The 456,198-nt window shown below is 66.6% G+C and carries 466 protein-coding genes, 7 tRNA genes, 1 other RNA gene, 3 pseudogenes and 2 riboswitches (2 of these 479 cut by a window edge); of the genes and pseudogenes, 184 read left to right on the top strand and 293 right to left on the bottom strand.

The genetic code is table 11. The features are described from left to right. On the top strand, positions 1-178 hold the 3' portion of the coding sequence (mptB, locus tag WFK36_RS06285; RefSeq protein ID WP_336790660.1) for a polyprenol phosphomannose-dependent alpha 1,6 mannosyltransferase MptB. 1,328 nt of this gene lie to the left of the window's left edge; the window shows 178 of its 1,506 coding nt (coding positions 1,329-1,506); its start codon lies beyond the left edge, outside the window; the stop codon is at positions 176-178. Next, entirely contained in the window at positions 175-1,077 is a 903-nt protein-coding gene (locus tag WFK36_RS06280) for a phytoene/squalene synthase family protein (RefSeq protein ID WP_336790658.1), read from the top strand. Before mptB ends, WFK36_RS06280 begins: the two co-directional genes overlap by 4 nt. A gap of 21 nt (positions 1,078-1,098) precedes the next feature. Here WFK36_RS06280 and WFK36_RS06275 read toward each other — a convergent pair whose 3' ends face one another. Beyond that, entirely contained in the window at positions 1,099-1,572 is a 474-nt protein-coding gene (locus tag WFK36_RS06275) for a winged helix-turn-helix transcriptional regulator (protein WP_336790656.1), read from the bottom strand. A 99-nt stretch (positions 1,573-1,671) separates the two neighbouring features. Between WFK36_RS06275 and WFK36_RS06270 the strand changes: the two genes are divergently transcribed. Continuing rightward, the gene (locus WFK36_RS06270; RefSeq protein ID WP_336790654.1) at positions 1,672-2,850 is read left to right on the top strand and encodes a thiolase family protein; all 1,179 of its coding nucleotides are present in this window, start codon (positions 1,672-1,674) and stop codon (positions 2,848-2,850) included. A gap of 18 nt (positions 2,851-2,868) precedes the next feature. On the opposite strand, the gene WFK36_RS06265 is transcribed toward WFK36_RS06270, so the two are convergent. Then, positions 2,869-3,234: an Rv2175c family DNA-binding protein gene (locus WFK36_RS06265; RefSeq protein WP_336790653.1), complete on the bottom strand. Its 366-nt coding sequence runs from the start codon at positions 3,232-3,234 to the stop codon at positions 2,869-2,871. Positions 3,235-3,305: 71 nt separating this feature from the next. On the opposite strand from WFK36_RS06265, the gene WFK36_RS06260 reads away from it, so the two are divergent. After that, positions 3,306-4,586 carry a protein kinase domain-containing protein gene (locus WFK36_RS06260; protein WP_336790652.1) on the top strand — a complete coding sequence of 427 codons (1,281 nt, stop codon included), beginning with the start codon at positions 3,306-3,308 and terminating at the stop codon, positions 4,584-4,586. Positions 4,587-4,773: 187 nt separating this feature from the next. Beyond that, positions 4,774-5,286 (top strand): DUF4352 domain-containing protein, encoded by a 513-nt coding sequence (locus WFK36_RS06255; RefSeq protein WP_336790650.1) that lies wholly within the window; start codon positions 4,774-4,776, stop codon positions 5,284-5,286. Positions 5,287-5,706: 420 nt separating this feature from the next. Here WFK36_RS06255 and WFK36_RS06250 read toward each other — a convergent pair whose 3' ends face one another. Beyond that, the gene (locus WFK36_RS06250; protein ID WP_336790648.1) at positions 5,707-7,101 is read right to left on the bottom strand and encodes a class II 3-deoxy-7-phosphoheptulonate synthase; all 1,395 of its coding nucleotides are present in this window, start codon (positions 7,099-7,101) and stop codon (positions 5,707-5,709) included. A 10-nt stretch (positions 7,102-7,111) separates the two neighbouring features. Beyond that, a complete protein-coding gene (locus WFK36_RS06245; RefSeq protein ID WP_336790646.1) occupies positions 7,112-7,612 on the bottom strand; it encodes a polyadenylate-specific 3'-exoribonuclease AS in 501 nt (166 codons plus the stop codon). A 40-nt stretch (positions 7,613-7,652) separates the two neighbouring features. Between WFK36_RS06245 and WFK36_RS06240 the strand changes: the two genes are divergently transcribed. After that, positions 7,653-8,939, top strand: coding sequence for a glycosyltransferase 87 family protein (locus WFK36_RS06240; RefSeq protein ID WP_336790645.1), 1,287 nt, complete (start codon positions 7,653-7,655; stop codon positions 8,937-8,939). Positions 8,940-8,964: 25 nt separating this feature from the next. On the opposite strand, the gene WFK36_RS06235 is transcribed toward WFK36_RS06240, so the two are convergent. The 6 genes from WFK36_RS06235 to WFK36_RS06210 form a co-directional block, all read right to left on the bottom strand. After that, positions 8,965-9,690, bottom strand: a complete 726-nt coding sequence (locus WFK36_RS06235) for a lysophospholipid acyltransferase family protein (RefSeq protein WP_336790643.1) — start codon at positions 9,688-9,690, stop codon at positions 8,965-8,967. A gap of 58 nt (positions 9,691-9,748) precedes the next feature. Next, complete coding sequence (locus tag WFK36_RS06230) at positions 9,749-10,723, bottom strand: ROK family protein (RefSeq protein WP_336790641.1); 975 nt, start codon at positions 10,721-10,723, stop codon at positions 9,749-9,751. 3 nt (positions 10,724-10,726) lie between these two features. After that, positions 10,727-11,077 carry a hypothetical protein gene (locus tag WFK36_RS06225; protein WP_336790639.1) on the bottom strand — a complete coding sequence of 117 codons (351 nt, stop codon included), beginning with the start codon at positions 11,075-11,077 and terminating at the stop codon, positions 10,727-10,729. 98 nt (positions 11,078-11,175) lie between these two features. Further along, on the bottom strand, positions 11,176-12,387 hold the full coding sequence (locus WFK36_RS06220) for an ArsA family ATPase (protein WP_336790979.1): 1,212 nt from the start codon (positions 12,385-12,387) through the stop codon (positions 11,176-11,178). A gap of 20 nt (positions 12,388-12,407) precedes the next feature. Next, positions 12,408-12,845: an SRPBCC family protein gene (locus WFK36_RS06215; RefSeq protein WP_008376788.1), complete on the bottom strand. Its 438-nt coding sequence runs from the start codon at positions 12,843-12,845 to the stop codon at positions 12,408-12,410. Next, positions 12,842-13,249, bottom strand: coding sequence for a hypothetical protein (locus WFK36_RS06210; protein ID WP_008376789.1), 408 nt, complete (start codon positions 13,247-13,249; stop codon positions 12,842-12,844). Before WFK36_RS06210 ends, WFK36_RS06215 begins: the two co-directional genes overlap by 4 nt. A 133-nt stretch (positions 13,250-13,382) precedes the next feature. Between WFK36_RS06210 and WFK36_RS06205 the strand changes: the two genes are divergently transcribed. After that, positions 13,383-15,188 carry an AMP-dependent synthetase/ligase gene (locus tag WFK36_RS06205; RefSeq protein ID WP_336790636.1) on the top strand — a complete coding sequence of 602 codons (1,806 nt, stop codon included), beginning with the start codon at positions 13,383-13,385 and terminating at the stop codon, positions 15,186-15,188. Between the two features lie 88 nt (positions 15,189-15,276). Here the strand turns inward: WFK36_RS06205 and WFK36_RS06200 are convergent, their stop codons facing one another. From WFK36_RS06200 to WFK36_RS06185, 4 genes are all read right to left on the bottom strand, one after another. Beyond that, entirely contained in the window at positions 15,277-16,395 is a 1,119-nt protein-coding gene (locus tag WFK36_RS06200; RefSeq protein WP_008376791.1) for a glycosyltransferase family 4 protein, read from the bottom strand. Beyond that, a complete protein-coding gene (locus WFK36_RS06195) occupies positions 16,395-17,807 on the bottom strand; it encodes a peptidase MA family metallohydrolase (RefSeq protein ID WP_336790634.1) in 1,413 nt (470 codons plus the stop codon). Before WFK36_RS06195 ends, WFK36_RS06200 begins: the two co-directional genes overlap by 1 nt. Beyond that, positions 17,808-18,875, bottom strand: a complete 1,068-nt coding sequence (locus tag WFK36_RS06190) for a C40 family peptidase (RefSeq protein WP_081604225.1) — start codon at positions 18,873-18,875, stop codon at positions 17,808-17,810. A 74-nt stretch (positions 18,876-18,949) separates the two neighbouring features. Next, positions 18,950-19,525: an NlpC/P60 family protein gene (locus tag WFK36_RS06185; protein ID WP_008376794.1), complete on the bottom strand. Its 576-nt coding sequence runs from the start codon at positions 19,523-19,525 to the stop codon at positions 18,950-18,952. A 19-nt stretch (positions 19,526-19,544) separates the two neighbouring features. Further along, positions 19,545-19,739, bottom strand: a riboswitch (cyclic di-AMP (ydaO/yuaA leader). Positions 19,740-20,281: 542 nt separating this feature from the next. Between WFK36_RS06185 and WFK36_RS06180 the strand changes: the two genes are divergently transcribed. Both WFK36_RS06180 and WFK36_RS06175 read left to right on the top strand, forming a co-directional pair. After that, positions 20,282-22,075, top strand: a complete 1,794-nt coding sequence (locus tag WFK36_RS06180) for a DEDD exonuclease domain-containing protein (protein ID WP_336790631.1) — start codon at positions 20,282-20,284, stop codon at positions 22,073-22,075. Further along, positions 22,072-22,350, top strand: coding sequence for an Lrp/AsnC family transcriptional regulator (locus WFK36_RS06175; RefSeq protein WP_008376797.1), 279 nt, complete (start codon positions 22,072-22,074; stop codon positions 22,348-22,350). Before WFK36_RS06180 ends, WFK36_RS06175 begins: the two co-directional genes overlap by 4 nt. Positions 22,351-22,353: 3 nt before the next feature. On the opposite strand, the gene WFK36_RS06170 is transcribed toward WFK36_RS06175, so the two are convergent. From WFK36_RS06170 to WFK36_RS06155, 4 genes are all read right to left on the bottom strand, one after another. Next, entirely contained in the window at positions 22,354-22,869 is a 516-nt protein-coding gene (locus tag WFK36_RS06170; protein ID WP_336790628.1) for a VOC family protein, read from the bottom strand. 62 nt (positions 22,870-22,931) lie between these two features. Further along, positions 22,932-23,687 carry a helix-turn-helix transcriptional regulator gene (locus tag WFK36_RS06165; RefSeq protein ID WP_336790626.1) on the bottom strand — a complete coding sequence of 252 codons (756 nt, stop codon included), beginning with the start codon at positions 23,685-23,687 and terminating at the stop codon, positions 22,932-22,934. A 41-nt stretch (positions 23,688-23,728) separates the two neighbouring features. Continuing rightward, a complete protein-coding gene (gene trpD, locus WFK36_RS06160) occupies positions 23,729-24,793 on the bottom strand; it encodes an anthranilate phosphoribosyltransferase (protein WP_336790976.1) in 1,065 nt (354 codons plus the stop codon). Between the two features lie 15 nt (positions 24,794-24,808). After that, complete coding sequence (locus tag WFK36_RS06155; protein ID WP_336790624.1) at positions 24,809-25,282, bottom strand: ribonuclease E inhibitor RraB; 474 nt, start codon at positions 25,280-25,282, stop codon at positions 24,809-24,811. 155 nt (positions 25,283-25,437) lie between these two features. Between WFK36_RS06155 and ctaE the strand changes: the two genes are divergently transcribed. The 4 genes from ctaE (at position 25,438) to qcrB (ending at position 29,797) form a co-directional block, all read left to right on the top strand. Then, the gene (gene ctaE, locus WFK36_RS06150; RefSeq protein WP_040519451.1) at positions 25,438-26,049 is read left to right on the top strand and encodes an aa3-type cytochrome oxidase subunit III; all 612 of its coding nucleotides are present in this window, start codon (positions 25,438-25,440) and stop codon (positions 26,047-26,049) included. A 75-nt stretch (positions 26,050-26,124) separates the two neighbouring features. Further along, positions 26,125-27,018, top strand: a complete 894-nt coding sequence (gene qcrC / locus WFK36_RS06145) for a cytochrome bc1 complex diheme cytochrome c subunit (RefSeq protein ID WP_008376803.1) — start codon at positions 26,125-26,127, stop codon at positions 27,016-27,018. Further along, on the top strand, positions 27,015-28,181 hold the full coding sequence (qcrA, locus tag WFK36_RS06140) for a cytochrome bc1 complex Rieske iron-sulfur subunit (RefSeq protein WP_336790622.1): 1,167 nt from the start codon (positions 27,015-27,017) through the stop codon (positions 28,179-28,181). Before qcrC ends, qcrA begins: the two co-directional genes overlap by 4 nt. Continuing rightward, a complete protein-coding gene (gene qcrB, locus WFK36_RS06135; protein ID WP_008376805.1) occupies positions 28,178-29,797 on the top strand; it encodes a cytochrome bc1 complex cytochrome b subunit in 1,620 nt (539 codons plus the stop codon). The genes qcrA and qcrB overlap by 4 nt, the downstream gene beginning before the upstream one ends. A 160-nt stretch (positions 29,798-29,957) precedes the next feature. Here the strand turns inward: qcrB and WFK36_RS06130 are convergent, their stop codons facing one another. From WFK36_RS06130 to ctaC, 4 genes are all read right to left on the bottom strand, one after another. Next, positions 29,958-30,695 carry a type IV toxin-antitoxin system AbiEi family antitoxin domain-containing protein gene (locus tag WFK36_RS06130; protein WP_336790619.1) on the bottom strand — a complete coding sequence of 246 codons (738 nt, stop codon included), beginning with the start codon at positions 30,693-30,695 and terminating at the stop codon, positions 29,958-29,960. A gap of 129 nt (positions 30,696-30,824) precedes the next feature. Continuing rightward, entirely contained in the window at positions 30,825-31,355 is a 531-nt protein-coding gene (locus tag WFK36_RS06125) for a GNAT family N-acetyltransferase (protein ID WP_336790616.1), read from the bottom strand. A 38-nt stretch (positions 31,356-31,393) separates the two neighbouring features. After that, a complete protein-coding gene (locus WFK36_RS06120; RefSeq protein WP_008376808.1) occupies positions 31,394-31,810 on the bottom strand; it encodes a cytochrome c oxidase subunit 4 in 417 nt (138 codons plus the stop codon). Further along, entirely contained in the window at positions 31,810-32,961 is a 1,152-nt protein-coding gene (gene ctaC, locus WFK36_RS06115) for an aa3-type cytochrome oxidase subunit II (RefSeq protein ID WP_336790614.1), read from the bottom strand. The genes WFK36_RS06120 and ctaC overlap by 1 nt, the downstream gene beginning before the upstream one ends. A 303-nt stretch (positions 32,962-33,264) precedes the next feature. On the opposite strand from ctaC, the gene asnB reads away from it, so the two are divergent. Beyond that, positions 33,265-35,190 carry an asparagine synthase (glutamine-hydrolyzing) gene (asnB, locus tag WFK36_RS06110; RefSeq protein ID WP_336790612.1) on the top strand — a complete coding sequence of 642 codons (1,926 nt, stop codon included), beginning with the start codon at positions 33,265-33,267 and terminating at the stop codon, positions 35,188-35,190. A 235-nt stretch (positions 35,191-35,425) separates the two neighbouring features. On the opposite strand, the gene WFK36_RS06105 is transcribed toward asnB, so the two are convergent. From WFK36_RS06105 to WFK36_RS06095, 3 genes are all read right to left on the bottom strand, one after another. Continuing rightward, positions 35,426-36,400 carry a carbohydrate kinase family protein gene (locus tag WFK36_RS06105; RefSeq protein ID WP_336790610.1) on the bottom strand — a complete coding sequence of 325 codons (975 nt, stop codon included), beginning with the start codon at positions 36,398-36,400 and terminating at the stop codon, positions 35,426-35,428. A gap of 76 nt (positions 36,401-36,476) precedes the next feature. After that, positions 36,477-36,827: a HesB/IscA family protein gene (locus WFK36_RS06100; RefSeq protein ID WP_008376812.1), complete on the bottom strand. Its 351-nt coding sequence runs from the start codon at positions 36,825-36,827 to the stop codon at positions 36,477-36,479. Positions 36,828-36,951: 124 nt separating this feature from the next. After that, positions 36,952-38,028 (bottom strand): glycerate kinase family protein, encoded by a 1,077-nt coding sequence (locus WFK36_RS06095; RefSeq protein ID WP_336790607.1) that lies wholly within the window; start codon positions 38,026-38,028, stop codon positions 36,952-36,954. Positions 38,029-38,249: 221 nt separating this feature from the next. On the opposite strand from WFK36_RS06095, the gene WFK36_RS06090 reads away from it, so the two are divergent. The 4 genes from WFK36_RS06090 to WFK36_RS06075 all read left to right on the top strand — a co-directional run bounded on the left by WFK36_RS06090 (position 38,250) and on the right by WFK36_RS06075 (position 42,075). Further along, positions 38,250-38,921 (top strand): DUF3043 domain-containing protein, encoded by a 672-nt coding sequence (locus WFK36_RS06090; RefSeq protein WP_008376814.1) that lies wholly within the window; start codon positions 38,250-38,252, stop codon positions 38,919-38,921. A gap of 1 nt (position 38,922) precedes the next feature. Then, positions 38,923-40,635, top strand: a complete 1,713-nt coding sequence (cobT, locus tag WFK36_RS06085; RefSeq protein ID WP_336790604.1) for a nicotinate-nucleotide--dimethylbenzimidazole phosphoribosyltransferase — start codon at positions 38,923-38,925, stop codon at positions 40,633-40,635. Beyond that, positions 40,625-41,371 carry an adenosylcobinamide-GDP ribazoletransferase gene (locus tag WFK36_RS06080; RefSeq protein ID WP_336790602.1) on the top strand — a complete coding sequence of 249 codons (747 nt, stop codon included), beginning with the start codon at positions 40,625-40,627 and terminating at the stop codon, positions 41,369-41,371. Before cobT ends, WFK36_RS06080 begins: the two co-directional genes overlap by 11 nt. A gap of 131 nt (positions 41,372-41,502) precedes the next feature. Continuing rightward, entirely contained in the window at positions 41,503-42,075 is a 573-nt protein-coding gene (locus WFK36_RS06075) for a hypothetical protein (protein ID WP_336790600.1), read from the top strand. 65 nt (positions 42,076-42,140) lie between these two features. On the opposite strand, the gene WFK36_RS06070 is transcribed toward WFK36_RS06075, so the two are convergent. Together WFK36_RS06070 and gcvT are read right to left on the bottom strand one after the other, a co-directional pair. Beyond that, on the bottom strand, positions 42,141-43,238 hold the full coding sequence (locus WFK36_RS06070) for a branched-chain amino acid aminotransferase (RefSeq protein WP_008376818.1): 1,098 nt from the start codon (positions 43,236-43,238) through the stop codon (positions 42,141-42,143). A gap of 49 nt (positions 43,239-43,287) precedes the next feature. Further along, positions 43,288-44,397: a glycine cleavage system aminomethyltransferase GcvT gene (gcvT, locus tag WFK36_RS06065; protein WP_336790597.1), complete on the bottom strand. Its 1,110-nt coding sequence runs from the start codon at positions 44,395-44,397 to the stop codon at positions 43,288-43,290. Positions 44,398-44,482: 85 nt separating this feature from the next. On the opposite strand from gcvT, the gene WFK36_RS06060 reads away from it, so the two are divergent. From WFK36_RS06060 to WFK36_RS06040, 5 genes are all read left to right on the top strand, one after another. Further along, complete coding sequence (locus WFK36_RS06060) at positions 44,483-46,006, top strand: leucyl aminopeptidase (RefSeq protein ID WP_336790595.1); 1,524 nt, start codon at positions 44,483-44,485, stop codon at positions 46,004-46,006. Between the two features lie 196 nt (positions 46,007-46,202). Further along, the gene (gene sucB / locus WFK36_RS06055; protein WP_336790593.1) at positions 46,203-47,927 is read left to right on the top strand and encodes a 2-oxoglutarate dehydrogenase, E2 component, dihydrolipoamide succinyltransferase; all 1,725 of its coding nucleotides are present in this window, start codon (positions 46,203-46,205) and stop codon (positions 47,925-47,927) included. Positions 47,928-48,094: 167 nt separating this feature from the next. Next, entirely contained in the window at positions 48,095-48,829 is a 735-nt protein-coding gene (gene lipB / locus WFK36_RS06050; protein WP_008376822.1) for a lipoyl(octanoyl) transferase LipB, read from the top strand. Beyond that, positions 48,826-49,863, top strand: coding sequence for a lipoyl synthase (lipA, locus tag WFK36_RS06045; protein WP_008376823.1), 1,038 nt, complete (start codon positions 48,826-48,828; stop codon positions 49,861-49,863). The genes lipB and lipA overlap by 4 nt, the downstream gene beginning before the upstream one ends. A gap of 42 nt (positions 49,864-49,905) precedes the next feature. Beyond that, the gene (locus WFK36_RS06040; protein ID WP_008376824.1) at positions 49,906-50,652 is read left to right on the top strand and encodes a DUF4191 domain-containing protein; all 747 of its coding nucleotides are present in this window, start codon (positions 49,906-49,908) and stop codon (positions 50,650-50,652) included. A 67-nt stretch (positions 50,653-50,719) separates the two neighbouring features. Here WFK36_RS06040 and acmB read toward each other — a convergent pair whose 3' ends face one another. The 6 genes from acmB to WFK36_RS06010 form a co-directional block, all read right to left on the bottom strand. Next, on the bottom strand, positions 50,720-51,937 hold the full coding sequence (gene acmB, locus WFK36_RS06035; RefSeq protein ID WP_336790589.1) for a methyl acetate hydrolase AcmB: 1,218 nt from the start codon (positions 51,935-51,937) through the stop codon (positions 50,720-50,722). A 105-nt stretch (positions 51,938-52,042) separates the two neighbouring features. Beyond that, positions 52,043-53,050: a helix-turn-helix transcriptional regulator gene (locus tag WFK36_RS06030; RefSeq protein ID WP_336790587.1), complete on the bottom strand. Its 1,008-nt coding sequence runs from the start codon at positions 53,048-53,050 to the stop codon at positions 52,043-52,045. Positions 53,051-53,096: 46 nt separating this feature from the next. Beyond that, on the bottom strand, positions 53,097-53,855 hold the full coding sequence (locus WFK36_RS06025) for an amidohydrolase family protein (protein ID WP_336790585.1): 759 nt from the start codon (positions 53,853-53,855) through the stop codon (positions 53,097-53,099). Further along, positions 53,852-55,333: a flavin-containing monooxygenase gene (locus WFK36_RS06020; RefSeq protein WP_336790583.1), complete on the bottom strand. Its 1,482-nt coding sequence runs from the start codon at positions 55,331-55,333 to the stop codon at positions 53,852-53,854. Before WFK36_RS06020 ends, WFK36_RS06025 begins: the two co-directional genes overlap by 4 nt. After that, a complete protein-coding gene (locus WFK36_RS06015) occupies positions 55,330-56,262 on the bottom strand; it encodes a patatin-like phospholipase family protein (RefSeq protein ID WP_336790581.1) in 933 nt (310 codons plus the stop codon). The genes WFK36_RS06020 and WFK36_RS06015 overlap by 4 nt, the downstream gene beginning before the upstream one ends. Next, positions 56,259-57,152, bottom strand: a complete 894-nt coding sequence (locus WFK36_RS06010; protein WP_336790580.1) for an SDR family oxidoreductase — start codon at positions 57,150-57,152, stop codon at positions 56,259-56,261. Before WFK36_RS06010 ends, WFK36_RS06015 begins: the two co-directional genes overlap by 4 nt. A gap of 69 nt (positions 57,153-57,221) precedes the next feature. On the opposite strand from WFK36_RS06010, the gene WFK36_RS06005 reads away from it, so the two are divergent. Next, complete coding sequence (locus WFK36_RS06005) at positions 57,222-57,845, top strand: TetR/AcrR family transcriptional regulator (protein WP_336790578.1); 624 nt, start codon at positions 57,222-57,224, stop codon at positions 57,843-57,845. Positions 57,846-57,911: 66 nt separating this feature from the next. Here the strand turns inward: WFK36_RS06005 and WFK36_RS06000 are convergent, their stop codons facing one another. After that, positions 57,912-58,472 carry an RDD family protein gene (locus WFK36_RS06000; RefSeq protein ID WP_336790576.1) on the bottom strand — a complete coding sequence of 187 codons (561 nt, stop codon included), beginning with the start codon at positions 58,470-58,472 and terminating at the stop codon, positions 57,912-57,914. 246 nt (positions 58,473-58,718) lie between these two features. Here WFK36_RS06000 and glnA point away from each other — a divergent pair, with 246 nt between their 5' ends. Continuing rightward, entirely contained in the window at positions 58,719-60,152 is a 1,434-nt protein-coding gene (glnA, locus tag WFK36_RS05995) for a type I glutamate--ammonia ligase (RefSeq protein WP_008376831.1), read from the top strand. Between the two features lie 282 nt (positions 60,153-60,434). Here the strand turns inward: glnA and WFK36_RS05990 are convergent, their stop codons facing one another. Beyond that, positions 60,435-61,412: a zinc-binding dehydrogenase gene (locus WFK36_RS05990; protein WP_336790574.1), complete on the bottom strand. Its 978-nt coding sequence runs from the start codon at positions 61,410-61,412 to the stop codon at positions 60,435-60,437. A 112-nt stretch (positions 61,413-61,524) separates the two neighbouring features. On the opposite strand from WFK36_RS05990, the gene WFK36_RS05985 reads away from it, so the two are divergent. Continuing rightward, entirely contained in the window at positions 61,525-62,115 is a 591-nt protein-coding gene (locus WFK36_RS05985) for a TetR family transcriptional regulator (protein ID WP_336790572.1), read from the top strand. A gap of 3 nt (positions 62,116-62,118) precedes the next feature. On the opposite strand, the gene WFK36_RS05980 is transcribed toward WFK36_RS05985, so the two are convergent. After that, on the bottom strand, positions 62,119-63,417 hold the full coding sequence (locus tag WFK36_RS05980; RefSeq protein ID WP_336790570.1) for a cutinase family protein: 1,299 nt from the start codon (positions 63,415-63,417) through the stop codon (positions 62,119-62,121). Positions 63,418-63,735: 318 nt separating this feature from the next. On the opposite strand from WFK36_RS05980, the gene WFK36_RS05975 reads away from it, so the two are divergent. Genes WFK36_RS05975 through WFK36_RS05960 form a run of 4 tightly spaced genes read left to right on the top strand, consistent with a single transcriptional unit; the run spans position 63,736 to position 66,003 of the window. Beyond that, positions 63,736-64,626 carry a hypothetical protein gene (locus WFK36_RS05975; protein WP_336790568.1) on the top strand — a complete coding sequence of 297 codons (891 nt, stop codon included), beginning with the start codon at positions 63,736-63,738 and terminating at the stop codon, positions 64,624-64,626. An 18-nt stretch (positions 64,627-64,644) separates the two neighbouring features. Continuing rightward, the gene (locus WFK36_RS05970; RefSeq protein WP_040519454.1) at positions 64,645-65,067 is read left to right on the top strand and encodes a DUF6325 family protein; all 423 of its coding nucleotides are present in this window, start codon (positions 64,645-64,647) and stop codon (positions 65,065-65,067) included. A gap of 26 nt (positions 65,068-65,093) precedes the next feature. Next, positions 65,094-65,390, top strand: coding sequence for an SHOCT domain-containing protein (locus tag WFK36_RS05965; protein WP_336790565.1), 297 nt, complete (start codon positions 65,094-65,096; stop codon positions 65,388-65,390). 37 nt (positions 65,391-65,427) lie between these two features. Beyond that, the gene (locus tag WFK36_RS05960) at positions 65,428-66,003 is read left to right on the top strand and encodes an FKBP-type peptidyl-prolyl cis-trans isomerase (protein WP_336790563.1); all 576 of its coding nucleotides are present in this window, start codon (positions 65,428-65,430) and stop codon (positions 66,001-66,003) included. A 15-nt stretch (positions 66,004-66,018) separates the two neighbouring features. Here the strand turns inward: WFK36_RS05960 and WFK36_RS05955 are convergent, their stop codons facing one another. Beyond that, positions 66,019-67,554 carry an AMP-binding protein gene (locus WFK36_RS05955; protein WP_336790561.1) on the bottom strand — a complete coding sequence of 512 codons (1,536 nt, stop codon included), beginning with the start codon at positions 67,552-67,554 and terminating at the stop codon, positions 66,019-66,021. Between the two features lie 138 nt (positions 67,555-67,692). Here WFK36_RS05955 and WFK36_RS05950 point away from each other — a divergent pair, with 138 nt between their 5' ends. Further along, positions 67,693-68,493, top strand: coding sequence for a TetR family transcriptional regulator (locus WFK36_RS05950; RefSeq protein ID WP_336790559.1), 801 nt, complete (start codon positions 67,693-67,695; stop codon positions 68,491-68,493). 58 nt (positions 68,494-68,551) lie between these two features. On the opposite strand, the gene WFK36_RS05945 is transcribed toward WFK36_RS05950, so the two are convergent. The 7 genes from WFK36_RS05945 to WFK36_RS05915 form a co-directional block, all read right to left on the bottom strand. Next, on the bottom strand, positions 68,552-70,228 hold the full coding sequence (locus WFK36_RS05945; protein ID WP_336790557.1) for an AMP-binding protein: 1,677 nt from the start codon (positions 70,226-70,228) through the stop codon (positions 68,552-68,554). Then, positions 70,225-71,181, bottom strand: a complete 957-nt coding sequence (locus tag WFK36_RS05940) for a cyclase family protein (protein ID WP_008376842.1) — start codon at positions 71,179-71,181, stop codon at positions 70,225-70,227. Before WFK36_RS05940 ends, WFK36_RS05945 begins: the two co-directional genes overlap by 4 nt. A 194-nt stretch (positions 71,182-71,375) precedes the next feature. Next, positions 71,376-71,918, bottom strand: a complete 543-nt coding sequence (locus WFK36_RS05935; protein WP_336790553.1) for a hypothetical protein — start codon at positions 71,916-71,918, stop codon at positions 71,376-71,378. 4 nt (positions 71,919-71,922) lie between these two features. Continuing rightward, positions 71,923-72,330: a hypothetical protein gene (locus WFK36_RS05930; protein ID WP_336790551.1), complete on the bottom strand. Its 408-nt coding sequence runs from the start codon at positions 72,328-72,330 to the stop codon at positions 71,923-71,925. A 98-nt stretch (positions 72,331-72,428) separates the two neighbouring features. Beyond that, positions 72,429-73,517, bottom strand: a complete 1,089-nt coding sequence (locus WFK36_RS05925; RefSeq protein ID WP_008376844.1) for an esterase/lipase family protein — start codon at positions 73,515-73,517, stop codon at positions 72,429-72,431. A 25-nt stretch (positions 73,518-73,542) separates the two neighbouring features. Beyond that, entirely contained in the window at positions 73,543-76,548 is a 3,006-nt protein-coding gene (locus tag WFK36_RS05920) for a bifunctional [glutamine synthetase] adenylyltransferase/[glutamine synthetase]-adenylyl-L-tyrosine phosphorylase (protein WP_336790550.1), read from the bottom strand. A 12-nt stretch (positions 76,549-76,560) separates the two neighbouring features. Then, positions 76,561-77,898 (bottom strand): glutamine synthetase family protein, encoded by a 1,338-nt coding sequence (locus WFK36_RS05915; protein ID WP_008376846.1) that lies wholly within the window; start codon positions 77,896-77,898, stop codon positions 76,561-76,563. Between the two features lie 202 nt (positions 77,899-78,100). Here WFK36_RS05915 and panB point away from each other — a divergent pair, with 202 nt between their 5' ends. The 6 genes from panB to WFK36_RS05885 all read left to right on the top strand — a co-directional run bounded on the left by panB (position 78,101) and on the right by WFK36_RS05885 (position 84,692). Beyond that, positions 78,101-78,940 (top strand): 3-methyl-2-oxobutanoate hydroxymethyltransferase, encoded by an 840-nt coding sequence (gene panB / locus WFK36_RS05910; RefSeq protein ID WP_336790547.1) that lies wholly within the window; start codon positions 78,101-78,103, stop codon positions 78,938-78,940. A 37-nt stretch (positions 78,941-78,977) separates the two neighbouring features. Next, on the top strand, positions 78,978-79,934 hold the full coding sequence (gene pip / locus WFK36_RS05905) for a prolyl aminopeptidase (protein WP_336790545.1): 957 nt from the start codon (positions 78,978-78,980) through the stop codon (positions 79,932-79,934). A gap of 9 nt (positions 79,935-79,943) precedes the next feature. Beyond that, entirely contained in the window at positions 79,944-81,434 is a 1,491-nt protein-coding gene (locus tag WFK36_RS05900) for a CYTH and CHAD domain-containing protein (RefSeq protein WP_336790543.1), read from the top strand. 151 nt (positions 81,435-81,585) lie between these two features. Further along, positions 81,586-82,689 (top strand): agmatine deiminase family protein, encoded by a 1,104-nt coding sequence (locus tag WFK36_RS05895; protein ID WP_336790541.1) that lies wholly within the window; start codon positions 81,586-81,588, stop codon positions 82,687-82,689. Further along, complete coding sequence (locus tag WFK36_RS05890) at positions 82,677-83,237, top strand: TetR/AcrR family transcriptional regulator (RefSeq protein WP_336790539.1); 561 nt, start codon at positions 82,677-82,679, stop codon at positions 83,235-83,237. The genes WFK36_RS05895 and WFK36_RS05890 overlap by 13 nt, the downstream gene beginning before the upstream one ends. Positions 83,238-83,273: 36 nt before the next feature. Beyond that, positions 83,274-84,692, top strand: coding sequence for an RNB domain-containing ribonuclease (locus tag WFK36_RS05885; RefSeq protein ID WP_336790537.1), 1,419 nt, complete (start codon positions 83,274-83,276; stop codon positions 84,690-84,692). Between the two features lie 3 nt (positions 84,693-84,695). Here WFK36_RS05885 and rnpB read toward each other — a convergent pair. The 5 genes from rnpB to cobC form a co-directional block, all read right to left on the bottom strand. After that, an RNA gene (gene rnpB / locus WFK36_RS05880) (RNase P RNA component class A) lies at positions 84,696-85,107 on the bottom strand. An 80-nt stretch (positions 85,108-85,187) separates the two neighbouring features. Next, positions 85,188-85,841, bottom strand: coding sequence for a histidine phosphatase family protein (locus tag WFK36_RS05875; protein WP_336790536.1), 654 nt, complete (start codon positions 85,839-85,841; stop codon positions 85,188-85,190). After that, entirely contained in the window at positions 85,834-86,595 is a 762-nt protein-coding gene (locus tag WFK36_RS05870; protein WP_336790534.1) for a zinc ribbon domain-containing protein, read from the bottom strand. Before WFK36_RS05870 ends, WFK36_RS05875 begins: the two co-directional genes overlap by 8 nt. A gap of 9 nt (positions 86,596-86,604) precedes the next feature. Beyond that, on the bottom strand, positions 86,605-87,726 hold the full coding sequence (locus WFK36_RS05865) for a Nif3-like dinuclear metal center hexameric protein (RefSeq protein ID WP_336790532.1): 1,122 nt from the start codon (positions 87,724-87,726) through the stop codon (positions 86,605-86,607). Then, the gene (cobC, locus tag WFK36_RS05860) at positions 87,723-88,850 is read right to left on the bottom strand and encodes an Rv2231c family histidinol phosphate aminotransferase CobC (protein ID WP_419717428.1); all 1,128 of its coding nucleotides are present in this window, start codon (positions 88,848-88,850) and stop codon (positions 87,723-87,725) included. The genes WFK36_RS05865 and cobC overlap by 4 nt, the downstream gene beginning before the upstream one ends. A 24-nt stretch (positions 88,851-88,874) precedes the next feature. On the opposite strand from cobC, the gene WFK36_RS05855 reads away from it, so the two are divergent. Genes WFK36_RS05855 through WFK36_RS05845 form a run of 3 tightly spaced genes read left to right on the top strand, consistent with a single transcriptional unit; the run spans position 88,875 to position 91,079 of the window. Further along, positions 88,875-89,606: an HAD hydrolase-like protein gene (locus tag WFK36_RS05855; RefSeq protein WP_336790528.1), complete on the top strand. Its 732-nt coding sequence runs from the start codon at positions 88,875-88,877 to the stop codon at positions 89,604-89,606. Beyond that, positions 89,599-90,102, top strand: coding sequence for a low molecular weight protein-tyrosine-phosphatase (locus tag WFK36_RS05850; protein WP_008376858.1), 504 nt, complete (start codon positions 89,599-89,601; stop codon positions 90,100-90,102). Before WFK36_RS05855 ends, WFK36_RS05850 begins: the two co-directional genes overlap by 8 nt. 26 nt (positions 90,103-90,128) lie before the next feature. Further along, complete coding sequence (locus WFK36_RS05845) at positions 90,129-91,079, top strand: SURF1 family cytochrome oxidase biogenesis protein (RefSeq protein ID WP_008376859.1); 951 nt, start codon at positions 90,129-90,131, stop codon at positions 91,077-91,079. Here the strand turns inward: WFK36_RS05845 and WFK36_RS05840 are convergent, their stop codons facing one another. From WFK36_RS05840 to WFK36_RS05820, 5 genes are all read right to left on the bottom strand, one after another. Beyond that, a complete protein-coding gene (locus WFK36_RS05840) occupies positions 91,080-91,712 on the bottom strand; it encodes a hypothetical protein (RefSeq protein WP_336790523.1) in 633 nt (210 codons plus the stop codon). It abuts the gene before it with no gap. 4 nt (positions 91,713-91,716) lie between these two features. Then, positions 91,717-92,361 carry a hypothetical protein gene (locus WFK36_RS05835; RefSeq protein WP_336790521.1) on the bottom strand — a complete coding sequence of 215 codons (645 nt, stop codon included), beginning with the start codon at positions 92,359-92,361 and terminating at the stop codon, positions 91,717-91,719. Between the two features lie 117 nt (positions 92,362-92,478). After that, the gene (locus tag WFK36_RS05830) at positions 92,479-92,901 is read right to left on the bottom strand and encodes an organic hydroperoxide resistance protein (protein ID WP_336790519.1); all 423 of its coding nucleotides are present in this window, start codon (positions 92,899-92,901) and stop codon (positions 92,479-92,481) included. Continuing rightward, positions 92,898-93,377, bottom strand: a complete 480-nt coding sequence (locus WFK36_RS05825) for a MarR family winged helix-turn-helix transcriptional regulator (RefSeq protein ID WP_336790517.1) — start codon at positions 93,375-93,377, stop codon at positions 92,898-92,900. The genes WFK36_RS05830 and WFK36_RS05825 overlap by 4 nt, the downstream gene beginning before the upstream one ends. A gap of 80 nt (positions 93,378-93,457) precedes the next feature. After that, entirely contained in the window at positions 93,458-94,405 is a 948-nt protein-coding gene (locus tag WFK36_RS05820; RefSeq protein ID WP_336790516.1) for a cobalamin biosynthesis protein, read from the bottom strand. Between WFK36_RS05820 and WFK36_RS05815 the strand changes: the two genes are divergently transcribed. Then, positions 94,404-95,210, top strand: a complete 807-nt coding sequence (locus WFK36_RS05815) for a spermidine synthase (protein ID WP_336790514.1) — start codon at positions 94,404-94,406, stop codon at positions 95,208-95,210. The two genes, WFK36_RS05820 and WFK36_RS05815, sit on opposite strands and share 2 nt — an antisense overlap. A 13-nt stretch (positions 95,211-95,223) precedes the next feature. Here WFK36_RS05815 and WFK36_RS05810 read toward each other — a convergent pair whose 3' ends face one another. Beyond that, positions 95,224-96,036, bottom strand: coding sequence for a maleylpyruvate isomerase family mycothiol-dependent enzyme (locus tag WFK36_RS05810; protein ID WP_336790512.1), 813 nt, complete (start codon positions 96,034-96,036; stop codon positions 95,224-95,226). Next, positions 96,020-96,397 (bottom strand): hypothetical protein, encoded by a 378-nt coding sequence (locus WFK36_RS05805; protein ID WP_336790510.1) that lies wholly within the window; start codon positions 96,395-96,397, stop codon positions 96,020-96,022. Before WFK36_RS05805 ends, WFK36_RS05810 begins: the two co-directional genes overlap by 17 nt. 108 nt (positions 96,398-96,505) lie before the next feature. On the opposite strand from WFK36_RS05805, the gene WFK36_RS05800 reads away from it, so the two are divergent. Continuing rightward, a tRNA-Val gene (locus tag WFK36_RS05800) sits at positions 96,506-96,580 on the top strand. A 66-nt stretch (positions 96,581-96,646) separates the two neighbouring features. Here the strand turns inward: WFK36_RS05800 and WFK36_RS05795 are convergent. Beyond that, complete coding sequence (locus tag WFK36_RS05795) at positions 96,647-96,796, bottom strand: hypothetical protein (RefSeq protein ID WP_336790508.1); 150 nt, start codon at positions 96,794-96,796, stop codon at positions 96,647-96,649. Between the two features lie 90 nt (positions 96,797-96,886). On the opposite strand from WFK36_RS05795, the gene WFK36_RS05790 reads away from it, so the two are divergent. Next, positions 96,887-97,480: a hypothetical protein gene (locus WFK36_RS05790; protein ID WP_336790506.1), complete on the top strand. Its 594-nt coding sequence runs from the start codon at positions 96,887-96,889 to the stop codon at positions 97,478-97,480. A 65-nt stretch (positions 97,481-97,545) separates the two neighbouring features. Here WFK36_RS05790 and WFK36_RS05785 read toward each other — a convergent pair whose 3' ends face one another. The 15 genes from WFK36_RS05785 to WFK36_RS05715 all read right to left on the bottom strand — a co-directional run bounded on the left by WFK36_RS05785 (position 97,546) and on the right by WFK36_RS05715 (position 112,186). Further along, on the bottom strand, positions 97,546-98,805 hold the full coding sequence (locus WFK36_RS05785) for a hypothetical protein (RefSeq protein WP_336790504.1): 1,260 nt from the start codon (positions 98,803-98,805) through the stop codon (positions 97,546-97,548). Between the two features lie 20 nt (positions 98,806-98,825). Further along, complete coding sequence (locus WFK36_RS05780; RefSeq protein WP_336790502.1) at positions 98,826-99,257, bottom strand: hypothetical protein; 432 nt, start codon at positions 99,255-99,257, stop codon at positions 98,826-98,828. A 66-nt stretch (positions 99,258-99,323) separates the two neighbouring features. Next, positions 99,324-99,536, bottom strand: a complete 213-nt coding sequence (locus WFK36_RS05775; protein WP_336790500.1) for a hypothetical protein — start codon at positions 99,534-99,536, stop codon at positions 99,324-99,326. Beyond that, positions 99,536-99,895: a hypothetical protein gene (locus tag WFK36_RS05770; protein ID WP_336790497.1), complete on the bottom strand. Its 360-nt coding sequence runs from the start codon at positions 99,893-99,895 to the stop codon at positions 99,536-99,538. The genes WFK36_RS05775 and WFK36_RS05770 overlap by 1 nt, the downstream gene beginning before the upstream one ends. A 53-nt stretch (positions 99,896-99,948) precedes the next feature. Further along, a complete protein-coding gene (locus tag WFK36_RS05765) occupies positions 99,949-100,689 on the bottom strand; it encodes a hypothetical protein (protein WP_336790495.1) in 741 nt (246 codons plus the stop codon). Next, entirely contained in the window at positions 100,686-101,006 is a 321-nt protein-coding gene (locus WFK36_RS05760; RefSeq protein ID WP_336790493.1) for a hypothetical protein, read from the bottom strand. The genes WFK36_RS05765 and WFK36_RS05760 overlap by 4 nt, the downstream gene beginning before the upstream one ends. Further along, positions 100,996-101,445, bottom strand: a complete 450-nt coding sequence (locus tag WFK36_RS05755) for a hypothetical protein (RefSeq protein ID WP_336790491.1) — start codon at positions 101,443-101,445, stop codon at positions 100,996-100,998. Before WFK36_RS05755 ends, WFK36_RS05760 begins: the two co-directional genes overlap by 11 nt. Beyond that, the gene (locus WFK36_RS05750; protein WP_336790489.1) at positions 101,442-101,690 is read right to left on the bottom strand and encodes a holin; all 249 of its coding nucleotides are present in this window, start codon (positions 101,688-101,690) and stop codon (positions 101,442-101,444) included. Before WFK36_RS05750 ends, WFK36_RS05755 begins: the two co-directional genes overlap by 4 nt. Next, a complete protein-coding gene (locus WFK36_RS05745; protein WP_336790487.1) occupies positions 101,687-102,715 on the bottom strand; it encodes an N-acetylmuramoyl-L-alanine amidase in 1,029 nt (342 codons plus the stop codon). The genes WFK36_RS05750 and WFK36_RS05745 overlap by 4 nt, the downstream gene beginning before the upstream one ends. 77 nt (positions 102,716-102,792) lie before the next feature. Then, a complete protein-coding gene (locus WFK36_RS05740) occupies positions 102,793-103,293 on the bottom strand; it encodes a phage gene 29 protein family protein (RefSeq protein ID WP_336790485.1) in 501 nt (166 codons plus the stop codon). A gap of 21 nt (positions 103,294-103,314) precedes the next feature. Beyond that, the gene (locus WFK36_RS05735; RefSeq protein WP_336790483.1) at positions 103,315-104,970 is read right to left on the bottom strand and encodes a Gp37-like protein; all 1,656 of its coding nucleotides are present in this window, start codon (positions 104,968-104,970) and stop codon (positions 103,315-103,317) included. Beyond that, on the bottom strand, positions 104,967-105,902 hold the full coding sequence (locus WFK36_RS05730) for a hypothetical protein (RefSeq protein WP_336790481.1): 936 nt from the start codon (positions 105,900-105,902) through the stop codon (positions 104,967-104,969). The genes WFK36_RS05735 and WFK36_RS05730 overlap by 4 nt, the downstream gene beginning before the upstream one ends. Beyond that, positions 105,902-111,043 (bottom strand): aggregation-promoting factor C-terminal-like domain-containing protein, encoded by a 5,142-nt coding sequence (locus WFK36_RS05725; RefSeq protein ID WP_336790478.1) that lies wholly within the window; start codon positions 111,041-111,043, stop codon positions 105,902-105,904. The genes WFK36_RS05730 and WFK36_RS05725 overlap by 1 nt, the downstream gene beginning before the upstream one ends. Positions 111,044-111,144: 101 nt before the next feature. After that, entirely contained in the window at positions 111,145-111,705 is a 561-nt protein-coding gene (locus tag WFK36_RS05720) for a hypothetical protein (RefSeq protein WP_336790476.1), read from the bottom strand. Between the two features lie 223 nt (positions 111,706-111,928). Beyond that, complete coding sequence (locus WFK36_RS05715; RefSeq protein WP_336790474.1) at positions 111,929-112,186, bottom strand: hypothetical protein; 258 nt, start codon at positions 112,184-112,186, stop codon at positions 111,929-111,931. A gap of 180 nt (positions 112,187-112,366) precedes the next feature. On the opposite strand from WFK36_RS05715, the gene WFK36_RS05710 reads away from it, so the two are divergent. After that, a complete protein-coding gene (locus tag WFK36_RS05710) occupies positions 112,367-112,852 on the top strand; it encodes a hypothetical protein (protein WP_336790472.1) in 486 nt (161 codons plus the stop codon). A 12-nt stretch (positions 112,853-112,864) separates the two neighbouring features. Here WFK36_RS05710 and WFK36_RS05705 read toward each other — a convergent pair whose 3' ends face one another. The 16 genes from WFK36_RS05705 to WFK36_RS05630 form a co-directional block, all read right to left on the bottom strand. Continuing rightward, on the bottom strand, positions 112,865-113,269 hold the full coding sequence (locus WFK36_RS05705) for a hypothetical protein (protein ID WP_336790470.1): 405 nt from the start codon (positions 113,267-113,269) through the stop codon (positions 112,865-112,867). Between the two features lie 17 nt (positions 113,270-113,286). Continuing rightward, a complete protein-coding gene (locus WFK36_RS05700; protein ID WP_336790468.1) occupies positions 113,287-113,763 on the bottom strand; it encodes a hypothetical protein in 477 nt (158 codons plus the stop codon). 140 nt (positions 113,764-113,903) lie between these two features. Continuing rightward, positions 113,904-114,749, bottom strand: coding sequence for a hypothetical protein (locus WFK36_RS05695; protein WP_336790466.1), 846 nt, complete (start codon positions 114,747-114,749; stop codon positions 113,904-113,906). A gap of 62 nt (positions 114,750-114,811) precedes the next feature. Continuing rightward, complete coding sequence (locus WFK36_RS05690) at positions 114,812-115,192, bottom strand: RuvC family protein (RefSeq protein WP_336790464.1); 381 nt, start codon at positions 115,190-115,192, stop codon at positions 114,812-114,814. Then, the gene (locus WFK36_RS05685; protein WP_336790462.1) at positions 115,189-115,449 is read right to left on the bottom strand and encodes a hypothetical protein; all 261 of its coding nucleotides are present in this window, start codon (positions 115,447-115,449) and stop codon (positions 115,189-115,191) included. The genes WFK36_RS05690 and WFK36_RS05685 overlap by 4 nt, the downstream gene beginning before the upstream one ends. Continuing rightward, positions 115,446-115,625: a hypothetical protein gene (locus tag WFK36_RS05680; RefSeq protein ID WP_336790459.1), complete on the bottom strand. Its 180-nt coding sequence runs from the start codon at positions 115,623-115,625 to the stop codon at positions 115,446-115,448. Before WFK36_RS05680 ends, WFK36_RS05685 begins: the two co-directional genes overlap by 4 nt. Beyond that, complete coding sequence (locus WFK36_RS05675) at positions 115,622-115,963, bottom strand: hypothetical protein (RefSeq protein ID WP_336790457.1); 342 nt, start codon at positions 115,961-115,963, stop codon at positions 115,622-115,624. The genes WFK36_RS05680 and WFK36_RS05675 overlap by 4 nt, the downstream gene beginning before the upstream one ends. A gap of 5 nt (positions 115,964-115,968) precedes the next feature. Further along, positions 115,969-116,355 carry a hypothetical protein gene (locus tag WFK36_RS05670; protein ID WP_336790455.1) on the bottom strand — a complete coding sequence of 129 codons (387 nt, stop codon included), beginning with the start codon at positions 116,353-116,355 and terminating at the stop codon, positions 115,969-115,971. Positions 116,356-116,475: 120 nt separating this feature from the next. Beyond that, positions 116,476-117,510, bottom strand: a complete 1,035-nt coding sequence (locus WFK36_RS05665; protein WP_336790453.1) for a major capsid protein — start codon at positions 117,508-117,510, stop codon at positions 116,476-116,478. 2 nt (positions 117,511-117,512) lie between these two features. Beyond that, on the bottom strand, positions 117,513-117,887 hold the full coding sequence (locus WFK36_RS05660; RefSeq protein ID WP_336790451.1) for a potassium transporter: 375 nt from the start codon (positions 117,885-117,887) through the stop codon (positions 117,513-117,515). A gap of 55 nt (positions 117,888-117,942) precedes the next feature. Then, positions 117,943-118,464 carry a capsid assembly scaffolding protein Gp46 family protein gene (locus WFK36_RS05655; RefSeq protein ID WP_336790449.1) on the bottom strand — a complete coding sequence of 174 codons (522 nt, stop codon included), beginning with the start codon at positions 118,462-118,464 and terminating at the stop codon, positions 117,943-117,945. A gap of 174 nt (positions 118,465-118,638) precedes the next feature. Next, positions 118,639-118,824 carry a hypothetical protein gene (locus WFK36_RS05650; RefSeq protein WP_336790447.1) on the bottom strand — a complete coding sequence of 62 codons (186 nt, stop codon included), beginning with the start codon at positions 118,822-118,824 and terminating at the stop codon, positions 118,639-118,641. A 13-nt stretch (positions 118,825-118,837) separates the two neighbouring features. Further along, on the bottom strand, positions 118,838-120,163 hold the full coding sequence (locus WFK36_RS05645; RefSeq protein ID WP_336790445.1) for a VG15 protein: 1,326 nt from the start codon (positions 120,161-120,163) through the stop codon (positions 118,838-118,840). After that, on the bottom strand, positions 120,160-121,575 hold the full coding sequence (locus WFK36_RS05640) for a phage portal protein (RefSeq protein ID WP_336790443.1): 1,416 nt from the start codon (positions 121,573-121,575) through the stop codon (positions 120,160-120,162). The genes WFK36_RS05645 and WFK36_RS05640 overlap by 4 nt, the downstream gene beginning before the upstream one ends. Beyond that, complete coding sequence (locus tag WFK36_RS05635; protein WP_336790441.1) at positions 121,572-123,233, bottom strand: hypothetical protein; 1,662 nt, start codon at positions 123,231-123,233, stop codon at positions 121,572-121,574. Before WFK36_RS05635 ends, WFK36_RS05640 begins: the two co-directional genes overlap by 4 nt. Next, positions 123,233-123,700, bottom strand: a complete 468-nt coding sequence (locus WFK36_RS05630; protein ID WP_336790439.1) for a phage terminase small subunit — start codon at positions 123,698-123,700, stop codon at positions 123,233-123,235. The genes WFK36_RS05635 and WFK36_RS05630 overlap by 1 nt, the downstream gene beginning before the upstream one ends. A gap of 78 nt (positions 123,701-123,778) precedes the next feature. On the opposite strand from WFK36_RS05630, the gene WFK36_RS05625 reads away from it, so the two are divergent. Continuing rightward, a complete protein-coding gene (locus WFK36_RS05625) occupies positions 123,779-123,994 on the top strand; it encodes a hypothetical protein (protein ID WP_336790437.1) in 216 nt (71 codons plus the stop codon). A gap of 85 nt (positions 123,995-124,079) precedes the next feature. Here WFK36_RS05625 and WFK36_RS22740 read toward each other — a convergent pair whose 3' ends face one another. From WFK36_RS22740 to WFK36_RS05525, 21 genes are all read right to left on the bottom strand, one after another. Beyond that, on the bottom strand, positions 124,080-124,373 hold the full coding sequence (locus WFK36_RS22740; protein WP_419717417.1) for an HNH endonuclease: 294 nt from the start codon (positions 124,371-124,373) through the stop codon (positions 124,080-124,082). Positions 124,374-124,512: 139 nt separating this feature from the next. Continuing rightward, entirely contained in the window at positions 124,513-124,719 is a 207-nt protein-coding gene (locus WFK36_RS05620) for a hypothetical protein (protein ID WP_336790435.1), read from the bottom strand. Next, a complete protein-coding gene (locus tag WFK36_RS05615; RefSeq protein WP_336790433.1) occupies positions 124,716-124,886 on the bottom strand; it encodes a hypothetical protein in 171 nt (56 codons plus the stop codon). Before WFK36_RS05615 ends, WFK36_RS05620 begins: the two co-directional genes overlap by 4 nt. Next, positions 124,883-125,140 (bottom strand): hypothetical protein, encoded by a 258-nt coding sequence (locus tag WFK36_RS05610; RefSeq protein ID WP_336790431.1) that lies wholly within the window; start codon positions 125,138-125,140, stop codon positions 124,883-124,885. Before WFK36_RS05610 ends, WFK36_RS05615 begins: the two co-directional genes overlap by 4 nt. Further along, complete coding sequence (locus WFK36_RS05605; protein ID WP_336790429.1) at positions 125,137-125,337, bottom strand: hypothetical protein; 201 nt, start codon at positions 125,335-125,337, stop codon at positions 125,137-125,139. The genes WFK36_RS05610 and WFK36_RS05605 overlap by 4 nt, the downstream gene beginning before the upstream one ends. Further along, positions 125,334-125,468 carry a hypothetical protein gene (locus WFK36_RS05600; RefSeq protein ID WP_336790427.1) on the bottom strand — a complete coding sequence of 45 codons (135 nt, stop codon included), beginning with the start codon at positions 125,466-125,468 and terminating at the stop codon, positions 125,334-125,336. Before WFK36_RS05600 ends, WFK36_RS05605 begins: the two co-directional genes overlap by 4 nt. After that, entirely contained in the window at positions 125,465-125,590 is a 126-nt protein-coding gene (locus WFK36_RS05595; protein ID WP_336790425.1) for a hypothetical protein, read from the bottom strand. The genes WFK36_RS05600 and WFK36_RS05595 overlap by 4 nt, the downstream gene beginning before the upstream one ends. After that, entirely contained in the window at positions 125,587-126,408 is an 822-nt protein-coding gene (locus WFK36_RS05590) for a PE-PPE domain-containing protein (RefSeq protein ID WP_336790424.1), read from the bottom strand. Before WFK36_RS05590 ends, WFK36_RS05595 begins: the two co-directional genes overlap by 4 nt. Positions 126,409-126,421: 13 nt before the next feature. Next, positions 126,422-126,652, bottom strand: coding sequence for a DUF7427 family protein (locus WFK36_RS05585; RefSeq protein WP_336790422.1), 231 nt, complete (start codon positions 126,650-126,652; stop codon positions 126,422-126,424). A 436-nt stretch (positions 126,653-127,088) separates the two neighbouring features. Continuing rightward, the gene (locus WFK36_RS05580; protein ID WP_336790420.1) at positions 127,089-127,271 is read right to left on the bottom strand and encodes a hypothetical protein; all 183 of its coding nucleotides are present in this window, start codon (positions 127,269-127,271) and stop codon (positions 127,089-127,091) included. A gap of 5 nt (positions 127,272-127,276) precedes the next feature. Next, the gene (locus WFK36_RS05575; protein ID WP_336790418.1) at positions 127,277-127,903 is read right to left on the bottom strand and encodes a DUF7341 domain-containing protein; all 627 of its coding nucleotides are present in this window, start codon (positions 127,901-127,903) and stop codon (positions 127,277-127,279) included. After that, positions 127,900-128,112, bottom strand: a complete 213-nt coding sequence (locus WFK36_RS05570) for a hypothetical protein (RefSeq protein WP_336790416.1) — start codon at positions 128,110-128,112, stop codon at positions 127,900-127,902. The genes WFK36_RS05575 and WFK36_RS05570 overlap by 4 nt, the downstream gene beginning before the upstream one ends. Next, the gene (locus WFK36_RS05565) at positions 128,109-128,330 is read right to left on the bottom strand and encodes a hypothetical protein (protein ID WP_336790414.1); all 222 of its coding nucleotides are present in this window, start codon (positions 128,328-128,330) and stop codon (positions 128,109-128,111) included. The genes WFK36_RS05570 and WFK36_RS05565 overlap by 4 nt, the downstream gene beginning before the upstream one ends. A gap of 145 nt (positions 128,331-128,475) precedes the next feature. After that, positions 128,476-128,712: a hypothetical protein gene (locus tag WFK36_RS05560; RefSeq protein WP_336790412.1), complete on the bottom strand. Its 237-nt coding sequence runs from the start codon at positions 128,710-128,712 to the stop codon at positions 128,476-128,478. Continuing rightward, the gene (locus WFK36_RS05555; RefSeq protein ID WP_336790410.1) at positions 128,709-128,933 is read right to left on the bottom strand and encodes a hypothetical protein; all 225 of its coding nucleotides are present in this window, start codon (positions 128,931-128,933) and stop codon (positions 128,709-128,711) included. The genes WFK36_RS05560 and WFK36_RS05555 overlap by 4 nt, the downstream gene beginning before the upstream one ends. Positions 128,934-129,180: 247 nt before the next feature. Beyond that, positions 129,181-129,351, bottom strand: coding sequence for a hypothetical protein (locus WFK36_RS05550; RefSeq protein WP_336790408.1), 171 nt, complete (start codon positions 129,349-129,351; stop codon positions 129,181-129,183). After that, the gene (locus WFK36_RS05545; protein WP_336790406.1) at positions 129,348-129,725 is read right to left on the bottom strand and encodes a RusA family crossover junction endodeoxyribonuclease; all 378 of its coding nucleotides are present in this window, start codon (positions 129,723-129,725) and stop codon (positions 129,348-129,350) included. Before WFK36_RS05545 ends, WFK36_RS05550 begins: the two co-directional genes overlap by 4 nt. Then, a complete protein-coding gene (locus WFK36_RS05540) occupies positions 129,722-129,991 on the bottom strand; it encodes a hypothetical protein (protein ID WP_336790403.1) in 270 nt (89 codons plus the stop codon). The genes WFK36_RS05545 and WFK36_RS05540 overlap by 4 nt, the downstream gene beginning before the upstream one ends. Before the next feature lie 536 nt (positions 129,992-130,527). Next, a complete protein-coding gene (locus WFK36_RS05535; RefSeq protein WP_336790401.1) occupies positions 130,528-132,033 on the bottom strand; it encodes a DNA cytosine methyltransferase in 1,506 nt (501 codons plus the stop codon). Further along, positions 132,030-132,308 carry a hypothetical protein gene (locus tag WFK36_RS05530; protein WP_336790399.1) on the bottom strand — a complete coding sequence of 93 codons (279 nt, stop codon included), beginning with the start codon at positions 132,306-132,308 and terminating at the stop codon, positions 132,030-132,032. Before WFK36_RS05530 ends, WFK36_RS05535 begins: the two co-directional genes overlap by 4 nt. A 108-nt stretch (positions 132,309-132,416) precedes the next feature. Next, the gene (locus WFK36_RS05525) at positions 132,417-132,719 is read right to left on the bottom strand and encodes a hypothetical protein (protein ID WP_336790397.1); all 303 of its coding nucleotides are present in this window, start codon (positions 132,717-132,719) and stop codon (positions 132,417-132,419) included. 37 nt (positions 132,720-132,756) lie between these two features. Between WFK36_RS05525 and WFK36_RS05520 the strand changes: the two genes are divergently transcribed. Then, positions 132,757-133,119 carry a hypothetical protein gene (locus WFK36_RS05520; RefSeq protein WP_336790395.1) on the top strand — a complete coding sequence of 121 codons (363 nt, stop codon included), beginning with the start codon at positions 132,757-132,759 and terminating at the stop codon, positions 133,117-133,119. Here the strand turns inward: WFK36_RS05520 and WFK36_RS05515 are convergent. From WFK36_RS05515 to WFK36_RS05445, 15 genes are all read right to left on the bottom strand, one after another. Next, the gene (locus WFK36_RS05515; protein ID WP_336790393.1) at positions 133,116-133,877 is read right to left on the bottom strand and encodes an intermediate filament family protein; all 762 of its coding nucleotides are present in this window, start codon (positions 133,875-133,877) and stop codon (positions 133,116-133,118) included. The two genes, WFK36_RS05520 and WFK36_RS05515, sit on opposite strands and share 4 nt — an antisense overlap. Beyond that, positions 133,874-134,524, bottom strand: a complete 651-nt coding sequence (locus WFK36_RS05510; RefSeq protein ID WP_336790391.1) for a WhiB family transcriptional regulator — start codon at positions 134,522-134,524, stop codon at positions 133,874-133,876. The genes WFK36_RS05515 and WFK36_RS05510 overlap by 4 nt, the downstream gene beginning before the upstream one ends. Beyond that, positions 134,521-135,147 carry a hypothetical protein gene (locus WFK36_RS05505; RefSeq protein WP_336790389.1) on the bottom strand — a complete coding sequence of 209 codons (627 nt, stop codon included), beginning with the start codon at positions 135,145-135,147 and terminating at the stop codon, positions 134,521-134,523. The genes WFK36_RS05510 and WFK36_RS05505 overlap by 4 nt, the downstream gene beginning before the upstream one ends. A gap of 2 nt (positions 135,148-135,149) precedes the next feature. After that, positions 135,150-135,977: a YqaJ viral recombinase family protein gene (locus WFK36_RS05500; protein ID WP_336790387.1), complete on the bottom strand. Its 828-nt coding sequence runs from the start codon at positions 135,975-135,977 to the stop codon at positions 135,150-135,152. 212 nt (positions 135,978-136,189) lie between these two features. Further along, the gene (locus WFK36_RS05495; protein WP_336790385.1) at positions 136,190-136,339 is read right to left on the bottom strand and encodes a hypothetical protein; all 150 of its coding nucleotides are present in this window, start codon (positions 136,337-136,339) and stop codon (positions 136,190-136,192) included. Continuing rightward, positions 136,336-136,860, bottom strand: coding sequence for a hypothetical protein (locus WFK36_RS05490; RefSeq protein ID WP_336790383.1), 525 nt, complete (start codon positions 136,858-136,860; stop codon positions 136,336-136,338). The genes WFK36_RS05495 and WFK36_RS05490 overlap by 4 nt, the downstream gene beginning before the upstream one ends. Next, the gene (locus WFK36_RS05485; protein WP_336790381.1) at positions 136,857-137,039 is read right to left on the bottom strand and encodes a hypothetical protein; all 183 of its coding nucleotides are present in this window, start codon (positions 137,037-137,039) and stop codon (positions 136,857-136,859) included. Before WFK36_RS05485 ends, WFK36_RS05490 begins: the two co-directional genes overlap by 4 nt. Next, positions 137,036-137,443 carry a hypothetical protein gene (locus WFK36_RS05480; protein WP_336790379.1) on the bottom strand — a complete coding sequence of 136 codons (408 nt, stop codon included), beginning with the start codon at positions 137,441-137,443 and terminating at the stop codon, positions 137,036-137,038. Before WFK36_RS05480 ends, WFK36_RS05485 begins: the two co-directional genes overlap by 4 nt. After that, entirely contained in the window at positions 137,440-137,709 is a 270-nt protein-coding gene (locus WFK36_RS05475; protein WP_336790377.1) for a hypothetical protein, read from the bottom strand. The genes WFK36_RS05480 and WFK36_RS05475 overlap by 4 nt, the downstream gene beginning before the upstream one ends. Before the next feature lie 303 nt (positions 137,710-138,012). Continuing rightward, a complete protein-coding gene (locus tag WFK36_RS05470; protein WP_336790375.1) occupies positions 138,013-138,171 on the bottom strand; it encodes a hypothetical protein in 159 nt (52 codons plus the stop codon). Between the two features lie 32 nt (positions 138,172-138,203). Then, the gene (locus WFK36_RS05465; RefSeq protein WP_336790373.1) at positions 138,204-138,422 is read right to left on the bottom strand and encodes a hypothetical protein; all 219 of its coding nucleotides are present in this window, start codon (positions 138,420-138,422) and stop codon (positions 138,204-138,206) included. Continuing rightward, positions 138,419-138,706 carry a hypothetical protein gene (locus tag WFK36_RS05460; RefSeq protein WP_336790371.1) on the bottom strand — a complete coding sequence of 96 codons (288 nt, stop codon included), beginning with the start codon at positions 138,704-138,706 and terminating at the stop codon, positions 138,419-138,421. The genes WFK36_RS05465 and WFK36_RS05460 overlap by 4 nt, the downstream gene beginning before the upstream one ends. Continuing rightward, positions 138,703-138,960 carry a hypothetical protein gene (locus tag WFK36_RS05455; protein ID WP_336790369.1) on the bottom strand — a complete coding sequence of 86 codons (258 nt, stop codon included), beginning with the start codon at positions 138,958-138,960 and terminating at the stop codon, positions 138,703-138,705. Before WFK36_RS05455 ends, WFK36_RS05460 begins: the two co-directional genes overlap by 4 nt. Then, a complete protein-coding gene (locus WFK36_RS05450; RefSeq protein WP_336790367.1) occupies positions 138,957-139,733 on the bottom strand; it encodes a phage regulatory protein/antirepressor Ant in 777 nt (258 codons plus the stop codon). Before WFK36_RS05450 ends, WFK36_RS05455 begins: the two co-directional genes overlap by 4 nt. 55 nt (positions 139,734-139,788) lie before the next feature. Then, positions 139,789-140,130, bottom strand: coding sequence for a hypothetical protein (locus tag WFK36_RS05445; RefSeq protein WP_336790365.1), 342 nt, complete (start codon positions 140,128-140,130; stop codon positions 139,789-139,791). Positions 140,131-140,318: 188 nt separating this feature from the next. Here WFK36_RS05445 and WFK36_RS05440 point away from each other — a divergent pair, with 188 nt between their 5' ends. The 8 genes from WFK36_RS05440 to WFK36_RS05405 all read left to right on the top strand — a co-directional run bounded on the left by WFK36_RS05440 (position 140,319) and on the right by WFK36_RS05405 (position 144,623). Then, entirely contained in the window at positions 140,319-141,335 is a 1,017-nt protein-coding gene (locus WFK36_RS05440; protein WP_336790363.1) for a hypothetical protein, read from the top strand. An 83-nt stretch (positions 141,336-141,418) separates the two neighbouring features. Next, on the top strand, positions 141,419-141,787 hold the full coding sequence (locus WFK36_RS05435; protein ID WP_336790361.1) for a hypothetical protein: 369 nt from the start codon (positions 141,419-141,421) through the stop codon (positions 141,785-141,787). A 43-nt stretch (positions 141,788-141,830) separates the two neighbouring features. Further along, complete coding sequence (locus WFK36_RS05430; protein ID WP_336790359.1) at positions 141,831-142,196, top strand: helix-turn-helix transcriptional regulator; 366 nt, start codon at positions 141,831-141,833, stop codon at positions 142,194-142,196. Further along, the gene (locus WFK36_RS05425; protein ID WP_336790357.1) at positions 142,193-142,621 is read left to right on the top strand and encodes a hypothetical protein; all 429 of its coding nucleotides are present in this window, start codon (positions 142,193-142,195) and stop codon (positions 142,619-142,621) included. Before WFK36_RS05430 ends, WFK36_RS05425 begins: the two co-directional genes overlap by 4 nt. Positions 142,622-142,681: 60 nt before the next feature. Beyond that, positions 142,682-143,095, top strand: a complete 414-nt coding sequence (locus tag WFK36_RS05420) for a hypothetical protein (RefSeq protein WP_336790355.1) — start codon at positions 142,682-142,684, stop codon at positions 143,093-143,095. Continuing rightward, on the top strand, positions 143,092-143,295 hold the full coding sequence (locus WFK36_RS05415; RefSeq protein WP_336790353.1) for a DUF3263 domain-containing protein: 204 nt from the start codon (positions 143,092-143,094) through the stop codon (positions 143,293-143,295). Before WFK36_RS05420 ends, WFK36_RS05415 begins: the two co-directional genes overlap by 4 nt. A gap of 46 nt (positions 143,296-143,341) precedes the next feature. Further along, entirely contained in the window at positions 143,342-144,520 is a 1,179-nt protein-coding gene (locus WFK36_RS05410; protein ID WP_336790351.1) for a tyrosine-type recombinase/integrase, read from the top strand. 9 nt (positions 144,521-144,529) lie between these two features. Next, positions 144,530-144,623 (top strand) — tRNA-Ser (locus WFK36_RS05405). Positions 144,624-144,697: 74 nt separating this feature from the next. Here WFK36_RS05405 and WFK36_RS05400 read toward each other — a convergent pair. Beyond that, positions 144,698-144,768 (bottom strand) — tRNA-Cys (locus WFK36_RS05400). Positions 144,769-144,944: 176 nt separating this feature from the next. Here WFK36_RS05400 and WFK36_RS05395 point away from each other — a divergent pair. After that, the gene (locus WFK36_RS05395) at positions 144,945-145,787 is read left to right on the top strand and encodes an SGNH/GDSL hydrolase family protein (RefSeq protein ID WP_336790349.1); all 843 of its coding nucleotides are present in this window, start codon (positions 144,945-144,947) and stop codon (positions 145,785-145,787) included. Between the two features lie 222 nt (positions 145,788-146,009). Continuing rightward, positions 146,010-148,502 carry an acyltransferase family protein gene (locus tag WFK36_RS05390; protein ID WP_336790347.1) on the top strand — a complete coding sequence of 831 codons (2,493 nt, stop codon included), beginning with the start codon at positions 146,010-146,012 and terminating at the stop codon, positions 148,500-148,502. A gap of 21 nt (positions 148,503-148,523) precedes the next feature. Here WFK36_RS05390 and WFK36_RS05385 read toward each other — a convergent pair whose 3' ends face one another. From WFK36_RS05385 to WFK36_RS05375, 3 genes are all read right to left on the bottom strand, one after another. After that, positions 148,524-149,012, bottom strand: coding sequence for a peroxiredoxin (locus WFK36_RS05385; RefSeq protein WP_336790345.1), 489 nt, complete (start codon positions 149,010-149,012; stop codon positions 148,524-148,526). Next, positions 149,009-149,428, bottom strand: coding sequence for a DUF3052 domain-containing protein (locus WFK36_RS05380; RefSeq protein WP_008376877.1), 420 nt, complete (start codon positions 149,426-149,428; stop codon positions 149,009-149,011). Before WFK36_RS05380 ends, WFK36_RS05385 begins: the two co-directional genes overlap by 4 nt. A gap of 180 nt (positions 149,429-149,608) precedes the next feature. Continuing rightward, positions 149,609-150,136 (bottom strand): hypothetical protein, encoded by a 528-nt coding sequence (locus WFK36_RS05375; protein ID WP_336790342.1) that lies wholly within the window; start codon positions 150,134-150,136, stop codon positions 149,609-149,611. Positions 150,137-150,356: 220 nt separating this feature from the next. Between WFK36_RS05375 and aceE the strand changes: the two genes are divergently transcribed. From aceE to WFK36_RS05335, 8 genes are all read left to right on the top strand, one after another. Beyond that, on the top strand, positions 150,357-153,137 hold the full coding sequence (gene aceE / locus WFK36_RS05370) for a pyruvate dehydrogenase (acetyl-transferring), homodimeric type (protein ID WP_336790340.1): 2,781 nt from the start codon (positions 150,357-150,359) through the stop codon (positions 153,135-153,137). 120 nt (positions 153,138-153,257) lie between these two features. Beyond that, positions 153,258-154,547: a PucR family transcriptional regulator gene (locus WFK36_RS05365; RefSeq protein ID WP_419717408.1), complete on the top strand. Its 1,290-nt coding sequence runs from the start codon at positions 153,258-153,260 to the stop codon at positions 154,545-154,547. A 194-nt stretch (positions 154,548-154,741) separates the two neighbouring features. After that, entirely contained in the window at positions 154,742-155,653 is a 912-nt protein-coding gene (locus WFK36_RS05360; protein WP_336790338.1) for an ACP S-malonyltransferase, read from the top strand. A 112-nt stretch (positions 155,654-155,765) separates the two neighbouring features. After that, entirely contained in the window at positions 155,766-156,068 is a 303-nt protein-coding gene (acpM, locus tag WFK36_RS05355; RefSeq protein ID WP_008376882.1) for a meromycolate extension acyl carrier protein AcpM, read from the top strand. Position 156,069: 1 nt separating this feature from the next. Continuing rightward, a complete protein-coding gene (locus WFK36_RS05350) occupies positions 156,070-157,335 on the top strand; it encodes a KasA/KasB family beta-ketoacyl-ACP synthase (RefSeq protein WP_336790336.1) in 1,266 nt (421 codons plus the stop codon). Between the two features lie 27 nt (positions 157,336-157,362). Next, positions 157,363-158,814, top strand: coding sequence for an acyl-CoA carboxylase subunit beta (locus WFK36_RS05345; protein WP_336790334.1), 1,452 nt, complete (start codon positions 157,363-157,365; stop codon positions 158,812-158,814). Between the two features lie 150 nt (positions 158,815-158,964). Continuing rightward, positions 158,965-159,483 carry a DUF3145 domain-containing protein gene (locus WFK36_RS05340; RefSeq protein WP_336790332.1) on the top strand — a complete coding sequence of 173 codons (519 nt, stop codon included), beginning with the start codon at positions 158,965-158,967 and terminating at the stop codon, positions 159,481-159,483. 313 nt (positions 159,484-159,796) lie between these two features. Continuing rightward, positions 159,797-160,975 (top strand): Cmx/CmrA family chloramphenicol efflux MFS transporter, encoded by a 1,179-nt coding sequence (locus WFK36_RS05335; protein ID WP_336790330.1) that lies wholly within the window; start codon positions 159,797-159,799, stop codon positions 160,973-160,975. A 107-nt stretch (positions 160,976-161,082) separates the two neighbouring features. On the opposite strand, the gene WFK36_RS05330 is transcribed toward WFK36_RS05335, so the two are convergent. The 5 genes from WFK36_RS05330 to WFK36_RS05310 form a co-directional block, all read right to left on the bottom strand. After that, positions 161,083-161,895: a serine hydrolase domain-containing protein gene (locus WFK36_RS05330; RefSeq protein WP_336790328.1), complete on the bottom strand. Its 813-nt coding sequence runs from the start codon at positions 161,893-161,895 to the stop codon at positions 161,083-161,085. Between the two features lie 11 nt (positions 161,896-161,906). Further along, positions 161,907-162,806 (bottom strand): cytochrome b family protein, encoded by a 900-nt coding sequence (locus WFK36_RS05325; RefSeq protein WP_336790326.1) that lies wholly within the window; start codon positions 162,804-162,806, stop codon positions 161,907-161,909. Between the two features lie 202 nt (positions 162,807-163,008). After that, complete coding sequence (locus WFK36_RS05320) at positions 163,009-164,139, bottom strand: NDMA-dependent alcohol dehydrogenase (protein ID WP_040519501.1); 1,131 nt, start codon at positions 164,137-164,139, stop codon at positions 163,009-163,011. Between the two features lie 174 nt (positions 164,140-164,313). Then, on the bottom strand, positions 164,314-165,912 hold the full coding sequence (gene fadD5 / locus WFK36_RS05315; RefSeq protein WP_008376889.1) for a fatty-acid--CoA ligase FadD5: 1,599 nt from the start codon (positions 165,910-165,912) through the stop codon (positions 164,314-164,316). A gap of 57 nt (positions 165,913-165,969) precedes the next feature. Continuing rightward, a complete protein-coding gene (locus WFK36_RS05310; RefSeq protein ID WP_336790322.1) occupies positions 165,970-166,767 on the bottom strand; it encodes an enoyl-CoA hydratase-related protein in 798 nt (265 codons plus the stop codon). A 180-nt stretch (positions 166,768-166,947) separates the two neighbouring features. Between WFK36_RS05310 and WFK36_RS05305 the strand changes: the two genes are divergently transcribed. Continuing rightward, a complete protein-coding gene (locus WFK36_RS05305; protein ID WP_336790320.1) occupies positions 166,948-168,093 on the top strand; it encodes a TetR/AcrR family transcriptional regulator in 1,146 nt (381 codons plus the stop codon). A 76-nt stretch (positions 168,094-168,169) separates the two neighbouring features. On the opposite strand, the gene WFK36_RS05300 is transcribed toward WFK36_RS05305, so the two are convergent. Further along, positions 168,170-168,823 carry a hypothetical protein gene (locus WFK36_RS05300; protein ID WP_336790318.1) on the bottom strand — a complete coding sequence of 218 codons (654 nt, stop codon included), beginning with the start codon at positions 168,821-168,823 and terminating at the stop codon, positions 168,170-168,172. 121 nt (positions 168,824-168,944) lie between these two features. On the opposite strand from WFK36_RS05300, the gene WFK36_RS05295 reads away from it, so the two are divergent. The 4 genes from WFK36_RS05295 to WFK36_RS05280 all read left to right on the top strand — a co-directional run bounded on the left by WFK36_RS05295 (position 168,945) and on the right by WFK36_RS05280 (position 171,790). Further along, positions 168,945-170,084 carry an acyl-CoA dehydrogenase family protein gene (locus WFK36_RS05295; protein WP_336790316.1) on the top strand — a complete coding sequence of 380 codons (1,140 nt, stop codon included), beginning with the start codon at positions 168,945-168,947 and terminating at the stop codon, positions 170,082-170,084. Then, positions 170,074-170,757, top strand: coding sequence for a GntR family transcriptional regulator (locus tag WFK36_RS05290; RefSeq protein ID WP_336790314.1), 684 nt, complete (start codon positions 170,074-170,076; stop codon positions 170,755-170,757). The genes WFK36_RS05295 and WFK36_RS05290 overlap by 11 nt, the downstream gene beginning before the upstream one ends. Before the next feature lie 63 nt (positions 170,758-170,820). Beyond that, a tRNA-Asn gene (locus WFK36_RS05285) sits at positions 170,821-170,893 on the top strand. Between the two features lie 402 nt (positions 170,894-171,295). Beyond that, positions 171,296-171,790, top strand: a complete 495-nt coding sequence (locus WFK36_RS05280; protein WP_336790312.1) for an FBP domain-containing protein — start codon at positions 171,296-171,298, stop codon at positions 171,788-171,790. A 16-nt stretch (positions 171,791-171,806) separates the two neighbouring features. Here the strand turns inward: WFK36_RS05280 and WFK36_RS05275 are convergent, their stop codons facing one another. After that, positions 171,807-173,957: an MMPL family transporter gene (locus tag WFK36_RS05275; RefSeq protein ID WP_336790310.1), complete on the bottom strand. Its 2,151-nt coding sequence runs from the start codon at positions 173,955-173,957 to the stop codon at positions 171,807-171,809. A 115-nt stretch (positions 173,958-174,072) separates the two neighbouring features. Here WFK36_RS05275 and WFK36_RS05270 point away from each other — a divergent pair, with 115 nt between their 5' ends. The 4 genes from WFK36_RS05270 (at position 174,073) to WFK36_RS05255 (ending at position 176,289) form a co-directional block, all read left to right on the top strand. Continuing rightward, a complete protein-coding gene (locus WFK36_RS05270; protein WP_336790308.1) occupies positions 174,073-174,474 on the top strand; it encodes a DUF302 domain-containing protein in 402 nt (133 codons plus the stop codon). 3 nt (positions 174,475-174,477) lie between these two features. After that, on the top strand, positions 174,478-174,738 hold the full coding sequence (locus WFK36_RS05265) for a metal-sensitive transcriptional regulator (protein ID WP_008376936.1): 261 nt from the start codon (positions 174,478-174,480) through the stop codon (positions 174,736-174,738). A 59-nt stretch (positions 174,739-174,797) separates the two neighbouring features. Next, positions 174,798-175,397, top strand: coding sequence for a TetR/AcrR family transcriptional regulator (locus WFK36_RS05260; protein WP_336790305.1), 600 nt, complete (start codon positions 174,798-174,800; stop codon positions 175,395-175,397). Between the two features lie 103 nt (positions 175,398-175,500). Next, positions 175,501-176,289: a thioesterase family protein gene (locus WFK36_RS05255; protein WP_336790303.1), complete on the top strand. Its 789-nt coding sequence runs from the start codon at positions 175,501-175,503 to the stop codon at positions 176,287-176,289. On the opposite strand, the gene WFK36_RS05250 is transcribed toward WFK36_RS05255, so the two are convergent. Beyond that, complete coding sequence (locus tag WFK36_RS05250; RefSeq protein ID WP_336790301.1) at positions 176,258-177,424, bottom strand: flavin-containing monooxygenase; 1,167 nt, start codon at positions 177,422-177,424, stop codon at positions 176,258-176,260. The two genes, WFK36_RS05255 and WFK36_RS05250, sit on opposite strands and share 32 nt — an antisense overlap. A 98-nt stretch (positions 177,425-177,522) precedes the next feature. Here WFK36_RS05250 and WFK36_RS05245 point away from each other — a divergent pair, with 98 nt between their 5' ends. After that, positions 177,523-178,113 carry a TetR/AcrR family transcriptional regulator gene (locus WFK36_RS05245; RefSeq protein ID WP_008376941.1) on the top strand — a complete coding sequence of 197 codons (591 nt, stop codon included), beginning with the start codon at positions 177,523-177,525 and terminating at the stop codon, positions 178,111-178,113. Then, complete coding sequence (locus WFK36_RS05240; protein WP_336790298.1) at positions 178,110-179,783, top strand: MDR family MFS transporter; 1,674 nt, start codon at positions 178,110-178,112, stop codon at positions 179,781-179,783. The genes WFK36_RS05245 and WFK36_RS05240 overlap by 4 nt, the downstream gene beginning before the upstream one ends. A 67-nt stretch (positions 179,784-179,850) precedes the next feature. Here the strand turns inward: WFK36_RS05240 and WFK36_RS05235 are convergent, their stop codons facing one another. The 5 genes from WFK36_RS05235 to WFK36_RS05215 all read right to left on the bottom strand — a co-directional run bounded on the left by WFK36_RS05235 (position 179,851) and on the right by WFK36_RS05215 (position 184,022). Next, positions 179,851-181,227, bottom strand: coding sequence for an ABC transporter permease (locus tag WFK36_RS05235; protein ID WP_336790296.1), 1,377 nt, complete (start codon positions 181,225-181,227; stop codon positions 179,851-179,853). Continuing rightward, positions 181,224-181,982: an ABC transporter ATP-binding protein gene (locus WFK36_RS05230; RefSeq protein ID WP_008376946.1), complete on the bottom strand. Its 759-nt coding sequence runs from the start codon at positions 181,980-181,982 to the stop codon at positions 181,224-181,226. Before WFK36_RS05230 ends, WFK36_RS05235 begins: the two co-directional genes overlap by 4 nt. A 121-nt stretch (positions 181,983-182,103) precedes the next feature. Continuing rightward, the gene (locus WFK36_RS05225; RefSeq protein ID WP_336790293.1) at positions 182,104-182,748 is read right to left on the bottom strand and encodes a response regulator transcription factor; all 645 of its coding nucleotides are present in this window, start codon (positions 182,746-182,748) and stop codon (positions 182,104-182,106) included. Beyond that, positions 182,745-183,917, bottom strand: a complete 1,173-nt coding sequence (locus WFK36_RS05220) for a sensor histidine kinase (protein ID WP_336790291.1) — start codon at positions 183,915-183,917, stop codon at positions 182,745-182,747. The genes WFK36_RS05225 and WFK36_RS05220 overlap by 4 nt, the downstream gene beginning before the upstream one ends. 30 nt (positions 183,918-183,947) lie before the next feature. Further along, positions 183,948-184,022 (bottom strand) — tRNA-Ile (locus WFK36_RS05215). A gap of 99 nt (positions 184,023-184,121) precedes the next feature. Between WFK36_RS05215 and WFK36_RS05210 the strand changes: the two genes are divergently transcribed. Then, on the top strand, positions 184,122-184,847 hold the full coding sequence (locus tag WFK36_RS05210) for a hypothetical protein (protein ID WP_336790289.1): 726 nt from the start codon (positions 184,122-184,124) through the stop codon (positions 184,845-184,847). A 78-nt stretch (positions 184,848-184,925) separates the two neighbouring features. Then, on the top strand, positions 184,926-186,641 hold the full coding sequence (locus WFK36_RS05205) for a vWA domain-containing protein (RefSeq protein WP_336790287.1): 1,716 nt from the start codon (positions 184,926-184,928) through the stop codon (positions 186,639-186,641). A 56-nt stretch (positions 186,642-186,697) separates the two neighbouring features. On the opposite strand, the gene WFK36_RS05200 is transcribed toward WFK36_RS05205, so the two are convergent. The 3 genes from WFK36_RS05200 to WFK36_RS05190 all read right to left on the bottom strand — a co-directional run bounded on the left by WFK36_RS05200 (position 186,698) and on the right by WFK36_RS05190 (position 190,955). Continuing rightward, entirely contained in the window at positions 186,698-188,740 is a 2,043-nt protein-coding gene (locus WFK36_RS05200; protein ID WP_336790285.1) for an OPT family oligopeptide transporter, read from the bottom strand. A 93-nt stretch (positions 188,741-188,833) separates the two neighbouring features. Further along, entirely contained in the window at positions 188,834-190,735 is a 1,902-nt protein-coding gene (gene dnaG, locus WFK36_RS05195) for a DNA primase (protein WP_336790283.1), read from the bottom strand. A gap of 40 nt (positions 190,736-190,775) precedes the next feature. Further along, entirely contained in the window at positions 190,776-190,955 is a 180-nt protein-coding gene (locus WFK36_RS05190) for a YegP family protein (RefSeq protein ID WP_008380216.1), read from the bottom strand. Between the two features lie 191 nt (positions 190,956-191,146). Here WFK36_RS05190 and WFK36_RS05185 point away from each other — a divergent pair, with 191 nt between their 5' ends. Continuing rightward, complete coding sequence (locus WFK36_RS05185) at positions 191,147-191,623, top strand: DUF4262 domain-containing protein (protein WP_336790280.1); 477 nt, start codon at positions 191,147-191,149, stop codon at positions 191,621-191,623. 15 nt (positions 191,624-191,638) lie between these two features. Here WFK36_RS05185 and WFK36_RS05180 read toward each other — a convergent pair whose 3' ends face one another. Genes WFK36_RS05180 through WFK36_RS05165 form a run of 4 tightly spaced genes read right to left on the bottom strand, consistent with a single transcriptional unit; the run spans position 191,639 to position 196,446 of the window. Further along, the gene (locus WFK36_RS05180; RefSeq protein WP_336790278.1) at positions 191,639-192,622 is read right to left on the bottom strand and encodes a FecCD family ABC transporter permease; all 984 of its coding nucleotides are present in this window, start codon (positions 192,620-192,622) and stop codon (positions 191,639-191,641) included. Next, positions 192,619-193,656: a FecCD family ABC transporter permease gene (locus WFK36_RS05175; RefSeq protein WP_336790276.1), complete on the bottom strand. Its 1,038-nt coding sequence runs from the start codon at positions 193,654-193,656 to the stop codon at positions 192,619-192,621. The genes WFK36_RS05180 and WFK36_RS05175 overlap by 4 nt, the downstream gene beginning before the upstream one ends. Then, positions 193,653-195,446, bottom strand: a complete 1,794-nt coding sequence (locus WFK36_RS05170) for a siderophore-interacting protein (protein WP_336790274.1) — start codon at positions 195,444-195,446, stop codon at positions 193,653-193,655. The genes WFK36_RS05175 and WFK36_RS05170 overlap by 4 nt, the downstream gene beginning before the upstream one ends. A gap of 13 nt (positions 195,447-195,459) precedes the next feature. Next, positions 195,460-196,446, bottom strand: coding sequence for an ABC transporter substrate-binding protein (locus WFK36_RS05165; protein WP_336790272.1), 987 nt, complete (start codon positions 196,444-196,446; stop codon positions 195,460-195,462). 165 nt (positions 196,447-196,611) lie between these two features. Between WFK36_RS05165 and WFK36_RS05160 the strand changes: the two genes are divergently transcribed. Continuing rightward, positions 196,612-197,340, top strand: a complete 729-nt coding sequence (locus WFK36_RS05160) for a helix-turn-helix domain-containing protein (RefSeq protein ID WP_336790270.1) — start codon at positions 196,612-196,614, stop codon at positions 197,338-197,340. 1 nt (position 197,341) lies between these two features. On the opposite strand, the gene WFK36_RS05155 is transcribed toward WFK36_RS05160, so the two are convergent. Continuing rightward, entirely contained in the window at positions 197,342-200,365 is a 3,024-nt protein-coding gene (locus WFK36_RS05155; protein WP_336790268.1) for a hypothetical protein, read from the bottom strand. A gap of 267 nt (positions 200,366-200,632) precedes the next feature. Here WFK36_RS05155 and WFK36_RS05150 point away from each other — a divergent pair, with 267 nt between their 5' ends. Further along, positions 200,633-201,469: an alpha/beta fold hydrolase gene (locus tag WFK36_RS05150; RefSeq protein ID WP_336790973.1), complete on the top strand. Its 837-nt coding sequence runs from the start codon at positions 200,633-200,635 to the stop codon at positions 201,467-201,469. Between the two features lie 384 nt (positions 201,470-201,853). Here WFK36_RS05150 and WFK36_RS05145 read toward each other — a convergent pair whose 3' ends face one another. Continuing rightward, complete coding sequence (locus WFK36_RS05145; protein WP_336790266.1) at positions 201,854-203,221, bottom strand: FAD-binding oxidoreductase; 1,368 nt, start codon at positions 203,219-203,221, stop codon at positions 201,854-201,856. A 387-nt stretch (positions 203,222-203,608) separates the two neighbouring features. On the opposite strand from WFK36_RS05145, the gene WFK36_RS05140 reads away from it, so the two are divergent. From WFK36_RS05140 to WFK36_RS05120, 5 genes are all read left to right on the top strand, one after another. Beyond that, positions 203,609-204,307, top strand: coding sequence for a chymotrypsin family serine protease (locus tag WFK36_RS05140; RefSeq protein WP_008380233.1), 699 nt, complete (start codon positions 203,609-203,611; stop codon positions 204,305-204,307). 89 nt (positions 204,308-204,396) lie between these two features. Next, positions 204,397-204,750: a VOC family protein gene (locus WFK36_RS05135; protein ID WP_008380235.1), complete on the top strand. Its 354-nt coding sequence runs from the start codon at positions 204,397-204,399 to the stop codon at positions 204,748-204,750. A gap of 51 nt (positions 204,751-204,801) precedes the next feature. Beyond that, positions 204,802-206,304: a DUF3375 domain-containing protein gene (locus tag WFK36_RS05130; protein ID WP_336790262.1), complete on the top strand. Its 1,503-nt coding sequence runs from the start codon at positions 204,802-204,804 to the stop codon at positions 206,302-206,304. Continuing rightward, positions 206,301-206,900 carry a DUF4194 domain-containing protein gene (locus WFK36_RS05125; protein WP_336790260.1) on the top strand — a complete coding sequence of 200 codons (600 nt, stop codon included), beginning with the start codon at positions 206,301-206,303 and terminating at the stop codon, positions 206,898-206,900. The genes WFK36_RS05130 and WFK36_RS05125 overlap by 4 nt, the downstream gene beginning before the upstream one ends. Further along, entirely contained in the window at positions 206,897-210,292 is a 3,396-nt protein-coding gene (locus WFK36_RS05120) for an ATP-binding protein (RefSeq protein ID WP_336790258.1), read from the top strand. The genes WFK36_RS05125 and WFK36_RS05120 overlap by 4 nt, the downstream gene beginning before the upstream one ends. Positions 210,293-210,307: 15 nt before the next feature. Here the strand turns inward: WFK36_RS05120 and WFK36_RS05115 are convergent, their stop codons facing one another. Beyond that, entirely contained in the window at positions 210,308-210,619 is a 312-nt protein-coding gene (locus tag WFK36_RS05115) for a DUF2470 domain-containing protein (RefSeq protein ID WP_336790256.1), read from the bottom strand. Positions 210,620-210,768: 149 nt separating this feature from the next. Between WFK36_RS05115 and WFK36_RS05110 the strand changes: the two genes are divergently transcribed. The 7 genes from WFK36_RS05110 (at position 210,769) to WFK36_RS05080 (ending at position 219,326) form a co-directional block, all read left to right on the top strand. Further along, positions 210,769-211,386 (top strand): hypothetical protein, encoded by a 618-nt coding sequence (locus WFK36_RS05110; protein WP_336790254.1) that lies wholly within the window; start codon positions 210,769-210,771, stop codon positions 211,384-211,386. Positions 211,387-211,401: 15 nt separating this feature from the next. Beyond that, a complete protein-coding gene (locus WFK36_RS05105) occupies positions 211,402-212,382 on the top strand; it encodes an ADP-ribosylglycohydrolase family protein (protein ID WP_336790252.1) in 981 nt (326 codons plus the stop codon). A gap of 143 nt (positions 212,383-212,525) precedes the next feature. Next, positions 212,526-213,098, top strand: a complete 573-nt coding sequence (locus WFK36_RS05100; RefSeq protein WP_336790250.1) for an excalibur calcium-binding domain-containing protein — start codon at positions 212,526-212,528, stop codon at positions 213,096-213,098. Positions 213,099-213,188: 90 nt separating this feature from the next. Beyond that, a complete protein-coding gene (locus WFK36_RS05095) occupies positions 213,189-213,917 on the top strand; it encodes a hypothetical protein (RefSeq protein WP_336790248.1) in 729 nt (242 codons plus the stop codon). 83 nt (positions 213,918-214,000) lie between these two features. Beyond that, positions 214,001-217,351, top strand: coding sequence for a DEAD/DEAH box helicase (locus tag WFK36_RS05090; protein ID WP_336790246.1), 3,351 nt, complete (start codon positions 214,001-214,003; stop codon positions 217,349-217,351). Positions 217,352-217,449: 98 nt separating this feature from the next. After that, complete coding sequence (locus WFK36_RS05085; protein WP_336790244.1) at positions 217,450-218,166, top strand: DUF6319 family protein; 717 nt, start codon at positions 217,450-217,452, stop codon at positions 218,164-218,166. Then, the gene (locus tag WFK36_RS05080) at positions 218,163-219,326 is read left to right on the top strand and encodes an MFS transporter (RefSeq protein WP_336790242.1); all 1,164 of its coding nucleotides are present in this window, start codon (positions 218,163-218,165) and stop codon (positions 219,324-219,326) included. The genes WFK36_RS05085 and WFK36_RS05080 overlap by 4 nt, the downstream gene beginning before the upstream one ends. A 9-nt stretch (positions 219,327-219,335) precedes the next feature. Here the strand turns inward: WFK36_RS05080 and WFK36_RS05075 are convergent, their stop codons facing one another. Both WFK36_RS05075 and WFK36_RS05070 read right to left on the bottom strand, forming a co-directional pair. After that, entirely contained in the window at positions 219,336-220,598 is a 1,263-nt protein-coding gene (locus WFK36_RS05075) for a deoxyguanosinetriphosphate triphosphohydrolase (RefSeq protein WP_336790240.1), read from the bottom strand. Between the two features lie 37 nt (positions 220,599-220,635). Next, positions 220,636-221,142, bottom strand: a complete 507-nt coding sequence (locus WFK36_RS05070) for a cold-shock protein (RefSeq protein ID WP_008380258.1) — start codon at positions 221,140-221,142, stop codon at positions 220,636-220,638. A 415-nt stretch (positions 221,143-221,557) separates the two neighbouring features. Between WFK36_RS05070 and WFK36_RS05065 the strand changes: the two genes are divergently transcribed. From WFK36_RS05065 to WFK36_RS05055, 3 genes are all read left to right on the top strand, one after another. After that, complete coding sequence (locus WFK36_RS05065; RefSeq protein ID WP_473828763.1) at positions 221,558-222,751, top strand: GNAT family N-acetyltransferase; 1,194 nt, start codon at positions 221,558-221,560, stop codon at positions 222,749-222,751. A gap of 71 nt (positions 222,752-222,822) precedes the next feature. After that, a complete protein-coding gene (locus WFK36_RS05060; protein ID WP_336790238.1) occupies positions 222,823-223,809 on the top strand; it encodes an ATP-binding cassette domain-containing protein in 987 nt (328 codons plus the stop codon). Positions 223,810-223,827: 18 nt separating this feature from the next. Continuing rightward, entirely contained in the window at positions 223,828-224,655 is an 828-nt protein-coding gene (locus WFK36_RS05055; protein ID WP_336790236.1) for an ABC transporter permease, read from the top strand. Here WFK36_RS05055 and WFK36_RS05050 read toward each other — a convergent pair. The 5 genes from WFK36_RS05050 to WFK36_RS05030 all read right to left on the bottom strand — a co-directional run bounded on the left by WFK36_RS05050 (position 224,648) and on the right by WFK36_RS05030 (position 231,731). Next, a complete protein-coding gene (locus tag WFK36_RS05050; RefSeq protein ID WP_336790234.1) occupies positions 224,648-227,842 on the bottom strand; it encodes an ATP-binding protein in 3,195 nt (1,064 codons plus the stop codon). The two genes, WFK36_RS05055 and WFK36_RS05050, sit on opposite strands and share 8 nt — an antisense overlap. Before the next feature lie 19 nt (positions 227,843-227,861). After that, a complete protein-coding gene (locus tag WFK36_RS05045; protein ID WP_336790232.1) occupies positions 227,862-228,629 on the bottom strand; it encodes an ABC transporter ATP-binding protein in 768 nt (255 codons plus the stop codon). After that, entirely contained in the window at positions 228,626-229,657 is a 1,032-nt protein-coding gene (locus WFK36_RS05040) for a FecCD family ABC transporter permease (protein ID WP_336790230.1), read from the bottom strand. Before WFK36_RS05040 ends, WFK36_RS05045 begins: the two co-directional genes overlap by 4 nt. Continuing rightward, on the bottom strand, positions 229,654-230,679 hold the full coding sequence (locus tag WFK36_RS05035) for an ABC transporter substrate-binding protein (RefSeq protein WP_336790228.1): 1,026 nt from the start codon (positions 230,677-230,679) through the stop codon (positions 229,654-229,656). Before WFK36_RS05035 ends, WFK36_RS05040 begins: the two co-directional genes overlap by 4 nt. A 56-nt stretch (positions 230,680-230,735) precedes the next feature. Beyond that, a riboswitch (cobalamin riboswitch) is annotated at positions 230,736-230,915 on the bottom strand. Between the two features lie 78 nt (positions 230,916-230,993). Further along, positions 230,994-231,731: a hypothetical protein gene (locus WFK36_RS05030; protein ID WP_336790226.1), complete on the bottom strand. Its 738-nt coding sequence runs from the start codon at positions 231,729-231,731 to the stop codon at positions 230,994-230,996. Between the two features lie 226 nt (positions 231,732-231,957). Between WFK36_RS05030 and WFK36_RS05025 the strand changes: the two genes are divergently transcribed. The 3 genes and pseudogenes from WFK36_RS05025 (at position 231,958) to WFK36_RS05015 (ending at position 235,507) form a co-directional block, all read left to right on the top strand. Next, positions 231,958-233,586 (top strand): vWA domain-containing protein, encoded by a 1,629-nt coding sequence (locus WFK36_RS05025; protein ID WP_336790224.1) that lies wholly within the window; start codon positions 231,958-231,960, stop codon positions 233,584-233,586. A 97-nt stretch (positions 233,587-233,683) separates the two neighbouring features. Then, a pseudogene (locus WFK36_RS05020) lies at positions 233,684-234,472 on the top strand (alpha/beta fold hydrolase); the annotation flags it as partial. Positions 234,473-234,649: 177 nt separating this feature from the next. After that, positions 234,650-235,507, top strand: a complete 858-nt coding sequence (locus WFK36_RS05015) for an SDR family NAD(P)-dependent oxidoreductase (protein ID WP_419717395.1) — start codon at positions 234,650-234,652, stop codon at positions 235,505-235,507. Positions 235,508-235,516: 9 nt separating this feature from the next. On the opposite strand, the gene WFK36_RS05010 is transcribed toward WFK36_RS05015, so the two are convergent. Then, positions 235,517-236,938, bottom strand: a complete 1,422-nt coding sequence (locus tag WFK36_RS05010) for a WS/DGAT/MGAT family O-acyltransferase (RefSeq protein ID WP_336790218.1) — start codon at positions 236,936-236,938, stop codon at positions 235,517-235,519. A 120-nt stretch (positions 236,939-237,058) separates the two neighbouring features. Here WFK36_RS05010 and WFK36_RS05005 point away from each other — a divergent pair, with 120 nt between their 5' ends. Continuing rightward, a complete protein-coding gene (locus tag WFK36_RS05005; protein ID WP_336790216.1) occupies positions 237,059-237,700 on the top strand; it encodes a pyridoxamine 5'-phosphate oxidase family protein in 642 nt (213 codons plus the stop codon). Here the strand turns inward: WFK36_RS05005 and WFK36_RS05000 are convergent. Beyond that, the gene (locus tag WFK36_RS05000; RefSeq protein ID WP_169332789.1) at positions 237,697-237,852 is read right to left on the bottom strand and encodes a hypothetical protein; all 156 of its coding nucleotides are present in this window, start codon (positions 237,850-237,852) and stop codon (positions 237,697-237,699) included. The genes WFK36_RS05005 and WFK36_RS05000 overlap by 4 nt on opposite strands. Positions 237,853-237,883: 31 nt before the next feature. Between WFK36_RS05000 and WFK36_RS04995 the strand changes: the two genes are divergently transcribed. Continuing rightward, entirely contained in the window at positions 237,884-238,423 is a 540-nt protein-coding gene (locus tag WFK36_RS04995) for a maltokinase N-terminal cap-like domain-containing protein (protein ID WP_336790211.1), read from the top strand. A 63-nt stretch (positions 238,424-238,486) separates the two neighbouring features. On the opposite strand, the gene WFK36_RS04990 is transcribed toward WFK36_RS04995, so the two are convergent. Beyond that, positions 238,487-239,878 carry a glycine--tRNA ligase gene (locus WFK36_RS04990; protein WP_336790209.1) on the bottom strand — a complete coding sequence of 464 codons (1,392 nt, stop codon included), beginning with the start codon at positions 239,876-239,878 and terminating at the stop codon, positions 238,487-238,489. Positions 239,879-240,002: 124 nt separating this feature from the next. Here WFK36_RS04990 and WFK36_RS04985 point away from each other — a divergent pair, with 124 nt between their 5' ends. The 5 genes from WFK36_RS04985 to WFK36_RS04965 all read left to right on the top strand — a co-directional run bounded on the left by WFK36_RS04985 (position 240,003) and on the right by WFK36_RS04965 (position 242,484). Further along, positions 240,003-240,335 (top strand): ArsR/SmtB family transcription factor, encoded by a 333-nt coding sequence (locus tag WFK36_RS04985; RefSeq protein WP_008380284.1) that lies wholly within the window; start codon positions 240,003-240,005, stop codon positions 240,333-240,335. Then, positions 240,332-240,739 carry a Fur family transcriptional regulator gene (locus WFK36_RS04980; RefSeq protein WP_336790206.1) on the top strand — a complete coding sequence of 136 codons (408 nt, stop codon included), beginning with the start codon at positions 240,332-240,334 and terminating at the stop codon, positions 240,737-240,739. The genes WFK36_RS04985 and WFK36_RS04980 overlap by 4 nt, the downstream gene beginning before the upstream one ends. Positions 240,740-240,860: 121 nt before the next feature. After that, positions 240,861-241,178, top strand: a complete 318-nt coding sequence (locus WFK36_RS04975) for a type IV toxin-antitoxin system AbiEi family antitoxin domain-containing protein (protein WP_336790204.1) — start codon at positions 240,861-240,863, stop codon at positions 241,176-241,178. 19 nt (positions 241,179-241,197) lie between these two features. Next, complete coding sequence (locus tag WFK36_RS04970) at positions 241,198-241,692, top strand: endonuclease domain-containing protein (RefSeq protein ID WP_336790202.1); 495 nt, start codon at positions 241,198-241,200, stop codon at positions 241,690-241,692. 81 nt (positions 241,693-241,773) lie between these two features. Continuing rightward, entirely contained in the window at positions 241,774-242,484 is a 711-nt protein-coding gene (locus WFK36_RS04965) for a Clp protease N-terminal domain-containing protein (RefSeq protein WP_336790200.1), read from the top strand. A 5-nt stretch (positions 242,485-242,489) separates the two neighbouring features. Here the strand turns inward: WFK36_RS04965 and WFK36_RS04960 are convergent, their stop codons facing one another. From WFK36_RS04960 to hrcA, 12 genes are all read right to left on the bottom strand, one after another. Then, positions 242,490-243,287 carry an isoprenyl transferase gene (locus WFK36_RS04960; protein ID WP_336790198.1) on the bottom strand — a complete coding sequence of 266 codons (798 nt, stop codon included), beginning with the start codon at positions 243,285-243,287 and terminating at the stop codon, positions 242,490-242,492. Then, positions 243,287-244,069, bottom strand: coding sequence for a DNA repair protein RecO (gene recO / locus WFK36_RS04955; protein WP_008380295.1), 783 nt, complete (start codon positions 244,067-244,069; stop codon positions 243,287-243,289). Before recO ends, WFK36_RS04960 begins: the two co-directional genes overlap by 1 nt. A gap of 56 nt (positions 244,070-244,125) precedes the next feature. Then, entirely contained in the window at positions 244,126-244,953 is an 828-nt protein-coding gene (locus tag WFK36_RS04950; RefSeq protein ID WP_336790195.1) for an alpha/beta fold hydrolase, read from the bottom strand. Positions 244,954-245,006: 53 nt separating this feature from the next. Continuing rightward, complete coding sequence (locus tag WFK36_RS04945; RefSeq protein WP_008380298.1) at positions 245,007-245,447, bottom strand: phage holin family protein; 441 nt, start codon at positions 245,445-245,447, stop codon at positions 245,007-245,009. Between the two features lie 51 nt (positions 245,448-245,498). Next, positions 245,499-246,416: a GTPase Era gene (gene era / locus WFK36_RS04940; protein WP_008380299.1), complete on the bottom strand. Its 918-nt coding sequence runs from the start codon at positions 246,414-246,416 to the stop codon at positions 245,499-245,501. Beyond that, positions 246,413-247,789, bottom strand: a complete 1,377-nt coding sequence (locus WFK36_RS04935; RefSeq protein ID WP_008380300.1) for a hemolysin family protein — start codon at positions 247,787-247,789, stop codon at positions 246,413-246,415. Before WFK36_RS04935 ends, era begins: the two co-directional genes overlap by 4 nt. Before the next feature lie 5 nt (positions 247,790-247,794). After that, positions 247,795-248,340, bottom strand: a complete 546-nt coding sequence (gene ybeY, locus WFK36_RS04930) for an rRNA maturation RNase YbeY (protein WP_008380302.1) — start codon at positions 248,338-248,340, stop codon at positions 247,795-247,797. Continuing rightward, positions 248,337-249,380: a PhoH family protein gene (locus WFK36_RS04925; protein WP_008380303.1), complete on the bottom strand. Its 1,044-nt coding sequence runs from the start codon at positions 249,378-249,380 to the stop codon at positions 248,337-248,339. The genes ybeY and WFK36_RS04925 overlap by 4 nt, the downstream gene beginning before the upstream one ends. Before the next feature lie 103 nt (positions 249,381-249,483). Then, positions 249,484-250,251, bottom strand: coding sequence for an alpha/beta hydrolase family protein (locus WFK36_RS04920; protein WP_336790188.1), 768 nt, complete (start codon positions 250,249-250,251; stop codon positions 249,484-249,486). 2 nt (positions 250,252-250,253) lie between these two features. Next, on the bottom strand, positions 250,254-251,006 hold the full coding sequence (locus tag WFK36_RS04915) for a 16S rRNA (uracil(1498)-N(3))-methyltransferase (protein WP_008380307.1): 753 nt from the start codon (positions 251,004-251,006) through the stop codon (positions 250,254-250,256). Beyond that, the gene (dnaJ, locus tag WFK36_RS04910; protein ID WP_008380310.1) at positions 251,003-252,157 is read right to left on the bottom strand and encodes a molecular chaperone DnaJ; all 1,155 of its coding nucleotides are present in this window, start codon (positions 252,155-252,157) and stop codon (positions 251,003-251,005) included. The genes WFK36_RS04915 and dnaJ overlap by 4 nt, the downstream gene beginning before the upstream one ends. 24 nt (positions 252,158-252,181) lie before the next feature. Next, positions 252,182-253,216, bottom strand: coding sequence for a heat-inducible transcriptional repressor HrcA (hrcA, locus tag WFK36_RS04905; RefSeq protein WP_008380311.1), 1,035 nt, complete (start codon positions 253,214-253,216; stop codon positions 252,182-252,184). Between the two features lie 74 nt (positions 253,217-253,290). Between hrcA and WFK36_RS04900 the strand changes: the two genes are divergently transcribed. Next, positions 253,291-253,725 (top strand): type II toxin-antitoxin system VapB family antitoxin, encoded by a 435-nt coding sequence (locus WFK36_RS04900; protein ID WP_008380313.1) that lies wholly within the window; start codon positions 253,291-253,293, stop codon positions 253,723-253,725. A gap of 142 nt (positions 253,726-253,867) precedes the next feature. Here WFK36_RS04900 and WFK36_RS04895 read toward each other — a convergent pair whose 3' ends face one another. Next, positions 253,868-254,521 (bottom strand): HD domain-containing protein, encoded by a 654-nt coding sequence (locus WFK36_RS04895; protein ID WP_336790184.1) that lies wholly within the window; start codon positions 254,519-254,521, stop codon positions 253,868-253,870. Between the two features lie 41 nt (positions 254,522-254,562). Next, complete coding sequence (locus WFK36_RS04890; protein WP_336790182.1) at positions 254,563-255,165, bottom strand: TetR/AcrR family transcriptional regulator; 603 nt, start codon at positions 255,163-255,165, stop codon at positions 254,563-254,565. A 79-nt stretch (positions 255,166-255,244) separates the two neighbouring features. Here WFK36_RS04890 and WFK36_RS04885 point away from each other — a divergent pair, with 79 nt between their 5' ends. Further along, positions 255,245-255,670 (top strand): PaaI family thioesterase, encoded by a 426-nt coding sequence (locus WFK36_RS04885; protein WP_336790180.1) that lies wholly within the window; start codon positions 255,245-255,247, stop codon positions 255,668-255,670. A 355-nt stretch (positions 255,671-256,025) separates the two neighbouring features. Here WFK36_RS04885 and hemW read toward each other — a convergent pair whose 3' ends face one another. Next, the gene (gene hemW / locus WFK36_RS04880) at positions 256,026-257,246 is read right to left on the bottom strand and encodes a radical SAM family heme chaperone HemW (protein ID WP_419717389.1); all 1,221 of its coding nucleotides are present in this window, start codon (positions 257,244-257,246) and stop codon (positions 256,026-256,028) included. Between the two features lie 341 nt (positions 257,247-257,587). On the opposite strand from hemW, the gene WFK36_RS04875 reads away from it, so the two are divergent. From WFK36_RS04875 to WFK36_RS04855, 5 genes are read left to right on the top strand one after another with little or no spacing between them, the layout of a single operon-like run. Then, positions 257,588-259,324: a nitrite/sulfite reductase gene (locus WFK36_RS04875; RefSeq protein ID WP_336790176.1), complete on the top strand. Its 1,737-nt coding sequence runs from the start codon at positions 257,588-257,590 to the stop codon at positions 259,322-259,324. After that, on the top strand, positions 259,321-260,091 hold the full coding sequence (locus WFK36_RS04870; protein ID WP_336790174.1) for a phosphoadenylyl-sulfate reductase: 771 nt from the start codon (positions 259,321-259,323) through the stop codon (positions 260,089-260,091). The genes WFK36_RS04875 and WFK36_RS04870 overlap by 4 nt, the downstream gene beginning before the upstream one ends. Then, the gene (gene cysD / locus WFK36_RS04865) at positions 260,070-261,023 is read left to right on the top strand and encodes a sulfate adenylyltransferase subunit CysD (protein ID WP_008380320.1); all 954 of its coding nucleotides are present in this window, start codon (positions 260,070-260,072) and stop codon (positions 261,021-261,023) included. Before WFK36_RS04870 ends, cysD begins: the two co-directional genes overlap by 22 nt. Further along, positions 261,023-262,363: a sulfate adenylyltransferase subunit 1 gene (locus WFK36_RS04860; RefSeq protein WP_008380321.1), complete on the top strand. Its 1,341-nt coding sequence runs from the start codon at positions 261,023-261,025 to the stop codon at positions 262,361-262,363. Before cysD ends, WFK36_RS04860 begins: the two co-directional genes overlap by 1 nt. A gap of 11 nt (positions 262,364-262,374) precedes the next feature. Then, positions 262,375-263,100, top strand: a complete 726-nt coding sequence (locus tag WFK36_RS04855; protein ID WP_336790169.1) for a sirohydrochlorin chelatase — start codon at positions 262,375-262,377, stop codon at positions 263,098-263,100. Between the two features lie 13 nt (positions 263,101-263,113). Here WFK36_RS04855 and WFK36_RS04850 read toward each other — a convergent pair whose 3' ends face one another. Next, positions 263,114-264,040, bottom strand: coding sequence for an alpha/beta hydrolase (locus tag WFK36_RS04850; protein ID WP_336790167.1), 927 nt, complete (start codon positions 264,038-264,040; stop codon positions 263,114-263,116). 163 nt (positions 264,041-264,203) lie between these two features. Here WFK36_RS04850 and WFK36_RS04845 point away from each other — a divergent pair, with 163 nt between their 5' ends. Next, complete coding sequence (locus tag WFK36_RS04845; protein WP_336790165.1) at positions 264,204-264,599, top strand: DUF4189 domain-containing protein; 396 nt, start codon at positions 264,204-264,206, stop codon at positions 264,597-264,599. Positions 264,600-264,665: 66 nt separating this feature from the next. On the opposite strand, the gene WFK36_RS04840 is transcribed toward WFK36_RS04845, so the two are convergent. The 9 genes from WFK36_RS04840 to WFK36_RS04800 all read right to left on the bottom strand — a co-directional run bounded on the left by WFK36_RS04840 (position 264,666) and on the right by WFK36_RS04800 (position 274,756). Beyond that, entirely contained in the window at positions 264,666-265,661 is a 996-nt protein-coding gene (locus WFK36_RS04840; protein WP_008381052.1) for a sulfate/molybdate ABC transporter ATP-binding protein, read from the bottom strand. 1 nt (position 265,662) lies between these two features. Further along, positions 265,663-266,547, bottom strand: a complete 885-nt coding sequence (cysW, locus tag WFK36_RS04835; protein WP_008381053.1) for a sulfate ABC transporter permease subunit CysW — start codon at positions 266,545-266,547, stop codon at positions 265,663-265,665. Continuing rightward, positions 266,544-267,353: a sulfate ABC transporter permease subunit CysT gene (gene cysT, locus WFK36_RS04830; protein WP_419717469.1), complete on the bottom strand. Its 810-nt coding sequence runs from the start codon at positions 267,351-267,353 to the stop codon at positions 266,544-266,546. Before cysT ends, cysW begins: the two co-directional genes overlap by 4 nt. A 29-nt stretch (positions 267,354-267,382) precedes the next feature. Next, positions 267,383-268,402, bottom strand: coding sequence for a sulfate ABC transporter substrate-binding protein (locus tag WFK36_RS04825; RefSeq protein WP_336790966.1), 1,020 nt, complete (start codon positions 268,400-268,402; stop codon positions 267,383-267,385). 497 nt (positions 268,403-268,899) lie between these two features. Continuing rightward, positions 268,900-269,718 (bottom strand): ABC transporter substrate-binding protein, encoded by an 819-nt coding sequence (locus WFK36_RS04820; protein ID WP_336790162.1) that lies wholly within the window; start codon positions 269,716-269,718, stop codon positions 268,900-268,902. Between the two features lie 194 nt (positions 269,719-269,912). Further along, positions 269,913-270,740 carry an ABC transporter ATP-binding protein gene (locus WFK36_RS04815; protein WP_336790160.1) on the bottom strand — a complete coding sequence of 276 codons (828 nt, stop codon included), beginning with the start codon at positions 270,738-270,740 and terminating at the stop codon, positions 269,913-269,915. After that, a complete protein-coding gene (locus WFK36_RS04810) occupies positions 270,737-271,846 on the bottom strand; it encodes a FecCD family ABC transporter permease (RefSeq protein WP_336790158.1) in 1,110 nt (369 codons plus the stop codon). Before WFK36_RS04810 ends, WFK36_RS04815 begins: the two co-directional genes overlap by 4 nt. Further along, positions 271,830-273,344, bottom strand: coding sequence for a prolyl oligopeptidase family serine peptidase (locus tag WFK36_RS04805; protein ID WP_336790156.1), 1,515 nt, complete (start codon positions 273,342-273,344; stop codon positions 271,830-271,832). Before WFK36_RS04805 ends, WFK36_RS04810 begins: the two co-directional genes overlap by 17 nt. A gap of 221 nt (positions 273,345-273,565) precedes the next feature. After that, positions 273,566-274,756 (bottom strand): hypothetical protein, encoded by a 1,191-nt coding sequence (locus WFK36_RS04800; protein ID WP_336790154.1) that lies wholly within the window; start codon positions 274,754-274,756, stop codon positions 273,566-273,568. Positions 274,757-274,867: 111 nt separating this feature from the next. Here WFK36_RS04800 and amiA point away from each other — a divergent pair, with 111 nt between their 5' ends. The 7 genes and pseudogenes from amiA (at position 274,868) to WFK36_RS04760 (ending at position 282,513) form a co-directional block, all read left to right on the top strand. Continuing rightward, complete coding sequence (gene amiA / locus WFK36_RS04795; RefSeq protein WP_336790152.1) at positions 274,868-274,966, top strand: streptamidine family RiPP; 99 nt, start codon at positions 274,868-274,870, stop codon at positions 274,964-274,966. Positions 274,967-275,118: 152 nt separating this feature from the next. After that, a complete protein-coding gene (locus WFK36_RS04790) occupies positions 275,119-275,856 on the top strand; it encodes a hypothetical protein (protein WP_336790151.1) in 738 nt (245 codons plus the stop codon). Further along, positions 275,853-276,827 carry a CocE/NonD family hydrolase gene (locus tag WFK36_RS04785; RefSeq protein ID WP_336790149.1) on the top strand — a complete coding sequence of 325 codons (975 nt, stop codon included), beginning with the start codon at positions 275,853-275,855 and terminating at the stop codon, positions 276,825-276,827. Before WFK36_RS04790 ends, WFK36_RS04785 begins: the two co-directional genes overlap by 4 nt. Next, entirely contained in the window at positions 276,824-278,215 is a 1,392-nt protein-coding gene (locus WFK36_RS04780) for a YcaO-like family protein (RefSeq protein ID WP_336790147.1), read from the top strand. The genes WFK36_RS04785 and WFK36_RS04780 overlap by 4 nt, the downstream gene beginning before the upstream one ends. 188 nt (positions 278,216-278,403) lie before the next feature. After that, positions 278,404-279,219: a nitroreductase family protein gene (locus WFK36_RS04775; RefSeq protein ID WP_336790145.1), complete on the top strand. Its 816-nt coding sequence runs from the start codon at positions 278,404-278,406 to the stop codon at positions 279,217-279,219. Beyond that, positions 279,216-280,849: pseudogene (locus WFK36_RS04770) on the top strand (ATP-binding cassette domain-containing protein). Before WFK36_RS04775 ends, WFK36_RS04770 begins: the two are co-directional and overlap by 4 nt. A 116-nt stretch (positions 280,850-280,965) precedes the next feature. Beyond that, complete coding sequence (locus WFK36_RS04760) at positions 280,966-282,513, top strand: ABC transporter ATP-binding protein (RefSeq protein WP_336790139.1); 1,548 nt, start codon at positions 280,966-280,968, stop codon at positions 282,511-282,513. 70 nt (positions 282,514-282,583) lie between these two features. On the opposite strand, the gene WFK36_RS04755 is transcribed toward WFK36_RS04760, so the two are convergent. The 4 genes from WFK36_RS04755 to WFK36_RS04740 form a co-directional block, all read right to left on the bottom strand. Beyond that, positions 282,584-282,784, bottom strand: coding sequence for a hypothetical protein (locus WFK36_RS04755; RefSeq protein WP_008381058.1), 201 nt, complete (start codon positions 282,782-282,784; stop codon positions 282,584-282,586). Between the two features lie 95 nt (positions 282,785-282,879). Then, positions 282,880-284,922: a M3 family metallopeptidase gene (locus WFK36_RS04750; RefSeq protein WP_336790135.1), complete on the bottom strand. Its 2,043-nt coding sequence runs from the start codon at positions 284,920-284,922 to the stop codon at positions 282,880-282,882. Between the two features lie 27 nt (positions 284,923-284,949). Further along, entirely contained in the window at positions 284,950-286,857 is a 1,908-nt protein-coding gene (gene lepA / locus WFK36_RS04745) for a translation elongation factor 4 (protein ID WP_336790964.1), read from the bottom strand. A gap of 53 nt (positions 286,858-286,910) precedes the next feature. Next, positions 286,911-287,651: a DUF3592 domain-containing protein gene (locus WFK36_RS04740; RefSeq protein WP_336790133.1), complete on the bottom strand. Its 741-nt coding sequence runs from the start codon at positions 287,649-287,651 to the stop codon at positions 286,911-286,913. A 35-nt stretch (positions 287,652-287,686) separates the two neighbouring features. On the opposite strand from WFK36_RS04740, the gene WFK36_RS04735 reads away from it, so the two are divergent. Next, a complete protein-coding gene (locus WFK36_RS04735) occupies positions 287,687-288,355 on the top strand; it encodes an alpha/beta hydrolase family protein (protein ID WP_336790131.1) in 669 nt (222 codons plus the stop codon). After that, a complete protein-coding gene (locus WFK36_RS04730) occupies positions 288,352-288,750 on the top strand; it encodes a type II toxin-antitoxin system PemK/MazF family toxin (protein ID WP_336790129.1) in 399 nt (132 codons plus the stop codon). The genes WFK36_RS04735 and WFK36_RS04730 overlap by 4 nt, the downstream gene beginning before the upstream one ends. A gap of 17 nt (positions 288,751-288,767) precedes the next feature. On the opposite strand, the gene WFK36_RS04725 is transcribed toward WFK36_RS04730, so the two are convergent. Continuing rightward, entirely contained in the window at positions 288,768-289,856 is a 1,089-nt protein-coding gene (locus WFK36_RS04725) for a sulfotransferase family protein (RefSeq protein ID WP_336790127.1), read from the bottom strand. Positions 289,857-290,037: 181 nt separating this feature from the next. Between WFK36_RS04725 and rpsT the strand changes: the two genes are divergently transcribed. Then, positions 290,038-290,298: a 30S ribosomal protein S20 gene (gene rpsT, locus WFK36_RS04720; protein ID WP_008381072.1), complete on the top strand. Its 261-nt coding sequence runs from the start codon at positions 290,038-290,040 to the stop codon at positions 290,296-290,298. 106 nt (positions 290,299-290,404) lie between these two features. Here rpsT and holA read toward each other — a convergent pair whose 3' ends face one another. Then, positions 290,405-291,364, bottom strand: a complete 960-nt coding sequence (gene holA / locus WFK36_RS04715; RefSeq protein ID WP_336790124.1) for a DNA polymerase III subunit delta — start codon at positions 291,362-291,364, stop codon at positions 290,405-290,407. Positions 291,365-291,488: 124 nt separating this feature from the next. On the opposite strand from holA, the gene WFK36_RS04710 reads away from it, so the two are divergent. The 4 genes from WFK36_RS04710 to WFK36_RS04695 are packed head-to-tail and all read left to right on the top strand — an operon-like array spanning position 291,489 to position 295,063. Further along, a complete protein-coding gene (locus WFK36_RS04710; protein WP_336790122.1) occupies positions 291,489-291,701 on the top strand; it encodes a heavy-metal-associated domain-containing protein in 213 nt (70 codons plus the stop codon). After that, positions 291,698-292,591, top strand: a complete 894-nt coding sequence (locus WFK36_RS04705; protein WP_336790120.1) for a heavy-metal-associated domain-containing protein — start codon at positions 291,698-291,700, stop codon at positions 292,589-292,591. Before WFK36_RS04710 ends, WFK36_RS04705 begins: the two co-directional genes overlap by 4 nt. A gap of 21 nt (positions 292,592-292,612) precedes the next feature. Continuing rightward, the gene (locus WFK36_RS04700) at positions 292,613-294,877 is read left to right on the top strand and encodes a heavy metal translocating P-type ATPase (protein WP_336790118.1); all 2,265 of its coding nucleotides are present in this window, start codon (positions 292,613-292,615) and stop codon (positions 294,875-294,877) included. A 39-nt stretch (positions 294,878-294,916) separates the two neighbouring features. Then, a complete protein-coding gene (locus WFK36_RS04695; RefSeq protein WP_336790116.1) occupies positions 294,917-295,063 on the top strand; it encodes a hypothetical protein in 147 nt (48 codons plus the stop codon). A gap of 246 nt (positions 295,064-295,309) precedes the next feature. Here the strand turns inward: WFK36_RS04695 and WFK36_RS04690 are convergent, their stop codons facing one another. The 4 genes from WFK36_RS04690 to WFK36_RS04675 all read right to left on the bottom strand — a co-directional run bounded on the left by WFK36_RS04690 (position 295,310) and on the right by WFK36_RS04675 (position 299,598). Further along, a complete protein-coding gene (locus tag WFK36_RS04690) occupies positions 295,310-296,785 on the bottom strand; it encodes a ComEC/Rec2 family competence protein (RefSeq protein ID WP_336790114.1) in 1,476 nt (491 codons plus the stop codon). Further along, positions 296,785-297,738: a helix-hairpin-helix domain-containing protein gene (locus WFK36_RS04685; protein ID WP_336790112.1), complete on the bottom strand. Its 954-nt coding sequence runs from the start codon at positions 297,736-297,738 to the stop codon at positions 296,785-296,787. Before WFK36_RS04685 ends, WFK36_RS04690 begins: the two co-directional genes overlap by 1 nt. A 105-nt stretch (positions 297,739-297,843) precedes the next feature. After that, complete coding sequence (locus WFK36_RS04680) at positions 297,844-298,695, bottom strand: DegV family protein (protein WP_336790110.1); 852 nt, start codon at positions 298,693-298,695, stop codon at positions 297,844-297,846. 33 nt (positions 298,696-298,728) lie between these two features. After that, positions 298,729-299,598: a TetR/AcrR family transcriptional regulator C-terminal domain-containing protein gene (locus WFK36_RS04675; RefSeq protein ID WP_336790109.1), complete on the bottom strand. Its 870-nt coding sequence runs from the start codon at positions 299,596-299,598 to the stop codon at positions 298,729-298,731. 106 nt (positions 299,599-299,704) lie between these two features. Here WFK36_RS04675 and WFK36_RS04670 point away from each other — a divergent pair, with 106 nt between their 5' ends. After that, entirely contained in the window at positions 299,705-300,892 is a 1,188-nt protein-coding gene (locus tag WFK36_RS04670) for an FAD-dependent monooxygenase (protein ID WP_336790107.1), read from the top strand. On the opposite strand, the gene octT is transcribed toward WFK36_RS04670, so the two are convergent. From octT to WFK36_RS04625, 9 genes are read right to left on the bottom strand one after another with little or no spacing between them, the layout of a single operon-like run. After that, a complete protein-coding gene (gene octT, locus WFK36_RS04665; protein ID WP_336790105.1) occupies positions 300,877-301,599 on the bottom strand; it encodes a diglucosylglycerate octanoyltransferase in 723 nt (240 codons plus the stop codon). The genes WFK36_RS04670 and octT overlap by 16 nt on opposite strands. Before the next feature lie 14 nt (positions 301,600-301,613). Further along, the gene (locus WFK36_RS04660; RefSeq protein ID WP_336790103.1) at positions 301,614-302,330 is read right to left on the bottom strand and encodes a histidine phosphatase family protein; all 717 of its coding nucleotides are present in this window, start codon (positions 302,328-302,330) and stop codon (positions 301,614-301,616) included. Further along, positions 302,327-302,743, bottom strand: a complete 417-nt coding sequence (gene rsfS / locus WFK36_RS04655; RefSeq protein ID WP_008381094.1) for a ribosome silencing factor — start codon at positions 302,741-302,743, stop codon at positions 302,327-302,329. The genes WFK36_RS04660 and rsfS overlap by 4 nt, the downstream gene beginning before the upstream one ends. Further along, the gene (gene nadD / locus WFK36_RS04650; RefSeq protein ID WP_336790099.1) at positions 302,740-303,393 is read right to left on the bottom strand and encodes a nicotinate-nucleotide adenylyltransferase; all 654 of its coding nucleotides are present in this window, start codon (positions 303,391-303,393) and stop codon (positions 302,740-302,742) included. The genes rsfS and nadD overlap by 4 nt, the downstream gene beginning before the upstream one ends. Positions 303,394-303,426: 33 nt before the next feature. After that, positions 303,427-304,881, bottom strand: coding sequence for a vWA domain-containing protein (locus WFK36_RS04645; RefSeq protein ID WP_336790097.1), 1,455 nt, complete (start codon positions 304,879-304,881; stop codon positions 303,427-303,429). 1 nt (position 304,882) lies between these two features. Continuing rightward, positions 304,883-305,779 carry an AAA family ATPase gene (locus tag WFK36_RS04640; RefSeq protein WP_336790095.1) on the bottom strand — a complete coding sequence of 299 codons (897 nt, stop codon included), beginning with the start codon at positions 305,777-305,779 and terminating at the stop codon, positions 304,883-304,885. Beyond that, complete coding sequence (locus WFK36_RS04635; protein WP_336790093.1) at positions 305,776-307,035, bottom strand: glutamate-5-semialdehyde dehydrogenase; 1,260 nt, start codon at positions 307,033-307,035, stop codon at positions 305,776-305,778. Before WFK36_RS04635 ends, WFK36_RS04640 begins: the two co-directional genes overlap by 4 nt. Further along, positions 307,032-308,156: a sensor histidine kinase gene (locus WFK36_RS04630; RefSeq protein WP_336790091.1), complete on the bottom strand. Its 1,125-nt coding sequence runs from the start codon at positions 308,154-308,156 to the stop codon at positions 307,032-307,034. Before WFK36_RS04630 ends, WFK36_RS04635 begins: the two co-directional genes overlap by 4 nt. Next, a complete protein-coding gene (locus WFK36_RS04625; protein WP_336790089.1) occupies positions 308,153-308,878 on the bottom strand; it encodes a response regulator transcription factor in 726 nt (241 codons plus the stop codon). The genes WFK36_RS04630 and WFK36_RS04625 overlap by 4 nt, the downstream gene beginning before the upstream one ends. Before the next feature lie 136 nt (positions 308,879-309,014). Between WFK36_RS04625 and WFK36_RS04620 the strand changes: the two genes are divergently transcribed. Further along, on the top strand, positions 309,015-309,617 hold the full coding sequence (locus WFK36_RS04620; RefSeq protein WP_336790087.1) for a DUF305 domain-containing protein: 603 nt from the start codon (positions 309,015-309,017) through the stop codon (positions 309,615-309,617). Positions 309,618-309,629: 12 nt separating this feature from the next. Here WFK36_RS04620 and WFK36_RS04615 read toward each other — a convergent pair whose 3' ends face one another. From WFK36_RS04615 to WFK36_RS04605, 3 genes are all read right to left on the bottom strand, one after another. After that, positions 309,630-310,283 (bottom strand): HNH endonuclease family protein, encoded by a 654-nt coding sequence (locus tag WFK36_RS04615; protein ID WP_336790085.1) that lies wholly within the window; start codon positions 310,281-310,283, stop codon positions 309,630-309,632. A 160-nt stretch (positions 310,284-310,443) separates the two neighbouring features. Beyond that, positions 310,444-312,726, bottom strand: coding sequence for an ATP-dependent DNA helicase RecG (recG, locus tag WFK36_RS04610; RefSeq protein WP_336790083.1), 2,283 nt, complete (start codon positions 312,724-312,726; stop codon positions 310,444-310,446). Further along, entirely contained in the window at positions 312,726-314,369 is a 1,644-nt protein-coding gene (locus WFK36_RS04605; protein WP_336790081.1) for a DAK2 domain-containing protein, read from the bottom strand. Before WFK36_RS04605 ends, recG begins: the two co-directional genes overlap by 1 nt. 261 nt (positions 314,370-314,630) lie before the next feature. Between WFK36_RS04605 and rpmB the strand changes: the two genes are divergently transcribed. Together rpmB and WFK36_RS04595 are read left to right on the top strand one after the other, a co-directional pair. Next, positions 314,631-314,819: a 50S ribosomal protein L28 gene (gene rpmB / locus WFK36_RS04600; RefSeq protein ID WP_008381111.1), complete on the top strand. Its 189-nt coding sequence runs from the start codon at positions 314,631-314,633 to the stop codon at positions 314,817-314,819. Between the two features lie 111 nt (positions 314,820-314,930). Next, positions 314,931-315,728: an enoyl-CoA hydratase/isomerase family protein gene (locus WFK36_RS04595; RefSeq protein WP_336790078.1), complete on the top strand. Its 798-nt coding sequence runs from the start codon at positions 314,931-314,933 to the stop codon at positions 315,726-315,728. Positions 315,729-315,735: 7 nt separating this feature from the next. On the opposite strand, the gene WFK36_RS04590 is transcribed toward WFK36_RS04595, so the two are convergent. Genes WFK36_RS04590 through thiL form a run of 3 tightly spaced genes read right to left on the bottom strand, consistent with a single transcriptional unit; the run spans position 315,736 to position 317,938 of the window. Beyond that, positions 315,736-316,413: a uracil-DNA glycosylase gene (locus tag WFK36_RS04590; protein WP_336790076.1), complete on the bottom strand. Its 678-nt coding sequence runs from the start codon at positions 316,411-316,413 to the stop codon at positions 315,736-315,738. Beyond that, complete coding sequence (locus WFK36_RS04585) at positions 316,410-316,934, bottom strand: gamma carbonic anhydrase family protein (RefSeq protein WP_336790074.1); 525 nt, start codon at positions 316,932-316,934, stop codon at positions 316,410-316,412. Before WFK36_RS04585 ends, WFK36_RS04590 begins: the two co-directional genes overlap by 4 nt. Before the next feature lie 20 nt (positions 316,935-316,954). Beyond that, positions 316,955-317,938: a thiamine-phosphate kinase gene (gene thiL, locus WFK36_RS04580; RefSeq protein WP_336790072.1), complete on the bottom strand. Its 984-nt coding sequence runs from the start codon at positions 317,936-317,938 to the stop codon at positions 316,955-316,957. A gap of 61 nt (positions 317,939-317,999) precedes the next feature. Here thiL and WFK36_RS04575 point away from each other — a divergent pair, with 61 nt between their 5' ends. Further along, entirely contained in the window at positions 318,000-318,551 is a 552-nt protein-coding gene (locus WFK36_RS04575) for a DUF3515 domain-containing protein (RefSeq protein WP_336790070.1), read from the top strand. 117 nt (positions 318,552-318,668) lie between these two features. On the opposite strand, the gene WFK36_RS04570 is transcribed toward WFK36_RS04575, so the two are convergent. After that, the gene (locus WFK36_RS04570; RefSeq protein WP_008381123.1) at positions 318,669-319,682 is read right to left on the bottom strand and encodes an NAD(P)H-dependent glycerol-3-phosphate dehydrogenase; all 1,014 of its coding nucleotides are present in this window, start codon (positions 319,680-319,682) and stop codon (positions 318,669-318,671) included. 120 nt (positions 319,683-319,802) lie between these two features. On the opposite strand from WFK36_RS04570, the gene cofC reads away from it, so the two are divergent. From cofC to WFK36_RS04555, 3 genes are read left to right on the top strand one after another with little or no spacing between them, the layout of a single operon-like run. Further along, complete coding sequence (gene cofC / locus WFK36_RS04565; protein ID WP_336790068.1) at positions 319,803-320,468, top strand: 2-phospho-L-lactate guanylyltransferase; 666 nt, start codon at positions 319,803-319,805, stop codon at positions 320,466-320,468. A 29-nt stretch (positions 320,469-320,497) separates the two neighbouring features. After that, positions 320,498-322,714 (top strand): RNA degradosome polyphosphate kinase, encoded by a 2,217-nt coding sequence (locus tag WFK36_RS04560; protein WP_008381127.1) that lies wholly within the window; start codon positions 320,498-320,500, stop codon positions 322,712-322,714. Further along, positions 322,711-323,610: an NUDIX hydrolase gene (locus WFK36_RS04555; RefSeq protein WP_336790065.1), complete on the top strand. Its 900-nt coding sequence runs from the start codon at positions 322,711-322,713 to the stop codon at positions 323,608-323,610. The genes WFK36_RS04560 and WFK36_RS04555 overlap by 4 nt, the downstream gene beginning before the upstream one ends. Before the next feature lie 23 nt (positions 323,611-323,633). On the opposite strand, the pseudogene WFK36_RS04550 reads toward WFK36_RS04555, so the two are convergent. The 3 genes and pseudogenes from WFK36_RS04550 to leuC form a co-directional block, all read right to left on the bottom strand. Further along, a pseudogene (locus tag WFK36_RS04550) lies at positions 323,634-324,092 on the bottom strand (HU family DNA-binding protein); the annotation flags it as partial. Positions 324,093-324,277: 185 nt separating this feature from the next. Continuing rightward, entirely contained in the window at positions 324,278-324,865 is a 588-nt protein-coding gene (gene leuD / locus WFK36_RS04545; RefSeq protein ID WP_336790063.1) for a 3-isopropylmalate dehydratase small subunit, read from the bottom strand. 15 nt (positions 324,866-324,880) lie between these two features. Continuing rightward, entirely contained in the window at positions 324,881-326,317 is a 1,437-nt protein-coding gene (leuC, locus tag WFK36_RS04540; protein WP_008381135.1) for a 3-isopropylmalate dehydratase large subunit, read from the bottom strand. Positions 326,318-326,396: 79 nt separating this feature from the next. Here leuC and WFK36_RS04535 point away from each other — a divergent pair, with 79 nt between their 5' ends. Together WFK36_RS04535 and WFK36_RS04530 are read left to right on the top strand one after the other, a co-directional pair. Beyond that, complete coding sequence (locus WFK36_RS04535) at positions 326,397-327,101, top strand: IclR family transcriptional regulator (RefSeq protein ID WP_336790060.1); 705 nt, start codon at positions 326,397-326,399, stop codon at positions 327,099-327,101. An 18-nt stretch (positions 327,102-327,119) separates the two neighbouring features. Further along, a complete protein-coding gene (locus tag WFK36_RS04530; protein ID WP_336790058.1) occupies positions 327,120-327,617 on the top strand; it encodes a PPOX class F420-dependent oxidoreductase in 498 nt (165 codons plus the stop codon). A gap of 300 nt (positions 327,618-327,917) precedes the next feature. Here the strand turns inward: WFK36_RS04530 and WFK36_RS04525 are convergent. From WFK36_RS04525 to WFK36_RS04505, 5 genes are all read right to left on the bottom strand, one after another. Then, positions 327,918-327,990: transfer RNA gene (locus tag WFK36_RS04525), tRNA-Glu, on the bottom strand. Between the two features lie 50 nt (positions 327,991-328,040). Then, a tRNA-Gln gene (locus WFK36_RS04520) sits at positions 328,041-328,112 on the bottom strand. Positions 328,113-328,210: 98 nt separating this feature from the next. Further along, a complete protein-coding gene (gene gltX, locus WFK36_RS04515) occupies positions 328,211-329,695 on the bottom strand; it encodes a glutamate--tRNA ligase (protein ID WP_336790056.1) in 1,485 nt (494 codons plus the stop codon). A 44-nt stretch (positions 329,696-329,739) separates the two neighbouring features. Continuing rightward, entirely contained in the window at positions 329,740-330,573 is an 834-nt protein-coding gene (locus WFK36_RS04510) for an alpha/beta fold hydrolase (RefSeq protein ID WP_008378095.1), read from the bottom strand. Beyond that, a complete protein-coding gene (locus tag WFK36_RS04505) occupies positions 330,570-331,340 on the bottom strand; it encodes a fumarylacetoacetate hydrolase family protein (RefSeq protein ID WP_336790054.1) in 771 nt (256 codons plus the stop codon). The genes WFK36_RS04510 and WFK36_RS04505 overlap by 4 nt, the downstream gene beginning before the upstream one ends. 78 nt (positions 331,341-331,418) lie before the next feature. Between WFK36_RS04505 and WFK36_RS04500 the strand changes: the two genes are divergently transcribed. Further along, positions 331,419-332,642, top strand: a complete 1,224-nt coding sequence (locus WFK36_RS04500) for an MFS transporter (RefSeq protein WP_419717373.1) — start codon at positions 331,419-331,421, stop codon at positions 332,640-332,642. Between the two features lie 692 nt (positions 332,643-333,334). Here the strand turns inward: WFK36_RS04500 and WFK36_RS04495 are convergent. Both WFK36_RS04495 and serA read right to left on the bottom strand, forming a co-directional pair. Next, positions 333,335-334,345 (bottom strand): 3-isopropylmalate dehydrogenase, encoded by a 1,011-nt coding sequence (locus tag WFK36_RS04495; RefSeq protein WP_336790050.1) that lies wholly within the window; start codon positions 334,343-334,345, stop codon positions 333,335-333,337. Continuing rightward, positions 334,342-335,937 carry a phosphoglycerate dehydrogenase gene (serA, locus tag WFK36_RS04490; RefSeq protein ID WP_008378099.1) on the bottom strand — a complete coding sequence of 532 codons (1,596 nt, stop codon included), beginning with the start codon at positions 335,935-335,937 and terminating at the stop codon, positions 334,342-334,344. Before serA ends, WFK36_RS04495 begins: the two co-directional genes overlap by 4 nt. A gap of 283 nt (positions 335,938-336,220) precedes the next feature. On the opposite strand from serA, the gene WFK36_RS04485 reads away from it, so the two are divergent. Continuing rightward, positions 336,221-336,889 carry a trypsin-like serine protease gene (locus WFK36_RS04485; RefSeq protein WP_336790047.1) on the top strand — a complete coding sequence of 223 codons (669 nt, stop codon included), beginning with the start codon at positions 336,221-336,223 and terminating at the stop codon, positions 336,887-336,889. 211 nt (positions 336,890-337,100) lie between these two features. Here WFK36_RS04485 and WFK36_RS04480 read toward each other — a convergent pair whose 3' ends face one another. Then, the gene (locus WFK36_RS04480) at positions 337,101-337,550 is read right to left on the bottom strand and encodes an SRPBCC family protein (protein WP_336790045.1); all 450 of its coding nucleotides are present in this window, start codon (positions 337,548-337,550) and stop codon (positions 337,101-337,103) included. A 194-nt stretch (positions 337,551-337,744) separates the two neighbouring features. Between WFK36_RS04480 and WFK36_RS04475 the strand changes: the two genes are divergently transcribed. Next, positions 337,745-338,074: a hypothetical protein gene (locus tag WFK36_RS04475; protein ID WP_336790043.1), complete on the top strand. Its 330-nt coding sequence runs from the start codon at positions 337,745-337,747 to the stop codon at positions 338,072-338,074. Positions 338,075-338,175: 101 nt separating this feature from the next. On the opposite strand, the gene WFK36_RS04470 is transcribed toward WFK36_RS04475, so the two are convergent. The 4 genes from WFK36_RS04470 to WFK36_RS04455 all read right to left on the bottom strand — a co-directional run bounded on the left by WFK36_RS04470 (position 338,176) and on the right by WFK36_RS04455 (position 342,193). Beyond that, positions 338,176-338,616, bottom strand: a complete 441-nt coding sequence (locus WFK36_RS04470; protein WP_008378103.1) for an SRPBCC family protein — start codon at positions 338,614-338,616, stop codon at positions 338,176-338,178. A gap of 124 nt (positions 338,617-338,740) precedes the next feature. Further along, on the bottom strand, positions 338,741-339,742 hold the full coding sequence (ilvC, locus tag WFK36_RS04465) for a ketol-acid reductoisomerase (RefSeq protein WP_174316866.1): 1,002 nt from the start codon (positions 339,740-339,742) through the stop codon (positions 338,741-338,743). A 64-nt stretch (positions 339,743-339,806) separates the two neighbouring features. Continuing rightward, on the bottom strand, positions 339,807-340,310 hold the full coding sequence (gene ilvN, locus WFK36_RS04460; protein WP_008378105.1) for an acetolactate synthase small subunit: 504 nt from the start codon (positions 340,308-340,310) through the stop codon (positions 339,807-339,809). Then, positions 340,307-342,193, bottom strand: a complete 1,887-nt coding sequence (locus WFK36_RS04455) for an acetolactate synthase large subunit (protein ID WP_341257189.1) — start codon at positions 342,191-342,193, stop codon at positions 340,307-340,309. Before WFK36_RS04455 ends, ilvN begins: the two co-directional genes overlap by 4 nt. A 296-nt stretch (positions 342,194-342,489) precedes the next feature. On the opposite strand from WFK36_RS04455, the gene WFK36_RS04450 reads away from it, so the two are divergent. After that, complete coding sequence (locus WFK36_RS04450; RefSeq protein WP_336790039.1) at positions 342,490-342,909, top strand: PH domain-containing protein; 420 nt, start codon at positions 342,490-342,492, stop codon at positions 342,907-342,909. A 45-nt stretch (positions 342,910-342,954) separates the two neighbouring features. Further along, a complete protein-coding gene (mgtE, locus tag WFK36_RS04445) occupies positions 342,955-344,289 on the top strand; it encodes a magnesium transporter (protein ID WP_336790037.1) in 1,335 nt (444 codons plus the stop codon). A 139-nt stretch (positions 344,290-344,428) separates the two neighbouring features. Here the strand turns inward: mgtE and WFK36_RS04440 are convergent, their stop codons facing one another. Both WFK36_RS04440 and WFK36_RS04435 read right to left on the bottom strand, forming a co-directional pair. Continuing rightward, positions 344,429-344,791, bottom strand: coding sequence for a GntR family transcriptional regulator (locus tag WFK36_RS04440; protein ID WP_008378109.1), 363 nt, complete (start codon positions 344,789-344,791; stop codon positions 344,429-344,431). After that, positions 344,788-345,324 (bottom strand): hypothetical protein, encoded by a 537-nt coding sequence (locus WFK36_RS04435; RefSeq protein ID WP_336790034.1) that lies wholly within the window; start codon positions 345,322-345,324, stop codon positions 344,788-344,790. Before WFK36_RS04435 ends, WFK36_RS04440 begins: the two co-directional genes overlap by 4 nt. A gap of 188 nt (positions 345,325-345,512) precedes the next feature. Here WFK36_RS04435 and ilvD point away from each other — a divergent pair, with 188 nt between their 5' ends. Continuing rightward, positions 345,513-347,357, top strand: coding sequence for a dihydroxy-acid dehydratase (gene ilvD, locus WFK36_RS04430; protein WP_336790032.1), 1,845 nt, complete (start codon positions 345,513-345,515; stop codon positions 347,355-347,357). Positions 347,358-347,427: 70 nt separating this feature from the next. On the opposite strand, the gene WFK36_RS04425 is transcribed toward ilvD, so the two are convergent. Then, positions 347,428-348,543, bottom strand: coding sequence for a DoxX family protein (locus tag WFK36_RS04425; RefSeq protein WP_336790030.1), 1,116 nt, complete (start codon positions 348,541-348,543; stop codon positions 347,428-347,430). Positions 348,544-348,628: 85 nt separating this feature from the next. Between WFK36_RS04425 and WFK36_RS04420 the strand changes: the two genes are divergently transcribed. Then, positions 348,629-349,765: a PQQ-dependent sugar dehydrogenase gene (locus tag WFK36_RS04420; RefSeq protein ID WP_336790028.1), complete on the top strand. Its 1,137-nt coding sequence runs from the start codon at positions 348,629-348,631 to the stop codon at positions 349,763-349,765. An 89-nt stretch (positions 349,766-349,854) separates the two neighbouring features. Here WFK36_RS04420 and gatB read toward each other — a convergent pair whose 3' ends face one another. Continuing rightward, complete coding sequence (gatB, locus tag WFK36_RS04415; protein ID WP_336790026.1) at positions 349,855-351,363, bottom strand: Asp-tRNA(Asn)/Glu-tRNA(Gln) amidotransferase subunit GatB; 1,509 nt, start codon at positions 351,361-351,363, stop codon at positions 349,855-349,857. Positions 351,364-351,616: 253 nt separating this feature from the next. Between gatB and WFK36_RS04410 the strand changes: the two genes are divergently transcribed. Beyond that, the gene (locus tag WFK36_RS04410; RefSeq protein WP_336790957.1) at positions 351,617-351,760 is read left to right on the top strand and encodes a PspC domain-containing protein; all 144 of its coding nucleotides are present in this window, start codon (positions 351,617-351,619) and stop codon (positions 351,758-351,760) included. Here the strand turns inward: WFK36_RS04410 and WFK36_RS04405 are convergent. Next, the gene (locus WFK36_RS04405) at positions 351,744-352,136 is read right to left on the bottom strand and encodes a hypothetical protein (protein WP_336790024.1); all 393 of its coding nucleotides are present in this window, start codon (positions 352,134-352,136) and stop codon (positions 351,744-351,746) included. The genes WFK36_RS04410 and WFK36_RS04405 overlap by 17 nt on opposite strands. 61 nt (positions 352,137-352,197) lie before the next feature. Here WFK36_RS04405 and WFK36_RS04400 point away from each other — a divergent pair, with 61 nt between their 5' ends. Next, positions 352,198-352,695: a MarR family winged helix-turn-helix transcriptional regulator gene (locus tag WFK36_RS04400; RefSeq protein WP_336790022.1), complete on the top strand. Its 498-nt coding sequence runs from the start codon at positions 352,198-352,200 to the stop codon at positions 352,693-352,695. 193 nt (positions 352,696-352,888) lie between these two features. Here WFK36_RS04400 and WFK36_RS04395 read toward each other — a convergent pair whose 3' ends face one another. The 3 genes from WFK36_RS04395 to WFK36_RS04385 form a co-directional block, all read right to left on the bottom strand. Further along, positions 352,889-353,920 (bottom strand): 6-phosphofructokinase, encoded by a 1,032-nt coding sequence (locus WFK36_RS04395; RefSeq protein WP_336790020.1) that lies wholly within the window; start codon positions 353,918-353,920, stop codon positions 352,889-352,891. 94 nt (positions 353,921-354,014) lie between these two features. After that, on the bottom strand, positions 354,015-354,656 hold the full coding sequence (locus tag WFK36_RS04390; RefSeq protein WP_008378120.1) for a LuxR C-terminal-related transcriptional regulator: 642 nt from the start codon (positions 354,654-354,656) through the stop codon (positions 354,015-354,017). A 10-nt stretch (positions 354,657-354,666) separates the two neighbouring features. Then, entirely contained in the window at positions 354,667-355,914 is a 1,248-nt protein-coding gene (locus tag WFK36_RS04385; protein ID WP_336790017.1) for a sensor histidine kinase, read from the bottom strand. 166 nt (positions 355,915-356,080) lie between these two features. Between WFK36_RS04385 and WFK36_RS04380 the strand changes: the two genes are divergently transcribed. Beyond that, positions 356,081-356,689, top strand: a complete 609-nt coding sequence (locus tag WFK36_RS04380; protein ID WP_336790015.1) for a hypothetical protein — start codon at positions 356,081-356,083, stop codon at positions 356,687-356,689. Then, the gene (locus WFK36_RS04375; RefSeq protein ID WP_336790013.1) at positions 356,686-357,879 is read left to right on the top strand and encodes an alpha/beta-hydrolase family protein; all 1,194 of its coding nucleotides are present in this window, start codon (positions 356,686-356,688) and stop codon (positions 357,877-357,879) included. Before WFK36_RS04380 ends, WFK36_RS04375 begins: the two co-directional genes overlap by 4 nt. Here WFK36_RS04375 and gatA read toward each other — a convergent pair. Next, positions 357,849-359,348: an Asp-tRNA(Asn)/Glu-tRNA(Gln) amidotransferase subunit GatA gene (gene gatA / locus WFK36_RS04370; RefSeq protein WP_336790011.1), complete on the bottom strand. Its 1,500-nt coding sequence runs from the start codon at positions 359,346-359,348 to the stop codon at positions 357,849-357,851. The genes WFK36_RS04375 and gatA overlap by 31 nt on opposite strands. Further along, positions 359,345-359,659, bottom strand: a complete 315-nt coding sequence (gene gatC, locus WFK36_RS04365; RefSeq protein WP_336790009.1) for an Asp-tRNA(Asn)/Glu-tRNA(Gln) amidotransferase subunit GatC — start codon at positions 359,657-359,659, stop codon at positions 359,345-359,347. Before gatC ends, gatA begins: the two co-directional genes overlap by 4 nt. 198 nt (positions 359,660-359,857) lie before the next feature. Here gatC and WFK36_RS04360 point away from each other — a divergent pair, with 198 nt between their 5' ends. Beyond that, a complete protein-coding gene (locus tag WFK36_RS04360; RefSeq protein ID WP_008378128.1) occupies positions 359,858-360,259 on the top strand; it encodes a YbjQ family protein in 402 nt (133 codons plus the stop codon). A gap of 5 nt (positions 360,260-360,264) precedes the next feature. Next, a complete protein-coding gene (locus WFK36_RS04355; protein WP_336790006.1) occupies positions 360,265-360,924 on the top strand; it encodes an ACT domain-containing protein in 660 nt (219 codons plus the stop codon). Here WFK36_RS04355 and ligA read toward each other — a convergent pair whose 3' ends face one another. Beyond that, positions 360,925-363,000 carry an NAD-dependent DNA ligase LigA gene (ligA, locus tag WFK36_RS04350; protein ID WP_336790004.1) on the bottom strand — a complete coding sequence of 692 codons (2,076 nt, stop codon included), beginning with the start codon at positions 362,998-363,000 and terminating at the stop codon, positions 360,925-360,927. A 55-nt stretch (positions 363,001-363,055) separates the two neighbouring features. Between ligA and WFK36_RS04345 the strand changes: the two genes are divergently transcribed. After that, positions 363,056-363,442, top strand: coding sequence for an MmcQ/YjbR family DNA-binding protein (locus WFK36_RS04345; protein ID WP_336790002.1), 387 nt, complete (start codon positions 363,056-363,058; stop codon positions 363,440-363,442). Between the two features lie 97 nt (positions 363,443-363,539). Here WFK36_RS04345 and WFK36_RS04340 read toward each other — a convergent pair whose 3' ends face one another. From WFK36_RS04340 to WFK36_RS04295, 10 genes are all read right to left on the bottom strand, one after another. Continuing rightward, positions 363,540-364,565, bottom strand: a complete 1,026-nt coding sequence (locus WFK36_RS04340; protein WP_336790000.1) for a uroporphyrinogen decarboxylase/cobalamine-independent methonine synthase family protein — start codon at positions 364,563-364,565, stop codon at positions 363,540-363,542. Further along, on the bottom strand, positions 364,562-365,665 hold the full coding sequence (gene mnmA, locus WFK36_RS04335) for a tRNA 2-thiouridine(34) synthase MnmA (protein WP_336789998.1): 1,104 nt from the start codon (positions 365,663-365,665) through the stop codon (positions 364,562-364,564). Before mnmA ends, WFK36_RS04340 begins: the two co-directional genes overlap by 4 nt. Further along, positions 365,665-366,888 (bottom strand): cysteine desulfurase family protein, encoded by a 1,224-nt coding sequence (locus WFK36_RS04330; protein WP_336789996.1) that lies wholly within the window; start codon positions 366,886-366,888, stop codon positions 365,665-365,667. The genes mnmA and WFK36_RS04330 overlap by 1 nt, the downstream gene beginning before the upstream one ends. A 40-nt stretch (positions 366,889-366,928) precedes the next feature. Continuing rightward, complete coding sequence (locus WFK36_RS04325; RefSeq protein ID WP_336789994.1) at positions 366,929-368,308, bottom strand: FAD-binding oxidoreductase; 1,380 nt, start codon at positions 368,306-368,308, stop codon at positions 366,929-366,931. Positions 368,309-368,411: 103 nt separating this feature from the next. Further along, positions 368,412-371,864, bottom strand: coding sequence for an ATP-binding protein (locus WFK36_RS04320; protein ID WP_336789992.1), 3,453 nt, complete (start codon positions 371,862-371,864; stop codon positions 368,412-368,414). Positions 371,865-371,872: 8 nt separating this feature from the next. Further along, positions 371,873-373,348 carry an MFS transporter gene (locus tag WFK36_RS04315; protein ID WP_336789990.1) on the bottom strand — a complete coding sequence of 492 codons (1,476 nt, stop codon included), beginning with the start codon at positions 373,346-373,348 and terminating at the stop codon, positions 371,873-371,875. Between the two features lie 102 nt (positions 373,349-373,450). Then, the gene (locus WFK36_RS04310; protein ID WP_336789988.1) at positions 373,451-374,323 is read right to left on the bottom strand and encodes a lysophospholipid acyltransferase family protein; all 873 of its coding nucleotides are present in this window, start codon (positions 374,321-374,323) and stop codon (positions 373,451-373,453) included. Between the two features lie 21 nt (positions 374,324-374,344). Then, positions 374,345-375,166: a GNAT family N-acetyltransferase gene (locus tag WFK36_RS04305; RefSeq protein WP_336789986.1), complete on the bottom strand. Its 822-nt coding sequence runs from the start codon at positions 375,164-375,166 to the stop codon at positions 374,345-374,347. A 208-nt stretch (positions 375,167-375,374) separates the two neighbouring features. Further along, positions 375,375-376,331, bottom strand: a complete 957-nt coding sequence (locus WFK36_RS04300; RefSeq protein WP_008378145.1) for an electron transfer flavoprotein subunit alpha/FixB family protein — start codon at positions 376,329-376,331, stop codon at positions 375,375-375,377. Between the two features lie 45 nt (positions 376,332-376,376). Next, complete coding sequence (locus WFK36_RS04295; RefSeq protein WP_008378147.1) at positions 376,377-377,162, bottom strand: electron transfer flavoprotein subunit beta/FixA family protein; 786 nt, start codon at positions 377,160-377,162, stop codon at positions 376,377-376,379. A gap of 160 nt (positions 377,163-377,322) precedes the next feature. On the opposite strand from WFK36_RS04295, the gene WFK36_RS04290 reads away from it, so the two are divergent. The 8 genes from WFK36_RS04290 (at position 377,323) to WFK36_RS04255 (ending at position 384,984) form a co-directional block, all read left to right on the top strand. After that, entirely contained in the window at positions 377,323-378,105 is a 783-nt protein-coding gene (locus WFK36_RS04290; RefSeq protein ID WP_336789983.1) for a class I SAM-dependent methyltransferase, read from the top strand. A gap of 14 nt (positions 378,106-378,119) precedes the next feature. Next, positions 378,120-379,652 (top strand): glycoside hydrolase family 57 protein, encoded by a 1,533-nt coding sequence (locus WFK36_RS04285; RefSeq protein WP_336789981.1) that lies wholly within the window; start codon positions 378,120-378,122, stop codon positions 379,650-379,652. 26 nt (positions 379,653-379,678) lie between these two features. Continuing rightward, positions 379,679-380,923 (top strand): glycosyltransferase family 4 protein, encoded by a 1,245-nt coding sequence (locus WFK36_RS04280; protein ID WP_336790955.1) that lies wholly within the window; start codon positions 379,679-379,681, stop codon positions 380,921-380,923. Between the two features lie 156 nt (positions 380,924-381,079). Beyond that, the gene (locus WFK36_RS04275) at positions 381,080-381,637 is read left to right on the top strand and encodes an alternate-type signal peptide domain-containing protein (protein WP_336789979.1); all 558 of its coding nucleotides are present in this window, start codon (positions 381,080-381,082) and stop codon (positions 381,635-381,637) included. Positions 381,638-381,664: 27 nt separating this feature from the next. Beyond that, the gene (locus WFK36_RS04270) at positions 381,665-382,207 is read left to right on the top strand and encodes a hypothetical protein (RefSeq protein ID WP_336789977.1); all 543 of its coding nucleotides are present in this window, start codon (positions 381,665-381,667) and stop codon (positions 382,205-382,207) included. Next, positions 382,204-382,839 carry a signal peptidase I gene (locus WFK36_RS04265; protein WP_336789975.1) on the top strand — a complete coding sequence of 212 codons (636 nt, stop codon included), beginning with the start codon at positions 382,204-382,206 and terminating at the stop codon, positions 382,837-382,839. The genes WFK36_RS04270 and WFK36_RS04265 overlap by 4 nt, the downstream gene beginning before the upstream one ends. After that, positions 382,836-383,384, top strand: a complete 549-nt coding sequence (locus WFK36_RS04260) for a hypothetical protein (RefSeq protein WP_336789973.1) — start codon at positions 382,836-382,838, stop codon at positions 383,382-383,384. The genes WFK36_RS04265 and WFK36_RS04260 overlap by 4 nt, the downstream gene beginning before the upstream one ends. Position 383,385: 1 nt before the next feature. Next, entirely contained in the window at positions 383,386-384,984 is a 1,599-nt protein-coding gene (locus WFK36_RS04255; protein WP_336789971.1) for a signal peptidase I, read from the top strand. Positions 384,985-385,005: 21 nt separating this feature from the next. On the opposite strand, the gene WFK36_RS04250 is transcribed toward WFK36_RS04255, so the two are convergent. After that, positions 385,006-385,764 carry an acyltransferase gene (locus WFK36_RS04250; RefSeq protein ID WP_336789969.1) on the bottom strand — a complete coding sequence of 253 codons (759 nt, stop codon included), beginning with the start codon at positions 385,762-385,764 and terminating at the stop codon, positions 385,006-385,008. Between the two features lie 123 nt (positions 385,765-385,887). Between WFK36_RS04250 and WFK36_RS04245 the strand changes: the two genes are divergently transcribed. Together WFK36_RS04245 and WFK36_RS04240 are read left to right on the top strand one after the other, a co-directional pair. Beyond that, positions 385,888-387,183: an outer membrane protein assembly factor BamB family protein gene (locus WFK36_RS04245; protein ID WP_336789967.1), complete on the top strand. Its 1,296-nt coding sequence runs from the start codon at positions 385,888-385,890 to the stop codon at positions 387,181-387,183. A 4-nt stretch (positions 387,184-387,187) separates the two neighbouring features. Next, the gene (locus tag WFK36_RS04240) at positions 387,188-388,402 is read left to right on the top strand and encodes a THUMP-like domain-containing protein (protein ID WP_336789965.1); all 1,215 of its coding nucleotides are present in this window, start codon (positions 387,188-387,190) and stop codon (positions 388,400-388,402) included. Positions 388,403-388,457: 55 nt separating this feature from the next. On the opposite strand, the gene WFK36_RS04235 is transcribed toward WFK36_RS04240, so the two are convergent. Then, complete coding sequence (locus tag WFK36_RS04235) at positions 388,458-389,447, bottom strand: class I SAM-dependent methyltransferase (protein ID WP_336789963.1); 990 nt, start codon at positions 389,445-389,447, stop codon at positions 388,458-388,460. Between the two features lie 13 nt (positions 389,448-389,460). Then, the gene (locus WFK36_RS04230; protein ID WP_008378160.1) at positions 389,461-390,252 is read right to left on the bottom strand and encodes an enoyl-CoA hydratase/isomerase family protein; all 792 of its coding nucleotides are present in this window, start codon (positions 390,250-390,252) and stop codon (positions 389,461-389,463) included. 71 nt (positions 390,253-390,323) lie between these two features. On the opposite strand from WFK36_RS04230, the gene ligD reads away from it, so the two are divergent. Continuing rightward, the gene (gene ligD, locus WFK36_RS04225; RefSeq protein ID WP_336789961.1) at positions 390,324-391,289 is read left to right on the top strand and encodes a non-homologous end-joining DNA ligase; all 966 of its coding nucleotides are present in this window, start codon (positions 390,324-390,326) and stop codon (positions 391,287-391,289) included. Position 391,290: 1 nt separating this feature from the next. Here the strand turns inward: ligD and WFK36_RS04220 are convergent, their stop codons facing one another. Further along, positions 391,291-392,112, bottom strand: coding sequence for an NUDIX hydrolase (locus tag WFK36_RS04220; RefSeq protein ID WP_336789959.1), 822 nt, complete (start codon positions 392,110-392,112; stop codon positions 391,291-391,293). Between the two features lie 79 nt (positions 392,113-392,191). Next, positions 392,192-393,022 carry an ABC transporter ATP-binding protein gene (locus tag WFK36_RS04215; protein WP_336789956.1) on the bottom strand — a complete coding sequence of 277 codons (831 nt, stop codon included), beginning with the start codon at positions 393,020-393,022 and terminating at the stop codon, positions 392,192-392,194. Positions 393,023-393,081: 59 nt separating this feature from the next. Between WFK36_RS04215 and WFK36_RS04210 the strand changes: the two genes are divergently transcribed. Then, positions 393,082-394,101, top strand: a complete 1,020-nt coding sequence (locus WFK36_RS04210) for an LLM class flavin-dependent oxidoreductase (RefSeq protein WP_336789954.1) — start codon at positions 393,082-393,084, stop codon at positions 394,099-394,101. Between the two features lie 21 nt (positions 394,102-394,122). Here WFK36_RS04210 and WFK36_RS04205 read toward each other — a convergent pair whose 3' ends face one another. Both WFK36_RS04205 and serB read right to left on the bottom strand, forming a co-directional pair. After that, positions 394,123-394,857 (bottom strand): peptidyl-tRNA hydrolase, encoded by a 735-nt coding sequence (locus tag WFK36_RS04205; protein ID WP_336789952.1) that lies wholly within the window; start codon positions 394,855-394,857, stop codon positions 394,123-394,125. A gap of 4 nt (positions 394,858-394,861) precedes the next feature. Beyond that, a complete protein-coding gene (serB, locus tag WFK36_RS04200; protein ID WP_008378169.1) occupies positions 394,862-396,082 on the bottom strand; it encodes a phosphoserine phosphatase SerB in 1,221 nt (406 codons plus the stop codon). 154 nt (positions 396,083-396,236) lie between these two features. Here serB and WFK36_RS04195 point away from each other — a divergent pair, with 154 nt between their 5' ends. Next, the gene (locus WFK36_RS04195) at positions 396,237-397,412 is read left to right on the top strand and encodes a polysaccharide deacetylase family protein (protein WP_336789948.1); all 1,176 of its coding nucleotides are present in this window, start codon (positions 396,237-396,239) and stop codon (positions 397,410-397,412) included. Between the two features lie 144 nt (positions 397,413-397,556). On the opposite strand, the gene ctaD is transcribed toward WFK36_RS04195, so the two are convergent. Then, positions 397,557-399,269, bottom strand: coding sequence for an aa3-type cytochrome oxidase subunit I (gene ctaD / locus WFK36_RS04190; RefSeq protein ID WP_008378173.1), 1,713 nt, complete (start codon positions 399,267-399,269; stop codon positions 397,557-397,559). A gap of 273 nt (positions 399,270-399,542) precedes the next feature. Between ctaD and WFK36_RS04185 the strand changes: the two genes are divergently transcribed. The 4 genes from WFK36_RS04185 to WFK36_RS04170 are packed head-to-tail and all read left to right on the top strand — an operon-like array spanning position 399,543 to position 405,311. After that, positions 399,543-400,574, top strand: coding sequence for an ABC transporter substrate-binding protein (locus tag WFK36_RS04185; RefSeq protein ID WP_419717363.1), 1,032 nt, complete (start codon positions 399,543-399,545; stop codon positions 400,572-400,574). A gap of 30 nt (positions 400,575-400,604) precedes the next feature. Then, positions 400,605-403,487 (top strand): DEAD/DEAH box helicase, encoded by a 2,883-nt coding sequence (locus tag WFK36_RS04180; RefSeq protein WP_336789945.1) that lies wholly within the window; start codon positions 400,605-400,607, stop codon positions 403,485-403,487. Next, positions 403,484-404,239 carry an SWIM zinc finger family protein gene (locus WFK36_RS04175; protein ID WP_336789943.1) on the top strand — a complete coding sequence of 252 codons (756 nt, stop codon included), beginning with the start codon at positions 403,484-403,486 and terminating at the stop codon, positions 404,237-404,239. Before WFK36_RS04180 ends, WFK36_RS04175 begins: the two co-directional genes overlap by 4 nt. 16 nt (positions 404,240-404,255) lie before the next feature. Next, positions 404,256-405,311 carry a hypothetical protein gene (locus WFK36_RS04170; RefSeq protein ID WP_336789941.1) on the top strand — a complete coding sequence of 352 codons (1,056 nt, stop codon included), beginning with the start codon at positions 404,256-404,258 and terminating at the stop codon, positions 405,309-405,311. Positions 405,312-405,396: 85 nt separating this feature from the next. Here the strand turns inward: WFK36_RS04170 and nrdF are convergent, their stop codons facing one another. Then, positions 405,397-406,398: a class 1b ribonucleoside-diphosphate reductase subunit beta gene (nrdF, locus tag WFK36_RS04165; protein ID WP_205329014.1), complete on the bottom strand. Its 1,002-nt coding sequence runs from the start codon at positions 406,396-406,398 to the stop codon at positions 405,397-405,399. A 226-nt stretch (positions 406,399-406,624) separates the two neighbouring features. Here nrdF and WFK36_RS04160 point away from each other — a divergent pair, with 226 nt between their 5' ends. The 3 genes from WFK36_RS04160 (at position 406,625) to WFK36_RS04150 (ending at position 408,654) form a co-directional block, all read left to right on the top strand. Beyond that, positions 406,625-406,999: a hypothetical protein gene (locus WFK36_RS04160; protein WP_336789936.1), complete on the top strand. Its 375-nt coding sequence runs from the start codon at positions 406,625-406,627 to the stop codon at positions 406,997-406,999. 111 nt (positions 407,000-407,110) lie between these two features. Then, positions 407,111-407,857, top strand: coding sequence for a CPBP family intramembrane glutamic endopeptidase (locus tag WFK36_RS04155; RefSeq protein ID WP_336789934.1), 747 nt, complete (start codon positions 407,111-407,113; stop codon positions 407,855-407,857). Then, positions 407,857-408,654, top strand: a complete 798-nt coding sequence (locus WFK36_RS04150) for an aldose epimerase family protein (RefSeq protein ID WP_336789932.1) — start codon at positions 407,857-407,859, stop codon at positions 408,652-408,654. Before WFK36_RS04155 ends, WFK36_RS04150 begins: the two co-directional genes overlap by 1 nt. Here WFK36_RS04150 and WFK36_RS04145 read toward each other — a convergent pair. Next, the gene (locus tag WFK36_RS04145; protein ID WP_336789930.1) at positions 408,644-409,810 is read right to left on the bottom strand and encodes a zinc-binding dehydrogenase; all 1,167 of its coding nucleotides are present in this window, start codon (positions 409,808-409,810) and stop codon (positions 408,644-408,646) included. The two genes, WFK36_RS04150 and WFK36_RS04145, sit on opposite strands and share 11 nt — an antisense overlap. A gap of 93 nt (positions 409,811-409,903) precedes the next feature. Between WFK36_RS04145 and WFK36_RS04140 the strand changes: the two genes are divergently transcribed. From WFK36_RS04140 to WFK36_RS04130, 3 genes are read left to right on the top strand one after another with little or no spacing between them, the layout of a single operon-like run. After that, positions 409,904-410,977 (top strand): alpha/beta hydrolase family protein, encoded by a 1,074-nt coding sequence (locus WFK36_RS04140; protein ID WP_336789928.1) that lies wholly within the window; start codon positions 409,904-409,906, stop codon positions 410,975-410,977. Beyond that, complete coding sequence (locus WFK36_RS04135; protein ID WP_336789926.1) at positions 410,974-412,128, top strand: saccharopine dehydrogenase NADP-binding domain-containing protein; 1,155 nt, start codon at positions 410,974-410,976, stop codon at positions 412,126-412,128. The genes WFK36_RS04140 and WFK36_RS04135 overlap by 4 nt, the downstream gene beginning before the upstream one ends. Beyond that, positions 412,113-412,940 (top strand): PaaX family transcriptional regulator C-terminal domain-containing protein, encoded by an 828-nt coding sequence (locus tag WFK36_RS04130; RefSeq protein ID WP_336789924.1) that lies wholly within the window; start codon positions 412,113-412,115, stop codon positions 412,938-412,940. The genes WFK36_RS04135 and WFK36_RS04130 overlap by 16 nt, the downstream gene beginning before the upstream one ends. Before the next feature lie 8 nt (positions 412,941-412,948). Here the strand turns inward: WFK36_RS04130 and WFK36_RS04125 are convergent, their stop codons facing one another. The 7 genes from WFK36_RS04125 to WFK36_RS04095 form a co-directional block, all read right to left on the bottom strand. Beyond that, entirely contained in the window at positions 412,949-413,464 is a 516-nt protein-coding gene (locus WFK36_RS04125; RefSeq protein WP_336789922.1) for a TrmH family RNA methyltransferase, read from the bottom strand. Between the two features lie 79 nt (positions 413,465-413,543). Further along, positions 413,544-414,593, bottom strand: a complete 1,050-nt coding sequence (locus WFK36_RS04120; RefSeq protein ID WP_336789920.1) for an aromatic ring-hydroxylating dioxygenase subunit alpha — start codon at positions 414,591-414,593, stop codon at positions 413,544-413,546. After that, positions 414,590-417,010: a cytochrome P450/oxidoreductase gene (locus WFK36_RS04115; protein ID WP_336789918.1), complete on the bottom strand. Its 2,421-nt coding sequence runs from the start codon at positions 417,008-417,010 to the stop codon at positions 414,590-414,592. The genes WFK36_RS04120 and WFK36_RS04115 overlap by 4 nt, the downstream gene beginning before the upstream one ends. Before the next feature lie 212 nt (positions 417,011-417,222). Continuing rightward, positions 417,223-419,430, bottom strand: a complete 2,208-nt coding sequence (gene nrdE / locus WFK36_RS04110) for a class 1b ribonucleoside-diphosphate reductase subunit alpha (protein ID WP_419717468.1) — start codon at positions 419,428-419,430, stop codon at positions 417,223-417,225. Position 419,431: 1 nt separating this feature from the next. Next, entirely contained in the window at positions 419,432-419,917 is a 486-nt protein-coding gene (nrdI, locus tag WFK36_RS04105; RefSeq protein WP_336789914.1) for a class Ib ribonucleoside-diphosphate reductase assembly flavoprotein NrdI, read from the bottom strand. A 10-nt stretch (positions 419,918-419,927) separates the two neighbouring features. Continuing rightward, positions 419,928-420,161, bottom strand: coding sequence for a glutaredoxin-like protein NrdH (gene nrdH, locus WFK36_RS04100; RefSeq protein ID WP_008378198.1), 234 nt, complete (start codon positions 420,159-420,161; stop codon positions 419,928-419,930). Positions 420,162-420,574: 413 nt separating this feature from the next. Next, complete coding sequence (locus WFK36_RS04095; protein WP_336789912.1) at positions 420,575-421,132, bottom strand: NAD(P)H-dependent oxidoreductase; 558 nt, start codon at positions 421,130-421,132, stop codon at positions 420,575-420,577. Between the two features lie 161 nt (positions 421,133-421,293). Between WFK36_RS04095 and WFK36_RS04090 the strand changes: the two genes are divergently transcribed. Further along, the gene (locus WFK36_RS04090; protein ID WP_336789911.1) at positions 421,294-421,938 is read left to right on the top strand and encodes a TetR/AcrR family transcriptional regulator; all 645 of its coding nucleotides are present in this window, start codon (positions 421,294-421,296) and stop codon (positions 421,936-421,938) included. 1 nt (position 421,939) lies between these two features. Here WFK36_RS04090 and eccB read toward each other — a convergent pair whose 3' ends face one another. After that, the gene (gene eccB / locus WFK36_RS04085) at positions 421,940-423,304 is read right to left on the bottom strand and encodes a type VII secretion protein EccB (RefSeq protein ID WP_336789909.1); all 1,365 of its coding nucleotides are present in this window, start codon (positions 423,302-423,304) and stop codon (positions 421,940-421,942) included. Between the two features lie 109 nt (positions 423,305-423,413). Here eccB and WFK36_RS04080 point away from each other — a divergent pair, with 109 nt between their 5' ends. Next, positions 423,414-424,466 carry a type VII secretion protein EccE gene (locus WFK36_RS04080; protein WP_336789906.1) on the top strand — a complete coding sequence of 351 codons (1,053 nt, stop codon included), beginning with the start codon at positions 423,414-423,416 and terminating at the stop codon, positions 424,464-424,466. A 3-nt stretch (positions 424,467-424,469) separates the two neighbouring features. On the opposite strand, the gene manA is transcribed toward WFK36_RS04080, so the two are convergent. From manA to WFK36_RS04065, 3 genes are read right to left on the bottom strand one after another with little or no spacing between them, the layout of a single operon-like run. Then, positions 424,470-425,699 (bottom strand): mannose-6-phosphate isomerase, class I, encoded by a 1,230-nt coding sequence (gene manA / locus WFK36_RS04075; protein ID WP_336789904.1) that lies wholly within the window; start codon positions 425,697-425,699, stop codon positions 424,470-424,472. Then, on the bottom strand, positions 425,699-426,823 hold the full coding sequence (locus tag WFK36_RS04070; protein ID WP_336789902.1) for a hypothetical protein: 1,125 nt from the start codon (positions 426,821-426,823) through the stop codon (positions 425,699-425,701). Before WFK36_RS04070 ends, manA begins: the two co-directional genes overlap by 1 nt. A gap of 48 nt (positions 426,824-426,871) precedes the next feature. Continuing rightward, the gene (locus WFK36_RS04065; protein ID WP_008378210.1) at positions 426,872-427,300 is read right to left on the bottom strand and encodes a DUF3499 domain-containing protein; all 429 of its coding nucleotides are present in this window, start codon (positions 427,298-427,300) and stop codon (positions 426,872-426,874) included. A gap of 63 nt (positions 427,301-427,363) precedes the next feature. On the opposite strand from WFK36_RS04065, the gene WFK36_RS04060 reads away from it, so the two are divergent. Beyond that, the gene (locus WFK36_RS04060) at positions 427,364-427,882 is read left to right on the top strand and encodes a metallopeptidase family protein (protein ID WP_336789899.1); all 519 of its coding nucleotides are present in this window, start codon (positions 427,364-427,366) and stop codon (positions 427,880-427,882) included. 73 nt (positions 427,883-427,955) lie between these two features. On the opposite strand, the gene WFK36_RS04055 is transcribed toward WFK36_RS04060, so the two are convergent. Further along, the gene (locus tag WFK36_RS04055; protein WP_008378212.1) at positions 427,956-428,285 is read right to left on the bottom strand and encodes a WhiB family transcriptional regulator; all 330 of its coding nucleotides are present in this window, start codon (positions 428,283-428,285) and stop codon (positions 427,956-427,958) included. Between the two features lie 186 nt (positions 428,286-428,471). On the opposite strand from WFK36_RS04055, the gene cofD reads away from it, so the two are divergent. Genes cofD through WFK36_RS04040 form a run of 3 tightly spaced genes read left to right on the top strand, consistent with a single transcriptional unit; the run spans position 428,472 to position 431,385 of the window. Continuing rightward, positions 428,472-429,473 (top strand): 2-phospho-L-lactate transferase, encoded by a 1,002-nt coding sequence (gene cofD, locus WFK36_RS04050; protein WP_336789896.1) that lies wholly within the window; start codon positions 428,472-428,474, stop codon positions 429,471-429,473. Continuing rightward, entirely contained in the window at positions 429,470-430,825 is a 1,356-nt protein-coding gene (locus tag WFK36_RS04045) for a coenzyme F420-0:L-glutamate ligase (protein WP_336789894.1), read from the top strand. Before cofD ends, WFK36_RS04045 begins: the two co-directional genes overlap by 4 nt. Then, a complete protein-coding gene (locus WFK36_RS04040; RefSeq protein ID WP_336789892.1) occupies positions 430,822-431,385 on the top strand; it encodes an NUDIX hydrolase in 564 nt (187 codons plus the stop codon). Before WFK36_RS04045 ends, WFK36_RS04040 begins: the two co-directional genes overlap by 4 nt. Here WFK36_RS04040 and glgC read toward each other — a convergent pair. The 11 genes from glgC to WFK36_RS03985 all read right to left on the bottom strand — a co-directional run bounded on the left by glgC (position 431,382) and on the right by WFK36_RS03985 (position 440,029). Further along, positions 431,382-432,599 carry a glucose-1-phosphate adenylyltransferase gene (glgC, locus tag WFK36_RS04035; protein ID WP_336789890.1) on the bottom strand — a complete coding sequence of 406 codons (1,218 nt, stop codon included), beginning with the start codon at positions 432,597-432,599 and terminating at the stop codon, positions 431,382-431,384. The two genes, WFK36_RS04040 and glgC, sit on opposite strands and share 4 nt — an antisense overlap. Positions 432,600-432,651: 52 nt before the next feature. Next, positions 432,652-433,419 carry a methyltransferase domain-containing protein gene (locus WFK36_RS04030; RefSeq protein WP_419717357.1) on the bottom strand — a complete coding sequence of 256 codons (768 nt, stop codon included), beginning with the start codon at positions 433,417-433,419 and terminating at the stop codon, positions 432,652-432,654. 80 nt (positions 433,420-433,499) lie between these two features. Further along, entirely contained in the window at positions 433,500-433,667 is a 168-nt protein-coding gene (locus WFK36_RS04025; RefSeq protein ID WP_008378218.1) for a DUF3117 domain-containing protein, read from the bottom strand. A gap of 93 nt (positions 433,668-433,760) precedes the next feature. Next, on the bottom strand, positions 433,761-434,102 hold the full coding sequence (locus WFK36_RS04020) for a DivIVA domain-containing protein (RefSeq protein ID WP_336789888.1): 342 nt from the start codon (positions 434,100-434,102) through the stop codon (positions 433,761-433,763). A gap of 21 nt (positions 434,103-434,123) precedes the next feature. Beyond that, positions 434,124-435,074: a glucosyl-3-phosphoglycerate synthase gene (locus tag WFK36_RS04015; RefSeq protein ID WP_336789886.1), complete on the bottom strand. Its 951-nt coding sequence runs from the start codon at positions 435,072-435,074 to the stop codon at positions 434,124-434,126. Continuing rightward, the gene (gene folP / locus WFK36_RS04010) at positions 435,071-435,883 is read right to left on the bottom strand and encodes a dihydropteroate synthase (RefSeq protein ID WP_336790949.1); all 813 of its coding nucleotides are present in this window, start codon (positions 435,881-435,883) and stop codon (positions 435,071-435,073) included. The genes WFK36_RS04015 and folP overlap by 4 nt, the downstream gene beginning before the upstream one ends. 128 nt (positions 435,884-436,011) lie before the next feature. Continuing rightward, positions 436,012-437,781 (bottom strand): long-chain-acyl-CoA synthetase, encoded by a 1,770-nt coding sequence (locus WFK36_RS04005; protein ID WP_336789884.1) that lies wholly within the window; start codon positions 437,779-437,781, stop codon positions 436,012-436,014. Positions 437,782-437,823: 42 nt separating this feature from the next. Next, positions 437,824-438,372, bottom strand: a complete 549-nt coding sequence (locus tag WFK36_RS04000) for an LOG family protein (RefSeq protein WP_336789882.1) — start codon at positions 438,370-438,372, stop codon at positions 437,824-437,826. Then, positions 438,369-439,181 carry an LOG family protein gene (locus WFK36_RS03995; RefSeq protein ID WP_008378228.1) on the bottom strand — a complete coding sequence of 271 codons (813 nt, stop codon included), beginning with the start codon at positions 439,179-439,181 and terminating at the stop codon, positions 438,369-438,371. Before WFK36_RS03995 ends, WFK36_RS04000 begins: the two co-directional genes overlap by 4 nt. Before the next feature lie 39 nt (positions 439,182-439,220). Then, on the bottom strand, positions 439,221-439,667 hold the full coding sequence (locus WFK36_RS03990) for a nitroreductase/quinone reductase family protein (RefSeq protein WP_008378230.1): 447 nt from the start codon (positions 439,665-439,667) through the stop codon (positions 439,221-439,223). Positions 439,668-439,678: 11 nt separating this feature from the next. Beyond that, complete coding sequence (locus tag WFK36_RS03985; protein ID WP_008378232.1) at positions 439,679-440,029, bottom strand: DUF2568 domain-containing protein; 351 nt, start codon at positions 440,027-440,029, stop codon at positions 439,679-439,681. A 126-nt stretch (positions 440,030-440,155) separates the two neighbouring features. Between WFK36_RS03985 and WFK36_RS03980 the strand changes: the two genes are divergently transcribed. Continuing rightward, entirely contained in the window at positions 440,156-440,866 is a 711-nt protein-coding gene (locus WFK36_RS03980; RefSeq protein ID WP_336789876.1) for a TetR/AcrR family transcriptional regulator, read from the top strand. A gap of 113 nt (positions 440,867-440,979) precedes the next feature. On the opposite strand, the gene dapE is transcribed toward WFK36_RS03980, so the two are convergent. Continuing rightward, positions 440,980-442,083 carry a succinyl-diaminopimelate desuccinylase gene (dapE, locus tag WFK36_RS03975; protein ID WP_336789874.1) on the bottom strand — a complete coding sequence of 368 codons (1,104 nt, stop codon included), beginning with the start codon at positions 442,081-442,083 and terminating at the stop codon, positions 440,980-440,982. 46 nt (positions 442,084-442,129) lie between these two features. Here dapE and dapD point away from each other — a divergent pair, with 46 nt between their 5' ends. Then, positions 442,130-443,095, top strand: a complete 966-nt coding sequence (dapD, locus tag WFK36_RS03970) for a 2,3,4,5-tetrahydropyridine-2,6-dicarboxylate N-succinyltransferase (RefSeq protein WP_008378238.1) — start codon at positions 442,130-442,132, stop codon at positions 443,093-443,095. Between the two features lie 64 nt (positions 443,096-443,159). Here the strand turns inward: dapD and WFK36_RS03965 are convergent, their stop codons facing one another. From WFK36_RS03965 to WFK36_RS03950, 4 genes are read right to left on the bottom strand one after another with little or no spacing between them, the layout of a single operon-like run. Continuing rightward, positions 443,160-443,786 carry an NUDIX domain-containing protein gene (locus WFK36_RS03965; protein WP_336789872.1) on the bottom strand — a complete coding sequence of 209 codons (627 nt, stop codon included), beginning with the start codon at positions 443,784-443,786 and terminating at the stop codon, positions 443,160-443,162. Further along, positions 443,783-445,093, bottom strand: a complete 1,311-nt coding sequence (locus tag WFK36_RS03960) for an adenylosuccinate synthetase (protein WP_336789870.1) — start codon at positions 445,091-445,093, stop codon at positions 443,783-443,785. Before WFK36_RS03960 ends, WFK36_RS03965 begins: the two co-directional genes overlap by 4 nt. A gap of 34 nt (positions 445,094-445,127) precedes the next feature. Further along, positions 445,128-446,102: a hypothetical protein gene (locus WFK36_RS03955; protein WP_336789867.1), complete on the bottom strand. Its 975-nt coding sequence runs from the start codon at positions 446,100-446,102 to the stop codon at positions 445,128-445,130. A 39-nt stretch (positions 446,103-446,141) separates the two neighbouring features. Next, positions 446,142-447,125 carry a hypothetical protein gene (locus WFK36_RS03950; RefSeq protein WP_336789865.1) on the bottom strand — a complete coding sequence of 328 codons (984 nt, stop codon included), beginning with the start codon at positions 447,123-447,125 and terminating at the stop codon, positions 446,142-446,144. Positions 447,126-447,629: 504 nt separating this feature from the next. Here WFK36_RS03950 and WFK36_RS03945 point away from each other — a divergent pair. Then, the gene (locus tag WFK36_RS03945; RefSeq protein WP_336789863.1) at positions 447,630-448,061 is read left to right on the top strand and encodes a hypothetical protein; all 432 of its coding nucleotides are present in this window, start codon (positions 447,630-447,632) and stop codon (positions 448,059-448,061) included. Next, positions 448,048-448,527 (top strand): hypothetical protein, encoded by a 480-nt coding sequence (locus tag WFK36_RS03940; protein ID WP_336789861.1) that lies wholly within the window; start codon positions 448,048-448,050, stop codon positions 448,525-448,527. Before WFK36_RS03945 ends, WFK36_RS03940 begins: the two co-directional genes overlap by 14 nt. 16 nt (positions 448,528-448,543) lie before the next feature. On the opposite strand, the gene dapC is transcribed toward WFK36_RS03940, so the two are convergent. From dapC to typA, 7 genes are all read right to left on the bottom strand, one after another. Continuing rightward, a complete protein-coding gene (gene dapC / locus WFK36_RS03935) occupies positions 448,544-449,659 on the bottom strand; it encodes a succinyldiaminopimelate transaminase (protein WP_008378246.1) in 1,116 nt (371 codons plus the stop codon). A gap of 7 nt (positions 449,660-449,666) precedes the next feature. Further along, positions 449,667-449,993 (bottom strand): ferredoxin, encoded by a 327-nt coding sequence (gene fdxA / locus WFK36_RS03930; protein WP_008378248.1) that lies wholly within the window; start codon positions 449,991-449,993, stop codon positions 449,667-449,669. Between the two features lie 298 nt (positions 449,994-450,291). Continuing rightward, positions 450,292-452,850: a bifunctional FO biosynthesis protein CofGH gene (locus WFK36_RS03925; protein WP_336789858.1), complete on the bottom strand. Its 2,559-nt coding sequence runs from the start codon at positions 452,848-452,850 to the stop codon at positions 450,292-450,294. Between the two features lie 49 nt (positions 452,851-452,899). Then, positions 452,900-453,253 (bottom strand): hypothetical protein, encoded by a 354-nt coding sequence (locus tag WFK36_RS03920; RefSeq protein WP_336789856.1) that lies wholly within the window; start codon positions 453,251-453,253, stop codon positions 452,900-452,902. After that, entirely contained in the window at positions 453,250-454,113 is an 864-nt protein-coding gene (gene mshB / locus WFK36_RS03915; protein ID WP_336789854.1) for an N-acetyl-1-D-myo-inositol-2-amino-2-deoxy-alpha-D-glucopyranoside deacetylase, read from the bottom strand. The genes WFK36_RS03920 and mshB overlap by 4 nt, the downstream gene beginning before the upstream one ends. After that, a complete protein-coding gene (locus tag WFK36_RS03910; protein ID WP_336789852.1) occupies positions 454,110-456,005 on the bottom strand; it encodes an ABC transporter family substrate-binding protein in 1,896 nt (631 codons plus the stop codon). Before WFK36_RS03910 ends, mshB begins: the two co-directional genes overlap by 4 nt. Before the next feature lie 15 nt (positions 456,006-456,020). Continuing rightward, positions 456,021-456,198 carry the 3' portion of a translational GTPase TypA gene (typA, locus tag WFK36_RS03905; protein WP_008378256.1) on the bottom strand. It continues 1,730 nt past the right edge of the window, so the window shows 178 of its 1,908 coding nt (coding positions 1,731-1,908); its start codon lies beyond the right edge, outside the window; it ends in the stop codon at positions 456,021-456,023.

Here is a 456,198-nt window from a genome sequence, read left to right as displayed (position 1 = left end):
GATCGTCGGAGCAAGTGCCTTCCTGCTCATCGTGTTCCAGCCGGACGACTCGATCGTCTTCTACAAACCTGTCGAGACGCTCCTCGCGCTTGCGCTCTCGGTGCTGGCCGCGGTCGCGCTGCGGCGGGCCGATCCGCTTCGACTGCGGCGCGGCGGCGCCTTCCTGCTCGGGAGATGAGCGACGTCGCACGCGGGCACTCCGTCGCACGGTCGGTGACGGCTAGCGCAGGCCGCACCTATTATCTCGCGTCCCTCCTGCTGCCCGCACCACGGCGCCGCGCAGTGCATGCGCTGTACGCGTATGCCAGGTCTGTCGACGACGCCGTCGACAGCGGCCTCGCACCAGACGTCGCGACAGCGCGGATCGACGTCCTCGAGGCCGGGCTGCACGCCGCGCTCCGCGGCGATGCACCCCCGACTGGATTGGACGTCGACGACGCCGACATGCTCGCCGCGCTGGCCGCCGCCGTCCGAGACAACGGAATTCCGATCTCAACGTTCGACGCCTTCGGTCGCTCCATGCGCATGGATCTGCCCGGTACACCGTTGTTCCGTAACCGGTACCGGACGTTCGACGATCTCGCCGAGTACACCTACGGTTCCGCCGCGGTCATCGGCATCCAGATGATCCCGGTGCTCGGGGCCGACCCGTCGCTCGGCGACGGCGCCGCGCTGCTCGGCGAAGCGTTCCAACTCACGAACTTCATCCGCGACGTCGCAGAGGACCTGCGACGCGACCGCGTGTATCTCCCGTTGGACGTTCTGTCGGCGTTCGGCGTCGACGAGGATCTGCTGCACGACGACCTCGGGCGGCGATCGACGTCGCCGGCGTTGAGGCGTGCGATCGCCCACGTGATCGCGGTCAACCGGGATCAGTACCGACGGACCACGCCGGCGATCGAACGTCTGCCCGCAACCACTCGCCCCGCCATCGCTGCCGCCGCACGCTCGTACAGCGACATCCTTCGAATGATCGAAGACGCCGATCACGATGTCATGGCGGCACGGGCCGCAGTACCTAGGCGCACCCGCGTCCGTCACGCGGCACAGTCGTTGTTCGGCGCCCCACGGTTCTGATCGAGGTCAGGTGCCGACCCCCTAAGCGCCGAGGCGATCCACCCGCACCGCGATCTGGTCGTCGGAGGGTTCATGGCCGGCGGCACATCGCATTTCAACGCGGACGGGTGCGTCGCAGTCGATGTGCGCCAGTCGCAAAGGCGTGGGCGCGTCGGCGTGGACCTCTCCCCACTGGAACAGGCCGAACACCACCGGCATCAGACCCCGTCCGGATTCGGTGAGCACGTACTCGTGACGAGTTCGCTCCCCCACTTCTCGGTACGCGCGCTTGTCGAGAAGCCCGGCCTCCACGAGGCTCTTCACGTTCGCCGACGTCGTCGCAGGTGACATGCCGACCCTCGCGGCGAAGTCGTCGAATCGCGTGGTGCCGTAGAACGCCTCCCGCATCACCAACATCGCGTTGCGGGTGCCGACTACTCGCATCGCCTTCTCGATCGGGCACCGCCCGTGAGTGACCCACGCGTCCCGATCGGCCAGGACCCCGTCCAACCGCATGACACACCTCACACATCCACTGACTTCACATTGTTGAATCCAGCGTACAGTCAACACTGACTTCAGAACACTGAAGTCAGATCGTGAAGGAGAACTCCCATGACCGGTATCGCACGTGACGCAGTGATCGTGGACGCGGTTCGCACACCCGTGGCGAAGGGCAAGCCCAGCGGCGCATATCACGAGATCCACCCCGTCGACCTGCACGCTCGCGCCCTCTCCGCCCTCGTCGAGCGGACCGGCATCGACCCAGGAAGCATCGACGATGTGATCTCCGGCGCCGTCGGTCAGGTCGGCGAGCAGTCGGGCAACACCGCTCGGTGGGCCGCACTCGCCGCAGGTCTCCCCGAGTCGGTGCCCGCGGTGACTGTCGACCGGCAATGCGGGTCGAGCCAGCAGGCACTGCACTTCGCAGCGCAGGGTGTCATCGCAGGCGCGTACGACGTCGCGATCGCGTCGGGTGTCGAATCGATGAGCCGCATTCCCATCGGTTCGCAATTCCTCGGCGCGGACTTCGCGGGTCCTGCCGTCGCCGAACGCTACACCCCCGGCCTCATCCCGCAGGGCGTGAGCGCCGAGTTGATCGCCCAGAAATGGGATCTGAGCCGGACCCGTCTCGACGAGTTCTCCGCGGAGTCACACCGCCGGGCCGCTGCCGCGTGGGCCGACGGCGCATTCGACTCTCAGATCACCTACGTCACCGATCTTCGGATCGACGAGACGATCCGCCCGTCGTCTACAGTCGAGACCCTCGCCGGCCTGCGACCCGCGTTCCAGAGCGACACGTGGGAGGAGCGCTACCCCGACCTCGACTGGCGGATCACCGCGGGCAACAGCTCACCCGTCAACGACGGATCCGCCGCGGTCCTCGTCGCATCGGATCTCGCCGCGAGAGAACTCGGCCTCACTCCGCGAGCACGCGTTCACTCGTTCGCCGTCGCGGGCGATGATCCGATCCTGATGTTGACCGGCATCATCCCGGCCACCCGAAAGGTACTGGAGCGTGCAGGTCTGACCATCGCCGACATCGATGTGTTCGAGGTCAACGAGGCGTTTGCCAGCGTCATCCTGGCATGGCAGGCCGAAACCGGCGCCGACCTGGGACGAGTCAACATCAATGGAGGCGCCATCTCGATCGGGCACCCGTTGGGCGGGTCCGGAGCGCGCCTGACGACCACACTGCTCAACAATCTCGAGCAGGTTGACGGACGGTTCGGACTTCAGGTGATGTGCGAAGCAGGCGGCCTGGCGAACGCCACGATCATCGAGCGGATCTGACGACTGAGGCGTGTTGCGCTAGAAGGCCTGGGCTTGCGCTCGACGGATGACCTCGCGCGCGGAATGCGTGTGGAGGGCGTCCGCCGGGCGCAGACCGAGGTCGTCCTGCTCGGTGAAGAGCCATTCCATCGCCTCGTCGCGGGTGTAGCCGCCATCGAGGAGCGTGCGGACCAGGCCCTCGAGGTGCTTGGCGAGGCCGTCGGGGCCGAAGAAGGCCGCGGGAATCACCGGCACGCCGTCACGAGACGCAGCGAGAAGGTTATGGTCCCGGACCAACGTCCGGACACGGTTGGAGGAGATGTGAAGCCGACGGGCCGCCTCATCGAGGTCGACGGTCTCGACGTCGGCGGGCAGGATGTTGACGGAGAGCGGAAGGGATGCCACGGGCGAAACACTACCCGCCCGGTCGGACACCTCACACGAGAAGCCAGGCGTACCGGGTAGATTCGAACATCATGACAGCCCCCGCCGACCCGTTGATCGGCCGCGTTCTCGAGCGGCGATATCAGATCGACGCTCCGATCGCGCGCGGTGGAATGTCGTCGGTGTACGTCGGGACCGATGTCCGGCTGCACCGTCGAGTCGCGATCAAAGTGATGGATTCGCGGTACGTGGGCGATCCCCAGTTCCTCCGACGCTTCGAGTTCGAGGCGCGCGCCGTCGCAGGATTGAGCCATCCGGGACTCGTCGCCGTGTACGACCAGAGCATCGACGGTGACATCGCATTCCTGGTCATGGAACTCGTCCGGGGCGGCAGCATCCGTGAACTCCTCCGCGAACGTGGCCCCATGCCGCCGCATGCGGTCGCAGCGATCGGCATCCCGATGCTCGGCGGTCTCGGCACCGCCCATCGCGCGGGCCTGGTCCACCGCGACGTGAAGCCCGAGAACGTGCTGATCTCCGACACCGGAGACATCAAGGTGGCGGACTTCGGCCTGGTTCGCGCCGTCGCCGAAGCCGGCGTCACATCGGCGAGCGTGATCCTCGGAACGGCCGCCTACCTTTCTCCGGAGCAGGTGTCGTCCACCGATATCGACGCGCGCAGCGACGTCTACTCCGCAGGCATCCTGATGTTCGAACTGCTCACCGGCAGGCAACCGTTCAGCGGCTCCACCCAGCTCGCGCTCGCCTACCAGCGACTGAGCTACGACGTGCCCGCCCCCGGAGACCTGATTCCCGGGGTCCCCCCGCAGTTCGACGACATCGTGCTCCGTGCCACCGAGCGGCGTCCCGATGATCGGTTCGCCGACGGATTTGCGATGCAGCACGCCATCCTCGACGCCGTCGACGAGATAGGCCTGCCTCCGTTCACCGTCCCCGCGCCGAGCCAGGCGTCGGCCCGCGTGACGAACGCGATCGCCCGCCCCGTCGTGCCCCGCCCCGTCGCCCCGCCTGCGGTGGCTCGACCGGCAGTCGCCGGGACCCGACAGGCCACCGACCCCGATCGATTCGACGATGACGCCGACTACGACGACTATGCGGACGACGATCACTGGGACGACGACTACCAGGACGCCCGCTACGCGGACGACGACTGGGACCACGACGAGGAGCCCGACGACGCGCGGTCGGCGCGCCGAGAGCACCGTGGTGCCCAATCGCGACGGCCCGATGTCGACGACGACGCCCTGCCGCCGTCCCGCCGCATGGCTGCCGTGGTCTGGTTCATCCTGGTCACCGCCGTCGCCGCCGGAATCGGAACGCTCGGATGGGCTCTCGGTTCCGCCGTCGCCTGACCGCCGGCCCCGACCCGGACGAATCCAGGGCCGATCGACCCAGGCCGTGAATACGGACGATTAGTACGTTCGGACGAACTCTGTACGAACGACTCATCTTGGCCAATATTTGTCAGATCCCTCGCCTACGTTGATGTCCGCAAGCAACCGGGCGTCCCGCCCGGAGCTCCTCACAAAGGACATCCCAGTGATCTCTTTCCGTTCCATCGCAGTCACCGCTGTCGCCGTCGTCGCGCTCGGCGCCACCATCGCCTCCGGTGAAGAGGACAAGCCCGAGAAGGTCGACGGCGCGAACGCGACCCAGCAGGCAGCCGACTTCAAGATCGGCGAGACCGTGAAGCTCGGCGACTGGCAGGTGAAGGTCTACGGCGTGCAGGACCCGTATGTCTCAGACAACCAGTTCATGACGCCGTCGCCCGGCAACCGCCACGTCGTCGTCGACACCGAGGTGACAAACAAGAGCGACTCGTCACAGACCGTGTCGTCGATGATGTGCTTCGAACTGCTCGACGAGAAGAACAAGTCGTACGACATCGCCATCACCGACGCTGCGGACAAGACGCTCGACGGTGACGTCGCCGCTGGCGCCTCGCGACGCGGCAGTCTCGCGTACGAAGTGCCGGAGACCTCGAAGAAGCTGCAGCTCAAGTTCAGCTGTGACCTGTTCGGGTCCGGCTCGGCTCTGATCGCCCTGTCGTGACCAAGCCGGGCGACCTCCTGCTGAGCCCGTGGGTCGGCATCGCGCTGATCGTGCTGGTCCTCAACGACCATGTGCTCAAGGCGCGGTTCGGCGGCATGATCACGGGAAAGCTGTCCGATGTGGTGGGAGTCTTCGTGCTCCCACTGCTCACCTTGGCTCTCGTCGAGGTCGCCCGGTACGCGTTCGGACTCCGGTGGCTCAGCGGCCGACGCGACGTGCTGATCCACGTCGCGGTGGTCGGGTTCGGCTTCGCTGCGGTCAAGACGATTCCGGCGGTCGACCGAGCCTACGAGTACATGGTCGGACTGCTGCGCACCATCGTCAGGTTCTCGACCGACCCGGTCACTCCGATTCTGGTCTATCCGGACACGACCGACCTGCTCGTGCTTCCGGTGCTGGTCGGAACGTATGCGCTGGTGGTCAGCCGCGAAGCATCTCGGCGACGAGGAACGCCAGTTCCAGCGACTGCTGGGTGTTCAGGCGGGGATCGCACGCCGTCTCGTAGCGCCCTTCGAGGTCAAGATCAGAGATGTCCTGAGCACCGCCCAGGCACTCGGTGACGTCCTCCCCGGTGAGCTCGATGTGGATGCCGCCCGGATGGGTGCCGAGCGCACGATGCACTTCGAAGAAGCCCTGAACTTCGTCTACGACCCTGTCGAAATGGCGCGTCTTGAAGCCTGTCGACGCCGTGTGGGTGTTGCCGTGCATCGGGTCGCACTGCCAGATCACCTTGTGACCGGTCGCCTCGACGGCTTCCACGATGGGCGGGAGAACGTCTCGCACGTTGCCGTTGCCCATTCGGGACACCAGCGTCAGACGTCCGGGACGGTTGTCCGGGTCGAGCAGCTTCACGTAGTCGGCGGCCTGCTCGGGCGTCGTCGTCGGCCCGATCTTCATGCCGATCGGGTTGCTGATCAGCTTGGCGAGCGCGACGTGGGCACCGTCGATCTGGCGGGTCCGCTCGCCGATCCACAGGAAGTGCGCCGACAGGTCGTAGAGGACCTGCTCATCGCCACCGTGCGGGTCGTCGGCCAAGCGCAGCATGCCGCGCTCATAGTCGAGGACGAGAGCCTCATGGGAAGCGAAGATCGAGGCCGACTCCAGGCTCGAGTCGGTCACCCCGCAGGCGTCCATGAACTTGAGGCCGCGGTCGATCTCGGCGGCCAGCGCCTCGTAGCGAGCGCCGGCGGGCGAGGTGCGGACGAACTCGCGGTTCCAGTCGTGGACCCGAGCCAGACGTGCTTCGGCACCGGTCAACGCCCGGACCAGGTTCATCGCGGCCGACGCGTTCGCGTAGGCGCGGACCAACCGGGACGGATCGTGGGCACGTGCCGCCTCGTCTGCGGCGAGCGAGTTGACCATGTCACCGCGGTACGACAGGAGACCGAGCGAATCGGTGTCCAACGACCGGGGCTTCGCGTACTGACCCGCGATGCGGGCGACCTTGACCACCGGAAGGCTGGCACCGTAGGTCAGCACGACAGCCATCTGCAGCAGAGTGCGGATGTTGCCCTTGATGTGCGGTTCGGTGTTGGCGGCGAACGTCTCAGCGCAGTCACCGCCCTGCAGCAGGAACGCCCGACCGTGAGCCACCTCGGCGAGTTGGTCGGCGAGGTTCTCCACTTCGGTCGGCATGCAGATCGGCGGCACACTCTCGAGCACGGTGCGCATCTTGCGCGCCTCGTCGGCGGGCCAGCTCGGCTGCTGAAGCGCGGGGCGCGCCAGCACGTCCTCGAGTTTCGCAGCGAGGGAACCCGGCAGCGGAGGCAGTTCGGGAAGCTCGTCGAGGGGCACGTCTACGGTCCAGTTCACCACGTCGTTCAGCCTATCCTGCGGGTGCGGACGCGTCTCGCGCCGCCTCGATCGAGCGCCACTTGTTCAAGTTGTGGCGAGCGTCGGCGAGCGCGTCGTGCGCGTCCTTCGGCGCGGGAGGCAACGTCGGCGAACCGGCGGCCTCCCAATGCTGGCGGAGTTCCCGGGTGAAACGCGGCAGGTCGCGGGGAAGCTCGGTCATCGGACCCCACAACTGACAGAGCACCACATGGTCGTAGGCGGCCACCCACGCCCACAGCTCGACGCGGCCGTCCCCGGCGACGAGGAAGTCGTAGAGGTCGTCGCGGATGGCGCGCCGGGACTTCCACGCCTTGTCGGCAGGCGACGGCAGCTTGTCGAGCACGTTCGCACGCACCCAACTGCCGGCCCGGCCTGGGTCGAACTCGGTGGAGACGGCGTAGAACTCGCGACCGTCCTCGGCGACCACGCCGATCGACACGAGTTCGATCGTGGTTCCGTCTTCGATGAACTCGGTGTCGTAGAAGTAGCGCACGAGTTGAAGGTTATCCCGTCGCAGCAGCCATAATCTCCCTATGTCCTCCTCGATCCGCGCCGCCGAGTCCACGCTGCGCCGTTGGCGACCGGGCCCGGGGGTGTCGACGCTGACCGCGCTCGTGTTCATCGTGTCGTCTACGTTGCAGATCGCCGGCGTCCCGTTCACCTCGAGTTTCGGCACGCGGACCCGCTTCGACATGGACGTCTACCGTCTCGGCGGGCAACTGTGGCATCAGGGTTTCAGCCTGTACGCCGACGGTTCGTTGCCGTTCACCGAGGACGGGATCTGGCTTCCGTTCACGTACCCGCCGTTCGCGGCCCTGCTTTTCACTCCGCTCGGCGCGATGTCGCTGGCGGTGACGAGCATCGGCGTCTCCGTGGTGACCGTGCTCCTGCTCGTGTATGTGACCAAGGTGACGTTCGACGTCCTCGGGGTGGGCGATCGTGCCAACCGGTGGCAGACCGCGTTGCTGCTGTCGGCGGCGACCGTGTGGTTCAACCCGTTCGGCATGACCCTGGGATTCGGGCAGATCAACCTGGTCCTGATGGCGGTGATCGTGGTCGACGTCTTCGTCATGGGCCGCAGACCCGGCCCGTCGACGGCGCTGCAGGGTGTCCTGACAGGTCTGGCCGCCGCAGTGAAGTTGACGCCGCTCGTGTTCCTCGGCGTGTTCTTGATGGCCGGGCGGATCCGGGCGGTCGTGGCCGGTGTCGTGGCGTTCGTCGGTGCCGCTCTCATCGCGTGGGTGTGGATTCCCGACGACTCGAAGACCTACTGGACCGACACGGTGTTCCACACGGGGCGCATCGGTGAACCCGAAGGCCGCATCAATCAAAACCTGAATGCGCTGTGGTTGCGCCTATTCGACGATGGAGGGTCGACGGCGTCGGTGCTCTGGGTGCTCTCCAGCCTGTTGGTGACGGTGCCTGCGGTCTTCGCTGTGCTCGCGGCACGTCCGCGGGAGGCTTTCGCCCCGGGCCCGACCGGCGGCCGGGTGAACGCGATGGTCGTCACGTGTGCGATCGCGGTGTGGGGACTGCTCGTCTCCCCGACCACCTGGGCCCATCACTGGGTCTGGTGTGTGCCGGCGATCGTGACTGCTCTGGTCTTCGTGTCCCGCGCCGACTCACCGCGTGTACGTGCGGTGTACGGCTCGTTGGCCGCAGTGGGAACGGTGATCTTCGCGATGGGACCGTTCCAACTGCTGCCGCCGATCCAGGACGGTTGGTCCTGGTGGCAGCACATCGTCGGAAACGCGTACCCTCTCTGGGGCATCGCGCTGCTCGTCGCCTTCTGGCGCCTTCCGTACCGACCGACGCGCTGATCTGAAGGCCGACGGCCCAGGGCGATCAGGCGGCGGGTTCGCCGCCGTCCATCAGCTCTTCGGCCTTCTTGTACGTGCCGTCGGAGTTCTTGAGCTTCTGGGCGTACACGTCGACGTACTGCTGACCGGTCAGACGCATGAGCGCGTACATGATCTCGTCGGTCACGGCACGCTCGATGAAGCGATTGCCGGCCATGCCCTCGTAGCGTGAGAAGTCGAGGGGTTCGCCGACTCGAACAGTGATCCGGGTGGGCCGGGGAAGAATCGTCCCGGGCGGATTGATCCGCTCGGTGCCGATCATCGCCACGGGGATGACGGGCTTTCCGGTCTCCAGCGCCATGCGGGCGAGTCCCGTCTTGCCCTTGTAGAGGCGACCGTCGGGTGAGCGTGTCCCCTCCGGGTACAGGCACAGCAGACCGCCTGCGTCGAGCACACGCTTGCCCGCGCTCAGAGCACCTGCCGCCGCACTCGCCCCCGACCGATCGATCGGAATCTGACCGGACGAGCTGAAGAACCACTTCTTGAACTTGCCCTTGAATCCGCCCTCGGTGAAGTACTCCGACTTCGCGAGGAAGAAGATGCGACGACGCACCATCAGCGGAAGGTAGAAGCTGTCGACGACTGCGAGGTGGTTCGACGCGATCAGGGCGGCGCCCGACTTCGGGATGTTGTCATGCCCCTCGATCGTCGGGCGTCCCATGAGCCGCAGTCCGGGGCCCATGAGGATGTACTTGAAGATGAAGTACCACATGCTCGCGTCCAGTCCCTTCTCACGACGGCCGGTCGGCTCGTCGGTGCGTCGCCTTACTCTACTGGCTCGTGCGGAGTCCCTCGCGGGCCACTTGTGCGGCGCCGATCACTCCCGCCGACTCCCCCAGCTGAGTTCCGCGGATCCGGGCGAGCTGACGATGGCCCGCACCCGTCACCGACGCGGTGTACTGCTCGCGTGCGTCGTCGAGGAACAGGCCCGAGGCCGCCCCCACGCCGCCGGCCAGGACGATCAGGTCGGGGTCGAAAACATCGGCGATCATGCCCAGGCCCAGTCCCAGCCATCGTGCGAGGTCGGCGTAGGCGGCGAGGGCGACAGGGTCGCCGTCCGCGGCCGCCGCCGCGACGCGTCGCCCGGTGAGTGAGCCGGGGTCGGCATCCGACTCCGCGGCCAGCACACTTCGCGGGAATCGTTGTGATGCGAGGATCTCGACGGCCGTGTCGACGAGCGCCGTGCCGCTGCAGTAGCGCTCCCAGCAGCCCTTCTTGCCGCATCCGCACGGACGACCGTCGGGGACGACGGTGAGATGTCCGAGCTCCGGGGCCACACCGAAACTTCCCCGGTAGAGCTCTCCGCCGAGAATCAGACCCGCCCCGATCCCGGTGCCGATCGCCAGGACGAGAGTGTTGTGCCCCCGTGCCGCGGCGCCGAAGTGGAGTTCGGCGACGGCGGCCGCGTTGGCGTCGTGCTCGGCGAATACGGGCATGCCGATCCGCTCGGCCATGTCGGCTGCGACGTCCGCCTCGATCCACGGCAGGTGAGGAGCGAATCGGACGGTCTTGCGGTCCGGGGTCAAGAAGCCTGCGATGGCGAGGCCCACGGCCCCGACCGCCCACCGGTCGCGGAGTTCACCGACGAGCCGATCCAAGCAGTGTTCCAACGCGGAGGCTGTCGACGGGGTCGCGGTGCGCAGGGTGTCGAGCATTCGACCTGAGGAGTCGACGACGCAGGCCCGGACGCTGGTACCGCCGATGTCGATTCCGACGGTGAGGTCCGTTCCCGGGTACGGCGTCACGGTTTACGCTCCGGCCGAGATCCGGACCGGGATCGACTCGAAGCCGCTGCTCGGCGCCGATTGTCCGGCGGGTGCCGAGCGGAGCGTTTCGGCGATTGCTTCGAGGATCGCGATGAACGCGGAGAGGATTCGGGCGAGCAGGTCGCCGAGTTCGGTGAGCAACGTCCCCAATTCGGCGGCGAGTTCGGGAATGGGTCCCGGAACGACGCCGACTGCCGCGGCTGCCGCCGAATGTCCCCCGCCGATGATGGCTGCCAACTGATCGATGTTCGAGACCAGCCCGAGCAGCATGTCCTGCACCGGGTCGCCGCTCGCGGCGGTGCCGGCGCGGGTGTCGCGCTCGTCTGCAGGCATTGCTCGTGCACTCCTTCGGAGGTGTCGGACGCCTGGTTGCTCGGCGTAGGGCGTGTGTGCGGATTCTACCGGGCCAGGCGGGCGACCAGCGTGTCCGGTTACCTAGCGGGCCCGGATCCGCCGTCCCGCGCGGGCCACACCGCCGGGTCGGGCGAAAAGGTCACGGTGAGCAGTCCGGCATCCCAGCCGGCCCCGATGACTCGGCATCGTCGCAGGACAGAGGGCAGTCGGACGGGATGTCGGAAGCCGTCGATGGTGACCAGAAGGTCGTCACCCGATCTGCCGAGCTGCAGTTGGTCCGGCCGCGGCAGACCTTGCCTCCACGTGAGTTCGAACACAGTGTCCACACCCTCGCCGGACGCCTTGGTGACCGTGAGCGCCCCGCTGCCACGGGGTCGTCCGCTCGGCTTCTGCGCGTGCAGCGTGATCTTGCGGATGCGGGAGAGCCGGTCGAGAACTCCACCGGAGTCCACCTCGTGAACTGTCACCGCCCGGTCGCCGTCGACGAGCGAGCGGACATGCTCGGCGACCGACACCGTGGAGACCGCGGCCTCACCTGCGTTGACCAGGACAGATCGCAGTGGGAGTCCCGTCAGATCGGCTATCGCGAGTTGATCGGCAGCGGCGCGGCGTCCACGGTCGCCTGCGTCGAGGACCAGATGCGCCGACACCGAATGCGGATCGACGAGCAGTTCGGCGAGATCCTGGCAGTCACGGTCGATGCCTTCGACCGCGGCCGACAGTTGAGCGAGCGCAGGCTTTTCTGCCGCCTCGGCGAGACGTGCGTGACGCGGCCACAGACGTTCCACGGCCGTCGACAGGATGACGGGTGCACGCAGGAAGGCGTGCGGATCACCGACACCCGACAGGTCGACGACGACCCGACGCCACCGACCGCTGGTCGCAGCGTCCCGGATCTGCCGAAGCAACAGGAACTCCCCGATGCCGGGCAGTGCCACCATCTCGCCCGGAGCGACCGACGACAGCGTCCCGACGATCGGAAGGAACGCCCGGGCGGCGCTGACGGCCGTCAGGGCCGCCGTGAAGTCGGTCCAGGCCTGTTCGACGACGGCCAGCGGATCCAGATGCAGGAGATCGGTGTCGGCGGTGATCGCCACCGGCTCGCCTGGCACGCGGAACACCCCGAGGCGCTCGGGCAGGTACGACTGCCGGTCGACGGTGACCAGGAGGGTGTCGCGTTCGGCTCCGATGGGCAGCACTCCGCGATGCTCGTGCGTCGACGCGTCGACGGTCAGTGCGGCCGCCGCGGCCACCACGGACACGCCTGATCCGCCGGGTCCGAGCACCAGGTGGATGGGCGTCAGATCGATCAGCCTTCGACCCGCTTCTTGAGGTCGCTCAGCGCCGACGTCGTGATCGCCTTCTCCGCGCGTCGCTTGAGTTGACTGATCATCGGGATCTTGAGGTCGACGGTCAGCGTGTACGTGACCTTCGTCGACCCGGCCACCTGCTGCGCGAGCAGGTACTGGCCACGCTGGTCGCGCTGGAGATCACTGGAGACGAGCCGCCACGACACCGACGACCCGTCGTCGGCCCACTCGTAACGGAGTTCGTAAGTGTCGGCGAGGACTCCCGCGTCGAGGACGAAGCGCACGTGCACCCCGCGTCCGGCCGCGTCGCGCTCGAGGACGGTCACCTCGCGCGCGGCCCCGACCCACTCGGGATAGTTCTCGAAGTCGGCGATCACGGCCATCACCGCTGCGACGTCGGCCGCGATGATCGTGGACTGCTCGGTGCTGTCGGTCATGCGACGCTCCCGGCGGTGGCGGGTCCACCGATCTCTCGGCCTGCCTCGAGGAGTTGCTTGACCTCGAAAGCCATCACCTTGCCCGCGACACGTCGCAGACGGTTGAGTTCGGCGACCTCGGCGAGCCAGGCGTCGGGCTCGGTCGGCAGCGGCGCGACGGGTTCGGCATGGAGGTAGTAGTGCAGGACGAAGCCGTCCATGCACTTCTCGTTCCAGATCTCCATGGTCCCGGTCAGCGGGCCGGACACACGCCAGCGGACACCTTCGTCGCCGCGGTCCTCGGCGACCTCCAACGTCAGATCCGGCCACCACCGCCGCCACCTGGCTCGATCGCCGACAACGGCTCCGGCCAGGGACGGGGCGGCAGCGACGAATGCCTCGTCAGCCACCTGAATGCTCGTCACCGAACCAGCATCACATACGCACGTCGCACGACAAAAGCCGCCTGGCACCGCGAGGCCGCGTCAGCGGGGATAGAATTACCGACCAGACCAATGCGTCTTGTCACATAGTCCTGTTCTGAGAAGGTGTTTCTTGATGGCAGAGTGCCGCGTCCCCGCTGAATTCAACACTCCGAAGGAGCGGAACGCGTCCGACGTCCTCTTCGACATCGCAGCGGACACCCCCGCGAAGACCGTGTTCCGCGTCCAGCAGGGCACCGACTGGCTTCCGGTCTCCGCGGCCGACGCGGCCGACCGCGTCCGGTCGCTCGCCAAGGGCTTCATAGCCTCCGGCATCAAGCCGGGCGATCGCGTCGCCCTGCTGTCGTCCACCCGCATCGAGTGGACGCTCATCGACTTCGCGATCTGGTCGGCGGGCGCCGTCCCCGTCCCGATCTACGATTCCTCGTCCGGCCCGCAGATCGACTGGATCATGCGCGACTCGGCTGCCGTCGCGATCATCGCCGAGACACCGTCGCACCGCGCGACCGTCGACGCGGTCGAGTCGATCACCGACGCCGTCGCCGTCTATCAGATCGACGATGAGCCCGGCAAGGGCATCGTGGAACTGTTCGCCGAACTCGGCAAGGACGTGACCGACGCCGAACTCGACGAACGTCGTCGTCACCTCACGGCCGCCGATCCGGCGACGCTGATCTACACCTCCGGTACCACCGGACGCCCCAAGGGATGCATGCTGACGCACGCCAACATGCTCGGCGAGATCGGCGGTGTCCTGGAGACCCCGCTGAACACGCTCCTCGGCGACGGCAAGCGACTCCTCCTGTTCTTGCCGATGGCTCACGTGTTGGCGCGCGCGATCAATCTCGTCGCGATCGAGGCAGGAGTCGAGGTCGGCTACACCAACAACATCAAGGATCTGCTCCCGACGTTCGCCCAGTTCCGCCCGTCCCTGATCTTGTCGGTGCCGCGCGTGTTCGAGAAGGTCTTCAACTCGGCGCGCCAGGGGGCGCACGACGGAGGCAAGGGCAAGATCTTCGATCTCGCCGCCGACACCGCGGTGGAGTACTCGAAGGCGGTGCAGTCGGGCGACAAGCCGGGACTGATCCTGCGTGGCAAGCACGCACTGTTCGACAAACTCGTCTACGCGAAGTTGCGTGCCGCTCTCGGCAGCCAGTGCGAACTCGCGATCTCCGGCGGCGCACCACTCGGCCCCTACCTCGGCCACTTCTTCAGCGGCGTCGGCATCCCCGTGTACGAAGGGTACGGACTCACCGAGACCACCGCCGCCATCTGTGTGAACACCCCCGGTCAGGTCCGGGTCGGCACGGTTGGACGCCCGATCCCCGGCAACAGCGTCCGCATCGCCGAGGACGGCGAGATCCTGCTGTCCGGCGAGGTCGTCTTCGCGGGCTACTGGCAGAACGAGGAGGCCACCGCGAACGCCATCACCGACGGCTGGTTCCACACGGGGGACCTCGGCAGCCTCGACGCGGACGGTTACCTCCGCATCACCGGCCGCAAGAAGGAGATCATCGTGACAGCGGGCGGCAAGAACGTCTCCCCCGCCCCGATGGAAGACATCATGCGCACCCACGCGCTCGTGTCGCAGGCCATGGTCGTCGGCGATCAGCGCCCGTTCGTGTCGACACTGATCACAATCGACCCGGAGGCCTTCGAGGGCTGGAAGGCACGCAACGGCAAGGACGCCGGTGCGACCGTCGCCGACCTCGCCACCGATCCTGCGCTGTGCGCCGAGGTCCAGCAGGCCGTCGACCAGGCGAACGAGACGGTCTCGCACGCCGAGGCGATCAAGAAGTTCCGAATCCTCCCGTCGGACTTCACCGAGGAGACAGGTGAGCTCACCCCGACGCTCAAGGTGAAGCGCAACGTGGTCGCCGAGAAGTTCGCGGCCGACATCGAGGCGCTCTACAAGAAGTAGCTCGACGAATGATGCCCCGCGCACTCACGCAGTGTGCGGGGCATCGTCGTCTTCGTCAGTCTCGTCGAGGAAGCGTCGTTCGCCCGTGTCAGAGAAGACGCATGAGGCGGGCGGCTTGTTGCCGCCACTGCCAGTTGTCGACCGCCCAGGCCCGGCCCGCTCGCCCCATCGACTCTGCGAGCTGGGGGTCGGTCAGGATGTCGGTGATCGCGTCGGCGACACGATGTCGATCGCGACCGTCGACGACGGTCCCCGTCTCTCCTTCGCGAACCGTCTCGGGCGCCCCACCGGAATCGCCGGCGACAACCGGCACGCCGCTGGCCGACGCCTCGAGGAACACGATCCCGAGTCCCTCCACGTCGAGCCCGCGCCCCCTGGTGCGGGTCGGCATAGCGAACACGTCTGCCATCGCGTGATGCTTGGGGAGTTCGGCCGCCGGCACTGAACCGGTGAACATCACCGAATCGGTGACGCCGACCGAGACCGCGAGGTCTCGAAGACGATCGCCGTAGGGGCCGCCGCCGACGATGACGAGTCGAGCGTCGGGCACCGATTCGAGCACTCTCGGCCACGCTTCGATGAGGACGTCCTGCCCTTTCCGCGGGACTAGCCTCGACAGGCACAGGACGACAGGCGCGTCCCCGAGACCGTAGCGTTCCCGCAGTTCACGTCGGGACCCGGCGTCAGGCGCGAAACGGTCGACGTCGACGCCGCATGACACGTATTCGAGTGCGGCATTGCGCCCGAACGCCGAGGCGAATCTGCCTCGCGTGTACCGACTGACGTAAGTGACCACATCGGTGTTGTCGCCGATGTACCGCAGGATCTGCCGGGATCCCGGCAGCATCGACCAGCCCACTTCATGACCGTGTGTGCTCGCGACGACACGCTTGGCGCCTGCGCGGCGCATGTGCGGGCCGAGGACAGCCAACGGTGCGGCGGCGCCGAACCACACCGTGTGCACGTTGTTGTCGCGGACGAGTCGGGCGGCCTTCCGCGCGACGAAGGGCGTCGGGATCATCAGCGTGGTGCGGTGCCGGACGATCCGATACGGGGCGGCGGCGTCGTACGCTTCGCAGCCCTTCCACTTCGGCGCGTAGACGATCACGTCCTCCGGCGGCAAGAACCGCAAGAGGTTCTCCAGATACGACTGGATCCCGCCGGGTCGTGGCGGAAAGTCGTTGGTGACCAGCAGTGTCCGTTCCATCAGCGAACCTGCTCGCGCAGCCAACCTTGCCACTGCTTGACCAGCGCGGCCTTGTCTTTGCCGAGGGCTGAGGTGATCGCAGCGTCCTGGGTCGGCGAATCTCCACCCTTGGCGACACCCGTGTACAGGGCCTTCAGCTTCTCCTCGCCGTACTCGTCGGCGACGAACGCCGCGAACGACCAGGCGCTCTGATAGGCGACACGGGCGGCGTCGGTGTCTACTGCGAATGCGGAGTCGGCGGGCAGAGTCTTCGGGACGTCTCCCCCGGCGACGGCTGCGGCGAGGTCCGGTGCGGCGTCGACGAACTCGCGGTAGGTCCCGCGGCGTCCGACGTACTCCGGGACGCCTTCGGTGAGCCACAGCGGCGCGTTCTCAGCGGTGATCAGGCGCGTTGCGACATGCATCAACTCGTGACGCAACACCACCGTGAGGGCGGGTCCGGTCAGAGACGCGGCGCTGGGTGCGAGGACTATCCGCTGGCCGATCACCTTCTTCTCCGGTTTGTCTATGCGGGAGAACACTGTCGCCGCCGCCGCGGTCTTCGTGTCTGCCGACTCGGTACGGGTGAGGCCCGCGAACTCGGCCGGACTGCCGGTCGCTACGACTGCGGCGCGGCGCGGCCAGTCCTGACCCCAGAACTCGTCGACCGCGGTGACCGCGGCCGGCAGGATCTTGGTGGCCGCGGCGGTGGTCGCCTCTGTTCTCGGATACGACAGGACCGTCGAGGTTCCCCCGGCGGTCTTCACGTCGACGGCCGCCACCCCGCCGAACTCCCACGGACCGACTTCAGCGGGACCCGCCGATTTGATCGTCGTCGGAGTGGGATCGGGCGCGAGGCTGCCGTCTCCGACTACCTTCCAGTCGTCGTCGTAGCGGGCGAACGACATCGTCTCGGTGAGCGTGACGACGGGTTCGTCAAGACCCGGAGTGCGCGCACCGCCAAGGGCGTACGACAGCTCGACCGGGTTCACCCAGGTGTCGGTGCTCCCCTGCTGCTCCAGACGGGACACCCACTGCTCGCCGAGAAGCCGTTCGGCACCGGTGCTCGGGGCGAGCCGATACCCGAACGTCGAAGCGGCGAGGGGGCCTCCGCGCGACCCGCGGTCCTCTTTGGCCGCGAACGATGCAGCGATCGTGCGCATGCGGTCACGGAACGCCGCGGGCGCCGACTTGTCGATGAGGGCGTCGAGCCCGGCGATGTCTCCTGTTCGGAGCACGGACGACAACTGATCGAGCAGCGCCGTCACACCGTCGGACCGTTGCTGTTCAAACGGATTGAGCGGCGTCGTCGACACCGACCCGGACGGCGTCACCGAGTCGTCGGGTCCGTTCGAGCACGCCGTCAGCGCGCCGAAGGAGACGGCCGCGGCCACCAGTGCAGCGAGCGTGGCCCGCCCGCGGTGCGAGCTCACTCAGTACCGTCGCGCAGCGTTGTACGGTCCGGCCTTGTCGATCGGGACGACGGCCACGGGAACTCCGAACGTGGACGCGTGCACGACGAATCCGTCGCCGACGTACATGCCCACGTGAGAGGCACTCGAGTAGTAGATGATCAGGTCGCCGGGCTTGAGGTCCTTGCGCGCGACCGGGGTGCCGCCTGCGAGCTGCGCTTCGCTGGTACGCGGGATCGTCCGCTTAGCCTGCTTGTACGCCCAGAGCATCAGTCCGGAGCAGTCGAACTGGTGCGGGCCCACTGCGCCCCACACGTACGGATCGCCGATCCGGGAGATCGCGGCCTGGACGGCGATGAGTTCGGGGGACGTGCCCTTGGGGACGGCCCGCGCGTCGAATTCGTACCGCGGTCCGCGGAGTGCGGCGAGTTGCTTCCCTGTCAGCGACTTGTAGATCGCGCGGATCTGCACCGCTTCGAGCTGAAGGTCGGCCTGCTTGGCCTGGAGGTCGCCGCGATGACGTTCGGCCTCCGCGACGGCGGCGCGCGCCGTGGCGGCCGCTGCGTCGGCGTCCGACCGCGCCTGACGTGTCCGCTTGGCGACGTCTGTGGCCACGCGGAGATCGGTCGCCGCCTGCCGGGACATGATCTCCAGGCCCGACATGTTGTCGAGGAGGCTCTGCGGCGAATCGCTCACGAGCATGGCGTAGAGCCGATTGACGCGCGCACCGCGGTAGCTCGCGCGCGCGAGCGCGTCGACCTTGACCTGTGCGGCGTCCATCTCCTTCTGCATGGAGTCGAGCTTCTTCGTCGCCGCGGCCGATACGCGGCGTTCTCTGGCGACGGTCTTGCGCTGCTTGTTGTACTCGACCTGGGCCGAGTTCATCGACTCGGCGGTCCGCTCGGCGTCTTTCGACAGTTCGCGGTACCTGGTCAGGATCTGGTCGGCGCTGCGCACGGGATCCGCAATCGCCACCGGCGGTGCGGGCAGCAGAGCGGCGGTGGCGACGACGACACTCCCGAGCACGGCGGCACGTGTCGTCCGACGTCGCCGGTCACGGTTTATCTGATACACCACATGATCCTTCATACCGTTCGAGCGGGCCCGGTGCACACATGTGCACCTGACCCGCTCGGAACTTCAGTTCGTCGGCGTTGTCACGCTCAGTAGCGACGGATCGCTGCGAGGTTCCAGGCCTTGACCTTGGCGCGCTGAACCGGCACGCCTTCGGTGGACGAGTGGATGAAGACGCCGTTGCCCTCGTAGATGCCTGCGTGTCCGCCACCGTTGAAGATGAGGATGTCGCCGGGCTTCGCCTGAGCCAGCGATGCGACGGGGGTGCCGCCGCCCATCTGGCCGTAGCTGTCACGCGGGATGATCTTGCCTGCCTGCTTGAAGGCCCACGAGGTGAGTCCCGAGCAGTCGAAAGCGTTGGGGCCGGCAGCACCGTAGACGTAGGGCGAGCCGATCTTCGACGCAGCAGCCTTGACCGCCTTCTTGGCGCGGACTTCCTGCGGGGTGCCGAAGTTGCCGTCGAGCTTCGGAGCCTTCAGGTTGCCGGGAAGCAGGTTGTCCGGAACGTCGAACGTGCCGACGTTCGGGATCTTGAGCGGTGCGGCATCTGCCGGTGCGGCTGCCAGCGCAAGCGATCCGCCGAGGGCGATCGAGCCTGCGACTACAGCAGTCGTGGCGGCCTTGAAGGCGCCAGTCTGGGGCTTGTCCAAACGGTGTTTAGCCACTGAACTACGTACTCCTTGTTGTTTCTCCCTGACCGCTGACCGGGTTAGCTGTCGGGTTCGGGCCGGAAGAGATGGCCCTACGCGTTCTCGAACCTGGTGGGTTCGGACCGCGATTCACCCCAATTCTCTGCGGTGCGTCTGCACGCACCGCCTAGAAGGAAGTGGTTCCCCGGTTCGCTCCCGGAGGGCGGGAGCGATTAAGCGGTGACTTTCCAGCGGATGTCACTGGTGGGGGATCACCCTGATTGGAAAGTCTCGAAAAGATTACGAAACCCCGACACCGATGTCCACCAGCTCCGGCACAGATCCGACTCGGAGCGTTGTCAGACAGCTCGGAGCCATCCCGAGCCGGGCCCGCCGATCGTGCCCTGACCTGCACGAACATCGTCGAAAGCCGCATGTGCGGTTTGCGTCGAAATCATGTCTGTGGCGACGAACACATCAACCGCAGCAAACATTTCGCCTGACTCCCGATCTGTTACATACCCGCTGGTAACAGGGCTGAACAACACCTGCATCATGCAGTCGTCACACTCTCGGCTACGCGCCGGACATGTGGTGCAGTCGATCAACACTGTGATCCGCCTCTCATTCTGGGACAGGGGCGTGTTCACAGTCGTCGTCGGCGGTGTCCGACGCGACTTCTCTTGCCACGCAACTGTCGATGTGGTGTGGAGACTACGAGCGGCCTACGACAATTCGAGGCTGCGCCGACCACGACCGGGATTGTCGGGGGTGCGACGTAGCGTCCCGCCCATGACCACCGGCCAGCTGTCGTTCGCGGATATCGACCATGACGAGTTCGCCGACCGATCCCTGTTCGACACGACTCTTGTCGTGGTCGACCTCGAGACCACGGGCGGCAGTTCGGACACGGATGCGATCACCGAGATCGGTGCGGTCAAGATCCGGGGCGGAGAGGTGCTCGGCGAGTTCGCGACGCTCGTCGACCCCGGCCGAGAGATCCCGCCGCAGATCGTCGCGCTCACCGGCATCACCACCGCGATGACGTACGACGCTCCACCGATAGAAGAAGTGCTGCCCGCGTTCGCCGAGTTCGCCCGAGGATCGATCCTCGTCGCACACAACGCCCGGTTCGACACCGCGTTCCTGAGGAAGGCTGCCGCACGCATGAACCTGCCGTGGCCCTTCACGACCTCGTTGTGCACCGTCGCGATGGCACGCCGGATCCTCACTCGCGACGAGGCGCCGAGTGTGAAGCTGTCGGCTCTCGCCGACATCTTCAACGTGTCGGTGCGTCCCACCCACCGCGCCCTCGACGATGCCCGCGCCACCGTCGACGTGTTCCACCGGCTCCTCGAGCGAGTCGGCAACCGAGGGGTGCATACGTATCAAGACCTCGTCGACTATCTCCCGAAGGCGACGCCCGCGATGCGCGCCAAGCGGGGGCTCGCCGCGGGGCTTCCCCACGCACCGGGCGTGTACCTCTTCCGCGGCCCCGGCGACGAGGTGCTGTACGTCGGGACCGCCGTCGATCTCCGCCGCCGGGTCGGCCAGTACTTCTCCGGATCGGACTCGCGGGCTCGGATGACGGAGATGGTGGCCCTGGCGACACGCGTCGACCACGTGGTGTGCGCACACGGCCTCGAGGCGGGGGTCCGGGAACTGACGCTGCTCGCGGCGCACAAGCCCGCGTACAACCGCCGATCACGGAACCCGCATCGCGGCTGGTGGATCACGCTCACCAAGGAGCGTTTCCCTCGCCTGACCGTCGGACGGACGCCGTCTGCCGACTCGATCGGACCGATTGCGGGTCGAGCGAGCGCCGCCGACGTCGCCGACGTGATCAGTGCCGCAGCCGGGTTGCGCACGTGCACCCAGAACCTCAAACGCGCAGACCATCACTTCTGCCCCGGCGACGGGCCTGCGGACACGCGACCGGACCCGCTCGTCGCTCATCGACCGGATCTGTGCCATGCCGCGAGTGATCGTCCGCAGACACTCCCGGACTACCTGTGTCGAGCCGAGGCCGCGCGCGCCCTGATGGCGGGCGAGTCGGCCGAGTTGCTCGCCGATCTGCAGCGCAGACTCACGCGACTGTCCGAACTCCGACGATTCGAATCGGCCGCCCGGGCCCGAGACAGACTCGCGGCGACGATCGAAGCGTTGTCTCGCTGCCAACGCCTCGCAGCCGTGGCGGGGATCGCGGAACTGGTCGTCGCCCGACCTGACGACGCAGGAGGGTGGAACTTCAGCGTGATCCGCTACGGCAGGCTCGCCGGCGCCGCGCACGCGGCCCGTGGGGTGTCGCCGATGCCGATCGTCGAGACCATGCGAGCAAGTGCGTCCACCGTGCTCCCGCCGGCGGACGACGGTCCCCTGTCTGGCGCTCCCGCCGAGGAGGTCGCCCTCATCGAACGGTGGATGAACGAGACCGGCACTCGGCTGGTGTCGTCGACCGATCCGTTGTCGTCGCCGATCGGTTCGGCCCAACAGTGGTCTCATTTCGCCAGGTCCGCTCGGCTGGCCCGAGAGGGTGCGGACGTCGGCAGTCCGGCCGACGTTCGCGGTACTAAGGTGAAGCCATGATCACCGCCATCGTTCTCATCGGGGCCGACATCCATCAGATTCCGGAGACCGCTCAGGCGGTCGCGAACATTCCCGGCGTCACAGAGGTGTATTCGTGCGCAGGCGACGTCGATCTGATCGCGAAGGTGCGCGTCCGAAGCCACGACGAGATCGCGGATGTGGTGACGGCGAAGATCAACCGTCTGCCCGGTGTGGTGTCGAGTGCAACGCACATCGCGTTCCGCAGCTACGCGAGCGCGGAGGTCGACGGCGGCTTCTCCATCGGAGAGGCCTGAGCCTCACTCGGTGAGTGTGGCCGCCCAGTCGGCGACCCGCTGAGCGCTCTCTTCGTCGCTGAGGTCGACCGTGCGGGTCATCACCGACCACCTGATCCCGTACGGGTCGCGAATGCTGGCGTATCGGTCTCCCGACGCGAACTGGCTCGCGGGCTCGCGGATCACTGATCCTTCGGCGACCGCACGCTCGACGGTCTGGTCGACGTCGGTCACGTAGACGGCGAGCGTGAAACACGCGCCGTCGCCTGACGGACCCGCTACCAGGTGATACTCCGGGTTGACCTCACCGAGTTGGAGTCGACCGGCGCCGAAGTCGAGGTCTGCGTGCACCACCACACCCCCGTACTCGTTCGACGAGACGAGTGTTGCACCGAACACCCGTTGATAGAAGGTGATGGCCGATGCCGCACCGGTCACGGCGACGAACGGGGTCAACGAGGTGTACCCGTTCGGTCGACCGTCGACGGTGTGCTCGCCGGTCACGGCTGCGGTGGACTGGGACGTGAGGTTCTGCGTCATGCTGTCGACGCTACGAGCCGCGGGTGCCGCGCGGCTTGTCGATTCGCGACAGGTTCGGGCCGTCAGTCCGTCGACGCGGTGGCCCGATACGCACTCGGAGTGAATCCGAGGACTCGTGAGAACTCCCTCGTGAGATGAGCATGGTCGGAGAACCCTGTGTCGGCGGCGATGTCGGCGAGCGCCGACTGATCGTTCCGGACTCTCTCGGCCGCCTCGTGGAGGCGTCGACGCCGGATCAACGTCAGAGGCGTCAGGCCCGTGTACCGGAGGGTCAACCGTTGCACGGTCCTGGCACTCACTCCGACTGCGGCGCCGACGTGGTCGACGGCCACCACGGCGGAGTCCGATTCGATCAGCGTCACGATCCGGTCGGCCAGCAGCGCATCCGCCGTCGGCGCCGACGCATCGCAGCACACCGCATCGCTGAACGCCGCGGCCGCAGCGGCCGCATCACCCGACTGCTGCATGGCCGTCCGCACCGGTCGTGCGACGGCGTCCAGGGATGTGGTCACGACCTGGTCGACGAGGGCTGCGGGCTCGACCGCAAGCCAGTCGACGGCCGCGGGCCGCATGAGGGCTCCCACCGCCCATCCCGAACCCGTCAACACTTGGGTGGACAACTTCGTCGTGGCCCCGGACACCGACACCGTCGACGGCTCCACGACGACGTTCAGCGCAGGGAAGCCGATGACGTCCTGCGCCGACTCGGCGCCGTCGGGAAGGTCCCATTGGGAGATCCAGAACCACCGCACCCATTGCGCAGCGGCTCCGGTTGCGGGAATCCGGTCGAACCGCGGGAGACGGTCCGGTCGCAGCACGCCGCGTGACGAGGGTTCGCGCGACGATGCATCGGACGGCGTCAAGCCAGTGCGGTGCTGATCGAGGCCCACCGGTCGAGGAGTTCCGCTGCCGCCCCCGAGTCGAGAACGTCGTCGACCCTGGCCTTCGCCGACCGCAGTGCAGTCACCAGCGTCGAATCGTCGAACGCCGATGACTGCTCGTAGGCGACGATCGCGGCCGCCGCGTTCAAAGTCACCGCATCGCGTACCGGACCGCGCACACCCGCGAACAGGTCACGCGCGATCCCGGCGTTGACGACCGCGTCGCCACCCTGCAGCGCGGACAACTCCACGAGCTCGATGTCCAGGTCACGGGGATCGAGAGACAGCCTCCGCACTTCGCCGTCGAGTACCTGCCACACGGTCGACGTGGTGGTCGTCGTCAGTTCGTCGAGGCCGTCATCGCCACGCACCACGAGGGTGCGGTTCCCCCTCCCCGCGAACGCTTCCGCGAGCACCGGGGCCAGATCGCCGAAGGCGCAGCCGATGAGGCCTGCCTGCGGGCCTGCCGGGTTCGTCAACGGGCCGAGCACGTTGAACACGGTGGGAATACCGATCTCTTTGCGCGGCGGACCGGTGAACCGGAACGCCGGGTGAAAGACAGGTGCGAAGCAGAAGCCGATGCCGACCTTCTCCAGGCAGGTGCTCACCGCGTCGGGGCCGAGAGTGATCGCGACACCCAGCGCTTCGAGAACGTCGGCTCCACCACTCTTCGACGACGCCGCACGGTTTCCGTGCTTGACCACACGGACACCTGCCGCCGCCACGACGACTGACGTCATCGTCGAGATGTTCACCGTGTGCGACCTGTCGCCTCCAGTGCCGACGATGTCGACGGCGTCGCCGTCGAAGTCGATGCGGTTGGCCAGGGCCAGCATCGTGTCGGAGAGTCCGCGCAACTCGTCGGACGCGACTCCCTTCATCTTCAAGCCGACTCCGAAGGCCGCGATCTGAGCACCGGTCGCCGAATCGGACATGATCTCGCGCATGGCCCACGACGCCTCAGCCGACGTCAGGTCGACGCCGTCGGTCGCCTTTCCGAGGATCTGCGGCCAGGTGTACTGCGGAACGCTGTTATCGGGCATGCTCACCGCTCTACCCTATCGACGCGTGCCGGTCGACGACGCGACCGGGACGTCCAGCAACGCCCACCCGAGACCACGACCTCCGCTGCGCGAGGCGAGACTCGCAATCCGGGACCGTTCCTGCGACACGGTCCGAGCGTCGACCGACTGGACTCTCACGAGCGCAAGGAGGAGACCGCCGTCCGACGGCGCCGGGTCGTCCGGCAGCACTTCCCCTTCGGAGTACCCCTCCAACGCGGCTGAGGCCGCGGCGTCGTCGAGTGCGGTCTCGGGCAGTTCGAGCAGATGCCGCAGCACGACCTTCCGATCGGAGTCGAAGCCCGCCGCCTCCAACACTGTCGACGACGCCGTCGCATCGTCGTCCGACCGGACGATCACGTGCAGATCGTCATCGTCCACATTCGGAACCCGGACGGCGCGGGCCGTCGAGCCGAAGAGCCTGCCGAGCTTGTGGCGAAGTCCAGACGTTCCCGGGGTGTCACTCGTCATGTGTCGACATAACCAGATCCGCCCAGGTCCGCGCACCTCGGGAGACACGCCGAGCGGACGCGCGACGACCGTTCTACCTGCGGTGCAGAGAAGTCCGGACCCAATTTCCCTACCCAGGTGGAAATCGCTTACTACGAACCGTCATACTTCATGTTGTGACTAGCGCTGTGGGTAACTCCGGAACCGCCATCACCTCACGCGTGCACTCGCTGAACCGTCCGAACATGGTCAGCGTCGGCACCATCGTGTGGTTGTCGAGCGAGTTGATGTTCTTCGCCGGCCTGTTCGCGATGTATTTCGTCGCGCGGGCCAATGCTGCCGACGGCTGGCCTCAGCCGCCGGCTCACCTGAATCTGGCACTCGCCGTGCCGGTGACCCTCGTGCTGATCCTCAGCTCGGTCACCTGCCAGTACGGCGTGTTCGCGGCCGAGAAGGGTGACGTGTACGGCCTTCGCCGCTGGTACACGCTCACTCTTGCGATGGGCGCGTTCTTCGTGGCAGGTCAGGCGTACGAGTACTACACGCTCGTCGGTGAGGGTCTGACGCTCTCGTCGAACGCGTACGGCTCGGTCTTCTACATGGCTACCGGATTCCACGGCATGCACGTCATCGGCGGCCTCATCGCCTTCGTGTACCTGCTGATCCGCACCCGCATGTCGAAGTTCACGCCGGCGCAGGCGACCGCCGCGATCGTGGTGTCGTACTACTGGCACTTCGTCGACGTCGTGTGGATCGCCCTCTTCGTGGTCATCTACTTCATCCGGTAGTCCCGGCGATCCTTGAAGAACCGATCAGCCCCGGTTCACCAGAAACCAGTCCAACCGCTTAGTAGAGAGTCACCGATGAGATCATCTCCACCGAGTTCGCCGGATTCGAGCGACGAAACGTCAGGAGCGCGCGCCAAGGCGCGCCGCAAGCTGCGTCGACGCGCCGCCGGTACCCTCTTCCTGTTCCTCGGCCTCGTCGCCACCGGCCTGATCGCCGGGCTCCTCAGCCCGAAGCCGCAGATCGCGACCGCCGAAGACAAAGACGTCGCCATGATCACTGCAGGCAAGCAGCTCTACTCGACGTCCTGCATCACTTGCCACGGCACCAACCTCGAGGGCGTCCCGGATCGCGGTCCGTCGCTCATGGGTGTCGGCGACGCCGCTGTGTACTTCCAGGTCTCAACCGGACGTATGCCCGCCGCCCGCGGTGAGGCTCAGGCTCAGCGCAAGCCCGCCAAGTTCACCGAAGCTCAGATCGACCAGCTCGGCGCCTACATTCAGGCGATGGGCGGCGGCCCGCGCGCTGCATACGAGATGGACGAGAACAACGAGATCAAGCGTGACGAACAGGGCTTCCCGATTCTGCGCATGGACTCGCTCCGCGGAACCGACCTCGGTCGCGGCTCCGAGCTGTTCCGCCTCAACTGCGCCTCCTGCCACAACTTCACCGGTCGTGGCGGCGCTCTGTCCGGCGGCAAGTTCGCTCCCCCGCTGACCGATGTGAACCCGCAGCAGCTGTACACGGCGATGCTCACCGGTCCGCAGAACATGCCGAAGTTCTCCAACCGACAGCTGTCGATGGAGGACAAGGAAGACATCATCGGCTACATCCGCTATGCGGACACGGCCAACCCGAGCGGCGGACTCGGCCTGGGCGGATTCGGCCCGGCATCTGAGGGTCTGACCATGTGGGTCGTCGGCGCAGCTGCCATCGTCGCAGGCGCCATGTGGATTGGATCACGAAATTGAGCGAGTCGAATAAGGACCTCCCGACCGCTGAGGAACTCGCGGCGATGTCCCAGGAGGAGAAGGTTCGTCTGGGCACGAACCTCGACGGTGTGGAGATCATCCACCGCACCGAGCGTTTCCCCGAACCGGGCACCCGTGCTGAGAAGCGCGCCGAGGCCACCGTCGCCATCTGGTTCACCCTCGCCGGGCTTCTGGCCCTCGCGGGAATGGTTCTCTTCATCTGGAACCGGTGGGAATTCACCATGCCGGAAGAAGAGGGCTACTGGGCCTACACGTTCTACACCCCGCTGCTCGGTGTCACCTTCGGCGGCGCGATCCTGGCGTTCGGTTTCGGCGTCATCCAGATCTCGAAGCGCTTCATCCCGCAGGAGATCTCGGTGCAGGACCGCCACGACGGCGGCTCGACCGAGGTCGACAAGCAGACGATCGTCGCCGAACTCAGCGACACCCTGCAGACGAGCACACTCCCCCGCCGCAAGATGATCATCGGCTCCGCCGTGTTCGGCGTCGGAGCGATCGGTGTGTCGGCGGGCGTCGCAGCTCTCGGCGGTTTCATCAAGAACCCCTGGGCCAAGCGCGAAGACGCTGACCTCTGGCACTCGGGCTGGTCGACGAACCACAGCGAGAAGCCGGGCGAGACCGTCTTCCTGCGTCGTGACACCGGCAACCCGTACCAGGTCGTCCTGGTGCGCCCCGAGGACCTCGATGCAGGCGCCATGGAGACTGTCTTCCCGTGGCGCGTCTCGGACGGCTACGGCGACACCGAGCACTCGCGTCACAAGCTGCTCGACGGCCTTCGCGCCGTCCGCAACCCCGTGATGCTCATCCGCCTGCGTCCCGAGGACAACAAGCGGGTCGTCAAGCGTCGTGGCCAGGAGAGCTTCAACTTCGGCGACTACTACGCGTACACGAAGGTCTGCAGCCATCTCGGTTGCCCCACCTCGCTGTACGAGCAGCAGACGCAGCGCATCCTGTGCCCGTGCCACCAGTCGCAGTTCGACGCGCTCGAGTACGGAAAGCCGGTCTTCGGTCCCGCCGCCCGTGCTCTCGCTCAGCTGCCTATCACTGTCAACAACCAGGGCTACTTGGTCGCCAACACCGCCATCAACGGCGGCGACTTCATCGAGCCTGTCGGACCGGCATTCTGGGAGCGTAAGTCATGACGATCGCCGATCGCCTCGCCACGCAGGCAGAAGAGGTCGACTCGAGGTACCACCTGGCCGCAGGCATGCGCCGCCAGATCAACAAGGTCTTCCCCACGCACTGGTCGTTCATGCTGGGTGAGGTCTCGCTCTACAGCTTCATCATCTTGCTGCTGTCGGGCGTGTACCTGACGTTCTTCTTCGACCCGTCGATGGCGCACGTCGTGTACGAAGGCGCGTACCAGCCGCTCAACGGCGTCACCATGAGCCGCGCGTACGAGACCACGCTCGACCTCTCGTTCGAGGTCCGCGGCGGTCTGTTCGTCCGTCAGATCCACCACTGGGCAGCCCTGCTGTTCGCTGCGTCGATCATCCTGCACATGATGCGCATCTTCTTCACCGGCGCGTTCCGTCGCCCGCGTGAGGCCAACTGGGTCATCGGCTGCTTCCTGCTGCTGCTGGCGATGTTCGAGGGCTTCTTCGGCTACTCGCTCCCCGACGACCTGCTGTCGGGCACGGGTGTCCGCGCCGCGATGTCGGGCATCGTCCTGGGCATTCCGCTGATCGGCACCTGGGTCCACTGGGCCCTGTTCGGCGGCGACTTCCCCGGCGACATCATCATCCCGCGCCTGTACGTGCTGCACGTGCTTCTGTTCCCGGCCATCATCCTGGCCCTAATCGGCGCTCACCTCGCACTCGTCTGGTACCAGAAGCACACGCAGTTCCCCGGCCCCGGCCGTACCGAGAAGAACGTCGTCGGCGTTCGCATCCTCCCGGTCTTCGCTGCCAAGGGCGGCGCGTTCTTCGCGATCGTGTTCGGCGTCCTCGCCGTCATGGCGGGCATCTTCCAGATCAACCCGGTCTGGAACATCGGTCCGTACAACCCGGCGCAGGTGTCCGCGGGCTCGCAGCCTGACATCTACATGATGTGGACGGACGGTTTCGCTCGACTGATGCCGGCCTGGGAGCTCTACCTGGGCAACTACACCGTCCCCGCCATCTTCTGGGTGGTCCTGGTGATCGGCGTGCTGTTCGGGCTGCTCTTCGGTTACCCGTGGATCGAGAAGGCCCTCACCGGCGACACTGCACACCACAACCTGCTGCAGCGTCCCCGTGACACCCCGGTCCGCACCGCTGCGGGCGCGATGGCCTTGACGTTCTACATCATCCTCACGCTGATGTGCATGAACGACATCATCGCCCTGAAGTTCCACATCTCGCTGAACGCGACGACGTGGATGGGTCGCATCGGCCTGATCGTGCTGCCGCCGCTGGTGTACTTCATCACCTACCGTTGGGCACTGTCTCTGCAGCGCAGCGACCGCGACGTCCTCTCCCACGGCATCGAGACGGGCATCATCCGTCGCGAGCCCAAGGGCGAGTACATCGAAATGCATCAGCCGCTGGGCCCGGTGGACGATCACGGCCACCCGATCCCGCTGCCTTACGAGGGTGCTGCCCTGCCGAAGCGCATGAACAAGCTCGGCTCCGCCGGCGCCCCCGGCACCGGTACCGTCCTCGTCCCGGACTCGCTCGAGGAACAGGCGACCAACCGTCGCATCGCTCACGAGAACCACGAGGCCGAGAAGAAGGCACTCCAGGAACTTCAGGAAAAGGGCGGAAACCCGCTCGCCTGACGCTCCACAGCTTCACCGACAGAGGCCGCCTCGCATCCGCGAGGCGGCCTCTGTCGTACCCGCTCCCCTCCCCCACCGACCTTCCCCCACCGACCTTCCCGCGACAGTTCTCGTTCCCGCTCTTTGTCGGGGCGAGGAGCGGCAACTGGAAGCGCCGCGATCACAACAGACCGGCGGCGTGCAAGTACGGACGAACACGCGCAGCGACTTGGCAAAGTTTCGCGACGGTCCAGTCCCAGCGGACGATCTCGAAGCCCATCCGCGGAACTGGTAGGTGCGCCTCGATCATCTGGGCCCGGCTCCACGATTCTCCGGGGTTCGCGGCCAATCCGTTCGCGTACCGCAGCGCAACACGCGCCCGGGCAATTCCACGTCGCCGCCCCGACTCCAGGCGATCGTGGAGTTCGGCTCGATCCACTCCCATTCGTAGCGCAGAATCGAATACGGCGAGGGCGCCCGCGAAGTCGGAGGTGAGCGCTACGTCCACAGCACTACGTGCGAGACTGGTGACCAGAATGCCGTCGACGACGATGACATCGTTCTCATCGAGGCCGGTATGGATGTGCCGTGTGGCGCGGCGCTTCCCGTTCGCCGACGTCTGCACTGACACGTGCACACGGCTCGTATCCGGCTCCAGCATTGCCAGGCCGAGAATGGCCGCTGCCGACTGGTGGCTGAGGACGGCCCCGGCGTCCGCTTCGGAGAGACAGCGTCGCCTATTGACCTCTTGATCGAGGCGCCACTTCTCGACAGGCAGACTGCAGCTGGGTATGTACAGGCCCCGACAGGCGACGAGGAGCTCTCCTCTCCGGACTGCCTGTCGGATGTCCGCGTCAGTGCGGCCGGCATCGAGCGCCTCGGACCGTCTGACGACGCCGTTACGATCTGTAGTCCACATGCGCTGTATCCAAGCGCGAAGTCCGCGATCTGACCAGGGCGGTATCCACAGGCTTGTACCCGCGGCGCTTCCAGTTCCCGCTCCTCGCCCCGACAAAGAGCAGGAACGAGAACTGCCGCGGGAAGCGGTCTACCAGACGTCGCCGGCGCGCCAGTCGCAGAGGAGACGCATAGCGGTGTCCATGTGCTGCGTGGAGCGCGTCCGGAGGATGAGGACCCCACCGTCGTCATCCGGTGTCATGATCACACCATCCGGCGTCAGAGCGCCGAGCGGCCCCGTCCACGGCTCCCAGCCACGTCGTAGATAGAGCGGGCGCCCGTCGTCGGACGCGCCGAGCGCACCGAGGTCGTACGCGGCCAGGACGATCTCGTCGATCCGCGACATCAGGACGTCGCCGATCCCCCGACGGCGCATGCGGGCGGCCACTGCGACCGCTTCGACATAGCCGACGCGGTGCACGGCGTCTCCGGCGATCAGTTGCCGCTGAACCACCGACGCATGGCCGACAACACCGTCGGAGTCCTCCGCGATGACGTGAACGCCACCGAGCGCATGGTCGAAATCAGAGGCCTCGAAGTCGTGTGCGAACGCCTCGTCCAGGAACGCGAACAGAGCGGCGCGATCGTCGTCCGTCAGTTCGTGGGTATGACGAAGCCGCACCCGGTATCCGGGTGCGGCTTCATCAGATGCTGTATGCGTCAGTGCTTCTCAGGTCCCACGTGGTACTCGAACACGAGTCCGGCGACCGCGGCGAGGATCACTGCCACCATGGTGATCGAGAACCAGAAGTTGCCGGTCGCGAAACCGATCGCGAAGAGCGATGCGCCCGCGGCGATCGCGATGGGCCAGTAGCTGTGCGGGCTGAAGAAGCCCAGCTCACCGGCACCGTCTTCGATCTCGGCGTCGTCGTAGTCCTCGGGACGGATCTCAACACGACGAGCCACGAACCGGAAGTACGTGCCCGCGATCAGAGCCAGGCCGCCTGCGAAGAACATGCAGGTCACGCCGGTCCATTCGACGCCGGTCCGGTAGTAGTAGGTGCAGACGGCGTAGATGACGCCCATCAGAATGAAGAAGACTGCGAGGACCTCGAAGAGGCGTGCTTCGATCTTCATCAGTTCTTACCTCCCTCGGCCGGGGTGCACCCGGCCAGTGCGGTGTTGTTCGCATCGCCGAGATCGTCCGGAGTCGTGCCGTTCGAGACGCGGCGCGTGTCGAACGGAACCGTCGTCACCGAGCGCGGCTGCTGGCAGACCGCCTGCAGTGCCTCCGAGTTGGTGGCCTCCGGGTTGGCCTTGCGGAAGTTGATGTAGCTGGCGAACACCTCAGGGCTCACGGCGCGAACTTCGAAGTTCATCATCGCGTGGTAGGTGCCGCACATCTCAGCGCAGCGTCCGACGAAGGCGCCTTCACGATCGATGCCGCTGATCTGGAACGACGAATCCGTGTGGTTCTGCTCCGGGAACGGCATGACGTCGCGCTTGAACAGGAACTCCGGAACCCAGAACGAGTGCACGACGTCGGCCGCCGCGAGGTCGAACTGGATGCGGGTGTTGGTCGGCAGAACCAGGATCGGGATCTCCGAGGACGAGCCGAGGGTCTCGATCTGATCGAAGGCGAGGTACTTGCGCTCCTCGGCCGACCGGCCGCCTGCGGCGCCCTTGATCTCTTCCTTCTCGCCGTCGTGCTCACGGAACTTTGGGATCTGCAGGTCGAACGCGGAACCCTTCTTCGAGTCCTCGGCCCTGACGAGCTGCTGGCCGTTCACGTTGACCGAGTTGTAGCCGAACTTCCAGTTCCACTGGAATGCGGTCACGTCGACGACGACGGCTGGGTTGTCTTCCTTCGCCTCGACCTTGTTCTGCACGACGACCGTGAAGTAGAACATCACGGCGATCAGCACGAACGGGATCGCGGTGTACGCCAGTTCCAGCGGCACGTTGTAGGCCGTCTGACGCGGGATCTCCTGATCCTCGGAGTCGACTGCCTTCGCACGGTGGAACGTGATGGTCCAGAAGATGAGGGCCCACACGAACACACCCATGGCGAGGGCGGCGATGACCGACCACGTCCAGAATTCGGCCATGTCCTTGGCTTCGCTGGTCACGCCCGCAGGCCATCCGAAGCGCATTGCTTCTTCGGCACTGCAGCCCGAGGTCATCAGCACGACGACACCCAGGACCGCGAGGGCACTGAGTCGCTTGATCGTGCGCGACGTGGGTACCCCACGTCGCACAGACGGCCGTCCACGGTTCGTCAATTTCACGCCTTCCTGCTGACAGGGAGCTGTTCTACAAGTTTCGCGCACGAGTGTTGCACTGCTCGACGCAATTCTTGCACCTAGTAACTACGCAGCGTAGTCCAACCCGCCCATCTGTTCTCGATTGGGGTTGGCGGTTTTGCCCTCACGGGTGCCGACCTGCGGATTCTTGCCGTGACAAGAGTGTCGTTTCCCTCACGAGGGCCGCGGGATGTCGCACCCGGCGGCGCTTCTGCGGCATAGTAGACGCGGCGCGGGGACCAGTTCTTCGCCACGACCTGCAATCGATGTGAAAAGAGGCCAGTCAGCGTGTGCGGCTTGCTCGGAATGCTCACCAGTGACGGCACCGCGGGGCCGGACGCCGACCTGATCGCGTCCGCGGCGCACTGCATGCGTCACCGCGGTCCCGATGAGCCCGGCACCTGGCACGACGACGACATCGTGCTCGGCTTCAATCGACTGTCGATCATCGACATCGAGCACTCCCACCAGCCGCTGCGCTGGGGACCACCGGAGAACACCGAACGGTACGCCCTGGTGTTCAACGGCGAGATCTACAACTACCTCGAGATCCGCGAGGAGCTCGCCAGAGAGTTCGGCACCCAGTTCCGCACCGAGGGCGACGGCGAGTCGATCGTCGCCGGGTTCCACCACTGGGGTCCCGACGTGGTCCGCAAGCTGCGCGGCATGTTCGCATTCGCCGTCTGGGACACCGAGAAGCGCGAACTGTTCCTCGCGCGCGACCAGTTCGGCATCAAGCCGCTGTTCCTTGCCACCAGTAGTCGCGGGACCGCGTTCGGCAGTGAGAAGAAGAGCCTCCTGCAGATCCTCGAGCGCCTCGATCTGGACGCCGAGCTCGACGATCGTGCCATCGAGCACTACACCGTCCTCCAGTACGTCCCCGAGCCCGAATCACTCCATCGGAACATCACCCGCCTCGAGTCCGGCTGCTACGCCACGCTGCGGCCCGGCGTCGCCCCCGAGGTGACCCGCTACTTCGTGCCGAAGTTCCCCGTCCGTCCCTTCACTGCCGGAGGCGAGCAGAAGCGCTACGACGAGATCGCCGACGTGCTGCGCGACTCCGTCGCAAAGCACATGCGGGCCGACGTGACAGTCGGATCGTTCCTGTCCGGCGGCATCGACTCGACGGCGATCGCCGCACTCGCCATCCAGCACAACCCCGACCTCATCACCTTCACCACCGGCTTCGAACGTGACGGCTACTCCGAAGTGGACGTCGCCGCCGAATCGGCAGAGGCCATCGGCGCCCGCCACATCGTCAAAGTCGTGTCTCCGCGAGAGTTCGTCGACGCGCTCCCGAAGATCATCTGGTACCTCGACGACCCGGTGGCCGACCCGGCCCTCGTCCCCCTGTACTTCGTCGCCGCCGAAGCCCGCAAGCACGTGAAGGTGGTCCTCTCGGGCGAGGGCGCCGACGAACTCTTCGGCGGATACACGATCTACAAGGAGCCGCTGTCGCTCAAGTCGTTCGACAAGCTCTCCCCCGGCCTGCGGCGTCTCGCAGGCAAGGTCTCGGACCGCATCCCCGAAGGCACGCGGGGCAAGAGCCTGCTCCACCGCGGTTCGCTCAGCCTCGAGGAGCGTTACTACGGAAACGCCCGCAGCTTCGACGACGCTCGCCTGCGCGCCGTCCTTCGGACTTTCCGTGAAGACTGGATGCACCAGGACGTGACCGCGCCCATCTACAAGATGAGCGAAGGCATGGACCCGGTGACCCGCATGCAACACCTGGACCTGTTCACCTGGCTGCGCGGCGACATCCTCGTCAAGGCCGACAAGATCAACATGGCGCACTCACTGGAACTCCGCGTGCCCTTCCTCGACAAGGAGGTGTTCGCGATCGCCGAACAACTCCCGTTCGAGGAGAAGATCAGCCACGACACGACCAAGTACGCGCTCCGCAAGGCACTCGAGCAGATCGTGCCGCCCCACGTGTTGCACCGCCGCAAGCTCGGTTTCCCGGTCCCGCTCCGCCACTGGCTCGCCGGCACCGAGATGTACGACTGGGCACGCGAACTCATCTCGACGTCCGACACCGATCACATCTCCGACAAGACGTTCGTGATGCAGATGCTCGACGAGCACCGCCGCGGCGAGGTGGACAACAGCCGTCGCGTCTGGACCGTCCTGTGCTTCATGCTCTGGTACGGGATCTTCGTCGACAAGACGATCGACCCGCAGATCGAGGATCACGACTACCCGGTTCGCCTGTAACTGAGCGTTCGACGCCAGAAGGCGAGGCGAAACACTTTCCTCGGCAGTCCTCGCAGGCTCGCCTAGCGGCTCGCTCGCTGCGGAGGGCTCCGGAAGTGTGTTTCGCCTCGCCTTCTTCGTTGCGCTGTCCCTGCTCGTTGAGCGCCTTTCGTCTCGCAGGCTCGCTCAAGACCTACTGCTCGTTGAGCGCCTTTCGTCTCGCTTCGCTCGCTCAAGACCCGCGAAGCGCGCCGGACTAGGCCAGCGCGGCGCGAATGGCGTCGGCCGATTCTTGACCGTAGGCGGCAGCCAGGCGAGCGTGGGCGGCGTCGACGTCCCACGTCCAGCCCTGGGTCGAGTCCGACTCCAGGACGAGGGTCGCGACCATCGCGCCGAGCTGCGCCGAGCGCTCGAAGCCGAGGTTCTCTCCCAGACCGGTCAGGAAGCCTGCGCGGAAGCCGTCGCCGACACCCGTCGGGTCGACCTGCTCGTTCACCGGGACGACGTCGACGTGCGTGATGGAGCCGTCCGTGTCGATGATGTCGACGCCATTGGCGCCGAGCGTGGTGATGCGAACGCCGACCATGCCTGCGATGTCGTCGTCGGTCAGGCCGGTCTTCTGCTTGAGGAGGCCCCACTCGTACTCATTCGTGAACAAGTAGGCCGCGCCGTCGATGAGGGTGCGGGCCGTGTCGCCGTCGAGGCGCGCCAACTGCTGCGACGGATCTGCGGCGAACGGGAGACCAGCTTCACGACAGGCGTTCGTGTGACGAACCATGGCCGCCGGGTCGTCGGCGCCGATCAGCACGATGTCCGGGCGGTCCCCACCCGCGACGACGTCGAGCAGGTCGATGTCGCCCGCCTCGGTCATCGCACCCGCATAGAAGGTCGCGAGCTGCGCCATCGTCTCATCGGTGGTGCACATGAATCGTGCGGTGTGCTTGGTGGTCGAACGACGCACGCCGCGGCAGTCGACGCCGTGATCGGTGAGCCAGTTCTCGTAGTCGTCGAAGTCGGCACCGGCCGCGCCGACCAACAGGGGCCGGTTTCCGAGCACCCCGAGCGCGTACGCGATGTTGCCGCCGACTCCGCCGCGATGCAGGACGAGGTCTTCGACGAGGAAGCTGAGAGAGATGTGTTGGAGCTGATCGGCGACCAACTGGTCGGAGAACTTGCCCGGGAACTTCATCAGATGATCGGTCGCGAGCGACCCGCAGACGGCTGTGAACATCTGTCTCACGGTAGTGCAGACGAATGTGGCCGCGACCCGGGGTGGGGTCGCGGCCACATCTCGCTTGCGCTGGAGATCAGTTGAACGAGTCGCCGCAGGCGCAGCTGCCGGTCGCGTTCGGGTTGTCGATCGTGAAGCCCTGCTTCTCGATGCTGTCGACGAAGTCGATCGTCGCGCCCTGAACGTACGGCGCACTCATCCGGTCGACGGCGAGCTTGACCCCGTCGAAGTCCTGGACGAGGTCACCGTCGAGCGTGCGGTCGTCGAAGAACAGCTGGTAACGCAGGCCGGCACAACCACCCGGCTGCACGGCGATGCGCAGCGCGAGGTCGTCGCGGCCCTCCTGGTCGAGCAGGGCCTTCGCCTTGGCTGCAGCGCTGTCGCTGAGCAGGACACCGGTGTCGGTGGTTTCATTCTGAACGGTCATGGGCGCTCCTCATGTCGCCGGCCGCGTCTGCACGAGCGAACCGGGATACGTCTGTCGTCGAACCGCAGACACGACGATCGAGTGTGTTCACGGTCTGACTGGCTCAACGGTACTCGCTGTGCGCCTATTCCCGCATCACGCCCTCGATTGTGGCCACCGTGCGTGCCACCTCCGCCGCCAGCCCCGCCAGCATCTCGCGTGGACTCCGCATCGCCGCGTCCACCGAACCGGCGAAGTCGGCCACCGACCTGACCGCGGTCACGCCGACGACGTCCGGCGTCCCGCGGACCTGGCCCGCGAGGACGATCACCGGGGTGCCCCCTGCTTCCGCCGCGAGTGCCGCGATCACTTTCCCCCGGGCCGTCTGCTCGTCGTATCGTCCCTCCCCCGTGACGATCACGTCAGCGTCGGCGAGCTCGCGGCGACGCCCCGTCGCCTCGGCGACGACGTCCGCCCCCGATCTGCGACGTCCTCCGAGCGCCAGCAACGCGGCACCGAGTCCGCCCGCTGCGCCCGCGCCCGGCATGGAGGCCACCGCATCGCCGAGAGACGCCGCCCAGTCGGTCAGACGTGACTCGAGATCCTGCACTGTCACCGGATCCGCGCCTTTCTGCGGACCGAACACAGCCGCCGCACCTGCCGGTCCCAGGAGCGGGTTGTCGACGTCGGAGGCCACGACCAGATCGATACCGTTCATTCGAGCGCGTGCGGCGCCGATTCCACCGAGTTCCTCGACAGCGCCTCTCCCACCGTCGGTCGTCGCACTTCCGCCGAGTCCGACCACGATCCTCCCCGCTCCCGATGCCACGGCGGACGCGAGCATCGTGCCGACTCCCGCCGTGGTCGCGGCACGCGCCGACGACGGATCCGGCTCACGTCCGAGCAGATGGAGTCCACACGCCTGCGCCGCTTCCAGGTACATGGTCCCGTCGGCTCCGTACCCGATCGTCGCGTCGACCGGGTCTCCGAGTGGTCCGGGGACACGAAGAGTCCGGACTGTGACGACTCCTGCCGCCTGCAACACTGCGATGAACCCCGGTCCACCGTCCGACTGCGGGAGCAGCCGCACTCGATCGGCCTGCCTCGACGACAGCCAGCCGTCTGCGATGGCCGACGCCGCGTCAACGGCCGACAGCGTGCCTCCGAACTCGTCCGGTGCGATGACGACGCTGAGCGTCTCCCGGTCCACGGTCGGTGTCATGGGTCGGACACTAATGCCCGATCGTCGGCCGAGTCCGGTCATCGCCTAGAGCATGTCTCCTGATTCGCCGCTCGGGATCGGCGGATCAGATGTGCGCCCCGCAAGGCGAAGGAGGGAGGGATACCGGTAGGCATCACGGCCGACGACAACGCCGCGGGGAGTGCATCTGGCCGTCAAGACCGCGCGAAGCGAATTAGGTGACATGCTCTAGTCTCAACAGTGTGAAGTTGCCCTGGAAGCCCGCTGCGACGAGCACCGACGACACCGCAGACGACGCGGCGTCGACGACCGCCGCGCCCGCCCCCGCAGAGACCCCGGCCAAGGCCGCGCCGACGCCCGGCAAGGGTCGTCCGACGCCGAAACGACGCGATTCCGAGAAGCGTCGCGGTCCCGTCGCCGCCCCTCCGACGACACGCGCAGAGGCCCGCGAGCGCAAGAAAGCGCTCAAGAAGACGATGAGCAAGGACGAGCGCAAAGCGCTGTCCGCCGAACGCAAGCAGATTCGCATCGACCAGCGCGAAAAGATGATGTCGGGTGACGAGAAGTACCTGATGGCCCGCGACAAGGGCCCGGTCCGCAAGATGGTCCGCGATATCGTCGACGCCCGCCGCAACTTCGCCGGCCTGTTCATGCCGTTCGCCGTGCTCCTGATCGTCGCGATCATGGTGCCCAGGCTCGCGGTGATCGCGAACCTGCTGCTGCTCGTGTTCGTCGTGTTCATGGCGATCGACTCGATGTTCCTCGGCCGAATGGTCAACAAGCGTGTCCGCGAACGCTACCCGGACACGCAGGAGAAGCCGTTCCGGCTCGGCTGGTACGCCTTCACGCGCGCAATGCAGCTCCGTGTGATGCGTGCGCCGAAGCCGCAGACCAAGCCCGGCGACAAGGTCTGACGTGCGGTATCTCGTCCTGGGCGGAACCCGTTCGGGCAAGTCCGCCCATGCCGAGAATCTCCTCGCGGCAACTGATCGCCCCCGGTACCTGGCGACCGGTGCGGTCGATGTCGACGACGCCTGGGGCGCCCGCGTCGACGCACACCGCGCCCGGCGCGGAGACCATTTCCTGACGGTCGAGACTCAGGATCCGGCCGCCGAGATGCGGCTCGATCCCGAATCGCCCGTCCTGATCGATGATCTCGGCTCATGGGTGACGTCGCTGCTCGACGCGGCGAACGCGTGGGACGATCCGGCCGCCACCATCACCGACGCCGTCGACGACCTGTGCTCGGCGATCGCCGACCACGTCGCCGATGTGGTCGTCGTGAGCCCCGAAGTAGGGATGTCCGTCGTCGCGCCGACACCCGTCGGACGTCGGTTCGCCGACGAGATCGGCTCGGTGAACAACCGTGTCGCGCAAGTGTGCGAGACCGTGCAGCTGGTCGTCGCAGGCCGTGTCCTCGACCTGCCCGCGCCGAGCGCCACGCTGTCGGCGGAGTCCACACCGGCCGATGCCGAACAGACCCGCACGCCACTGGTCCCCGTACCCGTCGCTCCCTTCCCCGAGGCGATCTCCCCGTCTGCGTCGTTCGTCGGCGCCGCTCTGCCCGACGGTGTCGACGCCGAAGTATTCCCGGCGATCGATCCACCGTCCCCTGACGTCGCCGACGCGGCGCGCGCCCGCCAATTGACGCTCACGAAGCCTCCGGGAGCCCTCGGACTGCTCGAGGATCTCGGCGTCTGGATCTCCGCATGCCAAGATCAGTGCCCGCCGCATCGGATCACCGCACCCGCGGTCGCCGTGTTCGCCGGGGACCACGGCGTGGCGCAGGACGGTGTGTCCGCGTTCCCACCCGAGGTGACCGCGCAGATGGTCGCGAACATCGCCGCGGGCGGTGCAGCCGTCAACGTCCTCGCTCGTCGAGCAGGCGCGCGAGTACACGTGTTCGACATGTCGGTGAAAGCCGACGTCCCCGGAGCGGACGCAGCAACAACCGCGTACAAGGTCCGCAACGGCAGCGGCGATCTCCGCACCGGGGATGCGATGACCATCGCCGAGGCGAGGAAGTCTCTCGCCGCCGGACGTGCGATCGCCGATCGCCTCGTCGACTCCGGTGCCGACCTGCTGATCGCGGGCGACATGGGCATCGGGAACACCACTCCTGCAGCCGTGCTGATCGGCACGATCGCCGATCGGGAACCCGTTGTCGTCGTCGGACGCGGCACCGGAATCGACGACGCCACCTGGATCCGCAAAACCGCCGCCATTCGCGACGGCATGCGGTACGGCCGCCGATTCCGCAATGAGCCGTTGGCACTCCTCGCAGCCGTCGGCGGACCCGATCTCGCAGCCATGGCCGGGTTCTACGCCCAGGCCGCGCTGCGTCGGACGCCGGTCCTCATCGACGGTGTGGTGACCTCCGCGGCCGCGCTCGTCGCCGAACAGCTGGCGCCCGGCGCTTCGGCGTGGTGGCGTGCCGGTCACCGATCGACCGAACCCGCCCACGGTTTTGCACTGTCGAGTCTCGGACTGGACCCGATCGTCGACATGTCGATGCGTCTCGGCGAAGGCACCGGCGCGCTGACCGCACTTCCGATCGTCTCGTCGGCCGTCGACGTGCTGATCGACATGGCGACGTTCGCCGACGCCGGCGTCAGCGATGGCGGCTAATCCGGCCGCTGCCGTGCATGTGGCGGTCACGTGGCTGACAGTCGCACCGCTCCCCCAACCGCGGGCGGAGATGGATCGACGAACAGGCGGTGCGGCGATCGCAGCGGTTCCGATAGTCGGCGCCCTCCTCGGCGCGGTCGCTGCCGCCGTCGCGTTCGGACTGTCGCACACCAGGCTGCCCGACCTCGTCATCGGGTTGCTCGTCGTGGCCGTCCTGGCGCTCGCGACGCGCGGGATGCATCTCGACGGACTCGCCGACACCGCTGACGGACTCGGTTGCTACGGCGACCCCGACCGGGTGCGCCAGGTGATGCGCGGCGGCGACGTCGGTCCCTTCGGCGCCGCCACGCTGACCGTCGTCCTCGTCCTTCAAGCCGTTGCCTACTCGACCCTCATCGGCCACCACGAATGGGCGCAGATCGTCTACGCCGTCGTCCTCTCGCGAGTCGCCGTCGTCTACGCGTGCCGCCGTGGGCTCGATGCGGCGAACGCCGACGGCTTCGGCGCCCTCGTCGCCGGAACTCAACGATGGTCGCTGCTCGTCTGGACCGCGGCGGCCCTCGGCGCGGCGTGGCCGCTCGGCATCCGCGCGATCTGCGCAGTCCCCGCAGCCCTCGTGTTCACAGTCGCCTTCACGGCACACTGCCGTCGCCGGGTGGGCGGCGTCAGCGGCGACGTGCTCGGCGCCGTCATCGAGCTCACGACGGCACTGTCCCTCGTGATTCTCATCCTCTGAGCGGGACCCCGCTGGCACAGATTCGACGCTGTCAATCAGCCGTTGAGACGAAGAATCTACTCACAAGTAACCAGGCTTGAGTGTTCCGACACACTCGACGTCCACAGTCCCCCACGACACACGGAGTCTCCATGCCCAACCGGATTCGGAACATGCTCATCATCGCCGGAATAGCCGCCTGCTCAGCAGCGACGATCGGCGTCGGCACCGCCGCCGCGTACGACACCATCTACGTCGACGAAGCGCTCTACCCGCACACCGACACGCTCACCGGCGGAGTGTTCGACGTGTCGGTCACCAACAAGACCGACCTGATCGCCGACTGCACCGTGACGCTGTACCCGACGTCGGAGAAGGCCGACGCCGCACACCTCGCCACCGTGACGAACGACTGGTGGCGCAAGGTCGCTTCCGACACCGAACTCGCCGACGCCAAAGCCTCGGTGACCGGGAGTGCGGGAACGGCGAATCTCGCCGCGATCGCCGCAGGCGGAACCAAGGCTGCTTCGATCACGCCGACTGCACCCCTGCAAGCCGAGTACGTGGTGTTCAAGTTCTGCCGCGCGGACGACCTGCCGACCGACACGTACAAGGTCTCCGCTACGACATACGAGGTCACCGCGACCGCTCCCGATCCGGAAGACCCGACCTTCGGCAGCCTGACCGGTCCGGGGCTCGGCAGTCTCGGATCGCTCCTGCCCTGACAAACGTTCGGAGGCGTTTCCCGGACTGACACCGGGAAACGCCTCCGACGCTTGGAGACCCTGAACTACTTGAGGCGGGTCATCCACCCGTGGGTGTCCGCGAACGTGCCGCGCTGCAGACCGGTGAGCGTGTCGCGCAGCGCCTGGGTGACCTCGCCGGTGGTGCCGTCGCCGATCGTGTAGGCGTCGGTGTCACTCTGGACTCGGCCGACCGGCGTGATGACGGCCGCCGTTCCACAGGCGAACACCTCGGTGATCTCGCCGGACCGGACGCCGTCAGCGAGTTCCTTCGTGGAGATCTTGCGCTCTTCGACGGAGTAGCCCGCATCCGCGGCGAGCGCGAGCAACGACTTCCGTGTGACGCCGGGCAGCAGTGAACCGCTCAGCTCCGGTGTGACGAGGCGAGCCTGCGATCCCGACCCGAAGACGAAGAACAGGTTCATCCCGCCCATCTCCTCGATGTACCGGTGCTCGATCGCGTCGAGCCAGACCACCTGGTCGCAGCCCTTCTCTGCAGCCTGCGCCTGTGCAAGCAGCGAAGCGGCGTAGTTGCCGCCGAACTTGGCGGCGCCCGTGCCGCCGGGCGACGCCCGGACGTACTCGGTGCACAGATAGACGCTGACCGGCTTGAGGCCGCCCTGGAAGTACGCGCCCGCGGGCGATGCGATCAGCACGTACCGGTACTGGTTCGCCGGGCGAACACCGAGGCTCGCCTCTGTCGCGAACATGAAGGGACGCAGGTAGAGCGACTCCTCGCCGCCGGCAGGCGGCACCCAGGCGTCGTCCACTTCGAGCAGCGCCCGCAACGATCCGACGAAGTCCTCCACCGGGAACTCCGGCATAGCGAGACGACGAGCGGAGGTGTTGAACCGCTCGGCGTTCGCCTCGGGTCGGAACGCGGCGATCGTGCCGTCGGGCTGGCGGTACGCCTTGAGCCCCTCGAAGATCTCCTGCGCGTAGTGCAGGACCATCGCAGCCGGATCGAGCGCGATCGGACCGTACGGGGTCACCTTCGCGTCGTGCCATCCGCGCTCACGGTCGTAATCGACTACCACCATGTAGTCGGTGAAGTGGTTGCCGAAGCCCGGCGCGGCGAGAATCTCTGCGCGTCGACCCTCCGACACCGGATGCGGATGCTCGGTGCGAGTGAACTCCAAGGTCATGCACCGATCCTATCCCTGCTCCGCAAACCGGCATCGTCGGACCGGACTCTCAGACGTTGCCCTGCACGAACGGCGGCAGGACGACCTCGCATTCGAGAGCACGTCCGCGGACGTCGACGACCACGGTCGCGCCCTTCTTGACTCCCGAATCAGTGTTGATGAACGCCAACGCGACGCCCTGCTTGAGAGTCGGCGAGAAGGTGCCCGATGTGCACACGCCGATCACTTCGCCGCCCGCCTCCAGGTGCACGGTGCAGTCCGCGCGCGGCACACCACGACCGGTGGCCTTGAGTCCGTACAGCCGGCGCGCGGGGCCCGCCTCCTTCTCGGCGACCAGGACGTCGCGGCCGAAGAACTCAGGCTTGTCCCATCCCACCGCCCACGAGCTGCGCGCCTGGACCGGCGTGATCTCGGGGCTCAGTTCGTGGCCGTGCAGCGCGTAGCCCATCTCGGTGCGCAGTGTGTCGCGCGCGCCGAGACCGGCGGGAAGACCGTCACGAGCCGTGACCTCGGCGAGCAGAGCGTCGAAGACCGGGCCCGCGTCGGCCCACGTCGGAAGAATCTCGTACCCGTGTTCGCCCGTGTAACCGGTGCGGCACACCCGCACGGTGCGCTCCGCGCCGTCCACGGTCAGCGTCGCGTCGGCGAACGCCATGTACTCCATCTCGGTGGGCAGCCCGAGAGCTGCGAGCACGTCGGCCGACTTCGGTCCCTGTACCGCGAACACCGCGTAGTCACGATGCAGGTCGGTGATCTCGACGCCGTCGGGCGCGGCCTCCTTGAGTGCGGCGACAACCGCCGGGGTGTTGGATGCGTTCGGGATCAGGAACACTTCGTCGTCGCTGACCAGATAGGTGATCAGATCGTCGACGACGCCGCCTTCCGCGTTGCAGCACATCGTGTACTGCGCCTTGCCCGCGGTCACCTTGCGAAGGTCGTTGGTGAAGCATCGGTTGACGAAGTCGGCCGCGCCCGCTCCGGCGACGAGCGCCTTACCCAGGTGGCTGACGTCGAAGATCCCGACGGCTTCACGGACGGCGGTGTGCTCCGCGACGGTGCCGGAGTACGACACCGGCATGTCCCATCCGCCGAATTCGGCGAACGATGCTCCGAGAGCGATGTGACGGTCGGCGATGGGGCCTGCGAGGAGTTCGGTCATACCCGATACGGTATCGCCCTCGCATGAGCCGCGTCGCGCCGCCGGTCGCATCGACGCCGACCCACCTGTGGCAGAGTTGACACCCGTGAGCAGCAACGACTTCTCCGACCGCGTTCGCGGTCCGCGCATCGAACTGACCACCGCCCTCACCAAGGACGACGACGTCCTGGTGATCGGCCTGATCGCCGCCGAGGACGCCGACACCCAGGCGCCTTCCCTGCTGATCGGCGAGGACCTCCTCGACGACGCGGCCGCCGATGCCGTGTCGGCGAGCATCGCCGCGCTCGGCGGCACCGGCCGCAGCGGCGAGATCCTCAGTTTCCCGGCACCGACATCGTTGCCGGTCCGCCTGATCCAGACCGTCGGGCTCGGCCAGGACTCCGACGATCACGATGCCGACGCCATCCGGCAGGCGGCAGGAGAGTCGATCCGCAAACTCGACGGTGTCGGCCGGGTGGTCAGCGCTCTCGCCCAGGCCGGTGTCGGCCCCGCTGCGGAGGGCTACTTCCTCGGCGGATACCGCTTCGAGGAGTTCCGGTCGGCCAAGTCTGCGTCGAAGAAGCAGGCGCCGTCCGAAGTCCGACTGCTGGCCGCCAAGTCGAAGGAGAACCGCGCGGAGCTCGATCACGCGCTGATCGTCGCCGACGCCGTGGCGCTCGCCCGCGACTTCGTCAACACTCCGCCGAGCCATCTGTTCCCGGCCGAGTTCGCTGAGCGCACCCGCGTCCTCGCCAGCCAGGCCGGTCTCCGCGTCGAGATCCTCGACGACGTCGAACTGGCCAAGGCCGGCTACGGCGGGATCGTGGGAGTCGGCAAGGGCAGCTCTCGTCCACCGCGTCTGGTTCGACTCATCCATGAGGCCAAGGGCTCCGAACGCACAGTCGCCCTCGTCGGCAAGGGCATCACATTCGACACCGGCGGCATCTCGATCAAGCCGGCCGCGGGCATGGACCACATGACCTCCGACATGGGCGGCGCCGCAGCGGTCGTCGCGACGGCCATCGCCGCCGCCAAACTCGACGTGAACGTCACCGTCATCGCCACCGTCCCGATGGCCGAGAACATGCCGTCGGGCACCGCTCAGCGACCGGGCGACGTCCTGACGCAGTACGGCGGGACCACCGTCGAGGTCCTCAACACCGACGCGGAGGGGCGGCTGATCCTCGCCGATGCGATCGTCCGCGCATGCGAGGACGATCCGGACTACCTGATCGACACCGCGACGCTGACCGGCGCGCAGATGGTGGCCCTCGGCAACCGCACCCCGGGTGTGCTCGGCACCGACGAGTTCCGCGATCGCGTCGCATCGGTCTCGCAGAGTGTCGGCGAGAACGGTTGGCCCATGCCAATGCCGTCGGAGCTGCGCGGTGACCTCGATTCGCGAGTCGCCGACCTCGCCAACGTCACCAACCATCGGTGGGGCGGCATGCTGTCCGCGGCGATCTTCCTCAAGGAGTTCGTCGGCGAAGGAATCGGCTGGGCACACGTCGACGTCGCGGGTCCCGCGTTCAACACCTCCGGCCCGTGGGGTTACACGACCAAGGGCGGTACGGGCGTGCCCGTTCGCACCCTGATCGCGGTTCTCGAAGACGTCGTCGAGAACGGCTGAACCCCGCCTCAACCGCTACTGACGGGTAACCGATGGACTCCCCTGAACGTCTCACAGCGAGCGGGTACTGTGAGTTCGGGAGTCGGTCGATCCACCGTCTGCACGTACACGTGAGCCCACAAGAGCGCACGTGGGAAGCACCCGCGAATCGGCTTGACCGAACGGCACAAGTTCACGAGTTAGGGAGTCACACGCAATGGCCTTCTCTGTTGAGATGCCCGCCCTGGGTGAGAGCGTCACCGAGGGAACCGTCACCCAATGGCTGAAGCAGGAAGGCGACACCGTCGACATCGACGAGCCCCTGCTCGAAGTCTCCACCGACAAGGTCGACACCGAGATCCCGTCTCCGGTGGCGGGCGTCCTGACCAAGATCGTCGCGCACGAAGACGACGTGGTCGAGGTCGGCGGTCAGCTGGCTCTCATCGGCGAGGCAGGCGAAGCAGCCCCCGAGGCAGAGGCGCCTGCACCTGCCGCCGCACCCGAGCCGGAAGCCGCGCCCGAACCGGAGCCCGCTCCGGCGCCGGCCGCTCCAGCAGCCGAAGCTCCGGCCGCTGCGCCTGCCGGCTCCGCGTCGGGCACCGACGTCGTGATGCCCGAGCTCGGTGAGTCGGTCACCGAGGGAACCGTCACCAACTGGCTCAAGGCCGTCGGCGACACCGTCGATGTCGACGAGCCGCTCCTCGAGGTCTCGACCGACAAGGTCGACACCGAGATCCCGTCGCCCGTCGCAGGTGTTCTCCTGGAGATCGTCGCCGACACCGACGACGTCGTCGATGTCGGTGGACGCCTCGCCGTGATCGGCGACGCCAACGAGGCCGCGGCACCCGCTGCGCCTGCAGCTCCGGCACCCGCGCCTGCGGCACCGGCTGCTCCCGCACCTGCAGCTCCGGCGCCCGCACCCGCTGCTCCGGCCGCCCCTGCACCTGCTGCGCCTGCCGCACCCGCTCCCGCAGCCGGGTCGGAGACGCTCGAGTCGACGCCGTACGTCACGCCGCTCGTGCGCAAGCTCGCCGCGGAGAACGACATCGACCTGTCGACTCTCACCGGCACCGGTGTCGGCGGACGCATCCGCAAGCAGGACGTGCTCGCTGCCGCCGAGGCCAAGAAGGCTCCGGCGCCCGCCCCGGCTGCAGCGGCGCCTGCCGCTCCTGCTGCGTCTGCTCCTGCGGTCGCCACCGCCAGCCCCGAGCTCGCAGCCCTCCGCGGAACGACGCAGAAGATCAACCGCATCCGTCAGATCACCGCGGCGAAGACTCGTGAGTCGCTCCAGACGAGCGCACAGCTCACGCAGGTCCACGAGGTCGACATGACCAAGGTCGCGACACTGCGCAAGGCCGCCAAGGCGGGCTTCGCGGCCGCCGAAGGCGTCAACCTGACCTTCCTGCCGTTCTTCGCCAAGGCCGTCGTCGAGGCGCTCAAGGCCCACCCGAACGTCAACGCGTCGATCAACGAAGAAGCCAAGGAGATCACGTACCACCCGACCGTGAACCTCGGCATCGCCGTCGACACCCCGCAGGGCCTGCTCTCGCCGGTGATCCACAACGCCGACGACCTGTCGTTGGCCGGTCTGGCCCGTGCGATCGCCGACATCGCCGACCGCGCACGCAACGGTGGCCTCAAGCCCGACGAGCTTGCCGGCGGCACGTTCACCATCACGAACATCGGCAGCCAGGGTGCACTGTTCGACACGCCGATTCTGGTTCCGCCGCAGGCCGCCATGCTCGGCACGGGTGCAATCGTCAAGCGTCCCGTGGTCCTGACTGCGGCCGACGGCACCGAGTCGATCGCATCGCGGTCGATGGCGTTCCTGCCGCTGACCTACGATCACCGCCTGATCGACGGCGCCGACGCCGGTCGTTTCGTCACGACCGTCCGCAAGCGCCTGGAAGCCGGAGAGTTCGCCGGCGACCTGGGACTGTGACACGTTCCCAATCCGTATGACCGCCGTCCGCGGCGACCATCCCGGTCGCCGCGGACGGCGTTCGTCTTTCCCGTCCGGAATGTTTCCGGCGCGCGGCGCGTTGCAGATTCATGTGCCACGCCGCGACGTCTTTCCCGTCTGTCTGATGTGTTCTTTGGAGTGCCGCTGTGCGTAACGGATCCGCCCGATTGAGCAGTGAACCGATCGAGGTGCGACGCCTCGGCGTGATCGACTATCAGGACGCCTATCGGATGCAGCACGAGCTGGCCGATCAACGTGCGTCCGGCGAACTCGACCACGACGTGCTGCTCCTCCTCGAACATCCGTCGGTGTACACCGCAGGCAAGCGGACGCAGGACACCGACCGTCCCACCAATGGAGCGCTCGTCATCGATGTCGATCGCGGCGGACGCATCACCTGGCACGGCCCAGGCCAGCTCGTCGGTTACCCGATCGTGCTGCTCGCCGAACCCGTCGACGTGGTCGACTACGTCCGCCGGATCGAAGAGGCCCTGATTCGCGTCTGCAACGGACACGGCCTGGCCACCGGTCGTATCGATGGACGCTCCGGCGTCTGGATCGACGATGAGAAGGGCGACCGGAAACTCGGCCAGATCGGCATCCGCGTCGCCAAGGGCGTGACCCTGCACGGCTTCGCACTCAACGTCGACCCCGACATGACCGTGTTCGACGCGATCGTGCCGTGCGGGATCCCCGACGCGGGTGTCACATCGATCGCGAACGAGATCGGCGAACCGATCAGCGTCGACTCGATACTCGACGAGGTGACGGCGTTGGTCGCCGAATGTCTCGACGACCCGATCCCGCCGTCGCCCGGTCACACCGCCGACGCACTCGACTCGACATCCCCCACACCCTCGACCGTAGGAACCCCGCAGTGACTGCCACACCGTCCACCCCGTCCCCCGCCGACGCCCCGAGCGGCCGCAAACTGCTACGTCTCGAGGTCCGCAACGCGCAGACCCCCATCGAACGCAAGCCGAAGTGGATCAAGACCAAGGCGACGATGGGCCCCGAGTACACCGAACTCAAGTCGCTGGTGAAGGGCGAGGGCCTGCACACGGTGTGTGAAGAGGCGGGCTGCCCCAACATCTACGAATGCTGGGAAGACCGCGAGGCGACCTTCCTCATCGGCGGTGAGCAGTGCACCCGCCGCTGCGACTTCTGCCAGATCGACACCGGCAAGCCGTCGGCGCTCGATCGCGATGAGCCGCGTCGAGTGGCCGAGTCCGTCCGGTCGATGGGACTGCGATACTCGACGATCACCGGCGTCGCACGCGACGATCTCCCCGACGAGGGCGCGTGGCTGTACGCGGAGACCGTCCGCAAGATCCACGAACTCAACCCCGGCACGGGCGTCGAGAACCTGATCCCCGACTTCCACGCCAAGCCCGATCTGCTCGCCGAGGTCTTCGAGTCTCGCCCGGAAGTCCTCGCGCACAATGTGGAGACCGTGCCCCGCATCTTCAAGCGGATCCGCCCGGCCTTCCGCTACGAGCGGTCGCTCGACGTGATCACCCAGGCACGCGACTTCGGACTGGTCACCAAGTCGAACCTGATCCTCGGCATGGGCGAGACACCCGAGGAGATCCAGGAGTCGCTGCGCGACCTGCACGAAGCTGGCTGCGACATCGTGACGATCACCCAGTACCTGCGCCCGTCGCCGCGTCATCACCCGGTGGAGCGCTGGGTGAAGCCCGAGGAGTTCGTCGAGCACTCGCAGTACGCGGAAGAGCTCGGTTTCGCCGGCGTGATGGCAGGCCCGCTGGTCCGCTCGTCGTACCGCGCTGGACGCCTCTACTCGCAGGCCATGGCACGCCACGGCCGCGAACTGGCACCGGAACTCGCACACCTCGCCGCCGAGGGATCGGCCGCACAGGAGGCCTCGTCCGTCCTCGCTCGGATGTCGCGCTGACCGCGCGACGTATCCCGCATCGAGACCTTTAGACTGGTAGGCATGGCGAAGGCGCAAGACAAGAGCAAAGAGGCGAAGGCCGCAGCGAAGGCCGCCCGCAAGGCGGCGAGCAAAGAACGCCGGCAGCAGATCTGGCAGGCGTTCCAGATGCAGCGCAAGGAGGACAAGGCCCTCATTCCGCTGATGGCGGCCGTGATCCTCGGTGTGACGGCGATCTTCGTCGTCTTGAGCCTCTTCGCCTTCGGACCGCTGTGGATGATGATCCCGCTCGGCCTGATCCTCGGTGTACTGCTGTCGTTCATCCTGTTCGGCCGCCGCGTTCAGAAGACCGTGTACAAGAAGGCCGACGGACAGCCGGGCGCCGCCGGATGGGCCCTGGGCAACATCCGCGGCCAGTGGCGAGTGCAGCAGGCCGTCGCCGGAACGTCGCACCTCGACGCAGTGCACCGTGTGATCGGCAAGCCCGGCGTGATCCTCGTCGCCGAAGGCCAGGCCAGCCGTGTGAAGCCGTTGATGTCGCAGGAGAAGAAGAAGGTCGCTCGCGTCGTCGGCGACACCCCCGTGTACGAGGTCATGGTCGGCGACGGGGAGGGCGAAGTCCCACTCGCCAAGCTGGAACGCTACATCCGCAAACTGCCGAACAACATCGACCGCAATCGCATGGAAGCCGTCGACGGCCGACTGTCGGCGCTCAAGGCCAAGGGCGGTGCAGGCGCAGCTCTCCCCAAGGGTCCGATGCCTCAAGGCGCCAAGATGCGCAGCGCTGCACGTACCGTTCGTCGTCGCTGACGAACTTCCGCGCTACGACGACGGGCGACTCTCCTACCAGAGAGCCGCCCGTCGTCGTTTTTGGGGATCAGTCGAGGGTTCGGTAGATCGCTGATTCGAAGTCGAGGTATCCACCGATAGATACCGGATCGACGAAGGGGAGGATCTGCGTCGCCCACATGCCGGCGACATCGTTGCGACGATCTATCCAGTAGTACAGGTTCGCCAAGCCAGCCCAGCCCAGCGAGCCTGCTGACCGGCCGGTCGGCGCGTCCTCTTCGTTGACCATGAAACTGTAGGCCCAGGTCTTTCGTTGACCTGGAAAGAACTCGGCGTCGTGAGACAACTCGGGTTCGACGCCCGGAAGCATGGTCACCTGCAGATCCCCGAGACCGTTCTGCACCGCAGCTTCGATGGTCGATCTCTGGACGACTCGTCCGAACTCGCCGTCGCCGTCGTTGAGCCACATCCGCAGGAAGCGCATGTAGTCGGGCACCGTCGAGTAGAGGCCGTGCCCGCCCATCTGAACCTCCGGCTCCTGCGGCAGGACCAGACCGGTGGGCGCCAGCGCTCCATCGTCGGCACGCTGGTGAATCTCGGCCCGGCGATCCGCCATCGAAGGCGACATCGTGAACGCTGTGTCCGTCATTCCGAGTGGCGCGAAGATCCTTTCAGCCATTACGTCTCCGAGCCTGCCGCCTCGAATCGCCTCGACGACAAGGCCTGCCCAGTCCAGGTTCGATCCGTAGTTCCATCGGGTTCCCGGATCAAATAGCAAGGGCGTCGCGATCGAGTCCTTCGTCCCCGTGATGATGCTCGGTTGCCCGCGGTCGACGGCCAATCGGTGATAGTCCTCATTGAAGAACGGGTACCCCAAGCCCGCCGTGTGCAGCAGCAGCATCTTGGTCGTGATTGCAGTGCGAGGTGCTCGAAGCACCGGTTCACCGGATGGCTCGAATCGGTCGAGAACTTGTAGGTCCGCGATCTCGGGCACATACTCAGATGCGGGTGCATCAAGGTCGAGCAGGCCCTCCTCCACGCATTGGAGTACCGCCGTCGCCGTGATCGCTTTGGTGGTCGAGAACATCGCGAACACTGTGTCGTCTGTCATTCGCTGGGCTTCGCCGAGGGCACGCACGCCGGCCACCTCGATGATGGATGGCCCGTTCGACCGGGTGACAGCGGCGACCACTCCCGGTACCCGTCCGCCCAGGTCGGCGTCGGATGTGATCCCGGTGAGAATCGTGCGAACGGCGACAGTGACTTCGCGCCTCCACTCCGAGACTTGGCTGTGATTGTCGGTCATCGGTCCTCCTGGACGGTCAAGGTGATCTTCACCACGAACGCTAAGTCAGGCGTCGACACCGCCATGTCTGCAATCGGCACGTGCCGTCCTCGACCGGCAAACGGTTCAGGCAGTGCGTCTTGCAAGAGTCTCCGACGGCAGCTCGCCGAATCGCCGACGGTACGAAGATGCGAAGACGCCCAAGTTGACATAGCCCCAGTTCCGCGCCGTGGCTGACACCGTCGTATGCCCGGATGACAGGTCGCGGTACACGCCTTGGAGCCGCTGTTCGATCAGGTAGCTACGCGGCGTCATGTTCAGATACTTGCCGAACGCACCGCTCAGCGCTCTGGCACTGACGCCGGCTATCTGAGCCAAGTCGAGGACGGTCGGCAGTTCCCGCGCATGTTCGTGGGCGTACTGTGCCGCGAGCCGAACGTACCGGGGCGCGGTGACAGCCGGACGACTCTCCAAGTCCAGTTGTGCCCTCCTCGCCCAGTCTTCGAGAAGTTGAGCGCCGATCATTTCCTCAAGGTGCTCGCCGATCCGACCGCTGGAGACTGCGTCCGGTGCTGCCGCAGCCGTGCGGGACGCGTACGCCAATAGCGCGAGCCACGGACTGCCCTCGCCACCCACTACGCAGCCGTGACGCCACAAACGGTCGTCCGGCACATGTCCCCACCAGCGGAGGGCGAGGTCGGCGAGAAGACCATGCGGGATCGTCAGGTTGAGCTGCAGGTGGTCGGGGTCTGCAATCAGTCGATAGTCGGCTCGACTGCAGTCCGTGACGTACGTCTGGCGAGCGGTGACTTCTTGCTCCGCAGCATTCGCGGTCACGTGACGTGTGGCACCTCGCAATGTGGTGAGAACGAGCACTTTCCCCGCGTCGGCGTCGAAACTGTCCAAATCGACCTCGATTCCGTAGCTGAACCGAGTGAGCGTCATCTCACCGATCGGCACCGAGAACATCGTCGACTTCGGAGTGACAGCACGGCCGACAGGTCGTACACGGAAACTCATGTACTTCTCGTCTGTCCACGCACGAACCCGGTCCCAGTCGGTCTCCGTCGCTGAAACCGATTGACCGCAGCCCGCCCGAGCGACAGTCGGCCGAGGGTCGAGGTCAGCATGCATCCAGTCAGATTAGTTCGCGGACCGACGCAGGGTTCCGGTTACGCCATTACCTACCCACGACCCGGTACCAGCGCGCGGCGTTGGACCAGAGCACATCGTCGATGAGGTCGTCGCCGACCGCTTCATGAACCAGGTCGAGATCGGAGTCGACGAACGGGCGCGGGGCACGTGTCGACGGCAGGTCCGTTCCGACCATCAGCGCCCCGGGGTCCACGTCGACGATCGCACGCATCGCCGTCACCGGGTCGAGTTCCACACGGCCGAACCCGGTGGCCTTCACTCGGACGCCGGAGTCGACCAGCCTCAGCACGTCGGTGAATCCATCCGCCGACAAGCCGAGGTGGTCGATGCTGATCGCGGGAAGTCTGCGGAGCGTCGGCGCGAGTGCTGCCAGATCGTTCGAGTCGATGTACAGCTCACTGTGCCAACCGACGAGCGCGTGGACGCGGCACGCCAACGACTCGAGTTCGTCGAGGGACGCCGATCCCCCGCGTCGCACGTTGAACCGGACCGCCCGCACACCGAGGCCGTCCAACTCGACGATCCGCGCGTCAGGGGTGTCTGCGGGAATCTGGGTGACGCCGACGAACTCGCCGGGCAGAGACGCCAGAGCGTCGAGAAGGTACGCCTGGTCGAAAGCCTGGAACGACCCGGACACCACGGCGCCGCCCTGCACGCCGAGGTCGCCGACCCGGCTCATGTAGTCCGCGGTGGTGAACGGCGGCGGCAGGTATCCGCTGTTCTCGACAAGCGGGAAACGCGGATCCACGATGTGCAGATGCGCGTCGAACAGTCGGCGAGTCACCGTGCCTCGACGATTCCTGATCGCCGCACGACAAAATGCTCCTCCTGAGGAGCCGCAAGCATGCGGTCCAACGTCCGCCTGTCGAACGGCCACAGGTCGATCCCCGACCCGGTCTGATACCAAGAGTTGCAGCCGGTGTTCCACACGGTCGGTTCCATCGCCTCGGCCACCTGCGCGTTGAACTCGGCCGTCGCCTCCTCGGTCACCTCGACCTGGTCGACGTCGCCGGACCGGAACCTCTCCAACCACGCGATGATGTACGTGGCGGTCTTGGACGCGGAGTGCTGCAGTGAGATCGAACCAGTCGGCGAATTGGGACCGAGCACCGTGAACAGGTTCGGGAAGCCTGGAATCGCGGTCATCCGGTAGGCGCGCGGACCGTCGTTCCAGGCGTCGTCGAGCCGCACACCGTCGCGTCCGACGACGTTCATCGGACGCATGTAGTCGTGCGCACGGAAGCCTGTCGCCAGAACGATCACGTCCATGTCATGGGTACGGCCGTCCTCGGTGACGATGCCGCCAGGGACCACTCGGTTGATGCCTGAGCTGACCACCTCGGTGTTGCGCGCGTTGATCGCCCGGTAGTACGACCCGGACAGGACCTGTCGCTTGCACAGCGGCTCATAGTCAGGGGTCAGTTGATCGCGCAGCGCACCCGATCCCACCTGCGCGCGCAGTGAGAGCTCGGCGTACTTCTGCACGGCGCGGCGACGCCAGGTCGGTTTTGTGACGACGTCGACGAGGATGCCGGCCCCTTTCAGCAGGACACTGTGGAGCGCGTCCTGAATCGCAGGCGCGGCGCGGAAGAGCCTCGCCACACCGGGCACCGCAGGGAGATGCATCGGCGCCCACAGAATCCACTGCGGCGAGCGGACGAAGTGGGTCACCGAGGCCGCCTCCGGCTGCAGTGCGGACACCACCTGAACGCCCGTCGAACCCGTGCCGAGGACCGCGATGCGCTTCCCCGCGGTGACCAGACCGTCGTCCCAGCGCGCGGTGTGCACGACGGGTCCGTCGAACGTGTCGAGGCCGTCGATGTCGGGGTACGCCGGGTTGTGCAGGACACCCGTCGCGCAGATGACGAAGTCCGCGACGTGGACGTCGCCCGCCGAGGTGGTGACCGTCCACTCCCCCGACACGTCGTCGAAGACTGTCGAGACCACCTCGGTGTCGAGGCGGATCCGGTCGGCGAGACCGAACTGCTCGACGACGTCGCGATGGTACTGCTGTATCTGCGGCCCGGTGGCCCAGATCCTCGACCAATCCGGTTTGGGCGCGAACGCGAACTGATAGATCTCCGACGGCACATCGCAGGTCAGTCCGGGATAGTGATTCCAGTACCAGACTCCCCCGACGTCTGAGCCCTTCTCGAGTACGACGAAGTCGGTGAATCCTGCACGGTCGAGATGGTGGGCCGTGGCGATGCCCGCGACGCCCGCACCGATGACGACGATGCGCGGTTCCCTGCGACTGCTCATGCGACTGCTCCCTCGTCGAGTGCACGGCGAACGCTGTCGGCCGCGGAGATCATCGACTGCTCGAAGGCCTCGGCGCGTTTGTCGCGCGCCATGAAGTTGGGACCGAGGCCACGCAGGTCACGCGCGTCGGGCGTGATCACCACGACCTCGGTGCCGCGTGCCCGGACCGTTTCCACTTCTCGCCACATCACGGTCGACATCGGCTTGCGGAGGAGGAACCGCTCGAGGGCTCCGCCGACACCCGGCCCGGAGACCGCCCCCGCCGACGCCATCGGCGCGAGGAGATAGATCAGGTCTGCGTCGTCGGGCCCCACGAGATCAACCGATGCGGTCGACGCCGCTCCGCCGTCCACGTACGTGCGACCGTCGATCTCCACCGGCGGCATCCAACCGGGGATCGCCCACGACGCGCGCAGCGCCTGGCCTGCCGTCGCAGCGGGTGACCCCGGCGCGCCGAACGCGACGCGTTCGCCGTCCTCGGGTCGGTACGCGACAAGCCGTACCCCGTCGCGCTCGAACCATTCCCGACCCCCGGTCGACGCGTCGGCGAGACGCTGGAGCCAGGCGGTGTCACCACGACCCCGCGGGGCCACACCCGTCAGTCGCGAATGCCCCGGACCCCCAGCTCGAAGGGCCGACAGGCTCGGCAACGCCGGTGCGGGCAGTTTCGGAAGCGACGATGGGCAGTCGGCGAGATGGCCGCAGAGCACCGAGTTCGGCGGATTCCCCTGCTGCATCGCGACGAGATCGGCCACGCTGTGCCCGCCCGCGAGCATGGTGACGATCTCCGCTCCGGCAGAGGTCCCCTGGAGGATCGACGCCGACGCCGGATCCCAGCCCGTCTGGTCGACGAGGTGATGCAACGCGGCGATGGTCCATGCACCGCCGATGGTGCCGCCACAGCCGATGACAAGTGCGGTGCGGGTCATGCGCCGGCCTCCGACTTGTCTGCCGCATGATCACGGGACTGGCGGTCGATCCGGTCGAGGTATGCGCGACGTTCCCCGGCATCCAACGCCATGGCCTGGCGCTCCCCGGCGAAGCGCCGAGCGATTCGCTCGATGAATTCGGGGACGAACGCGTCGACGAGCACCCAGCCCGGCGCTATCCAACCGGGCACGGAGGTCCGGGGCGCCCGGACGCGGACGCTGCGGACAATGGCGCGCGCGACGTTTTCCGGGTCGACTGTCGGCAGGACTCCACCCAGTTTGGCTCCGGATGCCAGTTCGGTGCGGACCGCCGACGGCAGGATCGCCGACACAGTGACTCCGGTGCCGTCGTACTCGCGGCGCGCCGCCAGGGACGCTCCGAGCGCGGCGTACTTGCTCGCGTTGTACGTGACCATCCCCGGCAGCGGGATCATTCCCGCCAACGAGGCGACATTGATGACGTGCCCGACACCCGCATCGCGCATCAGCGGCAATACTGCCCGCATGCCGAGGAGGAGACCACGGACATTCACGTCGAGCATCAGGTCCGTTGTCGCGTCCGACTCGTCTTCGAACGGGCCCACCGGCATCACGCCGGCGTTGTTGACGAGAACGTCGATTCGTCCCGCTTCACCGATCACCGTCTCGACGAATCCCGTCCACGACGAATGAGACGTCACATCCACGTGGGCCGAACGGATGCCGAGTCGGGCCGCAGTCTGTGCGGCGACGTCGGCGTCGACGTCGCCGATCCACACCTGCGCTCCGCGACTGGCGAAGAGTTCGGCGGTCGCCGCACCGATGCCGCGGGCGCCGCCGGTGATCACGACGACGGCGCCGTCGACGTCGATCGCCGGATTGGACGAGTTGAGGAATGGCAGCTTCATCATGTCAACGATCATTGTTCAGATACTGCAAGTATGTCAATACCCTCGGTATGCGGACGCTATGATGATCCCATGCCACCGGAGACCGCACGCATGAGCCGATCGGACCGACGAGCCAAGACCGTCGCCGATCTGGTGACGACTGCGCGGACCGCGTTCCTCCGAGACGGATACGCCGCCACCAGCCTCGACGCGATCGCGGAGGCCGCAGGCTATTCGAAGGGCGCCGTCTACTCGAACTTCAAGGACAAGCCGACGCTGTGCCGCGCCGTTCTCGTCGACATCCACGACGAGAAGATGGCGGAGATCGCCGATCTGGCGCCCGGCGACGGCGAGGTGGACCCGATTCGATTCGTGGACGGTCTCGCCGACTGGCTTCGACGGTCCCTCGGCGACATGGAGTGGACGATGCTCGAGTTCGAGTACGCCGCCCTCGCCCGTAACAATCCGGACGTCAAGGAGTCGATCGCGACCCTCCGTTACGAGATCAGCGAGACGATCGCGGCGCAGCTGACCCGAGTGTTCGGCGATTCCCTGGCCATCAGCGACGCATTCGGCACGCCGCACGACATCGCCGACCTGATTCTCAGCACCGGCATCGGCCTCAGCGTGCAACGCGCGATCGACCCCCGAGTGTCCGTCGAGCCCGCGATCAGCATCCTCACCGCCGTGGCCGCGCTGCTGCACGAGATGTGAGAGAACTTCGGCACTCCCTACCGCGCATGGCGCGGCAGACAGTGCCGAAGTTGAGAGGTCAGAGGGTCAGCGAGTGCGGACGAGCGCCGTTCCGGTTGCGCGATCGTGCATGCTGCGTCCGTTGAGGTCGGCGATGAGGGCCGGGACGACGAAGAACACGATCACCTGGCGGACCAGAGCTCGGACGAAGCCGACGGCCGCCCGCGGCTCCGTGCCTGCGGCCTCCGCCGCGTTCCGCTTCGCGCCGTAGTCCACGCGTGCGACGCGCATACCGGCCAGATACTGGCCCGGCGTGAAACCGAACAGACTCACGGCGATCAGACCCATGACGAACCACATGATCGCCTGGACCGGCGACGCAGCGCGCATCGTCATCTCGAAACCGCTGGCCATCCCCTCTGGGCCACGAACGCCGACGATGAGGATGGCGACGCCGCCCGCGATCAGCCAGTCGGCGATGATGCCTGCGAGTCGCTGCCAGCCCGAGGCGAGAGCACCGACGCCCGACTCGGGAAGTCCGAGATCTTCACCGCGGAACCGGTTTCCTTCGGCACCCGGGATCTGTGGCCCCGACAGCCACGTCCCCGCGGCACGTCGAGTGGATCCGGAGTCACCGCGTGAAGTCATGCCTTCATCGTAGTCAGCGTGCAGCGAACACCAAGTTCGGTGGCCGACGCCACACGCACACGCCCCGAGTACAGCTAATCTGTAACACGTCGTCCGTGACGTAACACGGCGGAAACATTCGCTTGACGCACGGGCAACCTCACCTCCATAGATTTCATTGGTGAGATCCGGTGCCGTCGCATCACGGCGGCCTCGGAATGCGACCAGAGGTTCTGGTCGGATGTTCAGTAAGGAGTCAGGCCAACCGTGTACAACACGAACGAAGAGCTGCTCGAAGGAATCCGCACATCCGGTGTCGAGTACGTCGACATCCGTTTCTGCGATCTGCCGGGCACAATGCAGCACTTCTCCATCCCCGCCGCTGCATTCACCGAAGACGTCTTCACCGAGGGCCTGGCATTCGACGGTTCGTCGGTCCGTGGCTTCCAGTCGATCGACGAGTCGGACATGATGCTGCTGCCCGACCCGGCGACCGCGCGCATCGATCCGTTCCGCAAGGCCAAGACGATGAACGTGAGCTTCTTCGTCCACGACCCGTTCACGCGCGAGGCCTACAGCCGCGACCCGCGTAACGTCGCCCGCAAGGCCGAGGACTACCTGCGTTCGACCGGCATCGCCGACACCTGCTTCTTCGGCGCCGAGGCCGAGTTCTACATCTTCGACTCCGTCTCGTTCAGCTCCGAGATGAACTCGACCCACTACGAGGTCGAGTCGGAGTCGGGCTGGTGGAACTCCGCATCGCCGACCAACCCCGACGGCACCCCGAACCTCGGCTACAAGGTTCGCCCCAAGGGCGGTTACTTCCCCGTCGCACCGTACGACCACTACGTGGACCTGCGCGACGAGATGTCGACCAACCTGACCAACTCGGGTTTCGAGCTCGAGCGCGGTCACCACGAGGTCGGCACCGGCGGCCAGGCCGAGATCAACTACAAGTTCAACACGCTGCTGCACGCCGCTGACGACGTTCAGCTGTTCAAGTACATCATCAAGAACACGGCGTGGCAGAACCAGAAGTCGGTCACCTTCATGCCGAAGCCGCTCTTCGGCGACAACGGCTCGGGCATGCACGCCCACCAGTCGCTGTGGAAGGACGGCAAGCCGCTGTTCCACGACGAGTCGGGCTACGCCGGACTGTCGGACATCGCGCGTCACTACATCGGCGGCATCCTGCACCACGCACCGTCGCTGCTCGCGTTCACCAACCCGACGATCAACTCGTACAAGCGTCTGGTTCCCGGCTACGAGGCACCGATCAACCTGGTCTACAGCCAGCGCAACCGCAGTGCCTGCGTGCGCATCCCGGTCACCGGCAACAACCCGAAGGCCAAGCGCGTCGAGTTCCGTTGCCCCGACAGCTCGGGCAACCCGTACCTGGCCTTCGCCGCCATGATGATGGCCGGCCTGGACGGCGTCAAGAACAAGATCGAGCCGCACGAGCCCGTCGACAAGGACCTCTACGAGCTCCCGCCGGAGGAGGCCAAGGGCATCCCGCAGGCGCCGACGTCGCTGGCGGCGGTCATCGATCGCCTCGAGCAGGATCACGACTACCTGACCGCAGGCGGCGTGTTCACCGAGGACCTGATCGAGACCTGGATCAACCTCAAGCGCGAGAACGAGATCATGCCGGTGCAGATCCGTCCGCACCCGTACGAGTTCTCGCTGTACTACGACTGCTGATCTCTAACCTGCTAGGACTGCCTGTCAGTCCGCAGTGAGTACGCAGTGAAGTCGACCCGCTCCGCAATCACTTCCCGATTGCCGAGCGGGTCGACTTGTCTGCGTTGAGCCGTACAACACCCGGTCGGTGGCGGAAGTTCGCAGCCCGCACAATCCCATGCCGACGCCAGAACGATGCAGCCCAGCATCGTCGCGACGCGAAACCTAGCGTCAGCGAGTTAGCTCTAGCCTGGTGTTTGATGTCAGCTGCTGCCACCAAACACCAGGCTAGACGGCGAAAAACTACGGCTTGAGCAGGATCTTGCCGGAACGGCCCGCGGTCGCGTTGGCGGCGACGGCGTCGCGGACCTTCTCCAAGGGGTAGACCGCCTCGACAGGCAGGGTCAGTTCGCCCGCGCCGACGCGGTCGATGAGCTCGGCCATGAGTTCGGCGTTCCGCTTCCGGTCCATGGTGGCGCTGACCGTGCTGGCCCAGAAGCCCTTGACGGTGGCCTGCTTGAAGATGAGGTCACCCGACGGGATCTTCACGACCGGCGACTCCATCGCCCCGAACACCATGAGCGTCGAGTTCTCACCGAGCAACTGCATCATGTCGCCCGTCGCGCGACCGCCGACGGAGTCGACACCCGCGATGATCGGCGCGTCGCCGACGATCGTACGCACCTTGTCCTGCCATCCCTCCTCATCGGTCGCGACCGCACGATCGATTCCGATGGCGGCGAGCTCCTGGACTCCTGCGCCTCGACGGACCAGGCTGATCACGTTGACACCTCGGGCCGCTGCGAGCTGAGCAAGCGTGCGGCCGACCGCACCGTTCGCCGCATTCTGAATGAGCCACTGACCCGCGCTGAGGTTCAACTGGTCGAGCAACGTGATCGACGAGTACGGCATCGCGAGGAGCTGGGCGGCGTCCTCATCGGACAGGGTGTCCGGGACCGGAATCAGCCCTGTCGCCTTCGCGACGAAGAACTCAGCCCAGGCGCCGAACTTCTGCCCGGTCGCTACGCGCTGCCCGACCGCCAGATTGTCGACGCCTTCGCCGAGCGCATCCACGACGCCGACGGCCTCGGTACCTGCCTGCGCCGGCAGTTCCGGCTTGAAGCCGTACTCGCCCCTGATCGTCCAGAGATCATGGTTGTGAATCGGCGACAGCACGACGCGGACCCGTACCTCGCCGGGGCCCGGCTCGGGAGTCGGGATGTCCTCGACGCCGAGGATCTCTTCCGGCGTTCCGAACTGGGGGTATTTGACGGCGCGCATCGGCTGGCCTCTCTCAACGGTTGACTGTGGTCGTCCTCCACCGTACGTCCGCTGTCATACTATGACAAGTACGTCATCGAGTGCCGTTGTTGTCACTGATAGGCTCCGATGCATGACTCCAGAGGGAACGGGCATGAGGGCACGCGCACGCGAAGCCGTGACGTGCGCACTCGCCGACCTCGCCCTCGACATGTTCGATGAACACGGCTACGACGCCGTGACCGTCGCCGACATCGCCAGGGCCGCCGACATCTCCTCGCGCAGCTTCTTCCGCTACTTCCCCAACAAGGACGACGTGGTGTTCGGCAGCCGCATGCCGACGGCACAGGCAGTCGTCGACGCCTACCTCTCGCACCCGGGAAGTCCATGGGAGGCGCTGCGGCTCACGTTCCGCGGCGCCGGCGTCGAGATGGACTTGGTGGCGGACTCGTGGAAGCAGATCATGCGGATCATCTCGTCGAGCTCCGAGCTTCGTGCGAAGAACCTCGAGCGACACATCGCGTGGGCGGTGGCGCTCATGCCGCACGTTGAGAAGTCCATCACCGACAGCAATCCGCGCCGCCTCGCCGACATCACCATCAATACCGCCCTGACCTGCTTCGACGTCGCGTTGCGCACATGGAGTCAGAGTGACGGAGCCACTCCTCTCGCCGAGATCATCGACGACATGTTCGCCCAGGTACAGGTCCCCGCCGCCGGCTGACCCTCACGCGTCGGCGAGCGGCGCTTCCGCCGGAACGGTGAACGCCGGATCAATCGGGAGACCCGCCACGGGGGCTCCCACGAGCGCAACCATCCGGTCGATGTCGGCACCGTCGCCCGCCGTCGGGCCGAATACGTTCGACGCGACCTCTGACACCCGGGGAAGCACGGTTTCAGCCCCGTCCCCCGGAACGAGAGGAGCCGACAGCCCCGCCGCCAGTTCAGCATCCTGGACGTCGGGTACGACCACCGGAGGCAACGGAACCTGCTCGGCCACACCGACCTCAGGAACGACGATCGCGTCGACGACGTCGGCGACGGTCCCGACGACGGCATCGACCACCTCGACAACCGCGACGAGGATCGCCTGCAGATCCACGATCGGAGGAAGCACAACGGCACCGATTCGTGGCGGCAGCACCCACGCGACGATCGGCGGGAAGTACGCGGCCAGCGGTGTCGGTCGATACGTCGTCGCGATCGGCGCCGGTGTGATGAGCAGCCGATTGACAGGGTCGAACACGTCGTAGGGCGTCGGAAGCCCCGGCGCGGGCCTCGGCACGTCCGCGGTCGGGATGTACGGTGCACGCCGGACCGTGTGCAGCCGACCGTCGTCGACGGTGTGCGGTGCGGCGAAGTAGTCGCCGTGCGCTCCGTAGACGAGGTAGCCGAGAAGGTTGTTGATGAAGCCGATCGGGTCGAGAATCGGATTGGGCGCAGCGCAGATCCCGTCGTTGGTCTGGCAGACCTGCGTGACAGGGATGTTCCGGGTCTGCGGCCGTGGCCCCATCATCGGGAATCCGGGCACGAACGACGGCAGCATCGCCATGACTCCGGGTCGGACCGGATCAGGCCTACGTGGATCGGAATAGAGGACGCAACTCGTGTTGCGCGACATCACCGGATCCGAGTCGAAGGTGTTGCACACATTGCCGGTGACGAGGGCCCCTTGAGAGAAGCCCACCAGGCGGATATGCGATCCAGGGCATCGTGCGCGGAACGAACGTGCCGCACCACGAAGGTTCCGTTCACCTTCCGCAGTCGACTCCGCCCCGCTGATGTTGCCCCCGACCGGCGAGATGCTCGCGCTGTAGCGAACCTTGGTTCGCTGCGTGTCGGCCGGAACCGACTTGCCCATCGCACCGAGTCGAATGCCGTCGGGCTGCGCCGCTCCTCCGGTGGAGAACTCCATCACCCGCGGGCAGTTCGGTGCCGCCGACGTGATCCCGACGTTGGTCGGCAGCAGCGGGAGCAGAAGTCCCGCCGCAAGCGGCACGAGTATCCCCGGTCTCCGAATTTTCATGCGGCAGAGCGTATTTCGGGCCGACACCGGTGCATATAGTTAAAACAGTGATGCGCAGCACTCGGCAGATCGGCGTCCCCCATGTAAACAGTTAGGGTCGACTAACCGAGATCTGGGAGGGGGTTTCGCAAGGTCGCGACATGAGGCACACCGACCCTGAATCACGCCGTTAACCCGATGGAAAACTGCGACGTGCACCTTGTGACGGACACCTCACCATAGCCAGCTAACATTCCGCGCATTCGGACCGACACTCACGAGACTGCTAGCGTCGAACCCTAAATATCACGTGGAGAGTTCGATGACCGAAGGGACGAGATGAGCGGACGGCATCGCGCACCGTCGGATGACGGCACCGAGTCGCGGCGCACACCGATCGTCGTGGCTCTCGCCGTCGTCACGATCGTGGCAGTCGCGGTCGGGGCGTTCCTTGTCCTCCGACGCGACCACGGTGGTCCCTCACCTACCGCCCCGCCGACCACACGCTCGCGCGCTGACATCGAGGCTCGACTGAACGCGTCATTCGACGCTCTCCGCTTCCGAACCCCGGTCGGTGTGGCCATCGTTCCCGTCGGAGGCGGCACGCCGCTCTTGTTCGGCGATCAGACCGTCCATGATGCGTGGTCCACGATCAAGGCGCCTCTCGGTCTGGCTGCTGAACGCAAGCACGGCATGAGCCGCACCGAGGCGAACGCCGTCGTCGACTCCGACAACAACTCCGCCCGGATCCTCACCAAATCGCTCGGCACCCCCGCGGAGGCTTCCGAGGCTCTCGCCGACGTGCTCCGCGAAGGCGGCGACACGGTCACCGTCCCGCCTCCACATCGCGGTTCGACACATCCGATGCTGGGCGAGACACAGTGGTCGCTTGCCGACTCCGGCACCTGGACGGCGAATCTTCCGTGTATGACGGGCAGTGACCACATCCTCGAACTCATGCGTGACGTCGCCGATGTGCAGGAATGGGGCGTCCGACGACTCGGGGACGAACGGACCGCCGTCAAGGGCGGGTGGGGACCCGACGCAGACGGCGGGTACGTGGTTCGGCAGATCGGCGTCGTGACTCTCCACGACGGTTCGCAAGTCGCCGTCTCGGCCAGCACCCACACTCCGAGGATGACGTTCGAAGCGGGAACAGCGACGCTCGACAAGGTCGCGGAGTGGTTGAAGGCCGAATTCGACAGCCTTCCCGGCGGACGTTGCCACTGACCGTTTACTGTGTCGCATATGAACAGCCCTTCGGTCGGACCTGTCGACTACCTCGTGATCGAGTTCCCCGACGGCGCCGTGTCCGCCGGAGGTTTCGCCGCTCTGCTGGAGCGTGTCGACGCCGGTGTCGTCTTCATCGTCGACATCGAGTTCTTCCGCCGGGACGACGCAGGGGTCACGACCGTCCCCGCACACGACTTCGGCGTGGTCGACGGCCTCGACTTCGGCGACTTCGACGGTGCCGCAAGCGACCTGCTCGATGCCGACGACCTCGCATCCGTCGCCGATGCCCTCACCCCCGGCTCGGTCGGAGCGGTCATCGTGTACGAAGACTTGACGATGGCTCCGGTGGTTGCCGCATTCAACGCGGCAGGCGCTCGTCTCGTCGCCTCCGGTCCCGTGTCCACCGACGATCTCGACGCCGCCCTCGGCGACGCCTGACCATCCCGACCGAAGGAGACGAATTCATGGGCATCCTCAAGACCGCTGCACGTGCCGCCGTCGCAAGCTCAGTCCACGGCCGCGTTCAGCGCCGCCAGCAGCAGCGATGGGCGCATCAGGACGCGACCGCCGCCGCGCAGCCGGTTGTTCACGCACCTGCTCCTGTCGTGGCTGCCGCACCGGTCGCACCGGCGCCCGCGCCTACTGCAGGCACCATCGACGACCAGCTCGCCCGACTCGCACAGCTCGGTCAGCTCCGCGACACCGGCATCCTCACTGACGCTGAGTTCGAAGCGAAGAAGGCGCAGATCCTCGCCCTCTGATCGGCCCGGCGACCCGCCGCCGGTACGCTTGCCGATCATGAAGCTCAAGCCCCTGATCCTGGTCCCCGTCGCAGCGTCTGCGCTCGTTCTCACCGGTTGTTCGTCGACAGACGACTCCGCATCCGAGACCACGTCACCGACGGCGGCTCCCACCACGTGCCCGACCGATGTGCCCGCGTCCACGACGCAGGCCGACTGGGTGCTGCAGGGCACGAAGGGTTCCATGGAGGTCGTCGCGCCGACGGACGCCAAGGCTCCGCTGATCACGGTGAACGGAGAGTTCGAAGTCGGTGAGACCACTGTCAAGACACTCGTTCCGGGCACCGGTGCCGATGTCACCGCGGACTCGTTCGTGAGCGTCTGCTACGCGGGAGTCAACGGGCGCGACGGCAAGATCTTCGACAGCGCGTTCGAGTCGGGATCGCCCGCGTCGTTTTCGCCCACGGGCGTTGTTTCCGGGTTCGGCCAGGCGCTCATCGGCCAGAAAGTCGGCGCCAAGGTCGCCGTGGCCATGACACCGGCTGACGGGTACGGGCCGAGTGGACAACCCGCCGCAGACATTCAGGGCACCGACACTCTCATCTTCGCGCTGTCCATCCTCGACGCGAGCTGACGTCGAGCATCGGGGTCAGCCGCGCAGTTCGCGCCTGAGGACCTTGCCTGTCGCTGTCTTCGGCAGTTCGGTGACGACGGTGAATCGCCGCGGCCGCTTGTAGGCGGCGAGTTGTGTCGCGGCGAACGCCTCGATCTGGGCGACGGTCGCGGTGGCGCCGGACTCGAGAGCGATGAACGCGCTGACCACTTCGCCGCGCGTGTCGTCGGGCACGCCGACCACCGCGGCCTCGGCGACTGCGGGATGCCGGTACAACACATCCTCGACTTCACGCGGCCACACCTTGTAGCCGGCTGTGGTGATCATGTCCTTGCGCCGATCGATGAGGAACACCCAGCCGTCGCTGTCGCAGAACCCGACGTCGCCGGTGTGCAGTGCTCCGTCGACGGGGCCGTCCACGACCGCCCCGTCACGCCAGTAACCGGGACTCACCTGTGGTCCGGCGATCTCCACTTCGCCCACCACGCCTGGGCCGACGGGCGTGCCGGAGTCGTCGACGATCCTGCACCGTGTGGGGGCGAGTGGCACGCCTATCGAAAGTGCTCCCGACTCCGGATCGATTCGCCCGACTTCGCCTATCGGGGTGGCGATCGCAGGCGACGTGGTCTCGGTCAATCCGTACACGATGCTGAGCTCTCGGCCGGAGCGCGCTGTCACCCGGGAGGCGACGGCCGCCGAGACGGGGGCGCCGCCGGTCGCCATCCATTTCACCGACCGGAAGTCGTCGGCCCCGTCGGATGCGTCGACAAGCGCGACTATCGCACTGATCGCGCCGACGATGAACGCGGGCCGATGATCGCGCACCGCCTGCACCAGGAGTGTCGCGTCGAATCGGTGAGACAGAATCAACGGCGCGCCCACCCGCAAGGACAGCGCGAGATGTCCGACGATTCCGGTGACGTGGAAGAGCGGCGTGATCGCAAGGACTTCGTCGTCCGCGGTGATCGACGTCCACAGTCGATAAAGTTCGGCGGCCGCCGTCAGATTTCCGTGCGTGATGACTGCCGCTTTGGGGACGCCGGTCGTCCCGGACGTATAGAGCAGGAGTGCCGGATCGTCCGACGCCGGTGCTCTGCGCATCCGCGCCGAACTCGGCGACTCGGGAGCCGACCGCCAGTCGTCAGCGGACGTGAGCACAACCGTCACCACGTCGGTGTCTCCGCCGGAGATGATCGGCTCCGCACCGGCCGAGTACAGCTCGTCGAGGCAGACGAGCGCACGTGCACCGGTGTCGACCAACGCGAACGCCAGCTCACGCTCGGTGTACATGGGGTTCAGCGGGACAGCCGTCCCGCCCGCCTTCCATGCCGCGATCACTGCGACGACAAACCCCGGATCGTTCTGGCAGAGGACTGCCACACGATCGCCGGGGCCGAAACCATCGTCGAGGAACCGCTGCGCGAGGTCATCGGAGAACAGGTCGATCTCTCGCGCCGTCAGCGTCGTGTCGAGGTATCGGACCATCGGCCGATCCGCACCGGCGGCGACAGTCGCGGTGAACATCTCGAGGCCCGAAGTCGGCCGCGTCAGGTCGGCCGCGTCGTCGATCATCAGCGTGCTGCTCTCATTCCCCGTCGTCAGTGACAGTCGGCTCTCGCACCGCGATTGTAGGCTCCGACGCTGTGTCCGCGTTGGGGTTTCACGGCCGGGTCGCACCCGAGATCGGTTGCGGCCAACTACGGTTGACGCATGTCCGATCCGCCGACACAGGCGCAGCTGATGATCCGGCCGGCGCGTGAGCTGTCCGGGATCTCGATGCGCGAGCTGGCGCGACGTATCGGTGTGAGCGTCGGGACGATGAGCGGCATAGAGACCGGCAAGACAATGGTCAGCGCGGAGCGACTCACCACGATTGCGACCGAATTGGGGACGACCGTCGAATCGCTCGCCGAGATCGTCTCCCCGACTCGGGTCGACGACGCCGTTCCGGCGTTCGATTGGCGGGTCTTTCCCGACCGCGACCTCGACCCTGCGCTTGCAGCGGCGATCCGATGTTTTGTCGGCGTCGGCTATCACGGTGCGACGATGCGCACGATCGCGGCGGAGGCCGGCCTCAGCGCGGCGGGCGTCTATCACCACTACCCGAGTAAGCAGTCGCTGCTGACGGCGGTGTTCGACCTGGCGTACGCCGAGCTGGCCGCGCACACCGACGCCGCTGCCGCCGATGCGGACTCCCCCACAGTGTCGTTCGGCAATGTGTGTGAAGCAGTCGCACTGTTCGCCGCCACACGTCGTGACGTGATGCTGATCGTCCTGGCCGATCAGGCGAATGTCGATCCCACCGACAAGGCACGAGTGCAGTCTTCGTCGGACCGACTGGTTCGAAACGTCGAGCGGCTGGTCGACGAGATCGGAGTCGACGATCCGTCGGCCACTGCGCGCGCCGTCGTCGACCTGTGCGGGAGCGTCTGCCGCCTCGACCCGACCGCGGATCCCACGACTATCGCACGCCTCTATCGACAGTTCGGTCTTCGGCTCGCGGGAGAGTGAACCGACGACTCTCCGCCCGACGGAGAGTGTCGGGCGGAGTGTCGATGGTGCGATCGGCTCAGGAGCGTGCGATGACCTCGTCGCGCAGCGTCCGGCGCAGCACCTTTCCGGTGGCAGTCTTCGGGAGTTCGGCGATGATCTCCACTGACCGCGGGTACTTGTACGCCGCCATCTGAGCCTTGCAGAACTCGACGATCTCCTCCCCCGTCGCCGACGCTCCCGGCCGGAGCGAGACGAACGCCTTGACCGTCTCACCGCGGTACTCGTCCGGCACACCGACGACCGCGGCCTCCGCGACTGCCGGGTGCCCGTACAGAACGTCCTCGACTTCCCTGGGCCACACCTTGTACCCGGACGCGTTGATCATGTCCTTCTTCCGGTCGACCAGGTAGAACCAGCCGTCCGTGTCCATGAATCCGACGTCGCCGGTCCGGAGTTCCCCGCCCGGCATCGACTCCGCTGTCGCCTCGGGTCGGTTCCAGTACCCCGGAACCACTTGCGGCCCCGACGTCGCGAACTCCCCGACCTCTCCGACGGGAACGTCGTCGCCGTTGTCGTCGATCACTCGAACCACCGTGTTGAACACGGGCACGCCGACCGAGAGTGCCCCCGACTCGGCGTCGACTGGCGCACGGACACCGAACGGGACCGCGTGCGACGGCGAATTGGTCTCCGTGAGGCCATAGATGTTGTGGATGTAGGCCCCGAAGACTCTCTCGAGACGGTCGGCGACCGCAGGTGCGATCGGCGCACCACCGGAGTACAGCGCCCGCAACGATGCGAAGTCGCCGGCCTCCGCGCCACCGGAGTCGGCGAGTGCGATGTACGCGGTGATCGCTCCGACGGTGAATGTCGGACGATGCTCGCAGATCGCCTCGACCATGACGTCCGGCGCGAACCGGTGAGTCAGTACCAGCGGAGCGCGGAGCAGCGCCGCGATCATCACGTGCCCGACCAAACCGGTGATGTGGAAGAGCGGCGCGACGCCGAGCACCACGTCGTCTCCGGTCAGGCCCATCCAGTCGCGATAGGTCTGTGCGTTGAAAGCAAGGTTCCCGTGAGTGTTGAGCGCGCCCTTCGGCTTTCCCGTCGTCCCCGACGTGTACGTCAGGACGGCGAGATCGTCCGCCGTCGGTGCGGCCGCGGGCCGTACAGCCGACCCGTCATGCTCCGCGATGATCGCCGTCAGCGACGACGTTCCGGCTGGGACGTCTGACGTCTGTCCACCGAGCACACGACGATCGTCGCGTGCCTGCCCGTCGAGCGCGGACACTGTGACGACCGTCCGCACCGCGGTGGTTCCCTCCGCGACCACCTCGCGCGCGACGTCGTCGTAGAGCTCGTTCAGTGCGAGCAGAGCGACGGCACCCGAATCCTCGAGGAGGTATGCGAGTTCACGCTGCCGATTCATCGGGTTCACCGCGACCGCTGCACCGCCCGCTTTCCACGCCGCCACCAACCCGATCACAAATGCGGGATCGTTCTGGACGTAGAGCGCCAGACGGTCACCCGGTGCGAATCCGTCGGCGATCAACGACGCAGCCAGAGCGTCGGCCGCGGAGTTGATCTCGCCATAGGTCAGCACACCGTCGAAGTACTTGATCGCGGGCGCGTCCGCCGCCTCAGTGGCCGCCGACACGAAGATCGCGAGAGCCGACTCGTTGGCGAGTGCGATGTCGGCGGGCCGGCCTTGCGAGTAGAGCGCGAGCCAGGGTCGGTCGGTGTACACCGTCACTTGATCGCCACCGGGTTGACCGGAGACCCCGTCGCACGGTGGATCTTGAGAGGCGCCGCCACGTAGAACGACGTGTAGCGACCGTCGTCCGCCGAGTCTGCGGCGAGCTTCTCGAGATCGCAGATCTCGGTGAACGTGACGCCCAGGTTCCGCATCAGCGCATTGTGCAGGACAAGGGCCACACCGCTGTTCGGATCGAACGTGACCTCGTTGGCGATCGTGTCGGTGACGAGGTTGGGGATCTCCATGTCCTGGAACCACTCGACGAGTCCAGGCGAGTACACCAGACCGGACTCGCAGAAGTCCTCATAGAACGCATCGCCCTTCTCGAAGAACAGCTGCAGATGATTCGTTCGGATCATCAGGATGTCGCGCTTGGCGATCGGCGTGCCCTGCGCCTCCGCGCAAGCGATGAGATCCTCGTGCGTGAACGTCTCGCCCGGTTCGAGGTAGTCCTTGCCGCGGAAGCGCGCCATGTCGAGGAGGTTGGCCCGGCCTGCGACGCCCCGCTGTGCGATCGGTTCGACGCTGGCCTTCTCGAGACCGCCGATGGTGGTGCGGGCGTCGTAGCCGTTCCAGATCTTGCCGTCGTACCAGACGTGTCCCAGAGCGTCGTACTGCGTGGATCCCTGGAGGAAGGCGTTCAGCTTGTCATCGGCGTAGTGCAGTCCGCCGGGGAAGGCCGGCCCGTCGCCGCCCTCGTCCCAGTGTGATTCGTCCAGGATCATCTCGCGGGTGGCGGGGCTACGGCCGGGCCACACCGGATCGCCGTTCGGGTCACCGATGAGCCGCTGCAGAGTGAACAGCTCGCCCTTCTGGATCTGGGCCGCGCCGGCCACGACCTGCTCCGGCGTCAGATAGTTCAGCGAACCGACCTGGTCGTCCGGTCCCCACTTGCCCCAGTTCGACGGGGAGTCGGCCAGAAGCTCGGTAAGGTCAGGAGCATCGGTCATGGGTGTCACCTTCCAGGGAATGAACACTCGCCCACCGAGCGTTCGGTTTGTTCAGGTGTGACCACAGTCACCCGTCCGGCGGCGATTGTCAAGGGTTCACCGAAACGTTCCGCGAATACGCAGGTAGAAGGCCCCACAGACAGCAACCCGCGAGGATGCGGGCGCATCCTCGCGGGTTGCTCGAGTGGCGAATTTCAGAGAGTCGGGGGCACGCGCGGCGGAGGTGGCGGAGGTGGCGGTGGAGGCATCCGCGGCGGTACACCGTTGACCGGCCCCATCGGATGCCGTCCCATCGGTCGCGGTCCCGTCGGTGGAGGCCCCATCGGAGGCGGGCCGACCATCGCCGGGCCGGCCGGGTGAGGCATCGGCGGGCGACCGAACCGTTGCGGAGGAATCGGCCGCTGAGGCATCGGCTGTTGGGGCATCGGCTGTTGGGGCATCGGCTGTTGAGGCATCGGCTGTGCCAAGCTCCGACCCGGCAGCGTCGGCGCTCCCGGACCTGGATGCCCGTAGCCTGGACCGAAAGCCTGTTGCGGCAGCGGCGCAGGTGCGGGGATCCCGAATCCGTCTGGGCGTTCGGGAACGCTACCGTCCTGGCGCGCCGTCGCATGGAACTCGGTGAGCTCAGCACGCGGTGTGTTGCGCAGCTTGTTCCACGCGAACAACCACATCGCCACCTGAAGCAGCGGTACGCCGAAGATGACGAGGAATATGACAACCGGAATCAGACTGTCCATCGACTCAACCCACTTCACTGAAGTGTGCGCGGGCCGTCGGGTCCTCGGCGAGCACCTCTCGGGCGAGGCGGTCGAAGAATGCCCGGTACTGCTTGTAGCCGACGAGTTGTTTTCGGCCTGCAGGCACAAACCCGATCTTGTCCTGCGACGTGGTGAACGACATGATGTCGGTCTTCAAGTCACATCCGACCATCGTGCTGTCGATGTTGACCACAAAGGTCATGTACTCGGTGACACCGCCCATTCCCCGGATCGAGAATTGCAGCCACCCGTTGCCGCCGCCGAGATATCGGAGCATCGGCGTCGGCGTCGGCGGCGATTGACGGTGCGCGAGTTCGGCGACGCGGTACGGCGACAGCCTCGTCTGCAGGAATCCGGCCGCGTTCTCGAACCGGTGCGATGCTTGGCCCATGGCGACTCCTCGGTGTAGGTCGATCGTGAGAACCTACGCCTGAAACCTCTCGGCCAACATGTCGTTGGACAGGATGTCCACCGGTCCGACCAGCAGATTCATCTGTCTGGTGTAGTCGACGGCGCGAACGGTTTGATGAAGTCGGGCACACCGCCGGTGCGCCGCAACAGCGGCGAACCGAAGAAGGGAGCAACAACCTGGCACGGCACCACTCGGCTCGGATGGTCGTCGAGCGCGTTGAGGACGAACGCCGCCGCGCGAGGAGATCCGCAGATGCCGAGATGGTCGGACAGGTCTTTCACACAGCCGGCTTGAAGGACGATGTTGGTGACGTCGACGCCGTCCGGTCCCGGGAGTTGTCCGGAGGTGAACGGGTGCACCAGTTCATCGTGGACGGTCGAGATGTTGGTGTACGAGATGCCGGGGACGTACGGCCCGCCGTCGGCGTTCATCGTGGCGATGAACTCCGAATCGTCCATCATCTGCGGTAGCGCACGGCACGGGACTACCCCGGCGGGGTCGAAGCCGAAACGGCTGAGGATTCCGGTCGCCCCGTCGAGCACAGTGGTGCCTTCCCACAGTGGAGCCAGGGACACGTACTTGCCGATCCTGTCGTGCCCGCCGAGAAAGCGTGCCCAATAGTTGGGGACGAGCGTGCCCTGCGAATGACCGACGACGTGTACCTTGTCCGATCCGGTCGCCGCCATGACCTTCTCGGCGAACGCGCCGAACTCTGCTGCGCTCTCCTCGATCGTCGTCATGCCGCCGAGAGCCGAGATCGGCCACCGCGACCCGGGGATGGCGCCGAAAGTCAGCGTGAACACCGAATAGCCCGCCTCGGTGAGCAACGGGACGTAGGTGCCCCAGTTCGTCTGGCCGCCGCCAGCCGTTCCGTGCGCGAGGATCACCGGAATCGGGTGCGCCGGGTCGAGCGGATCGTCCCACCGGTTGGCGCCGGGCAGGCTTCCCCCTGGATGCGCGAGTTCGGGCCCGATGCCGGCGAAGAAGTCGTAGACAACCTTGCCCGTCGGGTCGTCCGCGTCACCGCCGAGACTGATCAGTTCACGCGGAAACCGTTGAACTACCGAGTTCGCCGCCTGCAGGATCGGCTGGGTGATCTTCTGCGCCGCCGCCAGCGGCAGGGTCACGAGGTCGCCGATGAACTCGTTCAGGTTCTTCGGAGGCATCCGACCATGGTAGCCACCGCCGACCTCAGCTCCCGAACACCTCCAGCACCACGGCCTTGGCGCGTCGGGTGACCCGCATGTAGTGCTCCAAGAACTCCGACGCCTCGTCTTGCGGCCAGCCGGCGGCGTAGGCCACTGCACGCAGTTGCCGGCCGGGGGACGGAAGCTGGTCGACGGGCTTGCCGCGGACCAGCACCAACGCGTTCCGCGCCTTCGTCGCGGTGAGCCACGCCTCAGTGAGGATCTTGACCTCGTCGACCGGAACGAGTTCGGCCGCCGCGATGGCGTCGAGCGTCTCCAACGTCGAGGTGTTGTGCAGGGACGGATACTCGTGCGCGTACCGCAGCTGGGTCAGCTGGACGGTCCATTCGACGTCAGCGAGCCCTCCTCGTCCGAGTTTCGTGTGCGTCGCAGGGTCCGCACCGCGAGGCAGTCGCTCGGAGTCGACACGTGCCTTGATGCGGCGGATCTCGCGGACCGCGTCCGGCGACACACCGCCTGCCGGGTAACGGGTCCGGTCGATCATGTGCAGGAACGACAGACCGAGGTCGGCATCGCCTGCGACGGTGTGAGCTCGCAGCAACGCCTGCACCTCCCATGCCTGCGCCCACTGGTCGTAGTACGCCGCATACGACGCCAGCGTCCGGACGACGGGCCCGTTCCGCCCCTCCGGTCGGAGTCCGATGTCGACTTCGAGTGGCGGATCGGCGCTCGGCGTGCCCAGCATGGTCCTGACCTGCTCGCACACCTTCTGCGCCCACTTCACGGCGTCGGCCTCATCCGCACCGTCGACGGGATCGCACACGAACATGACGTCGGCGTCCGAGCCGTAGCCGAGTTCTCCTCCGCCGAGCCTGCCCATGCCGATGACAGCCAGCCGGGCGGGTGCGGGCGCACCCTGCAGCGACTCCTCGATCACCTTCTCCAGCGCCGCGTCGAGCACGGCGGCCCACACCGTCGACAGCGCCCGGCACACCTGCTGGACGGTCATCAGTCCGAGGATGTCGGCCGACGCGATGCGTGCGAGTTCGGCCCGGCGATGAGACCGCGCGACGGCGATCGCCCGTGTCAGGTCCGGCGCACGACGCATGGACGCGCGCAGCCCCTTCGCCACGTCGGCCGAGTCGACCTCGATGAGCTTGGGGCCCGTCGCTCCCGTCGAGTAGAGCGAGATGACATCGGGCGACCGCATGAGAAGGTCGGCGATGTACTCGCTTGTCCCGAGCACCCGCATGAGCCGCTCGGCGACCACGCCATCGTCGCGGAGAAGCCGCAGGTACCACGCCGTGGTGCCCATCTGCTCGCTGAGCTTGCGATAGTTCAGCAGGCCCGCGTCCGGATCGGGCGTGTCGGAGATGTGCTCGAGCAGTCCCGGCAGGATCATCGACTGAATGGCACCGGTACGTCCGGGGGTCGACGCCAACGCCCGAATGTGGGCCAACGCTCGGTCGGGCATCGCGTAGCCGAGCGCGGCGAGCTGACGTTTGGCCGAGTCGTCGGTGAGCCGCAGGAGCCCCTTGTCCTGCCGCGCCACCGCGTCGAGCAGTGGCCGGTAGAACAACTTCTCATGCAACTGCCGCACGCGCGTGATCTGTTTCCGCAGGTCACGACGGAGAACCGCGGCGGCATCGCGGCTTCCTTCGGGCCGGATGTGCGCAGCGCGCGCCAACCACCGCATCGCGGGCTCGTCGTCGGGCTCGGGCAGCAGATGGGTCCGGCTCAGACGCTGCAGCTGGATCCTATGCTCGAGCAGACGGAGGAACTGGTACGACGCCGAGAAGTTCGCGCCGTCGTCGCGCCCGATGTAACCCGCGGTTGTCAGCGCGTCCAGGGCGTCCACCGTGGACTGCACGCGCAACGATGCGTCGACTCGTCCATGCACCATCTGCAGCAGTTGGACGGCGAACTCCACATCGCGCAGGCCGCCACGGCCCAGCTTGAGGTTGCGGGCCTTGTGCTCATCGGGAATGAGGGATTCCACCCGGCGGCGCATCGCCTGCACCTCGGGGACGAAGTCGTCGCGCTCGGACGCGTCCCACACCATCGGAGACGTCGCGGCAACATAGTCCCGTCCGAGTGCCATGTCACCGGTCATCGGGCGAGCCTTCAACAACGCCTGGAACTCCCAGGTCTTGGCCCATCGCCGGTAGTACGCGACATGCGACTCGAGGGTCCGCGTGAGCGCACCGGACTTGCCTTCCGGGCGCAGTCCCGCGTCGACGTCGAAGAACGCCTGCGAACCGATGCGCATCATCTCGCCCGCGATCCGGGCCGAGGTTCCGTCTGCGGGTTCGGCGACAAAAACGACGTCGACGTCGGAGACGTAGTTCAGCTCGCGGGCGCCGCACTTCCCCATCGCGACCACCGCTAGTCGGATGTCGAGCGGGCTGTCGCCGGCCACTTCGGCGATCGCGACGGCGAGGGCCGCGGTCAGCGCCGCGTCGGCGAGATCGGCCAGCCGTCCGCCCACCTCGGGCAGGTAGAGGACCTCCTCGTTCTCGACGGTCGCCGCGAGATCGTGCGCGGCGAGGATCAGAACTTGGTCTCGATACGACTTGCGGAGCGCCGCGACCGCGTCCGGTCCGGTGATCGCCGCGCGGAACAGCAGATCGTCGTCCGACGTCCCGTCGACCCGGACCGCCCCGATCGAGTCGAGCAGCGCGGATCGCGACTGCTCCGCCGACGGCATCTCGTCGTCGACCAGCAGCCGCCACGCATCGGGTTCGGCGACGACGTGATCGGCGAGCGCATCCGACCCGCCGAGCACCGACAGCAGTCGACCGCGGAACGCCTTCGACGACCGCAGCAAGGCGTCGATCTGCGGCCAGTCCCCCGACCCTTCACGGTCATGGAGCCGCACGAGCGCCCGCAACGCCAGGTCGGCGTCGGGTGCCCGCGACAGCGCCCACAAGAGATCAACCGTCGCAGCACTCGACCATCCCAGCGTCGCGAGATCCGCGCGAGCGGTGTCGTCGAGAAGCCCCAGACGGCCAGGACTCGGAACGGCCGAACGGCCTCCGGTACTCGTCACGTCTGTGCCCTTCTACAGCGGTAGGTAGCTCTCGAGCTCGAACGGGGTCACGCGTCCTCTGTACTCGGCCCACTCCGCCCACTTGTTGCGGAGGAAGTAGTCGAACACGTGCTCACCGAGGGTCTCGGCGACGAGCTCGGACTTCTCCATCTGCGTGAGGGCGTCGGCCAGCGACCCGGGGAGTTCCTTGTAACCCATCGCACGACGCTCCGCGGGCGTCAGCGCCCACACGTTGTCCTCGGCCTCTTCGGGCAGCTCGTAGCCCTCTTCGATGCCCTTGAGACCGGCGGCCAACAGCACGGCGAACGTCAGGTACGGGTTGCAGGCCGAGTCGGGACTCCGGACCTCAACGCGCCGCGACGACGCCTTGTTCGGCGTGTACAGCGGGAGGCGGACCATAGCCGACCGGTTCGCACGACCCCAGGTGGCGGCCGTCGGGGCCTCGTCACCGTAGATGAGTCGCTTGTAGCTGTTGACCCACTGATTGGTGACCGCGCTCATCTCGTTCGCGTGCTCGAGGATGCCCGCGATGAACTGCTTGCCGATCTTCGAGAGCTGCATCGGGTCGTCCGGGTTGTGGAACGCGTTGGTGTCGCCTTCGAACAACGACAGGTGGGTGTGCATGGCCGATCCGGGGTGTTCGCTGAACGGCTTCGGCATGAACGTGGCGCGGACACCGTCGTTGAACGCGACCTGCTTGATCAGGTAGCGGAAGGTCATCACGTTGTCGGCCATCGACAGTGCGTCGGCGTAGCGGAGATCGATCTCCTGCTGACCGGGGGCGCCCTCATGGTGGGAGAACTCCACCGAGATGCCCATCGACTCGAGAGCCTCGATCGCGTGACGACGGAAGTTCGGCGCGGTGTCGTGGAACGTCTGATCGAAGTAGCCGCCGCCGTCCGCCGGGATCGGCGGGGTGCCGTCGAGCGGCAGATCTTTGAGCAGGAAGAACTCGATCTCCGGATGGACGTAGCAGGTGAAGCCCTGGTCGGCGGCCTTGTTCAGCTGGCGGCGCAGCACGTTGCGCGGGTCGGCCCACGACGGAGTGCCGTCGGGCATCGCGATGTCGCAGAAGATGCGCGCCGAGTGCTGACGGCCGTCGGTGACCCACGGGAGCACCTGAAACGTCGACGGATCGGGCTTGGCGACGGTGTCGGCCTCGGAGACACGGGAGAAACCCTCGATCGCCGAGCCGTCGAACCCGATGCCCTCGGAGAACGCGCCTTCGAGTTCGGCCGGTGCGATCGCCACCGATTTCAGGTATCCGAGGATGTCGGTGAACCACAGCCGGACGAAGCGGATGTCGCGCTCCTCGAGGGTGCGCAGCACGAATTCCTGTTGGCGATCCATACCCGAACCCTAGTGCTCCGCGATTACGCGCGTGTTACACCCGGCACTTTGCCGAATCGCGTGTCCCCTCGAGACCGCGCCTCATGTGATCAATGCCACCGAATCGCCTCTGCCGGAGGTATGACCCCGGTGGGAGAATCGAGGGGTCCACACCAACCCGGGTACCCGCACAGGCGGGACTCGAGGCAGAAATGAGGCAGTCATGTCGGAAGCATCCGTCTACGGTTCGGCCAGCACCCCGAGCCCCCGTCGCGCCACGCGCATTCAGCACCTCGCCCAGTGGAAGACCGAAGGTCACAAGTGGGCGATGCTCACGGCCTACGACTACTCCACGGCCCGCATCTTCGACGAAGCCGAGATCCCCGTCCTCCTGGTCGGCGACTCCGCAGCCAACGTCGTGTACGGCTACGACACCACGATTCCCGTCTCGCTCGACGAACTGATCCCGCTCGCTCGTGCCGTGGTGCGTGGAGCGCCGCACGCGATGGTCGTCGCCGACCTGCCGTTCGGCACCTACGAGGTGGGCCCCCAGCAGGCGCTCGAGTCGTCGATCCGGATGTTCAAGGAGTCCGGCGCCCACGCGGTCAAGATCGAGGGCGGCGAACGCATCGCACCGCAGATCTCCGCGTTGACCCAGGCGGGCATCCCGGTCATGGCGCATGTCGGCTTCACCCCGCAGAGCGTCAACGGCCTCGGCGGGTATCGCGTCCAAGGCCGCGGAGACGCCGCCGACCAGCTCATCGCCGACGCGATCGCCGTCCAGGAAGCCGGTGCATTCGCGGTCGTCATGGAGATGGTCCCGGCCGACGTCGCCGGACAGATCACCCGCAAGCTGACCATCCCGACGGTCGGCATCGGTGCAGGCAACGAGACCGACGCCCAGGTGCTCGTCTGGCAGGACGCAGCGGGCTACACACACGGCAAGACCGCCAAGTTCGTCAAGCGATACGCGTCGATCGGCGACGATCTGCGGACCGCCGCACGCCAGTACGCCGCCGACGTCGCATCGGCGTCGTTCCCAGGTCCTGAGCACTCCTACTGACCGATAGGCCGAGCTTGTGACCGATAAGGTTGGACGCATGCGCACGTTGTACCCACCCATCGAGGAGTATGCGTCCGGCCACCTGTCGGTCGGCGACGGTCAAGAGGTCTACTGGGAGTGCTCCGGCAACCCGAACGGGAAGCCCGTGGTGTTCGTGCACGGCGGCCCCGGCGGCGGGACGTCCCCGCAGCAGCGCCGGTTCTTCGACCCGTCGAAGTACCGGATCGTGCTGTTCGATCAGCGCGGCTGCGGGCAGTCTCGTCCGCACATCGCCGACGGCGCCGACCTCTCGGTCAACACCACACAGCACCTGATCGCCGACATGGAGGCGATCCGCGAGCATCTCGACATAGACACGTGGCAGGTGTTCGGCGGATCGTGGGGTTCCACTCTGGGTCTCGCGTACGCCCAGACCAACCCGGAGCGGGTCACCGAGTTGGTCCTGCGCGGGATCTTCCTGCTGCGCCGCAGCGAGATCGACTGGTACTACAACGGCGGTGCGTCGCACATCTTCCCCGACGTGTGGGAGCGGTACCTGGAGCCGATCCCGGACGCCGAACGTTCCGGTGATCTCGTCGCCGCCTACCACCGCCTGCTCACCGGCGACGACCGTGAGGCCGCACAGCGTGCCGCCAACGCGTGGTCGGCGTGGGAGAACATGACGAGCTACTTGGAGCCCCGGCCGAACTCGGGCGACGAAGGGCCCGAGGACCTCGCCTTCGCAACCATCGAGAATCACTACTTCACCAACCACGGGTTCATCGAGGACGGCCAACTGCTGACCGACATCGCCCGTATCGAGCACATCCCGGCCGTCATCGTCCAGGGGCGCTACGACGTCGTCTGTCCGATGCGCAGCGCCTGGGATCTGCACCGCGCGTGGCCCGACGCCGACCTCCATGTGGTCGACGACGCAGGTCACGCATCCTTCGAACCCGGCATCGTCCACCATCTGGTGGAAGCAACCGACCGCTTCGCCCGCACCCGAGCCTGAAGGCACATCATGAGTCCCGCCGCGCACGAATCCCTCGAGATCGAGTTGAAGTTCGACGTCGACGCGGGACTCCCCGCGCCTGACCTGTCCGGGCTGGTTCCCGACGGTCGGGTCGGCGAACCGCAGACCTACCTCCTCGAAGCCACCTACTACGACACCGAGGACACTGTCCTCGCCGTCAACCGAACCACCCTGCGTCGACGGTCAGGCGGCACAGACGGCGGGTGGCATCTCAAGCGCCCGTCCACGGTGAAAGCCGCCCGTCGTGAACTCGCGGTCGACTTCGACGACGCGCCGTACGACGGTGGTGTGCCCGCGACGTTGACCGACCAGGTGGCAGCGATCGTGCGCACCGGCACACTGATGCCGGTTGCCACGATCACCACGGACCGCACCGTGACCAGCGTCTTCGACGGTGACGGGCGAGAGATCGCGGTGTTCTGCGAGGACGTCGTGTCCGCGGAATCCCTGCTGCCCGGAGGAGGTGTCAACCGGTGGGCCGAGTGGGAGTTCGAGCTTGTCGACGGTGACGCCACGATCCTCAAGCGCGCCAAGGCGTATCTGAAGGACGCGGGCGCGCGGAAGGCATCGAGCACCTCGAAGCTGGCTCGGGCCATCGGATCGCAGCCCGCCGACGTCCACCGGCCCGCGCTGCCGAAGAAGCCGACAGCTCTCGACCTCGTGATCAGCGATCTCGCAGCGCATCGCGACGCACTCGTCGCGTACGACCCCCTCGCCCGCGACGACGCCCCGGACGCGGTCCACCAGATGCGCGTCGCGGCCCGCAAGCTGCGCTCGATCCTCACCTCGTACCCCCAGGTACTCGCTCCCGAGGCCGCGGCCCCGATCTCCGAGGAGCTGCGCCTCCTCGGCGAGGTTCTCGGCGACGTCCGCGATCTGGAGGTGCAGTTGGAGACCAACGAACTCCTGCTGGCACGCGAGAACGCACCGGAGGATCTCGTCGCGGTGCTGGTCGACGGGGAACGCGTCCGCCACGAGCGGGCCCTCAAATCGATGAGGTTCGCGCTGTCGACACATCGCTACCTGACTCTGCTCGACGATCTCGACCGCCTGATCGCGGAGCCGGTCAAGGGCCCGGACGCCGACCGACCGGCACGCGACGTGGCCGCCGAGGCCGTCGCCGCATCGTACAAGCGCCTGCGCAAGGCCCAGAAGGGGTTGCGCGACCACGAGGTGTGGTCGCACGACTGGGTGGAGCAACTGCACACGATCCGCAAGCGCGCCAAAGCGGCACGGTACACCGCGGAATCGACCGAGGCCCTCCGCCGTGCCTCGCTGCACAAAGTCGGCCACTACGCCAAACAGATCCAGACACACCTCGGCGTCTTCAACGACACCGCCGTGAACCGGGAGCGCCTGCTCGCTGTCGGCGGGAACACGCCGCTCAGCCCGCAGGCGCACTTCGTCCTCGGCCGCCTCGATGCACGCGAAGAGGCCCGCGGCCGCAAAGCGGTGAAGGCGTACCGCCGCCTCGACTGACATCGTCAACGTTGGCGGCGATTCCGGTGCTGAGGACCAGAATCGCTGCCGACGTTTCGCATCCGCGAAACAGACCCCGCAGGTCCAAGCCCGGGCGGCAGTAGTTCGATCCCTGCTAAACTGACTGAAATTTTAGTTAGTTAGGATTCTGATGCGTCGTCGACACTTCCTTCGGCTCGGTGCGGCAGCGGCGGCCGCCGCCGTTGCAGGGTGCACTGCAACCCCGTCGAGTTCGGCAGAGCCACAGGTCGGACGGATGCCAGACGAGGGCGCCACCCATCGGCGGACCTGGATGGCATCCGGCGCCAGCGCTTCAGTCTGGGGCCGCGAACTGCTTCCACTGGTCCAGCGCGATCTCCTCGCGGTGGCCACCGCGATCTCCCAATTCGAGCCGGTGTCGATGCTGGTTCGCCCAGACGAACTGGCGCTCGCGAAGCGACTCGTCGGCGACGCCGACATCACGCTGGTCAAGGCGCCGCTCGACGACCTGTGGATCCGCGACTCCGGTCCGACGTTCGTCGACACGCCGCAAGGACTCGCCGCTGTCGACTTCAACTTCAACGGCTGGGGACGCAAGCAGGCTCATAGTCGCGACGCGAGGATCGCGGCCCTTGTCACGCACGAGGCCGACGCTCGCCGAATCTCGACCGACCTCGTACTGGAAGGCGGCGCATTGGAGGTCGACGGGCTGGGCACCGCGATCATCACTGAGTCGTGTGTCCTGAACCCCAACCGGAACCCCGGCTGGTCGAAGACCGACGTCGAGTCCGAACTGAGTCGCCTTCTGGGGATCACAAAGGTGATCTGGCTACCCGGGATCAGAGGACACGACATCACCGACGGCCACACAGATTTCTACGCACGATTCGTCCGTCCCGGTGTCGTCGTCGCAGCGATGGACGACGATCCCGAATCGTTCGACTACGACGTCACACGCACTCACCTGGACATCCTTCGGCAAGCGACCGACGTGAACGGCCGACCGCTTCAGGTGGAGATTCTGACCGCACCGACGAATCTTCGATTCAGCGGAGCCGACGACGATTTCGCCGCGGGCTACATCAACTTCTACGAGTGCAACGGAGCCGTGGTCATGCCCGACTTCGGCGACCCGGATGCTGACGCTGCCGCACACGGAACCCTCACCCGACTCTTCCCGGATCGCTCAGTCGTCTCCGTCGCGATCGACGGGATCGCGGCAGGCGGCGGCGGGATCCACTGTGCGACTCAGCAGGAGCCGTTGTGGCACGCGTGAACAAGCGAACCGAGATGCTCGACGCCGCTGTGCGGGTGATCGCAGCCGACGGCGTCCGCGGTCTACGCGTCGAGAAGCTCGCTGCGCAGGCAGGAGTCTCGACAGCTGCGCTCTACTACCACTTCACCGACCGTGCCGGTGTCCTACGTGCGGCGCTCGAGCACGTCAACCAACGTGCCGTCGACTACACCGAGGCCGCGAGCGACGAGACCGATCCTCGGGACCGACTGGAATCGCTCTTGCAGTTGGAACTCGCCGATGGGACTGCGCAGAACTCGATCGCGTGGGGCGAACTCCGCGCGAGCGGCGTCTTCACACCGGAACTCCGCGAACCGCTCGCCGAGACGACCGCCGAGTGGTCAACAGACGTGGCCGACGTGATCGCGACTGTGCGTCAGCTGACCGCACAGGACGCTGTTGACGCTGCTGAGCGCCTGACGTCACTGGTGGAAGGGCTGTCGATGCGCATCCACAGTGGCTCGATGAGCACGGAGCGCGCCCGGACCCTTCTCTCGGGGGCGATTGCGAACGAACTCGCCTACCGCTGACCTGCCGAGACATACGTATCGCATACATTCGATCTCATGCAGCGCAGAGTGTTCGCACCGGCCATCGACTTCGACCAGATCCGACGTGAGCTCGACGTCACCGAGGAGTTCCCGGCCGCAGCGACTGCTGAAGCCGAATCCGCAACGGACCGTCTGCCCGAAGGACGGGTCGACCGGACCGACATAGACCTGGTCACCATCGATCCGCCCGGATCGAAGGATCTCGATCAGGCGCTGCACATCGAGGCGACCGACGACGGGTTCACCGTCCACTACGCGATCGCCGACGTCGCCGCGCTCGTCGCGCCCGGCGGTCCGATCGACACCGAGAGCCTGCGGCGCGGGCAGACGATCTACTTCCCTGACGGAAGCGTCCCCCTTCACCCGCGCCCGATGTCCGAGGGCGTCGGGTCGCTCCTACCCGGTCAGACCCGGCCCGCAGTCCTGTGGACGGTGACGGTGAATCACGACGGTGACCAGACCGGCGTTCACGTCGAACGTGCGACGGTCCGCTCTCGGCAACGCCTCGACTACGCGGGTGTGATGGCCGCCCACGACGCCGGCACGCTGCATCCCTCGATCGCCGCGCTCCCGGCGTTCGGGCAGACACGGATCGACTGGGCGCTGCGGCGTGGCGCGGTCCAGCTGGATCTACCCGATCAGGAGATCGTCCCCCACGAGGGCGACCGCGCGTGGACGCTCCAGATCGCACCGCACACCCCGGCCGATCAGTGGAACGCCCAGGTGTCGCTGCTCGTCGGCATGGCGGCCGGACGGATGCAACGCGATGCGGGCGTCGGGCTGCTGCGCACCCTGCCGCCAGCCTCTCGTGAGGCGGTCGACGATCTGCGAGCGGCTGCCACGCACCTCGGAGTGGCGTGGGCCGACGGCGCGTCGCCGGGCGAGTTCCTCGCATCCCTACCCGCAGACGCTCCGACCACGCTGGCACTGATGTCGGTCGGAGCGCGATTGATGCGCGGTGCCGGATACCTCGCGCTCGACGAGTCCTCGGCCGCCTTGGACGACGCGGCCGTGGCTCACGCGGGGGTCGGTGGCGTGTACTCGCACGTCACCGCGCCCCTTCGTCGTCTCGGCGATCGGTATGCGACCGAGACGTGTCTAGCGATCGCTGCAGGTCAGAAACCTCCTCAATGGGTGCTCGATGTGCTGCCGACGCTCCCGAAGATCATGGCGTCGTCCGACTCGACGGCCTCGACAGCGGAACGCCGAAGCGTCGACCTCACCGAGGCGGTGGTGCTCGCCGACCAGATCGGCGCGCGTTTCGACGCCGTCGTGATGCGGGACGCTCGCGGCGACAAGCCCGCCGAGGTGTTCATCTCATCGCCGGCGATCATCGGCGGCTGCGAAGGCGCGCCCGCCGCCGGAACTGCGTGCACCGTCGAAGTCGTCGAAGCCGACCCGACAACGTCGCGGGTCCGTTTCCGCGCGGTGTGAAGGCGAACGAGTCGGCGCGTAAGCCGGATCCTGTACCGGTCGTGAAGACCGGCGGCGACCATCCATCTGGACACACCGTTGCCGGGTGCCTCAAGCAGCCAACCCGCGAGCTCGGACGAGCAGTCCTCAAGCACTCGCGCATCCGCACCGTGAGCGGTGCGGACTTCGGCCTTGCTCCGGGTGGGGTTTACCTAGCCGTCGCGGTCACCCGTGACGCTGGTGCGCTCTTACCGCACCGTTTCACCCTTACCTCCCGCCGAAGCGGGCGGCGGTCTGTTCTCTGTGGCACTGTCCCGCGGGTCGCCCCGGGTTGCCGTTAACAACCACCCTGCTGTGTGGAGTCCGGACTTTCCTCGACATCGGGCCTGCACGAATGCTCGTACGGTTCCCTCGCCGCGGCCGCCCGGCCGACTCGTTCGCCATTGAAGGATACCCCCACGTCTCGACAGCGACCGACGGGCAGGGTCTCGGCTGCGCTCGACGGGCAGGGCGTCCCTACTGGAGGTGGGCGGTGTCGTTGACGAGTCGGACTACGGACCCGCCGTCGGGATAGAACTCGACGATCGAGAACGACGCGAGGTCGAGGTGCATCCGGAACAGGAGTTCCGGACCGACTCCGAGTGCCCCGCGCAGAAACGTCTTGATCGGGGTCACGTGGCTCACGGCGAGGATCGTCTGCCCCGGGTACTGGTCGACGAGATCGTCACGAACCTGTGCGATGCGGTCGGCGACGGTGGCGAAGCTCTCACCGCCCGGCGGCGCGACGTCGACATCGCTCAGCCATTTGCGATGCAACCGCCCGTCGCGCTCGGCCGCTTCGCGGAACGTCAATCCCTCCCACTCGCCGAAGTCGGTTTCGATGAGCCCTTCGTGGACAGCCACATCGACACCGAGCACGCGGGAGGCGAACTCGGCGGTGTCACGAGTCCGCGCCAGGGGCGACGAGACGATGGTGTCGATCGAGCCGAACGGCGACGCCGACAGTCTGGTGGCGGCAGCCGTCGCCTGCGCGAGGCCGACGTCCGTGAGCGACGGATTGCCGCGCCCCGAGTACCGGCGCTCCACCGACAGCGGTGTCTGACCGTGGCGCAGCAGGACGATTCGGGTCGGTGTCGACGTCTGTCCCTGCCAGGTGGCCTTGTCACTCACGCGGACGCCCCTGCCCGGGAAGCCCGGAGTGGTTGGTGCGCACCATGATCGCGCCGCACTCCTCGCACCGGAGCACTTCGTCCTCATCGGCGGCGGCGATCCGCGACAGGGTCCGGGGATCGAGTTCCATCCGGCACGCGCCACAACGACGAGCCTGGACGAGCCCGGCGCCGACTTGACCGCGGCCCCGCAGTCCGTCGTAGATCGCGACGAGCGGGCCGTCGATCGTCGCTGCGAGCGAGCCTCGACGGTCGGTGATGTCGGCGACCTTCTGCTCTGCCGCAGCGGCGCTCGAGTCGCGTTGTGCGACGAGGTCGAGTTCCTTCTCGGTCAGCACCAGCAGGGCGGCCTCGGCACGATCCGCCTCGGTGCCCGTCGCCTCTTGCTGTTCCATCAACTCGAGCATCTCGGCTTCCAGATCGTCGCGGCGACGGATCAGGTGATCGAGCTCGTGCTGCAGTTCGGTGAGTGCTTTGTGACCGACGGTCCCGGCGTCGATGGCAGCCTGATCGCGCGCGGCGTGCTCGGTCATCCCGGTCAGTTCGGCGTCGATCTTGTCGTACACCGCCTGCAGGTCGTCGACGGCGACGCGCGATCGTGCGACGTCGTCTCGTGCGGCCTCCAGGGCCGTCGCGAGTTCCGCCAGTTCGGCGTCCTCAGGCAGATTCTTACGCGCATGCTGCGCTTTGGCGATGTCGGCGTCCAGTTCGGCGAGGTCGAGCAGCAGTCGCTGCTGCGCTGCGGGTGCTTTCACGGCGCTCTCCTATCTCTGTCGGTCGACCACGGTGAACGGGTCGGTTGGCGGTGCGTAGACGGTCGTCTCGCACCCGAAGTCGGTGAGCATGTCCGCGGCCGATGCGCACCACGGGAACTCGGTGGCCCAGTGGCCCGCATCGATGAGCGCGGGGGCCCCGGCCCGCCGCGCCTCGTCGACAACGTGGTGCCGGAGGTCGCCGGTGATGTACGCGTCGACGCCGGCCGCGGTCGCCGCCCCGATCAGCGAGTCGCCCGCGCCGCCGCACACTGCGACGGTCTCGACGACGGCTGCCGGGTCGCCCGCCGCGCGGATCGGCCAGGCCGCCGTCGGGAGTGCCAAGCCGGCATGCGCGACGAACTCGTCGAGCCGCATCGGCGCAGGCAGCCGTCCGATCCGTCCGAGACCGAGATCGCTGTCGACGGCGGCCTGCTCGAACACGTCGAATGCGGGCTCCTCGTACGGATGCGCGTCCCGCAGGGCGGCCAACACCGCCGACCGGGACCGTCGCGGCGCGACGGTCTCCACGCGTTCCTCGTCGACATGCGTCAATTCGCCGACGCCGCCGATTGCTGGCGACGCTCCCTCGACGGGCCGGAACTGACCGGTGCCGACCACTCCCCAGCGGCAGTCGCGGTAGTCGCCGATCGCGCCGGCCCCTGCCGCGAACATCGCCTCGGTCACCTGGTCGACGTTGCTCTCCGGGACCATGACAACCCACTTGTCGAGGACCTGCGCGGGCTCGACGTCCAATGGCCGGGTGTCGACGAGGCCGAGGGCGTCGGCCAACGCGTCAGAGACACCGGGCCGGGCCTTGTCCGCGTTGGTGTGCGCGGTGAACAACGCACAGTTCGCCCGGATCAACCGGTGGACGATGCGTCCTTTCGGGGTGCCTGCCGACACGGTGTCGACACCGCGGAGAAGCAGCGGGTGATGTGCCAGCACGAGGTCGGCGCCCACGTCGATCGCATGGTCGACGACGGAGTCGGTCACGTCGACGCAGACGACCACCCGGCGCACCGGCTCGGTCGGGTCTCCGCAGACGAGCCCCACCGAATCCCACGACTCGGCGAGTGCGGGCGGATACGCGGTGTCGAGCCGCAGGATCACCTCGGCGAGTGTGCGAGTCATCGGTTTCTCGTCTCCCCTGGTTCGGCGGGTCGGTCTCTCACATCTTGCACGGCGGCGATCAGCCCATCGGTCAGTTCCGCGGGACGGACCGCGAGGCGCAGGTGGTCCGACCCCAGGCCGACGAAGTTCGCGCAGCTGCGGACCGCAAAACCACGGCCGGTCAGCGCGTCCTTGAGGCCGAGTGCATTCGGTGTGGACAGGAGGACATACGGAGCTCGGGGCGGCGCGAGCGGGCTCAGTCCGATCTCTCCCAAGCGAGTCACCAGGTGTGCCCGGTCGGCCGCGACGATCCGCGCCTGCTCATGCGCGTACGCCTGTCCTGCCCCACCCAGGCACGCATGCAGTGCGGTGAGCGTGAGGGTGCCGAGCGGCCAGTGGCGGCGTCCGACGGTCATCGCGTCGATCGTCCGCGGTGAGGCGAGGAGGTATCCGGCGCGCAAACCGGCGAGTCCGAACGTCTTCGTGACCGACCGGACGACGATGAGATCGTCTCCGGCCAGGTGGGCCACCGACTCCGGTTCGAAGCTGTCCCCGTCGAGTGTGAGGTCGGCGAAGGCTTCGTCGACGAGGATCGTTCGGCCTGGTCGGCGCAGTGCGAGGATGTCCGCGGCCGGATGGAGCACCGACGTCGGGTTCGTGGGGTTCCCGACGACGACGAGGTCCGCGTCCTCCGGAACCTGCGCGTCCGACAGACGCCACGGCGGCGGCGGAGTCACGTGTGTCACCCGCGTTCCGGCAGCGACCAGGACTCTCGCCGGTTCAGTGAACGACGGCTGGATCAATGCCGCATGCGAGAACCCGAGGCGCGCGACGAGCTCGAAGCCTTCGGCCGCTCCGCCGAGGAGGAGGACGTCTCGCACGTCCCTGCCGTGAAGTGCTGCGGCACGTGCGGTGGCGGCTTCGGTGTCGGCGTCCGACGGATAGGCCGCGAGGTCGGCGATACGAGAGGTCAGCGCTTCGACGATGAAGGGCGGCGGTCCGGGGCGAACGTTCACCGCGAAGTCGATCAGGCCGGGCCCGGCGTCCGCGTCGCCGTGCCGGTTCGGATCGGTCAGTCGATCATGTGACGATCCGACGCCGAATGCTGCCGCGGTGAGCCCAGGCACGTCGACTGTCATGATCACTCACCCTACGTGCACGATGGAGGGATGAGCCCGTCCGCAGTGCCCCGCATCGTCGACGGTCGGCCGAGCGTCGACCCGGCCGCCGCCGACACGGTGGTGCTGTTCGATCTGGACGGGACGGTCACCGACAGTTTTGTGGGGATCACGACGTCGTTCCGGCATGCGCTGATCGAGATCGGCGAACCGCTTCCGCCCGACGACTTCTGGCCGTCCATCGTCGGTCCTCCCCTCATCGATTCACTCGCGCTGCTCGGGATCACCGGCGACCGTGCCGCCGCCGGAGTACGCGCCTACCGCGCCCGCTACGACGTCATCGGTTGGCGCGAGAACGCCGTGTTCCCCGATATGGCCGAACTGCTCGCCGACCTCGCTGCGGCCGGACGCACGCTCGCGATCGCGACGTCGAAGAACGAAGTGATCGCCAGACGGATCCTTGAGCACTTCGGTCTGGCGCACCGATTCGCGCACATCTGCGGGGCCGACGACGCCGTCGGACGGTCCGCGAAGGGCGACGTCGTCGCCGAAGCACTCCGTCGCCTCGGCGCGAATCCGACAGAGCGGCCGATCGTCATGGTCGGTGACCGATCTCACGACGTCGACGGGGCCGCTTCGTGCCAGGTCCCGACGATCGGAGTGAAGTGGGGTTACGCTCACGCAGGAGAGTTGGAGGCGGCCCAGCATCGATCGGGCAGCCCAGAAGACAATCGGTGGATCGTCACGACGGTCACCCAACTGCGAAAGGTTCTCGGTGTCTGACAACACGGCGACTTCGGCCGCCAGCAGCGCCCTGCACATCTGTTTCGTCTGCTCCGGCAACATCTGCCGGTCGCCGATGGCCGAACTCATCTTCGCTCACGCGATCGACGAGGCGGGCCTGTCTGAGCAGGTCAGGGTGACCAGCGCAGGAACCGGCGGGTGGCACATCGGGGAGCCGGCGGATAACCGCGCACGCACCGAGCTCCTCGCTCACGGCTACTCCGATCAGCACGTCGCCGCACAACTGTCACCCGATCACCTCTCGGCCGACCTGATCGTGGTGGCCGACCGCGGGCACGTCGCCGACTTGGAGCGCAAACGCCTCGGAAACCGTGTCCGGCTACTCCGCAGCTTCGACCCGGACGCCGCAGACGCCGATCTTCCAGACCCCTACTACGGAACACCGGACGACTTCTCGGAGGTCCGCGAACAGATCGAAGCCGCGATCCCCGGCCTGCTGGCGTGGACCCACGCGACCCTGGCCGATCGCAGCTGACCGCACGCAGTCAGTAACCTTGGGGCGTGCGCGTCCTTCGTTCGTTCTTCAAGCCCGGGTGGCTTCTGCTCGCGGTGTTCGTCGTGGCATTCGCCGCTGCGTGCTTCTCCATCCTCGCGCCGTGGCAGCTCGGCAAGAACTCCGACACCGAGCATCGGAACGAACTGATCCGCGCCGCCACCGGCACCGCTCCGGTCCCGATCGACGAGCTCGCGCCCCACGGCGCCGCATTCGATCCGGACCGCGAATGGCGGGAAGTGACCGTTCGCGGACGGTACCTGCCGAAGGGCCAGGTACTGCTTCGCTTCCGTTACGCGGACGAACGCCCCGCCGTCGAGGCGCTCACTCCGTTCCAGGTTGCCGGTTCCGACCGTGTCATCATGGTGAACCGCGGGATCGTGCCCTCAGCGGCCGACGGCACGTTCAACGTCCCGACCCCGCCCGACGTCGAGGTGACGATCGCGGCCCGCCTGATGCAGACCGAAGGCACCAGCCCCGGTAAGGAACCGCGCCTGGAGAACAACGTCCTCACGGCGTACACGATCGACACGGCCGCACTGTCGAAGGCGACCACCATGCCGTTGGAGTCGTTCTACCTGCAGTTGTCGTCCGAGCAACCGGGGTCCCTCGGCGAGATCGCCCTGCCGCAACTGGAGAGCGGACCGTACTTGTCGTACGGGCTGCAGTGGCTGGCGTTCGGCGTGATGGTGCCGCTCGGCGCCGGATATTTCATCTTCAACGAGGTCAAGGCGCGGCGGGCGCAGAAGGCGTCGTCGGACGACGACACAGTCGACGAGCCCCTCCCCACCGCGAAATCCGAGCGCGACCGCATCCGTCAGGCTCTGCGCGAATCCGGCCAGCGGTCGGGCAACGACGTCGACGCGAAGGCGGTTGCGGGAATCGGCGAGGGAGGTTCGGAGGTCGAGTCCGACGACGACGTCGTCCGGGCCAAACTCGCGGCCCGCTACGGAAAGTAATTAGGGCAACAGTCCGGCGACGCCGCCGATCGAGCTGCCGAACCCGCCGTCGGACGATCCCGCTGTGGATCCCCACGGCTGCGGACCGCACCCCGTGACCACGATCGACGCGGGTGCGATTCGATCACCTGGCACCGGACCGTTTCCGATGCGGAACCAGACGGTCTGAGTCCCGGCGTCGGAGGCGTCGGGAGCTTCGGGCCCGGTGGCCTCACGGACGTCGACGGTGGCGGTCGACACCTTGCCGTCCGGTTGTGCACTGGTGTTGTAGCCCACGGTCGGAGGCGCGAACGCGGGCACGCCCGGTGCGAGTTCGGAATGCAGGGCAGGACTGCCCACCCATCGGGCGAACGCCCACGTGGTCCCAGTGCTCGGCACCACGCGCCACGGCGCCACGTACGTCGACGGGTCCGCCGTCTTCGCGGGCGCGGGACCCTCCTGGTCGAACCACCAATCCGGTTGGTAGAAAGTCGAATTGGTGTGGTTGACAAGGGTGAAGGTGACCGTGCAGTCACCGTTGTCGTGCGCGGTGAGCTCAACCCCCTTCGTGGCGGCGTGTGTGGAGCCCGGCGCGACGACGAGCGCGGCGGCCGTCGCGCTGATCGCTGTGATGATTGTCAGCCGTCGAGACATGTGGTCACCTGAGCATTCCGAACAATCCGCCTCCGAGGCTGCCGAACGTGTTGTCAGCCGACCCGGACGAGCCAGTGGTGGCACCGCACCCGGTGACGGTGATGTGCCGCCATGCACGGTCGCCGAGCCATTCCGGCTTCTCGTCGGGCGTCTGTCCGTTGTTTCCGGGCGGGCCGAGCACGATTCGGTAGTCCACGCGGTGCGATCGGGCATCTGGATTGGGCAGCGGCGGGTTCCACCCCGCGACGATGTTCTTGAGGTCCTGGACGTAGGTCGCGGTCACCGGTTCGCGGTTCGACACCATCGTGCGATTCTCGACGGTGTTCTCACCCGCGCCGCCGTCCGGCCAACTCGGCAGTGCGGCCTTGGACGCCATGTTCGGTGTGCCGGTGCGCCACACGTCGAAACCCACTCCGATGTCGCGTCCGGGCTCGTCGTCGATCCGCCAGTCGATCGTGTACGTCGTCACGTTCGTCTTGTTGACGATCGTGAACTCGGCCTTGCACGCACCCAGGTTCTTCGCCGAGAACGTGACAGCGCCCTCAGGAGAGCCCTGTGCTGGAACCGCGTCAGCCGGCCCGGTCGCGATCGCGGTCAGCGCGCCCGCGGCGAGCACGGTCGACGTCAGAGTTCTGATGAGTACACCCATGGGACATCCTTCGTCATCGACGCGTGAAGACTTCTCCCCGGAATGTACTGAGCGGCCGGCGGCCCAGCAGAGTACCGGCCAGTAGTAACCCGTTGGCACTACTGGCCGGTCGGCCCGTCAGTCGTCGGAGACGGTGATCGTGACCGGGATGTTCCCGCGAGTCGCGTTCGAGTACGGGCACACCTGGTGAGCCTTGTCGGCCAGCGCCTGCGCCTGCGCCTGATCGAGGTTGGGAATCGTCACTTCGAGGGTCACCTCGAGCGCGAAGCCGCCGTCGTCGTTCGGCCCGATGCCGACGCGCGCCCCAACGGACGAATCAGTGAGGTCCGCCTTCTCCTGACGCGCGACCAACTGGAGTGCCGAATGGAAGCAGGCCGCGTAGCCGACGGCGAACAACTGCTCGGGATTGGTCCCCTGACCACTGCCGCCCATTGCGGTCGGGATGGCGAGGTCGACGTCGAGACGACCGTCGGACGAGCGGCCGTGGCCGTTACGTCCTTCGCCGGTGGCCAGGGCTTCTGCGGTGTAGATGGTGCTCATGAGCGTTCCGTTTCTTCTCGATCGATCGGTGACACGGCGTGTGCGCCGTGCGCATGGAGTGCTGCAGTGAGTTCAACGAGCCGGTCGCGGAGTGCAGCGGCGGACTCACGGTCGAGCCCGGTCGCGGACGCGATGCAGCGAGGAATCTTCTCGGCATCGGCGCGCAGAGCGCGGCCGGCGTCGGTGAGGTGAACGTCCACCCGCCGCTCGTCGTCGCGTTGGCGACGGCGCTCGACGAACCCGAGGGCTTCGAGGCGCCGCAGCAGCGGCGACAGGGTTCCGGTGTCGAGATCGAGCTCGGCGCCGATCTCCCGGACTCCCCTGCCGTCACGCTCCCACAGCACCAAGAGCACGAGGTATTGCGGGTACGTCACACCGAGCTCGTCCAGCAACGGCCGGTACACCGCAGTGGTCGCCCGAGAGGCGGCGTACAGAGCGAAGCAGAGTTGCTGGTCGAGCGCGAGGTCGTCGTTCACACCGATAAGAGTAGTCCACATTTAAGTTGTCTACAACCTAGTTGCTGACAACACTGCCCCTTGCGTGGTTTCGCTGCAGGTCAGCGACGTCGACGGAACTGCGCAGCGACTGCCAGCGCGGCGCTCAGTCGTTGCACACGACGAGAGAGCCGGACCGCAGCGCGGAGGTCCGCCGCCAGGGGCGCGGGCCCGTCACCCAGCGTCGGACGATCCTCAGTTCCATGCGCGTACACGGTGCGCCCGCCGAGCGTCACCCCCAGCGCTCCGGCGAACGCCGCCTCGACCACACCGGCATTCGGACTGGGATGCAGCCGCGCGTCGCGTCGGACGCTGCGCCACACCGCCGCCGGCTGGGCTGCCGCCACGCCGACCAACGTCGCGGTGAGGCGTGCCGGAGCAAGGTTCGCCACGTCGTCGAGCCGTGCCGCGGCCCATCCGAATCGCTGGTAGCGCGGTGATCGGTAGCCGACCATCGCGTCGAGAGTGTTCGCCGCCCGGTACCCGAGCATGCCAGGCGCACCGGCGACCGCACCCCAGAACAGGGGCGCGACGGTCGCATCGGAGGTGTTCTCGGCGATCGACTCGACCGCCGCCCGGCAGATCCCCGCTTCATCGAGCCGAGTGGTGTCCCGTCCCACCAGGCCTGCGACGAGTGTTCTCGCGCCGTCGATGTCGCCTGCGTCGAGTGCATCGGCGATCCGGTCGCCGATCGCGGCGAGCGATGTGCCGCCCAAGGCGGTGAACGTAGCCGCCGCGGCGCCGACGGCGCCTGCGCGTCGCGCGATCAGTCCCGCCGCGGTCCCGACTCCGATCCAGCCGACGGCGAACGCCGCGCCCCGCGGCCGCGAGTCGTCGTACATCCACTTCTCAACGGAGGAGACACCCGATCCGAACACGGCGACGGGGTGTCCGCGTCGCGGATCACCGAACACGGCGTCGGCCACCGATCCGAGGCCGATCCCGAGTGCATCGTCGGTGGGCAGTCGCATCGGACGATCGTATCGGCCGACGATACGATGGTCAGTCATGGCCGCCTCCAGACCCGCTCCCACCGCCGGAGTCTTCGACATCTCCACCGGCACCGCGGAACTCGTCCACAGCATCGACGGCGGCTGGTTGCTGTCGATCAACGGCGCACAGTCGAGCCACATCGACCCGGACCGACCCGAACAACTCGACTTCGAGTACATGCGCCAAGCGGCCGCGGCGATCGCGGATCGGTATCGCGAGCCGTCGACGCCGCTTCGAGTGCTCCACCTCGGCGGCGCGGCATGCGCTCTCCCCCGGTCCCTCGCCCAGCGGTACCCGCAGTCGCGACACGTCGCCGTCGAGATCGATGCCGAGCTCGCGCGGCTCGCGCGCGAGTGGTTCGACCTCCCGCGCGCACCGCGCCTCCGCATCCGTGTCGGCGACGCACGAGAAGTCACCGAGAGCCTGCTTCCTCAGACGCGCGATGTCGTGATGCGCGACGCCTTCAGCGGCAGCCTGACGCCCGAGCACTTGACGACCGCCGAGTTCACTCAGGCGGTTCAGAAGGTGTTGGTGCCAGGCGGGCTGTACATCGCGAACTGCGGGGACCGACGCGATCTGAACTCGGTCCGCTCGGAGGTCTCGACGATCGGCGAGGTCTTCGAGAACATCGCCCTGATCTCCGACCCGGCGATGTTCAAGGGCCGACGCAGCGGGAACATCGTCGTCGTCGCCAGCGACGGCGCAGTCCCCGACTCCGCCGACCTCGAGCGAACACTGCGAAGCGATCCCGAACCGGCCCGGCTGATGACGGGGAACGCGGCGCGCGCGTTCGGCTCCGGACGCGTGCGACGCGACGCTTGACCTGCCGAGACGGTCAGATGAGGTAGTGCAGATTGTCGGCGATCGAGTCACCGATCGCTTTGTCGCCTTCGATGACGACGGTGGCGGTCGCCGCTCCCGGACGTCCTCCCGCAAGTCGCGCGTAGTCGGCGACGCTCATTCGAAGTGTCACGTCAGCAGCACGGTCGAGCTCTGGAACGACCGCGGCTCGCTCTCCAACCGCAACGTGTGTCAGCGACGGCACGAGACCGACGAATTCGAAGGTGACCGCGCTCCCCGCGGGCACGCGGGCCTTCTTCCCGACCACGTACGGGAGGTTGTGCGCGAACTCGGCGAGCGCGAATCGGGCGGGTTCCGAGAGCGTCGGATCACCGAGGCCCAGGGCGTCACGGATGTCGATCTCATGCACCCAGCAGTCGAAGTTGCGCACCCGCATGAATCTGCCGTAGCTCTCGGGACCGACCGGAGTGACGGCGTCTGCGTTCCACGCGTCGTCGTCCAACGCGTGCAGGTCGGCCACCCGCTTGGCGGTGAGCGCACGGTAGTCGGTCATCACGTCGTCACGCGTGCGCGCCCGGTAGTGGTCGAGCCAGTTCTCGTTCAGTACACCGATCGAGTTCTTCACATGGTCGAGCGACTCGACGTCACGAATCGATTCGACGGTCCGGCCGTCGAGCATGCTCTCGGTGCCGATGACGTGGGCGACGACGTCGGCGACCGTCCACCCGGGAAGGCCGGTCGCGGTGGTCCACTGCTCGTCGGTCAGCGGGGTCACCAGATCGTCGATGCTCTGCCACTGCGCTTCGAGCGCGTCGATCAGAGCGGTCTTCTCAACGATGGTCTTCACGTTCTGCGGTCCTCCGGTCGGGTCGAACAGTGATGGATCGTACGAAGTCGTGGGCTTCAGTCATGAGGCTCTCCCACTGGACGGTGTGATCGAGGCCGACGTGCATCCACTCGCGCATGACACGTCCGCGCATCTCCATCCGAGCACCGATGCCCGTGTCGATCAAAGCGTCGATGCGGTCGGACGGAAGCTTGACCACGAGCTCGCCACGTCCGGCGACGAACGCGAACACCTTGCCGAGGACTCGCACTCCCTCCGACCCGAACATCGGGCCGATGTCGACGTTCGGGCGCGCGAAGAGCTTGTCGCACAACGGATCGAACACGTCGTGCGCGCGTCGCACCGCGTCCGCGTCCTTCATACGGACGAGCGTAGCGGCGTACCCCGTGCCGTCGCGGGCGAATCAGTTTGGGCAAGCGACGTCCACCCGATAATGTGCCAATGGACGCCACGTGCACCGTGACGCCACGCGCGAATAGCTCAGCGGTAGAGCTCTGGTTTTACACACCAGCGGTCGGGGGTTCGAAACCCTCTTCGCGCACCACGATTTACCAGGCGGGACATCACTTCGGCGCAACCTTGGATGCGCCGCGTGCCCACATTTTGCCCACTATCTTTTCCGTACCCCGAGCTGCCGCCCGTACTCGGCGAGGTCTGCCCGCACGCGCTCGATCGCGGCCCACGCTTTCGGGTCGTCCTCGTGCCCACTCTCGGCGAGTGCGTCGTGCGTGTAGGTCCAGTCGTCGTCGGGTGCGGTCATGCAGTGACAGTACTCGCGCAGTGTTCCCGATTTTGGCACTACGCGTACTGTGCGAGGCCTACTCTTATCCGACTAGTTCCCGGCGGGATAATGGAGGCATTCGAGTTGAGCCGACGAGAGCGCAAGGCGCTGAAGGACCTCAAAGCGCAGCGCGCGGCCGAAGAGAAACTGGCCGCCGAAGACGCCAGGCAGGCTAAGAGGGAGCAGGCGAAGGCCGACTGGGATGCGATGTCATCCAGCGAGAAGAGTGCCGCCTTCAAGATTCTCGCCGCCATCGTGATTCTTGTCGTAGTCGTGTTCGCAATCCTCGCAGCCTGCGGTGGCGACAAGGGCAACGACACGAACCATTCCGACTCGGCCACAAGCGACCCTGTGTCCAGCCCCTCAAGCATTGAGGACGCACCCATCGTTACGTCTTTGCCCATCTCGTTCGCCGAAGAGAAGTACAACATTGACGTTGACGCGGTTGACGTCGGCCCCAGCATCGTCGACGGAGTAGACCACGAGCGCGGCATCTTCGATCGCTCGAACTGGCGCATCGTTGCTTACTGTCCACGAATGGTCGACAACACAGTGAAGGTCGGCGTCATCAAGTCTGACGAGCACGCCCAGATAACTGCCGCAAGGCAGGGCACATCGATAAGCGACAACTCCCTGACGTACCTTCTCGACTGTCCTCTCTAGCGCTCAACGACGAAAGCCCCCGACCTCCGCGTGTGCGGAAGCCGGGGGCATTGTCGTGCAGGGGGTCAGGCCAGCCAGAGACCGACACCGATCCATGATGTCGACGAGGCGAGCGACAGTGACACCGGTGTCGTCGACCGATCGACCAGGATGAGGTCCATCGGCTGGGTGGCGTTCGTTGCACGAGACCGTATGTCGCCAGTCGAGGTGGTCGTGCCGGATGGCATCGACGACCCGCGGAAACCTGCCACCGCGAGCAGGCCCGTACCAGTCGGGGTGAGCGTTGGCGTCGTGTTGGTTGCGCCTCCCGATACTCCGCCGGACACTGCCGTCACGCCCTGGTAGGCGGCGACGATCATCGTGCGGAATGCGCCACCCGACCCCGACATCGTTACCGTGTACGTCCCAGCCGGGACGCCCACCGCGTGCGATATGCGCGTGGTGTTGCTGGACGCGACAGCAGCACTCGTCATCGTCACGCCGCCCGAGCAGGTGACGACCGAGTTCGCCGTGTTGTCGTACGAGAACGCGACGATCGTCCCGCCCTCCGGCACGGTGATCGACACAGTCGTCACCCCGGTCGCCGCCGTCACGAACGACGGGCCCGCCGACAGAATCTCCGGCACCTGCATGCCCGCAGTCGCCGACGATGTCGTAGCGGCAACCGCAGACCCGGCGGCCAGCGTCGGGACTGGATGCAGCGCTGTGCCTGTCGCAACCTCCCCATCGACGCGGGAACTCGCGGCGACAGCAGGCGTCAAGGCCGCCGCATCGGCCGCCATCGCGGGCGGCTCGATGATCGCCCACGAACCGACATCCGGGTTACGGACCTCCACGAACGCGACCATCTCCGGCGGAGACACTGTCGCATCCGCGAACACTGACGGTTCAAGCAGCACCGATGTTCCTGTCATCGACGGCGGCGTCACGCCAAACACGACCCGGATGTCCGGGACAGGCATCTCGCAGACGGCGACAGCTACCTCGATGTCGAGTGTGTGATCCGAGTGCAGTACCGGGGCAAGCGCGACGGCATCGACCGAGAGTCCGTCTGGCGAGATCGTCACGCCACCGCCAACCAGTGCAGGCGTAGGCAAGTCAGCGAGCGCCGACAGTAGCGGGACCTCGACCAGCGACGCCGAACCGACAACCGGAACCGGAAGCGCCGACAACCCAGCCATGGCCGGCACCTGGATCGTCTCGTGAATGTGCCCATCCCACACGACCTTGTCGCCGAGGTAGGCGAGCAGAATCGTGTGAGGTTGTCCGTCCGAGTCTGTCCAGACGAGGCCGCGGATGCCGCGGCCGTTCTGTGCGAGCGGCATTCGCGCTCACCTCCCCTACGTCAGGCGACGGTCTGAGTGAAGATGCCGCTCGAGTTCCACACGATCTGGAACGTGCCGCTTGTGGTGCTGACGTCGGCCCCAAAGTCGATGTAGCCGATCAGTGGGCGCGACGCATCGCTGCCGGGCGTCGAGTCGTAGATGACGGCGTACCGGGCAGTGATCGTGCTCGACGGCCACGACACATCATCGGCATCGAACTTGAACACGTTGCCAGTCACACTAGCGGTGACCGATGCCAGCGTCGCGCCACCAGCGGTGTAGCCGGTGCCAGTCACCTCGCCGGTCACCGACGACTTGTACTGATGAGTGCCCTGGTTCGGGGTGTAGCTGCTGGTGCACAACATCACCTTGATCGCATCCGAATCGAGGTCGACCTCCTTGTTGCCGATCGACTTGTGGAAGTTCGCGTACAGCTTGGCCGAAACAGCCATGGGATTCTCTCCATTCACGAGGAAACCCCCACCGGGCGGCGAGGGCTTGAAGGGGTTGAGCGGCGGCTACTGCCAGAGGAACGACCAGTACGTCCCCGGCCGGAGGAAAGCCAGCACATTGCCGGAGTTCGAGAACGCGGCGAGCGTGTGGTCAGGCCACACGCGAACACACGTCACGCCCTGGAGGTTGAGGTCCGTCGCGGTCGTCGACGCGTCCCCAGTGCGGATCGTCAGGACTGTGCGCCCCTCGGGGCAGGACGACGAGAACAGTGGCTCCATCACAGCGCCTCCTCATCGACGATCACGTACAGGGTCGCCGGGTCGAACGTTAGTGACGCATACTCGGATGCGGTCACGGCCTCGGCGCGCGAGATGCCACCGCCGTTGCGGATGAAACCTGGAGCACCCGCGGGTGGTGTCGGCAGTCCCGCGTCGATCAGAGGCCACAGTCGGACAGGAGTCGACGACACAGGGATCACGATGCTGTAGTGCTTCGCCCCGATCTGCACTACCGCCGGACCTGGATCCAGATCGGTCGTCGACAACATCCCGTCAGCGAGCTCGAAGTGGTGCGGCACCGTCGCGACAATCGCATCACCGCTCGCCGCCTGCCGAATCACCTGCGTCGAGACAGTCACGTTCCGGAGTAGACCGGCCCCCGCCACATCCTCGATACGGTCCTGAATGATCGTCATATCTCCCCCGGTTCCGTTGATCGTTTCTCGACAGACAGTGATGTCCACCCCTTGCCGCTGCGAATGGACCGAGTAGCGCCAACGATCGAATCGTCGGTCGCGCACTCCACCGACACGTGATAGCCCGGTCCAGGGACGCCGAACACGTGCTGGTTGAACACGGTGATCGTTCCCGCCGACCGCGAGATCGCAGGCTTTCGACTGAACTCCGACCCATCCGGCGCACGAACAACGATGTCCATGAAGCAACCTTCACCAGCTGCCACAACCCAGGAGTAGAAGCACTGGGCGTTGGCGACAAACAGGCCGCGCGAGTTGAGCTGCACTCCGTTGTCTCGATATGTGACACCGACGCCTTCGTGAATCACGCCATAGAACGGGGCGCGACGTTTCGTTGATGTCGGCGACATGTTCTCCGGCATGTACAGGTAGCCGTAGACCTGGATTCCCTCGAACACTTGCTTGGAGTCCTGCAGGTCTACGATCTCTGCCGCCTGCCCCTCAGTGATGTCGAAGAGGTTCAGAATGTAGCTGAACGCATCAGTGATCGCCGACCCGATGCTCGTCGCCCACGACCCGATGCCGGACCCGTTGGCGCGCCCCTTGAACTGGCCGTCAATCTGGTCCCGCCACTGCGGTTCACCGCGGGCAGCATGGGCGCCCATCCCGAGTAGGTTCGTCGGCTGCGCACCCGGCACATTCGGGATGTTGCCCGGGCCAATATTCGGGGACGTCATACGACAGCCTTCGCTCGAGAAGCGATCGCCCGCAGATGCCGCCGCGGCTCTGTCTGCTCCACCGGGATCGCAGGCAGCACATCGCACTCCACGACCCGCACGAAGTCTTCGATGATGGCGCGCAGTTCGCGGATGTCGCTCCTCAGGTCGTCGATGCTGCCCTTCGCGTCCAGTAGTGCATCCTTCGACATCTGCGACACGATCTGCGTCACCTCCACGCTGTTGCGCTTCCGGTTCAACAGGGCCATCACGACCGCCGACACGACACCCGACGATCCGACTGCGGCGATGACCGCGATCACGACCTCACTCGACATCAGGCCTCCCGTTCACGATTCGGTGTGCCTCCACTTCGATCGCCCGAATCTCGCGGGGGATCTCACGCAGGATCCGGTACACGAGGTAGACGGACAGCATGAAGATCGCCCACGTTGCTGCTGTCAGTGGCGGGCCGCCGTTGCTTCCGATGACGGCGGCCGAGTGCATGAACCCGGCGGTCGCGAGTGCCGTACCGCCGATCCGCTCGAGTTGGAGTGACCGCATCGCGCGGCGCGTGTACAGGCCCGCGAGTAGAACCACGGCCCCTGCTGATTGCAGGCCCGCGTACACGAAGTCGAATGTCTGCGGCGACGTCGACGCAACAGATGCGGGGACTTCCCAGTAGACGACTTGGAGGATGCCGGAGATGAGGACGCCGAGGACGATGAGCCGGTAGAGCGGGAAGTTCCCCGACTCGACACGGCGAAACACGCTCACCCGACGTCGCCCTTACGGTGTCGACCCGTCGACAGTGCCGCCGCCGATGTCGGACTGCCGATGCCGGTCGACACGATCGACGTCAGCACCGACGCAAGGACCGCCGTGCCGGTGACAGCGAGGGCGTCCACCCAGTTCAACGACAGGATCGTTGTTCCTGCCACGAGCAGTGCGGCGAGTGTCTGCGCGCCAGTCTTCACCGCGCGCTCGAGTGCGTCACGCCAGAAGGTGCCCGACCAGATCATGCGGTCACCACCTTGATCGCGCCCGACGGATCCCACTCGAGGCGGCCATGCTCGAAGTCCTGCACGCGTCCACCGGTGCCGTTGTCGCGCTCGTCCGACGTCGGCCAGCCGAGCGGTCCCGTCTCGAACCCCTCCTTCGCCCACCGGTCACCGATCACACCACGCACCGGGAACCCCGGCTGGTCACCCTGCCTGTAGATCACGCCGCCCTGGAACGCCTGCACCACTCCGCCCTTGACGAGCGTGTGACGGCGGACCGGGTAGCCGAGGAACCCGGCCTCCCACCGGTGACCTGCCCACGTCTCGAAGACCCGCATCGGCACCGCGACAGCACCAGTCTTCGGATTCCAGTACACGTAGCCGTTCGTGAACTGAGCGAAACGACCCTCGCCGTCCGGCGTCTTGATCTCCCCCTTGGTGACACGCTCCCCCAGCCACGATGCCGCGACCTTCGCCTCAGCGTCGATCGCGTTCACAACTGGCTTCACTACCTCAGTTGGTGCGCCCTTCGCGTAGCCGATGACCACGTCGTACGGGAAGTTCGGTCCGGGATCCGTGTGGTCGGTGCCGCCCCACACGCGGGTGTCGACGTGACCGAGGATGCCTGGAAGGCCGGCGGCGGTCACCCTGCGAAGAGGAATCCGGTACTTGTCGGACCAGTAGCGGAGAACTCGGCCGACCGAGCGGAGCATCTTGTCCTGGGCGAGCCATTCAGCACGCGACTGGGATGCGTTGCCGACGACGCACAGGTTCAGCAGAATGTCGTTGCCCTTGTTGCCGGTCGACCAGGTCTGCCAGTCGTCGGTGTTCTCGCGGATCACCTTTCCGTCGACGCCGACCATCACGTTGTAGCTGCCGGACTGCGTGCGAACCTGGTAGGTGACGACGTCGTCAGCGGTGCGCGAGGTAGCGGTCGCGGACTTCCCTGACTCGGTCGTGTGGATGCAGATTCCGACCAAGCCGGAGGTCGGGCGCGGTCGCCCGAACCCGAACTCGTCTGACCTGTCGCTGTCGTAGTAGGTCACTATGGCCTCCTGGGTGAAATGGCCCGCCGAATCTCGGGGCCTATTTGATATGACGTTGTTCCTGGATCAGATGTGGGTCAGCGTTTGCGCTTCGGTTTCCCAACACCGTCGAGTGGTGAATCCTTCAACGTGTCGGCGGCGCGACGGTCCCGCTGCTCAGCCTTGAACGCGCGACCCTCGGCCTGTGCTGCACGACGCTGACGGTGCGCGGCACGCTCAGACGGAGACGCACCAGCCTTCGGGAGAGTCCCCGCGGCACGCATCGCCGCGACCTTCTCCTCCAGCTCGCGCTGCTGCTCGTCTGCGATCGCCGCGTACTTCTCGGCGGGAGACTGAGGCGGTGTCACGTCCTCGTCGTAGATGTACCGCCCGGCCGCCTCGGAACGGTCGATGGACTCGCCGACCTGATAGTGCTTGATCGGGTCCGCGACAATCCGCACACCGAGCTCGAGGAGATGCTCGGCGACGTCACGCCAGTAGCCCTCACCCATGACCATCGGTGCACCAACCACGCCTGGGAGACCGACGAACAGGGCGGTCAGTTCATCGGCCGCCTGCGCCCGCTCGGCCTCGTTCATGTCCCTGTACTGCTTGAACACCTAGAACACTCCCAACTCTGAAGCGGCGCTTGCCAGTTCACGAATCTTGCGGATCGCCATATCGACGGCATCCTCGTCAGCCTTCGGCCCGAACTCCGCCTCCCACTGCGCGAAGTGGTGAGCCTCCCAATCCAAGACCGCCTTGCTCATGCGCTCGACGTGGATCTCGCGGAGAGTGGAGCCCTCGACCTCGAACGACGCGCGGTCGCCCTTGTACATGTGGCCGCTGCCCTTCCAGCCAATCGCGTAGGGCCCGGACGCCGAGAACTTGATGCTCGCCGACTTCGTGCGAGAGGTTGCGACCACCGCCGACCGGATCGCCAACAGGGAACTGAGCGTGTACGCCTGGCCGGGCAAGTCGATGTGGTACTCGAGATACCCCGACGAACCGGCCTGCTGTTTTCGATGCGGCAGTTTGACGCTGATCCACGCCAACACCGTGTCCGTATAGAACGGCTTCAGCAGAGCATCGACACTGCCGCCGATCGCGCCGACATGCAGCAACGTGCCGACGATGTCGAACCCCGCCTGAATGCCAGCCGAGATCGCCTCGTTCACACCCGGCATCGAATGGCCACCGGTGTTCATGATCAGACCCTTGGACGGCGTCGTCTTGAAGTGCGTCTCCACACCCCAATCCGCCGGGAAATGCACGGCCGGAACACCCTTGCGCGGCTCGAACATCGTCGCCGCCGACGGCCAATCAGCCGCCAGTTCCGTCTCGACGTCCTCGACCATGTCGCCGACAATCTGCCGCAACGTCCGCGTCAGACCATCAAAGATCGAACCGCCGTTCGCCGCGCCCTCCATGTGGCCCGACTTGTCGACGATGTCGATGACCAGCGCGCCGTCCTTGAGGTCGGCGCCCGGCCACGGCTCAGGATCCCCGTGCCGATACCGGCGAGTGACCACCGACAGTTCGGCGTCGCGGAGGATCATCTCGGCACGGTCATGCCACTTCCCCCACCGCGACACGAACATCGCCCAGGTCGTCCCTGCTGCCATGTCCTGCGCGAACGTCGTCGGCGCGACAACAATGTCCCACGTCGACATGTCCAGCCCGTCGAGCCACTTCACCGGATTCATCGGGTCATCCGGGATCTGCCAGATACTCGAGTAGATCCGCCACAAGTTCACGAACAGCGCCGTCTTCAGCACCCAGATCGCAGGGCCGGCGAGCAAGAAGATCCGCGGGAACTGGAAGATCGCAGGCAAGAACGGATTCGACCAGCAGTCGATCCACTTGAGGTTCTCGTAGTCAGTCAGAAACGTGACGACCAGCAGACGCTGACCCTTCTCGTCCCGGATGACTTCCTTCGCCTCATACCGGGCCGACACCCGGACGCCGTTCTTCTCCACATCAATGTGGAAGTTCTCGCCCTCACCACGCTGAATGCGCCCGCGGTCATCGTGCATCCACTGCGCCACCGGATGATCGAACGGGATCGTCAACTCCACCGGCCCGGTGTCATTCTCCGGGTCCTCGACGTGCAGCTTCACAACCTCCAGCAGGAGATGCTGCAACCGCTGGTGTCCGTCGAAGATGAAGATGCCGGGCGGCGTCTCGTTCATCCGCTGGATGCGGCGATCCTCAGCCTCCGTTGCAGCCCAGATCGCGTTGCACTGCTCCTCGAGCGTGAGCACGGGTGCGGTCACAGTTCCATCCCCACAGGTCGTGTCCACAGCCGCGGCATGTGGAGCTCGGCACGCGCACCAGACGACGGCGCACCAGTCACGCTGATCGGCAGTTGAGTCGGCGGCGTGTACGGCGGAATGTCGAAACGAATCCACTTACCGCCCATGGCGCTGAGTGCGTTCTGGCCGGTCAGTGTCGACGCGTGCAGCTTCCGGCGCTCACGAGTGATCCGCAGGCCGCCATACGACGCCTTCACCTCGACCATCACCGTCCGTGACGCGAACTCGCCAGCCGGAGCACGGTGCCCCGGAGCACCCAGCCACGACGGATCCGGCAGAGTCCAGACACCCGGCGTCAGAATCCACGTATGACGGCACGCAGTATCGGCAGGGTTCGACACCGTGACGAAACCCGACCCGCTACCGCTCCCCGACTTCGTGAAAACCGAGACGTCCTTCTTCGACTCCCACAACGGTTGAGCAGCCCGAAGCTCGTAGGCGATCTGAAAGACGCGCTTCGAGTACGGGTCCTGCTTCATCTCCATGTCCGGCGCATCACGCAACTGCACCGACAGCCGCCGCGGCGTGAACGTAGACAACTCCGAATCAACCTCGACCTGCGTGTGCTTGAAGTCCGGGTTCCACGGATCAGGCCGCGACGAGAACTCCCGACGAAACTGGTCCTCCGTCGTGCCTGGAGTGACACCCGCGCCGACGAGCTCGTCAGCCATCGCGAACCCCAGCATCAGGTCGCGAGGCAGGAACCGATCTCCCGAGAAGATCGCGCCCTCAGTGTCCTCGATCCAGTCCGTCTCGATCGGCGCATCCATCAGCGCCTTCACCCCACCATCAGTAAGAGTGATACCCGGCTCACGGCCAGTCCTCGACATGCCCGCATGGACGAGCCACCGGATCCCGGACTGGCCGATCAGAGTGATATCCAAACCCGCCATCAGGGTCGACCTCCCATTCCAGCCATCGCTCGAGTCCGCGTGCGCTGACGCTGCTCGCGGTGGTACTCCTTTTCGTCACGGAAAGTCGCGTACGTCGTGCCGAGGTCCGCGTTTCGGATCTCCGCAATCAACTCGCGGAGCAAGGCATTCGTCTCGTCCGACGAACCGCCCCGATCCAACCGGTCACGCAGGTCATGCGGATCAAACGGAAGTGCCGTTTCCTTGTGGCCCAGGCCGTTCTTCATCAGCGTCGTGCCCTCATGGATCACGCCGCCGACGTCGTACCAGCCCTCCTGATCCCAATGAGCCTTCGCGCCGACCGGAGTCCGATAGCGGCCATCAACGTAGTGGTCGAACGTCTTTCCCTGCAGGCGCGGATCAGCAGTCGCCGGGTCAACACCCGCAGCCCGGTAAACTTCCGGGCCAGCCTGGGGAATCCCCCAGTACTTCCCGTTCCGCGCCTTCGGATCCCAGCCCGACTCCTTGTTGCCGATCCAATCGGTAGCCGTCCATTGATCACCCGACCGCCACACCTCACGCATGCCCTGCTTGAACGCGGCCTTGATTGCTTCGACACCAGACAGCTTTCCGGTGCCAAGATCCTGCCCGGCCTTCGGCACAGTGACCGTGCCCGGCGGTTTCGTCGTGGTCGGCGACGTTGACGGCGCGGTTGTCCCGGAGTTCTCCAGCGCCTTCAAGTCATCCTTCGCCTGGCCGAGCTCACGCTCCAGGCGATCGACCTTGCCCTGCGCCGCAAGCAACTGTGATGGCTTCGGCTTCTTGCTCTTCTTCACCTCATCCAACTGAGTCCGCGCGATCTTGAGGGCGGCCTCTTTGTCAGCAACCGAATCCTGCGCCTCACGGAGCTTCTTCGGATCGACAGGCTTCCCCGATGTCGTGTCCTTCACTGGCAGTCCAGCCCACGCTGCGAGCGCACCCGGCGAATCGTTGATCCCGAAGACTCCAAGGATGTCGGAGGCCTGTCCGGCGACCGCAGTCTTTGCTGCGCTACCCACCAGATCTGACAACGATGTCGGCTTGTCAGGAGTCGATGTCGGCGAAGGCGTGTACGTAGGCGACGTTCCATCGGTGCCCAGACTCTCGTCGAGCATCGACGTCACCTGTTCGACGGTCGCACCCAACGCCCGCCACGCCTGATGAGTGAACTGACCATCGCGGGACCCGGCGGCAGAACCGCCGACCTGACCGTTGCCGCCAGCACCACCCATCTCAAAGTTGACGTCACCGCCCTTCGGGTCGATGATCGTCCCCGCGGTATGGCCACCACCAGGGCCGCCGTTCACCCAGCCGTGCTCAATCGCCGGGACGCCAGCAGGTGCACGGCCCATCTTGTAGCCCGACGCCAACAGCGCCGCCTCCTGCGACGCCGTCGCGAACCGGCCACCGTTGAACGGATCCCCAGTTAGGGCAAGGTTCCGGCCGATCGACTGAGCACCGGAACAGTCCGTGTCCCACGTCGGCCACGCACCCCACCCGTAGCTGCGACCGGCGAGAGGCTGAATCAGACGCTTCATGCTGTCCGCAGTCTGGATACCGCCGTCGGCGAACTTGGTCAGCCCATCGGCGCCAGCCTTCGCCAGCAGCTTCGTCACCGCGCCGCCAGCGATACCGCCGAGCAGGCCCGAGATCGAACCATCCCGCGGGATCAACTCGAGGCCGAACATCTTCGCGACCGCGGCGAGGATCGCAGTCGAACGCGACCTCTTCCCTGGAGCCAACGGAATGAAGGCTTCGCCGGCCGTGGAAGGTTCAGCCCACTGCACGAGACCGCCACCCGGGTCTGCTCGCTGGATCAATGCGCGGTCAGGGAGTGTGTCGCCCCGCATTCCGCCGTTCGCATACGCCTCGGCCGCCCGGATCCCGCCCGCCGCGTAACGACGGATCGAACCATCGGCGTTGTCAGGCACCCGCAGACCGCTGAGGACACGGGAGCCGCTCAGCACCTCATTGATCCGAACGGTTACGTTCTTCTCGTTCGGGATCGCATCGACCGATGCCTTCGTCTGGTCCAATTGGGAGCGAGTTTGCTCCGCGCCCTCTTGGCGGACGATCACAGTTTTGCCGTTGTTCGTCTGAACCTCGAGGCCAATCCCGGCGAGCATGTCCTTGACGCCCGGCGCGAGCGGTGCGAGGACTTCGATTTCTTTCCTGTTGTCTCGGTTGACCTTCACGCCGATGTCATCGAGAAATGCCCGGACCTGGGGTCCGCCAGGAGCCGTAATGGAGATCGGCTTATTCGCTGGAATGAGGGTCGTGGCATCAATGACCTGCTGGATCTTCTGGCCAGCGCCGCCAGTCACGTCGATCTTGATGGCCTTCTGGCCATTCTTGATGACCTCGGTGTACTTGACTCCGAGCTGATCAAGCACCGGCAGTGCCGTCTTGACCTGGTCGTATTCGACCGTCACGTCCTTGCGCCCTGGCGTCCGGTTGATTGCAGCCTTGACGGCGCCAAGTCCGGCAATCGCTTCGGGCGCGCCCTCTAGCTGAACGAGCAGATTGACGTTCTCCCCACCGCCAGCGACAGTGAACAGCTCCCGGATCTTCTCGATCGGCTGCTTTGTCGATGTCGCGAGAGACTGGAGCGAGGCCTCGATCTTGCGATTCGCCTGCGCCAGCGCTTCTGGATCGCGAGTTGCCGCCACTTGCTGCTGCTTCTGCGCCAGGTCCTCCAGCACGTCACCGAGCTTGCCGCCGGACTCCGACATGTCGTCGATCGCGCCGTTGGCCTTGATCGCCTCCGGGCCGATCCCCTCAGCAGCCTTCGTCGCCTGCCGGATCGCATCACCCATCTGACGCATCGCCTCAGCCTTGGTTCGCTGCGGATTCAAGGCATCCATCGCCGCCTTGATCGCATTGAGCTTCGTCTCAGCCGTAGCCGACTCATCGCCCATGACCTTGATCGCTTCACCGAACTCGGTGACGCCAGCGGTCGTCATCTTCGCGATGGCCTGCTGCTTCTCGAACTCCGTGCGCATGCCCTGAAGTTGAGCGATCTGAATGTCGCCGACACCCTGCTTCTGCAACTCCGCGACGAAGCTGTCCCACTCCCTGCGCGATCCCGACGCCTTCTTCGCCAGATCCTCGGTCGAGTAGCCGATCTTCGACAGGGTGCTCTCCACCGACTGCGCACCCAAGTCCATCTTGGCGATCTGATCGTCACTGAAACCCAAGTCTTTGACCGCACTGCGCGCCGACTCAAGCTTCGGCTTCATAGCCTCGATCTGCTTGCCGACCGCAGCGAAGACGTTGTCGTCGACGACTCCGCGCGAAGCCCTGAGGGCGCGGCCGGTTTCAGCCACAGCACCCGTGTACGCCTCGGCAGCCTTCTGCGCCTCCTCGGTCCTCCGCTTGCTCTCCTGGAGTTTGGACGTGACCGCCATGATGCCGACACCGGCACCGATCATCGCGAGACCCCACGGTCCGCCCATCATTCCCATGAGTCCGGCGCCGGCCTTTGACATGCCAGCGAATCCCGCGGTCACCATGCCGTTCGTGCGATGGAACCGGGTGGCCGCAGCGGAGCCCTGACTGTAGGCGTTGCGCATGTCCGAGCCGAAGGTGCGAGTCTGCGCTGCAGCCGCTTGCTGTGCGGCCGTCATTCCCGCCTGGGCCGCCGTCGCACGAGTCGCAGCAGTCGTCGATGCCAAACGGGCCTCGGCGACACGAGCCTCAGCTGCGGCAACCTGCCCGGCCGTCGCGCCAGCAGTGGCGCGAACACGCGCAAGGTTCTCTTCCGCGATCAGCGTCTTCGCGGCCGCTGTCGCCGCGGTCGCCTGAGCCTTCGCAAGGTTCGTCGATGCCGTCGCGAGCGCCGATTGAGACTCGGCCGACAGCGCCGACGCGCGCACCAGGCCAGACAGCTTCTGCGTCAGCGACGACGTCACCGTGCCGACACGAGTCACCATGCCAGGCACGGACCGGAACGCCATCCACCCGATGATCGCCGCGCCCACCAGAGCGGGCTGCGCCTCCATTACGTCCGCGATCGCCGAGAACACGGGCTCAAGGGCCGACATCACAGACGCGACACCCGACAGTGCGGCCATGAATACCTGCCACGTGCCGACACCCAGCGACGCCGATACCGATGCGATCGACGTCGCGATCCGCACCACCGTCGGCGCAAGCTGCTGACCAGTGTTGATCAACTGCATGAACGTGTCGCGCGTCTGATCAATGACGCCGGCGCCCTCGAGCGCCTGCCACGCGGCCATTGCGGACTCGCGGATCTTCGGCCCGAACTCGGTGACTGCCTTGTTCGAGATCATCTCGACGAACGCGCCGATCTTCGGCTCGAGCGCATCCATCGCCTCAGTGATGCCTGAGAAGCCACCCGGCAGCGCCTTGAAGATCGGCTCCAACGCTGTCGCACCAATGCGGCCCGCGGCGGCCTTCATGTTCTCGAACGCGCCCTGGACGGTCTGGCCCATCTCCTCAGCGCCGCCGCCGACCTTCTCGGTCATCACCTTGGCGAAGTCCTCGAACGACACCTTGCCCTCGGAGACCATCTTCGCGGCCTCTTCGGTGGTGACACCGTAGTTCTTCGCGAGCTCGGGGAGGATGCCGATCTGGCGTTCCATGAGCTGGTCGAGCGTCTCGCCGTCGAGCTTGCCCTTCGCGGCGATCTTCCCGTAGATCATCCCCATGTCGTTGAGGTCCGTGCCAGCGATCGCGGCAGAGTCGGCGACCAGGCGTAGCGTCTTCTCGAGCTCCTGGCCTGGCTTGATACCAGCGGCGACCATGGTGCCAGCGAGACCCGCAGCGTCACCGAGGCCGAATGCCGTGCCCTTCACTGAAGCAAGAGCGGACTTCATGATCGACTCAACCTCAGTGCCCGATGATCCGAGTGCACGTAGCTTGGCCTGGGCCTGGTCGATCGTGTTGAGCCGCGAGAAGCCCTTCGTTAGGGCGAATCCGATACCGCCGAGCGCGGCAGCCCCCGCGGTCGCGACGCCACCCTTGAGTGCCGTGCCGAGCGCCGACGACATCTTCGAGCCCATCGACTTGCCAGCCGCCGCGGCATCACCGTCAGCCTGACCGAGAGCCCGCTTGATCGCGGGCCCCATCTTCGACGTCTCGGCGACGAGCGACACATAGCCTACGGCGAGTTCCGGCACGTCAGGCTCCCTTCATCCGGGCATGAAGAAACCCCGGAGGCGAATGCCTTCCGGGGTTTCAGGGGGTCTAGATGTTCAGTTGTGGGCCAGTCTCGCAGAGACTAATCATCAAGGTCGATCGCTTTGGCGATGATGGCTTTCAGGGTGTCCGAGGTGATGACTGTCGAGTAAACGACTTCACCTTGTTCGATCTTGGCCCCGTAGTGGGCCGAGTCCGGTTCGGGTATCCAGTCGTCTGCTTTCACATCAGGAACAGCACTAAGAAGGACGGCGACGATCTTTGGGTCGTAGACGCCACAGGCTCCTATGAGGAGGTAGATCTCGTCCGGGGTGCGCGCATCAACCTGGGCCTGTACGTAGTGGTTACGCGCCTCGTATCGCACAGGGCGCCCGGCCCGCACGCTCGCAGCTATGGCGCGGTAGACAACGTCATGGAGTTGTTTCGTAGATCGATACGCGAGTTCAAGGCGAATTCGATTGACGTCCCAATCCTTCGGAAGCAGGTGGTCGGATCCGTTGCGCACCTCCCGTTTTAGGCAGGAGTAGAAATCGTGCTGTGGAGTGTCGTCCTGCCGCACGCCTGCTGCACCCAGCCACCAGCGGCCGAGCCAAGCCTCGCTTCGTATTTCAACCGGGACAACACTCTTAGAAAGCTCCGTCACAGCTCCTCGAACCCCAGCCCGCTTATGCCTGAACCAACGCCTGTCGGTGATGCACTGAACTGGGGTAGCGGAGCCACAGGCGACTGAGTCTGGGATCGTCTGCATCTTGGAGATGTCCGCGTCGTCGATTTCGTGGAGCATCGTGCCAGCAGTTGGGATGGGTATCCCCAGGTCCGTCAATGCCCGCTTTGTCGGGCGCACAACGTGGCGCATCGGCCAAATATTAGTCGATTACGCCACCAAGATCGGCAATCTCCGCGTCGGACATGCCAGTCAGAAGTGCCACGGCAGACTTCTTGGATCCGTCGAGACGCGTAAGAGCGGCTTTTACGCCTTCGTCGATCTCTTCGCGGTGGTTGTCGACATACTCGCGCACTGCGCGGCTGACGATCTCCTTCTTGGAGACGTCCATGAAGTGCGATGCGTGCGACACGAGCTCATCGGTCTCGCAGCTAACCTTGATGGGGGCCAGTGTGGTCATTTTTGGTCAACCTCCATCGCTCACACGGTAGTCAGGTACCAAAGTACCCGTCAAGTTGACCTTCGGAAGCCCGGCTCACATCACACGCCCTCACCCTCCACCTTCGCGCCCTTCGGGACGTTGCACCGGAGATGCGCCAAGCACCCCTGGCATGTCGGCAGGCGCGCGTACGATCAGCGCATGAAGAAGTGGTTCGCCGCGATCGCCGCGGTCGTAGCAGTTGCCGGGGTCGCAGGATGCGGAAGCGACAGCAAAGACTCAACCACGCCGAGTTCAGCCACATCCGCCGCGACATCGACCGAGTGGACCGGATCTAACCTGCCGCCCGTAGATCTCGACGCAGTGAACACATGGCCGGAGTTCGGGAAGGCTGGACTTCGGCTGATGGCGGATTGCGACCCCAGCACCAAAGTCTGGGGGTGCATCTGGGGCGTGTACGACCAGATGAACGAGATCTACAGTCGAATGCCACACGATGCCGCCCACGCCCCCGGCGCGTTCGACAGGTGGCTGAATAACTACCAGGAGTGGGAGGATGCGCAGTGCTTCAATGAAGCTGCCGCGCAGGACAACTTCGTCTTCTGCAAACAGAAGGAGATGCAGATGGACTCCACTGACGACCGATTCCGCGCCCGGTTTCGGGAGATGGCCGACGGCGGCTCCTAATCCCCGCCAGGCTTAGCCCCCGCCTGCGGCTTTCTGCCGAGCCCGTTCGGCGATCGCACGCTTCTCCTCGACCGTCCGCTTCCGCGGGTGGTCGTCGACAGGCTCGGCAGCCTGCGAATCTCCGGCCTGGAGTGGCCCATACTCCGCTGGTAGATACCCCGCTAACGCATCGCCTTCAAGGTCGTCGAGCAGTCCCATGCGCATGAGATCCCAGAACCTCAATGAGGACAGTGCGGTCGCGGACTTCGCCGCCAGTTGGGCGCCGATGTCATTCCAGTACCAACCGTCCGGGTCGAGCGCCCGAGACAACGCGGAGTCGTGCTTGCGGTGGTCGATGATGTCTCGCAGGTCCGACCATGAGAGCACGGTTGCGATGTCGCGGCGACTGTAGCCGCGGTCCAGGAGGTCCGAGTTCACGGCCCCGCCATGCTCCTTCAGGAGTCGGCAGAGCCCGAGGATTCCCCCTCGCTGATCTCCTCGCCAGCACCGTTGATCGCCTGGTAGATCTCATTCGCGAGACCCGACGGGATTCGCTGCACCTGCTCCCACTCGGCGTCGCTGCAGAAGTGCTTCAGCCAGCGGAGCTGAAAGGTCTTCGGGGAGACGTTGAGCCCTTCGGGATCGTGCGGCGGTTTCGCCGCGGGCTTACGTCCCGGCTTTGCCGCGTTCTCAGGGTCCTTCTCGAACTCATCGACGGCCTTAGCGTGTGCGGCGACAGCCTCCTGCCATTCGTCGAACTCTGCGGCGCGCTTGGTGATGTCGGCGACGAACTCGTTGTAGCTGTCGACGACATCGGGGTCCATCCAGTCCATTGTCGGCATCGTCACCTCGACGACCTTGCCGTCGCCAACAGGGATCGGCAGAGTGATCAGGTGGTCGTCGGTCGATCCGAGCTTGATGATCTTGGGCATCGGTCAGGAGCCTCTCGTGAGAAGTGGTTGGGGTGTGGTCGGAGCCTGGAACCCGGCCTGACGGGGGTTCAGTCGACGCAGAGTCGACCGGCTCCTGACCAAGGGATGCGAACACCCCGTCAGGCCAGGTAGAGCGGACGTCAGGAGATCGTGACGCCCGGAGTGGTGCCGCCGGTGAGGCCCGAACCGTTGCCGGTCACGGTGCCACCGTTGGCGAGGGTCACCGAGTAGGGGCCGCCCGTCGAACCGGTCACAGTCGCATTGCCTGCGCCGACAGTCGACAGCGCCTCCAGTGCCGACTTCACCGCGGTTGCTGCCGCGTTGTAGACGATCGGAGCAGTCGTCTGACCACCAACCGACAGAGTGAAGTCGCCGCCAGTCGGGGTGCCGGTGATCGTCACAGTCGCCGACGACGGGACAGCAACCGACTCGTCCTCGCGGTACTCGATGACGTACTTGCCGGTGGAGCCCTGGAACACGTCCAGCGTCAGTTCCCACTGAGTAGGTGCCTTGTGGTCCGACTTGGCCTCGGCGACCTCGACGACGCGCGCGAACTCGACAACGTACCGCTTCGACTTCTGCCCGTACTCGGCCTGGATGATCCAAGTCATGAGCGGCAGTTCGTCGTCGGTGTGGTAGATCGTCTTCTTGGCGGCCGACTCGACGATGACGTTCGCGTCGCCGAACACCGTCTTGAGGACGTTGATGTTGTCGTCCTCGAGGAAGGTGATCTTCACCTGCTCCTCGTACTCGGTCTGCGTCGACACGAACGTGCCGCCACCGAACATCGGGATCTTGGCCGAGTTGCGGGTCGGGGCGACCGAGAAGCCGTTCTCGTCGACAGCACCGTGGTCGGTGTCGAGGATCCCCGCGGCGAGTGCGGTCGTCGCATCCGTCGGCAGCGGGTATGCGCCGGGAGCGAAACTGAATGCGGTGCCGGCATCCATCGGCTTGGCGATGAACGCGTTCTTGACGTTTACAGCCATGGTTGATTGCCCTCCTAGGCAGAGTGGTCAGGAGCCGTAAGGAGGTCTATTCAGTTGTGGGTCTAGGTGATTGCGACGCCGAGGGTGCCGGTGACTTGGACTCGCGCCCATCCGGTCTTGTCGGGGTCGTCGTAGGGGACGATCGATCCGCCATCCCAGTACTGCGCGAACTTCGGGTGCTCGAGGACGGTGTATGCGAGCAGTGCATCACTCTCGGCTTGGATGTCGTCGCGGCCGCCGTTCGCTGTCTGCGCCCAGCATTCGAAGAGCATCAGTGCGCGATCGATTGCCCAGTCTTTGTCGCCGCCGATCCGGGAGACTCGAATCCACCGTTTCGGCCACACCTGCGGTGCTCGGCTGCTGATCTGAATGCCCGGGAAGTGCGGTCGCAGTTCAGCGATCGCCACAGTGATCGACGACTTCGGGAGGACCAGATCGGTCATGACCCGCCAGCCATCGCCCGCAGGAGGATGTTGTGCTTCCGGTCCGCCGCGATCGCGTGCGCGTCCGCGGTCACGACCGATGCACGCCAACGACCCTGAGGACGCTTGATGCCCTGTCGTGACCCGACAGCGAACGTGCCCTTGCCCTGCGCGTTCGCCCGAGCACAGATACCCTCAGCCATCTTGTCGAGCTCGGCAACCACACCCGCCTCGCGCCGCAGATCGTAGAAGCCCTGAGGTTTGAACACGACCTTCATTCCGTGCACCTCACCCTCTGCCAGTGGCCCGGCGCGTACGCCGCCCACACAGTCTTCGGCGTCTTCATGATCACCAGAGCACCCGATGGTTCAGTCATGAACGTGACTTCGGGGCCGTCGAACTGGTCGACATCCTCTTCGCCGGAATCATCAACCCCGGTCACGATCTCGATCACCCCGACACCGCCTTCAGGTTGATGACGCCGCCGGGATTCCAGCCGAACGGATTGTGATCGAACATCTCGACGCCACCGACCACCTCGAACTCGACACCATCGAGAACCATGCGGTCACGGTGCGAGCACTCGAAACCGGGCGGCACGAGTAGTTCGACCTCGACGATCTCGCGGTCATGGCCGGCCAACTTCGGTTCGGATGTTTGCGGTGCGCCCCACCCGTAGACGGGCTTCTGGACCGCGGGCAGCCAATCCTCGGCAGGGTTACCGTGAGCATCCTCGGCACCCTGGTCGAACACGCGGTGCCCGACCGTAAACAGCAGTGGGAACTCGTCCATCGTGCTCATCGTGTGTCGAAGCTCCATGCTCGGCCGCGGCAGCCGTACCGCCGCAGGATCCGCTTGTCGTCCTTCGTCAGCCACGGACTACCCGACGTTGCGCCCTCGGTGTACGTCCCCGACTGCGAGTAGACGCCAGCCGACCGGGAGAACTGGTCGAGGTTCTGCATCTGCGGGGGTGACGCGGGAGCCTTCAGCACCCGCGCCACCATCCGCGACACCACCAGCGACACATCATCCGGAACAGGATCCGGGTCGTCCGCGCATGCCATCCACGCGCGGGCCGACGCCGAAGCCTCCACCAGAAGGCCCGCCGCCCGCGTCTCCTCGTCAGTCGTCAGAGGACGCCCGAGACGCGCTTGCACGTCCTCGAGGTTTGCGAGCGGTGCCACTGGTCTGCTCCTTCACGGTCAGGTGGTCGCCGACTGTGACGCCATCAGGGACGGTGTCGCCAGCAGCGAGCATCACCCCGGCGACGTAGACGACGCCTTCGAGGTCGTCACGGATCCGCATCAGGACAGGACCGTTGCGACCATCGACGCGACCGGGTTCACCAGGACCGGGAGTGCGATCGCGTTGGAGTGCACCCACAGGCCGATCGGATCCTTGGTCTTGTATGCGCCGACCGCGATGCCGGGCTGCTCACCGGCGCCGATGCCGTACTCCGGCTCGTCCGCTTCAAGCGTTGGGCCGAAGAATGTGGCACCGAGGATGTTGCTGCCTCCGGTCGGAGCGACCTCAGCCGGGAGCAGGAACACCTTCTTGTCGGAGGTGACGCGCTGGCCCTTGACCTTGCGGTCGTACACGTAGATCGGGGGCAGCGAGTGCGCCGACAGGGTCGCGTTGAGGACGTCGACCGACACGATCTGCGGGGAGCCAGCTGCGGTTGCGACGAGCGCACGCACAGCCGGATCACGCAGCATCACGTTCAGCACCTTGCGCGACATGACGAGCGCGCCAGGAGCCTCACCATCGTTGGCGTCGGCGTAGGCGTCAACCCACGTCAGGAGATCCTCGAGGATCTTGGTCCCCGAAGCCGCGTCCCACAGGACGGCCGCGGTGACCGTGTTGCCGGCGGGGCGACCAAAGTTCGGCGTCTGCACGAGGCCGTTCTCGTTGATCGACAGTGCACCGGTATCGAGCGCCTGGCCGCGGGCGACTTCGAGTCGATCCGAGATCGCGCGGACCGTGCGGACGGTTGCGGCTTCGATGCCGCCGAGGGCGATCGCGGCACCGTCGCCACCGCGGGCTCGAAGCTGATCGTATTCACCGATCCGCTCCTTCAAGCCCAGCGGCAGGAGCTCGAAGATCTTCCGCTCCGCCTGACCGCCCGAACCGATCGGGGTCTCGGCGTCGAAGCTGCGGTACTGGGCGAGCTGCCCGGCGCCGTTCTTGCCGACGACCGTGCGGACGACGACATCGTTGACGGGAGTGTTCGGCAGCCAGCGGGCGAGAGTGCCCTGCTTGGTTTCGATGTCCTCCTGCGCGGCGCGGGCGAACCCGGTCAGCTCGGCGGGAGTGATGGTCTCGGTGTAGAGAGTCGCCATGATCAGGCCTCCAGGAGGAACTGGCCCGACTGCTTCGCCGAGGCGGCGACAGTGGAGGGCAGCTTGGACAGGATGATGCGGCCGTGCCACACGCCGGGCGCAGCGATGTTGCCGCGCGCGGCGTCGACCGACTGGTCAGTGAGCAGGAAACCGGCGATGACTTCCGTGCCGTCCGATGCGCCCGACGCGTAAGGCACAGCGAGGCCAGCCTTCATCGCGTACGGCTCACCGGACTTGATGCGGCCGTCGACGATCTTCGCCGACCATGCCGCGGGTGCGAGCGTGACAGTCTTCGCGACGTCGGTACCGTGGCGCGAGCCGAGCCACGACTGGTCGCCTGCACCGAAGGACTCAGTTCGAGGTGCGAGCTGGGTCATAGTGATCACTCCTTCCAGAGCGGTCAGGTGCAGACGACGGTCGCCTGCACGAGGGTTAGTTGTTGTGGGCCGCCTTGTAGCGGTCACGGCCGGCAGTCACAGAGCCGCCGGTCTTGCCGGGCGGGAGTCCCTGCTGGGGTTGCACTGCCGGTCCGGGAGTGCCCTTGACGAGAGGCGCGAGCTTGTCGACCTGCGCCTTGATCTCGTCCTCGGTGGTTCCCGTCAGCAGCTCGACGAGCTCGGTGGGGAGGCCCGCTCCGAGCCTGGTCCGCAGCGCCGACACCTCGGCGGCACTACGCGCCGCCTTCTCGTCCGCGAGCTGCTGCTCCAGTGCCGCGATCCGCTCCGACACGTCGTCGCCACCCGGTTCGGGCTTCGGCGCAGGCTTTGGGTCGTTGACCTTCTTGCCTGCATCGATCTGCTGCTGCAGCTCGGCGTTCTTCTGCTTCTGGGCCGCGAGCGCGGTCACCAGCGGATGATCGCCCGGCAGCCGCTCCGGGGCCGCGGGTGCGGCCGGTGGTGCGGCAGGTTCGGACGGGGTCGCCGGAGTCGCCGGCGGGGTGAGCTGATCGCCCATGATGTGATCACTCCAATCGAGTGAATCAGTCCCGACCCGATCGGCCGGGGTGGTCTCGAGCCTGTTGAGCGCCAGGCCAAGCGCCTTCACCCAACGTGAGGCGGAAGTTCATCGGGAATGCGAAAGCCCCGGCACCAGAACAGGTGTCGGGGCTTTCTGCAGTGTCCGTATTGGCTAGCTGGCCTTCTGGCTGTCGAGGAACCGCCAGATGTCATTCTCGGTCAGACCGGCGTCCTTCTCGACCTCTTGAAGAGGCATTCGGATTCCGTCTCGCTGATAGAACGTCTCGCGGGCCGCCGCAATCTTGGCGAGATCGGTGACCAGCTCTGTCCCGAGATCGCCACTGTCGAGTGCGCTCATTGTCTGGTCCTCCTCACAAGATCTGCATTGTCGCGCGCCATGCGCCTAGCTCGTCATCATAGCGCGGATTCACGATCATGTACTCACAGTTCCGGCCGAGCAAGACTTCGTACTGGTCACGGACTGCCGAAATGTCCTCGATCGCGGCGGCCGGTGTCCCCTCTGGAGCGATGACATCCAGATGAACCGGCTTGTCCATCTCCTTCATGTCGAACTTCGCCTTGCGGCTCGTCGACAGATACCCCTTCTCAATGCGGAACGACCCCGCTAACTTACTCAGATCCTCACCGCGACTGATTCCGAGTGCCTTCATGTCGACGACGCGGTGCAGTTGCTCAGTCTGCTTGAGGGGATACTTCGCGAGCACCGCATCGATGCTCTTGACCCGCGATCGGGCATAGTCCTCCGACTTCTTCGACACCGATGATCCGCGGAGCCACCCGTTGATGACCTCGTGGCCCTTGCCCGTGTAGTCGATCATGTGCTGCCGGTAGCGGTCGGTCAGCCCATTCGCGTGCGCCAGACTCTCCCGCATCCACTCCGGATCCGGTTCCGGGTCGCCAGCCCCCGTGCGTCCGATTCCAACGGGGCCTTGCGGCGGTCCAATCGCGCTCGCAGATCGAACCTTGGCCTTGTCTTTCTTCGCAGCCTCGCGAGCATTCCGGGCCAGGGTCGCTTTGCCGGTCGGCGCGTTGTCCATCGCCTTCGCGATGTCCTTCGGGTCTGTCAGCCCATCCTGACGGGCCGCGGCGTAGTCGTCCTTCCACTCCTCCACGTACGGCGGCGGCGTGTAGTCCTGGCCGGGCCGCACCATCACGGCGATGCAGTGGCAGCCATCGTGCGACCCGCCCGCGGACTGCTCTGAGTGGTAGACCGCGCCACGGGTTGCCTGCATCCTGCAGAACCCGCACGCGTTCGCCGATGCGTGCCGAACCCACTTAGCGCCCGGTTCGGCAGCCGCGTTCTCGACGATCGTGTCTCGGTAGCCGTCGAACATGGATCGGGTGGCAGAGCCTTGCAGTAGTGCGAGAGCGGCCTCGCCAGCCCCTGTGTTCAACGCCCACGACGCGGAGGCCTGCAACTTCTCGACGGGCGCCAGTTCGGCTGGTCGCGCCTTGAAGTCCGGGTTGTCCGACGGTGCGAGGTCGTACACAGTCGCCCCGAGATCGGCAGCCGCGGCGATGTACGGCGTGACGATCTCCGGGTATGCAGAAACCATCAGGTCCCGAAACTCGTCCGACGACACCTCCCCGGCGATCGAATGCCAGAACCCTGCAAGTTCGGCACCGAGTCGTTCATCGAGTTCTGCGAGGAGCCTGCGGATCTCCTCCGGGTTCATTGATCCTCAGGAGTCGTCCCGGCTGGCCGCAGTCGGTCAACCAATGTCGCGACCGTGGAACGACGGCGTTCAGTATCAAGCTGCTGCTGCTCCTGCGGAGACAACCCAATCCGGTCGTAGGTGACTGCCGATGCCGGATCCAACACGCCAGCACCGATCAGTTTCGCGGCTTCGTCGGCCGCAGCGGCTCGTGTGGGTGTCGACGCGTCACGCCAGTTCACGCCGATCTCGCGGAACGTGGCGACGTCGTATTCGCCCATGATCTCCAGCGCCAGACGACCAACCTCGAGCCAGCCGTACCCGAACGACGTCTGCCGCCGCTCAGCACGCTTCACCAGCCGGTACTCCTGCTGACGAATCGAGTCAGCCGAGCTCGGATTGTCCGTCACGAAACCCAGGTACGGCGCCGGGATCCCAGACTCCGCGGCGAGCAGCTGCGAGTAAGCCTTGATCTGCTCGATGTACGGCGTCGGCGGCGCAGGACGGAACTCGTGAAAGCTCGGCGTCACAGGGGCACCTTCTTCGTCCACCTGAGGCGGCACCACATTCAGCTTGCCCATCGTGGCCCGGAACCCAGCGCGGGCATTCTGCTCCGGCGACTTCTCCTCCGACATCCCGAACACCTCAGGATCGGCATTGAGGATCGTCCACTTCGGAGACGTGTAGAACTCGCGGTTGATCTCCATGCCGCTGAGCGTCCGGACTGCGGCGCGCGTGTAGTACGCCACCGGCCGCGTGATCTCCGACCGCCCCGACACGTCCGATGCACGATCCCGATTCAGCATCCGAGCAACTGGCACCCGACCCAGGTTGTGGACATCGCGGCTCACGACAACCAGGCGACCGCCGACCGACTTCTCGAACCTGATCGTCTCGTTCGGCAGGTACAGCGTCTCCATCACGACCGTGCCGTGCTCATCGCTCGTCTGAGACAACGCCGACCGAGCACGCCGCGACCGGTAATCCCAATCGACCGTGCACGACTCCGTCGACTCCGCAGTCACGAGCACGTCAGGCTCGCCAGCGTCCGCGTCACCGCGGCCCACAGTCGTGAACCCGACGCCATAGATCAGCGCATCCAGGTGCCCGCGGCCGGACTCCACGCCCAGATGGTTGTCCCGGAACACATCGACAAGGCGAGTGCCCTCAGCACCAGTCCAGCCGCGCAACTCCAGGCGCTCCTCAAGGACATCCACGACAGTCCCCGGCCAGCCCATCACCGCACTGATCAGGTCCGGCAGATCCTTCGGCGCGGCGATGCCCAAGTCTTGAGGTGACGTGTGGCCCTCGTACAGGTTCGACTTGATCTTGTTGTGCAGGCGCACGTTAACCAGCCGTTGCCGCAGCGCACCCACAGACAGCTTCTCGTCATCCGACAACACCAGCGTGGGCAGAGCAATCGCGACCGTCATCCGATCACCGCCTTCCGCACACGCCTTTGTCGAACCGTCGTGAGCCCGGCCGCGAGTGCGTCCAGGCGGGCCTTCCATGCCATCACCGCGGCATAGGCGGCGTCGATCTTCTCCGGCGAATCCGGGTAAGCCTTGAAGATGAGGTAGCCCGTCCGCGTCGACCGGCGACGAGCATTCAGGATGTGGCGGCCGATCGCTGGCCCGCCGTCGTGCTTCACTTCGCCGTTCACCACGGCCGAATGGAATGCCTCAACTGCATGCCCGACGTTCGACGTCTTGCCACGCGGCCACACCGAGATCGGCTCACCCTGAGTTGCGCGCACCTTCAACCGGCGCCCATACCGGGACTCCCAACGCGCGATGTGCTCAGTCCAGCCCGACGGATCCGCATAGAATCCGACAACCTTGTACCGCTCGAAACACTGCTGAACCGTCACGTCGACCTCGGTCGCGTTCGGCGTCCAGTCCTTGCCCGCAGGTCCGTCCGGCTGTTCCCAGACGCGCACCTCGAACAGCAGCCCGTCCGACACCCGGCAGCCGACCAACGCTGTAGCGTCCGCCTTGCCGCGGGCCCGTCCGCGAGAACCGTCGAAACCGAGGACGATCGGATCGCCGTCCGACAGCACCGCATCGACATCGAGGCATGCCGACCACTCAGGCTGCGAGATCCACGAATCCGATGCGTGTGTGATCTGGTTCAGGAAGTCCGACCGCACCACCTGGACATCCGACGTCGGATCCCAGATACGAGCGATCAACGTCTCCAAGTCGACATGCCCCGGGGCACACGGCGGATCATGCAGTACACAGCCATCGGGATGCCCCGAGCTGTCGCCGTAAGCCACACGCAGCCCGTGAGTCAGCGACTCACGATCCGACATATCCGTGTCGGCCGGCGCTTCCCGGTGATCGAGAAGCAAGTCCTTGTTCCGTGACCGACCCTCGCGTATCGCCGACGCATACGCCGCCGACTCCTCCGCCACCGAGTTCTCGCCAGGGATGAACGCGTTCGGCGACTCGATCGTCCGGCCACCGTTCTTCGCAGCGTTCGTCCGGATCGCCTGCGCCAACCGAGGGCCGCCGTTAGACGGGACCCATTCCTCCGTCTGGTCCAACGTCGCGAACGTCACCGGAGCGCCCTTCGTTGAACGCGCCGACGCCGTGATCATTTCCATGCGACCCTTTGGCAGCACTACGAACGTGTCCAGCGGATCCAGGCCGCGGTAGTTGTCTATGACCGGGCCCTCGCGCAGCATCTCGAGGAGTGGCTGCCAAGTGTTCCGAGTCTGATCCTCAGACACCGCAGCGATATGAACCAGCGGGGTCCGCACTGTCGACCACGGACGACCAACAGGCTGCCCGTCGGCATCCCAACCGTCGAACAGGACGTCACCGAGTCCTTCGAGCGCAGCGATCGCCGCCAACAGTGGAGACTTGCCCCAACCACGCGGCCGACCAATCAGCCCTCGCTGATTCTTGAACCGGCCTGTCGCCGGGTTGATCTCATACCAGCGGAGGATGAAGTCCTCTTGCTCCCGATACGGGACGAACGGTTCGTACACCATCTTCGCCGGAGCAGCCAGATTCTCAGCGATCCAATCCAGCGCATACCAGCCAAGCGTCGGAACCTCGTCCGGCGCCGACGGCTTCCACGGCATCAGACAGCCCTCAACGGGCCCCGACGCTCACGAGCCGACGACTGCGGCTTCGACCGCTTCTCATCTGCCTCATCAGCCTGCGCGTAAGCGATCCGCAGACGAGCGCGATCCTCAGACGTCGCACCCATCTTCGCCACCCGTAGCCGGAGCTCGGGCAACAGCTTGAGGTCTCCTGCGCCCCACACCTTCGCGTGCAGAAGCGCAGAGTCAAGAAGGAAGTCCCAGTCCGTCGCGGTAAAGTCCCGAGCCATCGGCTCCGCACCCCACGTCGCCCACCAGCGCCGCGTAGCCTCCGGCCACACAAACGCCTGCGAGATCAGCTCACCGTCGACATCAACCTGGACATCAAACTCCGGGAGCTCCGGCTGCGACACTGGATCAGCCGGATACACACGCATGCCCGCCGGATCACTGTTCCGCCGCGCACGCTTCGCGGGATCCTTCGGGGCAGGTCCATTGCCAGCCATTCAGAACACCTCCAATCGATCTGTGCGCAATTCTTCAGACTCTCTGCACCGTTCTGGGTAGGGTGATTCAATCCGAGAATGAGAATCAAAGCGGATCTGAGTGACGTCACGATCGAACTCAAGAACAAGGGAATCATCCTGCATATCGCCGACAACGCGGGTAAGCACGTCGGCGATCTGCGGATAGGGCAAGCCACCGGCGAGTGGATGAAGGGAAAGACGAGAGAGGGAAATGGCTTCAAGTTCAGCATTCCCGAACTGATCGAGTCCATCGAGTCGATGGACGACGAGTGATTCCCCAGACCCGTACAGAGCCGTAACGCCTATGCCTTACGGGGCTTCTGAGGTCGGGGCGGGAGGGGCATACCCCCTACCCCTTTCAGATCAGTCCGGGGTGCCGTTCGCTTGGGTGTCGGCCCCGGCTTGTGCGGCGGGTTCTTCCTCGGGCAGCCTCTGCTTTGGTCTTGGTGTCGTGGCAGGGGGTGCAGAGCCATTGCGCGTTGTCGATGGTGTCGGGTCCGCCCTCGGCTGCGGGAATTGCGTGGTCGAGCCAGAGTGGGCAGTGGGTGGCACTGCAGTGGGCGCATACCTTGGGGAGTTCTTGTTCCGCTTGTTTCTTGACTGATGCGGGGAATCCGCCGTGGTAGCGGCCGTGGCGGTTCCAGTTGCTCATGCTGCGTCGCCTGTGTCGGTGTCGCTGGTGGTGACGTACAGCGTGTGGTCTGTGGTGGCGAGGCTGTCGTGTTGTCGTTCGGCGAAGCACAGCACGCTACAGTCCGCGAGTCGTCGCACGCCGCACCGCTCGCAGTACCTCATGTGTGTTCGATATGGGCGAACAGGTTGGGGTCGTGGGCTTGCCCTCGCACGATGTCGTCGTACTGAACCCCACCTCTGATTGCAACGGCGCGCAGGATCGTGTCGGCAAGGTCTGGTCGCCCGTAGACGATGGCTGCGAGGTCTGGCAGCGTTACCTGTCCTGTCAGTTCGGATCGCTCAACCGCCTGCTTCACTGTGCTCATCGGTCCTTCTCTCCGTCGTGTTGGTGGTCGGTGAACGTGACGCCTGCGCAGGTTTCGTGTGCGCCGTTGTGGCCGTTGTTCTTGGCGCACCAGACGCGGATGTGGTGTCCGTCGTGGGTGGTGCGTTGGTGTGCTTGGCAGGCGCGCGGGTTGGTGACGGCAGTCATGGGAGTTGGCTGACGTAGGTGTAGTCGGGGTATTGCCGCGTGCTGACTGCGGCGTACGGCTCGGCGATGAGTAATGCGCGGATGTCGTCGGCCGTGAACAGCGGGAGGTTGATGTCGTCGCGGTTGATCAGGGTCCAGCTGAGCACCGAGTCGAACCAGGTGTTGACGTATCGGGCAGCGCGTTCGTCGAACGTTGCTTCGATTACTGCACCCGAGTCGCCGGGCCAGTGCTGCGGGTCGTCAGTGTCGATCATCGGAACGCCTCGTCGTACTCGTGGTTGCGATACCAGAGCGGAACCCCAGGATTCACGGCGCCGATGCCGGTGTGCATCACCGCTCCCTTGCCCTGCTCGATGGTCATCGTGAGGCCCGTGCACCTGAACGAGTGCTCGTCGTCTACACGGTCTGCGAGGTAGCGCAGGTGCTCCCCGATCCAGTGGCGGATGCTCACGGTTCCTCCAGGCTGAGTCGGACGGTGATGTGGATGCGCAGGCGGCCGAGTGTGTCAGCTGTCAGCCTGTGCGCGATGGGCCGTGCAGCTTCGGTGATCTGGTCGGCGATCCACGCGGCGAGGCTGGTCATCCGACTTCGGCGTCGTAGGCATCGACAACCCTCTTTGCGCCAGTCGTGCCGATGATGGGTCCAAGTTGGGTGAGAAGTTCGTTGAGTGCGGCGCGCAGGGCCTGCACTTCTCGGTCGCTCATCGGATGTTCGCCTTCCACCAGCGGTTGATCTCCCGCGCGACTGGTGCGGGTAGGTGCTTGGGCACGATGCGCGTGACGATCGGCTCAAGCACCTGACGTGGTGTCGGCGGCTGCCATGCGATCGGGGTGTCGGGGACGGCGTGCACGCGTGCCGGGACGGTGTGGTGTCCAGGCGTGTGCGTGACCTCAGCGTCGGTGTAGCCGTGGTCTCCGCTCGCGTATCCGATGGCGGCGTTGATGGCGTGCCCGGGGTCGACGAGCGGGTTGCCGAGGTCGCAGATCGCATCCGAGGGTCGGCACACGGTGGAGGTCGGGATGGTCGACTTGGGCCGCGGTCCTTGCATGGTGAGGCCTGGGACGACGGACGGGATCATCGTCATGATGCCGCGTTTGGCTCGCGGGTCGGAGACGAGGGTGAAGTGCGTGTTGCGCCGCATCTGCGGGTCGTGCTGCCACTTGTCGCGGACGTTGCCTGCGACGAGTGCTCCCATGCTGTTCCCAATGACGCGGATGCGGCTGTCGGGGCACTCGCGGCGGAAGGATCGTGCAGCGCGGTCGAGGTTCCGTTCGCCCTCGCGGCGGCTGATGTCGCCGGGCACGTTGCCGACGGGCGCGATGCTGGCCGAGTAGTGGACGCGCGTGACGGGGCCACTCAAGCCGGGGACGCGGCGCGCTCCCGGATCGTCGACTCCGCCGACGGCGAATGTCATCTGGTCGGGGCAGGGCTGTGCGTAGGCGATGGTGTCGTCGCAGGCGGCGAAGCTGGTGGCGATGATGGCGGCTGTGGCGAGTGTCGCGGCCGGTCGGTGTGCGCGCATGAGGGTTCGGCTTTCAGGCGATGTGGAGGAGCGCGAAGACATCGAGCCTGGCTGGAACGATCCGGGCCAGGTGTGCTGATGTGGCGGCGATTGCGGCGAGGACGGCCACGTTCGCGACAGGGTGCTTGGCCCTAGCTCGATCTAGGACTCGACTGAGAAGCTCGTCTTGGCGTTCGCTGCGGATGCAGTACGCCTCGTATCCGGCGATACCGATGACCAGGGCCGTCCATGCGCGTGTACCCATGGACAGCCCCGATCGATAGACCCGATACGCCTTGGCTCACGGGTGGGGTGAAGTTGAACCGCCTATCCCGACCGCGTTGGCAGTGGGAAGTCAACCCCTGGTGGACTTGTCGGCGGTGTGCCCCGAACGTCGCCAGGTCAGGCGTCGAGTCGGGGCGGTTTGTGCATCGCGCGTCGCATACGCCCTACACAGTGGCCGCACGCACAATGGCGGACACCTTCACGAGCTGTGAGCCCGAGATCTCTGGCTCGTGAACGTTTGTGCCCTGCACGCGTCGTGGACAGTGTCCGTGCGCCAGCCCAGCGCATGTTGGCGCGTGCAGGGCGGGAGGGTGCGCACGCTCAACCCGGTTTCGGGGAGCGGATACGCGAACGGCCGCCGTGTTTTTGGGACACGTCGGCCGTGGCGTTGACTCTACACCGGAATCACACCGGTGTCATTCAGTGGCGTAGACCGTCTCGTACCAGGTCTCTGCCACGTGCCGGGGGTGCCCATCGTGGGGGTGCTCGCTGTTCGTCCACTTGCCGCATTGGCAGACCATCCAGTCGTCCGGGTCACGACCGTGGGTAACCAGATGCTCGATCAGCTTCTCGATCTGGTCTTGGCTCGCGTCTCCCATGTGCTTCATCCTTCCATTGCCGCTGTGTCGATGACGCGTTTGAGGTGTTCGAAGTGCTGCACTCCCCACACCGTCTGGCAGTGCAGGCACACGCATTCCCCGTCGGCGATGGACAGGGCGGGCTGTCTCACGGTCTCCCCTGCGTTGTCCTGTCGGTAGATGGTGGAGGTTCCGCAGGCTGGGCATGGTGCGATGAGGTCCCACCGGTGTGGTGGGTCGAGCAGTCGGTCGATGTCTGAGCACCAGCGGGCGAGTTGGTCGGTCATGACGTCGAGTCCGGCTTCGTCGCCGGGAGTCCAACCGTGGCCGGCGAGGACTTCGAGGCGTGAGGGCGTGTCCGGGCCGACGCCGGTGCCGGTCCATGCGGCGACTTTGCGGTCGATGGTGACGCGGAGGTCGACCGCGTCGACGTGGATCGGCGGGAGTGATCTGGCGTGCCCGCCGTGGGATGTGCCGGTTGCTCCGGTTGCTGCGTCGACGAGTTGCCGCCATCGGCTGGCCCCGAATGCTGGGTGGTTGGCGGCGTTGTCGCGTTCGATCCATCCGACGGTGCGGCCGCAGAGGTCGTGGACGGCACGGGTGAAGCGGTCGACGGTTTGGCTGAGTGGTGTCGGTTCGTGGTGCTCGCTCATGCTCTTGCCTCCCCGTCGAGGTCTGCGAACCTGCGGTGGGCGTCCCGCAGGAACTTGACGAGAGACTTGTCCCACCCCTGCTGATTCGCGACCTCGTTCCACGCGTCGTCCCAGCCGAACACGATCGCGTAGGTGAACGCATCGCCCCAGTCCTCCGCCATATCCCGCGACGTGAATGCACACCGGTTTCGCATCAGTTCAGCGCTCACAGGAACGCCTCCTGGTCGAGGGCGCGGATCGTCGAGCAAGGCCACGGCTCGTTGCACGTCGTGCAGCCCGGCGAAACAGGCCGCTTGCTGTGCAGCATCCGCACGCGGTCGACGGCGGCGTGGGCCTCGTCTCGCTCGGCGATGTAGGCGTCGCGTTGGCGGCGCACAAGGTTCAGGTTGGATCGCAGCCGCTGGTTCTCTTCTTCTGTTGTGTTCATGCTCTTGCTTCCTTGCAGTGGTGGGTGTGGTCTGCGATCCGCGCCAACCAGGCACGCTCACCGAGGTCTTCACGGCGGTGGAGTGTGGTGCCGCACCAGCACGACCACACGCGCGCGGGACACGAACGTGACAGGGCCGCGGTGGTCATTGGGCACCGTCTTGGATCGGGATGCGGTGATCGATCACTGAGATGGTCTGGAACACCCAGTGCCTTCTTCGACCCGCAGGCCCGAGTGCCGTTTGGGCTTGCCGCATTGCTTCTTGCTTGGTCGCGGCCACGACTGTGATGCGGTCTTTGTTGTCCCAGTTCGTGTAGTAGTACGGGTCGTCTGGGCGGGTGGTAGCCCACATGTCGAAGCGGAACTGCGGTTCGTCGGTCACAGCGCACCGTCCTTGGGCGTCCACAAGATCAGGGCAGGGAGGTCGTCATCGTCGGGGTTGTCGAGGCGGTCGTCTGCTAGGTCGGACGCGAGTACGGCCTCGGATAGCGGCGCGAACGGTTTGACGATGGCCAGTCCAGGCAGCGCGTCGAGTTCGTCGTCGGTGCGAACGGTTCGCGCTTCACGCCATGCGTCGGCGACGTGGGCGCGGTGGGCCTTCACGGGGCCGCGTTCCACAATGCTCGCAATCCACTCCCCGCATTTGCAGGCACAGAGGGGAACGCCATCCACATACCGAGTCGATTGGGCGTGGTCGGTGAGGTGTTGTTCGAGGCTGGTCATTAGCTGTGGTCCTCTCGGGTGAAGGTGTCGGCGAGCTCAAGGCAGGCGTTGGTGGTGTGGCATTCGGGGCCACAACCGTCGGGCCGTTCGGGCGGGTTGGGGTGGCGGCAGACGAAGCAGGCGGCGGTCATTCGGCGGCCTCTTCTGCGATCAGGCGGTCGACGGCCTTCATGCACTCGCGGTAGATTCGACTTCCCCACCTGTCATGCGCAGGTGAAGTGACCTTGAATCGAGTCAGCAGTGGTCGGCTGGAGAGTCGGGTGGCGTAGTAGGCGTACTCGGCGCGTGGCTTGGTCATGGCTTCTCCTGGGTGTCGATGGTGAGCCAGAGTCGGCCGACGCCGGTTCCGGTCTTCGGATGGATGACGGGCATGTGCTTGGTCATCTCGGCGGGCGTGTCGTCGGCGACGATGTGCGCGTCGACGATCCCGTCGCAACACGCCTTGAGGGTGGGAACGAGATTGTCGGCGTCGCGGCGTCGAGCGTCTCGGGGCGCGTAGTGCAGGCTCACGTCCACGTGGGCGAGTCCGCGCGGCACATTCGCACTCCGCACTAGGAGCGCGGTGTCACGGCGCACTGAGGCGACGACAGCGGCTTTCCGTCGCCAGTGCATCCGCTGGTTCGCATTCAGTGGTGGCGTACCCCACGGCAGGTCGATCGTGAACGTGGTCATGTGTCGCCGCCGATCGCTCTTCGCGCCGCATCAATGCCGCGTCTCGCACGCGCCGACACCTCCGGGTCGTGCTCACACACCCGCCCGCCGGCGTACCCGCGGGCGTCGCACAGGGTGCAGCGGTCGATAGCGTCACGCTCGACATCCGCCTGCGCCTCACGGGCACGCTTCTCGTCACGGAGCTTGCGGCGCCGCTCGATGACATCCCACTCCTCGGCGGCACGGCGTGCTTCGCCGCACCTACCGCACGGAGGAACAATGTCCATCCCCACATGGGCCGGGCATCGATCTGAGGGGCGGGAAGTCTCGCGCGCGCTAGGTGACCGTTGAGCGTTAGCCCCTATAGATAGGTCGGGTCGGGTCGGGTCGGGTCGGGAAACCGTGGACGGACGATCTTGTCCCCGGTCTCCGTGACCAACGTGTCCACCGTGGACATCCACAGGTTCCTGCTGGTCACGCTGTTTCTGGTCCTTCTTCTCGCGCCACTTCGCCTTCTTCTCGCGCTCGCGTTCGCGCGAATTCAGAACCTCGGTTCGCGTCGGTTGCGATCCGATCCAGTCGTGGTACGCGTACGTATCGTCGCCCGATCGCTCACCAATCGCTCTCCACAGGCCCGCATCAACAAGCCCACGCACCTGTGCACGAGTCCCACCGAGCGACCGAATCTGACGCCACGAGATCACCCCATCCGTCAGATGCCGAGCACAGTACGAACCCGCCGTCACCCACAAGCCGCGGGACGCCATCGGGACACCCGTCAGCTTCGGGTGGTCATAGAAGCCGTCGTCGACTTTGAACCAAGTCATGCCGCCTCCCCTGCCGGCATCGCGAACAGTTCACGGAGGGCAGCAGCCGCCTGTTGAGGACAAACCCCGTTGCCGATCGCTTTCAACTGCTCGGCGCGGCTGATGCCGATCCCGGGTGCGGTCACCCACCCTTCGGGAAGGCCCATCATCCATTCGGCGAATGCGGCGTTGAGGCGGGGTTTCCCGTTCTTGTTCGGCTCGGTCGGAGCTGGCGCCGGGCCGACGATCTGCTCCCACCGGCGGATCGCGGGGGCGTACTTTCCCCAGCGGTCTGGTTCCTCTGCCAAGAGTGCGTAGTCGCGGATCGACATGCCGTGGCCACCCTCTTTCACGCGCCGGTCGGGGTGCGTCGCGCCGCCAGAGGTGCCGTCGGATGCTTGCGGTGTCGGCAGGACGGACACGATCTCGCGGAGGTACTCGCCGCCCGACCGCTTCCCGCCGGTCGCCTCCGATGTCGTCGGTGTCGGGAGCATGGCAACGACTTCGTTGTGCAGGTTCGCCCGGGCACCCTTTCGCGTGTCGAGATTTGCGTCGGTGCCGCGCTGCGTCGTCGTCGGTGTCGGCAAGACGCCACCCGTCTCGAGAAGGCCATTCTCGACAAGAATCGACAGGTCAGTGACGACCGCACGGCCCGGCTTCTTCCGGAGATGGTTCTCAGGCGTGTTCCCGGATGGGTGCGCCACCGGTGTCGGGAGGACTAGAAGATCGTCGGCTCGTCCGTCTCCGGGAAGTGCGCCGAGATCGCCGACAGGGGCGGACTCTTCCGCCGAGACTGCGACGGATGGTCGTCCTGATTCTTCTGACCGTCTGACGCTGTCGGTGTCGGCAGGCACGGCGCGTCCGCGTTCGGCAGCAAAGTCGTGATCGTCCCTAGGTGCGTTGACTTCTCGATCGGTCGGCCCGTCGTGCGTGGCCGGCCCATAATCCCGTCCGCCGCCTTCGGGGTCGGCAGGCGTGGCGAGAAGGAAGACGCGGGCCCGGTGATGTGGGGCGCCGACGTCGGACGCTCGTAGAGTCGTCCACCGCGCGTCATACCCGATTTCGGCAAGGTCTCCGAGTACGCGACCGAGTGCCCGAAGATGTCCACCTCCGGGGTTTCCCAGCGGTCCCGCGTCGGCGACCATGTCGCTAGCTGATGTGGCTGTGGCACTGAGAGCTCCTAGAACGTTTTCCCAGATCACATACCTGGGGCGGATGGTGGCGATGGCCTCTCGCATGTTCACCCACAGATTCGAGCGGGTGCCTTCGGTCATCCCTGCGCGGCGGCCGGCGGCGGAGAGGTCCTGGCAGGGCGACCCGCCGGTGATGATGTCGACGGCCGGCATCGACGCCCAGTCGCATTGCGTGACGTCGCCGTAGTTCGGAACGTCCGGCCAGTGGTGGTCGAGGATGCGGGACGGCGCCCGGTCGAATTCGACGTGCCATGCGACTTCCGCGTCGAGCACGGAGGAGACGGCGAGGTCGAGTCCGCCGTAGCCGGAGAACAGGGAGCCGATCTTCATGCTGCACCTGCCCCGAGGTGTTCCCACGTGGTGTGCCGGATGCACGGGTCGGCGATGCGGAGTTCGGTGCGGACTACGCCGTACGGTGCTGCGGCGACGTTGGCGACATCGTTGACGATGGTGGCGTTGATGGGGTTGAGGGTGCGGATGAGGCTGAGGATGGTGACGGTGGCGAGGCGTCTGGGTCTGAGGTTGGGGCCGGTGATGGTGGCGTGTGTTGCGTGGAGGTCGTCGAGCCAGGTGCGGACGAGTGCGACGACTTCGGTGGTGGTCATGGGCTGGCTCCTTTCAGGGCTGGTAGAACGCGGCGAACAGGCAGATGCCGATCGCGAGCGTGGTGATGGCGGCGTTGATGGCGAGGGCTTGAAGGTGCGTGCACGACTTCACGGCTTGATCTCCATTGCTGCGGTGGTGATGCGCCGCGTCTCGCACGGTGACTGGACCTTGCATGTCGGGCACCACGGGACGATGCCTTCGGGGTTCGGCTGGTGCAGGTCGTGGATGACGTTGATCGCGGCCCACACTGCGACGTGCTGGGTGAGGTGGACGTAGCCGATCGCGTGGCCGTGTTCGTCGGTCACCTTGTCCGGCCAGAACGTGATCTCTGTTCCGCACACGCGGTACGGGACCCTCGCATCTGCGTGGACGGTCAGCTGGTCGCCGTCCCACAGGAACGATTCACTCATCAGTGCTCCTGTCGGTGGTTGGCGCTACCGTCGCCGCATGACTGACGACGACGAGCTGGTCGACCGACTGCAGCGCGAGCAGGACGCGCTCGCGGAGGCTGCGGATGCTCGTGAGCGTGCGGCGCGCCGGCTTCGTGAGCGGGCGCAGATCGTCGCGAAGCACCAGAAGCTACGGGCCGAGCACATGACCGACCTGCCAGATGCGCGGCGTGACGAGCTGAAACGCCAGGCGATGGTGCTGTACGAGGCGCGGACGATCGTCCAGCACACCTACAAGCCGTGGTTCGACGACCGTGGTCTCGCTGACGGGTTGCGGGTTGTGGAGCAGTGGCTCGCAGAGGCTGCACGGTCGGGTGACCACTCGTCGGACCCGCCAGACTTGGACGGCATCTTCCGCTAGGCACGGTCGGCCTCCCCGTCGAGCGCGTGGTCCAGTTCGTCAGCGGCCCACGTGAGGCAATCCTCACGGTGTTGCCCCTCGAGGCCAGGGTCGCAGGTGCAGCGGTGCCAGTTGGTCGCGAGCTTCCGCACGCGGTCGACGGCGGCGTGGGCCTGGTCACGTTCGGCGGTGAGCCGCTCGACTTCACCGCGTAGTCGCACCATCTCGGCGCAGTCCCGGTCACGCTCGGCGCGCGCCTGGTTGCGTTCGTCCAGGAGTCTGACCGCATCGCCTTCGAGGCGGTCGTTCTCATCCTCCAACGTGCGCTTCTCGTCGATCAGGCGGGCGTTTGCTCGGCGGAGTCGATCCGCTTCGGCGATCGCCCTATCCCGCGCGGGACGGATTGCACCAAGGAGGTCCCACACGGCACCCCAGTCGCCGTCCCCGTCTGCGTTGATCAGTTCGCCGCCGAGGTCCTGGCCGATCGCGTGGAGTGCGTCGAGGGCCTGCCTGTCGATGACCTTGCCGAGCGTGCGGGCCGCGCGGCGAGCCTTCTCCACTTCGGCGACCAGGTCGCGGACGAGGTCAGGCGAAGCAGCGATGAAGCGACCGTCGGCATCTCCCCGCGTGTGAGCGACGATCGCCACCTCCTTGCCCTCGGAGAAGACCCCGCCGTTCTTGATGCCGAGGAGGGTCTCGGGTAGCCGCCACCGTCCGGGCGTGATGCCGTCGAGGGCGGCGCGGGCACGGGACACGACGTCGGGAGTCTCGTCAGTCATGCCGTCACCGCCTTACGCTCGTACCGGCGAGTCGCGCCCAACTTCGACCGATGCCGGCCAACAGTCGTCGGGGACCAACCCGTCAAATCCGCCTGCACACCGACCGGCACGTCCATCCCGGACAGGACTCGAACCAACTCCCGCCGACGATGCGGACGGTCCCCAGTCAGAGCATCCACAACCAACGCCGACTCCACGCCGAGGTCGCACAGGCGACGAATACGCGCCGCCACCTCAGGCTTCGACTCAGTGACAACCGCCAGCGCACGCTCCCTGGACACGACAGGCTGACCCGCGACACGACGCAGGGCGCGGCGTGCACGTTCACGACCGACAGGGTCACCGTGCGCGGTCGGCACCTGCACGCCCGCGATCACGCCCGCGCCGCCATGCTTCACAGCCGAGTTCGCGCAGTCGCGGAGAACAGGGCACGACTCGCACACCGACATCGCAGCGTGAGGGATGCCGGATGCCGGGAACCAGATCCGGTCATGCGCGGCCCACTGCTCGTCAGTCCACTTCTCCCCTGCCTTCGGGCCGCACGCACGGTCCTGCACCCACGCCATGCCGGAGATCGGCGACAAGACAGGGTGCGGTTGGACCGTCATGTTCGAGCCACGCAGGGCCGGACCCTGCTTCGTGCTCATGGCTGCACCTCTTCGGCGCCCAACTCCTGCTGGATCGTCTGCTGTGCAGCGTCGGCGGAAGGTTCCACCGCGGCGATCCGCGCGTGGACAAGGTCGACGAGTTCGGCGACACGATGCTCGTCTTCGCCGGAGAGCTTGCCGAGCCAGTCGATCATCGCGGTGAGCTTGTCGGGGTCGGCCATCGCTTCGATGCGGGACTCGATGTCGACTGGAATCTTCGACTGCAGTGCGTCAACCGGGAGTGGTTCGACGACGTACGGTGCGCGCTTGCCTCGGGTGACGGTGAGCGGCAGTGTCATCCGCCGGTCGATGTGTGACATGTGGCTGATGCGGATACCACCGACATCCTGGCCGCCGAACTTGACGTCGGGGTCGCGGAAGATCGTCATGCGCCGGCCGATGTAGTCGGCGCTGTCGACGCCCCATGCGGCGACGATGACGCGGCGCATGGACTTGCCTGGCTTGTAGGGGCGGCGTGGCCCGTACTCTGCGGTGACGATGTTGACGGGCTGCTCAGTGTTCCCCGCGGTGACGTCGGTGACGGTGATGGTCGCCGGTCCGCTGAGGAAGTCTTCCGCGTTCAGCTGGTCGGATTTGGGGGCGATGGTGGTTGAGAGGTCCATGGTCACGCCACCTTGATTTCGAGCTCGCTCGTGAGGTCGGTGAGCTCAGTCATGACGAGCCCTTCTGTTGCTGCCGCGTACACGCGCACGGTCTCGGTGATGCCGTTCTCGGCGCGACGCGCGGCATCGACGATTGCCTTCTGCCATCGAGGGTCGGGGAACACTCGCTTCACCCACATCGCCATGCCGCCGCTGTAGCTGATGTAGTCGCACCAGTCGCGGCCGGACACGAGTAGGCCGGTCTGCATCTGGGCCATGTTCTCGATGGGCGCAGTGTCTGCGACCACGGTCTTCACGTGCTTCTTTGGGCGGCGGGACTTGATTTCGATGAGTCCGTTGCCGTCATCGACGAGGCCGTCGGGGCTGTAGCCGATTCGTGCGCCTCCAATGTCGCGGACCATGAAGCCGAGTTCACGGACGGGCGCATAGTTGTGGTGGTACTTGTCGCGCGCCAACGGTTCTTCGACAGTGCCGCGCCACATGTCATCGGTGACGAACACTGGGTCGATGCGGCCCGTGATGCGTTCAGCTGCGAGTCGCACCGTGATGTCGCGGGAGGTTTCGTTGCTGGCGGCTTCGATGATGGTGGGCGATGACTGCGATCTGGCGACCGCGGCACGGTCGGGGTGCAGGCTCTTGATCGGCTCGCCACCGCGTGCGCTGATGCACGGTTCGTTGGCTGGTGCGGCGCATGCGGGGCATTCGTGGTCGATGGCAGTGAGCTTGCGGGTGGCGATCAGGCCATCGATGAAGCTGGCGGTGACCATGCCGCAGCGGGCCTGCAGCCATTCGTCAGTGCCTTGCTCAAGCGGGTATTCGGTGTAGGTCATTGGGCTGGTCCTTCAGAACGGGTTGGGGTCGTCGAGTGGGTCGACGGTCCGGTTGGTTGGTTTCTGGTTGCAGTGCCATGTCTGGCATTGGGCGCACCAGGTGTCGTGTGCGATGAGGAGTGGTGTGCCGCAGCCGTTGTGTCCGTGGATGCAGGTGCCAGGTGGGATGCGGTCGCGGACTTTGGTGTGCGCGAGTTGGGGCGGTGGTCTTCTCATCGCTGAACCGCTGGATGGTTTGCGTACGCTTCGAGGGCGTTGATGCCGTCGCGTGCGTAGGTGCGTGTGACGGCGTGGCGGATGAGGGTGGCGGCTGCGACGGTGGCGGCGAGGATCACGGCGACACCGACGAACACGGGAGTCACGACTCCTCACCCGGCTCGGCGAGGACGGCCGCACGGACCGTGTCGACAACGGCGAGAATCCCCGACTCGAACGGAATGGCGTCAACAGAGTTCTCGCCGCATTCCGCCCGCACTGCTGCCTTGTACGCGTCGATTGCCTCGGCTGCGATCTCCCGCCGCCGGGCGTCCTGCGCGGCCTTCTCCTGCGCGGCGCGGTGCTCGGCTTCGAGACGGTCAGCGAGTGCGTTCAGCTCCATCGCCCTCGCTCTGTCGTCGCCGAAACCGAGGGGCGGGCGCAGGTAGATGTCTGCCGCCTTCCGCAGTGTCACCCACTTCTCGTCTGCGGTTGCCTCCGCCTCGGGGACGAGGCGGTGCAGGACGGTGATGGCGGAGTGGCCGGTCTGCAGGTGCAGGTCATGGTCTTTTTGAATCACCCAGTCCGGCCGACTCTTGTGCGACAGACGGAACGCGTCACGGTCAACGCCCTCGAAGATCACCCGATACGGACCGGGCGTGCAGGTAGTGGGATCGATGCCGGTCATCGCCGCACCACCTTGCCGTTGCGGACGATGTCGCCGAGCGGACCGTCCAACGCCGGGTGCACCTCATCCGGGACGTGCAGCGGTCCGGGCTTGTCGCGCATCCCCATCGCCAAGCCGACCGCCCAACCGAAGACGATGGCGCACATCAGGATCAGCGCGTCGTGCAGAACGGCGCTCATGACTGGGCCTCGCCGTCGAGGATCGGTGCCCAGATGGCGCGGATCGTCTCCGCGCGCTCAGTGAGCCACGCGAGGACTGCGGGCTCGTCGGCTTCGGTGATGTCGATCCGGATGCTGTGGGGTTTGGCCTTGCGTTGCAGCATGAAGTAGATGTGCAGCGTGTCGCCGGGCATCACGAACTCGGGGTCGTTCTCGATCTCGTACGTGTAGTCCGATGGGTCCTCACGGTTCCAGTCCCACCGATAGACCAGGTTGTAGTCGGGATCGGCGTCTCCCCACTCTTCGATGAACGAGGACCAGTCGGGGTACTCCGTGTGGACGTCAGCCCACTGGGTGCCCGGGGTGTAGTAGCAGCCGTCGGATGCGTAGTACGGGTGGTCGATCTCCCACAGGTGCGCGCTCATGCCTGGGCCTCCTGCCGTGCCCAAGCGACCGCCCAGAGGATGTCCAGTGCATGCTGCTCGGCAACCGCAACCGACTCCCACTTGCGGCCCGTCCATACCCGCTTGCCGTCGGACTCGACCTCGCCTCCGAAGTAGGCGAACTTGCCTTCCGTGTAGTCCGGTGTCGGGTCAGGGTTCAAGCGCTCCCACGCCACCCGATCCACCACAACGGTGTCGCCGTCCAGAAGCTGCGCCGAAGCACTCGCCTCAATGTTGCTGCTGGTCATGCTGTATTCCTTTCAAGAAAAGCCCCGACCTCTCCCCAACCCCACGAGAGGGCGAGGCCGGGAAGAATTAGTGAGTGATGTGTGTGCAGCGGTCACCAACCGCGTCATGCTCGGCAGAGTGAGCCGCCGACTCGAGAAGCTGCTGCGCCAGAAACCGGCGGCCAGACGGCGTCAAACGAACCAACGTCACGTCCATCACGCCGGTGTTGGCGATCGACAACGTGCCGTCCAACTCGCACGACACCGACACCCCCGCCTCAGCCGACAGAATCGACTCACCCGGACGGACAGGCAGAGCGCGCGTCACGCGACACGCCGCTTCCGCTTCGGGCATCCCTCGGACACCCACCGCTCCACAGCCTCCGGCGACACAAACCACGTCGCATGCGCATCCTCCTGCGCACCAACCAGAGCCTTCGACGTCAACGCCTGGTAGACGATCGACCTGCTGCGGCCAGTCATCTCCGCAACCTCCGCAACCTTCAATGCACGCTTCATCTGCTGAACTCCTCTGCTTCGGCTTGGGCATCAGATTCGGCGGCCAGAGCTTCCGCCTCGTACTCGGCGAGAGCTTCCGTCTCGGCGCGCAACATCGCCTGCCGCCGCTCCCCCGCCCGGTCGAAAGCCGCTGGTGTCAGCTCGATCGAACCGGCGAGGATCGCGTCCACGACCTCCACACACGCGTCCTGGTAGGCGAAGAACTCGGCACTCATGACGGCACCGGGGCCAGCCAAGCGACAACCGCCTTGACCTGCTTCGCCCACGTCTTGGCCGGGTCGATGTGGAACCGAGCCGCAGCTGCGCCGTCGTGATGATTCAGCGTGACGAAGTCCGACGACTGCTCGGCGTACGAGGCTTTCGACAGCCCGAAGACCGCGATCCGGTCACCACCACCCAGGAAGTCCAGGTAGACGTCGACCGTGCCGCCGGGAACCACCGGAACTGCAACCTCGCGGATCGCGGCGACCACCGCGCGAGGGTCGTAGAAGGCGCTCATGCCGACACCGCCTCGGGGTCGTACTTCACGTACACGACACCCTGACGAACAACCGCATGGAACTCGCCATCCTCAGTGCCGCCGTACTGGCCCTTGCGGACACTTCGAGCGAGATTGCTTGCGGCGGACGATGAGCGGCGTTGAGTTGGGAACTCCGCCCACCGCCCCGGACTGCCCCGAAGGGCATCGAAGAAGTCGAGGTACCTGTAGCCACCAACCGACGGAAGGTTGTCTACGAACTTGATCGTGTTCATGCCGCACCGCCGATCTGCATCTGCACGCCGTCATCCGGGGTGTGATCACGGATGATCCGAGCAATCCCCTTCGGCGTGACACGCGGCTGCGGCGGATCGAGCACCAGGACACCCGTCTTCGGGTGGTAGTGAGACTGCGGGAGGATCGACATCCAGCCCGACTCGATCGCGGCCTGATAGACGCGCCACTTGCCATCGGCCTGCCCGCGGTAGATCCACCGGTAGTCCTCGGCGAGCATCTTGAACAGCCGCTGCCCGCCAGTCTTGATCCCGGCGCGGGTGAGGGCGGTCGCCGCGTCGCGGACCGCGAGATCGCCTTCGGCGTTGAGGAACCGGTCGGCCACCTCCGCCTTCGGTTCCAGCTCGGCGATCCGCTCGTCCTTCGCGGTGAGCATCTGCTGTGCGGCCATGAGGCCGCGGGCCATGGCGAGCTCGGGTGAGTCGGCGGTGCCGCCGTCACGCAGTTCGAAGAACGCTCGGACGAGACGCTTCTTGAAGTCGCGCACGATCTCCGTATTGCGCATGTAGGTCATGAGCAGTGCGGCCTGCTGCTCGTTGAGGATCGCGACCTGTGTCGGTCGACCGCCGGACTTTCGCATTTCAAATGCGGAAGGTCCGAACTCCTCGAAGTCAGCGATGTTGTTGCGGATGAGCTGGAGCACCGAGCGGTGCTCGTTGTCCGTGCCCTCGGCGACGATGAGCGACGTCGTCGTCAACGTGCCGTCGTCGGCGGTCGCGACGAGCGCGAGGCTCGGGTTACTCTGGTCGTGCATTGGAACTCCTAATTCCTGGTGCGTTGGCCCTCGCCCTGTCTGGCGGGGGCCGTTCTTATGCGGTCTGCCGGTTGTCGATGCGTGCATCACGCATCATCTTGGGCACGAAGAGGTCGCCGTCTGGGACGCCGAGAGCCCTTTCGATTGCGACGGCACGCAACTCATGCACCGTCTTCGCCTGACCTCGAACCAGCTGACCGATCAACGCATGCGAGCACGTCCGCGGGACCGCGTCGACATCGCGACGCTTCCGCTTCTCCTCGCGGGCAATCTTGGTCAGCTCCCCCTCGACGTCCTCTGCGATCTCTCGGTACGACCGGCCCGACCGGCGCACGTGGCGGAACAGCATCTCAGACGAGATCGTCTCCGCCCACATGTCGCGGGATGTGTGGGCCATTCACCTCTCCTTCCTCGTTGGTGGATGATGCGTCCATCATGCATCGGCCTATCCACCAGAGTCAAGCACTTTCCACGGAAGATTCTGGACCTACCAGCGTGACCAGGAATTACAGGCGTGTTATTTCTTTCCGTGGTGTCAAGTCGGCTAGTGTTCGAACACGATCCATCGACGTCAGGATGCGAGTTGTGAGCGAACAGCGACTGCCGGATGAGAAGTGGCGCAGCCTCTTCGACCGTGCGGGCATCGAGTTCGGCTATCGCCCCCTCGCGGCGAAGGCCGGCATCGAGTACACCCGCGCCCGGCGCGTACTGATCGGACTAGGCACGACAGATGCAGCAGTGTCTGCCGTCGCCTCGGCATTCGGCGTCACGCCGGACGCGGTCCGCAAGGTGCGCGGCGAGTCCAGGTCGGTTGTCCCGTTCACCCTCCCTGATGACGCGGGGCGGTTGAACGACAAGGAGCGTGACGTCATTCGGGCAATGGTCCGGGCGCTTCTCGACGCGAAGGACAGCCGCCATGCCGAACAACCTGCCACTGACACCGCCGATCCGACGGCGGCCGCGCGAGCACAGGGCACCGAAAACCAGAAGACCGATGGCGGAGAACTTCGCGTGGCGTTTACTGCGTCAGGTCGAGTAACGACGTACACCGATGACACTGGTCCCGAAGACGATGGCATGACGGCCGTTCAGATCAGTCTCGCAGTAGGGAGTGACGTCGGCGGGTTTCAGTACTTTGACAGCCCCGAGGCGGCAGCCGCGTACTACAGCCTTGACGCGCAGGCCGCCGGCGAGTTCGACTCATGGGCGATTCAGGGAACTCCATACCCAGACTTCGGCGGGTACGCGATTTCTCCCGAGGAACTGCTAGATCACCTCGCCAGGACTGTTTGGGGTGATATCGACATTGACCAGGCCGCGCGCCGAGAACTCGCCTCCGCCGCTACCGAACGGCAGACCGAGTATCTGGCTGAGGTGGCAGCACAACACCCAGTCAAGCCCACAGACTTGTCGGAGCGTCGATCAAGGCGTGAGGCTGGATCTCGTGCGCCCTCAAACTTGACAACGGACGACGTTCGCGAGGAGTCGCCCGAGGATGCGATCGCGGCTCGTACGCGTGACCCGCGGTTCGCGCCCGACGACCCGGCCGGATACTACGGCACCAACGACATCGGCGAAGAGAACCAGGACCCTGGGGAGTGACTACCTTTCCACACGGTGACCGAGTCCTGCGCGGCGATGTGCACTGGTGTGAGACCGAACAGTGCGGCGAGGAACTGGACGACATGAAAGTCCAGGACAGGTTCGGATGGAACGGCATGCAGGCGCTAATCGAAGACGCCGCAGCCGGAGGGGTCGACCTCGATGAAACTCAGGTTCGGTGCCCACTGCTGTACGCCCCGAAGAAAGTTCAGGACCCGCCGTGGCTGGGAGAGTTCAAGGTAGTGGGTCGTGGCGGAAAGAAGCACTGGCGTCTGTACTTCGGTGAGCCGATCAACAGGCAGGACCACGTGGTGCGGATTCACCTGTGGCACAAGCTCAGGTCATGGTCGAAAGCGGATGCTGGACAGCGGCAACAGGACTCCGTGGCCAACGCGATGGGCCTTCTGAAGTGGCACTTTAAGAAGGAGGGATACGAATGGTCACAGTTCTGAGTCGATGTCGCCCCAACCCGCGTGTTGCATTAGAGTGCAACACATGAGTACTGAAGTGGACCTGGACAACGAGAGGTACGACCGCAACGCACGCGACATGCACCGCGCGCGTCGCAAGATGCTGCGTCGACTGGTCGAGATCCGTATCAAGCGCGACCATCCACAGGCTGAAGTCGCCCGGGTGCTCGGCGTAAACCGGTCAACAATCTGCCGCTTCGAGAACGAACTCGAGAACGCGAACCCCACCCTAGACACCGTTCTTCGATACGCACACGCGGTCGGGGCATCGCTGACCCTCAAGGCTGAGACGATCGAGGAGGCAGACTCCCGGAAGCTCTCGTATCCGGTCATTGTCTCGAACGACCTGGTTGATTCGCGATCATCCTGGACGTCAGTGGTGTCACGGTGAACCCCCATGGAGGCCTCAGCGAGTCCCTCACCAGTGCGCGACTGACAGTTCTGGGCAGCGAGTTCAAACGACGTAGTTCCGAGGACGAGCCGGACGGCGAAGGCGCAATCGAGGTCGAGGGACGGATCAGCGTTGACTCCGACGATCCATCGGTCACCGTCCGTCTTAAGATGAGGCACACCGCAAACTCCGTCGCTGGCGAAATCGATGCATCACTCCTTTATCAGTGGAGCGACTCAAAGCCGACTCGGGCAGAGATGATCGAGTTCGCACGAACCTTTGGGGTCTCAAACGCGTTACCCGCCACCGCCGCGCTGTTTGGTGAGGGGTTCCTCCGGTTCGGCGTGCGGATGTCTTTCCCTCCGCCGCACATGGCGGAACGCGTCACCGAGATCCTGATAGCGGACGTAATCAAGAACGAATGACATACGTGTAGTTCCTGGTCACAGACGTTTTTGTCGGTGGGCTGTGGTGTCATACCGGACATGAACAGCTGGCATCCATGGCACTGGGCGAGGGACCAATACCCCCACCTCGTCATCGACTGCACCCGCCACCTCGCAGGCGAAGCAATGGGACTCCTCGGCGAGACAACCATCTGGATCCGCCGCGGTAGCTCACAGCGCGAGCGACGCACCTCGCTCACCCACGAGATCACCCACATCGAATACCCCGACGCGTCTGAGGCCGAGGTCGAACGGATCACCGCACGCCGGCTGATCACCGTCGAGCAGATCATCGACGCTTTCTGCTGGCTCCGGCACCCCACCACCGAGGAGCTCGCCGACCACTGGTGGGTCGACAAGCAAGCCGCCCACACGCGCATGCTGAACCTCGACCCGATCGAGGTCGCCCAGATCGAGGCGGCCACTGATGGCGATTGGTCGTGGGCGGCATGACCGACGACGACCGGAGACTGCTCGACTTCGCCGCACGCCGGTTCTCGTCGCCGGGCGCCCACGCTGCGGCGGTCCGTGAAGAGTTCGGGCTGTCGGTCACCCGGTACTGGCAGCGGGTCGGGGCGCTGCTCGACGACGAGGAGGCGATCGCCTACTCCCCTGTCGTCGTCAACCGGCTGCGGAGAATCGCAGAGCGCTGACCCTTGCCGACCCGGAATCACCTCGAAGCGAAGGTAAAATCTGATCATGGCGGACATAGACCCGTACGAAACCAAGGCTGGCGTCCGGTATCGGGTGCGTTACAGGCGGCCCGATGGGTCCTCTACTGACAAGCGAGGGTTCCGCACCAAGCGCGAAGCCAAAGCGTGGTCTGAGGACAACGAGGTGTCCAAGCGTCGCGGAGACTGGGTTGATCCGTCGCTTGGCAAGACGACTGTCGGTGACCTCGCGCCGAAGTGGCTGCGATCGAAGGCGAAGCTCGCCGACTCGACTCGCAACCGCGGCGAGTACTCACTCAATCAGCAGGTGCTCCCCCACTGGGAGCATGTGGCAGTCGGCGAGATCACGCGCGGAATGGTGCAGGACTGGATCGACGGCATGGACATGTCCGCATCCACGGTCAGTAAGGCACGGGATGTGCTCGCCCAGATCCTCGACATCGCGGTCCGCGACCAGATGGTGCACAAGAATCCTGTGCGCGACAAGCTGATCACGATGCCGAAGCCGGAGGACGCCGACCCGATCTTCTTGACGGTCGATGAACTGTGGCGACTGGCCGAGGCTGCTGGTGATGCCGGGCGAGACATCGTTGTCACCCTCGGGTACACGGGCCTGCGGTTCGGTGAGCTCGCAGCAGCGAAGGTCCGGCGCTGGGAGCCTGACAAGCACCGGCTGCGGATCGCCGAGTCTGTCACGGATGTCAGCGGATCGTTGTCGTGGACTCCCGGCAAGACGAGGAAGGCGCGGACGGTTGTCGTGCCGGACCATGTCGCCGAGATTCTTGATCGGCACGCGGCGGGGAAGCATGCGGGTGAGCAGTTGTTCACTACTCGCGATGGGGCTGTGTTGCGGCGCGGCAATGTCCGGCGCGACTGGTGGGATGCGGCGGTGTTGGAGGTGTGGCCGCCGTCGGATGCTGAGGTGAAGGCGGCGAAGCGGGAGGGCCGGTCAGCGAAGCCTTCACTGGAGGTGACGCCTCACGATTTGCGGCACACCGCGGCGTCGTTGGCGATCCGTGCGGGCGCGAACGTGAAGGTGATTCAGCGGATGTTGGGGCACGCGTCGGCGAAGATGACGCTCGACTTGTACGGGCATCTGTATGACGACGACCTGACGGCTGTGGCTGACCGGATGAGCTTGATGGTTCCTGCCCACATTTTGCCCACGGGAACGTCGGAAAACGTAGTAAATCTTGATGCATCCTGATGGACATAAGCGCAGGTAGATAGATATTTGGCGCGGTCACGAATCTGTCTGTACTGGTTTTACACACCAGCGGTCGGGGGTTCGAAACCCTCTTCGCGCACCACGCACTCTGTCCGCCAGTTGTGGCCACATACGTGACACAACTGGCGGACAGGACGGCGACGCCGCCAAATGACGAGCGGATGACAGGACTCGAACCTGCGTAGACGGTTTTGCAGACCGCTGCTTGACCACTCAGCCACACCCGCGAGCGACTTCGAGGCTCCCAGACCAGCTCGTCCGAGTCGAGGGTTTTGCGCGCCGCCGATCGAAACCCCGAGCACAAAATCGAGACCCATCCGCAACCCTCCACGGGTTGAAACACGTGGGACAACTGATGTCTACTGGGGTTATTGTGACTACAGATCAGACGTCCTCGCGCCGCATGCCCACGCGCCGCCACATCCAGCTGACCGCCGGAGTCGTCGGCGCGATCGCCGCGCTCTCATTCGTTCCCGTCGCACCCGCGTCAGCGGAACCGTCGATCGGCGAGCTGATGGACAGCGCGGGGCGGATCATCCAGGAACTGCCCATCGACCAGAACGGCAGCGGCGGATACGACCTCGAGTCCCTGTTCAATCTCCTCGTCCCGCAGGCCCCGGACGGAAAGGCTCCACCGCAGGTCACGCCGACGGGCGAGCGCCGGACGTCGTGCGCCCAGGTGACCCACATCGGTGATTCGACCTCCGTCGGCATCGACAGCGCTGCGAAAGTCACCGATCCCGAGGATCGCCTGAGCGCCCAGTACAAGCGAGTCGGCGCCACCGACAGCGTCCTCGACGCCGCAGGCGGCCGGTCTATCGTCGAGAAGGTCGACGGCGAGCCGAACGCCGTGGACGCCATCACGTCGCAGCTCGCATCCGGCCGACGCGGCTGCTGGGTGATCGCCATGGGCGTCAACGACGCCGCGAACGTCGCAGTCGGCAGCAGCGTGGACGCCGATGCCCGGATCGACCGCGTGATGTCGAAGTTGACCGGCCAGGACGTCCTCTGGCCCACCGTGATGACGTCGAATCCGAGCAACAAGGCGTACGCCCCGGCCAACATGCGCACCTTCAACACCGCGCTGCAGAAGGCCGCCGGCCGCTACCCGAACCTGAAGGTCTACGACTTCGCGTCGGAGACGCAGGACGACTGGTATGTCGACGGAATCCACTACAACGCCGCGGGCATCGTCCAGCGCAACCGCTTGTTCGCCACCGCGCTCGCGACGGCGTTTCCGGCCTGAGCATTCTCACGGCCGCCGGGACGTGACCGATCCCACGTCCCGGCGACCGAATTTCCATGTCATCCAGTCACATGAATGACAAGGTCACCTCTGACGACGACCTATGATGGAACGTCGACGCCGCCGCCTGTGACGACGGGCGGACCGGCTCCGGCTCCACCAGTCGAGCGGAGAGCACGTCGTCGCACACTGTCTCACCGCATCAGGGGGTGCCGCCCGGACATGCCACGTCCCACGCACAACGAATCGTCCTATCTACCGGGCCTCGACGGCATCCGCGCCGTCGCGGTCACGGTGGTCCTGCTGTATCACCTGCAGGTCCCCGGGTTCAGGAGCGGACTACTCGGCGTCGGCGTGTTCTTCACCCTGAGCGGCTACCTCATCACCTCACTGCTGATCGCGACGCACCGGCGCACCGGCGGGCTCAATCTCAAGACGTTCTGGCTCCGACGGGCCAGACGGCTGCTGCCCGCCGTGGTCCTCGTCTTGATCGCCACGCTGGTCACGACGGCCGTGGTGATCCCCGACAAGCTTGGCACCTACTCCGGCCAAGCGCTCAGCGCGTTGTTCTACGTCAACAATTGGCACACCATCCTGTCGGACACCTCGTACTTCGAGCGGTTCGGCGGCCCGAGCCCGCTGAGCCACATGTGGTCGTTGTCGATCGAAGAGCAGTTCTACATCTTGTGGCCGCTCCTGCTCGGGCTCTTCTACCTGGTCCTGCGCAAGCGCTGGTTGATCAGCCTGGTGACGCTCGGCCTGGCTCTCGGCTCGTTCTACCTGCTCACCACGCTCGCCGAAGCCGGCTTCGACAACACCCGCGCCTACGAGGGCACCGACACACGTGCGGGCGCACTCCTGATGGGCGCGGCCCTCGCCTTCTGGTGGCCGGCACGCGCGCGTACGGTCACTCACAACCAACGGTGTGTGCTCGATGTCGCAGGCATCGCCGGACTCGCAGGCATCGTCTACCTGTGCATGACGACGGGCGACAACTCACTCGAGCTCTACGACTGGGGAATCGCGGTCCTGACCGTGGCGACGATGGGCGTCCTGATGGCGGCGGTGACCCCGTCGACACTCGTCGCGACAGTCCTGAGCATGCAGCCGTTCCGGTGGATCGGCGAACGGTCGTACGGCATCTACCTCTGGCACATGCCGCTGGTTGCGTTCCTGCCCGGCATCATCCGCGGCGGATCACCGCTGATCAGTTCCATCGTGGTGGTCATCGCGACTCTTGTCATCGCTTCCCTCTCGTGGCGCTACGTGGAGGACCCGATCCGGAAGTACGGGTTCCGCGCAGCGCTCACCACGCCCCGACGCCACGAGGACACCATGCGCGCCGCGCTGTGGGCCACGGCCGTCGCCGCCTTCACCACCCTCGCGCGACCTTTCCGGTCGGCGACGCCCGACGACCTCCCCACCGAGGAGCCCCCGATGGCCGACGAACACCCCCAGGAACCCGTTCCCTCCGTCACCGGCTGGGACCCCGCGACAGCGGCTCCATCGCAGCCCCGCCCACTGCTCGAGGAGCCGGTGGACGTGGTGCTTCGCGCGCCGATCGTCGAGGAGGCCGTCGACATCAGCGCGCCGGCCGCCGACGACACGCCCGACGTCGAGCCGACCCCGGGAGGTTCTGCCGAGCCCTCGTCCGCCGAGACCGTGCGCTTCCGCGTGCCCACCGGCGTCACCGTGCTGTCCAAGGCCCCGAGCGTGTTGAACCTTCCGCCCAAGGCAGACGAGACGCCCACGGCGCCGACCGCTCCGATCGACGACACCGACGGCGACGTCACAGCGGCCGCTGCCCCGGATCCTGAGCCGATCCCCGCTCAGGCCCCCGAGCAGCCGGAACAGCGCCGCTCCCCCGCCCGCGCCGTTCTCGCGACGCTGGTGGTCCTCGGATTGGCAGTCGGGTCGATGGTCGCCGTGTCCAAGCTCAACCCCGACCTCCCGATCGTCTCGGCTCTCTACAAGTCGGACGACGGCGGCAGCGGCATCGACGAGGAGATCGACGAGGGCCCCGCGCCCGAACGCTACGGGCCCACGCTGCCCGCCGGGCAGCGTCGCACCAAGTGTTCAACGGTGATCCACGTCGGCGACTCGACGTCGATCGGCATGAGTGATCCGGGAATGCAACCGAACGTCGCGCTGCGCCTCGAAGGTCGCTATCGCGAGGTCGGCGCGAAGACGTACATCGAAGACGTCGTCGGAGGCCGCTCGAGCATGGAACGGGTGAACGATCAGCCCAACGCCACCGAATCGATCGAAGGCGCCCTCAGGCGAGGCGTGCGCGGCTGCTGGGTCATCGCGATGGGCATCAACGACACCGCCAACGTGGAGGTCGGCGGCGCCGGGCCTGTCGACATGCGCATCGACAACCTGCTCAAGCCGCTCGTCGGTCAGCCTGTTCTGTGGCCGACCGTCATCACCAATCGCCTCAACGAGAATCCCGCGTACGACAACGGTGCGATGCGGAACTTCAACCGTGCGCTCGTCCGGGCGTGCAAGCGGTACCCGAACCTTCGGGTCTACGACTGGGCGGGCGAAACCGAGCAGAACTGGTTCCAAGACGGTGTTCACTACACCGAAGCGGGCTACGTCGAACGTGCTCGCCGCTTCGCAGTCGCATTGGCCACCATGTACCCGGCGACGGATCTGCCGCCCGCCGGCTGCGTCCTGAAGTCGACGAGCGAGGTCGTTCCGCCGCAGCCCTGAGTCGGCTGCGGCGCAGGCGGATCAGGAGCGGAGCGAGAGCGCTTCGTCCCAGGTGTCGACCGTGCGGGCCTCACCGGGCCCGACCATGTCGGAGAAGCGGACCGTCCCGTCGCGTGCCACGAGGAAGGTTCCCCGGTTGGCGTACCCGCGGTCGGTGTCGAGGACTCCGTACTCGCTCGCCACTCCGCCGTGCGGCCAGAAGTCCGAGAGAATCGGGAAGAGGTAGCCCTGTGCCGACGACCACACCTTGTGGGTCGGCGGCGGACCGACGGAGACCGCGACGGTCGTCAGAGTGGTGTCGTCGAACTTCGGCAGATTGTCACGGATGTACCCGAGCTCACCTTCGCACGTGCCCGTGAAGGCGAGCGGAAAGAACACGATCAGCACATTGCCCTTCTCACGAAGAGTCGACAATGTCACTCGCCGGTTGTTCTGGTCGCGGAGCTCGAACTCGGGCGCGACCGATCCGACAGGGAGCGGGCCGACAGCAACGCTGTCCGGCTTCGTCATGCTCGTTTGCCCGACCGAGCCTTCGGCGTCACCAGACGTGCACCGGTCCAGTCACCGAGGCTCGTCACCGATGTCTGAGTGAGTCCCGCGGTGGGCGCCGACTCCGCGATGACCGACGGGTCGACGTAACCGTCGCGACCGGTCTTCGGCGACAGCACCCAGATGAATCCGCCTTCGGCGAGGGGACCGATGGCGTCCATCAGCGCGTCGACGAGGTCACCGTCGTCGTCTCGCCACCACAGGACAACGGCGTCGACGACATCGATCGCGTCCTCGTCGAGCATCTCCGCATCGATCGCGTCTTCGATCTCGATGCGCAGATCGTCGTCGGTGTCCTCGTCCCAACCGCGCTCTTGGATCACCATTCCGTTGGTGAATCCGAGCTTGCTCGCCTTGTCGTCCGTGGCGGCTACCACCGCGTGTGTCCTCCCGTTTGTTTACAAGTGTCCTGTTCACCCGCGGTGCCGTTTGCCGTGCATTCACGGCTGTCGGGTCACTGTCGAGTGAAACTCAGTTCAAGACTAGAGGTTCAACGGACATCCCGACAGTGCACACCCGGTGTTTCCTCCGCCCGAACGTGTTCTGCGGGCACGGATTCACTCGGCTGGAAGGAACTCCGAGCACTTGTTCAGAGCCGCGGTGCGGTCGGCGCCCCAGGTGTCCGATGCGGCGTTGAGGCCGCCGAGTTGCTTCTCGCCGATCCGCTCGGCCAGATCGTCGGAGCTGTCCACGAAACGGTTGACCGGACCGAGGAGGTCCGACGGCGTGGCCGGCGCGATGGCCTTGCGCACCTGGTCGGCGCCCGCGGTGAGAGTGTCGGCGGCCCAGCGGTCCTCGGAGGACATCTTGGCGTACGACTGCACACTGTTGAGTTTGGTGATGAAGACGTTGTAGTCGCGGACCATCGCTCCCGCAGAGGTGATCACATTGCGGCACACCTGGACTGCGGCGATCTTCTCCAGTTCGGAGCGTTCTGCGGTCGGAACCGAAGCAGCGCGACTGCTGCCGACCGACGACGGCGCCGCGGCGGTCGACGGCTCCGGCGGCGTCTCCTGCGAACACGAGACGACCAGTGCCGACAGCACGATCAGGGCCGTGACGCCTGCTCCAGCACGGACCACCATCGGTTCGCCCTCCCACCCGTGAAATGAATCGAATCAGGTTACCGCAGAGTAGAACGTGTGACTGGGCACATCGACTGCCAGGAGCGGTGATTTACGGCACGATGGAACAGTGGTCCACCAAGAATCCTTGTGGACCCTAATCGATCCGCCGTCACACCCCGACGGCCCCACAGCGAGCCCGCCGACCTGTCCCCGGCTCGCCGACGAGAATGGTGGATTTGTGACTGACCCGACCACGACCGGCCCCAACGACACTCCCACGCGCAGCAGCCGCGTCGAGGTGATCCGCGACGGCGTCGCGTCGTACCTCGCCGACAGCGATCCGACCGAAACCGATGAATGGCTGGAATCGTTCGACGCGATGCTGAGTGCGGCAGGCCCGGAAAGGGCCCGCTATCTGATGCTCCGGATGCTCGAGCGCGCCGACGACAATCGTGTCGCGTTGCCGCCGCTCACCTCGACGGACTACGTCAACACGATTCCGACCGATCTCGAACCCGAGTTCCCCGGCGACGAGGACCTCGAGCGCCGGTTCCGCGCGTTCATCCGGTGGAACGCCGCGATCATGGTGCACCGGGCTCAGCGCCCCGGCATCGGAGTCGGAGGGCACATCTCGACTTATGCGTCGTCGGCGTCGCTGTACGAGGTCGGCTTCAACCACTTCTTCCGCGGACCGAACCATCCCGGCGGCGGCGATCAGATCTTCGTGCAGGGCCACGCCTCCCCCGGTGTGTACGCCCGCGCGTTCCTCGAGGGACGCATCGACGAGCACCGCATGGACGGGTTCCGGCAGGAGCACAGCCACGCCGGACTCGGCGGCGGCCTGCCGTCGTACCCGCATCCTCGTCTGATGCCCGACTTCTGGCAGTTCCCCACGGTGTCGATGGGCCTGGGCCCGATGAACGCCATCTACCAGGCGCGGTTCAACCACTACCTGCATGACCGCGGCATCAAGGACACGTCCGATCAGCACGTGTGGGCGTTCCTCGGCGACGGCGAGATGGACGAGGCGGAGTCGCGGGGTCTCGCGCACGTCGCGGCGACGGAAGGCCTGGACAATCTGACCTTTGTCATCAACTGCAACCTGCAGCGCCTCGACGGCCCGGTCCGCGGCAACGGCAAGATCATCCAGGAACTCGAGTCGTTCTTCCGCGGCGCAGGCTGGAACGTCATCAAGGTGGTCTGGGGCCGCGAGTGGGACGCGCTCTTCCACGCCGACCAGGACGGCGCCCTCGTCAACCTGATGAACAAGACGCGCGACGGCGACTTCCAAACGTTCCGCGCCAACGACGGGCAGTTCATCCGTGAGCAGTTCTTCAACCGCGACCCGCGCACGAAGGCGCTCGTGGAGAACCTCACCGACCAGGACATCTGGCAGCTCAAGCGCGGCGGCCACGACTACCGCAAGGTGTACGCCGCATACAACGCCGCGATGAATCACAAGGGGCAGCCGACTGTCATCCTCGCGAAGACGATCAAGGGCTACACACTCGGCAAGCACTTCGAGGGTCGCAACGCCACGCACCAGATGAAGAAGCTGACGCTCGACGATCTCAAGGCGTTCCGCGACACCTCGCGTGTCCCGATCACCGACGCTCAGCTCGAGGCCGACCCCTACCTGCCGCCGTACTACCACCCCGGCGCGGACTCACCGGAGATCCAGTACCTGCTCGATCGTCGCCGTGACCTCGGCGGTTTCCTTCCGTCGCGTCGGACCACGACGATCCCGCTACACCCGGACACCACCAAGGCCCTCGCCGTCACCGCGAAGGGATCGGGCAATCAGCAGGTCGCGACCACCATGGCCCTGGTCCGCATCTTCAAGGAACTGCTGCGTGACAAGGAGATCGGCAAGCGCATCGTGCCGATCATTCCCGACGAGGCGCGCACATTCGGCATGGACTCGTGGTTCCCGACGCTCAAGATCTACAACCGCAACGGTCAGCAGTACCGGTCGGTCGACGCCGAACTGATGCTCGCCTACAAGGAGGCCAAGGAAGGCCAGATCCTGCACGAGGGCATCAACGAGGCCGGTTCCACCGCGAGCTTCACCGCGGTCGCCACGTCGTACGCCACGCACGGCGAGCCGATGATCCCGCTGTACATCTTCTATTCGATGTTCGGGTTCCAGCGGACCGGCGACGGGTTCTGGGCGGCCGCCGACCAGATGTCGCGAGGCTTCGTGATCGGCGCGACGGCCGGTCGGACGACGCTGACCGGCGAGGGTCTGCAGCACGCCGACGGTCATTCACCGCTCATCGCCGCGACCAATCCCGGCGTCGTCTCGTACGATCCGGCGTTCGCGTACGAACTCGCCGCCATCATCGACAACGGCCTGACCCGCATGTACGGCGACAACCCGGACGATGTGTACTTCTACATCACCGTCTACAACGAGCCGATCACACAGCCTGCGCGACCTGACGGCCTCGACGTCGACGGCCTGATCAAGGGCGGTTACCTGTTCCGCAAGGGCCCCGAAGGCAAGACGCATCGAGCCAGCATCCTCGTCTCCGGCGTCACCATGGGCGACGCCCTGCGAGCTCAGGATCTGCTCGCCGACGAATGGGACGTCTCCGCAGACGTGTACTCCATCACCTCGTGGTCGGAGTTGGCACGCGACGGCATCGACGCCGACCGTGGTGAGTTGCGCGACCCGACGCAGTCGCGCACTCCGCACTTGACCGGACTCCTCGCCGGCTCGTCGGGACCGACTGTCGGCGTGTCCGACTACATGCGCGGCGTTCAGGAGCAGGTCCGGGCCTATGTCCCCGGCACCTATCTGACGCTGGGCGCGGACGGCTTCGGGTTCTCCGACACCCGTCCCGCCGCTCGACGCTTCTTCAACATCGACGCGGAGTCGATCGCCGTGGGCGTCCTCGTCGGGTTGGCCCGTGACGGCGAGGTGGACCGTTCGGTGGCAGCACAGGCCGCCGACAAGTACCAGATCACCGACGTCACCGCCGCGCCGGAGCAGACCAGCGACCCCGGCGTCGCATAGTCGGACCGACCACCGAGGGTGCAGATCGTGACCACATGCTGGTCACGATCTGCACCCTTCGCACGGCCCGGCCGAGCGCACCCTGCTCACCGCCGACGACCTGCACGTTAGATTGGTCGTGTGCCCGAAGAACAGCAACCAACCAGCGAAGCGCTCGCCGCGAGCGCTGCATCCGGTGTGCTCTACAACAGCCGCGGGGCTCACGTGCCCGCGCCCGCCACCGTGCACGATGCGCTGCCGGATGCACTGCTGCGACGCATGAAGCTGTACAGCGGACGACTCGCGACCGAGGCCGTCCACGCTATGTCAGAGCAACTCCCCTACTTCACCGAGTTGGACGCCGGGCAGAAGGCGAGCGTCCAACTCGTCGTGCAGACATCGGTCGTGAACTTCGTCGAGTGGATCCAGGATCCCGAGGGCAACGTGAAGTTCACCGTTCAGGCGTTTCAGGTGGTGCCCCAAGACCTGGCACGGCGAGTCACCCTCCTGCAGACCGTCGAGATGGTCCGCGTCGCCATGGAGTTCTTCGAGAAGTGGCTGCCGCTGTTGGCGAGGAACGACGTCCAACTGCGGGCACTGACCGAGTCCGTGTTGCGCTACGGCCGTGAGATCGGTTTCGCCGCGGCGGCGATCTACGCATCAGCCGCGGAGTCGCGCGGCGCATGGGATTCGCGAATGGAAGCCCTCGTCGTCGACGCCGTCGTCCGCGGCGACGGCAGCACCGAACTGTTGTCCCGCGCCGCTGCCCTCAACTGGCCGAGCGAAACACAGGCCACCGTCATCGTCGGGACGCCACCGCCCGAGCAGAACGTTTCGGTCCCGCTCGCGATTCACAACACCGGCAAGCACCACGACCGGGCGACGCTGACCGTGGTCCAGGGCAGCACTCTGGTCGCCATCGTCGGCGGCCAGCTCAGTTCCACCGACAGATTCCTGACCGATCTGCTCGACAACTTCGCGGACGGCCCCGTCGTCATCGGACCGACGATGCCCAACCTGACCGTGGCCCACGCCTCGGCGGTCGAAGCGATGACCGCCGCAGACGCCGTGCGCGGGTGGCCCGGCGCCCCTAGACCGGTGCACAGCTCCGATCTGCTCCCCGAGCGGGCCTTGAACGGCGACCAGACCGCGGCACAGATGTTGATCGACTCACTGATCACGCCACTCGGAGGCGAGGGCCAGACTCTGCAGGCGACCCTCGAGGCGTACCTCGATGCGGGCGGGTCCATCGAATCCTGCGCGCGGGAGCTGTACATACATCCGAACACTGTGCGGTATCGACTAAAAAAGGTGACTGACATCACGGGACGTGACCCAGGTAACTCCCGGGACGCATATGTCCTCCGGGTGGCACTCACCGTCTCTCGACTGTCCCGAAATCAGCAACAAGCAACGACAATCGTAACCTGAGTCACAGGCGTCACGGAGAATCTTGATATAGCGCCAGGTGTTGGAATATTTTCTTCATATCGGTAACAGATCACGGCATGGTGACGATGGGGATGCCCTTCGGGATTCATTTGTAGGGTTCCCACAAATTTCATTCTGCAGGTTCATACGACTCAACACCATCGGGCAGCCCGTCAAGGGTGTTGTCTTGTCACGTGCTTTCGTTGCTTGCGCCCGGACAGGGCTCCCAGACACCCGGCATGCTCACCGAATGGTTGGAGCAGCCCGGTGCCCACGATCGTGTCGCGGCATGGTCGGAGACGGTCGGCCTCGACCTCGTGCGCCTCGGGACCGTCGCAACCGCAGACGAGATCACCGACACCGCGGTCACCCAACCGCTCGTCGTCGTCTCCGCACTCCTCGCTTTCGATGAGATCCGCTATCGCAAGGGCGAGCTCCCCGCCGACACCATCGTCTCGGGCCACTCGGTCGGCGAACTCGCGGCGGCTGCCATCACCGGCGTCATCACCGCCGACGAAGCAGTCCGCCTCGCCGGCATCCGCGGCGCCGAGATGGCCAAAGCCTGCGCCCTCGAAGCAACGACCATGGCCGCAGTGCTGGGCGGCGACGAGACCGCCGTTCTCGCACGGCTGGCCGAACTCGACCTCATTCCCGCGAACCGCAACGCGGTGGGCCAGATCGTCGCTGCAGGATCTGTCGCGGCAATCGACGAACTGATCGCCAACCCGCCGGAGAAGGCACGCACTCGCAAGCTCGCAGTAGCCGGCGCCTTCCACACCCACTACATGGCACCCGCACGCGATGCCGTCGCCGCAGCCGCAGCCGACATCACCCCGAACGATCCGAACCGCACCCTGCTGTCGAACTCCGACGGCGCAGCGGTGACCGACGGGGCCGTCGCTCTCGCCAAGCTCGTCGACCAGGTCACCAGCCCGGTGCGGTGGGACCTGTGCTCGGCGACGATGCGCGCCGCAGGCGTCGACGCCATCATCGAACTCACGCCGGCAGGCGCCCTCGTGGGCATCGCCAAGCGTGAACTCAAGGGCGTGCCCTCGCGCGCCGTCAAGGTCCCCGCAGATCTGGAGGACCTCCCAGGACTTGGATGAGGCCGGACACCCCCGGCCGTCGGAGGCCGCTCCACCCGAGCGGATGTCCAGCAGCGAACCCGCTGACCTCCGAAACCCCCGCAAGCAACACACAGAAGAAGGGAGCCACATCGTGGCCGCCACTCAGGAACAGCTCGTCGCCGGCATCGCAGAGATCGTCGAAGAGGTCACCGGCATCGAGCCGTCAGAAGTGACCCTCGAGAAGTCGTTCGTCGACGACTTGGACATCGACTCGCTGTCGATGGTCGAGATCGCCGTCCAGGTCGAGGACAAGTACGGCGTCAAGGTCCCCGATGAGGATCTCGCCAGCCTGCGCACCGTCGGCGACACCGTCGCCTACGTCCAGAAGCTCGAGGCCGAGAACCCGGAGACCGCCGCAGCGATCGCCGCTCAGATCGAGGCGAGCCAGGCCTGACATGACTGAACTGCGTGATTTTTCGACCAGGGGTGGAGAATTCCCCAGCGTGGTGGTGACCTCGATGGTCGCCAGCACCAGTCTCGGCGGAGATCTCGACACGACCTGGGAGAATCTCGTCGCAGGGAAGTCCGGGATCCGCACGCTCACCGACGACTACATCGAGCAGTACAAGTTGCCGGTGAGCATCGGCGGCAAGTTCCTCGAGGACCCGTCGCTTGAAGTGACGCGCATCGAGGCACGCCGCATGGCGTACGTCGAGCGGATCTCGCACGTGCTGAGCAAGCGCCTCTGGGCGCAGGCCGGCACACCCGAGGTCGACCCCGATCGTCTCGCCGTTGTGCTCGGCACCGGTATCGGTGGCGCCGAGGCCATGATGGATGCGGACCGGATGCTGCGCGAGACCGGCAACTACCGCAAGGTGTCGCCGCTCGCCGTCTCCATGACGATGCCCAACGGTCCCGCAGCCGTCGCCGGCCTGAACATCGGCGCACGCGCCGGCGTCATCACGCCGGTCTCGGCCTGCTCCTCGGGCGCTGAGGCCATCGCACACGCATGGCGGCACATCGTGTTCGGCGACGCCGACATGGTCGTCACCGGCGGCGTCGAAGGACACATCGACGCGGTGCCGATCGCGGCGTTCTCGATGATGCGCGCGATGAGCACCCGCAACGACGACCCGGCGGCTGCGTCGCGTCCGTTCGACAAAGATCGTGACGGCTTCGTCTTCGGCGAAGCGGCAGCGATGCTGATCCTCGAGCGTGAGGATCACGCGAAGGCGCGCGGTGCTCACATCCACGCTCGACTGCTCGGCTCGGGCATCACGTCCGACGGCTTCCACCTCGTGGCGCCGGACCCGTCGGGCCAGGGCAACGCGCGTGCGATGACACGTGCACTGCAGACCGCAGGCCTGCAGAAGTCCGACATCACGCATGTCAACGCACATGCGACGTCGACACCGATCGGCGACACCGCCGAATCGGAGGGCATTCAGGCCTCGGTGGGCAACCACGCGGCCATCTATGCGCCCAAGTCGGCTCTGGGCCACTCGATCGGCGCCGTCGGCGCTCTCGAAGCGGTCCTGACGATCAAGTCGGTGGAGGAGTCAGTCATTCCGCCGACGCTGAATCTCGAGAACCAGGATCCGGCATGCGGCGACATCGACGTCGTGCACGGTGAAGCTCGTCGTGGACAGATCGACTACGCGCTGAGCAACTCGTTCGGATTCGGTGGCCACAACGTCGCATTGGCGTTCGGCCGGTACTGATACACCCTCCCCGCATAGGAGAAACCGATGACCACACTGGCTCCCATCCCCGGCCGTGAGGAAGCGACGGATCCCCGCGACCCGCTGCTTCGGTTGACCACCTTCTTCGACGAAGGCACCGTCGAGCTCCTGCACCCCCGTGACAAATCGGGAGTGCTGGCAGCCGTCGGTGAGGTCGACGGTGTTCGCACCGTCTCCTATTGCACTGATGGCACCGTGATGGGCGGTGCCATGGGGGTGGTCGGTTGTGCTCACATCGTGAACGCGATCGACACCGCCATCGCCGACCAGGCTCCGGTCGTCGGCATCTGGCATTCCGGTGGTGCGCGCCTCGCCGAAGGCGTCGAAGGCCTGCACGCGGTCGGCGGCGTGTTCGAAGCGATGGTGCGCGCCTCCGGCTACGTGCCGCAGATCTCCGTTGTCGTCGGATTCGCGGCAGGCGGAGCAGCGTACGGACCTGCACTGACCGACGTCGTGATCATGGCCCCGGACGGACGTGTGTTCGTGACCGGCCCCGACGTGGTCAAGAGCGTCACCGGCGAGAGCGTCAGCATGGAGGAGCTCGGCGGACCTCACACGCACGGCAAGCGCTCCGGCGTCAGCCACATCACCGCCGACTCCGAGCTCGACGCCTACTGGCGTGCTCGTCGACTGGTGACCACGTTCTCTCAGCAGGGCTCGATCGACATGACGCATGCGGCAGCCGAGGACAAAGACCTTCGCGCGCTGCTCCCTGAGTCGAATCGTCGCGCATACGACGTCCATCCGATCGTCGAGAACCTGCTCGACACCCAACTCGCGGCAGACGGTGCCACTGAGATCTCGACGTTCGAGGAGATCCAGGCCAAGTGGGCCCCGAACATCACGATCGGCTTCGGCAGGCTCGCCGGCCGGTCGGTCGGCGTGATCGCCAACAACCCGCTGCGCATGGGCGGCTGCCTCAACTCCGAGGCCGCCGAGAAGGCCTCTCGTTTCGTGCGGCTCTGCGACGCGTTCGGCGTCCCGATCGTTGTGCTCACCGACGTCCCCGGTTACCTGCCCGGCGTCGGACAGGAGTGGAACGGCGTCGTGCGGCGCGGAGCCAAACTGCTCCACTCGTTCGCCGAGTGCACCGTCCCCCGCGTCACGCTGGTGACCCGCAAGATCTATGGCGGCGCTTACATCGCGATGAACTCCCGCGCACTCGGTGCGACCGCCGTGTTCGCGTGGCCCGGTTCCGAGGTCGCCGTGATGGGTGCCAAAGCCGCCGTCGGGATCCTTCACAAGAAGACCCTCGCAGCGGCCCCGGAGGACGAGCGCGAAGCACTTCACGAGCGTCTCGCCGTGGAGCACGAGCAGATCGCGGGCGGCGTCGGCCGTGCGCAGTCGATCGGCGTCGTCGACGAAGTCATCGACCCCGCCGTGACCCGGAGTCGCCTCGCGGAGGCCCTCGCCGCAGCACCGTCGCGACGCGGTCGCCACAAGAACATCCCGCTCTGACAGCTGTCGACCACCCGGAAGCACATCCACACCAAATACACCTAGCGCAACACGCACCTCACAAGGCATAATCTGTATCAGTAGTGTGATATCCGATCTCGACGCGGTGCCTTGGGGAAGACGTTCCTCGTCGAATCGGAGGTGAAACCAGTGCGCATTCTCAACCAGTTTGCGGACCTGACGACTGGCGTGGTGTACATCCACGCCTCTCCCGTCGCGCTGTGCCCGCATGTGGAGTGGGCGCTGTCGTCGACGTTGAATGCGCGCGCCGACCTCAAGTGGTCGACGCAGGACGCCGAACCCGGACGCATGCGAGCCACGGTGGACTGGACCGGTCCCGTCGGCACCGGCGCCCGCCTGGCGAACGCGCTGCGCGAGTGGCCCGGCCTGGCCTTCGAAGTGACGGAGAACGCGAGCGAAGGCGTGGACGGCGAACGATTCAGCCATGTCCCCGGCCTCGGCCTCTGGCGGGGATCCATCAGCGCCAACGGCGACGTGATCGTCGGCGAGATGCAGCTGCGCGCCATGATGGACGCTCAGCCCGACAGCGCGGGTCTGGCCGCCGAACTCGACACTGCACTCGGCACCGCGTGGGACGACGCCCTAGAGTCGTACCGCATGGGCGGAGCCGACGGCGAAGTGACCTGGCTGCGTCAACGAGTCGGCTGACTCACTCCAACAGACCATTTCCCACGGAACGCGCGCACGGCCATCAGCCGGGCGCGCGTTTCTCTTGGACTGCGCCGCTCACCCGTCGTGCGGCGGCCGCGGGCGCGCCTGCTCGCGCGACTCGCCGTCGAGCGCTGTACTGTCTGGGACATGTCGAGTCCCGAGTCGGACAGGTCAGGGGTTGGCGGTCACACCGCCGGCCCCGTGAACACCTAGCGTCCACCCACGTCGTGTGGGCACACGTGGCGTACCCGGGATGCCGGCCGTGGTGACAAGAAGATCCCATTCTTGATCTCTCACCTCGGAGTACCCGATGCCTCTAACTCTCTACTCTCTCGCCCTGGCGGTCTTCGTCATGGGCACGTCAGAATTCATGCTTGCGGGGCTGATCCCGGCGATGGCGACCGAATTCGGCGTCTCAGTCGGAACCGCGGGCCTGCTCACCTCCACATTCGCGGTCGGCATGGTCATCGGTGCGCCCTTGATGGCGGCCTTCTCACGCCGTTGGCCACCGCGGTCGACCCTGATCGTCTGCATCCTGATGTTCGCGACGAGCCACGTCATCGGAGCACTGACGTCTGTGTTCTCGCTGCTCCTCGTCGCTCGGGTGATCAGCGCGCTCGCAAACGCCGGCTTCCTCGCCGTAGCGCTCGGCACGGCCACGAACCTCGTGCCTGCACACCGCAAGGGACGAGCGCTGTCCATCCTGCTCGCCGGCACGACGATGGCGACTGTCGTCGGCGTCCCGGCCGGGGCACTGCTCGGCGCGGCGTTGGGCTGGCGCACGACATTCTGGGCGATCGCAGTCCTCTGCTTACCCGCGGCCTTCGGAGTCGTTCAAGGCGTCTCCGACACGAGTGGTCGGGCCGCGACGAACACGTCGTCGCCGGGACTTCGTACCGAGCTCAGCCAACTGGCGACGCCGCGACTCATCGTGGCCATGGCCCTCGGAGCTCTGGTCAACGGAGCGACGTTTGCGGCGTTCACGTTCCTGGCGCCCATCGTGACCGAGACTGCGGGTCTGGCCGATGCGTGGGTGTCGATTGCGCTGGTGATGTTCGGCATCGGATCGTTTCTCGGCGTCACGACTGCGGGACGACTCTCAGATCAGCGGCCCGGTGCGGTGCTCGCAGTCGGCGGGCCGCTGTTGCTTGCGGGCTGGATCCTCCTGGCGATGGTGTCGTCCCACCCCGTTGCACTTCTCACCCTCGTCTTCGTTCAGGGGTGTCTGTCGTTCGCCGTTGGAAGCACCTTGATCACGCGGGTGCTGTACGCGGCGGCGCGGGCGCCATCGATGGGTGGTTCTTACGCGACCGTTGCATTGAATGTCGGAGCGGCCGCGGGACCTGTGCTCGGCGCGTTCGGACTCGCGACCGGGCTCGGACCGGTCGCGCCGGTGTGGGTCGGATCAGCACTGACAGCAGTCGCCCTCGGCATCATGGTCCTATGCTGGCGAAATCTCACCGAGCGTCCGGAACAGACGGCGACGTGACCTGAGTTCGTGCCCCACGATCCGCTCATTCATCGCGGTCCGCTGGCATTTTTGCCCGTGGACCGCGATGAATGTGCCGATCTTGCGAGCGTCACCGCTGGACGGGGTCAGCGACGAAGTTCGTTCACGACGGCGTTGTTGAATTCGCTCCACAGCGGCTTCGCCCACGCCCCGAAGGGGCGATCAGTCAGGACGACACACGCGGCCCCGAGCACGGGGTCCACCCACAGGAACGTGCCCGCCTGACCGAAGTGGCCGAACGTCTGAGGCGAGTTCGCCGAACCGGTCCAGTGCGGCGTCTTCTCACCCCGGATCTCGTAGCCGAGACCCCAATCGCACGGCCGGTGTTTGCCGTACCCGGGGACGAAGCCGTCCAGCCCGGGAAACTGCACTGTGGCCGCCGCAGCGGCCGTCTCCGGGGCGAGCAGCCGCGGCGCCAACAGATCGCCCGCGAAACGCGCGAGGTCGTCGACGTTCGACCGAGCGCCATGTCCGGCCGGACCGGCGAGCACGGTCGACGTCATGCCGAGAGGTTCGCACACGGCCTCACCGAGATAGTCCTCGAATGCGATGTCGGTGTGTGCAGTCACGAGTTCGGCGAGCGTTTCGAAACCCGCGCTGGAGTAGATGCGCTGCTCCCCCGGGCCCGCCTGCGGCTCACGCGAGTCGAACGCCATGCCCGACGCGTGGGACAGCAGATGTCGGACCGTCGCTCCCGGCAGGCCAGCAGGCGTCGACAAGTCGATCGCCTCCTCGTCGACGGCCACCAAGACCGCCTGTGCCACAAGCAGCTTCGTCACCGACGCCAGCTCGTACACGCGGGAGGTGTCGCCGGCAGTCGAGACGACGCCCCCGGGGCCGATGATCGCCCCGGCGACGTTGTCGACCGGCCATTGGGAGAGATCGTCCAGCACAGTCACTTTAGGGCCGCCTACGGCGTCGCCGGAACGGTCGACGACTGGGGCGCACCCTCGTGCACCTCGGAGTCGCCCTTCTCAGCAGGCGACTTCACTTCCGGCGTGCCGGAGGTCTCAGTGAACTGATCCTCGTCGAGCGTGGACGTGACGTCGTCGACTCCGCCCAGCACGCGGTCGACGTCGGCAGTGGTGTAGCCGCAGTTGTTGATCGCCTCCGACACCCATTTCTTGGTGAGTCGCGGGATGTTGGCCGCATGCGCTTCGGCGACCGAGGTGCGCTCCTTCGGCTTCGTCGAGCGACGCAGATCCGGAACGTCCTCACAGACGTGGAACGCCGAGCCGCCCTTGACCCACACCACCTCGTCCTTGCCGGTCAGTTCCTTCACAACGTTGGTCTCAACGCTGTACTGCTCGACCGACGGCGGATTCCAGTCGGCGCTGGCCAGGCCGACTGCTGCGGCGATCACGATCGCGATACCGCCGGCGATGCCCTTCTGCTTCCCGTCCATGTCCTTGTTCAGGAAGATCATCACGATCAGCGGCAGGAACGCGATCACCGTGATGATGACGCCGAGCTGATTCTGGACGAAGAAGCGAACAGTGTCCTTGCGCGACGCCGGGTCGAGACGGTTCGCCTTCTTCCACAGCAGCGAACCGCCGAGGGCAAAAGCACCGATGACGACGAGCATGACGATGAGCAGCCACATGAGGATGGGATCCTGGCGGAGCACCCAGAAGATGGTGAAGAGTTCACCGCCGATGGCGATCGCCCACAGCACTGCGGCGATGATGCGGAAAGTCAGCGCCTTCGACTTCGCCTCTGGCGACGCCGACCACGAGCCACCACTCGTCGTCTGCTGCTCCGCGACTTCGGCGCCCTTTTTCGCCCGTGAGCTCCGGCTGTTCTCGGCCATGTGTTTCCTCCCAGTAGCTTCTCGACTTCGCTCGAAGAACGGAGATAAGTCCGCTCGAACGAACGGGTCGGGTTCCGCCCGACGAGCGCGTCGTCTCCGCCCTTCGAGCGCAGTCGAGAAGAACATTAATGCAGATCCGTCGAAGAAATGCAGAAGGCCCGCCGACTCGAAGTCGGCGGGCCTCATGCGAGGTTCGCGAAGATCAGTGATCGGCGTCGGTGTAGCGGATGACACCGCGGATGTTGCGGCCCTCGAGCATGTCGGTGTAGCCCTCGTTGATCTGGTCGAGGGTGTACTCGCGGGTGATCATGTCGGCGATGTTGAGCTTGCCGACCTTGTACATCGACAGCAGCAGCGGGATGTCCAGCTTCGGGTTCGCGCCACCGAAGATCGAGCCCTGCAGGTTCTTCTGCAGCAGGGTCAGCATGGCCAGGTTCAGGGTCACCTGGTTGTCCATCATGTTGCCCATGCCGGTCAGGACGCAGGTGCCGTTCTTCGCGGTGATCGACAGCCAGGTGTCGACGTCCTTGCCGAACACTTCACCGACGGTCACGATGACCTTCTGGCACATGCCCCACTCAGTGGCGTTGCCGATCTCGTTCATTGCCTCTTCGACGGTCGCGAACGCCTGGGTCGCGCCGAACTTGAGCGCCTGCTCGCGCTTCCACTCGACGGGGTCGATGGCGAACACGTTGCGTGCGCCCGCGATCACGGCGCCCTGGAGCGCTGCGGTGCCCACGCCGCCGACGCCGACGATCGCGACGTCTTCACCCGGGCGGACGTCGCCGCTGCGGGTGGACGAGCCGTAGCCGGTGGGGATGCCGCAGCCGCAGAGTGCGGCGACCTCGAACGGGATGTCCTTGTCGATCTTCACCGCGGACGCCTCGTGAACCACCATGTAGGGCGAGAACGTGCCGAGCAGGGTCATCGGGTAGACCGGCTGACCGTCCGTGGTGTGGATCCGGAACGTGTGGTCCGAGACCGCTTCGCCCTGCAGCAGCATGGCGCCGAAGTCGCAGAGATTGGCGACGCCCGCCTTACAGGACTTGCACTTGCCACACGACGGGATGAACGACAGGACGACGTGGTCGCCGACCTCGAAGTCGGTGACGCCTTCGCCGAGTGCTTCGACGACGCCCGCGCCCTCGTGGCCGCCGAGGATCGGGAATCCGCCCATCGGGATGCCGCCGGTCATCAGGTGATGGTCCGAGTGGCACATGCCCGCGGCTTCCATGCGGATCCTGATCTCGTGCGCCTTGGGGTCGCCGATCTCGATCTCTTCGATCTGCCACGGCTGGTTCAGCTCCCGCAGGAGTGCGCCCTTCGTCTTCACCTTCACAACCTCACTTCGAACGGATGTCTTCTCGGGCCACGCGTTTCGCGTCGCGCGTGATCGTGCTTCGCTTGTGAGAGTAGTCACCTGAGACGGAAATTGAAACACGTTTCAGTTTTGATTGTGGAACGTGTTCCGATTCCGCTGCTCAGACGGCCATCTCGTGCGACACGATCAGCTCTTGAGGCCCGCGTCCTTACTGCCGTACGCCTTCCGCAGACCCGGCTTCACCACCTTGCCGCCCGCATTTCGCGGCAGCTCGTCCACGACGACTATGTCCTTGGGGTGCTTGAAACGGGCGAGGTTGTCGTTGAGGAACGGTTCAAGCTCCTCGATGGTCAACTCGTCGACACCCTCAGCGAGCACCACGACGCCGACGGGAACTTCGCCCCACTTGTCGTGGGCGCGACCGATCACCGCGGCTTCCAGGATCTTCGGGTGCGAGAACAGAACGTTCTCGACCTCGGCGCAGTAGATGTTCTCTCCGCCGGAGATGATCATGTCCTTGGCCCGGTCGACGACGAACAGGAAGCCCTCCTCGTCGGCGCGCACCAGGTCGCCCGAGTGGAACCAGCCGCCGCGGAACGCATCGGCAGTCCCCTGCGGGTTCTGCCAGTACCCGGCCATGAGGTTCGCGCCGCGATAGACGATCTCGCCCACCTCGCCCTGCGGCACGTCGTTCATCTCCGGATCGACGATGCGAGCGGTCACCGCGGGCACCACCTTTCCGATGGAACCGATCTTGCGCTGCGCGTCCTTTCCTTCGAGCACACACGTGATCGGCGACATCTCGGTCTGCCCGAAGACTGCGATGTTCAACGCGTCCGGGAACGTGTCGTTCATCGCCTGCAGCACGGTGTCCGACGCCGGTGCGGCGCCCCACGAGATCACGCGCAGCTTCACATCGCGCGGCTTGGCCTGCTGGGCCGCGCAGACGGCCTGCCACTGTGCCGGAACCAGGAAGATCGATGTGGTGCCTTCGCGCTCGAGAGTGTCGAGCATGTCGTTCGGATCGAACGCCCCGAGCGGATGGATCACCGACAGCGCGCCGATGTAGATCAGGGCAGTCATCGCACCGAGCGCGGCGATGTGGAACATCGGAGCGACGCACGAACCGATGTCGTCGGCCGACGTGTTGAGCGCCTGCAGCGTCGTCTGCGCCTGCGACTGCAGGTTCTGGTGAGTCAACATCGCACCCTTGGGCTTCCCCGTGGTGCCCGAGGTGTACATGATCAGGGCGATCGTCTCCTCCGGGATGTCGATGTCCGGAAGCGGCTCCCCTTCTTCGGACACCAGAGCCTCGTAGTCGAGGTGACCGTCGTTCTGTGCCCCGCCGACGACGATCGTGTGCTCGATGGCGCCGGTGGCCGCCGACACCGCATCAGCCAACGGCGCGAGCATCGTCTCGGTCACGACGACCTTCGCTCCGGAGTCGGAGACGAGGTATCCGATCTCAGGCGGCGTCATGCGGAAGTTCACCGGGACCGGGATCGCGCCGATCAGGTTCGCCGCGAACACCAACTCGACGTACTCCGTGCGGTTGAGCATGATCACGAGGATTCGATCGCCGAACGACACTCCGCGACGCAGGAGCGACGCAGCCAGCGAGTGCGTGCGCGCGTCGAGTTGCGACCACGTCGTGGTGGCGCCCATGAACCGCAGCGCCGGAGCGTCCGGTTTCATCTCCGCATGTCGACGGACCTGGTTGTTCCAATGGTGGCGGCGTGAACGCTGCGGCTCGGCGTTGAGGGCGAAGCCCAGTACGTCGGTCATCTCTTCTAGCTCCTCGATCTCAGGTCGTGCGATGGGTTCGGGGTGGGTGGTGCGGGGTCATTTGCCGACGAACGCGGCGAGCGCTCGCCCGAAGGCCGGGGATTGCAGGAGCTGTGTCTGGCCGGCGATCTCGCGGTCGATCGCGTCGTCGTATCCGGCCAACGAATGCGCGTCGACGGCCGCCTTGGTCACGGCGAGTGCGTCGGGCGAGCACTTGAGAAGCCTGCCGACGACGCGGTCGACCGTCGCGGTCAACGCAACGCCGTCGTCGACGACGGCGTTGATCAGACCGGCGTCGAGCGCCTCGGGCGCCCACAACTTCTCCCCCAGAAGCGCCAGCGCATTGGCGCGTGCTCGCCCGAGCGACGCGGCGAACAGCGCAGTCGCTCCGCCGTCGGGCATCAGACCGATGTTGACGAAAGCGAGCAGGAAGTACGCACGACTCGTCGCATAGACGAGGTCGGCGGCGACTGCGAGTGACGCGCCGATCCCGACCGCGGCGCCGTCGACAGCCGCGACCACGGGCATCGGCAGCGATCGGACTGCCCCGATCAACCGCGAACCGTTCTCGATGATCGCGCGCGACGCCGACTCGTCGAACCCTCCGGTGGACGCCGAGTCCGCCGCCATGCCCGCCACATCGGCGCCCGCACAGAAAGATCCGCCACGACCCGTGATCACAACAGCCCGAATGTCCGAGCGCGTCGCGAAGTCGCGGCAGAGTTCGATGATCCGCGCGGAGGCCCCACCGTCGAGCGCGTTCATCCGTTCCGGTCGATCGATCTCGATGCGTGCGACGCCCCGATCGTCGATCTCGTCCCAGACACCGCCCTCGAACCCGGCCTCGTCACTCATCGTTCCTCGCATCACCGTCGGACTTGTCGTTGATATGCCACACACCGTAACAGGAAGAGTGACGGAAGTCATGCGAATCATCATTAACTTGTAAGTCGACTTACTGGGTGATGACCTGGGTTTATCCAACTTCAGATGATTCTCAGCATGTTTCTCCGGGCTTCGATACCATCGCTACCCATGACCATCCGGCCCGCCGATCGACGCGAGAGGATTCTGTCGACAGCCGCGGCCGCGTTCAGCTCCGAGGGCTACGCCGCGACTCGCCTGTCGGACATCGCAGACGAGGTGGGGATCTCCACGCCCGCCCTCTATCGCCACTTCGACACGAAGTACGGACTGTTCTCCGCGACTGTCGAGCAGTTGTCCCGACGTGTGGACGAGGCCGTCTCGAGCGTTCGGACCCATGACGATCCGAGGAGCGAGTTCGCCGCGGTCCTCACCGCATTCACCGACATGACGTTCGTCCACCGAGCCGGCGGCAACCTGTACCGATGGGAGGACCGGGTGCTGCGCTCCGAAGATCGCACCTACACACGTGATGTGCGGATCCGCCTGAACCGCAGACTCAGAGCGCTCGTCGAGGCCGCTCGACCCGACATCGACCGCACGACGGCACAAGCCGTGACCATCGCGTCCCTCTCCGTGGCGGCGAGCGCGACCACCCACCGCGCAGTCCTGGGCCGACGCGCCGCGGTGGACCTGTTGTCGAACGCCGCAGCCCGCATCGTCGAAGTGGAGGTGCCGCAGCCCACCGAAGCTCACATCCCTGCCCCCGGGTTGGCGCCCACCGGCAGACGCGAGGCGATCCTTGCGGCGTCAGTACGCCTCTTCGCCGACCGCGGCTTCCACGAGGTGACGGTCGACCACATCGGCAACGCCGTCGGACTGCCTGCCTCCGGGGTCTACCGCCACTTCTCGTCCAAGAGCGCCATCCTCGCGGCCGCCCTCTGGCGAACGGCGGACCGCACCACAGACGCAGTAGCTGCGGCACTCGCCCAGGCACAGAACCCGAGCGAGGCGATCGTGGCCCTCGCCGAGCGGTACAGCGAGCTCTGTGTCGACGCACCCGACATCATGACGGTCTACATGAACGGGATCGGCGCGGTGGACGTGAGCGAGCGTCGAGCCCTGCGCCGAAGTCAGCGGCTCAACGTCGACGAGTGGGCTGCGTGGGTCGTACGCGCGCGGCCGGAAGTGACCACCGCTCAGGCGAGATTCCTCGTCCACGCGAGCCTGAATGTCGCGACCGATCTGGTCAACGGGCAACCGGGGATCGGGAAGCCTCTGGTGGCGGCGGCATGCGCGAAGGCACTGACCGGCTGACGTCTACCGAGACTGGCCCGACCGAGAATCGTTCGGTCGCAAACATCCGACACGAATGCCCCAAATCTCGCCGGCGCTAGACGACGTCCAACCCGGAGACCAGCCATCGACCGTCGGCCTTCACAAGTGTCAGTTCCACACGCGACTGCGACGGGTCCCCTTGGCCGAGGACCGGCGCATCCGGGCTGGTCACTGCCATGTCGAGAGCCACCAGAACCACGGCCCGATCAGGTTCGATGGACACGATGCCGGCACTGGTCGCCGAGCCCTTCGACGACGCCTTCGCCTCGTCGTTCGCCTTCCGCGCGAGCTGGGACGACTTGATGTACTCATCGGCGAACTCGGGAGTCGAGATCGCCCGGATGCGTCGATCGAGGTCGTCGTACTTGCCGAACCCGTAGGTGAACATCTCCGACGCGTACGTCTTCGCATCGCGGAGCGCACCCTCCTCGTCCGTGCCGCCGTCGTCGCCCGACGACGCCGCGAGGAGCACACCGAGCACGATCACCGCCACCGCAAGGACGGCCACAGCCGCACCCAGCGCGACGACGACGACGTTGCGTCCGCCGGACGTCGACGGCTCAGCCGTGTCGCTCGACTTCGCGATGTCGACGGTCTCGCTAGCCTTCTCCGCTTCCTCCGCGCGGATGCGTTCGCGATTCGCCCTGTTCACGGCGAGGAAGTCGTCACCGTCGAGAGGTGTCGGGCTGTCGTCAGAACTGGAGGGCATGGGCACCAATGTAGCGGTATCTCCGTGTGCCCCTTGCCACAGCTCGTCTGATCACATATATCTGATAACAGAGTGTCGCACATCGCGACGCAGGCACCTTCCAGCATCAGGAGACGTCCACATGGTCACTTTCACCCCAGAGCAGACTGCGTTCGCACAGGCAGTCACCGATTTCTGCCAGCGCGAGACCGGCACCCGCGAGCAGCGCGACAAGTGGACGAACAACGGCGAGGAGAATCACTCGCAGGAGTTGTACAAGAAGATGGCCGACCTCGGCTGGGCGGGCATCATCGTCCCGGAGGAGTTCGGTGGGGCCGGGGCGGGAAACGTGGAGCTCTGCATCTTCCTCGAAGAGGCCATTCGCAACCAGGCGCCGATCGGCGGAATCGGGCCGACCCTGATCACCGCCGCGGCCTACGAGAAGTTCGCGAACGACGACCTCAAGCGCGAGGTGCTCGAAGGCGTCGTCGGGGGCGACGCGCTGTCGATCTCGATGTCCGAGCCCGAAGCCGGATCCGACGTCGGCGCCCTCACTTGCCGCGCAGAGAAGGTCGAGGGCGGCTGGGTCATCAACGGCCAGAAGACGTGGTGCTCGAACGCTCATTTCGCGAAGTCGATCCTGCTCATCGCCCGCACCGACCGCAGCGGAGGCAAGCACGAGGGTCTCACCCAGTTCCACATCCCCGCCGACACACCCGGCCTGCAGATCTCGCAGATCGACACCCTCGGCGGCCGCGAGGTGAACGACCTCTACTTCACCGATTGCAAAGTGCCCGATTCCGCCGTCGTCGGCCAGGTCGGCAACGGCTGGAAGCAGCTGATGGCAGGCCTCAACACCGAACGTCTCATCCTCGCCGCGATGCAGCTCGGACTGGCGCAGCGCTCGTTCGACGACACGCTCGCGTTCATCACCGAGCGCAAGCAGTTCGGGCGGCCGATCGGCACGTTCCAGGCGTTGCGCCACCGGATGGCCGACCACGCCACGGAGATCGCGTGCACCAGGGAACTCGTCTACAGCGTGGCGAAGGCCGCCGACGCCAACCCCGACAAACTGATGCCGCGCGAAGCGTCGATGGTCAAGCTCAAGGCCACCGAGACGAGCAAGGCGATGACGATCGACGGCATGCAGATGATGGGCGGCTACGGCTATGCCAAGGAGTTCGACGCCGAGCGGCTGATGCGCGGCGCGATCATCTCGACGGTGTTCGGCGGCACCAACGAGATCCAGCGGGATGTCATCGGAAAGACGTATGGACTCTGACTCGGTCTCCAAGCCCGCACTGGGTCGGCGTCCGCAACTGTCGGAGGAGGTGGCGTCGGTGGTCCGACACAGGATCATGACGGCCGAGCTCCTCCCCGGCGAACGGGTCCGCCTCGACGAGACGGCCGCTGCGCTCGGGGTGAGCGTGACGCCGGTTCGAGAGGCGCTGCTCACGCTGCGGGGCGAAGGCATGGTCGCCTTCGCCCCGCACCGCGGGTACACCGTGGCCGATCTGACCCGCACCGACGTCGCCGACCTGTTCTGGCTGCAGGGCGAAGCCGCAGCTCGCATCGCCCGACGGACATGTGCACTCGTCACTCCGTCGGAGATCGATCAACTCGCGTGGGCGAACGCGAACCTCAGGGGCGCGGTCATGTCGGGAGACGCCGCCGCGATCGTCGAGGCCGAGTTCGATTTCCATCGGACGCACAATCACATCAGCGGCGGCGGAAAGCTCGCATGGATCCTGCAGAACGCGACGCGGTACACGCCGCACCAGCTGTACGCGCGCGACCCCGAGTGGGCGCGCGAGGCGCTCGAAGCCCACGAGGAGTTGATCAACGCGTATCGCGCAGGTGACGGCGAGGCCGCGGCCGGTGCCGTCCGTCGCCAGTTCGACGACGGCGCCGCCCGCCTCATCGGACACCTCGAATCCACTCCGATCTGGGACTGACCAGCCGTTTTGCACCGTACAGAATCCATGCGCTAGAGTTTGATCTCGGTTCGGAAAGAACATTCCCCCATAGCTCAATTGGCAGAGCAGCCGACTGTTAATCGGCAGGTTACTGGTTCGAGTCCAGTTGGGGGAGCACACAAAACCCGCTGCTTGCGCAGCGGGTTTTCTGCTGTCTGCGCCCTCGACTGAGGAAAAGCGCTGCGAGAACGTCCCCCGGGAACGACGCTGCTTGGCGCGGGCCGCGTAAGGTTCCCCGAATTGCCGCGCATACGACCATATCTGTCGAATTGATGCAGAATCGGGGAACCTTACGCGGGCCCGTTTGCCTGATACGAGAATCCGTTTGCTGCGAGCTGCCGACAGGCATAGCCTGGGCACCGTGACCATTCGAGTGCAGGAGGACTCCGGCGCGTTCAGCGCCGAGTCGAGATGACCGCGCCCCGCAGCCGATCCGCGTGATCGGCTGCTGAACGGTATCCTCATTCACTCGCGCGACAGCCGGACGGCACGCGCACCTCACGAACGGTTGCATTCAATGCGCACCCCCACCCAGAAGCAGATCCTGTCCGCATTCCGCGGCACCACGAAGAGCGAACTCGCGCGGGTCACCTTTCCGCTCGACTTCGACGACGTCGACTTCTCTCGACGGGAGTTCTACGGTTGGCGCGACCGCAAGATTCCTCGCCGGGCGTACATCGTCGTTGAACTCGGCGACGAGCTCGTTGCGCTCATCCTGACGCGCGCCGAGGCGAAGCCATCGCGTCGTGCGATGTGCGCGTGGTGCCGGGACGTCGACCTCTCGCAAGACGCCGTTCTCTACACCACGCGCCGCACCGGGTCGCGCGGCCGACGCGGCGACACCATCGGCGCCCTGGTGTGCGAAGACTTCGGGTGCCCGAAGCACGCCCGCAAGCTGCCGCCCGCCTATCACAAAGGCACCGACCTCGACATGATCCGTGCAATGCAGGTCGACGAGATGACGCGACGCGTCGAGGCCTTCGTCGCCGAGGTCCTGTCGACGCAGGACTGACCGGCGCCTGCCGACGTCAGTCGTGTGCAAACGTGACCGACGGAAGCACCCGTCGCAGGCCGCGCGGCGACCACCACGCCGCGCGGCCCGTCACGCGCAGGATCACCGGCAGGAGCACCAGGCGCACGACGAACGCGTCCAGGAGGACAGCCGAACCGAGCACCACGCCCATCTCCTTCGGAGGCAGTGGCCCCGAGAGCGAGAACGTGAAGAACACGGCGACCATCACAGCGCCGGCCGCGAAGATCACTCGACCCGACCGAGCCAGCGATTCGACCATCGCCTCGCGTGCCGAACCGGACTTCTCCCAGTGCTCTTTCGCCGAGGCCAACAGGAACACCGTGTAGTCCATCGCGATCGCGAAGATCATCGCGAAGAAGAACACCGGCGCCCAGGCATCGAGGAAACCCTGCGATTCGAAACCGAAGAGGCTCGCGCCCAGGCCGTCCTGGAACACCAGCTTGGCGACGCCGAACGCCGCCGCCGTCGACAGCAGGCTGACCACGGTGCCGAGCAACGCGATCAACGGCGCCTGCAGCGCGACGAGCAGAACCAGGAACCCGAGCACCAGTATCACCCCGATCACCAGCGGCAGACTCTCGTCGAGCTGAGCGGCAAGATCGAGGTTCTCCACGGCGGCGCCGCCGACAACGGCGGAATCCGGAAGATCCCCCCGAAGGCGATCGACGACGTCGGCCAGGTCCGACGACGAGGGATCCACGGCGGGAACCGCCTGAATCAGCCTGAGATCGGAGCCGTCCGCCGGAACTGCAGGCGGCATCACCGCCACCACTCCCCTGTCCGACGAGATGACGGCCGACGCGGCGTCGGCGTCCGAGGTCGGGACGATCACCTGCAGCATGCCAGGGGCACCGTCACCGAACGCGTCCTGAACCAGCTGGTAGCCCTGGCGAGCACTCGCGTCGTCCGGCAGCACTTTGATCGACGGCATCGCGGTGGTCAACGACAACGCCGGAATCGCCAGTGCGATCAGCAGCACGAACGCGGCACCGCCCCACCGAAGCGGTCGACGCCACAGCATCTGTGCCCATCGCTCGAAGATCGGCGACCGGTGTCGGTCGAGCTTCGCCCACGGCAAAGCGAGACCGTTGACGCGATCTCCGAGTTTGGCCAGGACTAGCGGCAGCAAGGTCAAGGTCGCGGCGAGAACAAAGACCACGGAGATCATCACGCCGCCCGCCATCGATCGGAACGACGGCGAGGGGACGAGCATGACCGCCGACAATGACACGAGGACGGTGACTCCTGACAGCAACACCGCCTTGCCCGCAGTGTCCATCGTTCGCGCGATCGCATCAGCGGTTGACGTCGCATCCGACGCGAGAGCCGCTCGGAAACGGACGACCAGGAACAGCGCGTAGTCGATGCCGAGTGCAAGCGCGAACATCATCGCGAAGTTCATCGCCCAGATCGACACGGGGACAACAAAGTTCACAAGCACAAGGACTCCGGCGGCCGAGACCAGCCCGGCGAGCGTCAACAGCAGTGGCAGCCCCGCCGCGACGACCGCCCCGAACGCGATCACCAAGATGAGCAGCGTGACGGGCCACGAGATCATCTCCGACGTCAGCATCGCATCGAGGTTCGCGGCGTTGAAATCCGACCAGAGGACCGACGCACCCGTGGCCGCGACGGTGATCGACTCCGTCGACATGGCCTGCAGGTCGGGCGTGAGGGCTGTCGCAGCCCTGACCATGTCGTCCGTGCTCGCGCGTGCGCCGCCGATGACGATCGCCGTGCGCCCGTCCGCGGACAGAGTTGCGCCCGCGACCGGACGCAGCACCTCCCCGATCCGGTCGTCGGCCTGCAATCGCGCGACGACCCCGTCGATCACCTGTCTCTCCGCGTCTGAGCCGAGCGGTTCTTCCGAATGGACGACCACCTGGATCGCCGACGATGCATTGCCGCCGAAGTGGTCGATCGCGAGGTCTCGTACCTGAACCGACTCCGACCCGTTCGCCTGCCAGCCCGCTCCAGACAGGTTCTTCTCGACCATCGGGGCGAAGGCGCCGAGCACCACGATCAGCAGCACCCAGCCCCACGTGACGATGCGTCGATGGGCGGCCACCCACAGGCCGAGTGCACCGAGGCGTCCGCGACGCCGGCCTTCGTCCGCGAGTGTCGAGGTCGTTTCTGTTGTCGTCATCCATCTCTCCTTATCCCCCTAGGGGGTTATCTGAAAGCGAAGCTATCATCCCCCTAGGGGGTTATGCAATACTGGAGCGGAGCACACCAGCCAGCCGAGCAGAGGAGCCGAGAAGATGACCGCCTTCACCATGTCCACGACCGTCGCCGCGCAGTACGACGAGACCGTCGCGCGCGTTCGCGAAGCGCTCACCGACGCCGGATTCGGCGTCCTCACCGAGATCGACATCAAGGCGACGCTGAAGGCCAAGCTCGACGTCGACGTCGAACCGAGGATCATCCTCGGCGCATGCCGCCCCCAACTGGCACACCAGGCCCTGGCCGCCGATCCTCGTGTCGCCGCGCTGCTCCCGTGCAACGTCGTCGTCTCCGCCGACGGACCAGACAGTTCATTGGTGGAGATCATGGATCCGTCCGTCATGGAGGACTTCACCGGCACCGCCGAACTCGGACCGATCGCCGCGGATGCGAAGGAGCGACTCTCCGGAGTCCTCGCCGCACTCACCGAAGGAGCCTGAACGATGCAGCTTCCCGACGAAGACCTCAAACCGATCCTCACCCGCCTGCGTCGAGCACACGGCCACCTCGCGAGCGTCATTCGCATGCTCGAGGAAGGTGCCGAGTGCGAGGACGCACTCACCCAGTTGGCCGCGGTCGACAAGGCACTTCGCCGCAGCGGATACACCATGGTCGCCACCGGCCTGGAGCACTGCTTGATCACCGAAGGTCCCGAGAACGTCGACAAGGAGAAGCTGGAAAGGCTGTTCCTGTCGTTCGCGTGACAGGCCGATCCTCACTACCTGTTCGACACTGTCGGCGGGAGATGTGTCACCGTTGACCGGTGAGCACACCGACCGACCGCACGTCGCGACGCCGCGACCGGCGCAAGGCCGAGATGATCCAGGCGGCCCTCGCACTGCTGTCGGCGCACGGATATCACGGCATGCGCTTCGAAGACGTCGCCGAACGTGCAGACATCGCCAAAGCCAGCCTCTACTACTACTTCCCAAGCAAGGATCAGCTGGTCGCCGAAGCATTGGCCAAGCTGACCGACGACGTCGTCGGTCGACTGAGCACGGCCCTGGAACCCTTGAACGGAGCACCAGCGACGGCCCGCTTCCGCGTGCTGGTCGACACTCAGCTCGACATTCTGACAGTCGACTACCCCGAGGTCGGGGCGATCTTCTCCTTCCCGGCCCCATGGCCCGCCGAGCATGCGACCGCGATCAAGGCGATGCGGCGCACACACGACACGATCTTCCGCGACGTCGTCGACGCAGGCGTCGCGAGCGGCGAGTTCACCACCACCGACCCGGCAGTGGCCCTGCACTGTCTCCACGGGATGCTCAATCACGCCTCCCTGTGGCTCGACCCGACGTCCGACGCCGACCGCCGCCAACGCGACGCCGTTGTCGACGCCGCACTCCGCCTGTTCGTCTGATCAGGTCAGTGCGTCGGGCGGCGGTCACGTCGCCGCGGTGACGTCTCCACATTTTCGACCTCAGGGTTGATAAATTGGCATTCAGGTCGATAGGCTCCGAATCATGACCGGGAACAGCGACGTCGAGCCCTACTTCCACGCCCTCGGCAACGGTCGGTATCGGGCGACGAATCACGTGCAGGGCGCGTGGTCGTTGGACGAGCAGCACATCGCGGCGCCGCTCGGGCTGCTCACGCATGTGGTCGAAACCGATCATGCGGCACGCCGCGGCGACCTGGTGATCAGCAGACTCTCCTTCGACATCCTCGGGATCATGCCGATCGGCGAGGTCGACCTCGCAGCCGAGGTGATCCGGCCGGGTCGGACCATCGAACTCGTCGAAGGCACCCTCTCGTACGGCGGCCGAGTGATCGTCCGCCTGCGCGCCTGGCTCACCACTCCGTCCGACACGTCATCCGTCGCGGGCACCGCCTTCGACCCGATTCCCCCGGTCGACGCACACGAGCCATGGGATGCCTCGCAGGTGTGGCGGGGCGGATACATCGCATCCGCGGAGGTTCGACGGCTCCTCCGAGAACCCGGTCGCGGAACGGTATGGGCGCGGTCTCCGCATCCTCTCGTGGACACGGAGACCGTCCGGCCACTGTCACACGCCACCCGGATGTTCGACATCGCGAACGGCATGTCGGCCCGTATGGATCCGACGAAAATCGCCTACCCGAACCTCGACCTCACCGCACACGTGTTCCGCGAACCGCACGGCGAGTGGGTCGGCTTCGACACGTCGGTATCGTTCGGCCCCAACGGAATCGGGCTGACGTCGAGCGTCCTCCACGACGAGTCGGGGCCCTTCGGCGCTCTCAACCAGTCACTGACTCTGCGGGCTCCCTGACATCGGTTGCACTGACATCGGTCGCACGGACAGCGGCTCGCGCCGCACGGCGTCCGGCACGAGTGGCGCCCAGCGTCGACGCACTTCTGCCGTAGCCGACGAGAAACAGACCCGGTGACACGATGACGCTCACGTCGTCGTCTGCCATGAGCACGCCACCGGCCGGGTCGCGGATTCCCAGCGGCGCGAGGTGACTGAGCGCCGCCCGGAAACCGGTGGCCCAGAGGATCACGTCCACTGATTCGTGGGTGCCGTCGGCGAAATCGACCCCGTCGTCGGTGAGCGCAGCGATGGCCCCGCGGGACACGAGCAGCCCACGTTCCACATCGGCACGCCCCTCGGCGGTGAGCGGAAGCCCCGTTGCGGCGACGACACTCAGCGGCCGCAGACCCGCTCTGGTCCGCGCAGCGACGCTGTTCTCGACATCGAGGCCCCACATCGGGTCGAACGGAGCCTCCCGCCACCGCGGGGGCGTCCGCGTCGACCACAGCGTGTCGACACCGGCTTCGTCGAGCATCTGCAGAAACTGGACCGCAGAGATGCCGCCTCCGACGACAAGCACTCGACGGCCCACAAAATCAGCCGGCGACGTGAAGTCGCGCGTGGTCAGCTGTCGACCACCGAATGCGCCCGGGTACCACGGCACGTACGGGTGGTCCCACGTTCCGGTACCCGAGATGACTGCGCCCGCGCGGTAGACCGCAGTCCGACCGTCCGGATGCTCCGCCGTGACCTCGTAACGTTCGACCGGCCCCACTCCGGAGGCGCCGTCATCGATCCTGGTGACCGACCGAACACGCCAGGGTCGGTCGACCGATAGTCCATTCTCCGTCTCGTAGCGGCTGTAGTAGCGCTTGATCACTTCGCGCGCGGGCTCGCGCGGATCGGCGTCACCCAGCTCCGATTCGGGTAGGTCGTGGAGACCGTTGACTCGGTCGAACGTCAGCGCGTCCCATCGATGGCTCCACGCGCCGCCCGCGGTCGGATTGGCGTCGAGCACTTCGAAATCGACTCCAGCGACGAGGCCGGCACGCTGGAGGAAATGCGCCGCCGACAACCCGGCCTGACCGGCGCCGATCACCACCACTCGACGGTGCCGCACATCGACGGCCTGCGCATGTCCCGACTCTGTCATGTCCAGTGCCAACGTCGCATCACAGGTCAAGCATTCCATCCGAGTCTCGTGGGTCACATTCACTGGTGCAATAGTTGCACCCATGCAATGATGCACTAGTGCAAGAAACACACGGAGGGCTACGGGAACGGCAACGAGCCGAGACGCTGCAGCGCATCCACGACGCGGCGATCGACCTCGTCCGCGACGAAGGGTTCACGGCAGCGACGGTCGCCAACATCGCCGACCGCGCGGGCGTCTCCCGTCGCACGTTCTTCAACTACTTCCCCACCAAGGAGGACGCCGTCCTCGGCGCGGGACCTGCGACGGTCCCGTTCGAGGCCCTCGACGGACTGCTCGACGGTCCGGACCAGTTGAAGAAGGCCACGCTGGTCGTGCACGCGGTCGCGAGCAGCGTCCGACACGTCCGCACAGACGAGCCGGTGCGCCGTGCGCTGGTCAAGTCCATCCCGGAGCTGAGGGCACGCGGTGGACAGCACCACATCGCGTCTCAAGAGCTCCTGGCGGAAGCGTTGTCCGAACGCTTCGACGCCGACGACGCCGCGCGTGCCACGGCGCTCGTCATGGTCGGATCCGCTGTCCTCCGCTACGCCTACACACTCGACCCCGACATCGTCGACGACCCGGACTCCCCGGCTCTGACCGCCGCCGTCGAACTCTTCCGAACCACCTTGAAGGACCTCACATGACCACACCCGAGACCACGCAGGCGTCCCAGACGCCGGGCGAGAGCTCGATGTCGCAGAAGAACATCATTCTGCTGTTCATCGGATTGATGATCACGATGCTGCTCGCTGCGCTCAACCAGACCGTCCTGTCGACGGCCCTCCCCACGATTGTCGGCGAACTCCACGGCGTCGATCAGATGACGTGGGTCATCACCTCGTACATCCTTGCGAGCACCATCGTCATGCCCGTGTACGGGCGCATCAGCGACCTCCTCGGACGCAAACCGGTGATCCTCACCGCGATCGTCCTGTTCATCGCAGGGTCGATCGTCGGAGCCCTCGCAGGCGACATCACCTGGCTGATCGTCGGCCGTGTGATCCAAGGCCTCGGCGGCGGCGGCCTCATGATCCTGTCGCAGGCCGCTATCGCAGATGTCGTCTCGCCGCGTGACCGTGGAAAGTACATGGGATTCATGGGCGCGGTGTTCGCTGTCGCATCCGTCGCGGGTCCATTGCTCGGCGGTTGGCTCACCGAGGGCCCCGGATGGCGCTGGGCGTTCTGGCTCAACGTCCCGCTTGGTGCTCTCGCCATCGCCGCGACGATCGTCTTCATGCGCCTGCCCAAGCCGCAGCACTCCGAACGCCCCAAGCTCGACTACACGGGCATGGCACTCATCGCCGCCGCGACCACCGCACTTGTGCTGATGTGCACCTGGGGCGGACACACCTACGACTGGGCGAGCCCGCAGATCATCGGCCTCGGTATCGCATCCGTCGTCCTCGCCGTTGCGTTCGTGTTCGTCGAGAAACGAGCTCAGACGCCGATCATCCCGATGCAACTGTTCTCCAACCGCAACTTCACGCTCGTCACCATCGCCGCACTCATGGTCGGCATCACGATGTTCGGCGCGCTCGGTTACATGCCGACGTACATTCAGATGGTCACCGGCGTCGACGCCACCGTGGCGGGCCTGTACATGATCCCGATGATGGGTGGACTGCTCATCACCTCGATCGCGTCCGGTCAGATCATTTCGCGCACCGGCCGCTACAAGGTGTTCCCGCTGGTCGGTTCGGTGATCATCGGCATCGCCCTCGCGTTGCTGTCGACCATGCACGTCGACACGCCGACCTGGCTGATGTGCGTCTACCTCGCCGTCTTCGGCATCGGCCTGGGCCTCGCGATGCAGGTGCTCACTCTGATCGTGCAGAACGAGTTCCCCGGGGCTCTCGTCGGCACCGCGACCGCGGCGAACAACTACTTCCGACAGGTCGGCGCCACCCTCGGCTCGGCCATCGTCGGCTCGATCTTCGCGTCCCGTCTCGTCGATCTGCTCAGCGAGCGCCTCGGCGGGACCGGAGCTGCGGCAGGCGGATCGAGCGGCCGGAACGACCTGACCCCGGCAGCAGTCAACTCTCTGCCCGATCAGATCCGAATTCCGATCATCGAGTCGTACAACGACGCGCTGCTCCCGATCTTCCTGTTCTTCGTCCCATTGGCCGTCGCCGCACTGATCGTCCTGCTGTTCGTCGACGAGAAGCCGCTGTCGACCAAGGTGCGCGACGTCGCAGAGGTCGAAGGCGTCGGCGAGGGTCAAGTGCTTCCCGAGCCGTTCGATGTTCCCTCCCGCGAATCGGACACCACTGTGCGGTCGTCGCTCACGAAGGCCCGCGAACGCGCGGACGTCTAGCAGCCACACCCACGACATACCGCGGCCGCCGGGGGCATCCCCTCGGCGGCCGCGGTGGTCTGTCCGGTCAGGCGACGGCCAGTGCGTCGACCGGCGCGATCGCGACCGCGCGTCGACTCGGCGGCAGCGACGCGACGATGACCAGCGCGACGGTTCCGACGACGATCGTCACGAGCGCGGGCAGCGGGAGCCCGATCGGGAATCCTTCGGTCATGAAGCCGATCAACGACTGGGCGCCGACAGCGCCGAGCACGATGCCCAGTACCAGTCCGGTGGCGACGGCGGTGCCGCTCAGAGCGACGGATTCGAGGGTGATCATCGACCGGATCTGCTTCGCGGTGAAGCCCATCGCCCGCAGCATGCCGATCTCGCGAGTCCGGCCGATCACCGTCAACGACATCGTGGAGACGAAGCCGACAGCGGCGATCACCGCTGAGATCGCGATCATCGCGATGAGGACCGACGACATCACCGACAGGATCTGCTGAGCTTCCTGCACTTCCTTCGGAGTCATGCCCTCCCAAGCGGTCACCGACTCACGCACCGAGCGCATGCCGCTGGCGATGGTGGTGACGAGCGTGACTCCGATCAGCAACCCGATCGTCGAACGGGTGGTCCGCTGAGGGTCGGCGACGGCGTTCTTGCGGGCGATGACCGCGGACGGTGACGCCCCGACGAGGCGACCGACACCCGCGACAAGCGCCGGGACGATCCGACCCGCGCCCATCATGATTCCGACAGCGAGAACCGCCGATCCGAAGAACGCTGCGAAGAACCCCGCCTGCGAGCCCTCCTCACCGAGGTAGCAGGCAGCGACCAGGATGACCACGCCGCCGCCTATGCCGAGTGCGGCCACCAGGTCACGGAACCAGGATCGAACGGCTCGGGTGGAGCGCACAACGGAGGCCGACGACAGGGCGCTGCGGGTGCCGACAAGGGTCGCCCCCACTGCGGTCGCCACCACTGCGAGCGCCCCCATGACGGCCAGCGGCGGGAACACGCGGTAATCGAGATCATCGAGAGTGCCGCGGTTCACCAAGATCACTCGGGTGATCCACGTCGTCGCGACTCCCAGCAGCACCCCGGCGACGGCGCCGACCGCGGCGACCTTGGTGACCGCGTTCATCAGGCTGGCACGCAGCTGCTTGCTGCTGGCGCCGACCAGACGCAGGAGACTCAGTTCCCGACGTCGGCCTGCGATGACGGTGTCGACTCCGTTGCTGATGACAACGCCCGCCACGAACAGCGCGATCAGGATGAACACGGAGGAGACGATGCCGAGCGCGGCGCCTGCGCTGCCGCCCTTCGCCTCAGAGAGAGTGCCGAGAATGCTCGACGCGCACACCAGCGCGGTCGCGTACATCGCGCTCAGCCCGCAGACGACGCCGATCGCCGACAGTTCGCGCATCGACCCGACTGTCAGGCGGGAACTCGTGGCCTTCATGCGGCAGCTCCTTGCAGGTTGATGAGGAGATCGGAGATCTGCCGCGGATCGAGACCGCGGTACTCCCCCACGATGCGGCCGTCTGCGAGCACCAGGATTCGATCGGCGTACGACGCCGCCACCGGATCGTGGGTGACCATCGCGATGCCCTGTCCGTACTCGCGGGCCGCCGTGGTCAGCAGGGTGAGCACCTCACGGCTGGTCCGCGTGTCGAGTGCACCCGTCGGCTCGTCCGCCAGGATGATCGTCGGACGCCCGGCCAGCGCACGAACGATGGCGACACGCTGCTGCTGGCCGCCCGACAGCTCCGACGGCAGGTGACCGAGGCGCTCACGGATGCCGAGTGAGGTGACCAGGTGGGCGATCCAGGCCTCCTGCTCGGCAGTCGGCTTGCGGCCCGCCAGAACGAACGGCAGTCGGATGTTCTCGTCGGCGGTGAGTGTCGGGACGAGGTTGAACGACTGGAAGATGAAGCCGATGTTGGTGCGGCGGAGGATGGTGCGGGCGGTGTCGCCGATGCCGACGATCGGGTTGTGGCCGAGCCAGATCTGACCGGAGGTGGCCTCGTCGAGGCCGGCCATCACGTTCATCATCGTCGACTTGCCCGAGCCCGAGGGCCCCATGATCGCGGTGAATTCGCGGCGCCGGATGTCCACGCTCACGTCGCGGAGCGCGTGGATCGGATTGGCCGGGTCGCCGTACGTCCTGGACACATTGCGCATGGCCACTGCCACGGTGTTGTCGGTGTTTGTCATGACACCAACGTTATGGCCGTGACCAGGCCTTACACATCGGCCACGAGTACCCGATCACGTCGTCCCCGAGGAGGTGGCCGTGTACATCTCACGATGTACACGCGGCCGTCGACAGCCGCGATCAGACCAGGTCGTGCTCATACGCGTACACCACGAGTTGCACACGATCGCGCAGAGTCAGCTTCGACAGGATCCGCGAGATGTGCGTCTTCACCGTCGCCTCCGAGAGGAACTCGGCTGCCGCGATCTCGGCGTTCGACAGGCCGCGCGCCGCGCGGATCAGGATCTCGCGTTCACGGGGCGTGAGGTCGTTGTACTCGGGTCCGGGGGTCGCCGCGGCGCGAGCTCGATGCCGTTCGAACAGGCGTCGTGTAGCCGATGCGGCGACCACTTGGCTGCCGTCCGCGACGGCCCGGACCGCAGCCAGCAGGAAGTCGGGCTGCGCATCTTTGAGGACGAAGCCGCTCGCTCCCGCCTCGATCGCGGAGGCGGCCGCCTCATCGACGTCGAACGTCGTCAGAACAAGCACCCGAGGAGCGGACTCGCCGAGTTCGCGGACCAGTGACGAAGTGGCGGTGATCCCGTCGACTCCCGGCATGCGGACGTCCATGAGGATCACGTCTGGTGCATCGCGTTCGACCATCGCCAGCAAGTCGAGTGCCGACGACTCTTGGGCGACCACCTCGATGTCGGCCTGACTCTCGAGGATCATCGCGATGCCTCCGCGGAACAGCGGCTGATCGTCGACGAGGGCGACGCGGATCATCTCGGCAGTCCTTCCTGGTTCGGGATGTTCAGGACGACGAGCCAGTCGTCGCCGTCACGTGCGGAGCGCAGTGTGCCGCCTGCGTGCGCGGCTCGTTCCGTCATGCCGATGATCCCGTGGTGGGCTCCACCAGGCGCGAGCGGGTCGTCGGAGAGGGTGTTGCGCACGGTCAGCGTGCACCCGTGCGACCAGTCGTGGTGGACCGTCACCGGACGGGCCAGGTCGCCGTACTTGAGCGCGTTGGTCAACGCCTCGGTGAGCACACCGAACGCGGCGCGGGTCGCGGCCGGACCGACGTCGGCCACATCGCCGTCGTCGGTGGCGACGATCGCCATGCCCGCCGCACGCATCCGAGTGAACAACTGCTCACGATCGGACCGGCTGATCTCTTCGGCGGTCGACGTGCTGCGCAGCTCTTCGAGGACTGATCGCACGTCGGAGAGGGCTTCTCGCGCCGTGTCCGCGATGACTCCGAGCGCATCGCGAGCGGCCTCGGGATTGGCGTCCAAGGTGTACCTGGCGCCCTCGGCCTGCGCGACCACCACTGCCAATGAATGCGCGACCACGTCGTGCATGTCCCGGGCCAAACGCGAGCGTTCGGCCTGCTCGTCGTACAGATCCAGAACACGTCGGCGCTCGAGTTCGGCGATCGTCTCACTGACCTCGGCGGCGGCGACCGTGCGGCGTTGATAGCTGATGAATCCGGTCACCCATCCGCCGACGACGAACAACGCTGCGCCCGCGGACGCGAACAGCGCTCCCCAGATGAGGTTGCCGGGTTCCGGGTCGGCGATGCCCGACGGAAATGCCCGCGGAATGGTGAAACCTGCGACGACCGAGCCGACGAGCGCGACCACCAGGGAGCCCCGCCGGACGCGTCGATCCGGATGCCCGCCGACTGTGAAGAACAGGACGGTGTAGGCCAACGACAGCGCCGACACCTCCAGCGACACCACCTGGATCGTCGCCGACACCACCGCGGTGACCATCATCAGACTCGGTGAGATCCGGCGCAGAGCGAGCGACGCGCAGATCAGCGCATCCGCGAGGTGAATCGCGGTGGACATCTCGAAATTGGCCAGCGCGATCAGTCCGCCGACAAGCGCCGTGCAGACATCGAAGAACATCGAACTCGGACGTAGGGCGGGGGCAGCCAGCGGGTCTCGCATCCCGGCCCTCCCCTGCCCTACGTCGTGGAGTGCCCCGTGTCGGGCTCGAACCGACGAATGACCGCTTTATGAGAGCGGGGCCTTAACCAACTTGGCTAACGGGGCGAAGAAGAGCCTACCGAGTCGTCGGAACGAGTCTGACGTCGGATGTGACCCTGATCGCCAGAGACCACACCGTGCCAATGTTCGTTGTATCGTTTGCCGGTGACCTCCATCGTCGCCCGTGGCCGTGACCGTGTGACTTCCGCCGTGTCGCAGTCGACACAGATCGTCGGCCGTGCCGCGGACGCGATCACTGCGCCCGGTGCACGAGCCATCGATGCCGCACTCGCGCTCAATCCGATCTCCGCCCAGGCGGCCCCCACCCCGGTCGACGGCGTGGAGGGCGCGAATCGACTCCTCCGCCAGCTCGGCATCACCACGTTCACACCGACCGTCGGCCTGAGTCTGGACCTCACCTTGCCCGTCGCAGTCGGCGGGGCCGTCGCCGGACCGTACACACCCGGAATCGGCAATTTGACCGTCGCTAACGTGAGCGTGAACGCGGTCAAACGCGGTGAGATCCTCTACGGCTTCCTTCCCGTCGGGGTGTTCGCCGATTTCGGCGACAAGTCGGGTGTCCACGTCGCGTGGTTCAACCTCGAATCGTTGCGCGGTGGTCTCGGTTCGCCTCTCGGCGGGCTCACCGATACCGTCATCGACGCAGTCGGTCGCCATGCACGTTCAGCACCGATCCCCGACGTCGTGTTTGATGCGACCGTCTCCCGCCTCAAGAAGGTGCTGAGCATCGTGCCGTCGAACGGGGTCCGCGGCGGCGTCGTCGACACCGGTTCCGGGGTTGTGCTGTGCGCTGTGTACGGGACCGTCAAACGCGGAGGAACAACGTACTTCTTCCTCCCGTCCATCGGCCTGACACGCGCCTGCCCGTAGCGGAGCCGAGTCGACCGATACGACGAATCCACGCCGGATCACGGCACAGCACGTCGACTACGGCGCTACGGTCGCCGAATGCGCCGATTCTCAGCGATCACGCGACCGGCTTCAACGGTCGTCTTCCTCACCGCGATCGTGAGCCTCGTTCTCACGGGCTGCTCGCCCTCACCGATCGATGGCGCCGCCACCCGTGCGACGTCGGATGACAGCCAGGTCACACCCCAGCCGATCCCTACGATCGTGGTGCTCGACGCATCCGACTCGATGAACACCGCCGACGCACCCGGGCCCCGCATCGACGCGGCCAAGAAGGCGACGGTCGACCTCAGCACCGCGCTCCCACCCGAGACCGACTTCGGCGTGGTCACGTTCGGCTCAACCCTCCCGGCCGAAGGGACACCTCGACGACGCGGCTGCACCGACGTCGTCACCGCGATTCCGCTCGGCCCGCTCACTGCGACATCCGTGTCAGCACAGCTCGCTTCGATCCGCGCGCAAGGGTTCACGCCGATCGGGAACGCACTGCAGACAGCGGTCGATCAGCTGCCGTCCACCGGTCCGGCATCCATCGTTCTCATCTCCGACGGTGAGCCCACGTGTGCACCGGATCCCTGTGAGACCGCGAAGGCGATCCACACGACTCGACCCGACGTGACGGTCAGCGCAGTCGGGTTCCGGACCGATGCACCGTCGCTGGCGTGTGTCGCCACAAACGGCGGCGGCCTCTTCGTGACCGCCGACAACGCTGCCCAGCTCAGCGCCCGCCTGACCGCAGCACAGAACTCTCGTGACGCCGCGACTCGACTGTCGACCACATCGCGCGGCGACATCTCCCTCGGTGACGCCCTCAGTGACATCCGTGCGGCCAACCCCGACTTCCCAACGCAGCCGACGTCGCGCGGCGACCGCACCGTGTACGTCTGGCGCGACTGCACCTACACGTTCGACAGCGCCGACAAGCTCGTCGAGATCGCCCCCGGCGATCCGCCGGGAAGCGCAGGCGTCACCATCGACGGAGTCACCCGTGGAACGCCGGGCACTCGGGCGATCGAGTTGTACGGCGACCCGTGGAGCGACACCGACGGTGTTGCCCTCTTTCCGGCCGACGAGGGCAGACGGACCGGATACCGACTCGGCTACGAGGGTGGGAAGTCGATCAAGGACGGCACCGTCACCACAGTGATCCTGTGCGGTTGTCTGCCCGCATCCAAGCCCGCTCCCGCACCGTCCGGGCCGGCCACCGAGGTCGTCACCGTGATCGCCGTCGACAAGAAGGGAACACCGATCAACGGGTTCCGGTCGGCCCCGTCCGTCGTCGGAACGTTCATGAACTTCATGGAGTCGTGCCAGATCGCACTCGGTGCTCGGACGGAGGACCTCTATCGGTGCGGGACGACGGCCGACGGCTGGGCGGTGTGCTGGAAGAAGACAGCAGAGTGGATGCTGTGCTCGCGTGATCCATGGGACCCGGTGCTGTCGCCTTTGTCATACAGCGCTGACGAACTGCCCGATGTCACTCCGTCTGCCGACCCGGTCCCGTGGGCTGTGGAACTGTCCGACGGAACCCGATGCCTGGCGCGAAACGGCGGCGCCTGGCCGAAGCCGCCCGAGGGTGGGTTCGAGTTCTCGTACTCGTGCAGGCTCGGATCGAAGTACACGTTCCTGTTCAGCCGGAACGGCACATACTTCGACAAGTCGGCGGCCACGTGGACCGCGTACCACGGTGACGGCGAGACGGGGACTCCCACTCCGGTCCCGATCAAGAAGGTGTACTTCTCGGCGGCGGAGTGACCTCTCGACTGTGCTTGTTCTCTTGTCGACCTCGCATGACCGTTGCCGCTCCGCAACTACTTCAGCGAGCCGCTCATAGCGGCGAAGTCGCGTTCGGAACGCAGCTGGGTGTAGCGGTACAGGCCGAAGACCAGTGCCACGAACACAGCGATGCCGACGAGCTGAGCACCGTCGCCGTATCCGTCGCCGACGATCGACAGCGGCGCCTCCCTGCCCGTGCCCGCGACGATGCCCGCGAAGATCACGCCGTAGATGCTCTCGCCGACGATGAGGCCGGTGGCGAGGAGGATTCCCAGTCGCTTCTTGCGGTCGCCGTCGACTGCGTCACGCGAGGCCCACGAGTCGTAGTAGCGCCCGATGAACGCGCCGATGGGGATCGTGAGGGTCAGCGACATCGGCAGGTACATGCCCATGCCGACGGCGAGCGGGGGCAGACGCATGCTCGACGTGCTGCGCTTCAGCGTCTCGTCGACGACGATCACGGCGATGCCGATGAGGGCGCCGAGGCCGACGAGGGCCCAGTTGAGGTCACCGCCGAACACGCCTTTGGCGAGGGTCGACATCAGATTCGCCTGGGGAGCCGAGAGCGTGCCTTCCGCGCCCTCGGCGTTCGTCGATCCCACGAATCCGAAAGCGTTGTTCATCAGGCTGAGGATCGGCGGGATGATCGCCGAACCGAACAGCACACCGACGACCAGTGCCACCTGCTGCTTCCACGGCGTGGCGCCGACCAGCTGGCCGGTCTTGAGGTCCTGCAGATTGTCGTTCGAGATCGTCGCGACGCCGAAGACGACTGCCGCAGTGAAGAGGGTGTACGCGATCAACGCGTCGATCTGATTCGGGTCGTCCGTCGGGCCGTGCGTGACCTTGATCAACAGTGCAGCGGTGAGGACGACGAGGATTCCGACACCGGAGATCGGACTGTTCGACGAACCGATCAGACCCGCCATGTAGCCGCAGACCGCAGCGACGACCAATCCGATCACCAGGACGAACACGATGCTGACTGCGATGATGCCTGCCAGCGAATCGGAGATGTGCGAGTCGGCCGCGAAGTCCCACAGGAGCCATCCGATCGGAATCATCGCCAGGACCACGGTGAGGCCGACCCACTGAATCGGGATGTCGCGCTCGGTCACGTCCACCACGGTGCCCGCCTTGCGCGCCTTGGCGCTCGCCATGGCCGCGATGATGCCCTTGATGATCGGACCGATCACCGTGGCGAGCGTCCAGATCGCGGCGACCGCGATCGCACCGGCGCCGACCATGCGGACTTCGCTGGAGAAGACGCCGCTCACGAAGTCGAGAAGGCTCTCGTCAGCGGCCGGCCCCGAACCCCAGGTGCGGATGGGCAGCATTACGAAGAACGAGATCACCAGGCCGACGACCATGGCGACACCGACTGCGACACCCACGAGGTGCCCGACACCGATCAGCGCGAGGGAGAGGCTGCCGCTGACCATCGTCGCGCCCGAACCCACCTTGAACGCCGCCGACGCCTCGGTCGCGACGAGCTTGAGGGAGCCGAGAAGTGAGAAGAACGCTGCGCCCAGTGAGCCGACCACAATGGCCCGCATACCGCCGCGGTTCTGGTCGACGCCCTTCGAGTCGATGTCGGCCGCATGTGCTTCGGAGGCCTCCCCGACCTTGAGAACCTCAGCGGCTGCGACACCTTCGGGGTACGGGAGGTCGGACCCGGTGACGAGCGCTCGCCGCAGCGGGATCGAGTACATGACGCCGAGGATGCCGCCGATCGCGCACACCGCCACCGTCGTCCAGTACGGGAAGCCCGACCACCAGCCGATCATGATCAGACCCGGCAGCACGAACACGATCGCCGAGAGCGTGCCCGCCGCAGACGCGATCGTCTGGACGATGTTGTTCTCCATGATCGTGTGGTGCTTGAAGTAGCGCAGCACAGACATCGAGATGACGGCCGCCGGGATGGCCGTCGCGAAGGTGAGACCCACTTTGAGCCCGAGGTAGACGTTCGCCGCGGTGAACACCAGTGTGATCAGACCGCCGAGGACGACCGCCCGAATGGTGAGTTCGCGAACGCCGGACGACGCTTGTGGCGCGTCCGTGGTTGTTTCAGACATGGGGGTCCTCCCGGCTGAGCTACGAATTACGTTGTCTCACGATAGAACCCGCCGTGTCATCTCATGCGACGACCCGGAATTGTCCGAATGTCGTCAGACTGCGTCGGCACCCGGTTCGAACGCCTGCTCTAGGAGGCTGCGGCGGTAGGCCTCGAGCGCGACGAGGTCGCCGAACAGTGCGTTGTATCCGTCCGGATCACCGCCGGGCGACATCCTGCGCAGCTTCGACTTGATGTCGGCGATCTGCGAGCCCACCCACACTTCCTGGGAGCGGGCGAGAACGCTGGAGATGTAGCGCGGCACCTTGTCGTCTTCGACGGGCATCGGCTCGACGGCGAGTTCGGTGACGAGCGGAGTGAAAGCCGCGTCGTCGACGGCCTGAATCACGGCGTCCACCCAGGTGGCGCCGCCGAGTCCGCTCGCCGTCCCGCCTGCGTCGGAGATCGCCTCGCGCACACGACGGTACGAGGGGTCGCTGAAGCACTCGCCCGGCAGGGAGTCGAAGACGGTGCCCGCGATCGCCGGGTACTGCAGCGCCGCCTTGAGGGCCTCACGCTGCGCCCACAGTCGGGGATCGTTCGGCAACGGCCGGGCGGTGGGCGGCGTGGACATCGCTTCGGGTCGGACACGTCCGACGTTGCGGCCCTTCTGTCGGGCGCCGCCGCCCTTCTTCGCCATGCCTCGGACACGCACGAGGACCTGTCCGACGTCGTCCCAGCCGACCCAACCGGCGAGTTGGCGCGCGTACTCGTCTCGCAGTGCGACGTCCCGGATCCGAGAGACCACCGGGACTGCGTCACGCAGTGCGCCCACGCGGCCTTCCGCGGTGTCGAGGTCGTGATTGCGGATGAGCGCCTTGATCGCGAATTCGAACATCGGGATGCGTCGCGCGATGAGGTCGCGGACAGCACTGTCCCCCGACTCCTGGCGGAGCTCACACGGGTCCATCCCGTCGGGGGCGACGGCCACAAAGGTCTGCCCCGCGATGGCCTGCTCACCTTCGAACGCCTTCAATGCAGCAGCCTGACCTGCAGCATCGCCGTCGAACGTGTAGATCACCTCACCACGGAAGTACGAGTCGTCCATCATGAGTCGACGGATCAGGGCGAGGTGGTCCTCACCGAACGCGGTGCCACACGAGGCGACCGCAGTCTCGACACCCGCCACGTGCATCGCCATGACGTCGGTGTAACCCTCGACGATCACCACCTGGTGACCGCGCGCGATGTTCTTCTTCGCGAGGTCGAGGCCGAACAGCACCTGCGACTTCTTGTAGAGCATCGTCTCGGGCGTGTTCATGTACTTGCCGAGATTGTCGTCGTCGAAGAGCTTGCGGGCGCCGAATCCGATGACGTCGCCGCCGAGGTTGCGGATCGGCCAGAGCAGTCGACGATGGAACCGATCGATGGGCCCTTTGCGGCCCTGCTTCGAGAGGCCCGCCGCTTCGAGTTCGGAGAACGCGAAACCCTGCGCCTGGAGAGCCTTGGTCATGGTGTCCCACCCGGCGGGCGCGTATCCGCAGCCGAACTTCTCCGCGGTGGCGCCGTCGAATCCACGGCCCGTCAGGAAGTCGCGCGCGGTCTGCGCGTCGGGCGTGCGGAGCTGTTCGGCGTAGTAGCGTTGCGCGGCCGCGTTCGCGGCGACGAGGCGCGCCCTGGTGCCGCGGTCACGCGTGATCGTCGTTCCGCCGCCCTGGTAGTCGATGCGGTACCCGATGCGGTCGGCCATCTGCTCGACGGCTTCGACGAAACTGATGTGCTCCTGCTTCTGGAGGAATGTGTAGACGTCGCCGCCCTCGCCGCAGCCGAAGCAATGGAAGTGGCCGTGGTTGGGCCGAACGTGGAACGACGGCGACTTCTCGTCATGGAACGGGCACAGCCCCTTCATGCTGTCTGCGCCGGCGCGTCGGAGCGCGACGTATTCGCCGATGACGTCCTCTATCCGCGTCTGTTCGCGGATCGCGGTGATGTCGCGATCGGGGATACGTCCTGGCACGACCACCACTGTAGTCGTCGTGGCGGTCGTGCCTCTTGGGTCACTCCTCTTCGACGACCTTCGCGCCGTCTGCGGCGCGCTGAACGGCTTCGGTCCCCTTGATCGCGCCGTCCTTCGATGCGTACGGCTGGCTCGTCGCGACCACCTCACCGTTTCCGGCGACGAGGTTGAAGTAGTACTTGCCGCCCGCGTTCTTCTTGATCTTGAACGTTCCTGCCATGACCGGTGTCCCTTCGTGATCGTGCGGACCGCACGGAACGGCGGACCTACCGTTGATCGTGCCTCGAAATCAGCATCCGCGCACGTCAGAGTGCCTTTAGTCCGTTCTGTCGTACCCCGGGTTTACAGTTCCACCAGATCGAACACATGAGTGATTCGTCGCCGACGGACCGCGGAACCGAAGGAGTGAACATGTGTGAATGGGACCCCCGCTGCAGCGGGTCGGACGATCTGGTCGGACACGCGCTCGCCCTCATCGCCGCCGGGTCATGGGCGGTCACGGGCGTGTACGGCGACGACTCGGCGCCGGCGATCGCGTACACCACCGGGCTCACCGAGCTCGGCCGCCCCGAGCTCGTCATCACCGGTGTCGCACCGGAACACGCGGGCCCGGTCCTCAATGAGGCCGCCGCACTCATCGTCGCGCGGCCCGACTTCGGCTCGGGCTCCACCCTGGCCGGCCTGTCGAGCGCGCCGGGGTCGGATTTCACCGCGATCGACGTGATCGACACGTCGCCGCTCCGAGTCACGGCGCTGCTGTTCGGACGCGGGTTCCAGGCGGTTCAACTCGTGTGGTCGGACATGAGCCACCGACTTCCGTGGGATCGCGGGTACGCCCTCGCGCCGGACGATCAGCCGTTGCTGGGCGTCGCGATGAACGCCGCCTAGAGTCGCGCGCCAGTGTCATTTCGACGATTCGCGGAGGAGGAGCCAGACGAGGTAGAGGCCGCCGAGCGTGACAGTGACGGCGCCCACCGGCGGGTGGACGTCGCCGAGGAAGTGTTGGGCCGCCAGGTCGCCGATCGCGAGCACTGCGGCGCCCACCAGTGCCGACCCGATCAGGCTCAACGATGGCCGGCCGAGGAGCCGTTTCGCGATCTGCGGCGCGGCGAGCGAGACGAATCCGATCGGGCCGGCCACCGCGGTGACGATGGCGGTGAAGACCACGCCGACGACCACCATCACGAGCTTGGTCCGTTCCACCCGCACGCCGAGCGACGCGGCAGTGTCCTCGCCCAGGTCGAGGGCCCGGGTGAGGAAAGCCAGCCGAGGCAGGCTCAGCGCCATCACTGATGCGACGCAGGCGGTGATGATGAGAGGAGTCCACGTCATTCCGTTGAGCGAGCCCGCACCCCAGATCGCGGCGCGCATCGACTCGTCGAGGTCCGCGCGCACACTGAACCAATGATTGAAGGAGGACAGCACCGCGCTCACGGCGATGCCGACGATGATCAACCGGAAACCCGCCAGGCCCTGCCGATAAGCGAGGAAGAACACGGCGAGCGCCGCCGCGAGGCTGCCGACGACCGCGCCCACGGCGAGCTCACCGAAACCGGAGCCGCCGATCATGAGCACCACAATCACGCCCGTGTACGCGCCCGAGTTCAGTCCGATGACGTCCGGGCTGCCCAGCGCGTTGCGGGTCAACGATTGGAACAGCGCACCACTGACACCGAGGCACGCGCCGAAGAGCACCGCCGCGAACGCGCGCGGCGCACGTCGTTCGTAGACGAACACCTGCTTCTTCGACGCGTCGGGGCCGAGCAGATCAACCAGGTCGGTCATCGTCAGGCCCGACCGGCCGAGGGACAACGACAGGAGAACACAACCGATGATGATCGAGATGAGTAGGAGTCCGACGATCACCGATCGTCTATGCACGGTCATCGGACCGCCTTCCGTCGGACCAGCCAGATCAGAATCGGTGCACCGATGAGCGGCGTGATCACACCGACCTGCAGTTCCGCGGGCCACAGGACGAGTCGTCCGACGATGTCGGCGGACAGCAGCAGAATGGGTCCGGCCACAGCCGAGTACAGGATCACCCACCGCTGATCAACACCCGCGACGAGGCGAACCGCGTGCGGGATCATGAGCCCGACGAATGCGATCGGCCCGGCAGCGGCAGTGGCTGCGCCACACAGGAGGACGAGCGAGACAAGCCCCATCACCTGTGTGGTGCGGACTCGGACACCGACGCCACGCGCGACATCGTCCCCCAAAGCAAGGGCGTTGAGTGACCGCGAACCGATCACCGCGAGAGCCAGACCGGCGATGACGAACGGGGCGATGAAGCCCGCCGTCCCCGGCGGGCGATCCGCGATGGTCCCGACTCCCCAGAATCGGACGTGCTCGAAGCGGGCGGGATTCACCAACGACAAGCTCATGCTCATGCCGTTGAACACCGCCGTCATCGCGACGCCCACGAGAGTGAGCCTCAGCGGCGTCACCCCGCCCGGCCCGCGCGCCGCGATGGCAGTGACCAATACGGCCGCGATCACCGAACCGAGGAGCGCCAGCCAGATGAACTCCGAGATCTGCGTGAGGCCCAGGTAGGCGACGCCGAGCGCAACAGCGAGCCCTGCGCCGGCGTTGACTCCGAGGATTCCGGGATCGGCGAGCGGATTGCGGCTCACCGCCTGCATCAACGCACCGGCCACACCGAGTCCCGCACCGACCATCACGCCGATCGCCGTTCTCGGAACGCGGACATCACGCACAGTGATGTGGTCAATGCTGCCGTTGTAGGAGGTCAGCGCGTCCCACACCGTCGACGGCGGGAGCAGCGCCGAGCCCACTGCGACGCTCGCGACACACACCGCTGCGAGGAGTGCGAGGGCTGCGATGAACCAGATGACCCGGTGTCGCCCGACGGCTCGAACGTACCGCCGCGTTTCGACCGCTGTCGGATCGCCGGTCACGTCGTGGCGGTGAGCGTGACTGCGTCCACTCCCCAACCGAGCGCGACTGTGTCGGCGATTCTCCACCCGGCGGCTTCTGCGACCGTCGACAGCCGGTCCGCGTTTCGCGGTGACTCCCCGACCGCTGCGAGGTGGATCAGCGCCTCCTCGAGTTCGCCGGTGCCGAGGGCGTCGGCCGATGTCGACTCGATCAGGAGCACGGATGACGCACGTCCGGAGGCCGAACGCAACAACGTTACCGCTTCCTGGTCGTTGAGATGACTGAGCGCATCGACTCCGACAAGAAGGTCGACGGGAGGCCCGTCGACGAGCGGGCAGTCGGAGTACTCGTGATCACCAGTCGACGACGCACGCAGCGCATCGACCTCGGCGCTGGTTCCGATGATCGTCGTTCGGGCGCCGTCGACGCGCCCAGCGGCCTGCAGTCCGTCGGCGACGACGGCTGCGCCGGGTCCGCAGAACGCGATCGTCTTCTGATCAGCGAACGCCGTCAGGGCGGCGACGGCCGGCATGAGGAACACTCGGCCGCTGCTCTCGTCGATCAGTTCCGCGAAATCCGCGGACGACGACTGTACGTGAGCGGCGAAGGTCTGGCCGGTTGTCGTCTCCCACGCCGACCGACCGGTCGGCAACGCCTCGGCGAGATCCTTCAGTGCCAGGATCTTGTCCGCTTCCGCGCCGTCGAACACCTCCGCTTCATGGGGGTCGGTGAGCAGCGTGTCGCCGACCTCGCCGAGTACGAGACGGCCGTTGTCCTCTGCCAACACGCCGCACGCGAGAAGGACCTCGACCAGTGGATCGATGCGGCCCTCGGGAAGTACCAGATGCGCGGCAAGCGCTGCGCGGTGCGGGTGGTGGGCGTCGACCAGCTCGAGCAGTCCGAGCCGCAGTGCTGCACGGACCGCGAACCAGGTGACTGGGGATTCGACGAGTTCGAGCCGATTGACGGCAACTGCGGACTCGTCTGACGAGGGCAGCGCTTCGGGTTCCCGTCGGTGCCAGTAGCCCGTGATGTCGACATGGTCCTTGGGGACGGCGAGCTCGCGCGCGACGTACTTGCGGACAGCGAGAAGCGACCGACTCTCCGCCGCGGCCCACACGTACGCCACACCCGGGGGCGGTGTCACCGCACGAACGGCGGCGACGAGGGCGTCTCGATCACCGGGTGCAGCGACCACCCAGGTGATGGTGTCGTCGGGCCCCAGGGGCAGTTCGCGTCGCGCGGAATCGTCGGCGATCGTGAGGACGATGCGGGCCGGGCCCGCGATCGGCCGGTCGAGGAGGAATCGTTCAACAGCGGGTTGGGCGGTCTCGTCTCCCGCGAGCAGGGCCCACTCCGCGTCGGCCGGAACCACGGTCGACGACTTCGGGCCGACGATCCAGAGCTCGTCGCCCGGAGCAGCGGCGCACGCCCAGGTCTCCGCGGGTCCGCGATCTTTGCCATCTGAGTGAACGACGAAGTCGAACGCCATCGATCCGCCCTCCACATCGACGTGAACCGGCGTGTAGTCGCGGGTCAGCCGATGCTCGGACACACCCCATTCGATTCCCAGCTCCCGCTGTGCGGGCAGCGCATCGGCGATGTCGCCCTCCGCGGTGAAGATCAGTTTGACGTGATCGTCGAACGCCTCGCTGGTGAAGGCCGGAAGCGAGAGTCCGTCACGGTCGAAACAGCCCAGCTCCGGACCGCCGAGCGTCACCCTCCGCATGCGGTCGGTGACATCACCGACGTCGAGAACGGTCAGTCGCCGCAGGATGATGGGCAGGGGCGTGATCCGGAGCTTGGCCATGATTCCTCTACTTCTACTTCTTGAACTTCGTCTCGATGATGTCGAGCAGTTCCATAGCTTCGTCGAAGTCGCTGCGCTGCACCCAGTAGGGCAGGTCGAAGGCCTGATTGTTCGTGAACGAAGGCAGCGCCGACCAGATCGGCTGCTTGCGCATGTCGGCGACCGTGGTCACGTCGGCGTTGAACCCGGCCTGGAACAGGGTCGGCTGTGTCAGGACCTGACCGACCTGCTCGGTGGAGAGCTCAAAACTGTCACCGCCTGCGGTGTAGGGCTTGAATCGGCCGGTTGCGAACAGCGGCGCGGGACGGAAGCCCACCTTCGCGAACTCCTTCGGCAGACCGCGGTCCTCGATCAGCACGAACGCACGTCCGTCGGCCAGCATCGACAGGAACACCGACTCCCCCGCGGGCACGGTGATGTTGTTCTTGACCTCGGCGATCCGGGCGTCGTACGCCGACACCGCGTCGCGATACACCTCGGGCTTGCCGAACACCTTGTCCGCGAGGAACTCGTACTGTCCCTGCCAGTCGGTGAGATCCCCGCTGACGATGACCGTGGGTGCGATCTTCGAGAGTTCGGCATATGCGGTGGTCGCATGCTTCAGCGGGAATCCGAGACCGCCGGCGACGATGAGGTCGGGATCCTGCTCGAGGATCGCTTCCATGTCGAAGCCGTCTGCACTCCAGGGCAGCAAGGCGGTTCCCTGCTCGGTGGCCTTGTCGGCCCACTGCTTGGCGAATTCACCCTTCTCGTCGGTCGCCTGGGTCGTCACGCCGACGACCGGGACATCGAGGTCGTACAGGTAACCTGCGAGAGCGTAGTTGAGGACCACCACGCGCTTGGGCGCCGCCGGGATCTCGACGCTTCCTTGGTCGGTGGCGACGGTTCGCTTCTCACCCGACGAACTGTCGTCAGAGCTCGACGAGCAGGCCGAGATCGCCAGAGCGAGCACTGCCAGCACTGCGGCGAGCACCGCGGGAATCGCGCGAGGTTTACGCATGAGGACCTTCTTCTCGAGTCTCGGGCGCGGGGTCGGGTAGGCATGACGAACCCCGCGCCGTATCATTAGGCAACCCTAAGCTAAACCCTCGATCGGTCTCCACTGATCCCAACCCGACACGATTTGGAGACGGACCGGACACGACGGACCTTCAGGAGGCTGACGATGGACCACGTGCCAGGCCGGTTGGCGACGCTCGTCCCCGAGAACTCGATCAGATTCCTCGGTCACCCGACGCACAGTCACCCCGAGCCCCATCTGGTGTATGTGAGTGCCGGGTCGGCACGCCTGGAGATCGACGGAGAACAGGTCGTCCTCGGTCCGCAGGAGTCGGTGTGGCTCGCCCCCGACGTCCCTCATGCCGCACGCTACGCACCGGGCAGCCTCGTCCTCGGCCCGCTGCTGTCCCCCACGACGATCCCGCCCGAACGCGTCCACCGGCTCGGAGTGAGGCCGTCGATCACCACGGTGATGACCGCCCTACTCGGGGCGGCGCCGAGCACCGCTGCCGAGGTGTCCGTGTTCCGGGAAGCACTCGACAACGTCCTCACCACTCTCGGCGGACCCTATTTCGCACTTCCGTCGCCGACCCATCCGGTCGCCGCGACCGTGGCCCGGGAGATAGGACTCTCGACAGAACCCCTTGACGAGATCGCCGCACGCCACGGCGTCAGCACCCGCCACCTTCAACGTCTGTTCGTCGCCGAGACAGGCATCGGCCTGCACCAGTGGCGTGTGCGGTCGCGCCTGAATGTCGCGATCGATCGCCTCCGCCACGGCGCCACGATCACTCGTGCCGCACACGCCGCCGGCTACTCGACCGGGTCGGGGCTGCGGAAGGCGCTGCACCGCGAAGCGGGAGTCGACGTCGACGCCGTCCGACACGCAGGCTGAGTCAGCCGCGCGCGAGCGCAGCGGCCCGCACTGCGACGGCGTTCGCCATCAGCACGTCGGTCGACACCATTCCCGGGAAGTAGTCCGCGAGCCGAGCCCACATCGCACGCCCCTCGTCAGTGAGGCCGCCCTGCTTCAATCGGCCATGAGCCTGCAGACGCGCGACGGCCGCGAAGCACATCGACTGCATCGACAGCAGCATCCACGGATTGCCTCCGGTGTCGACGCCGTCCAGCGCTTCATTGCGCGCGGCGATCAGGTCGTACATCTCCGGCGACGAACGGCGGACGTCGCGCAGCATGGTGTTCACGTGGCGGGGAGCTTCCAGACTCACCGAGTCGGCCATCCAGTCCACCCGCCGATGGAAGGCGTCGATGGTCGCGCTGGTGCGCATGTCGAGATCGAGCACCGGTCCCGGGACGATGCGGAAGTGCTGGAACAGCATGTCGACCTGATCGCGGCTCATGGCGTCGACCGCGAGCACGTTCCGGTCGAACACCCCGGTGCGCGGGTCACTCATCCGACCCGACGCGAGAAGCCGAAGGATCTCGTCTCCGCCGCGGGTGACCAGATACGACTGCACCTCGTCGCGGTCGGGCGCGGACGGATCGGCGATCTCCGACATCGCGAGCATGCAGCCGATGTACGGATTCGGGTGCGACGCGGCGGTTCGCCCGCTCGGCGCGAACGGCAGTTCGGCGAGTCCGGAACGGATGAACATCGCCGGCACGCGGTCCGGTGACACAGGGCTGTCGGCGAGCGCCAGAAGCGACGCCGTCGGATCCGCGGTCAACAGTTCGTCGACCGGGGCTTCGGCCGGGTCGAGCAGCGGTTCGTCTGCGGGCGCACTGGTCTCCTCCGCGTGCGCTGCGTCGAGACTCATCCATTCGTTGATCAGCGGGTCCTCGACCACAACACTCGGTACGACGGTTCGGTCGCCACCGCGCACGACGGTCGCCACCGGGGCCTCGTCGGTCTCGCCGGACTCGTCGTCGATGAGCGCCACGAGCGTGCCGGACACGAGCCGCTTCGCAGCGTCGGCGACACCGCGTGTCGCGAGAGAGAACTCCGCCCCCGACCTGCCGTCGGCGTCCCATTCGCGGACGATCTCGAGGTTTCCGTCGAGCAGCGCGAACGACACGTCGACCGCGCCGGGGACGTACACGGCCAGCCTGTGATGGTCGGCGGCTGTCACGTCGAGCTCGGCCAGGCTCGTCTGCCACGCGGCGGGAACCCCGGACCGTTCGATGCGGACGAGAGCATGCGGTGGCCTGACCACCAACTCAAGCTGATCTGATCCGGCCGAGACGGTCGTGATCAGCTCGGTGACGTCCGGCGCGAAGTCGACGGTCTCGTCGACCACGCTGAGACCCTCGTCGACGGTGAACTCCGTCGTCGATTCGGTGAGGCCCTTGTCGACGGGAAGTCGCACGGCGGGTTCGTGGACCACGTCCAAGCCCTCGGCGATGTCGGCGACACGACGGAGGTCGAGGCCGTACGAGTCGCTGACGACGATCTCGTAGCGTCCCAGAAGTGGCCCTTCGACTCCGTCGAACGGGTCGGCCGAGGTCACGTAGTCTTCCGCCGCCCACGGATAGTCGACGAGCCAGTCGATCTCCCCCGCGCGCCGGACACGGACCCGCCACTCCTTGACGTCGTCGCCCTCGTGAGCAGGCAGATCGACGAGCGGTCGTTCTCCGAAGACGGGGTCGCCGTCTCGCGTGGTGACTCCGGCGAGCGGTTCCGGAAGCTCGATGCTCGGACTCTCGGCCGGACGCACCCGACGAGTCTGGCCCGCGCGTCCATCACGATGGACGGTCAGCTCGCGATGCCCCTCCAGATCGATAGTGCGCAGCAGCCACCCGTCCCACGGCCCGGTCCGGGCCTCGACGATCGGCACCGCGGCGCGGTCCGCGCCGAGAAGTTCTGCATCGTTCGGGACCAGCGCGACGACGTGTCCGGCGGGCAGAGTGCGATGACGCGACATCACACGACCGTCCGGGGCGAACAGGACAACCGGGTCGCCCGGCAGGACGACGGGAACCGAACGGCGGGCGCCGTTGTCCAGACTGACGAGGACGCACTCGCGCAGTGCCGCCGTCACCGGGATCACAGCGGCTTCATCGGCGCCGACGGCGACCTGTTCGGGAGCGTCGCCTGCCCAGACGCGCCACGTCGTGGCGGCCGCGTCGGACGGCACGATCACCGTGAGCGAGCCCTCGGCCGCGTCGTAGCGAAGTTCGGGGAATCGTGCACTGCAGAGGGCGGCCGCATCGGTGTCCCCGGAGAGGAACGCCGACCGCTCAAGACGCTCGCGCACCGCGGCGAGGATCGTCGGCGGAAGGTCGACGGTGGCAGGCGTCAATCTGTCGGCGTTCCACTCACCGGGTGAGGCGACGCTTGCGACGAGCGTCGCGCAGATCCGGGCGAGGAAGGTCGCGGCGATATCGGGCGCCTGTTCGAGCAGGACCCGGAAACCGGCCGGAAGCACGGTGTGGCGGTGGCCGAATCCAGGTTCGGTCAGGTGATCGAGAATCGCAGTCCCCGACGGCGCGCGCCCGGCGGAGACGTGTCGTTCGATCACGTCGACCAGCGCGTCGACGGTGCGCGGAGTGAGTCCGGCATGGAGGTCGAGAAGAGGCAGCAGGTCGTCGGCTCGAAGAGAGGCGACATCTCGGAGTCCTGCCTCGCGGAGCATGTCGCCGGCGAAAGCCGAGACGGCGGCGGAGAACGACTGGTCGGCATCGACGCCTATCGCCGTGAAGAAGCCATCCCAGAAGTCGTGGTCCGACTTCCGGATCGTGGCGTGTCCGACGAGAGCGGTGATGATCAGCGCCGGATGCCGGGTGATGAGCGCGATGTGTGCGCCCGCAGGCATGTCGCGCATGAGCGCGCCAAGCCTTCGCTGGGCCTCACAAAGCTCGTCGGGGGTGAAGTTCGCTTCGACGACAAGAGCGACGGGGGCGAACCGCTCGCGGATGGTGGTCTCGATATCGGCCGTCTGGGGGCTCGCCGAACCGGTCATGCGTGCGTGTCCACACCTTCTGTCGTGGCGCCTGCGGGAGGGGTGCGCGGCGCGTGCTGAGACGAGTGTCGGGCGGCACCGGGGTGCCGGGATTCCACCCGAGGCAAGGAGACAAGTTACTCCGGTGGCGGCCTCGTTCTCGAACCTCGAAGCGGTGCTGTGGGAAGGCTCACGCCGACCGCCGATTCGTGCCTGCGCGGCCCTTCTCGCACGTGTTCGACTCTGGCACAATCGAACTCGAATATGGCGGCGACGAGAGGCCCAATGATGGAGCAGTTCACTCGCGACGGGTTGACGTTCGACGTCATCGACTCGGGGCCGACCGACGGCGACGTCGTCCTTCTCCTTCACGGGTTCCCGCAGACCGGTTCCTCGTGGTCAGGCGTGTCTGCGGTGCTGAACGAGCACGGGTTCCGGACGATCGCTCCCACTCAGCGCGGCTACTCCCCCGGCGCTCGGCCGCGTGGACGACGCGCGTATCGGACCAGCGAGTTGACGGCCGACGCCGTGGCGCTCGTGGAGCAACTCGACCGCGGTCCGGTACACCTCGTCGGGCACGACTGGGGCGCCGCTGTTGCGTGGTCGTTGGCCGCGAGCCGACCTGATCTCGTCCGCTCGTTCACATCGGTCTCCGTGCCCCACCCCGGAGCGTTCATCTCGTCTATGACACGAAGCCGACAGCTGCTCCGATCGTGGTACATGTTCGCGTTTCAGGTCCCCCGACTTCCGGAGTACTTGATTCGGCGATTCCCGGATCGATTCGAGGCGAAGCTGTCCTCGGGTGGCCTCACTCCAGAGGAGGCGGCCGAGATTCGTCGGGATGTCCTTGAAACGGACGCGCTCACCGGTGGAATGAACTGGTATCGAGCCATGATGCTGGGTGCCCCGAGGGACTTGAAACGACGCGTTGCCGTCCCGACCACACACGTGTGGAGCGACGCCGACTTCGCTCTCGATCGTGCAGGCGCCGAGCTCGCCGCAGACTACGTGACCGCGGATTTCCGGCTCGAAGTGTTCGAGGGTGTGTCCCATTGGATCCCGGATCAGCGTCCGACAGAACTGGCCGACGTCATTCTCGCCCGGATCGCGAGCGTCAGCGGTTGAGCCGCCGCCTGCACTCCGCCTGAGTGTTGCTCTCGAGACACTCAGCCCACTCCCTTTGGCCGTCTCCCCAGTCGGTCTTGGGCCGCTGCCCCACGTTCACCTGCCACATGTAGTCACTGCAGATGAGCTGGGTTCCGGACGCGCGCGGTGGCTCCGCGCCAACTGCACGCCACACCTGCACCGACCACATCGACGACCGGCGTCGTCTCCGGCACCAGCGTCGTCAGCCCAGTTCCTCACGTCCATTTCTCGGCCCTTCGACGATTCGGATTGGAGCGATGAATCATCCTGATGATCACATCGTTCGTGAAAGGTACACGCGAGCGACCGGACGTCGGCCTATACCGGCACGTATTCGCGCTCACGTGCACATTTCGCGCTCTGTCAGAGCAGGACGCCCGGGTTGAGAAGCCCGGCCGGATCGAGGGCCGATTTGATGAGCTTCGTGAGGTCCATGACATCGTCGCCGACCTGATCTCGAAGCCAGCCCTTCTTGAGCCTGCCGACTCCGTGCTCGCCGGTGATGGTGCCGCCGAGCGAGATCGCGAGGTCCATGATCTGGCCGAACGCGGCGTTGGCGCGCGCCGTCTCGTCCGCATCGGACGGGTCGTGAACGATCAGCGGGTGCGTGTTGCCGTCACCCGCGTGCGCGATCACGGAGATCAGCACCCTGTTGGCAGCGGCGATCGCCTCGACGCCGTCGATGAGGTCAGGCAGTGCGGGCAGCGGCACGCCGACGTCCTCCAGCAGGAGCGCGCCGAGCCGTTCGACGGCAGGGATCGCGGCCCGACGCGCCTGGGTGAACGCCGCCGACTCGACCGGATCCGCCGTCGCGAACACCTCCCCGGCCCCGCACCGCGCGAACGCCTGCTCGATGATCGCGACTTCCGCCTCGCCTGCGGGGCCGGGCGCGTCCGATTGCGCGACGAGCAACGCCCCCGCGTTCCGGTCGAGCCCCATCTTGAGCATGTCTTCGACGGCGTTGATCGATACCGAGTCCATGAACTCGAGCATCGCCGGGCGGATCTGCGCGGTCACTGCGAGCACCGCTTCGCTCGCCGCGCGAACGCTTGAGAACGATCCGACGACGGTGCACGCGGGTGCTTGCGGCGGCAGCAGTCGCAGCGTCACCTCGGTCACGATGCCGAGCAGCCCCTCGCTTCCGACAAAGAGTTTGGTCAGCGGCAGTCCAGCCGAGTCTTTGAGCTGCTTGCCGCCGAGTCGAACCGCACGACCGTCTGCGAGGACCACCTGCAGTCCGAGCACATAGTCGGTGGTGACCCCGTACTTCACGCAGCACAGGCCACCCGCGTTGGTGGCGACGTTCCCGCCGATCGAGCAGATCTCGAACGACGAGGGATCCGGCGGATACCAGAGCCCGTTCTCTGCGGCGGCGGCCTTGACCTCGGCATTCAGCAGACCCGGTTGTGCGACGGCGGTCCGCGTGGCCGTGTCGATCGTCAGGTTCCGCATCTTCTCGGTGGAGAGCGTGACTGCGCCGTCGACCGCCGTCGACCCGCCGGACAGACTCGTGCCGGCGCCGCGGGTGATGATCGGCACGCCGTTGGCTGCGCACCAGCGGACGGTGGTCTGCACGTCCTCCGTCGTGATCGGTCTGACGAGTGCAAGCGGAGTCCCGGCATCGGGGTCGTTGGCCCGGTCGAATCGGTATGCGCCGAGTATGTCCGGGTCGGTCACCACCATCCCCGGTGCGAGCGCCTCTGCCAGTCCTGTCACATCGGTGGATCCCATGTGGCTCACCCTAGGGCGTGTGTCCTAACTCGCCGCTCGGGTTTGGCGGATCAGATGTGCGTCCGGCAAGGCGGAGGAGGGAGGGATACCGGTAGGTATCGCGACCGACGACAACGCTGCCGGACGTGCATCTGGCCGTCAAGACCGCGCGAAGCGAGTTAGGACACACGCCCCCGGTGGCGCACGCCACTGTCGCGGCCCGGGTCCGACCGCCACGCGGGACAGACCGATGGCCTTACCTGAGACGATCCTGTGATTCAATCGTTACGAACCGGATGGCAACCGGTTCGCCGAGGGGGGAGCCGCCACGCCCATCCGGGCCGCGCATCGTCTCCCAGCCGCCCGGCCGTCGAACCCGATGGCCGGAACCGAATGGAGAGTGACCACGTGAAGTTCTTGAAGAAGGCGCTTGTGAGCGTCGCAGCCGTCGCCGCGACCGCAGCGCTGATGCCCGCCGCGACGGCTGACGCCGCGCCCCGCGCCACCATCGGCGGCGGCTCCGGCATCATTGTCGGCGGCAACGCCTTGTGCACACTCACCACGATCGGTCACGATCGTGCAGGCAGGCTCGTTGGTCTGACCGCGGCACACTGCGGCAACCTGGGCGCGTCGATCCGATCTGAACGCAACCCAGGCGCGGGTGTTCTCGGAACGATCGCCACGAAGGGCGCCTCGCTCGACGTGGCCGTGATCGTCTTCAATCCCGCTCGCACCCGCGCGGTCCGACAGGTAGGCCGTGCGCGTATCACCGGCGTCGGCACGTACCCGCGCCCGTACGCGACGGTCTGCAAATCGGGCCGAACGACCGGCTACACGTGCGGCCCCACCCTCTCGAAGAGCAGGGTCGACACCATCAGTTACGTCTGCGCCGATCACGGCGACTCGGGCGGGCCGATCATCGTCGGTCGCCGCGTCGTGGGAATGCTGAACGGCGGCGTGCGCATCGCAGGCGCGGGCACCCCGTCGATCCCCTGCCTCACTCCCGCCGTCCCGATCCACAGCCCGATCGTCGCGACGAAGATGACGACGATCCTCGCAGCGCTGAACCGCACCAACTTCGCAGGTTCGGGCTTCCGCCCACTCTGACCCGCAGACGTCCGACGACCCCGCCGGTCCCGGCGGGGTCGTCGTCGTTGTTCGACTGGCAGACGGTCTGGCGGGCATACGCTGAAGTGATGCGGGCGAAGAAGATAAGCACCAACGTCACCGTCGACGACATCAACAGTGCGCGCGAGTTCTACCAGGACTTTCTCGGCTTGCAGACCGAAGAGTTCAATCTCGGCTGGGTCGCACGGTTCACCGATGTCGAGTCAGGCGCTCACGTCCAATTGGTGACACGGGATCTCACTGCGCCGGAGGATTCGGCGATGTCCGTGCACGCCGACGACGTCGACGCCGCCTATCGTGAAGCACAGCGGCGCGGCTACGAGATCGTCTACCCGGTCACCACGGAGGACTGGGGCGTCCGACGCTTCTTCGTTCGCGCTCCCGACGGGACTCTGTTGAACATCGTGCAGCACCGGGAGTGAAGAGGTGCCCGTGAGGACGGACACCCGACCGCGGCCGATACCCTGACGGGCGTGCAATTCGACGAGATCGTCGCTGTCCGACGGACCAGTGCGGCGTGGCGACTCCTGCGCGCGGACAACGCGCCGCTGGTTCTGTCGTTCCTCGGCCGGGTGTTCGTCGACGACAACGTCCGCGAGATCTCAGAGTCAGGACTGATCAGTCTCCTCGACGACGAGCTGTACTCCCTCAACAAACGACTCGGCGACGGGACGTATCCCCGAACACCGAAGGGGTATCTCGACGAGTGGTCGGCTCCGGACACCGGCTGGCTGCGGAAGTACTACGTCGTCGAGAGCGACGAACCTCATTACGACGCGACGCCGGCGGTCGAACGTGCGGTCGCCTGGGTCCGGTCGCTGGCCGATCGTGAGTTCATCGGCACCGAGTCTCGATTGAACACCGTCTTCGACCTCCTCCGACAGATCGTCTACGGCGCCAATGCCGACCCGGAGGTGCGCCTCGCCGAGCTCAGGCGCCGTCGCGCCGAGATCGACGCCGAGATAGAGGCCGTCGAGCGCGGTGAGGTCAGCGTCCTCGACGCATCGCGGCGACGGGACCGGTACCAGCAGTTCGGTGAGGTCTCGCGTGCACTCCTCTCGGACTTCCGCGAGGTCGAGGCCAACTTCCGCACGCTCGACCGACAGATGCGCGAACGCATCGCGACGTGGCGGGGCACCAAAGGCGAACTGCTCGACGAGATCGTCGGCAGCCGCACCACGATCACCGACTCTGATCAGGGCCGCAGCTTCCAGGCCTTCTACGACCTGCTGCTGTCCGCGGACCGCCTCGACGAACTCGACCAGTTGGTGCGTGAGGCACAGTCCATCGACACCGTCACCGATGCGCGCCTGACCAACATCCACCATGATTGGCTCGACGCCGGGACGCGCGCACAGACGACCGTCCGGCGCTTGTCGGAGCAACTTCGTCGGTTCCTCGACGACCAAGCCTGGCTGGAGAACCGCCGCGTGATGGATCTGCTGCGGAGCATCGAGGCGACCTCGTACACGGTCCGCGATCAGCGCATCGACGACTTCACACACGAGATCGACTCGCCGTCTCCCGGCGTCCACCTGCCGATGGAACGGCCGTTGTTCCGCCCGACCGCGAGCCTCGAGGTCGATTCCGACGGCATCGAGGACGGCGAGTCCGACGGTGACGCCGACGCGCTGTTCGAGCAGATCCACATCGACCCGGCTCCACTCATCGACGGAGTCCGTCGTGCTCTTCGACGAACCACGCAGGTCACCTTGGCCGATGTGCTCGCGGTGACGCCGCTGACGCAGGGACTCGCCGAGCTGATCACGTACCTGTCACTCACCGACGACAGCTTCACCAAGATCTTCGACGACACCTCCACCGAGTCGGTCACATGGACCGACGACGACGGCGATGCTCGGACCGCCCGCGTCCCCCGCGTCATCTACACCCATAACCGATCATCGAACGATTCGCCCAGCTCATCGAGCACCTCCCCCCGGTCATCGAGCGCAGTCGAGATGGAGACCCCATGAGCCGCACCGTCCCACGAGACGAGCTGAATCTGTCGCTCGCAGTCACGTCGTTGATGAAGGGCGTTGTCTACCGCGACTCGGGGCAGACCACATGGCAGCACGTGGTCGGCCTCGCCGCCCAGGTCAGCGACTATGTCGCCACACTTGGGCTCTCGGTCGTGATCGACGAGGCCGAGGGCTACGCGTTCCTCCGTTCTCGCAGTGACGACGAGCTCGCCGACCTCGGCATCCCCCGTCTCGTCGCGCGTCATCAGCTGCCGCTGCACACGTCTCTGCTGTTGGCATTGCTGCGTAAGCGTCTTGCCGAGTACGACACCACCGACGCGGGCAGCCGTTTGGTCCTCACCGGCGATCAACTCCGTGAACTCCTTGCACCGTTCTTCCCTGCGACCACCAACGAGGCACGCACGACGGACCAGACCGACACCGCGATCCGTCGTGTCGCCGAGCTCGGATTCCTGCGGCGCATGCCGGGTCAGGACGGCGAGTACGAGGTGCGTCGTGTCATCAAGGCGTACGTCGACGCGCAGTGGCTGGCCGACTTCGACACCCACCTGGCCGAGTACGCCGCGATCGCCGGAGAGGAAACACGATGACCGGCCTGTTCTCCGCCACCGAACTGCAGTCGACCGAGTCCGCGAGGTCCGGTTTCCGACTCCAGAGGTTCCAGGTTCTCAACTGGGGAACCTTCGACCAGCGGGTCTGGACACTCGAGTTGGACGGCGAGAACGGCCTGCTCACCGGAGACATCGGCTCGGGCAAGTCGACTCTCGTCGACGCCTTGACCACCCTGCTCATGCCGGCGCACCGCGTCGCCTACAACAAGGCGGCAGGCGCCGAGTCGCGCGAACGCGACCTGCGGTCGTACGTGCTCGGCTACTACAAATCCGAGCGCAACGAGGGCAGCGGGGCATCGCGTCCGGTCGCGTTGCGCGGCATGTCGAACTACTCGGTGATCCTCGGAGTGTTCGCCAACGAGGGATACGACGAGACCGTCACTCTCGCGCAGGTCTTCTCGATGCGGCACGACAGCGGACAACCCGAGCGGTTCTTCACGGTCACCGACCGCGCTCTCGACATCTCCGCCGATTTCGCCGACTTCGGCACCGACCTCCGAGCGCTCCGGAAGCGGCTCGCCGCGGGCGGCACCCGCATCCACGAGCACTTCCCCGAGTACGGGCGCGACTACCGTCGTTCGCTCGCCGTCCGCTCCGAGCAGGCGATGGAGTTGTTCCATCAGACGGTGTCGATGAAGGCGGTCGGCAATCTCAACGACTTCGTCCGCGACCACATGCTGGAGCCGTTCGACTCGAGCGGCTGGGTCGACACGATGGTCGCTCATTTCGAGGATCTGACCGCGGCACACGACGCGGTGGTCCTGGCCCGGCGTCAGCTCGACGAACTCACGCCGATGCTCGCCGACCATGACAGGTACACCAGCCACATCGCGATGTCGGAGGAGTTGAAGGAACGTCGTTCGGCCCTCCGCTACTACTTCGCGCAGCGTCGTGTGGACCTGCTCGGGGACGGCCTCGACACCTACAACCGCGACCTCGCGGCGACGCGCAGCGCGTTGGACGCCACCGAGCGCGACCTCGCCGACCTTCGGATCAGCGTGCGGGAGCTCGAATTCCAGCAGGCCGGTCTCGGCGGAAACGACATCGCGACGCTCGAAGCACAGATCGCGGACGCACAGCGTCAACGCGAGGAGCGGGCCGCCGCGTTCGAGCGGTACTCCGCACTTCTCGACGACTCCGGCCTCGGCCCCGTCGAAGATCGTGGACAGTTCGATCACCGTCGGTCGGAGGCGTCCGCCGCGATCGACGAACTCGACACTGAGGTCGCGGACGTCGCCAACGCCATCACCGAGCTGGTCGTCGATCGTCGTCAGCTCGACGGCGAAGGGCGGCGCGTCGCAGGCGAGATCGCCAGCCTGCGTGGACGGACCAGCAACATTCCCGAGCGCAATCTGCGGATGCGCGACATGATCTGCACCGGTGTCGGCGTCGGGCACGACGACCTGCCATTTGTCGGCGAACTGATCGGGGTCCGCGCCGACGAGAGCCGATGGGAGGGCGCCGCCGAACGAGTGCTGCGCGGATTCGGCCTCTCCCTGCTGGTGTCGACGGAACTGTACGACGCGGTGTCGAGCTGGATCGATGCGAATCATCTCGGTGGTCGTCTCGTGTACTTCAAAGTTCCCGAGCGCATGCAGGCAAAGGGTGCCGCGACTCCCCCGCCGAACGCCCTCGTGCACAAACTCGACATCAAAGAGGGACCGTTCTACGCCTGGTTGGAACGGCGACTCTTCGAACGTGCGCGGCATGTGTGCGCGGACTCGCTCGACGAATTCCGATCCGCTGAATACGCGGTCACCGTCAGCGGTCAGGTTCGCTCCGGCGGCGGCCGTCACGAGAAGGACGACTCGCGTCGGGTCGATGATCACCGCGACTATGTGCTCGGTTGGAGCAACGAGCAGAAGGTGAACGCGCTGTTCACCGCCGGACAGCGAGTCCAGGAGGAGCTCAATCGAATCAACTCGGAGATCACCGAGCTCGAAGACAGCCGACGCCGCTCGATGGACCGGCGCAATGCACTCACCGGGCTCGACGCCTATCCGACGTTCGACGCCGTCGACTGGATGTCCGTCGCGTCCCGGATCGCCGACCTGACGCGCCGGAAGTCCGACCTGGAGCACTCGTCGGACGAGTTGGTCGAGATCACCGAGACGATCGCATCCACCCGCGAGCAGTTGTCAGCGGTAGACGCGACTCGCGACGGCCTCCGCGACAAGGTGTCGCGTCTGGAGATGGCGCGCACTCAGGCCGAGCAGTCCAGGGACACAGCACGCATCACCGTCGAAGAGCCCAGCTTCGGGGACGCCTCGACCCACTTCGACGCGATCAGCGCAGCGGTCGACGACTACCGCGCCAAGGTCGACGGCGGAACAGACACCGAGCTGACCGTCGACGAATGCGGAGAGTTGGAGACTGCGCTCGGCGAGTCGTTGACCGATGCGTCCGAGCAGCACACGTCACGCGCCGGGACCTACCAGACTCGCGTCGTGAATCGGATGTCCGAGTTCAATCGAAGCCATCCGGTGCTGACCACCGAGTTCGACGCGGACATCAAATCGGCCGACGAGTACCGCGAACTGCATCGTCGACTGTCCGAGGACGATCTGCCTCGCTTCGAGGACGAGTTCAAGAACTACTTGAACACCAATGCGATCCGTGACATCGCGATCTTCGCCGCCAAGCTGAACAAGGAAGTGCATCTCATCCACTCGAAGATCGACACGATCAACGAGTCGCTGTCGGGCATCGAGTACAACCCCGGGCGCTACATCCGTCTCGAGGCGAACCCGACCACATCGCAGGAGATCCGTGATTTCCGCGCCGATCTGCGTCGATGCAGCGACGGCGAGATGGAGATCGGCACCGAGGAGGAGCAGTACAGCGAGGAGAAGTTCCTCCTCGTCAAAGCCATCGTTGAACGATTCCGCGGTCGCGAGGGCTTCGCCGATAGCGATCGCCGATGGACCGAACTGGTGACCGATGTCCGGAATTGGGTGAGCTTCGCGGCGTCGGAGCGGTACGTCGACGACGACGCCGAGTACGAGAATTACACCGACTCCGACGGCAAGTCCGGAGGTCAGAAGGAGAAGCTGGCCTACACGATCCTCGCGGCCTCCCTCGCGTACCAGTTCGACTTGAAGTGGGGCGCGACGTGCTCACGGGACTTCCGGTTCGTCGTGATCGACGAAGCGTTCGGTCGCGGGTCGGACGATTCGGCCCGCTACGCGCTGACCCTGTTCGCGAAGCTCGGATTGCAGCTGTTGATCGTCACGCCGCTCACGAAGATCTACACGATCGAACCGTTCGTGTCGGCGGTCGGCTACGTCGAGAATCGCGGCGGCAACTACTCCCAGCTCCAATGTCTGACGATCGAGCAGTACCGCGAATCGCGGCGATCCCGCGAGTCGTAGGCGCGGACGCAGCGCTCAGTGTTCGCGCTGCGTCACTCCGAGGCGGTCGCATGCCGCTTCGTACACGGCGACCACCTCGCGTCGGACGGCCGGACGATCGTCGATGGGGCCGCCGGGCCACGGGACCCGGAGTTCACTGACGACGCCGGCACGGGTGACGTCCCAGACACCGCCGTCACCGTCGAATCCAGTCATCACCGCGGCGGTCGGTTCAGCCGCGTCGACGGCGCCGAAGGCACGCGCGATGAGCAGATTGTCGTCGGTGTGATCATCGTTCATATGACGGAGAACCGCGGCGATCACGGCGTCGTCGAATTCGTGGGGCACGCCGTAGACCCTACTACTCGAATCGCCCCTGCTCGCCGCGCGAAGCCCCCGTTCGCTCACCTCACCGACAGTCCGCTCACTCCTTCGTGGGGCCGTCTTCGGTGGGTGGAGCCGTCGGGATTGTCAGTCCTCCGCGCTACGGTGACGCCATGAACTCGACAACCGCCGTGATCGGCGTCCCCGTCGCAGGCGTCGTCCAACTGTGGACCGACGCGCCGAGCATCTGGCAGGTCGACCACTTCGACGGACTCGCTTCACTGGTCGGCACCGGGCAGATCACGCGCACCGAGATCGCGCCGCGCCGGTTTCGGGAAGTCGGCCTGCTCGACGAAGAGGCTGGGACGCTGACCGTCGGCGACGCCACCTTCACTCTCACTCCCGCAGATGCATTCGACGGCGACTTCTGGGATTCGCTGAACGCGTCAGTCACGCGCATCGCAACAGACGCGTTCGGACGAGCTGAGATCATCGTGACCGAACGCGGTGGGTGGGAAACGTCCGAAACCGAATACTGCCTCGCCGGTGCGCTCATCAACGACGGACAGCCGATCGTCCTCATCGAGACCGCTCCCACGCCCACCGACAACGACTTCTGGCCGCCATCGGACGACCCGGTCGGACAGACTGTGACCGCTCCCCCGTCCGACGAGTCGCTGCCGGGCATCGGTGTGCTCACTATGGCGGCGGTGAACGGCTGGGGCGTCGCTCCGTGGGACGTCGCCGTCTCCTACCTGGTTCCTGACCGCGAGACGACTGACGAGAACTGACGGAAGGGATCGAGCATGACTTCATTGACTGGCGAGGTGCTGGACCGCGCGCGTGGTGCGCTCATCGGTGGCGCAGTCGGCGACGCACTCGGAGTGCCGTACGAGTTCAGCCTGCGTCTTGCATCTACCGGAGTGCCGATCATGCGTGGTGGTGGCCTCGGAGACTTCGCTCCCGGCGAGTGGAGCGACGACACGTCTATGGCCATGGGAGTCGCGATGGCGGGTGTCCGACATCGCACTTTCGCCTCTCAGGCCGCGCTCGACGACGTCGCCGCGGGGTTTCTCGACTGGTTCGAGTCGAACCCGCCGGACGTCGGCAATCAGACGCGGAAGGTCCTCGGCAGCGTCCATCGCGGAACGTCCGACACCGGGCTGTCGACGAGAACACTCGACGCATCACGTGACTTCGCGCAGACTGCTGAGCACACTGGCGGAAACGGAGCCCTGATGCGGACGACACCCGTTGCGCTCGCTCACCTGGACGATCGGAACGCACTGGCGGACGCAGCCCAGAACGTCGCTCGGCTGACCCACTTCGACGACGAGGCCGCCGACAGTTGTGTGCTGTGGTGCGAGGCGATCCGGGTCGCCGTGGTCGACGCTCGAATCGACGTCTACGCCGGTCTCGATCTGATCGACGTGAAGCGCCGAGACGAGTGGCACACCATACTCGACGAGGCCCGCGACCAGCACCCGAACACCTTCACGCCGAACGGTTACACAGTCACCGCGCTCCAGGCTGCAGCGTCGTCCGTCCTTCACGCCCCAGGGGACGGTGCAGATCACGTCCGAGACGGCCTGTTCACAGCGATCCGGATCGGCGACGACACCGACACCGTCGCCGCGATCGCCGGCGGCCTTCTCGGCGCGCGGTGGGGACGATCCGCGATCAGCGAGCAGTGGCAGGCGGACATACACGGTTGGCCGGTCCGATCCGGTGCACCTGCGCGAGTGGCTGACCTGGTGACGCTCGCCGACGGCCTTGTCGACGCCTGATTCGCGTCGTATGATCGATTGACCGCGTCGGTCGGACTCTACGATCAGCGCCGTGACGAATCCTTTCGCCAACCCTTTCGATCCCGGCAACAGGCCCGTCCGAGCCCAGCAGGCCTGGTACCGCTGCCAAGATCGGCGGCTGGGTGCTCTTGGTGCTCGGAGCGATCGGCGTGCTCGCGGCGTTCACCGCGTGGAGCGATCCGATGCAGGAGATCGGCCTGCTCCTGTTCTGGGGTGCCGTCGGGCTGCTCGGCGCGACGCTGATCTGGCGCCGATGGCCGTGGAAGGTCGGCGGCCCCGTGGCAGTCGGCCTGATCCTCGTGGGTTTCGTCCTCATCGGCCTGGCCGCCCCCGTCGACAAGACTCCCGAACCGGCACCTCTCGTGGACACCTCGTCGTCGGGCAGCACCGTCTCAACGACCACAACGACTGCCACGTCGACTGTCGTTTCGTCGACAACAGTCACCGTCACGGCCGAGAGCTCGTCGACGGCTCCGACGGAGGCCGCCACGACCGAACCCGACGTGGACGCGCCCGCACCACGCCGAACCACTCCCGCATACACTCCGCCGACCACCGAGGACAGCGGCAGCGCGTACTACGCGGACTGCGCCGCTGTCCGCGCGGCCGGAAAAGCCCCGCTCTACCAGGGTCAGCCAGGCTACAGCACCGATCTCGACCGCGACCGGGACGGCGTGGCCTGCGACGGAGGCTAGCCCAGACCGAAGACCGCACCTGTGGAAATCACCCTTGCGCGATTCGGTCATCGCGGCCATCCTTCTCTCCACACGAGATGGGGGAAGCACATGATCGACTCGGACACATTCGACCCGGCGGACACGGCGTTGGTCACACTTGGATCACCATTGGGCGGGAGGATCCGCACGTGGGACGACCAGCGCCCGCAGACGTGGACGATCGTCGACCCCGGTTTCTTCGACGGTCTCCCCGGCACAGGAGCGATCCTCACGGACCCGATCGCTCAAGGCCGGTATCGCGATGCCGCCGTTCTCGATCGTGAGAACAACCTGCTGTGCGTGGAGACGACGACACCGGTCAGCCGACTCGGCGGTGTCATCGCCGGACACGAGCACATCGCCCTGGTTCCCGTCCCCGACCCGGTCCGCCCGTCGGGCGACCAGGCGGCGAGTCTGTGGGTGGAGTTCGAGCGGATCTTGGTCACCGCTCTTGAGCACGCCTTCGAGCGGGGCGAGCTCCTGATCGTGAGCGGGCCATCGGCCGACGGCCCATCGGTGATGCTCGGGGCGATGACCCGACACCTGCGTCGTGCCCTCATCTTGACTGCGACTCCCGCCCCCTCGGCTCCGATGTGGCCTGACGCCCGGCAAGGCGAAGAGGACAGGACGAGCATCGTCAGCGACTCCTGTACAGACGCTCTCCGTGAAGCGGCGGTGCGGACCACGGTCGCGCTGGACTCGTGGGAAGTAGAACCGCTCGACGCGGTGATCACCTATGTGGTACCGATCGAGGCGTTGGCAGTCGAGCTGCCGTGGACCGCGGAGGACGCGGCTTGACCAGACGTGCGGGCGACGGCCGGTGGCGGGGCCCGGCCGTCGCTCGCAATCCAGGTCCGAGCACTCCACTATCCTGAACGTCGATGACCTACCCCGCAGAGTGGACCGACGACCGGATCGACGCGATCCTCACGATGTTCGACAACCCCACACTCGCGCGCGGCCGCGACTACGCGTTCAAAGGCATGATCGACGACATCACCTGGGTCGGCAACACTGTGTCGGGATACTCGGAGGGGTCGGGCCGAAAGCGGTATCGCTGCCGGGTGGCCGTCACGTTCGGACCGCGGGCGCGCGCAGTCGCGTCGTGCACCTGCCCGGTGTCGCAGAACTGCAAGCACTGCGCCGCGCTGATCATCGCGGCGACCAGCGATGCGATCCCCGCAAGCTTCGAGGCAGACGACGCGTCGACATTGACCCTGTCACGGTGGCGGACCCTCGTCGCCGAGATCACCGCCGACACCAGACGCGTCCAGACGCCCCCTCTGCCTGTGCGTCTCGTGTTCGCCGAGGAGTACACGTCCACCGCGTCGTCGGTGAAGGTCCGACCCACCGTCCTGTCGTCGACCGGTCGGTGGGTGTCGACCAGAGTCACATGGAAGAAGCTCGTCAACGGCGTGCAGGTCGACCCTGTTGTGGGCCTTGAACCGCTCACCCGACTGGCCGTGCTCTTATCGACGGCGAGAGGGAACGGCCCGAGCGACGAGTCGATGTCGCTCATGTACGCGCCGAGCATCGTGTGGTCCATCCTGCGGGACGCCGTCGACGCAGGCGTCGAGCTGCGGTACACCCACACGCACGGACGTGAGCTGCACGTCGACCTCGATGCTCCGATCACCACCGCGCTGCATGTCGAACCGTCGGGCTCCGGAGTGGCTGTCGGACTTCAGGTGCTCATCGACGGTCGGCCCGTCTCCACGACGGAAGGTCACCGGCGACTGATCGGCCGACCGCGCGTGCACGGCGTCGCGGCCGTGCTGGACGGAACCGCGCATCTCGGTCGACTCCCGGACCTCACTCCGACCGAATCGATGCTCCTCATATCCGACGAGTCGCTCCGGGTGGCCGAATCGGAGATCGGCGAATTCCGCGACGCACTCGCGTCAGTCGCACCGGAACGAGTGATCGACGTGGCGCCCGACGCGTTCCCGGCCACCGCGGTGACCGGACCGTTCCCCGTCCTGCGCATCGGTACGCGAGCGATGACGACTGCCGACTGGCTCATCGGCTACGAAGTCGACGGCGAGATCGTGGAGTACCCGCTGGACGGGAGCGTCTCCGGGCGGTACCGCGCTCCGAGCGACGAAGCGGCGATGTGGGATCAGTACCGGTCGCAGCTCGAAGCCGTCGCCCGCACGGGTCACGGGTGGGTGGCAGCCGCGGCGCAACGACTGCAGGCCGAACTGCCCCGCTGGCGAGGAGACTTCAAGAAGTACAACCACCTGTACGCGGTGCTCCGACAATTGCAAGGCGGCTGCACCGTCGACGCCGCATTCACATCGGCACCCGCCCACCTCCGCACGTCTACGTCCCGATTCACCGAGATCGAAGCCGCCGTGCTGTGGACCGAGGTGGTCCCGCAGATCACTGATGGGACGGACATCCGCGTGGTCACCGACGGGCCCACGCCAGTCTTCCGCCGTGCCGAGGAGACTCCGTCACTTCACTTCTCCGGCGACGCGACGACCGACTGGTTCGACCTCACCATCACAGTCGACGTCGACGGCCACAGCGTCCCGCTCCCCGAAGTCATCGCCGCCCTCGCAAGCGGTCAGACACACATGATGGTGGACCACACCACGTACTTCTCCCTCGACGTTCCCGAACTGACGACACTCCGGGAACGCCTCGAGGAGGCACGGGACATGGGCGAACTCGAAGGAGACCGCGCGTCGTCCCAGAGTCTCAACGCGAGTCTGTGGGACGAACTCCTCGAACTTGGGGTGGTCGACGAGCAACTCGCGTCGTGGCGCGATCGGATGTCGCGACTGGCCCAGGCGGAACCGCCCGAGCCGGTGGCGCCGCCGGTCGGTCTGCGTGCTCAGTTGCGTCCGTACCAGCAAGACGGGCTCGACTGGCTGTCGTTCCTGTGGGACAACGGTCTCGGCGGCGTGCTCGCAGACGACATGGGTCTGGGCAAGACGGTCCAGTCGCTCGCGCTGATGCAACGTGCGGTCGACGCCGATCCGACGGCGAGATTCCTGGTGGTCGCGCCGACGAGCGTCATCTCGAACTGGGCCGCCGAGGTTCGGCGGTTCGTCCCCGACCTCGACGTCATGACGGTCACGGCGACACAGAAGCGGTCGGGGTCGCCGCTGTACGACCGCGTCGGGAACGCGAACGTCGTCGTCACGTCGTACGCTCTCCTCCGGCTCGACGTCGACGCGTTCTCCGCCATGTCGTGGGACGGCGCCGTGTTCGACGAAGCGCAGTTCCTGAAGAACCACAATGCGAAGACGCACCAGGCTGCACGACGTCTCGACGCACCGTTCAAACTCGCGATCACCGGCACTCCGATGGAGAACCGGGTGATGGAACTGTGGTCACTCGTGTCTGTCGTGGCGCCCGGCCTGTATCCCTCTCCGTTGCTGTTCAAGGATCACTTCGCGGGCCCGATCGAGAGTGGCCAGGCACCGGAGAAGCTCGACCTGCTCCGCCGGCGCATCCGCCCGATCATGCTGCGCCGCACCAAGTCACAGGTCCTCACCGACCTCCCTGAGAAGCAGGAGCAGGTGCTGCACCTGGAACTCGAGCCGGCACACCGCAAGGTGTACGACACCCACCTGGCGCGCCATCGGCAGGAGACACTGGGCCTGCTCGACGACTTCGACGGCAACCGCATCCAGATCCTGCGCGCGCTCACCCGCCTGCGCCAACTGAGCCTGCATCCCGGGCTGGTCGACGACGAGCACACAGCTGTGAAGTCCGCGAAGATCGAGTATCTCGCCGAGCAGTTGCCGATTCTGATCGACGAGGGTCACAGCGCGCTGGTGTTCAGCAGTTTCACCGGCTTTCTCGGACTGGTGGCCGCACGCCTGGACAAGGCAGGCATCGCGTACAGCTACATCGACGGATCCACACCCGTCGTCAAGCGCGCGGATCAGATCGAGCAGTTCGCGCGGGGCGCCACACAGGTGTTCCTCATCAGCCTCAAAGCCGGCGGATTCGGACTCAACCTCACCGCCGCCGACTACTGCTTCCTCGCCGACCCGTGGTGGAATCCTGCCGCGGAGGCGCAGGCGGTCGACCGCGCGCACCGCATCGGGCAGCATCGCGCCGTCACGGTCTACCGCATGGCGTCCGTCGACACCATCGAAGACAAGGTCATCGAGCTGCAGAACCGCAAACGGGAACTGTTCAACGCTCTGATCGACGACGGCGAGGCGTTCTCCGGGACCATCACGGCCGACGACGTACGCAGTCTGTTTGCTTGAGCCGAACCACACGTCCACCATTCGCACACCCGTGCGAACAATGCCCCAGCCGTATGAGACAGTACTCATAGAATCCACCGCCTGGAAGGAATCACGCCATGCCTCCGCGCCGCCGTTCAGCCCCCGCGTCGGAATCGCTGACATCTGACGACCTCGCAATGCTGACGACAGCTCTGGCGACCGGCAAACGCGCGACCGTGTACCTCCGTGAGGGGATGTCGGGCCTCGGTCTCGCCGAAGGCGCGTCAGCGCGTGTCGTCTCGATCGACGGCACCACCCTCACCGTCAGCCCGACGGGCGTCGACGACGAACTGCCATTTGAAGCCGATGAGCTGCGGATGTCCAAAGTCGCGCCGCCGAAACCCGAGGCTGCGAAACCCAAGCGTCCAGGAAAGCCCAAGCCTGCGCAGGCCGCCGTGCCTGTTCAGTCCCCGCCTCGACCAAGGGCCGCACAGACGAGCGTTCCGCCGAACCCGTCACCGGGCGACGCACCTCCAAAGCCCGCACCCAAGCCGGCGACGAAGCGCGCGGCAACGAAGAAGGCGACCGCATCGGTCAGTGTGACGATCTTCGGGACCGCAGACAATGAATGGTCCGTGTCCCTCGTTCGGGGTGCACGCAAACCGCAGCGGTCTCGACCGGTGGCCCCGGAAGCCGTCGACGCCGCCGTGCGCAGTCTCGGCGACGATTCCACGCGTGAGGCGGTCACCACGCTTCTCAACGCGGCCCGCGAGGAGGCCCAACGCCGCGTCGAACAGCTCAGTCGGGAACTCGACGAGGCACGACAGGCGCTCGCGGCACTCGACACACCATGACCGCTTCCGCTTCGTCGGATCGTCGCCCGCTCCTGACTGTCCTCGCTCTGTTGTTCACCACGGGCTGGGCGACCAATCACTTCGTCGCGATGATGCCGGTGCTTCACGAGCGCAGCGGCATCTCCGACGCGGCCCTGGAAGGCGCGTTCGGCATCTACGCCGTCGGTCTGCTTCCCGGTCTGTTGACGGGCGGCGGAATCTCCGACCGCGTGGGCAGGCGCCCGATCGTCTTGTCCGGAGCAGCGGGTGCCGCGCTCGGCAATCTCCTGATGCTGGTGTGGCACACCGAACCGGGAGTGTTCGTCGGACGCTTCGCGGTCGGTCTAGGTGTTGGTCTCGCCGTCAGCGCGGGCACCGCCTGGGCAGCGGACCTCGGAGGAGCGCGCGGGACTGTCGCTGCAGGCGCGACGTTGACTGCGGGGTTCGGCATCGGCCCACTCGTCTCCGGTCTGATCGCCCAGTTCAGCGGGTCCGCTGCCGTGGTCGCACCGTTCGTCGTGACCGTGACCGGCTCCGCACTGGCTGTTGTGGCCGGATTCGGCGTCCCATCGGAGCGGCACACCCGATCGGCTCGTGCCCGGCGGGCCGACGAGGACACACGCAGCCTGCGCCGCGCACTGGTGACCAGTCTGCCGATGTCTCTGTGGGTGTTCTCCGCGGTCACCACATCGGTCGTGACGATGGCCGCACGCATGTCCGACTTCGACGGCCCGTGGGTGCCGGGTGTCGCGGCAGTCCTCGCCCTCGGGTCCGGCGTCGCGATTCAGGTGTTTGCACGGAGAGGCGAATGGGGTCCGCGCTGTGGCGTCGGCGGCGCCCTTCTCGCCACCGTGGGCTTCGCAGTGGTCGCCGCATCAGGTTCGGATCCGTCGCCGATCGCGTTCGTGGCGGCATCCGTCGTGCTCGGCTCCGGTTACGGCCTGTGCCTACGCGAAGGTCTGCTCGACGTCGAGACAAACGCCCCGACCGACCGAGCGGGACTCGCGACCGGCGTGTTCTACGTCGGCACATACCTCGGCTTCGGCCTACCGGTCCTGCTCCGCGCGATTCAGCCTGCGGCGGGCATCACCGCGCCGATCCTCGGCCTCGCCGGCGGTGCCGTCCTGTGCGCCGCGATCCGCGCAGTCCAGATCCGGTCGGGGATGCACGCCGCCCGCTGACACTCGAACTCAACCGAGGTGGGCTTGCACCTCGGCACTCGACTTGTCGAGGCGTTCGAGGCGGCCCTCGGTCATCGACGCGATCTGGTCGATCACGATGCGCATGCGTTCGTCGTCGTTCTGCGCCCGATTCCACCGCGCGGCGAAGAACGGATCGAGGCCGCCGGGCGAGGTGACGAGCAGCATCTCGGCGACGCGATGGATGCGTTCGCGCTGGCGGTCCTGGCGGGCCCGGTGCCGCGGATCGGAGAAGATGAAGCGCAGTGCGACGGTCTTGAGCACCGCCACCTCGGCGGCGACGTCGTCGGGCACGCAGAGGTCGGCGTCGTATCGGCTGACCGGCTGAAAGTCCACGGCTCTTCGGGTCGAGGTGATCGCGGTCGACGCGAAACGCCCGATCAGTTCCGAGGTGAGTCGTTTGAGGCGCACGGATGCGTCGAGGGAACCGTCGAAGTCACCGAGCTGGGCGAAGATGTCCATCTCGGACAGCCGCTGCGCGGCGTCGACCAACGACTCCCGGTCGTCCCCGCCGAAGTACTGCATGCCGAGGTCCGCGAGTGCCGCCTGATCTTCGTGTGAGCCGAGTTGCCGGAGATCGATGCGTCCACCGATCACCCCGTCCTCCAGATCGTGGACCGAGTACGCCACATCGTCAGACCAGTCCATGACCTGGGCTTCGAGGCACCGTCGGCCGTCCGGCGCGCCGGAACGAACCCAGTCGAGCGCAGCTTCGTCTTCGACGTAGGCGCCGTACTTGCTGCCGGGTGAAGTGCGCGACCACGGGTACTTCAGTGTGGAGTCGAGGGATGCTCGGGTGAGATTGAGACCCGCACTCTGCCCGTCCGGCCAGAGGATCTTGGGTTCGAGCGCGGTGAGGATGCGCAGATTCTGCGCGTTGCCTTCAAATCCGCCTCGTTCGCGTGCGACCTCCTCCAGCGCACGTTCACCGTTGTGCCCGTACGGCGGGTGTCCGATGTCGTGCGCGAGGCCGGCCAACTCGACGAGGTCGGGGTCGCAGCCCAGACCGACCGCGATTCCGCGGCCGATCTGACCCACTTCCAAAGAATGCGTCAGGCGCGTGCGGGGATTGTCACCCTCACGCGGCCCGACGACCTGCGTCTTGTCCGCGAGACGCCGGAGCGCTGCCGAGTGCAGCACGCGGGCGCGGTCGCGGGCGAAGTCGCTCCGATGGTCGGTTGTGGGATCGACGACGGTGAGCTTGGGCGCTTCGACCACCATGCGCTCGACATCGTCGGCGTTGTACACCGCCATCGGCGGGTCCGCCGCGAACCGACCAGCAGATGCGGAATTAATCGTTCGACCACCCGCGCGCAGCGGCGAGGTCGAGGATCCGCGAACGGATCGCCGTGATCTGACGCGCGGTCAGGTCGGGCGACGAGTCGAGGAGCAGCTCGGTGATCTCGTTCGACAGCGGGCCGCCCGCAGTGCGGCTCGGACGACGCGGGCCGCGGTCGCCGCGATCACCGCGGTCGTTGCGATCGAAGCGGTCACGACGGTCGCCGCGATCTCCACGGTCACGGTCGCCGAAACGGCCACGGGTGTCTTCACGACGGTGAGCGCGCTCGGCGGCGGGATCGCCTGCCGGAGCCTCCTCGGTCACCTTCACGTTCGTGGCCTTCGAGCCACGGTCGGTGCTCTCGACGTCGAACTCCACGACTGCGCCGGGGCGCAGCAGGTTCTCGTCGATGCTGATGTCATTGATGTGCAGGAACACGTCGTCCCCACCGTCGACCGGTGCCAGGAATCCGAACCCGCGATTCGAGTCGAAATGCACAACCTTGCCGCTGACAGCCACCACAATCTCACTCTCTGAATATGCGCCCACATCGCGGACCCCTTGCCCGCGCAGCGCACTCTCGGTCAATCATGCCTTATCAGAGGCTTTCGCACCTAGAGAAAACGCCTGGTCTAGACGTGAATCACTCTCTGATGTCCGATACGGATCGACCGACACCCCGAAGACAGCGGATCTGGTGTCGCGTGTTGAAAGTTCCTCGACGGTTGGTGGCGCTCCGCTGTGCAGCTGGCAAGGCGGAGGAGGGAGGGATACCGGGTAGGTATCGCGACCGACGACAACGCCGCCAGGTGTGCAGCGCGGCGCTGCCAACCACTAAGGAACTTTCAACACGCGACACTAGCTCGGCGCCATCGACAATCAGTCCACTACATTCGGCAGCGTGACTGTCCACGAGCGCAGCAACGATGTCCGGATCGACCGTCTCACCACCCCCGACCAGGTGCGAGAAGCATTCGCCGTGTTCGGGCGAGCCATGATCGGACTCGACTTCGGCGACCTGGACGCGGCGACGATCACCGAGGAGGGCCGATACTTCGGCGCGTTCGACGGCGAACAGATCGTGGGCGGCGCCGACTCGTACGCCACATCGCTGACGGTGCCGGGCGGGGCGCGACTGGCCCATGCGGCGATCACTCACATCGGCGTACTGCCGACACATCGCCGACGTGGTGTGCTGACCGCCCTCATCACCAGGCAGTTCAGCGACGCCGCCGCTCGTGGCGAAGCGGTCGCGACCCTGCGTGCATCCGAGGCGGTGATCTACGGGCGGTACGGATACGGAGTCGCGTCGTACAGCCGCCCGGCGCGGATCGATCGTGTCCGAACCGGTCTGCGCGAGCTTCCCGACCGCGCCGGCACGGTGCGGATCGCGGACGCCGTCGACACCTCGTCGTTGGCCGCAATCCACGAACGGGTCACGACGGCCGGCGCGACCACGCGCTCGGCGTCGTGGTGGGTCAATGCCGAACGGCGGGCGCACGCGGAGCCGCTGCGATACGTGATCGTCCACAGCACCGACGGCGTCGACGACGGGTACGCCGTCTACCGTCCGCTCGACTCCGCGACGTGGTGGACCAGCCGGAATCGGACCATCCAGGTCACCGATTTCGTCGCTCTCACCGGCGACGCCCACCGCGGATTGTGGGCGCACCTGTTCGGCCTCGATCTTGTCGACACCATCACCGTCGCGTCCCTGCCCGTCGACGATCCACTGCCACTGCTGGTGACCGACCAGCGGTCGGTGCACCTCGGCGAGGTCCGCGACGAGATCTGGCTCCGACTCGTCGACGTCGAGACTGCGCTGGCCGCCCGCACCTACGGCCCGGGACGACCCGTCACGATCGCGGTACTCGACCATCGACTCCCGTCGAATGCGGGACGGTATCGAATCACCGCAGACGGCGCAGAGCGCAGCTCGAACGCGCCGGACGTCACCGTCGACGTGACGGACTTGGCATCGGTCTACCTCGGCGGAACACGCTGGCGGCAACTCGCCGCAGCAGGGCGGCTGCACGAAGGTTCGAGCCCGCCCGACCCCGGCGCGATCAGCACACTCGACGTCCTCTTCGCCACCGACCACGCTCCGTTCTCGGGCACCATGTTCTGATGTCAGACCACGACAGTCCCGTGTAAGACGACGTAAGGGCCACGACAGGTCGACCGAGCAGAGTGCTCGGCATGACTTCAATTCTCGCGCCGCACGGCGCCACCGCATCGACGTCGAGGGCGAGCGCCGAACTCGCGATCGACGCCCGCGGCCTCGTCAAACGTTTCGGCGACAACACGGCAGTCGACGGCGTCGATCTGCAGGTTCCCACTGGTTCCGTCTACGGGGTCCTCGGCCCCAACGGGGCAGGCAAGACGACCACCGTCAGCATGCTCGCGACACTCCTGCGGCCCGATGCCGGAGACGCGACTGTCTTCGGATACGACGTGGTCCGGGATGCAGTCGCCGTCCGATCCCTGATCGGGGTGACCGGCCAGTACGCGTCCGTCGACGAGGATCTGAGCGCTCGCCAGAATCTCGTCCTGTTCGGGAGGCTGCTCGGCAAGTCGCGGAGTCAGTCGAAGGCTCGCGCCGAGGAGCTTCTCACCGACTTCGCCCTCGACGAAGCCGCAGATCGGCCACTCAAGGACTTCTCGGGCGGTATGCGGCGACGTCTGGACCTCGCGGCGAGTCTGATCGACACGCCTCCCCTGTTGTTTCTCGACGAACCGACGACCGGCCTCGACCCTCGCACACGCGCCCAGATGTGGGAGACGATCCGCAAGCTGGTCGCCCAGGGTTCCACGGTCCTGCTCACCACGCAGTACCTCGACGAGGCAGACCAGCTGGCAGACCGCATCGCCGTCATCGACCACGGTCGAGTGATCGCCGACGGAACAGCCGACGAACTCAAGCAGTCGATCGGCACCAGCACCTTGACTCTCACACCCGTCGATCACGCCCACGCCGCGGCCGTCGCCGAGCTCGCCGAGACGGTCCTCGGTGAACCGGCGACGCTGAGCGCCGAAGCCGGCCGCGTCACCACTCCCCTGCACCGACAAGATCTGGTGCCCGACCTCCTCATCGCCCTCCGGGACCGCGACATCACCGTCGACGAGATAGCCGTGTCCAAGCCCAGCTTGGACGAGGTGTTCCTCACCATCACCGGCCGCGACTGAGCGAAAGGACCCTTCACCATGACCACAACTCTCGAGCGGACGTCGATCAGCATCGACTCGGTCCGCAGTGCCGCAAGAACGTCGGTCAGCGTCGCCGACGCCGTCCGACAGTCGTTCTCGTTCGCGTTCCGCGGCCTCGTCAAAATGCGCCGCAACCCCGAACAGTTCTTCGACGTCGTGCTGCAGCCGATCATCTTCACGCTGATGTTCACCTACATATTCGGCGGCGCGATCAGCGGCAACGTCAGCTCCTACCTGCCGGTCATCATCCCGGGCATCCTCGTGCAGACTGTCATCGTCACCTCCATCGTGACCGGCACTCAGTTGCGTGAGGACATGAACAAGGGTGTGTTCGACAGGTTCCGCTCTCTGCCGATCGCACGAATCAGTCCACTCGCCGGCGCCCTGTTGGCGGATGTGGTCCGCTACCTGTTGGCGAGCGTCATCACGTTCTCGGTCGGCATCGCGATGGGCTGGCGTCCTGAACCGCTCGGCGTCCTCGGATCCGTCGTCCTCGTCTTGATCTGCAGCTTCGCAGTCTCGTGGATCTTCGCGCTGATGGGCTGCCTCATGAGCAAGGCGTCGTCAGTCCAGGGCGTCTCGATGCTCATCATGTTTCCGCTCACCTTCATGTCGAACGCGTTCGTGCCTGTCGAGACCATGCCGAGTTGGTTGCGCAGCTTCGTGAACGTCAATCCGATCAGTCATCTCGTGTCGGCGGTTCGTGAACTCTGCAACGACGGCCACGTCGGCACGCACGTCCTCTGGAGTCTGGTCGGCGCCGCCGTGATCGTTGTGATCTTCGCGCCGCTTGCGGTCAGGGCGTACATCCGCACCGCTAAGTGACATCCACGGACCGGAGCTCGGCGAACTGCTCGTGCAGTTCGTCGAGCGCCTTCTTCCGTGACAGTGACGCGGTGTCGGCGACGACCGCCTCCCATTCGTGCGGACGGCAGCCGGACAAGCTCTGGGCGTCGCCGATCAATTCGTGAATGGCCGGGTAGTCGTGACGCGGTCGCAGTCGCAGACCCAGCGCCATCCACCGCGCACCCACGAGGTCGCCTGGTGTTCGAAGGCAGCGCCGGACGCCGCTGACATAGGCGACGCCCGCGGAGTGCGGGACATCGACCCAGCCTGCGTGGTCGCGCATCGACAACACGGCGTCGGCGAGTGCCAGAAGGCATTCGTCGACGCCGTCGGTCGAATCCAGCCTGATCCTCGCGGCGACCGTGGCCGTCACGCAGCCCATCAGACCGGGGTCCCGCGATGTGTCGTCGCTCTGCCCGAGCAGGAGGTCGGCGGCTCGCCGCAAAAGTCCGACGACGGCGTCGACCGGTTCGCTGGAAGCGAGCCGCTGGTATTCGGCCATCACGATCATCATCAGCGCGACCGTCTCCGGATTCCCCTGCGGCGTCGGGTCGGTCGGTTTCCAACCGCCGCTGAGTTCGTCGATCGCCACCCTGGCACGGTCGAGTTCGCCCAGGGAAAGCAGCATCGCGATGATGTAGCCGTCCACCTGTCGTGCGTCGTCGACCGCGCCGAGCTTGTTCAACCGGGCGACGGCCCGCTCATACAGAGCCAGAGCCTGGGCCCAGCGTCCCTGCTGTCCGATGACGCTGGCCGTCGTCATGTCGGTCATCGCCGCCGCGAACGAGTCCGGATGCTGGGCGAGCGCTGCGACCTCAACACTGTCAGCGAGCGCCCCGTCGAGGTCGCCCGCATTTTCGCGCACGTTGAACCGGATCGTCAGCGCCGCCCATCGGACACCGCTTGGCCGATGCGACTCGAGGCCGCGCAGGACGGTCCGGTACGCCCGTGTCGGACGTCGCGCCAACGCCACGGCGACAAGAAACTCCACCACGTCCTCGAAGGTGCGCTCCGGTCGATGCAGCCGACGCAGGAGATACGACGCGGTCGCGACCCGACGCAGGTCCCGGAGTGGGAGCAGGTGCACAGCGCTGATCAGCAGAGTCAGCTCCCAGTTGGTCCGCGTCTCATCGTCCGGGTCAGCCGGGGGCGTCGCGAGTACGTCGACGACGCGGACGCCCCAGGAGCCGACCTCCTGGTGCAGTCCTCGGCTCGCCCAGAAAGCTGCGATCACCGGAAAGACTGTGACGACGGTGTCGATGGCATGGGGGCTTGCGGCTGCGACTGCTCGTCGCAGAACCCATACGAGATTCTCGCTCTCGACGTCCACCTCCGCCGCGAGCACAGTGTCCGGAGACTCGTCGTAGCGACTGCGAATGTCTCGGCAGGTTTCACGCGCCCACCGCCCCATTCGCGCGGTCGTCTCGGCGACTTCCCCCGCATCGGCCGCGCGTCGCTCTCCGAACTCCCGAACCATCTCGAGCATCCGGTAACGGGTGCGGCCGTCGGCCTCGTCCACCTGCAGCAACGATTGGTCGACCAACGCCGTCAGCGCGTCGGCCAACGCCGCCCCCGACGCTCCGACGACGGCGGCTGCCGCGGCGCGCGAGAAGCCGTCCGGAAACAGACACGTGCGGCGCAGCGCGACCCGCGCGTCGTCGTCCAGCAGATCCCAGCTCCAGTCGATGACCGCTTCGAGAGTCCGATGGCGATGCGGCGCCGTTCGGTCGGCAGATCGGAGGAGTTGAAACCGCTCGGCCAAGCCGTCGCTGATCTCGCCGACGCTCATCACGCGGGTTCGAGCGGCCGCCAGTTCGATGGCCAGCGGCACACCGTCGAGGTGAGCGCACAGTGTGGCGACCGCGACCGGATCGAAGTCGGCGTCCGGTCGTACGGACAGTGCGCGGGCGGTGAACAGTTCCACCCCGGCCGATGCCGCCCCGGCCGTGTCGAGCACGGGCAGCCGATACACCTGCTCGGCGCCGATGAGCAAGGGCGAACGACTCGTCACGACGACGCGGAGTGCGGGCAGAGCGGCGATCAGGCCCCGGACCAGACCTGCACAGGCGTCGATCACCTGCTCGCAGTTGTCGAGAATGAGGACGGCGTCGACAGCTCGCAGAGCATCGCCGAGGCTGTCGGTGAGGTCACGCAGATGCAGTCTGGGAACCGACGAGTTGCGCACGTCCGATTCGCCGACGCCGAGCGCGGACGCCACCACACCGACCAGGTCGTCGTCATCACGGACGGCGGCGAGCGGCACGTAGAAGACCGTTGCACCGCTGTCGGAGAGATCGTCGCCGAGCGAGGACGCGATGCTCGTCTTGCCGACGCCACCGGGACCGAGAACGGTCACGACCCGATGCCGGGCGATCAGGTCGTGAAGTGACGCGAGGTCCCCGGCCCGTCCGATCAACGGCTCGGCACGCAGCCGCGGGGGCCTACGGGCGGACTTGGTCTGAGGTCTTCCGGCGGCGAGTTCGGCGTTGAGAGCCGTCGCCTCGACACCCGGATCCGCGCCGAGCTCTTCCGCCAGTGTTCGCCGGAGCGCGGCGAACACAGCGAACGCCTCGTTCGTTCGCCCTTGCGCAGCGAGCGCGCGCATCAGCAGCACGTGGGCGGATTCGTCGAGAAAGTCGTCGGCTATCCGGGAACGGGCGATGTCGGACGCCGTCGCGTAGTCGCCCGAGGTGAACGCCGAATGTGCCCGAGCATCGTCGACACGGATCCGCAATCGGTCGGCTTCGGCTCTGAGACGCTCTCCGGGACCGTCGTCGGCGCCGAGGTCGGCGCCGGGGATGCCGCGCCACATGCGTTCTGCTGCCTGCGGATCAGCTTGCGTCAGGAGCCTTTCCACCGATTCGATGTCAGTGACTGCACCGGTGAGCCGATAGAAGCCGTCCGAACCTGCGAGGTCCGCGCCGCCCAGCAGTGGGCGCAGTCGGGATATCTGAGTGTGAAGGGCCGACTGCGCCGATCTGGGTCGATCCCCGCCCCACACGTCGTCGATGAGCGCGGCCGTCGACACGGGACGTCCACCTGCGAGTACCAACGCGACAAGGAGCCTGCGGGCGCGAACACCCGGCACGGCACGTCCGTCCACGGTGACCGGACCGAGCACCTCGATCATCGGCGGCACGAGAGGATTCCGACCGTCAGACGACATTTCTCCAACCCTACAAGCGTCAACGGCGATCCACTCGGATCCAGAGTCCGTCGTCGTCGACGATGCGTGCCGCGACGTCGAAGACGGACGCGATCGTATGCTCGGTGAGGGTGTCTGCCGGCGTTCCGTCGGCGACCACTCGTCCACCCGCCAGGACGACGATGCGGTCGCAGTAGGCCGCGGCGAGGTTCAGGTCGTGCAGCGCGACGATGGCGGCCGCCGATGTCTTCCGGACGTGCGTAGACACCAAATCGAGCAGACTGAGCTGATACTTCACGTCAAGATGGTTCGTCGGCTCGTCGAGGATCATCACCTCGGGTTCCTGGACGAATGCCCGCGCGATCTGAACCCGTTGGCGTTCGCCACCCGACAGCGCGCCGTACCGCTCGCCCAGCAATCCCTCGATCTCGGTCTCACGCGCCACGGTCGCGATCACTCGTCTGTCCCGGTCCGAGCCGATCGCCCACGACCGGCGGTGCGGAGTGCGACCGAGATCGAGGACGTCGGCGACAGTCGGATTCTGGTCGGTGACCGCGGACTGTTCGACAAATGCGATTCGACGTGCAGCGTCGCGCCGGGAGATCGAACCGAGGTCGGCGCCGTCGAGGTCGACTCGTCCACGCGACGGACGTCGGAGGCCTGCGAGCAGGCGTAGCAACGACGACTTCCCCGATCCGTTCGGTCCGATGAGTCCGACGACCTCGCCGTTGCTGACGGTCAGGTCCACACCGGTCAAGATCGTCCGCCGTCCCACGTCCCACCCGATGTCGTGCGCCTGCAGAATCATCGTCGGCCCTCTCGGATGAGGACGACGATGAACGCCGGGACGCCGACGATCGCGGTGATCACGCCGATCGGCAGTTCTCGCGGTTCGATGAGGACCCGGCCTGCGACGTCCGCCCACACGAGGAACAAGGCGCCGAGAAGGGCGAGTGTCGGCATCATCACCCGATGCCGCACCCCGACGATCGCCCGTGCGGCGTGCGGCAGCACAAGGCCGACGAATCCGATCGCGCCCGCAACGCTCACCACCACAGCGGTGATGAGCGCCGTGACCGAGAGCAGCACGAGCCTGGTGCGCGCCACGTGGATTCCCAGGGACGCGGCCGCGTCGTCGCCGAAGGAGAACGCGTCGAGCGCGCCCGCGTACAGCAGACACACGATGAGGCCGCCCACGGTGACGGCGCCGCACATCACCACCTCGGTCCACGACGGTGACGACAGTGATCCGAGCAGCCAGAAGAGCACCCCGCGAGTCTGCTCCGCGTCGGCGGACGTGTAGACGATGAACGAGGTCAACGCCGAGAAGAGTTGTGTCGCGGCGATGCCCGCGAGGACCACCCGGTCGGTGGTGCCACCCGCGAGCCGAGCCAGGAGCAGGACGAGCGCAAACGCGGCGATGGCGCCGAGGAACGCGCCTCCGGCCATGCCGATGACACCTGCACCCACGCCGAGCAGAATCACCGACACCGCACCGACCGACGCGCCTGACGAGACACCGAGGACAAACGGGTCGGCGAGGGGGTTCCGAAGCAGTGACTGCAGCACGCCGCCGCACACCGCCAGACCCGCACCGCAGGCGGCGGCCAAGACCGATTGCGGGAGTCGAAGTCGCCAGATGATCGACTCCTCGAGCCGACTCAAACCCGACGTGCCGCCGACGATCTCCGCTCGCACGGATGCGGCGACGTCGGACATGCCCAGACCGGATGGGCCGATCGTCACCGCGAACCCGATCGAGATCGTCAGCAGCACCAGGCCGCCCAGCCACAGCGTGGCGAGGGCGGTCGGGCGAGTCTGCAGGCGGTGGATCATCTGCCCAGGCCGAGCCGTTTCAGTCCGGCCGCCACATCGGAGATGCCGTAGACCGTCCGCAGCGACGGGTTCATCGCAGCCCCCGACAGCAGGATGTAGCGCTTGTTCTTCACTGCGTCCATCTCACGAGTGACCGGGTTGGATTCGAGGAACGCGATCTTGCCCTGCGCCGATTCGCCTGTCTGGATGTCGCGTGTCAGGTCGCCGAGGACGAGGACGTCCGGGTTCCGGCTCGCGACCACCTCCCAGTTGATCTGCGGCCACTCGTCATGCGTGTCGTCGAAGACGTTCATCAGACCGAGTGCCGATGTGATCACGCCCGGCGCGCCGCAGCAGCCTGCGAGGTACGGCGACTCGGAGTCGGAGAACCAGTAGGCGACCCGCGTCCCACGTGCGTCGATCGAGTCGGCGGCGGCCTGAGCGCGCCCCTTCAGTTCTGCGATGAGTGCAGTCGCCCGATCCGTCGTCGCCGTGAGGGCGCCGAGTTCGGTGATCTCCTTGTAGACCGAGTCGAGTGTCATCGGTTCGTCTCGGGACCCGTCCCCGCCGGTGTCGTTCTTGCCTTCGCAGTCCGACGGCGCGAGGTAGGTGGGCACTCCGAGGTCGGTGAAGCGTTGGCGCGGCGCGGTGCCGCCTTTGCCGAGAGTGGAACCGAACGACGCGGTCACCAGGTCGGGTTCTTCGGCGAGCACAGCCTCGAACGACGGCCAGTCGTCGGAGATCCGTTTCACTCTCGCATTGGCGTCGGCGAGAGACGGCAGTACGGGGTCGGTCCACGTTGCGGTGCCCGCCATCCGGTCGGCGAGCCCCAGAGACAACAGGACTTCGGTGCTCCCCTGATTCAGCGAGACGATGCGCTGGGCCGGCGCATCGACAGTCAACGACTGGCCGCAGTTCTGCAGGGTGACGGGGAATCCTGCGGCGGACGTGCTCGGCGGCTCGGGATCGGTCGCGCCGCATCCGGCGAGGGCGAGGATCAGAACGGTCGAACCGATCAGGGCACGACGTGCGGTGAGAGACATGGAGTCCTTCAGCGGGTCCGAGTCTGTGCGCGAGACTCTCAATGGATCCTGCAGGCCGCTGCCCGCCGGAGCCAGCAGGTCTTCGGACTCGAGGTCTGCCGCTTCTCGAACGCCTTCCCAGTTCTCACCAGTGGCATGTTGTCCAGAGCGTCGCTCTCACCGCTGCGCGTCAGTCCCGGATTCGCACCGGATTCCCTACCCGACTCGTCGGGCGCGCTGGCCCGTCCATCGTACGGTCCGGCCGCTCACCGCACACAACGCCGCCCTCCTCCCGATGAGCGGAGGAGGGCGGCGTTGTGTGCGGTGGTGCGGGACTACTTCGCGGTCGCGATGCCGAGTGACGGGAAGAAGTAGCAGGTGGCATCGCCCTTCTTCACCGATCCGTAAATCGCGGAGAGCACCGTTCCCGACCCGGTGTCGACGATTCCACCGCGGACCCCGTTGGACGGAATCAGATTCAGGGCAGGCTTGAGTGTGGAGTTGACTGCGGCCTGCGCCAGCTCTTTCAGTCCGGGGGCGAGCTTGCCGATCCGCTTGGTGACGCCGTCGAGGATGACGTCGGTGATGCCACCCATCTTCTCGCCTAGTCCACCCTTGAACGTGTTGACGTTGAACCACGCAACCTGCATTCCGCCCTTGTCGCCCGAGTCGTTGAACACGCCGACCGGAACGAATCCGTACAGGATCTCGCCCTTCTGCACTGCGTTCAAGTCTGCCTTGCCGAGCAGACCGCCATCGATCGTCAAATCTCCGATGGGAGGTGTGTACGGACCAGGCACGGCGCCACCGAGTGCAAGAGGGAATGTGAAGTCCGTGCACGCGCCGATGGTCGGCGTGAACGGGGTGATGCCGAACTGCTTGAGGATCTTGTTGGCGGCCTCGATGCCGTCAACAACGTCCGCGGCGTCCTGCGGCTGCGGGTTGATCGAATCGAGCGCGTTCTTGGCGGCGAGGGATTGGCCGGTCGGTGCGGCGTGGGCCGGTGCGGCGACGACACCGCCGAGCAGGGCTGCGGACGCCGCGACGGCGGCGACGGCAAGACGGATCTTCATGAGGGCACTCCAGGATTCAGAATTCAGAGGATCGGGTGATGACAATGGTGTCCCGAATTCAATCCCACCACACCGGTCTCGTGCCGAAATGTGATGAATGCGTGCCCAATCGTGACCTGCATTAGCGCGTTCGGACTACAAGTCCTCGGCCCTGCAGTTCGTCCGTTCGAAGGAATCGAGTCGTGGCGTTCGGCCGTCGAGGATTCCGCGGACGTAATCTGCGCTGGTGAACGCCTGTCGTCGCCTGCTCGCCGCCGCTGTCCTGACGACCATCACGGTCTTGGCGGGCTGCTCCGTCGAAGGCTCACCGGCACGGGTCGCCCAGCCTGCGCCGACGTCGAAGACGATCACCGCCATCGCGCCGACTGCGTTGATCATCGACGCGTCCGATTCGATGCTCATCGCGGATGCGCCGGGCGCGCGGATCGACGCTGCACGATCAGCGGCGACGGGGCTCATCGACGCCATTCCAGCCGGATCACGACTGGCGATCCTCACCTACGGCACCGGCACCGGGAACACACGTGGGGAACGCCGAGCAGGCTGCCGCGACGTGAGCGTTCTCGTCCCGCTCGGTGCGGTGGACAAGAACTCCGCCCGGACGGCTGTCAACGGAGTCGTGCCTCGTGGGTTCACACCGATCGCGGAATCGCTGAAGCGCGCCGCCGAGCAGCTGCCCGACGACACCGCCGCGTCGATCGTGCTGATCTCCGACGGCGAGGACACCTGCGGCACCCCACCGTGCGACGTGGCGAAGGAGCTCAAGCGTTCTCACCCGAAGCTGTCGATCTCCACCGTCGGGTTCAAGACCTCCGGTGACGCCAGCGACCAGCTGCGATGCGTCGCCGACAGCACTGGAGGAATGTTCGTCGGCGCAGCGAACGGGGCACAGTTGGCGGCACGGCTGTTGGCGACGCAGGACGAGAAGGCGCAATCCACAGTTCTCAATGGTCCGTCGTTCAACGGAATCGAGTTGGGCGACAGAATCATCGACATCCGCCGCGACCATCCGGACTTCCCGAGGTCGTCGACACGCGACGGCGACCTGACGGTGCACCACTGGCACGACTGCGACTGGGCGTTCGCCGGCACGGGGGTTCTCGTCGAGATCCGTCCCGGCAGCGGGACGACCACGATCGACGGCATCGGTCGCGGCAGCAGTGTCGCAGACGCGACGAGGTTCTACGGCAAGCCGGTCTCCGACTCCGACAACGCCGACGGGACCCGCACCGTCGTGTTCGACGCGGGCACGGCAGACGGCACCGGATACCGGACGAGAGTGCAGGGCGCGGGCAGCTCCGGTCGCATCCTGGACGTCGTCGTCTGCGGATGCGCAGCAAGACCCGCCCCGCAGACACCGCTGCCCGATTCACCGCCACCGTCCGGCACATGCCCGACCACGGTGAACGGAACGACGGACGTGAAGCATCCCCAGTTGGGCACGGTTCGGGTGTTCCTCGTTGCACCAGGCGATTCGATGGGCGAAGGCTGCGTGATCTCGGTGACCGGCTCCGGGGCGGTCCTGCCCGTCATCAAGGTCGGTGTCTATGACGACAGCCTGTCGTTCTACTCCCCGGCGTCCGACATCACCGGGAACACCTTTGTGAAGTACAATCCCGGCCGCTACGACGGTGTGATCGTCCTGGTCCCGACTCCGACCGGCTTCGCCGATCCAGGCGTCGACGAATCGGGATACATGGGCAAGCTCATGTTCTATTACGCCGAGGCGAAGGGCCCGGGGTCGGACGGGCGGTACGTGATCGAACAGAGCAGCAACAACTGCACGCCCGACTGCGCGGGCGGAACGATCACGAAGAAGACCCTGCGCTGGAACGGACACGACTACGTCGAGTGACGACTCGACATGATCGAGCGTAAGTCGACCTGTGGCATAGTGATCGAAACCACTGGAACGTGTTCCAGTTTCTTGCTGCCGACCGAAGGCTGGATCGATGAGTAGTACACGCCGGGACCTCGGCTCCCGTCTGCCCGCGAACGTCCGGATCCCCGACGTGGAGATCCCCGACGGCCGCATGGTCGAACTCCCCGGGCGCGGATCGACGTACGTCACCGACACCCCCGGCCCGACAGACGACGCGCCCGCCATTCTGCTGCTGCATGCATTGTCGACCACCGGCCTGCTGACGTGGTTCCCGAGCATTCCGGCGCTGTCGAAGAAGTTCCGCGTCATCACGATGGACCAACGACTGCACGGTCGCGGCATCGACACCGACAAGTTCACGCTGCAGGACTGCGCCGACGACGCCGCCGCGGTGTTGGACGCACTGAGCATCGACAAGGCGATCATCGCGGGCTTCTCGATGGGATCGCTCATCGCGCAGCGCGTCTGGCGACAGCATCCCGATCGTGTCGGCGGGCTCGTGCTGTGCGCCAGCACCGATCAATTCCAGACCAACACGACCGAGCGTCTGTTTCATCGCGCCATGGGAATGTCTCTCGGTTCGCCCCGTCGGCGGACACCGGCGAAAGGCGCGACTCCCCGGCCTGTCGATCCCAGAGACGACATCCACAGGTGGGCGCTCGCCGAGTTCAAGTCCACTCGCCCGGCCGCCGTCGGACGTGCTGTCGCGGCGATCGGCAGCCACCACACCAAGCCGTGGATCCGTCAGATCGATGTTCCGACCGCGGTTGTCGTCCCGTTGCGCGACAAAGCGATCCCCCCGGCCCGCCAGATGGCGATGGCACGACGCATTCCCGGTGCCACCATCCACGAGGTCGACGCGGGACACTCGTGCTGCGTGATGAACGCCGACGCGTTCGTCCCAGTCCTCATCGAGGCCACGAACACCGTCCTCGCGCGCTGGCGCGAGAACAGCACCCCCAACTGACTTCCCTCCCGCTCGGTGGGAGCGAACACGCTTCGTCGAATCGAGCAGGAGTACGCACTGAGGATGGACATGAACGCAACCCGCATCGCCGTTATCACCGGAGCATCTCGTGGTGCGGGCAAAGGCATCGCCCTTGCACTCGCCGCGAGCGGCACCACCGTCTACGTCACCGGCCGCACCTCGGCTGACGGCCAAGCCGACCTGCCCGGCACCGTCGCGCAGACCGCGGACGAGATCACCGCCCGCGGCGGAGTCGGCATCCCCGTGATCGTCGACCACTCCGACGACGCCCAGGTCGCAGCCCTGTTCGATCGTGTCCGATCCGAACACGGCAAGCTGGACATTCTGGTGAACAACGCGATCGCGATCCCGTCGGCGCTCACCAAGAAGGGGCCGTTCTGGGAGAAGCCACTGGATCTCACCGACCTGTTCGACGTCGGAATGCGCTCGTCGTACGTGTCGTCGTTCTACGCCGGCCCGCTGCTCGCCGCGAACGGTTCGGGCCTGGTGGTCAACACGTCGTCGTTCGGCGGATCCTGCTACATGCACGGACCGGCATACGGCGCCGGGAAGGCCGCCGTGGACAAGATGGCCCACGACATGGCCGTCGACTTCAAACCGTTCGGCGTCGCCGTGATCTCCCTGTGGATGGGTCTGCTCAAGACCGAACGGACGATGGCCGCGTTCGCCGCCGATCCGGCCATGTACGAAGGACTGGCCGCGACGGCGGAGAGCGTCGAGTTCCCGGGCAGGATCATCGACGCGCTGCATCGCGACCCGGCACTGATGGACCGGACCGGGCAGGTCCTCGTCGGAGCCGAGATCGCCCAGGAACTCGGGGTCGCCGACGTCGACGGCAACCAGCCGCCGTCGCACCGCCCGTTCCTGGGTGATCCGCCGACGTTCAGCGCCGCCGTCGTCGAGTGACTACCCGCCCTAGTCGACCGCGGCGGCCCCCGATTCAGCGACTTCCTTGAGTCGGGCGAGTTCACGCGGGAAGTGCTCGACCATGGTCTGAGGATTGCGCACACTCAACTCGGAGGCGATGATTCCGACGTGCACCACGCCGTTGTTAGACAGAACGGTGATGTTGAGGCCCGCACCGTGGAAGACCGGTCCGAGCGGGTAGAGGCCGTCGATCCGCGCACCCATGAAGTAGAGCGGGATCGGCGGTCCGGGCACGTTCGAGATCACCAGATTGTGTACCACCGGGTGCTTCTCGGCGAGGCGCAGACCAGCGTAGGCCCGGACTGCGAGTCCGAAGGTCCGGGGCGCCGCGAACTCGGCCCAGTCCTGCAACGTGTCGGCGGGAATCGCTTTGTGGTGCTCTTTGGCGTTCTTGTTGGCCTCCGTCATCGACTGGAGGCGCTCCATCGGGTCGTCGATGTCGGTCCCGAGACGTGCGAACAGCGCCGAGACCTTGTTCGCGCCGCCCTCGCGCTCCGACTCGCCGCGAACGGACACGGGAACCGACGCGAGCAGGGGCGCTTCCGGAAGTTCACCACGTTCGTCGAGGTAGGCGCGCAGTGCACCGCCGGCAACGCTGAGGACGATGTCGTTGACGGTCGCGCCGGTGGCTCGACGGACAGTCTTGATGTCCTCGAGATCCATGTCGGCGACGGCGATCGTGCGATGACCGTTGATGGTCCCGTTGAACGAGGTGCGGGGCGCGGTGAACGGCGGCGCCATCGCCGTTCCTTCGCGTGCGCGGCCGATCGTCGCGGTGATCAGCCCGACCGACGGCATCACCATCTTCGGGATCGACAGCGGACGAGCGAGCGTGTCCAGAAGTCCTCGACCGAACAGTTCCAGGCCGCCGGGGCCGCTCTCGTTGCGGGCGTCCGCGTCGGGAGCGAGCGGGGGCGCGTCCGGCTCGAGGCTGCACAGGTACGAGATGAGGTTCGAGCCCGAGGCGCCGTCGACCGTCGCGTGGTGCATCTTCGAGAAGATCACCACCTTCTCGACCCCGTTCGAATCGATGTACCCCTCGATCAGCCACATCTCCCATAGCGGGCGGTTCCGGTCCATCGGCAGTCCGGCGAGATGGCCGCACACCTCGACGAGCTCGGCGTAGGTCGCCGGCTTAGGCAGCGCCATGCGATGGAAGTGGTGATTGATGTCGAAATGGTCGTCGTTCACCCAGATCGGGTGCCCGAGATCGAGGGGAACACGCCTGATCTTGCGAGTGAACTGCGGGACCTTCCGCACTCGCGATTCCAGGGTGTCGCGCATGGCGGCGTACGAGTAGCCGCCGGGCATTGTCGTCGTGTCGAGGACGAGAAGCCCACAGACATGCATCAATTGCTCGGGGGTCTCAAGGTAGAGAAAGCTTGCGTCAAGGCCACTCAGTCGGTCCATGTCGGCGACACTACATCAGCGAACTAGAACACGTTCTACTCTGTTTGGAAAATGTGCTCACCAGCACAATCAGCACGCCAAGGCGTCCTTCGAACGAAGGATCGGTGTTCACTGAAGGTCATGGGAAATCGCTACCAGCGCATCGTGTTCGGCGACGCCGCCCGAGCGCGCCAACGGTCGGCCGGCAGCGTCGGAGCCTACGGCGGAGACATGTCAGGCGACAAGGCTCCGGTCGATGAAGGCCGTCAGGAACTCGGGTCACGCGAGCTGTCAATGCTGACGTCCGCCTTTCAATTCCATCTCGCAACTGTCACCGAATCAGGGTGGCCGTACGTCCAATACCGAAGCGGTCCAGCGGGATTCGTCCATCACCTAGGAGACAACCGGATCGCGTTCGCGGACTTCCGCGGCAACCGTCAATTCGTGTCCACCGGCAACATCGACGCGGACGGCCGCGTCGCGATCTTCGTCGCCGACTATCCACTGCGCAGTCGTCTCAAAGTATTCGGCCGGGCACACGTGTCCGACGACCCCGAACTCCTTCGCCGACTTCGCCGGGTGGACGACGGCGAGATCTCCGCGACATGCGAGCGCAGCATCGTCGTCGACGTGGAGGCGTTCGACTGGAACTGCTCCCGCAGCCTCGTCCCTCAATACACAGCAGACCAAGTTCGTGAGCGGGTCCAGCCGTACATCGACCGGATAACCGAACTGCAGAGTGAGGTCGCCGCACTCCGGGCCGCTGCCGAGGAGAAGCCCTAGCGAGTCCGCTGCCGGTACACCCAGAAGCCGAGGATCGCCAGCCAGACCGGCACGGCGATCGCGAGCATCATCCACTGCTGTTGACCGACCATCATGGCGCAGGCGACGAACATCAGCACGCAGGCGAAGAAGATGAGAAATCTCGGGTTCACACGTGAACAGTACCGACTACGCTCTGCAGAGATGGCAGTCCTGCACCAGGCGACGATCACGCCCACCAAACTCGAACTCGTCATCGCGCATCTCGATGCGGTCCCGTGGGGTGGTTCAGGCGAGGTCACGATGATCGGCGGATATCGTTTCGACGACCCAGCGGGCAGAGTCGGCGTCGAAGCACTGCTCGTCACGCGTGGCGACCGCGTGCTGCACGTTCCGCTCACCTACCGCGACGCTCCCCTGCCCGGCGCCGACGCACATCTCATCACAACGATGAGCCACTCCGTGCTCGGCGACAGGTGGATCTACGACGCCGCCGCCGACCCCGTTGGCGTCGACTGCTTCACACGTGCGCTGCACGGAGATCTGGAGCAAGCCGCACTCGAGGTCCACAAAGCCGACGGGAGCGTCGTTCCGATGGACCCGCCCGTCCGGATCCGCCTCGAGGGCGCCTCGACGGGCGACACCATCCTCTTCACCCACGACCTCGCCGAACCAGCCATCGGCGACGCACGACTCGTCGCAGGCTGGGACGACGGCTTCGGCGTCGTCGCCGCGCTCGCCTGATCGCAGCGCGTACAACGAAGCCCGCCGCCGGAAGTACGGCGGCGGGCTCGGTGTCGCACGAGGTCAGGAACCGATGAGCTTGCCGGCGAGGTACTCGACGACCTTGTCCAGCGAGACACGCTCCTGGCTCATGGTGTCGCGCTCACGGATAGTGACGGCCTGGTCGTCGAGGGTGTCGAAATCGACCGTCACGCAGAACGGCGTGCCGATCTCGTCCTGACGGCGGTAACGCTTGCCGATGCCCTGAGCATCGTCGAACTCGACGTTCCAGTGCTTGCGCAGCTCCGCGGCGAGGTCGCGCGCCTTCGGCGACAGCTTCTCGTTCCGCGACAGCGGGAGCACCGCGGCCTTGACCGGCGCGAGACGACGGTCGAGCTTGAGCACCGTGCGGGTGTCGGTGCCGCCCTTGGCGTTCGGGACCTCTTCGTCTGTGTACGCATCGCACAGGAACGCCATCATCGACCGGCCGAGGCCTGCGGCGGGCTCGATCACGAACGGCGTGTACTTCTCACCGGTCGCCTGGTCGAAGTAGACCAGGTCGTCGCCGGACGCTTCGCTGTGCGTACGGAGGTCGTAGTCGGTGCGGTTCGCGACGCCTTCGAGCTCACCCCACGGGTTGCCGCCGAAGCCGAACTTGTACTCGACGTCGACGGTGCGCTTCGAGTAGTGCGACAACTTCTCCTTCGGGTGGTCGTAGAGACGCAGGTTCTCCGGGTCGATGCCGAGATCGACGTACCAGTTGAAGCGAGCGTCGATCCAGTGCTGGTGCCATTCCTCGTCGTCACCGGGCTTGACGAAGAACTCCATCTCCATCTGCTCGAACTCGCGGGTGCGGAAGATGAAGTTTCCGGGCGTGATCTCGTTGCGGAAACTCTTGCCGACCTGTGCGATGCCGAACGGCGGCTTGCGGCGCGACGTCGTCATCACGTTCTTGAAGTTGATGAAGATACCCTGGGCCGTCTCCGGTCGGAGGTAGTGCAGACCCTCGGAGTCGTCGACGGGGCCGAGGAAGGTCTTGAGCAGACCCGAGAAGGCCTTCGGCTCGGTCCACTGGCCCTTGGTCCCGCAGTCCGGGCAGGCGACCTCCGACATCGGAACGGTGTCGGGGTCGTCGATGCCCTTCTTGAGCGCGTACGCCTCCTGGAGATGATCCTGGCGCTGACGCTTGTGACAGTTGGTGCACTCGATGAGTGGATCGGTGAACACGTCCACGTGACCCGACGCCTCCCACACGCGACGCGGGAGGATGACCGATGAGTCGAGGCCGACCACATCGTCGCGCGAGGTGACCATGGTCCGCCACCACTGACGCTTGATGTTCTCCTTCAGTTCCACACCCAAGGGGCCGTAGTCCCAGGCCGAGCGCGTACCACCGTAGATCTCACCGCACGGGTACACCAGACCGCGCCGCTTGGCGAGGTTGACGACAGCATCGACTTTGGACTGCACAGCCACGGTTTCTGATCTCCACGACGTTGGGGTTGGGAACAGTCACCAGGGTAGTCGTTGCGTGCAACACCGCATCACCTCCCTCCACACTGGAACGGCAAATGACAATCAATTCCTTTAAGATGATGGGATGGTTCACCCGAGTCCCTCCGTGACGCCGACGACCGACCATGCGGGAAACGCAGCAGCCGCCGACCTCCTGCGCTCGCTCGCGTCGCCTGCCAGAGTCGCCATCGTCCTGAGCCTGCGCGAGCGGTCCATGTGCGTCCACGAACTCGTCGACGCGTTGCACCTGAACCAACCGCAGGTGAGCCAGCACTTGAGCGTTCTCAAGAAGTCCGGAGTCGTCGTCGGAACCCGTCGTGGCAGGGAGATCGACTACGCACTCGCCGATGACCACGTCGCCCACATCGTGGTGGACGCGCTGATCCACGCGTCAGAACTGCGCGAGGCGAAACAGTGACCGAGAAGCCCACGAAGCCGGTGACCGGCCAGCGGTCCACCAAGCAGCGAGCCGCGATCGCAGACGTGCTCGCCTCGACCGACGACTTCCTGTCGGCACAGCAGTTGCACGACAAACTGCGTGACCGAGGCGAGTCGATCGGCCTCACGACGGTCTATCGAAATCTCACCGCGCTCACCGAAGCCGCCCAGATCGACGCCATCTGGGACGGCTCCGGAGAGACGCGCTACCGCCACTGCTCGTCCGGCCACCACCATCACCTGGTGTGCAGGGAGTGCGGGACCACCGTCGAGGTCCAGGCCGACCCGGTCGAGCGCTGGGCGGCCCGCATCGCAGCCGACAACGGCTTCACCGACATCAGCCACACAGTGGAGATCTTCGGAACCTGCGCCGCCTGCTCCTGAGATCCGTCGTTATCTCCAGATCCGACGGCATAGTGCCGCCGAACCTCGGAATAGCGACCGATCTTCGGAGTATCCCCAACCATGTCGGAACCGATCCCCCGTTCTGCGCGTCCAACCTTGTATGGACGACTCCGGTGTGTACACACGCGCACAACTCCTGGCGATGGGCTACGACGACGAACTGATCCGCCGAGCAGTGCAGTCCGGCGTCCTCGTCCGACTCCGCGTCGGCTGGTACGCACCCCGCCGTCGCCCTTCAGTTCCACGGCCTCTGGATTCCTCCAGGCCATCCTGGACTCCATCTGCGCCGGACGCCTCATCTGACCGGAAAGCTCCCCGAATGCCGTCCACTCGTCGGCCGCCTAAGAACGGCGAACGAGGCCGTCGACCCGATTCCAGTCGCCCTCAATCATGCGACTCGATGTCTCGACTCCGATGAGTGGATCGCAGTATGCGACTTGCATCGGAACCGAACGGGAGTCGGTCGCGGCGACCTCGCTGCCGACATGGGCGTCACGGGCGCGAAGGTGATCGGGATGCTCGAGAAGACCGACCGGCGATCACAGTCGGGCACGGAGAGCATCGCGAGGGTGCGGCTCCGTGCCGTCGGCTACGACGTGGTCGTCCAGCCAGCGGTCGAGGGTGTCGGCCACACCGACCTGCGGATCGGCAAACTCCTGCTGGAATGCGACAGCGTTCGTCACCACACCTCGAAGGAGGACTACGAGCGAGACCACCACCGCGATCGCCGTGCCCTTGTCGACGGATGGATCGTGATGCGCCTGACGTATGACGACATCCTGTACGACTGGGACGGCGTACTCGCCGACATTCGCGCGATCACCAGGGCGGGCAGGCATCACGCTCGCGGCGTCGAGGACCGGGCGATGGTTCAAAGATCGGTCGATCTGTCACTGCTCGGCGGCACTGTGCCGTCGGACTTCGATACCTAGACCGATCTTGGGAACACCCAGTCCGCCAACCGTTGTCAACCAAAGGTTGACGGTCACAATTCGTCAACCTAAAGTTGACGCATGACCGAACCGACACGCCTCGACTCCATCAACCTCGACGATTTGATCCGCGGTATCACCGAGAACTCCGACGACCCGCTGGACCGTCTCACCTCGGCGGTCCTGACCGGCGAACACCTCGACCAGATGTCCGACCACCTCGTCGGCCACTTCGTGGACGCTGCACGAGCAGCGGGCGCCTCGTGGAACGACATCGGGCAGTGCCTCGGAGTCACGAAGCAGGCCGCCCAGAAGCGGTTCACGCCCGGCGCCGCGAAACTCGATCCGAGCAAGGGCTTCGCCGCCTTCACCGAACGAGCTCGAAACGTGCTGGCCGCTGCGCACAACGACGCCAAGTCCGCCGGGAATCCGGAGGTCACCGCCGCTCACCTGGCGGCGGCACTGCTCGACGACGAGACGTCACTCGCCACGTTGCTCCTGACACGCCAAGGGGTGGATCCGATCGAGATCCGGAAGGCGGTTGCGGCGGCCTCGCCGGTCGTCGACGGCGAGGTCCCTGACCTGGTCCCCTACGACGCCTCGGCGCGCAAAGCACTGGAGCTCACCTTCCGCCACGGTCTCCGGCTCGGCCACGCCTACATCGGCACCGAACACATCCTGCTGGCGCTTCTCGAAGTGGAGAACGGCGAAGGACCGCTCGCCGATGCAGGCGTCGACCGTGCCGCCATGGAGTCGGATCTCACCGCGATGCTCGACGCGATGGCCCCCTGATCAGATCAGGCGCTGCCGAAGCGGCGGTCGCGTTTGGCGTACTCGAGGCATGCGGCCCAGAGGTCGCGACGGTCGAAGTCCGGGAACAGCTTCTCCTGGTACACCATCTCGGCGTACGCCGACTGCCAGAGCAGGAAGTTCGACAGGCGCTGTTCACCGGACGGCCGCAGAAAGAGGTCGACGTCGGGCATGTCCGGCTCGTCGAGGTACCTGGCGAACGACGCCTCGGTGATCCGCTCGGGGTCGATCTCCCCGCGGGCGGCGCGGCGGGCGATCTCGCGTGCCGCGTCGGCGATCTCGGCGCGTCCGCCGTAGTTGACGCACATGGTGAGCGTCATGACGGTGTTGTTCTTCGTCAGTTCTTCGGCGACTTCGAGTTCTTTGATGACACTGCGCCACAGACGGGGGCGTCGACCGGCCCACCTCACGCGGACGCCCATCTCGTTCATCTCGTCGCGACGACGACGGATCACGTCGCGGTTGAACCCCATCAGGAACTTGACCTCGTCGGGGCTGCGCGACCAGTTCTCGGTGGAGAACGCGTACGCCGACAGCCACTTGACGCCGATCTCGATGGACCCGCACACCGAGTCCATCAGCACAGCCTCGCCGCGCTTGTGCCCTTCGGTGCGGGGCAGTCCCCGATCCTGCGCCCATCGACCGTTGCCGTCCATCACCAAGGCGACGTGGTTCGGGACGAACTCGGCGGGAATCGCGGGCGGCACCGCGCCAGACGGGTGGGGGTCCGGCGGTCGGACCACAACGGGCTCCGCCGTCGTGGGACGTCGACGCAAGCTTGCCATCAGCTGACCTGACCTTCCAGGGGATGTTCATCGGTGATGATCGCGTGCGGCGCGTGCCGTTCGATCAGCGGAAGTGTTCGCAATTGCCGTTCCAGGTGCCATTGCAGATGAGCAGCCGTGAGGCCTGTCGCCTGCCGGCGTTGGGAGTCGGTGGCGGCGCTGACGTGATCCCATTCGCCACGAGCGAGCGCGTCCATCACGTCGAGCACTCCGACCGACGGGGTCGCCGCACCTGCCGGACGGCAGTGGATGCACACCGCTCCCCCGACTGCGACGTGGAAGGCGCGATGCGGTCCGGGTTGTGCGCACCGAGCGCACACGTCCAGAGCCGGCATCCAACCGGCCGTCGACATCGCGCGCAGCAGGAAGGCGTCGAGAATCCACTGACGATCACGACGGTCCTCGGCCAACGCCTGCAGTGCTCCGACCGTCAGCCGGTGCAGCTGTTTGGCAGGCGCCCGCTCCTCGCCGGCAAGACGCTCCGCGGTCTCGAGCACCGCACACGCCGTCGTGTATCGCCCGTAGTCTGCGGCGATGTCGTCGGAGAACGCGTGGAGGCTGTGCACCTGGGTCACGACGTCGAGGTTGCGGCCCGGGTAGAAGTGCACGTCGACGTGGGCGAACGGTTCGAGCCTCGCGCCGAACTTGGAGCGGGTACGACGAATCCCCTTGGCCACCGCGCGCACCAGCCCGTGCTCTGCGGTGAGGAAGGTGATGATGCGGTCGGCTTCGCCCAGCTTGTGCTGGCGCAGCACCACCGCTTCGTCGGAGTAGAACCTCACCGGGTCATTGTCCCACCCGCCACCGACATTCGGCGTATCCGACCCGCACCGGGACCTCAGTGAGCCGTGATGAACAAGTCGAGTTCAACCGCCACCCGTTCGGGTTGGTCCAGCGGAAGCAACGTCCACGCGTCGTCGACCTCGACGAGCTTCGCGTTGGAGAACTCGTGCGCCATGCGCCGCGCATGCTCGACGGGCATCATGCGGTCCTCGGTCGCCCACAACAGCAGCACCGGTCGGTCGAAGGTGACCACTTCACGGTGCCAGTCGTCGAGCACCTCGCGCGATGGAGTTCCGGTCGCGAACTTCTTGAGATCGCGCCTGATGTCGGCGTCGCGCAAGCCCGGCGCGAACCACTCGTCGAGCAGTGCGTCGTCGATCCCCCGCTTCGCGAGGCCGCCGTACGCCTGCTTTCTCCGACGGAACATCTGTGTGCGCGTGAGCTGCATGAAAAGGGCAGGCCCACCCGGCAGTCGGCACAGTGCGACGCCGGGTCGTGCGGGTTTGGGTGGGAAGTTGTCGTACGCCTCGCATGACGCGAGGACCAGTCTGCCGATCCGGTCGTGGCATCGCTCCGACACGATGAACTGACCGCCGCCCCAGTCGTTGAGGACGAGTGTCACCTCGGACAGATCGAGCGCGTGAAGGAAGTCGGCGATGATCCGAGAGACTCCCGCGTGGTCGAGTGCCGCGTCGGCGTTCATCGAACGTCGGTGCGCACCGAGAGGCCACGTCGGCGCGATGCACCGGTAGCCGTCCAGGAGCGGGATCACGTCACGCCAGAGATTCCCGTTCATGAGGAGTCCGTGACCGAACACGATCACCGGACCGGATCCGGTGTCGGTGTAGTCGATCGGACCCGCGGGCAGTTCGACGGTCGGCATGTCCCCAGCGTGCAACGGGAGGACGAGCGTTGTCCACCGTTCGGACTATCGGACTACTTCTTGGCCCGCCGGTCGAGGGCGTCCTCGATCGCCTGGTCCTTCGCCTTCGCGCTGCGGCGAGCCTCCCACCATTTGGTGATGACGAGGAAACCGATGCCCCAGGTGCCGAGGGCGGTGATCAGCCAGATCAGCACTGTCGACGAGATCCAGGCCGCGGCACCGGAGATGCTCAACGAACTCCCGACGACCGACGTGATGATCAACGACAGCAGCGTCGAGACGAGGCCGATGCCTCCCAGTACCGCCGACGCGTACTTGCGCGCCATGTTGAACACGAACGGGCCCATCACCGCCTGCATGGCGGTGAAGATCGCGACGGCGATGAAGAAGCCTTGGGCCCTGAGGTCGAATCCGTCGATCAGCCAAGCACAGACGAGCAATCCGACAGCTGACGAGACGAGACTGACGCCGACGTTCAGGAGGAAGCGAATCATGGCAGGGAGGAACCTTTCGCAGGGTCCGACGATTGTCGGAACCCTCCTATTCTAGAACCCGAGGCGACCGAGTTGCTTGGGATCCCGCTGCCAGTCCTTGGCGACCTTGACGTGCAGGTCGAGGTACACCTTGGTGCCGAGCAGACGCTCGATCTGACCGCGGGCGGCGGTCCCGACTTCCTTGAGGCGGGCGCCCTTGCGGCCGATGATGATGCCCTTCTGACTGTCACGTTCGACGAACAGATGGGCGTAGACGTCGACGATCTCGGAACCGTCACGCGGGACGACCTCTTCGATGACAACGGCGAGGGAGTGCGGGAGCTCGTCGCGAACGCCTTCAAGTGCGGCCTCGCGGATGAACTCCGCCATCAGTACCTGCTCGGGCTCGTCGGTGAGCTCACCGTCGGGGTAGAAGGCCGGCCCTTCGTCACACAGGGAGACGAGAACGTCCGACAAAGTGTCGAGCTGTCGTCCGGATTTCGCCGAGCACGGCACCACCTCGGCGTCCGGACCCATGAGCCGCGAGAGCGCCATGAGCTGTTCGGCGACCTTGTCCGGGCTCACCCTGTCGATCTTGGTGACGACGCCGACCTTCTTGGTCTTCGGCGCGATCGTCTGCACCTGCTCGACGATCCGGCGATCCCCGGGGCCGATCGCCTCATCGGCGGGTATGCAGACGCAGATCACGTCGACCTCGGAGTACGTGTCTCGGACGACGTCGTTCAACCGCTGGCCGAGCAGGGTGCGCGGACGGTGCAGACCCGGCGTGTCGATCAAGATGAGCTGCGCGTCGGGTCGGTTCACGATGCCCCGGATCGCGTGACGCGTGGTCTGCGGCCGGTTCGACGTGATGGCGATCTTGTCGCCGACGAGCGCATTCGTCAGCGTCGACTTGCCGGTGTTGGGACGGCCGACGAAGCAGACGAAACCGGACCGGAACTGCGGGCCGGTGGACGACGGTGTGCTCAAGCGGATTCTCCGATCGGATCAGTGTGTGTCTCAGGCAGCGTATCCCCTTGCTGCGTCTCGGCCGGTTCGTCGTCCGACCAGTCGTCCCGCCCGGCGCCGTCTGCCTGCTTCTTGGCGCGACGCACCACGACCGTGGTGATCCGCTGTCTGCCGAGCCGATTGGGGCCGCCCTCTGCGGTCATCTTCAGTCCGTGCGACTTCACTTTGGCGCCCGGCAGCGGGACACGACCGAGCCGAAGTGCGAGGAGACCGCCGACGGTCTCGACCTCGTCGTCGTCGATCTCGATGCCGAACAGTTCGCCGAGGTCTTCGACGGGCAGCCGTGCCGACACCCGGTAGCGGTCGTCACCGAGCTTCTGGATCGGGGCCACCTCGTCGACGTCGTACTCGTCGGAGATCTCGCCGACGATCTCCTCGAGCACGTCCTCGATGGTGACGAGCCCGGCGATGCCGCCGTATTCGTCGACCAGCAGAGCCATGTGGTTGCGCTTGGTCTGCATGTCGGCCAGGACGTCGTCGAGCGGGGCGGAGTCCGGTACGAACTCGGCATCGCGCATCACGTCGGACACTGTGAATCCGGCGAGCGGGATCTTCGGAAGGATCCGTCCGACGAGATCCTTGAGGTAGACGACGCCGACGATGTCGTCGGGGTTCTCGCCGATCACCGGGATCCTCGAGTGCCCGGACCGGACTGCCAGACTCATCGCCTGCGTGGCCGACTTGTCGTTCTCGATCCAGATCATCTCGGTGCGCGGGACCATCACCTCGCGTGCGTTGGTGTCGCCGAACTCGAACACCGACTGGATCATGCGGCGCTCGTCGTCGTCGACCACGCCACGTTCCTGCGCGAGGTCGACCACTTCGCGGACCTCGACTTCGGTCGCGAACGGCCCGTTGCGGTAGCCCTTGCCGGGCGTCAGCCCGTTACCGATGAGGATCAACAGTCGAGTGACGGGTCGCAGCAGCACGCCGATCGCGGTCAGCACCGGCGCGGCGATCAGCGCAATCGAGTACGCATGCTGCCTGCCGAGCGTGCGCGGGCCGACGCCGACCGCGATGTACGACACGAGGGTCATCACCACGATCGTCACCGCCAGACCCCACCCGACACCGATGCCGTCGACGGCGATCACGGCCACCAGGCCGGTGGCCGCCGTCTCGCACACCACACGCATCAGGACTGCGAGACCGACGTACGTCCCGCGCTGATCGAGGACCGCCCGCAGCCGTTTGGCACCGGCGCGCTGGTCCTTGACCATGTCGTCGACGCGCGCCGTCGAGACTGTCTGGACCGCGGTGTCGACCGCGGCGAACAGGCCGGCGAGAACGGTCAGCGCGACGGCGGCACCGATGAAGACGATGTCGCGAGTCATATCAGTCAGCTCCCGGCCGTGTCGCCGGAGAAGCCGGTGTTCCGAAGCAGCCTGGTGTCGCGCTGTGCCTGCTCCTGAAGTCGCACACGGTCGTCACGCGCCGAGTACCAGTCGACGATGATCTGCCCCTGCAGGCCGAACATCTCCTTCTCATCGTCCGGCTCGGCGTGGTCGAAGCCCAGCAGGTGCAGCACACCGTGCACAGTCAACACAGCGATCTCGTGCTCGAAGCTGTGACGTTGACTCTTGGCCTGGTCGGCCGCGAATTCGGGGCACAGGACGATGTCGCCGAGCATCGCCGGACCGGGGTCGGCGGCATCGGGCCGACCGCCCGGGGTCAGCTCGTCCATCGGAAAGCTCATCACGTCGGTCGGCCCGGGCAGGTCCATCCACTGCACGTGCAGGTCGGTCATGGCCTGCAGGTCGACGAGTTGGATGGAGAGTTCGGCTGCGGGGTGCACGTCCATCCGCGCCATCGCAAAACGCGCGGCTTCGATGATCAGTTGCTCCGGGACGTCGACGCCCGATTCGTTGAACAGTTCGATGCTCATCGGCGCCGACCTCCCTGTCGCAGACCTTCGCGCCTCATCGCGCGGTTGCCCTCCGCTTCCTCATCGGCGCGGCCGTACGCGTCGACGATGTCGGCGACAAGCTTGTGCCGGACCACATCGGCACTGGTCAGCTCGGCGAAATGGATGTCGTCGATGCCGTCGAGAATCCGTGAGGCCACACGAAGTCCACTGGTGGCGCCGCCGGGCAGATCGACCTGAGTCACATCGCCGGTGACGACCATCTTCGCGCCGAATCCGAGGCGGGTGAGGAACATCTTCATCTGCTCGCCGGTCGTGTTCTGCGCCTCGTCGAGGATGATGAACGCGTCGTTGAGCGTCCGTCCCCGCATGTACGCGAGCGGAGCGACTTCGATGACACCGGACTCCATCAGCTTCGGAATCGCCTCCGGGTCGAGCATGTCGTGCAGGGCGTCGTACAGGGGACGCAGGTAGGGGTCGATCTTCTCGCTCAGCGTGCCGGGCAGGAACCCGAGCCGTTCACCGGCTTCGACAGCAGGCCTCGTGAGGATGATGCGATTGACCTCCTTGGCCCGCAGCGCCTGGACTGCCTTCGCCATCGCGAGGTAGGTCTTTCCGGTGCCTGCCGGTCCGAGTCCGAACACGATCGTGTTCTTGTCGATCGCGTCGACGTAGTGCTTCTGGTTGAGAGTCTTCGGCCTGATCACCTTGCCGCGATTCGACAGGATGTCGAGGCTGAGAACCTCGGCGGGCGACTCCTTCTGGCCGGTCGCGAGAATCGACGTACTCTGGCGGACCAGGTCGGGAGTCAGTTGGGTGCCGGTGCGGACCAGCTTGACCAGTTCGGAGATCACGCGCTCGGACCCGGCCACGTCTGCGGGGGTCCCGGTGAGGGTGATCCGGCTTCCGCGGACATGGATGTCGGCGGGAAGCTGCTGTTCCAGGGTCCGGAGATTCACATCCGTCGGCCCGAGAAGTCCGACCGCCAGATCCTGCGGCACATCGATCCGAGACGTCGCCACCGCGTCGGCCTTCACCGTTTCGCGGCTCAAGTCACTCACTAAATCCGTCACTCCTCGACGTTCAGTTGTTCCCCGCGCACGCGGGGGTGGTCGTTTCAGTCTATCGCCGACGCTGCAAACCGCATCTGAGATGTTTCCGCGGTCAGACGCCGAGCACCCGGAGAGTCTGGCGCATGGCCGCCGACGTCGGGTCCACGAAGGCGTCGTGCCCCTCCCCCGGCACTTCGTAGAGGACTGCGGATTGGCCACGGGCGGTGGCGTCGGCGACGTAGCGCCGACTCATCTCGATCGGGACCGACTCGTCGTCGACGGTGTGGATCACGACGACGGTCGAGTCGAACGGAGGCTGCTGCGACGGCGACGCTTCGCGATACCGGTCCGGGATCTTGTCGAACGGCGCGCCCATCAGGTCGACCACCGACGGCCGGTCGTGGGCGCCGGTTTCGGTGAAGTCGAGAACCGGCGACTGCGCGATCACCGTGCCGATGCGGAACCGGTCGGTGGCGCCGCGAAGGCGTGCGGTCGCCCACACCGCCAGGTGTCCACCTGCAGAGTGTCCGATGACGGTCGCATTCGACGCGTCGACCCGGATTCCGGCGGTGGCGAGTTGATCGGTGACGGGACCGTCCAAGGCGCGGATCGCGGCGATCACGTCGCGCCCGGTGCCGGGCCACCCGCCACCTGTCTCCTCGCGCCTTCGATACTCGACATTCCACACCACAACGCCCCGATCGGCGAGCGCCCGTGCGACTCCGGTGTAGACCACAAGCGAGTACTCGGTGGACCAGAATCCGCCGTGAACGAGCACGACGATCGGGGCGCGCCCCTCACCACGTTTGTCGGCGTCCGGCAGGTAGAGATGACCGAACATGCTCGGCGCGTCGCCGTACGCGATCTTGACGCGGCGCACGGTCAGCGGCTCCAGCGATCGGTGGCCGCGCCGAGCGCGCCGAGCGCCACCGCACCGGCCGCAGCAGTGCGCAGGACCTCGGGCCCGAGGACCACCGCCTTCCCGCCGAGTGCGGTGAGGTCGGCGATCTCGTTGTCGTCGAGGCCCCCTTCGGGGCCGATCACCAGGACGACTTCGGACGCCGATGCGAAGTCGACCGACCGGAACGGCGTCGAACCGGCTTCGTGTAGCAACGCGACCACTCCGCCGTCGGCCACGGCGCGGGCACACAGGTCACGAACGTCGGTGGTGGTCGCGAGATCGGCGACGTCGGGGATCCACGGCCGGCGGGCCTGTTTGGCGGCGGTCGCCGCGGTCGCCCGCCACTTCTCGACACCGCGTTCGGCTTTCGACCCGGCCCAGCGGGCCACGCACCGCGACGCCTGCCACGGGACCACCGCGTCGACGCCGGCTTCCGTCATGAGGTCAACTGCGAGTTCGCTGCGCTCCGATTTCGGCAGCGCCTGCACGACGGTGACAAGTGGCTTGGGTCGAGTGTTGAACTCGACACGACCGACGCGAACAGTCAACCGGTCCTTACCTGACACACCGGTCACCTCGCAGTCGGCAAGAGTTCCGCGGCCGTCACCGAGAATCACCGACTGGCCCTGGCGGATCCGGGTGACGGTCACCGCGTGTCTGCCCTCCGAGCCCGACACCGTCGCGGTGTCACCCGCGGCGGGGACGTCGTCGACCCAGAAGAGCGGCGGGGTCATCGGCCCACGAATGCGTTGCGCAGTTTGGAGAACAGTCCACCGGATGCCGACTTCGACGACGCGGTCACGACCTCGACGTCGTCGCCGATGGCGTCGCGGAGAGTGCGAAGGAGGTCTGCCTGAGCGGAGTCGACCTTGCGGGGCACCACGACTTCGAGGTGTGCGTGCAGGTCGCCGCGCATGCCGGTGTTCAGGTGCGGCATCCCGTGACCGCGCACGCGGACCACCGTGCCGGGCTGCGTGCCCGGATCGATGGTCACGGTGGCGGTGCTGCCGAGGACCGTGTCGACGCTCACTTCGCCGCCGAGCGCCGCATCGGCCATCGGGACGCGGACCGTGCAGTGCAGATCGTCGCCGTCACGGACGAAGACGTCGTCGACAGCCTCGCTGACCTCGACATAGAGGTCTCCCGCGGGACCGCCGCCAGGTCCGACCTCACCCTGGCCGGTCAGGCGTACCCGCATTCCCTCCTGGACGCCTGCCGGAATCTTGACGGTCATGGTGCGGCGGGAGCGAACGCGGCCGTCGCCGCCGCACTTGAGGCAGGGGTCGGGGATGATCTCGCCGACACCGCGGCATTCGGGGCATTCGCGGACTGTCATGACCTGACCGAGGAACGACCGCTGAACCGACTGGATCTCGCCCGCACCCTTACACGTTCCGCAGGTCACCGGCTTGGAGTCGTCACGGGTTCCCGATCCGGTGCACGAGTCGCAGAGGATCGCGGTGTCGACGGTGATCTCCTTGCGTGCGCCCTCTGCAACTTCGTCGAGATCAAGGGTCACGCCGACCAGCGCAGGTTCACCGGGGCGCACGCGGCCACGCGGTCCTCGCCCGCCGCCGCCGAAGCCGCCTCCGCCGCCCCCGAAGAAGGTCTGGAAGATGTCTCCGAGGCCGCCTCCGCCGAACGGATCGCCGCCGAAGCCGCCTCCGCCCGGACCTGCAAGCGGGTCCCCGCCGGCGTCGACGACGCGACGCTTCTCCGGGTCGGACAACACCTCGTAGGCGGTGGTCACCTCTTTGAACCGGTCCTCGGCGTCCGGGTTGACGTCGGGGTGCAGTTCGCGGGCGAGCTTCCGGTACGCGCGCTTGATCTCCTGATCAGTCGCGCCCTGCGCCACGCCGAGAATGCCGTAGTAATCACGAGCCACGGTGAAAATCGTCCTTACACATAACTATCGATCGGCGAGAACTTCGCCGACGTACTTCGCAACCGCTGCGACCGACGCGATTGTTCCCGGATAGTCCATCCGGGTGGGGCCGACCACACCGACGCTGCCGAACACTGTGCCCGAAGCACCGTACCCGGTGGAGACGACGGACGTGTTCCGCAGGTTCTCGGTGTTGGTCTCCTCACCGATCTGCACGGTGACGGTGCCGGTCCGCTGGGTGTGCGCCAGGAGTTTCAGGACCACCACCTGCTCTTCAAGAGCTTCCAGGACCGAGTCCATACCGCCGGTCGCGGGAGTGAAGTCTGCGGCCGACCTGGCGAGGTTCGACGTGCCTCCGAGCACCAGCCGATCCTCGCTCCGCTCGACGAGCGTCTCGACCAGCACAGTCGCGACGGTCACGACCGGCTCCTGCAATTCGCGCGGCGCGTGGGTCGCTAGCTCGGCGACGGCGACCGAGGCGTCCTCGAGACGCTGACCGTCGAGGGCTTTGGAGAACATGTCGCGCAGAGTGGCCAATGTGTGGTCGTCGATCGGAGCGCGGAGCGTCGCCATGCGCTGCTCGACACGCCCGGTGTCGGTTATGACGACGAGCAGTAGTCGCGACGGGCTCAGCGCCACAACTTCGAGGTGTCGGACTCGTGCCGTCGACAGCACCGGATACTGAATCACGGCCACTTGCCGTGTCAGTTGCGCGAGCAGTTTCACCGACCGCCGCAGCACGTCGTCGAGGTCGACGCCGGAATCGAGGACGGTGAGGATCGCGCGTCGTTCGGCTGAGGACAGCGGCTTGATCTCGCTGATCCGGTCCACGAACAGGCGATATCCCTTGTCGGTCGGCACGCGCCCCGAGCTCGTGTGGGGCTGAGTGATGTAGCCCTCCGCCTCCAGAAACGCCATGTCGTTGCGGACCGTCGCACTGGACACGCCGAGCTGATGCCGCTCGACGAGAGCCTTCGATCCGATCGGTTCCTGGGTGTCCACGAAGTCGGTGACGATGGCGTGCAGGATCTCGAAGCGACGGTCGTCTGCGGTCGACACCGGGCACCTCCTCGCGCTGTTGCATAGAGTGGACATGTTCATTCTACGAAACCGACTTCAGAGGCCAGGCGGCGATGATCTTCAAGGGCGTTCACGACGGGAAGCCCTACCCTGATCACGGCCTGACCCCGCGCGAATGGGCCAAGATCCCACCTCGCCAGTTCCGCTTGGATCAATTGACGCCCGTCACGACGGTCCTGGCCCTGGACAAGCTGCTGTCGGAGGACTCCACGTTCTACGGGGACCTCTTCTCACATGTGGTGCAGTTTCAGGACGTTCTGTATCTGGAGGACGGACTGCACCGCGCAGTCCGGTCGGCGCTGCGGAATCGGACGACAATCCACGCGCGCTTGTTCGATCTCGACTCGCATCTCGCCCGACTCGGGACGCTGCCGGGGCAGGACGACCTCGACGTGGAGACGACGGCGCCGCTGAGCCCGGTCTCCACGCCACTCCCCGTCCATCCGCGACGCCGCGTCCGCACCGCGGGCGTCCACCGACTCGACTGACCGCCTCCCGGCAGTTCCGAGCAGAGTCCAGACGTTCGTTCGTCCCTGACCTGGGATCAAAGATGCTTGGGGCGGGAAGCGGACTCAGGCTTGCACTGCTTCATGCGCTTTTGTTGACTCCCCTGCCTCAACTCAGCGACCGTCAGGCCCGAGCCAGCGGGTTGAGAAGGATGGGGAGTCGCGCCCCCGCCCGCCACAGGACCGCGGCGCTCGAATACGGACGCAGCTGAGCCTCAATCTTCATCGCGTCACAGAACGTCTGCGTGAAGCCGGCGCGCGAGTGGGCCGCCTCGGTGACCGCGATGAGCCCCGCATCGAGTTCACGTGAACGGCGTCCCACGACGTCGAGGTTCACCGCCGAGTGAAGGCAACGGGCGACGGGTTCGGCCGGAGTTGCCGGATGAAAGTGGACAGCGATCGCACTGCGCACAATGTCAGCGTCGGCTGCGGATCGATGGCGGGCCACGAGCTCACCCGCTAGAGAGCCCCCGATCGCAGCGAAGCACCCGTATCCGTCGACGTCGGGTCCGCCGAGCGCCAGGTCGTGCAGCATCGTCGCCGCCCAGAGCTGCTCAGGATCGGTGACCAGCCCGTCGACCTCGGCGAACGCCGCCGCCCATTGGAAGCACCGCAGGCTGTGCGCGAGCACCTCGGGCGCGAGTTCGTCTGCCGCGCGTTCGGCGACCTCCGTGGCGAACTTCGAATCCGGCGGCGTCACCAGCTGCCCGCACGAACTCGACGAGACTCGGCGCAACTGGCCTGGAAGCGACCGAGCTGCGGCCGCAGATGCCGCCATCGCGGTAGAGAGCCGCTCGGACCGAGTCAGCTCACCGATCCTCATTCGACGCCGATCCGCGACGCAAGGTCGGATCGCACCACAGCAAGGAGTTCATCGATCTCCGCTGTCGACGCGAAGCCCTGCGCCCCCAACGCGATCATTCCGTTCACAGTCCCCCACAGTCGGAGCGCTTCCGTCCGCGCGGCTCGCGCGTTCAGGGCCGACGCGGCAACAGCCTCGTCGACGACGCCTGCCAGCAGCGTCCGAACCATGCGACGGGCCTCATCCACGAGTTCGGAGTCTCCGCTTCCAACGTCAGACAGCCCGAGGATCCGGAAGGCATTCGGGTTGCGCGCGTGAAAGCCCAGGTAGGCGTCGAAGACCGCCAGTTCAACTGGCCCGTCCACCGCAGAGATGGCGTCCGCCATCTCCTGCGCGTGTTCCCTCGCGATCCGGCACGCCAGTGCGGCGTAAACATCCGCTTTGCCGCCGGGGAAGTTCGCGTAGATGGAGCTGAGTGCAACGTCGGCGACCCGGGCGAGCTCGTCGACGGACGTCTGCCGGAATCCCCGCGTCGCGAACAGGCCGGCTGCCGCGTCCAGAACTGCGTTGTGGGTGCGGCGTCGACGACGGTCGGTCGGCTCGATCAACGGAACTGTCATACAAAAAACGTAGCAGCACTATTGATTCGTAGTCCAACTATGTTTTCATAGTTTTACTACGATAATGAAGGAGACGGCCATGACCGATGCGCCCACCACCGGATCTGATGCGATGCGGATGTTCTTTCCAGGTTCCCCGTTCATCGGAACCCTCGGCGTCGAGATCATCGACCTCGGCGAAGGCTCCGCACGCCTGCGAATGCCGTTCGTCGACGCGAACACAACGATCGGCCCGATGGTTCACGGCGGCGCGATCGCAGCGTGCATCGATCTCGGCATCATGGCCGCGGCGTGGGCGGGCGAGGGCCCCGTCCCCGAGCAATTGCGCGGCGTGACCGTGTCCATGTCGGTCAACTTCATCGCACCGGCGATGAACGACGACATCGAGATCATCGGCACACGCCTCCGACGCGGCCGCAAACTGTCGCACTGCTCGGTCGAGATCCGCACACGGTCCGACGATCAACTCGTCGCCACCGGATCGGGCGTCTACCAGGTCGGTTGAGACCGATCGTGAGGCATTTTCCGGTCGTCGAGCGGAACTCCTGACCGTCGAGCGGAGTCGAAGCGGCGTCGAACGTTGCGCTCATTCCTCGTTCGCGTCAAAGATGCCTGGGACAGGAAGCGGATGTCGGCTTGCGCTGCTTCATGCGGTTGATTCCCTGCCTCATCTCGCACTGACCTGCCTCAATGCGTCTTCCCTGCCTGAGCTCAGGCAGGGAAGTCCAGTTGAGGCAGGTCAGTGCGAGATGAGGCAGGGAGGTTCGCCCCACTCCCCGTATCAAGCATCTTTGACCCTGAGCCGGGCACAAACATCGCCTCGACGCCGACCCGAAACTCTACGACGAGCGACGGACCAGTCAGTCGAGAATGTCCCGGACGACGCCGTCCGCGAGGAGACGACCGCGATCGGTGAGGACGTACGCGCCCGACTCCACGACGAGAAGCCCGGCGACCACGGCGACGTCGGCACGTGCGCGTTCAGCGTCGTCGAGCATGGCCGCAGGCAGCCCGTCGCGCATCCGAAGGCGCAGCATCACCGCTTCGGTGTGCACGTCCTCAGCCGAGAGCATCTCCTGGCCACCGACCGGGAGCCTGCCCTCGGCGAGCGACGCCGAGTAGGTCGCGGGGTGCTTCTGGTTCCACCAGCGCACACCGTTGACGTGCGAGTGAGCGCCGGGTCCGATACCCCACCAGTCATCGCTCCGCCAGTATGCCTCGTTGTGCCTGCATGCCGAGTCCGGTTGCGGCAGAGCCCAGTTCGACACCTCGTACCAGGTGAGACCGGCCGCGGAGAGCCGAGCGTCGAGCATCTCGTAGCGCGCAGCGAGGACGTCGTCGTCGGGCATCGGCACCTCACCGCGCCGAACCTTCCTTGCGAACGCAGTTCCGTCCTCGACGATCAGCGCATACGCGGACACGTGGTCGACAGGCACGGACAGCACCGCGTCGATCGACGCGGCGAGGTCGGCGTCCGACTCCCCAGGCGTGCCGTAGATCAAGTCGAGGTTCAGGTGCTCGAAACCGGCGTCGACCGCTTCCCTCGCGGCCTGCAACGCACGGCCCGGCGTGTGCGTGCGTTCCAACACCGACAGGACGTGCGGAGCCGCGGACTGCATGCCGAGCGAGATCCGCGTGAATCCCGCCTCACGCAGTCGGCCGAAGAACTCCGGCGACGTCGACTCCGGATTCGACTCGGTCGTCACCTCCGCACCGGGTGCGAGGTCGAACGAGTCGCGAACCGCGCCGAGGAGTTCGGCCAGCCCCTCCCCGCCGAGCAACGACGGCGTGCCGCCTCCCACGAACACCGTCGACACTTCACGCGTCGGCGACAGCAATGCTGCAGCCGTGTCGAGTTCGCGGCGGACCCCCTCCATCCACGACTGCGGGGACGACGACGAACCGAGTTCACCGGCCGTGTAGGTATTGAAGTCGCAGTAGCCGCACCGCGTGGCGCAGAACGGTACGTGCAGGTAGAGGCCGAGCGGACGAGCACCGTCGACCGAGCCGAACGCCGCCAGCGCCTGTTCCGAGAGCCGCTCAGGGGCCTGCCGATTCACCACTGAACCATCATCCCGCATCGCCTCTCGACCAAGTGAATCCGCTCCGTCCGGGTAATTAACATCACCGTGATCGAAAATAACCCCAAGTAGACGACCCGTCCCCGCGCGTGGCACTATGGACAACGTGACTTCCCCAGGAGTGTGGCTCGCCGAGCGGCGACACATCGACCTCAAGCGCGTCTGCAGCGCGTTCTGTCGGCTCTAGCCGACGATCCGACCGCTTCCGTGCACTTCTGCGCGTAGAGACAAAGCGGCCCAGTGATCGGCCCGCCTTCTGGCCCAGCCGATTCTCGTCACACACCTGATTTCCAGCCCAACGCCGTGCTGCCCTGCCCGCAGCATGCCTTGTAGGAGAATTCATGACGCTCACGTCAACCGAGTCGGCCGATGCTGCGCCTGCAGCGGCCGCCGACGCGCCCGCAGCACCGCGCAAGCGCGCGCGGCCGGTCAAGCGCAAATCCGAAGGCCAGTGGGCCCTCGGCTACCGCACACCGCTCAATCCGAATGAGCAGACCAAGCGCGACGACAACCCGTTGAACGTCCGGGCCCGCATCGAGAACATCTACTCGAAGCAGGGTTTCGATTCCATCGACAAGGCGGATCTGCGCGGCCGCATGCGTTGGTGGGGGCTGTACACCCAGCGCGAACAAGGCTACGACGGCACGTACACCGGCGACGAGAACATCGACCTCCTCGAGGCCCGGTACTTCATGATGCGCGTGCGGTGCGACGGCGGGAAGCTCGACGCAGCGCAGATGCGCACGCTGGGTGAGATCTCGACGGAGTTCGGCCGCGACACCGCCGACATCTCCGATCGCGAGAACGTCCAGTACCACTGGATCGAGATCGAGAACGTCCCCGAGATCTGGAAGCGGCTCGAAGCCGTCGGGCTCAAGACGACCGAGGCATGCGGCGACTGCCCGCGCGTGGTGCTCGGCTCGCCGCTCGCCGGCGAGTCGTTCGACGAGGTCCTCGACCCGACGCCCGCGATCGACGAGATCGTCCGCCGGTACATCGGCGATCCCGCGTATTCGAACCTGCCCCGCAAGTTCAAGACCGCGATCTCCGGCCAGCAGGACGTCGTCCACGAGATCAACGACGTCGCCTTCATCGGCGTGAATCATCCCGAACACGGCCCCGGCCTCGACCTGTGGGTGGGCGGCGGACTGTCGACGAACCCGATGCTCGCACAGCGCGTGGGCGTGTGGGTGCCTCTCGACGAAGTGCCAGACGTCTGGGAAGGCGTCGTCTCGATCTTCCGCGACTACGGATACCGCCGCCTGCGCGCAAAGGCGCGCCTGAAGTTCCTGATCAAGGACTGGGGCATCGAGAAGTTCCGCCAGGTCCTCGAGGACGAGTACCTGGAGCGGAAGCTGATCGACGGCCCCGCGCCCGAGCAGCCCGCCCGCCCGATCGACCACATCGGCGTACAGAAGCTCCGCAACGGTCTCAACGCAATCGGCTTCACGCCGATCGCGGGCCGCGTGTCGGGGACCATCCTCACCAAGGTCGCCGATGCGATGGACCGTGTCGGCTCTGACCGCGCTTCTTTCACGCCGTATCAGAAGCTGATCGTCCTCGACGTGCCCGACGATCAGGTCGAGTCGCTCATCGACGAGCTGGCTCCGCTCGGGCTACAGGCCCGGGCGTCGAACTGGCGGCGGAACCTGCTCGCGTGCAGCGGCATCGAGTTCTGCAAGCTGTCGTTCGTCGAGACGCGCAAGCGGTCGCAGGTGCTCGCACCCGACCTCGAAGAGCGCCTCGCCGACATCAACGCCCAGCTCGACGTCCCGATCACCGTGAACATCAACGGATGCCCCAATTCGTGCGGCCGGTCGCAGATCGCCGACATCGGCTTCAAGGGTCAACTCGTCGAGAACGACGAAGGCGAGCAGGTCGAGGGCTACCAGGTCCACCTGGGCGGCAGCCTCGGCCTCGACTCCGGCTTCGGCCGCAAACTACGCCAGCACAAGGTCGTCAGCGTCGACCTCGGCGACTACATCGAACGAGTCGTCCGAAACTTCATCGAGCACCGCGAAGACGGCGAACGCTTCGCCGTGTGGGCCGTCCGAGCAGAAGAGGAGCACTTGCGATGACTGATCTCGACTTCGCTCGACCAGCCGAGGAAACCGCTCGACCAGCAGAGGAAACCATCGACGACCTCCGGGCCATCGCCGAGGCCGGAGCAGCTCAGCTCGGGCCGGATGCGACCGCGTCGGAGCTGCTCGCGTGGACCGCGGAGACGTTCGGTCCCGACTTCCTGATCGCCGCGAACATGCAGGACGCTGTGCTCATCGACGTCGCGGACAAGGCCATCACCGACAAGGACGCCGTCGGCGGAAAGCTGAAGGCGCTGTTCCTCGACACCGGCTATCACTTCGCCGAGACACTCGGCACCCGGGACGCCGTCGAGTCGGTGTACAACCTCGAGTTGATCAACGTCACCCCGGAACAGACCGTGGAGCAGCAGGACGAGCTGGTCGGACGCAACCTGTTCGCGTCCGATCCGGGTGAGTGCTGCCGGCTGCGCAAGGTGGTGCCGCTCAAGGCGTCGCTCGCGCCGTACCGCGCGTGGGTCACCGGCATCCGCCGTGTCGAGGCGCCGACACGCGCCAACGCCCCACTGATCTCGTTCGACGACGCGTTCGGGCTGGTCAAGATCAACCCGCTCGCCGCGTGGACCGACAAGGAGTTCCAGAACTACATCGACGCCAACGGCGTCCTCGTGAACCCGCTGGTGGACGAGGGCTACCCGTCGATCGGGTGCGAACCGTGCACCCTCAAACCGAAAGCCGGAGAAGATCCGCGCAGCGGCCGTTGGGCCGGGCGCGCCAAGACAGAATGCGGGCTGCACGCATCATGACCATTTCCGAGAATCCCACCCGGTCGTTCGACCGCGCTGACGAGTTCACCACGCTCGACGCGCTCGAGTCGGAGTCGATCCACATCTTCCGTGAGGTGGCCGGCGAGTTCGAGCGTCCGGTGATCCTGTTCTCCGGCGGCAAGGACTCCACCGTCCTGCTCCACCTGGCGTTGAAGGCGTTCTGGCCCGCGCCACTGCCGTTCTCACTGCTGCACGTGGACACCGGCCACAACCTGCCCGAGATCATCCAGTTCCGCGACGAGATCGTCGAACGGCACAACCTGCGACTGCACGTCGCGAAGGTCGAGGATTACATCGCGGACGGTCGCCTCACCGAGCGTCCGGACGGCATTCGCAATCCACTGCAGACCATTCCGCTGCTCGACGGCATCACCGAGAACCGGTTCGACGCGGTGTTCGGCGGTGCGCGACGAGACGAGGAACGCGCCCGCGCCAAGGAGCGGATCTTCTCCCTGCGCAACGCATTCGGTCAGTGGGACCCGAAGCGGCAGCGTCCAGAACTCTGGAACCTGTACAACGGCCGCCACGCACCGGGTGAGCACGTCCGCGTGTTCCCGCTGAGCAACTGGACCGAGCTCGACATCTGGCGCTACATCGCGCGTGAGCAGGTGCTCCTCGCTCCCCTCTACTACGCGCACGAGCGCGAGGTGTACGAGCGCGACGGCATGTGGATGACGTCCGGACCGTGGGGCGGTCCCCGCGAGGGCGAGACCGTCGAGACCCGGACCGTGCGCTACCGCACTGTCGGCGACGGTTCGACGACTGGCGCCGTCCTGTCCGAGGCCGCCGACAACGAAGCCGTTCTGGCCGAGGTCGCGGCGTCGCGCCTCACCGAACGTGGCGCCACCCGCGGCGACGACCGCGTCTCCGAGGCAGCCATGGAAGACCGCAAGCGCGAAGGATATTTCTGATGAGTGCCCCCACCCCCGCCCCCGACCTGCTGCGCATCGCGACCGCGGGCAGCGTCGACGACGGAAAGTCGACCCTCGTCGGCCGACTGTTGTTCGACACCAAGTCGGTGCTCGCTGATCAGATCGACGCCGTCACCAAGGCGTCCGTCGACCGCGGCATGGACACGCCCGACCTGTCCCTGCTGGTCGACGGCCTCCGCGCCGAGCGCGAGCAGGGCATCACGATCGACGTCGCGTACCGCTACTTCGCGACGCCCGCCCGCTCGTTCGTCCTCGCCGACACCCCGGGCCACGTGCAGTACACCCGCAACACAGTGTCCGGTGCGTCCACCGCTCAGCTGGTGATCCTGCTGGTAGACGCGCGGAGCGGTGTGGTCGCACAGACTCGCCGCCACGCCGCGGTGATGGCCCTCCTCGGCGTTCCGCGCCTCGTCCTCGCCGTCAACAAGATCGACCTCGTCGACAACCCGGGCGAGGTGTTCGCCGAGATCTCCGCGGAGTTCAACCAGATCACCGCGTCCCTCGGCTACTCGTCCGACCAGGTCCAGGAGATTCCCGTCTCGGCGCTCCACGGCGACAACGTGGCGATCCGGTCGGAGAACACCCCGTACTACGACGGCCCGACGCTCATCGAGCACCTCGAGAGTGTGCCGAACGACGTCGACCGAGGCCGAGCCCAGGACGGCGAAGAGCACCTCCGTTCGGTCGGCTTGCGGTTCCCCGTCCAGTACGTGATCCGGCCGCGGACCCCCGAGTACCCCGACTACCGCGGGTACGCCGGTCAGATCGCTGCCGGCCGCGTGTCCGTCGGCGACGAGATCGTGGTCCAGCCGTCGGGCATCCGCACGACCATCGCGAAGATCGACACCGCGGACGGCGAACTCGAGACCGCGCACACCGGACGCAGCGTCACCCTGCTGCTGACGGACGACGTCGACATCTCACGCGGTGACCTCATCTCGTCGGTCACCGATGCACCCGAGCCCGCCCAACAGTTCACCGCGACTGTCTGCTGGCTCGCGGAGAAGGCTTTGCGGCCGGGAGCTCGTCTGCTCCTCAAGCACGGCGCCAAGACGACGCAGGTGATCATCTCCTCGCTCGACGCCCTCTTCGACGAGCAGGATCTTGCCGTGCTCGACGCCCCGGAGACAGTTGAGCTCAATCAGATCGGCCGCATCTCCCTGATGACGGCCGAGCCGATCGCCGCCGACGACTACCAGGTGAACCGCGAGTCGGGCAGCTTCCTGATCATCGACCCGCAGGGTGGCAACACACTCGGTGCCGGTCTGATCGGCGATGCACTCGCCCCGCTGCACCTGTCGCAGGCCGCGGCAGTCTGATGGCGACGCCGATGCGTGATGGGGGCGGCACCGTTGTCCTCGTCGCGCACGGCAGTCGAGACGTCCGCTTCGCGGACACTGCTCGACGGGTGCGCGACGCGGTCGCGGTCGCGATGCCCGGGGTCCGGGTGGAGGTCTCGTTTCTCGATCTGAACGCACCGCTGGTCGGGGACGTTCTGGCGGACGTGTCCGGCGACGTGACGGTGGTGCCGTTGCTGTTCGGCGACGGCTATCACTCCAAGGTCGATCTGCCTGCGACGATCAACGCCGTCCGTCGCAGACACCCGAGATTGAGGGCCGTCCAGACTCCGGTGATCGGATCCCGCTCCCCGGTCCCGGCCCTCTGCGACCGCCTCCGCGAGGCCGGCCTCCAGCAGGGCGCAGGCGTTCTGCTCTACGCCGTCGGTTCCAGTGACGCCGGGTCGGACGACTCCATCCGTGCTCGCGGCGTTGAACTGTCGTCCGCCTTGCAGATGCCGGTCCAGACTGTGTTCGCTACGCGGCTCGGATCCGACGGGCGCCCGGTCGCCGACGCAGTTCACGCTCTCCGAGCTGCGGGCGCGACGTCGATCGCCGCGTCTCCGCTGTTCCTGTCTGCCGGTCTGCTGACCGAGCGCGTCGAACGGTGGCTCGACGTCTACGCCCCCGGATCTGTGGTCGCCGGTCCCCTCGGCGCGCATCCGGCGATCGTCGATGCTGCCGCCGCGCTCCACCGGGCCGCCTTCGCAGCCGTCTGACCGACGTCTCCGGTCAGTCGTCGGTGAACACCCCGTCGAGGAACTCTCCGATGTCGTTGATCGCCGTGGTCCCCAGGCCCGTGACAGCGGCCAGATTGGCGACGAACCCGTGGATCTGGCCGTCGTACCGTCGTGCTTGAACGTCAACCCCTGCATCGGCGAGGCGATGCGCGTACACCTCGCCCTGGTCACGCAGCGGGTCGAACTCGGCGGTGACGACAAACGCCGGGGGCAGTCCGGACAGGTCCTCGACAAGCATCGGCGAGGCGCGCCAGTCGAGCGGATCCGCCCGGTACCCCTCCCCGAACCACCGCAGGACGTCGACGGTGATGAAGAAGCCACGACCGTTCTCGTGGAGTGACGGGTAGGGCTTGGAGATGTCCGTCGCCGGGTAGATCAGCACCTGCGCGGCGAGCGCCGGGCCGCCGTTGTCGCGGGCGTCGATCGCGACGACGGTCGCGAGGTTCCCGCCTGCGCTGTCACCCGCCACCGCGATGCGAGACGCATCGCCGTCGAGCTCGGCGGCGTGGTCACCGACCCACCGCGTCACCGCGATCGCGTCGTCGACGGCCGCGGGGAACGGGTCCTCCGGCCCCTTGCGGTAGTCGACGGACACGACGACCGCGCCGATCTGCTTGCAGAGCACCGACACCGGGCCGTGGACTGTCGACGGATTGCCGACCACGAACCCGCCACCGGGAAAGAAGATCACGACGGGGAACGGCCCCTCACCTTCCGGCGTGTAGACGCGGACCGCGATGTCGCCTGCGGGCCCCGGGATCGTCCGTTCGACGACGTCGGCGACCTCGACCGGTGCGATACCCGACCGAATGCTGAGCTTGTCGAACGCTGTCCTCGCCTGATCGAGCGGCATCTCGTGGAGCCCCCGCCCGTTCTCGGTCGCGGTCAGGAATGCTTGGGTCTTCGGATCGACTGGCACTGACTGTCTCCACTCATCTCGACGTCTCGTCTGATGACGTCAGTCTGCCCCATGGCCGGCAGGGACGATCGAGACGACTCGAACTGCGATCCGCGACACACCGTCGATCAGATGAACGACTCCTTCTCGACTTTCTGAGAAGCGTCTGAGTATTCTTCCAGCTATGAAACTTCGCCAGTTGCTCGCAGCCTTCGCGATCGTCGGAACGCTCGCGACCTCCGCCACCTTTGTTCCGGCGGCCACCCCGGAAGCAGACGCGGCACGAAGCGGCTACTGGGGAGCAATCTCTTGGGCCTACAACGGGGCGACCGGCTACGCGGTCAACTACCCGACGCAGAAGTCCGCGATCCGTGCCGCCAAGGGCCGATGCGGTTCACGATGCGGGTACTTCACCTTCTACCGCTCGTGCGGCGCCGTGGCGTACAAGTTCACGTCCTACCGCACCTATGTCGGCACCGCCCGCGGCTACCGCACCCGCGTAGGCGCGGAGCGCGCCGCACGGAGCCAGGCCGGATACGGCTCACACGTCCGCGGTTGGGCCTGCACCTCGGGCCGCTAAGCCACTCGACCTCACGAACCTGGCGTTTGGTGTCATCTGGTGACACCAAACGCCAGGTTTGTCTTGTCAGTCGTTCGAGAGCTGCGGAACCTTCGTCGCACGAGCGAAGATCGACTCGCCCGCCTGTAGATTCAGCGCGTTCTGGTCGCCACGCGTGATCTGAGCGACGAACTCCTCGCCTGTGGTCGCAGCCTTGAGCTCCACCCGAGTCTCAAAACCGAGGTTGACCACACGTTCGACTGACGCCTTCACCACGCCGGTGTCCAGCGTCGAATCGGGTCCGGGGAACACCATCTCCGGGGTCCGGCCGAGACGGATGTCGTGCGGACGGACAAGCTCGCCGTTGAGGCGCGACACCGAACCGAGGAACGACGCGACGAACACGTTGTCCGGGCGGTCGTACAGATCGTCCGGCGCCCCGACCTGCTCGATCCGCCCCTTGTTCAGCACCGCGATACGGTCGGAGACGTCGAGGGCCTCCTGCTGATCGTGCGTCACCAGAACGGTCGTCACATTCACCTCGTCGTGAAGCTTGCGGAGCCATTTCCGGAGGTCTTCGCGGACCTTCGCGTCGAGCGCGCCGAACGGCTCGTCGAGCAGCAGCACCTGCGGGTCCACCGCAAGCGCGCGAGCCAGCGCCATGCGCTGACGCTGGCCGCCCGACAACTGTGCGGGGTAGCGCTTCTGGAAGACCGTGAGTCCGACGATGTCGAGCAGCTCGTCGACCTTCTTCTTGATCTCGTCCTTCGGGCGCTTCCGGATCTTGAGGCCGAACGCGATGTTCTCGCGCACGGTGAGGTGCTTGAACGCCGCGTAGTGCTGGAAGACGAATCCGATGTCACGTTGCTGCGGCGACGCCGAGGACACGTCTCTTCCGTTGATCTTGACCGTTCCCGAGTCGAGGCGGTCGAGTCCCGCGATGGCGCGGAGCAGAGTCGACTTGCCCGAACCCGACGGCCCCAGAAGGGACGTGAGCGAACCCTCTGGGATGTCGATCGACACGTCGTCGAGGGCAGCGAATTCGCCGTAGCGCTTGTTGGCGCCGATCACCGAGATGGACATGTCAGATCTTCTCCTGCGCTGGTGTGGAGGGGGTGGTACCGCTGGTGGGGGAATCGACGACCGACGCGCTGGCGTCGGCGACACGTCCTTGGACACGTCGCTCGATCACGGTCATGAAGACGAGGACGACGATCGCGACGAGCATCAGCAGCGTCGCGGCCGCATAGGCCCCGTACTCGTTGTAGTCGTCGGTGTAGCGCGAATGCACGAGGAGGGTCAGCGTCTGCGACACCCCTGGGAAGTTCGACGACACCATGGTGACCGCGCCGTATTCGCCGAGTGCGCGAGCGACGGTCAGGACCACGCCGTAGGTCAGGCCCCATCGGATGGCCGGGAGGGTGATCCGCCAGAACGTCTGCCAACCGGTAGCGCCGAGCGTGGATGCAGCCTCCTCCTGCTCGGTGCCGATCTCACGGAGCACCGGCTCCACCTCGCGGACCACGAACGGCAGCGTCACGAAGATCGTCGCCAGCACCATGCCGGGCAGTCCGAAGATGATGCGGAAGCCGAGTGACTCGATTCCGCCGAACCAGCCGTCGACGCCCCACAGTGCGATCAGCGCGACACCGACGACAACGGGCGACACTGCGAACGGCAGGTCGACGATCGCCTGGAGGACGCCCTTGCCGCGGAAACGTCCACGAGCGAGCGCGATCGCCATCACGATGCCGAACACGACGTTCAGCGGAACGACGATCACCACGATCAGCAACGACAGTTGCAGAGCGGAGATGGCGGCTGGAGTGGTGATCCACTCCCAGAACTGGCCGAAGCCGTGCTCGAACGACCGCCAGAAGATCAGGCCGACCGGCACCAGGAGCAGGACGAACAGGTAGACGAGGGCGACGCTGCGCAAGCCGAGGCGCGTCCATTTCGACACGATCATGCTTCCGAGCCCTCCCGAGACGTCTGGATGCGCGAGACCACGCGAAGGATCAGCAGCACAACGAATGCGATGACGAGCAGCGCCACTGAGACGGCCGCCGCGTTGACCGGCTCGTCGACCTCGATCTGCTGCTGGATGTACTGCGAGGCGACCTGCGTCTCACCGGGGATGTTGCCGCCGATGAGGACGACCGAGCCGAACTCGCCGATCGCGCGGGTGAACGCCAGTCCGGCCCCGGTGAGGATCGACGGCAGGAGCGCAGGCAACACGATCTTGACCCAGATGGTCCGGTTGCTGGCGCCGAGGACCGCTGCCGCCTCCTCGACACTCGTGTCGAGTTCCATCAGCACGGGCTGCACCTGTCGGACCACGAACGGCAGAGTCACGAACGTCAGCGCGATGATCACCGCGGGCTGGGTGGCCGACAGGTGCACGCCGATCGGGCTGTTTGGCCCGTACAGCGACAGCAGGACCAGGCTGGCGACGATGGTCGGCAGTGCAAACGGCAGGTCGATGATCGCATTGACGAACGCCTTGCCGGGGAAGTCGTCGCGGACCAGGACCCACGCGATGATCGTGCCGAAGACCACGTTCACCAGGGCGACGACCAGCGACACCACCACGGTGATACCGAGCGTGTCGAGCGCCGCCGGATCGGTGACGCCGTCCCAGAATCCGCTTGCTCCGTCGTCGAACGACTGCGCGGCGATCGCGGCGAGCGGCAGCAGAACGATGATGCTCAACCACAGGCCCGCGACGCCGACGGTGAGGCCCGTCGTCGACCTGCGTCCCACGCCCGCTGTCACCGCCTGCGGCTCGGTAGAGGTGTCGGTGCTCAACTGCCCGCCTCCTTCTTGTAGATCGCGGTGATCTCACCGTCGGATCCGAACAGCTTCTTGTCGGTGGCCTTCCAGCCGCCGAGGTCGTCGATCGTCCACAGCTGGGAGATGTCTCCGGGGAACAACTGAGCGGTCTCCTCCTTCACCGCGGCGTCGACGGGGCGGAATCCCGCGGAGGCCCAGAGTCGCTGGGCTTCCGGCGTGAACAGATACGCCACGAAGTCGCGCGCGGCGGCGATGTCGTCGCTTGTGTCGACCACCGCGACCGGATTGTCGATGCGGAAGGTCGCCGACGGAACGACGTAGTCGATCCGCTCGGACTGCGACACCTCGGGGTTCTTCCGCTTGAGCATGATCGCTTCGTTCTCGTAGCTGATCAGGACATCGCCCTGCCCCTTCTCGAACGCCGTGGTCGCCTCGCGGCCCGACTTGGGCAACACCTTGACGTGGTCGCGGACAAGCTCCCGAACGTACGCCAGGCCCGCTTCCGGATCCTTGCCGCCGGAGCTCTTCGCCGCATACGGCGCGAGGAGATTCCACTTGGCCGAACCGGAGCTTCCGGGGTTGGGCGTCACGACGTCGATGCCGGGCCGGAGCAGGTCGTCCCACGACCGGATGTTCTTGGGGTTTCCCTCGCGGACGACGAGTGCGACGACCGAGCCGAAAGGCACCGACTTGTTCGGCGCCTGCTTCTCCCAGTCCTCGGCGACGAGCCCGGCCTTGACCAGGCGGGTCACATCCGGCGCGACAGAGAAGTTGACGACGTCCGTCGGGAGTCCACGTGCGACCTTTCGCGACTGATCGCCCGACGCTCCGTACGACTGCGAGAAGCCGATGTCACTCCCGACGCTGGTGGCGCGAAAGGCCGGGATCACCTTGTCGAACCCGGTCTTCGGCGTCGCGTAGGCGACCAGATTGATGTGCCGCGAGCCAGACGAGATGTCGACCCCGCCCGGTGTGTCGGTGGATCCGCCGCCGCACGCGGCTGCCGATGCGACGAGTGCTGCGGTCATCATGAGGCAGCCGATGATCCGGCGCGGGCGCCGCACGCGCCGATAGGTCTTCTCCGAGTTCACGCGATGACGCTAACAACGACTGACCCGCGCCCTCAACGATTCGACCAGCGGCGAATCGACCATTGTGACCTCTGACCAGTGGTGTGGTAGCCAGTCGGGCACCTGTCAATCCTCCAGATGCGATCGCCGGCCGGAACACGGCCGCGGACGCCGACTACGCTGCGCAGCGTCGGCGTCCGCGGCCTATGCACTTCTGCAACTTCCCCGTGCCGACCATTCTGACGTGCGGTTTCCCGTTTCGATTGGCACTTGGTCTGCTCACTACCGTTATTCGCCCGTAGGCGGAACACAGTGCACGCAGCGACGGTCGGTGCAGCGCTGACCGACGGCGCACCCGCCGTTTCACTCCGACCGATTGAACCGCTCCGATGGCACCGAATCCGTTTCAATCAGGATGATCGAAACCCGTTCCGGCTGGTGGCCGGTACCGGTGTCGGTCAGAACGCATTCGGATGGAGGCCTCTCGCAACGGCCTCCACTGCGGCGATGTTGCCGAGCGTACCCGGGTGCAGATCACTCTCGGAAAGTGCGATCACCCGACCGTGGCGCACTGCGGGAACGTCAGGAAAAGTCCGTGCCAGGTAGTTTCTTGTCTGCTGTTCATGTGCCCGATCGGTGACTCCGAAGACGATCACCTCGGGTGCACGACTGACGATCTCTTCGGGGTTGATCTGCGCGGCGAAGAAGCTCGAGAACTCGTCTGAATCAGGATCGAAAACGTTGGAGCCACCCGCTCGCTTGATGATGTCGGCCTCGACACCCGCACCGATGGCGCTGAGGCTGTTTCCTTCGACGTAGACCTGCGCGACGGTCGGTCTGGGTCGGCCCTCAATCGCGGCAGTCACCGCCGCTAGGCGTCGTTCCGCCTCGTCGGACAACCGTACGGCAGTTTCGCGATGACCGAGGATCTCGCCGAGATTCCGAATGTCAGTGAGCACATCAGAGACTTGCGCTACGTTCCGGCGATCTGCGCAGCCACCGGTCGCGACATACGCGGCAGCGCCGCTCCTGGCCAGCTGATCGAGATCGGCGAAGCCCTGCGAGGCGGTGAACTCGTAGGTCGTCGGCGAGACGACAAGGTCAGGCTGCACTGCGAGCAGACTCTCACGAGCGGGTGGGGAGTCCTCACTGAGAACCGGAACGCCTCGCACCTGGTCGGCAATATCGATCGGGAGGGTGGACACTGCCGTCTGCGCTTGGCCGACCAACTCATCCGCCGCACCGAGCCTGACCAGCAGATCGGTTTGCGTGGGCATCAAACCTACGACTCGCTTCGGTGCCTTGGGGAAGACGAGTTCCCGACCGCAGTTGGTGATTCTCACGGTCTCTCCGCTCGACGAGTCATGCGCGTCCGAGGTCACCTGCCCACCGCAGGCCACCAAGACCGCCGCTGTCGCACTGAGGACTGCTGCTGCCGCCGTTCGAGTTGTCGCAGGTGAGCTGATCTGTCTCATGAGAGCGTGTTTCCTTTCTGTCCCGCCGCTTGCGGGCGGGTGGTTCGGTTCGGGTCACGGATGGACGCGTCGAACACGTGGTGACGTCGGCCGGTGACGGGGTGGTCGATCGGTGTCGCGTGAACCTCGAACGCGGAGCGGAAGAGCTCCGGGTCGAGGACGTCTGCCGGGCTCCCCTGGCGTGACACTCGTCCCTCGACGAGCACCGCGACTTCGTCGCAGACCGAGCCCACAAGGTCTAGATCGTGCAGGGCCATGAGCACGGTCCTTCCGCTCGACCTCACGAGATCCAGTAGTTCGAGTCGGTGTGCGACGTCGAGGTGGTTGGTCGGTTCGTCGAGAACAAGCAGCGGCGTGTCTTGGGCGAGAGCCCGCGCAAGGAGGACTCGCTGGCGTTCGCCGCCCGACAGGGTCGCAACCTGACGCGCAGCCAGGTCCCCGGACCGGACCTGTTCGAGTGCTCTCCAGGCGACATCCACGTCCTTCGCCGAATCACGCCCGAAACCGCGGCCGTGAGGGAGCCTGCCGAGCAGAACCAGGTCGAGTGCCGACATGTCGAATTCTCCAGGGCTCTCCTGTGCCATCACCGCGATCCGCATCGCGGTCTCCTTGCGCGTCAGGTCTGACAGATCAGTGCCGTCAAGGCGCACTCGTCCCGCGTCAGCGCGAATGAGCCCCGAGATCACCCGCAACAGCGTCGATTTGCCGCTCCCGTTCGGCCCGAGCAGGCCGACGACTGAGCCTGAGGCCACCGTCATCCCGGCACCGTCGATCACGGTGCGCCGCCCGCGGCGCACCGTGACGCCTTCTACCTCGATCTTCACCGGTCCAACCCCACCGCATCGGCACCGTCACGCCGAAGCAACCACAGAAAGAAGGGCGCGCCGACGATCGCAGTCAACACTCCGAGCGGAACCTCGGTCGGCTGTGCAACCGTCCTGGCAGCCAGGTCGCACAATGCGAGGAAGACTGCGCCCGCGAGCACTGCAGCTGGGAGCATTCTCCGGTGATCGGACCCGATGACGATTCGTGACACATGGGGCACGACCAGACCGACGAAGCCGATGCCGCCCGACACCGCGACGACGGCACCTGTGAGCAACGCTGCTGAGACCAGGACGACCCGCCGCAGCCGATCGACGTCGACCCCGAGGCTCGCAGCGGCTTCATCGCCGACCAGGAGCGCGTTGAGCGCCCGCGCCCGGAAAGCAGCGAGCAGACCGACGACGACCAGTGCCACCGTGGGAGCGACGAGTTGGTCCATCGTCGCCGCCGACACCGAGCCGAGCAAGAAGAACATGATCGAATACACGTTCTGCGCGTCGGTGGACACCGTCAGATAACTGGTGATCGCGCCCAGGAACGACCCGAGCGCAACACCTGCGAGAATCAGCCGAGCCGGCGCGATCCGTCCGGACTTGCCCGCAAGCATGTACACGGCGGCAGTCGCGACAAGCGCCCCGACGAAGGCCGCGATACTGATGCCTGGCCCACCGACGCCCAGTCCGAGGACGATGAACGACACCGCGCCCACCCCGGCACCGGCCGACACTCCGAGCACGTAGGGCTCGGCCAACGGATTATGAACCACTGCCTGCATCAACGACCCGGCGAGCGCGAGGGCCGCGCCCGTCAGAATCGCGAGCAGTGTTCGTGGCAGACGGAATCGCCACACCGCGTCGTCCTGAACAGAGGTCAGCGAACCGTCCGACATCCAGGGCATGCCCGGTACGAGATGACCGATGATGATCTTGGCGGCCTCTACGAAGGAGACATCGATCGTCCCGATGCTCGCCGATGTCACGACGACGAGGGGAAGCGCAACTACGAGTACAGCTGTGATGAGCGACGAAGAGGTTCGCGGAGTCGTCCGCAACGGATCGGCGCGTCCCGGAAGCTCAGCGCTGCGGCGCCTATTCGGCTGCATCATCGTTCGGCCTCCGCCCACCGATGGCATAGGCCGCGAACTCAAGTACCGCGAGGCCGAGCCGGTGCGCAACATCCAGGTGATTGTGTCCGTGCCCCGCGTCCGCGCAGATCCACACTCGTGCATCGGCTCCAACCGCACGGATCGCCTCCACAGTGCGGACCGTGTCGCATTCGGCGACTCTGGAGTCGTCCCCGAGCACGATCCCGAGGAACTTCGGCACCCCATCAGGCGACGTGAGACTCCGTGCACGGTGCAACGGCGAGAGGGACCGCAAAGAATCGTCGTCCTCACCGTCTGCGCCGAACTCCGCCCGCCAGTGCGACCCGAGCGGATGAGCGTCGAGCGACGTGAGGTCCAACGGAGCAGCCGTCGACACGACTCCAGCACAGATGCCCGGGGCCCCGAGTCCGCACGCCGCGGCGAGCACCCCTCCGTGAGACGCTCCTGCGATGACGAGCAGTTCCGGACGCGTGACGCCTTTCGCCACGAGACCTCTCGCAATGCACGCGAGGTCGTCGACCGCCCTGCGCTTGTGCCGCCCGTAGCCTGCGATCCGCCAGCCGCGGCCGTGCTCGCCACCGCCCCGGACCTGCGCGACCGCGTGAGTGCCGCCGCTCTCGAGCCATGTCGGCACGGTCGGTTCGAAGTCCGGGAGTGCGGACACCCCGAAGCCTCCGTAGACGGTCAGGATCGTCGGACGCGGTCCAGTGACCCCGACCGGAGCCGTCACTGCGACCGACAGTTCGACGTCATCATCCGCCGTGATCGAGATCCACCTGGTCACGGCACCGTCCGCCGGGTCGGGATCAGGACTTCCGCACGGGAGCTCGTCGAAGCCGACCAGTTCCGGGGGTCTCGTCGGCGACTCGATCAACACGTGGAACCTGGATTCGTCGAACGAGACCCCACCGACGCGGAGCGATCCGCGTTCGTCTGCGGGGTGGACCTCGCGGAGAGGCTTCCCGTGGTGAAGTTCGATGAGCACACTTCGTCCCCGCCGTGTTCCAGCAACGAGCACGTGGCTCTCGGACGCCGCGAACACGAGGTCGTTGACGTCCGGGTCGTGCCACTCCCATCGGCGGCCGCCCGACGAAGGGTCGATTGCTCGCAGCCCGGAGCCGTCCTGCACGATTACGAGTTCGGCGAACGGCGCAACGCGGCGGACCGCCTCGGCTTCTGCTACGACGACACGACCGTCCGTCCGAACGATCTGAGTGCGCCCGCCAGGCCGGCTCCGCGTCGACAACCCGTTCGGCCCACCGGTGAAGTGCCGCCATCGCCCGTCCGGCAGAGCCTCTTCTCGAATCGTCCCGGTTGTCACATCGACCGTCGTCGAGAGTCTGCCGCGTGCGGCGAGCGTGAGAAGCGTCGGACCGTCCCAACACATCGGGTCGTATCGGCAGTGGACGTCGTCGAACGCGGCGGTGACGCCGAGAATGGTGTCGACGACGACCAATGTCCCGTCCTCGTCCGCTCGGGGCGCCGTCTGAATCGCCACGTGACGACCACCGGGTGCCGGCGACCAGGACAGGATGTGCCCGTCCGGGCGGTATACCGGGCGATTCGAACCGTTTCGGTACAGGCCACGACACGACTGACCTGGAAGTCGACTGACATGGAACCCGCCGTCTGGAAGCCCAGGGCGCCCGAAATGCTCCCAACGGGCGAGGGCAGCCTCCAGCACGCCGGTCGATCGACTCATGCCGGGAACTGTCATGTTCACCGGCCGATCAGATCTGATCGGCCGCCCGGCCAGAACACTTGTCCGCCTTCGTCGAGATCGGTCGGCACACTGACAGTTGTCATCGTTCTGTCGTCGATCAAGTGAATCTCGCCGTCGCCGCCGCGCGTCACGGCAATCCAGGTCCCGGTCGGGTCCACTGCGACCGACCGTCGTTGAGCAGGTCCTGCGCCGGACACGTCCCAGGGCACCCGACCGGGGGTCGGCGGATTCGACAGAGGTGGAAGATCGAGTGTTTCGGCTGTACAGAAGCCTGCACTGTCGCGTCGGACGGACGTGAGCGTGTCGCCGTCAGGGTGAATTGTGGCGACAGCCGCTCGCCGCCCACCTTCTCCGAAACGGAACGCCATGCCGCCCGGGAGCGAGAGCACGTCGATCCCGCCATTCTGGAGATCGACTGCTACCAGATGATTCGTCCAGTCGATCCATGACGACGGATCGGGCGGTCCGCCCCGCACCACGCCCAGCGCGACCCCATCTTCAGAGTCTGACCGGAGATAGTACGACCGCCCGGGAACCGGCCATTCGACCAGTCCGATGGCACGCGGGACCCCGCGTTCGACAACAAATCGCTCAAGACCTCGACCTGTGGCGACGCCGATCAGTCCGCTTCGAGGGTCTACGACGTCGCCGTGTCCGTCGTGAGCGATGTCGTCGATGATCGCACCTCGCACGACCGGTACGTGAGGGCCCGCCCCCAAGATGTCGTCGAGCGGAATCGCCTCAACCGCACCCGGCGCACGGTGTCGGAGCACCACGTGCAGGCGTCCGGTGGATTGGTCCGGCACGATCGTCACCCCGGGCTCGCCCGTCCGGCATCGAACCCGAGCGACCTCGTCCGAGCGTAGGTCGACGACGGTGACGAGATCGCTCCACGGTTCGGGATCGGCTCCTGTGCCGGTTGTCACCGCGACGTAGCGGCCACTGGGATCGCACGCGATGTGCTCCGCGGGTATCGCAATGGGAATCGCGTGCCGCCGACCGTCGCCATGCACGACGAGTTCACCTCGCAAGTCGTCTGCGAACGCCCATCCGTCGCCTGCTGGCAACGTCAGGACTCCTGCATGTTCGGCCGGTGTACCGGTGTCGATCCGGGCGGCGACGTTCCCAGTCACCTGATACAACGCGGCGGCTCGGTGGTCCGCCACTACCAGTCCTGAAGATTTCACGCCTCGAAGGCTATTGATAATGGTTCTCATTATCAAGTAGCGTATGACAGGCCGAGTCACCACGGCCCGCGCCTACGACGTCGGCGCGGACTTCAACCGGAAGGAAATCCCATGGACGCCAAGCTCATCGCCGAGATCGAAGAGCCCGAGCAGCTCGCACATCTGTCCGCAACCCACTCGAACGCCCTCGTCGAGAACCCGTTCGACTGATTCGACACTGCTCACGATCGAATTGTGAGCGTCGGCCCGGGCGAAGCCCCCACCTTCGCCCGGGCCCGAGCACGAGAGGCACGATCATCACCTCCACTTCCGCACGGCTGTCCGCGACCGGCGCCATCGTCTTCGTCGACCCGGTACAAGGGTTGTCCACACTCCGAACCGCACGAGGCGATCTGCACGCTCTGGTCGACCCACCGGCATCGTTGATCTCCGATCTGTCAGACCACGGAGAACCAGGCGGCTATGTCGATCGTCTGCGTGACGAGGTTCATGCACGGGAGATCGCAGACGCCGAGGAGCGGTGGCCCACAGCGCGACGCGACGTCGTTGTACTCGGCGACGATGAACTCGCCGACGACGTCGCCACAGCGCTCCGTGAACTCTCAGTTCGCGTCGAGCGCGGCACCGAGGTCTCCCACATCCCACCCGGTGCCTCTCTCGTCATCTCGGTCGCAGCGACCCGACAAGAGCGGGCCTGCTGGGCCGAACTCGATCGGCTTCCCGAACGGGGAGTCGGATGGATCCGCGCCTACCGGGAGGATGCGGTGTGGTTCGTCGACCCGGTGGCGTTCACTCCGGAGGACCCGACCGCCCACCACGTTCTTCGACGCCGAATTGCGGCCGCACCAGACCCGATCCGCGCCGAGGCGTATGCCCGGACCGACGTTCCGACGCCCGCGCCGGCCATTCGGGTCGGGCGCGCGCTGACAACAGCACGCGTGCTTACGGTTAGCCTCGCGTGGGCACAGCGTTCCCCCGATCTCGAGCTGTTCAGCGTCACACTGTGGAAGTTCGTGTCGTGCACCGGCCGGGTCAGCGAGCATCCGATTCTCGGGTACCCGGAACCCGCTGAGGGCGTCACAACGGTTCCCCGCGAATGATCGCGCCACACGTGGAGGAGATCACCGTCTCCGATCGGACAGTATTGCGTTCTCGGGTCTGGGAACCCCCGAACTCGACCGCTGTCGCGCTCATTCGCACCCCGTACGCCGCGAAGCGCCACGATGCGATCGGACGTGCGTGGGCCGCGCGCGGATACACATGCCTGATCCAGGATGTCCGCGGGCGTTATTCGTCCGACGGGACTTGGGAGCCGTACCGGAACGAGTCCGCCGACGGCGGCGACACCGTCGACGAGGTGGCCCGTCGTCGCCCTCAGCTTCCGATAGTCCTCTACGGAGCGTCATATGCAGCACACACCGCCCTCGAAGCGGCCCGCGCCGCACATGCACAGGTTGCGGCCGTGATCGTAGCCGTCCCGGTACTCGGACCCGCCGAGACCACCGTCGACGGAGCCGGAACTCTCCAGATCCGACACCGAGTGGGATGGTGGCACCGCCACGGAGTCGCGCGCACAACTCACGACGGCCTCAGCGATCGTGACCTCACTCTCCGGACCAGGGAAGTCACTGAACTGGGGGTCGACGCTGCAGCTCGAGCGTGGGGATGGCCGGCGCACACCTCTCGGGCATGGCGGCGGATCTGGTCCGCACCGCGGGTCGACCCCGCAGTTCGGTACCGACACGTCCACGCCCCACTGCTCACCATCTCCGGTGATAACGACTTCTTCGACCACGACGCCAAGCGCCTCGCACAGACGTGGCCGAGCGGTCCGAGCCACCTCGCGAGTGGCCCGTGGGGCCACGGGCTCACTGCCGACAGTGCGCCGGGCCTGCACGAACAAGTTCGTTCAGCAGGCGGGCTCGCCGCCGTCATCGACCCGTGGCTGAACGTTCACGGCCTTCCCGGAAGGCCCGCGCAGTGGACCTCGCCGCTGAGTCCGCTGCATCGAACCTCATCCATCTTCGATCCCGCTGTGCGCACGTGGATTCACGAAAGGATCACATCGTGACGATTCAAAACGCCGAATCGCCGTCGACCGTCCTACCCGTCGACGCCCTTGTCGATGCCGAATGCGGGTTGATCCGCTCCGTCCGCGCCGTGCCTCATCCCCAAGGGGCGCCGTCGTCGTACGTCGGCGTCACCGCGTCGGTGTCCGACGCCCGTCTGCTCGGCGAATGGCCGGCCGACCGTGTCTCTCTGGGGACGTCCTTCGGCGATCACGCCACCGCCCGGATCGCCGCGATCGCGGAAGGCGTCGAGAGGTACTGCGGCAACTGGCTCCCTGCGAGCCTTGGGCGAGACTTCGTCGTCGGCTCACGCTCAGACCTGGCCCGATCCGAGCAGGCGTCGATCGACCTGAGCGACTTGCCGCGATTCGCAGACTGGCAGTACCAGCGGGCGGGCTTTCCTTATGTGCCGTTACTCGATGACACTCCGACACTCTGGACGCGCAGTGCCGAACTCCACGGAGATCACGTCTGGATGCCCGCGTCACTCATGCATCTCAACTGGAGACAATCCCGATTCCGCCATCTGCCGCGCACTCACCACTTGAACTACGCAGGAATCGCCACGGGACAGGGCACAGAGGACGCTCGGGACCGCGGAATCCTCGAAGTGATCGAAAGAGATGCCCTTGAGACTTGGTGGCACCTGGACGGACCGACCGTCGGCATCCGGACCGACAGCGTGCCGGGTCTCGCCGCCGACATCGGCGGATCGTCACTTCGAGTGCACCTTGTCCTGATGCCGTCGGAGTTCGCTCCCGCGATCGCGGCACTGGTCTACGACGCCAGCAGAGACATGTACGCTGCAGGATTCTCGGCAGCACTCGATCCCGTCCGAGCCGCCCGAAAAGCTGTCCTGGAGGCAGTCCACACGTGGGTGTACACGCAGGGCTGCACCTCGGAAGAGGGCTGGGTGTTCCGCGCCGTCAGCAAGGGATTGATGGCGAAAGGGCTGCAACTGCCGTTTCGCCAGGACGGGCGATACCTCGACGAGGCCGGACCGCAGTATTCGAAGGTCGTCGACCTCGGCGCACACGTTCAGGTTTGGCTCGATCCGCGAGTGCACGTCGAGGCCCGGCGTTTCACCGAGCCGGCTCTCGGCGAGGTGTCGGTCGACGACATCGAAGCTGTGGCCATCGACGATGTCTACGATCGTCTCCGGGCTGGAGGCCATCGTGTGATCACCCGCGACATGACCACCAGCGACGTCCGCCGCACATCGCTGCGAGTGGTTCGAACATTCGTCACCGGGCTCGTCCCCAACGCGCCCGCTGCGTTCGGGTACTTCGGCATGCCTCGGTTCGCAGAGGTCGCGCAGGATCGCGCCTGGAGAGATTCCTTCAACGGGCAGCCGGGCGAGTTCACACTCGTCCCGCCGCCCCACATGTGACCACAACGCCCGCCGGCGTCCAGACCGTTCCGTCGACGCTGGCCAGAGCTTGGAGCACTGAGGTGCCCGGTCCACCTCTCCCGCCCGGCCCGCGAGCGAATCCGTGGTCACGAACGTCCACCTCGGTCGTCCCCCCTCCTCGGATTCGCGAACTGATCGACGGTCTGTGGCGGGATGGAGGACCGCACATGTTGACGGACGGACGCGAGTCCACGATTCGCCGCCGCCCCGTGCCGTCCGCAGGGGCCGCGTACCCGGTCCACACCCACCTCCTGGTCGGAGCCGATGATCAGACGGGGCTCGAAGGCGGTCGGTACGTGGTCGACACGGCAACCGGCAGACTCTTCCGCCGACCTGGCACAGTGTGCGGTACGGACGGTGGTAGCCAGATCGTGTTCACCGTCGCCCCCGGCCGTACGTTCGCTCGTTACCGACATCGCGCCTGGCCTCTGTGGATCGCCGACACGGCGTACGCAGTGGCCGCTGTCGAATTCCTCCTTGGGACTGCAGTTCGACTTCACGTCGGACCGTCTCGAGAACTTCGCGATTCGCTCGCTGTACCGCTCGCGTCCAACACCCGATGGTGGCTCGATCGTGGGCTCGCTCCGGAGATCCCGCTGGCGGCCGTCGAACTCCCCGCTGGTTGGCGAATCCGGACAGAGAGGGCGCGTGCACTTTCGGTTCGCCGTTCCGCTGCGCTGCCCGAGTTCCAACGGAATCGGTCGACGTGTCCCGCCGCTTCGTCCCTCGCCACCTTGTCGCGGCAGGAATGGGTATCAGGCGCTGACCGCGTGCTCACCTGGACGGTCACGCTCGGCGAGCCCGACGCGTTGCTCGAACACTTGTGGCGAGTCCACCGCGACGCAGCGTCGACTCTGTACCGGAGCTGTCTGACCGGCCGCTGGTGGTGCCGACCGGTTTCCGGCATTCCCGCGCGGGGCGACGTGTGGACCGTTCACGCGTTGGCGATGCTCCGCGCCCGCAGCGAAAGGAACGGCTCATGATGATCGTCCGTGAACTCTGGCGGGAAGCGCTCAGGCACCCGCGCCCACTCGTCTCCAGCATCGTCCTCCTCACCGCGGTCTCTGCGACTCATGTGGCGCAGGCGGTCTTGATCGCTGTCGCCATGGCCGCCGCCGTCCACGGCGACTCAGACACCTGCCTCGTTGCGCTCGCAACCGTCGCAGGCGTCGTCGCAGTTCGAGCCTGGTTCTCGTCAGCTCAGGTGTCGTCGGCGTCGACCCTGGGCGGACTCGTGAGGCTGTCGATGAGGAGCCGTGCATTGCGGGCGGCTCTGCGCCCCGAGAATCTTCACGACCCGTCGCTCAGGGACGGCCGCCTGCGAGCGACACTCACCGATGGGGTGGACGGCACCGACGCGTATGTGGCCGACTACGTGCCCTCGGTCGTACAGGTGATAGTGGTGTGTCCGGCGCTCGTCGTCGCATTGCTTTGTTCATCTCCGGCCGCTGCCGGAGCCGTCGCGGTCGGAATCGTCGTCGCGTTGACGGGTCCGCGGGCCTGGAAGCGCCTCTCCGCACCCCGCGGGCGCGATCATTGGGACAGCTACGGGGCACTCAGCGCCGACCTGTTGGAGGCGCTGAGAGGGATGACCACGATCCGTGCGCTCGGCGACGTCGACGCCACCCGACGACGGATTCGCGACCGGTCGGAATCTCTGAGGCGAGCGACCGAGCGCAGCATGCGCGTCTCGCTCGCAGAGACCGGAGTGACGGATCTGGCGGTGCAGGCGGGCCTGGTCGCAGCGGCCTCCGTCGCGATCATCGACGCTGCACGCGGAGACGCCCCCGCGACGAACGTCTATCTGGTCTTGATGTTGTCCTCCGAAGCATTCCGTCCGATACGGGACCTGTCTCGACACTGGCACTCGGGCTTCCTCGGAGTCTCCGCTGTTCCAGGTCTCGCTGCCGTCGGTGCGTTCACAGAGGTCGGCGTCAATCCCGAGGAGGCGCTACCGTCGTCGAACGCGGACGAGCTTCGCATCGACGGAGTGACCTTTCAGTACCCGGAGTCGGACTCAACCGTTCTCGACGGCGTCTCGCTCATCGCCAGGATCGGGAGGATCTGCGCTATTGTCGGCGAGTCAGGAGCCGGGAAGTCGACTCTGCTCGACCTCATCTCGGATTCCTCAAGCCAGCGTCGGGCGTCATCGAGGTGGACGGCCGCACGGTCGATCCACGAGATGTCGCAGTCGTCTCCCAGCACCCCGTCTTGTTCGCAGGCACGGTCCGAGCCAACCTGACGGCGGTTCGGGAAGACGCCGGCCGGGCCGACATACGCGGTGCGTGCCTCGCTGCCGGAGTGCTAGCCGACCTCGATGCACTCCCGAACGGCTTGGAGACTGTGCTCGGCGAAGGCGGAGAGGGTCTGTCGGGCGGCCAACGCCAGCGTGTCGCCCTTGCTCGTGCACTGCTGACCGAACGCCCGGTCCTCCTCGTTGACGAACCGACCAGCGCGCTGGACGCCGAGCACGCCGCCGCGGTGCTTGAGACCTTGGGTCGAGTCGCTCGCGATCGAATCGTGGTGATGGTGACGCACCGACTCGAGGCGCTCACCCAGACAATGGACGTCCATCGCCTCGAGAACGGACAGCTGATAGAGGTGGCTGCATGAACTCGGCGGTGCGAGCATTCTCGGCACTCATTCCACATCTTCGACCGCAGTGGCGTGGAATGGCATGGAGTTGGGTAGTCGCGACCACAAGCGCAAGTGCCCTCGTGGCCCTCACTGTGACGACTGCCGCGGGTGTCGGTCACGCTGTAGTCGATCGCGCTCTGCCGTCCGCATGGTGGTGGACGACCGTAGTCGGACTCGTCGCCCTCCGTTCTGTGCTCACCTGGCGTGAGATGGACATGTCACATGCTCTCGCGTACCGAGTGCTGGCCCGACTGCGGAGCGCAGTGTTCGACGCCTACGCGCACGGTCCCGCCGTTTCACAGCGGGAACACTCCGGGCGAGCGGCCTCCGTGACGATGGATGGGATAGAACGCCTCGAGTTCTTCTATGCCCACACAGTCGCCCAGATCGGAGCGGCCGGAGTCGTGTTCGCTGGGAGTGTCTGCCTCACCACCGTCATACTGCCCGCGGCCGGAGTCCTCGTCGCGGTCGGCGGCGTTCTGGTCCTCAGTGCGTCACTGGCGTGGAACCGAACCACGCGGCGACTCGGCGCGGTGCAGAACGACGCTCGGGAGCGGCTGTCGATACAGATCGTCGACTCGCTCGGCGCACTGCGCGAAATACTGTCGTACGGACTGACCGCCAACGTGGTCGAGGCCTCATCGACGATCACAAGGGAGTCCTCGTCGATTCACCGCCGGTCGAAGGCGGCGCACGAACGCGGAGAAGCAGTCCGCGACGTCATAGTGTCCGCAGTCACCGTCGGGGTTGTCGGCGTCGCGTCATGGGCGGCAGGTGTGCTCGAAGGCGTCGACGGACCGACTCTGTCTGCGGGCTCGCTTCCACCGCTCGCAGCGCTAGCGCTTGCAGGCGTATCCGCGGCTTCCGACGCAGCGACGACGATTTCAAGACTGCATCCGCTGACCGCGGACGCGAGGCGAGTGTCCCGCGCAGTCAGCGTTCAGAGCCCAGTCGCTTCCCCTACGACCGGCCAGATCGCACCGCCGGGTGCACTCGGACTGCGGTTCGATCGAGTCCACTTCGCACACACTGGACGACACCCCGTCCTGACCGACTGGCAGTGGAGTGTCGAACCAGGCGAGCACGTAGGCGTAGCGGGACCGTCGGGATCAGGAAAGAGCACCGTGCTCTCACTCGCAGGCAGACTCCATCTGCCTACCGCGGGCCGAATTACGCTGGTCGGCGCCACCGGCGAGACGCCGCTCGACGCGGTGTCAGAGTCGGACCTGCGCCGAATCATCGCCTTGGTCGATCAGGACTCGACGATGTTCGGCGGCACTGTCCGAGACAACATGCTCCGTGGCACCCACTGTCGTCCAGACTCCGCACTGCTCGATGCGTTGCGCCGGGTCGGAATGATCGGCCGTGTCGAACTCGACGACGAACTCGGTCAGGCAGGGCTGCGGCTGTCCGGAGGGCAACGCGCGAGGCTCGCTCTTGCGCGGGCGCTGATCCGCGAGCCGAAGATTCTGCTGGTCGACGAGGTGACGGCCAGCCTCGATCAGGAGACCGAACGGATCATCTCCGACGTCCTGGCGGCGTTCCCAGGCACAGTGGTGATCGCGTCACACCGCCACGAGACGCTCGCGCGCCTCGATCGGGTCGTCGACATCCCCGCGCAAGAGAAGGTCAACGGGTGAGGAACCAGGCCAGGATCACGAGAAGAATGAGCGCGACCAGTGCGAGCGTCACTTTGGAACGGAACATGACTCAGATACCCAATCCGTGATCGTCACCGACATCGCGCCTGCTGACCAGTGCGACGAGGCGTCTGACGAGGAAGTTGACTGCGAGGGCGATGACCGTCGCGAGCGGGATGACGACGACAAGCGTCACCAGCAGCTGTGGAACGAACGGCAGACCGGTGAGCCACTCCTCCACCGAGTCCCACCACGACAGAACACTGTCCACGCCGGCCGGTCACCTCGTCTCACCACTGCTGAATCGTCCCGTCACCGCACGCGAGCAGCGACGCCTCGGAGCGTCGAACGCTCCACCTGTGAACTCTACTCGCCGACTCCGACCAGCCCACGGCGCGCCAGGAGCGGTGTGATCTGCGCTGCACGTCCGAGCATCGAGGCGTGCGCACGGACAGGGTCCTCGCTGTCGCCCTTCGACAACACTGCATCGGCGAACCGCCGGCCGAGTTCACGTTGCAGTCCCCCACCGGCGAGGAACCACAGCTCGGTCTCGGCGTCGAGCACCTCCGACCAGATGTACGAGTAGTACGCGGACGAGTAGCCTCCGCCGAACACGTGGTTGAAGTATGCGGTCCGGTAGCGCGGCGGGATCAGGTCCGACGCGAGACCGACCTCGGCGAGGGCCCGCGCTTCGAACGCGAGCACGTCGGTGGGCACGTCGTCCGGGCCGAGGCGGTGCCAGGCGAGGTCGAGTGCGGCCGCCGCCAGGTATTCGACGGTCGAGTGCGCCGTCTCGGTGGCAGTCGAGGCACGGACCGCGTCGAGCAGTGCCGCGGGTGCGGGCTCGCCGGTGCTGTGATGCCTGGCGTATCCGGCGACGACGTCGGGGTGCAACGCCCACATCTCGTTGACCTGCGACGGGAACTCGACGAAGTCGCGCGGCACCGAGGTCCCCGACTGCGAGACGTAGTCGACGTCGGACAGCAGTCCGTGAATCGCATGACCGAATTCGTGGAACACGGTGATCAGTTGGTCGAACGTCAGCAGGCACTTCTCGCCTGCCTCCGGCTTGGTCAGATTGGAGACGTTGACGACCATCGGCGACGTCCCGAGGGTTCGCGACTGATCCACGATGTTGTTCATCCACGCGCCGCCTCGTTTGGACGGGCGTGCGAAGAAGTCCCCGAGGAACAGACCGACCCCGTCGCCGTCGCGCGAGACCTCCCACACCCGGACGTCGGGATGGTATCCGCGCAGGTCCGGACGTTCGGTGAGGGTCAGCCCGTACAACGCGTGCGCCGCCGCGAACACCCCGTCGACGAGCACCGCCTCGAGTTCGCAGTACTGCTCGAACTCGTCGACGCTCGGCGCGTCGCCGGTTCCGGTGTTCTGGGCGAGGGCGAACGTGACGTCGGCGGGGCCGAATGATCCGTCGAACCGTCGTCGGAGGCCGGCCAGTTCGCTCTCCGCCGCTGCCATGGCTGCGGCGCCAAGGTTCGAGAGCAGCTCGGCGACGGTCTGCGAGTCGGGTGCGGTCTCCTCGGCGATCACGAAGTCGGCGTGGGTCGCGTAACCGAGCAGTCTGGCGCGACGCGCACGCAGGTCGACGATCTCGAGGACCATGGCGCGGGTGTCGTGGTCGCCGCCGTGTGAGCAGCGGTTGACCGAGGCCTCGAACACACGTCGACGAGACTTCGGTGCGGTCAGTTTCGCCACACTGCCCTGGCTTGTCGGCAGTTCCAGAGTCACGAGCCAGCCGTCGTCGTGTCCGGCGTCCGCTGCGGCCCGCCTCGCCGCGGCGATCTCCCCGGCCGACAGCCCGTCGAGGTCGGCGACGTCGTCGAACAGCACTGCGGAAGCGTTCGTGTCGTCGAGGAGACGCTGACCGAAGTCGGTGGTCAGGGCCGCCAGCCGCGACGACCACTCGCGCATCTGCGCCTGCCCGTCGTCGTCGAGCGCGGCACCTGCCCGAACGACCGCGCGGTACCGCTGCTCGGTCAGTCTGCGCTGCGGTCCGGTGAGCCCGGACGTCTCGCGCGCGGCGTGGACCTCGTCGATCCGCGCGAACAACGCCGAGTTCATCGCGATCGTGTTGCTGTGCTCGGTGAGCCGTACCGCGAGAGTCTGAGCGATCTGCGCTCGCTGCGGGTTGCTGTCCGGACCTTCGAGGTTGAAGAAGATCCCATTGGCCCGTGCCAGTGCACGCCCCGAGTTCTCCAGCGCCTCGATCGTGTTCGCGAAGGTCGCCGGTTCGGAGTTCGACGCGATGGCGTCGACCTCGGCGAGGTGTTCGGCGAGCGCGATGTCGTACGCCGGCAGGAAGTCGTCGTCCGAGATGGCGGCGAAGTCGGGAAGCCCGTACGGAAGGTCAGACGCCGCGAGCACCGGATTGGTCGAGTCGAGAGCCATGCGACCAGGGTGCCACAGGGCGAACCGTTACTTGCCCTTCGCCTTGTCGCCGGCCTCGTCGGTCGAGAGCGCGGCGACGAACGCCTCCTGGGGCACTTCCACGCGGCCGATCGTCTTCATGCGCTTCTTGCCCTCCTTCTGCTTCTCGAGGAGCTTGCGCTTACGACTGATGTCGCCGCCGTAGCACTTGGCGAGGACGTCCTTGCGGATCGCGCGGATGTTCTCGCGGGCGATGACCTTCGAGCCGATGGCGGCCTGGATCGGCACCTCGAACTGCTGCCTCGGGATCAGTTCCTTCAGCTTGTTGGTCATCTTGTTGCCGTAGGCGTACGCCGAGTCTTTGTGGACGATCGCACTGAACGCGTCCACGGCCTCACCCTGCAGCAGGATGTCGACCTTGACCAGGTCCGCCTCCTGCTCGCCCGCCTCTTCGTAGTCGAGGCTGGCATAGCCGCGGGTACGTGATTTGAGTGCGTCGAAGAAGTCGAAGATGATCTCGGCCATCGGGAGGGTGTAGCGCATCTCGACACGGGTCTCGGACAGATAGTCCATGCCGCCGAGCTCACCGCGTCGCGACTGGCACAGTTCCATGATCGAACCGATGAACTCGCTCGGCGCGATCACCGTCGTCTTGACCACGGGCTCGAAGATGCTGCGGGTCTTTCCCTGCGGCCAGTCGGACGGGTTGGTGACGATCTGCTCGCTGCCGTCGTCCATCACCACGCGATAGACCACGTTGGGGGCCGTCGAGATCAGGTTGAGGCCGAACTCGCGCTCGAGCCGCTCACGTGTGATCTCCATGTGCAGGAGTCCGAGGAAGCCGCAGCGGAAACCGAAGCCGAGGGCTACGGACGTCTCCGGCTCGAAGGTGAGTGCAGCATCGTTGAGCTGCAGCTTCTCGAGCGCTTCGCGGAGCACCGGGTAGTCCGAGCCGTCCACCGGGTACAGGCCCGAGTAGACCATCGGGCGGGGTTCGCGGTAGCCGGTGAGCGCTTCGGTGGCACCGTTGCGCGCGCTGGTGACGGTGTCGCCGACCTTCGACTGTCGAACGTCCTTCACACCGGTGATCAGGTAGCCGACCTCACCGACGCCGAGTCCCTTGGTGGCCTTGGGCTCTGGTGAGACGATGCCGACCTCGAGCAGTTCGTGCTGCGCGCCCGTCGACATCATGGCGATCTTCTCGCGGGGCGCGATCTTGCCGTCCACCACGCGGACGTAGGTGACGACGCCGCGGTACGTGTCGTAGACCGAGTCGAAGATCATGGCGCGGGCCGGTGCGTCGGCGTCGCCGACCGGTGCCGGGACCTGGCGGATCACTTCGTCGATGAGCGCACCGACGCCCTCACCGGTCTTGCCGGAGACTCGCAGCACGTCGTCGGGTTCACAGCCGATGATGTGGGCGATCTCGGCCGCGTAGCGGTCCGGGTCGGCGGCAGGCAGATCGATCTTGTTCAGGACCGGGATGATCGTCAGATCGTTGTCCATTGCGAGGTACAGGTTCGCGAGCGTCTGCGCCTCGATGCCCTGCGCGGCGTCGACGAGCAGCACCGCGCCCTCACAGGCCTCCAATGCGCGCGACACCTCATAGGTGAAGTCGACGTGACCCGGCGTGTCGATCAGGTGGAGGACGTAGTCCTCGTCGTCCTTCTTCCACGGCAGTCGGACGTTCTGCGCTTTGATCGTGATGCCGCGCTCACGCTCGATGTCCATGCGGTCGAGGTACTGGGCGCGCATGGCACGCTCCTCGACGACACCCGTGAGCTGCAGCATCCGGTCGGCGAGCGTCGACTTGCCGTGGTCGATGTGCGCGATGATGCAGAAGTTGCGGATCTTCGCGGGATCGGTGAACGTCGTATCAGCGAACGTGGAAATCTCTACTGCTCCTTGGCGTGATCGTCGGCCGGACTCGGGCCTGCCAGAGGCGGCCGACGACAGGGGTTCGCTCCAGTCTCCCACGACAGCGGCCCGAGCCGCGATTCGCCGTGCCGTCACCAGATCGCGATCACATACTTCCCGCGGTCGACTCGGTCTGCGAAGACAGTCACCGGCGTGCCCGGCGGAGGCGTCACCCCGGGCACCCCCGAATACCGGTGGGTGAAGCGGTAGGTGGCACCGGTGAGCGGGTCGTCGTGTCGCACGACCAGACTCCACACAGTCTTCGAACCGCCCTCGCTGTCGCTGACGCGTTCGGTGTGCACCGACTCGACCGCGGCCGCGAGGCGGTCTCCCGTGTCGACGATCGCCAGGTCACGCTTGCGCCGACGCCACTTCCATACGCTGAAGCCGATCCCGAGGCCTCCGAAGACCACTCCGAGGAGCAGCAGGACGCCCGGGCCGACCCACTCGACGACACCGGCGGCGCCGCCCAACCTCGCCTTGCCCGGGTCATCGGGCTCATAGTGCACGGTCACGGTGTCGCCCACCGACGGAGCCGGGTCCTGCGAGCCGGTCGGGGTATACCGATAGTCGCGACCGTCGACCGTGTAGGCGACGGTGATCCGATGACTGCGGTCGCCGCCGGTGCCATAGGCGACGCTGTCGACGACAGTTCCGCGAGTGCTCGCCGACGACAGATACGTCGGCGCGACGAGACTCGCCCACACGGCTCCGGCGACCAACAGGGGAACACCCACCAGGGTGAACACGATCCCGATGACGCCCTGCGGGCCGAGGCGACGCGCCTGCCGGACGGCGGCGGCCCGATCGAAGTCGTCGGACGGAGAAGTCACGGCACCCCCTCTATGACGGCGATAGGCTCTGCGGCATGGAGCACAGTGCGTCGCACATCGACGCGAACGGCGTCCGCGCAGACATCATCGCACCGGAGAGGCCCCGCGGGACGGTGATTCTCGCGCACGGAGCGGGCAGCAATCGGTCGTCGGCACTGCTCCAGGTGCTCAGCGAGGCGCTGGTCGCCCGCGGCTTGGTGGTAGCGCGGATCGATCTCCCGTATCGGCAGCAGCGCCCCAAGGGCCCGCCGTCTCCGGCCCGGTCGGGAGCGGACCGCGAGGGGATCCGCGCTGCCGTCGACGTGCTGCGCGAATCATCCGCCGGCCCGCTGATCATCGGCGGGCAGTCGTACGGGGGTCGGCAGGCATCGATGGTGGCCGCCGAGGACCCGCGGATCTGCGACGGTCTCCTGCTCACCTCATACCCGCTGCATCCGCCGGGCAAGCCGGAGAAGGCTCGCACCGAGCATCTCCCCCAGATCGTCGCGCCGACCCTGATCGTCCATGGACGCAGCGACGCGTTCGGGACGTCGGACGAGTTCGCGGACGCGATCACCTTGTTCGGCGGCCCCGTCCGCCTTCTGGAGATCGAGAAGGCCGACCACAGCCTCAAACCGGATCGGAGCGGCGTGGGTCCGGCGACGGCAGCGGCCGCCGACGAATGGCTGCTGCCTGCCGCGATCACGTTCGGAGCCGGGCGATGAGCGGCCACGGCCGCCCGACCGCGGAGTTCGCACGGACCATCGCATACGCACCGGACCTCGACGGCGCCGCGGATCCGGGAGAGATCGTGTGGACGTGGGTGCCGTTCGAGGAGGACCCGCAACAGGGCAAGGACCGCCCGGTCCTGGTGGTCGGGCGGGACGGCGACCACCTGCTGGGCCTCATGCTGTCGAGCAAGGACTATCACCGGGGCGACTCCGACTGGCAGTCGATCGGCACCGGGTCGTGGGACGCCGACCGGCGTGAGAGCTTCGTTCGCCTCGACCGGGTGCTCACGGTCGAGGAGAACGGGATTCGCCGGGAGGGCGCGGTCTGCGAACCGAACCGATTCGACGCGGTCGCCGACGTCCTCCGCGAACGGTTCGGCTGGACGTAGAACGGCCCGGCCCTCTCCTAACGCCGCAGCGCGTGGACTCGGCGACGGGCGGCCCGCACCCCGTTCCCCACCCGCGTCTTGAGGCGGACGGGCGGCTCCACGATCGTCGAGGCCTTCACCCACTGGGCGATCGCGTCGAGAGCAGCGTCGAATGCCTCGTCCCGACTCACCGACGCTGCCGCGTCGCCACCGACCGCCACACGAAGATCCTCGACGGCGCCGTACACCGGATAGCCCGCGTCGAGGATCTGTTGCACCATCTCGTCCGATTTCGCAGCAGCCCACTCCTGCTGATCAGACGTGAGACCGATGGGTGCGCCACCGTCTACCGCGAACATCACTTCACCGATCAGAACGTTCTTGACCAGGCGTTCGTACCTGTGCCATTCGACGTCCTCCGGCTGCAGGCGCGTGTTGAGGTTCCGCAGGAACTCCGTCTGCGCCGCGGAGAGTGAACTGTTGTCACTCGCGGCCTGTTCCGGCAGCAACGCAGGGTCGACGGCAAGCACGGCGAGGAAGCGTTCCCACAGCCCGTCACCCGGCGTGGACGCCCCCTTCGCCGGAACCGTCACGATGTGGACGCGGTCCGGGCCGACGACTGCCGCCCAGTCGGCCGCGATCCGCACATGGTCCTGGAACTCCCAGAACGGCTCGTCGCCGTCCGGTCGGCCGATCGACTCGACGAATTCGTCCAGCGTCGCTCGCCGCTGATTCTTGACGTTCTCCTGCCAGACGGACGGAACCTGACGGCCGAGGTCGCGCACGGTGAGGATCACGTGGACGTCGGCGAACGACAGGTCGTCGACGAGTCGAGCGATGTGTTCCGGTCCGGCGTTCGCGAAGAGTTCGTGGGAGACGACGGAGCGCCCGCCCCACGAGCGCATCTGCGCGATCATCGCGGGCCATTTGTCCGTGTGCTCGGGCGCCGCCCAGTCGAGGTATCGCTCCGGTTGGAGGTGAGTCGCCGCGTGGAAGTGATCGTCGATCCACTTGCCGGGATAGAGGAGCCCCTGGGTCATCGCGTGGTCGCGGTTCCGCCAGAGGCGACCCTGGAGATGTGTTGTGCCGGTCTTGGGCAGTCCGACGTGAATGAAGACTGTAGACATGATGACCACGACCGTACTGGTCACGGCCCCGTGCACTCACGATTTGGGTGCTTACCGCCGCGCTGGTAAAGTCGTCTGCTGTTGCGCTTGAAGCCGATCGTCCTGCGGTCGCTGAGCGCTGCCCGAAACTAGAAACGGACGACCGACCCGGTCGCGGAGTTACGACGAGAAGGATAATCGCGTGGCAAACATCAAGTCGCAGATCAAGCGGAACAAGACCAACGAGGCGCGCCGTCAGCGCAACCAGTCGATCAAGTCGGCTCTACGCACCGCCCTCCGCAACTTCCGCGAGACCGTCGCCTCGGGCGACAAGGACAAGTCGGCCGAGCTGCTCGTCAGCACCAGCCAGCAGCTCGACAAGGCTGTCACCAAGGGTGTCATCCACAAGAACCAGGCCGCCAACAAGAAGTCGGCCATGGCTCTCGCTGTCAACAAGATCTGACGCGCCGCGGGCTGACGCCCGCCCCCGCGGACTTCGTCCGCACCATTTCTGAACAGTTCTGCAAGAACCCCGGTGGTGTCCACGCGACCACCGGGGTTTTCGCGTGTCAGCGTCGGCGCGGACGGAGCTGCGCGACGGTGGAGACGGCGTGTTCGAGGGCGTAGTCCATGTCCGCCGCTTGGCCTTTCACGTCCCCGTTGAGCTGCGCGACGACGAGCATCGCCTTTCCGATCGACGCCGAGTCCCATGCGCGGGCCTGCCCCTGCAGCTTGCCGACGCGTCCAGGCGGCATGCCCAGTTCCGATGCGACGGAGAACTTGTCGGCACCGCCCATCGATCGGACGCGGGCGATGCCGAACACTGCTTCGGCGAGTGCGTCGGCGAGCAGCACCCGAGCAGTCCCCCGGTGCTGTGCCCAGGCGAGCGATTCCATGGCTCCGGCGAGGTCGCCGGTGACGGCCTTGTCCGCCACTTCGAAGCCGGTCACCTCGGCGCGGCCGGTGTAGTAGGTACGGACGGCGTTCGCGTCCACCTTGCCGCCGGTGTCGGCCGCCAGTTGATGGCAAGCCGCCGACAGTTCGCGGAGATCCGAGCCGACCGTGTCGGTCACGAGTTCGACTACTTCCGGGCTTACTCGGACACCGATCTCACGAAACTCCGAGCGCACGAAGTCGGCCCGCTCGTTCGGCCATTTGGGCGCGACACACGCGAACTCTTGGGCGCCCGCCTTCTGCAACAGACCGACCATCGACTTCTGCCTGCCGCCGCCGGAGTGGACGATCACCATGGTGATCCCTTCGGGCACCGAGGTCGCAGTCGCCGCGATGAGTCCCGCAGGCTCCTTACCCGCGGCGTCGGCCGCCTCGACGACCACGACGCGCTCATCCGCGAACAGGGAGGGGCTGAGGAGTTCAGCCAGTTCCGGCGCCGTCACCTCGCCCGCCCGAACTCGAGTCACTGGCACGTCGACTCCGGCTTCGCGGCGGCGTTCAGCTGTGATGCGCGAGATCACGCGACCAGTCAGGAAGTCGTCGTCTCCGAGGAGGAGGAACAGGCGGTCGCTCACGGGTCCATCCTTCCAGACGTCCGACAACACCGGCCAGCCCCCTTGCGCCATACCCTTAAGGGGTATAGGTTTATGAGTGTTGGAGATACCTACAGGGGGTATCCGAGAATGAAGGGCGAAGACGATGGCCGCACATGAGTACCAGGTAACCGGAATGACCTGCGGACACTGCGAGATGTCCGTCCGCGAAGAGGTCGGCGAGATCTCGGGCGTCACGGACATCCAGGTGAGCGCACAGACCGGACTCCTCGTGGTCACCGCGTCGGGCGACGTCGACGACGCGGCCGTCCTCGCCGCAGTCGAGGAGGCCGGCTATTCAGCGGTGCCCGCCCGATGAAGGCGGGCACCCGGCTCGCGTTGTACGGCGCCGGCTTGGCAGTGGCGTTCGGAGCGGCTTTCGGCATCTCCGGCGTCGTCGTCCCGGACAGCGTCGTGGCGGCGTGGACTGACCGGTCGACCAGCGATTCCCACGGCGGCGAGCACGGCGGGGAGCAGCCCGGCACACACCAGCCCGCCGGGGTGTCAGCGAGTGCCGCAGGCCTGACCCTCTCCCCCGTCGAGGCCCCGTCGACCGTCGGAGCCGCCGGAACCCTTCGCTTCGCGATCCTCGACGACCACGGAGCACCGGTGACCAGGTACACCAGGACACATGACAAGGATCTGCACCTGATCGTGGTGCGAAGCGACGGCGCGAACTACGCACACCTGCATCCGGTCCTCGACCCGTCGACGGGAACATGGTCGGTGCCGTGGACTCCGAACGCGGCGGGCTCCTATCGGGTCTACGCGGACTTCACACCGACCGGAGACGATGCCGAAGGCGTCACCCTGACGCGCACGGTGCAGGTCGCAGGCGATTTCACTCCGATCACCCCCGTGGTCCGCACCACCGCGCAGGTCGACGGGTTCACCGTCGTCCTCAACGGCGGACTGGTCGCCGGTTCGTCGAGCGATCTTCGGCTCACCGTCTCCCGCGGCGGGAGGCCGGTCACGGACCTCGAACCGTATCTCGGAGCGTTCGGTCACCTCGTCGCGCTCCGCGACGGTGACCTGGCGTTCCTTCACGTCCATCCCGACGGCCCCGAACCCGGTCCGGGCGCGCGCGGAGGGCCCGAGATCCGATTCGCCGCCGAAACACCCACCGCCGGACGCTATCTCCTCTACCTGGACTTCCAAGTGGACGGCACAGTCCACACCGCAGAGTTCGTCCTCGACGCAACCCGCTGATCAGGGCAGAAAGGAAACACGATGAGCAGTCAATCGACAACCGTGATCGGCCCCGACATCGAACTCGAGATCGGCGGCATGACGTGTGCGTCCTGTGCGAATCGCATCGAGCGGAAACTGAACAAACTGGACGGCGTGTCGGCGACGGTCAACTACGCCACCGAGAAGGCCAAGGTCACCGTGCCCGAGGGGTACGACCCTGCACTGCTCGTCGCTGAAGTGGAGAAGACCGGATACTCGGCAGCACTGCCGAAGCCGCCGCAGTCCTCGGCCGCTCCGGCGTCCGCGGACGACGACGCAGACCCGGAACTGACCTCTCTGCGCCAGCGGTTGATCGGGTCCATCGTGCTGACCGTGCCGGTGATCGCGATGGCGATGGTTCCGGCGTTCCAGTTCGAGTACTGGCAGTGGGCGTCGCTCACGTTGGCGGCGCCGGTGATCGTGTGGGCGGCGTGGCCGTTCCACAAGGCTGCGTGGGCCAACCTCAAGCACGGAACCGCAACGATGGACACCCTCATCTCGATGGGAACGTCCGCGGCCTTCCTGTGGTCGTTGTACGCCCTGTTCTTCGGGACCGCGGGCACTCCGGGCATGACCCACCCGTTCGAGTTGACAGTCGCCCCGTCGGACGGAGCGGCGAACATCTACCTCGAAGCGGCTGCGGGCGTGACGATGTTCATCCTCGCCGGCCGCTACTTCGAGAAGCGCTCGAAGCGGCAGGCGGGCGCGGCACTGCGCGCGCTCCTCGAACTCGGTGCGAAAGAGGTCGCGGTGCTCCGCGACGGTGTCGAGGTGAAGATCGCCGTCGACGACCTCCGTGTGGGTGACGAGTTCGTCGTCCGACCGGGCGAGAAGATCGCCACCGACGGTGTTGTGGTGTCGGGTTCGTCCGCGGTGGACGCGTCGATGCTCACCGGAGAGTCGGTGCCCGTCGAGGTCACGACCGGTGACGCCGTCACCGGCGCGACTGTCAATGCGGGCGGACGTCTCGTCGTCCGTGCCACGCGAATCGGTTCGGACACCCAACTCGCCCAGATGGCGCGTCTCGTCGAGGACGCACAGACCGGGAAAGCAGAGGTCCAACGCCTGGCGGACCGCATCTCCGGAGTGTTCGTCCCGATCGTGATCGTCATCGCTGTCGTCGCGCTCGGAGCGTGGCTCGGCGCCGGGTTCCCGATCTCCGCCGCTTTCACCGCCGCGGTTGCGGTCCTGGTGATCGCCTGCCCGTGTGCACTCGGGCTCGCGACTCCGACGGCACTGCTCGTCGGGACCGGCCGCGGCGCCCAAATGGGTGTCCTCATCAAGGGCCCCGAGGTGCTCGAATCCACCCGCTCCGTCGACACGGTGGTCCTGGACAAGACCGGTACCGTCACGACGGGAAAGATGGAGCTCGTCGACGTCGTCGTGGAGTCCGGTGTGTCCCGCACCGACGTCCTGCGTCTGGCCGGCGCCGTGGAGAACGCATCGGAGCATCCGATCGCGCAGGCCATCGCGGCAGGCGCAGCAGGCGAAGTCGGCATGCTCGACGTCCCCGAGGACTTCGCCAACGTCGAGGGCAAGGGTGTGCAAGGAGTGGTCGACGGCAGGGCCGTGATCGTCGGCCGAGAGTCGTTGCTTGCCGACTGGTCACAGCATCTCTCCGCGGATGTCGCAGCCGCGAAAGCTGCGGCCGAGGGTGAGGGCAAAACTGTCGTCGCCGTCGGGTGGGACGGGCAGGCTCGAGCGATCCTCGTCGTCGCGGACACTGTCAAGGAGACGAGCGCCGAAGCCGTCGCCGGGTTGAGGGCTCTCGGACTGACTCCCGTCCTCCTCACCGGTGACAACAAGGCCGTCGCCGAGCGAATCGCCGCCGAGGTCGGGATCGACGAGGTCATCGCCGAGGTGCTCCCGACGGACAAGGTCGACGTCGTCACGCGTCTACAGCGTGAAGGCAAGGTCGTGGCGATGGTCGGCGACGGTGTGAACGACGCACCGGCGCTCGCCCAGGCCGACCTCGGACTCGCGATGGGAACGGGCACTGACGTCGCCATCGAAGCGTCCGACATCACGCTGGTCCGCGGCGACCTTCGGAGCGCTGTCGATGCGATTCGACTGTCTCGCAAGACTCTCCGAACCATCAAGAGCAACCTGTTCTGGGCCTTCGCCTACAACGTCGCTGCCATCCCGGTGGCTGCGCTCGGCATGCTCAACCCGATGCTCGCAGGAGCGGCGATGGCCTTCTCCAGCGTCTTCGTCGTCGGCAACAGCCTCCGTCTCCGAGGCTTCACCAGCGTCGCCGACAACTGATCTCCGCCCTCACCGCAAACACCAACGAAAGGCACAACCATGACCGACGAGAACACCCCCGCTGCCAGTTGCTGCAGTTCCACCCCGGCAGCTCAGTCCGCACCCGCGGCTTCCAGTTGCTGCAGCACCGTGCCGACCGAGACGGTCGCCGACAACGGGCGCGACAACCTGCTCGCACACAAGTAGAGACACGGCGGTGGGGGGGGGGGGGCCCCCCGCGGGGCCGGGGGGGGGGGGGGGGGGGGGGCGGGCGGCCCGCGCCGCCGGCCCCCCCGGGCGGCGGGCCCCCCCCCCCGGGGCTCCCGGTTGCCCCCGCCCGCCCCCCCCCCCGCCGGCCCCCCCCCCGCGCCCCCACCCCCCCCCCCCACCCACCCCCCGCCCCGGCGGCCCCGCCCCCCCCCGCCGGCCCCGCGACTTGTTGTTCTCGGCGTCTCAGCAGTCGAACGGTCGCCTCGTCCGAGCGTGCCGCAGGCCCGACCAGACCCACAGTCCTCCGCCGCCCGACACCAGGATCGACGCCGCCAACAGCCCCGGAACCTCCGGCCACACCCAGCCCGGCCCGCCGAGACGATCGGCCACGGCCAGCAGCCATCGGACCGGCGGTCCTGTGGCCCGGACCAGCATTTCAGCGGGCACCTGTGCCGGACCGAACCGCGGTCCCGTCGCGCCGATCGCCGCGGCCGCCGTGCCCGCGATGCCTATCAGCGGAACCGCCGGAGCCGCGAGGACGTTCGCGAGCACAGCGAACACGCTGACCTTCCCGGTCAGTGCGATGACGATCGGCGTGGTCAGAATCTGAGCGGCGAGCGTCATCGCGATCAACGATGCCAACCAATCCGGGACGCCACGGTCGAGTAGAGCGAAGCGGATCGGCGCGGACCACACCACGAGACCGACGGTCGCCGCCACCGACAGCGCGAACCCGGGTGCCAGTGCCATCTCCGGCCACCACAGCACCACCAAGATCACTGCGGCGCCCAACGCCGGCAACGCCTGTGACCGCCGAGACGTCAGTCCGGCCACCAACCCGACTGTTCCCATGATCGCGGCACGCAGGACGCTGTCGGTGGGCCGGACCAGGACCACAAAACCGATCACCGCGATCGCGCCGACGGCGAACACCGTCCGGGTCGACGCCCCGCACGCGCGAACGCACAGCACCACCGCACCGACCGTGAGCACAAGATTCGACCCGGAGACGGCGAGAAGGTGCGACAGCCCAGCGGCTTTGAACGTGTCGCGAGTCTGATGATCGAGACCTCCGGTGTCGCCGAGGACCAGGCCCGGCAGCAAGCCGCCCGCACGACCGCCGAGAGCTCTCGCAGCGAGTTCACGCAAGCGGACTCGGACATCGCCCGCCGCACGCTGCCACCACGGCGCATCCCTGATCCGCCGGATCTCCCCCGCAGCACTCAGCTCGGCCGCAATGAGCCGGTCACGGCCCGCCACCGCTGCAGGTCTGGCACGCACCCGGACCTCGATCCGCTCACCCGGCAGCAAGTCGGCGGCACTCGCGTCGACGTGCAGCCGCGCAGCAACAGGTCTCATGGAACGTCCGGACAGTCGCTCTATCCGCACCGGGACGGTGACTCGCCTGCCCCCTGCCTGGACTGTCGGATCCCCCGCCACGGTGACCTCCACCACGGGTTTGCCCACCGCGGAGAGGATCGGAGACGAGTCGACCGCGACGACGCGCAGGATCACGATCACACCCGCCGCCGCCGACACCGCGCACGCTGCGGCCACCGTCGGCGCGATACCCGACCACCGCCGAACTCGGCACACCGCCACAGCGGCCGCGACCAGAATCAGCACCGCTGCCACTGACGCCGGCACCGGTGCGACGAGGGCTGCGGCAGTTGTCGCCCAGGAGCCCGCTGCCGGTGCGACGAGCCGCAGATCGGCCATCAGCCGACAGTCACCAGCGGCCGCAGCTTGGCCAGTCTGCTCGGCCCGATGCCGTCGACCTCGGCGAGTTGATCAACCGACGTGAACCGGCCGTGCGTGGAGCGCCACGCGATGATCGCTTGAGCCGTCACCGGTCCGACCCCGGGCAGCTCGTCCAACTGCGCTTCCGTCGCCGTGTTCAGGTCCACCTGCCGGCCGCCACCCGTCGGCAGCGACCCGCCCGGCGCCGTCGTCGTCTCGTCGCCCGATGTGACGACCGCGCTCCGCACCTGATCACCGCCGCTGCGCCCGACGAGGATCTGGTCTCCGTCGTGCACGACCTGCGCGAGGTTCAGCGACAACAGGTCGGCGCCCTCCCTGGCCCCGCCTGCTCGATCGAGAGCGTCGGCCACTCGCGACCCTGGACGCAGTCGAACCAACCCTGGCCTGGACACCATTCCGACCACGCTGATCACCATCTCGGTAGGCGGCGGTGTCGACGCCTGCCCTGCAGACGGCGACTCCTTCGGTTCGACCGACTGCTCGAACGCGACGAGCGGCGCGGCGGGTTCGTTCTCCCGCAGCAGGGTGTACCCGGCGAACGCACACCCGATCAGGCCGACCGCGACCAGACCGATCGCGGCCCGAGGAAGCATCGTCCACCGGTGCTTCCGCTCGTCCCAGTCGTCATCGTCGTCGTCATCGAGGCTCCGTGGTGACTCGTCGACATGGTCGAGGTCGTCGTCGAGGATCTCGAACGACGCCGACTGTCGCTCCGACCACCGGCGTCGGCCCGCACCGGAGTCGAGCCAGTCGGGCATCGCCGTCGCACCCCAGCGTTCCACCGCGGGGTCGGCGTCCGGTGTCTCGTCTTCCCCGTCTGGCGGCCTCGTCCTCTCGGGCGCACGCATCAGACGTGACAGCCGATCCGGCCCCGGCTCGCGGTTCTTGCCCGCCCGCAGATCCATCCCCATGAACGCACCGTAGGCGCGGAATCAGCCTGCGAGAGTCCTCGGACCGACCTGTGGACAGATTCACCGGGATTCGCGCGTTGTGCACAACGCCTCGACCGGCGTTCGTCAGAAGGTGATGGGGTCCAAGCCGTGAGCCAGTGCGACGCCCACGGCGCCGGGGCCCACGTGGGTCCCGAGGACCTGCCCGAGGTCGACGGTGAGCGTCGACGGAACGTCGTCGAGCCGGCTGACGACCGAGTCGAGGACCTCCGAGGCCAATGCCGGGTTCTGGCAGTGCTGGACACCGACCGTGACAGGCTCGCCGTCCGCCAATTCGACGATGGTGTCGACCATCTTGCTGATGGCTTTGGTCATGGTGCGGTGACGCTCCCGAAGCGCGAGGACACCGTCTGCCATGTGGAGGATCGGCTTGATCGACAGCGCGGACCCCAGGATGTGGCCGGTCGCGCTGAGGCGACCGCTGTGACGCAGATTGTCGAGGTTCTGGACACAGAGGAGCGATTCGGCGGTCGCCCCCGCACGGACAGCGGCCTCGTACACGTCGTCGCGCTCGCCGCCCGCCTGTGCCGCCTGGACCGCGGCCATCGTCGTCAGTCCGAGGGAGACTCCGACCGACCGGGAGTCGACCACGCGGACCTCACCGTCGAGAGCGTCGGACGCGAGACGGGCCGCGCTCCAGGTGCCCGACAGCCGGCGTGACATGTGAACGGCCACCACACCGTCGCCGTCACTGATCTCCAACGCCCGCTCATACGCGCTCCGCAAGTCTGCGAGACTCGCACCGGAGGTGGTCACATTCGGCGTCGACACGACATCGGTGGGGATGTCGTCGACTCCCTCCAGGTACTCGGTACCGTCGTCGAGAGTCACGTGCAGCGGAACCTGCAAGATCCCATACTTGCTCATCAGTGACGCGGGCAACCGCGATGATGAATCGGTGACGATGACGACAGGCACTCCCATAGGTTAGCGGGTGCTGACAGAACGCGATCACACCAGGCGCGCGCTGATCCCGTCGAGAAACCGCTCGATCCCCGACTCGACGAGCACCTCGACGTCGTACGGGTATCCGACGTCCATGATCGCCGCCATGGTCGGAAACCGATCCGGCGGAGCGATTCGCCGCAGCTCCGCGACCCTGGTGTCCATCCACTCGTCGTTGGTGACGCCGGTCTCGGCCCGATCGGACAGTTCGGGCTCGAGGGTCGATCCGAGCCCACGGATCAGGTTGAGGAGGCACAGGTAGTCGGTGAACGCCTGAACCGGGTCGAGTCCGGCACCGCACAGACTGCCGAGCATTCGTTCGGCGAGCGGCATCGCGTTGGGCATCGACGCAGGTCTCGTCATCGACAGCGCCCCCGCGAACCACGGATGCCGAGTCATCGTCTGCCACATCGTCCGACATGCGCCCTGCAGGTCGGCCCGCCAGTCGCCGGTCACCGGCGGCAGCTCCATCTCGCCCATCACCCGATCGAGCATCACGAACTCGAGATCGTCGCGGCTCGGCACGTACCGGTACACCGACATCGTCGGAATCTCGAGCGCCGCGGCGAGTCGTCTCATCGAGACCGCTGCGAGCCCCTCCTCATCGGCGATCGAGACAGCCACGGAAACCACACGGTCTTGGGTGAGGACCGACTGGGCCGACCCGTCCGGAGAACGGACCACACTGCCCCGACCGGGAGTCGAAGTGATCAGCCCGTCGTCCTGAAGCAACGTGAGGACGCGACTCGCCGTCGCCATCGCCACGTTGTGGTCGCGCATGATCGCCCGAGTCGACGGAATCGGATCACCTGGCACCAACCGGCCGGTGACGATGCGCTCCCGCAGGACGTCGGCAATCCCCTCAGCACGGCTCATCGGACCTCACCTTCACACGAACGCACTAGTGCACTTTTATTGAAATACCACGTGAACACCGTATCGCAGAGCGATTCATACAGCGTACGTTCGCACTATGTACAGAATGTTGAACATCCTCGTCAGCGGAGCTTCGATCGCCGGGCCCGCTTCCGCGCTCCTCCTCGCCCGCCAGGGGCACACAGTCACCGTCGTCGAACGTGCACCTTCGCTTCGCCCTGGTGGACAGACGGTCGATCTCCGCGGAGCGGGTCGGACCGTCATCGATCGAATGGGACTCACCGCCGCCACCGACGCGAAACTCCTCAATCAGCGAGGCATCGCGACCGTCGACGCCGGCGGCAGGCATGTCAGCGAGCTGCCGGTCGAGGCGTTCGACGGCAACGGCATCGTCTCGACCCACGAGATCCTCCGCGGGGACCTCTCCGAGAGCATCGTCGACGCCGTCCCCTCCACCGTCGAATGGATCTGGGACGACACCGTCACCGCCATCACCAGGGACGGCGAGCACGCCGTCGTGTCGTTCGAGAAGGCCCCGTATCGCCGGTTCGATCTTGTGATCGGCGCCGATGGACTCAACTCAGCGGTCCGCCGCGCCGCGTTCGGCCCCGACGAGGAATACCTCGACCCCATCGGCCTGCGGTACGCGTGGTTCACCGCGACGATCGATCAGTCGCTCGACGGCTGGTACCTCATGCACAACGAGGTCGGCGGACGAGTGGTCTCGTGCCGCCCGTCGCGCGTCGACGGCACGGTGAAGGCCTCTCTGGCGGTCCGCGGCATCGATCCCGTTCCGCTTCGTGACCGTGTCGCGCAATGGGACATGCTCGACGCCGCTTTCACCGACGTCGGCTGGGTGGCGCCACAACTCCTCAATCAGATGCGTGACGCGGACGACTGGGCGTACGCCGACCTCGCCCAGGTCAAGATGGAGTCGTTCGCCCGCGACCGGGTGGTGCTCGTCGGCGACGCCGGATACTGTCCCACCCCGCTGACCGGCCTCGGCACCACACTCGCACTCGTCGGGGCGTATGTGTTGGCCGGCGAGATCTCCCGATACGACGACGTCGACGCGGCGCTCGACGCATATCAGCAAGTGATGCGCCCGTTCATCGCCCGCACACAACAGCTGCCCCCGGGCGGGGCGTCGGGCTATGCGCCGTCGAGCCGGATCGCCGTGATTCTCAGCCGCTGGACCTACTGGTCGATGAACCGGTGGCCGATGCGCAACATCCTCGCCTCACAGTTCGCGAAGGCGGACGGCATCGACCTGCCCGGCTACTCGCTCGCGTGAAGGACGCTCCCGACAACCGGCGCGACGGCGTCGGCGATCTGAGCGTGCGCTTCGATGCTCCAGTGGATCCCGTCGGGATTCATGACGAAGTCCGGATCGTCGTACGCCGCGGACGTGACGTCGTAGAAACCGGTCACCGTGGGGATCGAGTGCTCGTCCGCCCACCGTGTGATGGCGACAGTCAACGGCACGCGCCCGGGGTGGGCGTGACCGTAGTACGGACTGTCGTGGGTGGACGGCAGGCAGACCACGATCGGGAGGTCGGGGCGGAGGTGTGCGACGGCCCCGCGGATCTTCTCGAAGTACTCGACGGTGACGCGCGGAGGCAGCGCCATCGGCCACCCGAGCGGTGAGAGCCGCGGCTGCAACCACGAGTAGCCGTCGCGGACCACCTGACGGAGGCGAGCAGGCCGCAGATAGCGGATCTGCTCGCGCAAGGCCGTCGGCATCGGCGACGGCAGCGAGTCCATTCCACCGAACGCGAGGACGAGTACGTCGGCTTTCGGCAGCGCGGCCCAGATCCGCGGATCCTGGGTGATGGCCCACCACACGTCACGGCTGGTCCAGCCGATGCGTGCGAAGAGCTCGACCGGACGATCCAACTGGACTCCGACCAGGTTCGGCCAGATCCTCCGGTCGTCGGACGGCAAACCGCCCGTCTCGTCGTAGTACGACAGCGAGTCGCCCAGAACCATGATCGAACCCACGGATGAGACCCTTCCTACTGAACGCCGAGATCAGCCGACTCGGCTGTCGCGTTCCATACGTCGAGACGCCACACAGGCGCGTCGTCTGCGGTGGTGCTATGTCCGGACAGTTGCACCCAGCTGGTGTTGGCGAGTCCGCCGAACACCGGCCAGTTGGCGACGGGGAGCGCGAGCAGGCCGGCAGTCAGCGCAGCGATGCAGCCGCCGTGCGCGACGAGGACGACCGGTGCGTCCGGGGTCTGGCCCGTTCCCCAGTCGTCCAATCCCGCGACTAGTTCGTCGACGACCGGCAGCATGCGCTCGGCCACCTGCACTCGGCTCTCGCCGTTCGGCGGAGTCCACGTCGAGTCGTCACGCCACACCCGGCGCGCGCCGGGCATCGTTTCGTCGACCTCGTGGTGGGTCATGCCCTGCCAGTCGCCGAGATGGGTCTCGCGGAGTCTGGAATCTGTGGTGACGTCCTGACCGGTCACCGCGCCGATGGCCTGCGCCGTCTCGTATGCACGACGCAGATCGGACGACAGGATCACCAGCGGTGACCGTGTCGCGATCGCGCGACCTGCCACGCGCGCCTGTTCCACCCCGACGTCGGAGAGGTCGGTGTCGAGCTGGCCCTGCATGCGCTGGGACGCGTTGTAGAGAGTCTCACCGTGCCGGAGCAGGATCAGCCTCCGAACGACCGGCGTCAAACGTTCGACGCTGGAATCCCCGGGATCCGGTTCGCCCCTCATTCCGCGGGAAGGACGGCGTCGTCGTCCTCGCCCGGCTCCGGACGTGTCGCCGGCTCCACACCCTCGAGTTCGAGGAGCGGGCAGTCCTTCCACAAGCGCTCGAGGCCGTAGAAGTCGCGCTCGTCGTCGTGCTGGACGTGCACGACTATGTCGCCGTAGTCGAGCAGCGCCCAGCGCCCTTCACGAGTCCCCTCGCGACGCAGCGGTTGATGCCCTGCCTCGCGCAACTTGTCTTCGATCTCTTCGACGATCGAGTTGACCTGGCGTTCGTTGTCTGCGGAGCAGATCAGGAACACGTCGGTGATCACGAGGTGCTCGGACACGTCGATCGCGGCGACGTTGGTCGCCAGCCGCTCGACGGCTGCATGCGCGGCGATCGTGGTCATCTCGAGGGATTCGGCGGACACACTCACGTGGGTTCCTTTCGGTACAGACCGTGCTTGTTGATGTACTGGACCACGCCGTCGGGCACGAGGTACCAGACGGGGCGATCGGCGACGGCCCGCGCCCGGCAGTCCGTCGACGAAATCGCCAGGGCGGGGATCTCGATCAACTGGAGCGCGTTCGCGGGCTTGGACGCCAGGTGCTCGGTCAGATGGGTGGCATTCAGTTCGTATCCGGGCCGCGACACTCCGATGAAGTGGGCGAGCTCGAACAAGTCCTCCCAATCATGCCAGTTCAGGATCGTTTCGAGGGCATCGGCACCGGTGATGAAGTACAGCTCGTCGCCGGGGAACGCACGTCGCAGGTCACGCAGGGTGTCGACCGTGTACGTCACACCGTCGCGCTCGATGTCGACCCGACTCACCGTGAACTGCGGATTCGACGCCGTCGCGATGACGGTCATCAGGTAGCGATGTTCGGCCGGGCTGACATGCCGGGACGGGTCCGCGGCGTGAGCGCCTTCCTTCTGCCACGGGCGGCCCGTCGGGACGAAGACCACTTCGTCGAGCTTGAACCGGTGAGCCACTTCGCTCGCCGCCACGAGGTGCCCGTTGTGGATCGGATCGAAGGTTCCGCCCATCACGCCGATGCGGCGCGGCTCTGCGCTGTCCGGTGACATGTGTTGTGACATTACGCGGTGACGACCGTCGTCTCACACGGGTAGCAGGTCGGCGATCACACGGCCGAGTTGATCGACGTTGCGACATTCGAACATGTCGATCGCGTCGCCGTAGTCCGACGCAGCCGAATCCCCCGAATCCCAGTGCTCCTTGCGTTCTGGATTCAGCCAGTAGGCGTTGCGGACCTTGTCGCGGATCTTCGCCAGGGAGTCGACGTGTGTCGGTCGGAAGTTGTTGCGCGCGTCGCCGAGGATCAGCAGCGCACTGCGGTGCGTCAGAGTGTCGAGGTAGTGGTCGGCGAAGCCCTTGAGCATGTGGCCGTAGTCGGAGTGCCCGTCACGCAGGCTGATCTGCGCCTGCGTCAGCATCGTCGTCATCCGTTCGCCGAACTGCGAGTCGTCGTTGCCGCGATCGAAGAACTCCGTGACCTCGTCGACGGTGTCGACGAACGCGAAGATCCTCACGTTGGAGAACTGCTGCCGCAGCGCGTACACGAGTTGCAGGGTGAACTGACTGAACCCGGACACCGACCCGGACACGTCGCAGATGACGATCAGCTCCGGCTTGCCGGGGCGCGGCTTGCGGCGTCGCAGGTCGATCGGCACGCCGCCCGTTGACATCGACGCACGCAGGGTCGCCCGCACGTCGACGGCGGCGTGCTTGTTGCGCCGACGACGGAACTCCAGCTTCGAAGCGAGCAGCCGAGCGATCGGGTCGATCGTCCGACGCATCTTGATCATGTCCTGCGGGTTCGCGGAGAAGAAGTCGATGTTCTCGGGCAGCTTGGGCACCGCGTACTGCGAGACGGCGTCACGTCCGCGGACCTCGGCCATCCGCCGCTGCGTCTCGGTCTCCACGGCCTGACGGAGGCGGGTCGTGGCGTCGCGGGCGGCCTGCCTGTTGAGCGGATCGGTGCCCGCCCGCTCGCCGTCGCGTCCCTGCCCGCCGGCCATCGCCGCGGCGATCCTCGCGATCAGGGTCTGCGGCGAGATCACCGACATCGCCTGGTACACCGAGTACGACTCCCCCTGCGCCGACTCGTATTGCCCCATCTCGGCGACGATCAACGCCACCAACTGGTCGAATCTGCCGTCGGCCATCGCCTCAGGGTCGGCCAACGTCTGCGTGACGAGTTCCCGGACCGCGTCGACGTCGACTTTTCCGTCCGCGTCACGCTTCACCACCGTGCTCGCGATGCGCGCGGTGTTGCCCAGTGGGAACCACAACTCGAAACACCTGTCGAAGGTGTCCCGGTGCAGCGGATCAGACAGGATCGTCGCTGCGAGCCCCTCCCGGAGCGACTCGCGATCGAGCAGGTCGAGGACAGTCATCGCCTGGCCCGCATCGATCAGGTTCGACGGCCCGACAGTGATCCCCCGGCCACGCAGATCCTCGACGAAACCGGTGAGGGTGTCGACGATCCTCTCGACTCCGCTCGAGGAGCTGGAAGACTCGCTCGAGGAGCTCGGAGCCCCGGTCGAGACCATGTCAGCCGAGCTTCAGTTCGCGGATCGCCGTCGTCACGTCGGGACGGTGTTTGAGCACCACGCCGAGGGTCTTCGCGATCAGCGACTCGTCGAGCCGGCCACCCTTGATCGCCTCGTCGCCGGTTGTCATCGCGAGGAGCGTGTTGCCCCAGTCGATGGTCTCGGCGACCGACGGCTTCTTCTTGATGTCGAGCCCACGAAGCACTCCGACCACCCGGACGAGTTCGGTCGCGACCTTCGCCGGCAGCTCCGGAACCCGCGACGAGAGGATCTCACGTTCCAGCGCCGCGTCGGGGAAGTCGATGTACAGGTACAGGCAGCGACGCTTGAGCGCCTCGGACAGATCTCGGTTCGCATTCGACGTGAGCAGCACGATCGGTCGACGCTGCGCCGCGACGGTGCCCATCTCAGGAATGGTGATCGCGAAATCACTGAGGACCTCGAGCAGCAGGCCTTCGATGTCGACGTCTGCCTTATCGATCTCGTCGATCAGCAGGACCGTCGGCTCAGTTCGGCTGATCGCGGTCAACAGCGGCCTGGCCAACAGGAACTCTTCGGAGAAGATGTCGTTCTTGGTGGCGTCCCAGTCCCGGCTGCCCGCCGCCTGGATCGCCAGGATCTGCTTGGCGTGATTCCACTCGTACAGGGCTCGAGCCTCATCGATGCCCTCGTAGCACTGCAGGCGGATCAGGTCCGCGCCCGTGGCCTGTGCGATGGCGCGCGCGAGTTCGGTCTTGCCGACACCGGCGGGGCCTTCCACGAGCAGCGGTTTGCCGAGGCGATCGGCGAGGAAGGTCGTCGTCGACGTTGCGGCGTCCGCCAGATATCCGGTCTCTCGCAGGCGTGCGGTGACGTCCGCGGTGTCGGCGAACACCGGCGTCACGTTGTCTGCGGTCATGCCGGACGCACCTGTCCGTCGCCCCACACCAGCCATTTGGTGGAGGTCAGCTCGGTGAGTCCCATCGGGCCGCGCGCGTGCAGCTTCTGCGTCGAGATGCCGATCTCCGCGCCGAAGCCGAACTGCTCGCCGTCGGTGAACGCGGTGGACGCGTTCACCATCACTGCGGCCGCATCGACTCGCGCGGTGAACTCGTTCGCGGCCGAGAGAGAACTCGTGATGATCGCCTCGGTGTGGCCGGTGCCGTAGGCGGCGATGTGGTCGATCGCGGCGTCGAGGCCGTCGATCACCTTGAGCGCGATGTCCAGCGACAGGTACTCACGATGCCAGTCGTCCTCGGTCGCGGGTTCGAATCCCGGCTCGTCGCTGTGGATCACCACACCCTGCGCCTGCAGCGCGGTCACGATCGGGGTGAGCGCCGTGTCGGCGACTCCCGCGTCGATGAGGACCGTCTCCACGGTGTTGCACACGCTGGGGCGACGCGTCTTCGCGTTCAGGATGATTCGGGTGGCGATGTCGACGTCGGCGTCGGCGTGCACATAGATGTGGCAGTTGCCGGTCCCCGTCTCGATGGTCGGCACGGTCGCGTCGCGGACGACCGCCGAGATCAGACCTGCTCCACCGCGGGGGATCACGACGTCGACCAGGCCGCGTGCGCGAATGAGCGCGGTCACGCTGTCCCTGGTCTCGCTGGGCAGCAGCGCAACGGCGTCGGGGCTCACCTTGTGTTCGGCGAGCACGTCGCGCAGGATCGCCACGAGTGCGGCGTTGGAGTCGGCCGCAGACGACGATCCGCGCAGCAGCACCGCATTGCCCGCCTTGAACGAGATGCCGAAACCGTCGACGGTCACGTTGGGGCGGGCCTCGTAGACGAAGCCGACCACACCGAGCGGGACTCGGACCTGACGTAGTTCGAGCCCGTTCGGAAGAGTCTTGCCCGCGGTCACCTGGCCGATCGGATCCGGCAGTGCCGCAACCTGGCGAAGGCCGCCGGTGATGCCCGCGATCCGGTCCTGCGTGAGCCGCAGGCGATCGACGAGCGACGCCTCCGTGCCTGCCGCTTCGGCACGCGCGACGTCGGAGGCATTGGCCTCCAGGACGGTCTCTGCGGCCGCGTCGATAGCATCGGCGGCAGCCAGGAGCACTGCGTCCTTCTGGGCGGTGGTCAGGGTGGCGAGGCTCCGCGACGCCTGCTTCGCGGCGGTCGCGAGGTCGGTGACGACAGCCGTCACGTCCTCGATGGTGGGTGCACTCATGCGTCAAGGTTAGCGCTGCCCTCCGACGCTCCCACCGTGGGCAGTGTCACCGTGAACGCCGCACCCGTCCCCGGTCCGTCACTCGCCGCGGACACGGTGCCGCCGTGCGCCTGCACCAGCGCGAAGACGATGGTCAGACCGATTCCGCTGCCCCCGTCTCGGCTGGAGCGAGCACTGTCGGTGCGGTAGAAGCGATCGAAGACGTGTGGGAGGTGTTCGGGATCGATCCCCTCGCCGCTGTCGGCGACGGTGACGACGACACTGTCGCCTGCGAGGCCTGTGCGGAGAGTGACAGAACCGCCCCTGGGCGTGTGCCGACGCGCATTGTCGAGGAGATTGCCGAGGACTTGACCGATGCGCGCCGGGTCCACTGTCAGCACGATGTCGGGATCGGTGTCGACCTGCAGGTCGAGGCCTGCGTCCCGGTACGCCGCCGACGCCGCAGTCAGCGCCGCGGTGACGAGTGCGCCCGTCGTGGTGCGTTCCGGGCGAATCGGATCGAGTCCCTCCTGAACCCGCGACACCGCGTTGATGTCCTCCGCCAGACGTGCCAAACGCTGTGAACCGGCACGCAACACCCGGATCGTGTCGGCATCGGCCGTCCGGACCCCGTCTTCGAGCGCTTCGAGGTGCGAGTCAATCGTCGCGATCGGCGTGCGCATCTCGTGACCGAGGTCGGCAAGCATCCGACGCCGCGTCGACTCGGTCTCGCCGAGACGGCGGGCCAGTTCGTTCACAGCGTCGGCGAGGTCGGCGAACTCCCGTCCGAGGCCGGCGTCGTCGACCCTGGTGTCGTATCGTCCGCGGGCGATGTCACCTGCCGATTCGGCGAGCGCACCGACCGAGCGGTCCACCCGACGGGCGAGCCACCAGCTCACGGCGAGGGCGATGAGCACCGCGACCAGGGCCGCGATCCCCCACGCCGGCACGAGTGTGCCGCGGAATGCCATCTCGATGTGTGCGGCAAGCCCGGAATCCTCTTCGATGCCCGCCTGTCGGAGGTGTTCGTGGAACAGGCCCGGAGCGATGAGCACCGACACCACTGCAGCTGACACGACGCAGCCGATCACCACCAACGACGACGCGAGAAACAGTCGGGTACCGAATCCGGCGCGGTTCATGCGCCGTCGCGCATCCGGTAGCCGACGCCGCGCACGGTGGTCACGAACCTCGGGTCGGCGGCGTCGTCGCCCAACTTGCGCCGCACGTGACCGACATGGACGTCGACCAGGTGATCGGCGCCGTTCCAACCGGTCCGCCAGACTGCGTCGATCAACGCGCTCCGGGTGACCACAACCCCCGGGTCTGCGGACAGCACTGCCAGCACGTCGAACTCGGTGCGGGTGAGATGCACAGGTTCACCGGCGACGCTCACCTCGCGGGCCGCGACGTCGATCGTGAGATCGCCGAACACTCTCACCTCGCGCGGCACGGTGCGGGTCGCAGGGCCGCCGAGCCCCGCTCGTGGCCTGCGAATCCGCGCTTGAATGCGCGCGGACAGCTCACGTGGGCTGAACGGTTTGGTCATGTAGTCGTCGGCTCCGACCGAGAGGCCGATGAGGGTGTCGACCTCGTCGCTCCGCGCGGTGAGCATCACAACGTAGGCGTCGGAGAACTCCCGCACCCGTCGGCACACCTCCACGCCGTCGAGCCCGGGCAGCCCGAGGTCGAGGACGAGGACATCGGGGTCGACGGCACGAGCGGTCTCGACTGCCTCGGCGCCGTCGCCCACTACGGTGACGTCGAATCCGTCCCGTTTCAGATACGACGCGACGAGGTCGGCGAGGTCCGGCTCGTCGTCGACGACCATCGCCCTCAGCGCGGTCCGCGCGGGTTCACTCATGACGTCCATCATGGCCGTACCCGTCACGAGCACCCACTCCTTGAGGAGATCTTGAGGCGACCTACAGCCGAATCAGGGTGTGCGACGGCCACACTCGACACGAGTACCCCCGCAAGCTTGAGTGAAAGGTCCATGCATGAACCCCCGTCTGATCGCCGCTTCCATCGCCGCTGTCGCCGCCGTCGCAGTCCTCGGCGCCTGCTCGTCGTCGGACGACTCGACGTCCGGACACGAGGGTCACGACATGTCGGCGACGTCCCAGTCCACGTCGGCGTCCGCGAAGGGCTCGAACAACGCAGCTGACGTCATGTTCGCGCAGATGATGCTTCCTCACCACGAGCAGGCGCTGGAGATGAGCGACATCCTGCTCGCCAAGGACGGTGTGCCCGCCGACGTCCGTGAACTCGCGACCACCATCAAGGCCGCGCAGGGACCGGAGATCACTCAGCTGAAGTCATGGCTCACCGCGTGGGGCGCGCCGAAGACCGCCGACATGTCGGGACACTCCATGGACGGGATGGTCTCGCCCGAGGACATCACCAAGCTCAAGAACGCGCCGGGGCCGGAAGCCGCAAAGCTCTACCTGACGCAGATGATCGCGCACCACGAAGGCGCCGTCGCGATGGCGAAGACGCAGATCGACGACGGTCAGAATCCCGACGCCGTCGCAATGGCCCGCAGCATCGTCGAGTCCCAGAACGCCGAGATCGAACAGATGAAGGGCATGCTCGGGAGCTGACCCAGGCCCGTCTCAACACGAGTCGAGCGCACGAGAGAGCACGTCGCGCGACGGCGCGTCGACGGGCAGGCCGTACCTCGCGAGGACCAGCACGAACTGGACCGCGTACTGGCAGTGGAACGAGCGAAGCGGCGGCATCCAGCGACCGGGCTCGGCATCGGACTTCTGCTGGTTGCTGCCGCCGTCGACCGCGACCAGGTTCGACGGGTCGTTGGCGAACGCCGCCCGACGTTCCGGCCGCCACTGCACAGCGCCCATGTCCCACGCGTACGCCAGCGGGACGATGTGATCGATCTGCACCGCGCTCGACGTCCTGCCACGCTCGAACACCACCGGCCGCCCGGTGTACGGGCTGGTCAACACCCCCGCTGCGACCGCATTCGGGCAGGACGACGTCGCCGCCGTGCCGGACACGGCGACATCGCGGGTGAGGATGTCGTTGCGGGTGTCGCATCCGTTCTGAGATCCCGGCGCGTCGGAGTCGTCAGTCCACGACGTCCCGAACGCCTCCCGCTGGTATCCGGCGTCGTGGGGCGGCCGCGCGCCGATCACCGTGAGGGCTCCGAACGCCTTCCGGGCGCCCGCGACCTGTGCGGCGGGCACCAATTGTCGTTCCTGAACAGGCCCGACACCCACCGCCACGGTCACCGACGTCAGAGCGAACACCGCCAACCCGATCCACTGCCTGGTTGAGAGGCGGACCCGGCCCGAGCGACGACGAAGATGCCGATCCGCCCACCGCATCGTGCCTCCCCCGCCGAGATCCGCCCCTCACAAGTTCAGACGCACAGACCCTCAGGGCGGTTCCACGACACGCGGACGACCGTCAGGACTTCTCGAGATACTGCGCGCGAGACGGGAGGAGCACAGCGTCGACGAGGTCGGCGAGCGCCGGGTGATCGGCCAGCGCACGATCTTCGGCGACGATCGACTCCGACAGCGCGCGAGCATCCGCGATCACCTCGACGTCGTCGATCAGCGAGAGGAAGCTGAGCGACGATTTGCCACCGGACTGCAGGGAACCGAGAACATCCCCTTCTCGGCGTTGCCTCAAGTCGACGAGTGCCAGTTCGAAACCGTCGTTCGACTTCTCGACCGCCCGCAGCCGCTCCATCGACGCAGACACCTCGTGGGCCGCCGTCAGCAGCAGACAGAGCCCTGCATGCCCGCCACGCCCGACTCGTCCACGCAGCTGGTGCAACTGGCTGACGCCGAACCGTTCGGCGTTGACGATCGCCATCATGGTCGCGTTGGGGACGTCGACGCCCACTTCGATGACGGTCGTCGCGACGAGAACATCGATCTCACCGCGGGTGAAGGCGTCCATCACGTCGTTCTTGTCGTCGGCGTGCATCCGCCCGTGCAAGACGGCGATCCGCCGCCCCGGAAGCCAGCGCGTCTCGAGCATCTCGGCCTGCTGGAGCACCGAGACGGTGTCGTCCTCCTTCTCGGCCGCCTCACCGGATTTGGACGACTTCTTCTTCGGCTTCGACTCCTCGTCGCCGATCCGAGTGCACACCACGTACACCTGCCGACCGGCGTCGATCTCCTCACCCGCCCTGGCCCACGCACGATCGACCCACTTGGCGTTCGTCATCGGAACGACGCTTGTGGTGATCGGTTGTCTGCCGCGCGGAAGCTCCGTCATCACCGAGGTCTCGAGGTCGCCGAACGTGGTCATCGCGACTGTCCGCGGAATCGGCGTCGCGGTCATCACCAGGAAGTGCGGACGCTTGTCGTCCCTGCCCTTCGAGCGCAGAATGTCGCGCTGCTCGACTCCGAAGCGGTGCTGCTCGTCGACGACCACGAGACCGAGGTCGAAGAATTCGACGTTCTCCTCCAGCAGCGCGTGAGTCCCGATGACGATGCCCGCGTCGCCGGTGACGGCGTCGAGCAGGGCTCGACGCTTGGACGCGGTGTTCAACGATCCGGTCAGAAGCCCGACGCGAGTCGCGCCGTCGGCCGCGCCGAGTTCCCCGCCCCGCGCGAGGTCGCCGAGCATCGTCATGACTGTTCGGTAATGCTGGGCGGCGAGGACTTCCGTCGGAGCGAGGATCGCGCACTGATGCCCGTTGTCGACCACCCGAAGCATGGCGAGCAGCGACACGAGGGTCTTCCCGGAGCCCACCTCTCCCTGCAGGAGACGGTTCATCGGGTGCTCCACAGAGAGGTCGTCGCCGATCTCTCCGAGCACGGTCTTCTGTCCGTCGGTCAACTCGAACGGCAGCCGCGCCAACAACTGGTCTTCGAGACCACCGGGCACATGGACGGCCGCCATCGAACGTTCCGCGCCGAGATCGGCGCGCTTCTGCGCGAGGGCAGTCTGGACTGCCAGGGCCTCGTCGAACTTGAGGCGTTCACGCGCCTCTTCGATGGACTCCATCGTCTCCGGGAGATGGACGTGACGGAGGGCTTCATCGCTGGTGATGAGACCGCGCTCGGTGCGTTGCTGCTCGGTGAGCGGGTCTGCCGACGGCACCGTGTCGGCGAGCACCTGGCGGACGGCCCGCCAGATCTCCCACGTCTGAACCTCACGTGTGGCCGGATACATCGGGATGATCGAACGTCCGAAGCTCTCGACGTCGTCTGCGGTCCCGGTGGAGATCTCGGCGTCGTCGGCCGAGTCCGAGTCGGTGTCCGACGGCCGGGCGGCGTCGAGCAGTTCCTCCATCATCCCGGTCCCGCGGACGTCGACTCCGTCGTCGGGCAGGACGAGCCAGTCCGGGTGCGACAACTGGATCTGGTTGTTGAAGTATTTGACCTTGCCTGCGAGCGCGACGCGAACACCCGCCCGCAACACTCGCTGGATGTACCGTGCGTTGAAGAAACTCGCCTCGTACCGACGGTTCCCGTCGTCGACGACGATCTTCAGGAACTTGCCGTACCGCCGCTTCATCGTGATCATCTGCGCGCGTTCGACGCGACCGATGACGGTGATCCACTCGTCGGGCTCGGGCAGTTCCGTGGTCGAGACCTGCCCCTGACGAATGTACCGACGTGGCACGTACCGGAGCAGTTCTCCGACAGTCGTCAGTTCCAGCCCCTCGAGCTTGCCGACGAGCTTCGCATCGAGAGTCGTCTCCGAGAGCAGCGACGTGTGCGTCAGCATCACTCGACGCCGACCTGCAGAAGGTTCGATGCCTGCCCCGTCTGATGCACCTCGAGCTCTATACCGCTGTAGTGCTTGCGCACGTGCTCGTTGATCGCGTCGAGAGTCTCCTCGTCGAGGGCTCCACCCGCCAGCACGCTGACCATCTCACCACCGGTCGCCAGCATCAGATCGAGAAGTGCGGTGGCGGCGTCCGCCGGCTGCTTGCCGATCACGAGGACGTCCGAACCGATGAGCCCGAGAGTGTCGCCGACCTCGCACGTCCCGGCGAGAGTGGTCAGCTTTCCGGACGAGATCATCAGTGACCCCCAGCGTGTCCCGGCGGCGGCTTCAGCCATCGCGAACGCGTCGACGTCGGGTTCCTCGCCCGGATCATGGACGGCCAACGCCGACAGACACTGCACCATCGACAGGGTCGGGAGGAACACCACCGACCGCTGCGTGGACCGAGCCTCGGCGCCGACGGTCACCAGATCTTGCGACGACATCATCCCGTTGCCCATCACCACGACGTGAGCACTGTCGGTGGACCGAATCGCTTCGGCGAGAGTCGCCGCGTCGACTCCCCGATCGGCGCGGACCACCGACGCTCCGGCGGCCGCGAACAGTTCCTCAGCCCCGTCGCCGTTCACCAGTGCGACCACGGCCCGCCGGAAACGGGGCGGAGGTTCGTTCGCGCCCGGAGTCGCGTTCAGCGCGTCGAGGACAAAACAACTGATCCGGATGTCGCGTATCTCACCGAGCGCCAGCCCCGCTTCGACGGCCGCACCGGGGTCGTCGGTGTGCACGTGCACCGAGAACCGTTCCGCGACGTCGGAGCTGTCACCGACGATGACGATCGAATCACCCAAGTCGCCGAGTCTGTCGCGCAGGCCTGCGATCTGTTTCGCGTCGGCGCCCTCCAGCAGATACATCACCTCGAAATCGGTGTCGCCGTCCGCGGAGCACGCGTGATCGACCAGACCGCCCGGCCCGGCGGTGGAGCCGCGGTACGCGCGACGTTTGTTCGCGACTCCTGTCACCACCGCGACCATCGCGTCAGCGATCACCAGGAACCCGCGGGCGCCGGCGTCGACGACGCCGGCCTCCGCCAGTTCCGGCATCTGCTCGGTGGTGAGGTCCAGAGCTTCGGCCGAGTCCTCGGCGACAGCACGCACGAGGTCGGCGGGCGAATCACTCACATGCGCAGACGCCGTCGCAGCAGCGACTTTGAGCAGGGTGAGGACTGTGCCCTCACGCGGTTCGCTGACCGCACGACGCGCCGAGAGTGACGCCAGACGCAGTCCGTTGGTGCACAGTTTGTTGAAGCCGATGTCGTCCTCGGCGATCCCCAAGTCCGCCGCATCCGCGAGCCCGACGAAGAGTTGCGCGAGGATCACTCCCGAATTGCCGCGCGCATTCGCGACGCATCCGTCGGCGAGCACCCTGGTGACCGTCGACAGGTCGGCATCGGCAGGCGCCTCATCGAGCGCCGCGACGGCGCCCGCCATCGTGTTCGCCATATTGCTACCGGTGTCCGAATCCGGAATCGGGAACACGTTGAGATCGTTGATCTCTCCACGGAGGGACGCGAGACCGTCGGCGCACGCGTGCGCCCAGTCGCGGATCAACTGCGGATTGACCGCGTTCCCACTCTTCGTCATTCGTCCACCCGCACTCTCTCGCACACCCGACATGTCCGCCATCGGCACCCGCGGCCGACGTGAGTTGTGTCTGACGTTACCGTCGACCCCTGACACTCCTCTCGATCGCAGGGCGAACAGGGATTCGGCACGGCCCGATTTGGCCATGGCCTCTCGATGCGGTTATTGTTGTCGGGTTGCCTGTCGACCGCGTGGACTCTATGCCCGCTGCACCCGACGGGCCGATCACCACGACCATTGTTTCTACCAAGGGAGTTCGCCATGGCTGCCGTTTGTGACGTTTGCGCCAAGAGCCCCGGCTTCGGCAAGTCGGTTTCGCACTCGCACCGCCGCACCAACCGTCGCTGGAACCCGAACATCCAGTCGATCCGTGTCGCCGGAGCCTCGGGCAACAAGGTGCGCAAGAACGTCTGCACCTCGTGCCTGAAGGCCGGCAAGGCAACTGCCTGAGTCGCAGCGCCTTCACGCTAGACCTGATCGCCGTCCGGTTCGCCGGGCGGCGATTCTGTCGTCTGGACGCCCTCGATCAGAGGTGTCCGACGGGCATCGTAGACTCCGGGGATGACCTCCCCCTCCTCTGAGACGATCATCCTCGACGCCGATGGTGTTCTGACACTGCCGATCTCGACTGCCGACAACGGCACCGCACTCGACCACGACCTCGTCCTCGCGGGGACCGAGGCACTGCTCGACGTGACGCGCGGCGTGCGCGACGCCGGCGCGATTCTCCTGACCGGCGCGGGCAAGAACTTCTGCGCGGGCGGCAACGTCGCGAAGTTCGCCGAAGCCGACGATCGCGCCGAGTACCTCCGCGGCCTCGCGGACGACCTGCACCGGTTCATCAAGGTCCTCTACCAGACCCGACTGCCTGTCGTCGCGGCAGTGAGCGGCTGGGCCGCCGGTGCGGGGATGAGTCTGGTGCTCCACGCCGACGTCGCCGTCGGCGGGACACGCACCCGTCTCCGTCCCGCTTACCCCGGCATCGGCCTGTGCCCGGACGGCGGCATGTCGTGGGCCCTTCCCCGCACCGTCGGCGCGGCCCGCGCACGGCACATCATCATGACCGATCAGATCATCGACGCTGCGCGCGCATTGGATCTCGGCATCCTCGCCGAAGTCGTCGAAGACGACGCTGTGGCCGACACCGCCCGCGCGACCGCCGCGAAGCTCGCTGCGGGACCCCGCGGATCCTTCGCCGCCATCCGTGACCTGGTGCACGCGTCCGCCTCGCGCACCCTCACTGATCAGATGGACGCCGAGGCGGCCTCGATCTCGTCACTGTCGACCACCGGCGAGGGCGTCGAAGGTGTCGACGCGTTTCTCGCCAAACGAGCGCCCGACTTCCGCGCGGCGCGCTGACCGCGTCTCACGGAAGGCGCCAGTCGACGGGTTCCGCGCCGAGGTCGAGGAGTTCCTCGTTCGCCCGACTGAACGGTTTGGAGCCGAAGAACCCTCGCGAGGCCGACAGCGGCGACGGATGCACCGATTCGATTGTCGGGACGTCGGGAAGCCATTCGGCGAGATTCCGCGCATCGTTGCCCCACAGGATCGCGACGAGCGGCTCGTCACGAGAAGCGAGTGCTTTGATCGCGCACTCGGTGACGGCCTCCCATCCCTTCTTGCGGTGCGAACCCGCGTCGCCGGGGGCGACGGTCAACACTCTGTTCAGCAGGAGGACACCCGCCTCCGCCCACGGGGTGAGATCGCCGTTCGACGGCTGCGGGTAGCCCAGGTCGTCGCAGTATTCGGCGTAGATGTTCTGCAGAGACCGCGGGATCGGACGGACGTCCGGTGCGACTGAGAAGCTGAGCCCGACGGCGTGGCCAGGCGTCGGGTACGGGTCCTGTCCGACGATCAGGACCCGAACGTCGTCGAACGGCTGCATGAAGGCGCGCAGCACGTTCTTGCCCGCGGGCAGATAGCGGCGGCCTTCCGCGTTCTCGGCGCGTAGGAAGTCGCCCATCGCGGCGATCTGTTCCTCCACCGGGGCCAGTGCGTGCGCCCATCCGGGATCGAGCAGTTCGATCAGCGGTGTCCGGGTCATCCGTCGATCCTCCGAAGGTTGTCGCGGTAGAACTGCGCGTTCTGGAAGTACAGCTCGGTGTTTCCGTCGACGTGTCCCTCCGGGACCACGTGGCCCTCGCGGAGCTTCGCGGGCACACCGAGTGCCATCGAACGCTCCGGCATGGTGAAGCCGTAGGGCACCACCGCACCGGCGCCGACGACGCTGCCCGCTCCGATCGTCGAGCCGTTGAGGACGACCGACCCCGACGCGATCAGGCAGTTGTCGCCGATGTCCGCGCCCTCGATGTGGGCGTTGTGTCCGACGACGCAGCCGGCTCCGATCACGGTGGCGTCGACGAACGTGCAGTGGATGACGGTGCCGTCCTGAATGTTTGTGCGTGCTCCGATGGTGATGGTCCCGTAGTCGCCGCGAAGGACGGCTCCGGGCCACACCGATACTCCGTCGCCGAGCGTGACGGCGCCGATCACGGTCGCGTCGGGGTGGATGAAGACGTCTTTTCCGAGGGTCGGCTCACGATCGCCGAGTGCGTACACAGCCATGCGTCGATCTAAGCATCCGATCAGTTCTCGGTGAACGACTGCCAACCGCGAACTGCGCCGACGACCTCGCCGTCGATGTACGCGCCGGCGCCGTCGGAGACTCGTCCGATGCGCGTCCAGCCCGGCGGGACGTCGCCTGCGGGGAACGCGGCGAGCAGTACGTGGTCCTCGCCGCCCCCGAGGGCCCAACGCACCGGGTCCACTCCGAGCGCTGCACTGACGGCGTCGAGCCACGCGGCCCGCGGGACCAGGTCGGAGTCGACGTCGAGCCGCACACCGGACGATGCGGCGACGGTGACGAGTTCCTCGACGAGGCCGTCGGAGACATCGGTCATGGCCGTCGCTCCGGCTCGTGCCGCCGCAGGCCCAGCCCTCAGATCCGGCTGAGGCAACCGGTAGGCGGCCACTGCCTCGGCGTGCGTGTCGACGAGCGCCGGATCGGCGCCGTGTTCCACGGCGGACAACACGGCGAGCCCACCCGCCGCTCCCCCGAGGGGCCCGCTCACCGCCAGCAGATCACCGGCACGCGCGCCCGACAGCGTCGCAGGCGCGAGGTCGTCGAGGACGCCGATCGAGGTGACCGTGATGACGACGGTCGGAGACGATACGAGATCACCACCGAGGACTCGAGCGCCATAGGCGTGGGTCTGCTCGACGATGCCTGCGTTGAGTGCGAGCAGACGCTCGACAACGGTCTCCGGGGGGCACGCGATGGACACCGTCACCCCGGTCAGCCGTCCGCCCATCGCAGCGATGTCGGCTGCACTCTGCACCACGGCGCGGGCGCCGATCTGCTCCGGTGTCGACCAGTCGAACCGGAAGTGCCTGCCGACGACGGCGGTGTCGGTGCTCACCACCACCGGCCCGTGGGAGACGAAGACCGCAGCATCGTCACCGGAGCCGATGACCACGTCGCCCGGCAGAGTTCCGGAGGTCCGTCCGACCGCCGCCTCGGTGAACCGCGCGATCAGTTCACGCTCCCCGATCTCACCCACAGTCGTCACGGCGTGAATCCTACGGGTCCCGACGGGCGGCCCCGCATCGTCGGGGACCTACCCTTGACTCATGGCGACTACCCCTGACGACGAGACCGGCCGCGAGGACGCACGACTGAGCCCGGCGTTGATCGCGACGCTGGTCGCCGTACCCGTCGCGGTGATCGCACTGTTCATCACCTTCGCCGCCATCAAGTCCTCCAACCGTCCGGACGCCGATCCGATCCCGGTCGAGAGCTACTCCCTCGCTCAGGGCGAAGGCGCTGATCAGTGCCCGGCGTTCATCAAAGCGCTCCCCGACACCCTCGGCGACTTCACCGACAAGTCCGTCGACGGCACGACCGTCCGGTGGACGCAGGCCGACTCCGAGCCGATCGTGCTGCGCTGCGGCGTGACCCGCCCGGCCGAGTTGGCGCCGACCAGTTCCCTTCAGGTGATCGACCCGGTCCAGTGGTTCATGACCGACACGATCGAGGATCGTGGGCAGGTGTACGTGTGCGTCGACCACCGTCCGTACATCGCGATGTGGATCCCTGTGGGCGCAGGCAACGCGCCGTTGACGGATGTGTCGAACCTGATCGCGCGGACTCTCACCCGTGCTCCCCTCGACTTCGGCAAGTAGAGAGTGCTGATTGAAGTCCGGACCGCACGCTGATTCACGCACTGAGCTTTGCTTCCCGCTCACGGATTATCCGTGAGCGGGAAGCAAAGCGGTGAGCGGGAATGACGTGCGACGGCGTCAGGCGTGACTGCCGTACACCTCGGGCTTGGGGCTGCGACCGAGGAGCGCGACGGCCATCTCCTGGACTGTCATGCCCTCGTTGCAGACGGCGTACACGGCTTCGGTGAGCGGCATGTCGACGCCGTGCTGCTGCCCGAGTGCACGGACCGATCGGCACGATTTGACGCCCTCCGCCACCTGGCCGTTGGTGGCTGCCTGCGCCTCGTCGAGCGTCGCGCCCTCACCGAGACGCGCCCCGAAGGTTCGGTTGCGGGACAGCGGGGACGAGCAGGTCGCCACGAGGTCGCCGATGCCGGCGAGTCCGGCGAGCGTGGTGATGTCCGCTCCGAGGGCCGCGCCGAGTCGGATCGTCTCGGCGAGGCCGCGGGTGATGATCGTCGCGATCGTGTTCTGCCCATAACCCATGCCCGCCGCGATGCCGCATGCGAGGGCGATGACGTTCTTCGCCGCTCCGCCGATCTCGCAGCCGACGACGTCGGTGTTCGTGTAGGGGCGGAAGTAACCGGTGCCGAACGCCGCCTGCACGCGCTTCGCCTGCGCCTCGTCGACACAGGCGATCACAGTCGCCGCCGGCTGTTCCAGCGCGACCTCTTTCGCCAGATTCGGACCCGACAGCACCGCGATCTGACGGGCCGGGAAGCCGCTGACCTCCGCGATCACCTCGCTCATGCGCTTCCCCGAGCTGACCTCGACGCCCTTGGCCAACGACAGCAGAATCGCGTCGGGCGAGATGTGATCGAGCCACTGGGCGAGATTGTCGCGCAGTGACTGCGACGGAACGGCGCACACGACGAGCTCGCGGCCGGCCAGTGCCTCGGCGGGAGAGCTGACCGCGGTCAGATTGTCCGGCAGGGTGATTCCCGGCAGGTAGTCGCCGTTCTCATGCCCGGTGGTGATCTGCTCGGCGAGTTCAGGTCGGCGCGCCCACATGACCACGTCGTTCCCCGCGTCCGCAAGGACCTTCGCCACCGCTGTTCCCCACGATCCGGAACCCATCACCACAGCACGCACACGAACTCCTCATCCGATCCTCGACGCAAGTGCGTCCAGACTAGTGCCATGCAGCTACCGGCTTCGGCGAAACCGCGTCGGCGGGGGCAGCCGGTGGTACCAACAGACGAATGGAGCACCATGGTCGACATGGGAGTCCGGCCGTCCGCAGCACCCGAGACCACTGTTGTACTCGCGGTCAAAGCTCTCGACGACGCGAAGAGCCGCCTCCGTCCGCTCCCCCCAGCGCACGACGACCGCCCGGCCCTCGTCGTCGCAATGCTCACCGATACGTTGACGGCTGTCGTCGCCGCCGGGCCGCGGCGGATCGTCGTCGTGAGCCCAGACCTCCGCGTGCACACGATCGCCTCCGACTTCGGTGCGGTCACCGTCGACGAACCGACCAGCAGACCCGCAGGCTGGACTGCGTTGAACGCGGCGCTCGCACACGGCGCCGCCGCCTTCGACGGGCCGATCGCGTATCTGCAGGCCGATCTCCCCGCGATGCGGGCGAGGTCGCTGCAGGAAGCTCTCGACGAGGCGGCGGACGAGCTGGTCGACGCGCCTGCCGCGTTCGTCTCCGACCGGGCGGGAACGGGAACCGCCCTGCTGGTCGCCGGACCGTCGTTCCGACCCCTGTTCGGCGTCGGCTCGGCGGCCGCTCACCGGGCCGCGGCGGCGGTGGAGCTCGATCCGGACCACTCACGCTGGCCGGATCTGCGGACCGACATCGACACCCCGGACGACCTCGCCGCCGCACGAGTCCTCGGTCTCGGCGGCACCACGTCGCAGCTGCTCCTGGGCTGATGCCCGTCAGCAGGACAACCTGCGAACACATGCTGCACAATGAACCGGTGAGCCCTGCCGACGACATCGACGAGAAGTCACTCGCCGACGACCTTCCCGCCGCCCTGCCCGCTGAAACGGTGATCCCCGACCTGGACGCGGATCTTCCGGAGAACCGCTACCTGAACCGCGAACTGAGCTGGCTCGACTTCAATTCACGCGTCCTGGCGCTGGCCGAAGACGTGTCGATGCCACTTCTGGAGCGGGCCAAGTTCCTCGCGATCTTCGCCTCGAACCTCGACGAGTTCTTCATGGTCCGTGTCGCGGGACTCAAGCGCCGCGACGAGACCGGCCTGTCGGTCCGGTCCGCGGACGGCCGATCGCCGCGCGAGCAGCTGCAGATGATCGCTGCGCGCGCGCAGAAGATCGCCGCTCGCCACGCGGGTGTGTTCCTGAACTCGGTGATCCCCGCCCTGACCGCGGAGAACATCCGCATCGTCGAGTGGGCCGATCTCAGCGAAGCGCAGCACAAGAGGCTCCGCGAGCACTTCCACAACGAGCTGTTCCCGGTCCTGACGCCCCTCGCCGTCGACCCCGCGCACCCGTTCCCGTACATCTCGGGCCTGAGCCTCAACTTGGCGGTCAGCGTCCGGGAGGGTTCCGAGGGCGGCGAGCACTTCGCTCGTGTCAAGGTGCCGGACAACGTGAGTCGCTTCATCCGCGTCGATCCGTTGACCGCCGACGCCGACCGCGCCGCCGACGAATCCGTTCCCGCACCCGCGCTGTTCCTTCCGCTCGAGAAGCTGATCGCCGCGAACCTGTCGGAGCTGTTCCCCGGCATGCAGATCGTCGACCACCACGTCTTCCGCGTCACTCGCAACGCCGACTTCGAGGTCGACGAGGACCGCGACGAGGATCTCCTCCAAGCCCTGGAGCGCGAACTCGCGCGCCGACGGTTCGGGTCGCCCGTCCGCCTCGAGGTGGGCGAAGACATGAGCGAGCACATGCTCGAGATGCTGCTCCGTGAACTCGATGTGGATCCGGCCGACGTCATGACGCTGCCCGGCCTGCTCGACCTGACGTGCCTCTGGCAGATCTACGGCATCGACCGCCCGAACCTCAAAGAGCGTCCGTTCGTCCCGAAGACGCATCCTGCGTTCGGTGAGCGGGAGACTCCCAAGAGCATCTTCTCCACGCTGCGTGACGGCGACGTGCTGGTGCACCACCCGTACGACTCGTTCTCGACGAGCGTTCAGCGGTTCATCGAGCAGGCCGCCGCCGACCCCCAGGTCCTGGCCATCAAGCAGACGCTGTACCGGACGTCGGGCGACTCCCCGATCGTGAACGCCCTGATCGACGCCGCCGCCGCGGGCAAGCAGGTCGTGGCGCTCGTTGAGCTCAAAGCGCGTTTCGACGAGCAGGCCAACATCAAGTGGGCCCGCAAGCTGGAGCAGGCGGGCGTCCACGTGGTCTACGGCCTGGTCGGCCTGAAGACGCACTGCAAGACCTGCCTCGTGGTCCGCCGTGAAGGCTCGACTCTGCGTCGCTACTGCCACATCGGCACCGGCAACTACAACCCCAAGACTGCGCGCCTCTACGAAGACGTAGGCCTGTTCACCGCCGCGCCCGAGGTCGGAGCGGACCTCACGGACCTGTTCAACACGTTGACCGGGTACTCACGCAAGCAGGACTACCGCAATCTGCTGGTGGCGCCTGCCGGCATCCGCAAAGGCATCGTCGAGCGGATCCACGGCGAGATCGCCGCGCTGCAGGCGGGTGACACTCGCGCACGGGTGCAGCTCAAGGCGAACGCGCTCGTCGACGAGAAGGTCATCGATGCGCTGTACCGCGCGTCGCAGGCGGGTGTGCCGGTCGACGTCATGGTTCGCGGCATCTGTGCTCTCAAGCCGGGGGTGCCGGGGATCAGCGACAACATCGTCGTCCGCTCGGTGCTCGGCCAGTTCCTGGAGCATTCGCGAATCCTGCACTTCGGTGCACAGGACGAGTACTGGATCGGCAGCGCCGACATGATGCACCGGAACCTCGACCGGCGTGTCGAGGTGATGGTGCAGGTGCGTGATCAGCGTCTGGTGGCCGATCTGCAGGACATCTTCGACTCGGCGATGGACCCGCGCACACGCTGTTGGGAGCTCCGCGCCGAAGGTGCATGGGAGGCACTTCCCGCGGCAGGCGAAGAGGTCCGCGACCATCAGCGTCGAATGGCCCAGCGCACGCGTCACCACATGGAGCAGAACTCAGCGGGATGAGTTCTCCGCGGAGAGTCGTCTGGGCCGCCGGAGGTGTTCTCTGGCGGCACGCCGAGGTCGGTGTCGAGGTGGCGATCGTGCATCGTCCCCGGTACGACGACTGGTCTCTGCCGAAAGGCAAAGCCGAGTCGGGTGAGCTCCTGGTGACGACCGCGGCTCGCGAGATCGTCGAGGAGACCGGCTACGAGATCCGCATGGGTCGACGACTGTGCACCGTGGAGTACCGACTGCACTCCGGTGCGCAGAAGAAGGTCGGTTACTGGGCGGTCGCGGCGACCGGCGGCGAGTTCGTGCCGAATCACGAGTGCGACGAACTGCGGTGGGTCGGGGTGGAGCAGGCGACCGCCCTCGTCAGCTACTCGGCGGATCGTCGGGTGCTCCACGAGTTCGGGTCACAGGACGTCGTCGGCCTCCGGACGTTCGTCGTGGTCCGACACGCCAAGGCCGGCAGGCGGTCCCGCTTCCACGGTGACGACCGGCAGCGTCCACTCGAACCGGAGGGACGCCGCCAGGCGGCGGCTCTGGTCGACCTGTTGGGATTGTTCGGCGCGCATCGCCTGCACGCCGCCGACCGACTGCGCTGCATCCAGACGTTCGAACCGTTGGCCGACGCGTTGCGCACCGACATCGTGAGCGAGCCGTTGTTGTCGGAGGAGGCATACCTCGCCGACCCGGACGCCTCATTCGGCCGCCTTCGCAAGATCGCGTCGCACGGCGGCGCGGTGCACGCGGTGTGCAGTCAGGGCGGTGTGATCCCACCCGTCCTGGAGCGTTGGGCCGAACTCGACGGGGTCGAGGTCCCGGCGTCGCGCAACCGCAAGGGCAGTGTGTGGGTTCTGACGTTGCGTGGCGACGCTCTCGTGTCCATCGACCACATCCCGAGTCCCATCGCCTGAGCTCGGGCGCTGCAGTCAGTTCAGCTCTTCTTCGCGGCAGCCTTCCTCGGGGGCGTCTTCTTGGCCGCGGTCTTCTTCGCAGCGGTCTTTTTCGCGGGCGTCTTCTTGGTCGCGGTTCTCTTCGCAGCGGTCTTCTTGGCGGGAGACTTCGGCTCGGTTTCGGGGGCGGCGCGTTTCACTGCGGGCTGGTCGTCTGTGATGGGCTGCTCGCCTGCGACGATCGCCTTGAACTGGGCACCCGGCCGGAACGACGGGACCTGCGTCGCCTCGACTCTGACCGTCTCCCCGGTTCGCGGATTACGTGCTACTCGCGCCGCTCGGGCGCGCTTCTCGAAGACGCCGAAGCCGGTGATCGTGACGCTCTCCCCCTTGTGGACTGCGCGCACGATGGTGTCGATCAGCTGCTCGACAGCGGCTGTCGCGGTCTTTCGATCGGCGTCGAGGCGCTTGGTGAGTTCCTCGACGAGCTCTGCTTTGTTCATCCAAACCTCCGCGGATCACGCCGACCGGTCGTGTCAGCCCGTTGGTATTAGCTACGTCACACCGTAGGAGGTCATCTGTTGCCTCACAGCGACTTTAAGGAAATCTCGTTGCTCTGTTCACAGCAGAACACCCGCCGCGACGCGTTGACGGACGTCGAGACGGGTGTTCAGCGGGAGTTCGGCTATTACAGGGTGACCGGTTTGAACGACGGTCGCTCCGCTTCGTACGAGTCGATCGCGTCGGTCTGACGCAGAGTCAGGCCGATGTCGTCGAGGCCCTCCATCAGGCGCCAGCGGGTGTAGTCGTCCACCTGGATCGGAACCACGAGGTCGCCCGCGGTGGCGGTCATGTCCTCGAGGCTGACGGTGATCTCCAGCCCGGGTTCGGCGTCGAGTCGCTTCCACAGCAGTTCGACGTCGGCCTGTTCCATCTGCGCGGCGACGAGTCCCGCCTTGCCGGAGTTGCCACGGAAGATGTCCGCGAAGCGGGACGAGATGACAACGCGGAAGCCGAAGTCCATGAGTGCCCAGACGGCGTGCTCACGGGACGATCCGGTGCCGAAGTCCGGACCGGCGACGAGCACCGACCCGTTCGACCACGGTTCGTTGTTCAGGATGAAGCCCGGGTCGGCTCGCCAGCCGGCGAACAGGCCGTCCTCGAAGCCGGTGCGGGTGACCCGCTTGAGGTAGACGGCCGGGATGATCTGGTCGGTGTCGACGTTGCTGCGCTGCAGCGGGACGCCGACGCCGGTGTGGGTGATGAACGGTTCCATGTCAGTTCCTCCTGCTCAGACCAGATCGGCCGGTGCGGCCAGGTATCCGCGCACGGCGGTTGCGGCGGCGACGGCCGGTGACACGAGGTGCGTCCGACCGCCCTTGCCCTGACGGCCCTCGAAGTTGCGGTTCGACGTCGACGCGCACCGCTCGCCCGCCGAGATCTGGTCGGGGTTCATTCCGAGACACATCGAGCAGCCCGCCATGCGCCATTCGGCGCCCGCCGCCGTGAAGATCTCGCCGAGGCCTTCTTCATCGGCCTGAGCTCGCACCTTCATCGACCCGGGGACCACCAGCATTCGCATGCCGTCGGCGATCGTCCGGCCGTTCAGGACCTCGGCCACGGCCCGCAGGTCCTCGATGCGGCCGTTGGTGCACGAACCGACGAAGACGGTGTCGACCTTGACCTCGCGCAGTGGGGTCCCGGGCGTCAGGCCCATGTACTCGATGGCGCGCGACGCGGCCAGCGACTCGGTCTCGTCGACGATGTCGGCGGGGTCCGGGATGCTGGCGCCAAGCGGCAGACCCTGCCCGGGATTGGTCCCCCAGGTGACGAACGGGGTGAGCTCGGAGGCGTTGATGTGGACCTCGCGATCGAACACGGCGTCGTCGTCGGTGCGCAGGCTGCGCCAGTACTCGACTGCGGCGTCCCAGTCGTCTCCCTGCGGGGCATGCGGGCGGCCCTTGAGGTACTCGAAGGTGATGTCGTCGGGGGCGATCATGCCGGCGCGGGCACCGGCCTCGATGGACATGTTGCACATCGTCATGCGCGCTTCCATCGACAACTTCTCCACGGCCGGGCCGCGGTATTCCAGGACGTGGCCCTGTCCGCCGCCGGTGCCGATCTCGGCGATGACGGCCAGGATCAGGTCCTTGCTGGTGACGCCGTCGGGCAGTTCGCCGTCGACCGTGATGGCCATCGTCTTGAACGGGCGCAGCGACAGGGTCTGGGTGGCCATGACGTGCTCCACCTCGGAGGTGCCGATGCCCATCGCGAGCGCGCCGAACGCTCCATGGGTCGAGGTGTGGCTGTCGCCGCACACCACGGTCATGCCGGGCTGGGTGAGTCCCAGCTGCGGGCCGACGACGTGCACGATGCCCTGCTCCGCGTCGCCCATCGGGTGCAGGCGGACGCCGAACTCCTCGCAGTTGCGGCGCAGTGTCTCGACCTGCAGCGCGGACACCTGGTCGGCGATCGGGCTGAAGATGTCGACGGTGGGGACGTTGTGGTCCTCGGTCGCGATGGTGAGGTCGGGGCGACGGAGCTTGCGCCCTGCCACGCGCAGGCCGTCGAAGGCCTGCGGACTCGTCACCTCGTGCACCAGGTGCAGATCGATGTAGATCAGATCCGGATTCGTGTTGCCACTCGCGTCGACCTCGCCCGGAACGACGACGTGGTCGTCCCACACCTTCTCGGCCAGGGTCCGCGGCTTGGCGGTCGTGTCATTCATGCGCCACTTGCCTCTCCAAACGCCTCCGGGGGCTGCCGTCAGCATTTGATCTCAGTATTTGGACAGCTAGTATCGTCCTATGGGAAAGGATAGCGGAATCGGCGTGCTGGACAAATCCGTTGCGGTCCTGACGACCGTCGCAGCCGCACCACGCAACCTCAACGAACTCTGCGAGGCCACCGGGCTGCCTCGCGCCACCGCGCACCGCCTCGCCGTCGGACTCGAGGTCCACGAGTTCCTCACCCGCGACGACACGGGCCGTTGGACGCCGGGACCAGCGCTGGCTCGTCTCGCCGCGACGGCCCGTGACGACGTCCGCGAGGCGGCGTTGCTCGTCCTGCCTCGGCTGCAGGAGTCCACCGGCGAGTCGGTCCAGTTGTACCGCAGGGAGGGTTCCGAGCGGGTCTGCATAGCCGCGTCCGAACCCCCGACCGGCCTGCGAGACACGGTTCCCGTCGGCACCAGGTTCACCATGGCCGCAGGGTCTGCGGCGAAAGTACTCGCCGCATGGGCCGCCCCGGACATCCGCGACGCGCTGATCCCTGACTCTGTCTACACCGAACGCTCACTCGCCGACATCCGACGCCGCGGGTGGGCACAGAGCGCCGCCGAGCGAATCGACGGCGTCGCCAGCGCCTCGGCGCCCGTGCGCGACGCCTCCGGCTCCGTCGTAGCAGCCGTCTCCATCTCCGGCCCCATCGGTCGACTGGGACGTCGACCGGGTGAACGTTTCGCCGCCGAACTCATCCGTGCGGCCGACGCCATCGGTGCACGCCTGCAGTGACTTCGCTAACGTTCGATCATGGGAACGAAGCAACGCTCGCAGATCGTGATGTCCGACGACGAGATCACTGAATTCATCAATCAGCACCGCACCGGCACCTGGGCCACCCAGGGCAAGGACGGAATCCACCTCATCGCCATGTGGTACGCCGTGATCGACGGCGAGATCTGGATCGAGACCAAGGCGAAGTCGCAGAAGGTCGTCAACCTTCGGCGCGACCCGCGCGCCACGATCCTGATCGAGGACGGACTCACCTACAACGCGCTGCGCGGCGTCAGCATCGAAGGCACGACGGAGATCCACGACGATCCCGACACCTGCCTCGCCGTCGGGATCAGCATCTGGGAGCGCTACAACGGGCCCTACACCGACGACCTCAAGCCCGCCGTCGACGCCATGATGAACAAGCGCGTGGCAGTCCGCCTCATCCCGACCCGAATCCGCTCATGGGACCACGGCAAGCTCGGGCTACCCGAGATGCCGCTCACCGGATCCACCGCCGAGTTCTACACCTGAGCCTCCCGCGCTCGTTGAGCGAGCTTGCGACTCGAATCGTCTAGACACGCACTTTCCGGCTCGGCTGCCCCACTCGCCACATCGGCGCGCTCAGGCACGACTCACCTGCGTCGTCTGGCACTGAGTGAACGCACGAAACAACGGAAACTGGTTCCCCCGTCGTCCCAAGCATCTGTGAACATCAGCCGGGATGAGCGGTGCCGGACGCTTCAGCTCGCTCAACGAGCGGTAGAGCGGAACGACGGTGGCAAACGGAGGAAACGCAGAAGGTCCGCACCGAGTGGTGCGGACCTTCTGTAGTAGCCCCGACGGGATTCGAACCCGCGCTACCGCCTTGAGAGGGCGGCGTCCTAGGCCGCTAGACGACGGGGCCCTAGAACACTTGTTCAGTTATGATACACACGCTTTTACCCGTGTACATCGCTGGGGTACCAGGACTCGAACCTAGAATGGCGGTACCAGAAACCGCTGTGTTGCCAATTACACCATACCCCAAGGGTTTGATCCGAGCCTCGCCGGGCGAAACCGCCTGGCTCCTCTCGGGCCGTGGAGTACATTACCAACAACTCCACCCCAAACCACAAATCGGCAGGTCAGACCGCCTTTTCCGCGATCTCACGGGCGAGCGACAGGCGAGCGAGAGTCTTCTCGCGCCCCAGCAGCTCCATCGACTCGTACAGCGGAGGGCTCACTGCGGCGCCGGTGACACCCACCCGGACCGGACCGAAGGCCTTGCGCGGCTTCAGCTCCAGACCGTCGATGAGCGCCGCCTTGAGGCCCTCCTCCAACGACGCGGTGTCCCACGCCTCCACCGATTCGCACACGGCGATCGTGGCGTCGAGAATCGGCACTGCGTCCGCGCCGAGGTTCTTGGCCGCAGCCTTCTCGTCGTACGCAAAGTCCGCGTCGTCGATGTACAGGAACTTGATGAGGTCCCACGCGTCGCCGAGCACCTGAATGCGGGTCTGCACCAGATCGGCGACGACGGCGAACTGTGCGTCGTCCACCGACTCGCTCAGACGGCCGGACGCGGTCAGGAACGCGCGCAGACGCGCCGCGAAGTCCGCGGGCTCCAGCCGACGGATGTGCTCGGCGTTGATCGAATCGGCCTTCTTCTGGTCGAAGCGCGCCGGGTTCGAGTTGACGTTGCGCACATCGAAGGCACCGATCATCTCGTCAAGAGTGAAGATGTCCTCGTCGCTCGAGAATCCCCAACCGAGCAGCGCCAGGTAGTTGAGCAGCCCCTCGGGGATGAATCCACGGTCGCGATGGTGGAAGAGGTTCGACTCCGGATCACGCTTGGACAGCTTCTTGTTGCCCTCGCCCATCACGAAGGGGAGGTGTGCGAACTCCGGCACGGCGTCGGCCACCCCGAGGCGCATAAGCGCCTGGTACAGGGCGATCTGACGCGGCGTCGACGAGAGCAGGTCCTCGCCGCGAAGGACGTGCGTGATCTTCATCAGCGCGTCGTCCACCGGATTGACCAGGGTGTACAGCGGGTCGCCGTTCGCGCGAGTGAGCGCGAAGTCGGGCACGGTGCCGGCTTTGATCGTGGTGGTGCCGCGCACCAGGTCGTCCCACGTGAGGTCTGCATCAGGCATCCGCAGGCGGACAACCGGACTGCGTCCCTCCGCACGGAACGCTTCACGCTGCTCATCGGTCAGGTCACGATCGAAATTGTCGTACCCGAGCTTGGGGTTGCGGCCCGCCGCGAGGTGACGCGCCTCGACCTCCTCGGGTGTCGAGTACGCCTCGTACGCCTCCCCCGCCGCGAGGAGCGCAGCGACGACGTCGAGATGCAACTGCTTGCGCTCGGACTGCCGGTACGGCGCGTACGGGCCGCCCACCTCGGGGCCCTCGTCCCACTCCAGGCCGAGCCAACGGAGTGCGTCGAGGATCGCGTCGTACGACTCCTGACTGTCGCGTGCGGCGTCGGTGTCCTCGATGCGGAACACGAACGTGCCGCCCGTGTGGCGAGCCTGCGCGAAGTTGAACAGTGCCGTCCGAGCGAGCCCGACGTGCGGGGTTCCGGTGGGTGACGGACAGAATCGGACGCGAACGTTTTCACCGGTAGTCATGCAGGTCAGCCTATGTCATCGACGCCGTGAGCTCGCGTCCGGAGTCAGCGCTGAGAGTCGAGGTATCCGATCAGGAGTCCGTTGACGGCCTCCGGTCGTTCCAGGTAGCCGAAGTGCCCGGCGTCCGCGACCTCCTCGTACCGCGATCCGGGGATCGCATCGGCCACTTCGCGGGCGAGGTGCACCGGGAGAGTGCGATCGTCGGCGAACCCGACCACCAGCGTGGGCCGCGTGATGGACCGGTACGCGGCCAGGCGGTTCTGATCCCGTTCGGGCAGGTCGAGTTGAGCGCGGACACCCGGCGTGGACGACTGCCCGCCGAACCCGATGATGTCGAGCCAGTCGCGTGCGGACCTGTCGTCGGCCAACGTCGCAGGCGACAGGTTCATGTGCGCGGTGATCGCAGCGAAGAACGGCGCAGGCAGTTCACGCCCGGCGTCGAGCAGCGCCCGCTCGCCCTCGTTGTACGCCGTGAGAAGCGGCGTCGTACGACCGTAAGTGCCGAGCATCACGGCGGCCCTGACGAGTTCCGGCCTCGCCAGCGCGAGCTCCTGTGTGATGCGCGCGCCAAGCGAGGTTCCGACCACGAATGCAGGCGCACCGAAGTGCTCAATCACGGCAGCGGTGTCGGCCACCATGTCCGCCATCGTGAAACCGTTCGCGCATTCGCTCGACGGTGCGATGCCGCGGTTGTCGAAGGTCACCACCCGGTAGCCCGCCTTGAGTAGAGCGGGCTGTTGATTCGCGTGCCACACCCGCCCGGGACTGCCGGTGCCCATCACCATCACGACGAGCGGACCGTCGCCCACCGCGGTGCACGACAACACCACATCGCCGTTGCGGACCTGAACTGGAGCGATGCGGCCGGGTCGGGTCACTTGTCGATCACCGGGTTGCTCAGCGTGCCGATGCCTTCGACGGTCACCGACACCGTCTGGCCCGCGACCATCGGGCCGATCCCCTCGGGTGTCCCGGTCAGAATCACGTCACCGGGGAGCAGGGTCATCACTCGAGACACCCATTCGACGATCTCGCCTACCGAATGCAGCATCAGCGAGGTGCGGCTCGACTGCTTGACCTCGCCGTCGAGTTCGGTACGGATCGCGACGTCGGACGGATCGAAGTCGGTCACGATCCACGGACCGAGCGGGCAGAAGGTGTCGTATCCCTTGGCCCGAGTCCACTGACCGTCGTACGCCTGCTGATCGCGAGCGGTCACGTCGTTGGCGACGGTGTATCCGAGGATCACGTCTTTCGCCTTCGCGGCGGGAACGTCCTTGCACGGGCGGCCGATCACGATCGCCAGCTCACCCTCGAAGTCCACGCGCTCGGACGACGGCGGCCGGACGATCGCAGCACCCGGGCCGATGATCGACGTGTTCGGCTTGGAGAAGATCACCGGATCGGCGGGAGCCTCCGAACCCATCTCGGCTGCATGAGCGGCGTAGTTCTTGCCGATCGCGATGATCTTGGTGGCCAGGATCGGCGCCAGGGGTCGCGTGTCGGCGAGCTTCCACGTACGGCCGGTGAACGTCGGATCGCCGAAGGGATGCTCCGCGATCTCACGGGCGATCTCCTGGCCCTCTTCACCTTCGACGGAGACGAATGCGACTCCGTCCGGACTTGCGACACGACCCAGTTTCATACCCCGAAGGTTAACGCACGCCCGATCGTGTTCTAGAATATGAAACATTAGTTCCACTATTTGAGATTCTAGTGAGGTGTGCAGATGACTCAGACCATGTCGGCGACCAGGCGGTGGACGATGCTCGTCTGCTCGCTCGTCGCGGCCATGACAACCACCTGCGCCACCGCGGGCGTCGCCTATGTGATCCCCGTGCTCCACCGCGACCATGGGATGTCGCTGACCGACGCAGCCACCTTGGCCGCAGTGCCGACCATCGGCCTGACGTTGACGATCATCGCCTGGGGAGCCGCACTCGACCGGTTCGGAGAGCGACGTGTCCTCCTGGTGTCGTTGACTGTCACACTGGCCGGCACCGTGGCGGCGTTCGTCGTCGCCCAGACCGGCGGAGGATTTACCGCGCTGGTGATCCCGTTGCTGATCGGCGGTTTGGGCGCCGGTGCCGCGAACGGCGCGAGCGGACGGATCGTGGTCGGATGGTTCCCCGCCGATCAGCGAGGCACGGCGATGGGGGTTCGTCAGATGGCCCAGCCGCTCGGCATCGGTGTGTGCGCTCTGACGATGCCGGCGCTCGCCGACCACTGGGGACTGGCGGCGGCCCTCACCGTGCCTGTCGCGGTGACCGTGATCGGTCTGATCGCGGTGGCCGCAGCCGTCGTCGACCCGCCCGTACCGTCGGCGGGGACGTCGGTCCCGACAGGCAACCCGTACCGCGGGTCCAGTTTCCTGCAGCGTGTCCACGCCGTCAGTGTGCTGTTGGTGATCCCACAGTCGATGCTCTGGACGTTTGTGCCCGCGTGGTTGATCGTCGGTCACGGCTGGTCGGCGCTCGGAGCGGGAGCCCTGGTCACCGCGACCCAGGTCACGGGCGCATTCGGGCGCATCGCCGCGGGCAGACTCTCGGACGTGATGGGATCGCGGATGCGGCCGGTCCGGTACATCGCCGTCGCCGCGGGTGCGTCGACCGCGCTGCTGGCGTTGACCGACTGGATCGGCAGCCCCGTCGCGGCCGCCGTGATGGTGATCGCCTCGATCAGCACCGTCGCCGACAACGGTCTCGCCTTCACCGCGATCGCCGAGTTCGCGGGCCCGTCGTGGAGCGGCCGCGGCCTCGGCGTCCAGAACACGGCCCAGTACGTCACCACCGCCGCGGCCACTCCCCTGTTCGGCGGGGTCATCGAGACGGCCGGCTACCCCGCCGCCTTCGCCGTGGCCGCCGTCGCGCCGCTGGTCGCCATCGGGCTGGTGCCCCGCGACGCCGTGCGCGGCCGCGAGGAGCCGGTAAGCGTCGAGAAGGCTTAGGTTGGCCTGGACTCAGGTTCAAAGATGCTCGGACAGCAGGAGGGACTCGACCTGCGCCGTGCCGGCGCGTCTCGCTGAGTGGACTCCTCTGCCTCAACGCCGAAAACGTGCCTCAACATCACTGGACAGCCTGAGCTCAGGCTGTTTCGACGGTGGGATATCGCGTCTTTCTCGCATCTGCTGACGCCAGAGCAGACGGGCACCCATCGCGATCGTCAAAATGCCCGCATCATTTCGGGAATTCACTTCCATACGCGCACGATGACAGATAGATCTGACAGTCCGGCCGGGCCTGCAGGAAAACTAGGCGCCCCACCGAGCAGAGCTACCTGCCTCATCTCGCACTCACCTGCCTCATTGCGTCCTACCTGCCTGAGCTCAGGCAGGTAGGACAAGTTGAAGCAGGTAGAAGCAAGATGAGGCAGGTGAGTCGCGTCGTTCCCGCGTCTCAGCACGCGAGTGATACGCAGGAGGCGGCGGGCATCGCGTCGCGTCCTCAGCGTCGTTGACGACGACCCGGCCCGCGACAACGTTCGCCTCAGGGGATCTCGACACGCCTCCTCGCCCAGGGGCTCGTCGACGGCTCGATCACCGGGCGGTGAGGGCGCGAGGCTCGATCACCGGGAGAGGTTTCGCCAACACAAAAGGACCGCACCGACATCAAGCCGGTGCGGTCCTTTCGGTAGTGCAGATCAGACGAGCGCGAGGATACGGTCGCCCACCTCGGTGGTGGAACCGCGGTTTTCGCCGCGCGAGGCGACGTCGGACGCGACGGCGTTCTCGACGCGGGCAGCGCCCTCATCGTCGCCGAGGTGCCGCAGAAGCAGCGCGACGGACAAGATGGCCGCTGTCGGGTCGGCGATGTTCTGGCCCGCGATGTCGGGGGCACTGCCGTGGACAGGCTCGAACATCGAGGGGCTGGTGCGCGTCGCGTCGATGTTGCCCGACGCGGCGAGACCGATGCCGCCGGACACTGCGGCCGCGAGGTCGGTGATGATGTCGCCGAACAGGTTGTCGGTGACGATCACGTCGAAGCGGCCCGGATCGGTGACCATGAAGATGGTCGCCGCGTCGATGTGCAGGTAGTCGGTGACGACGTCGGGGAACTCCTTGCCGATCTCCTCCACGGCGCGGGTCCACATGCCGCCGGCGAACTGCAGCACGTTGTTCTTGTGGACCAACGTGAGCTTCTTGCTGCGCGCCTGAGCGCGGACGTACGCGTCACGGATGACACGTTCGATGCCGAAGCGCGTGTTGACGCTGACCTCGGTGGCAACCTCGTGCGGTGTGCCGACGCGGATCGCGCCGCCGTTGCCGGTGTACGGGCCCTCGGTGCCTTCGCGGACGACGATGAAGTCGATCTTCGGGTCGCCTGCCAGCGGAGACTTCACACCGTCGAAGAGGATCGACGGGCGCAGGTTCACGTGGTGATCCAGGATGAAGCGCAGCTTCAGCAGGAATCCACGTTCGAGGACGCCGGACGGAACAGACGGGTCGCCGATCGCGCCGAGGAGGATCGCGTCGTGCTCACGGAGCGACGCGACGTCTTCGTCGGTCAGGAGTTCGCCGGTCGCGTGGTAGCGCCGTGCACCGAAGTCGTACTCGGTGGTCTCCACATCGGGGTGCAGCTTGCGCAGCACCTTCAGACCCTGTGCGGTGACCTCGGGACCGATTCCGTCGCCGCCGATGACTGCCAGTTTCACGAGAGGTCCACCTGCTTGATGAGGGTCGCGGAGACGGCGTCGCCGATCGAGGCGAGGAGCGCGTCGTCAAGCTCGCGGTCCACGCGCAGGAGCATGGTGGCGCCCTCGCCGTCCGCGTCCTGTGCGAGTGCGGCGGCGACGATGTCGACACCGCCGTCGCCGAGCAGCGAGCCGATCTTGCCGAGCGAGCCCGGCTGATCGGCGTAGCTGACCAGCAGGTTACGGCCTTCAGCGCGGAGATCGAGGTTGCGGCCGTTGACGTTGACGATCTTCTGGACCTGACGCGGACCGGTCAGGGTGCCCGCGACGTTGACGGTGCTGCCGTCGGCGAACACCGCCTTGACGTCGATCTGGCTGCGGTGGTTGGGGCTCTCCGACTCCGTGACGACCTCGTGGCTCACACCGCGCTCGCTGGCGACCGCCGGAGCGTTGACGAAGGTGACCGGCTCGTCGACCACGGCTGAGAAGAGGCCGCGGACGGCCGAGAGGCCGAGCACGTCGACGGGGCTGGCGGCGAGTTCGCCGCGCACCTCGACGGTCAGGTTGGTGGGCATGCCGCCCGCGACGACGCCCGCGAGGACGCCGAGCTTGCGGGACAGTTCGAGCCAGGGTGCGACCTCATCGTCGACGGGTCCGCCGGTGATGTTGACGGCGTCGGGGACGAAGTGACCCGCGAGAGCGAGCTGGACGCTCTTGGCGACGTCGGTGCCGGCACGGTCCTGTGCTTCGGCGGTCGATGCGCCGAGGTGCGGGGTGACGACGACCTGCGGCAGTTCGAACAGCGGCGAGTCGGTGCAGGGCTCGGTGTCGAAGACGTCGAGGCCCGCGCCGCGGACGCGGCCTTCGGTGATGGCGTCGGCGAGAGCCTGCTCGTCGATCAGTCCGCCACGCGCGGCGTTGACGATGATGACGTCCTTCTTGACCTTCGCCAACTGCTCTGCGCCGATGAGACCTGCGGTCTCCTTGGTCTTCGGCAGGTGGATGGTGATGAAGTCGGCGCGCTCGAGGAGTTCGTCGAGGGTGACCAGTTCGATGCCGAGCTGTGCGGCGCGGGCAGCCGAGACGTAGGGGTCGTACGCGATGATGTGCGTCTCGAATGCGGCGAGGCGAGCCGCGGCGAGCTGGCCGATGCGGCCGAGGCCGACGACGCCGACGGTCTTGTCGAAGAGTTCGACGCCGGAGAACGACGAGCGCTTCCAGGTGTGCTCACGCAGGGTCGCGTCGGCGGCGGGCACCTGACGTGCGGCCGACATGAGCAGCGCGACGGCGTGCTCTGCTGCCGAGTGGATGTTGGAGGTCGGAGCGTTGACGACCATGACGCCCCGTGCGGTGGCGGCGGGCACGTCGACGTTGTCGAGTCCGACGCCTGCGCGGGCGATGATCTTCAGCTTCTTGCCCGCGTCGAGCACCTCTGCGTCGACGGTGGTCGCCGACCGGACGAGGATGGCGTCGGCATCGACAACGGCCTCGAGGAGCTTGGGGCGGTCCGGGCCGTCGACCCAGCGGACCTCGACGTCGCCGCCGAGTGCTTCCACGGTCGAGGGGGCGAGCTTGTCGGCGATCAGGACGACTGGGCGGCCGGCATCGGTCACAGTGTTCTCCAGATTCTCAGGTTGCGGACACCGTCGAGAAGATGTCGCGGGTCGATTCAGCATTGTCGATTCTAGAGCCCTGCGACCGTGGGCTCATACCCGCCCATCTGCGATTGTGGTGGCCGACACGCAGCACCGGTACATTGCAGACCGCGTATCGATTCAGTCACGACCGACCTCTGAACCGTTTGTGGCCTGGGGTTCAGGGCACGGTACGCATAAAGTGGGATGGTCTGCGGCGCGTCCGTGGGGGTCTTTACAACAGAACGCGAGTGGAGTGAACATGAAGAAGCTGATGGTGGTTCTCGCCGTCGTGGCGGCACTGGTGTCGTCTCTGATCGGTATCGGCAGCGCCGACGCCGCACCTCGAGTCCCGCTGGGCGGCGGCTCGGGAATCCTCGTCCTCAAGGGCGGGAACACGGCTGCGGCGTGCACCGTGACCGCTGTCGGTCGTCCCGCGTCCGGCTCGCACAAGGGTGAGTTGATCGCCGTCACCGCAGGTCACTGCGGCCGTCCCGGCCAGCGAGTGTTCTCCGAGCGTTACCAGCAGCGCGGTCAGATCGGCACGATCGTCTACAGCGCGTCGGACGTCGATGTCGCGATCATCCGTCTCGATGCGGCGAAGGTCGCACCTGTCCGCACTGTCGGCGGCGTGACGATCCGTTCGATCGACACCCGTCCGATCGCGTTCCCGACCGTGGTCTGCAAGACCGGGCGCACCACGGGCAAGACCTGCGGTGTCACGTGGTTCTCCGACAATCAGAGCCACTTCAGCCAGATGTGCGTCATCGAAGGCGACTCCGGCAGCCCGGTCGTCGTCGGCAACCGCCTGGTCGGCATGGTCAACGCCTACTACTTCCTGTCCTGCGCCGGACCGGAGACGGGCACGAGCTCCAAGACGATCCTGAACCGTCTCGCGCGCCAGGGCTACGGCAACTTCCGCCTCGCCTGACCAAACAGCAAGAGCAGCCAAAGAGCGGCGGCCCCCTCGGGGCCGCCGCTCTTTTCGGTCAACACGTCGATGAGAAGCATCGACCAGCGATGCCATTAGAGCGAAGGCATGGGGCGGACGGTCGCCGAGGAGCCCTCCGCAGCGAGCGAGCCGCTAGGCGAGCCCGCGAGGACTGCCGACGAGGTGACCGCCCGCCCCATGCCGCCCCGCACTAAGAAGAAGGAACACCTTCAACCGCAGCACGAAGCGCCGATTCCGTCTGCTTCACCGCCTGCCCCACCACGGGTTCGATGAGCGCACCCAAGACGCGTCCTGCAATTCCGCCGGGGAGTTCGTAGTCGAAGTTGACGTCGACCACTGTCGTTCCGTCGTCGCCGTCGGCGAATCGCCAGCCGGTCTGGACGTCGAAGCCTGCAATGGAGGTGAGGACGACGACTCGGCCCTCTTCCCATTCGGTGACGCGCAGGGTCGAATCGAGGTTCTTCGGGCCGATCTTCATCGTCGCCTGGTATGTCGCGCCGAGGCCGCAGGTCTGGTCGGTGACGGGTGTGAAGCGAGTGACGCCGAACATCCAGTCGGGAACGTTGCGGTAGTCGTCGACGTACGCGAACACCTGCTCGCGTGGACTGTGTGTGGTCACCGTCTGGCGCACGCCCGGCATGTTTGTCTCCCTGTCATCTTCGGTCCGGCCATCAGGCACACGACTGTGCCCGATGTTGCGTAGACCACAATGCCATGGACCGATGGCACGGTCCACGTTGGGTTCTTTGTCGTTCAGCGAACGGACGGCTCCATGCGGGGTCGACTACCGTCAGACCGTCCATGCGTGCAGTCCGACGAGAGAACGGCACTTCGATGAGCCATCCACAGCAGCCCTACGGCTATCCACCGGCGAATCCGTGTCCATATGGCACCGCTGCGCCCTACTCCCCTGCTCCGGCCGTGTACACCGCTGTGTTCCGCAAGCAGACGGGCATGCTGATCGTCGCGCAGACGACGCCGGTGCAGACGACGGGGACGTACCCTGAGATCCGCTCTGCGTTCTGGAAAGCGCAGACCCATTGCCTCGTGTTCGGCTGGTGGGGTGTCCTGTCGTTCTTGATCTACAACTGGATCTCGTTGATACAGAACATGAGCGAGCTGTCACGTATCAAGCACGCCGCTCGCGCCAACGGGGAGATCTAGCCCGAGGAGCGACTTCTAACGAGGCATTCGACGACAAACGAGGCATGCATGCATGCCTCGTTTGTCATTGAGTACCTCGTTTGCCCCTTGACGGGTGCGGATCACGCCTCGACGGCGGTCCGGATCTTGGATTCGATGTGCTTGATCGCCTGATCGGCGAACGGACCGATGAGGCCGCCGAGCACCTTGCCTGCGAGGCCGCCGGGAAGCGTGAAGTCGAACACGACGCTCAGCACGGTGGTGCCGGGCTCGTCACCGTCTCTGAAGGCCCACTCGGTGTTTGCCCCGAATCCCTTCACCGATTCCAGCTTGATCAGCTCGTTCTCGACCCACTCGGTGCATTCGACGGTCGACTTGAGCTCCTTCGGCCCCACCTTCAAGGCGGCGGCGAACACTGAGCCCTTGCCCTGGACGACGTCGGTGGTCGGTTCGAAACTGGTGACGCCGAGCATGTACTCGGGGACGTTCTTGTAGTCGTCGACGTACGCGAACAGCTTCTCGCGGGGTGCGGTGGTGACTGCTTCGTGCCGGACTTCGCTCATAACACTTCCCTCATTGAGTAGGTGACGAGTCATCGTAACGTCGCTCGTCGAGGCGATCAGCGAGACCCCGAACAGCACGGCCCCGCATCCATGAAGGATGCGGGGCCGTGCTGGACGATCAGACTCAGGCGGTCTCGGTGATCGGGCGGTCGACCCAGCTCATCAGATCGCGGAGCTTCTTGCCGGTGACCTCGATCGGGTGCTCGGCGTTCGCCTTGCGCAGACCCTCGAGCTCGGTGTTGCCGTTCTCGACGTTGGCGACGAGGCGACGGGTGAACTCACCCGACTGGATGTCGGCCAGGATCGCCTTCATGCGCTCCTTGGTGTCGGCGTCGATGACGCGCGGGCCCGACAGGTAGCCGCCGAACTCAGCGGTGTCCGACACCGAGTAGTTCATGCGGGCGATGCCGCCCTCGTACATGAGGTCGACGATGAGCTTGAGCTCGTGCAGGACCTCGAAGTAGGCCATCTCCGGCGCGTAACCGGCCTCAACCATGACCTCGAAACCGGTCTTGACCAGTTCCTCGGTGCCGCCGCAGAGCACGGCCTGCTCGCCGAAGAGGTCGGTCTCGGTCTCTTCCTTGAAGGTGGTCTTGATGATGCCGGCGCGACCGCCGCCGATGGCGGAGGCGTAGCTGAGCGCGAGGGCCTGGCCCTCACCCTTCGGGTCCTGGTCGACGGCGATCAGGCAGGGCACACCCTTGCCGTCGACGAACTGACGACGCACGAGGTGGCCGGGGCCCTTCGGCGCGACCATGGCGACGGTGACGTTCGCCGGAGGCTTGATCAGGTCGAAGTGGACGTTCAGGCCGTGGCCGAAGAACAGCGCGTCGCCGTCCTTGAGGTTGGGCTCGATGTCGTTGGTGAAGATCGACGCCTGGCTGGTGTCGGGTGCGAGCACCATGATGACGTCGGCCCATGCCGAGGCCTCGGCGGCGGTGAGGACCTTCAGGCCCTGCTCCTCTGCCTTGACGCGCGAGGCGGAGCCCTCACGGAGACCGAGGACGACGTCGACGCCCGAGTCGCGGAGCGACAGCGAGTGGGCGTGGCCCTGGCTGCCGTAACCGATGACGGCGACCTTGCGGCCCTGGATGATCGACAGATCTGCGTCGTCGTCGTAGAACATCTCGACTGCCACAGTGATTCCCTTCAAAGATGGTTATTAGGAGGTGTTGCTTGTAATTGTCGCGCTAGCGGTTCGCGGACATGCTCTTGGGTCCACGTCCGAGGGTCACGCCGCCCGACTGAGCGATCTCGCGGATGCCGTACGGGTCCAGCATCCTCAGGAGCGCTTCGAGCTTCTCGGACGTTCCGGTGGCCTCGACGGTGACCGATTCCGGTGACACGTCGATGACCTTGGCGCGGAACAGATTGACCACGTCGATGATCTCACCTCGGTTGGTGGCATCGGTGCGGACCTTGATCATCATCAGTTCGCGGGAGACCGAGTTCGTCGGTTCCTGCTCGACGATCTTGATGACGTTGATCAGCTTGTTGAGCTGCTTCGTCACTTGTTCGAGGGGGAAGTCGTCGACGGTCACCATGATGGTCATGCGCGAGATGCCCTTGAGTTCGGTCGGGCCGACGGCCAACGACTCGATGTTGAAGCCGCGACGCGAGAAGAGACCGGAGACGCGTGCGAGCACGCCCGGACGGTCCTCGACCAGAACGCTCAGCGTATGGGTGGTGCTCACAGCGAATCCTTCCCGTTCATGACTTCGTGGATCTCGACGGGGCCTGCGGCCGACTCGTCGTCGTCGAACAGCGGGCGGATGTCCCGGGCCGCCATGATCTCGTCGTTGCCGGTGCCTGCAGCGACCATCGGCCAGACCTGTGCGTCCTTGCCGACAATGAAGTCGATGAGGACGGGACGGTCGTTGATCTCGCGTGCCTTGGCGATCGCAGGTGCGACGTCCTCTTCACGCTCGACGCGGATCGCGACACAACCGAGCGCTTCGCCGAGCTTGACGAAGTCGGGGATCATCCGCGAGTGCGTCGCCAGGTCGGTGTTCGAGTAACGCTGGTCGTAGAACAGCGTCTGCCACTGGCGGACCATGCCGAGGTTGCCGTTGTTGATCAGGGCGACCTTGATCGGGATGCCTTCGATGGCGCAGGTCGCGAGCTCCTGGTTGGTCATCTGGAAGCAGCCGTCGCCGTCGATGGCCCAGACTTCCTTCTCGGGCGCGGCGGCCTTGGCGCCCATCGCAGCGGGGATCGAGTAGCCCATGGTGCCGAGTCCACCCGAGTTGAGCCAGGTGCGCGGCTTCTCGTACTTGACGAACTGCGCGGCCCACATCTGGTGCTGGCCGACACCCGCGACGTACACGGCGTCGGGGCCCGCGGCCTTGCCGAGTTCGGAGATGACGAACTCGGGCGACAGCGAACCGTCGGACTGACCGTCGTAGCTGAGCGGGAAGCGTGCCCGGATGTCATCCAGGTATGCCCACCACGCGGTCAGGTCGGGGCTGGTCCCACCGGTGGCGCGCTCGGCGCGCAGCGCCTCGATCAGGTCGACGATGACGGCCTGCGCGTCACCGACGATCGGCACGTCGACGTCGCGGTTCTTGCCGATCTCCGCAGGGTCGATGTCGGCGTGGATGACCTTCGCGTCGGGTGCGAACGAATCGAGCTGGCCGGTCACGCGGTCGTCGAAGCGGGCGCCGAGCGTGATCAGCAGGTCGCTGCGCTGCAGGGCCGCAACTGCGCCGACGGTGCCGTGCATGCCGGGCATGCCCATGTGCTGGGTGTGGCTGTCCGGGAACGCACCGCGCGCCATCAGCGTGGTGACGACCGGGATGCCCGTCAGCTCGGCGAGCTCCATCAGCTCGGCCGACGCCTCTGCCTTGATGACACCGCCGCCGACATACAGGACAGGCTTGGACGCCTGCTGGATGAGGCGCGCGGCCTCACGGATCTGCTTGCCGTGCGGACGCGTGACCGGACGGTAGCCGGGCAGGTCGAACTGCGGCGGCCACGAGAAGGTGGTCTGCGCCTGCAGGATGTCCTTCGGGATGTCGACGAGGACTGCGCCGGGGCGGCCGCTCTCGGCGATGTAGAACGCCTCAGCGATCGTGCGCGGGATGTCCGCCGCCGAGCTCACCAGGAAGTTGTGCTTGGTGATCGGCATCGTGATTCCGGAGATGTCGGCTTCCTGAAATCCGTCGGTGCCGATGAGCGCGCGACCGACCTGGCCGGTGATCGCGACGACGGGGACCGAGTCCATCTGCGCGTCGGCGAGCGGGGTCACGAGGTTCGTCGCACCCGGGCCCGACGTCGCCATCATGACACCGGCTTTGCCCGCGACCTGGGCGTACCCGGTCGCCGCGTGGCCTGCGCCCTGCTCGTGGCGGACCAGGACGTGGCGGACCTTGGTCGAGTCGAGGAGCGGGTCGTACACCGGGAGGACTGCGCCGCCCGGAATGCCGAAGACCACTTCGACGCCGAGCTCTTCGAGCGTGCGAACCACCGACTGTGCGCCGGTGACACGCTCGGGTGCGACGCTGGCGCCGCCCGATCGCATGGATTCCGTCGACGGCGACTGCGGCCGCGGCGAACCGTGTGCTGTTGGATTACTCACTGCACGTTCCTCATCCTCGTGTGCCAGTAATGTGTCCGACACTCTCGCCCAGGTCGGCGACGCGATGGTCACCGGGTCCTGACAAGAAAAAACCCCCGACAGCGGGTGCTGGTCGAGGGGCGCGTCGTTGGTGTTTCGGAAGGGTCTACGAAGTGACCGATCAGGCGTTGACGCGCCGACCGAGTACTACTACGAGAATCTTCTGATCCATCACACGAACAACGTAGAGCAGTCCTGCAGATGTAGTCAAATCCGCCCGCGACCGGCTCCGGTCCGCTATTGGGCGACGTGGAACAATGGTCGCCGTGACCGACTCGTCCTTCGACTTCAAGATCTCGCGACTCGCGTACGCGGTCGTCCCCGTCGCCGTCTTCGTGGTGGTGATCCTGATCGGCGGATCCGTGTGGTTCGCATTCGGGGCCGTGATCCCGTTCGCACTCGCCTGGTGGATCCACCACCTCCGCACTCATGTGGACTCCGACGGCATCGTCGCCGTCGGAACGTTCGGGACGACCACTCTCTCCTGGGACGACGTCGCGGGTCTCCGGTTCCCCAAGTGGGGATCGGTGCGAGCGGTGACCACCGATGGAGGCGAGGTCCGACTCCCCGCTGTCGGGTTCGCCGACATGCCTGTTCTTTCCGCCGCCAGCGGCGGCCGGATCCCCGATCCGTTCGCCGCCGAACGTGACGCCCGACGGGCCGCGTCCGACTCCTGACCCGGGCCGCACGCCCATACTTCACCGACGGAAGCGAGGTCTGCCATGTCCGTGACCACCCGCGACATCGAGGATCTCGTGGATGCCGGTCGTCTCACCGACGCCGCCCACGAACTCGCGCAGATGGCTCCTCAAGAAGCGGCGTCTGTGCTCGACGGGCTCGACACTCGACGCGGCACCATCGCCTTCCGTCTGCTCCCCAAGGACGATGCGGTGGCGGTGTTCGACGACATGTCGTCGAACACGCAGGCCCGTCTCATCGAGACGCTCGGAACGTCGGAGGTGGCGGAAGCGTTCGACAACCTCGATCCCGACGACCGCGCGGAACTCCTCGACGAACTCCCTGCGACCGTCGCGAAACGTCTGGTCCGGAACCTGTCGGACGCCGAGCGCGAATCGACTGCGGTTGTCCTCGGATACGGCCGGAACTCGGTCGGGCGGCGGATGAGCCCGGAGTTCGTCCACGTCTACGGCGACGACTCGGTGGAGGTCGCGCTGACGCGCGTCATCGCCCGCGGGCACGACGCCGAGACCATCTACACGATCCCTGTCGTCGATCACGAACGTCGCCTGCTCGGCGTCGTGAGTCTCCGCGATCTGCTCCTGAGCGATCCCGCGGCACCCGTCGAAGACCACCGCCGCACTCCCGTGTACAGCCTGGCGACGGCGGCGGCCGAGGTGGCCGCACGACGATGCGTCGACCTCAGCCTCCCCGCGATGCCCGTGGTCGACAGCGAAGACCGCCTGGTCGGGATGCTGACCCTGGACGACGCCGCCGACGTCGTGGCCGCCGCCCGGGACGAGGACGCTGCGCGTGCGGGCGCCCACGAGATGCTGAAGACCCCGTATCTGCAGTCGTCGGTCTTCACGATCACCCGAGCCCGAGTGGTCTGGCTGTTCGTCCTTGCGGTCTCGGCGATCCTGACCGTCAATGTCCTGGAGGTCTTCGAGGGGACGCTGGAGCAGAAAGTCGCCCTCGCGCTGTTCATCCCACTGCTGACCGGTATCGGCGGCAACACCGGATCGCAGGCAGCGACCACGGTGACCAGAGCGTTGGCCATGGACGAGGTCCGTGCACGCGATGTCGCGCGCGTGGCGGCGAAGGAGGCCCGGGTCGGCGTGACGATGGGCGCCGCGCTCGGACTCGTCGGTTTCGCCGTGGCGTCGATCGCCTACGACACCGAGATCGGCGTCGTGATCGGCACGACGATCGTGTCGATCTGTGTCGTCGCGGCGACCGTCGGCGGCATCATGCCCCTGGTGGCGAAGACCATCCGCGTCGACCCCGCAGTGTTCTCCACACCGTTCATCTCAACGTTCTGCGACGCCACCGGCCTGCTCATCTACTTCACGATCGCGAAGACCGTCCTCGGGATCTGAAGGGATTCACCGAGGCCCCAGGCGCACCCCGGAACAGTCCACACAGGTGTCGATGCGTTCGAGGATCTCAGCGCCGGCCGTGGTCGACATGCCGTCTGGAGGGACGTGATCCGTTGACGACCGGAAATGATCGCGACCGTCAGCGCGCGAGCGCGGCGTCCAGCGCCGCACGGATCTCGGCATCACTCGCTCCGACCTCACGACACGATCCGACGTACACCGCAGCGACGTCTGCGAGTACATCGTCGCGGGCTCGGGGCGGGGCGCTCACCCTGGTCCCGCTGCCCCTCCGCGACGCGATCAACTGCTGCTGTTCGAGTTCCCGATAGGCGCGCGCCACAGTGCCTGGCGCTACGCCCAGATCGTTCGCCAGCTGACGGACCGTCGGGAGTCGCTCTCCCATCGCGAACACTCCGGAACCGATCGCGCCAGCCAACTGTGCGCGGATCTGTTCGTACGGCGGCGTCGGGTCGTTGCCATCGACGGTGAGCACGATGCTCATGCCCGAACCCCCTGCGGTGCTCGCTTGACGCCACGCCGCGTCCTGTTCGCGGCGGCGGCTGCGCCCCACACGAACAACACGATCCATACCGCGGTGGACATGTAGAGCACCCACCCGGACACCGTCCACCAGCCGCTGCCGCACCCCGTCCCGGCGAGGTGCCGCACCGCAGCGCCTGTCACCAGCGCGACTGCCGCTCCGGTCACCGCGACGAGGCAGGCGAACAGCCCTGCGGCAGAGGTGGCGGACGAACGTCGGACGAGGTCGTCCGCAGCAGTCGACATGGCGTCGGAGTCCGGCCGACCACGATCGACTATCGACCGGACCGCCAACATGAACGCCACGGCACCGGCGAGAATCCCGCCCGTCAGAACCATCAGCTCCTCGCGGCTCCACGACGCCCGAGCCAGGACGGTCCCATCACGGCAGGTGACGCCGAGACCCGGCGCGACAGTCCCGGTGTTGAGCACTGTCACGACCGCGATGCCGATCACCGACACCGCGGCCACGGTCGGGCATCCAGCACTGACCATGCGTATCAATACATTGATACAAAGTGTCCAATATCGATCCGAATGTGTCAAACACTTGACACAAGTTGCCGACGCATAGCACGCCGGGAATAACCAGCAGGCCACGCGCGTAAAGTAGAAGGACAGTCCCCGGCCGTCAGCCCGGCAGGGGCAGGGACAACTAATCAGCGATTCGTAGCGAGGAACTCATGCCAGCCCTTCGGTCTCGGACCACCACGGTCGGCCGCGAAGCAGCCGGCGCACGCGCCCTGTGGCGTGCCACCGGAATGACCGACGACGACTTCGGTAAGCCGATCGTCGCCATCGCCAACTCGTACACGCAGTTCGTGCCCGGTCACGTGCACCTCAAGAACGTCGGCGAGATCGTCGCCGAGGCCATCGTCGCCGCAGGCGGCGTGGCGAAAGAGTTCCACACGATCGCGGTCGACGACGGCATCGCGATGGGACACGGCGGGATGCTGTACTCCCTCCCGAGCCGCGAGATCATCGCCGACTCCGTCGAGTACATGGTCAACGCGCACACCGCCGACGCCCTCGTCTGCATCTCGAACTGCGACAAGATCACACCCGGCATGCTCAACGCGGCGATGCGCCTGAACATCCCGACGGTGTTCGTCTCCGGCGGTCCGATGGAAGCCGGAACCTCGGTCGTCATCAACGGAGTGGTCCGCCCCGGCACCGACTTGATCGACGCGATCGTCGCGTCCGCCGACAGCAACGTCAACGATCAGGAACTCCTCGAGGTTGAGCGATCGGCATGCCCGACCTGTGGATCCTGTTCGGGCATGTTCACCGCCAACTCGATGAACTGCCTCACCGAAGCCCTCGGCCTCTCGCTGCCCGGCAACGGCTCGACGCTGGCGACGCAGACCGCACGTCGTGACCTGTTCACGCGTGCAGGTGAACTGATCGTCGACATCGCCACGAAGTACTACAAGGACGACGACGAGTCGGTCCTCCCCCGCTCGGTCGCCACCCGGGAGGCGTTCGAGAACGCCATGGCGCTCGACGTCGCGATGGGCGGATCGACCAACACCGTCCTGCACATCCTGGCGGCCGCCCAGGAGGGCGAGGTGTCGTTCGACCTGCACGACATCGACCGCATCTCACGCAACGTCCCATGTCTGGCGAAGGTCGCACCCAACTCGCCCAACTACTACATGGAGCACGTTCACCGGGCAGGCGGAATCCCCGCGATCCTCGGTGAGCTCAACCGTGCGGGCTTGCTGAACCGAAACGTCCATCCGGTCCACGCGTCCTCGCTCGAGTCGTACCTCGCCGACTGGGACATCCGAAGCGGCACCGCGACCGACACCGCCATCGAACTGTTCCACGCCGCGCCCGGCGGAGTCCGCACGACCGAGCCGTTCTCGACGTCCAACCGCTGGGAATCACTCGACACCGACGCGGCCGACGGCTGCATCCGTGACAAGGAGCACGCGTACACCGTCGAAGGCGGTCTTGCCGTGCTCCACGGCAACATCGCGCAGGACGGCGCGATCCTCAAGACGGCGGGCGTCGATGAGGCGCTGTGGCACTTCCAGGGCCCGGCGCGCGTCGTCGAAAGCCAAGAGGACGCGGTCCACGCGATCCTGTCGAAGGAACTGCAGGCCGGCGAAGTCCTCGTGATCCGCTACGAAGGGCCTGCGGGTGGACCCGGCATGCAGGAGATGCTGCACCCGACCGCCTTCATGAAGGGCACCGGCATGGGCAAGAAATGCGGCCTGGTCACCGACGGCCGCTTCTCCGGCGGGTCGTCGGGCCTGGTCATCGGCCACGCCTCCCCCGAGGCTGCTGCCGGTGGCGACATCGGGCTGGTCGAGAACGGCGACGAGATCCTCATCGATGTCAAGACCCGCACGCTCAAGGTGCTCCTCGACGACGAGACTCTCGCCGAGCGGCGCGCCAAGATGGAGGCCTCCGAGCGTCCGTGGCAGCCGAAGGACCGCCAGCGCCCGGTCACTCAGGCGCTGCGTGCGTACGCCAAGCTGGCGACGTCCGCAGACAAGGGCGCCGTCCGCTCGGTCGACTGACGGGGCGAACATTCGAGAAGAGGCCCTCCCGCGAATCGCTGGAGGGCCTCTTCTCGGCTCCGGGAGCAGATCAGTTCTTCACCAACGGGTTGGTTCCGTTGAAGACGATCCAGACTGCGATGGCGGCGCCGATGCCGATCACCAGCCAGGCCGCCGAACCCCAGGCCGGACGTCGAGCCCAACCCCATCGACGGTCGAAGGCGTACACGCCCGGCCCCGTGAGGATGAGGGCCGCTGCCGCCGCGGCGAGCATGATCTCGAATTCCAGGCCGCTGCCGCCTCCGTCACTTGCGAAGAACCACACTCCGCCCGCGAGTGTCGCCTTGTACGTCATGGCTACGAGGATGCTGCCGAGCACCGCCGACCCTGCGATGGGGGTCAACAACCCGAGGATGAGCAGGATCCCGCCCGCGGTCTCACTGACTCCTCCGACGAGGGCGAGCCACTTGGTCGCCTCCGGGTCGAAGCCGATGCTCGGGTCGGGAACGTTCTGGAGAAAGGTCGAGAACCCATCGGGCCCGGGACCGTTCATCCAGCCCGTCAGCTTCTGCAGTCCGTGGACCGTGAAGATTCCGCCAACGGCGAGGCGAAGGACCAACAGGCCGAGGTCGAGAGTGCCACGGCGTGTCGGAGCCGGCTCGGCGACGACAACCGGCGCCACATCGGCATCGGGCTCCGGCTCGAACGGCTCGGTCTGGTACTCCGGCACCTCGATGGGAGTGGTGGGCATCGGCTCGATGTACGGCAGCGGATCCTGAGTCAGATGTTCGGCCGTGTGCCGTTCGGCACGTGGTCGCACCTCGTCGTCGACGTCGACGAACGGTTCGGTCTGGACCGGTTCATCAGAGGAGGTCACCTCTACGTCACTGAGCGGAAGTCGTGTCGTGGCCTCGGTGGGCGCGTCCACGTCGTCTGTCACCTTCTCGATGACGGTGGTGTCCGTGTCGTCGGCGGGCGACGCCGCCTTCTCGATGAGACCGGTCTCAGCAGCGTCGTCGGCAGCGTCGGTGTCGGGCTCGTCGATGACACTCGGAGCCTCGACCGCGTCGTCGTCGAAGGGCTTCGGTTCCGGCGCAGGTCGCCTGCCGTGCTGTTCGAAGAAGTTGTCACGGTCTGGCCGCGGTCGACGTGGCCGGCGCGGCGTCGGGCCACCGCTCGGCGTCGAATCGCTGTCATTGGAACTCATCACACATCCGAGGGTATGCGCAGGTGGTTGAGTACCGGCTGAGCGGCACCCGACGATTTGGTAACGATCGTTTAGGGTGGACGGCATGCCGCTGCCCTCTCTTCTCTCGTGGCGCACCGCAGCCGTGGCCGTCGCACTCGTCGTCGGGACGTCGGCGTCCGGATGCGCGAGTTTCGCCGATCAAGAGACGACGGCCGACGAAGGCACGTTCAGTTCAGTGCCGACCGGGGTGTACCGGCCGGACGCGCCTCCCGCTCCGAGCAGGCCGACCGACGAGGGGCCGCCGCCGACGGGCCCGTGCATCGACCCGAATCCCTCGGTCATAGCGACGTGTCTGGCATCGACGTCCGGACTCCGTCCTGCCGACGCTCAGGGGCAGACGACGTACGTGGCCGAGCGGACCACCGGCAAGATCATCCTGTCCAAGCGATTCGGTCCGCAGCGTGCCATCGCCACGGTCGACGTCGACGCGTCAGGCGACGGCGGACTGATCGATTTCGAGATGTCGCCGACATGGATGCAGGATCAGATGATCTTCGCCCTGATCACCACCCCATCGGACAACCGAGTGGTGCGGATCGCGCCGACGGGTTCGGTCAAACCGATTCTGACCGGCATCCCGAAGGGGCCGACCGGCAATCTCGGGTCCATCGCGTTCACCTCGCCCACCGAACTGACGATCGCGACCGGCGACGCCGGCAGTCCGTCAGACGCGAGGAACCCGTCGTCGTTGGCGGGGAAGATCCTGACAATCGATCCGAACCGGCCCGGCGCACGCCCGGAGGTCGAAGCGTCCGGGCTCGGTTCGAACGTCGCTCTCTGCAGAGACGCGACGGGCGGCCGGCTCTTCGTCGCCGACAGCGGTGCGGCCGGAGATCGACTGTCCCTGGTGAGCCAGAAGTCGTTGAAGACCCTGTGGACATGGCCGGACCGACCCGGTGTCACCGGATGCGCGACGGGAACGGACTGGATCGCCGTCTCCGTCGCCTCCAAGAAGCGCATCGACATGTTCGGCAAGCCGACCAGCGCCAGCCCGAGCGTCAGCGAACCGTCGTCCGAGGACACGTCGAAGACCTACGGCGCCGTCGGCCGTCTCACCACGTTCGGCGGGGCCTACCAGCTCGCCACCGTGAACAAGACCGCTCCCGGTACTAAGCCGGTCGGCACCGACGACCGTGTGGCCATCAACATGCCGAAGCCGCCTGCCGAAGACCGCACCTAGCTACTGCCGTGTGACGGCGATCTGAACCTTAAGGGGTGAATCGGTGTCACCAGGTGACACCGATTCACACCCTAATAAGGTCCGTTCGGTCAGGCACCGCAGGCGGCGAGGACCAGTTCCTTGACGCGCGCCGGATCCGCCTGGCCGCGGGTGGCCTTCATGACGTCGCCGACGATCTTGCCCGCAGCCTGGACCTTGCCGCTGCGAATCTTGTCGGCGATGTCGGGGTTGGCGGCGAGCGCCTCGTCGACCGCCTTCTGCAGCGCGGAGTCGTCGCGGACTACTTCGAGGCCGCGGTCGGCGACGATCTGCTTGGGCTCGCCCTCACCGTCGAGAACCGCGGTGACGACCTGCTGAGCGAGTTTGTTCGTGAGCTTGCCCTCGTCGACGAGGCCGATCACCTCGGCGACCTGGGCCGGCGTGATCGACAGATCGGCGAGCTCGATGTTCCGCGTGTTCGCCTGCTGAGCGAGGAAGGACACCCACCAGCTGCGCGCCGCGTCGGACGACGCACCGGCTTCCGCGGTCGCGATGATCAGGTCGACGGCGCCGACGTTGACCAGATCGCGCATCACCTCGTCGGAGACGCCCCACTCCTCCTGGATACGTGCACGGCGGATCCACGGCAGTTCCGGCAACGTCGCGCGGATCGACTCGACCCATTCCGGGTCGGCGATCACCGGCGGCAGGTCGGGCTCCGGGAAGTACCGGTAGTCTTCTGCGGTCTCCTTGCGACGACCGGCGGACGTGGTGCCGTCGGCCTCGTGGAAGTGACGGGTCTCCTGGATCACCTCGCCACCGGTGGTGAGGACAACGGCCTGACGCTGCATCTCGAAGCGCACGGCGGTCTCGACGCTCTTCAGGGAGTTCACATTCTTCGTCTCGGTACGAGTACCGAACTCGGTCGCGTCCTTCGCCATCAGCGACAGGTTGACGTCACATCGCATCGAACCCTGGTCCATCCGGACGTCCGACACGTCCAGTGAGGAGAGCAGGTCGCGCAACGCGGTCACGTATGCGCGAGCGACCTCGGGTGCACGCTCCCCCGCACCCTCGATCGGACGAGTCACGATCTCGACTAGCGGCACACCCGCGCGGTTGTAGTCGAGCAGCGAGTGGCTCGCACCGTGGATACGACCGGTGCTGCCGCCGATGTGCAACGACTTCCCGGTGTCCTCCTCCATATGCGCGCGTTCGATCTCCACGCGCCAGGTGGTTCCGTCGGTCAGCACGACGTCGAGGTACCCGTCGTACGCGATCGGCTCGTCGTACTGGCTGATCTGGTAGTTCTTCGGCTGGTCCGGGTAGAAGTAGTTCTTCCGCGCGAAGACGCTCGATTCGCGGATCGAACAGTTCAACGCGAGACCGATCTTGACGGCCGACGCGATCGCGGTCGCGTTCGCGACCGGAAGCGCACCCGGCAGTGCAAGACACGACGGGCACACCTGGGCGTTGGGGTCGCCGCCGAACGTCGTCGGGCAGCCGCAGAACATCTTCGTCGCGGTGCCGAGCTCGACGTGCACCTCCATGCCCATGACCGGGTCGAACGCCGCGATGACGTCGTCGTAATCCATCAGTTCGTGGGTAGCCGCACTCATGCCGTCCATCGTATCTGGGGGTGGATCTCGGGGATTGTCCCGATGCCCGAAGCAGCCCGGAATCCATACCGTGAGGACATGGATCGAGGCGTCCGCCCCGACCGAACTTCGAGCGACAGGACTCGCCATGACCGATCAGAACGTTCCCTTCGACTCCGCTCAGGGAGCAGGAGGAGCCGCTCAGGGACCGACGGACTTCACGAAGGCGGAAGCGGGACCAAAGCGCCTGCGCCGGTCACGAACCGACAAATGGATGGGCGGAGTCGCAGGCGGCATCGCCGAGTACTTCGGTGTCGACTCGACGTGGGTGCGCGTCGCGTTCGTCGCGTCGATCATCCTTCCCGGCCCACAGGTCCTGCTGTACCTGCTGCTCTGGCTGATCATCCCGCAGGACTGATCGGCGGCTCCACTCGTTCGGGGGCGCCCTTGATTACGCGTACTAGGCAGAAGGCGAAGCACGGCACGAGGATCAGGTCCATGATCACGTGAACCACGCTGAACGGGTTGGGCTGTGCGTGCACGAATCGAAGCACTCCCAGAACGCCACCGATCGTCGGCGCGACCACGCACGCCCACGTGAGCCCGATCGCGAGGGGCCGTGCGAACTGCGCCGCCGCCAAACCGAAGTACAGGACGCCGAACGCTGCGGCGCCGAATGCGACTCCGCTGTAGAACGCGAGTTGGACGACGTGGGTGACGCCGGAGACGGCGAGCAGAGCGGCGCCCACCATCCACGGATGTCGCACGTCGCCCACAGGCCGTCGTGGTGCCATGAGTTGAACTCCAATCGGTCAGGTAACCTGTCTAAATCAATCGTAAGGTTACCTGACTAACATGGCGAAGATGAACGAGATCACCGACACGTCGACATCAATCGCCGACAGCGGCGTCGGTCCGACCTCACGCATCGGCGCGCTCAGTCGACGACTCGCGATCCTGGTCAGCGATCGAGTACTCGCCGAGCTGGCCGACTCGGGGCAGCCCGACATCCGCGCGGTCCACCTCCGCGTGTTCGCCGCGATCGCCGATTCGCCGCTCAGCGTGACAGACACCGCTCGGCGACTCGGCACGACCAAGCAGACAGTGGGACCGATCGTCCGCGAACTCGAGTCGAAGGGTCTTGTCAGCCTCATCCGCGACCCGGCAGACGCCCGCGCCTACCTCGTGTCGTTCACCGACCGAGGCAGAGCCGCAGCACTGCAGGCGCAATCGATCGCCGACCGCCTCGACGACCGCTTCGCCGATGTCATCGGCATAGACCGGCTCGCAGACTGCCGAGCAGCGCTGTGGGAACTGATCGATCAGACTTCATGGGAGGCGCCGCCCTCGTGACTCACGCGGACTCGATCGCCCCGCAGTCCCACTGCTCCGTGCAACGACGCCGCAGTCCCCCACTGCTCGTGCCGCGACGCCGCAGTCCCCCACTGCTCCTTGAGCGAGCGGAGCGAGTCGAAAGGCCTGCACGTGAGACCCTTCGACTCGCGAGCTCGCTCAAGGAGCAGTGGGAGCAGGAGGGGAAGCCGGGTCAGCCGAAGATCGCGCGGGCGCCCCGGTACTGGTCGAGTGGAACGTTCTTGGTGTGGCCGACGGCCTCGGAGAACGGGACCCGTTCGATGTCCATGCCGCGCAGCGCGACCATCTGACCCCACGCCTCATCGGCCACCATGTCGCTCACAGCCTGGCCGAAACGGGTGCCGAGGACACGGTCCCATGCCGACGGGACGCCGCCGCGCTGGATGTGGCCGAGCACAGTCGCCCGGGTCTCGATGCCGGTCTTCTCCTCGATGAGCGGTGCGAGGATCTCGCCGATTCCGCCGAGGCGTGGACGGTTGAAGCCGTCCATCCCCTTGTGCGAGTGCGCCTCGTCCATGTCCGGCAGAGTGAAACCCTCGGCGACGACCACCATCGGCGAACGCCCGCGCAGTCGGACGCTCTGCACCCACTCGCAGATCTGATCGAGATTCTCCGGCTGTTCCGGAATCAGGATCGCGTGCGCACCGCCTGCAGTCCCGGCATACATGGCGATCCATCCCGCGTGGCGGCCCATCACTTCGAGGACCATGCATCGCTTGTGGGAGTTGCCGGTCGTCCGCAGCCGGTCGACGGCTTCGGTGGCGATCTCGACAGCGGTGTTGAAACCGAACGTGTAGTCCGTGGCCTCGAGGTCGTTGTCGATGGTCTTCGGGACACCGACGACCGGGATACCGTCCTCATACAGTCGGTTCGCCGCGGCCATCGTGCCGTCGCCGCCGATGGCGATCACACCGTCGACACCCAGCCTCTTCATGTGGGCCTTGATGTTGTCCGGGGTGCCGTCGGGCTCGGTGTACGGGCCGAATCGACTGGTCCCCAGAATCGTGCCGCCCTGTGACGAGATGCCGCGGACCACGGAGCGATCGAGCGGCATCACGTCGCCGTAGACGAGACCCCGGTAGCCGCGCAGATACCCGACGAACTCCTGATCGTGCAGCGTCTCTCCCTGGAGAACGGTTCCGCGGATCACCGCGTTGAGCCCTGGGCAGTCGCCGCCGGAGGTCAGGATGCCGAAACGCCCCATGCCGGAAGTCCTCTCGTGTCGCGGCGGCACGTGGTCCGCACCGCTGATGGGTTCAATGACAACACTTTTCGCGGCGCAGGGTCGGGTGGTCGGCCTACTTGAGTCCGTTCTCGTACGCGAAGACCACAGCTTGGGCTCGATCCCGCAGGCCGAGTTTGGCGAGCACATTGCTCACGTGCGTCTTCACGGTCTGTTCGGAGACGAACAGGTCGACGGCGATCTCCGCATTCGACTTGCCGTCGGCGACCGTTTCGAGCACCTCCCGCTCGCGTGGAGTGAGCACGTCGACGGCGGTCGACACCGGCTTGGCCGCCCGTGAGGTGACCTCGGCGATGAGCCGCCGCGTGACCGACGGCGCCAGCAGAGCATCACCTGCAGCGACCACGCGGACCGCACGGACCAGTTCGTCGGCCGGCGCGTCCTTGAGCATGAACCCTGACGCCCCGATCCGCAGAGCGGAGTACACGTAGTCGTCGATGTCGAACGTGGTCAGCATCAACACCTTGGTCGCCGATCCGCTCGCGATGATCTGCTCCGCAGCCCACAGACCGTCTCGCCGGGGCATTCGGACATCCATCAGCACGATGTCGGGCTGAAGCCGCTTGCAGACCTCGACTGCCGCGATCCCGTCTTCGGCGTCTCCGAGCACCGAGATGTCGGGGGCGGCGTTCAAGAGCGCGGCGAAACCGGCACGGACCATCGCCTGATCGTCGGCGATCACCACTGTCACTGACACTCGACAAAGCCTATCGAGTGGCGAGCGGGATGCGGGCGGTGACCGCGAAGCCTCCGTCGGGTGTGGCCCCGGACGACAGTTCTCCGCCGACGGCCGACGCCCGTTCATTCATTCCGATCAGGCCCTGACCGCCGCCGGGGCGGATCGTGTGGTCAGGGTCGGCGCTCGGTCCGTTGACCGTCGAGACCACGACGGACTCGCCGTCCCGATCTAGTCGAACGACGACGGCCGAACCGGGCGCATGACGGGCCGCATTCGTCAGCGACTCCTGGACAATGCGGTATACGGCGGTGCCCGCGGCCCCCGGATCACCCCACTCGTCGACGCGGTCGGCGAAGTCGACGGTCACACCGGCCGCACGTACGGAGTCGATCAGGTCGGGAAGGTCGCCCACTCCCTGCATCGGGCGCAGGTCGGCCGACCCCGTGCCGTCGTTCGCATCAGCATCCGACGGACGCAGGACGCCGAGCAACTGGCGGACCTCGTCCAGCGACTGACGCGCCGCCTCGGCGATCGCGGTGAACTCGGCGTCGGCGCCGGGGCCGATCGTCTCCGCCGGGTCGCCGGCCGCCAGCCGGTACTTCGCGGTCTGCGACATCACGACGACCATCGACATCCGGTGTGCGACCACGTCGTGGAGTTCGCGGGCGATCCGGGTCCGCTCGGCGAGCACCGCCTCTCTCGCCTGTGCGTGTTCGGTGGCACTGACCTGCTCCGAGATCACCTTCTGCGACGTCACTCGATACCGCACGAATGATGTCCCGATGGCGACGACGACCAGGGCGAAGATCCATCCGATGCGCATGTCGGGGCCCAGTCCGACGAAGAAGGCGCCCGCGGTGATCACGGTGAGGACCGGGATCCGGTCCAGATTCTGTGTCAGCAGTGCTGCGAACGTCATCGCGAGCAGCACGAGGAACATCGACACCGGCATCGGGATCACGTCGGCGGAGTGCGGGATCAGGCTCGTCGCAGAGGCCGTCACCGTCACCATCGCCCATCCGGTCCGCACCGCCTTCGGGCCGGCGAACATCAACGCCAGCGGCGCACATGCCGCGATCGCGAATGCGGGAAGCAGGTACGCCGCGATCTGATGAGTCTGGGCGACAGTCGGCCAGGTGATCGACGTCATGATCACGGCCAACAGCATGCCCAACCAGTTCCACCGGTTGTTCAGGTAGTGCCGGACCGCGGGGTCGGGCACGGCGTCGAACGACACGCGGTTCAACGCGGATCGAGTACGGGTCAGACGTTTCACCCGTCAACCGTAGATCGGCGAACGCGTCGGGCACCTCCCCCGCGAGAGGGAGATCCGACTCCGCCCGGAGGGTGAGAGATCGCCGAGCCCTGCCCGAAACGTAGGGCCCCACAATCGCTTTCGCGGGCGATCCGGCCTGGTGCCCGGGCCCGAGAACGTTGACGTCATGACCGAGAACCTCACTCTCCGCGCTGTTGCCCGTCGTGTCGTCGCCGCATCCGCGATCGCCGTGTTCGCCACCCTGGTCCTCGGCACGACAGCTGCGGCGGCCGCCGCATCGGGCGCGCCGACCACGATCGGGCCGATCACGAACCCAGCCGAGAAGACGATCGCTGCGCTGGTCGGTGATCACCCGGAGCAGGCACTGACTGCACTCCCCTCCGACTTCCCCGCAGTGATGGGCTACCGACCGGGCGTCGAGGACGGCGGACCGGTCAACACCACGGGCGACTGTTCGTCGCCCGTCCCGATGCCTGACCGATTCGAGCCGCTGTGTCGAAGTCACGACTTCGGATACGACCTGCTGCGTTACGGCGATCGGACCGGCCGGCCCGCCGCACCGTGGGCGCGGCTCGCGCTCGACGAGATGCTCGTCGACGCCATGCACCGGTCGTGCAGCAACCCGGTGTGCGATGCCGCGGCGAGTCTCGCCGGAGTCGGACTCGACGCGAACTCGTGGAGGCAACACTGGTCGGCCCCGGTTCCGGAGTCCGCAGGCGACATGGCGGCGTCGGCCGCTCTCCGTGTCACCGAGTCGCTGGCGGGTCGACGATGAGCGCGCCGCGGATCTCGTCCGCCGCGCTTCTCGGCGGCCTGATCGGATGGGCGCTCGCTCTCGCACCCGGTCAGCTTCCCCGCGCGGCGATGGTCTCCGCAGCGGTCGGCACCGTGCTGACACTGCTCGGGATGGGTGTCGGAGCCGTCAGCGCTCGCCTGGGAAGGCGCCGGGCCGCGTCGTCGGAACTCGTGTCGGCGGCGGCAGTCGCAGGCGCTGCCGCGGTGGTCGGTGCGCTGTGGTGGCAGACCCGTGTCGCCGAGAATGTCGGCGCCCCCGCTCCCGGCGTGCTGTGGGTGGCTGCCGCGGCGGGCGTGCCGCTCGCCGTCGGTCTGGCGCTGGTCTGGCTCCCCGGCCGGGTGTGGGCGGTCGGCGCACTGCTGACCGCCCTCATCGCGGGCCCCGCAGCGCACGCTCGGGCCGCAGCCCCCGACATTCCCGCCGATCCCGCGCTGAGCTACTCCATGCTCGACCCGACGGCCGATGTCGACGCGAGGGCGCAGGCACTCGTGGACGACTGGGCGACGAAACCGCACACCGGCGCGGTCGTGGTGATCGTCCCGACCGGGTCCGGCTGGGTCGACGCCAGCGCTGTCGCAGGCTTCCGCCGGTATTTCGACGACGACGTCGCATTCCTGGCGATGCAGTACTCCGACGTCCCGTCGTGGCAGGCCTATGTGCGGTCGCCTGCCGCCGCGAGCGACAGCGCGATCGCCCTCGTGCGTGCGCTGGACCGCCGGATCAGCGCCTCACCCGACCGACCCGACGTGTACCTGTTCGGGCAGAGCCTCGGCGCGATCGGCGCGGACGCCGCCAGGGCGTGGGCCGACGACCACCAGGTCGCGATCGACGGGACCGTGCTGTCGGGTCCTCCTGCGGGCACCGTCGAGTCCCTGCCCGCGTGCGAGCCGCGGGTGGTGTTGGCGAACGCCACCGACCCGGTGGCGGACTTCGACGCGTCACTGGCGTGGCGAGCGCCCGACCACGTCGGCGGAACGACGACGATCGGGGCCCCGCGACAGCAGTTGCCGTGGATACCCGGGCTGTCCGTCGTCGGGACCGCTCTCGACCTGGCCGTCTCACTCGACGGCCCGGTCGGCACCGGACACCACTACGGGATCGAGCAGGGGCTCGCCGTCGGCGAACTCCCTCCCGGGTGTCAGACGATCGGGCCGCGTGCTGCTTCGTAGGCGGCGCCGATGCGGTACAGACGGTCGTCCGCCAACGCGGGCGCCATGATCTGCAGACCGACGGGCAGCACCGCGCCGCCGTCGGACGCGGTGCCCGACGGCACCGACATGGCGGCGGTTCCGGCCAGGTTGACGGGCAGGGTGCACAGGTCGAACAGGTACATGGCCAGCGGATCGTCGACCTTCTCACCGAGTTTGAACGCCGTGGTGGGCGTGGTCGGTGAGATCAGGACGTCGACGTCGGCGTAGGCCTTGGCGAAATCCTGTGCGATGAGCGTGCGAACCTTCTGCGCTTGGCCGTAGTAGGCGTCGTAATAGCCGGAGCTCAGCGCGTAGGTGCCGATCATGATGCGCCGCTTCACCTCGGGACCGAAGCCCGCGGCACGCGTGAGGGCCATGACCTCGTCGGCGCTGTGTGTGCCGTCGTCGCCGACGCGCAGGCCGTACCGCATGGCGTCGAAGCGTGCGAGGTTGCTCGAGACCTCCGACGGCAGGATCAGGTAGTACGCGCCCAGCGCGTACGAGAAGTTCGGGCAGTCCACCTCGACGATGGTCGCGCCGAGCGAGGTCAGCGTGGCACACGCCTGCTGGAACGACTCGAGGACGCCGGCCTGGTAGCCCTCCCCCTGCAGCTGCTTGACGACGCCGATCCGCACGCCGGTCAGATCCCCGGTCGCGCCGGCCCGAGCTGCGCCGACCACGTCGGGCACCGGGACGTCGATCGACGTGGAGTCACGCGGATCGTGCCCGGCGATCACCTCGTGCAGCAGGGCCGTGTCGAGCACGGTGCGGCCGCACGGTCCGCCCTGATCGAGGGACGAAGCGCATGCGACGAGTCCGTAGCGCGACACCGTGCCGTACGTGGGCTTCACACCGACTGTCGCCGTGACAGCAGCCGGTTGGCGGATGGAGCCACCGGTGTCGGTGCCGATCGCCAGGGGCGCCTGGAACGACGCGAGCGCCGCCGCGCTGCCGCCGCCGGAGCCGCCGGGGATGCGGTCGACGTCCCACGGGTTGCGTGTCACCTGGTACGCGGAGTTCTCGGTGGACGATCCCATCGCGAACTCGTCCATGTTGGTCTTGCCGAGGATCGGGATGCCCGCCGCGCGCAGACGCTGCGTGAGCGTCGCGTCGTACGGCGACACCCAGCCCTCGAGGATCTTCGAACCGCAGGTGGTCGGAGCGTCGACGGTGGTGAACACGTCCTTGAGCGCGATCGGGACGCCTGTGAGCGCACTGGGCGCCTCGCCTGCGGCGATCGCGGCGTCGGCGGCCTTCGCAGCGTCGAGCGCCTCCGCGGCGCCGACGTGCAGGAACGCGCCGAGCTCGCCGTCAATCTCGGCGATGCGATCCAGGTGCGCCTGGGTCACCTCTACGGACGACAGTTCACGGGCGGCGATCTTGCCTGCGAGCTCCGCGGCGGTCAGCCCGGTGATCTCACCTGCTGCGCGGGTGGTGGTATCGGTCACTGTTCCTCCCCGAGGATCTGCGGGACGGCGAATCTGTCCTGTTCGACGGCCGGTGCGCCCGACAGAGCCTGTTCGGGCGTGAGCGACGGCACGACGACGTCGAGTCGGAGCACGTTCTGCAGGTCGGCGGGATGCGCCGTCGGCGGAACGTCGTCGGCCGCGACTTCGGCGACCTGAGCGACGTGGGTGAGGATCGAGTTCAGCTGCCCGGCGTACTGGTCGAGCTCGGCGTCGGTCAGCGCCAAGCGCGACAGACGCGCCAGGTGCGCGACCTCGTCGCGGCTGATTGCGGACTCAGGTTCGGGTGACATCGCCGGACCTTTCTCGCCTACGGCCCACATGGGTGCACGCAGGCGGGTAGACGCAGATGGATGGATGTCCTCAAGGATATGGGACCGCCGTCGCCACTCCGCAGTCGCCTCCACCCCCATCTGGCATGTCCTACATCCAGATGAACGATTGTGCGCCCTGCACTGGCCGACACACGTCGAGCGACGTAGCCTGTGCCCATGATCATCGTCACGACGAACGAGCTGCCCGGCTACCGGATCGAGCACGTGTTCGGTGAGTGCTTCGGCCTCACCGTTCGCTCGCGTCATATCGGTTCCAACATCGGAGCAGGACTGAAGTCGCTGGCGGGCGGTGAGCTCAAAGGCATCACGCAGCTTCTGCACGAATGCCGCCAGGAGGCCCTCAGTCGCCTCGCAACCGAGGCGCAGGGGCGCGGCGCGAACGCTGTCGTCGCCTTCCGCTTCGAGACCACCGAGTACGCGGGCGGCGGCGGTGTCGAAGTGTGCGCCTACGGCACCGCGGTCGGCGTTCGCTCGGTCGACGGCCAGGCGCCGCCGCAGCAGCAGTTCGCGCCCCAGGCCCAGCAGGTCGCTCCCGGCCATCCTGCTCCGCAGCAGTAACCGCGTTGTCGTACCTGCTGCGCCTGCGCCTCTCCGACCGCCCAGGCAGCCTCGGCATGCTCGCGGTGGAGCTCGGTGCGGTCGGCGCCGACATCCAATCACTCGAAGTGATCGAGCGCGGTGACGGATATGCGGTCGACGACATCGTCGTCGAGCTTCCCGTCACCGCACTGCCCGACACCCTGATCACCGCAGCGGAGAACGTCCACGACGTGCACGTGGAATCACTGCGGCCGTTCTCCGACGTCCTCGACACGCATCAGGAGTTGGAACTGATCGACGTCGTCGCGACGGCCGCGACGGACCGTTACCAGGTGCTCGTCGACCTCGCACCACGGGTGCTGCGCGCCTCGTGGGCGATGATCGTCGCGCGCCCGGGCGTCGACGTCCTCACCCTTTTCGGAAGTTCCGGCGCCCCCGAGACTCCACTCGAACAGGCCGACTGGCTTCCGCTTCACGCCGCGACGAGCTTCGGGGGCGACCTCGACTGGGTTCCGGCGATCTGGCGCGACATGGACACGACACTCGCCGCCGCTCCCCTGGGCGACGGCGCGAAGGCACTCGTCCTCGGCCGCACCGGAGGACCCGACTTCCGGCCGTCCGAGGTCGCACGCCTGGGTTACCTCACCGGGATCCTCAGCACGGTCATCGAGCACGGCCGCTGATCACTCGATGGGCGGGGCGCCCGTCTCGAGCAGCACCTTGAACCCGTCCTCGTCGAGGATCGGCACGCCGAGGTCTTCGGCTTTGGCCGCCTTGCTGCCCGGTGCGTCGCCGATGATCACGTAGTCGGTCTTCTTCGACACCGATCCCGACGCCTTGCCGCCGCGCGCGATGATGGCCTCCTTCGCGCCGTCACGCGTGAAGTCGACGAGCGAACCGGTGACGACCAGCGTCTTGCCTTCGAGAGTCCGCACGACGGTCTCGTCCACCTCGTCCTCCATCGACACGCCCGCGGCACGCCACTTCGCGACGATGTCGTGATGCCAGTCGACGGAGAACCAGTCGTGGACGCTCGCCGCCCGGGTCGGTCCCAGACCGTCCACCTGCGCCAGTTCCTCCACCGATGCGTTCTCGATCGCTTCGAGTGAGCCGAACGCGGTCGCGAGGGCGCGGGACGGTGTGGGTCCGCAGTGACGGATCGACAGTGCGACGAGCACTCGCCAGAGTGGGACGTCTTTGGCCTTGTCGAGGTTGTCGAGGAGCCTGCGCCCGTTGGCCGACAGCGCACCGTCTTTGGTCGTGTAGATGTCGGTGCGGAGCAGGTCGTCCTCGGTCAGGGAGAACAGATCACCCTCGTCGACGAGCACGCCGCTGGACAAGAGCGCCTGGGCGCCCTCATAACCGAGTGCTTCGACATCGAACGCGCCGCGTCCGGCTAGGTAGAACAGCCGTTCCCGCAGCTGGCCGGGACACGTCCGCTGGTTGGGGCAACGGATGTCCTTGTCGCCTTCTTTGGCGGGCGCAAGTGTGGTTCCGCACTCTGGGCATTCGACGGGCATCACGAACTCGCGTTCGGTGCCGTCACGCAGTTCGACGACCGGCCCGAGTACCTCGGGGATCACGTCGCCCGCCTTGCGGATCGTGATGGTGTCACCGATCAGCACACCCTTGCGCTGCACTTCGAAACCGTTGTGGAGGGTCGCGCGGGCGACGGTCGATCCGGCGACGGTGACCGGCTCCATCAGCGCCCACGGGGTGACACGCCCGGTGCGTCCGACACCGACCATGATGTCGAGGAGTTTGGTGGTGACCTCCTCGGGTGGGTACTTGTAGGCGATCGCCCACCGCGGTGCACGGGAGGTGGCTCCGAGCCTGCGCTGCAGCGTCACATCGTCGACCTTGACGACAAGGCCGTCGATCTCGTGATCGAGTTCCGGCGAATGGCGATTCTCACCCCAGTACGCGACCGCGTCGAGGACCGCATCGGCTCCGACCACCTTGCGGGTGTGCGTCGACACCGGCAGGCCCCACTCGGCCAGCGCGACGTACGCGTCGTGCAGCGACTCCGGCCGCCACCCGTCGATCCGGCCGATGCCGTGGCAGATCATCCGCAGATTTCGTCGAGCCGTGACCTGGGGATTCTTTTGACGCAGCGAGCCCGCCGCCGAGTTGCGGGGATTCGCGAACGGTGCTTTCCCGTCCGCCACCAACGACGCGTTGAGGGTCGCGAAGTCTTCCAGCCGGAAGTACACCTCGCCGCGGACCTCGAGCAGTTCCGGCACCGGACGAACATCGGACGACAGCTGATGCGGCACCCCGACGATGGTGCGCGCGTTGAGCGTCACGTCCTCACCCGTGCGGCCGTCGCCGCGCGTGACACCACGGACCAGGGTCCCGTTCTCGTACACCAGGGCGAGCGCGACTCCGTCGATCTTCAGCTCGCAGAGGAAGTCGATCCCGACTCCTGCATCCGCTTCGGTGCGCGACACCCAGCCGCGCATCTCATCCGAGTCGAAGACGTTGTCGAGGGACATCATCCGTTCGAGGTGGTCGACGGACGCGAAGTCGGTGGAGAATCCGCCGCCGACCAATTTCGTCGGCGAGTCGGCGACCGCGAGTTCCGGGTGCTCCTCTTCGAGCGCCATCAGTCGCTTGAGCAGGGAGTCGAACTCTCCGTCGCTGATCGTCGGCGCGTCCTGCACGTAGTAGCGGAACTGGTGTCCGCGCACCTCGTCGGCGAGCTCTGCCCATTCGCGGGCGGCGGCGTCGGAGGGCGTTGGCGTCTGGGCGTCGGTCACGGGTTCAGATTAACGCAGCCCTCCGACATGTCCGGGAGACGATTACGCTGGCCACATGCCGCACCCGATCATGTTCGACGACGCCGACCCGATCCTCGCGCTCCTTCGTGAACGTGCACTCGCCCTGCCCGAGGCGACCGAGAAGGTCGCGCACGGTCGGCCGACGTTCCGCTGCGGGAAGATGTTCGCGATGTACGGCGGCTCTCGAAAGGGCGAGACGAAGATCGTCCACGACAACGCACTGCTCTTCGTCCCTGATCCGGCCGAGCGCGACGCCCTGGTCCAGGATGAGCGGTTCTTCGTTCCGGCGTACGTCGGCGCGTACGGCTGGCTGGGGATCGACCTCGCACTGGACTGTGATTGGGAGGAGGTCGTCGAGCTCCTCGACGCCGCCTTCCGACAGATCGCGCCCAAACGTGCCATCGCACTGTTGGACGGATAGTCCGTCGGGGACGCGGGCACGCTTCGACTCGCTTCGACTCGCTCAACGAGCAGGGGACGACCGAGCGGCGCGTTCCGTCTGGATCGCCCGTCGCGTCTTAGAGCGCTGCGGGGTCTGATGCGAGGAGTTCGGCGGTCTGCGACGCGATGCGAAGCGCGCTGGCGGCCCACGACGGCGCGGCGTCGGCGAGGCCGCTGTGCGGTGTCACGACGACGTTGTCGCGCAGGACCGAGCGGTTCATCCCGATCTCGTCCATGAGACGAGCCAAGCCCTGAGCGATCTCCTCCGGGCGCGGCTCCACCGCCGGCCGAGAGGTCGGGACCACCCCCGCGAGCATCACGCCGCCGGCGTCGAGGAACTCGGCCATCCGGTCCTTCCCGATGTCGGTCGACGGAGTCGACAGGTCGACGGTGACCGCGTACGACGGCAGCATCCTGACCAACGCGGACTGCGGAGTGCTCGCGCCGTGCAGGATCATCGGCGTGTCGATCGCCGCGGCCATCTCCTCGAATCGCTGGACGATCAGCGACATCGGCACGGGCGGGATGGCGTCCAGCCTGGTGAGCGGTTGCACGCTGCCGTTCAGCACCGCATCGATCTGCTGTTCGTCGAGTTGGACGACGATCTCCGCGCCCAGTCTGCGCCGCAGTTCTTTCACGTGCTCGACGAGTCCGTCGGTCATCGATGCGACGACGTCCAGGCGCGCGCCGCGGTCGCGGACCACTTTGTGCCCGTTCCGGAGCTCGACCTGTGCCGAGTAGGTGAACGGTCCGCAGAGTTGGACTTTGAGGAGCTTCCCGGTGTCGATGAGGCCGTTCGAATCCCAGTGCTCCTCAAGTGCGTCGAGGTCCCTGGCCAGCAGGTCGCGCGCTCGCCTGGTCACCGACCCGGGCCGGGAGGTGAGCCGGTACGCGTCGTGGATCATCTCGAACGGCATGTCGATCAGGACTGCACCCGCACGGCCCACGGGATCGGCGCCGATTCCGCGGGCGGGCAGTTCCGGCACGAAGGCGAAGTCGGTCTCCCCCGAGACGACGGCGACGGCTTCTGCGGGGTCGACGCCCGGCATCGGCCCGAGCCCGGTGCCGAGTCCGGTCGGCACCCGCGAGCCGACGAATGTCACCGAGTGACCTGGACGGTGTCGGCGATGCGGCTGCAGCCGAGGACGAGGTCGCCGTTCGCCTCGTCTGCGGCGTACAGCACAGCTGCCTGCCCTCGGGCGACGCCGCGCAGCGGGCTCCGCAGGTCGATGCGGACGCCCGGTCCGCCGTCGACCTCGATCGGGGTGGCGACCGCTGGTGCGAGCCCGCCGTGAGCACGCACCTGGACGGTGCATTCGACCGGTCCGTCCGGAGTGACGCCCGACGTCCAGATCGCACGCGCGGCGATGATCGAGGAGACGTCCAGGTCGGCGGCCGATCCGACGGTGACCGTGCCGGTCTCCGGGTCGATGCCGGTGACGTAGCGTGGCGCTCCGTCCGGGCCTGGCCCCTCGATGCCGAGTCCCTTGCGCTGCCCGATGGTGAATCCGTGCACACCCTCGTGGTCGGCGAGCTTCTCACCCGTCGACTTCTCGATCACCGCACCGGGGCGGATGCCGATCCGCGCACCGAGGAATGCGCGTGTGTCACCCGTCGGAATGAAGCAGATGTCGTGCGAGTCGGGCTTGTTCGCGACCGACAGGCCTCGTCTCTCCGCCTCTTCACGGATCTGCGGCTTCGGAGTGTCGCCGATGGGGAACATCGCCCGCGACAGCTGCTCGTGGTCGAGTACGGCGAGCACGTACGACTGATCCTTGTCGTCGTCGACTGCGCGGCGCAGCTCGCCGTTCTCCAAGCGTGCGTAGTGGCCGGTCGCGAGGGCGTCGAAGCCGAGCGCCTCCGCCCGCTCGGCCAGCGCCGAGAACTTAATCTTCTCGTTGCACGAGAGGCAGGGGTTGGGAGTCTCCCCCGCGGCGTACGACGCGACGAACTCGTCGATGACGTCTTCCTTGAACCGGTCGGCGAAGTCCCACACGTAGAACGGGATGCCCAACACGTCGGCGGCACGCCGAGCGTCGTCGGCGTCTTCGCGCGAGCAGCAGCCGCGCGATCCGGTACGCAGTGCTCCCGGCGCCGTCGACAGTGCCAAGTGGACGCCGACGACGTCGTGTCCCGCTTCGACTGCTCGGGCGGCGGCGACCGCCGAGTCGACTCCACCGCTCATCGCTGCAAGTACACGCATCAGCGTCTCCCTCCCGTTCGAGACCCCGCACTGAGCAGGCCCGCCGCTCGTGCCCTGTCGACCACGTCGCCGATCACATCGGCGACCACGGTCACATCGTCGTTGTTGTTGTCGTGGGCCAGCGAAAAGCGCAACGAACCGCGCGCTGTGCCCATGTCCAGGCCCATCGCCAAGAGCACGTGACTCGCAGCCGCCACGCCTGCGGTGCACGCGGAACCGGTTGAGCACTCCACGCCCTTGGCGTCGAGCAGCATGAGCAGCGAATCGCCTTCGCAGCCGTCGAACGACACGTGGACGATCCCCGGCAGCGCATCGGCCGCGTCCGGATGTCCGAGGGCGCCGTTCACTTGAACGCCGCCGACCGCGACCAGCACGTCGCGCAGGCGGTCGCGAAGGGCGACGACGTGAGCGTTGTGCGCATCACGATGCGTGACGGCCGCCCGCAACGCCGCCGCCATCCCGGCGGCGGCGGGAACATCCTGCGTACCGGATCGGATGTCTCGTTCATGGCCGCCGCCGTGAAGCAACGGGGTGCAGGCCACGTCTCGCTGCAGAAGGAGCGCACCCGTGCCCTGTGGTCCGCCGAACTTGTGGCCCGCGATGCTCAGCGCCGACAGTCCGCTCTCGGCGAAGTCGATCGGCAGATGCCCCGCGGCGGCGATGGCGTCCGAGTGCACCGGTACGCCGTACTCTGCGCCGAGCCTGGCGACTTCGGCGATGGGTTGGACGGTGCCGACCTCGTTGTTCGCCCACATCACCGAGATGACCGCGACCGAGTCGGCGTCGGATGCGAGCAATTCACGCAACGCGGCGACGCTGACCGCCCCGTTCTCGTCTACGGGCAGCACCGCGAGGTTCGCGCCGGCCTCATCGGCGAGCCACTGCGCGGGATCGAGGATCGCATGGTGCTCGACGGCCGACACGACGACGGTGCGTCGACGGTCGTCCTCGCGTCGCCGGGCGGCGTAGATGCCTTTGAGTGCAAGATTGTCCGACTCGGTGCCGCCGCTGGTGAAGATCACCTCGGAGGGCCGAGCTCCCAGGTCGCGCGCGATCGACTCGCGCGACTCCTCGAGGATGCGGCGGGCCCGTCGCCCCGAACCGTGCAGCGACGACGAGTTGCCCGGCCTCGCCCAGGCCGACTCCATCGCCGCACGAGCCTCCGCGACGAGTGCGGTGGACGCTGCGTTGTCGAGGTAGGCAGGCTGCTGGGGCGTGGACATGACCCCACCACGATAGCCGCGCCCGGTGAGGGGGAAGAAATCATCGGACCACCTGGCCGACGGCGAGCACGTCCGCCGGGTCGTACTGCCGGGCGAGCGCACCGAGCCAAGCGCGTGTGTCGTCGTCGTAGCACCGAGCGATCACCGCCGGATCGGAGGACGCGGTGAAGTTCGGCAGCCGTGCACCGTCGCTGAACGGCGCCAGCGCGGAGATCAGGGACGACACCGCCTTCGGAACAGCGTCGGCGATCGGCGGTGCGAGCACTCCGACCACCTGAACGTTGGCCGCGGCGTCGCGGTGGCTGAGTGCGCTGTGCGCGGCGTCGGCGTGGGCCAGCGCACCACCGAGCAGGCGGATCTCCACCATCAGCAGTGGACTCGGGACCGTGGGCCCGGCCTCGTCGAGCAATGCGACGACGGTGTCGGCGGTCACCTCACGCAGCAGAGCCGAGTCCTCGCACACCGGCACCGGATCGGTCGGGTCAGCATGGATCGCACCGATCGCCGCGTAGGGCATCGGCGCGACGGCGTCCAGGACCGGCTGCGCGATCGCCCGCATCGGTGCGAGGACGCCCGCTGCGGTGTCGGGATCGGCGAGGCTCGCGAACCGCACGGCGACGGTCAGTCGACCTGCGAGCATCGGCGGGACGCCGGGCATCTCGGGCAGCCGCAGGAGCGCGACAGACGTGTCGACGTCGTCGGGCAGAGTCTGCGTCCATACGCGCCATGCGTGCAGCACGGCAGCGGCGTCGTCGCCGTCGAAGTACAGGGCGCCGCCGTAGAAGCCCCGCAGCGGGAGCAGATCGATCACCGTCTCGACCACCACCCCGAGGGTTCCCTTGCCACCGCGAAGCCCCCAGAACAGCTCGGGGTTCTCGTCAGGGGCCGCTCGGTGGACACGGCCGTCGCCGGTCACGACGGTGAACTCGCGCACGTGATCCGCCGAGCTTCCGAGAGCCCGGACCATCGGTCCGATCCCCGCGCCGGTCAGCAGCCCGACGACGCCGACACCGGGAGCCGAACCGCAGACCGGCGCCAGACCGAGAGGCGCAGCCGCATCGATCACCGCCTGCCAGCGCAGGCCTGCGCCGACACGCGTCGTCCTGGAGACCGCGTCGACGTGCAGACCGTCGAGGCGCCGGGTGCGGACGAGCAGGGTGTCGCCGTCGATCTCGGTGGCGCCGTGTCCGGTGGCGTGCACGGCGACCGTCATCCCGTTCGCGGCCGCGAACTCCATCACGGCCGCGACGTCGGCCGCGTCCAGGACGTCGATCACCGCCCATGGGCGCCTGGACACGGCGACGTTGAAGGCGATGGTCTCGTAGCCGGCATCGGTCGGACGGTGGACCTCGCCGCGGACCGACGACCGCAGAGCTGCGATGTCGGCGCGGTCGACGCGGCGGGCTGATTCAGTGGTCACGGTGGGCTCCTCGGGGTCGGCAGCGGCACGTCGCCGGTGCTGTGAGGACAGCGTGTCGGCCACCGCTTGCCGGACTCTTGGAGTGCGCTTGGACCCGGTCGGGTCACCCGCGCAGCGCGCGGGCGCTCGCCTCGACGCGCGGCAGTCCGAGGCCGCGAGCATCCTCGACGACGGCTGCGAGTGCGGCCTCGCGCGCGGGTCCGCCCGGCATCCTCGACGCCTCGACCAGGCGGCATCTGAGCAGCCCGGACGGGCTGAGGGCAGACGTGCACACCTCGCGAGCACGGTCGAGCGCCGCATCCCCCGCCACCGCGTCGTCGATCAGGTGGTGCAGACGTGCCAACGCCAGGTCCACCGGGCCGACGCAGCCGACCTGGCCCACCGTGGCGATGCACCCGGCGAACGGTGCGAGGTACTCGAGGAAGCCCGCCGCATGGTCGACGAGGCCGAGTTCGGCGACCAGGTCGGCGAGCACCGTCGCCTGCGCGAGCGACGTCCAGAACATCGGGTGGTCGTCGTTCGACCAGATCTCGATCATCTCGCGGACCGTGGCCTCGTCGCCCTGTGTCCAGGCGACTGTCGCGACACCCGCCGCCATGAGACGGGCCACCTGATTGTCGGGCGAGGCAGCGACCGTGGCGGCCGCCCAGTCCATCCGGCCGCTCTCGTCGGTGCCGAGGACCTCGTCGACGAGTTCGCCCACGCCCTGCTGCCCGGCGAGCGCCATCAACGCCAACATGCCCGACCCGGCGACGTACAGCTCCGTCTGCCGGTGCACCGTCATCGCGACGCGGAAGTGCTCGCGCGCCAGGTCGAAGTCGGCGTGCCACACCGCCAGCGCCATCTCCATCCACCTCAGCTGAGCGCGAAGCACCGGCAGTCGCATGCGCTCACTGCCCACGATGGCCCGACTCATGTGCGACACCGTCGATTCGAGGTCCCCGAGGGTGAACGCCGCCATGGTGATGACCGAGTCGGTGATCACCGCGTCGACGTCAGCGTCGGCGTGCGGCAGTTCGGCGATGCGTCGCGCGAGCGCCACCTGCTCGGTCGCGTGCGACGCGACGCCCGAGTAGGTGATGAGCCGGGCCAGCGCCGCGTCGGCGAACGCATCGGGATCCCCGACTGCGGCGGCCGCCTCGTCGGCTCGGCGCAGCAGCCCGGCGGGAACCTCTGCGTCACGGTGGTAACAGTTGCCGATCGCAAGGGCACCGAGAATGCCGACGAGTGCGTCGGGTCGACCCTCGAACGTCACGGCGGCCTGTTCGAGAACTGCGTGCAGCTCGCCGGGCTCCTCGGCAGGCGACATCCACGGCCATCCGCCGCCGGCTCGCAGCAGTGTTCGAGCGACGCGGCCCGCGGTGTCGCCGGACCGGTCGGCGACAGCGTCGGACAACCGGCTGCACACGGTGTCGAGCACATGCTGGGCGCGCCCGGCGCGCGCATTCGCCCGCAGCATCGCGACCAGGAGCCCGTCGCGCACCCCGACATCGGCGTCGCCGCCCACGGTCGACTCGTACGTGGTGAGCGCGCGTTCGTACCAGTGGGCGGTGCTCTCGGAATCCCATCGCGCCGACGCCTGTTCGGCCGCCGCGCGACACGCTCGCACCACGGCGTCGACGTCGGCCACCGGCAACGCCTCCAGCAGATGCCCGGCCCTGGCCTCGGTGGCTCCGACTCCGTCGACGTCGCCGAGCACATCGGCGATCCGCTGATGCATACGACAGCGACGCAACGGCGCCAGCGATGCAGCAGCCTGTTCTCTCAGCAGGCCGTGCGCGAACTCCGGCTGCCCGCCAGACGACGCCCAGACCACGATCCGTTCGTCGGCCGCTTCGTCGAGGCAGTCCGCCACGTCGGCGGTCGAGCGGTCCATGACTCTGGCCAGGAACGAGACGTCGATGTCCTCGCCGAGCAGCGACGCGTACCCGATCACCTCTCGAACCGGCGGATCGAGCGTGTCGAGCCGTCTGCCGAGGACCGACCGAACGGCTTCGGGCATCATCCCGGCGCGTTCGCTCGCAGGAAGGCGGGCGTATTCGGTGACGAACAGCGGATTTCCGCCCGTGCGGACCGCGATCTCGGCGGCGTCGGTCGGCGAGAGGTCGTCGGCGACGGCCCGCACCAGATCGGCGACCTCGTTCTCGGTCAGGCCCGACACCCCGAGGACGTCACCGCCTGCGCGGACCAATGCGTCGCGAAGGCGCAGGGTCGCGGCGCAGGCCTCTTCTTCGCGCACTGTGAGGAGCACGGTGAGCCGAGGCTGCGTCATGACCGACGCCAGATACCCGAGCAGGCCCGCCGTCATGGCGTCGGCCCACTGCACGTCGTCGACGACGACCGTGAGCGGCGCCGCCGCCTCCAGCACTGCCTGAACCCGTTCGTAGACGGCGAACCGGGCGGTGTCGGCGTCCACCCCGGCCGGGATGGAGAGGACGTCGTCCGGGTCGGCGCCGAGGGAACGGCACAACTGGCGCAGCGGCCACCACGCGGGGATGCCCTCTGCGTCCGGGCATCGGACCCAGAGCGCGGTCTCCCCGTGCTCCTCGGCGAGACGCGCGGCCTCCTGTGCGAGGCGGGTCTTGCCGATGCCCGCGGGACCGACGAGCGCCAGCCACCGCGTTCCGATTCGGTCCGCATCGTAGAGTCCGGCGATCCGCTGGACCAGCGCTGCCCGTCCGACCAGTGGCGCCGGTGCCGCACGACGAGTCTCGTCTGACATCGCGATCGATGCAGCGTCGTCGACGGCAGGCTCCCTCGTCTCCTCGGCGCCCGGCCAGTGCGGCGGCCGCGGCCAGGCCGCGATCTCCGGGTCGTGACGCAGAATCGCGCCTTGGAGCTCGCTCAACTCGACACCCGGGTCGAGCCCGAGCTCGTCGCCGATCGCCCGCGTGTGAGCGGCGAACACGGCGAGTGATTCGGCGGCCCGACCGGCGCGGTAGAGGGCGATCATGTGCAGCCAGACGCCCCGCTCCCGAAGCACGTCAGTCGAGCGGAGGGACGCTATCTCACCCAGTGCCGCGGTGATCTCGCCTTTCGCGAGCAGCGCCGTCACATGGATCTCCGCGACTCCCCGCCACGTCTCGGTGAGCGCCGCAGCCGGGACGGCGACCCACTCGAGATCACCGAACTCGGCGAGCAGGCCGCCGCGCCACAGATCGAGCGCCTTCGCCGACAAGCCCAGCGCATCGTCCCACCTGTTCTCGCGGCGAGCGTCCTGAGCAGTGTGAGCTAACCGTTCGAAGTCCGCGACGTCGAACGCGTCGTCTCCGAGATCCAGGCGGTATCCGGGACTCACCCGTTGGATGGGCGACGCCTCCCCGCCCGAGTCCCGGAGGAGCCTGCGCAGGTTGGAGATGTACGCCTGCAGGCTGGTGCCCGCCGCGGGCGGCGGTTGATCGCCCCACACCGCGTCCATCAGCCGGTCCCGCGACACCACGGCCCCACGACCGAGCAGCAGCGCCGCGAGGACCGCCCGCTGCTTGGGTGAGCCCAGGTCGACCAGTACGCCGTCTCGAAGAACGGTCAGGGGGCCGAGCGCACGGTACTCACGCATCGACTCGTTCATCCACGAGGCGATCCTACGACTGGAAGCGCCCCGGCCGATCCGGTTCGCGTCGATCGTCCGGACTCCTCGCTCGGCGGAACCCCGAGCACGGCACGACCCAGCGTCGCCGCCGCGACCAGCGCACCGACTGCCGCCACACCACAGCTGATCCAGAGCGCGACGACCAGTGCATCGGTGAACTCCTGCGCGGCGTCGGGGACGAAGGCCGCCTGCGCCGGGAACACCGCGCCGAGCGCTGCCACGCCGAGCGCTATGCCGGACTGTCGGAACACGTCGTTCACGCCGGTGGCGAGTCCGAGGTCGTCTGCGCTGCTCTCGGACAGCACGACGGCCGACAGCACCGGGTTGAAGACGCCTGCCCCGATGCACGACAGCAGGAAGCCCGGCACCAGATTCCACCCGGACCCGTCGACCGTGGCGATCGTCATCCACGCAAGTCCACCGGCCACCGCGATCAACGACGTCGTGATCAGTGTCCGCGGCGCCACGAGAAGCATCAGTCTGTCGGTGGCTCCCGCGACGATCAGCATCACCGCGGTACCGGGAAGGTAGACCAGGCCCGCCTCGATGGGCGACATCCCGAGCACGCCTTGCAGATACAGGGTGACGTACACGAACACAGCGAACATCGACGCGGAGATCGCGAACGTCGCGCACTGTGCTCCGGCGAACGCGCGAGTCGCGAACAGTCCCAACGGCAGCATCGGCTCGGCGACGGACGCCTCGACGATCAGGAAGGCCACGAACGCGATCCCGGCGACCGAGAACACGACGAGGGTGCGAGGCGCGGACCATCCGTCCTCCGCCGCCTCGAAGAATCCGTCGGTCAACGCCGCCAGGGCGACAATGGCCGTCAGCTGACCGAGCCAGTCGCCGCGGCGGGGCGACGCGCTGCGCGATTCGTCGATCCACCTGACTCCGATCAGCATGAGCAGACCGACCGGCACATTGATCAGAAAGATGGCGCGCCAGTCGAGCCACTCGGTCAGCACGCCGCCGAGCAGCGGGCCGACGGCGAACGCGGCGCCGATGGTGGCGCCGTATGCGGCGAGTGCGGTCGCACGCTCACGACCGGCGGGAAACGCGTTCGCCAGGAGCGCCAGCGAGGTCGCGAACAGCAACGACGCGCCCAGTCCCTGCGCCACCCGAGCGAGGTTCAGCAGCAGCATCCCGTCGGCGCTCGCACACCACACCGACGACGCGGTGAAGACGACCGCGCCGATCGTGAACACCCGTCGACGTCCCACTCGGTCGGCCCACGCGCCCGCGCTGAGGACGGTCGATGCGAGCGCCAGGGTGTAGCCGTCGATGACCCACTTGAGTCCCCCGAGGTCGGCGGCGAAGTCGAGGGATATCGCAGGCAGTGCCGTGTTGACCACCGCGATGTCGAGCATCAGCATCGCGGTGGCCGCACACACTGCGGCGAGGGTGATCGGGCGGCGGGCGTCCCACCGCTGAGTCGTGTCGGTCATGAGGGTGTCCTCTCGAGTAGTCGATGAGGACACCGTGGTCGCGACGGCTTGGAGTCGCCTTGTCGCGGACTTGGCGCGTTGTTCCCGTGCGGCCCGGTCGGGTCAGACGGGGCTCGGCGCCGGGCGCGCCGTGTCGACGAGATCGACCGGAACCAGGCGGTCGGAGAGGTCGACGGCCGGGTTCACGAGCCGTTGCACCGATTTCGCGAGCTCGAGGCGGTCGGGCGCGGGGAGCTGCAGGTCGAAGACGGTGAGCGTGACGACGAGCTCGGGAGCGGTCACGATGCGCATGAATGTGGCGCCGATCGTGTCGTCGCCGATGAACCCGGCGAGAGTCGTCGGGCGACCCGACTCGCTGTACGTCAGCCGCATCGGCAGGACGGGGACTCCCGCGTCGACGGCCGCCTGGAAGAACGCCGGGCGGAACCGCCCGGACGCCGCACCGCACCAGGTGGTGCCCTCGGGGAACACCGCCACGGCACGTCCCCGGTCGAGGATCCCGGTGACCGTGTCGATCATCGGTCGCAACAGTCGGAGATCCCCGCGGACGTGCGAGAGGACGCCGAACGCCTTGGCGACGATCCCGAAGCCCGCCATCTGCGCCACCTCGTGCTTGGCGACGAACCGGGCCGGCGCGACCGACGCCATCGCGACGATGTCGAGGAAGGAGACGTGATTGGCCACGATGAGGGCTCCCCGAATTCGACGTGCCTCGTCGGGACGTCGATCCTCGACCGTGAGCCGCACGCCCATCGACCGGAGGCAGACGCGCGCGCTCCCCCGCCAGTAGCCGTGCCGGGCTCGTCGCGGAACGAGCACGGTGATCAGCCCGACCGTCAGCAGTACGACTGCGGCGAAAGCGAACCCGGTCATCCGGGCCGTCGACCGCAGCCTCGACACTCGCTTGGTCTCCGGCACGCATGCCGCGCCGCACGGGCTGTGCGGCACCCATTGGTTCACGGTCGTGTTCGTCATGGTGTCGCTGCCCCGGGCCCGCTAGTCCGCGCTCTTCATCCGGGCCATCGCGCCGCGGAGTCGTTCGACGTAGCGCGCCTCGCCCTGGTGGCGGTCGAGGACTGTCAGGAAGTCGCCGACGTCGAAGACCTCGTCGAATGCGGGTTCACCGCAGACTCGGGCGCCGAGCCTGGTGTACCCCTTCAGGAGTGCGGGCAGGCGGAGGGTCTCCGGCGGCTCCAGCTCGTCGAGGGACTTGCCGTCGACCTCGACTCGAATGTGCGGGAACGCCTGCCACTGTCCGCGGTATTTGTCGCGGGAGAGGTCCCGGATGCCTCGGAGCTCACGTCCACGGCCGAGCGGTGATTCGAGCGGCACGGACACGCAGCCCATCATGTACCGGTAGGCGCCTTCCTCGAGGTAGCCGAGCAGCGCGGCCCAGAGCATCGCCGTCACCGATCCGCTGCGGTGATCGGGGTCGACAACGGCACGGCCCATCTCGACGGTCTCCCCGCGGATCGGGTCGAGTTCGTCCAGGTCGAACTCGCCCGCCGAGTACCAGCCACCCGCCGCGATGGCGCGGGGCGGCGGGAGGACACGAGCGCAGCCGACGAGCTTGTCGGTCGGGAGATGACGCACCAGCAGGTGCTCGCAGAAGTCGTCGAATCGGTCGGCGTCGCGGCCCGACGCCGCGTCACCGATCGAATCGGAGTATCCGGGCTCGTTGTTGAAGACGTCGAAACGCAGACGCTGTGCCGCGTCGACGTCGGCCGAGTCTTCGGTGATCGTCACTTCGTAGTCGCCACCCGCCAGGAGCACCCGGCGAGTACGTGCGCTGTTCGCTGCAACCTGAATCACTGTCATGCCTGCAGTCAAGGCGACCGGAGCGGCGTCGCGGTCACGTCGACGTGTCGTGTTCGCACACGCCCCGTGAACTCCTCGACGCGGCGTTTCCCGCCCCGCAACCCTGACGTCTCACCGATGTCGTGTTGGCCCGCGACGCAAGAACACCCCGCCGCACCGAGTGCGACGGGGTGTTCTGTGACGACTCACCGAAGGGTGATCACAGCGCTCACTTGCGCTTGTTGATCTCCTCGGTCAGCTGCGGTGCGACGTTGAAGAGGTCGCCCACGATGCCGAAGTCGCTGATCTCGAAGATCGGTGCTTCCTCGTCCTTGTTGACGGCGACGATGGTCTTCGAGGTCTGCATGCCTGCACGGTGCTGGATGGCGCCCGAGATGCCCAGGGCGATGTACAGCTGGGGCGAGACGGTCTTGCCCGTCTGACCCACCTGGAACTGTCCCGGGTAGTAGCCCGAGTCGACAGCCGCACGCGAAGCGCCGACTGCAGCGCCGAGCGAATCGGCGAGTGCCTCGACGACGGCGAACTGATCGGCCGAGCCGACACCGCGACCACCGGACACGACGATCGACGCCTCGGTGAGCTCGGGGCGGTCGCCGCCGACGTTGGCTTCGAAGCCGGTGATCTTGACGGCGTTCTCGGCCTGCGCCGGAACCTCGACGTTGACGACCTCGCCTGCTCCGGCGGCCGGTGCGGCCTCCACGCCACCCGGGCGAACCGAGATGACCGGGGTGTCGCCGCCTGCCTGTGCGTCGACGGTGAACGCGCCACCGAAGATCGAGTGAACGCCGGCACCGCCTTCCTTGACCTCGATGACGTCGGTCAGCAGACCCGAGCCGAGACGCACGGCCAGACGACCGGCGACTTCCTTGCCTTCTGCGGTCGCGGCGACCAGGACGCCTGCGGCGCCGACCTGCTCGGCGAGAGTCGACAGGACGTCGACCTTCGGCGAGACGAGGTACGCGGCGGCGTCGTCCGACTCCGCGACGTAGATCTTCTCGGCGCCTGCCTCGGCGAGACCGCCGGTGACGCCTGCAGCCGTGCCGGGCTTGCCGACGACGACGGCGGCCGGGCTGCCCAGTGCGCGGGCGGCGGTGATGAGTTCGCTGGTGACCTTCTTCAGCCCACCCTCGGCATCCTGCTCAACGAGCACGAGTACTTCAGCCATGATTTTCTCCTGAATGTCTTTGGTATTCGCTCAGAACGAGTGGGATCAGATGAGCTTCTGGCCGACCAGGTACTCAGCGACCTTGGTGCCGCCGTCGCCTTCGTCGGTGACGCGCTCGCCCGCGGTCTTCTCAGCCTTCGGGGTGACGCCGGTGACGGTGCTGCCCGCGTTGGCCAGACCGACGACCTCGGGCTCGATGCCCAGGTCGGCGAGGGTCAGGACGAGGACTTCCTTCTTCTTCGCGGCCATGATGCCCTTGAAGGACGGGAAGCGGGGCTCATTGATCTTCTCGTTGACCGAGACGATCGCCGGGAGGGAGGCCTCGACGTGGAAGATGCCCTCGTCGGTCTCACGCTCGCCCTTGAGGGTCTCGCCGTCGACCTCGAGCTTGCGCAGGTGCGTCAGGTGCGGGAGCTCCAAGTACTCGGCGATCATCGCGGGGACGGCACCCGAGCGACCGTCGGTCGCCTCGTTGCCTGCGATGACCAGTTCGACGCCCTCGACGGTGCCCAGTGCGGTGGCGATCACGTAGGCGGTCTGCACTGCGTCGCTGCCGTGCAGCTGCGCGTCGTTGATGTGGATCGCCTTGTCGGCACCCATCGAGAGCGCCTTGCGGATGGCGTCGGTGGCGCGGTCGGGACCGGCGCAGAGCACGGTCACCTCGCCGCCGTCGCGCTCCTTGATCTGCAGCGCTTCCTCGACTGCGCGCTCGTTGATCTCATCGAGAACGGCGTCGGCAGCCTCACGGTCCAGCGTGTAGTCGCCGTCGGCGAGCTTCCGCTCAGACCAGGTATCGGGAACCTGCTTGATCAGAACGACAGTATTCGTCATGGGTCTTCGTCGACCTCCTGCATCGGGTTCGGCAACTTACCAGCCGGTAAGGCCCAGGGTCTCTCTCACTGTAGCGGCTTGACCTCTCTGCGAGAACGTGGTGTCTCTCATATCTCAGGCCGCCGCGGTTCGGATTGCGCGAACCTGTTCCACTAGTCTCATGGAAATGACCGAACCGCAGGCTGGATCACCCGCCGATCAGCTCGCCCTGACCGGCGAGCGCACCGTCCCGGGAATCCCCGCCGAGAACTACTGGTTCCGCCGTCATGAAGTCGCCTACGACTACATCCTCCGCCGCTGCGCTGGCCGGGACGTCCTCGAAGCAGGTTCTGGCGAGGGCTACGGCGCATCCATGCTCGCGCGGGACGCGCGGTCGGTCACGTGTGTCGACTACGACCAGCAGGCCGTCGAGCACACACGCCGCGTGTACCCGGAACTGACTGTGCACCAGGGCAATCTGATCGACCTGCCGCTCGACGACGCCTCCGTCGACATGATCGTCAACTTTCAGGTCATCGAGCACCTGTGGGATCAGAGCGAGTTCGTCCGCGAGTGCTTCCGCGTACTGCGCGGCGGCGGCGAACTGCTGATGAGCACCCCCAACCGCATCACCTTCTCCCCCGGTCGCGACACGCCGCTCAATCCCTTCCACACGCGGGAGCTCTCGGCCACCGAGCTGACCGAACTCCTGTCGGACGACGGGTTCGACGTCGTCGACATGCTCGGCGTCTACCACGGTGCACGCCTGGTGGAACTGGACCAGAAGTGGGGCGGGTCGATCATCGACGCGCAGATCGACCGCGCCCTGGCGGGTGAGTCGTGGCCCGACGATCTCGTCGCCGACGTCGCGGGGATCACGATCGCCGACTTCGACATCCGCCGCGCGTCCGAGGCCGACATCGACGCGAGCCTCGACCTGTTGGCCGTCGCCGCACGCTTCTAGGACGCACGTCAGCGATGACCGACCGTGTTCCCGGGCAGTTCGCCCTCGTCCTGCACTCGCATCTCCCCTGGTTGCCCAATCACGGCCGTTGGCCGGTCGGCGAGGAGTGGCTGTATCAGTCGTGGGCTGACTGCTATCTCCCGATGTTCTCGATGCTGCGACGCCTGGCCGACGACGGTCTCACCGATCAGCTGTCCCTCGGCGTCACCCCGATCCTGGCCGCGCAGCTCGACGATCCCTACGCCGGCGCCTCGATGTACGAATGGCTCGCCGACTGGCAGTTGCGGGCGATGGAAGCCGCGCTGTCTCGCGACGACGCCCGCGCCGACGCGGGCACACGCGAGTTCCGTTCCGCTGCAGCCGCTCTCGCTGATTTCGAGACACAGTGGAGGCACGGCGGGAGCCCGCAGATCCGGCCCCTCGTCGACTCCGGGGTCATCGAACTCCTCGGCGGCCCGCTCGCGCACCCGTTCCAGCCTCTCCTCGACCAGCGGCTGCGCAGGCTGTCCCTCACCGAGGGCCTCGCCGACGCCGAACATCGCTGGGGCACAAGGCCGTCGGGCATCTGGGCACCGGAGTGCGCATACACACCCGGCATGGAGGCCGAGTACGCCGCCGCAGGCGTCCGACACTTCATGGTCGACGGCCCGACCCTGCACGGCGACACGGCTCTGGGCCGACCGGTCGGCGATTCCGGCGTCGTCGCGTTCGGACGTGATCTGACCGTCAGTTATCGCGTGTGGTCCCCCAAGTCCGGGTATCCGGGGCACGCCGACTACCGCGACTTCCACACCTACGACCACGAGACCGGGTTCAAGTCTGTGCGGGTGACCGGCAAAACCGTGCCCGCCCATGAGAAGAAGCCCTACGACCCCTCCCGGGTCGGCGCGGCGATCAACGCCCACGTCGATGACTTCATCGGCTGCATCCGCGACCGATTGATCTCCGAGTCCGAGCGCATCGGACGACCCGCACTCGTCGTCGCCGCCTTCGACACCGAGTTGTACGGCCACTGGTGGCATGAGGGCCCCGTATGGCTGGAACGGCTGCTGCGCCGCCTGCCCGAGGTCGGAATCACCGTCGGCACGCTCGACACGGCCCGTCGCAACGGATACGTCGGCGAGCCGGTCGACCTCGCCGACTCGTCGTGGGGATCGGGCAAGGACTGGCGCGTCTGGGAAGGCCCACAGGTCCAACACCTCGTGCAGCTGAATTCAGAGGTGACCGCGACCGCCCTCGATTCGCTCGACAAGCGTCTCGCGACGGCCTCGCATGCGAGGGACGAGGTCGCCGACCAGATCCTGCGCGAAACACTGATGACTGTGCAGTCGGACTGGCCGTTCATGGTCTCCAAGGACACCGCTGCCGGATACGCCCAGGACCGCGCCTACAAGCACGCGCACGCGACACGCGAGATCTGCGCTGCGTCCGACGCCGGTCGAGCCGAGGCCGCGACGCGGCTCGCCCGCGGCTGGCGCAACGCCGACAACATGTTCGGCGCGCTCGACGCCCGCCGCCTGCCCAGCCGTGACGGAGATGACCGATGACCGCCGCACACCGACAGACCCGGCCGGTGAAGGTCCTGATGGTCTCGTGGGAGTACCCGCCGGTGGTCGTCGGAGGCCTCGGAAGGCACGTCCATCACTTGGCCGAAGCCCTCGCTGATCTCGGAGTGGACGTGACGGTCCTCTGCCGTCAGCCGTCGGGCACCGATGAGTTCACCCACCCGACCACCGACACCGTGGTGAACGGCGTTCGCGTGATCGCCGTGGCCGAGGACCAGCCGGAGTTCGACTTCGGTGTCGACATGATGGCCTGGACCCTCGCGATGGGCCACGGTTTCATCCGCGCCGGACTGCGCCTCCTGGGTCACGGGTGGACCCCCGACGTGGTTCATGCACACGACTGGTTGGTCGCACACCCGTCGATCGCCTTGGCCGAGCACTTCGACGTTCCGCTGGTCGCGACATTGCACGCGACCGAGGCCGGCCGCCACAGCGGGTGGGTGGCCGGGCACGTGAACCGACAGGTCCATTCGGTGGAGTCATGGCTCGCCAACCGGGCGGACGCTCTCATCACCTGTTCTGCGTCGATGCGCGACGAGGTGACCGAACTGTTCGGTCCGTCGCTCGCCCCGATCAGCGTCATCCACAACGGCATCGATGTGAGCGCGTGGACGTTTGCGGCTCGCACTCCTCGGCGTCGTGCCCCGGAGCTCTTGTTCGCCGGTCGCCTCGAGTACGAGAAAGGTGTGCAGGACCTGATCGCCGCCCTGCCCGCGATTCGCGCGCAGCATCCCGGAACCCGACTCACGATCGCGGGCGAGGGAACGCAGACCGACTGGCTGCACGAGCTCGTCCGCACCCACGACGTGATCGATGCCGTCGCCTTCGCCGGTCGACAGGATCACGACGGACTGATCGGACTCATGCATCGCTGCGACCTGATCGTCCTGCCGAGCCGCTACGAACCGTTCGGCATCGTTGCACTGGAAGCAGCCGCCACCGGCATCCCACTGGTCACGTCGACCGCTGGCGGGCTCGGCGAGGCCGTCACCGACGGAGAGACCGGCTGGACGTTTCCCCCGTTCGATCCCGTCGCCGTCGCCGTCGCCGTGTGCGACGCACTCGACGATCCGTCGGTCGCCGCCACTCGTGCGCAGCGGGCGGCGGAACGGCTCACGGAAGAGTTCACCTGGCGGGTGGTCGCCGAGCGGACCGCGGCCGTGTACGGGGCGGCGCAGCGCCGCGACGCGCCCGTTCGGCCTCGCCCGCAGATTCCCGTACGTCCCATGCCGGATCGCGATCCCGGGAACTGACGGAGATTGCGGCGAACGGTTGAAAAGAATTCAACCGTTCAGCCGACGGAATTGATTTCCGAAAACGTGAAACGATGAGCGGCCTTGGGTCGATCCTTATGGTGTGACGTTTACCACAGAGGTGGTGGACGACCCCCACCACAACGAGGTAACCCCATGAACCGTAAGACCAAAGGCGCGCTCGCAATCGGCGCAGGCGTCATCATTCTGCTCGGCGGTGCCGGATCGCTGGCCCTGTGGGGCGACGAAGCGCCCGTCGGAGGCAGCGACGTCACCACAGGCGATCTCGACCTCTCCTGCGGCGCCGCCGGCGCCTGGACGGACATCTCCGCCGACATCCCCGGCAATCCGAGCGCGGTCCCGGCCGGAGCGCTTATGGTCCCCGGCGACGTCTGGGAGTACAAGAACGACTGCACTGTCGTCGCCAAGGGCAAGAACATGCACGCACAACTCAGCGTCGACAACTCGTCGGTCCCCGGCTCGACGATCACAGATCCCGCGTGTGGAGGGTCCTGCGTGACCTTCGCCAACACCGTTGCGATCGGTACCGGCGGCGCGGTGACCACTCCTCCACCGATCACGGTGAACGACGGCGACACACTCCACGTCAGCGTCAAGGTCACGTTCAACGCGGCGACACCGAACCGAGTGGGCGTCAACACGGCTCTCAACGTGAGCGGCATGCTCATCAAACTCGACCAGGTCCGCCCCTGATGAACTGACGACCGCGAAAGGAAGTCCGTGACCAAGCGGAACATCCTGCTCGCCGCGCTCGGCATGCTCGTGGTGTCCCTGCTGTTCGGGTCGCTGTCGACGACGTTCGCCCTGTGGTCCGATCAGCAACCCGGCGACGCCACCGACGTCGCGACCGGAACCATCGAGTTGTCGCCGGGCGACGGGACCGGACCGGCATTCGCGTTTCCCGCACTGAGCGGGACGAACGTGCCCGTCGGCGGCGTGTCACAGGCGAACCTGACCATCAAGAACACCGGCACGACGTCCCTCCGGTTCCGTCTGCGCACTGCAGGTCCCACTGTGAGCACGTCGGGGGCGACCGTCGGGGTCACTCTCGACGGTTCGGTGGGCGCATGTCCGGGCGGGCCCGCCGCCTTCACATCGCAGACGGTCACGTCCCCGACAGTGTTCACTGCGCCGTGGACCGGCGTCGCGCGCGGAGGCCAGACCGTCTGGTGCATCCGTGCGACCCTGGCGGCGGCGACCGGCACGCTCCCCGCCACCTACACGATCTCGTTCGCCTTCGACGCGGAGCAGACCCGCCCATGACTCGCCCCGACACCGACTCCGGCAAACCCGTCACCCGGATGCATCACGTGTGGCAGGCCGTGTCCTGGCTGCTGCTCGCCGCCGCGTTCGCGACACTGTGCGCGACGATCCTCGTGCCCAAGATCGCCGGGGGCCGCCCGTACACAGTGCTCACCGGTTCGATGCGACCCGACTACCCTCCGGGCACGCTGATCGTGGTGAAGCCGAAACCGGTCGATCTCATCGAAGTCGGAGACGTGATCACCTACCAGGTGAGATCAGGCCAGTCCGATGTCATCACGCACCGTGTCGTCGAGATAGCGCACGCCCCGAACGGCGAGCTGCGATTCATCACGCGAGGTGATGCGAACGGGCGCAACGACGATCCCGTACGGCCCGTGCAGGTTCGCGGCGTGCTCTGGTACTCGATCCCCTACCTCGGATTCGCCAACAGCTGGTTCACCGGGCACAGGCGGACGATCACCGTCTTCGTCCTCGCCGGACTGCTGTTCGCATACGGCGCCTGGGAGTTCTATCGAGACTGGCGGGAGGGCGGCGACCCCGACGACGATGCGGACGAACCACCGGCCGACGAGACGCCGACCGCTCTGATTCGTGCAGCCGACACGGCAGGAGGCCGAGAATCTTCATGACGTCCGACGCTTCCTCCGTCTCCAGGCGTGTCCGCGCGCTGCTGGCATGCGGCCTTCTGCTCGGGTCGGGTGCGATGGGCACCGCGGCTCTGTGGTCGACATCGGCGCAGACGGTGTCGGGCACGTTCACCACCGCCTATCTGAAGATCCAGACGAACGGGTCCACGCCGTACTCCTTCACCTTCCCCGGCTCTCTGCTTCCCGGGTCGTCGACGGCATTCCTGATTCAAGTGCAAAACGTCGGATCCACGCCGTTCACGTACGTCGGGTCCGTTCAGAGCGCGTCCGCGCTGGGCCAGGCGACGACGCTCACCTCCCGGGTCGGCGGCACGGTGTCCGGTCCGACCTGTACCGGCGGCAGCGGCGTGACCGGGCAGGCCGTCACCGGTACGAAGGCCGCCTTCCGATCGACCAGCGGAGTCCTCCCGGCCACGACGGGGACCGAGAACGTGTGCGTGCAGCTGACTCTGCCCCTGGGCGCGGTCGGGACGCTCGCGGGGTCGACCGGAACCGTCCTGTTCACCTTCGACGCGACGGGGGTGTGAGATGTCACCTGCTGCCCGACATCGACTCGACGTGGCGTTGACGACGGCTGCCGTACTGGGTGCACTGTGCATCGTCGCCACTGTGCTGAGCCTGGCCCTAGGCGTCCGACCGGTGATATTCGAGACGGGTTCGATGGCTCCGACCGTCCCCACTGGCTCCATCGGCTTCGCCCGGACCGTTCCCGCGGCCGATGTCCGTCCAGGCGACATCGTCACCGTGACCCGCGATGACGGTGTCCGGGTCACCCACCGGGTGGTGACCGTGACCCCCGCAGCGGGTACAGCCGCGATTCTGACATTGCGTGGAGACGCCAACGCGTCTCCCGACCCGCAGCCTTACATCGTGAGCACCGTGTACCGATCTACGACCACGATCCCCGTCGTCGGCTTCCTCGCGTCGTGGTTGAGTGCACCGCACACGCTCGTGCTGCAAGCACTCGCGGCCGCCGGACTGCTCGCGATCGCCTTCGCACCCCGCGGCGGATGGCGTCGGACGACAACCGGCCGCCGAGTCATCGCGGGGACGGCGGTCGCGACGTCACTCGCTCTCGGCGCCACCGCTGTGCACGGGGTCGGCGACGCCGCTGCCGCGCCCCTGACTGGCACGGCCACCGCGACCGGAACCGTCACCGCCGGACGCCCCGAGAACCCGACCTCACTCCGCTGCGACAACGCAAGTGGCGGCATCATCGGAATCGGCAGCTCCGTGACGCTGACGTTCCCGAATCCGACGTCTCACTCCGCGTACACGTACCGGATCGTGACGACCGGCTCGGGAAGTCCCCAGACATCCAACTTCGCCGCCTCTTCATTGCCGACACCGACCGCCACCGTGGATGCGGGAAGTCTCGGCCTGGTCAGCTGGCTCATCTCATTGATTCCGGCCCTACTCGGAGGCAGTGTCACGTTGACCATGACTCTCACCAACTACGTCGGCAACTTCGCGTCGTCCGGGTCGCTATCGCAACAGGTGGTTGTCAAAGGCGGCGGATTGACGGGATTGGTCCCCCAGCTGAGCTGCAAGACTCCAGGCGCGGGCGGCACCGTGACCGGCCCCGCCGCGCGAAGGGCAGCGCCGAACTCGACACAGTCGTCCACCGCAGCCGTATCGAGCGCGTCCTCGGAGACATCCGGTCCGTCCTCGTCGGCTGTGGCAACACCGCCAGGGAGCGCGTCGTCGTCGACGATCTCGGAGTCCACGTCGTCGACGACCACGAGTGTGGAGCCGCCGACGTCGCAGACTCCCGAACTCCCACCGGGCGGCACCCCGAGTCCGAGTGGGGGCCACGCGTTCTTCCGTGACGGTGCGACCCTGACGATCCGGGACGCGACGACGACGGCCGTCGAGTACACCGGCGACCACTCCCCCGGCAGCACGGTTCGGTGGCGCCCAGGTGCCGACGTGCTCGAGATCATCGATCTCGATGGCACCGTCACGACAATGACGTGGACGGGCAGTCGCTGGGACGAAGCCGTGACCCGGCCGCAGACCACGGAAGCGCCGACCGCCGAACCGGCAGCGCCGACCACGCGATCTGCTGACACTCCAGTTCCCGAAGTCGGCTCGGCGACTGATCACGCGGTTACCGAGAGCGGCTGAACCCCGTCGAGACGCGGTGGGCTAGTCCGACTTCTGCTTCGCCTCGGCCTGGGCCTTCTTGCGTTCGATGTCGGCGAGCGCACGTTCGATCTCGGCCCTCTGCTCGGCGCCTTCCTCCCACATGTCGACGCGGTTCTTCACCGCGCGGGCCGGGGCGCCGACGGCGATCGAGTAGTCGGGGATCTCACCACGGACCACCGCGTGGGCGCCGAGCACTGAGCCGCGGCCCACGATCGTGTTGCGCAGCACCGTCACCTTGGCGGCCACCCAGGTGTCGGCGCCGATGCGGACCGGTCCCTTCACGATGCCCTGGTCCTTGATCGGGACGTCGATGTTGTCGGTGACGTGGTCGAAGTCGCAGATGTAACACCAGTCGGCGACCAGGGTCGACCCGCCCACCTCGATGTCGAGGTAGGCGTTGACGACGTTGTTGCATCCGAAGACGGCCTTGTCGCCGATCCGGAGACTGCCCTCGTGGCAGCGGATCGAATTGCCGTCGCCGATGTGCACCCATCGACCGATCTCCATGCGCGCCAGCTGCGGCGTCGAGTGGATCTCCACGTCCTTGCCGAGGAACACCATGCCGCGCAGCACGATATGTGGGTTGGCGAGTCGGAACCGAGCGAGCCGGTAATAGCGCACCAGGTACCAGGGCGTCCAGGCCTTGTTCCGCTTCACCCATCGCAGGGAATCAAGGGTCAAGAAGCGAGCCTGTTCGGCGTCGCGGTTCCGGCCGGCGCGCCATCGCGAGCGGTAGGACGCATTCCACATGGTGGTCATGAGGTCAAACCCTAATCCAGGCACTCCCGGCCTGCGGAATCAGGCAGACCCTTTCGCGATAGAGTCGTGCGCGAAGCTTCCACGCCCGACGACACGAGTCGGCGGGCCGACGTCAGGAGTCACATGACCGGCGCAGCCCGCCGACGACGCAGTTCACGTCTGCTCGTCGTAGCAGCTCTTGCGGCGGTCGTCGCCCTGATCGGCACCGCGTGCTCGGACGGCCATCACGACGTCCGGCAGAACGCCCCCTACGGCTGGCCGATGTACGGCGGCAACGCAGCCAACGCGAACTTCACATACTCGCAGGTCCCTGACGATCTCCAACTGATCTGGAACCGCGACGTCGGCGGCGCGATCACCGCTCCGCTCGCGATCAACGGGAGCGGCGACGTCGCGGGCGTTGCGAAGACCGCGTCGGGCTGCAACCTCAACGTGTTCGATCAGCGTGCCGGCCGAAAGAACTACTGCAAGCGGCTCGGCGAAGGGTCGCCGCTCAACACGCCGCTCTTCGACCAGATCGGCCAGCCGTACATCGGCGAGGCGGGCATGTTCTTCGCGTTCAACGGCGGCGGGGCGATCCGGTGGCGTTACCCGACGTACGGCGTGCCGCTGTCCGCGAAGTTCGCCGCGCCCGGTCGAGTCCTGGTGGCGACAACCCAGGGGCAGGTTCTGCTGCTGAACGCGCAGACCGGTGACCTCGCGGCCCCGGAAGCCCTCCTCCGGCCGGACACGAACACCGACGCGCGGGCCGGGCTCGCCGACTGCACCGTCGGCGGACCGGCCTGCGCGATCGCCGCGCCGCCGGCACTCGACCTCGGAACCCACCGCGCGTTCCTCACCTTCTTCCCCAAGGGCGCACGGTCGTCCCAGGTGAAGGCGATGACCTATACCGACGGTGCCATCACCGACTTGTGGACCGCCGACATCGGCGGAGGTGTGATGGGCCCGCCCACCGTCTCCGCGGACGGCAAGACGGTGTATTCGTTCGGCCGGGACGGCAAGCTGTACGCGCTCGACGCCGCGACCGGTGCAGTCCGGTGGTCGCATGACGTCGGCGGCCACGGTTTCGCAACACTGTCCGTGTCGCCGGACGGGACCCTCGTCCCCGCCGGCGCGCTCGGCGCACCGTTGACGATCCTGCGCGACAAGGGAACACGCGTCGAGGCGGTCGCGCGTCGCGACGATGTGCAGACCGCCGGGCTCGGCACACAGACGTCGGCGGGGACACTGTGGGCGGTGACGCGCGACGGCGAGTCCCTCGCGCTCACCGAGTTCAGCACCGCGGACGGCGCCACCAAGCGCACGCTGCCGCTGCCGGGCGCGAAGGGCTTCTCCACCGGTGTGGCGGTCTCTGCGTGGGGCTCCATCGCGGTCGGCACGTCCAACGGCACCGTGTTCTTCTTCTACCGCCCGTTCTGAGTCGATGGCGTTCGCGTTCACCCTGGACGACGTCGCGTTCTTGACGTCGCGGTACGGAGAGAAGGCGTTGGCGACAGCGTCTGAGATGCCGTTGACGGACGCGTCGCTGCTCAAAGACCTTCCGGAACTCCGGAGCCGATACAGCCCGCACGAGGCCGCACTGGTGGAGACCGTCCGGACGCGTCGACGTGCCGTCGGCAAACTCGACGACGCGGACCGCCTGCTCCTCAGCGACACCGCGCTGCAGCAGGCGACGCCGACTGCAGTGGCGGCTCACCGCGCCGCCGACATCGCGGGCCGCCATCCGGGGGCGGTGGTCCATGACGTGACCTGCTCGATCGGCGCCGAACTGTCGGCTCTCTCGGCCCGCACCGAACTCGATGGAGTGCTCGGAAGTGACCTCGACGAGGTCAGGCTCGCCATGGCGGCACACAATCTAGGTGATCGCCGCGGCGTTCAGCTGATGCGAGCAGACGCTCTCGCACCGGCCTCGAACGCCGATGTCGTGATCGCCGATCCCGCCCGTCGCAGCGCCCGCGGCCGCACGTTTCGGCTCGACGAGTTGGACCCGCCTCTCCTGGAGCTCCTCGCCGTGTACGCCGGGCGCCCGCTGGTCGTGAAGTGCTCCCCCGGGCTCGACTACCGGATGCTCCGCGACCGGTTCGGCATCGAATGCCACGTCCAGGTCACCTCACTCGACGGCGGTGTCCGCGAGGCCTGCCTCTGGACGGAGGCCGACGACCTGCCCGACCGTCGTGCGACAGTCCTGCGGACTGTCGACGGTGTGGTCCGCGTGGAGGAGCTCACCTCCGACGACCCCGACGACATCGACTCCCCCGGTGTCGACGAGTGGATCGTCGACCCCGACGGCGCCGTGGTTCGGGCGGGCTTGGTGCAGCATTACGCCCACCGCCACGGTCTCCGACAGCTCGATCCGCAGATCGCGTACCTCACCGGGTCGACGGTCCCCGCGGGTGAGCGCGGTTTCCGGGTGATCGACGAGGTAGGGGTCACCGAGAAGGCTCTGCGTGGCGCGCTGTCGTCTCACGATTGCGGAAGCCTGGAGATCCTCGTCCGCGGTCTCGACATCGATCCGGACAGACTGCGCCGAAAGCTGAAGCTCAAGGGTTCGAGGCCGTTCGCGTTGATTCTCACCCGGGTCGGCCGCAACGGCGTCGGGTTTCTCTGCGAACCTGGCGTTCGCACACCGCACAGGTGATCAGACGAGCAACGGCCCGCCTCCCAGCGGGAGACGGGCCGTTCCTGATGTCGGATCAGGCTTCCGGCTTCACACCGGTGATCAGGACGTTGTAGAAGAACTGCGGCGGAACGATCTTGCGGAGCACGTTCTCGTCGAGCCACGTCATGCGCTTCCATCCGCCGTAGGCGAATCCCGCCCAGCCCCAGCCGAGCTTCTCTTGCGGGACGGCCGCCTCGAAGGTGCGGACGGGCCAGCCGAGCATCGCCGCGGCGAGTTCTTCGGCCTCCGAGCGGACCTCGACGGCCCCTGCGGCCTTCGCGAGACGCTCGAGGTCCTCGGGTGCAAACGTGTGGATGTCGACGACCGCTTCGAGTGCAGCGGCGCGCGAGCTCTCGTCGAGCTCTGCCTGCGGGCGACGCCATTCCTTCAGCGGTCCGAACTTGGTCACGTTCGTGGTGGCCCACCAGGTGGCACGGCTCATCCAACGAGCGTAGAAGTCTCCGTAGGTCGACGGCTCGCCTGCGAAGACGAATCGACCACCCGGCTTGAGGACGCGCAGGACCTCGCGCAGCGACTTCTCGACGTCCGGGATGTGGTGGAGCACAGCGTGGCCCACGACGAGGTCGAAGGTGTTGTCCTCGTACGGGATGCTCTCGGCGTCCGCGACGCGGCCGTCGACGTCCAGCCCGAGGTTCTCCGCGTTGCGCAGCGCGACCTTGACCATGCCGGGCGACAGGTCGGTGACCGAGCCCTTCTCGGCGACACCCGACTGCATCAGGTTGAGCAGGAAGAAGCCGGTGCCGCAGCCCAGCTCCATGGCCCGACCGTAGGGCAGTTCGGCATCGCCGGCGATGCGGTCGAAGCGGCCACGAGCGAAGTCGATCAGGCGCTGGTCGAACGAGATGGACCACTTCTCGTCGTACGTCTCGGCCTCCCAGTCGTGGTACAGCACCTGGGCCAGCTTGGTGTCCTTGAGCGCCGCCTCGACCTGCTCGGCGGTGGCGTGGGGGTTCGGTGCCGGATCGACAGTGTCGTCCGCGCCGTTCTTGTCGATGGTCGTCATGAAGGTGAAGGTCCTACTTTCCGGTGAACTTCGCTTTGCCGGGACCGTTGGCGACGAACGACTCCATGCCGATCGTGCGGTCCTCGGTGGCGAACAGTGAGGCGAACAGCTGGGCCTCGATCTTCAGGCCCGTCGTGAGGTCGGTGTCCAGACCGGCGTCGATCGCGGTCTTCGCGGCGGCGAGCGCGACGGACGCGGCGCCCGCGAACTGACCCGCCCACTTGAGAGCGGCGTCGTACACGTCGTCAGGTGCGACGACCTCGTCGACGAGGCCGATCGCGAGCGCCTCTTCCGCGCCGACGAATCGACCGGTGAAGACCATGTCCTTCGCGCGCGAGGGACCGATCAGGCGGGCGAGGCGCTGAGTGCCGCCGCCGCCGGGGATCACACCGAGGAGCACCTCGGGGACGCCGAGCTTGGCGTTGTCGCCCGCGATACGGCGATCCGCACCGAGCGCCACTTCGAGTCCGCCGCCGAGCGCGTACCCGGTGACGGCCGCGACCGTCGGCTTCGGGATCGATGCGATCGCGCCGAGGCCGTCCTGCAGCTTGCCCGCGACCTTGGACATGTCGGCGAACGACATGTCGTTCATCTCTTTGATGTCAGCGCCTGCGGCGAGGACCTTGGGTCCGCCGTACACGACGACGGCCTTGATGTCGTCTCGCACGCTTGCCTCTTCCGCGGCAGCCACCAGTTCGGCCTGGACCTGACGGTTCAGTGCGTTCATCGGCGGCCGGTTCAGCCGGATGGTGCCGACGCCGGGATGCTCGGGCGATGTCTCAAGAGTCACGAACTCAGCAGTCATAAGGGCAGGCTACCGGGTGACACCTGTTCTAGACGAACCCGGTACGGGGCGCATGTGACTACTGTTGTCACATGGGCGCAGATGCTGTCGAGTTGCACGTTCCCGGTCCTGACGGGGTCACGCGGACGGTGCGTCTGAGCAGCCCGGATCGCATCTACTTCCCCAAGGCAGGACTCACCAAACTCGACCTCGCGCGCTACTACGAATCCGTCGCCGACGGCATCACCCGCGCACTCGACCGTCGGCCGTGCATGCTGCACCGATTCCCCAAGGGCACCACCGAGAAGAAGGTGCACCAGAAGAAGCTCCCCGCGGGCGCCCCCGACTGGGTGGAGACCGTCGACATCTTCTTTCCCCGCTACAAGCGCATCGTGAGTGAACTGTGCGTCGCCGAGCCGGCTGCCGTCCTGTGGGCGGTTCAGATGGCGACCGTCGAGTTCCATCCCTGGAACTCGCGACGAGGGCACGTGGAGGAACCCGACGAGTGGCGAATCGATCTCGACCCGATGCCCGACTGCGACTTCGCGAAGGTGCGTCGCGTCGCCGCGATCGCGCACGAGGTCCTCGACGAGCTGGGCGTCGTCGGATATCCGAAGACCTCGGGCGGACACGGCCTGCACATCTATGTACGGATCGCGCCGGAGTGGGGCTTCGCCGATGTCCGACGAGCAGCTCACGCGTTCGGAGCCGAGGTGGCCCGACGGGCGGCAGGTGAGGCGACTGTGACCTGGTGGCGCAAGGACCGCGATCCGACCGCGGTGTTCGTCGACTTCAACCAAAACGCGCGCGACCACACGATCGCTGCCGCCTACTCCGTCCGCGCCACCCCGCGCGCCACGGTATCGGCGCCGATCACCTGGGACGAACTGCCCGACGCCGAGCCGGACGACTTCACCGTCGCAACCATGCCGGACCGTTTTGCGCGTCTGGGCGACCTGCACGCCCCGATCAACGACGTCGCCCATCGCCTCGACACCCTCCTGGAATGGGCGGACCGAGACGACGCCGAGATACCGCCCATCGCAGAAGAGGGCTGAGTCAGGCGTTCGTGTTCTTGAGCCGCTCCATGCGGCCGTCACCGAGTGCGGTGAAGTACTCGCTCGAGTCGGCGAACGTGAGCCCGGCGAGACCGGATGACGAGATGGACGGTTCGATCGGTGTGATGGCCCGCGGCGCGGCCTGAAGGTCGGCAACGGTGCTGTACTCCGCGATGTGCCTCAGCTGGGTCCACGTCGGCGGCAGCAGGAAGTGGTCTCCGCCGTCCCAGCCGGCGAGCGCGTCCGCAGCCGTCTGCCACCGAGTCTCGGCGGCTTCGCTGGTCTCCCCGTCTGCCTCCTGACCGTCGGGCATGGCGGCGAGGAAGAACCGGGTGTCGTAGCGTCGGCTCTCGTTCTTCGGCGTGATCCAGTGCGCGAGCGGTGTCAGCAGATCGGCGCGCAGGGTGAGACCTTCGTCGTTGAGGAACTGCGCGAACGACAGCTCTTTCGCAACGAGTCGGGCGCGGGCGCCGAACAACGACGACGGATCCGGATGCATGTCGTCGGCCGTGCCCGCGAGGAGCACACCGCACTCCTCGAACGTCTCGCGGACCGCAGCACAGACAAGCGCCCTGGCCGACGCCTCATCCGTCGAGAACTGCTCGGCCCAATACTCGACGTCGGGGCCGGTCCAGGCGATCTGCGCCTCCCGGTCGCGAGGATCGACGCCGCCGCCCGGGAACACCGTCATTCCGCCTGCGAACGCCATCTGCTGGACGCGTCGCTGCAGGAACACCTCGATGCCTTCGGCGCTGTCGCGAACGAGGACCACCGTCGACGCGTCGCGTAGCGGAACGGGGGCTTGAACGTCGGGGGCTGACATGGGCGCTCCTTGAGACTGGCACGGCTGTGACCGAACTTACGCTCGGTCGGTCGTCTCATCGTTGCACAGCGGATGTCTCTCAGGCGCGGCGATGGCCGCCTGCGCGCCTGCTGCGGCGCGCGAAGTAGCGTCCGTTGTCGTACGACAGCGAGATGTTCTGCCGGAACGTCGTCGAGAGGTTCTCCGCCGTCAGGGTGTCCTCGATGGCGCCCTGTGCGACCACGCCGCCCTCGGACAACATCAGCACGTTGGTGAAGCCCGGCGGAATCTCTTCCACGTGGTGCGTGATCAGCACCATCGCGGGCGAGTCGGGGTCGGCGGCGAGAGTCCCGAGTCGGTCGACGAGTTCTTCGCGTCCGCCGAGGTCAAGGCCCGCTGCAGGCTCGTCGAGCAGCAACAGTTCGGGGTCGGTCATCAGACCGCGTGCGATGAGGACACGTTTGCGCTCGCCTTCGCTCAGCGTGCCGAAGGTGCGGTCCGCGAGGTGCTCGGCACCCATCGACTCCAGAATGTCGGCGGCCTGCGCGCGATCCATCGGGTCGTACTCCTCGCGCCATCGCCCCAAGACGGCGTAGCCGGCGGAGATCACCAGATCCGACACCTTCTCGTCTGCCGGGACGCGGCCGGCGAACGCCGAACTGACGAGTCCGATCCGGGTGCTGAGCTCTCGGATGTCGGTGCGGCCCAGCTTCTCGCCGACCACGAAAGCATCACCGGTGGTCGGATGATCGAGCGCTGCAGCCATCCGCAGAAGTGACGTCTTGCCGGCGCCGTTCGGCCCGATGATCACCCACCGCTCGTCCAGTTCCACTCGCCAGTCGACGGGTCCGACGAGAGTCTTCCCGCTCCGAACCATCGACACGTCGTGGAACTCGATGAGCAGGTCGGGATCAGCGATGCGTTCAGTCACGTCTCCATGGTGCACGATCGACGTCGCCAGTCCGGCGACGGGGAATATTTCGTGTCTCGGTGTCGCTGCAACACAGCGTGACCGACTCCCCCGCACCGACCGTTCCACTGTCCCTCCTCGACCTCGCACAGGTGGGGCCGGGTGAGACGGTCGCCGAATCCCTCGCCCACTCGCTCAACCTCGCCCAGTACGCTGACCAGCACGGATACTCCCGTCTCTGGTACGCCGAGCACCACAACATGTCTGCCATCGCGTCCGCCGCACCCGCGGTTCTGATCGCGCACATGGCCGCTCACACGTCCCACATCCGGCTCGGCGCGGGCGGCGTCATGCTGCCGAACCACTCTCCTCTGGCGATCGCCGAACAGTACGGCACACTCGCTGAGCTGCACCCCGGCAGAATCGACCTCGGTCTCGGCCGCGCACCAGGCGGCGACCAAGCCGTCTTCCATGCGCTGCGCCGCAGTCCGGCCGCATCCGAGCACTTCCCCGGCGACGTCGTCGAACTCCTCCGATACTTCTCCGGCGCAGGTGTCGACGGCGTCCGCGCCACACCCGGCAGCAACACGAACGTTCCGCTGTACATTCTCGGATCGTCGCTGTTCGGCGCTCAGCTGGCCGCCGCGGTCGGACTTCCGTTCGCGTTCGCCTCACACTTCGCACCGCAGGCGCTCGAGCGCGCCGTCGACATCTACCTGCGAGACTTCCGCCCCGCCGAACTCCCTGACGGCTCGCAGTCCGAGCCGTACGTGATGGCTGCCGCAACCGTCATCGCCGACGACGACCCCGACCGGGCCGCCGCCCAACTGCACAACGCTAAGGTCCAGCGCGTCCGACTGCTGTTCAATCGCGGCCGCAACCTGACGAACGCCGAGGCTGAGATGCTCCTCGACGGCCCGCAGGGCGCCCAGGTGGACGAAATGCTCCGCTACGCCGCCGTCGGCACCCCGGATCAGGTCCGTGAACAGTTGGCGTCGTTCGCCGCCCACGCACGCGCCGACGAACTGATCCTCGCTCCCCTGGCAGGCGACCGCGACGTCTGGCTCGGCACCGTCAAGCACCTCGCCCCCACACCCTGACACCGGAGAACAGTCGGGGAGTCAGTCGATTCTGGCTCGTTCGGCGATGACAGTCATGGAGCCTGGCTCCACTTCGGTGAACCCGGCGTCGCGGACCGCGGCGGCGGCACCGCGGTCGGCCGCCGCGACGAGAGCCGACCACCGCTCTGCCGATGCGAGCCGCACGTCCAGCGGACACCCGGCGTCGTACCAGGTCTGCGCCTCGTCGAGCGAGAACAGCGCAACTCCGAGCATAGACGCGTGGCCCACCTGAGCGGCTGCTTTGCCGACTGTCATGTCAAGTCCCGGGTTGATCCACAGGCACAGGCCTTCGCCGCCGCCTGACGGATCACCCGACAGCAGCTCTCCGTCGACGTCAGTTCCACCGATCTGCAGCTTCTTCACCCGCGGGTCGACGTCGCCGACACGTCCCGGAACGAAGGCTCGTGCCTCACATCCGTCGTGCTCTGCGGTGACGCCCCAGAGGCCTTGAACGTCGTACCACTGCTTGCCGCGAGCCCGTCGAGCGATCTTCCGGATCCGCGCGTCGCACCAGGCGTCGAGGCCCGGCGCCCACAGGCCATCGGCTTGGGCCCGCTCATCGAGACAGAGCAGGACCACGGCTCGCGCGGCAGCGACGAGCAGACCGTGGCGGTTCGGCGGGTCGGACTTCTCGATGCGCAGCACCATGCCCATCGCGAGGACATCGCCCGGATCCTCGGGATCGGTGCCGCCGCCGACGTATCCGACGAGGCGATCGTAGACGTCGGAGAACACCGAACTACGACTCCAGCGGCACGCGACGCAACGTGCCGTCTTCGATGTCGGCGGCTTCGATCTCGTCACGTGTCACGCCCAGCATGAACAGGACCGCGTCCAGGAACGGGTGATCGAGTGTCGTGTCGGCCACCTCGCGCAACGCAGGCTTGGCGTTGAACGCGATACCCAGACCTGCGGCGGCGAGCATGTCGATGTCGTTCGCACCGTCGCCGACAGCGATGGTCTGTTCCATCGGCACGCCCACCTGGTCGGCGAACGCGCGCAGCGCGCGCGCCTTCCCGGGCCGGTCCACGACCTCGTCGATCACACGACCGGTCAACACGCCGTCGACGATCTCCAGGGTGTTCGCGCGGACGAAGTCGAGTTCGAGGTCTCGCGCAAGCGGCTCGATCACCTGGCGGAAGCCACCGGAGACCACACCGCAGTGGTAGCCGAGGCGATGCAGGGTTCGGATCGTCGTGCGGGCGCCCGGAGTCAACTCCAGTGCCGCGGCGACCCGGTCGATGACTTCCGCGTCGAGCCCCTCCAATGCCTTGACCCGTTCGTGCAGCGACTCGGCGAAGTCGAGCTCACCGCGCATCGCGGCCTCGGTCACGGCCGCGACCTCAGCCTCACGGCCTGCTTCGGCCGCCAGCATCTCGATCACCTCACCCTGGATCAGAGTCGAATCGACGTCGAACACGATGACCCGCTTGGCACGGCGAGCCAGCCCGCCGCGTTCGACGGCGACGTCGATCGGGAATCGTGTCGCGACGGTCACCAGACCGGCACGCAGCGCGGTGTCGGCCTGTGCGTCGTCGGCGACCGTGACCATCAATTCCAGACCCGTCAGCGGGTAGTCGGCGATGCCTCGGATGGAGTCGATGTTGCCACCACAGCTCGCAACCTCGGCGGCGACCGCCTGGAACGACTCCGCCGACACCGGCTGGCCGAGGATCACGATCGCGTGTGTCGACGGACGGTGCCCGTTCGACGTGGCGTCGACGGCGAGTTCGACAGACATCCCGCGTGAGTGCATCGGCAGATCCACGGCGTCGAGGACCGCGGCCGCAGAACCGGTGGTCGAGACGAGAACGCCGAGGGTCAGGTGGTTGTGGATGACCACCTGCTCCACGTCCAACAGGTCGACGCCCACACCGGCGAGCGCACCCATCAACGACGACGTCACGCCCGGCCGATCGGGCCCGCTGACGGTGAGGAGAATGGTCCGCTTGGTCTGCACAGTGTCCACCCAAGAATTATGAAGGCTCCTCTCCCGACATGCCGCATCGGGCCGCATACCCGGGTGCCGGAAATCGTCCATTCAGTCGATTGAACCCCGCGGCCGTGCGCTCCTACGGTCAGTGGACCAATGCCTCGGAGAGAAGCGAGACCACGTGACCTTGCGCCCGCACTCCCGCGCCGTCGCCGTCATCACCGCTGTGACGACTGCGTTCGTCTCCGTCAGCGCCTGCGGCGAGGCGTCATCCCACGACACGGCGGCCCGTACCGTGAGAACCACCACGTCTGCGGTCGAACGGCCGAGCGGCGCCCCCGAACGACGACCGTCCAATGTGCAGATCCGCAGGTTGGCACCCGATGAGAAGCCTCCGCAGTTTGTGCTGTTCTCCTTCGACGGAGTCGGCGTGAGCCCACAGTTCCACAAGTTCCTCGACGCCGCCGACCGCAGCGGCGCTAGGTTCACGGCACTGATGACGGGTCTGTACTTCCTCACCGACGACGCCCGCAATCACTATCGCGCGCCCGGAAGGAAGCCTGGAGAAGCCGCGATCGGGTTCGGAGGTTCCACGAAGGACGTCAAGGCCGAGGTGAAGCTCCTCAACCGCACCTGGTTCGACGGCCACGAACTCGGCACCCACTACGTCGGCCACTTCTGCGCGGGGACGTCGTACCCGGGTCGGGACTGGACCACGGCCGACTGGAACCACGAGCTGGACCAGTTCTTCTCGCTGATGACAAACTGGCGCACGAACACCGGAATCACCGACGGCCCCGACTTGGCGTTCGGACCAGACGTTGTACGCGGCGGTCGGACGCAGTGCCTCGAAGGCAGCCCGGCCAGCCTCTTCCCCGCCCTCGTGAAGCACTCGATGACCTGGGACTCGTCGATGCCCGCCGATCGTCCCGGCATCTTCTGGCCGAAGAGAATCCGCGGGATCTGGGAGTTTCCCATCCCCTACGTGTACTCGCCGCCGCTGCGCGCCAGGCAGACTGCTCTCGACTACAACTTCTGGGTCACCGCCAACGGCGCTGCGAACCGTCCCGCCGATGCGCCGCGAATCCGCCGGATCGTCCGCGAGACCTACCGATCGATGTACGACCGCGCCTACCGAGGAAACCGGGCGCCGATCGTGATCGCCAATCACTTCAACACCTGGAGCGGTGACGCGTTCAACCCCGCCACCCGCGACTTCATGTCCGACGTCTGCGGCCGACCCGAAACGATCTGCGCCACCTACAGCGACGTCGTCGCCTGGATGGAGGCACAGGACCCCGCCGTCCTCACACACTTGCAGCGGCTCGCGCCCGTCGCGGTCGACGCGAAGCACTAGTCCCCTGCTCATTGAGCGAGCGCAACTCCCCCTGCGCGTTGAGCGAGCGCAACTCCCCTGCTCGTTGAGCGAGCGTAGCGAGTCGAAACGCCGCAAGGCCCGTCCGAAGATCTCGGACGGGCCTTGCGGCGTGATCTAGTGCGATCAGTGAGCGTCGTGCTTGTCGCTGCCCCAACCCACGTGGGCTTCGGCGCGCATGCGCTCCACCATGTGCGGGTAGTGCAACTCGAACGCCGGGCGCTCCGAGCGGATGCGCGGCAGTTCGGTGAAGTTGTGACGCGGCGGCGGGCAGCTGGTGGCCCACTCGAGCGAGTTGCCGAAGCCCCACGGATCGTCGACGGTCACGACCTCGCCGTAGCGGTAGCTCTTGAAGACGTTCCAGAGGAACGGCAGCGTCGACAGGCCAAGCACCAGGGCGCCCGCGGTGGACACCATGTTCAGCTCGGTGAATCCGTCCGACGGCAGGTAGTCGGCGTAGCGACGCGGCATGCCCTCGTTGCCCAGCCAGTGCTGCACCAGGAAGGTCAGGTGGAAGCCGATGAAGGTCAGCCAGAAGTGCCACTTGCCGAGAGTCTCGTCGAGCAGACGGCCGGTCATCTTCGGGAACCAGAAGTAGATGCCCGCGTAGGTGGCGAACACGATGGTGCCGAAGAGCACGTAGTGGAAGTGCGCGACCACGAAGTACGAGTCGGAGACGTGGAAGTCGATCGGCGGAGCGGCGAGCAGGACGCCGGTCAGGCCACCGAAGAGGAACGTCACGATGAAGCCGATCGAGAACAGCATCGGCGTCTCGAACGTTATGCGGCCCTTCCACATCGTTCCGATCCAGTTGAAGAACTTCACACCGGTCGGGACCGCGATCAGGAACGTCATGAACGAGAAGAACGGCAGGAGAACCGAACCGGTCACATACATGTGGTGAGCCCACACGGCGACGGACAGAGCCGCGATGGCGAGCGTCGCGTAGACCAGGCCCGAGTAGCCGAACAGCGGCTTGCGGGAGAAGACCGGGAACACCTCGGACACGATGCCGAAGAACGGCAGGGCGATCACGTAGACCTCGGGGTGACCGAAGAACCAGAACAGGTGCTGCCACAGGATGACGCCGCCGTTGGCCGGGTCGTACAGGTGGGCGCCGAACTGGCGGTCCACTTCGAGGCCCATGAGCGCTGCGGTGAGCAACGGGAAGATCAGCAGGATCAGGACGCTGGTGACCAGGATGTTCCAGGTGAAGATCGGCATGCGGAACATGGTCATACCCGGTGCGCGGAGGCACACGACGGTGGTGATCATGTTGACCGCGCCGAGGATGGTGCCCAGACCGGCCACACCGAGACCCATGATCCAGAGGTCGGCGCCGACGCCGGGCGAGTGGACCATGTCGGTCAGCGGCGTGTACGCCGTCCAACCGAAGTCCGCTGCGCCACCCGGGGTGAGGAAGCCGCCGAGGGCGATCAGGTTGCCGAACAGGAACAGCCAGTAGCCCAGCGAGTTCAGTCGCGGGAACGCGACGTCGGGCGAGCCGATCTGAAGCGGGAGGACGAAGTTGGCGAAGCCGATGACGATCGGCGTCGCGTACATCAGCAGCATCACGGTGCCGTGCATCGTGAAGAGCTGGTTGAACTGCTCATTCGACAGGAACTGAAGTCCCGGATGTGCAAGCTCGGCACGCATCAGAAGCGCCATCAGTCCGCCGACGAGGAAGAAGGCGAAACAGGTGACGATGTACATCTGACCGATCAGCTTGTGATCGGTGGTGGTGATGAGCTTGTAGAAGAAAGAGCCCTTGGGCTGGTAACGCTCCGGGTAGGGGCGCTGGGCCTCCACCTGAGTCGTCGGCTGATCTACCGCGGTCACAGATTCCTCCTCGTGAGCACCATCGGCCTAGGTTCCCCGTCTGGGGTTTCCCGGTCGGCGGCACTGGACCTTCGTCCGTCCTAACTGCTGTGGCGCCGACCGAAGACAGCGCGCTGCACAACTGATCGTAGACCAGACTCGGCCCCGATTCCGACTGGGTCCTACGAACTGTCGTAATACGGTCCTACGAACTGTCGTATTACGTCAGTCGCGGTGTGCGCCATGCCTGGTCGCCGGGGCGGCCGGTCGACGCCGCGGTGCTAGCGTAGGCCCGTGCGTACAGACCTTCGACGACTCTTCTCCGGCCGCCGCGCCGCCGCTGTCGCGTGTGCCGTGGCGCTTGTCGCGGGAACTGCGGCGTGTGGTTCCGACGACGACCTTCTGCGCACGCCGGACGGTTCGGTCATCTCGACGACGACCACCCGTTTCGCGGAGGTCAACATCGTCAACCCGGGCCGCGACTACTCGCGTACGTGCCTGGCGCCCACACCGGTCGACGCCGGCAAGACCGACGCGAAGCGCATCGTGGTCACCGACCCCGCTCTCCTCGATGCGCTCTGCGCGCTCGGGCTCGCCCCGCAGGTGCGTGCGATCGCCGCACCTTCCGGCTCGGTCCCCGAGTACCTCGGCCCCGACCTCGCGGCCGTCCCCGCGATCGGCGACACGCCGACCGCCGACCAGGTGACCGCGGCGAAGCCCGACCTCGTGCTGTCCACGCCGGAGACCGCAGCGCGCGCCGACGCGATGCGGTCGACAGGCGCTCTCGGATCGGCGCGTGTCGCCTCCGTCGACGTCGATGGCGACTGGCAGAAGGCGTTCCTCGCAGTCGCCGCGGCCACCGGCCGTTCTGCTGCGGGCAAGGTCCGCATCGACGAGTTCGTCGCCGAGGCGACCCGCGTCGGCCGTGTGATGGACGCCGCACACACGCAGGTGTCGCTGGTCCGATTCACTCCCGATGACACGCTCATCGAAGGCACGTCGTCGTTCGGGGCGCAGATCATGGCGATCGTCGGCGTCGCTCGCCCTGCTGCACAGCGCACGCCCGAGACCGTAGTTCAGACGGACGCGAACTTCACCGACGCCGACGCCGACCTGATCCTGGTGAGCTACCAGGGCGACGGCGGACGGGACCGCGGCGAGGACGTTCTGTTGTCGGATCAGTGGCTCGACATGGGCGCGCCCACGTGGAAGCGCGTGAAGTCCGTCGACGACAGCATCTGGCACACCGATCCCGGTCTCGCCTCGGCATGGCTGGTCCTCAACGACCTCAAGGATTGCCTGAACAGCAGTTCCGCTGAGAACTGATTGTCGTACCCCGCGGGTAGAACTGTGTCCGTGAACGCCCCGCCTGTCCGAGTCCTGTGGCGGCCCGGCCTCGGCTTGGCGGTCTGGCCGTGGCGGCCCGACGCGGAACCGCCCTCACCCGGGTCGGTGTTCGACGACGCCGTCGAGCTGCCGTCGTCGCTGACCGATCTCCTCGGCGGACGAATACTGCGCCACACCGTCGAACTGCGGACGCCTGGCGGTGGTCGGACATTCGCATCCACCACCGCGGTGGGCGTGCCGACCGCGGTGCAACTCCTCGACCGCTTCGATCATCTGCCCGCCGGCGGAGACACCGCGTTCTACCGCTACGTCCTGGCGGGTGTGCGGGCCGTCGTCGACGCAGGGGCCGTGGCTCCCGGAGTCGTGGACGTCGCCGGACTGCCCGAAGCACGGTGGCTTCCGCTCCCCACGACCTCGTGGCGCGCGTGGCTCAACGTCGTCCACGGCAGTGCTCCGCCCGCGGTCGCCGAGAACGGCGGCAGTGCTGCGATCACCGACTTCGCGACCGAGGTCCTCGACTTCGAGGTCAGGAATCGGATCACCCACCGGGTGACCTCGCAAGTGGACCTGATCGCCGGTCTCGCCGCGCCGTCACCGATGCCGGTGAGCGCCGCCCCCGGGGCCCGAGGCGCGTGGAACGACTGGTTGGCAACCGTCGGTCCGGAGGCCGCGACTCTCGTCCTGCGGCTCAACGAACCCGCGGACGATCCCGAGTCTCCACACGACTCGGAGGACGCAGACCGGTGGCGGCTCGAGGTGTGTCGACACGATGCGACCGGCGATGTGGTGCCGGTCGTCCCGCACCGCACCGATCCGCACGACCTCGAGACGATCACCGGCGACCTGGCGTCGGCGGTTCGAGCATTCGGGGAACTGTCGCGTGCCGACACCGACCCGCACAGTCTGGACTTCCTTCTCGACACGGCGACTGTTGAGGACCTGTTCGCCCACGGGGCCACCGCGATCGCCGACGCGGGTGTGACTGTGCTCCTGCCGCGCACCATCGCGTCGGTCTCCCCGAGTCTGTCTCTTCACGCCGGGGCCGTGCCCGACGGCGGAAGCAGGCCGGGATTCGTCGGTCTCGACGAGATCTCCGACTTCGAATGGCGACTCGCTCTCGGCGACACCCCGGACTCCCCTGCGCTCACCCAGTCCGACCTGGACGAACTCGCCCAGCAGCACGGGAATCTGGTGAGGGTCCGTGGCCGGTGGCTACGAGCGGAGGGTGCAGCACTGACGCGGGCTGCAGCGTTCGTCGCCGCACAGAGAGCCCTCGCAGCTGCCGACGGGGAAGCATCGACGATGGCCGAGTTGCTGACCCTGGTGGCCGACCCGACCGACCGGATCCCGGTCCCGGTGTCGAGTGTGAACGGACTCGGCTGGCTAGACGACGTCGCGCGCGGCGGCGCCATCGTTCCGGAACCGGTGACTCCGCCGCCTACCCTGCACGCCTCTCTACGCCCGTATCAGCAACTCGGACTCGACTGGTTGGTGTCCCTCGGCCGAATCGGCGCCGGCGCGGTCCTCGCCGACGACATGGGCCTCGGCAAGACCGTGCAGGTGATCGCTCTGCTCACGACCATGCGGGCAGACGATCCTGGACGCCACCCCGCTCTCGTCGTGTGCCCCATGTCGGTGATCGGCAACTGGCAGCGCGAGTTGGCGACCTTCGCTCCAGGACTCCGGGTGATCGTCCACCACGGAACCGGCCGGTCGGTCGACGTGATCTCCACCGGCGACGTCGATGTAGTGCTGACCACGTTCGCGACGCTCGCACGCGACCGGGCCGGTCTCGCCGGGCTGCGGTGGAGCGAACTCGTCGTCGACGAAGCCCAGCACGTGAAGAACGTCCACACTGCAGCAGCGAAAGCGTTGCGCGCGATCCCGGCCCGGCTGCGAATCGCGCTGACGGGCACTCCGGTCGAGAACCGGCTGGAGGACCTTCGAGCCGTCGTCGATCTGGTGAACCCGGGGATGCTGGGGTCGGCGTCGGTGTTCCGGGCCCGCTTTGCCGAACCCATCGAACGCGATCGGGACGCCGATGCCCTGCGTAGGCTCACGGCGCTGACCGGCCCCTTCATCCTTCGGCGCACCAAAACGGATCCGGCTGTGGCACCAGACCTTCCGGAGAAGACGGAACTGACGGTCCGCACCAATCTGACAACCGAGCAGGCCGGGCTGTACCAGGCGGTTCTGAACGACTTGCACGAGGCGCTCGGCGACCCGAATCACAAGGGCGAGTTCCGGCGTCGCAGTGTCCTCGCGGCGCTGACCAGGCTGAAGCAGATCTGCAACCACCCGGCGCACTACCTCGCCGACGGATCCGCGTTGCTGCGCAAGCGCAGGCACCGGTCGGGCAAGGTCGAGTTGCTCATCGACATCCTGACCACGCTGATCGCCGAAGGCGATCGCGCACTGGTGTTCACGCAGTTCGCGGCCTTCGCCGAACTGCTCGACGAATGGCTGACGCCGATCCTCGGGGTCGACGTGCCCGTGCTGCACGGCGGACGATCTCGCCGCGACCGTGACGCGATGGTCTCCGACTTCCAGTCGGCAGACGGGCCTCCCGTCCTGATCGCCACACTCAAAGCGGGTGGCACCGGGCTCAACCTCGTCGGTGCGAACCATGTGATCCACGCCGACAGGTGGTGGAACCCGGCCGTCGAAGATCAAGCGACCGACCGCGCATACCGGATCGGGCAGACGAAGAACGTGCAGGTCAGGAAGTTCGTGTGCGTCGGAACATTGGAGGAGCGCATCGACGAGATGGTCACCGCCAAGCGTGAACTCTCAGAGTTGACCGTGTCGACCGGCGAGAACTGGCTGGGCGATCTCGACGATGACGCCCTGTTCGACCTGCTCGCCCTGCGCGACGAGGCGGTCGGCGAATGACCGGGCGGGCGCGCCGCGCGCCGGTCCGCGGTTACGGCATCAGCCGATGGGGCCGGGCGTTCGTCGACGTGGTCGAGTCCGGGTCGGATCACCGGCACGTGACCGGTGCGCGTCGCTACTTTCGTGATCGCCACGTCGACGGCATGCGGATCGTCCCCGGCCGGGTCACATCGTCGGTGCGGGGCAGCCAGCTCGACCCGTTCGACGTGATCCTGACATGTCGAACCGTCGACGCCGACACCGTCGTCGGCCTGCTCCGCGCACAAGGGGCGGTCGACGATCTCCTCTCACTGGCGCGAGGCGAGCAGCCGTCCGGGCTCGGCGGGCTGATCGCACCGACCGAGTCTGCCGACGTCGAGTCGAGCTGCACGTGCCCTGATGAGGCTCCCCGCTGCATTCACGTATTGGCGACCGCGTTCGAGGTGGCAGCCGAGATCGACCGCCGTCCCACAGCTCTGCTGCAGGTGATGGGAACCGACCTGCCGGAGCTCCTCGCCTCCGCCGGCGAGGATCGTGGGCCGGCGTCCACGACTGAGCCCACTGATGACTGCGACATGCTGCCGGAGGACTTCTACGGCGACCGTATCGTCCCGGCGCCCCCACCGCCGGTTCCCGCGGTCGACGCGCTCGCCGATCTCGATGCTGCCGCGCTCCGGACCGCTCTGCGGGCGTCGGGTGTCCCCGCAACGCAGTTGGCGGAAGCCGTCGACGACCTCGGCACCTTCTACCGGGAACTCCGGCGACGTTCGTGACGTCCGACATGACACGATGATCGTCGTGCCCGACGATTCTGCGCTGCACCGACTGCGGGTGCGTCTCGACCGTTCCGATGATGCGTACGCCCATGCGCTGTGGGTCGGCGGGCAGCGATCCGAACCGTGGGCGGCGGCCGTAGCCGAGGCGAGGGCCGACCTCGCCGATCCCGGAGACCTTCTCGACATCGACCCCGTCGCACAGGCGTCCGCTCGTGCACAGCGCGCGATCTCCGAAACCGTTCTGGCCCAGCAGGATGCGATGCCGAGCGCACCGCTGCGGAGCGGCGCCGGGCACGGCGACATTCTGCTGGTGATGCGCGACGCCCTCAAAGCGACCGCGGCTCTGCCTGGACTCGTCCGTGACGAGATCGCGCACATCTTCGCCGACCGTCCGCGAGCAGTGTTGATCCGACTCGCGATCACCATCGCGATGGCACTCGGATTCGTGGTGACGTACGAGCTCATCGGGTGGTCCAGCTACGACATGAAGTCACTGTCGATCTACCTCTTCTCAGCCGTCGCAGGCAGCGTGGTCTGCACCAACGCCCTGTGCTTCGACGCACAGCGCGTCCGCGAGTCGTTGGCGACGCAACAGCCGCTGTGGCGTGTCCTCGTGGTGAAGAACATCGCCATCGCACTGATGATCGCCGTCGCGGCGATTCCCGTCGTCGTCCTCATCTCGACGGGCGCCGACCACCCGAACGCCGTGGTCATCATCGATCAGCTGATCGCGATGCTGTTCATCTGGCTCGGTGTCGCGAACGTGCTGTCGGTGATCTCGCCGCTGCGTCGCGAACCGTTCACGGCCCGGCTCGGCGACGGCACCTGGCTGCCCTTCCTGCTGTCGTTCGGCATCTCGTACGGGGTCGGGCTCACCGTGAACCTGATGATCTACTGGCGGATGTGGGCCCGCCATGCGGCCGCGCACGAGATCGCAGGGGGAGCCTGGTCGGCGTTCTTCCTGGTCCTGCTGTCGTCCGTGATCGTCTGGGTGCTGCTGACAGTCCTCGCCGTCACGTCTGCGCACCACCCGATCGTCCGGCGAGTGCTCATCCGCGAGATGCGCTGACCGAGCTCCTGAGATCGGTCCGATCACAAAGGTCCGCCGGCAGTGTGCCGGCGGACCTTTGTGTATGGACGAGTCTTCGGAGCGCTCAGAAGTCCCAGTCGTCGTCTTCGGTGTTGACTGCCTTGCCGATGACGTACGAGCTGCCCGAGCCCGAGAAGAAGTCGTGATTCTCGTCGGCGTTCGGCGAGAGCGCCGACAGAATCGCCGGGTTCACGTCTGCCTCGTCCTTCGGGAACATCGCCTCGTAGCCGAGGTTCATCAGCGCCTTGTTCGCGTTGTATCGCAGGAACTTCTTGACGTCCTCGGAGAGTCCTACCTCGTCGTAGAGCGCCTCGGTGTAGTCGGTCTCATTGTCGTACAGCTCGAAGAGCAGCTCGAACGTGTAGTCCTTGAGCTCCTGGCGACGCTCGGGCGTCTGCGTCTCGAGCCCACGCTGGTACTTGTACCCGATGTAGTAGCCGTGGACGGCCTCGTCGCGGATGATCAGGCGGATCATGTCGGCGGTGTTCGTGAGCTTGGCGCGCGAGCTCCAGTACATCGGCAGGTAGAAGCCCGAGTAGAAGAGGAACGACTCCAGGAGGGTCGACGCGATCTTCCGCTTGAGCGGGTCGTCGCCCCGGTAGTAGTCCATGATGATCTGCGCCTTGCGCTGCAGATGCTCGTTCTCCTCCGACCAGCGGAACGCCTCGTCGATCTCCTTGGTGGAGCAGAGGGTGGAGAAGATCGAGCTGTAGCTCTTGGCGTGCACCGACTCCATGAACGCGATGTTCGTCATCACCGCTTCCTCGTGCGGCGTGAGGGCGTCCGGGATCAGGGAGATCGCGCCGACCGTGCCCTGAATCGTGTCGAGCAGCGTCAGGCCCGTGAAGACCCGCATCGTGAGCGTCTTCTCGTAATCCGTCAGCGTGCCCCACGAGGGGATGTCGTTCGACACCGGAACCTTCTCCGGCAGCCAGAAGTTACCGGTCAGACGGTCCCAGACCTCGGCGTCTTTGTCGTCGGTGACCCGGTTCCAGTTGATGGCCGACACACGGCTCACCAGCTTCACGGGAGCTCCGTCGGCAGGACTGTGGGCGGACTCAGACATGGCACCTCGCGTCGTGAGAAATGTTTGGCAGGAGAACGAGCCTAACCCTACCGCTTGGGTCTGACACTCCCCGTGAACACAAGATCGTGTGTCTTCCCCCTATTCGGCGTGTCGCACCGCGTGTCCACCGTTCCGCACGGATCCGACTGTGACGGACGGCTCGGAAACCGTAGAATCACAATCCGCCATACCCGACGATCACCTCCGAACGGATGGAGACGAGCCCGTGTTCGCGCCAACCGCCGCACGACCGTGCAGGCCGCCGAGAGAACGTGTCGGGATCGTCGACGCGGTGTTGAGCGTTCTCGGCTGGGTGATGCTCCTCGTGGTCTCCGGGTACAGCGTGCTCGTCAGCAGCACTTTTGTGCTGGGAACCGCCAACTGCCGTGGCGACAACGGCTGCAACACCGATCTTGTCGGCCCCGCGATGGGCACCGTGTGGATCGGCGTTCTCCTCGCGCTGATCGCGGCGGTCTCCGGATCGGTGTACTGCATCCGGCGCAGGCGGTACTCGTTCTATTGGCCGATCATCTCCACCGTGGTTGTGATCGCCTGTCTGTACATCGGCGCTGCGATCGCGACCGCTGCGGGCCCGCAGTAGACGTCGACCATCAGCGGGCGGCTTTGAGTGCGATCACGTGAACCGGCGAGACGCGCTGGTGGATAGAATCAGACCCTCATCAACGTGTGCGACGCGGAGGTCACCGAGAACATGGACGACAGGCTCGCACCGTCGGCACGCGGTGCCGAGATCGTCCGCTCTCGAGTCCGCAATCACTACACGCTCGTCGCACTGATCGTGGTGATGTTCGCGGCGGAAGCGACGATGCACTTCACGCATTTCACCTGGTCACGCTGGATCGTCACAGGTACGGCCGTCGCCGCCACCGCACTCGCCCTCGGGGCGGGCCTGCGGCCGGCCGACCTCGGACTCGCTCCGTCGACCATGGCCCGAGGCGGCCGGTGGGCAGCGGTGATCATCATCGTCGTGGTCGTGGCCATCGCCGTGGCGATGGTCGTTCCACCGGCGCGCGAGCTGTTCCGGAACGACGCGTATCAGGACCTGTCGTGGGCGGTCTTGTCCGCATTCGTCTTGATTCCACTGCAGACCGTCATCCCAGAGGAGTTGCTGTTTCGAGGTGTTGTCCTCGGCAGCCTGCTGAGGAGGCATTCGACCGGCGTCGCCATCGGCCTCCAGGCGGTGCTGTTCGGCCTGTGGCACGTGGTGTCCTCACTCGGCCTCACCGCCGGAAACGAGGGCTTCAGCGACGCCGTCGGATCGGGTGCGCTCGGCGTGATCCTCGGCATCGTGGGCGCCGTCGTGTTCACCGGCATCACCGGCGTGGTCTTCGGGTGGCTTCGAGTCAAGACTGGAAGCCTCCTGCCGTGCCTCGCCCTCCACTGGGCGGCGAACGGCGCGGGCGCGGTCGCCGCCGCCTTCGCGTGGCGGTTCGCCTAATGCGCGACGTTGTGCTGCGTGCCGGCGACGTCCGTGCCACGGTGTCGCCCGCACTCGGCGGACGCCTGTCGGCGTTGACGATCGATGGGATCGACGTCCTGGTCCCCGGCGCCGGTCACGGCTCGTTCCCGATGGCGCCGTGGTGCGGCAGAACCGCCGACGGGCTGGTTCATCTCCCCGACCACGACGTTCAATTGCCGATCAACAATGGGCCGCACGCGATCCACGGAACGGTGCGTGATGCCGCGTGGGACGTCACATCGCTCTCCGAGACGGCCGTCAGCATGGCGTGCGAACTCGTGGATCCGTGGCCGTTCCGCGGACGCGTCACGCAGGAACTGTCACTGACTCCGACCCACCTGGACCTGTCGATGGCGGTCACAACGCACGCCGGCCCGTTCCCAGCACAGGTCGGCTGGCATCCCTGGTTCGCCACCACCCTTGTGGACGGTGCTCCGCAGGCCACGCTCGAGTTCACTGCCGACTGGCAGGAGGAGCGCGTCGCCATGATCCCGACGGGCCGGCGACTCCCCGTTGGTCCACCTCCGTGGGACGACTGTTTCGGCATGCCGGGCGGAGTGGCCGTCGCGGTGATCTGGCCCGGGCAACTCCGCGTCGATGTGACGAGCCCCGCCGAGTGGGTCGTGGTCTTCAACGAGCGCCCGGAGGCCGTCTGCGTGGAACCGCAGTCCGGCCCGCCCAACGGGCTGAACTCCGCGCCGCGGATCGTCACCGTCGACGATCCCTTGCACATGTCGTCCCGCTGGGCATGGCGGAGGCTGAGGTCTACGGGCTGACGACCGCGCTCGACGGGTCGATGAGGATCTTGGCGTGGACCTCTGGATCACCGAGCGCCGTGAATGCCGCGTCGACGCCGTCGAGACCGACCGTCCCGGTGATCAGCGGCTTCACGTCCACCTTTCCGTCGGCGATCATGTGCAACGTGTCGCGGAACTCACCAGGGTCGTAGCCGAAGACGAACCGCAGGTCGATCTCCTTGGTTCCCGCCATCGACGGGGTGAACGAGTCGGGTTCCATGCACACACCGACAACCACGACGCGCGACCGCAGCGGGGCCGTGTTGATGATCTGATCGATCATCCCCGGTACGCCGACACACTCGAACACCACCGGACCGGCGGGGATTTCTCCGATCGTCTCGGCGAGCCGGAACACCTTCCACCACGGCACCGGGCCCGGGATCATCCGAAGCTTGCCCATGGTGTCGATCGCGACGCCGACGAGATCGCTCACGGAGCGGACCTCGTTGCGTCCTGGGGCGTATGCGTCGAACGGATCCGTCTCCCGCGGGTCGACCACCACGTGCGCGCCGAGCTCACGGGCGAGTTCCCGACGCCGCGGCGACAGGTCGCTGGCGACGATCTTCTTGGCACCGGACGCTCTGAGCATGGCGATCACGGCCAGCCCGATCGGTCCGCAGCCGATGACGACGGCTGCCTGGCCGCGAGCGAGCTCTGCGCGTCGGACAGCGTGCCACGCGACCGCCATCGGCTCGGTGAGAGCGGCCTCGTCGTCGGAGAGTCCGTCCGGGACCGGCATGGTCATCGACTCCTGGACCACCACTTTCTCCGCGTACGCTCCCGGTGCCTGCTCGGACAGGCCGAGCAGGTGAGGTCCGGTCATGCTGTCCACCATCGGCAGCGCGACAACGCGGGTGCCCGGCTTCCACCTCTTGTGACAGCCGGAACCGTACTCGGTCACCGTGCCGACGAACTCGTGCCCCATGACGATCGGCTGGTTCATTCGCATCAGATGTGGATAGCCGGCCTTGTCGGCCACATCGGCGACGAGGTCGGCGTGGTGGCGTCCGTGCAGGTCGGAGCCACAGATGCCCGTGCGCCTCACCGTCAGTACCACCTGCCCCTTTCCCGGCGTCGGGTCGGGAAGGTCTTGGACGGTCAGTTCACCTTGCTCGCACACCACGGCTCTCATGCCGTTGAGCGTAGGCGCACATCGTTCGCCGACTGCCACAACCCGCCCATAACTATCATTGTGTAAACGATCATTCTCTATATGATCGTTTCTATGACAAAGAAGAGGGTGCTCATCACAAGCCTGCTCGCGCTCGTCGCAATCGCCGTCGGGTGCACGGCCTGGATTGTGAAGGCACAGTCGTACGCCTTCACCGAACAACGCGTCGACATCCCGGTCACCAACGCGCTCGCGGACGGCGGCAGCACCCCCGACGCACACACCGGCGGCTCGCTGCATGCGGTGCTGACCGTTCCGAAGTCGGGAGGCGGCAAACATCCGCTGGTTGTGCTCGTCCACGGCGACGGTGCTGCGAACGCATCCCGAGACGATGCCTATCAAGCAGTCCGCGAAGCGTTCGCCGACGCCGGCTATGCGACACTCTCCTGGGACAAGGCCGGGGTGAACGGAGCTCCCGGCGACTGGCTCGCACAGTCGTTGGCCGACCGTGGCGCGGAGGTGGGAGCGGCACTCGATTGGGCTCACACTCGTCCCGAGATCGACGCCGACAACATGGGTGCGTGGGGCGTCAGCCAGGCCGGTTGGGTTCTGCCCGCGATCGCCGACCGACGTGATGACCTGCGGTTTCTAGTCATCGTCGGAGGTGCGGTCAACTGGCTCCGACAAGGTGAGTTCAACCTGTCCGCAGAACTCCGCGCGGACGGCGCATCCGATGAAACACGGCGCGCCGCGTTCGACCGACGCACCCGTAACGTCGCGATGTTCGAACGCGGTGCGACATACGACGAGTACGTCGCATCAGGTGTCGACGCCGAACCGATGAGCAGGGCACGCTACGGCTTCGTGATGCGGAACTTCCGCGCCGACGCCACCGGGGATCTCGACCGGATCGCCGTCCCGACGCTTCTGCTGCTCGGCACCGCCGATCGGAACGTCGACGTCGTCGAGACCGAACGGGTGTATCGCGATCACGTCCCGCCGAATCTGCTCACCGTCCGCACGTTCGACGGTGCGTCCCACAGTCTCACCCGTGACGACATCGAGTACCGGCCCGACGATCTCGGTGTGTTCTTCCGTGCGGTCTTCGCTCCGCGGTCGATCTTCGCACCCGGCTATCTCGATGCGCTGACCAGTTTCGCGGTCGATCAGAAGACTCCGCGCGCATGAGGGTCGCTGTGCTGGGCGCCGGCGCGATGGGTGCTCGCGCCGCCGCGACACTCGCCGCTCACCCGGCTGTCGACTCCCTCGTGATCGCGGACATCAACCGTGACGCACTCGAGCAATCAGCAGGCACGACGATGTCCGCCCGAACCGTGGACGTCACCGACGGTGCGGCGCTTCGCGCCCTGCTGTTCGACGTCAACGTGGTGATATCCACCGTCGGGCCGTTCTATCGGTTCGGCACGGCCGTCCTCGAGGCCTCGATCGATACTTCGACAGACTACGTCGACATCTGCGACGACTGGGAGCCCACCGGCGCCCTCCTCGACCTCGACGCCGCAGCCCGTGAGGCGAACGTCTGCGCTGTGGTCGGAGCGGGCGCGAGTCCGGGCCTGAGCACGCTCCTTGCGTCAGCTGCCGCCGCCCGGCTGGACTCGGTGCACAACGTCTTCACCGCATGGCCGCTCGACGCTCCTGCCACGCCGATCGAGTCGACCGTGACGACGTCGGCGGCCGCCGTGCACTGGATGCACCAGTGCAGCGGCACCGTCGCGGAGGTGAGTGACGGAGTCCTCGTCCGACGCCGCCCCGTCCGTGCGGTGGCCCTGACCCTGCCCGGCGGGCGCTCGGGCACGGGATACACGGTCGGCCACCCCGAACCGCTCACACTGCACCGAACGATGGGGCCGAGCGGTGAGGCCGCGTGTTTGATGCTGTTGCGTCCCACCACTGCGGCGTATGTCGATGCCCTGCGCTCGGACATCGATGCAGGCTTCCTCACCGCCGAGGCCGCCGCCGACCTTCTCGACTCACCGTCGATCCGCCACTCACTTCGCTCGCTTCCGCGGTCACTGCGATTCGCGGGCCCTGGTACGCTCCCCGAGTTCTTCGCCGCCGCCGACGGGCTCGTGGACGGGGCGCCCACGCGAGTGTCGGCGAGACTTGTCGCAGACCAGGCACTATTCAGCGATATGGCCGGCCTCACCGGGGTTCCGGCAGCTCTCGCCGCGATCCAGCTCGTGGACGGACACCGTCTCGTGGGCGTCCACCCACCCGATGCAGCGCTCGACCAGACGCGGATGCTCGCGGACTTTGGGGTAGCGTTCCCGGGCACGCACGTGACCGTCGAGGAGGAACCCGGATGGCTGACGACCTGATCTCCACACGAGCGCTCATCGAGGCGATGCTGCGCGACGACGCGACGATCGACGCCGGAGACCTGTACGCGGTCGGGAACGCCCTCGGCATGAGTGACCAACAGATCCGACTGACTGTGAAGAGACTTGTCACCGAAGGGCAGTTCACAGTCGCAGGTCGTGGCCGCAGAGCCGTCTTGACGGCGACCGGGGAGACGATCAGCACGATCACGCCTGACCGCGAGCTGGTGCACCTCATGTATTCCCAGGATCGCGGCGGTGCGCAGTGGGACGGAGTGTGGCACCTCGCCGGTTTTGCAGTCCCGGAGTCGGCGCGCGACGCACGCGCCGTCCTTCGCGACACCATCCGATCGTTGGGCGGCGCCGCCGTCCAGGGCGGCCTGTACACGTCTCCCCATGCGTGGGAACCCGAGCTTCGTGCCGCCGCCCGAGAGGTTGACGCAGACCGATTCCTGACGACACTGACATGCTCGGACCTCGACGTCGGAGGCCGGACGGGCAGGGACGCCGCAGCGCACCTGTGGCCCCTCGACGAGTTGGCTGCCGGGCACACTCGTCTGGCCGACCGCGCGGCGTCGACCCTCGACGCCACCGACACTGCGGATCGGAATGAACGCCTCGTGATGGCTGTCGCACTGGTCGCCGAGTTCACGCGGGCCCACGAAGACGATCCACTGCTTCCTCCGGAACTGTTGCCTGCCGATTGGATCGGCGCACGCGCTCGCTCGCTGGTCGATGCAGCGTGGGCGGCGCTCTCAGCCGCGGAGCCTGAGTCGACCATCCGGCTCCTGCGCTGGTACGACGCTCGCTGACCGGCCGATCACAACAGCCCGGCAAGCCGGTACAGCACGAGCGATCCGGACACGGCGACGTTGAGGCTCGCTCCCCTGCCGATCATCGGGATCTCGACGGCCTCATCGGCGAGGTCGAGCATCGGCTCCGGGATTCCGGTGCGTTCGTGCCCGAGAAGAATCACCGTCCGCCGGCGGGCGGGCTGGACATCGGCGAGTCGGGTCGCGCCCTCGACGAGCTCGACCGCGACGATCCGAGCACCTTTGTCTCCCTCTCGTTCGATCCACCGCGTCGGATTGCCGGTCCGATGAACGCACGAGCGCCCCGGCACCGTGTTGCCGCGCCGCAGCGCTTCGGCGACCCAGTCGTGCGGCGGGACCGCCAGGCATGCGCCGACTGCGTCGCATGTCCGCAACATCGTCCCGAGGTTGGCGCCGTGCTGGGCCCACAACGGTGCGACGATCAGATGTCCCCAACAGGAATGATTCCGCTTACGGCGGCTCTCGCGGATCTCGTCCGGTCTACGGACGCGCATCCCGGCCATCAGTGACGGTGAGGCTTCGAGCCCCTTTCGTGTGTACGCATCTGACAAGCGTAACCCGGTCGAAGTCTCATTGCTCGCCCTAGACTCCTCGCTCGTCCTCCACCATCGCCGTCAGGATCCGACGCGCGCGCACTGCGGCTCGGTCCGCCTTGACGTTGACGTAGCGCCGCGGCATCGGGTCTTCGTCGAGACATCGCTGCACGGTCTCGAGGACGGCGATGTCGCGGTCGGCCATCGCGTGAAAGACCTCGATCAACTGCTTGCCGATGTCGGGTGAGACCGAAGCGCCCCGCCAGGAGATCTGCAGGAAGACATGGGTGACGCCGGACGATCGGGGCGTGAAGCCGTGAGTCCGCACGAGCTCCAGCGCCGGACCGGTCGCGCCGATGATGGAGTACGTCTGCTTGTGCAGGCCCGGCGTCACGAACGTGCCCGTCTCCGTCCGGCCGAATGACGCGGACACCGTGTCATCGTCCAGCCCGGTGACCTCTGCCTCCCACGGGGCCAGCGGGGCCTCGGGCAGTTCTCTCCTGTAGGAGACCGAAACCTCGGAGACCTCGACGTCCTCCAACGGCGGCAGCGCCTCGATGCCTGGCGGCACCATCTCCGGGTGCATCGCGACGACGTTGGAGAGGTCGAGATAGTGCTCGTGGAGCACCTGTAGGCATGCGGCCACCTCGCGCCGTTCCCCGACGCTCGTCCAGCCGTCACCGTGCAACCACGGTGTCGCCGGCGGTGGCCGCAGCCGTTCGCCGCCGGGCGTTCCAGCCCAGATCCAGACGAAAGGTCCGCGCTCGACGACTGGGAAGGCCCGCACCCGCGCGGACGAGGGCGGGTTGTCCTGAGACGGCACGCTCACCCAACGTCCAGTCGCGTCGTAGGTACAGCCGTGGTAGCCGCACACGATGAAGTCGTCCTCTCGGCGCCCTGCCGACAACGGGTAGGGCCGATGCGCGCAGCGGTCCTCCAGCGCGGCGATGGCGCCGTCGGAAAGGCGGAACAGCACGACCGATGTGTCGAGGACGCGCCGCGCAGTGAATCCGTATCCGACCTCGGCGGCCGTGGCGACGACGTACCAGCAGTCCCTCGGATAGTCGACGAGGATATGGTTCCGTGCGGTGTCGTTCATACGTCCAGCACCAGCTTCTTCGACAGGGAACGGGAGACGCAGAGCATGATCGTGTCGCCACGTTCCTTCTCCGCCTTGGACAGGATCGAGTCACGGTGCTCGGGCGTGCCCTCGAGCACGTCGGCCTCACAGGTGCCGCAGATGCCTTCCATGCAGGATCCGAGAACGTCGACGCCGGCCTTCTCGACCGCGTCGAAGATCGTGGTGCCTTCCGGAACTGTCACGCTCACTCCGGAGCGCGAGCACACGACCTCGAACGAGTCGAGCGCATCCTCGGATGCCGCGACCTCCTTGGCCGCGAAGCGCTCTATGTGCAGGCTGCCGTCGGGCCACGGCGCACACGCCTCCTCCACGGCGTCGAGGAAGGCGCCAGGGCCGCAGCAATAGATCGCCGTGTCCGGGGTTGGGTTTCCGAGGGTCGCCGCCAGGTCGATCCGGCCGTTCTCGCTGCTCGGCCAGATCGTGACCCGCTCGGTGTCCGCGAATTTGTCCAGAAATGCCATCGACTCGCGTGAACGGCCGCAGTAGAGCAGGCTCCACGTCGCCCCGCGTGCCTGGGCGGCCTCGATCATCGGGATGATCGGCGTGATCCCGATGCCGCCCGCGACGAATTGATAGTTGGCGGAGGCGACCAGGGGGAAGTGATTGCGCGGACCGCGCACGCGGACGGTCGCGCCTTCCGTCAGCTTCTCGTGGACGTACGCCGAGCCGCCCCGGCTATCCGGATCACGAAGGACTCCGATCTTCCACGACGACTCGTCCGACGCGCTGCCGCACAGCGAGTACTGCCGCGTCAGCGACGGCTCCAGGAGGAGATCGATGTGGGCCCCGGCAGTCCACGGTGGAAGCGGTGCACCTGTCGGGTCGCTGAGTGTGAGCTCGACGACCCCGTCCGCCACCTCGCGCCGGCCAGCCACCTGGACGTCGATCTCCGTCTCGGTGGTGGTGGTCGCTTCGCGGGAACGACGAATCGGTTGACGAGCGGGAGTCCGTGCCGCGGCCGGCCGCAGGGCACGTTGGTCGCGGGGACGAGGCTCCTGCCCGATCGGCGTCAACGTGACCATCATCTTCGTGTAGCCGCGGACGAAGTTCGACTGGAGGTATTCGGGTTCCTCCATCACTTCGATGTCTTCGAACCGTGCGAGCAACTCCTCCCAGAGGATCCGCAGCTGCAGTTCGGCCACGCGACTGCCCATGCAGCGGTGCACGCCGATGCCGAACGAGAGATGGTGTCGGGCGTTGTGCCGGTCGATGACGAAGTCGTCCGGATTCTCGAAGGTGCGCTCGTCGCGGTTCGCCGAGGCGTACCACATGACGACTTTGTCGCCCTTGCGGATGAACTGACCACCCAGGACTGTGTCCTTCTTGGCGATGCGCCGCATGTACGCCAGCGGAGTCTGCCAGCGGATGTTCTCGTGGACGAACTTCGGGATCAGGCTGTGATCGGCCTTGAGACGATCGAACTGGTCCGGGAACAGGTTGAGTGCGTACACGCCGCCCGACATCGAGTTGCGGGTGGTGTCATTGCCGCCCACGACGAGCAGGATCAAATTGCCGAGGAACTCCATCGGCCTGTTGATCAGGTCCTTGGTGTCCTCGGACATCTGCATCAGGGTGATCAGGTCGTATCCCGGCTTCTCGCCCGCCCTGAGGCGCGCCGCCTTGTCGTGCCACAGGGCGCTGAAGCTCTTCGCCATCTCGGCGGCGCCCTTGTACATCTCGTCCATGTCGACGTCGCCGCCGGTGGCCGCTGCGCTGGCGCCTGCCAACTCGGTCCAGTGCACGAGCTTGCGCCGATCCTCATACGGGAAGTCGAGCAGGGTGGCGAGCATTCGGGACGTCAATTCGATGCTGACCCTGTCGACCCAGTCGAACGGTTCGCCGACCGGCAGGTCGTCGAGGACCTCCTGGACGCGCGACCGGATCAGTCCCTGCATCTCCTCGAGATTCTGCGGCGCCACGACTCCCTGAACCGCTGCGCGCTGCTCGTCATGACGTGGCGGATCCATCGCGATGAACATCTCGATGTCCAGACCGTCCGGCGGTACGCCGATGACGATCTGCGGCTCGGCCGAGTAGGTCTCGAAGTCACGGTCCACCGTGACGATGTCGTCGTATCGCGTGACCGACCAGTACGGCCCGAATTCGCTCGACGCCCGGAAGTGAACCGGAGCCTCGTTGCGCAAGCGCTCGAAATAAGGGCGCCACTGGCCCTGCCGCCACATGAACGGGTTGCTCATGTCGATCTCGGTCAGCTCCACCGCGTCGACGTCGGGGATCTCCTCCTCGACGAAGTCGGGCTGCCGGTTGCCCAGGGCGAGCGTCTTCGCTTTCTGGAAGACGTGCAGGCCCTGGACTTGCCGCTCCATCGGGATGGTTGCCTGGGCCTTGTTGATGACCCGCTCGAGAAAGCTCATCCAACCGCCTTGCGAACGAAGAATGTGGACGTGTCCAAACTATGCCGTACATCACATCGCGCGGCTGAGTTTCTCGCTTTCCAACCGGCCGCCAGGCTGCTTTATCTGGTTCGTCCTCTCTGTCGCCCGACGCTGCCGACAGGGTCCGACAAAACGATCGGTCCATCCCTCAGACGAGGAATGGACCGACCGAATCTAGATGAAACCCCAGGTCACAGCATGCAGCTGACGCAGCCATCCACCTCAGTACCCTCGAGCGCCATCTGGCGGAGACGGATGTAGTACAGCGTCTTGATGCCCTTACGCCACGCGTAGATCTGCGCCTTGTTGACGTCGCGCGTGCTCGCGGTGTCCTTGAAGAACAGCGTGAGGCTCAGGCCCTGGTCGACGTGCTGAGTCGCCGCGGCGTAGGTGTCGATGACCTTCTCGTAGCCGATCTCGTACGCGTCCTGGTAGTACTCCAGGTTGTCGTTGGTCAGGTACGGCGCCGGGTAGTAGGCGCGGCCGATCTTGCCTTCCTTGCGGATCTCGATCTTCGACGCCACCGGGTGGATCGAGCTGGTCGAGTGGTTGATGTAACTGATCGAACCGGTCGGCGGGACCGCCTGCAGGTTCTGGTTGTAGATGCCGTGCTTCTGCACGAGCGCCTTCAGCTCACGCCAATCGTCCTGTGTGGGAATGTGGATGCCTGCTTCTGCGAAGATGCCTCGCACCTTGTCGGTGGCGGGCTCCCACACCTGATCGGTGTACTTGTCGAAGTACTCGCCCGAGGCGTACTTGCTGTCTTCGAAGCCGGCGAACGCGCTGCCGCGCTCCTGGGCGATCTTGTTCGACGCACGGATCGCGTGGAAGACGACCGTGTAGAAGTAGATGTTCGTGAAGTCGATGCCCTCCTCGCTGCCGTAGAAGATGCGTTCGCGGGCGAGGTATCCGTGCAGATTCATCTGACCGAGGCCGATGGCGTGGCCGTCGTCGTTGGCACGCTTGATCGACGGGACCGAGTCGATCGACGTCTGGTCGGCGACGGCGGTCAGGCCGCGGATCGCGGTCTCGATGGTCTGCGCGATGTCGGGCGAGTCCATCGTCTTCGCGATGTTCAACGACCCGAGGTTGCACGAGATGTCGCGGCCGATGTGCGAGTACGAGAGATCGTCGTTGAACGTCGACGGCGTCGACACCTGCAGGATCTCCGAGCACAGGTTCGAATGGGTGATCTTGCCCGCGACCGGATTGGCGCGATTCACCGTGTCCTCGAACATGATGTACGGGTAGCCCGACTCGAACTGCAGCTCGGCGAGGGTCTGGAAGAACTCACGCGCCTTGATCTTGGTCTTGCGGATCCGCTTGTCCTCGACCATCTCGTGGTACGTGTCGGAGACGTTGACATCCGCGAACGGCTTGCCGTAGACGCGTTCCACGTCGTACGGGCTGAACAGGTACATGTCGTCGTTGTTCTTGGCCAGCTGGAACGTGATGTCGGGGATCACGACACCGAGCGACAGGGTCTTGATGCGGATCTTCTCGTCGGCGTTCTCACGCTTGGTGTCGAGGAACCGGTAGATGTCCGGGTGGTGCGCGTGGAGGTACACCGCGCCGGCGCCCTGACGTGCGCCGAGCTGGTTGGCGTAGCTGAACGAGTCCTCGAGCAGCTTCATGATCGGGATGACGCCGGAGCTCTGGTTCTCGATCTTCTTGATCGGCGCGCCGTGCTCACGAACGTTCGACAGCAGCAGTGCGACGCCACCGCCGCGCTTGGACAGCTGCAGCGCGGAGTTGATCGAGCGGCCGATGGACTCCATGTTGTCCTCGATGCGGAGCAGGAAGCACGACACCGGCTCGCCGCGCTGCTTCTTGCCCGAGTTGAGGAACGTCGGGGTGGCGGGCTGGAAACGGCCGTCCATGATCTCGTCGACGAGGCCGCGCGCGAGAGCGGTGTCGCCCGCGGCGAGCGTCAGCGCGACCATGCAGACGCGGTCTTCGAAACGCTCGAGGTAGCGCTTGCCGTCGAACGTCTTGAGCGTGTAGCTCGTGTAGTACTTGAACGCGCCGAGGAACGTCGGGAAGCGGAACTTCTTGCTGTAGGCGTGACCGAACAGCAACTTCACGAACTCGCGATCGTACTGATCGAGCACCTCGGGCTCGTAGTAGTTCTCCTTGACGAGGTAGTCGAGCTTCTCGTCGAGGTCGTGGAAGAACACGGTGTTCTGGTTCACGTGCTGCAGGAAGTACTGCCGAGCCGCTTCGCGATCCTTGTCGAACTGGATGTTGCCGTCGGCGTCGTACAGGTTGAGCATCGCGTTGAGCGCATGGAAGTCGAGTTCACCCGGCTCGTGGCCGGACGGGCTCGAATGCACCCCCGACACGCTGGCCGAGACGGTGGAATCTGTGGCGGTGACGGTGGGTGACACTTCTGGCTCCATTTCAATGCGCATTCGCGCGGTGTGCTCTGGCGAACTCGGCGAGGCCGACCTGACAGGCGAGGACGTCGTCGACGGTCCCCATCAATTCGAAGCGATACAGGTACGGGACCTGACACTTGCTCGCGATGATCTCGCCCGCCATGGCGAACTCTGCACCGAAGTTCGTGTTGCCTGCGGCGATCACTCCGCGAATCAATGAGCGGTTGTGTTCGACGTTGAGAAATCTGATGACTTGCTTGGGGACGTAGCCCCCACCCGCATGGGCGGTGACCTTCCCCGCATCGCCGATCTTCCCGCCCCCATACGTCGGGAGGATCAGCACATACGGTTCGTGGACTCGGAACGCGCCTTCCCGATCGATCAGCGGGATCCGCTGTGATCGGGCGCCCAGCTTCTGAACGAAGCGGTGGGTGTTCTCCGAGACCGACGAGAAGTACACGATCAGCGGCAGGTCCGAGGCCTCGACGTGATCGGCGGGCTCAGACACGGCGAACCGATCAGGCTGCGCGGGCGGCGAGCGCCTTGATGCGGTCCGGGCGGAAACCCGACCAGTGGTCGTCACCGTCGACGACGACGGGAGCCTGCAGGTAACCGAGCGCCATGACGTAGTCACGCGCTTCGTCGTCCTGGCTGATGTCCACCACGTCGTAGGAGAGACCGAGCTTGTCGAGCGCCTTGTAGGTGGCGTTGCACTGGACGCAAGCGGGCTTGGTGTAGACGGTGATTGCCATCGGTGTGATCCCCTCAGTTGGCGGCGCGAGCCGCTCAGTTCGACTGGTTGAACGTTGTCGGTGTTCGGGAGGCCTTCCCTGCGAATGACGTCGATGAGATTCGATCGCCGTACGTCCGCCCCCCGGACACTCCAAACACTACACCTAGTGGGTGGCTTTTCAACTGACCACAAGAACTTGTGAATAACATTCGTGAAAGTCCCAGGTCGCACGGTGGTCATCCACAGGGCCTCCGGCGTGTCTGGGGCGGCCCGGCGTGTCGTGCACACCACTGTGCATCGACCGTCAACAACTGTGGATGAGCCCATGAGACGAGTGAACCCCATGGGTACGACAAAAGTCGTTCCCATGGGGTTCACTCACGGTCGCCGGGATCGCCGGCGGGCCGAGGTCAGTCGCGCCTCACGTCCATGTCAGACGGAGACGGCGACCGAGTCTGCGAGCACACGGACCGCGTCGACGACCTGCTCGGCGATCGCGTCGGTGCGGACACCGGACTCGTCGAGCTTGCCGGTCGCGACACCGATCTCGACGTCTTCGATCACACGGGCGCCCGCGATGCCGACCGACTTGCGCGTGTCCTGACGCGACCACACGCCGCCGTACTGGCCGAGGGCGGCGCCGATGACGCCGACCGGCTTGCCGACGAGCGCTCCCGCGCCGTACGGGCGCGAAAGCCAGTCGATGGCGTTCTTGAGGACCGCGGGGAGAGTGCCGTTGTACTCGGGAGTGACGAGCAGGACGGCGTCCGCGTCCGCGACCGCACCGCGGACCTCGGCGACGCCCGCGGGCAAGGTCTCCGGGGTGTCGATGTCTTCGTTGTAGAAGGCGAGGTCGCCCAGACCCTCCACAATCGACGCCTCGACACCTGCGGGCAGGTTCTCAAGGGCGATCTCAGCAAGCTGACGGTTAATCGAACCGGCGCGCAGGCTGCCGACGAGTACCGCGATCTTCACTGTGTTGTCCGACATCGTGTTCCACTCCCTGAAGTAATTGATCCGACGACGGCTCCGTCGTCACTGTCATGAGCGTAAACGGACCGCGGTCCGGAATGCTTCCCGGACGCGCCGTGATGTCGGTCACCGCAACGGGACGTGCCAGGTGAGAGCACTGATCGGATAACCTCTCTTCCATGACCTCCCCCGATCGAGCACCCGTCGGCCTGCCGGTCGTCGGACTGCCCGTCGTCGGTGGGCCGCCGCTGTCCACCGAACGCGCCGACGCCGCACGTAACAGGCGTCTGCTCCTCGCGGCCGCGCAGTCACTGATCGACGACCAGGGCGCAGCGGCGGTCACGATGGACGCCGTCGCGCGCGCCGCAGGCGTCGGCAAGGGCACGGTCTTCCGACGGTTCGGGAATCGAACCGGCCTCATGCACGCTCTCCTCGATCACTCCGAGTCCGACCTCCAACAGGCGATGCTGTCCGGGCCGGTCCCGCTCGGACCGGGGGCTCATCCCCTCGACAGACTCGTCGCCTACGGGCGTGCACGCCTGAAGATGACCGTCGACCACCTCGACATCCTCCTCGAGGCAGGCGCCGACGATCCCGACCGCCTGTCCCATCCGGTCTGGGCGATGTCGACGCAGCACGTCAAGATCCTGCTCCGCGAGCTCGGCTTCACCGGCCGCCTCGATGTGCTCGCCCACACTGTTCAGGCACCGCTCGACGCGATCACCGTGCGTCACCTCCTCGACGTCGTCGGGCTCACCCGCCCCGAGATCGCCGACGATTGGGAAGCCGCCGTCCGCACTCTGGTCGCGGGCTCGAAGCTCTAAACTAATCGCGGGCGGTGAGAGCCGCGGCCCGACTGAGTTCGGGGCCTTCCGGCAGCCGGGACAGGATCGACCACGGCATGCGCGGGGGATCGTCGCCGAGGCCGAGACTGGGTCCAGCGTCTTCACCGGCGAGACGGTATCGGACACCGGTGTCGGCGATCACGAACCGCTGGCCCGCCAGGGCGCTGTCGGGCGGAGCACCGGTGACCGCGACGTGCTCGGCGGTCCCCGGAGGCAGGAACACCAGATCCACAGCGGGCCCCGGGCCGTCGGCTGACGCGAGACGTACCGGCGTGGACGACACGGGCAGCACCTCGGATGACAGCATCGTCTCCCGTGCCGAACGCTCGTCACGACCCCGCGACCAGCTCCGACACAGCACCGTCGCGTCGACGATCCGCGGCGCGGACTCGGGAAACTGATCGAGCGCGAGGCGGGTCACGTGCCGAACGGACGTCAGTTCTCCCGGCGCGATCTCGCGGACCGCAGAGGCGCCGGTCCGGTCGGCGGCGCGCAGCATGTCGGCCGCTGTCGCCGGAATCTGCTGCACCCCGTCGCGCAACACCACCCGGTAGGCGGCCGAACCGTCGACGGCGGCGGTTCGCACCACCGAGCCGACGAGCAGGCCGAGCGGCCCCGGCGTTCCGCGACCTGCGATCTCGGGCACCGTGAGCGCAGGCCGTTCCGGGAAGGAGTCGAGCAGCGCCGCCGACACCGGGCGCACGCCGGCGTTCTCCAGTCCGAGCGCGCGCACCACCTCCACCCGCGACGTGTCGAGCCGTGCCCGGACGGGAACCGAGCCGTCGTCGAACAGCAACCACACGCCTCCGTCGTGCGACACGACGGCCCCGGCGCCCCGAGGCGACGGCGCCACCGACAGCGAGCCCGCCACGACGGCGGTGCCGTCGGGCCCGTCACACACCGTCCACCTGGACTCTCCGTCGGCTGCGGGGCCCGGCAACGAACCGGGCGCACCGGCGATGCCGAGCGTCGGGCCGCGCGGGTACTCCCGCAACGACCGCGCGCTCACCGACTTCACCGGAGCGGGACCGCCGACCACGAGCCGCGCCGACGCCAGATTCAGAACGGGATGCATCACCCCGTCGACGAGTACAAACAGCCCGCCACCGGATTCGGCGACGATGCGAGCGTCTCCCACAGTCGGCGCGGGCCGGATGAGACCGTACACACCGGCTCCGGCCAGGATCAGCACCGCGACGACACCTCCCGCGACGAGCGCCCGCGCCTGCGATCGCATCGGGTCGTGCACCATCCGCGCGTCACGGCGTACGAGTGCGTGCTCGGCGCGTGCGAGGCCGAAGCGATATCCGCTGACCTGCGCGCGTGTGGTTATCCGTCGCGACATTGATCTTCCCCCGAAGCCCGATGACCGTTTCCCTCCCGGCGACGGTAGTCGCGTTGTACCGTGACGCCACACGATTCGGGGGAATCGATTGTTTCAGGGGGAATGCCAGATGCGTCGTATCATCGGGTCCGCTCGCCGTGATCCACGCACGTTCGAACCGTTCGACGTTCCGGACGGCGACGGCTACACGGGGCTTCGCCGCGACGGACCACGGCTCGTCTGCGTCCTTGCACTCATGCCGGGGCCACCGGCACCGGTGTCGCTTCCGGACGGGCCACGCGTCCGAGTGCCGGTGGAGACGATCGCGACGTGCATGGCGCGGTCCGACGCCCGCCCGACGCATGTGGACGTTGTCACCAGGACGCTCATGTGGTGGGGCGACGGTCCCGCGACGCGCGCGTATCGGGGGCTTCTCGGACCGCTGGTCCCGGCATCGCACCGTACTGTCGCCCTCGTCGTCCACGTCGATCCGGCACAGCACCCGCACGCGGTCGCGCTACGGGGAGGCGGAAACGTCGGCGCACTGCGCACAGTGCTCTGGTGCGTGCGCAGAGTGCGTGCGGCGTGCGCGTCCGCAGGCGTTCAGACTCGCCCGCTGACCGCCGCGGAACTGTCCACCGACGGTGCGTGGACCACCGCGGACGACACCGACGCAGTTGCACGGATTCTTCCCGGCGGCGTCGACGGCGTCGCTCCCCCGCTCGCAGGCGACGGTCAGCTGATCGGGGCCGACGACGACGGGACGCCGATCGCGCTACGCGTGGCGGGCCCCTCGATCCCCCGGGTGTCCGTCGACGCCGACCTCCCGACAGTCCGGCAGACGGTCGTCCGGGCGCTCGCGCTCGGCGTCCGAGCACACGTCGTCTCCGACCGTTCCGAGCAGTGGACACCACTCGTCGACATGATCGGCGACTCGTTGCTCCTCTCGTACGGCCCAACCGTTCCGCCGACGTCCCAGATCGTCGTCGACGACACAACCGACCGGTCCCACGAGCACGCGGGACTCACCGTGATCGACGTCGGCCATCACCGCGATCCGGGCTGCTACCTGCTGCGACAGGAGCCCGACGACTCATCGACGCTCCATCTGATCGATCCAGGTGGCGGCCGACGCACAGTCCGCACCGTCACCACTCCCGCCGAACGCGCCCTGACGGGCTAGGTGTCAGGGCACGAGCGCGCGAACGAAGACCGTGTCCGACGATGCAGCGTGAACGACCACATCGGGATCGGATGCGGCGAGCCAGACCGCGTCGCAGGCGGACGCTGTCAGCGTCGCGCCGTCGGCTCCGACGATGGTGACCCGCCCGGACAAGACGGCGAGGATCTGCGGGCCCGGCAGGTCGAAGCTGATCGATGACGGTCCGTGCAGTCCGGTTCCGTCGAGTTCTATCCGCGAGAGCTGGAACTCGGGTGCAGGCGTCAGGTACACCCGCTCGGCGCCGACCGTCTTCGACGTCGGCATCAGGTCGTCGAGGTCGACCGGAGTGAAGTCGAGGACGCGGAGCAGTTCGGGGACGTCGATGTGCTTGGGTGTGAGACCGCCACGCAGCACGTTGTCGGAGTTGGCCATCAACTCGACAGCTGTGCCGTGCAGGTAGGCGTGCAGATTGCCCGCCGACAGGTACAGCCCTTCGCCGGGCCTCAGGCTCAGCCTGTTGAGCAGCATCGACGCGAGCACGCCGGGATCACCGGGGTACGCCTCGCCTAGTTCGAGGAGCGAGCGCAGTTCTGCGACGAACCGGTCCTCACCGCGTGCCAGCGCACGGACAGCTCCGTCGAGGACGGCTGGTACCAGGGCGCCGATCACCGAGTCGGGCAGGGTGAGCCACGTGGTGAACACGGCGCGCAGTCCCGTCTGGTCCGGTTCTGCGGCGAGCATGCCCAGGTACGGGTCGAGTTCGGGGACGTCGAGGCTGCGCAGCAGGTCGACTGTGACGGCCGGGTTGCGGAAGCCGGCGAGCGCGTCGAAGTCGGTCAACGCGATGACGAGTTCCGGCTTGTGCCAGCCGTCACGGTAGTTGCGTTCGGGCGCGTCGAAACGGAGACCGGCTGCGTTCTCTCTCGCGAACCCCTCCTGCGCCTGTTCCGAGCTCGGATGCGCCTGCAGCGACAACGGCTCTTGGGCCGCGAGCACCTTCAGCAGGTACGGAAGCCGGGGGCCGAACGTCTCGATGACCGATGCACCCAACTGGCCGACGGGATCGGCTTCGATCAGCCCGAGAAGGGTTTCACCAGAGCTGTCGGAGACGACTGTCGCAGGCGACGCAGGATGGGCGCCGAACCACAGTTCCGCTTCGGGGTGAGCCGACGGCGACGGCGCACCACGCATCTGCGCGAGGGCTGTTCGCGATCCCCACGCGTACGGCCGGATGACTCCGGCGAGCAGTTTCATCAGGCGGTCTCCCCCGCCAGTTCGAGGTACGCGGACGCGAGGTCGGCGCGGACGGCGACTGTCAGATACGCGGACAGGTCGGCGGGCACGTCGGAGAACTCAGGGTCGCGGAGAGTCTGCTCGGCCAGTCCCCCCGGGTAGCCCGGCGCGTCGCTCTGCTCGGTGACCACATCGACGTCCCCGAGCGCACTCACTCGCTGCTCGACGCCCCAACCCCGGTTCGCTGTGGTCACGAGGATCACGCGAGGTTGTTCGGCCGGCGGCGCGTCGTCGAAGTCGGGGTCGTAGAAGATCGAGTCGGCCGCGCTCGCCCCGCTGTGCGCCGACACCCGGAGCCGTGCGAGCGCACTCTGCTCGTCGTCGGCGGCGGACGCGATTCCTGCGACGGTGAACACGGTGGACGCTATGTGCGCGGCGAGCACCGTCGATGCCGGCGTGTCCCCTGCCCACACCACCGGCCGACCGGCCACGCGCAGGGCGAGCAGCTTGGCCTGATTGTGGAAGCTCTCGTGCGACGGATGATCGGCGGCGGCTTCGGCATCGAGCAGATCGGCGATGTCGGCGAGCGACGACGGCGCCGGGTGCAGACGCACGGCGTCGAACGCCGTGCAGACGGCCACGAACACGGCGACCAGGCGCGAGAACGCGAACCGATCGTCCACGCGCAGACGCGGCGACAGATCCGCGACGGGGTCGGACCCGATCGCGTCGGCGACGGGCCCTTCGACGGGGACGGCCGTCACGAGTTCGGCACGCCTTCGGAGTGCCCGCTGGGAGGCGTCTGCGTACGCACGATCGCCCGGGTCGTCACCTGCGACGACAACCACGTCGAGCGGTCCGATCCAGCCCGGCAACGACGGTGTGACGACGAGCGGCGCGTCGAAGCGGGATGCGAGCAGTGCGACGACGAACCGCGCGGCTCGGTCCGCCGCTGCCGAACGGCCCGTCACGAGGACGACGGCGCGGGGGCGGAGGTCTGTGAGCCGGTCCAACGCGCCCTCGGCGACGGCGTGCGCCACGGCGCGCACGTGGGCGCCCGACATCGCCGCCGAGCGCAGCAAACCGTCACGATCGGCAGCGACGAGTCCGTCGGTGTCGTCGAGATCGCGGAAATGGGCAGACATGAGGCTAAGACTAGTCAGCGCGACGCGCCCGGGTATTCGAGACTGCGCTCAATCGACTGGATCGGGCAGTACCCGCAGGTGTCCGCGTCGGCCCGGGCGCGGAGCCGGGGCCGCGGCACGAGACGGCGCGTCCGACGCGCGGTGGCGACCACGCGGTGCGTCGTCGAACTCGGGCAGGGTGCGGAACGACGGCCGACCGACGGGCGCGGCCGAACCCACCTCGCGGACCGAATCGGCCAACGCCGTCAGATCCTGGTCCTCGGTGGACTGCGTGAAACCGCTGCCGCTGCGCAGCATCTCCCAGCCGCGCGGCACGGTGATGCGGTCGGCGTGTTCGGCACACAGGTCCCACGAATGGGGTTCATCGGAGCCGGCGAGCGGACCAACGACAGCCGTCGATTCGGCGTAGACGAAGGTCAGCGTGGCGACGGCGAGTCGCGAGCAGCCGGGCCTGCAGCACTGACGGGGATGACTCACAGCGCCAGCCTATAGGGATTGCCCGACAGAACCACGATCGACACGCGGACCTACACTGTGACCATGGGTTTTCTGCTCGCGCCGCTCACTTCGGGCGTCCGTCTGCTCGCTCCGCCGTCGCGCCGCACGCGGGACCGTCACGGACGGGGACTGCGCGGACCGTTTCTGCCGCCGGGGATCCCGGCACGCAAGACTCGGTCAGACGAGTTCGACCGTGCCGCCGTCGACGCGTTCGCCGAACTCGACGCGAAGTGGCACGACGCGCTGAAGGGTCTCGACGTCGCCGTCGACGACATCCCGCGTATGCTGCCGCGCGGCAACGCCCCGGAGGACTGGGAGTCGGTGCAGTGGCCCGACGAGGTGACAGCCGACGGCCCCGTGCCGCTGGCGCGCCTGATGAGAGCGGGCACCGACACGCAGGGGAAGCCGACCCGCGCGCAGATCATCCTGTTCCGTCGTCCGCTCGAACTGCGTGCCCTCGACGACGATCTGGCCGAGCTTCTCCGCGAGGTGCTGATCCAGCAGGTCGCGACGTTCCTCGGAATCGACGAGGAGACCGTCGAAGACGGCCCCGACGCCTGACGCACACAAAAGCGCCGGGCCGCCCTGAAAGGTCAGGGCGGCCCGGCGCTCTTCAGTCTGGTCGATTCGCGACTCAGATGATGCCGCGCTTGAGCCGACGGCGTTCACGTTCGGACATTCCACCCCAGATGCCGAATCGTTCATCGTTGTGCAGCGCGTACTCCAGGCAGTCCGCCTTCACCTCGCAGCCGGAACAGATGCGCTTGGCTTCGCGAGTAGAACCGCCCTTCTCGGGGAAGAACGCTTCCGGATCGGTCTGCGAGCACAGTGCTCGGTCTTGCCACTCGTCTTCGACAGCGTCGAACAGAGCCTCGAAATCGCTTGGCAGCGCGGTGAGTTGCCCAAAACCATTCGCTGTCGTGCGACTGGTCGGCTCAGCTCCCTCGCCGTGATCAATAGTCATAGTCGGCGCCCTCCCTGCTCCGCTCCACCCGTAATGACACTGATGTGATTACACACGTCGGGAGCGGTCTCGGTCAAGCCGAAGAGCAAGATTCATTTTTATCATCGAGGTCTGACAAAACCGTTTCCCCACACATTCACCCACGCCCGTCGGCGTGTCGCACGGTGCTGACTACAGTGGATCGCTGTGAAGGTGACCGTACTCGTCGGGGGCGTCGGCGGCGCTCGTTTCCTACAAGGTGTGCGAGAGCTGTTCGGCGTCACGCCGTTCCCCGAGGGGACGGCGCAGCAGGGCGAACACTCCGTGACCGCGATCGTCAACGTCGGCGACGACGCGTGGATGCACGGCGTCCGCATCTGTCCCGATCTCGACACGTGCATGTACACGCTCGGTGGAGGCATCGACACCGAACGCGGGTGGGGTCGCACCGACGAGACCTGGAACGCGAAGGACGAACTCGCCGCCTACGGCGCGGATCCCGACTGGTTCGGACTCGGCGACCGCGATCTCGCGACACACCTCATCCGCACTCAGATGCTCGATGCGGGGTTCGCGCTCAGCGACATCACCGCGGCTCTGAACAAGCGTTGGCTGCCGGGCGTGCGACTGCTTCCAGCGACCGACGACCGCCACGAGACGCACGTCGTGATCGATCGCCCGGAAGGCGAGCCCGGCGAGAAGGTCGCGATCCACTTCCAGGAGTGGTGGGTGCGCCACCGCGCGCAGGTGCCCACCCACGGTTTCGCGCAGGTGGGGTCCGACGACGCCAAGCCGGCCCCGGGTGTCGTCGACGCCATCGCCGATGCGGACATCGTTCTGTTCGCACCGTCGAACCCGGTGGTCAGCATCGGCGCCATCACCAGCGTCCCCGGTCTGCGCGCCGCGCTGCGGACCACGAAGGCTCCGGTCGTCGGGGTGAGTCCGGTGATCGACAACAAGCCGCTGCGCGGCATGGCCGACGAGTGCCTGTCGGTGATCGGCGTCGAGACGTCCGCCGAGGCGATCGCCGCACACTACGGCGCCCGCTCGGGGAACGGCCTGCTCGACGGATGGCTCATCGCCGACGGAGATCATGCGACGGTCGGCGGCATCACCGTCGGCTCCGCTCCCCTGCTGATGACCGATCCGGCGACCACCGCCGACATGGTCCGCGCCGCGTGCGCCCTCGTCGGAGTGCAGACGCCGTGACCGCGGTCCAGGTCAAGGATCACCGGGCGACCGGGGGCCTGCAGATCCTCCCCGTGACCGGACTCGGCGAGTTCGGTCCCGACAGTGACGTCGCGGCCGAGATCACCGCGGCAGCGCCGTGGCTCGCCGACGGCGACGTGCTGGTGGTGACGAGCAAGATCTTCTCCAAGACCGAGGGACGGATGATCGATGCGCCGACCGATCCGGACGAGCGCGACGCGTTCCGGCGGAGATTGATCGACGCCGAGACCGTCCGCGTCGTCGCCCGCCGCAATCGCACGCTGATCACGGCGAACCGCAACGGTCTGGTTCAGGCGGCCGCGGGCGTCGACGGTTCGAACGTCCGAACCGACCAGATCGCCCTGCTCCCTCTTGATCCCGATGCGAGCGCCGCACGGCTGCGAGCCGTCCTCGCCGCCGATCACGGTCTCGACGTCGCCGTGATCGTCACCGACACGATGGGTCGCGCCTGGCGCACCGGACAGACCGACGTGGCGATCGGGGCCGCCGGCATCGCCGTCAGCCACGCCTACGACGGTGTCGACGACGCCTACGGCAACACGTTGCTCGTCACCGACATAGCCGTGGCCGACGAGCTCGCCGCTGCCGCCGACCTGGTGAAGGGCAAACTCGACGCCGTGCCCGTCGCCGTGGTTCGCGGGTACACGCCTGTCGACGACGGCTCGACGGCCGCCGACCTCGTCCGAGATCTCGACGACGACATGTTCCGTCTCGGCGTCGAGGAGGCGATCGACCAGGGCCGCCGCGAGGCGTTGCTGACCCGACGCTCGGTGCGGTCGTTCACCGACGGTCCCGTCTCCGACGACGTGATGAACGCGGCGTTCGCGGAGGCGCTCACCGCGCCCGCGCCGCATCACACGCATCCGATCCGGTTCCTGTGGATCCGCGACGGCGACCGCCGACGCGCTCTTCTCGACGCGATGGGCGATGCGTGGCGGACCGATCTGGGCGCGGATTCCAAGACCGCCGAATCGATCGACAAGCGCATCGCACGCGGCCAGATCCTGTACGACGCACCCGAACTCGTGATCCCGGTGCTCACCGGCGACGGGATGCACACCTACCCGGACGCACGCCGAAACGCGTGTGAGAACACGATGTTCACCGTGGCGGGCGGCGCAGCCGTCAGCGGCCTGCTCGTCGCACTGTCGGTCCGCGGCGTCGGAAGCTGCTGGGTCGGGTCGACGATCTTCGCCGCCGACACCGTGAGGACGCAACTCGACCTCCCCGCGGACTGGCAGCCGCTCGGAGCTGTGGCGATCGGCTACCCGGCCGCTCCGTCGGGTCTGCGCGAGCCCGCATCGACCGACGGCCTGGTGATCGAACTGTGAGCATCACCGACACCACGCGCGCGATCCTCGCCGATTGGACCGCACCCGACGCGGAGCAGGACTCGCTGCGCCACACGTTTCTGGCATTCGTCGATTCGGCTCCGAACCCGTGCGAACGCGCCTGTGTCCCTGGACATCTCACCGGGTCGGTGATCGTCTTCAACGCCGAGCTCACGCACGTTCTGCTGACGCTGCACCCGCGGGTCGGGAAGTGGATTCAGCTCGGCGGGCACTGCGAGCCCGGCGACATCAGTGTCGCCGCGACCGCGCTGCGGGAGGGACTGGAGGAGTCCGGACTGCCGTCTCTGCGGCTCACCGGCACACCCGTGCATCTGCACACGCATCCGATCACGTGCTCGCTCGGACAGCCCACCCGCCATCTGGACGTCCGGTTCGCGGCCGTCGCCGATCCGACGCCCGACGGCGCACTCCCAGAGATCGTGCGCAGTGACGAGTCCGTCGACCTCGCGTGGTGGTCGATCGACGATCTCCCCGCGAACATCGACGCCGACACGATCCCGATTCTCGTCGAGCGCGGAACCGTCGCGCTGCGCGTCTAGTCGACGCGGAGGTTCTTGCCGACGGAGACGATTCCCCCGGTGCTCACCTGGAATCGCTCACGATCATGATCCAGGTCGACGCCGAGCTGACCGTCGTCGGCGACGACGACGTTCTTGTCGAGGATCGCGTTGCGGACCACGGCGTTCCGGCCGATCCGGACACCGGGCATCAAGACGCTGCCCTGGACGACTGAGCCCTCGCCGATCGACACGTCGTTCGACAGGACTGAGTTGCGAACGGTCGCACCGGAGACGATGCACCCGGCACCGACCATCGAGTCGCTCGCCGATCCGCCGCCGATGAACTTCGCAGGCGGCAGGTGACTCGTCGCGCCTCGGATCGGCCACCGCTGGTTGTACAGATTGAATCGCGGATTCGGCGAGATCAGATCCATGTGGGCGTCGTAGAACGCGTCGATGGTCCCGACGTCGCGCCAGTATCCCTTGTCGCGTTCGGTCTCCCCGGGGATGACGTTGGAGTTGAAGTCGTACACGTACGCCTCGCCGCGTTCGACGAAGGCGGGGATGATGTCTCCGCCCATGTCGTGGTCGGAGTCGCCGTCGGCGGCGTCGCGCTTGAGCATCTCGACGAGTGCGTCGGTGCTGAACACGTAGTTGCCCATGGACGCGTACGTGACGTCGGGATCGTCGGGCGTCCCAGGCGGATCGCTGGGCTTCTCGACGAACGCGGTGATCCGGTCGTCGTCGCCGGACTCGATGCAGCCGAACGCGAACGCCTCCGACCGAGGAACACGGATGCCGGCGACCGTGGCGGCTGCGCCGCTGGCGATGTGCGCCTCGACCATCTGCGACGGATCCATCCGGTACACGTGGTCGGCGCCGAGGACCACGATGTAGTCGGGCTTCTCGTCGTCGATCAGGTTCATCGACTGGAAGATCGCGTCGGCGCTGCCGGTGTACCAGCGCGGACCGAGGCGCTGCTGAGCCGGGACCGGGGTGATGTACTCGCCGTGGAAACCTGAGGTCCACCAGTTCTGCGAGATGTGCCGATCCAGGGAGTGCGACTTGTACTGGGTCAGCACGCAGACGCGTTCGTAACCACCGTTGACGAGGTTCGACAGGACGAAGTCGATCAATCGGTACGATCCGCCGAACGGCACCGCGGGCTTGGCCCGATCACTCGTCATCGGGTAGAGCCGTCGGCCCTCTCCGCCAGCCAGGACTATTCCGAGGACGTGCGGTTGTGATCTCACTGCTCCAACATATCGGCCCCGCCGCGAGCCGACCACCCGACGGTGAACTCCGTCAGCCCGCGAGGCGTGCGACCGTGACCGTGACGTCGAGGGTGGCCGATGCCGTTGTGTCGCCCGCGAGCGCGTGAGCAGCGGCGTCGAGCTCCGGACGGGTCCGGTGGAAGCCTGCCGGCCCCATTCCGGCGATGTCGGCCAGACGAGCGGCGGTCAGGTCGAGGCGGGCGCTCACACGCTCCTGGGAGCAGATCTCGAATGAGCCAGCCAGGTCCACTGCGAGTCGCTCGGTCTTCCCGTCGCCGACGCGCAGCATGCCCATGGGTTCGACGATCTCTGCGAGGTGATCCGGGTTGGGCGTGACGATCACCCACCGTCCCCCCGTCCCGAGCACGCGGGCCGTCTCGGTGACGTTCCGTGGCGCAAAAACGGACAGGACCGCGTCGGCGGAGCGATCGGCGATCGGAATCTGCGCCCACAGATCGGCGACGACGGACACCACGCGTGGATGGGAGCGGGCGGCGGCGCGCGCGCACGATTTCGACAGGTCCACCGCGATTCCGATTCTGCGGTCGGCGGAGGCGCTCAGCGCGGCCGCCAGGTAGGCGCCGGTTCCGGCCGCGGCGTCGACGACGGCCCCCGCGCCGGCGGGAACCGCTGCTGCGACAGCGGCCATGATCGGATCGTAGAGACCGTCGTTGAACACCGCCGTCCGGGACGCGACCATCTCCGGAGTGTCGGAGCGGTGCGACGTCCCCTTGCCGCTCAACAGCGACACGTAGCCGTGTTTCGCGAGGTCGAAACGATGACCGTTCGGGCAGCCCATCGACCGCCCCATCAGCTCGAGACGTTCCGAGCAGACCGGACAGACGAGGCCGGCAGCCTCGAACAGGTCGGCGTCTGGCGTCAGGCGGTTACCTCGCGCAGCGCCTCACCGAGCGCGCTGGCCTCGGCGTCGTTCAGCTCGACGACCAGTCGGCCGCCTCCATCGATCGGAATGCGCACGATGATTCCGCGCCCTTCCTTGACCGCTTCCATCGCACCGTCACCCATACGTGGCTTCATCGCCGCCATTGTCCGTGCTCCCTCCAACGATTCACTGGACCGTTCAATGATACGTGTGCCACACGACACGCTTTCGCGCGCATCCGCTGATCGATCGATCGATCACGGTTCGATCGGCGGCACCTGAACGGTCGGCAGGGACCCGGTGTCCGCCACGTCGCGGCCCGACAGGTCCGACACGACGTCCCGGAGTTCGTCGATCTCGCGGGCGAGTTTCTCCAACGCCCAGTCGACTTCGGCGGTGTTGTACCCGCGGATGGTCTGGGCGAACACCAGCCTGCGGACGTCGTCGCCGCTGATGCCCGCACGAGGAAGTCGGGTGAGTGTGGTTCCACGATCGACGGGCGGCAGATCCTCTCCACGCCCGAAGGCGAACCACACCACGGCGAACAGCAGCGCGACCAGCACGGCCACGCCGATCACATACAGTCCGATGATCACCACCCGACCAGCGTAGCGCTGCAGTCAGAACAGGCGGGGATCCAGTCCGGCGATCGGTGGGCGTTCGTCGGTGCGGAGTTCGGTGGTGTGCGGCGAGAACGCACCCGACTCGTCCGGCACGAACTGAGTGAGACCGACCCCGGAGTCGTCGATGCCGCAGCGCTCGAGCAGGGTCGCGACGATCTGGCGGCTCATCACGGCGAGATCGCGGAGCGGGCGATTCCGGTGCTGCCGAACGCCGAGGTTCACCTGCCCGATGCCGGGGAGCCCATAGCGGTCGTAAGTGTCGACGAGCAGCCCGATCTCGACCCCGTACCCCGGCGCGAACCGAACCGAGGTGAGCAGTTCTCTGGTGCCCGCGTACTCGCCGCCGAGGGGCTGCAGCACTTCGCCGAGGTCGGGTTTGAGCGCGGTGAGCAGGGGTCGGGCGAGGAGTTCGGTGACCCGGCCGCCACCAGACGACTCCCGCTGCGATCCGTGTAGGAGCGGCCTGCGGTAGTACCCCTTGACCAGGTGGATCCCGGGGTCGGCGAGCAGAGGTCCGAGCATCTTCGGCACGAACATCGGGTCGGGGTCGATGAGGTCGGCATCGACGAAGGCGACCAGATCGCCGGTCGTGGCCGCGAGGGACCGCCACAGCGCCTCCCCCTTGCCTGGCATCGGTTCGAGCCCGGGGATCGCCTCTTCGCGGGAGACGACGCGCGCTCCCGCCGCGCGAGCGCGCTCGGCGGTGCGGTCGGTGCACCCGGAATCGAGGACGATGAGTTCGTCGACGAGTGTCCCCACCAGGGGCCGGATCGACTCGATGACACCGGCGACGGTGTCCTCCTCGTTCAATGCGGGCAGCACGACGGAGACCGTTCGACCGGCTTTCGCGGCGACCAGATCGCCGACGCTCCATTCGGGATGGTCCCAGGTGTGAGTGTGCGACCAGCGGGCTTCGCCTTCACCGCGGTCGGTCCAGGCAGGGTTCACGCGAGACCCCGCACCGTGCGTGCAGGCGCGCGGGTTCCGCGGATCGACGCCACCATGTCGACGGCTCGTCGAGTGTCGGCCACCTCGTGCACTCGGAACACCCGTGCTCCCGCCGCTGCGGCCAGCGCTGTCGCCGCCAGGGTCCCGGCGACGCGGTCGGTCAGATCGGCGTTCAACGTCTCCCCGATGAAATCCTTGTTCGACAAGGCCATCAGGACCGGCCAGCCGGTGTCGACGAGTCGGCCGAGTTCCCGGAGCAGCGCCAGCCCGTGATGCGTGTTCTTGCCGAAGTCGTGTGTCGGGTCGATGAGGATCCCGTCCTCGCGCACTCCGGCCTCCCTGGCGCGCGTCGCCGCGACGCTCAGTTCGGCGACGACGTCGGACACGACGTCGTCGTATGCGACCCGATGAGGCCGGGTACGGACGACGGCGCCGCCCGTGTGGGAGCAGACGATGCCGGCTCCGGCTTCCGCCGCGACCGCCAGGACGCGGGGATCCGCTCCCGCCCACGTGTCGTTGACGATGTCCGCGCCCGCTTCGCACGCCGATGCGGCGACCTCACTGCGCCAGGTGTCGACACTGATCAGCAGGTCGGGATGCTGCGCGCGGATCCACGCGATCAGCGGGACCACCCGCCCGGCTTCGGCGACGGCGTCGACCTCCTCGCCGGGGCCGGCCTTCACGCCGCCGATGTCGACGATGTCCGCGCCCTGTTCCACGACGAGGTCGACGCGTGCTTTCGCGGCGTCGTCGGAGAACGTGGCTCCGCGGTCGTAGAACGAGTCGGGCGTCCGATTCACGATCGCCATGACAAGCGCTCGGTCGACGGCGACGGGGCGACCGCACAGGGTCGGGGCTGGAGTCGTCCCCGACGGGTTCGACCCGGCCGAGGGGGCAGAGATCACGATGTCACCCTACGGCGCGAGCGAGGCGTCGATCAGCGCGGGGCCTTGGCCGCCGCGACGTCCGCCGGATAGTCGTCGTAGAACGGCACGTAGCCGTCTGCGCGGCCTTTGAGCACCCACACCTCGTCGTCGCCGACATCGCCGAAGCCCTCGTCGCGCAGTTCCACCTTGCGGTTCTTGAACGTGGACGTCACTTCGAGTTCGTCGACGAACCGCACGAACAGCGGCACCGCGTACGCGGGCAGCGATGCGTACAGCCGGTCGGCCAGCTGCTTCGGGTCGGGCCGCTGGTCGCCCGCCAGCGTGATCGACACCATGCCCGCTTTGCCGTCGCATCCGGGGACCTCGACGCCGTAGGCGACTGCGCCGTCGATCGCGTCGTCCTCGCCTGCCGCACCCTCCACCTCGGTGGTCGCGACGTTCTCGCCCTTCCAGCGGAAGGTGTCGCCCAGGCGGTCGACGAAGGTGATGTGCGAGAACCCGATGTCGCGGACGAGATCACCCGAGTTGAAGTAGGCGTCGCCCTTCTTGAAGGCGTCGCGGACGATCTTCTTCTCGGTCTCCCGCGAATCGGTGTAGCCGTCGACCGGGACGCGCTCGCTGATCTCGGCGATCAGCAGACCCGGCTCTCCCTTCGGAACGGCGACGAGACGGCCGCTGCCGTCGCGCTTGGGCTGGCCGTCCGCGTCGTACTCGACGAGCTTGAACGGAAGCGGACAGAACCCGACGGTCCGCTTGACGCCGAAGACGTTGACGAACGCCAGATTGAGCTCGCTGGCGCCGTAGAACTCGACGACGCGGTCGATCCCGAAGCGGTCGACGAACTCGTCCCAGATCTCGGGGCGGAGTCCGTTGCCGACGATGAGGCGCACCGAATGTGCACGGTCGGTCGGCTTCTCCGGCTGCGCGAGAAGGTAGCGGCACAGTTCACCGATGTAAGAGAACGCTGTCGCCCGGTTCTCGATCACGTCGTCCCAGAAGCGGGATGCGGAGAACTGCTTGCCAAGGGCCATGCACGCACCGCTGGCCAGGACCGCGCCGAGAGACACCGACACCGCGTTGTTGTGATAGAGCGGCAGTGCCACATACATGGTGTCCGACGGGCGCAGACGAACCGCGAGCCCGCCGATGCCGGTGTAGTTCGCCAGCCAACGGTTGTGGCTCATCACGCTGGCCTTGGGCAGGCCGGTGGTGCCGGAGGTGAAGATGTAGAACGCAAGGGTCGACGCGGGAAGTGTCGCCGTGACCGCCGGGTTCGCCTCCGACTTCCCCGCTGCCGCCTCCTCGAGCGCGGCGAAGTCGAGGATGTGCTCGGGATGGCGTTCGGGGCTCATCGAGTCGAACGCCTCGTCGCATTCGGGGTCGCGGATCAGGACGTTCGCGTCGAGCAGCGACATGCTGTGATCGATGACGTCGCCGCGCTGGTTGTAATTGAGCATTCCCGCGACCGCGCCCAGTTTGAGGACGGCGAGGATCACCAGGAGGTCGGTCGGATTGTTCTTCGACAGGATCCCGACGACGTCGCCGACTTTGACACCGCGTTCGGTCAGCACCGCGGCGTACCGATTGACGGTGCGATTGCACTCCCCGTACGACGACGACTCGCCGTGCCAGCGGAGGAAGGGCCGGTCCGGATGGTCCGCGGCGAGCTGCGCGAAGATCTGGCCGATGCTGTTCTTCTTGTCCGGAGACCGGAAGATCATGTTCGGCGCATGGCGAGCCATTCCGGGCAGGTCGGGGGCCATCTTGACGACACCCTTGAGAATGTCGGTGAACCCGACCTTGGTGGGCACTGTGTTCATGGGTTGCTTCACTCCTCACGCCGGACGGTGAACGCCGTCACCTTACCGTAGAGTCAGTTCTTTCATCGCGGCAGACACCGTGTCGACCACGACAAGCCGGTTCAACGCCCGGTCGGAGACGAATCCGCGGGCGCGCAGATCGTCGAGCCAGACGAGCATCGGGTCGTAGAACCCGCCGTGGTTGATCATCACGACGGGCTTTTCGTGCACCCCGAGATAGGCGCCGGTCCACGTCTCGAAGAGTTCCTCGAACGTGCCGACCCCGCCCGGCAGCGTGATGAAGCCGTCGGACATCTCGTCCATCAACCGCTTCCGCTCGCGCATGGTGTCGGTGACGATCAATTCATCGGAGTCCAGATCGGCCACTTCGAGCGCCATCAGGTGCTCGGGGATGATGCCGATCGTCTTCCCGCCCGCTCCGCGCGCGGCGCGGGCCACGCTGCCCATCATGGAGATGTTCCCGCCGCCGGACACGAGTGTGGCCCCAGCCGCGGCGATGGCTTTGCCGGTGTCGGCGGCCAGGCGCAGGTACTCCTCGTCGACCGGGCCGGACGCGCAGTACACGCAGATCGCGGGCGCATCGCGCGTCACGGGCGGATCGCCTTGTCGCAGACGGCCTGCACCGCTTCCTCGGGTGTGTCGACGAGAGTGATCAGGTCGAGGTCCTCGGGTGAGATCTTGCCGTCGGCGACGAGTGTGTTCTTCATCCAGTCGACAAGGGGCCCCCAGAAGTCACGGCCGACGAGCACGATCGGGAAGCGCAGCACTTTGCGGGTCTGCACGAGGGTCAGTGCTTCGAACAGTTCGTCGAGAGTGCCGATGCCGCCGGGCAGGCAGACGAACGCCTGCGAGTACTTGACGAACATCGTCTTGCGGACGAAGAAGTACCGGAAGTTGATCGCCAGTGTGACGTACGGGTTGATGTGCTGCTCGAACGGCAACTCGATGTTGAGGCCGATGGACTGTGCTCCGGCTTCGAAGGCGCCCTTGTTCGTCGCCTCCATGGCCCCGGGTCCGCCGCCGGTGATCACGGCGAATCCGGCCTCGCCGAGCCTCCGCCCCACGTCGACGCCCAGGTTGTACTCGTCGCTGCCCGGTTCCACCCGGGCCGAGCCGAAGACGGTGACGGCTTCGGCGACACCGCTGAGAGCGTCGAACCCGGCGACGAACTCGGATTGGATGCGCAGAACGCGCCATGAGTCGTGGATTCGGCGGTGATCGGCGAGCTGCGGATCGCGCGGGTCCACCCACTCGAGAAGAGTGCGGTCCGTCGTGATCCGCTCGGCGTCTCCGGACACCCTGACCTGCGTCGCCCCGATATGCCGCAGCGGCACCGCCTCGAAGGTCGCCTCGTCGTCATCAGTGGGCTGCGCGTTCGCGCCGGGTTCGCCATCGGCCATGACAGGAGACGCTACCAATCCGCGCGGCCTCCCACCGTGTCAGACGCGCACCTCGAACACCGGGAATCCCGACGCGACAGCGAGGATCTCCTCGTCCGAGGAGGTCGCGGTCAGTCCACCCACGAAATCCGAGACCTGCCAGCCCCACTTGTCGAGGTAGCCGCGGATGATCGCCGGCTTGGCGGAGGCATCGAGTTCGGCGAGGGCCACGACGTCGGTGCGGCGGCCGCGTCGCAGTGCCACCGCTCCCCCTGCGCGGACATTGCGCACCCACTGCGTGTTGCCGCGGGGCGAGAACAGGAAACGACGGTCGTCGACGACGAGCACATTGACCGGCGTCCGACGGATCTCGCCGGTGCTCCGTCCGACCGTCTGCAACTCATGGACGCCTTTCGGCGCAGCTCCGACCCGTGCGAGCCCGCCGACGATCCGATTCGAGGCGGTGAACATCGGGCCGCTCGGCGCTTCGTACCTGGTGTCGGTCATCGTGATCTCCTTCAGAAGTCTCGGTAGGGCGGCAACACGGCCGCGATGTTGACAACAAGCGAGAACACGGCGAACGCCCACACGATCGGCGCTCGAATCCCGGCCGCCACGAGAAGCGCCGTCGCCGCCGCGTACAAGCCGATCTTGACCGCGTACTTCGCGACGATCATGTCCACGACCGGCTGCGGGGACGCGAACAGCGCCCACAGGGCCACCGCGACGACGACAGCTGCGAGTCCGGCGAGCACGCCCGGCCATCCGCGGCCCGCCGCCGCCCACGCCCCACCGCCGAGGACGCCGAGCATCAAGACCTCGCTGGTGAAGAGCAGTGCGGCGAGCGACCAGAGATATGCCGTGCCCATCTCAACCTCCGACAAATCGTGAACAGTGTTCTCGTTTTAAGACGGTACAGCTCCGCCATCGACAAATCAAGAACAGTGTTCTTGTTTATTGGATGGGACCCGGCGGACGTGCGACGATGTGAGGTGATGAGCACCCCCACCGAACCCGGAGTCCGGGCCCGCAATCGAGCCGCGCTGGAGTCGCAGCTGCGCGACGTCGGACGACGCCACCTCGCCGAACACGGCGCTGCGGCACTCTCCTTGCGGGCGGTGGCTCGCGACATGGGACGCACCCCGTCGTCGCTGTACCGCTACGTCCGCGACCGCGACGACCTGCTCACCGTCCTCATCATCGAGGCGTACGACGACCTCGGCGACGCACTCGACACCGCCGTCACCGGTTGTCAGCCCGGCAGGCCCGCGTTCGAGGCGTTCGCGCATGCACTGCACGTGTGGGCCGTCGCGCACCCGAGCGAGTACGCCCTGCTCTACGGCTCACCGGTGCCCGGCTATCACGCGCCGGCCGATGCGACCGCGCGGGCAGGCAACCGACCGATCCTGGCTGCGGCCCGGATCGTCGCAGGTCTGGAAGTCGTGCCGAACATCTCCGGAACAAGCGCCGAACGGCAGCAACGCGCCGTCGACGCCCTCCGCGCGGCGACGCGGGAGGACGGCGTGGTCGAGCTCGGCCTGACGCCCGAGGTGCTGACCAGGACCGTTGCTGCGTGGAATCTGCTGCTCGGCGCGATCACGAGTGAGCTGTTCGAACAGTTGGGGCCGATCACCGACCGCCCCGACGATGTGTGGGACGGGATCGTCGACCTCGCGGGTGCGCTGGTGTTCGGAACCGAGACCTAGTGTCGTGTGTTGAAAGCTCCTCAATGGTTGGCGGAAGGCCCGGGAGGATCGTCGCGACCTTCGTCGACGGACGCTGCCGTCACAAGGGTCGCGGTTGTCGACGACGCGTCGATTTAGAGCGACAGGTACGTGCGCAAGATCTGGGTCACCTGCGTGATCTGCTCGACGGGCACCCGCTCGTCGACTCGGTGCGCCAGACTCGGGTCGCCGGGCCCGAGGTTCACCGCCGGGATGCCGAGCGCGGAGAACCTGGAGACGTCCGTCCACCCGTACTTCGCTCGGAACTTGCCGTCGGCCGCCGCGACCAGCGCGGCCGCGGCGGGATGAGCGAGCCCTGGCAGCGCACCGGACGCCGAGTCGGTGACCTCGGCGGTCACTGCCCCGGACGCCAGCTCGGCGGCGAACACCGCACGCACGTGCTCGAAGGCCTGCTCCTCACTGCGGTCGGGCGCGAAGCGGAAGTTCACATCGACGTACACCTCGTCGGGGATGACATTGCCCGCGACGCCGCCGTGGATTCCGACGGCCGACAGCCCTTCGCGGTACTCGCAGCCGTCGATGTCGACGCGGCGCGGTTCGTATGCCGCGAGGGTCGTCAGGAGGCCGCCGAGCTTGTGAATCGCGTTGTCGCCCATCCACGCCCGGGCCGAGTGTGCGCGCGTTCCGGTGGCGGTGAACCGGACCCGCAGGGTGCCCTGACAGCCCGCCTCGATCAGGCCCGCGGTCGGTTCGCCGAGGATCGCGACGTCGCCGGAGAGCCAGTCGGGAAGTTCTCGTTCGATGGCGCCGAGGCCGTTGAACTCGGCGGCGATCTCCTCGCAGTCGTAGAAGATCAACGTCAGATCATGCGCGGGCTCGTCCAACGTGGCGGCGAGGTGCAGGAACACTGCGTCGCCCGACTTCATGTCGACGGTTCCGCATCCGTGCAGGACGTCGCCCTCGTCGTCGGTGACGGTGCGCCTCGACGGGACGTTGTCGACGATCGGCACGGTGTCGAGATGTCCGGCGAGGATCACTCTGGTCGGCAGCCCGCGATTCGTCCTGGCGAGCACACAGTTCCCATGCCGGACGACCTCGAATCCGGTGAGCTGTTCGCGCAGGGCGGCCTCGACGGCGTCGGCGATCGACTTCTCGTCGCGGCTGACGCTCGCGATGTCGACGAGTGCGGCCGTCAAGTCGATCGGGTCGGCGGACAGGTTCAGCTCAGGAATGCTCACGACAATCCATCGTAGGCCTGTCAGGGCGCCCCGTTAGACTCGTGCCGTGACTACTCAAGGTGCTGTTGCCATTGGAATCGCCACCGTCGTCGACACGGACGGCACGACGACCGTCCTCGACACGTGGTACCCGACTCCCGAACTCTCCACGGACGCCGGCACCACCGGCTCGACCGAACTGACCGGCGACGACGTGCCGTCCGATCTGCGCCCGCTCGTCGGCGCCGACGAAGCCCGCGGCGTCCGCACGATCGCCGTCAAGACGGTGATCGCCGACCTGTCGGTCGCACCGGTCGACGCGCACGACGTCTACCTGCGCCTGCACCTTCTCTCGCATCGTTTGGTGCAGCCGCACGGCGCCAACCTCGACGGCCAGTTCGGACTGCTCGCGAACGTGGTGTGGACCAACTTCGGCCCCTGCGCCGTCGACGGCTTCGAGCAGACGCGCGTCCGCCTGCGCGCCCGCGGCCACGTGACCGTGACGTCGATCGACAAGTTCCCGCGCATGGTCGACTACGTGTCGCCGTCGGGTGTCCGCATCGGCGACGCCGACCGCGTGCGTCTCGGCGCTCACCTCGCCGCAGGAACCACCGTCATGCACGAGGGCTTCGTGAACTTCAACGCAGGCACCCTCGGCACGTCGATGGTCGAGGGTCGCATCTCGGCCGGTGTGGTGATCGGCGACGGCTCGGACATCGGCGGCGGCGCGTCCACCATGGGCACCCTGTCGGGCGGTGGCAAGGAGATCATCACCATCGGAAAGCGGTGCCTCCTCGGCGCGAATGCGGGCTGCGGCATCCCGCTCGGCGACGACTGCGTCGTCGAAGCCGGCCTTTACATCACGGCGGGCACCAAGGTGACCGGCCCGGACGGCTCGGTCGTCAAGGCCCGCGACCTCGCTGGCCGCTCGAACCTGCTCTTCCGCCGCAACAGCGTCACGGGCGCGGTCGAGGTGACCGCCAAGGAGGGCGACGGCATCGAGCTCAACGAGGCTCTGCACGCCCACAACTGACGCCCCGATCGACTGTGCCGTCGATCGTGACCACCATCAGGTCACGATCGGCGGCACGGTCGTCTCACGGCCACCGCCATACGGCACCTGGTCGCCCGACGCCGGACGGGGCGGATTCGTCGACCCGGATGGCGATCCGCTTGAGGGTGCGGTTGAGATTGCCGCGGTCCACGTCGCCGCCGGTCAGCGATGCCGTGACGGCCAGCGCGGTCCGGACGCTGAACTCGCGGCCGAGAAGGGCCGCGGTGAATCCGAGGTCGCGCCACAGCCTGTCGGCGAGGACCGGCCGGACGTCGGCGAGGATCCGGGCGTGATCGAACGCCAACGACGGCGGCTCGTCCCACGACACCCAGCGCCCGTCGACGGTCTCGACGTCTCCGGCAGTCACCCACGCGGTGATCGACAGCGTCGGACCTCGAGGGTCGCGGTGCGGTTCGTCGAAGACGACGAGCTGACCCACCCCGGTCACGGCGTCCGGTGTGATGGCGGCCTTGCCCGCAGCCCGCACGGCGGCCTCCGATATCCGCTCCCCCGCGCCCAGCAGGACTCCCGGCAGCGCCCAGTCGCCTGCGAACGGCTCGGCCGCCCGCCGGTGGACGAGGACCTGCGTACCGTCGCCGCCAACCCGCAGGACGACGGCGTCCACCGACACCGCCGACGAGCCGACCCCGGACGCGGAGAGTTCAGTCATACGACGAGTCTGGCACCCGCCCCGGTCGGCGCCCGGTCCTGCCTGTCCGGGCCGTGCGCGCGGACGGCGACCGGAACGCCCGCGGCCGCCGCGAGTTCGGCAGGTATCGCCGCGGCGTCCACCGCTTCGAGCACCGGCACGGCCGAGCGTGCGGTGGCCGTCAGACGCTCCTGGAACGCCAGGTCGCGGTAGTCGCCGAGCCCATAGTCGGCGTAGCCGCGCGCCACCCGGATCCCGTCGGCGACATCGAGGTGGCTGACCGCCAGGGCGTCCAGCCCGCCGTGCCGCCGGCAGACCTGCGCGGCGTACCGCAGCAGCGGCAGGTCCAGGTGCCCGATCCGCCAATCGCCCTGGTAGCGGCCGGTCCCGTTGTGCGGCTCGGCGATCGTCAGGCCCGCGTCCTCGGTCGGCAGCGGCCCCGCGCCGTGCCGCGTCGCGTAGGCGCGGACCGCCCCGATCACTGTGGCGGGCGGCTCCCCCGCCTCCCGGAGCAGGGCCTGCGCGACGGCGGGAAGGGTGGTGCTCCACGTGGTGTGCGGATGCAGTCCCCGCCACTCGTCGAGCAGGATCCCCTGCGCGCCCTCGAAGATCAGCCGACCGCGCGATGCGGCCTCGGCGATCGCGGCTCGATCGTCGACGATCGACACCGCCCGCCCGAACTCCGCCAACGCCGACGCCATCACCCGCACCGACGGCGGCTCGTGCTCGGCGCCGTCGAGGAGTGGCGCGTAGAACTCCGCCAACGCCATCAACGTCCGACGCACAGTCTGCGGGTCGAGGCAGTCGGCGACTGTCAGCGGTGGTGTCGTCGCGTCGCCGGACGCGACGATGTCGTACAGGCTCTCGCCCCGCCGCAGTCGGGCGTCGTGGGCCAGTGCGTACCAGCGCGTCTCGCCGATCCCCAGCCCGCACGAACCGTGCCTGGCGTCGCCACGGGCGTCCTCGCGTATCCGGTTGACCGCGATGTGGATCGGCGTCACCACCAGCGCCTCCGGACTCACTGACACCCGCCCCAACGGATCGGCGACGCCGAGGCCCTCCAGATCGAGGGCCTCGGCCGCCAGCCACCACGGGTCGACGACGACGTGACTGCTCAGGTGGGTCGCCGCGCCCGTGAACGTGCCGCTGGCGAACAGGCGGAACGTGTGATGCAGACCGTCGGCCACCACGTTGTGGGCGGCCTGCGCCCCGCCGTTGAAACGGACCACCGCGGTCGGCTTCACCCGCGCCGCCAACCAGTCGACGGTCGCGCCCTTCGTCTCGTCGCCGAAGCCGAGCCCGACTACGGCGAGGTGCCTGCTCGGCATGTTCCCTCCTCTCTCGAGTGTCTGTGCGGTCGGGTCAGATCAGGTCGTCGGCGCCCGCGACGCCCGCCGGCAGGCGGGACGGGACCCGCCCGACGGTGTCCGACAGCCGTGCGAGCGCACTTCCGACGACGCCCGCGGTGCCTGCCCCGACGTCGTCGAGGTCGGCGAGCCCGTCGTCCAGGTCGACGACGTCCTCCAGCATCCCGACGGTGACGGCGATCAGATCGCACACCGCGTTCGGGTCCTCCAGGAACAGGACGCGTTCACCCAAGATGTCCTGCCAGTGGCCGCGGACCTGAGGATCGTCGTAGTAGCTCGTCTGCCGCGGCAGGATGTAGAACACCTCCCACCGTTTCTGCAGCTCGCGGTACACCGAACGCGGGTCGAGGTCGCGGCGCACCTCGTCGCCGATCACCTCACGGATGTGACGGGCTTTCAACGAGCGTTTGTTCATCTCGTCGCCGATGAGGAACACGTAACCCTTGCGTCCGCGCTTGTCCCACGCGTCGGTCGCCGTGTGCCGGGCGAGGAAGTACGCGGCCAGTTCGTACGACTCGGTCTTCTGCCCGCCGCCGTTGCCCTCCAGCAGGATGTTGCGCAGTTGGTCGTCCATCCGGTTGTCGGACTCGAACTGCCCCACCTGCAGCGGGACGTAGTCGGTCTCGGCGTCGCCGATCGCGCCGAACATGATCTGCGGATCGGTCGCGTAACCCTTCCGCAGCAGCAGGCCGTGCAGCTTGGACAGCTGCTTCTGCATCGCGACGGGAACCGAGCCCATCGACCCGGTGACGTCGAACATCACCACGATCGGCGTCGATTGCGGGTGTTCGGCGCTGTCCCGGGACTCGCGCACGCCGACGTCGAGCGGGTCGAGGTCGGGGTGCGCTTTCCACTCGCTGGCCGGCCGGGACTTGGTGGACGCGCTGTAGGCGAAGTCCGCCGAGCCCGTACGTGCCCGGAAGGTGGCGGCGGCACGGTACGCGTCGTCGCTCCAGTATCCGTTTCCCATGGTGACTCTCCTTCACTTCTCGGGTGGACGCGAACGCCGTCAGGCGCTCACGGTGTACGGGAACCGCCGGAAGGTCCGCGGTCCGTACAGGTCGTCGAGCAGGTCGTCGTACTCGTCGAGGAGGCCGACGACGTCGGGTCGCATCCGCGGCGATGTCTGCATGCAGCCGACTGCGAATGCCCGTTGTCGCCGCTCGTCGGATGCGAGCATGAGTCGCATCGTGGCGTGCAGCATGTACACGTCCAGTTCCGGACCTGCAGATTCGGTGTCGTCGGGCGGATACAGATCGCGGCGCGACGCGATCCGCCCGGGGAGCGTGTCGCCCGGCTCGGAGCCGAACGACCACCCCGCCAGGACCACACCGTGGCCCTCCGGGTGGATGAGGACGTTCTCCGGCACGATCGCCCCGTGGACGACGCCTGCCGCGTGCGCACCGGCCACCGCTCGCAGGAGCCGGCGATGGATCCACGCCCAGTCCCGGCCGTCGAGCCCGCCGGCGGGTACCGCCGCGGACAGGTCGACGAAGCCCTGCGCCCGTCCGTGCGCGGACAGGACGTTGACGTGCCTGCCGCCGTCGGCGACAGCGGAGTCGAGCAACTGCGGGTAATACGGCGCGAGCCACGCGTTCGCCGGGTCGTCGGTGAAGCGGGCTAGAGCGCGGAGCGTCCGGCGCTCCCGTTGCGCGAAGGGCGACGCCGACCGCGGCACCTTCACCGCGACGGGTGCCCCAGTCTCCGACACCGCCGAGTACACGACGCTCACGCTCCCCTGCACCGCCGCTCCCAGTGTGTATTCGCCACGGCGGCCGACGATCGTCCCAGCCGGCGCACGCCACTCGTCGTAGAGGGCCGTCAGCTTCTCGAAGGCGCCGACGTCGCCGCCGCGATCCGGGTGCAGCAGCGCCGCCAGCCTGCGGAACTCCCGACGTCCGTCCCGCCGCGATCCATCGGCCGGACCGAAGAGGTCGGCCGCCGTTCGTGCGTCTGCGACCGCCCTCCGGGCCTCTAGCTCTTCCCTGTTCATATTTTTAGTCTAGTTGACTAATTTAGATCGCGCAACGGTCGCCCGTATTTGAATCTCCGATCAACGCCGACGCTCTCGGCATCTCGATGGTGGCTCCAGTTCCGCCGCAACAACACCACGGTGCCGTCGAGGTGACCCGCCATGGAGGGGGCGATGGCGTCGAGCTCAACGAGGCTATGCGCGCCCACAACCGACAGACACTGCCAAGATAGACCCTGTCCTCCGGTCGGATGAACGATTCGACCAACCGGTACATTCACGCAGAATTGAGCACAACATGTTGTTCGTAATGAATGTCGCCGTGAGGACAGAATGCAGAACAGTCAGCCCCCGCCGTTCCGGCCCCCGACCGGGCAGCCCGCTCCTGGAATGTCGCGGCCACAGCGGTTCCCACAGCAGCATCGCCAACCGCACCGCGGCGGACCGCCCCACGTCCCAGGACCTCCAAATCATCATCCGACCGGCCCCGTTCCGCCGGCACCACCCTGGCGGAAGAATCCATTGGTGCTCGTCGCCATCGGCTCAGCCGCAGTCATTGTTCTGGTGATCACTCTGATCGCAACCAGCGGAGGCGACGACCCGAAGCGCACGAACACCCGGACCACCGAAGCGACGCAGCGAGCCAGCCTCGACGAGGCTCTCGATGCTGTATGCGAACCGGGATCGTTTCGGAACGGCGCGCGTACAGGCTTCGAGAACTCCGACAGCGGAGGCATTTGCGCGTCTCGGGCCGAACGTCAGTACTTGTACATCGGCACCTACAGCAGCAGTTACGGTCTGATGACAGACACTTCGACGGGATTCGTCACCTATTACGCCGTCGGAACGCTCACCGACGGTCAGACGCTGCTCTTCGCGACAAGCGGTGAGTCATCCACCACACCGCTTCAACCGCTAACTTCCCTCGGCTTCACCATCAACCGTGGACAGCGATAGCGCGATGCTTCGACCTCAACACCCATCGCCGTTGCCAACGTCGCGTCGCGGGGCCGTTTCGGTTCAAATCTGGTTGAGTGCGATTCTCGTGAGTGCGCTCGTGGTCGGAGGCTACGGCGTGGTCGGGGCGCCGTTGATCGATCTCGATCTCCGTCAGACCTATCTCTGGCACATTCTTGACAACGCACCAGAGTTCACAGGCGACGATCCGGACGTATTGGGCCTCGCCTCCGAACTCTTCTGTACCGACCTCAGCACCTGGCATTCCGGCAACTCGGCTGCCGGGCCGTACGAGGACGGAGAGGCGATCGCTCGAATCGCCGCCGATTCGCTGTCGCACTACGGAATCGAAGATCCAGAAGCTGGTGATCCGGGATCATTGAAAGTCTCCTTATTCGCGAATGCCGCCACACATGCCTACCGCGAGAACATGTGGGTCGTCGTGGGGAACGCCTATCTTCCGTGAGCGGTCAGCGGCAAGTTCAGCCCAGGCGGGCGACGGCGGCAGCGATGCGCTCGTCGGTGGCGGTCATCGCCATGCGGACGTGGCGGGCGCCTGCGGGCCCGTAGAAGTCGCCGGGAGCGACGAGGATGCCGCGCTCGGCAAACCAGTCGAGAGTGGCGCGCGAGTCGTCTCCGCGAGTGGCCCACAGGTACAGACCGGCCTCCGAGTGGTCGATCGTGAATCCCGCGCCCAGGACCGCATCCCGCAGCTGGTCGCGACGAGCGCGGTAACGCTCGCGCTGGGCGTCGACGTGGGCGTCGTCGTTCAGTGCCGCGACGGTGGCGCCCTGGATCGGGAACGGGACGATCATGCCCGCGTGCTTGCGAACGGCGAGCAGTTCGGCGATCAACTCTCGGTCGCCGGCGAGGAAGCCAGCACGATAGGAGGCGAGGTTCGACACCTTCGACAGCGAGTGCATCGCGATCAGTCCGGTGTGGTCGCCACCGCACACGTCGGGGTGCAGCACCGACAGCGCCTCCCCCTCCCAGGTGAGGCCCAGGTAGCACTCGTCCGACACGATGACCGACCCGTGCTCACGCGCCCACTCGACGACCCCACGGAGGTGCTCGACGGACAGCACACGCCCTGTCGGGTTCGACGGACTGTTCAAGAAGATCAGAGCCGGGACGTCGTCGCCGTAGTCCTCGACACGATCGGCACGGACCGGGTTCGCACCGGCGAGCAGCGCACCCACTTCGTACGTCGGGTAGGCGACCTCAGGGATCACGACGGTCGCGCCCGCGGGCACGCCAAGCTGAGACGGCAGGCCCGCAACGGCTTCCTTGGTTCCCACCACCGGCAGGATCGACGACACGTCGAGCCCCGTGACACCGAAGCGACGTGACAGTGCTCCGACTGCCGCCTCGCGCAGTTCGACGATGCCGACGGTCACCGGGTAACCCGGGAACTCCGACGACGCCGCCAGCGCATCCCGGATCAGCGGGTCGACGGGATCGACGGGCGTGCCGACCGACAGGTCGACAATCCCGTCGGGATGTTCCGCGGCCCGCGCCTTCGCGCCTGCGATCGTGTCCCACGGGAAGTCGGGCAGTCCGGCGCTGACCGGGCGAAGCCGGTTCACGGAGCGAGTCACGTCGAGATCAGTCCTCTTCGCCCATCGGGGGCAGGCCCTTGATGAACGGCGGGTCGTACTCGGTCTTGCCGACCTTGCTGGCGCCGCCCGGAGAACCGAGCTTGTCGAAGAAGTCGACGTTCGCCGACACGTAGGGCTCCCAGTCGTCCGGCACGTCGTCTTCGTAGAAGATCGCCTCGACCGGGCACACCGGCTCACACGCACCGCAGTCCACGCACTCATCGGGCTGGATGTACAGCATCCGACCGCCCTCGTAGATGCAGTCGACCGGGCACTCTTCGACGCACGCACGGTCCAAGACGTCGACACACGGCTCGGCGATGATGTAAGTCACGTCGGTTCTCCTTCTATTTCATTCCTGCTCGGCGCGAGGGCTGATCGCATCGGGCAGCACGCTGTCGCGGCCGTCTCCGACCGCACCCGTCCAGACTATCGCTGCGTGCCACCTCAGCGAGAATCAGTACACGCTGACCTGGGCGGATTTTTGCTCAGGGGCGACGACGAGCACGTTTGCGGTGATGGTGCGGACCTTTCGACTCGCAAGCTCGCTCAAGGAGCAGGGGGCACGCTCACTCAACGCGCAGGGGCAGGCTCGCTCGAGGCGCAGGGGCAGGCTCGCCCGAGGAGCAGGATCAGAGAAGCGAGACGGCACTCGACGCGTCGACCGTCCCGTACTCGGTGGTCCGCTGCCGCGGGGTGCGCCCGATGCCGGCGACGATGTCATGGAGTTCGGCGACCGTCTTCTCCGATCCGTGCTGGCTGCCGGCCATCCGGGAGATCGTCTCCTCCATGAGTGTGCCGCCGAGGTCGTTCGCACCGCCACGCAGCATCGCACGAGTTCCGTCGACACCGAGTTTGACCCAGCTGGTCTGCACGTTGTCGATCCGACCGTGCAGCATGATCCGAGCCAGTGCATGGACGGCTCGGTTGTCGCGCTGCGTCGGGCCGGGCCGCGAAGCCCCGGCGAGATACAGCGGTGACGACTGGTGCACGAACGGCAGCGGGACGAACTCGGTGAAACCACCGGTCCGGTCCTGGATGCCGCGCAACACGTTGAGGTGACCGACCCAGTGGTGCGGAGCGTCGACGTGTCCGTACATCATCGTGGAGCTCGACCGCAGGCCGACCTCGTGCGCCGTGGTGATCACATCGATCCACGCCGACGCGGGGAGCTTGCCCTTGGTGAGGATCCAGCGGACCTCGTCGTCGAGGATCTCGGCGGCGGTGCCGGGAATCGTGTCGAGGCCCGCCTCGCGGAGCGCGGTGAGCCATTCACGTACCGACTGTCCGCCGCGGGAGGCGCCGTTGACGATCTCCATCGGACTGAAGGCGTGGACGTGCATCGACGGAACCCTGGCCTTGACCGCCCGGACGAGGTCCGCGTATCCGGTGACAGGCAGCTCTGGGTCGATGCCGCCCTGCATGCAGACCTCCGTCGCGCCGGCGACGTGGGCTTCCCAGGCGCGGTCTCCGACTTCGGCAGCCGACAGAGTGAAGGCGTCTTCGTCGCCCTTGCGCTGTGCGAAGGCGCAGAACCGGCAGCCCGTGTAGCAGATGTTGGTGAAGTTGATGTTCCGGTTGACCACGTACGTGACGTCGTCACCGGCGACGTCTGCACGAATCGAGTCCGCGAGTGCGGCGAGGGCTTCGAGTCCGGGACCGTCGGCGGTGGCCAACGCCAGATACTCGTCGTCCGACAGGCCGGCCGGGTCGTTCTCCGCGTGCCGCAGCGCGGACGCGACGTCGGACCCGAGTCGTTCAGGTGCACTGCCGGAGGCCAGTTCGAGAACCTGCTCGCGGATGGTGTCCCAATCGCCGAATGCGTTGTCGATGTCGCTGCGGGTATCGGTGTTGCGGCCGTCGGAGTCGATCTCGGTGTTCAGATCCACGCGTCCGGACGACGCCCACTCCTCGTCCGGCTCCTGCCACGGCAGGCCCTCCGGTCGGACGTCGCGGGCCAGGCCGGTCTCGGGATCGGTGAGTGCGGCGACGTGACGGCTGATACGCGGATCGATCCACGGCGAGCCCGCCAGCACGAACTTCGGCTGGGCCGCCGACCGTTCGGTGAGCGTGAACCCGGCCGACGCCGTGATCTCGGTGAGCGTGTCCAGGTTGGGCCACGGGCGTTCGGGATTGACGTGGTCGGGTGTCAACGGCGACACGCCACCCCAGTCGTCGACGCCCGCAGCGACGAGCGCGCGGCACTCGTCGGCCGACACGAGATTCGGCGGAGCCTGAATCCGCATGCCAGGACCGAGCACGATGCGCGCAACCGCGACCGCGGCGATGAACTCGTCCATGTCGGCGTCGGGCGCCGAGCCCATCGCGGTGTCGGGCTTTGCGCGGAAGTTCTGGACGATCACTTCCTGGATGTGCCCGAACGCCTTCTGCGACTTGCGGATCGCGAACAGTGATTCGGCCCGTTCGGTGAGGTTCTCACCGATCCCGACGAGGATGCCCGTGGTGAACGGGACCGAGAGTCGACCGGCGTCGGTCAGGACTCGCATCCGGACTTCCGGATCCTTGTCGGGGCTGCCGTAGTGGCACTCCCCCTTGTCGGTGAACAGCCTGCGAGCAGTCGTCTCGAGCATCATGCCCATGCTGGGCGCGACCGGCTTGAGTCGGTTGATCTCCTCCCAGTTCATGACGCCGGGATTCAGATGTGGGAGCAGACCGGTCTCTTCCAGCACGCGGATCGACGCAGCGCGTACGTAGTCGAGGGTCGAATCGTAGCCTCGCTCGTCGAGCCACTGTGCGGCTTCGGGCCACCGGTCCTCGGGTCGGTCGCCGAGGGTGAACAGGGCTTCCTTGCATCCCAGCGCCGCACCGTTTCGGGCGATGGCGACGACCTCGTCGAGTTCGAGGAACATGCCGTGACCGTCGCGCTTGAGCTTGCCGGGGACGGTCACGAACGTGCAGTAGTGGCAGCGGTCACGGCACAGTCGGGTGAGCGGGATGAACACCTTGCGCGAGTACGTGACCTGCCCGGACCGGCCCTCCGCGTCGAGGCCGGCGTCGCGGACACGGGCCGCGGCCTCCATCAGGGCGGTCAGGTCGTCGCCGCGGGCGGCGAGCAGGACGGCCGCCTCGTCGACGTTGAGGGGTGTCGCGTCGGCAGCACGGCGCAGAGCGCGTCGCATCGCCGACCGAGTCGGAGTCTGCGCCCCGCTGACAGAATCGGAAGACGTCACTCTACCGATGGTAGACACGGATCGATGACGGGCGGCGTCCGCCGTCGGCTCAAAGGTGATTCAACCGATTCATCGATTGCGCGAGCGCAGGCACGCCGACCCCGCAGAACAGCAGGAGAAGAGCGCGCCAGTCGTAGATCAGCGCACCGTTGCCGTTGACGCCCGGCAGCAGAGCGACCAGCGCGACGAGCACCCACGCGATCAGCGGCGCGTATCGCCAGGGCGAGCCGGTGATCTGCGCCGCGAGCTGCAGCAGGACGACATTGCCGACTGCCGCGGCGAGCGCACTGACCGGCAGCGGCGCCGTTCCCACGAGGACGTTCAGATAGAACACGGTGACCACACCGAGGACGAATCCGCAGACCGTGAGAACGGCGAGTTCAACGCGGTCGCCCGCGATCATCGGATCCCCTCGAACAGATCGCTCTCGAACTCCGGAGAGTCCACGTCGGTGCGGATGAAGTGCTCAGCGGTCCCGATGGGTTGCGCGATCAGATTCGACAACGCGTACTCGGTGCCCGACGGCGCCACGATCACCTGGGTCGCATGCGCCGCGAGGCCGCGGACCTTGCGGTCGAGCACGGCCGACACGTCGACGGCCGCGGTGATCTCCTGGTCGGGATAGCTCGGAAGCTCACCCGGTGCGGGCATCCGCCAGCCCACCGGAATTGTTGCGATCCCGGCCAGGCCCTCCTCCAGCGCTGACCGCTGGGTCACCGACTCGTACACCTTGCGCGGGTAACCGGTGGCGGCGCGCGACTCGGAGATCGCGTCGACGGACACCTCGTGCACACGTTTGTGATCCGGATGCCCATAGGTTCCGGCGGCGTCGTAGGTGACGATCACATGCGGTGCGAATCGGTCGATCTCGTCTCGCAGCGCGGCGACGAGATCGTCCTGAGTCGCCTGAAACAGGGCGCGGGGGTTCTCCGCGGAGGCGGTCCCGGCCATGCCGGAATCCCGCCATCGACCCGCGCCGCCGAGGAACGTCGGGCGCGGCGCATCGACGCCCGTCGGCGTCAGCTCTGACAGTGCGGCCGCGAGCTCGCCGATGCGGAATCCTCCCAACTGGTCGGCTCCACCGTCGGCGACGAGCATCGCCCACTCCTGACCGATCACCTCACCCTCCTCACCGAGGGTGAAGGTGACGACACGGACGTCCGCCCCCTCATCGAGGTAGCGGGCGATCGTTCCGCCGGTCATGATCGTCTCGTCGTCCGGATGCGCGTGAAGGAGCATCAGACGCATCGGCGCCCCGGTCACTGGAGACCCCAGCGGACCGCGTCGCCGAACACGCCGACCTGCGGCGGTCCGTCGAGCGACACTCCGACCACCTTGTCGGTCGACGCTCCGAGCACGGTGTCCTGGTAGATCGGCAGGTAGACGGCCTGTGCCGCGAGCAGTTCCTCTGCCTGCGAGAGTTGATCATCGGGCGCCTCAGAGCTCATCGCCTCGACAGCCAGATCCATCAGCGTCTGATCGCACAGACCGGAGATGTTGCCGGTGTACGTGTCGTCGCTCGATCCCGCGGCCGGAGTCGTGGAGGTCGGTGCACCGCTCGGTGTCGGCAGCACACTCGCGTCCGCGGCCGGGTCCTCGTCGTCGTCGGACTTGTGGGCGCCGGCCTCGGTGCCCGCCTTCGGGGCGGCGCATCCCACCTGCGAAGCGAGGGAGGTCGCGGGGTCTGCTCCGAGTCCGGTCCAGCCGACCACGAGGTCGACCCTGGCGTTGCGCAGTGCAGCACCGTACAGCTCGGTGTTCGACATGCCCTGCACGCTGGCGCGCACTCCTGCGGCGCGGAGTTGGTCGGCCATCGTCTCGGCAGCCGACATCACCGACTCGTCGGAGTTGACCGCGCCGATCCGGACCACGAGGTCTTGGCCGTCTCTGGTGTACGGCGCGACACCGTACGGAAGTCCGGGAACATCGCCTGGCACCAGGGTCGGCGACGTCGACGGGACCGCGCTCGACGAGGACGTGCCCGGCGTCGTCGGTACGGGACGCTGCACCACCTGACCGGGGCGGAAGCCCGCGGAGGCGAGCAGTTCACGGATCTGGTCGACGCCCGGTCGCGGGCGCCGGACGTCGGTGTATCCGGTGTTGGACGGCGCGAAGACGGTGTTCGCGAACGGCGTCACCACGGTGTCTCCTGCCGCGGCGGAACGGATGAGTCCGGCGTCGAGCATCCCGAACACCGCCTTGCGGACGGCGAGCGACGACATCGTCGCCGAGCGTGTGTTCGCGTTCACGGTGAGTCCGCGGACTGCGGGCCTGCGGGCGGTCGTCACTCCGGGAATCGCCCCGACCTCTGCGGCCGATGCGGGTCCCGCGGTCAGAGAGACCATCGTGGAGTCGCCGTTGCGGATGGTCTGCGCCATCTGCGGTGCAGTGCCCGCACGACGCAGCACCACCTGGTCGATCTCCGGCGGCTTGCGCCAGTAGCGGTCGTTGCGGATCAGGCGCACCTCGTCGCGGGACCTGTCGATCGAGTAGATCGCGAACGGGCCGGCCGTCACCGGTTTGCCTTCGTCCATGCCGGTCTGGAAGCCGTTCTGCTTCGACTTGAGCGTGTGACTGGGCAGCAGCGACGTGAACAGCTCACGCCACGCGCGATACGGCGCGTCGAACGTGACCGTGACCTGCTTGCCGCCACCACTGGTCTTCACGTCGGTGATCGCACGGTATCCGGCCGGAGCGACGACGTTCGGCTGACGCGACATCTGCTGCCACAGGTATGCGAAGTCGTCGCCCGTGACGGGCAGTCCGTCGGACCACTGCGCGTCGTCGACGATGTGATAGTCGACGGTGAACGGAGCCTCCGACGTGACCTCGGCGGACGACAGAAGCGCCTCGTTGAGTCGCCACTGGACACCCTGCGGCGTCTGCACCGGCGTGAAGGCGCTCGGCAGGGTGAGTGCGGCGACGGCGGTCGTCACCGAACCGAGGTCCGAGCCGACGTGCGGATTGAACCCCGAACCGATCGAGTCGGTCGCCACGTACACGGTCCGCTCATCCGGGTACTCGTTGGGAGTGGTCGTCGGCAGCGTCTCCCGGACCGGGGGTGGAGGGTCGGCCATGCATGCCGTGGCCGTCACGCCGACCGTCCCTGCGAGCGCAAGCGCGAGCACGCTTCTACGCAACGAACCGACCCTCATCCACCAGACCTCTCGTTATGCGTTCGCGTCACGCGCCTTGGCCCGCGAACGCTCGCGGGCGCGGGTCGACGCATCGAGATTGACCTTACGCACACGGCACACCTCGGGCGTCACCTCGACGCACTCGTCGGCGGCACAGAACTCCATGGCGGCCTCGAGGTCGAGTTCCATCGGCTTCGCAAGAGTCTCCATG

The organism is Gordonia malaquae, assembly GCF_037148075.1.
Classification (GTDB): domain Bacteria; phylum Actinomycetota; class Actinomycetes; order Mycobacteriales; family Mycobacteriaceae; genus Gordonia; species Gordonia malaquae.
The sequence above is the reverse complement of the archived record's forward strand: the minus strand, read 5'-3'. Positions and strand labels throughout refer to the sequence as shown.

Coding starts and splice junctions, on each gene's coding strand:
- WFK36_RS06280 (WP_336790658.1), top strand. CDS start 175: ATGAGCGACGTCGCACGCGGGCACTCCGTCGCACGGTCGGTGACGGCT.
- WFK36_RS06275 (WP_336790656.1), bottom strand. CDS start 1,572: ATGCGGTTGGACGGGGTCCTGGCCGATCGGGACGCGTGGGTCACTCAC.
- WFK36_RS06270 (WP_336790654.1), top strand. CDS start 1,672: ATGACCGGTATCGCACGTGACGCAGTGATCGTGGACGCGGTTCGCACA.
- WFK36_RS06260 (WP_336790652.1), top strand. CDS start 3,306: ATGACAGCCCCCGCCGACCCGTTGATCGGCCGCGTTCTCGAGCGGCGA.
- WFK36_RS06240 (WP_336790645.1), top strand. CDS start 7,653: ATGTCCTCCTCGATCCGCGCCGCCGAGTCCACGCTGCGCCGTTGGCGA.
- WFK36_RS06235 (WP_336790643.1), bottom strand. CDS start 9,690: ATGTGGTACTTCATCTTCAAGTACATCCTCATGGGCCCCGGACTGCGG.
- WFK36_RS06225 (WP_336790639.1), bottom strand. CDS start 11,077: ATGCCTGCAGACGAGCGCGACACCCGCGCCGGCACCGCCGCGAGCGGC.
- WFK36_RS06215 (WP_008376788.1), bottom strand. CDS start 12,845: ATGACCGACAGCACCGAGCAGTCCACGATCATCGCGGCCGACGTCGCA.
- WFK36_RS06205 (WP_336790636.1), top strand. CDS start 13,383: ATGGCAGAGTGCCGCGTCCCCGCTGAATTCAACACTCCGAAGGAGCGG.
- WFK36_RS06200 (WP_008376791.1), bottom strand. CDS start 16,395: ATGGAACGGACACTGCTGGTCACCAACGACTTTCCGCCACGACCCGGC.
- WFK36_RS06190 (WP_081604225.1), bottom strand. CDS start 18,875: ATGAAGGATCATGTGGTGTATCAGATAAACCGTGACCGGCGACGTCGG.
- WFK36_RS06180 (WP_336790631.1), top strand. CDS start 20,282: ATGACCACCGGCCAGCTGTCGTTCGCGGATATCGACCATGACGAGTTC.
- WFK36_RS06175 (WP_008376797.1), top strand. CDS start 22,072: ATGATCACCGCCATCGTTCTCATCGGGGCCGACATCCATCAGATTCCG.
- WFK36_RS06170 (WP_336790628.1), bottom strand. CDS start 22,869: ATGACGCAGAACCTCACGTCCCAGTCCACCGCAGCCGTGACCGGCGAG.
- trpD (WP_336790976.1), bottom strand. CDS start 24,793: ATGCCCGATAACAGCGTTCCGCAGTACACCTGGCCGCAGATCCTCGGA.
- WFK36_RS06155 (WP_336790624.1), bottom strand. CDS start 25,282: ATGACGAGTGACACCCCGGGAACGTCTGGACTTCGCCACAAGCTCGGC.
- qcrC (WP_008376803.1), top strand. CDS start 26,125: ATGAGATCATCTCCACCGAGTTCGCCGGATTCGAGCGACGAAACGTCA.
- qcrB (WP_008376805.1), top strand. CDS start 28,178: ATGACGATCGCCGATCGCCTCGCCACGCAGGCAGAAGAGGTCGACTCG.
- WFK36_RS06130 (WP_336790619.1), bottom strand. CDS start 30,695: ATGTGGACTACAGATCGTAACGGCGTCGTCAGACGGTCCGAGGCGCTC.
- WFK36_RS06120 (WP_008376808.1), bottom strand. CDS start 31,810: ATGAAGATCGAAGCACGCCTCTTCGAGGTCCTCGCAGTCTTCTTCATT.
- WFK36_RS06105 (WP_336790610.1), bottom strand. CDS start 36,400: ATGTTCACAGCCGTCTGCGGGTCGCTCGCGACCGATCATCTGATGAAG.
- WFK36_RS06100 (WP_008376812.1), bottom strand. CDS start 36,827: ATGACCGTTCAGAATGAAACCACCGACACCGGTGTCCTGCTCAGCGAC.
- WFK36_RS06095 (WP_336790607.1), bottom strand. CDS start 38,028: ATGACACCGACCGTGGACCGGGAGACGCTCAGCGTCGTCATCGCACCG.
- WFK36_RS06080 (WP_336790602.1), top strand. CDS start 40,625: ATGGCGGCTAATCCGGCCGCTGCCGTGCATGTGGCGGTCACGTGGCTG.
- WFK36_RS06075 (WP_336790600.1), top strand. CDS start 41,503: ATGCCCAACCGGATTCGGAACATGCTCATCATCGCCGGAATAGCCGCC.
- WFK36_RS06070 (WP_008376818.1), bottom strand. CDS start 43,238: ATGACCTTGGAGTTCACTCGCACCGAGCATCCGCATCCGGTGTCGGAG.
- gcvT (WP_336790597.1), bottom strand. CDS start 44,397: ATGACCGAACTCCTCGCAGGCCCCATCGCCGACCGTCACATCGCTCTC.
- sucB (WP_336790593.1), top strand. CDS start 46,203: ATGGCCTTCTCTGTTGAGATGCCCGCCCTGGGTGAGAGCGTCACCGAG.
- WFK36_RS06040 (WP_008376824.1), top strand. CDS start 49,906: ATGGCGAAGGCGCAAGACAAGAGCAAAGAGGCGAAGGCCGCAGCGAAG.
- acmB (WP_336790589.1), bottom strand. CDS start 51,937: ATGACCGACAATCACAGCCAAGTCTCGGAGTGGAGGCGCGAAGTCACT.
- WFK36_RS06030 (WP_336790587.1), bottom strand. CDS start 53,050: ATGCATGCTGACCTCGACCCTCGGCCGACTGTCGCTCGGGCGGGCTGC.
- WFK36_RS06020 (WP_336790583.1), bottom strand. CDS start 55,333: ATGAGCAGTCGCAGGGAACCGCGCATCGTCGTCATCGGTGCGGGCGTC.
- WFK36_RS06015 (WP_336790581.1), bottom strand. CDS start 56,262: ATGACCCGCACCGCACTTGTCATCGGCTGTGGCGGCACCATCGGCGGT.
- WFK36_RS06010 (WP_336790580.1), bottom strand. CDS start 57,152: ATGATGAAGCTGCCATTCCTCAACTCGTCCAATCCGGCGATCGACGTC.
- WFK36_RS06005 (WP_336790578.1), top strand. CDS start 57,222: ATGCCACCGGAGACCGCACGCATGAGCCGATCGGACCGACGAGCCAAG.
- WFK36_RS06000 (WP_336790576.1), bottom strand. CDS start 58,472: ATGACTTCACGCGGTGACTCCGGATCCACTCGACGTGCCGCGGGGACG.
- WFK36_RS05990 (WP_336790574.1), bottom strand. CDS start 61,412: ATGCGCGCCGTCAAATACCCCCAGTTCGGAACGCCGGAAGAGATCCTC.
- WFK36_RS05985 (WP_336790572.1), top strand. CDS start 61,525: ATGACTCCAGAGGGAACGGGCATGAGGGCACGCGCACGCGAAGCCGTG.
- WFK36_RS05980 (WP_336790570.1), bottom strand. CDS start 63,417: ATGAAAATTCGGAGACCGGGGATACTCGTGCCGCTTGCGGCGGGACTT.
- WFK36_RS05975 (WP_336790568.1), top strand. CDS start 63,736: ATGAGCGGACGGCATCGCGCACCGTCGGATGACGGCACCGAGTCGCGG.
- WFK36_RS05970 (WP_040519454.1), top strand. CDS start 64,645: ATGAACAGCCCTTCGGTCGGACCTGTCGACTACCTCGTGATCGAGTTC.
- WFK36_RS05965 (WP_336790565.1), top strand. CDS start 65,094: ATGGGCATCCTCAAGACCGCTGCACGTGCCGCCGTCGCAAGCTCAGTC.
- WFK36_RS05960 (WP_336790563.1), top strand. CDS start 65,428: ATGAAGCTCAAGCCCCTGATCCTGGTCCCCGTCGCAGCGTCTGCGCTC.
- WFK36_RS05955 (WP_336790561.1), bottom strand. CDS start 67,554: ATGATCGACGACGCGGCCGACCTGACGCGGCCGACTTCGGGCCTCGAG.
- WFK36_RS05950 (WP_336790559.1), top strand. CDS start 67,693: ATGTCCGATCCGCCGACACAGGCGCAGCTGATGATCCGGCCGGCGCGT.
- WFK36_RS05940 (WP_008376842.1), bottom strand. CDS start 71,181: ATGACCGATGCTCCTGACCTTACCGAGCTTCTGGCCGACTCCCCGTCG.
- WFK36_RS05935 (WP_336790553.1), bottom strand. CDS start 71,918: ATGGACAGTCTGATTCCGGTTGTCATATTCCTCGTCATCTTCGGCGTA.
- WFK36_RS05930 (WP_336790551.1), bottom strand. CDS start 72,330: ATGGGCCAAGCATCGCACCGGTTCGAGAACGCGGCCGGATTCCTGCAG.
- WFK36_RS05925 (WP_008376844.1), bottom strand. CDS start 73,517: ATGCCTCCGAAGAACCTGAACGAGTTCATCGGCGACCTCGTGACCCTG.
- WFK36_RS05915 (WP_008376846.1), bottom strand. CDS start 77,898: ATGGATCGCCAACAGGAATTCGTGCTGCGCACCCTCGAGGAGCGCGAC.
- panB (WP_336790547.1), top strand. CDS start 78,101: ATGTCGGAAGCATCCGTCTACGGTTCGGCCAGCACCCCGAGCCCCCGT.
- pip (WP_336790545.1), top strand. CDS start 78,978: ATGCGCACGTTGTACCCACCCATCGAGGAGTATGCGTCCGGCCACCTG.
- WFK36_RS05900 (WP_336790543.1), top strand. CDS start 79,944: ATGAGTCCCGCCGCGCACGAATCCCTCGAGATCGAGTTGAAGTTCGAC.
- WFK36_RS05895 (WP_336790541.1), top strand. CDS start 81,586: ATGCGTCGTCGACACTTCCTTCGGCTCGGTGCGGCAGCGGCGGCCGCC.
- WFK36_RS05885 (WP_336790537.1), top strand. CDS start 83,274: ATGCAGCGCAGAGTGTTCGCACCGGCCATCGACTTCGACCAGATCCGA.
- WFK36_RS05865 (WP_336790532.1), bottom strand. CDS start 87,726: ATGACTCGCACACTCGCCGAGGTGATCCTGCGGCTCGACACCGCGTAT.
- WFK36_RS05855 (WP_336790528.1), top strand. CDS start 88,875: ATGAGCCCGTCCGCAGTGCCCCGCATCGTCGACGGTCGGCCGAGCGTC.
- WFK36_RS05840 (WP_336790523.1), bottom strand. CDS start 91,712: ATGTCTCGACGGCTGACAATCATCACAGCGATCAGCGCGACGGCCGCC.
- WFK36_RS05835 (WP_336790521.1), bottom strand. CDS start 92,361: ATGGGTGTACTCATCAGAACTCTGACGTCGACCGTGCTCGCCGCGGGC.
- WFK36_RS05830 (WP_336790519.1), bottom strand. CDS start 92,901: ATGAGCACCATCTACACCGCAGAAGCCCTGGCCACCGGCGAAGGACGT.
- WFK36_RS05815 (WP_336790514.1), top strand. CDS start 94,404: ATGGCCGCCTCCAGACCCGCTCCCACCGCCGGAGTCTTCGACATCTCC.
- WFK36_RS05820 (WP_336790516.1), bottom strand. CDS start 94,405: ATGACTGACCATCGTATCGTCGGCCGATACGATCGTCCGATGCGACTG.
- WFK36_RS05805 (WP_336790510.1), bottom strand. CDS start 96,397: ATGAAGGACGCGGACGCGGTGCGACGCGCGCACGACGTGTTCGATCCG.
- WFK36_RS05795 (WP_336790508.1), bottom strand. CDS start 96,796: ATGACCGCACCCGACGACGACTGGACCTACACGCACGACGCACTCGCC.
- WFK36_RS05790 (WP_336790506.1), top strand. CDS start 96,887: ATGGAGGCATTCGAGTTGAGCCGACGAGAGCGCAAGGCGCTGAAGGAC.
- WFK36_RS05785 (WP_336790504.1), bottom strand. CDS start 98,805: ATGCCGCTCGCACAGAACGGCCGCGGCATCCGCGGCCTCGTCTGGACA.
- WFK36_RS05780 (WP_336790502.1), bottom strand. CDS start 99,257: ATGGCTGTTTCGGCCAAGCTGTACGCGAACTTCCACAAGTCGATCGGC.
- WFK36_RS05775 (WP_336790500.1), bottom strand. CDS start 99,536: ATGGAGCCACTGTTCTCGTCGTCCTGCCCCGAGGGGCGCACAGTCCTG.
- WFK36_RS05765 (WP_336790495.1), bottom strand. CDS start 100,689: ATGACGTCCCCGAATATTGGCCCGGGCAACATCCCGAATGTGCCGGGT.
- WFK36_RS05760 (WP_336790493.1), bottom strand. CDS start 101,006: ATGTCGAGTGAGGTCGTGATCGCGGTCATCGCCGCAGTCGGATCGTCG.
- WFK36_RS05750 (WP_336790489.1), bottom strand. CDS start 101,690: ATGATCTGGTCGGGCACCTTCTGGCGTGACGCACTCGAGCGCGCGGTG.
- WFK36_RS05740 (WP_336790485.1), bottom strand. CDS start 103,293: ATGAACGAGGCCGAGCGGGCGCAGGCGGCCGATGAACTGACCGCCCTG.
- WFK36_RS05730 (WP_336790481.1), bottom strand. CDS start 105,902: ATGGCGGGTTTGGATATCACTCTGATCGGCCAGTCCGGGATCCGGTGG.
- WFK36_RS05715 (WP_336790474.1), bottom strand. CDS start 112,186: ATGACCACACTGGCCCCCATCAAGGTTAGCTGCGAGACCGATGAGCTC.
- WFK36_RS05710 (WP_336790472.1), top strand. CDS start 112,367: ATGAAGAAGTGGTTCGCCGCGATCGCCGCGGTCGTAGCAGTTGCCGGG.
- WFK36_RS05700 (WP_336790468.1), bottom strand. CDS start 113,763: ATGCCCAAGATCATCAAGCTCGGATCGACCGACGACCACCTGATCACT.
- WFK36_RS05695 (WP_336790466.1), bottom strand. CDS start 114,749: ATGGCTGTAAACGTCAAGAACGCGTTCATCGCCAAGCCGATGGATGCC.
- WFK36_RS05690 (WP_336790464.1), bottom strand. CDS start 115,192: ATGACCGATCTGGTCCTCCCGAAGTCGTCGATCACTGTGGCGATCGCT.
- WFK36_RS05685 (WP_336790462.1), bottom strand. CDS start 115,449: ATGAAGGTCGTGTTCAAACCTCAGGGCTTCTACGATCTGCGGCGCGAG.
- WFK36_RS05675 (WP_336790457.1), bottom strand. CDS start 115,963: ATGGACGAGTTCCCACTGCTGTTTACGGTCGGGCACCGCGTGTTCGAC.
- WFK36_RS05665 (WP_336790453.1), bottom strand. CDS start 117,510: ATGGCGACTCTCTACACCGAGACCATCACTCCCGCCGAGCTGACCGGG.
- WFK36_RS05660 (WP_336790451.1), bottom strand. CDS start 117,887: ATGACCCAGCTCGCACCTCGAACTGAGTCCTTCGGTGCAGGCGACCAG.
- WFK36_RS05655 (WP_336790449.1), bottom strand. CDS start 118,464: ATGGGCGATCAGCTCACCCCGCCGGCGACTCCGGCGACCCCGTCCGAA.
- WFK36_RS05650 (WP_336790447.1), bottom strand. CDS start 118,824: ATGAGCGCACTCGACAGTGGCGATCTCGGGACAGAGCTGGTCACCGAT.
- WFK36_RS05645 (WP_336790445.1), bottom strand. CDS start 120,163: ATGAACCCGGAGGAGATCCGCAGGCTCCTCGCAGAACTCGATGAACGA.
- WFK36_RS05640 (WP_336790443.1), bottom strand. CDS start 121,575: ATGACGGTCGCGATTGCTCTGCCCACGCTGGTGTTGTCGGATGACGAG.
- WFK36_RS05635 (WP_336790441.1), bottom strand. CDS start 123,233: ATGCCGTGGAAGCCGTCGGCGCCGGACGAGGTTCCGACGCTTGGCTGG.
- WFK36_RS05630 (WP_336790439.1), bottom strand. CDS start 123,700: ATGGCTGGCAATGGACCTGCCCCGAAGGATCCCGCGAAGCGTGCGCGG.
- WFK36_RS05625 (WP_336790437.1), top strand. CDS start 123,779: ATGAGAATCAAAGCGGATCTGAGTGACGTCACGATCGAACTCAAGAAC.
- WFK36_RS22740 (WP_419717417.1), bottom strand. CDS start 124,373: ATGAGCAACTGGAACCGCCACGGCCGCTACCACGGCGGATTCCCCGCA.
- WFK36_RS05620 (WP_336790435.1), bottom strand. CDS start 124,719: ATGAGCACAGTGAAGCAGGCGGTTGAGCGATCCGAACTGACAGGACAG.
- WFK36_RS05615 (WP_336790433.1), bottom strand. CDS start 124,886: ATGACTGCCGTCACCAACCCGCGCGCCTGCCAAGCACACCAACGCACC.
- WFK36_RS05610 (WP_336790431.1), bottom strand. CDS start 125,140: ATGATCGACACTGACGACCCGCAGCACTGGCCCGGCGACTCGGGTGCA.
- WFK36_RS05600 (WP_336790427.1), bottom strand. CDS start 125,468: ATGACCAGCCTCGCCGCGTGGATCGCCGACCAGATCACCGAAGCTGCA.
- WFK36_RS05595 (WP_336790425.1), bottom strand. CDS start 125,590: ATGAGCGACCGAGAAGTGCAGGCCCTGCGCGCCGCACTCAACGAACTT.
- WFK36_RS05590 (WP_336790424.1), bottom strand. CDS start 126,408: ATGCGCGCACACCGACCGGCCGCGACACTCGCCACAGCCGCCATCATC.
- WFK36_RS05585 (WP_336790422.1), bottom strand. CDS start 126,652: ATGGGTACACGCGCATGGACGGCCCTGGTCATCGGTATCGCCGGATAC.
- WFK36_RS05580 (WP_336790420.1), bottom strand. CDS start 127,271: ATGGGAGACGCGAGCCAAGACCAGATCGAGAAGCTGATCGAGCATCTG.
- WFK36_RS05575 (WP_336790418.1), bottom strand. CDS start 127,903: ATGAGCGAGCACCACGAACCGACACCACTCAGCCAAACCGTCGACCGC.
- WFK36_RS05565 (WP_336790414.1), bottom strand. CDS start 128,330: ATGAACACAACAGAAGAAGAGAACCAGCGGCTGCGATCCAACCTGAAC.
- WFK36_RS05550 (WP_336790408.1), bottom strand. CDS start 129,351: ATGACCAAGCCACGCGCCGAGTACGCCTACTACGCCACCCGACTCTCC.
- WFK36_RS05545 (WP_336790406.1), bottom strand. CDS start 129,725: ATGACCACGTTCACGATCGACCTGCCGTGGGGTACGCCACCACTGAAT.
- WFK36_RS05540 (WP_336790403.1), bottom strand. CDS start 129,991: ATGGACATTGTTCCTCCGTGCGGTAGGTGCGGCGAAGCACGCCGTGCC.
- WFK36_RS05535 (WP_336790401.1), bottom strand. CDS start 132,033: ATGAAGATCGGCTCCCTGTTCTCCGGCTACGGCGGACTCGACCTCGCC.
- WFK36_RS05530 (WP_336790399.1), bottom strand. CDS start 132,308: ATGACCACCACCGAAGTCGTCGCACTCGTCCGCACCTGGCTCGACGAC.
- WFK36_RS05525 (WP_336790397.1), bottom strand. CDS start 132,719: ATGAGTGAATCGTTCCTGTGGGACGGCGACCAGCTGACCGTCCACGCA.
- WFK36_RS05520 (WP_336790395.1), top strand. CDS start 132,757: ATGACTGACGACGACGAGCTGGTCGACCGACTGCAGCGCGAGCAGGAC.
- WFK36_RS05515 (WP_336790393.1), bottom strand. CDS start 133,877: ATGACTGACGAGACTCCCGACGTCGTGTCCCGTGCCCGCGCCGCCCTC.
- WFK36_RS05510 (WP_336790391.1), bottom strand. CDS start 134,524: ATGAGCACGAAGCAGGGTCCGGCCCTGCGTGGCTCGAACATGACGGTC.
- WFK36_RS05505 (WP_336790389.1), bottom strand. CDS start 135,147: ATGGACCTCTCAACCACCATCGCCCCCAAATCCGACCAGCTGAACGCG.
- WFK36_RS05500 (WP_336790387.1), bottom strand. CDS start 135,977: ATGACCTACACCGAATACCCGCTTGAGCAAGGCACTGACGAATGGCTG.
- WFK36_RS05490 (WP_336790383.1), bottom strand. CDS start 136,860: ATGACCGGCATCGATCCCACTACCTGCACGCCCGGTCCGTATCGGGTG.
- WFK36_RS05485 (WP_336790381.1), bottom strand. CDS start 137,039: ATGAGCGCCGTTCTGCACGACGCGCTGATCCTGATGTGCGCCATCGTC.
- WFK36_RS05480 (WP_336790379.1), bottom strand. CDS start 137,443: ATGAGCGCGCACCTGTGGGAGATCGACCACCCGTACTACGCATCCGAC.
- WFK36_RS05475 (WP_336790377.1), bottom strand. CDS start 137,709: ATGACCAGCAGCAACATTGAGGCGAGTGCTTCGGCGCAGCTTCTGGAC.
- WFK36_RS05470 (WP_336790375.1), bottom strand. CDS start 138,171: ATGACTGGCCGCAGCAGGTCGATCGTCTACCAGGCGTTGACGTCGAAG.
- WFK36_RS05465 (WP_336790373.1), bottom strand. CDS start 138,422: ATGAGTGCCGAGTTCTTCGCCTACCAGGACGCGTGTGTGGAGGTCGTG.
- WFK36_RS05460 (WP_336790371.1), bottom strand. CDS start 138,706: ATGAGCGCCTTCTACGACCCTCGCGCGGTGGTCGCCGCGATCCGCGAG.
- WFK36_RS05455 (WP_336790369.1), bottom strand. CDS start 138,960: ATGAACACGATCAAGTTCGTAGACAACCTTCCGTCGGTTGGTGGCTAC.
- WFK36_RS05450 (WP_336790367.1), bottom strand. CDS start 139,733: ATGCACGACCAGAGTAACCCGAGCCTCGCGCTCGTCGCGACCGCCGAC.
- WFK36_RS05445 (WP_336790365.1), bottom strand. CDS start 140,130: ATGGCCCACACATCCCGCGACATGTGGGCGGAGACGATCTCGTCTGAG.
- WFK36_RS05435 (WP_336790361.1), top strand. CDS start 141,419: ATGAAAGTCCAGGACAGGTTCGGATGGAACGGCATGCAGGCGCTAATC.
- WFK36_RS05430 (WP_336790359.1), top strand. CDS start 141,831: ATGAGTACTGAAGTGGACCTGGACAACGAGAGGTACGACCGCAACGCA.
- WFK36_RS05420 (WP_336790355.1), top strand. CDS start 142,682: ATGAACAGCTGGCATCCATGGCACTGGGCGAGGGACCAATACCCCCAC.
- WFK36_RS05415 (WP_336790353.1), top strand. CDS start 143,092: ATGACCGACGACGACCGGAGACTGCTCGACTTCGCCGCACGCCGGTTC.
- WFK36_RS05410 (WP_336790351.1), top strand. CDS start 143,342: ATGGCGGACATAGACCCGTACGAAACCAAGGCTGGCGTCCGGTATCGG.
- WFK36_RS05395 (WP_336790349.1), top strand. CDS start 144,945: ATGCCCACGCGCCGCCACATCCAGCTGACCGCCGGAGTCGTCGGCGCG.
- WFK36_RS05390 (WP_336790347.1), top strand. CDS start 146,010: ATGCCACGTCCCACGCACAACGAATCGTCCTATCTACCGGGCCTCGAC.
- WFK36_RS05385 (WP_336790345.1), bottom strand. CDS start 149,012: ATGACGAAGCCGGACAGCGTTGCTGTCGGCCCGCTCCCTGTCGGATCG.
- WFK36_RS05375 (WP_336790342.1), bottom strand. CDS start 150,136: ATGGTGGTCCGTGCTGGAGCAGGCGTCACGGCCCTGATCGTGCTGTCG.
- WFK36_RS05350 (WP_336790336.1), top strand. CDS start 156,070: ATGACTGAACTGCGTGATTTTTCGACCAGGGGTGGAGAATTCCCCAGC.
- WFK36_RS05345 (WP_336790334.1), top strand. CDS start 157,363: ATGACCACACTGGCTCCCATCCCCGGCCGTGAGGAAGCGACGGATCCC.
- WFK36_RS05335 (WP_336790330.1), top strand. CDS start 159,797: ATGCCTCTAACTCTCTACTCTCTCGCCCTGGCGGTCTTCGTCATGGGC.
- WFK36_RS05325 (WP_336790326.1), bottom strand. CDS start 162,806: ATGGCCGAGAACAGCCGGAGCTCACGGGCGAAAAAGGGCGCCGAAGTC.
- fadD5 (WP_008376889.1), bottom strand. CDS start 165,912: ATGACCGACGTACTGGGCTTCGCCCTCAACGCCGAGCCGCAGCGTTCA.
- WFK36_RS05310 (WP_336790322.1), bottom strand. CDS start 166,767: ATGAGTGACGAGGCCGGGTTCGAGGGCGGTGTCTGGGACGAGATCGAC.
- WFK36_RS05305 (WP_336790320.1), top strand. CDS start 166,948: ATGACCATCCGGCCCGCCGATCGACGCGAGAGGATTCTGTCGACAGCC.
- WFK36_RS05300 (WP_336790318.1), bottom strand. CDS start 168,823: ATGCCCTCCAGTTCTGACGACAGCCCGACACCTCTCGACGGTGACGAC.
- WFK36_RS05295 (WP_336790316.1), top strand. CDS start 168,945: ATGGTCACTTTCACCCCAGAGCAGACTGCGTTCGCACAGGCAGTCACC.
- WFK36_RS05290 (WP_336790314.1), top strand. CDS start 170,074: ATGGACTCTGACTCGGTCTCCAAGCCCGCACTGGGTCGGCGTCCGCAA.
- WFK36_RS05280 (WP_336790312.1), top strand. CDS start 171,296: ATGCGCACCCCCACCCAGAAGCAGATCCTGTCCGCATTCCGCGGCACC.
- WFK36_RS05275 (WP_336790310.1), bottom strand. CDS start 173,957: ATGACGACAACAGAAACGACCTCGACACTCGCGGACGAAGGCCGGCGT.
- WFK36_RS05270 (WP_336790308.1), top strand. CDS start 174,073: ATGACCGCCTTCACCATGTCCACGACCGTCGCCGCGCAGTACGACGAG.
- WFK36_RS05265 (WP_008376936.1), top strand. CDS start 174,478: ATGCAGCTTCCCGACGAAGACCTCAAACCGATCCTCACCCGCCTGCGT.
- WFK36_RS05255 (WP_336790303.1), top strand. CDS start 175,501: ATGACCGGGAACAGCGACGTCGAGCCCTACTTCCACGCCCTCGGCAAC.
- WFK36_RS05250 (WP_336790301.1), bottom strand. CDS start 177,424: ATGACAGAGTCGGGACATGCGCAGGCCGTCGATGTGCGGCACCGTCGA.
- WFK36_RS05240 (WP_336790298.1), top strand. CDS start 178,110: ATGACCACACCCGAGACCACGCAGGCGTCCCAGACGCCGGGCGAGAGC.
- WFK36_RS05235 (WP_336790296.1), bottom strand. CDS start 181,227: ATGAAGGCCACGAGTTCCCGCCTGACAGTCGGGTCGATGCGCGAACTG.
- WFK36_RS05230 (WP_008376946.1), bottom strand. CDS start 181,982: ATGACAAACACCGACAACACCGTGGCAGTGGCCATGCGCAATGTGTCC.
- WFK36_RS05225 (WP_336790293.1), bottom strand. CDS start 182,748: ATGATCCGCGTCGCCCTCGTCGACGATCAGCCGCTGTTCCGCGGAGGC.
- WFK36_RS05220 (WP_336790291.1), bottom strand. CDS start 183,917: ATGCGAGACCCGCTGGCTGCCCCCGCCCTACGTCCGAGTTCGATGTTC.
- WFK36_RS05205 (WP_336790287.1), top strand. CDS start 184,926: ATGCGCCGATTCTCAGCGATCACGCGACCGGCTTCAACGGTCGTCTTC.
- WFK36_RS05200 (WP_336790285.1), bottom strand. CDS start 188,740: ATGTCTGAAACAACCACGGACGCGCCACAAGCGTCGTCCGGCGTTCGC.
- WFK36_RS05190 (WP_008380216.1), bottom strand. CDS start 190,955: ATGGCAGGAACGTTCAAGATCAAGAAGAACGCGGGCGGCAAGTACTAC.
- WFK36_RS05185 (WP_336790280.1), top strand. CDS start 191,147: ATGTGTGAATGGGACCCCCGCTGCAGCGGGTCGGACGATCTGGTCGGA.
- WFK36_RS05180 (WP_336790278.1), bottom strand. CDS start 192,622: ATGACCGTGCATAGACGATCGGTGATCGTCGGACTCCTACTCATCTCG.
- WFK36_RS05170 (WP_336790274.1), bottom strand. CDS start 195,446: ATGGCCAAGCTCCGGATCACGCCCCTGCCCATCATCCTGCGGCGACTG.
- WFK36_RS05165 (WP_336790272.1), bottom strand. CDS start 196,446: ATGCGTAAACCTCGCGCGATTCCCGCGGTGCTCGCCGCAGTGCTGGCA.
- WFK36_RS05160 (WP_336790270.1), top strand. CDS start 196,612: ATGGACCACGTGCCAGGCCGGTTGGCGACGCTCGTCCCCGAGAACTCG.
- WFK36_RS05155 (WP_336790268.1), bottom strand. CDS start 200,365: ATGACCGGTTCGGCGAGCCCCCAGACGGCCGATATCGAGACCACCATC.
- WFK36_RS05150 (WP_336790973.1), top strand. CDS start 200,633: ATGGAGCAGTTCACTCGCGACGGGTTGACGTTCGACGTCATCGACTCG.
- WFK36_RS05145 (WP_336790266.1), bottom strand. CDS start 203,221: ATGGGATCCACCGATGTGACAGGACTGGCAGAGGCGCTCGCACCGGGG.
- WFK36_RS05135 (WP_008380235.1), top strand. CDS start 204,397: ATGCGGGCGAAGAAGATAAGCACCAACGTCACCGTCGACGACATCAAC.
- WFK36_RS05125 (WP_336790260.1), top strand. CDS start 206,301: ATGAGCCGCACCGTCCCACGAGACGAGCTGAATCTGTCGCTCGCAGTC.
- WFK36_RS05120 (WP_336790258.1), top strand. CDS start 206,897: ATGACCGGCCTGTTCTCCGCCACCGAACTGCAGTCGACCGAGTCCGCG.
- WFK36_RS05110 (WP_336790254.1), top strand. CDS start 210,769: ATGAACTCGACAACCGCCGTGATCGGCGTCCCCGTCGCAGGCGTCGTC.
- WFK36_RS05105 (WP_336790252.1), top strand. CDS start 211,402: ATGACTTCATTGACTGGCGAGGTGCTGGACCGCGCGCGTGGTGCGCTC.
- WFK36_RS05095 (WP_336790248.1), top strand. CDS start 213,189: ATGATCGACTCGGACACATTCGACCCGGCGGACACGGCGTTGGTCACA.
- WFK36_RS05090 (WP_336790246.1), top strand. CDS start 214,001: ATGACCTACCCCGCAGAGTGGACCGACGACCGGATCGACGCGATCCTC.
- WFK36_RS05085 (WP_336790244.1), top strand. CDS start 217,450: ATGCCTCCGCGCCGCCGTTCAGCCCCCGCGTCGGAATCGCTGACATCT.
- WFK36_RS05080 (WP_336790242.1), top strand. CDS start 218,163: ATGACCGCTTCCGCTTCGTCGGATCGTCGCCCGCTCCTGACTGTCCTC.
- WFK36_RS05075 (WP_336790240.1), bottom strand. CDS start 220,598: ATGGCGGTGTACAACGCCGACGATGTCGAGCGCATGGTGGTCGAAGCG.
- WFK36_RS05060 (WP_336790238.1), top strand. CDS start 222,823: ATGACTTCAATTCTCGCGCCGCACGGCGCCACCGCATCGACGTCGAGG.
- WFK36_RS05055 (WP_336790236.1), top strand. CDS start 223,828: ATGACCACAACTCTCGAGCGGACGTCGATCAGCATCGACTCGGTCCGC.
- WFK36_RS05050 (WP_336790234.1), bottom strand. CDS start 227,842: ATGTCGTCTGACGGTCGGAATCCTCTCGTGCCGCCGATGATCGAGGTG.
- WFK36_RS05045 (WP_336790232.1), bottom strand. CDS start 228,629: ATGATTCTGCAGGCGCACGACATCGGGTGGGACGTGGGACGGCGGACG.
- WFK36_RS05040 (WP_336790230.1), bottom strand. CDS start 229,657: ATGATCCACCGCCTGCAGACTCGCCCGACCGCCCTCGCCACGCTGTGG.
- WFK36_RS05035 (WP_336790228.1), bottom strand. CDS start 230,679: ATGTCTCTCACCGCACGTCGTGCCCTGATCGGTTCGACCGTTCTGATC.
- WFK36_RS05030 (WP_336790226.1), bottom strand. CDS start 231,731: ATGAAGATCCGTCTTGCCGTCGCCGCCGTCGCGGCGTCCGCAGCCCTG.
- WFK36_RS05015 (WP_419717395.1), top strand. CDS start 234,650: ATGAACGCAACCCGCATCGCCGTTATCACCGGAGCATCTCGTGGTGCG.
- WFK36_RS05010 (WP_336790218.1), bottom strand. CDS start 236,938: ATGGACCGACTGAGTGGCCTTGACGCAAGCTTTCTCTACCTTGAGACC.
- WFK36_RS05005 (WP_336790216.1), top strand. CDS start 237,059: ATGGGAAATCGCTACCAGCGCATCGTGTTCGGCGACGCCGCCCGAGCG.
- WFK36_RS04995 (WP_336790211.1), top strand. CDS start 237,884: ATGGCAGTCCTGCACCAGGCGACGATCACGCCCACCAAACTCGAACTC.
- WFK36_RS04985 (WP_008380284.1), top strand. CDS start 240,003: ATGGTTCACCCGAGTCCCTCCGTGACGCCGACGACCGACCATGCGGGA.
- WFK36_RS04975 (WP_336790204.1), top strand. CDS start 240,861: ATGGACGACTCCGGTGTGTACACACGCGCACAACTCCTGGCGATGGGC.
- WFK36_RS04965 (WP_336790200.1), top strand. CDS start 241,774: ATGACCGAACCGACACGCCTCGACTCCATCAACCTCGACGATTTGATC.
- WFK36_RS04960 (WP_336790198.1), bottom strand. CDS start 243,287: ATGGCAAGCTTGCGTCGACGTCCCACGACGGCGGAGCCCGTTGTGGTC.
- WFK36_RS04950 (WP_336790195.1), bottom strand. CDS start 244,953: ATGCCGACCGTCGAACTGCCCGCGGGTCCGATCGACTACACCGACACC.
- WFK36_RS04945 (WP_008380298.1), bottom strand. CDS start 245,447: ATGATTCGCTTCCTCCTGAACGTCGGCGTCAGTCTCGTCTCGTCAGCT.
- WFK36_RS04935 (WP_008380300.1), bottom strand. CDS start 247,789: ATGACTCGCGACATCGTCTTCATCGGTGCCGCCGTCGCGCTGACCGTT.
- ybeY (WP_008380302.1), bottom strand. CDS start 248,340: ATGAGCATCGAACTGTTCAACGAATCGGGCGTCGACGTCCCGGAGCAA.
- WFK36_RS04915 (WP_008380307.1), bottom strand. CDS start 251,006: ATGACCCCGCCGCTCTTCTGGGTCGACGACGTCCCCGCCGCGGGTGAC.
- WFK36_RS04900 (WP_008380313.1), top strand. CDS start 253,291: ATGATCTTCAAGGGCGTTCACGACGGGAAGCCCTACCCTGATCACGGC.
- WFK36_RS04895 (WP_336790184.1), bottom strand. CDS start 254,521: ATGGCGGCATCTGCGGCCGCAGCTCGGTCGCTTCCAGGCCAGTTGCGC.
- WFK36_RS04890 (WP_336790182.1), bottom strand. CDS start 255,165: ATGACAGTTCCGTTGATCGAGCCGACCGACCGTCGTCGACGCCGCACC.
- WFK36_RS04885 (WP_336790180.1), top strand. CDS start 255,245: ATGACCGATGCGCCCACCACCGGATCTGATGCGATGCGGATGTTCTTT.
- hemW (WP_419717389.1), bottom strand. CDS start 257,246: ATGCGGGATGATGGTTCAGTGGTGAATCGGCAGGCCCCTGAGCGGCTC.
- WFK36_RS04875 (WP_336790176.1), top strand. CDS start 257,588: ATGACGCTCACGTCAACCGAGTCGGCCGATGCTGCGCCTGCAGCGGCC.
- WFK36_RS04870 (WP_336790174.1), top strand. CDS start 259,321: ATGACTGATCTCGACTTCGCTCGACCAGCCGAGGAAACCGCTCGACCA.
- cysD (WP_008380320.1), top strand. CDS start 260,070: ATGCGGGCTGCACGCATCATGACCATTTCCGAGAATCCCACCCGGTCG.
- WFK36_RS04860 (WP_008380321.1), top strand. CDS start 261,023: ATGAGTGCCCCCACCCCCGCCCCCGACCTGCTGCGCATCGCGACCGCG.
- WFK36_RS04855 (WP_336790169.1), top strand. CDS start 262,375: ATGCGTGATGGGGGCGGCACCGTTGTCCTCGTCGCGCACGGCAGTCGA.
- WFK36_RS04845 (WP_336790165.1), top strand. CDS start 264,204: ATGAAACTTCGCCAGTTGCTCGCAGCCTTCGCGATCGTCGGAACGCTC.
- WFK36_RS04840 (WP_008381052.1), bottom strand. CDS start 265,661: ATGTCCATCTCGGTGATCGGCGCCAACAAGCGCTACGGCGAATTCGCT.
- cysW (WP_008381053.1), bottom strand. CDS start 266,547: ATGATCGTGTCGAAATGGACGCGCCTCGGCTTGCGCAGCGTCGCCCTC.
- WFK36_RS04825 (WP_336790966.1), bottom strand. CDS start 268,402: ATGATGACCGCAGCACTCGTCGCATCGGCAGCCGCGTGCGGCGGCGGA.
- WFK36_RS04820 (WP_336790162.1), bottom strand. CDS start 269,718: ATGCCCACGCAAACCGATCTGCTGGTCAGGCTCGGTGCGGCGGATGAG.
- WFK36_RS04810 (WP_336790158.1), bottom strand. CDS start 271,846: ATGATGCAGCCGAATAGGCGCCGCAGCGCTGAGCTTCCGGGACGCGCC.
- amiA (WP_336790152.1), top strand. CDS start 274,868: ATGGACGCCAAGCTCATCGCCGAGATCGAAGAGCCCGAGCAGCTCGCA.
- WFK36_RS04785 (WP_336790149.1), top strand. CDS start 275,853: ATGATCGCGCCACACGTGGAGGAGATCACCGTCTCCGATCGGACAGTA.
- WFK36_RS04775 (WP_336790145.1), top strand. CDS start 278,404: ATGTTGACGGACGGACGCGAGTCCACGATTCGCCGCCGCCCCGTGCCG.
- WFK36_RS04750 (WP_336790135.1), bottom strand. CDS start 284,922: ATGGCTCTCGACTCGACCAATCCGGTGCTCGCGGCGTCTGACCTTCCG.
- WFK36_RS04735 (WP_336790131.1), top strand. CDS start 287,687: ATGGAGCACAGTGCGTCGCACATCGACGCGAACGGCGTCCGCGCAGAC.
- WFK36_RS04730 (WP_336790129.1), top strand. CDS start 288,352: ATGAGCGGCCACGGCCGCCCGACCGCGGAGTTCGCACGGACCATCGCA.
- WFK36_RS04725 (WP_336790127.1), bottom strand. CDS start 289,856: ATGTCTACAGTCTTCATTCACGTCGGACTGCCCAAGACCGGCACAACA.
- WFK36_RS04710 (WP_336790122.1), top strand. CDS start 291,489: ATGGCCGCACATGAGTACCAGGTAACCGGAATGACCTGCGGACACTGC.
- WFK36_RS04705 (WP_336790120.1), top strand. CDS start 291,698: ATGAAGGCGGGCACCCGGCTCGCGTTGTACGGCGCCGGCTTGGCAGTG.
- WFK36_RS04700 (WP_336790118.1), top strand. CDS start 292,613: ATGAGCAGTCAATCGACAACCGTGATCGGCCCCGACATCGAACTCGAG.
- WFK36_RS04695 (WP_336790116.1), top strand. CDS start 294,917: ATGACCGACGAGAACACCCCCGCTGCCAGTTGCTGCAGTTCCACCCCG.
- WFK36_RS04690 (WP_336790114.1), bottom strand. CDS start 296,785: ATGGCCGATCTGCGGCTCGTCGCACCGGCAGCGGGCTCCTGGGCGACA.
- WFK36_RS04685 (WP_336790112.1), bottom strand. CDS start 297,738: ATGGGGATGGATCTGCGGGCGGGCAAGAACCGCGAGCCGGGGCCGGAT.
- WFK36_RS04675 (WP_336790109.1), bottom strand. CDS start 299,598: ATGAGCCGTGCTGAGGGGATTGCCGACGTCCTGCGGGAGCGCATCGTC.
- WFK36_RS04670 (WP_336790107.1), top strand. CDS start 299,705: ATGTTGAACATCCTCGTCAGCGGAGCTTCGATCGCCGGGCCCGCTTCC.
- WFK36_RS04660 (WP_336790103.1), bottom strand. CDS start 302,330: ATGAGGGGCGAACCGGATCCCGGGGATTCCAGCGTCGAACGTTTGACG.
- nadD (WP_336790099.1), bottom strand. CDS start 303,393: ATGTCACCGGACAGCGCAGAGCCGCGCCGCATCGGCGTGATGGGCGGA.
- WFK36_RS04645 (WP_336790097.1), bottom strand. CDS start 304,881: ATGGTCTCGACCGGGGCTCCGAGCTCCTCGAGCGAGTCTTCCAGCTCC.
- WFK36_RS04640 (WP_336790095.1), bottom strand. CDS start 305,779: ATGACCGCAGACAACGTGACGCCGGTGTTCGCCGACACCGCGGACGTC.
- WFK36_RS04635 (WP_336790093.1), bottom strand. CDS start 307,035: ATGAGTGCACCCACCATCGAGGACGTGACGGCTGTCGTCACCGACCTC.
- WFK36_RS04630 (WP_336790091.1), bottom strand. CDS start 308,156: ATGAACCGCGCCGGATTCGGTACCCGACTGTTTCTCGCGTCGTCGTTG.
- WFK36_RS04625 (WP_336790089.1), bottom strand. CDS start 308,878: ATGAGTGAACCCGCGCGGACCGCGCTGAGGGCGATGGTCGTCGACGAC.
- WFK36_RS04620 (WP_336790087.1), top strand. CDS start 309,015: ATGAACCCCCGTCTGATCGCCGCTTCCATCGCCGCTGTCGCCGCCGTC.
- recG (WP_336790083.1), bottom strand. CDS start 312,726: ATGCTGACGCACACGTCGCTGCTCTCGGAGACGACTCTCGATGCGAAG.
- WFK36_RS04605 (WP_336790081.1), bottom strand. CDS start 314,369: ATGACGAAGAGTGGGAACGCGGTCAATCCGCAGTTGATCCGCGACTGG.
- rpmB (WP_008381111.1), top strand. CDS start 314,631: ATGGCTGCCGTTTGTGACGTTTGCGCCAAGAGCCCCGGCTTCGGCAAG.
- WFK36_RS04595 (WP_336790078.1), top strand. CDS start 314,931: ATGACCTCCCCCTCCTCTGAGACGATCATCCTCGACGCCGATGGTGTT.
- WFK36_RS04590 (WP_336790076.1), bottom strand. CDS start 316,413: ATGACCCGGACACCGCTGATCGAACTGCTCGATCCCGGATGGGCGCAC.
- WFK36_RS04585 (WP_336790074.1), bottom strand. CDS start 316,934: ATGGCTGTGTACGCACTCGGCGATCGTGAGCCGACCCTCGGAAAAGAC.
- WFK36_RS04575 (WP_336790070.1), top strand. CDS start 318,000: ATGGCGACTACCCCTGACGACGAGACCGGCCGCGAGGACGCACGACTG.
- cofC (WP_336790068.1), top strand. CDS start 319,803: ATGGTCGACATGGGAGTCCGGCCGTCCGCAGCACCCGAGACCACTGTT.
- WFK36_RS04560 (WP_008381127.1), top strand. CDS start 320,498: ATGCTGCACAATGAACCGGTGAGCCCTGCCGACGACATCGACGAGAAG.
- WFK36_RS04555 (WP_336790065.1), top strand. CDS start 322,711: ATGAGTTCTCCGCGGAGAGTCGTCTGGGCCGCCGGAGGTGTTCTCTGG.
- leuD (WP_336790063.1), bottom strand. CDS start 324,865: ATGGAACCGTTCATCACCCACACCGGCGTCGGCGTCCCGCTGCAGCGC.
- leuC (WP_008381135.1), bottom strand. CDS start 326,317: ATGAATGACACGACCGCCAAGCCGCGGACCCTGGCCGAGAAGGTGTGG.
- WFK36_RS04535 (WP_336790060.1), top strand. CDS start 326,397: ATGGGAAAGGATAGCGGAATCGGCGTGCTGGACAAATCCGTTGCGGTC.
- WFK36_RS04530 (WP_336790058.1), top strand. CDS start 327,120: ATGGGAACGAAGCAACGCTCGCAGATCGTGATGTCCGACGACGAGATC.
- gltX (WP_336790056.1), bottom strand. CDS start 329,695: ATGACTACCGGTGAAAACGTTCGCGTCCGATTCTGTCCGTCACCCACC.
- WFK36_RS04505 (WP_336790054.1), bottom strand. CDS start 331,340: ATGAAACTGGGTCGTGTCGCAAGTCCGGACGGAGTCGCATTCGTCTCC.
- WFK36_RS04485 (WP_336790047.1), top strand. CDS start 336,221: ATGAAGAAGCTGATGGTGGTTCTCGCCGTCGTGGCGGCACTGGTGTCG.
- WFK36_RS04480 (WP_336790045.1), bottom strand. CDS start 337,550: ATGCCGGGCGTGCGCCAGACGGTGACCACACACAGTCCACGCGAGCAG.
- WFK36_RS04475 (WP_336790043.1), top strand. CDS start 337,745: ATGAGCCATCCACAGCAGCCCTACGGCTATCCACCGGCGAATCCGTGT.
- WFK36_RS04470 (WP_008378103.1), bottom strand. CDS start 338,616: ATGAGCGAAGTCCGGCACGAAGCAGTCACCACCGCACCCCGCGAGAAG.
- ilvC (WP_174316866.1), bottom strand. CDS start 339,742: ATGTTCTACGACGACGACGCAGATCTGTCGATCATCCAGGGCCGCAAG.
- WFK36_RS04450 (WP_336790039.1), top strand. CDS start 342,490: ATGGTCGCCGTGACCGACTCGTCCTTCGACTTCAAGATCTCGCGACTC.
- mgtE (WP_336790037.1), top strand. CDS start 342,955: ATGTCCGTGACCACCCGCGACATCGAGGATCTCGTGGATGCCGGTCGT.
- WFK36_RS04440 (WP_008378109.1), bottom strand. CDS start 344,791: ATGAGCATCGTGCTCACCGTCGATGGCAACGACCCGACGCCGCCGTAC.
- WFK36_RS04435 (WP_336790034.1), bottom strand. CDS start 345,324: ATGGTCAGTGCTGGATGCCCGACCGTGGCCGCGGTGTCGGTGATCGGC.
- ilvD (WP_336790032.1), top strand. CDS start 345,513: ATGCCAGCCCTTCGGTCTCGGACCACCACGGTCGGCCGCGAAGCAGCC.
- WFK36_RS04425 (WP_336790030.1), bottom strand. CDS start 348,543: ATGAGTTCCAATGACAGCGATTCGACGCCGAGCGGTGGCCCGACGCCG.
- WFK36_RS04420 (WP_336790028.1), top strand. CDS start 348,629: ATGCCGCTGCCCTCTCTTCTCTCGTGGCGCACCGCAGCCGTGGCCGTC.
- gatB (WP_336790026.1), bottom strand. CDS start 351,363: ATGAGTGCGGCTACCCACGAACTGATGGATTACGACGACGTCATCGCG.
- WFK36_RS04410 (WP_336790957.1), top strand. CDS start 351,617: ATGGGCGGAGTCGCAGGCGGCATCGCCGAGTACTTCGGTGTCGACTCG.
- WFK36_RS04405 (WP_336790024.1), bottom strand. CDS start 352,136: ATGGCACCACGACGGCCTGTGGGCGACGTGCGACATCCGTGGATGGTG.
- WFK36_RS04400 (WP_336790022.1), top strand. CDS start 352,198: ATGGCGAAGATGAACGAGATCACCGACACGTCGACATCAATCGCCGAC.
- WFK36_RS04395 (WP_336790020.1), bottom strand. CDS start 353,920: ATGGGGCGTTTCGGCATCCTGACCTCCGGCGGCGACTGCCCAGGGCTC.
- WFK36_RS04380 (WP_336790015.1), top strand. CDS start 356,081: ATGACCGAGAACCTCACTCTCCGCGCTGTTGCCCGTCGTGTCGTCGCC.
- WFK36_RS04375 (WP_336790013.1), top strand. CDS start 356,686: ATGAGCGCGCCGCGGATCTCGTCCGCCGCGCTTCTCGGCGGCCTGATC.
- gatC (WP_336790009.1), bottom strand. CDS start 359,659: ATGTCACCCGAACCTGAGTCCGCAATCAGCCGCGACGAGGTCGCGCAC.
- WFK36_RS04360 (WP_008378128.1), top strand. CDS start 359,858: ATGATCATCGTCACGACGAACGAGCTGCCCGGCTACCGGATCGAGCAC.
- WFK36_RS04345 (WP_336790002.1), top strand. CDS start 363,056: ATGCCGCACCCGATCATGTTCGACGACGCCGACCCGATCCTCGCGCTC.
- mnmA (WP_336789998.1), bottom strand. CDS start 365,665: ATGCGTGTACTTGCAGCGATGAGCGGTGGAGTCGACTCGGCGGTCGCC.
- WFK36_RS04330 (WP_336789996.1), bottom strand. CDS start 366,888: ATGTCCACGCCCCAGCAGCCTGCCTACCTCGACAACGCAGCGTCCACC.
- WFK36_RS04320 (WP_336789992.1), bottom strand. CDS start 371,864: ATGCGTGAGTACCGTGCGCTCGGCCCCCTGACCGTTCTTCGAGACGGC.
- WFK36_RS04315 (WP_336789990.1), bottom strand. CDS start 373,348: ATGACCGACACGACTCAGCGGTGGGACGCCCGCCGCCCGATCACCCTC.
- WFK36_RS04310 (WP_336789988.1), bottom strand. CDS start 374,323: ATGACGAACACGACCGTGAACCAATGGGTGCCGCACAGCCCGTGCGGC.
- WFK36_RS04305 (WP_336789986.1), bottom strand. CDS start 375,166: ATGACAGTGATTCAGGTTGCAGCGAACAGCGCACGTACTCGCCGGGTG.
- WFK36_RS04300 (WP_008378145.1), bottom strand. CDS start 376,331: ATGGCTGAAGTACTCGTGCTCGTTGAGCAGGATGCCGAGGGTGGGCTG.
- WFK36_RS04295 (WP_008378147.1), bottom strand. CDS start 377,162: ATGACGAATACTGTCGTTCTGATCAAGCAGGTTCCCGATACCTGGTCT.
- WFK36_RS04290 (WP_336789983.1), top strand. CDS start 377,323: ATGGAAATGACCGAACCGCAGGCTGGATCACCCGCCGATCAGCTCGCC.
- WFK36_RS04285 (WP_336789981.1), top strand. CDS start 378,120: ATGACCGACCGTGTTCCCGGGCAGTTCGCCCTCGTCCTGCACTCGCAT.
- WFK36_RS04275 (WP_336789979.1), top strand. CDS start 381,080: ATGAACCGTAAGACCAAAGGCGCGCTCGCAATCGGCGCAGGCGTCATC.
- WFK36_RS04265 (WP_336789975.1), top strand. CDS start 382,204: ATGACTCGCCCCGACACCGACTCCGGCAAACCCGTCACCCGGATGCAT.
- WFK36_RS04260 (WP_336789973.1), top strand. CDS start 382,836: ATGACGTCCGACGCTTCCTCCGTCTCCAGGCGTGTCCGCGCGCTGCTG.
- WFK36_RS04255 (WP_336789971.1), top strand. CDS start 383,386: ATGTCACCTGCTGCCCGACATCGACTCGACGTGGCGTTGACGACGGCT.
- WFK36_RS04250 (WP_336789969.1), bottom strand. CDS start 385,764: ATGACCACCATGTGGAATGCGTCCTACCGCTCGCGATGGCGCGCCGGC.
- WFK36_RS04245 (WP_336789967.1), top strand. CDS start 385,888: ATGACCGGCGCAGCCCGCCGACGACGCAGTTCACGTCTGCTCGTCGTA.
- WFK36_RS04240 (WP_336789965.1), top strand. CDS start 387,188: ATGGCGTTCGCGTTCACCCTGGACGACGTCGCGTTCTTGACGTCGCGG.
- WFK36_RS04235 (WP_336789963.1), bottom strand. CDS start 389,447: ATGACGACCATCGACAAGAACGGCGCGGACGACACTGTCGATCCGGCA.
- WFK36_RS04230 (WP_008378160.1), bottom strand. CDS start 390,252: ATGACTGCTGAGTTCGTGACTCTTGAGACATCGCCCGAGCATCCCGGC.
- ligD (WP_336789961.1), top strand. CDS start 390,324: ATGGGCGCAGATGCTGTCGAGTTGCACGTTCCCGGTCCTGACGGGGTC.
- WFK36_RS04220 (WP_336789959.1), bottom strand. CDS start 392,112: ATGTCAGCCCCCGACGTTCAAGCCCCCGTTCCGCTACGCGACGCGTCG.
- WFK36_RS04175 (WP_336789943.1), top strand. CDS start 403,484: ATGACCGGGCGGGCGCGCCGCGCGCCGGTCCGCGGTTACGGCATCAGC.
- WFK36_RS04170 (WP_336789941.1), top strand. CDS start 404,256: ATGATCGTCGTGCCCGACGATTCTGCGCTGCACCGACTGCGGGTGCGT.
- nrdF (WP_205329014.1), bottom strand. CDS start 406,398: ATGTCTGAGTCCGCCCACAGTCCTGCCGACGGAGCTCCCGTGAAGCTG.
- WFK36_RS04155 (WP_336789934.1), top strand. CDS start 407,111: ATGGACGACAGGCTCGCACCGTCGGCACGCGGTGCCGAGATCGTCCGC.
- WFK36_RS04150 (WP_336789932.1), top strand. CDS start 407,857: ATGCGCGACGTTGTGCTGCGTGCCGGCGACGTCCGTGCCACGGTGTCG.
- WFK36_RS04145 (WP_336789930.1), bottom strand. CDS start 409,810: ATGAGAGCCGTGGTGTGCGAGCAAGGTGAACTGACCGTCCAAGACCTT.
- WFK36_RS04140 (WP_336789928.1), top strand. CDS start 409,904: ATGACAAAGAAGAGGGTGCTCATCACAAGCCTGCTCGCGCTCGTCGCA.
- WFK36_RS04135 (WP_336789926.1), top strand. CDS start 410,974: ATGAGGGTCGCTGTGCTGGGCGCCGGCGCGATGGGTGCTCGCGCCGCC.
- WFK36_RS04130 (WP_336789924.1), top strand. CDS start 412,113: ATGGCTGACGACCTGATCTCCACACGAGCGCTCATCGAGGCGATGCTG.
- WFK36_RS04125 (WP_336789922.1), bottom strand. CDS start 413,464: ATGGCCGGGATGCGCGTCCGTAGACCGGACGAGATCCGCGAGAGCCGC.
- WFK36_RS04120 (WP_336789920.1), bottom strand. CDS start 414,593: ATGAACGACACCGCACGGAACCATATCCTCGTCGACTATCCGAGGGAC.
- WFK36_RS04115 (WP_336789918.1), bottom strand. CDS start 417,010: ATGAGCTTTCTCGAGCGGGTCATCAACAAGGCCCAGGCAACCATCCCG.
- nrdE (WP_419717468.1), bottom strand. CDS start 419,430: ATGGAGCCAGAAGTGTCACCCACCGTCACCGCCACAGATTCCACCGTC.
- nrdH (WP_008378198.1), bottom strand. CDS start 420,161: ATGGCAATCACCGTCTACACCAAGCCCGCTTGCGTCCAGTGCAACGCC.
- WFK36_RS04095 (WP_336789912.1), bottom strand. CDS start 421,132: ATGTCGGACAACACAGTGAAGATCGCGGTACTCGTCGGCAGCCTGCGC.
- WFK36_RS04090 (WP_336789911.1), top strand. CDS start 421,294: ATGACCTCCCCCGATCGAGCACCCGTCGGCCTGCCGGTCGTCGGACTG.
- eccB (WP_336789909.1), bottom strand. CDS start 423,304: ATGTCGCGACGGATAACCACACGCGCGCAGGTCAGCGGATATCGCTTC.
- WFK36_RS04080 (WP_336789906.1), top strand. CDS start 423,414: ATGCGTCGTATCATCGGGTCCGCTCGCCGTGATCCACGCACGTTCGAA.
- manA (WP_336789904.1), bottom strand. CDS start 425,699: ATGAAACTGCTCGCCGGAGTCATCCGGCCGTACGCGTGGGGATCGCGA.
- WFK36_RS04070 (WP_336789902.1), bottom strand. CDS start 426,823: ATGTCTGCCCATTTCCGCGATCTCGACGACACCGACGGACTCGTCGCT.
- WFK36_RS04060 (WP_336789899.1), top strand. CDS start 427,364: ATGGGTTTTCTGCTCGCGCCGCTCACTTCGGGCGTCCGTCTGCTCGCT.
- WFK36_RS04055 (WP_008378212.1), bottom strand. CDS start 428,285: ATGACTATTGATCACGGCGAGGGAGCTGAGCCGACCAGTCGCACGACA.
- WFK36_RS04030 (WP_419717357.1), bottom strand. CDS start 433,419: ATGGGCTGCCCGAACGGTCATCGTTTCGACCTCGCGAAACACGGCTAC.
- WFK36_RS04025 (WP_008378218.1), bottom strand. CDS start 433,667: ATGGCGGCGATGAAGCCACGTATGGGTGACGGTGCGATGGAAGCGGTC.
- folP (WP_336790949.1), bottom strand. CDS start 435,883: ATGGCGATCGTGAATCGGACGCCCGACTCGTTCTACGACCGCGGAGCC.
- WFK36_RS04005 (WP_336789884.1), bottom strand. CDS start 437,781: ATGAACACAGTGCCCACCAAGGTCGGGTTCACCGACATTCTCAAGGGT.
- WFK36_RS03995 (WP_008378228.1), bottom strand. CDS start 439,181: ATGGCCGATGGCGAACCCGGCGCGAACGCGCAGCCCACTGATGACGAC.
- WFK36_RS03990 (WP_008378230.1), bottom strand. CDS start 439,667: ATGACCGACACCAGGTACGAAGCGCCGAGCGGCCCGATGTTCACCGCC.
- WFK36_RS03985 (WP_008378232.1), bottom strand. CDS start 440,029: ATGGGCACGGCATATCTCTGGTCGCTCGCCGCACTGCTCTTCACCAGC.
- WFK36_RS03980 (WP_336789876.1), top strand. CDS start 440,156: ATGAGCACCCCCACCGAACCCGGAGTCCGGGCCCGCAATCGAGCCGCG.
- WFK36_RS03965 (WP_336789872.1), bottom strand. CDS start 443,786: ATGACTGAACTCTCCGCGTCCGGGGTCGGCTCGTCGGCGGTGTCGGTG.
- WFK36_RS03960 (WP_336789870.1), bottom strand. CDS start 445,093: ATGCCGAGCAGGCACCTCGCCGTAGTCGGGCTCGGCTTCGGCGACGAG.
- WFK36_RS03955 (WP_336789867.1), bottom strand. CDS start 446,102: ATGGGAAACGGATACTGGAGCGACGACGCGTACCGTGCCGCCGCCACC.
- WFK36_RS03950 (WP_336789865.1), bottom strand. CDS start 447,125: ATGAACAGGGAAGAGCTAGAGGCCCGGAGGGCGGTCGCAGACGCACGA.
- WFK36_RS03920 (WP_336789856.1), bottom strand. CDS start 453,253: ATGATCGCGGGCGACCGCGTTGAACTCGCCGTTCTCACGGTCTGCGGA.
- WFK36_RS03910 (WP_336789852.1), bottom strand. CDS start 456,005: ATGAGGGTCGGTTCGTTGCGTAGAAGCGTGCTCGCGCTTGCGCTCGCA.